The organism is Oceanobacillus sp. GQ8 (assembly GCF_059758495.1).
This window is the reverse complement of the sequence record NZ_JCAXEV010000003.1, coordinates 115343-576715: the sequence shown is the minus strand read 5'-3', so window position 1 is coordinate 576715 and position 461373 is coordinate 115343. Positions and strand designations below refer to the sequence as shown.

Sequence of the window (461373 nt, the reverse complement as noted above, 5' to 3'; positions counted from 1 at the left end):
TCGCAAATAAGACGGGATAGTCTGGTACGTCACTTTTCATTTCTGCTGCATGCTCAGCATAATTTTTCCCCACACAGATGATCTTTCCAGGTCGTGAAATAGGCGAACCCAATTCGACCTCTCCCCTATCAAACTGCAATGGCTCCCCTTGTGTACGTTCAACAAAGTCCACAGCCTGTTTTGCTAGATCTAATGTATCTGGCCCAGCGAAAAAAAAGGCATTCGGGTCTGCTGGGAAATTCTCTGTAGCTTCTCCTCCTTGCGCAATCTCCATCTGTCTAAATGCTTCTTCTAGGTCCATTACTTTCTTTTTATCTAACATTGCCCCAATCCGAAATGGCGCATTTTTCCCTTTTCTATAGCTAACAAGTTTCATATTCTCACCTCTTTAATATTTTAGGAATGTTGATGGATAATATCTTGTACCTCTCTTAGTTGTGAGACGGAAATCTGACCAGGTGCAGATTGTTGCTTTCCTGCAGCAAATGTAGCAGCACTTCCAAAAACTTCTCCGGACAGACGGCTTAATAAACCTAGTTTCCCCATCGCCATAGTAATGACAGGCAGTCCTGATTCCTTCGCCTCCTGGGTCACATCCAATAGTGTTAGCAAATCCTTCACCGTTTGTGGCATTACGGCAATTTTAGGAATATCTGCACCAATTGAAACCATTTTTTGCAAACGAAAAAGCAAGGTTTCCTTTGCAGGTGTGTGGGTGAATTCATGGTTAGACAGGATAACCTTTACGCCTTGCTGTTTTGCATGGTTCATCATTTCTCGTAGCATGGTTTCATCTGTAAGTAATTCCATATCTACGAGTTCTACTCGTTTTGTATCGAGTACAGCTTTTATTAGATTAAAATAGTCCACTAAGGACATAGGGCAATTACCGCCCTCTTGTTCGGTTCGAAAGGTAAATAACAGTGGTGTGTTAGGTACCTTCTCGCGAATTAGGCTTAGCATATGCTCTACTGCAGCGTAATCTGCCACTCTATTAAAAGTATCTGCCCGCCATTCAATAATATCCGGATTCAGCTCTTTAATATAAGCGATCTCTTCCAGCAATTCGCTCTCAGAGTCTCCTGTAATGGGAACAATTATTTTTGGGGTCCCTTCTCCTATTGTAATGTGTTGTACCTTTATTGGTTTCATTTGTTATCCTCCAGTAGTATTTCTCTAAACCTATTCTATCATTTTAGCCCAACATTTTCAGATAATTTACAAGCTGTCTCTTTATATTATAAAAAAGGTGAATCTCTTACCATACAACGTTACAATATGATATCTTTCCCCTATACTAGAATAAATTAATTACATTGCGAAATGAGGGTGACCATGGAGCGAGAAGACAAGAAGAGCATTGCTTTAACTGGATTTATGGGGGTTGGGAAAACATCTATAGGACAAGCCTTAGCGAAAAAAACAGGGAGACAACTCATCGATATCGATGCAGAGATTGAAAGAGCACAACAGCTTCCTGTGCCGGAAATTTTTCGTAAATATGGCGAAGAATATTTTCGGGAAAAGGAAAAAGAAATGATTCAATCTTATAGTCAGGAAAAAAAGAAGGTTCTATCTTTAGGAGGCGGAGCGTTTCTGCAGCCTGAAGTGAGAGAAATTTGTATGGCATCCTGTTATGTTATCCATTTGGAACTATCCTGGGATAAATGGGTCGATCGGTGTGAACAACTCATCGAGACAAGACCCGTGCTACAAGGGAAGAGTCTTGATGAAATGAAAACTCTGTTTCATGCTAGAGAAAAAGTCTACCAGGAATACCATCTAAAAATTAACACGGACTATTTATCCATCGACGAAGCGGCCGACGAAATAATACATTCCTTATAAAGTGAAACTTCAATCAGTGGGGGTTTCATTCTTCCCCCACTGATTGTTAGTTGAACGAAGATAAATGAAAAAGAGACAGCTCTTGGTTTTTTTCCAAGAGCTGTCTCTTTCTTTTTATAGCGCGCCCGAAGGGATTCGAACCCCCGACAAACCTGGTACCGGAAACCAGTGCTCTATCCAACTGAGCTACGGGCGCAAATTCTATTTTTAAAATAAGACACATAGGCTATTATAACGCCCCTGAATATTAGATACAAGCTTTTTATAAAAAAAAGGCACGAAAGTACTGTTTTTTAACTAGTAAGTTATTAAACCGTGGGCATGTTTCATATAATTTATTAGCAGCAATCTATGAGGAGGAGTCCTATGCAAATTGATTCATCACTTCTTGAAGTAAGAAACCTGCATACACATTTTTTTACCAAGTCCGGTGTGGTGAAGGCAGTTGACGGGGTGGACTTTTCTGTGAAACCTGGAGAAACACTAGGAATAGTTGGCGAATCCGGTTCTGGAAAAAGTATCACGGCATTATCTATTCTTGGACTGATACCCTCTCCCCCTGGCCGGATTGTGGAAGGAGAGGTTTTATTTAAGGGAGAAGACTTATTAAGAAAATCACCCAAGGAGATGAGAGCCATACGTGGAAAGGAAATTGCAATGGTTTTTCAGGATCCGATGACTTCCCTTAACCCAGTACTTACCGTAGAAAGACAGCTGGTTGAAACCATTTTGGCACATGAAAAGCTAACTAGAAAACAGGCATTTGATCGGGCATTGGAGTTACTAGATCTCGTTGGAATTCCCGATGCACGAAACAGGATTCGTAATTACCCTCATGAATTCAGTGGGGGAATGAGGCAACGGGTTATGATCGCAATCGCTTTATCATGTAATCCGTCTCTGCTCATTGCAGATGAGCCAACTACCGCTTTAGACGTAACCATTCAAGCGCAAATTTTGGAGTTATTTAAGAAAATGCAGAAAGAACTCGATATGGCACTCGTTATGATTACACATGATCTTGGAGTGGTCGCCGAAGTTTGTGACAGGGTGATGGTAATGTACGCTGGAAAGCCAGCAGAGTACACGGAGACAAAAAAGTTATTCGATAATGGAAAACACCCTTATACACTTGGTCTCATGCACTCGATTCCTAAAATCACTGAAAAGAAGCAAAAACTTGAAGCTATTTCCGGGATGCCACCTGATTTGCGTTCTCTCCCTACTGGCTGCAATTTTGCACCACGATGTAAATTTGCAATGGAAAGCTGTCTGCATGCAGATCCCGAGTTAAAGAATGTAGAAGATAACCATGCAGTTAGATGCTTCCTTCATGACAAAGTTATTAGCGAGGAGGAATCCTTCAATGAAACCCCTATTGGAAGTGAAAGGTCTTAAAAAGCATTTTCCTACAAAAGGTACTTCGCTATTTTCACGTAATAAAGACATGGTAAAAGCAGTGGATGACATCTCTTTCACTGTAAAAGCTGGAGAAACACTGGGACTTGTGGGGGAAAGTGGCTGTGGCAAATCTACTGCTGGTAGATCTATTTTAAAATTGACCGAACCAACAGAGGGACAGCTCATCTATAAAGGAGAGGATATAACGGCTTTTCGCGGTGAACGTATGCGAAAGCTGCGACAGGAAATGCAGCTAATTTTTCAGGATCCTTATGCTTCCCTGAATCCAAGGAAGACAATTGAGCAGATCATTACGGAGCCAATGAAAATATTTCAGATGGAAAAAGCAGCACGTAAGCAAAAGCTGGACCGCTTACTAGATGTAGTTGGCTTAAGTTCCTATCACAAATCACGCTATCCCCACGAGTTTAGTGGCGGACAGAGGCAGCGTATCGGGATTGCCCGTTCATTGGCACTAGATCCTGAACTTGTCATATGTGATGAACCGGTTTCCGCCTTAGATGTATCCATTCAAGCCCAAGTTATAAACCTGTTAGAAGAACTTCAAGAGGAGTTTAAACTAACGTACATTTTTATTGCTCATGATTTAAGTGTTATCCATCATATTAGTGATCGAGTGGCGGTTATGTATTTAGGTGAACTGGTTGAGATTGGAGAGGCAGCAGAAGTCTATCAATCTCCTAAGCATCCTTATACACAGGCACTTCTATCTGCTGTACCAAAAGCAAACCCTCATCAAGAAAAGGAGAGAATCATCTTAAAAGGTGATCTACCATCCCCAGCGAATCCACCAAAGGGGTGCAAGTTTCATACTCGTTGTCCATTCGCAGAAGCAATTTGCCGCAGTGAAAAGCCAACTATGAAACAAGTGTCTTTAACAGGGCAAATGGCTGCCTGCCACTTTGCAAAGGAGGTGGTGAATTAATCATTTTGCTTCTAGAAACGTTGAAAGAAATCATACGAGGGGGATAAATAGTGATAAACAAAAAATGGTTAGGAATACTGGTCTTGTTGTTTGCAATGCTGCTTGCTGTCAGTGCATGTACTGGAGATGACACGGATTCTAGTAATGAAGAATCCAATGAAGAATCAGCAAATGAGGACGGCACAGAAGATGTAGCTGGTGAAAAAACACTTATATTCGGTCGTGGTGCGGATTCCATTCAATTAGACCCATCAAAAGTAACCGATGGCGAATCAATTTATGTTACAAATCAAATTTATGACACACTTGTACGTTACGAGGAAGACAGTACGGAAGTAAAACCTGCACTAGCAACAGAGTGGACGCCTAGTGAAGACGGGTTAACCTGGACTTTTAAGCTTAGAGATGATGTAACTTTCCATGACGGAAATGATTTCACAGCAGAAGATGTTGTATTTAATTTCGAGCGTTGGGCTACATCTGCGGAATATATTTATTACGGCTACATGTTCGGAGCTTCGGAAGAGGACTTAGGTGGGATTATAGAATCCGTGGAAGCTACTAGTGACTACGAGGTAACCTTCACGCTAAGTGAACCTAATGCTCCATTTTTACAAACCCTTGCAATGCCTCCTTTCGGAATTGCAAGCCCTAAAGCTGTTGAAGAACATGGAGAAGATTATTTCAAAAACCCTGTTGGAACAGGACCATTTGTATTCAGCGAATGGGTACCAGATGACAGCATTACGGTTACAAAAAACAATGACTATTTTGGAGATACAGCAAAGGTAGATAAAGTTATCTTCCGTACGATTCCTGATAATGGTGCGCGTTTTATGGAACTGCAGTCAGGTTCCATTGATATGATGACAGGGTTAAACCCTCAGGATATTCAAACGATAGATGCTGATGAAAGCTTACAGATTATCGAACGCCCATCCATGAATATTAGTTATATGGCGATGAACACGGATAAAGAGGGTCCACTTGCTGAAAAAGCTGTCCGTCAGGCGATTAACTTGGCTATCGATAAAGAAAAGCTTGTCTCCCTTTACGAAGGAATCGGCAAGCCTGCTAAAAACCCTCTTCCACCTTCGTTATGGGGATATAATGACGACATTGAAGACTATGGATATGATGTAGACAAAGCGAAAGAACTGCTCGCGGAAGCAGGCTACGCTGATGGTTTTGATATTACATTAAATACGTTCTCTAACCCAAGACCATACATGCCTCAACCTAAAGTAAGTGCACAAGCAATCCAAGAAATGCTAAAAGAAGTAAACATTAATGTAGAGGTCATTGAAAGTGATTGGGACACACATTTGTCTCTAACAGAAAATGGCGAACATGACATGGCGTTTTTAGGCTGGACCGGCGATAACGGAGATCCAGACAATTTCCTCTATGTTTTACTCGATAAGGACAATGCAAAAATGGGTTCAGCTGGAAATATTGCATTCTATAAGAGTGATGAAGTTCATGATTTATTGAAGGCAGCCCAAACCGAGATGGACCAAGAAAAACGAACAGAATTATACTTGGAAGCACAAAAAATAATTCATGAGGATGCACCATGGTTCCCAATTGCCCATACAACACCGCCAATCGCAGCAAACAACAAAGTTGTTAATTATGTGCCACACTCAACTGGAAGTGAACCTTTTAATATGCTGGATATTCAAGAGTAATTTTCAACAGGAATGGTGCCGTGGGACTACAACGGCGCCATTCCAATAAAAGGAGGTGTGTTTGATGCTAAAATATATTACCAAACGCTTGCTGATGCTCATACCTGTTCTTATTGGTGTATCCATTATTACGTTCTCACTCATTCATTTAATTCCTGGCGATCCTGCACGTAGTATGCTTGGAGAAAAGGCAACAGAGGAGCAGTTGAGTGCGTTACGCCAAGAGCTCGGGCTGAACGATCCGTACATTGTTCAATACGGTCGTTTTTTAGGGGATATACTTCAGGGAGATTTGGGACAATCTATCCAATCAAAGGAATCCATTGGATATGAATTGTTACATAAGCTACCAGCAACTGTAGAGCTGACCTTATTTGCTATGTTACTTGCTGTCAGCATCGGTATTCTCGCGGGTGTAATTGCAGCAGTAAAGCAATATTCCTGGTTTGATAACATCAGTATGACAGGAGCTTTATTTGGTGTGTCACTCCCCATCTTCTGGCTTGGTCTTATGATGATTTGGTTCTTCTCCGTCAAACTAAATATTCTCCCCCCTTCTGGCAGACTGACACCAGGCATCGAAATAAATACCATAACAAATTTCTATCTGCTAGATAGTCTTTTGACAGGGAATTTCCGTGCATTTAAAGATGCCTTTTTACATTTACTAATGCCTGGTATCGCTTTAGGGACTATACCAATGGCTATTATTGCACGAATGACACGCTCCAGCATGTTGGAAGTGATGAAGCAAGACTATATTCGTACCGCAGATGCCAAGGGATTAAAAACACGACTGATTATCTTTCACCATGCCTTAAAAAATGCTTTTCTTCCTGTACTTACAGTTATCGGATTGCAATTCGGTCTATTGCTAGGAGGGGCCGTGCTTACCGAAACGATATTTTCATGGCCAGGCATCGGACGATATGTGTATTTGGCCGTTTTGGGAAGGGATTATCCCGTTGTGCAAAGCACAATCTTAATTGTCGCAACGATATTTGTACTCGTTAACTTATTAACAGACCTCCTGTATAAGTATTTTGATCCGAGGATTCGTTATGAATAATTGCGTTGCAGGACATTTGAAAGGATGTGATTAAGATGGCGCCTACTCCAGAACCCGTAACAAATACAGCCAGTGGAGAATCCATAAAAGCTTCTAAACCTATTCCCTTGTGGCTTGAAGCGGGGTTTCGAATAATAAAGAGTAAAACAGCCCTTATCGGTGTGATTATCATTGTGTTACTTGTTCTAACTGCTATTCTGGCACCTGTGATTGCTACACATAGCCCGACTGCCCAAGATATCGTCAATCGCTATCAGGCCCCCTCGTCAGACCATTTACTCGGAACAGACGAACTTGGCAGAGACATATTTTCTAGGATTGTTTTTGGGACAAGGATCTCTATCCAAATTGGAGTCATTGCGGTAGGTATTTCACTCGCTATTGGTGTTTTACTTGGAGGAATCGCTGGCTATTATGGACGTTGGATTGATCAAATCGTCATGCGCTTTATTGACATTATGATGGCATTCCCAAGTATTCTCATGGCAATCGCATTGGTTGCTGTACTTGGTCCGAGTTTACAAAATGCTATGATTGCGGTTGGGATTGTGGGAATTCCACAATTTGCGAGGATTGTACGTTCGGCAGTGTTATCTATTAAAGAGAATGAATATATTGAGGCAGCTAAATCAATTGGGGCTAAACATGGCAGAATTCTTATACAGCATGTTCTTCCAAATTGTGTTGCACCGATCATCGTGCAGGCTACACTCGGCGTTGGAACTGCCATATTGGATGCAGCTGGATTGAGCTTCCTTGGTCTTGGTGCTCAGCCGCCAACACCTGAATGGGGTGCAATGTTAAGTGATGGACGGGCTGCGATACAAAATGCTCCTTGGGTTGTTGCCTTTCCGGGTCTTGCAATTTTCTTTGTCGTCCTTGGCTTTAATTTATTTGGCGATGGACTAAGGGATGCCCTAGATCCTCGATTAAAACAATAATTTTATGACGACGTGAATTAAGATCTACCCATCTCCTCCCCCGTCTCGTACCCCCGAAACATCACGATGAGGAGATGGGTTTATTTTCCTTAGAATAAGGGAAAGATGGAATGAGTATAAAGTGAAACTTCATTTGATGAGGGTGTTCCCTATCTTCCCTACCAAATGTTAGTTGAACGAATCAGACCTTTTCTGGCAGTTGCCCCCACTTTGTATGATGGATTTCCCCTGCATTTTTAAAGTGGTGGTCTTAAGCCAGTTAAGGCGGAATACATACCGCTCTACTAATAAGGTGAAACCTGTCGAACTATTTTATTTGACCTTTTTTGACCTATTAGGTATGATAAGTATATCCAATCCAAAACATGGATAAAAGTGAAACAATTGAAGGAGGATTTACAAATGAATTTAATTCCTACAGTTATTGAACAAACGAATCGTGGAGAACGCGCCTATGATATTTACTCACGTCTATTAAAAGACCGCATTATTATGCTGGGAAGTGCGATTGATGATAATGTAGCAAATTCGATCGTAGCACAATTGCTTTTCCTTGAGGCAGAAGATCCTGAGAAAGATATTTCCCTATACATCAACTCACCTGGTGGATCAATCACAGCGGGTATGGCTATTTTTGATACAATGCAGTTTATCAAATCAGATGTTTCTACCATCTGTACTGGGATGGCAGCATCAATGGGAGCATTCCTACTTGCAGCAGGTGAAAAAGGAAAGCGTTATGCACTTCCTAATAGTGAAGTTATGATTCATCAGCCACTTGGCGGTACGCAAGGTCAAGCTACTGATATTGAAATTCATGCAAAACGTATCATTCAGATGCGTGAAAAAATTAATGAAATCCTATCTGAACGTACTGGACAGCCAATTGAAGTTATTGAGCGTGATACAGATCGCGATAACTTTATGACAGCTCAAAGATCAGTTGACTATGGTCTAATTGACAAGATTTTAGAACGTAATACAGATAAATAATTGGAAATTAAAAATGTCCCCCATCGCTCATCTTGTAGCGAAGGGGGACATTTTTCTTTTACTAAGGATCTAATTGAACCGTACTTGCTCCTAACAAGCATTTTATCATCCCTAAGGTACAAAAAATCCCTTTCGTTAAGAAAGGGATTTTATTCTGTTACAAAGGCAGCTAACTCATGGATAGCCTTATCTTCGTCTTCTCCATCACCAAAGATAATAATCTCCTCATCACTGGCGACTGCTAAACTCATTAAGCCCATGATACTTTTAGCATTTACCCGCTTGCCTTCTTTTTCTAAATACAAATGAGAACTGAAACGGTTTGCCAGTTGTACAAATTCTGCAGCTGGTCTAGCCTGCAATCCTGTTGGTAACTCCACCTTAACTTGTTTCTCCTGCATCGACATCACCCTTCTCTACGTAAGCGTTATCATTTGAAGTGAAAAACTATCCGGTTTGGCATCCCCATACCGGATCTATAAAGCATTATATCTTTAAATTTTTTAAATTATTCGTATTATATCATGGAGACCTAAAAAAGAAAATCCTTACCCGTTCTCTAATAGGTCTCCACGCTTAATTTTTTCAGCAAATTCATCTATTTTCTTAAGTCGGTGATTAACGCCAGATTTAGAAATTTTGCCACTGCTTACTAGTTCACCAAGCTCTTTTAATGAAACATCCTGATGTTGCACACGTAATACAGCAATTTCACGTAATTTTTCTGGTAGCTGATCTAAGCCTACAGTCCGCTCAATCAAATTAATGTTTTCAATCTGACGGAATGCAGCACCAATTGTTTTATTTAGATTGGCGGTTTCACAATTAACGAGACGATTAACAGAATTACGCATATCTCTTACAATCCGGACATCCTCAAACTTAAATAAAGCATTATGTGCCCCAATGATACTTAGAAACTCCGTAATCTTCTCTGCTTCCTTAATATACACAATGAAGCCATTCTTCCGCTCTAACATTCTAGCATGAAGCCCAAACTCATTTATAAGCTCACAGAGTGCATCGTTATGCTCTTGGTAAAAGTTAAATATCTCCAAATGGTAAGAAGAAGTTTCTGGATTATTAATCGAACCACCTGCAAGGAAAGCACCACGCAAATAGGATTTCTTGCAACACGTTTTCTTCATATAGTTGCTAGAAATGGACCTACTAAATGTATGCTTCGTTGTTAAAATCTCTAGATCTACAAGTAAGTCCTGTACTTCTTCCTTCATCCGTACAATATAGACATTATTCTTTTTTAGCTTCATTTTTTTGCGTACGAGTAGTTCGACAGGCAGATGATAGAGGGATTTAATTAAGGTGTAAATTCTCCTGGCAATCGCAGCATTTTCTGTTTGTACATCAAGCACATATTTTTGTTTTGATAAGGAAATGGCCCCATTCATGCGAATGAGTGCTGCTAGTTCTGCCTTTTTACAGCATTCATCCACCTCTATTGCTGTTAATTCCTTCTTTATTTCTGATGCAAATGACATTGGGTATCCCCCCTCTCTATTTCCCAATTACTTTTGCTGGCTTTGTTTACTTCCTGCTGAAATTTCTCTATAAAATCGAATAAAGCAATTGTGCTACTTTCGTATTATCGTGTCTCAGCATTTTCTGGGAATGGTTTATAATATCTCCTTCAATAATTTGTAGTCCCATTTTAAGGAGTTGATCTGTGTCATAAATAACCGGCTCAGCATTTTCTTCCGCATAGATTTCCCGTACGGAGCGAACGATTGGCTCATTATGTACCACGATAGCATCTACACTATCCTCCCCAATATGGTCCCGTATAGCCTGTACATGGTTGGAAGCAGTGTAACCAGTTGTTTCTCCTGCCTGGGTCATGACATTACAGACATAGACAACTTTTCCCTTTGTTTCGCGAATTGCCTCATCAATCTTTGGCATAATGACAGTCGGCATAATACTTGTATATAAGCTTCCTGGTGCGATCACCACAAGGTCAGCATTTTCAATCGCTCTGACTGCGTTTGGCAAGGGCTGGACGGGTTGTGGACTTAAAAACACACGATCAATTTGTTTATTGGATAATGGAATATTCGATTCCCCAGAAACAATGGTACCATCCTTCATCTTTGCGTGAAGCGACATATTGTCGTTTGAGATAGGATAGATCTTCCCTTTCACATTCAGTACACGGGAAATCTCTTTTATCCCTGTATTAAAATTACCTGTTATGGCAGTCATGGCTGCCAACAACAGGTTTCCCATTGAATGACCTGATAAGCCATTTCCTGCATTAAATCTGTGCTGAAATAGCTCAATAAGCATAGGCTCGGCATCTGAAAGAGCTGCAATCACATTGCGAATATCTCCAGGTGCAGGGATCGCCATTTCAGATCTTAGTCTTCCTGTACTCCCGCCATCATCGGCTACCGTCACAAGCGCAGTTAGATGAATTGGTAAATTCTTTAATCCTCGCAAAAGGACCGGCATCCCTGTGCCGCCTCCCACAACGACAACCTTTGGTAAAGCTTGTTGTGTCATATTACTGTCCCTTTCTTTTGTCAATATCTCTGTGGGTTACATGTGTTATATACGAAGAGGACAATTCATTGGCAAAAAACTCAGAAAGGGCCACGGAACGATGCTGTCCGCCTGTACAGCCAATAGCTACGACAAGCTGAGATTTTCCTTCTTTTTTATACTGTGGCAGCATAAATTGCAGAAGATCAAGTACCTTTTCATTAAATACCTGTGTTTCAGACCATTTGAAAACATAGGAAGAAACATCTTTATTCAACCCGGTTAATGGCTGTAATGTTGGTACATAGTGCGGATTAGGAAGAAAACGTACATCAAAGACTAAATCTGCATCGATTGGCAATCCATATTTAAAACCGAAAGATACCATGTGCACCGAGAAAATCTCCTGTTTTTCTTCCGTATATTTTTGAACGATTTTTTCACGTAATTCCTTTGGCTTTAAGGAAGTCGTATCAATTATACGTTGTGCTCTTCCTCTTAGTTGGTCAAGAATTTCCCGTTCTTGGCGTATTCCATTCAATGGCAAACCGCCAACATCTAGTGGATGCGCTCTTCTCGTTTCTTTATATCTGCTAACTAATTTTTCATCCTTCGCGTCAAGGAAAAGAATATGCTCTTCCAGCCAGTCTTCTTTTCCTAGTACGTCTAAAGCTTCAAACAGGGAATCAAAAAACTCTCTGCCACGCAAGTCCATAACAAGCGCTACTTTTCGAATATTATTCCTTGAATCCCTCATTAATTCGAGAAATTTTGGCAGTAAAGCTGGTGGCAAATTGTCCACACAGTAGTATCCTAGATCTTCAAAGCTTTGAATAGCTACTGTTTTCCCAGCACCAGACATCCCTGTTATAATAACCAGCGAAGTTTCGGTATGTTTACTTTCCATCTGCAATCTCCTCCATTCAGATTAGCCCCTAGGATGGGTCCAAACGGGCATCAAGAAGTTGATAATCCTCCGTATATGTAAAAGCGCCGTATAACAACTCTTGTGAGCGTTTGACATGTTGAAAGATTTTCCGATCCCCTTCTGCCATTGGTAATTGTTCTATTTTCTCCAATGGAACCCACTCTAGCTCACCTTCTGGACTACTATCTGTGAGTTCTCCATTATATGCATATGCTACAAAGGTAAACATCATCCACTCCTGAATGAAAGTATCTTCTGTATCAACCGAAAAGGTGAATACACCTGCAAGTTCAGGATCCTTTAGATGGAGATTTGTTTCCTCACAGTATTCTCTGGTGACCGCTTCTTTTATCGATTCCCCGGCTTCCATTTTTCCGCCAGGTATTGCGTACCATCCACGCCTTGGCTTTTTTATTAACAAAACATGATTATCTTCTATAACAATACAATTGGTTACACGTTGCATTCTGTATTCGCCTCTTTCCGTATCTTTTAAGAGGATGTTGTTGGGCTCGGAGGATCCGGGTCCGTGTCTTGCCGACACCTAGGACGGGTCGTTTTTAAGTCGGCGTTCCTTCGTACGGGCAATCTCCGCTTTTCTTAAACGCGCTTCTTCTATTATACAATGAAAAAAATCATTCCAACAAGGTAAAGGTTTTACCAATCGCTATATCTATATAATTGGTCATCTTTCGACAAGAGAACGAGACTGGCTATTGAGTAGACATGCCTAATTTGAATTTAAGTTTAGGTTAACCAAACGTACAAAAAAAGACACAGGTGCATCTGCACCTGTGCAAGAAACTAATCTATCTATTAAAAGGGGGTCAATTAGTTATTTATAGTGTACCCCATTTTTATTGCGTGCGTATTACAGCAGCGTTAAAAAGCAGTTACTTCTTAGTAAAGATAACTTAACAATACTAAGATTGTGTTGTTTTCAATGCTTCTTGAAGGTCTTCAACATACTTAATTGCAGCCTCGGCAGCTACACTGCCGTCTCCTGTAGCTGTCACAATTTGTCGAAGTGTTTTTTCCCGAATATCTCCAGCTGCAAAAACACCAGATACATTTGTTTCCATGTGTTCATTCGTGGGAATATAGCCTTCTTCATTCGTGATACCGAGTGATTTGAACGGCTCACTTAAAGGTACCATCCCAATATAAATGAAGACCCCATCAATGTTTTCTTCTTTCACTTCTCCTGTAAGCGTGTCTTTTAATGTTACACTACCTACTTTTCCATCTTTACCATTAATGGTTTCGACAACAGTGTTCCAGATAAAGTCAATTTTATCATTGTCAAATGCACGTTCTTGAAGTATCTTTTGTGCACGTAATTTATCACGACGATGCACAACGGTAACTTTATCAGCAAAGCGTGTCAGATAGATACCTTCTTCAACTGCAGAGTCTCCGCCACCGATGACGATAAGATTTTTCTCCTTGAAGAATGCCCCATCACAAACAGCACAATAAGAGACACCACGTCCACCTAATTCTTCTTCACCAGGTATGCCAAGTTTCTTGTACTGGGCACCTGTAGTAATAATTAGCGCTCTGGTGTTGTATTCCTTTTTACCAGCCACAACGGTCTTATAATCGCCATGGTCAATTACCTCTTTAATATCACCATAAGCGTATTCAGCACCAAATTTCTTTGCATGGTCAAACATCTTATTGGATAAATCCGGTCCTAAAATATGGTCATAGCCAGGATAGTTTTCCACGTCTTCCGTGTTGGCCATTTGGCCACCAGGAATCCCCCGCTCAATCATAAGCGTTTGTAAATTTGCACGAGATGCATAAACCGCTGCAGTCATTCCTGCAGGCCCAGCACCTGCGATAATCACATCATACATACGTTCTTCGGACATATCAATCGCCCCTTTTTCTTCTATTAATTAGCCACATCAAGCTTATAAGACAAACGTAATTTCGTCTAATATAATGCTCAATCCCATGGCACTGATTCTTTAGCTAGCTTAGGATATTTCTTCGTACCTTCTTCCCAAAGCTTATAGGCCCGTTCCTTATCGCCATGATGAAATGCTGCAACACTATACCAGCGAAAATAAGAAGGATGTCCTTTTAACTTGCCTTTTGAAAGGAGAAGAAAGCGTTGAAAAGCTTCTTCAAACCGATTCGTACGGGCAAGGGTAACAGCAATCCGCAGTTTTTGTTGCTCATGGATAGGATATACATTTAGTAATGCCTGAATATGGACTTCATATTCCGTGTATTTTCCCTGTTGGAAATAAAACAAAGCAAGATTCACGTGACTGTATAGGGAAGTTGGTTCTTCATCAAGAATGTCTTCCTCCATTTGAATCGCTTTTTCTTTATTACCAGAGAAAAATAAGGCCTGTGTATAATCATGTTTTGTCAATTTGTGCTCTGGAAATAGGGTCATCATTTCCTCGATAAGCGGGATTGCCTTTTCCCATTCCATGTTTTCCATATGATAAAAGACGGTTTCTTGATAAATAAGGAGTTCATCCTCATCCTCTAAATCCCAGTCTTCCTCTTCATCTTCATCGATATCAATGAGTTCTAACAACCTTTTGGCTTCCTCACTTAAATCCCCTTCAGGCTCTTGCTCAAGGTACGATAACGCAAATTTTTTCGCATCATGAAGCAAACCCAAATGGGCATAATTGTTTGCAAGTAAATAATAACAATCTACATAGTCTGATGATTGCAGTACTTTATTTAATAGCTGATTTGCTGCGTGAAATGCACCGATTTCCGTATATATAACCGACATTTGGCAAAGATACAATGGATCTTCTGGCTTTGCTTCTGTTGCTTTCTTCATCCACTTGATTGCAATGTCAAATTTACGTTTTTGAAAAGCCTCTATGCCTTTTGTGAAATAAAAGTCACCTTCAGGAATAAAAGGGATAACATTGTTCTGCTGTTCTTTCTTATCTTTTGTCACCTGTTGCATGCATATCCCCCTAATTAAATTACATACGAAAAGATTATACCACATTACGATGTCAAATTATATAGGGTACAGTTTAGAACTAGATCAAGGAGCTGGCTCATAAAAAAGCCGGACAAACAATTTGTCCGGCAATCATTCTGTATCAAATCAAATAAAACACGCAAACAAGCGAAATTATGAACATCAGTTAGGATTGAACAGGTGTAACAGCATCATGTAAAAGTTGTTCCAGCTCTTCTGTATAAGCCTTCGTTTGATCATCTGTCCACTTCAATTCTTTTGCCATGTAGCGAATTACATTATCTTTGTGTGCTTTAACCCATCCAATTTCAAAGAACAAAGCACCCGTACGACGAACAAAGAAGTCAACTGGTTTATAAGCTAGTTCATATTCCAATGCGTAAACAAGTTCAGCAAATACGATAGGATCAATATCTTCTGTCTTAGCTTTCTCTTGATTTGTAACGTATAGTTCTAAAACTTTATCAAAATTGGATCCGTACCTCTCAATCAACATAAGAGCAGTTTGCTCATCAAGTCCCTGTGCCAAGCCTTCACTTACTTTTCTATTTTTGAAGTCCTTAAATCCTTTTGAGCCGCCAACTTCTCCACCAGAAAGGGCTAAATGCTCTGTTTCAGATGCAGAATAAAGAATCCCTTCTTCTTCTTTCAATTGTTTGGTAACTTTATCGACTGCATGCTGTGCCATTTTTCGATAACCTGTCAACTTACCACCGGCCATTGATATAAGTCCAGTGTCTGAAACGAAAATTTCATCTTTACGTGAAATCTCACTAGGGTTATCATTACCCGCTTCCGCAATTAAAGGACGCAGACCTGCCCAGCTGGAATCAACATGCTCAGCTTTAATATCAAGAGTAGGGAACATATAATTAATCGCATCAATAATATAATCACGATCCGCTTCCGTCATTTTTGGATTGGCTATATCACCTTTATAAGTTGTATCTGTGGTTCCTACATAGGTCACATTATCTCTTGGGATTGCAAAGACCATTCTTCCGTCAGGTGTATCAAAGTAAATTGCCTGTTGTAACGGAAAGATTTCTTTACGGAAAACAAGATGAACCCCTTTTGTTAAATGGAGTGCCTTTCCTTTTTTGGAGCCATCTATTTCCCTTAATTCATCGACCCATGGGCCACCTGCATTAATAATTTTCTTGGCGTATACTTTATGTTGCTCACCAGTAATCGTGTCTTCCATAACGACACCAGAAATTTTATTTGCGTCATTGTAAATGAAGTCCACAACTTTTGTATAGTTGACCGCATGGACACCTTTTTGCACAGCCTTTTTTAGTACCTCAATCGTTAGGCGAGCATCATCTGTCTTATATTCAACATAAAACCCAGCCCCTCTTAACTCATCACGTTTAATGAGTGGCTCTCTTTCTATTGCTTCTTCCGGTTTGAACATTTGTCTTCGTTCGCCTTTTTTCACGCCAGCAAGAAAATCATATACGCGGAGCCCTAAGTTTGTAGTTAGTGGGCCGAACGTTCCGCCCTTATGAAATGGCAACATCATCCATTCTGGTGTCGTAACATGTGGCCCATTTTCATAAACAATGGCGCGCTCTTTCCCTACTTCTGCAACCATTTTCACTTCGAATTGTTTTAAATAACGCAGACCTCCGTGTACTAGCTTTGTAGAACGACTTGACGTTCCTGCAGCAAAGTCCTGCATTTCTACTAAACCTGTCTTTAAGCCTCTAGTCACGGCGTCCAGTGAGATTCCTGCACCGGTAATTCCGCCACCGATAACCAGTAAGTCTAATTTTTCCTCTTTAAAATGATTAAATGTAAGATTTCGATCATAACTTGAAAAAACAGTCATGTTTAAGCCCTCCTGTTTATTACAATTGTCTATACATATAAATACCCTATTTTTCGTATTCTAATGTACTTTTCCCCAGAAAAATTGCTCTTCAGGCAAACAAAAAACCGCAAAGCACACTAATCAATTTATGATTAGCGTGTTCGCGGTTTCTCCATTTCTCCGTCCGAGATTATTAACTTAAATTCATTATAACATAGCTCTAATTGGAAGTATAGCAATATGTTAATGGTCTGTAGCAGATTAAGAGAGTCTATCCCTTCCTCTCAACGATATCTACTTATTTAAATGCCTGTGCCGCCTTTACAGCTTTTTTCCAGCCATCATAAAGCTGTTCTCTTTCATCCTCATTAATCTCCGATTCAAACGTTTTATCAACTTTCCATTGATTTGCGATTTCCTCTTTGCTTTCCCAGAAGCCAACAGCAAGTCCTGCCAAATAGGCTGCACCAAGTGCTGTTGTCTCTGTGATAACCGGACGCTCTACTTGAAGTCCGAGTATATTGCTTTGGAATTGGACAAGGAAGTCATTCTTAACAGCGCCACCATCAACACGTAATGTTTTCACATCAATACCCGAATCATCTTTCATTACATCTAATACATCGCGTGTCTGATAGGTGAGAGACTCCAGTGTAGCACGTACTAAGTGTTCCTTCTTTGTCCCACGAGTCAGACCAAACACCGCACCTCTAACATCACTATCCCAATATGGTGTACCTAACCCAACAAACGCTGGGACGACATATACCCCGCCAGTGTCTTCCACATTTGTAGCAAGGGATTCTGTCTCCTTGGCATCTTTAATAATTTCTAAGCCATCACGAAGCCACTGAATTGCCGATCCGGAAACAAATATACTTCCTTCGAGGGCATATTCTACCTTTCCATCAATCCCCCATGCGAGTGTTGTTAACAAGCCATTTTCAGACTTAACACCCTCTTCTCCTGTATTCATCAGCATAAAGCCGCCTGTCCCATACGTATTTTTTGCCATCCCTTTTTCAAAACATGCCTGACCGAATAGAGCAGCATGCTGATCTCCAGCAATACCAGCAATTGGTACTTCATGTCCAAAGAAATGATAGTTTACTGTTTTTCCATATACTTCAGAAGACTGCTTTACCTCTGGTAGCATGGATTTCGGGACACCAAGAATATCAAGTAATTCTTCATCCCATTCTAAGTCATAGATATTGTACATAAGTGTTCTTGATGCATTTGAATAATCCGTTATATGTTGTTCTCCGCCAGTTAACTTGTAAACAAGCCATGTATCAATCGTGCCAAACATTAATTCTCCATTATCTGCTTTTTCCCTTGCACCATCTACATTATCCAATATCCATTTTACCTTGGTTCCAGCAAAATATGGATCAATAAGCAAACCTGTCTTATCACGGAACAGCTCATTATGACCAGCCTCGCGCAGTTCATTACAGATTTCAGCAGTTTGACGTGACTGCCATACTATTGCTCGGTAAATTGGCTTTCCGGTTTTTCGGTCCCAAACAACGGTTGTTTCTCGTTGGTTTGTTATACCAATTCCAGCGATGTCTTCTGGCTCAATATCACTCTTTCGCATTGCCTCTGAAATACTAGATAACATAGATGTCCAAATCTCATTCGCATCATGTTCTACCCATCCTGGTTTTGTGAAATGCTGCTCGAATTCACGTTGGCCAGTTTCTACAACTTTTCCCTCTTGATCAAATATAACAGCTTTTGAGCTGGTAGTTCCCTGATCTAATGCTAAAATGTATTTTCCCATTATAAACTCTCCTCTTTTAATAATTAACTCTGGCTAGTAGGTTTTTTTAATTCCTGTTGTAAACCTACCCCAAATAAAATAAGTATGATAGCACTCACTACCCAAAATACTACGGTTGGGTTTGTCTCAAAAATTGCTTGATAAAAAAGCCCCCCATAGATTCCTCCAAGTGCCGGTCCTAGAACAGGGATCCAAGAATAACTCCAGTTTGATCCCCCTTTACCTGGTATTGGCAGGAATGCATGGGCTATTCTAGGTCCCAAATCTCTGGCCGGATTAATGGCATAACCAGTTGTCCCACCAAGTGACATACCGATCACAACAATAAGCAGACCAACAATGAGTGGGTTTAAACCTTCAGTGAATTCATGTGCCCCAATAAATAAAATTCCCATTACCAATACGAAGGTGCCAATGACCTCACTTATTAAATTTGCGATTGGACTGGAAATCGCTGGACCGGTACTAAAAACCCCTAACTTCGCTCCTGGGTCTGTCGTACTTCTCCAGTGTGGCAAATAGTGAAAAAATACTATGATTGCGCCAATGATACCACCAATCATCTGTGCTGTAATATAAAGTGGGACTTTACTCCAAGGAAAATCTCCCACAGATGCGAGCCCTAAGGTAACGGCAGGATTTAAATGAGCTCCTGTTATATTTCCAACTGCATAGACACCCATTGCGACACCTAGCCCCCAAGCAAACGTCACAAGTACCCAGCCAGCACCTTCTGAAAGGGTGTTTTTCAATGAGGTACCAGCTACTACGCCAGTACCGAAGATAACAAGAATCATCGTCCCAATTACTTCTCCAGCAAACTCTGACATGACATCTCCCCCAATAACAATATATATATGTTATTCCACAATTTTCAGAGATTACACATCAGGGTTTTAATAAATTGGAAACTAATAAAGGTAGAGAAAACTCGGATTCGATCGGCTACTAGCGAATGGAGACGTTTTTCTTGTTCGTGGGACTTTCGTCATTGCTTCCTGGTTAATGAAAAAAAGAAACCTATAAAGGTTCCTTTTAAGGATTACCAAAGTGATTTATTCGACGTCGAAACGGCTATTGCTCCCGCTGCTAATGCCATATCTACCTCTTCTTTTGTCTTAATTAGTCCCCCAGCTATTACAGGTATGTTTGTCTGCTCATGGATGTAAGTTATCATTTCTGGTATCAAACCTGGTAACACTTCAATACAGTCAGGTTTTGTCCGATTAATTAACTTTATATTATGCTCCAGAGCTAAACTATCTAACAAAAACACTCGTTGAATCGCTAATAGGTTATTCTTTTTGGCCATCGAGATGACATTCGTCCTTGTAGAAAGAATGCCATCTGGTTTAATTTCCCTCAATAAAAATTCCATAGCGTAATCATCCGCTCTAAGCCCCTGGATTAAATCAAAGTGAACCAACGCTTTTTTATTGGCACGCTTTGTATATTCCACAAGACTTTTAAGCTGTGCCAGCCTTGTTTCTAGAAAGACGATGCTTTCATAAGATGTTTCCAATGCAAAATCGAAATCCTTCATTTTACGTATTGCTGGCAATATCCCTGCAGGAGAGTTCATTATTTCCACCTACTTCATGTGTCTATTTGACGTTTCTCCATTTCCACTTTTGAGTATATCAGTTTCATTGGATTACCCCCGACAAAAGCGCCTTCTGGTACATCTTTATGTACTAGCGTTGCAGCGGAGACCACTGCACCGTCCCCAATCGTAACACCAGGCAGAATGGTCGTATTTGCGCCGATCAGCACATTACTTCCAATTTCAACTTCTCCAATCCGATATTCCTTAATTAAATATTCATGTGCCAAGATAGTCGTATTATACCCAATAACACTATTTGTCCCAATTGTGATCTTTTCAGGAAACATAATATCAGGCATAACCATAAGAGCAAATGCTGTTTGCTTTCCTATCTTCATCTTTAAAAAATTGCGATACAGCCAGTTTTTCATCCCTAAAAAGGGTGTATACCTGGCAATTTGAATGACCACAAAGTTTTTAACTACCTTTAAAAAAGGAACTGTTTTATAGATTTGCCAAAGCGAATTAGAATCTTCCACCTGGTAACGTTTGGTTCTTCGCATCCTTTACACCTCTGTAAGTTGAAGTAAATCACGCATATCTTTCAGCATATAGGTAGGATGATAGCTTTCCAAGAAAGAGCTTCCTTTATCAGACCAGGCAACACCTGCTGTTTTCACACCAGCATTTTGCCCAGACTCAATATCATGGTAGTTATCTCCGACCATTAAAGTTGTCTTCAAATCAGCCCCTAATGCTTGAACAGCCTTAAGCACTGGTTCTGGGTGTGGTTTAGCATGTTCAACATCATCCAACGTTATAATGGTGTCCATGTACGTATCCAACCCGGTAAGAGCAAGCCCCATGTTTACACCCTTCCTCATCTTGGTCGATACTATTCCTAGCTTGAGCCCTTGCTTTTTTAAAGCTGCAATTGTCTCTGTAACATGAGGAAAGGCTGTCACATAGCTATCATGGACGGTTAAATTATGAGCACGATATGTTTTAACCATTTCTTCTGCTAGGTCCGGAGCAATTTTTTGAAATGTATCAAGTAATGGTGGTCCATTAAACTGGACCACCTCTTCCCTTGTGTAGGTCATACTATAATGCGAAAAGGTATGCATAAAGGAAGCAATGATTAATTCATTGGTATCAATTAATGTTCCATCTAAATCAAAAAGTATTGTACGAATGCTCATGTTGGTTTGTTTCCTTCCGTTTCTTTTTCTCTAGTCGATTCCATATAATTGCAATTGTCATTGTTAATAAGATAGCAGTTGCTAGCCGTATTAATAAGAGCGGCCAGACTGGGATGCCTAAAGGAATAAAAATAAGTGTATCTTCAATGACAGCATGACAAGCTACAAGAAAAATGAGTGCAAGGGACATATCTTTTTTCGAGACATTGTCCTCCTTCACGGCTTGAATCATAAGGCCTGCACCATATGCTAGCCCAATTGTAAGACCAGCAACCATGGTCATCGAAGTATTCTTTTCCATCCCTAAAAATCTCATGCTTGGAGCCAGTTTGTTGGATAGCATTGCTAACCAACCTTTTTCTCGCATAAACTGCATGATGATCATTAGCGGAATGACAATCAATCCAAGCTGGACGACAGCCATTAATGCAGTTTGCATTCCTTGAAGGGCAATCTCTCCCCAGCCAACTGGCACAGTGTCCGCGGACTGTATTAATCCATACTGCGCTTGATCTGCTCCCCCGTGCCAAATTAAATTAATCAATAGCCCGCCTAGTAAGGCCAGCCCTATTCTAATTCCAACGATAAGCCACCAGCTTACACCAACTTTTGAGGCAACAGCAGATTCAATAAACAGATTATGTGAAAAAGATAGCATGACCGCTAGAATAAATACTTCCTTTACCGTAAAATCAAAGGATACAATTGCTGCAATCCCAGCATATAAGTTTAGGGAGTTCCCTAGAACTAGCGGCACAGCTGCTTCCCCTGATAGACCCAATAATCCCATGACCGGTGTTAACATTTCGATAATCCACGGTAGTACGGGGGTGAATTGTAAAATCGTAATCAATAATGTGATGGGGAAAATAACTTTTCCTAATGTCCAGGTTGTTGTCAGCCCCTGTTGAAAACCACGATATACAATACCAGACATTTCATCCCCTTCTTTCTACAAATAGTTATTTCTTCTTTTTCTTATTCTTTTTCTTTGGAGGAACAGGAACATCCTTATAGTGTTCCTTTACTCCTATTTTCCTGCGATAGATGATAAGTAGTATGGCAACTACGATGAGGAAAACGGACAATAATTGTGCCTGACGCAAACCAGCAAATGCATACAAGCTATCTGTTCTCATTCCTTCAATAAAGAAGCGGCCGATTGAATATGTAATGGCATAGCTTAAGAAAACTTCACCTCGTAATGGGTTATATTTTCTTAGTACGAGTAAAAAGGCAAAGACGAGTATATTCCAAACTGATTCATATAAAAATGTCGGATGATACATGACACCATCTATCGTCATTTGGTTCATTATAAAATCAGGAAGGTACTGCAAGAAATTATCATAGGCAGCACTTGAGACTTCGTGTCCATGTGCCTCTTGATTCATGAAATTTCCCCAGCGACCAATCGCTTGACCAAGAATTAAACTTGGTGCAATGATATCTGCAATCTGCCAAAATGTAATATCACGATACTTAGCATATACAATAGCGGTAAGTACGCCACCTATCACGGCCCCATGGATTGCAATTCCGCCTTCCCAGATGGCAAAAATATCAGTCCATGGTCCGTTTGCATAGCGGTCCCATTCAAATACGACATAGTAAATTCTTGCACATAATATCGCTATAGGGATTGCAAACACGATAAAGTCTATGATCAAATCCTTTTTTAACCCAAGTCGATCCGCTTCTCTTGTTGCTAAATATAGCCCTAAAAATGCACCTGTCGCAATAATTACTCCATACCAATAAACAGTCAATGGGCCTAGTTCAAAAAAGACCCTGTCCAAAGGAGCTGCGGTAAATAGCATAGTGAACCCTCCTATTCGGTTTCATCCTTTTCATTTTTTATCATTGTAGTCAGCCGTTCTGAAAATTCCTCAGCTGCATTAACTCCCATTCTTTTCAAACGAAAGTTCATTGCTGCAACTTCAATAATAACGGCCAGGTTTCTACCAGGACGAACTGGAATAGTGGCTTTCGGAATGTCCACTTCCATGATTCTCATTTTGTCCTCATCAAGACCAAGGCGGTCATATTGTTTCTTCTGATCCCAAATTTCCAGGTTAATGATAAGCGAAATCTTCTTATGACTTCTAACTGAGCCGGCGCCAAACAATGTCATCACATTAATAATCCCTAGGCCACGGATCTCTAATAGATGTTCAATAAGTGGTGGTGAATTTCCTACAAGGCTGTCATAGTCTTCCTGCCTTATTTCTACACTATCATCAGCAACAAGTCTATGCCCGCGTTTAACGAGTTCCAATGCCGTTTCACTTTTCCCTACACCACTTTGGCCAGTAATAAGTACGCCTACTCCATATATATCTACAAGTACACCATGAATCGCAGTAAATGGAGCAAATTTAGTTTCAAGATAATTGGTTAATCGGCTAATAACCCGTGTTGTCTTTCTTGGAGAGTGTAAAATAGGCACACCAGAATCATTTGCTGCTTCTACTAATGCCTCAGGTATATCCATCCCCCTTGAAATCACAATTCCAGGCGTGATATCTGTGCATAAATTTATGGCACGATCTCTCTTCTCTGCATCGCTTAATTCCATAAAGTAAGCCATTTCTGTCTTCCCAATAAGCTGCAATCTTTCTTTTGGGTAATATTTAAAATACCCGGTCATTTCGATACCAGGTCTGGAAATATCACTCGTGGTAATTTCTCTATGTATGCCGTCCTTGCCAGCAACTAGCTCTAAATTAAAATGTTCAAGTAAATCTTTCGTGCGCACTGTCGACATCCAGTATATCCCCCTAGCTAATTAAGCGTCATTTATTTTATTATCTCCATCCTGTAAGGTTTCGTATTCTTCCCAACAGAATAGATACACTTTATTGTAGCATACGCCAAACAGAAATCGTAGACTGTGCGCCTACGATTTAACGGAATCTTTAATCAAGCTATTAAGTAACAAATTGAGAATTGCCAATATGACGGCAGCGATTAACGCAGTACCGAATCCCCCAATAATAAAACTGCTCCCCATAAGTCCCTGTGCTATCATTAACGTAATAGCATTTATAACAAAAAGAAACAGTCCAAGTGAAAGAACCGTAATTGGCAAGGTGAGGATAACGAGGATTGGTTTTATAATGACATTTAAGATTGATAGGATAAAACTCGCTAACACAGCCGCTCCGAATCCTTTCAACTCGAATGAATCGAATAACAGTGACACTACGATTAAGGCCACGGCATTTAAGACAATAGATACTATCCAACGAATAAACATTGTTACATTTCCCTTTCTTTTGGAATGATAAATAGAGCAACTAGATATAGAAGAGATACGGTAAAGAAGCTCATAAATAGTAAAATGACAAAAATTAACCGGAGAATTGTCGCATCAACCCGAAAGTATGATGCCAATCCACCAAAGATTCCCCCTACCATTCTCTCAGTATTCGATCGATAAATCTTTTTCATCATGATTCCTCCCACTCTATAATATACCAATCTCTGTTGATATATAAACTATGTTTTGCTTTGGTAGTACTTGCTAATCAATGAAGGTCTACAACATTTGAGAAGTTGATCGGGTTGAAAAAAACCTGATTTATGATTGTGAGCATTTCGGATTCGCTATGCGATGATGTGGGTTCACGCTTTGCGGTTCTGTTTCACTTTAGAGTGCTGTGGTTTCACTTCACTTCGCTCTCGCTTCACTTTGGAGTGCTTTGGTTTCAGAATCCGTAAGAGATAATACATTATACGTTGTTTCACCTATAAAGGATTCAAAAAAACTCTTCTGCATGAAATACAGAAGAGCTCTCCATTAATATTTCCACGTATAAAATTGTTCTTTGCCAAATTGTTCTACTGCTGCATCTTTATCTTGACTATTCATCGTTTTGTATTCTTTAAGCTGGCCAAGGATACCACCTGCTTGGGAGTCATGGCAGAGTATAGCTTCCATTTTTTTATCAAAATATTTTCTTACGTCATTTACAATATCTGGTGTCCCTAATACTTCAGGGTAGTCTCTCGAAATAGCTTGCGCCCATACTACAGGTCGCTGCCCCTCATCCATCAAGCGTACTGCTTCAATTGCCGCAGCACCAAGTGCGTTATGGTCTGGATGAACAGCATGCTCTGGATAATGGGTAATAACGAGGCTTGGATCAAGCTCTTCCAACAATGTTTTGAGATGTTTGGCTACTTCATTACGGTCTTCGTACTCGACTGTCTTGTCGCGGTAACCAAGCATTTGCAGATCAATGTCAAGCACTTTACAAGCATTAATAAGTTCTTTCTTTCTAATCTCAGGCAACGTTTCCCTGTTTGCAAACGTTGGAGACCCCATATTACGTCCCATCTCTCCTAAAGTTCCACATAGGTAGGTTACAGGTACTCCCTCTTCGCGAAATTTTGATATTGTTCCAGCAGCGCCGAATGACTCATCGTCCGGGTGTGGATATATGACTACAACATGTTTTTCCATCGTATCTCACCTTTCTCCATTCAATCTTCATGCACCCGTTCCTTAATAATGGAAAGGTGTTTCACTAATTTGCAGAGCAACCATTAATCTACCTTCACGATCATGGCCTGCGAGCAATAATTTTGCTTCATCCTCAATAGTCCAGTCTGTAAGCCCCTCTGCGTAAATCCATCCCATTTCCATTTTGAGACCCGCTCTAAAGACTTTTCCATCCCCGACAATCTTTGCTTGGCTGAATGTAACGTTAGCATTTCGCACATATGCCCCGACATTATATGCCTTATCATTAAAATGGCTTGCGTAAGCGCCATTCGTTGTCTCAACATGGACGTAGACTTTTTTGTTAACAAAACGTTCAAGCTTTTCTTGTACTTCATTTATTTTAATTGGCTTCATTATTTGTTCCTCCTACTACGCTTCTCTACTTAGCTTATCGAAATGATTGGGTACCGTCAAAACATTGATACGAGGAAATAAAAAAACGGCCAGTAATAGCTATCCACAAACTGGCCGTTCTTCGTTGTCCATTCTATTTTGCTGTTGCTTTTTCTTTTGTTGTAATACTATCTTCCATTCGTTTCCGATCTCTTTCCAGCACTGGTTTTAGATACTTACCTGTATAGGATGCCTCTACCTTCACAATTTGTTCTGGTGTTCCTTTGGCAATAATCTGCCCGCCTCTGTCTCCACCTTCAGGTCCAAGATCGACAATATGGTCTGCTGTTTTAATAACATCAAGGTTATGCTCGATAATTAAAACGGTATCTCCGTTATCAACAAGTCGCTGTAAAACCGCTATAAGACGTTTAATATCGTCAACATGAAGACCAGTTGTTGGTTCATCAAGAATATAGAAAGACTTTCCGTTGGAACGACGGTGTAATTCACTAGCTAGTTTCACACGCTGAGCTTCCCCACCAGATAAAGTGGTTGCAGGCTGTCCCAATCGCACATACCCTAAACCAACGTCAAAAATGGTTTGCAACTTGCGTTTAATTTTCGGTATGTTAGCAAAGAAGTCAAGCGCATCCTCTACTGTTAGTTCTAACACATCTGCAATATTTTTACCTTTATATTTTACTTCCAGTGTTTCACGGTTATATCGTTTCCCGTGACAGACTTCACATGGTACATATACATCAGGAAGAAAATGCATTTCAATTTTTATAATGCCGTCTCCACGGCAGGCTTCACAGCGCCCACCTTTCACATTAAAGCTAAATCTACCCTTTTTATACCCCCGTACCTTTGCCTCATTCGTTTGAGCAAACACATCACGAATATCATCGAATACACCAGTATACGTAGCTGGGTTAGATCGTGGCGTTCTTCCGATCGGCGACTGATCGATATCGATCACCTTTTCAATATGCTCGATCCCTTTTACTGCCTTATGCTTTCCTGGCTTATGCTTTCCTCGATAAAGCTCTTTGGCGAGGGACTTGTAAAGTATCTCATTTACAAGCGTACTTTTACCTGATCCTGAAACTCCTGTAACAACCGTCATTAAACCAATTGGGAATTTAGCTGATACTTTCTTCAGGTTATTTTCCTCAGCCCCTACCACCTCGATAGCTCGTTTATCGGTTTTTCTTCGTTTAGTTGGTAGTGCGACGAATTGCTCTCCAGATAAGTATTGTCCTGTAAGCGAGTTTTTGACTTTCATAACCGTTTCAGGTGTGCCACTGGCGACAATATTACCACCATGTTCCCCAGCACCAGGTCCAATATCAATAAGCCAATCGGCAGCCATCATTGTATCTTCATCATGCTCCACTACAATCAACGTATTATCCAGATCACGCATACGTTTTAAGGTATCAATTAAGCGATCATTGTCTCGTTGATGCAGGCCAATGGATGGCTCATCCAATACGTAAAGCACCCCAGTTAGTGCAGAGCCGATTTGGGTTGCTAACCTGATTCGTTGGGCCTCTCCACCTGATAATGTCCCCGCAGCTCGAGATAAAGTTAGATAGTCTAAACCAACATTATTTAAGAACTCAAGACGATTGCAAATCTCTTTTAGTATCATTTTGGCAATCTGCTTCTCTTTATCCGATAATGGGAGCGTCTCGAAGAAGTCCTTTGCTTCCATTATAGAAAAGTCCGTAACATTGCTAATATGCAAGTCATTAACCTTTACGGCAAGAGCCTCACGCTTTAACCGGTACCCTTTACATGTCGGACAGTGCTTCTGTCCCATGTATTTTTCTAATGATTCCCTTATAAAATCAGAAGAAGTTTCACGATATCGACGTGCTACATTATTTAATACTCCTTCAAATTGAATTTGATTGTCTCTTACATTCCCAAATTCATTAACATAATGGAAACGGATCTTTTCTTTCCCACTTCCATGAAGAATAATATCCATTTTTTCTTGTGGTATTTTTTTCACAGGTTTGTCCATATCTATTTTAAAATGTTCACAAACACTTTTAAGTAGTTGTGGGTAGTACTGAGAGCTAATCGGCTCCCATGCGGCAATTGCATGCTGATTAAGAGTTAAATTCCAATCTGGAATAACTAGATCTAGATCCACCTCAAGCTTCGTTCCTAAACCGTCACAGGTTGGACAAGCACCATATGGACTGTTAAATGAGAACAGGCGTGGCTCAAGTTCACCTATTGAAAAACCACAAATAGGGCAAGCAAAATTTTCACTAAAAGTTAGTTCCTCTTCGCCCATTACGTCCACGATAATCTTTCCATCACCAAGACCTAATGCCGTTTCTATTGAATCACTTAAGCGTCCGGCAATGCCATCCTTTACTACGATTCTATCTACCACTACTTCTATGGAGTGTTTCTTATTTTTTTCCAATTTAATATCCTCAGAAACCTCGCGCATTTCCTTGTCAACACGGATACGTACATACCCCTCTTGTCGAAGCTTTTCGAGCGTTTTAACATGCTCTCCTTTACGACCAGATACAACAGGCGCAAGAATTTGCAATTTCGTTCTCTCAGGATATTCCAATATGCGGTCTACCATCTGTTGCACTGTTTGAGAGGTGATCTCAACACCATGGTTCGGACAAACAGGATGCCCCACACGGGCATAAAGCAACCGTAAATAATCATAAATCTCCGTAACCGTTCCAACCGTTGACCGCGGGTTCTTACTCGTTGTTTTTTGATCAATTGAAATGGCTGGAGAGAGACCTTCGATTGCGTCAACATCTGGTTTATCCATCTGGCCTAAAAACTGTCGTGCATAGGCGGAAAGTGATTCGACATATCTGCGTTGTCCTTCAGCATAGATGGTATCGAAGGCAAGGGAGGACTTTCCGGATCCTGACAGTCCTGTCATGACTACAAGTTTGTTTTTAGGAATTGTTACATCAATGTTTTTTAAATTATGGGCCCTTGCTCCTTGAATCTGGATTGATTTACTAGGCATTTTACCATCACCTTCCTGCTTTAAGTTCTAGTATCACATCACGAAGCTCAGCTGCTTTTTCAAAATCAAGCGACTTGGCAGCTTCCTTCATTTCCTTTTCCATCTGACCGATTACTTTTTCTTTCTCGTCTTTGGATAGCTTGGTTAAGCTCTTTGCTTTGCTTTCATATTCTGGCTGATCTTCTGCAGCAATCGTAGCGCGAATAACGTCCCGCACCTCTTTTTTAATGGTTGTCGGGGTTATGCCCTGCTCCTCATTATATGCCTGCTGCTTTTCCCGACGTCGATTGGTTTCGCTAATTGCGATATCCATTGATTTTGTCACTTTATCAGCATACATAATAACCCGACCGTTTTCATTACGAGCCGCCCGGCCCATTGTCTGTATCAAAGACCGCTCTGAACGAAGGAATCCTTCTTTATCCGCATCTAGGATTGCGACGAGCGATACCTCAGGAATATCAAGCCCTTCACGAAGTAGGTTAATTCCTATAAGAACATCATATTTCCCAACGCGAAGATCTCGAATAATCTCAATACGCTCCAGTGTCTTTATCTCTGAATGCAGATAGGCTACTTTAATGCCAATTTCTTTCATATAATCCGTAAGGTCTTCTGACATTTTCTTCGTTAATGTCGTAACAAGGACACGTTCATTTTTTTCTGAGCGTATGTTGATTTCTGCTAGAAGATCATCAATCTGTCCATCTATTGGTCTTATTTCCACTTCAGGATCAAGTAGCCCTGTAGGTCTGATAATCTGCTCCGTCATTTGTGGTGAATGTTCTAGCTCGTAAGGCCCTGGGGTTGCAGAAACATAAACGAGTTGCTTCGTCTTTTCCTCGAACTCGCCAAACTTTAATGGTCGGTTATCCATTGCAGACGGCAATCGAAAGCCGTGATCTACTAACACTTGTTTTCTGGCTTGGTCTCCATTATACATTCCTCTTATTTGCGGAAGTGTAACATGGGATTCATCAACTACGACTAGGAAATCATCCGGAAAGAAATCGATGAGCGTATATGGTGTAGCTCCTTGCTCACGGAGTGTAAGATGTCTGGAATAGTTCTCGATTCCCGAACAAAAGCCCATTTCATTCATCATTTCCAAATCATAATGTGTTCGTTGTTCTAAGCGTTGCGCTTCCAATAGCTTGTCATTTTCACGTAACTCTGTTAGGCGTTCTTCTAATTCCTTTTCGATGTTTCTGATAGCTTTCTTCATTTTTTCTTCCCTTGTAACAAAGTGGGAAGCCGGGAAAATAGCAATATGCTCTCTGTCACCAATAATTTCGCCTGTTAATGCATCTACTTCACGTATACGATCAATTTCGTCTCCAAAAAATTCTACTCGAAGACAATGCTCTTCTTTTGAGGCTGGTATAATTTCCACAGAGTCCCCTCTTACCCTGAAGGTCCCGCGTTGAAAATTAATATCATTTCTTGCGTACTGAACATCAACAAGTTCGCGCAACAGCTGATCCCTTTCCTTCTCCATTCCTACCCGAAGAGAAAGAACGTGGCTTTTGTATTCTTCAGGAGAACCCAAGCCATAAATACACGATACACTGGCAACAACTAAAACATCATTTCGTTCAAATAAAGCTGATGTTGCCGAGTGACGAAGCTTATCAATTTCATCATTAATACTTGCATCTTTTTCGATGAATGTATCTGTGGAAGGTACATAGGCTTCTGGCTGATAATAATCATAATAGCTTACAAAATACTCTACTGCATTATTGGGAAAGAACTCTTTAAATTCACTATAGAGCTGACCGGCAAGTGTCTTATTGTGGGCAATTACTAATGTAGGACGGTTAATTTCCTTTACCACATTTGACATTGTAAATGTCTTCCCTGTCCCCGTAGCGCCTAGCAACGTCTGATGCCGCTGCCCCTTCATAATTTTATCTATAATTTCTTTAATCGCTTTAGGCTGGTCTCCGCCAGGCTCATAGCTTGATACTAATTCAAATGTATTGTTCACATTTTACCTCCGTTCACGTGATAATCTATCTAAAACTCTTATATTAAGAGGCTATTCCCAAAAAAAGTTGCCTACAATGCACTACTAGAACAACTAACAACAAAGAATTGAAAAAAGCCGAATATTCTTATATGGCCATATTTTTATTTTATCATACAACGTTGTAATTATAACATAAACACGAACAAATATTCGATATTTATGCTTTGCTTATCTTAGCATTATACCCTTTTTCCATAGTGAAATATCATAAAGCAGTAGATCATTGCTTTCTACCGTAAAAAACATTAGCTAGTTAGCTAATGTTCTTTATTCAATATATCTAGGATTATCTCACCCATATCTCGTTTATCAAGATTCTCGTGGTATTCTCCTACCCGTTGTCTATACCTCTGCATTGTTGTTTCATCTTCCAGGTAACTAACAATTTGCTCCTCCACAGTTTTATCACGCGACAAGGTCAGCATCAGACCATGCTTTTCCAATTCTTGCATATTAATTCTTTCCTGTCCTGGAAGTCCATGACTAACAAAAATCGGCTTTTGTTTCATCAGACACTCACTAATCGTGACCCCACCCGGTTTTGTTAGTACAGCGTCCACCTTGTCATACAAAGCGTTCATATCATGCTTACTGTTAATATAAGGTATAGGTATTAGCCGCTCATGTTTCCTTGCTAGAAGTTTTTTGTAAAGTTTACCATTGTTGCCGCAAAGAATATAGTAACAAATGGTTGAAGCCTCGTTTTGTGGTAGCAGCTTTTCCATTGATCCTGCCCCCATGTTTCCTCCCGTTACGAGCACAGCATAATTCCCAGTGTCTTTTCGATTGGGAACGGATTCTTTAAATACGGAATGGACCGGAATTCCAGTTAGGTAAATGCGTTCTTCATCTACCCCTAGTTGAATAAGGAAGTCTTTCACAGTATGGGATGGGACTAAATGATAGTCTATTCCGTTAATGCCCCATACTTTATTCACAAAAAAATCAGTGTATACATTTACTGTTATGGCATTTAATTTTCCCTTTTCCTTTAGCATAGACGTGATATTTGAAGGCAAAGCATGGGTGCAGAACAAGAGCGAGGGATTTTTACTAGCCAGTAGTTTTTGCATATATAGCTTAAAGAGAAGCTCATAATGTAGGTGGCGGCTACGCTTGGCAACATTTCGATATGCTAAATGGTAGTAAAGCCAATCATAAGAACTCGGAAAAAGATGGATCCATTTCATATAAAATGACGATACCAATTTTTCTACTGCTCCATAACTATAAGAAAGGATATCTACCTTGCTCGTATTTATATTTTCCTCTAGCTTAGCTGTTTCCTCCATTAGCGTGTCTGCTACATGATGATGTCCTGAAGCCATATTCATGAATGGTAGAAATAACGCTTTTTTCTCCATTTCCCTCAACTCCTCTGGCCTAATATATACCGCTAATTACCAATGATTTACCCACTTTTCGCATGATATAATAATGCAGGAGGCGATATACCATGACCTATCTAGCAATTGGCATTATACTAATCGTAACCTCGTTTTTATTCTATAAAGCATATATGAATACAAAGGATATTCAACTGAATAAAATAAATATTGACTCAGGAAAGGCAGCAAATCTTTCTTCCCTTTCTATTCTTCATTTATCAGATTTACACTTAGAGAACATCTCGATAACCCCTCAAGAATTAGAGCAAAAATTAATGGGTGAAACACCTGATCTTATAGCTCTCACAGGCGATTTTCTTGATAGAAAAAGGTCAATTCCGAAATTACGTCCTTATCTGCGTGTATTGCATAAATTACAGCCAAAGTACGGCATGTATGCTGTTTTAGGTAACCATGACTATGTATTGAAGGAAGATGACCTTACTCACTTAAAACGTACGCTGCTGGACTTTGACTGCACCGTTCTTCAAAATCAAAATAAAACGGTAAGAGTGGGCAATCAAGCACTAAATATTATTGGTATAGATGATTACAGCACAAATAGAAGTAATCTTGCACAAGCCTTTCATGATATTCCAACTGGCATGAATCTTGTTTTAACACATGACCCAACGATAGTTCTTGAAATGAATGAACAATCATTTGATTACCTACTTGCAGGACATTTTCATGGCGGCCAAATCTGCTATCCTAAAGCATATCACCTAGTAAAGATGGGAAAACTCGCTAGAAAAAATATTATCAAAGGATTGCATATGCAGCATGGAAGCCCTTTTTACATTAGTGAAGGATTAGGACAAACCGGTTTTAATATTCGAATAGGCAGTCGGCCGGAAATCACGTTTCATACAATTAAGGCCTACTGATACAATTGAAGTAAGTTTTGCTTTGACATAAACAAATAAATAGGATCCTTGTCCATACGCTTTTTCCCCGCCATTACATTAATGGGGATAAGCGTTATTTTTTTGTATGTGAGATATAACTTGCTATGAATGGGACTAATCTCAAAACCAAGTCGATTTACGCCACTATTTAAGAAGGTAATCCCGATTACCCCTTTAATTTGTTCACATTTCTGATGTGCTGATAGATATGCTGCGAGTCTTGGTAAGGATTGTTTCATCATATGATATATATATACCGCTCTTTTCATTTCACTAGTAACACCTTCAAGCTCTCTCAGCATCCTCACATTATGCAAATGAATTTTAAGTAACAGATCATTCTTCTGAATAATTGTTCCATCCTGCAAGATTATCTTCTTACCTTTGTAGCGAGTTAAGCGTACACGCAGGATTGTATTTGATTTATTTGCCTCCTGCAAATACTGTAATCTTGTGCACCTATAGTAAATTGGATCAAGATAGCTCCATGCATCCATTAAATAGCTTTTCATCATTGTACCCATTCCATTCTCTAAACTTATAAATAGTTTTTGATGAACTTAGCTAAATTATTGAAGGAATAATATGGATTTTAACTTTTGGCCATTCTAATTAAAATGACCGGACACTCGATTTCTTCCGAATGTCCGGTCATTACCGTTTACCCCGGTGCAATCGTCCGTAAGACTCCCACTTCAAAACATGAGGTGAAACAGTTAGTTTTTAGTGGGAGTAAACGGACGCTAACACCCCGATTCGTTCAACTAACAATCAGTGGGGGAAGAATGAAAACCCCCACTGATTGAAGTTACACTTTATTTATTAAGCTTGCTTTCGACGGTATGGGGTATCACTAAAAAGGATTCCCAATTCATGATGATCTCCTTGATAGAGCGCACCTTGAACAAATCGTATTTCACCATTTAAGTCCTCGATGTCTAATTTAAAATAAGCACCGCTTGCCTGAAGCGACTGATAAAAAGAATCAATACTGTTTACCATTTGCCCATTTACTTTCATTATGTTTTCTCCCACTTTAATTCCTAATCGGTCTGCAGGGGTCATGGGAATAACTCCAAGCACCTTTAACCCATTATTCATTGGATGAAAATAACATCTTCTCAATCTTTCACTATTACGGTGGCGATAATTTATATATTCTTTTCCAAAAATCGTTACCATAACAGCAGCAAGAGACAGTGGGGCAAAAAAGACGCCTCCGATTGCAATTGCTGTCGTGCCTATTCCTAATAATATAATTGGCATGGCTAATTTGTCAGCAGCTTCTTTTGGGTACCTTCCGCGAACCTTATAATCTATCCCAAGCAAAAAGGGAAATAGAATAAGGCTATAGGTTTGTTCACCAAAAGAAACATACGGCCAGTAATCAGCAAATGGTGTAATCAAGCCAGATGGGAGGAGAAGAAAAAATGGAATGATTGCCAGCTTTTTAAGATGATGTTCTCCGACCCAGATCCCGCGGTTACTAAGCGATAAACCTGGATATGTATCTCTCATGTTCGTTCGCTTTATCAGGCAACCTTCTGCAATTAATAAGATTCCCAATAATACCGGAAATGCTGCCAAATTGATTGGATCGAAAAGGTCTTCCCTAATCCACTGCTGATTTTCCAGAAGGGTAGGAACAAACAATAATAGCAGGAAAGAAATACCTACTGTATAAACGGGAGATAAAAACATAAACCTGCCTGTTAAACTGAATAAAATAGCTACAACGCTTAATAACAGTAATGATGTATAGGATAGCACAAACCCTGCACCAATCATGAGTGCAGATACAAGTAATCCTGTGAAGATGGAAAACAGCCAGGTAGATTTCCATTCAGAGAATACATCGAATATTTTCGTCCCAAAATTTTGCCTTTCTCGTTTAATCCGCCTATAGCCGGCAAGTAACAAAACGATTATAGACCAATATAGTAACGGGTTTATAAATAGCTTGGCCATTCCTTTCGCAAGCTCAATCAGCCATGCTTCTACCATAACGACCACCTCTTCTGCTCTATCTGAACTAGTATATTGCTTTTGTGCATATTCAAATTCGGTTATGAAATAATTTTACCATATAATAGAGAAGGTTAGTATACAAACCCGATGGTTAATAGAAATTTGCTAAATTGGATAATGGATCCCATCTCTTTTAGGAAAACATAGAAAAAGAGCAAGGAAATGTAAAATTCCTTGCCCTTCTTGGCTTACTAGTATAGTTCTTCTAATGCTTTCTCTAACTGTTTGTCATCTTCGCCATTGCGAATCTTATCAATAATTTGTGCTTCAATTAAGCCAGCAGTTTCTTCATCAACTTTTCCAGTCACATCTAACTCATTGTCTTCCTGGAAGTTATTTACTGCAGATTGTGTTTCTTTACTGAAGTATCCATCTGTTCTACCTGGTTCATAACCGAGTCCATCAAGCATAATTTGGACATTTTCAATTGTATCATCTGTCTGGTCGTAAGCTAATGGTTCCTCAATTTGAATCGGATTCGTGTAGAAATAGTCGGCTTGCTTTACTTCTACAGTAGGCTCAATCCCTTTTTCATGGACAGATTTCCCATCTGGAGATAGCCATTTATAGAACGTTAACTTAATAGAACTTCCATCACCCATTGGCACTGCCTGTTGGACGGTACCTTTTCCAAAGCTTTTCTGCCCAACAATGTCATAGCCCGTTTCTTTCATGGCCACAGCTAAAATTTCGGATGCAGAAGCACTTCCTTCATCTATAACAACACTTATTGGATAGTCTTTTTTCTCATCAAGTTCTGAGAAATAAGGTGTTTTCTTACCGTCCCTATCTTCAATTTGTAGATATGGCATATCCTTTGGCACAAACTCTTTGAGCATATCCTCTACAGCTGTTAAGAGTCCACCCGGATTTCCTCGGACATCAATAACCAACCCTTCTATCCCTTCCTCTTCAAGCGTTGTCAGCTGTTCTGAGAATTCTTGGGCTGTATGTTCAGAGAAGTTCGTTACTTCTAAAACTCCTGTTTTCTTACCATCTATTTCTTCAATGCTGTTGTACACTGTTTCAAGTGGGATGGTGTCACGGACAATTGTCATTTCAAAAGCTTCTGAAGATCCAGGCCGTTGAATTTTCAAGACAACCTCTGAACCTTTCTCACCACGTATTTTAGCCACAGCTTCATTTAAATCTAGTCCTTCCACACTTTCCCCATCAACGCTTAAAACTTGATCATTTGGACGCAGACCTGCTTTTTCAGCAGGAGAGTCCTTTATCGGCGCTACAATGGTTACCATGTTATTTACCATGCTAACCTCAGCACCAATCCCTTCAAACGAGGACTCAATCTGTTCATTAAACTGCGCCATCGTGTCTACATCCATATAGGAGCTGTATGGGTCTTCTAATGTGGATAACATCCCCTGAATGGCGCCTTCTACTAGCTGCTTATCCTCTACTTCTTCTAAGTAATTATCTTTAATGAGGGAAAAGGCTTGTTCCACCTTCTCTAACTCAGTACCGCTTATTTGTTCTGAACTCGGACTTGTCTCTTCACCTTGTTCGGTAGTTTCCTCACTATTGCCACCCTGGTCTGCCAGTTGAACACCCATATAGGCACCCGCAAATCCAAGAACGAGGGCTAAAAGAAGCAGCAGGATAATATGTGATTTTTTCAAACTCATTTTTCCACCTCGATAGTTATTTGTCTGATATTATGTTACATCCTATTGTACAAAAGCATACCATTATCTTCTACATATGACTATGGTTTTCTCCGACGATTTATGAACTGCATTTAATAAAATAGAAGAAAAAGACATCACACCAAGTGGGTGATGTCTTTATAAAATGTATATTTATTAAAAGAATTTCGCTGGATTAACGGAATTACTTTTAGCCGCGTTCCATCCACCTTCATGTACTTCAAAGTGTAGGTGGGGACCTGTAGAACCGCCTGAATTCCCAGTTTTTCCAATATTTTGTCCTTGTGAAACGGTTTGACCTGCTGATACAGAAATACTGCTCAAATGTGCATAAAGAGTAGTATAGGTTTTACCGTTTAAATTATGGGTAATCATAATTGTATTACCATATCCGCTCATCCAGCCTGCACGAATAACAACACCGCTAGCTGCAGCTTTTAATGGCGTTCCAGTTGAAGCACCAATATCCATACCTGCATGTAATTTATCAATTCCCTGAATTGGATGGTGTCTCATTCCGTAGTCAGATGTCTTAGGACCAGCTGCTGGCCAGATAAACAACCCGCTACCACTACTTGACGGAGTTGATGAAGTGCTACCTGTACTAGAACTAGAGTTTGACGAAGAGGATGAGGCAGACGCAGTCTTTGAAGAAGCTGCTTTTGCTTGTTCAGCCTGTCTCTTCTCTGCTTCTTTCTTTTCAGCTTCTTTTCTTGCTGCTTCTTCACGTGCCAATTGCTCTAATTCACCTTTTTCTGATTCTGCTAAATTCTTAGCTTTTTCCACAGCCTCAGCCTGTGCAGCTAGAATCTGTTGCTCATCTTCAAGGCTAATTTTGTATTCTTCAAGATCCGTATACTCTTTTTCTAATTTGGCCATTAATGTTTTCTTTTGATCTTTTTGGTCAGCCAAATCATCTTTAAGTGCTACAAGTTCTTCTTTTTGTCCTTCTAACGCAACTTTCTTTTTCTCAACTGATGCCTTATTTTCTTCTACTTCCGCCTTGTTAGCCTCAAGGGAATCTTTATCAGCCTGTTGTTCTTCTAAAATGGTTTTATCTTGATCCATTATTGTATTAACCGCAGAGCTTCGGTTGATAAAATCTCCAAAGCTTTTTGAACCTAGAATAACTTCGATATATTTCATATCTCCGCCACTCTTTTGAATCGCGCGTAGTCGTTTTTTAATAAGCTCGTCCCGCTCTTTAATTCGTTCTTTCAATACCTTTATTTCTTCTTTTAACTCTATCATTCTATCTTCTAACTTTTTAATTTCATCATTTGTTGATGTGATTTCTTGTTCTTTTGTTGCAATATCATTTTGTGTTTTCGTTAACTTGTCGTCAATTGATTTAATTTGGCTGTCAACTGTACTCTGTTCTTCTTCATTCTCGTCCATTTTGCCTTCTGTATCACTCTTATCACCTGAAATACTTCCTTGTTGCTCTTTTAATTCACTCTGTTCTTTTTCTAATTCGTTGATTTTGTTTTCAAGTCCATCAATTGATTCTGCTGAAGCTGTATTCCCACTAAAGGAAATGCCGGTGACTGCCAGTGTTGTTGCAAGCATTAATGAAGCATACTTTTTCATTGTTTTGCTTTCCCCTTCCCTCTGTACAATAATGGTATTTTTTATAAAGTGAAACTTAAATCCCCCAATGATTTTTAGTTGAACGAATCGGGGTGTTAGCGTCCGTTTACTCCCACTTAAACATCTTGTTACACTTCATGTTTTGAAATCGGAGTCTTACGGACGGTTGCACCGGGATAAATCGAGCTAGACTTTTAGGAATTTACGTACACTCATCACACTACCCCATATTCCAATAAAAGCGCCGATTCCCAGGATAATTAGGGAAAGCTGCCATGCAAATGGATTAAATGGTAATATTTCTACAAAGCTGTATGAGATACGTTCACTTACATTGTTCGCCAGATAGTAATAGCCTGTAAGGATTACTCCGATTGGAATGATAGATCCTAATATACCAAGCATTAACCCCTCAATAATGAACGGCCATCTGATAAATCCATTTGTTGCTCCAACGAGTTTCATAATACCAATTTCTCTACTACGTGCCATAATTGTAATTTTAATTGTATTTGAGATTAGGAATATTGCTGTAAATACTAGTCCGATGATTAAAGCCAATCCAATATTTCTTGCGTATTCAGTAAAGGTAAATAATCTTTCAACTACGCCTTTACCATAACTCACTTCTTGTACCCCATCTAGATCACTTATTTGATTTGCAACATCTATTGTGTCTTCTGGGTCAGCTGTTTTAACGACATAGACGTGGTTTAGAGGGTTATCCTGTTCAAATAATTCCCAGGACCGTCCTTCATCTCCCATGCTTTCAATAAGGTTTGCGAGTTCATCATCTTTTGATGAAAAGACGACCGTCTGTACACCATTAATCTGTTCTATCTCATTGCCTAGTTCTGTGATTTCTTCTTCATTTAATGTCAAGTCAATCAATGTACTGATTTCTACGTCTTCTTCTATGTTATCTGCCATTTGATTCAGGTTTAACATGAGGGCCAGGAATGCTCCAACCAAAATTAACGTTGTGGTAACAGCCCCCACAGATGCTACCGTCATCCAACCGTTTCGGGCTATATTTTTGAAACCTTCCCGTAGATGTCGCATTATTGTTTTAAATTTCATAGCCGTAGTCACCTCGGTGTTCGTCTCGTGCAATTAAGCCATCCTCGATTGCAATGACACGTTTCTTGATTGTGTTTACAATTTCTTTGCTGTGGGTCGCCATTAGAATGGTTGTGCCTCTAGCATTAATCTCTTCAAAGGTCTTCATAATCCCCCAAGAAGTATCCGGATCCAAGTTACCTGTAGGCTCATCTGCGATAACAATCTTAGGATTGTTGACTATTGCCCGGGCAATAGATACTCGCTGTTGTTCTCCCCCTGATAGCTCATCCGGAATAAATCTTGCTTTATTCTTTAATCCTACAAGATCTAATACGTCCATCACACGGGTGCGGATTTTACGTGGAGATTCCTCAATAACTTCTAAAGCAAACGCGATGTTTTCATAGACTGTTAGTTTAGGAAGCAATTTAAAGTCCTGAAAGATTACGCCTATATCCCGTCTTAAAAGTGGGATTCGCTTTTCTTTAATGTCACCTATATTAATGTCATTAATTAGAATGCTACCTTTGGTCGGTTTTACTTCTCGGTAAATCAATTTAATAAATGTAGATTTCCCAGCACCACTTGGACCGACAATATAGACAAACTCACCCTGCTTTATATCAATACTAATGCCATTTAGTGCAGTAACACCATTGGCATATGTCTTATATACATCGTTCATTAATATCATATAATCACCTTTGCTTTTTTGGTTAACTTCTACTTGGCTGTGTTCTACCCCATTAACAACTTTCGTTCGGAGTTTATGTACGCAATACTTACTTAGTATAACATCTTTCGCCACGATTTTTAGACATAAAATTATTACATTTGTATTTCAATGTTACACGCATGGTATTAATTGTCAGTAGTTGTAGGAACATGTATTTTTCCCGCTCTATTACAAGTAATATTCGATCAAAACATTGCTTTTTTGACGTTTGTTACATATATTTTTCTGAACATAAAAAAAGGCCTAACGCTTAGTAAGCATTTAGACCTTTATCCTTTATTTCTTTTCAGCTAACCAATTTGCCAGAAGCTCAACATCGTCTCCGCTTGCTTGTCCAGCAGGCATTGAACCTTGTCCATTTTTAATAATATCTGCAATTTCATCTGCCGAATGCTTTGATCCTACATTGGTTAAAGCAGGACCTACTCCACCAGATAAATCGGCTCCGTGACAGCTAGAACAGTTGCTCTGGAAAGCTTCTTCTGCAGCTGCAGTATCAACGGTGCCACCTTCACTTTCTTCACCTTGATTAGCACCTTCTTCTGTTGCCCCATCGTCTGCTGGTTCTTCTGAAGAATCATCTCCACCACCACAGGCTCCTAATACAAGGGCAGATCCAAATAGTACGGTAAATAACCATTTTTTCATAGCATAGTTACCCCCTTATAAACTTAATTTTACGTTTCAAGGGTTATTATATCCTATTTGCTATTTTTAAAACTGCTTATTACAGATCCATCCACCAAACCTTATAGAAAAATATGGTTAGAAAACCAACTAGGATAAGGCTATTTCAGTTTGTAACAAATTTATGACAATACCTTAGTGAGAATATAAATGAAACGTAGCACTAGACTAAGACAAGCAAACTCTTAGTTCTATCCCATCCGGGAACGTAGGTATGCATCAATAAATGGATCGATTTCGCCATCCATAACAGCCTGCGTATTCCCCATTTCGGTATTTGTACGATGATCTTTTACCATAGAATATGGATGAAACACATAAGAGCGAATCTGGCTTCCCCAACCAATTTCCTTCTGTTCTCCACGAATTTCAGCTAGTTCTTGTTGTTGCTTTTCAATTTCCAGTTGGTACAATTTAGACTTTAACATCTTCATTGCAGCTTCCCTATTTTTAATTTGCGACCGCTCATTTTGACAGGTAACGATAACATTTGTCGGTACATGTGTAATACGAACAGCCGAGTCTGTGGTATTAACATGCTGGCCACCTGCACCACTTGCTCTGTACGTGTCCACTTTAAGATCTTCTGTTCTAATATCGATATCCACGTCATCTGACATTTCTGGCATAATATCACAGGAAGCAAAGGAGGTATGTCGTCGGCCAGAAGAATCAAATGGTGATATTCTAACAAGTCGATGAACCCCTTTTTCTGCCTTCAAATAACCGTAGGCATTATGGCCTTTAATAAGAAGGGTTACACTTTTAACACCAGCTTCTTCTCCCGCAAGATAATCGAGCATTTCCACTTTGAAATCTTTTGCTTCGGCCCAGCGTTGGTACATTCGCAACAGCATGCTTGCCCAATCCTGGGATTCTGTTCCCCCTGCACCTGGATGAAGCTCTAAAATAGCATTATTGGCGTCATATGGCTCACTTAAAAGCATTAACAATTCAAACTCATTTACATCGGAGATAATTTCTGCCATCTCTCCTGATAACTCCTGAAAAAGCTCTTGATCGTTTTCCTCTTTTACAAGCTCATACGATACTTCTAGATTCTCAATTCTCTCTTCTAATGCTTCAAAGTTTTCCGAATAGCTTTTCAATCCATTTACTTCGTTTATTACTTTTTGAGCAGCTTCCTGATCATCCCAAAATCCTGGATCAGCCATTTCTAGTTCAAGTTCTTGGATACGTGCCTTTTTATTATCTAGGTCAAAGGGACCCCCTAAAGTTCTCTATTCGGGTATTTAATTTATCTAATTCATTTCTTATTTCAGCTAATTCCATGTTCTTCACCTCTGTTAGTAATATGTAGGAAAACACTCCCTATACAAAGAGAGTGTTTTCCGTTTTAACTTCCGTGGCAATTTTTATATTTTTTCCCGCTTCCACAAGGACATGGATCATTTCTTCCTACATCCTGTTTTTTTATAAATGGTTTACGGCTTTTCTTTTTCTCCTCTTGGTTTCCGGAAACAGCTTGCGTATTTTTGACAACTTCTTGACGTTGTAAGTTATCTCTAATTTGTGCTTTCATAATATATTTCGCAACTTCTTCTTCGATGTTCTCAATCATGACCTCAAACATGGCGAACCCTTCAAGCTGATACTCGCGAAGTGGATCGTTTTGTCCGTATGCCCGTAAGTGAATTCCTTGACGAAGCTGATCCATTTGGTCAATGTGATCGGTCCATTTAGTGTCAACGGTGCGCAGAAGAATGACTTTTTCGAACTCACGCATTTGCTCTTCTGTTAATTCTTCTTCTTTTTCATCATATCGGCTACGGACTTTATCCATAATGAATGCGTTTATCTCTTCTGGTTCTTTTCCACTTAAGTCATTTTCTGTGATATCTTCTGGTGGAAGAAGGTTACCTTCCACAAATTCAACGATGGATTTTAAATCCCATTTGTCTTCATCATCGTCCTGTGTATGTGTCGCAACAACGCGATCCAATGTAGAAACAATCATTTTTTCAATGATGTCACGTAATTCTTTGCCGTCTGACTCAATCACATCAAAACGCTGTTTATATATAATTTCCCGTTGTTCACGTAACACATCATCATAAGAAAGGACTGTTTTCCGTGCGTCAAAGTTATTTCCTTCCACCCGCTTCTGCGCTGATTCAACTGCACGGGATACCATCTTACTTTCGATCGGCTGGCTATCATCCATACCAAGGCGTTCCATCATGGATTTTAAGTTATCAGAGCCGAAGCGACGCATTAATTCATCTTCCATAGAAAGATAAAATTGCGACATACCTGGATCACCTTGACGACCTGAACGTCCACGAAGCTGGTTATCAATACGTCTTGATTCATGACGCTCCGTACCAACTACAGCTAGTCCACCTATCTCTTTAACACCGTCACCAAGTTTAATATCAGTACCACGGCCAGCCATGTTGGTGGCGATTGTTACAGCACCCTTTTGACCAGCATTTTCAATTATTTCGGCCTCTCTAAAGTGGTTCTTCGCGTTTAATACATTATGGCGAACTCCAGCCCTCTTCAGCATTTGGGAGATTAATTCAGATGTCTCTACAGCAACCGTACCAACAAGGACAGGCTGACCTGTCTCATGCTTTTCTTTGATCGACTCTACTACAGCCTGGAATTTACCTTCCATCGATTTATAAATCAGATCAGCACGATCATCTCGCACTATTTCTCTATTGGTTGGGATTGCAATAACATCCATATTGTAGATGTTTCTAAACTCTTCTTCCTCGGTTTTAGCTGTTCCTGTCATACCAGACAACTTATTGTACATCCGGAAGAAGTTTTGGAACGTAATCGAAGCGAGCGTCATGCTCTCATTCTGAATTTGAAGCCCTTCTTTAGCTTCAATCGCTTGGTGTAGGCCATCACTATAACGGCGTCCTTTCATAAGGCGTCCGGTAAACTGATCGACAATCACCACTTCGTCTTCTTGTACCACATAATCTGCATCTCGGTGCATTGATACATGTGCCTTTAGTGCTTGGTTTATATGATGTGTTAACGATACATTGTCAAGGTCATATAAATTCTCAATGTTGAAATACTTTTCAGCTTTTGTAATACCGTCCTCTGTAAGTTGTACCCCTTTGGTTTTTTCATCATACGTATAATCGGTTTCTTTAGATAGGTTACTAACAAAGCCATCTGCCCGCTGATAAAGGGAGGCTGACTTTTTCGAAGAACCTGAAATGATAAGTGGTGTTCTTGCCTCATCAATTAAAATCGAGTCCACTTCATCAATAATGGCGAAATTCAATGGGCGCTGAACCATTTGTTCTTTGTAAAGGACCATGTTATCACGCAGATAATCAAAGCCAAATTCATTGTTTGTACCATACGTTATATCGCTATAATATGCTTCACGCTTTTGTTCTTTCGTAAGCCCATTACCATTAAGGCCGACTGTCAATCCTAGAAATGAATAAAGTTCACCCATTTCTTTCGCATCACGGTCTGCTAAGTATTCGTTGACCGTAATAATATGAACACCTTTACCAGAGATTGCATTGAGATATGCCGGCATGGTAGAGGCAAGGGTTTTCCCTTCCCCTGTTTTCATTTCTGAAATATTCCCCTCATGCAAAGTCATCGCACCCATAAGCTGTGTCTGGAAAGGACGCATTCCAAGAACGCGTTTTGCCCCTTCCCGTACTACGGCATAAGCTTCAACTAATAAATCATCAAGCGTTTCCCCTTGTTCAAAACGCTGTTTAAATTCTTCTGTTTTTAATCGTAAACCGTCATCAGTCAATTTTTCTATTTCAGGCTCTAAAGCCTCTATTTGATCTACTTTTTTTTGTAATCGATTAATTTGTTTTTGGTTACCATCACCAAAAATCTTCTTAATTAATCCAGCCATAGCAAACGCTCCTCAATTTCAACATTTCATTTGAAAAATAGTATATAGTCCACAATTAATAATAACACTATATAAAGAAAGATGACAACTGCTTGCCCAACTGATAAACGCATGGTTGTCGAAAATATAATTCGTTTTGTTACGAGATTAATCAGGATTTAAAGATGAAAAGAGCAGCCCGGGGATGAACTGCTCTTTGCTTTGAGGAATGTTGAGGTTACGTGGTTGGAAGGCAACTTATCTTGCGTGGATATTTAGGATGTTCCCGTTAACGAATCTTGACTGGCAGATATGTCTGTTACTCTTCGATTAGTTGCTGCAATAATTTCTACCAGCTGCGTGATCGTCTCTTCTTGCTGTTGTACTTTTTTTGACAATGTCACTAATAATCTTCTTTCTTTTTCACTCATATCACACCTCCTGGGTCCATTGACTTATTTATATCATGAAATAGGGCTTTTTGGCTAATGCGCATTTTTCTGTTTCGGCTATCCATTCGACAAAAATTAAGCTAGAAATACTGTTATTCGACACGTATTTTGCACAAACAAGGCTCTTTTTGAAGAAAACTCTCATCTAAAATTTAATTTCGGTAAACCGATCTACATTTTTCGACATTAATGTTGATGGAATGTAAAAAAGGCGACCCCCTTCGCTTGATAGGGGTCGCCTTCGTTTTTAATTTATATTTTTAAGCATTCGGTTCAATCAAGCCATAGCGTCCATCTTTTCTTCGATACACGACATTGGTATCTCCCGAGACATCATTTGTAAAAACATAAAATGCGTGTCCGAGCATGTCCATTTGCAATACTGCTTCTTCAGAATCCATCGGTTTAAGGTTAAATCGCTTTGTTCTTACAATCTCAATATCTGAAGTTTCTTCTTCAACCGCTACACTCGCGGCTTCTTTCTCCAAGTCTGCGAAGACGTGCTTTGCTGCACCATTTTGTCTTGTTTTGCGATTTACTTTTGTTTTATACTTACGAATTTGTCTTTCTAGCTTATCGACAACCAAGTCAATGGCAGCATACAGGTCGATGTGTTGAACTTCCCCGCGTAATAGTAGGTTTGTCATTGGAATCGTAACCTCTATTCGCTGCTCATCATTATAGACACTTAAATTGACATGTACATCCGATATTGGCGTTGAATCAAAATACCTCTCTAGTTTACTGATCTTTTTCTCTACATATTCTCTTATTGAGCCAGTCACCTCTAGATTTTCACCACGAATGTTAAATTTCATTAAAGTGTCCTCCTTTCATCTTCTATCTATAGTATACTATGTTTCCCACGAAAATTCCTGCATAAACTTAGCTAGAATTTATGGTTAACGTGCTTTTGTGTGAATTTTCTGTATGAAAGCCTGCTACACCGCTTTACACGGGCTTCATAAAATTTACAAACTTTTAGAGATGATAGCTAATTTATTAAGAAAAACTTTACAAACGACTTGAATATCAAGCCAAAGTATAAAAAACCACGAAGCATTTCGCTTCGTGGTTTTAGGTTGGTTGAGCCAGAGCTTTATGAATTAGTTTCTGCTGTCCATAAACTTTCCATCTCGAGCCCTAACTTTTTCGTACGGATTAATGTAGGTCCGATTAGACTTCTTTTGTTTCTTAACTTGTTTCATTTCTAATTTTAGGTCCCGGAAAAGGTTTTCCATTTTCCCCTCGATTGTCCGATTCTTCTCTACAACAATTTGTCCCAGTTTTTTTTCTTCGCTAGAGAAAGGAGCAGTGATGTTTTTCATCTGCTCACCCCGTAGTTCTATTAACTGGTTTACTTGCTCTATAATTGCTTCTCTGTTTTTAGCTGTTGTCTCCTGACTCAGTACTTTTTCAAGTCTTATGGTGACATCGTATACCGGCTTTAGACGATTCATTACACTTGTGCGCCCTGTGTATAAGTAGTCTGTCGGCTCTTTTGCAGGACCTGTTTCCATGTATCTCTGAAATCTACGGTTAGGTCAAGAACTTCTTGCAAGATTGTTGGGTCGTTCTTTATATTCGCTTCTTTAAGCTGAAAATGCATGTATTCATACAAGGGAAGAATTTGCTGAGAAATTTCCAATTTTTGATCTAGCGTAATCATAAGTTCTTGTATAATGTTTTGTGCTTTTTGGATATTGGTGTTTTTTTGTTCAAAATCATTGTTCTCAATATTCCTGCTCGCTTGCTTAATGAACTTAATACATCCATTATAAAGCATGAGCGTTAATTCACCGCCAGATGCTGTATTTACTGCGTTGTTCTGGTACGCCTGGTACTGCTTAGTCGACAATACACTCACTCCTCTGTTGGTATTCCACTTTACATCGTGCCCCCGCCAAATTGCGACATTAATTGAGCAGACTGGTTATTCATTTGAGAAATAGCCTTTTCCATCGCAGTAAATTGATTCCAGTATCGTGTCTCAACTTGAGTTAACCTGTCTTCAAAAGCAGATATCCGTGTATTTAAATCCTTCATCCGTTTACCAAGGGTATAACTTTCTAGTGTAGTACTAGTAGCTGTTCCAGCCCTTTCCCCTATTGTATTCATTGTCCGATCTAGTGAATCTTCTAATCGGTTGATAATCCCCCGATCATCTCCCTCACTACTATTAGCAAATAGATTTTGTACGTCTGCAGGATTCTCTTGCAAGGCAGCTCTGAGGTCATCTTCTTCTACAATCAACTTCCCGCCATCCAGATAGTTAGAGGAGGTGGTGATGCCAATTTGCGTTAGGGAATTATATTCACCACTTGTTTCAACTGAAGAGTACCAGCTTTGACGCATATCAAATAGCCCTGACGTTAAGGAAGTTTCCCCTCGGAGAATACCGCTTTTCGCCCGTTCTTCCCAACGTTCTATTTCATCCTCTGACATTTCTTCTTTCTGTTCATCTGTTAGTGGTGGATAGTCGCGATATCTTTCTTCTTTTTGAACATCGTTTATCATTTCCACCACTTCGTTGTATTTGTCAACGAACTTCATAATCTTTTCCACAGATGCATCCACATCATTGGTTACCGTCATCTTGGCAGATTCATTTCCTGTTGTATCAGTGAAATTAAAGGTGATGTCATTCATCTTGTAACTGTTTGTTTTGGATTCCATTTCAAGGCCACTGTTGTTATATTCGAATTTTGCATTTTGTCCGCCTGTTTCATTTACTTGATCCATTTGTAAAACTGAATCAAAGAAAGACCCAGCTGCAAAAGTAATTTCATTTCCATTTGGATTGTAATCGCCCGTCCGTGTCGTTTCCATGATAACTTTATCTGTTCCCGAATCATAAAATGCACGGACATTATTATCCTCATTGGTAATTCGCTTTAGAAGACTGTTTAATGAATCGTCTGCTTTTACTTCTACTTCATGATTAACAGCTTCTCCAGCATCATTATAAGTTTGAAAAGTTATTTTACCACCTGGTGTTATTCCCTGTTCCTCCAAAGTTTTGGTTGGATCAATCCCTAATTCATTTTCACTTACATTAATAGCATTTGAAGCTAGTTGACTTACCTTCATTTCAAAAGTGCCATTAGATGAACTTGGTGTTCCAGTTGCGGTTACTGCACCTTCCATAGAGGAGGAGATTGTTTTCGGGTTGTATGTTTTACTCAATTTCATATCTAGCATTAAATTATCTAGTTCAGATAGTTTTGCATTAATTTCACGGAAGCCATCACGCTTCCATTCCAGTAGAGTCTTGTCTTGTTGCATTTTATCAAGCGGCATTCGCTCTGCTGTCATTAGCTTATTTACAAGTTGGTCAATGTCCATTCCTGATGCAAGTCCACCAATACGCATGGGTTTTCCTCCTTTACCTTTAAGGCACTATACTTTTTCATCAATTAAAATCCCCATAAATTCTGCCATTTGGGCATACATGTCTAAAAACTTCTTTGGAGGGATTTCTTTAATTACTTCTTTTGTTTCAGAATCTACCACCGTAACGTAGTATTTCTCTAATTTATCATGAAGTTCAAACTTCAAATTTGTATGTAACGGTTTCATCAAATCATTTAATGCGTTGGTAGCATTCTTTATATCTGTCTTGTCAAAATCCTTTATGGCCTTGCTATTTTCACTGGTTCTATCTATCTCTGGAGCGATAGTCTTGGTGTTTTCACTTGATAGAAGAGGTTGTGAGTTATTTATCACATTTTCTAATCGCATGTCCATGCAACTCCTCAACTGTATTATTCAATTTTTATATCGGCTAAATAGAAAATAATATGAAGCAGAATAAGAAAACTTCTACTACTTCTCTGTTTTTTTCAGAAGCTGTAGCAAGTCTTCTGAAATATTAAGTGCCTCGTTATTTTGCTGTTTTGTATCTATGTAAAGCTCTTTGCGGTAAATATCTACAGATCCTGGTGCTTCAATCCCTATCTTCACTTGATCTCCTTCAATGCCGAGAATTTTGATTTCAATCTCTTCACCTATTTGAATGGACTCATTCTTTTTTCGTCTAAGTACAAGCATTGTTACTCCCCTTTCGCTTCCATTGGTGTCTCGGGAACAATTGGAGCTGTTGTAGAATATTCATCTATCGCTACGATATATTGCTTGCCTCGTTTACTTCTCGGGTTAATGACGAGTGGGGATTTTAAGTTTAATGTGCTTTTATGAAATGGACTCTTTAACGTTACAATAGAAAATAATAGAACATCCTTTTCGGTCTCTATCTGCAGACTCTCCATAATGGCGTCATCCAGTTTAATCGTATAATCTGGATACACGGCATGAGGGCTTGTTATAACAAAAGCAACATCCTTTGTCTCAACAGATTGTAGTATATGAAAAGAAGGATTATCCGCTAATTCTAATAATACAAAACGTTTTTCATCCATAAAGCCAGGAATACCTGTTGCAAAATGAATCAGTTGCTGTTCCTCTACTTCCACTTCGTCTAAATACTTCGTTTGAATTCTCAAAAAAACCTTCCTTTCGTCTAATAGAAAATTTCGTATTCACATATAATATAGTGAACTATTTCAACGTCGCCCATTATTCATCCCCACCGTGTAAATTAACAAAATCAATTTCTAATGATGGATACTGTTTCATACCTGTTTCCACCTTACCTGGAATATAGCTTATTTCCGGTTTGTTTGACTTAGCTTCGATTATAGGTGCATTGGTTTTCACCGAAATATCTAATTGAGATGGTTGATAGCTTGTTTTCACACTAAAGGCTGATGGGATAAACGTCAGTTCGAGCGATTTCATTGGCTCTTCAGAATTAGTCTTTGCTTGCATTGTAATCGGTTTCCCGCCGTTTTCAATCTTCATCAGAGCTGTGCCCTGCCTAGCACGCCGTGCCATTCCTTCTTTCACCGCTGCAAGACCTTCCTGTGCAAAACGATCATTTCGTTTAAAAATATGCATGAGGTTCATATCCTCCCATGCTTTCGTTTGATCTATCTTTAATTTAGAGGGCGTCGACTTCATCGTCATCTCTGCCGCCGGCTGTTGAATAGTTAGGTCCGCTTTCGGTTGCCTGATCTCCTGTCTAGCCGGTGTTTGCTGTATTTGAATTTGTGCCATTTGGGACTGCATCCTGATTTGTGGTAACTTCACCTTATTCCACCACCTTATCATCTAGAATAATCACTGTTTGAGATTCTATTATTTAAAATGAAATAAACCCTGCTCCCTTTTCTGGGTCAGGGTTTATGAGAAATTACCGAAGAAAATCAATTAAAGACGGTTGAATAATTTTAGAGCCAGCAGACAATGCTGCTCGATGTAAGCTCTCCTGGGTAATCAATTCCGTAATGGCTTTTTCATAATCCACGTCTTCATTTTCAGCCATTGTCTGAGTGGCGACAATCTCTTGTTCACTCAACCTATTTTCAACTAGCTCTAGGCGATTCATTCGTGCCCCGAGGTCTGCACGAGCATTAATGATGTTATCAATCCCACCTTGCAGGCTCGATATATTACCTTCGATCGCTTCTTGATCGTTGCTCTCAAGGTCTGCAATAAATGAATCAATGTTTGCAAATAAATCATTCCCAAAAACATCTTCGGGATTTACGTTCGCTTGTAGCTTCGTACCTCCAGCCACATCAATTAATACTGGGCTTGTACTGGAAGGATCAAATTCGCCACCCTCATTAACAGGCGGTGTCTCTGTGTCTGTCCCATTAAAAATATATTTCCCATTAACACTGGTGTTGGCAATATCCGTCATATGCTCTTTCAACTGTTTTACTTCTTTCATGATGTTTTCACGCTCGGAAGCATCATATGTATCACTGCTTGCCTGTACTGCAAGTTCCCGCAGTTTCTGCATGGTTTGCGTTGCTTTATCGAGCGCGGAATCCGTATTATCCATCCAGTTATGAACTTCACTTGTATTACGTTTATATTGTTCAATTTGCTTGAGCTCTGTGCGGTAGCCCATTCCTTTCATCGCAATTACCGGATCGTCGGAAGGGCGGTTTATCTTTTTGCCTGTACTAACTTGATCCATCAGTGTATCCATTTTTGAATAACTGGACGTTAGATTTCGTAGCATGTTATTGGATAACATTCCTTGTGTTATACGCATTTATTTCCCCTACCTTCCTACTAATCCCATATTGTTGATGACACGATCAAGCATTTCATCAATTGTGGTCATACTTCTTGCAGCAGCACTATAGGCATGCTGGAATTTGATCATATTAGACATTTCCTCATCAAGTGAAACAGAGCTTACTGACATACGTTGATCTTCTACTTGAGAGCGAAGAACATTAGCGTTTGCTGTCATTCTATTAGCTTCTTGAGATTGTACCCCCATCTCCCCAATTAAAGATTGATAAAATGTATTAACGGAAGTATTTTTCCCGAGTGGGTCTTCTGCTAATGATGTATCATTAAATACCTCTGCTAGCTTCGAAGCATTCCCGCCATTTCCTGTATTACCTGTTTCGTCACCTGGTGCAGCTGCAATAAGGTCAGGTTCATCTAGGATATCTTGGTTAACTGTTAAGCCCTCTGCTGTACCATCTAGACCATCTTTAAATTCGAAGAAATCCACGCCTGCGTTACCGTCAAGATCCTTACCTGAACGATGTACTGCATTGAACGCCTCTGCAAAAGTCTTCGCCATTTTATCAAGGTCTGTCAACATATCTGTATAGGTTCCAGTAACACCGTCTCCGTCTTCTGCCTCATAACCATATGCATCAATTAGTCCTTTGATAGAACCATTTGATGACATAATAGAGTTGCCACCAGCAGTAAGACCAGTTACTGCAGCTGTATTATCATCTGCGTAATCCACACTGATTTCATTTACTGCCCCTGGATTGCCTGCATTGGTACCATCAACAAGTTTAACAGGTGGGGTAAGTGCTTTCCCTTTGTTATCGACAACTTCAATGCTTGCAAGTCCAACTGCTATATCGGGAGAGCTTTCAGAACTCTTGTCATAGCTAACCTTGATGTTCATCATGCCAGAAAGCTTGTCTATTAATCTGTCTCGTTCATCATAAAGATCATTAGGTAGATAGCCATGTGGTTCTAATGCACTTATCTGTGCGTTTACTCCATCGATTTGTCTTAGCAACGAGTTGGCATCACTTACAGATACATCGATCTGTGTTTTCAAGTCTGTTCGAATAGAGCTTAATGATTCAGATAAATAGTTAAATGTCTCAGCCACAGCGCGGCCTCGTTCGGCCACAACAGATCTCGCACCTGAATTTTCAGGCGTTGTTGCTAAATCCTGAAGTGATTGCCAGAAACTATCCATTGTTTTTGATAATCCATTATCTGATGGTTCGTTCATAATGCCTTCCATTCTGACATAAGAATTGGAAAGCGATTCCCAATACCCCGTTTTGCTGTTCTCAGAACGGTATTGGTAGTCAAGAAAGCTATCTCTTACTCTCTCTACTGAACCAGCTTGCACACCAGTCCCTAGTTGGCCAGGAATTTCAGGACGATTCCTTGATCCAGCAGGAAAAGGATTCATCGTTTCGAAATTAACCCGTTGTCTAGAGTAACCTTCTGTATTTGCATTTGAAATATTGTGACCTGTTGTATAGAGCGCTGATTGCTGGGTAAACAACGCTTGCTTGGCCATTTCCAATCCGTGAAATGTGCTCATCATCTTACTCCTTTATTCTTTATTAAGCCTTTGAATCAAAAACCGATCGTTTGCCAGCAGAAGAAGCTGCCTTCCCTTCCCCATAATTCAAGTTTTTAAGAGAGGGATTCATTAAATCAAGGGAGAGCTGCACAAATTGCATAGACTGGTTAATTAATGCCTGGTTAAGCTGCTCCTGTTGTTTTAATTTTGTGATTGCTTCTGTTAGCGAAATGGCACTGGCTTCAAGTTCCGTCTTTTCTTCCTCTTTATCCAAATGCTCCAATAAGGAAGTAATGGATGGATCGCTAACGGATGGATGCTCCTTAACAAAGGCTTCAACTGTTTGGATACGGGCAGTCTCAGCCTGTTCTAGTTCACGAATCCGCTTTCTCTCTTTTACAAGAATGGACTGCAGTTTCTCTACTTTCCCTTCCTTTATAACCTCTGTTTTTTCTCGGGAGATTTCTAGTAGAGCTTCATGAAGCTTTACTAGACTATTTAATGCTTCTTGCACTTTCTGAATTGACATGGTGTTGTCCTCCCTGTTATCCAAAAACTCTATTTACCTGACCAGAAATCGATCATTTTTTGCGCGGTCTTTTCTGGGTCGACTTTATATTCACCAGCATCTACTGCTTTTTTAATATTTTGTACATACTCTGCACGCGCTGGATTTGTTTTTTCGCTCTCTTGTAGGTGTTTTGCTTGATTAGAGATTTCCAATTGGTCTTGTTTGGTTTCTTTTTTTATCTCCGTTTGTTTTTGTAGATGACTCTTATATGGATTAAAGTTCGTTTGATTAGGACCGTTAATCTTCATGGTAATCACACCTCTTTACTTGAATATTCTTCTTTTATAGATACCAATGGTTATATTCTCTTGTTCATTATATCGGTATTATTTATGATTTCTAAAGTATTAATTAAGATTTATCAAATAAATAGTACGTTCTACCTGGTTTTTTTTGCCCACTTTTTTGCTCAAGTGATTTATTTTTCTCAAACCTCTCCAAATCAACCTTTAACTCTTTCGTACATTTGTCACACATTTCTCCTTGGACAATCGGTTCTCCACATTTTGCACAAGGATAGGAAAGTTGAGGAAACTGTGATGTTCTTAATCTTTTTTGTTTCACAAATTTCAGGATGAGCATCTCGTCTACTCCAGTAGCTTCCACAACCTCCTGAAGTGTTGCTTCTCTATTTTTTCTTACCCGTAGAAAACTATAAACCGTTTCAAATGCTGCTTCTTCATCTTTATAGCAGCTCTGGCATATATCTCGCAGTCCTTTAACAAATACCGCGTCACAGCGGGAGCAGTTTGCTAATTCAGCCATTATACTTTCTCCTTTGTTCTATAAGTACGTGTTCAAGAAAGAGGATAAAAAGGACCGAGGTCGGCTAATATCGCAACGTCCTAGGGCTACGCTAACTCGCCCCACCGGAAAGATTTATTGCAACGCCGACACTAACACCTCCTGTGCGTCGAAGTTCGAGGCGGCGTAGCTTTGAGTACCAGAACGTATGCAATTAATACGTGAGGAACAGAAAAGCAAGCCAACGAGCTCCCACAGGATGTAGTGACTTCGACGTGCGACACAGGACGTGTCGGAAGTCGAGTCGAAGGTCATCAGTCCTGATGTGTCAATTTTACCGGATTTTTTGAACAACCTCTATAATTATAACAGTTCAGAGGCTACCCTCTAATTAAGGTATAAGAATGTACCTCTGGACAACCATTTTGCTTTAAAAGCTCTGCTGCATGTCTGATGGTTGTACCTGTTGTATATATATCATCGACCAAAATAGCTGGTTTGTTAAGTGTTTCTTTTAAGGTAAATGGGTTCTTTCCCGTGATTCTTTGCTTTCTAGATTTTTTCGATTGTTTTTCACTATCTATTCTGGATAGTAGGCTTTTGGAGTGGTTAGGTAAAAATGCAGCTAGGGCTTCAGCTTGATTAAATCCCCTTTCCTTTAGTCGTTTTTCGCTTAGAGGAATAGGAATGACAATAGCATCTTTTTTCTTCCCAAACGCTTGATAATATCCTTCTGTAAAAACTTCTGCAAAAACATTTCTTAGAATGTAGTCACCACGGTATTTCCACTTTGCAATTACTTCTCGCATAAAAGCATTATAGGTATATACAGAGTAATTACCAGCCAAAATATTGCGCTTTTGCGATTCCCACCACTGACAATCTCGGCAAACGACCTCAGATGTTTGCCGACTACATTTTCTGCATCTGTCCCCTTCTATCCGCTCTAATTCACTCTCACATTCTTCACAAAGAGAAGCAGGCCTGGATGGCAGCAGAAGATTGCCCCAGTTGACGGAAGGGATAATTTCCTGATCACACCATAAACAATGCATTAGGTAAAGCCTCCTCGCCTGTTCATTTTTCGAATCGACTCGACAGCTTCTACCATGGCACCAGTTTTGCCATCATGAAATAATAGTACGTCACCAAATGGGTCATCTGGACTTCTTCCCGCTCTTCCGGCAATCTGCACAATCGCGGCTTGGTCAAATACATGATGACCTGCATCCAAAATAATGACATCAACAGACGGAAAGGTTACCCCGCGTTCTAAAATGGTTGTAGTTAACAGCATAAATAAATTCCGGTCACGAAAGGATTGAACCTTCTCTTCCCTATCTCCATCAGAAGCATGTACAGTGCTTGCTTGCCGTTTCGTCGTGATAATGTCACAGCTAATTAAAAGGTCAGTTAGAGGCATCGATAAGTGGCCTGCTAAGGAGACGGTGGGAACAAATACAAGAATTTGTCGTTCCGGATGCTTTCGATTAAGAAGCCATTTCAAAAAGCTCGGAGGGAGTTTTTTCTTTTTTAACTGCCTTTTAAGCTGTGAAACTTGCTTCATCTGGGGAACTGGAAGAGGATAACCATGAAAGCGACGAGGGACAAAGATATGGGGAAGGAGGTTTTGGCGAATTCGTTTCAGTTGCTGTTTTCTTGGTGTAGCTGTTAGGTAGACCGTGGTACTGTCTGGTTTAATGGCTCGCGCTGCAGCAAACGAAAGGGATGGATCAGCATGAAAAGGAAAGGCATCTATTTCATCAATGATCATGACATCAAAGGCCTGCTTAAATCGAAGTAATTGATGTGTGGTGGCAAGAATGAGCTGTGCTGTCCCTTTTTTGTCCTTACTCCCACCATAAAGTGCTTGTACTGTGACATCGGAAAATGCCTGTTGTATACGCGGTTGGAGCTCACGGACGACATCTGCTCTCGGTGTGGCCAAACAAATACGCTTTCCCAGTTTTAATGCTATGGTGATGGCAGGAAATAACATCTCAGTTTTGCCTGCACCGCAAACTGCCCAAGATAGTAGTTCCTTTTCTTTATTTTCAACGGAGATGGCAATACGATCGGCAGCTTTTTGTTGTGCCTCCGTCAAGGTTCCCTTCCATGTACATGGGGCATCATGGCTTTCCCATTCCGGTACAGGGCCAGACCATTCATAAAGCATAGTACACTCACTCACCCTCCCCATAGCGATACATTTTCGACAATAAATATGTGCTTTATCACAAATACTACAGGGGTATTGTGCCAGAAGACGCTTTTCGTTGTTTCCACAACGATTACATTGCAGGGTGAAATGTTTCTTGGTAAATGAGGGGACAGATCGGATTAATTTTTGTTCTACAGCTTGTGTGAAGTGAAATTCTGAGAGAGGGATTTCCTGACGAAGCAATAATTTTCCAGTAACGTTCTTTGCAAGATCCATAAGCTCCTGCCTATTGAGTGGAACGACCATGAAAACCATTTCCTTTCTATAGATATGTGATAATGAACGGTGACACTGTTTTGTTTGTCATTAATAGCTGAGGAAGTCTTATTTGTTTTGTTCAGTGGGGAGAAATCTAGTGCGAAGGTCCCGGAAGTTAGGAGAAGAAATTAAGGTTAAAAACACTACATACTTAGGCAACGCCTTCGTGACCAACGCTCTGTTGGCCCGAGGCTAAGACCGTGCCCACCAAAGCGAAGTTACTTTAGCGCTTATTGGAGCTTTTCTTTTACGCTTTACTTGATTAATTGAAGTTATTTTTTATACCAGCCAACGCCAATAGCGCCTTGCCCTAGATGCGTTCCAATTACCGGACCAAAATAACTGATCGAAGTATCCATTTCTGGGTATCTTTCCCGGAATTCTTCCTGTAATTCTAATGCTGCTTCTTCGTTATTCCCATGGATAAAGACAATACGTAGGTCATTGCCTTGGGCAGCATCTTCTTCAACCATTCCCATAATTCTAGCAATAGCTTTTTTACGAGTGCGAATTTTTTCAAATGGAACGATTACTTTATCAACAAACTGAAGTACTGGCTTTACTTGCAACAAACTTCCAACAATTGCTTGAGCTCCATTCAGCCGTCCACCCCGCTGTAGATTTGTCAGATCATCTACCATAAAATAAGCTCGCATGGATTGTTTCATTTCCTGAAGCCGTTCCATGATTTCTTCTGGTGATTTCCCTTGTTCCGCCATCTCTGCTGCTTCCAGTGCATAAAAGCCCTGTGGCATACAGCTTAATTCTGAATCAAACGCATGTACCTTTATACCCTCTACCATTCGTCCAGCACTAGCAACAGTCTGGTAGGTACCACTGATGCCACTAGAAAGGTGGACGGAAATCACAGCATCATAATCCTTCGCCAACTCTTCCAACTTCTCTGTTACATATCCAATAGATGGCTGGGATGTTTTTGGTAGTGATTTCGTTGTTTTTATTTTTTGGTAAAATGTTTCCGTGAAAATATCCAATTCTTCTCTGAACGATCCATCTTCAAAAACAACACTAAGTGGTACCATATGTATGTTATGCTGTTTGCGGATATCGCGAGGAATATATGCCGTACTGTCTGTCATAACAGCAACCTTCATAACTACCTTCTCCCTTTTTTGTTCTAGCATATTACGTTAAGTATTTATAGTATTTATTAAAATAATGCCTAAGACATTATTATTTTACATGAATCGATAAAAAAATGCATCAGTTTGTTTAATAAAGTGAAACTTCATTTGGTGGGGGGGTTCCTATCCCCCCCACCAATTGTTAGTTGAACGAATCGGACCTTTACTGGCAGTTGGTCCCCCACTTAGAATGCTTGATCACCTCACACATTCTTGAAGCGGAGGGTTACTGCCAGTTAAGCGGGATAATTAAAAAGCATTTCATAGACCTGTATTCTGTGCATATATCCCCACCAAAAACATACACATAAAAAAACACCCTGGTTTCGTTATCCAGGGTGCACGCTATATTCAATTAGCTATAAAGATAGTACGTTGTGGCAGGAACAAATATACATAGGGAACCAAAAAATCTACTAGAGAACCTCTACCCATCCTTTGCGAATTGCAGAGACAACAGCTTGCGTACGATCATTTACATTCATTTTTTGCAATATGTTACTAACATGGTTCTTCACTGTTTTTTCACTAATATATAATGTCTCAGCTACTGCACGATTACTCTTTCCATCTGCAAGGAGTTGTAGTACCTGGCATTCTCTCTTTGTAAGTAAATGCAGTGGTTTACGGTATTCAATGCCATTTTCTGTAATATTAGAATTATTTTCTTTCGCAAGTCTCCGATACTCCAAGACAAGGTTATGGGTTACTTTAGGGTGTAAATAAGAGCCACCTTCTGTTACCACCTTAATTGCCTCTATTAACGCATCGGAGTCCATTTCTTTTAACAAATATCCTTGTGCTCCTGTTTTTAAAGCATGCGTCACATAGCTTTCATCATCATGAATGGATAAAATGATCACACTGGTGTTTGGAAAATAGCGTACAAGATCTGCTGTAGCTTGTACCCCATTCATGTTTGGCATGTTTATATCCATTAAGACTACATCTGGCTCGTTTTCCTTAACCAGTTTGGAAGCAACAGATCCGTCGTCTCCTTCTGCAACCACATCAAAGGATGGTTCGAAGTCGAGAATTCGCTTAACCCCTTCACGAAATAATTTGTGATCATCAATAAGTACAATTTTTATTTGTTTTTCCGTCGTATTCATATCTTTGCTCCTCCAGGTTCTTTTTCTATTTTTACCCTATTACAATACGATGATAGATAGATTGATAATATATATTATTTAAAATCTATTATCTACTAGTATAACCTTAGCTAAGCGTATAAGGAACTTTTATTAGAATCGAAGTTCCTTTGCCAATATTAGAATCAATTTCAAGCTTGCCTTCTAGCATTTCTACTCTTTCACGCATTCCAATTAAGCCGAAAGACTTGTCCCGCTTCATTGAAGTATCAAAGCCTTTCCCATTGTCTTTTATCAACATCGTTAAATTTTGCTTGCATATTTCAAGCTTAACCTGTATTCTCGTCGCCTCTGAGTGCTTCACTGCATTTTGTAAAGCTTCTTGAACAAGACGAAAGAAAGCAACCTCGTATTTCGTGTTCAAGCGTTTTTCTTCCCCTATGGAAGCAAATTCTATTTTCATATTATTATAATCCGCGATTGTCGCAACATATTTTCTGATGGTAGGGATAAGACCAAGATCATCTAAAGCCATTGGACGTAAATCGTAAATAATCCGGCGGACTTCATACAGAGAAGACCTAATCATTTTTCGAATATCTTTAATTTCATCCAGGGCTTGATCCACATTGTTTTGACGAAAAATACGATCTACCAATTCAGAGCGTAGCAATATATTGGCGAGCATTTGAGCAGGCCCATCATGGATCTCTCTGGAAATCTTTCTCCGCTCATCTTCCTGTGCTTCAATGATCTTCAGGCCAAATTCCTGCTTTTCCTTGGCTTCCTCAATCATTTCATTAACCTGTCTAAAGTCATCGTGTAAATAGTTAAGAATAACCGATATTTTCCCTGCTAACCCCTCTGCCCTGTCTATCGTTTGGCTTAAGGATATTAAACGTCGCTCTAAATCATCACGTTTCTCTCTTAGAGCACTCTCTTCTTGTCGAAGCATTGCTAGCTTTGTTTGCATGGCATGAGTATTTTCATATACTTCCCGAATCTCATTTTCTGAGTACTTATCAAAATACCTACTTACCTCTGCAAGTCTTTGTCTGGAAAACCGTACCTTTTGTTCCAGTTGGTCTCCATCCTCAATATGCTGGGCGACTTTATGCTTTGTGTCTTTTAACTCTCGGACGAGGTGTTCATGTTCACTACGTGCTTCTTCACTAATATTAAAAATCTCGTCCTTGCTGTTTTCGACTACCTCAATCATTTCATTAATAATATAATCGAGTGCTGTTTCGCTAATCTTTTGTGCCATCGTCTCCCACCAACCTATGTTATAATTATACGTATATATTTTGAATTTTTATAGGGCCTTTTATCATGTATCTTACATTTTTTCAGACCCGACTTCCTACCTATGTGCATGAGGATGCATTATAGCACACTCTATATTTATATCATGTCTGTTAAGGAGGCTAAATGCAACATGTTAGCGACTTATTTTACAGTAAAACAAACTGCTATTGAAGAAATAATCATACAAAAGTCACGGTTTATTGGCCATGTGGCTAGAGTAGAAACAGAAGAGGAGGCACAGCAGTTTATTCAGGGGATTAAAAAGAAACATAACGCTGCAACACATAACTGCTCCGCTTATATGATCGGCGAACATGACCAGATCCAAAAAGCTAATGATGATGGCGAGCCTAGTGGCACAGCTGGAGTCCCAATGCTTGAAGTTCTCAAGAAGAAAAATCTAAAGGATACGGTTGTCGTTGTTACACGATACTTTGGCGGCATTAAACTTGGAGCTGGCGGGCTAATCCGCGCATACGGTAATGCCACAACTGAAGCACTCCAAGGCAGCGGTATTGTAAAAAGACAATTAATGCAGGGAATCTCTATCACGGTTGAATATACATTGCTTGGCAAGCTGGAAAATGTGTTGCGGCAATCCGACTATATCCTAGAGACAATCAACTATCTAGAGAAAGTAGAATTTATCGTCTATGTAAAAACAGGTGAAGAAGATAGCTTCCAGGACTGGATCGTTGACCTGACAAGTGATCAGGCTACACTATTACAAACCGAAAAGAAATATGTTGAGATAGATGTGGAACCATAATGAGAAAAGCTCAGAGCGCCTGTTAACAGCTTGTCACCTTCCTGGTGACAAAGACTTTGGAATTCAGCCTAGTTCCTGGGGCTCTGAGCGAAACACCTCTTATTTCCCACGCAGCAATTCAAACAAGATTTATCCCGGTGCAACCGTTCGTAAGACTCCCATTTCAAAACATGAAGTAAAACAGTGATATTTAAGTGGAAGTAACGGACGCTAACACCCCGATTCGTTCAACTAACAATCAGCGGGGGAAGAACGAACCCCCCACTGATTGCAGTTTCACTTTATAACAAGGATAGTGCTGCTTTATCCCCAATCACGGTGACATTCGGATGCTTTTGCAAGATAGATGCTGGGAATTCTTCGGATATTTCTCCCTCTATCATTCTGGAAACAGCTTCCGCTTTCTTCTCACCTGATACCAGCAAAAGGATCTCCTTGCTTTGCATGATTGTTTCAATCCCCATTGTAATTGCCTTCTCTGGAACTTCAGCCAGATCTTCAAAAAAACGGGCATTTGCTTTTCTCGTTGAAGGCGCTAAATCAATAATGTGCGTTCTACTAGAAAAGTTAGTTCCAGGCTCATTAAAGCCAATATGTCCATTTAACCCGATCCCCAATACTTGGACATCAATACCACCAGCCTGTTCAATTCTTGCTTCATAATCTATACACTCTTTCTCCAGGTCTGCTGCTACACCGTTTGGTAAGTGGGTGTTTGCATGATCAATATCAATATGTTGAAACAAATTATCTTTCATATAGTAATCGTAACTTTGCTTGTTTTCTTTGGTTAAGCCAACGTATTCATCCAAATTAAAGGTGCGAACAGCTTCGAAGGAAACATTCTTCTGCTTATACTGCTCGATTATTTGCTTGTACAACCCTTCTGGTGTTGATCCTGTTGCTAAACCTAAAACTGGATTATCTAGTTGCTGTATTCTTTGGATTATGACAGAGCAAGCAACCCTGCTCATTTCCTCGTAATTTTCTACTGTTTTTAATTGCATCCTTTATTCCTCCCTAAAAGCTACTTCCCCGCGACAAATGGCAGAAGCAATATGAAGCTGACGATCAACTAGCAACAAGTCTGCATCCTTCCCTACAGTTATACTTCCTTTTCGGTCATATAAACCAAGCTGTTTTGCAGGATTTACAGAAGCCATTTCGATTACTTCCCTTAGTGTGACACCATCTAAATCAAGCATTTGTTTCGCACCGTCACGCATTTTTAAAATACTCCCCGCCAAAGTTCCGTCTTCAAGAACTGCGCGGTCTTCTGTTACCACCACCGGTTGTCCTCCAAGCTCGTAACGTCCCTGTTGCAAGCATTTAGCCCGCATAGAATCCGTGATCAGCAATAGTCTTTCACTGCCCATCGTTTTGTAAACTAATTGCAGCATCTCCTTGCTTATATGAATGCCGTCCGCAATCAATTCAGCTCGCAATTCATGGAGCATAAAAGCCGCTCCTACTGTACCTATATCACGATGATGTAAACCAGTCATCGCATTACAGAGATGGGTCACCTGTTTGACACCATGTTCTACTGCTAGCTTCATATCTGAAAAACTGGAAGCTGTGTGCCCTGCTGATACAATTACCCCTTGGTCTGACACGTGGCGGATAAAGGTTCCATTCGGGTCGTGCTCTGGCGCCATCGTAATTGTTTTAATCTTATCTCCCGATAATTTTTGCCATTCCTCGAACTGTTCGATGCTAGGCTCCATAATATAAGCATGTGGTTGTGCGCCTGCCTTAGACTTTTCTATAAATGGTCCTTCTAGGTGTACGCCAATCACTTCAGCCTGTCCGGGCTTATTATTATAGGCAGCAATTGTTTTTAGCGCTTTCACAATGTTTTCAGGTGACTGTGTGATCGTAGTTGCCAGAAAGCTTGTAGTTCCTTCTCTAGGCAGCACGGAAGCAATCGAATCAAGTGCTGTATTGCTTGCATCCATCACATCAGCGCCGTTCGCACCATGGATGTGTCCGTCTATAAAGCCAGGAATAGCAATTTTTCCCTTTCCATCAATTTCTTGAATCTCATCCGGAAGGGACGTTTGTTTCCCGATTTTAGATATTTTTCCGCTCTCTAAAAGAAGAGCGCTATCTTCCATAATCGTTTCTTCTGTTAATATGCGAACATTTTTTATGTAAATGGGCCTTGTTTGCAACTGTCTCTTCCTCCTCTACTATAATATATATCATAACACTTTTTTTATAGAAAATGGAGCAAGAGATAGCGCTATAATAAAGAATTTGAATAGAAATAATTCAGAAAAAAAGACTTTTTAGGAGAATGAAAAAATTGATAAAACGAAGAATAAGAGAAAAGAGGTACTAGAGGATAAATTATATAAAAGAAAAAAGATCTATTAGAACTTTGGAAGCATAAAACCTCGCCACAAAGAAGCTCTCCTCTATTTGCTACCATTTATAAGAGGCGAGCTTTAAAGTCATGGTTTATCTTGACCACTATTTATTTTATTTACCCTTCAGTACAGATTGCTGAACATTCGGAAGTAGTCTTTCATGTGTGAGTTCATCAATTAAAGTCTGGATCATTTCTTGAGAGGATTGTATATGATGATTTTCGGTATCATGGATTACTTTTTTTAGCATCGTTTTAAACTTTTCTTGCTCCATTATTCATACCCCGCCTTTTGAAAAATATCTTACGTGTTGCATAATAGCATATGAACGAACAAAATGTTGTCGAACCATGTCGTAGATGATCAAAATTTACAAAAAATTAATATCTCATTACCTTATTCGTTTCCCTATACAACTTTATAGAGGTCTTCTATCTTTTCTTTTGTAAAAAAGGACAAGTAGGCCTACCGCCAACAGGGCACCAAAGCTATCAAGTATGACATCTCCAACATAGGGTGTTCTGTGTGGTGTGAATCCTTGGTGTATTTCATCCGATATGGCATAAATTACCGTTAGAAACAAAGAAAAGATTAGCGCTTTACTATGCTTTTGTTTTCCAGCTTTTCGAAAGGCCACATAAAAAAGCAAACAGAGAACCAAGAATACAGATACGTGGGCACCTTTACGGATGAAAAATTCGATAAATCCAGCAACACCTAACTGTTCCACGCTAACGATACTTTCATGGTAGGTGAACGATAACCAGTTTAAATACGGCTCAAGAAAACTTACATTTATTAGATTGTTCAAAAGTGGTTTCACATTTTGATTTTGATAAGGCTGATGGGAAGAATAAAAAATGATCCCCATCCAGCATATGGGTAGAAGCCAGAAAATGTGTTTCTTCAAAATTCATTCTCCTTATCTTTGTTATATGTGCTGTGTAGTTCGCTTTTTGGGCTCCCCACGGTATCGGCAATACCCTAGTTAAAAAATGGCCAAAGCAAAAAACCGTGCATCACTGCAACGGCTTTGATGGGTCATCTATCTTTATTACTGCGCCATTTGTTAAACTCAAGATATTCCTTAAATTGTTCTTTTGAAACACCAGACTCCATTGCTTCCTGTACGATTTTCAACCATTCGTTATCTAAATCCTCAGGACCGCTTACGTTCTCTTCACGTAGAAGATCATTAACCGTCGTACCAAGAACAGTGCTTATTTTTTCAATAAACTGGATCGATGGGTTTGTCTGAAGGTTACGTTCAATCGAACTAAGGTATGATTTAGCGACCCCTGCTCTTTCAGCTAATTCAGAAATGGACATCTTTTTTTCAGTGCGAAGTTGTTTGATTTTTTCACCGATCATGCCCTCACCTTCTTTCAAAGCGAATTATAACATAAAGTGGGTGAGGAGTTCTATATAAAGTACAATTAAATTCAAGCATTATGTAATGATTCCGTTTGTTTTAGAAATTGACGTATTTCCTCTGTAGTAATTCCAAGATTCTTTGCCCTTTTGATTAATTCAATCCATTCCCCATCTAATGATAACTGCTCAACTATTTTTTCCATATCCTATCCCCCATTATTATTTCCAGATAACCCAGCCATCCTAGCATATGCCGTAGATCTGTGATTTTGCGTCCCCGTCTTTCGATGAGTATGCCTTTTTCTGAGGAAATGTAGTTATGACACTAAATAGAACTGCCTAGTGATATGATACTATAAATTCACGACTATTTGCGTAGGTTCTTTTGTCTTATTTCAACTAGTTTTGTAAGAGAAATGGATTACCTTACACCAGTTTTGTCGAAGAATATGGAAATTATTAGATACGATGATCTCTAATCAACCGTAGTTTACGTATAACAAGAATGCCGCCCCCGACAGACAGTAAAATCGTTCCAAAAAGGAGGAAGGTAAAAATATCTGTTGATGTATTAGGTAAGACTGCTCCACCTTTATCACCCGTAGTTCCGTTCCCATCTCCATTACTAACATTCCCACCTACACTGATGGAGTCTTGTTGATCTTCCTCTCCTTCTGCGGTGAAAATGAGAACAAACTCCGTTTCAAGCCCTTGAAATTCATTCCCCACATGATCCGGGAAATAAACAGTTAGCTTCAATTCCTCTTGTTCCCCGGCATCCAGAATTCTATCCGGAATGGAGAAATTCGGCAGATTCCCTTTATAAAGTTGTTTATCCCCGTCTGCTACTTCAATAATTAATTCATTAAACAGCTCTTTCTCTTCTGTCGTATTTTCCAGCTCTACACGATAACTAAAATCCTGTCTACCGTCATTGGAGATTTTAAGATCCCTTGGTGCCCAATCACCTGGCTTCATATTGGGTACTTGGAACAAATAGTTGTTTGGCGAAAGTTGAATATCCAACTCCTTAGAAGCGTCTGCTTCATTTGCTTCTGCTGCGGATACGTACCCTAATGGGAAAAAGCTGCATAGTAGTAAAACAAAACTTAGAATGAAGAAACGTTTATTCATTGAATCCACCCCCTAAAATCAGATTTTCTTCTATTGTTAGGAAGAAAGTGATCGCCCTTCTTCCAGTTTCTGATCACCTTTTTTATTTTGCTTCTCTATTTCTCCCAAGGTCCGCCAAATCGTTAGGCCGGAGTAGCATAGCAGTAAAATCCCTGGAATGAGTAACAGAAATGCGCCATTTCGAGACTGTGCAAAGCTAACCAAATATCCAAGATAAGGGATCGTGAAACCAGTGTATTCCGCCACGACGTTTTCAGATAATACTGGCTCAAGATCTTCCGCGTTATTGTTATCACCTTTTGTCCGGTACATCACTTGCTCACCACTTGCCATTACTTCGGTAATACGGTGAGTAATTAGTTTTTCTTCTTCATCCATGAAGGTAATGACATCCCCATCTTTAAACCGTTTCATATCCCCATCCGGCTTAACAGCGATTAACGAGCCAGTTTGAATTCCTGGTTCCATGGAGCCTGATAACACGGTTTTCAGCTGGTAACCGGCAATTTCTGGTTCTCCTCCAGACGCTTTTGAGGAGACCACGACAACTGCCATTACAATTAGTGCAGCGAACAATACATAGGTCGTAATGCGGCTAACCCACTTTTTTACTTGTTTAAGTGACATGTTTATTCTCCCTCTTCCTCTTTTGTTCCAGTAGATGGTTGCTCTATCCCTTCACTTTGCTCCTGGTGCTTCTTATCTGGTTGTTTTTCAGCCTGCTTTTTCGTTTGCTCTTCTTCTTTTACTTCCTGCTTTTCTGATTCAGCTTCTGTTGCTTCTGATGCGTCTGTTTCCTGTTTGTTTTCCTCAGTTGATGAAGTGTCCTTCTCTTCCTCCACAGGAGCCTTTTCTGTTTCTAGTTTAGCTTTCTCTTGCGTGTCTTCGGTGATCTTCGACTCTTCTTGTTTCTTATCCTCAGTAGAAACTTCCTCGTCTTTTTCCTGTTTTACTTCTTTATCTGCTTCTTCTTTTACTTTTTTCTCTTTACATTTTGCATTTGCTTTTTTGCTCCAAACCTCTAATGGTTTCTCCGTTTCTTCGCCATATAATGGATGCTGAAGTGCTTTAAAAATATAAAAGCCTTCTTTTTCTGCTGTGTAGCTTAAGAAAACTGTTTCACCCTTTTCAAGCTTTTTAATTTCACCACTCGCTACTTTCTTACCCGTTTTTTGTGGATTGCCTGTTTCGGAAAAGAACACTTCATAGGTAGTTGTCTCTGTCATGGAAAAACCTTTATTTTTCAATTCCACGCTAACATTCATCGCAGGGCAGGCTTTTTCATCCACTTTTGGTTTCCCTACAAAGGCAAGTTCACTACCATCCCACCATGTTCCTGCCTGAATAACGTGTTCATTTTCTTGTGAGGATACGAAATAGGCTCCTGTTCCGGAAACGAGATATCCAAGCGTAAATACTGAAATATAACAAATAGCTACAACCTTCCATACCATCACAAATTGCTTATACCTTTTAAACTTTCGCATCCGGCTCATTCGCAACCTATTTCCCTCCATTCAACATGATTCATTGCTTTCGTAAACGCAGCTATACGTGCTGCCCTTACGAAAGCAAAATCTCTGTTTAAATAATATGTATGGAAGAAAGACGGGAGAACCCGCCTTTCTTTTAAACAAAATTATTTTTCTTCGCCTTCACCTTGGTAACCAGTAAAGTTCCATTGAAGCTCAAGAGAATCACCTTGGAAGACGTTTTGATCTTCTCCACTTTCAACAAATTCGAATTGAACATGTAATTCATCCGAATCGCCTGGTTGTAGTCCACCACGTTCTTCAAAGAAAGGAATAAAGATTTCATTAGCCACTGCGTCTGGAGACATACTCTGTAATTCTGCAAGCGTCGTATAGTAGACAACATTGTCTGGAGACCATGGTCCTAATACTGCTTTGTCTTCATTCCATAAGAAGTTGACACGGATGTGATCACCAAAGTCTTGATCGCCGTTGTCTCCACCTGCATCAACTACTTCATAGGAAGTTTCAAGCAACACTTCTGCAATTTCTAACGATCCACCATTGCCTAATGTGAATGAACGATTCATCCAATCGCCTGGTTTAATATTTTCCACATTAATGACTTCAGTTGGATTAGCATTTAAATCCAATGTACCTGCAGCAAATGTGCCACTTGTTTCTGCTGTGTCACTAAAATATGCAAATGTTCCTCCACCTACTAATGAAATTCCTAGTGCTGCTGTTGCGATACCTAGACCTAATTTTTTCTTCATACTCATAATAAAATTCCTCCTCATAGTTTATAAATATTTTGAGATACGTTCCGCTGCTGTTCCCTGAAGAAATACATGATGGTTACCTTGATAAACGAACGTCCACTACTCATATCATCTTCATATACAGCGAATATCCCCCTCCCTATGTATAATGATCGTTCTTTTTATCTACATATTTGTTTTATATAACGAACGATTACTTGCAGTATAGGTCATATTTCACAGTTTGCAAAACTTCATATTCGTTCAATAATTCTATATAAAGAACATTTTTCTTTCTTTTTTGGCTATTATCTTTAAATTACTTAACTTTTTGCTAAATTTAATAAATTATTGTTCTTAATAAAATTCAACTCTTCCTTATCTGATCTTTCAAAAAAAGAAAGCTTTCTATATACTAGAAGTAAATAACGAACGCAAGGAGTATTGCCTATGAAAAAGCTCTCCCTATTGTTAATCGTTGCTGGACTCGTTTTGCTAGGTGTTGGAGGTTATCAATGGTTCCATACAGCGCAAGCGCAAAAAAATAGTTTGGCAGAGGCACAGACATTGCTCGATGAGGGCCAAAAAATCCAAACAGATGATGGATCAACTGAAACAGCGGAAGGGTTTGCCCCACAAACAGGCGACACTGCCGGAATTCTGTATATTCCTAGGCTAGATGCAGATTTACCTATTGTAGAAGGAACAGATGAAAATGACCTTGCAAAAGGGGTAGGTCATTATAAAGGGACAGCATATCCAGGTCAGAACGATCAGATTGTATTATCCGGTCATCGGGACACTGTTTTCCACAGTATGGGGGAGCTCGAGCTAGGAGACCATTTAACAGTCAAACTTCCTTATGGAGAGTTCACTTATGAAATAGTGGATACAAAGATCGTGGATGCGGATGATCGTACCATCATCTCCCCTACAGCGCCTGAGGAAGTATTGACCTTGACCACCTGCTACCCTTTTTCTTTTGTCGGAAGCGCTCCAGACCGTTATATTATTACAGCCTTACCTGTTGAAACAGAAAAAGGTAATTAGGGCTAATAGCAAATGTAAGAACGGCCACCGGGGTTGTCAATTTCCTTGGGGCTTTCTGTATTGGCTGAATTCTTTAACAAACATGTTATAATAGACCTAGATTACAAGATAGATACTGGAGGGGGATCCGATGAAAAAGATTACAATAGCCTTAGCTGCTATCATTTTGGTAGTGTTAGCCGGCTGTTCAGACGACGAAGTAACACCAAATGAACGATTTGATACATATGTGAAGCATTGGAATGGACAGGAATTCTCTGATGCGTATGGCATGCTATCAAGTGAGTCTACTGAAACGTATCCAACTGAAGAATATGTGGATCGTTACAATAAAATTTATGAAGATCTAGCAATATCTGACCTTTCCATTTCGTTTTCAAAATTGGACGAGGAAGAGTTGGAATCCGCAATGGAAGAAGGAACTGCTACCATTCCCTTTGAAGTAGCGATGGAAAGCATGGCGGGACCAATTGAATTCGACTATGAAGCTACCCTTGTCCAAGAAGGAGAAGAGGAAGAACAAAACTGGTATGTACAGTGGGACCCTGGCTTTATTTTTCCTGAATTAAAAGATGGTGGAGAAATTAGTATTCAAAGCGAAGCTCCTACTCGAGGAGAGATTCTTGACCGGAACCAAATGCCATTAGCCATCAATGACAAAATAAATGAGATTGGGATCATTCCAGGGAAACTTGGTAGTAATCCTGAACAAAGCAAAGAAGAACTCTCTAGCTTCATAGGGCTTTCCGTTGATGCCATTGATGAAGCATTAAATGCGGCCTGGGTCGAGCCAGACTTATTCGTCCCCTTAAAAAGGGTACCATCTACTATTGACTTATCCCCCTTATGGGAAATAGATGGCGTTGCTAGTAGAGAAGTAACTGGTCGTGTCTACCCAGCTGGAGAAGCTGCTGGACAGCTGGTAGGATATATTGGAAATATTACAGCTGAAGAGTTAGAGGAGCAGGAACCAGGCGTTTACAGTGCAAACGACATGATTGGTAAAAGAGGTCTTGAAAGTCTCTATGAAGAGCAACTTAAAGGTAAAAAAGGCACACGTATAGAAGTAATCAAAGAAAATCAAGAACCTATCGTTCTTGCCGAGACGCCAGTTGAAAACGGTAAAAATATTACCTTGACAATTGATGTAAATGTACAAGAAAGCATTTTTAATTCTTATGAAGAGGATGCCGGTACAGCTGCAGCAATAAATCCAAAAACAGGTGAAACACTTGCACTTGTCAGTAGTCCATCATTCGATCCAAATGAAATCCTTTATGGTACGAAATCGAATCTGTGGGAAACATTACAGGAGGATGAGCAGCAGCCCTTGTTAAATCGTTTCTCATCAACCTTTGCACCAGGTTCAGCTCTTAAACCAATTACTTCTGCAATTGGGCTAAAAAATGGCAACATTGATCCAAATGAAGGATTAGAAATCGATGGATTGACATGGAGTAACGGGAAAGGATGGGGAGATTACGCTGTCCGCCGTGTATCCGAATCTAGTGGCCCAGTTGATTTAAAGGATGCCCTTGTACGTTCTGATAACATTTACTTCGCCATGCAAGCAGTAAACATGGGTAGCAAAGCATATGTAAAAGGATTAAAAGAGTTCGGTTTTGGGGAAGATCTTCCATACGAATATCCTTTCACTGCTTCCAGTATCTCTTCGGATGGAAAGTTGGATGATGAAGTATTGCTTGCCAATTCAAGTTATGGGCAAGGACAGTTAGAAATGAGCTCGTTACACCTTGCCACAGCCTTTACTACCTTTTTAAACGAAGGGAATATGTTGAAACCAACATTGCTTACAAGTGAAGAAACGGCGCAGGTATGGAAAGAAAGCCTGCTTGATAGTGATAATGCTAATTTGATGAAGGATCTGTTATACGAGGTTGGTCAATCTGGTACACCATCCAAATATACTGCTGACTCAGAAGTAGGGATTTCCGGTAAAACCGGTACAGCTGAATTGAAACTGACAACAGAAGATGATTCTGGTGAAGAGAATGGTTGGTTTGTCGGCTACCCGACAAAAGAAAGTGAGCAAGATTTATTAATCGCCATGATGGTTGAAAATGTGAAAGAAAAAGGCGGAAGTGTTTATACAACGAAAAAAGTAGTCGATGTGTTTAATGAGTTGAAATAGAAAAACAAAAAAGCTGAACAGTCACGATTGACTGTTCAGCTTTTTTGTTAAGATTTCTTTGTCTATTGCTTGTACTGCATGTAAACAACTTGCGTTACAAGGAAGTCTTCTACCCCGTGCTTTCCATCTGTTCCGCCAAGTCCTGACTTACGCATACCTGCGTGATAGCCTTGAACCGCTTCGAAGTTTTCCCTGTTCACATACGTTTCTCCGAATTTCAGATGATTCACGACATGCATGGCCTCATGCACATTATCCGTATAAACAGAGGATGAAAGTCCATATTCTGTGTCATTTCCCATTTGTATTGCTTCATCAAGCTCGTTAAAGGTGACAATTGGTACAACTGGTCCGAAAATTTCTTCCTTAATGATTTCTGAATCATGTTTCACATTTTTAAGAACCGTTGGCTGAAGGAAAAATCCCTTTTCCTTATTAGCCCGTTCGCCACCTGTCACAACCTCTGCTCCCTCGTTTACGGCTGTCTGTAGCATTTCCTCTACCTCTTCTAATCTATCTTTACTCACCAGTGGTCCCATACCAGCTTGCTTATTTTGTAGAGGGTTATCAACCGTAACTGCTTCAAAGGACTGTTTCAGCTTTTCCGTAAAGGCTTCGGCCACTTCCTCCTGGACGTAAATTCTTTCCGCATTCGTACAGGCCTGTCCATTATTGGCCAGTCTGGAGGTCGTAATATGCTTGGCAGCCAAGTCAAGATCAGCATGCTTTGTTACAATAGCAGGTGCCTTACCACCAAGCTCCAGGTTCACCTTCGTAATACTTTGGGCCGCTGCTTCCATCACTTTTGTACCCGCCGTGACACTTCCTGTCATGGAAATCATATCGACATCTGGATGTGAAGCCAAAGCATTTCCTAGTGTAGAGCCTTTTCCGGTAATGAAGTTGTATACTCCTGCAGGAATTTCCTCTGTCTCATCGACCAGTTTTGTGAACTCCGCTGCAGTATTTGGTGTTTTCTGGCTTGGTTTTAATACAATTGTACAGCCCGTAACAAGCGCTGTTGCAACCTTCCTTGCTAAAATAAACACTGGGAAGTTCCATGGTACAATCCCACCGATTACCCCAATAGGTTTTTTATATAAAAGGATGTTTTCATTTGGCCTATCACTTGGGATAATATCCCCTTCTATTCTGCGGGCCCATTCGGACATATATTTGAAGAAGTCAATTGCCATGTCAACTTCTCCATTAGCTAATTCAAAATCCTTCCCTTGCTCTTCCTGCAATAATTCAACAAATTTACTCTTATTATCTTCTAGTTTTTCTCCTAGGTTGCGAACAATTTTTCCACGTTCCACAGCTGGTGTATGTTCCCACCCATACTGTGCATCTGAAGCAGCCTTAACGGCCTTATTCACATCTTCTTCTGTTCCGCTCGCGATCTTTGAAATCACCTGTTCTGTAGCAGGATTTATTACATCAATTGTGTCTGTCGCTGTAGATTCTGTGTATTTCCCATTAATATATATAGGTTGCGTTTGCACAATAAAGCCTCCTTCAAGGTATACTACTTTAAATTTTCCACCTTGAGGAGGCTCTGAAACATATTATTTATCCCGGTGCAACCGTCCGTAAGACTCCCACTTCAAAACATGAGGTGAAACGATGTTTAAGTAGGTGTAAACGGACGCTAACACCCCGATTCGTTCAACTAACAATCAGTGGGGGAAGAATGAACCCCCCGACTGATTGAAGTTTCACTTTATGTATAATGACAGCTTGTTAAAGCATTTTCAGTAAGGTATAAAAGGTTGCTTCATCCCGTTCGTCAAGTGCCTTATCGATGGATCTTTTTATGTTTGCCAGTTCAAGCTGGTCAAACAGTATGTCAAGTTCATCACGATCCCATGGCGGGGTAGTTTTGCTTGGAGAATAAGGTTTTATAAATGCTTGTAAATAAATAAGAAAATCGCTACAAAAAAGGAGTTCATACATCGAAATACGTTCTTCTTCTTTTCCATGCTGGAAAACGAAAACAGCATCCTTATTAGATACCTCTCCCGTTTTTCTGTTAACATGGATAGAAGTAGCACCATTTGGGGTATAATGAAATTCCTTGCCATTGATCAGCACTACAAATCCACCAACCGATAATTTAACATAAATCGCACTGCTGCTTAAGCCTATTCGAAAAGGCAAAAACGACTTGATGATGACCATACTTTCCAATCAACTCCTCACTCCAAGTATTGTTCATTAAATAGAACGATTACCTTATTATAATTCATTTTGCCTAGTAATTAAAGCCTATTTTATGTTTTTTCTACCAACAATAAACAAATAAAAAGCCAGCTCCTATTAAAAGAAGCTGACTCTACTACTTGTTTTACCTATTTTAGCTTTTCCTCTTCCGTAAAAACTCTTGACCTTGTAAGAAACCTTTTTCCTTCCGGCCCTTCAAGCGAGAACATCCCTCCCCTTCCATCTACTGCATCTATTATAAGCTGGGTATGCTTCCAATAAGCATATTGATCTTTGGAAATATAGAAAGGCATACCCCCTATTTTACCGAGTAAAAGGTCTGACTCACCTACGCGAAATTCGCCCTGGGGATAACACATTGGAGAGCTTCCATCACAACATCCACCAGATTGATGGAACATTAAATCTCCGTGAACTTCTTGCAACGTTCGAATTAGCTCCAATGCTTCGTCTGTAGCGGTGACCCGTTCTGTCACATGCCTCATCCTTTCATCAAGTGTTCCTCTTAAAATAGACCTGCTGGTTGCTCACTATAGCTAACTAGTAAATTTTTAGTCTGCTGATAATGTCCGAGCATCATAAGGTGATTTTCCCGGCCGATCCCGGACTTTTTGTAGCCACCAAATGCGGCATGTGCAGGGTATTGGTGGTAACAATTCGTCCACACACGTCCTGCTTCAATTCCTCTTCCAAATCGATAAGCAGTCTTCATATTTCTTGTCCAGACTCCTGCTCCTAAACCATATAGCGTATCATTTGCGACTGCAAGGGCTTCTTCATCATCTTTAAAGGTTGTAACAGATAAAACTGGACCAAAGATCTCTTCTTGGAATATACGCATCTTGTTATCTCCTTTAAAGATCGTAGGCTGTACATAATAGCCGCTTTCCAGTTCTCCTTCCAATTTATTAATATTTCCCCCTGTAAGCACCTCTGCTCCTTCCTGTTTTCCAATATCCAGATAGGACTGTATTTTTTCCATTTGTTCATTGGAAGCCTGTGCTCCCATCATGGTCTCCGTGTCTAATGGATGGCCTATTTTAATTTGTTTTACCCGCTCCAGCGCCCGCTCCATAAATTCATCGTAAATGGATTCATGTATAAGTGCACGTGACGGGCACGTACATACTTCTCCTTGGTTGAGAGCAAACATAACCAAACCTTCTATCGCCTTATCAAGAAAGCCATCATCTCTGTCTAAGACATCTTCGAAAAATATATTAGGCGATTTCCCACCCAATTCTAGGGTCACAGGAATGATGTTTTCAGAGGCATATTGCATTATTAATCTCCCTGTTGTCGTTTCGCCAGTGAACGCTATTTTAGAAATCCGACTGTTTGATGCTAATGGCTTCCCTGCTTCTACACCAAAGCCGTTCACAACATTTAAAACACCAGGCGGAAGTAGATCCCCAATGAGTTCTAATAAAACATGGATAGATGCCGGTGTCTGTTCGGCAGGTTTTAACACAACACAATTTCCTGCTGCAAGTGCTGGTGCTAACTTCCAGGTCGCCATCAGAATAGGGAAATTCCATGGAATAATTTGTCCTACCACACCAAGTGGCTCATGAAAATGGTATGCCACTGTATCATTATCAATCTGGCTAATCCCACCCTCTTGGGCACGGATCACTCCTGCAAAGTAACGAAAATGATCTACTGCCAGTGGGATATCGGCAGCAAGCGTCTCTCTTACTGCTTTACCATTGTCCCAGGTTTCGGCAACAGCTAATAATTCCAAGTTCTCTTCCATACGATCGGCAATCTTATTTAAAATATTTGCTCTTACTGCCACGGATGTTTCTCCCCACTCTTTCTTGGCTGCATGTGCTGCATCAAGCGCTGCTTCCACATCCTCTTTTGTTGATCTGGAAACTTCGCAGAATGCTTTTCCCGTAACTGGGCTCACATTTTCAAAGTACTTTCCGTTTGCCGGTGGCCGATATTCTCCGCCAATGTAATTGTCATACCTGTCTTTAAACTGGACTAGCGATCCTTCGCTATTTGGATTTGCATACCTCATTCTATCCACTCCTCCTCTTTTGCAAACGCTTACAAATTAGGTGTAAAAACTAGGTGACTTTCTACTCATTACTATAGCAATTTATTCAGAATCATTCAAACATTTTGTATTAGTTAGAATTTATCAAGATAGATAACGCGCTGATTCAAAAAGTAACTGCGACATGTCAAAACGAACCGCCGCTCTATGAATCGGCCATAAAAAAGATCCCCTGGGCTTATGAAAACCCGAGGACCTATTCTATGGGCAAATAAATTTGCCTAACTTATAAATTCTAATCCAAGAGATACGCGTTCATGTTACTTTACTTCTGGAAGTACACGTACTTCCTGTTCCATTGAAGATTTACAAAGTGGACATTCCGGCTCCTGTTCAAAACTGTAACTTTCTCTCATCCAACCCTGACAATCGTCACTGGTACATGACCATACGTTAGTTTCCACCTCTGGAACTGGTTCCTTTGGTCCGCGAGAAAATGACATGGCAGCATCCCCTTTCCTGATACCCTTCTATTATACCCCTTTCTCTTAAACAAAGAAAGGTCATATTATGCTAATTACGATTCTCCATAACCCTATGTTGAACAACACAACTAGCATTTTTCATCCTTCTACTAGTATAGTCATGCGCTATACAAATTATACCAAAAAGGAGGGTGGGGCATTATAGGGCAAATCGTTGAATTGCTTTCGCAACACCGTCTTGATTATTCGTATCTGTGACAAAATCTGCAGCCTGTTTGATAGCATCCTGCGCATTGCCCATCGCAACACCAATTCCAGCTTGCTGGATCATTTTCATATCATTCAAACTATCGCCTACTGCCATGACGTTCTGCATGGTGATACCAAGCTTATCACAAACAAGTTCTAGGGCACTCGCTTTACTTACCCCTTTAGGGTTTGCCTCTACATTCGTAGGTAGCGAGTTGGTTAATTCCAGATCATCCGAATAGGAAAGCTCCTTCACCATCACATCAAGCTTTTCTTTATCAAATGACTCACAACCAAACTTTAACCAATTATGTGCATAGAAATCTTCTGGTGGTGTCTCTCTGTAAACACCGTCGGTTGAGATCATCCACATGCCTACACCTGTTTCAATACCAAGATTCCATAACTTCTCCATTTTAGCCGGATCCATCAAATGCTGATCAACAAGCTCATTCTTAACAGTCCAAATCTCTCCACCATTAGCTGTCACCAGGTAGGATTGGAGCTTGAGTTTTTCTGCATACGGATAGCAGGAGTTCAGCCAACGCCCTGTACTAAGTACTACCTGAATCCCTTTCTTTAATGCCTTGGCAATAACTTCTTCTGTGTACGGAGTCACTTGATGCTCACTTGTTAGTAATGTTCCATCCATATCTAGTGCAATAAGTTTCACTTCTTGTTTTTCTTCCATTTTTCAAACCTCCATGTTCTGGTTATGTTCCACTTTAATTTTTCGATCATACAAACGTGTTGTAACAAAAGGTATTATCAGGAGCCCCAATAAAATAATAAATAAAAGTTCAATATTATATAAATCTACAATAAAGCCACCAAACACTGGGCCAATCATTCTCCCTGCTGCACCGACACTGTTGACAATTCCTTGATAAAATCCTTCCCTGCCTTTTGGTGCCAATTCATTTGCTAAAGTTGGCACAGCCGGCCATACAAGCATCTCGCCTACAGTCAATATCACCATAGCTGCAGCAAACATGGTAAATGTCTCTGAGACCATCGCAATCAGATAGGATACGATAAAAATAACCGTGCCCATATAAATATGAACCTTTTGGGATGTTATACGTTCTGCTACCCATTTTATCAGAGGCTGGCCCAGAACGATAAGAAAACCATTTATCGCCCATAAAGAACTATATTGCGCTAATGGGATACCAATGTCCTGTGTATAAGAAGCAATGGTTGATTGCCATTGACTATAGGCAATCCAGGCTATGAGGAAGCCCCCACATAAAATAAACAAGGCAGTAAAAGCTGTTCTGCTTTGTATTTTTGCCCGTTGCTGCAAAATAGATGTGTGCATCTGTCGATCTTTTTCTTTGTCGAGGTTCCGAAATGTAAACAGAACGATGATAAAATAAAGAAGAAATACAGTGGCATTAGAAATAAATATATAATCAAAAGAAATACTGGCAATATAGCCACCCAACGTCGCACCGAGCGCCACACCAAAATTTTGAGCAACATAAATAGCATTGAAAGCCCTTCTTCCACCTTCAGGCCAGATGGAACCAGCCATAGCAAACATAACAGGCCAGGTAATTCCTGAACCAAACCCAATTAGCACGAGAAAGATCGAGTAAGAGACGATGCTATCATGTGTGAAGGCAAGCATAACAGCAGAAACTACCGCAATGCCTGTTCCGCCTAGAATCGTTTTATACGCGCTAAATTTATCGAAAAGAAGCCCGCCAATTAGATTCCCTGCAATAGAAGCACCTTGGTTAAACATTAAAATGAACCCCGCAAAAGCTAAGCTTTTACCGAGCTCATTATGCATATAAATGGTGTTTAATGGCCAGAGAAAAGAGGCCCCTGTTACATTAATCGCTGTTGCTATTACTAATAGCCAGATATATTTTGGCAATTCTCATCATCTCGCATTCTCTGTAATGTACCACGTTATTTTATTACACTTTCAGCACTGTGGCAATTCCTATTTGCGGAATGAAAATAAACCTGTTTGTCCAGTTAATTACAGTGTCTCTATTGCTATTTTAATCCCTTTAAGAAGATCTTCCTCCGACCAGCTTGGCATATTCTTTTCCACAGCAAGCGCGTGTGAAGCTGGGATGTGGATAAAGCCAGAAGGGTTCGTTAACCCATGCTGTTTTGCATAGTGTAGGCCATGATACATGACATTATTACACAGATAAGCTCCAGCTGTATTTGAAATTTTGGCAGGTAACTTCTCTTCCTTTAATCGGGCTACTATTTTCTTAATGGGTAGTGTAGAAAAATAACCATCTGCTCCATCTTCAAAAATAGCTTCGCCGTCTGGTTTATGCCCTTCATTATCTACAGGGCCATCATTACAATTGATTGCGATCCGCTCTGGCGTGATACAGTTTCGGCCAGCCGCGAGACCTAGTGAGATGATAGCATCGGGTTTATGTTGCTCAATTAACTCAACCAGCTGCTTACCAGACTTACGGAAGTCCACGGTAAGTACTTCTCCTATAATCTCGTACCCATTGTACTGCTCCCCGTTTAAAGACTGTGCAATAGACGTAGTTGGGTTAATGGGAAATTCTAAAAAGGCCTCAAATCCTGTTAGTAGTAATTTCTTCATGCTTTTTTCCCTCTCTCTATATGTTGTCGGAATTGTTCTAGGCGTATGAGAAATTGCTCTTCTTTACGAGCATCCTCCTCTGCTTTTTCTACAGATACCCGCTTAAAGGAGACCTCCCCACCTGGGATAAGCTGCGCAATCTTCGGAATATCTGTGGAGCTCACCGTACCTATTCTCGGGTAGCCGCCCGTTGTTTGTCTGTCTGCCATTAAAATAATGGGTTCTCCAGCGCTTGTGATTTGCACTCCACCGAATGGAATGCCATCTGACCAGACCTTCACCTTTTCCGGCTTGATGGCCGATCCTTCTAGTCTATAGCCCATTCGATTGGAATTGGCGGCCACTTTATACGGTTCAGTGAAAAACGTGTTTCTGTCTAATTGTGTAAAATAATCCGTATGCGGACCTTCAATCAAGGAGATCTTTACCTTTTTTTGATAGATTGGAATGAGTGTGTTTGCTAAACTGATTCCGGTCTTTTCCATTACTGGGTACCCTTTTATCACATCTTCTATTTCCAGCGACTTTCCAAAGCCACTATTCCCATCAATGGAGCTACTGCCAAAATAAGCTGGTGCCTCAAAACCGCCGGACACTGCCAAATATGCTCTTACGCCAGATTGATGTTTTCCGAAAACGAGTTCGTCCCCTTCTTCAATCCTTACCGTTTTCCACATAGCAATGGGCTCCCCATTACACATTGGACTTAGGTTGGCACCCGTAATGACAATTGTCATGGTCGTTTTTGCCAGTAATGTGGGGCCTACTAATGTAATTTCAAGGCAGGGAATCGTTCGCTTATTTCCTGCGAGGATATTTGCCACTTGAAGGGAAAATCGGTCCATTGCGCCAGACACGGGCACACCAAACTGCTGGTAGCCTGTCCGCCCCATGTCCTGAAATGTAGTTTGAATCCCTGGCTTGATAACTTGAAAGAGCTCTTGCTGCACCATACGGCTGTCTCCTTTCTTTATCCCGGTGCAACCGTCCGTAAGACTCCCACTTCAAAACATGAAGTGAAACAGTGATGTTTAAGTGGGAGTAAACGGACGCTAACACCCGATTCGTTCAACTAACAATCAGTGGGGGAACAATGAAAACCCCCACTGATTGAAGTTTCACTTTATTTATAGGAATGTTTACATACTTTTAATCAAAATTCCTTCCGCTTGAAGTGCTGACGTTAATTCCCTTACAAAACGTACTGCGGAAGCACCATCTCCATGTACACAGACCGTATCAGCTTGTATGGGAACGTTTTTCCCTTCTACGGACGTTACGTGGCCTTCAGTTAGCATCCCCTTTACTTGCTTTACTGCCTGGTCAACTGATTCTATTAGTGCTCCTGGCGTGTTTCTTGGTGTAAGACTGCCATCTTCCTGATATGTACGGTCAGCAAAAACCTCTGAAGCTACGATTAACCCTAGACGTTTTCCTTCCTCTATCAAATAACTACCTGCAAGACCATACAAAATTAAGTTTTGGTCGAAGTCCGCGACTGCTTGCGCAATTGCTTGTGCCACATGCTTGTTTTTAGCTGCTACGTTGTACAAGGCGCCATGGGCTTTAACGTGATGCATGGAAACGTTTTGTGCCTTACAGAAGGCGTGCAATGCCCCTATTTGATAGAGAACATGGTGGTAGATTTCTACATCCGTTAACTCGATCTTTCTTCGTCCAAAACCTGCAAGGTCTGGATAACCTGGATGCGCACCAACAGATACTCCGTTTTGCTTAGCTAGCTTCACAGTGTCTTGCATTACGTTTGGATCGCCTGCATGTGCACCACAAGCTATATTTGCTGACGTAATGTGTTGCATTAGATGCTCATCTGCCCCGAAGGAATACGCACCAAAGCTTTCTCCCATATCGCAATTTAAATCTACTGTCCTATTCATCAGCGATCACCTCTTCCCACTTATTACGCAAGGTCAACTGATTATAATCTGCTTCAGATATTTCATAAAATTTAACGCGATCACCAGGCTGAAATAGAAAAGCATCCTCCTTCTTTTCTGCATCAAATAAAGGAATAGGAGTATTACCTATAATATTCCAACCACCAGGTGACGACAGTGGGTAAATTCCTGTTTGGGCGTCAGCAATACCAACAGATCCTGCCGGCGTTTTAGCACGAGGTTCTTGTAGTCTTGGTGTGGCGATTGCAGAATCAAGTCCGCCGAGGTAAGGAAACCCTGGTAGAAACCCTAACAGATAGACTAGATATTCCGGTTGCTGATGTCGTTTCACCACCTCATCTTCTGTCATGTGATGGCTCTTCGCTACATCTGAAAGATCTGGCCCATGTTCTCCCCCATAGCACACGGGAACATGTAGTAACCGTGCTTTTTCCTGAATGATTTCTTTATCTTGTTCTTTTCCCAGTAGGTTCTCTAGCTTGCCTACTAGTTCCTCAAATCGAATTTTAATGGGTTCATAGTAAAGGGTGATGGTTTGATACCCTGGAACAAGCTCTATCACACCGTAAATAGACGTATCCTGAATAAGCCTACAAGTATACTGAATTTGTTGGTTCATTTGCGGACTAACATCACCAGCATATTCTATACGGATAACCCCATCCCCGATCGCAGCAATCGTCTTTTCCATTTCATCAGCCCCTTTCCATTTACTTGTTGTGCCTATTCTAAAACAAATTTGTTTCTTCCTGCTCCCATACCAAATAACACTACACATAGAGAAACACCAATTAGAAACATTAAAGGAATATTCCAGCTATGTGTCAGGTCATAGAGCAAACCAATAAGCAATGGGCCGAGAGCTGCTAATAGATAACCTAGGCACTGTGCCATTCCTGATAATGCAGCTGCCTGCTTTGCGTTTTTTGCACGCATTCCCAGAAAAGCTAAAGCAAGGGCAAAGGTTCCGCTTAACGTAAATCCAATTAACACTGTGCTTATGATCATGACAAGGTAAGATTCTCCCATTAAAAGTCCTGTATACCCCGTAATCGAGAGGATACCATTCACAATCACGATCGGCCGCTGTGATTTTAACTTCCCGGCAATAACTGGTACAAGAAAGCTAGCTGGTAACCCAATAAGCTGCATGATGGATAGCATCCAGCCTGCTGCTGACATACTTAATCCATATTGGTGAAGAATCTCCGGTAACCAGGAAATTGTTACATAAAACAAAAAGGACTGCAGTCCCATAAAGGCTGCAACCTGCCAGGCAAGCGGTGATTTCCAGATCGTGTTATTTTCACCCGTAACGAAAGCGACATTCATAGATTGAGTAGACTTGTTTCGCTTAGTTAAGTATATCCATAAGAAGATGCCAAGAAGCGCAGGCACTCCCCATACAACTAATGCCCATTGCCAGCCTAGCCCGATGTTAATGGCAAGCGGAATACTTAGTCCTGAAGCAGCTGCAGCAAAAATACCCATTGCTGTGGAGTATACACTTGTCATCAGAGCAACCTTCAAGGGAAACTTTTCTTTAATCACACTAGGCAACAAGACATTACATACAGCTATCCCTACACCCACAAGCAATGTACCGAAAAACAAAAGGGAGATTACGGAGACCGAGCGGACGCTAATTCCTAAAAGCAATAGCACAAGTCCTGCCAGCATCACACGCTCATTTGAGAATCGGTTCGCTAATCTCGGGATGAGTGGTGACATCATGGCAAAAGCTACCAATGGCAAACTTGTTAACAAACCAGCACTCCAGTTAGACATACCCAAATCGTCGCGAATTGTTGTGATGAGCGGGCCTACTGAAGTAATGGCTGGGCGTAAATTAAAGGCTACAAAAATAATTCCTGCAACCAATATTATCTGTTGTATTTTCTGCGTCTTTTCTATCGTACGTTCCATTCTAAGTTTATCTCCTTTATCTCTATCTGTGTTAATAGTAGCACAATAGGGAGAAAAGGAAAAAACGTAGTGATCAGAAATTTTCATACGACTATACTACTTGCTAATGTTATAGTTTAGGAGCGTTATATTTGGATACTAGGTAGGTGTTTGAGAGGCTTTATTTACGTGTATTGCGAGGTGAAAAAGATGATTTTTTTGAAGAAGGGAAGTGTAAAAAGAAGTGGCAGTTAATATGCTCCTGAATATCGGGTTTATAAACAAAGAGGCTGGGGACTATCCGACGAGGTACGATGATGAGTCCCCTTTATGTATGTACAAAATGTCTTTCCTTATTTCCCTGTAGAAAGAAGGCTTTCTTTATGCTCATCCAGTATATTATTGGATATCCAGGTAATACGGTAGCTAACTGTGACAAACCTTAACTCAATCCGCGTTAATGCACTATCGCTAAGGATCTCTTCCATCTCTTCCATCATATACGACACTTGAGCATATGGATAAATTTCCTTTTCCTCCTCAAAAGGTTGACAGGCTAATAACCAATTTCCACTATTTCTCCCTTTCTCCCCTGCATTTTGAACACCCTTCATCAAATCCCCCTATCTTATTATAATTCTTTTCTTCTCCGCTGCTTATCTTCCTCCTCCAAAAACCAATTACAATTTAGTTTAGGACAGGAAAATATATTCATGACTATATTCCTATTATGCCATAGACGTCAAGATCCATATGTTTTTCTATTGATGTCGAAACTAGGAGAATATATCGTGCTTTTAATCCAGTCGCTGTCGAATTAACGCGCATTATAGAATACCTTGTAGGAAAATAAGACAAATTGAGGATTTATAAAGATCTAATGCCAAATATTACAATTGTGTAAATTATTTTACAATTTAGTAACAACTCAAACTGGAGTGCTTTTTGAATTTAAACTTCACTTTGCTCCTCTGTCATTAGCAATAACGCTTGGTGGCCCAATTTATCGACCAGGCTATTTTCCTTGGATATCGCTATGAATATGGTATAATATTTGTATAAATCAGCATATACTAATATGGCTGTACAGTGTGTAAATAAGTCTTTTGGACGATTGCTTTCGTTCGAAAAAAAGACCACAGCTGCAACTGTGGTCAGGTGATAAGCGGTTCTCTCAGAGGATCGGCTTCCTAGTTAATAGGCCTTCCCCAACCATCACTTTTTAGGTTAATGGGGAGGTCTATTTTTTGTTGATCATACGAATGATCAGAGTCAGGAGCGCTATAATAAACGTCCCAAACGAGAGCATTACCATAAATACTTGATAAATATCCAAATGGCATCCCCCCCTTCGTTAGAAAAAGGGCTTTGCCGATCACTACTGATAAAGAACGTTATCTAGCTACTAGTATACCACACACAGAGCGAAAAATACCTAAAAAAGGAACAAGTGTTCTATTTATTTTATGGGCATCTTTTCACTAAAAGTGTAGCTATATAACAAGCTTTGACTGCTTGTTTACGATATTATATGCTATAAATTTATTTCCTTGTAATGCAAATGGAAGGAGTTAACGATATAAATTTTCTAATTTAATAGAAAAATTGCGTTCGTCTCCATTCATAAGGCTCAAAAAAAAGGACACTGATATAAATCAGTGTCCTTTTCTTGTTTCGTGTTTATTCTGTTTCATCTGTTGTAGCTGGTTCCATATCCTGAATGTCTTCTGGTTGTTTAATCTCTTCGGATTCAGATGATTTAACTATGCCTTCCTCTTCTGGTGTTCCGTAGAAATAGTCGGAGGAATCAACAGGAGTCCAAGATTCATTCGGTGTATAGAATCTTAATAGATCTCCGTATAAGACTTCATCTGAAAGTTCAAGCTCTTTCAGAACCTCTTCTTTTTGTTTTTTCATTTCTTCAGTAGGGTTTTCAATTACTTCTTTTGTTTCATTGTCATAGAAAACATCATTCACAGAGCTGTATTCTGGTGTCATAAAGTCACCGTTTCTGAATGGAACAACTTCTTCATGATCCTCTGAGAACAAGTCGGTACCAAATTGGATATAGTCTTTCGCATCAACGCCCATTAAATGAAGCATTGTTGGCATAACATCGACTTGACCACCATAAGAGTGGTTCGTCCCTTGTCCATCAACACCAGGAACTTTAATAAAGAATGGTGTACGTTGAAGTTCCGCATTCTTTAATGGTGTAATTTCTTCACCCGTAATTTCTTCCATTGCACGATTATGGTTATCGGAAATTCCGTAATGGTCTCCATAAATCATGATAATAGAATCTTCATAGAGCCCTTTTTCTTTCAGATCATTGAAGAATTGCTCCAATGATTCATCAAGATAACGCGCTGTTTGGAAATAACGGTCCACTGAACCATCGCCCGTTTCTGCTGGAGCAATGCTAGCATCCTCTTCATCTATTAAATAAGGATGGTGGTGGGTCAATGTCATCATGTGCGCGTAGAATGGCTGATCCATGTTTTCCAAGTATGGCATAGATTCTTCGAAGAATGGTTTATCCTTCAAGCCATAATTTATAACATTATCCTCACTCATATCGAAAAAGTCAGCATGATAGAATTCATCAACGCCTAAATGCTTGTAAACTTCGTCACGGTTCCAGAAAGACTTTCCGTCACCATGGAAGACAGAACTTGTGTAACCAAGCTCTTGATCTAAAATAGCAGGTAATGCTTGGTACGTATTTGTACCCTTCGTTACAAATGCAGCCCCTTGTGGCAGACCATAAAGGGATGTATCCATCGTTAACTCAGAATCAGCAGTTTTACCTTGTTCTGTTTGATGGAAGAAGTTATCAAAATACGTAAAGTTTTTGCTTTCGTCATGTACGAGTGAATTTAGAAACGGGGTTACTTCTTCCCCATGTAACTCGTAATCTATCAAAAAGGACTGGAAGGATTCTAAGTGAATCTTAATAATGTTTTTACCTTCACCTTTACCAAAGTATTCTTCGTTTGGTTCAGCATACTTGTATTTCGTATAGTTCTCCACTTGCGTAATATCATCACTATCCGCTAGCACACGGCGTGTAGATGTTTTAGCGCTTTGAATCGCATCATAAATGGTGAAGTTATATGCACCTAAATATTTCACGACATAGTTACGGTCAAATGTCCGCTCCAACAATTGCGGACGATCCGCTTCAGCTAAACCTAGGTTAACGGAAAAGGCAATCACACCTGCTACGATAACTGTTAGTGGTTTGCGAATTTTCATTCTTGTAACAGACCAGTTTGATTTCATTTTAATAAACAAAACAAGCAGCAATACAAGATCTAATGCATAAAACAAATCTTGAACTTGAACTAAATCTGCAATACTACCACCAATGCTACCAAAGTTATCAGTCTGCATTAATGTAGGAATCGTAATAAAATCACTATTGAAACGATAGAAAACAACATTTGCATAAAGAATAAATGTCATGATCGCATCAATCAGGATAATAAACAATCCCGCTTTTCTTCCTTTAGCGAATAAGGCAAGCCCTAAAAATATTAAAGCAGAGCTTAGTGGATTAAAGAATAATAGAAACTGTTGCATGGCTCCACTAACACCAAGACTAAATTCAGTTGAATAGATTATATACGTTTTTAACCAGAGTAAGACAACAGCAATAGCGAAGAATCCCATCTTCGTAGATATTAATTTCTTCACTTTCTTCACCTCTTATTTTCTTTACATTTAATTTACATTACAACGATTTTTTATTATACCCTACTTATTACCTTTGGTCAAAGTTATTTTGAACCGGGTATATCCTACTGTATGGCTTGTTCACATATATAGTGAGGCTTCACAGGTTAACTCAGCTCATAAATTAGAACAATTTACCTGGTACAAAAAACTGCAAAAATTAAATAAAAAAGGGACAAGCACTCCTGTCCCTTTTTCCCTTTTTTTCGTACCTTTTAACGTTATTATACCATTCTCTGTAACAAGTTAAACCTATATTTCTTAAACTCTGTCCTTATTAAACTTTAAATCTGGCAACGAGGCTATTTAACTCTTCTGCTGACGTTGCCAACTGTTTCGAGCTGTTTGCTACTTCTTCCATTGCGCTGCTCGTTTGTTCAGTTGAGGCAGAGGTCTCTTCTACACCGGCGGCAGATTCCTCGGCGATAGCAGCAATTTCTTCAACAGAATGATTCATCTTGCTACTTTTTCCTGCCAGATCTGCTAAGTTGGCAGAAATAGCTTTTATACTATCCGCCATCGTAGTGACAGACCGATTGATCTCCGTAAAGGTTTCCGATGTGGATTGTATTTTTTCTGTCCCTTGTTCTACTTCTTGATAGCTGTCGTTCAACGACACAGAAATAGCTCGCGTTTCGGTTTGGATATTTGTTACAAACTCTGTAATGCCGGATACTGATTTTGCTACCTCTTCTGCAAGCTTCCTTACTTCATCAGCAACAACAGAAAAGCCTTTGCCACTTTCCCCTGCTCTGGCTGCTTCAATTGCAGCATTCAGTGCAAGCAAATTCGTTTGCTCCGCAATATCCTGGATAACCGATACAAGTTGTGTAATATGCTGTGTATGCTGGTCTAATCCTTGAACTTTCACCACAGCGTCACGGACAATCTCGTCTATTTTCACCATTTGCTCTCTGGACTCATTCATCAAACTTGCTCCCTCATTCGTCTTGGAAAGTACGTTAGTAGAAGCCGCTTGAATGTTCTCTCCGCTTTCATTCGTTTCCTGTATGCTCTTAGTAAAAGTAGACATGACCGAAGATAAGCTGCTCGCATTGGTTGCTTGCTCCTCTGTACCATGAGCCAATTCTTCCATCGTGATAGCAACTTGCTCAGAGCCTGCCTTTACTTCGTTAGCTGACTGGGTAAGTTCCTCACTTTGATTGGACACCGTCCCAGATACCTCGCCTATTTTCATAATCAACTGTCGCGTATTGGTAGTCATCGTATTTGTTGCAGACACGAGCTCGCTGATCTCATCCTTTGTTGTAATGGAAAGATCCTCATGTCGAAGATTCCCTGAAGCGACCTCTTGCATCCGTTGCATCACCGTCACAATCGGTTTCGTAATTTTACTGGAAGTCACAAGAGCCGTTGTCACACCAGCGAGGATTACCAGCAAAGCAATAACAGAAGTAACCACTAGGTTGGTATGACCACTATCTACAATCTGTTTTCCGAGCTCTTGGATCTCTTGCTCGCTAGCTGCTGCCATTTCCTGAAATGCTCGGGTGATCTCACCCTCCAATGGTTGAACAAACAAGGACATGATTTCTAGTGCTCTATCTTCATTACCGTTCTCATACTCAGCAAGAACTTCGTCGGTAAATGTGCCCCATTCGATTTTTTTCTCCATAAGGGTTTGAATTTCTTCTGCGTCATTTAGTTCGAGCAATTTGTTTTCCAGAGCAATCGATTCATCAATGCCTTCATTAAATTGTTCTTTTAAATTAGAATCACCGTAGAGCAAATAACCACGTAATAAGGACGTTCTCTTTTGCATATCAAGTGTAATTTTCTCTTGGATAATTAACAGTTCCAAATGGTAATCTGTCAATTCTTCCATATCTTTATTTGTACTATATACGGTATAGGCATTGTAACCTGATAACAGCACAACCAAAAAAATGACAATTCCGAAACCAAATAGTATTTTTCCTTTAATCCGTTTGAAGCCAAATCTCTTCTTCATCTATTCCACCTCTTCATGTTAATATCCGTGTTATTCGACTCTTCCTACTTGGTATATCGACATGAAGCGAGAAGTATTTAGGACTCTAAGAAAAGCAACAATATTAAATTAATTATGGGATGCTCAGCCAGTTATGCTTTACGGCTTTGAGGGCAGCGCTTGTACGGTCTGCAACATTTAACTTCCTTAGAATGGCGCTAACATGGTTGTTTACGGTATATGAAGAGAGGTATAACTCTTGAGCTATCTCTGAATTTTTCTTCCCATTTGTAATGCCTTCAAGTATCTTCCACTCCTGTTCACTTAAAATTCCAGTTGGTTTCTGTCCTTTTACAGGATTCTTATGTATATAATCACTCATGAGTACTGGACAAAGTTGCGGATGAACGTACTGACCACCTTCAAAAATCGATTCAATTGCTAATTTTATTTCAATTAATTCCATGCGACCATGAAAGTATCCATCAAAGCTCATCTGGAATAGCTTTTTTAAATCTTCTACACTAATTTTTTTAATTAAAAGTGCAATAAGCGTCGTAGAATTGCTCAGACCTGAAAGAATCTCTTCTAAATTTGTGTCTCGGCCTAACTCAATAATGACTAAGTCTGTATCCAGTGTTTGCTTAGATATCTGCCCATGCTTCAATATGTTATAAGATTCTATGTTGTAATAGTTGATACTTTCGCTTAGAATTCTACAAATGTTGTCCATCATTTCAGATCTCGAAATAACCGTGACTTTCTTCATCTATTTAATCTCCTTTATGATTATTATAGCCTAGCTGTTTTCGTGCATGCAAAAAGGGAGTCGATTGTTCGACTCCCTTTACTGCCTAATTTTCCTCTTCCTATTATATACTTACAGCCTAAATTTTCCAACAAGAACGTTTAACTCTGCTGCCAGCTTCGCAAGTTGCTCCGAGCTTCCTGCTACTTCTTCCATTGAACTGCTTGTTTGCTGTGATGAGGCAGAGGTTTGTTCAACACCTGCTGCTGATTCTTCTGAAATAGCTGCAATATCTTCTATTGAACGATTCATTTCTTCGCTGCTCGTGGCCATTTCAGACAGGTTTTCGGAAATTTGCTTCACACTATTGGTCATTTCAGTTACGAATAGTTGAATACCTTGGAATGTTTCTCCAGTCGTTCTCAATTGTGTAGTGCCCTTTTCTACTTCCGCATAGCCTGTTTCCAGGGATTGAGCCACACTATTCGACTCTGTCTGGATCCCCGTAACGATCCCGGTGATATCTGTTACCGATACAGATACCTGTTCGGCTAACTTACGCACTTCATCGGCGACAACGGCAAATCCTTTTCCTTGCTCCCCAGCACGTGCTGCTTCAATCGCTGCATTCAAGGCAAGGAGGTTCGTTTGTTCTGCAATGTCTCTAATGACCGATACTAGTTTCGAAATCTCCTTCGATTGGGCATCTAGTCCTTTCATCTTCTGTACAGACTCTTTTACAATGCGATCTATGGCTACCATTTGTGTCGTGGAATCTTCCATTAACGTGCTTCCCTCATTGGTCATGACCATTACTTCATTGGATGCTTGCTGGACAAGTGTTCCTTTGTCATTAGCCTGATGCACTTTGGTGGTGAAGGAACTAATGACTTCAGCCAATTCACTTGCACTATTAGCTTGTGTTTCTGTACCACTTGCTAACTCTTGCATGGTTTCTGCAACCTGTTCACTTCCCGCTTTTACTTCATTTGCAGATTGTGTCAGCTCTTCACTATGACTGGTAACAGTTTGGGAAACGGTTGCTACTTGCTGTATCACATTTCGCAGATGTTCTGTCATTCCATTAATAGCTGTTGACAATTTGCCTATCTCATCTTTGCCTTTATAATCCATCGGTTCGACCGCCAGATTGCCGTCAGCAATTTGATTACTAATAGAAACCACCCGTCCTAAGTTACGTGAAACACTTCTACTAATCAAGAAAATGAGAACACCACCGATTACAATGCTACCAATCATCGTTGCCAATTGAATGATTAAGGTAAGTTCTTGCAAATCCTTTGTTTCCCTTGTTGATTCGAAGCGTTCTTCATTCATTACTTCCCGTAACTCATCAAGTTGAAAAACTATACTGGAACGAAGGATTTTAGCCTCAGAAACGAGGGAAGCTGCATTAGATGTGTCTCCCTTGTTCGCCACAGGGACCACTTCATTCATGAAAAGTTCGTTCATCTCTTGATCCTTGCTAACGATTTGCTCAAATAGTTCTTTTTGTTCAGCAGTATTTATTCTCTCACGAATCTTTTCAGCCAGCTCATTAAATTGTTTCGTGTAGGTCTCATATTCTTCCACGGATAACATGCTTTGATTATACATGTAGGTTGAAATAGGGACACCTTTCTCTCTAGTAATCGCGCCCATTTCCGTAATATCAACTGCTTGATTTCCCCGCATGTCCACGTTTCTAACATTTTCTCCAATATCCGCTAGCAGCTTAGAAACGTATGCTGTAGATGCAGCAATGAGAATAAACACAAGCAAAACTGTAAGGCCATATTTCCAACCGATCTTTACATTTCGTAACGTAAGCTTTTTTCGCATTCCCCTATTCCCTTCCCTATGTAGCTTGATGTGTTTACAGTGCTTTTGATAATGCCTCGTTAATTCTGTCTGCTGTAAAAGGCTTCACGATAAAATCCTTTGCCCCTGCTTGAATTGCTTCTACTACCATTCCTTGCTGTCCCATCGCTGAGCACATAATGACTTTTGCATCTGTATCCAGCTTTTTAATTTCTTTTAATGCTTCCACACCATTCATCTCAGGCATCGTAATATCCATCGTCACAAGATCAGGTTTTATCTCCTGATACATTTCTACTGCAACTTGACCATTCTCCGCTTCGCCAACAACCTCATGTCCTAGTTTTGTTACGATATCCTTCAATTGCATACGCATAAATGCAGCATCATCTGTTACTAAAATTCTTGCCATGATTGAAACCCTCCAAAATAAAATTAGTTAATCGCTTGTTTTACTTCCTGTACTTCTTCCATATCCAGAATATGTTCTAGATCCAAAAGGATAAGCAGCTCATCCTTTAATTTAGCAACACCTTCTAAATAGCGTGCCTCCACTCCAGCAATCATTTCTGGTGGTGGCTCAATTGCCTCTGCCCCAATATCCAAGACTTCATTAGCAACATCCACTAGCAACCCAACCTGCATATCTTTTATCTCTACAATGAGAAAGCGGCTTTCGTCTGTTGTGTCCGTCTGGCCGATCCATAACCGTTCTCTTAAATCAATGACGGGAATAGTGTTTCCGCGCAAATAGATGACTCCTTTAATGAAAGAAGCCGTTCTTGGTACCTCTGTTACTTTCTGTAGACGTTCAATGGAATGTACCTGACTGACATCCACTCCATATGACTGGTTTTTTAATGTAAACACAATAAATTTTCTTAGGTCTTCCACAATTTGTCCCCCCTTATTTCACTAATGCATTCGGATCAAGAATTAATGCCACACGCCCGTCACCTAAAATCGTGGCACCTGAGATGGCAAAGACATCCTTCAAGTAAGCTCCAAGCGCCTTAAGTACGACTTCTTTCTGACCGATGAAAGAGTCAACCAGAATACCTGTCAGCTTGTTCCCTTTTTTCACTACAACAATAGCTTGGTCTGTTGAATTATTCGTTTCTGTTTCTTCTATATTAAACACTTTTCTTAAGGAAACAATTGGGATAATATTTCCCCGGAAATCAATGACTCTTTGTCCGTGTGCATCCATAATTTCTTTTTCGTCAATCATCAGTGTTTCAATGATAGAAGAAAGTGGGATGGCATATATTTCTTTCGATACATCAACTAGAAGCGTTGATAGAATCGACAATGTTAGTGGAAGCTGGATGGAAAACTTACTTCCTTTTCCTTGTGTTGACTCAATGGATAACTTTCCACCAAGTGATTCAATTTTATTTTTGACCACATCAAGTCCGACTCCGCGGCCGGAAATATCTGAAACTGTTTCTGCTGTACTAAAGCCAGAAGCGAGAATAAGTTCATTTACTTCTTGATCTGTTAATTTTTCCAGTTGTGCTTCTGTTAAGACACCATTTTCAATCGCCTTTGCAGCAACTTTTTCACGATTAATTCCAGCTCCATCATCTTCCATTTCAATAAACACATGGTTTCCACTATGAAAAGCACGCAATGTCAGGCTGCCTTTTTCCGCTTTGCCTGCTTTTTTTCGCTGCTCTGGTGATTCAATACCATGGTCAATTGAATTTCGGATTAAGTGAACAAGTGGGTCACCAATTTCATCAATTACCGTACGGTCTAGCTCCGTATCTGCCCCAATTATCTCTAATTCCAAGTTTTTATTAAGATCCTTGGCCAATCCGCGAACCATTCTTGGGAAACGATTAAATACCTGTTCTACTGGAACCATGCGCATCGTAAGAATTAAGCTTTGCATGTCCTCTGAAACTCTGGACATGTGCTCAACAGTATCCTGTAGGGCTTCGTTTTTAATTTCACTCGCCAAATCTTCTAATCTACTTCTATCAATAACTACTTCTTCAAATAGATTCATCAGATCATCAATCCGTTCAAGATTCACCCGGATTGTTTTAGATGTAACGGCTTTATGACTTTCTTGTTTCGCCTCAGCAGGTGCTTCTTCTTTCGTAGCAGCCATTTCTTCTGTTGCTAATACAGCTTCCTCTTTCACCGTGACATACGGGCTAATCTGAGCAGATTCTACTTCCGATACATTATGTACACTTTGCTTTACTTCTGCTGCAGGAGATTTTGTTAGCACGATTAGAGAAAAATGGTCTACCTCGCCTGCTTCAAGCTCTTCAACAGGAGGAGATGTTTTAATAATTTCACCATGTTGTTCGACCGCTTCCACTACCATGTAGGCACGTGCGGCTTTTAAGATACACCCTTCGTCGAGCGCAACCTCCATTTGGTAAGCCTCAAAGCCTTGCTCCTTCGCCTGGTCAAGCACAGTTAATTGATATTCATCAAGTTCCAGTTTTTCTTGCGCTGTAGTTTTTGCAACTACTGGAGCCTCTTCTGGCTGTTTTCCATTTTCAATTGCTTCTAAGCGAGCAATCAAATCTGTCACATCTTTCTTTCCTTCATTCCCACCTGCAATCGATTCGACCATCTCTTCTAATGCCTCTACGGCCGCAAAAGTTACGTCGATTACTTCTGTTGTCACATGGAGCGAGCTGTTTCTAATTTTGTCTAAAACGTTTTCCATATTATGAGTGAGTGATGCAATATCCTCGTATCCCATCGTGGCTGCCATCCCTTTTAATGTGTGGGCGGAGCGAAAAATCTCATTCACAATGGAAAGGTCATCAGACTGTTTTTCCAGCTTTAGCAGCTGGTCATTGACTGCCTGTAAATGCTCATTACTTTCATCTAAAAATATTTCGATATAATCATTCGTATCCATATAACCTTCCTTTCACCTTCGCATTCTTACATACTAGCTATCTAATAAGAACATGACATCTAATTCACCAAGATTTTCAAAGCCTGCTGTTAATTTTATTGCTTTTTTGTAACCAGAAATCTTTGTAGATCCCTGTAATACTGTTGGTGCTGTAATATCGGTTGTTAGCCCTTCATTTACGATAATGGTCGCAATTCCACCGGCTAGCATATTCCCCAGCTCTCCACTAAAAGAGACAAGCATCTCTCCCTCCACAGCCATTCCAAACATGACACCGCCAATTCCACTAAAAACAGCGGGATCACCTGAGAGCATAATTTTTCCTTTGATGTCGCCTGTTATCCCTATTAGCACACCATACTCTACAATTGGCGGCTCTGTTAATAGTTGTGGCTTTGAAACACGTTGAGCTACTGGGATAATGGATTTCATGGTAGTATTTGTGCCATTAAGTAAATGTGTTATAACTTTGCTCTGTTGATTGGCTGTTGTTGTCATCTTGCTATCTCCCCTTATTATTCATTTGTCGATATATCGTAATTAGGTAAAATTAATACTTCTACTCGCCTGTTTTTTGCCCGGTTTGCTTCCGAGTTGTTTGGCACAATGGGTTGGTGTTCCCCGTAGCCTTTTGCACTGAATTTGCCTGGGTCAAGCTGATCGTTCTCTAGGATAAGACCCATAAAGTTAATCGCGCGCATGACACTAAGCTCCCAGTTTGATGCAAATTCTGCGTTATAAACGGGCCTATCATCAGCATGGCCACTTACGACAATTTGATGTGGTGGGTCTGTATATAGAAGTTCTGAAACATCCGTAGCAAGCCGCTGCCCTCTTTCTTTTACCTCTGCACTACCCGAGTCAAAAGAAATATCATTTAAAATCGTAAGCAATAATCCTTCATCCGTGAGCTGTGTATCAAACACCTCTTCAAGTTCCTCTTTCTTAATATAGCTATTAATGTGCTCTTGGATTGTCTCCAGCTCTTCAAGCTCTTCATCCTCTTTGCTTACCTGTCCGGGCTCTTCTTGTATCTCTTGCTCTTCTTCGTCTTTAGGAATATCGACAGTTGATTCATTCGGTGCATTGCTTTCTTCCATAAAACTAGCCCCACCCGAAAATTCTTCTTGGAATACAGTGGAAAGCTGGTTATACTTTTCCGAATCTATTTCACTCATAGCGAATAAAACAATGAAGAGTGCTACAAGTAAGGTAAGTAAATCGGAATAAGGTAGCAGCCAGGATTCATCAATATGGTTTTCATTATGTTTTTTCTTCCTACTCATTATCTTGTTCCTGTTCCTGATCTTGTCTTAACGCCTTTAATTCTTTTGTAGATAAATATGATCCTAATTTATCTCTTACCATCATGGCAGAATCGCCATTCGTAATAGAAAGGATCCCTTCCACGATCACTTCTTTACGTTGCACTTCTTTCTTTGACTTTTCCTTTAGCTTATTGGCAAATGGATGCCATAGCACGTACCCTGTAAAGATACCGAGTAGAGTAGCAATAAAAGCTGCAGAAATCGCATGGCCTAATGCTTCGATGTCATTCATATCACTCAGTGCTGCAATTAAACCAATTACGGCACCAAGTACGCCAAGGGTTGGGGCATATGTTCCTGCCTGAGAAAAAACAGCAGCGCCTTCCTGGTGTCTAGATTCCATTGCGTCTACTTTTTCCAGCATAACTTCACGTATAAACTCTGCTGGTTGGCCATCAATTGCCAGCTGTAAGCCTGAGGATAAGAAAGGATCCTCTGTTTCTTCTACTTGCCTTTCTAATGATAGTAGACCTTCTTTTCTTGTTTGATCAGCCCACTCTGTAAACGTCATGATTAATTCCTGCGTGTTTTCCTGCTTTTCTTCAGAAAAAATAATTTTAAACAGAGAAGGAATTTTCTTAACGGTGCTCATCGGAAAGGCAATAACCACGGACGCTGCTGTTCCCACGAGGATGATTAGAATCGCGGCAGGATTGATTAATGCCGCAACGCCTACACCTTTTAATACCATCCCTACCCCGACAGCAATCACACCCAGTATGACGCCAATGACAGACGTTTTATCCATTACACATGTCTCCTTTATCTCGTTGTCGCTTGTAAGATTAACTAGTAGGTTTCGTTAAGGTGAGGAGGATCTTAAATATTCGTTCAACCTTTTTCAGCCTTATTAAAAACGCTATCCCTTAAAGTAGAATAGCCAAAAAAGAATTAATGTTTTTCCTTTTGGCAGCCAGGCGATCGTAGTTTTGAAAACCTTAGACCCTTTGCTTTGCGTCCTACTCTTTCAAGCAGTTTGCCCTTTCTAGAATTGGATTTTGTCCCATTAGTTAAAAATACCTATGCTTTTATATCGTCTCGTTTTAAAAATAATTTAGGGGTTATGTAAAAAATAAAATTTGGAATCATTCTCCTACTGTTTTGCAGAGTTTGAGGTCATGGTGTCTAACCCGCTTTAACTAAAATAATATTCTACATTTTTCTACATAATTTATTATTTCTGTCGATATAACTTGAGAATGTACATTTCAAAATAAATCATCAAAGAGAGTGGTGTTATTACATGAAGAAATTCAAATTAAAAAGATTCAAGTTCAGCTTAAAGAATAAGCTTCTTTTATCCTTTTTGCTGGTATTGCTCGTTCCTAGTTGCATTATTGCTTATACGTCTTACATGAGCGCAAAAAGCAATACGGATAGTAGAATGTTAGATACGGCACAAGAAAGTGTGCAGATGGTAGACTCAACAATTAATCAACTACTTCAAGCACAAATGGAAAACGTCGATTTTCTATCTAATGCTATTTCAGCAGAATCCATTTTAGAAGGTAACACGGAAGAACTTGAAGCAATACTTAGCAGATCCCAAGATTCCAAGGCTGATCTTGAACAAACCTATGTAGGAACTGTAGAAGGAGATTTCCTTGTAGCTCCAGACTCTATTCAAGTCAAGCCAGATTATGACCCTCGTGAACGCCCCTGGTATCAATTAGCTATGGAAAATGAAGGGAAAGTAGTTATAACAGACCCTTATATTTCCAGTTCTACTGATTTAGTTGTTGTGACGATTGCCAAAACAACTGCTGATGGACAAGGCGTTATCGGAGCGAATCTACAGCTTGATAGCTTGGCAGCGATGGTTAGTGAAATTAACCTTGGCAAAGAAGGATATGTGTATTTACTTGACGGAACAAAGCATTATATTACACACCCTACAAATGAGGCTGGTTCGGAAGCAACAGTTTCGTTTATCGATGACCTTTATGCCTCTAATAAAGGCAAGTTTAATTATAAAATAGACGGTGAAAAGAAAAAACTAGCCTTTACCACGAACGAAACTTCTGGTTGGAAGATAGCTGGTTCAATGTTCCAAGATGAAGTAGATGATGCTGTGGCGCCCATTTTCCAAAAAACAATTATTGTAATTGCTATTGCACTTGTCATCGGAATTGCAGTTGTACTATTAATCATTCGTTCTATCACTCGCCCAGTTAATAATTTGGTTGAAGTTGCTGACAAAATGAGTAAGGGCGATTTAACTGTCGAGGTTGAAAATCATAGTAATGATGAAATTGGCCAATTGGCAAAAGCCTTCAATCGGATGAGAAAACATTTAAACGGAGTCATTGTCCAAGTACGTGACAAAGCAAACAATCTTGCAGCCTCTTCAGAGGAGTTAAATGCCAGCTCACAACAGAACACGGTAGCTACAGAACAGATTACAAATTCTATTCAAGATGTTGCTTCTGGTGTTGAAAGTCAATCTAGCAGCATAGATTCCAGCTCTAAAATGGCACAGGAAATGTCTTCATCCATTCAACAGATTGCAACCAGTTCCAATGAGGTTTCCTCGACTGCTGCTGATGCTACGGTTGTGATTGATGCTGGGAATAAAGCAATTAAGACAACTGTAGGGCAAATGGAATTTATTAAGAAAACAGTCCATGAACTTTCTGGAAACATTCAAGGTCTTGGTAATAAAACGAGAGAAATTGGGGAAATCGTGGATGTTATCACGAATATTGCAGAGCAAACCAATCTATTAGCCTTAAATGCTGCTATTGAAGCTGCAAGAGCTGGCGAACATGGCAAAGGCTTTGCAGTTGTGGCAGATGAAGTTCGTAAGCTTGCAGAGCAATCATCTCAATCATCTGAGCAGATTAAGAATATGATTCAATCAATACAGAGTGAATCCATCGATGCAGTGAAAGCGATGGAAACTGGTACAACGGAAGTAGATCGAGGAATTGAAGTGGTTAGCGAAGCTGGGCAGTCCTTTAATGATATTACATCATTTGTAAACACGGTAACGACCCAAATCCAGCAGGTTGCTTCAAAAATTCAAGAAATCTCTTCTGGTACAGACCAATTTGTTGAAACATTTGATAGTCTTGCAGGTATTTCCGAAACAACATCTGGAGCAGCACAAAACGTTTCCGCATCAACAGAGGAACAGCTTGCATCAATGGAGGAAATAACTGATTCTGCTAATTCCCTTTCCATTATGGCGGAGGAATTGCAGGAAGTTGTGGAGCAGTTTAAATTGTAAAAGGTAAGACTATAGAACAACATTAATTAACCCCAAAGGTTAGAATTAGATCTAACTTTTGGGGGTATTTTTTATCTAACTTTTTTAAATTTGACACTCAGCTAAAAACCATTGAGCCTATAAAAAACAGTATACTAAACAATTATTCTCTTGCGACAATCGTCGAAAAACTTGGTGGCTTATGTAGGGCCTTTTTATACAGTAATGGAAGTGTTCCATCTCGGTAGATATCATGCTTGTGAAATAAAATAAACAGTACCTTTGTAACATCTCTTCTATATGCTAGGTAATAAAGTGCTTTTAAATTTTTGTTGTCGATTATATCGTTTAATTGCTAGATTTATTAAATGGTTGATTAAATCTGAGTAATTGAGACCGCTAGCTTCCCATAATTTCGGATAAATACTAGTCTTTGCAAAGGATGGCAATGTGTTCACTTCATTAACATAAAAACGACCATCGTCTGCCAAGAAAAAATCTACACGAGCAAGACCTTCGCATTGTAGTGTCTCAAAAGCTTTTAAGGCTACACGTTGCATATCATCAATTTTACTCTCATTTAATTTTGCTGGTATTCCAAATTTGGTATCATCTTCATTCATGTATTTTGATTCGTAAGAGTATAATCCGTTGTTTATTAGTACTTCACCTGGAAGAGAAACTAGTGGATTCTCATTCCCCAGTACTGCAAAATCAATTTCCCTACCAATAATTGTCTCTTCGACAATTACTTTATGGTCATATTCAAACACCATATTTATTGCATTTTCAAATGCCTCTTTTGTCGAGACATTACTCACACCGACTGATGACCCTAAATTTGCAGGTTTTATAAACATTGATTTGCCTAAATAGGTGGATAATTCTTCATAATGTATTTTATCTCGTTGAGAGATAGTGAAAGACTGCCATTTTGCAACATTGATGCCAACTCCTTGCATTAAACGTTTTGCAATATCTTTATCCATACATATTGCCGACCCCAACACATCAGAGCCAACATAAGGTAGATTCGCAATTTTTAATAACCCTTGAATACTTCCATCTTCTCCTAAAGTTCCATGAACAACTGGAAATATGACATCAAGTTGCTTTAAAGGACTATCATATTTAGTCAATATTAACTGGTTTTTCATTTCACCTGGTAGAATGGCAACATGATCTTTTGATTTATTTAGTTCTACTTGTTCTATGCTTTCCGGGTTAAATAAATAAGAAGCTTCATCATTAAGATGCCATTTCCCTTTTTTATCGACCCCTATTAGAATAGGTTCAAATTTGTCTCTATTGATAGCTTTAACAATACTATTAGCGGATTGTAATGAGACTTCATGCTCGACAGATTTACCACCATAAATTATCCCTATATTTATTTTTCTCAATTTATGGACATCCCTTCATGTTGTTTTGCTATGTGGATTGCATTCGGAATAGCAAACTGTGCCAAATCAAACTCAAATACTGTAATACCAGGTTTATTAATATTTACTTCAATTAAATATGGTATTGCATTTTTGTCTAGTGCAAAATCGAATGCTATTTCATTAAAATTTTCTTCATAAAGAGAAGAGAATGTATTCGTCACATTTAACGCAGCATCCTTAATGGACTCTTCGATTTTTCCGACACGATTATTAGGATAATTTCTTTTTAGAAAACCCACTAATTTCCCTGTATACCCCCCACTATTCATCGACATAATAGTGGCATAATTTAATCCTATACGAGGATATAAAGTTACGAAGTCCCAATTATTCTTTCCGTTTTTCATCATATGGACCCGAATATCAAATGGGTTCCCCTCTTTTGTTCTAGTCTCAATGTATTTCTGCACAAGAAAAGTGCCTTCTTCGATTATTTTACGTAAAAATTTTGCTAAAGCTATTTCACTGTATACCCGTTTATGGTCTTTTTCTGCTACTAAATATTGGCCTGAATCTTGTTTTTCGATTAAGTGCACACCACGCGCAAAAGATCCAACTTCCGGTTTAACGATAACAGCTTTATAGAGTTCAATAAAATCTAATATATCTTTTGTCCTTGTTACTTTTTGATATGGAATAATCACGTCGTTAAGTTTACCTGTCTCTTGAAGTTTATCGTAGACTTCTAGTTTACTAATTGAGTTTCCATAAAATTCATTAGTAATAGGTATACCTTCAAACTCTCCATATATTTCATTATAATATCCTGTTCCACGTAATCTTAATCGGTCATAGATAACATCAGGATACGGCACTATTTTAGGAGTCCATTCCTTATTCTCATAAAAATAGCCTCTGATTAAGCCTGTATCATAATCAACATCCTTTGGCCTAAAATAGTAAAAGTCTGAACCCTCATAATTTGCTACATATGCACAAGCAGTTGCTAATTTATCATCTTCACCTTGTGGGATTAACATACCAATTGCTACTTTGTTCTTGCTTAAATTTGCTACGGTTAATTTTGAAGCTTTTGAATTAAATTGGTCTTTAAGCTTTCTTCCATTTTGAAATTCATTCGTAGAGTAAATCCCATTCTCAGCTACATATTTTGCATACCCTATTATATTTTTTGCCCAATCTTTCTCATGATATTTCGTTTGGGGTCCATTATTTACCTCATGCATCCAAAAACGACCTGATTGATCAATGGTTAAGTCAATCCCTAAATCACTTAAAGCAAATCCAAATAGTTTATCTAAATGATGGGTAAGATCTAAAGCTAGCTCTTTTAAATCCTTACTATACTGTTCTCCTTTACTTTCAAATTCAGTTTTTAAAAAGGTGTCTAAACTTTCGGTTCTCCCCCCGCGACTAATATTACTAAGTATACTCTTTTTATTCCCAACACGCGGGTAAATGTTCGTTAATATCCATTTACCTTCATAATTTTTTTGAACATGAGCTCGTATATCGAAAGGTTCACTTTCATGGGTACGGGACTCAATATAGTTTTGAATAATATATTTCCTGTTTTTCTGTAGTAACGTATGCTGAACCCACTCACTAAACTTTTGTTGTCCTAGGATTCTTTCCTTTTTTCCTTCTAAAATTGAGAAATGATTCCCCTTTTTTTCAATAAAGTAAATATCTCGACCTTGGCTCCCATGAATGGGTTTAATAACAGCTTTACTTTTGTCATTTAAAAAGTCATATACTACATTCTCTTTCGTAATACCTTTAAAAGGTACAAGTAATTCTGCAAATCTTTTGTATTTAACCAACCTTTTTGGCAAAAGAAATTTGTTTCCAAGTCCAAAGTTCGTAAAAGGAATTTCACTTCTTAATTTTCTTTCAATTGGTGCCTGTCTTCCTCTAGAAACCATGTCTACATTATAAATAGAATGTGGATAATCAACGAATTCGCGTATCCAGTTACCGTTTTTATAAATTTCGCCATGAATTAGTTTCTCTTCTACTTTTACGTCACTTAAACAGAAAAATACAACTTGCACTTGTTGATTTGTAGCTTCTTCCACTAACGCATCTATTCTCTCTTTTGGATAAACTTCTCTTGGGCTCATTGCACCGTAATAAACTCCTACGACAATTTTACCTTGGGATAGAACTGGCTGTTCTACCTCATATATTTTTTTCAGCCTTTTCAGCTGCGGTGCAAGTGAAAACTGAATAACCTCTGAAACCTTTATCATCTGCCGTTTTTCTAATGCTTGAGCAATTAATAATAAAGAGTGTTCAATTTTATCGTTTTCCATTTTACTTTCTTTAGACAATTGATTAGCATTTAACGCTTTTTCGATAGTAGAAACTCCTTCAACAATCGAACTAAACATATGTATACTTTGATTTAATTCATTTTGCTTAATAAGTTTAGAAAAATGATCTGTTGCCTCTATTAGAGTAGAGATAATATTTATTATTTGAAAGTTTTTCTTATGATTTAACTTTTCCATGTTGACACTTCCTTTGTTTATAAATTACAAGTAAAATTATTTATTTGCTAATACTATTATCGGCCAATCTAGTGTAATCTAAAAGGTAACTCTAAGTTTCCTTATGTTTTCTAGATTTTCAATAAAAGTATATCAACTCTCGGAAACTATTTTTAAAATCAATAAAGGGTAGTTAAAATAGAGGAATTAGATTTCTTAAAAAAATACCTTATCATATAAAATAGATAAAAAAAGACCCCAGCAGATGCCAGAGTCTTAGATTCAATACTACTGAAGTAACTGGAGTACTCCCTGTGGTTGTTGATTTGCTTGAGCAAGCATGCTTTGCGCTGCTTGGCTAAGAATGTTGTTCTTCGTGAAGTTCATCATTTCTTTTGCCATGTCAACGTCACGGATACGAGATTCAGCAGCAGTTAAGTTCTCAGAAGAAGTTCCAAGATTGTTAATAGTATGCTCTAGGCGGTTTTGAGTTGCCCCAAGTTTAGAACGTTCAGCAGAAACTGTGTCGATAGCTTCTTGGATAGTAGTAATTGCTGTATCAGCAGCTTCCTGAGTTGAAATATCAATTCCTTCAGTAGCTGATCTAGCAACGCCTAGTGATTCAGCATCCATTGCGTCAACTTGAATTTTTAAGTTTTGACCTTCATTTGCACCAATATGGAATGTAGCTTCAAACTCTCCACCAAGTAAGTTTTGCGTATTAAATTCAGTGTTGTCAGCAATACGTGTGATTTCTTGAGAAAGTTGATCTACTTCTTTTTGCAATTCTGCACGGTCTTTGTCTGTGTTAGTGTCGTTAGAGCTTTGTACAGATAATTCACGCATACGTTGAAGGATTGAATGAGTTTCATTCAATGCACCTTCAGCAGTTTGAATCAAAGAAATGCCGTCTTGAGCATTTTTAGATGCCATTTCAAGTCCTTTAATTTGTCCACGCATTTTTTCAGAGATTGCTAGACCTGCAGCATCGTCTCCAGCTTTGTTAATTCCTAGACCTGAAGAAAGTTTCTCCAATGAGTTTTGTGTAGCACCTTGGTTTGCTCCTAATTGGCGGTGTGCGTTAAGAGCAGCAATATTGTGATTGATAATCATAATTTTCTTACCTCCATGTAAGTGTATTTTTTGGGCACGTCCTTGTGTCCCATCTATAACAACACTTGGTGAATATCACCTTGCGTTATTAACTTTGTCAATGTTCGGCCAAAACATTTTTATCATCATGATGACTACATTACTTATATCGACCGTTTTATAGAATGTTTAAATGTTTTTATAAAAAAAGATAAATAATTTTTCTTTTGTGCAAGCATTGGATTCTTTAACAGCGCTTTAATAATCTGTTATCCTATTTGAAAGCGCTTAAAAATTGAAAGGAGAGTGAAATCTATGAAAAGTATTACGCGGTTTTGTGACCGTATGGTGCAGCGTTATTTGCCTGATGCGTTCTTATTTGCAATTATTTTAACGCTTGCTGTCTTTATTCTTGGTATGATTTTTACAGATAGTTCCCTTGTCGACATGGTTTCCTATTGGGGCGACGGATTCTGGGATCTTTTAGCATTTGCGATGCAGATGTCCCTCATTGTGGTAACAGGTTATATCTTAGCTAGTACGCCTGTTGTTCGAAACCTCCTTAAGAAAATAAGTACCCTTGCGAATACGCCATCCCAGGCGATTTTACTCGTGACATTTATTGCTTCACTTGCTTGTATCATTAATTATGGGTTTGGTCTTGTGGTTGGGGCATTATTTGCTATCCATGTGGCAAAGCGGGTTCCAACAGTAGATTACCGTGTGCTGATGGCGAGTGCCTATAGTGGTTTTCTACTATGGCATGGCGGATTATCTGCTTCCATCCCTTTATTAATTGCAACACCTGGCCATTTTATGGAAGATACGATGGGGACCGTTCCGGTTAGTGAGACATTGTTCAGTAGCTTTAACTTGTTTATTGTCTTTTTCCTTTTATTTACCCTTCCATTTGTAAATCGCTTCTTAATGAAATCACGTGATCCGCTCACACAAGGGGACGCACATTTATGGCGACCAGAGTCAATTGATGGCTCAAGTGAAGAGACTGGGGAAGAAAAAGCAGCCGAAACACCTGCGGAAAAATTGGAAAATAGCCAGGTTCTATCTATAGTCATCGGGTTACTTGGCTTTGCATTTGTCGTTTACTTCTTTATTCAAAATGGGTTTGATCTTAACATTAATATCGTGAACTTTATTATGCTGTTCTTAGGGATGTTATTTCACAAGACACCGAGAAGATTTTTAAACAGTGTAACAAATTCTGTGAAAAATGTTGGGGGGATTATTGTTCAGTTTCCGTTTTATGCAGGGATTATGGGGATGATGGTGGCGTCTGGGTTATCAGAACAGATGTCGATGGCATTCGTTAATATGTCAAACTCGTTCACCTTTCCTCTATTTTCCTTCTTAAGCGCAGGACTGGTCAATTTCTTCGTACCATCTGGTGGTGGGCAATGGGCTGTGCAAGGGCCGATCATGATTCCAGCTGCACTTGAGCTAGGCGTTGATACTGCGAAAACCGCTGTCGCCGTTGCCTGGGGTGACGCTTGGACCAACATGATTCAGCCATTCTGGGCACTGCCTTTACTCGCGATTGCCGGGTTAAAAGTACGCGATATTATGGGCTTTTGTGTCTTAATTCTCGTGTATAGTTTTATTCCAATCTCAATTGGTCTATTATTCTTTTAAACAGAGAATCCTCGGACAACCGGGGATTTTTTTCTTTTTGAGAGCAAAAAAATAAGCCTGCACATGCACGCTTTAATGTTGGTTTTGTTTTAATAACTTCATATCAGCCTTTGTTTCAACAACACTATCACTAAGCACAGAAAACTTGGCATCCAATTTGCGGATGTCCTGCTTGAGCTCTTTTTCTAGATTGGCAACTCGTGTTTCTAGGTTTTCTATTCGATCGCCTAAACCTGATACCTGCTGTCCCAGTTCTGTGATAGCCTGCATAATATCTCTGTTTGAAATATCCTCCATACTTCTCACCTTTTCCTTGCTTTGTCTATAACTTAGCTTACCATGATTAAGAGTTTCCAACAAGAAAACAAAAATTGAAAATGAGCATACTAATTGGAGGCATTTCCTTTTTCCCAAGGAATAAAATAGGATTATATAGATAGTATTTCTATGAAAAAAACAAAAAAAATAAGCCTGCAGACGCACGCCCTATTGAATAATTCCTTGGGACAAAAATTTATTAGTGCTTTTTTCAAGCTGTCTCTCTACCACTGTTGCGATTCGTTGGTCTAATCGTACAACATTTTGCTGTAAACCGTTTAATGTGAGTTCTATGTTATTGGCCCTTATTTCTAAACTTAGAAACAGTTCATCCATTTGCTTGCTTTTTGTCTGCAATTCATTGATTTCTTCTAATAGCTTTGTGACACTTCGCAACAGATCTTCCATCATTTCTTTGGTCAATCTGTCCCCTCCTTGTATGCATAGAATAGTTTGTAATACAATCGTAACATTTCAACTTATGGGCAACAAGTGTATATAGGAGGATATTTCTATAGGAAGAAAGTAGGTCTATTTATCTGGAATATGAGAAAGGAACTCTTCTCATGAAGAATTCCTTTTCAACTTATCTATCTCTATCTGCCAACAAGCGATTCAATGTATCTGCTGATTCAGAAATTGTTGTCGCGGATTGTTCAATTCCACTGATTGCTTCATTAAATACTTCTAGATCATCCTGAATGGTTTCATTGCTTCGTTTGGATTTATCCATGCTCGCATCAATTTCACCGAAAGCATCTTCTGTATTTTTTAGTTCGCTTTTAATTGTATCCAAAAATTCCTGTGCTACTTTGATATTAGAAGAACTATTGAAGACTTGCTCCCCTGTCTGGTTTACAAGGTCGGTAACATTTGTTACAGAGCTGCCTGTTTGTTCAGCTAGCTTACGTACTTCTTCTGCTACCACCGCAAAGCCTCGCCCATGTTCGCCTGCTCTAGCAGCTTCAATGGATGCATTTAATGCTAACAAATTGGTCTGGTCCGCGATGGACTTTACAATCTCGATAATTTCTTTAATTTTTATAGAAGTCGTTTCCAAATTGGTCATTTCCAAAACGATCTTAGCTGTGCTATCTTCTAACTCTTGAACAGACGAGCGCATGTCAGAAAGTCTGGAAACCCCTTTGTCAGCGGCAGTTTTTGCATTTTGTGCCAGTTCGGTGCCACTTCTTGAGCTTGTTGTGATGACACCAATTTTTTCGGTCATGTCACCAATCGACGCATTTGTCTCCTCAGCTAATGCCGCAAGCTCTGCAGAAGTTTGTTCAACTGAATTCAAAATTTCCATCTTAGCTTGTTCTTGTTGGTCTCGATATTCTGTCACTTCGTCATCGTATGCTTCCAACACAACTTGTTGTTCAAGGTTGAGTAGTTTATTGACAAGCTTTATGCCAAGTAAACGATCATCCTGATGTGGGAAGTTTGTTACGATTAAATCAATCAATCCGTCAAACAACTTTTGGAATGAAGCAATATACCATTTCTGGGTAAGGCCAATTTTTACATGGATATGAGCAATTCTCTTCCGACGTTGAATAAAGGCTTCACTAATTTCACCAGAAAACATCTCAATAATATGTCTTTCTAACGTCAGTTTCAATTTATCTATTGAACTGTATTCTTCGATAATTGCAATCAGTTTTGGATTTTGTTCAATACTTCCATAGAAGCAGTCTATAATGTTTTTGTTATCTGCTTCCACATATGACTTTAATGCCATGGCTATTGCAAAGTCTTCTCGTTTTAAATCAAGCATTTTCAATTGCTTTTCTAAATCTGAGTCTGGTGTCACTTCAATCGTTGGGTTCATTTCACTGGCAGCTTGCTGGAGTGTTTGCTTGTTCTTTTCATTTTTTTGCTTTCTATGTATGGATAATCCCAATATGGTTCCCCCTCTTTGTTCCCTCTACTTTTTATATCGGCATAACTTGCCTTAATTTATAGGTCTATAGACACGATTTTTTATAAATAGATTTTCTTAGGATTTAGAGAGGCGTTCTGGAAGTCCAAGTTGCTATGTGGTGGATTCGCTTTGCGTTGCTTTGGATTCAGTTTGCTCTGCTCTGGTTTCACTTCCCACTGTTTTGGTTTCAGTTTGCACTGTTTTGGTTTCAGTTTGCACGGCTTTGGTTTCACTTCCCGCTGCTCTGGTTTCACTTCCCACTGTTTTGGTTTCAGTCCTAATCACACACTACTACATAAACAAAAAAACCACTCCCCCTATAGGAAGTGGCTTAATCCATTATTCCGCTTCTTTTTCATGTAAGATATTACCTGCCAATGCGTAGAGCACGGCGTATGTGACGAAATGGGAGGAGTTGTCATTGGTATCCTGTTGTGGATAAACTTCCACGTAATCCATTCCGCGAATCCCCATCTTGGCGAACTCGTGCACGAGCTCCAACAACTCATAAGAAGTGAGGCCATTTCCATCTACGGGGCCACCTGGGTTAAATGCGAAGTCGAGTACATCACTGCAAATGCTTAGGTAAACAGCTTCTGTTCCTTCGCTGGCAATTTGATACGCTTTTTTAGCTAAGGCGGTTAGGTCCTTTGCCTTGCGTACCTCTCTAACAGAGATAGTAGTCGCGCCAACTTCCTTTGCATATTTCCCTGTTTCGGGCGCATTCCTCGGTCCGTGGATTCCCATATGGACAATGCTTTCATTTCGCACACTTTCACTTTCATAAATGCGGTGGAATGGTGTGCTTCTTGCATATAGGTCGCCTTCATATTCTTTATAGTTGTCGTAGTGAGCATCCAGATGGATGACTCCAACTTTTCCATCCACTTCTTCACTTAACGCTTTTACAATGGGATAAGTGATGCCATGATCGCCACCGAAAGCGACAGGGAATTTTCCCGTTTTCCAAACACCCGAGGCAAAGTCCTCAATTCGTTTCATCGTCTCGATTGTATCTGCTGGTACCACATCTACATCCCCAAGATCGCCAATTGTATAATGGGAAAGCACATCGATGTCATCTAATTCCGGCAAATAACCTGAATACCGAGCAGAGTTGAGGCGGATAGCCTTTGGTCCTAGCTCACAGCCTGTATAATCACCCCAGGTTACGGCTCCCTCCCATGGGACACCGTAAATGAGAACATCGCGATCTGTAACATCATCTTTTCCCAATTTCACTTTTTTTCCATTAAGATAGCAAGGTGTATTGCCGTATAATTTATTTTGACTCATGCTGTATCACTCCTAACGTTATTTTACGCCTGCAACTTTATCGTATTCTTCCTGCATCTCCTTGGTAGGTCCCTTTCCAATCAAACTGAATAAAATAATTGCAATACTTGATAGCACAAAACCTGGTACGATCTCGTATAAAGCAGATCCGGTCAATGGCCATAGGAAGACTGTTACGCCACCCACGACAATTCCGGCGACCGCACCGTTTCGAGACATCTTTCTCCAGAATAAGGAAAACAGAACAGCTGGACCAAACGTTGCACCAAACCCTGCCCATGCATAGCTCACAAGATCAAGCACAGAGCTTGTTTCATTCCATGCAAGCATAATCGCGATAATCGCAATGACGAGAACGGAAATTCGTCCAACCCATACGAGTTCTTTATCTGATGCATTTTTGCGGAGATATCTTCTGTAAAAGTCCTCAGAAAGGGCACTGGATGAGACAAGTAATTGTGAGTCAACCGTACTCATAATGGCTGCAAGTACAGCTGCAAGTAAGATTCCTGCAACCCATGGATTATAAACAACTTGCACAAGCTGTATAAAGACTTGCTCAGAATCGGCTAGAGGCTCACTAAAAGTTACGATACCGAGCATCCCGACAATTAACGCACCATATAGAGGGATAACAAGTCCAAAAGCTACACTGATCAAACGTGCTTTACGAACTTCCTTATGGGAACGGATTGCCATAAATCGAGCTAGGATGTGTGGCTGCCCAAAATAGCCAAGCCCCCAGGCAAGTGCAGAAATAATTCCAACCGCTCCGATTGCCCCTAGAGGCTCCCAAAGTACTCCCTCTGGTTGGTTATAATCTGTTGCTGAGAACGCATCAATTAAGTTGGGGGTTATTTGTCCAAGCTGGTTAAATAATTCCCCAAATCCACCAATCTCAATCAATCCATAAATGGAAGTAAATAAAAGTGCTGCCGACATAAGTACACCTTGGACAAAATCTGTATAGCTAACTGCCAGGAATCCGCCTAAAAAGGTATAGGAAACGATAATAATGGCACCAACTGTTAAAGCAAAATGATAATCCATATCAAAAGTACCCTGGAATAATTTCGCCCCAGCTACAAGTCCTGAAGCTGTATAAAATAAGAAAAACGCTAAAATAAATGCTGCTGAAATTACGCGTAATAAGTGTGATTTATCTCGAAATCGATTTTCAAAAAACTGTGGTAATGTAATGGAGTTATTGGAGTATTCGGTGTAAATACGTAGACGTTTTGCGACATATTGCCAGTTAATCATGGCACCAACTGCCAGACCAATTGCAATCCACAAGCTCCATTGTCCAAGTCCTGCCGCATATGCCGCACCAGGCAACCCAATTAAGAGCCAGCCACTAAAATCACTCGCCGATGCTGAAAATGCAGCAACCCAACTATTTAGCTTCCTGCCACCGAGCACATAATCTGATAATGTGTTTGTCATTCTGTACGTAATAATTCCAATGACAATCATTCCAACAAGGTAAAAAATAAATGTTATCAACGTGGCGTTCATTTCGTGTCATCCCCCTTTTCCGTGAAAAAGGTAATCACTGCCCAGACTACCAATAGCGGCATGGGAACGACAAACCAAAATAATGTCCATCCACCAATTGCATATTCCATCGTATTCCTCCTTTGTCTTTATCTATATCATATTAACATAACAATTAGAAAATTTCATTTAATCGGAAATGGGTGTTAATTTACGAAACAAAAAAATAAGCCTCGCTGTTATGCAAGGCTTTTTATCTTTCGTTATTGAATCCATTTTTCTGTAAAATAATCTATATCCCTGGACAACTCTTCCCAAGCTTTACCGGAAATATGGCCCTTTTCTTTTTCATAATCAAGCAATACCGTCATACCTTGCAAATGCTTTACTAGTTTTTCATTCTTCCCTTGCTTTTTATAATAGTTTAGTGCCCGCAAATGGTTGTGTAACAAGGTAGAAGTTTCTGTACCTTTAATTTCGCCATGCTCTATAAAGTGGTCAACTAGCCATTCCGTACCTTCTAGATTGTAAGAATGACTTCCCTCTATTAACGAAACCTCGGCAATGACTGGTAGATGATCCGCTGCGTGGCTAGACATCTTAGTAGCAGAATGGACTTCGATTCTTGGAGAAGCAAATACATAATCAATTCTCCGGTCAGGCGAGGCAGCAGGGTACGTATACCCATCTTCTTCTACACTCCAGTTCCAAGCATCTGCATATTTCTGAAATAATGGTTGGAGTTCTGGCGCATCAGGTCTCGCGTTCATATCCCCAACGAGAATACTATAGGTATGCGCTGCCATGATTTCTTTCATGTCCGCAACCTGCATTTCTCTTACAATAGGATCTGCCCTGTAGTCTAAATGTGTCACATAAAAGGCCACTTCTGCGCCATCCACATTAATTTGTGCTTCAAGGAATCCGGGTGCAGGTTTAGGTACAGGGTCCGGGTCTTGTGTAGATAATCTTGCAATCTCTCTATTTGCAGCATTGGTAATTGGATATTTACTCAATACTGCTACACCAAATTGCCTGCGTGGTTCCCCTTCGCCTGCTGGGTCAAAGTCATAGATTGGGGCAAAATAGTAATCCATATCTAAACGTTCAGCAAGTAATGCCACCATGTTATCATTGTTACTACGATCTCCCCAGTGAACATCTACTTCCTGCAAGCCGATAATATCCGCACCTGTATTCTCAATGGCTGTAGCAATTCGCTCCAAATTATACGTCCCATCAGTCCCCCTACCCGCTGCAACATTATACGTCGCCACCTTCACAGTAGTTTCTTCCAACTGACTTAACCCTTGCACCGCATACGTTTCATAGGAAGGAGAAAGAGATACCCACAGTAATGCCATAAATCCAGCAACAAACAACAACGCCCTTTTCATTAAATCTACTCCCCTTTCATTTTAGAAAAAAGAAGCCATGACAAATGATTTAGAAAGCAAACATGGAACAATTATTCAAAGACTATTAACTAGTTGTGTTAAATAATTCTCGCCAGATCTACCATTTCAGCGAAGGAAAATATGCAGACTCCTTAAAAATGCATTCGCATTTTCTGCGTGCGATGAATTGCTGACGAAGCCTTACTTGTCCAGTGGGAACAGCACGAGTCCGAAGGCCCCGGAAGAAGCTATCTTTGCTTCTGAGGAGACTGAGGCCGTGCCCACGGAAAGCGAAATATTTTCCATAGCGTTGATTAGCCAGGCTCTTATGACTTTTCTTCTCTTAGACTACTTATCCTTTTTATCCAGTCTCAGTTTCTATTAATTCCACATCGCTAACATATCCGTTGCATCACTATAAAGGTCTTCGTAAGCACTTTCGGAAATGCTTTCAGCTTCTAATTGCTGATCCAATAATAGTAGGAAGCTTTCCATATGCTTTGCAACTTTAGTGGCATCCGCACTTTCTTCATATCTTTCAACAGCGGTAAGATGCAATTTTAGCTTTCGAGCTGCATCATTTTTGAGTTCGTCTGAGTCAACAAATGCTTCAATTGAATTTTTCAAATCAGCTGTGCTGACAGTGTAAACAAGGTAGTCTCTACGCACTTCTTTAAATGCTTGCAGATCTCCTTTCCACTGATCAACCATTGATTCCACTGTTTCTCCATTCTCTATTGCTTCCCGTACCCAGCCGTTACCAATTAGGTTATCAAAGAATGACACGCCTGCACTGCTTTCAGCACGAAATTCAAAATCATCCGGATACATGTCATGTAACGTTTTAACGATATGCAATCCAGTCACAATAGGGTCGTATGCCTTTTTATCTGTTACATGAATCTGTACCCCATGGCTTAATGTACCACTATGCTTGGAAAACGTCGGAGTGAAGGAAGCCGCACGGAAGGTCACACCTTCTAGTTCAAGGTTGTTTAATGCCGCTGCATAGTCTGTACTATTTACAAACGGCGCACCGATTAATTCGAATGGCTTTGTAGTCCCTCGTCCTTCTGACACATTTGTTCCTTCTATTAAAGCAGCCCCAGGGTAGACAAGCGCCGTATCAAGTGTCGGCATGTTTGGTGATGGTAGTACAAACTCAAGCTCTGTATCATCATAATATTGTCCCCGCTTCCAGCCATCCATTTCAACGACTGTCAGATCTGCTCCAATATCAAATTCTTCATTAAATAACTTGGCCAATTCCCCTACCGTCATCCCATGACGTAATGGAATTGGATAGTTCCCGACAAAGGAAGCATATTCTGGATCAAGGACAGGGCCTTCGACGCTATTACCTCCAAGTGGGTTCGGACGGTCAAGTACAAGAAATTCCACATCGTTTTCCTGTGCTGCTTCCATTGCATACGCCATTGTGTAAATATACGTATAGAATCTAGCACCAACATCTTGAATGTCAAATAACAAAACATCCACATCTTCCAGCATCTCTGGTGTTGGTTTTCTAGTCTGGCCGTACAAGCTATATACTGGCAAGCCTGTTTCTTCATCAATATAGTATTCTACATAATCCCCTGCCTGCGCATCGCCGCGCACCCCATGTTCAGGACCATAGAGGGCTGTCAGTTCAACGTCTGGATCATTATGCAACGTATCGACAATACTGTTTAACTCTTGATCAACTCCTGTTGGATTGGTAATCAGTCCAACCCGCTTCCCTTCGATTAAATCTTTATGCTGTTCAAGCAATACTTCTACACCTAGCTTCAACTCATCACCACCAGCATTGTTATTGTTCTTTAGCTTATCTGCCACTACACCTGACAATGAACCGAGAACGAAGCACAGACTTATTACCAAAATAATCGTCTTCTTCAAGGCTAACGCCTCCCTTATTTTGTTTAGTAAAGGCTAGGAGGATACAGAGCTCCTCCCCCGCCTTTTGCTTAATTTTGTTCTTTTTGCCAAATCAGTAAGAGAGCCTCTGCATTTTGTGTTAGCTCCTCTTTTGCCTGTTCGGAAATTTTTCCATTAGCATGCTGAACATCGAGCAACTGAGTCAGCACTTGCATATGCTTACTAGCTTTATCTAAGCGATCTTGATTTACAAATCGCTCCACTGCTGTTAAATGGGTAAGCAGAAGTCTTTCTGTTTGCTCATTATTGATTTCTCCTTTGTCAGCAAACTGCGCTACTAATTGCTCCAATTTCAATATGGATGGAAGATCTTCAACTGAGATGCCAATTGCTGTTCCTTCCCTTGTTGAATCGGCCGCACCGCTATACGTTTCATTATGAAGTAAAATACTATTTACATTGCCAATCTCTCTTGGCGTTTCTTCCCAGGAGTGTCCCATTTGCTCTAATAGATCGCGAATGTTTTCCGGCACCCCATACTCCCAACGAATGCTTGGATAGCTGCTACTGTATATACGTGGTTCTTCAATCGCTTCTTTTAAATCCATTTCATATCCAAGTACATTAACAAGTGTCTGGGTTACCGACGTAATGATGGTGGCGCCTCCTGGTGAGCCAACAGTCATATAAGGTTCTCCGTCCTGTAAAACAATAGAAGGTGTCATGCTGCTAAGTGGTCGCTTATTAGGCTGCACTTCATTCGCTCCACCAGGGATGGCATCAAAGTCGGTCAGTTCATTATTTAGCATAATGCCATAGCCCGGTACCATGATGCCTGATCCAAACACCTGCTCAATGGTCGTTGTATAGGAAACAAGATTTCCCCATTGATCGGCAACCGTAAAATGCGTTGTTTCTCCATCCACCTTGTCATCTACCTGTGTGACAACCTCTGGTGCTTCTCCGTCCTGATAGTTCCACGGATTTCCTGGCTCTACGTTCGGATTAGCAGCTTCTGGGTCAATGGTTGCCAGTCGTTCTGCTACATAATCTGGATCAAGTAATCCTTCTCTCGGTACCTCCACATATTCAGGATCTCCCATATAAGCACCCCGGTCGGCATACGCAAGGTGCATTGCTTCCGCCATATAGTGGTATTTCATTGGAGATTTCACGTCATGCTGTGTAAGATCCAGCTGTTCAAACATTTTTAACAGTTGTAGCATGGTTAGTCCTCCAGAGCTTGGTGGCGGCATGGATGCAATGTCATACCCTTGGTAATCGCCCCACACGGGTTCGTCCTGTGTCACATCATATCGACTTAGATCTGCAGTATCCATACTCCCGCCAAATGCCTGAACCTCTGCAGCAAGCGCTTCGCCAATTTCTCCGTTGAAAAGAGCATCTGATCCTTGATCGCGAATTAACATAAATGTTTTAGCCAAGTCCTCCTGTACAAGGGTGTCCCCTTCTTCCAGTGGGTCGCCGTCTGGTAAAAATACATCCCCAGCAGCTGTTCGGGCTAATTTACTTTCATTACTGGCAATTGCGTTGGCTAGTACCCAATTCACAGGAATACCCTGTTCCGCCATATCAATCGAAGGCTGAATTAAGTCTTCCATTGGAATCGAACCCCAGTTATCAAGTGCAGTCTCTAGTCCCTTTAAGGTCCCAGGAACGCCAACCGATTTTCCGCTTTGTACACGCTCAGAAAAAGGGATTACCGTACCTGCAATGGCCTCTATATCCCATTCCTCAGGCTCTTCTTCGTTTTCTTCCCATTGACGAATCTTAAGTTCATCATCCTCTACACGGAAACGAAGTGATTGCCACTCTGTTGTACGGTCAAAGGAAACGGTGTCCAACGTAGAGTTTTGGCCGTCTTTAGCTTGAATTAATTTTAGTTCACTTGTATTTGTATTGATTTCTACCCCATAACCATTGCGAGCATAGGTAGACCCCGTGGAACGGAACGCATCTGCACGCAACCATAGGCGAAGTCTTCTATCGTCTCCTGGATCATCGGTGCGAAAACGAATAAATAATTCGCTATCTTCTACTGACTCCATCACAGAGGTAGCTTGACCGAATGAAGTGGAATTGCTGCCATATGGTGCTCCAAAATGGATGTTTCCTCCTGCTTCATTTAGGCGAAACGCCGTGCCCCGCTCCAACAATTGAAATTTGTCAGCATCCCACGGTGCATCATTCTCTCCAGTGAAATCAGAGCTAAAAATATGCTCCCCTGTTTCGACATCCTCCACTTGCACTTCCGCAACATGGAATTCGTTGCCCACTTCATCACTCAGTTCATTTGCCCCGAGTAAAAACTTACCTGGTTCTTCCACGATATTGCTTTTATCAATAAACATATCGGGTGTAGCCCCTTGTGGTGCGCGCTCTCTACTATTAATGATCGAGACATCCTCGGTCTGGGCGTCATAATACATCATAAAGCCACCACCGCCGATTCCCGACATCATCGGTTCTGCAACATTCAAAGCAAATTGCATGGCGACTGCAGCATCTACCGCGTTACCTCCGCGTTTTAAAACATCTGCTCCGATCTCAGAAGCTAGCGGATGTGCGGAGACGACCATTCCTTTGTCCCCAACATCGATTTGTTCGGGCTGAACCCCTGGATTTTCCGGTTCATATTCTGTATTATCATCAGGGCTGCTGACAGCAGAAACCGCAGACACCGGGATACTAAACAACATTCCAATGATAAGCAGGATCGATAAAAATCTAGACTTCTTTTTCATGTTTCCCCTCCTTTTCGCGCTTAAAAGGAAACAGTGAGGGGTGTCATTGTGCTCCTCACTGCTGCTTATAGCGAATATTTATTGCCACTTCTCACTCAAATAAGTTGCTGTACGGACGAGGTCCTCATAGGTTGAGTCATTAAATGCATCTTCCTCGTGTAAATAATCGACTAACTGTTGGAAACCGGCAAGATGCTTTAACACTTTTTCTTGATTCCCTTGCTGCTCATAGCGACTAATTACCGTTAAATGCAAGCCGAGGGATCTAGCTGTGTTCGCTTCTATTTCCTCCCTTGTAAGCAATCGTTCTACCATGTCCTGCATGCTTTCTGCACTCCATGCATAAATAGCATCTGCTGTCTTTTGCGATACTTTTTTCCGAATACCGTTGGTAGAAACTGTTTCTCTTGTTGGGTGAACACGGTTTGTTAGCAAAATTGTCACCGTCTCATGATTCGGGCTTACTACAATCGATGTTCCGGTATAACCTGTGTGGCCCAACGTATTATCTTCGGCTAGATCATCCATGTACCATGATTGATTTAATTCCCATCCCAGTCCTTGGTCCTGGCCAGGATAGGCTTCATTCCAGTTTGTTTTCATCAGTTCAACTGCTTCCTCTGAGAGAATTTCTCCCCCAGCATATGTGCCTTCTTCTAGCATCATTTGTGCGAAAACAGCTAAATCTGCTGCACTACTAAATATGCCAGCCTGTCCTGCTACACCATCCAATGACCAAGCATTTTCATCATGCACACTTCCCCAAACTACACCACGATTTGTCCATGGCTGATATTCGGTAGCAGCGATGCGCGATTTAAGTGATTCTGGTGGATTATACATCGTGTCCTGCATCTCGAGTGGTTCCGTGATTTTCCTTTCTACAAAGACATCCTGGCGCTCACCACTAAGGCGTTCAATTAGCACGCCTAGTGTCAGGTAATTCACATCACTGTACACATAATCGGCACCTGGTGCTTGTTGAAGCGGCTCGTGCAATACAAAATCTAACCTGTCCGAACGATCCCCTTCCACTTTATCAAGACGTTCACTAGGACTTGGAGCAAATCCAGAAGTATGTGTGAGTAGTTGCCTGATCGTAACTTCTTCTTTGCCTTCCCCCGTGAATTCCGGAATATACTGTTGCACAGGGTCTTCTAATTCAAATAATCCTTCATCCCATAACTGCATGACAGCTGTTGCTGTAAACAGTTTGGAAATCGAGGCCATATCAAATATAGTATTTTCCTGCATTGCTACAGGATCTTCCATTTCCGTAAATTGATCATCCGTGTAACGAGCAGCATAACCATAAGCGTCATGTTTAACGACTTCGCCTTGTTTTGCGATATACACGACCGCCCCTGGCATCACCTTATCCGCAATCGCTTGCTCCACCTCTCCGTCAAGATCATCCAAAGGTTGTTGGAGCAATTGCACCGCATTACTAGCAGCCTCCGCCTTCACGGGTGCTACGGGAACAAACAGTGTCAGACAGAGCATGAAAAGGACGAGCATGGATAGCGCTTGTTGTTTTCTCATCTGTAAACGCCTCCTTATTTAATTACTTATCTTCTCCGGCTGTTTGCTGTGCAGTGAACGTCCATTCTAGGCTTAACGTGTCTCCTTGGAATTCGTTTTGGTCCTCCCCGTTATCTACAAAATTAAATTGCACAACGAGATCATCAATGGTTCCGACTGGCAATCCATTTTCACCAAGCAGTGGCAAGAAGACATTTTCATTTACTGCTTCAGGTGTCATGGTTTTTAGTTCTGCCAGTGTCGTCTGGTAAATTACTTCATCAAGTTTGTCGGCATTGTATAGGAATTCGACCATAATATGCTCGCCGAAATCTCCTGTATTATCTCCTGTAGCATCTGTGACAGTATAATCTGTATCGAGTAGTACCTTTTCAATATCAAGTGTGCCGTTATTTTGTAATTCAAAATCACGTACCATCGTATCGCCTGGTTTGATATTATCTACTTCAATAATTTCTGTTGGCGCTGCCGCGAGATCTAGCGTCCCAGCAGCGAATGTGTTACTTGATGTTTCGGTATCACTGAAATACGCAAATGTCCCCCCACTAACTAATGTAAGACCTAGTGCTGCTGAAGCAATTCCTAACCCCAATTGTTTTTTAATATTCATTTATAACTTCCTCCCCAATTTTTATATTCCTGCTTATTTTGCGTCCATCGTTTTTTCCTGAAGCAAATGTTTTACCTGTTTCAATGTCCTTCTAATGGTTATAAAAGCATATCCAAGCAATAGAATTCCTGGCAGAATCATGAGCAGTGCCGCTCCTTCAGGTGACGTGGCAAACTGAAACACATAACCAACATATGGGATCGTAAACCCGGCATATTGCCCCACGACATTCTCTGATAATACTGGGCTAACATCAGGGCCATTATTAGCATCCCCTTGCGTTATATACTGCTGCCCATTGTTTTCCACCTCTATAATTCGGTGGGTGATCAGTATGTTGTCCTCCGCACGATAGGTGATGACATCTCCCTCTGAAAACCGCTGCATATCTCCTCCAGTTTTCACCGCAATAACAGATCCAGTCTGAATCCCTGGTTCCATAGATCCGGAAAGAACGGATTTAATTTGATAGCCAAAAACATTAACCTCATTACCGGAAGCTTTGGAGAGGCCCACGACGAGCAGAGCACAAAGCAGCACAGCAATGACAAACGTATACAAGATATTACTCAGCGTTTTTAATGTCATTTTCATTTTCATTCTCCTCCCCTTCGCTCATCGCGTCCTCTTCCACTGTTTCAAATTCTGTCGTTTCGCTCTCTTCCTCTTCTTCATTAACAGGCTTTTCATTCTCCATGTTACTTTCCTCTGCTTCTTTTTCTGTATTATTTTCAGAGGTTTCAGATGTATGATCTTCTTCTGATTGCTCGTCTATGTTCTCCTTTTCACGAGTTGACCCCTTATCCGTCTCTGCTTGTGTTGTATCAACCTTTTGTGTATGCTCTTCTGCGTGTTGTTCCTCCCCCTCAATCGGTGCCTCTTCAGCATAGGTGCCTGCTGTTACGGCACCTTCCACAGTAGAAGTTGCCGTAAAGAAAGCAGATGTGGGAGAATGAACCTGGGAGACGAGCAGAAAGAGCAAGTATAGGATAGTGAAAAAACGCACCATCACTCGCACGAATCTATGCATACGCATCCCCCTAGTTTGATTTAAAAGTAGGTTTATTCCTGAGTTGTCCAGACATCTTGCAATTTCAAGCTTTCTGTTTCTAGGTAGCTGTATGCTTTGTCGGTAATCTTGTCGTTTTCATGGAAATGAGCAATCAAGTCTTGGAAGCTTTCTAAGTGCTTCACGACCTTATCTCCTAGGTCACGCTCTTCAAATCGTTCAATAGCTGACAGATGTGTTGTAAGCGCTCTGATCGTTTGACTATCTACAATTTCATCTTGCTGTGCCAATTCATCGACAAGTTGCTTCATCCCCTCACCACTGAGAGAAGTATCTGTATAATCCAGGCTATGCCCGAGGTTATATAGATCAGGAATCGTAACAGGCAATTTTCCATATGGATTAATATCGCCTACCAGCACGCCAGCTACCGCGTTGATTGACACGTCGAGATAGCTATAGGAAGCAACATAACCATCTACCTCTGGAAATACCATCACATCATATGGATTCCGATGTGCCGAAACAATGACAGGTTTTCCAGTCTGTTGAAGCGCTTCCACAAATTCACGCTGTTTTTCATTTGTATTCGCCGTATAGGTCGTAACAACAATTTTATCTGCATCTGCTGCGTGCTCTACAGCCTGCTCAATCTGACTGTCTGTAGGACTTGTACCCGTTGCATAGCTACGTCCATCGACACCCTTTTCCTCTAACAATTGATAAAGCAAGGATGGCTTGGCTACTGATGGGCCAGTAATAAGTACCTTTTGATCGTTTTGAACTGGTAATACGTCCTCATTTTTAACTAAAGTAATGCTTTTCTCCGCAATATCTTTTGCTGCCTGTAAATTGGCTTCTGTTCCAATGTTCTCTAGCTTGTCAGGGCTAGTCTGCGTTTCTTCAAACAAGCCATTCTCCATCTTTGCCCGAAGAATGCGATAAACCGACTCTTCCACACGCTCCTCGGAAATTTCCCCGGATTGGACAGCTTCAAGCATGCCATTATATGCCACTTCTACATCTGGTGGATTTAATAAAATATCCACTCCAGCTTTAAAGGATTCTACCGGAACACGTTCTGGTGGTACTACGTTGGCACCTGACATACCAAGGCTATCCGTAATAATTAAGCCGTCATAACCAAGCTCCTCACGAAGTAAGTCAGTAATGATCGGTTTTGACAATGTTGCCGGAAGTCCAGAGTCATCCAATGCTGGCACGACAATATGTCCTGTCATGATCGAACCAACTCCAGCATCAATTGCTTCTTTAAATGGTTTTAAATCCACTTCATGTAATGTTTCCAAATCATGGTCAATGACTGGAAGCCCATAATGGGAATCTACATCCGTATCACCATGTCCTGGAAAATGCTTTGCCGATGCGATTACATTCTGTTCTTTATATGCATTGATTTGCGAGACACCAAGCTTGGAAACCAGATCAGGATCTTCGCCAAAAGAACGAATTCCGATAACTGGATTTGCCGGATTCAAGTTCACGTCAACGGTTGGTGCAAAGTTCATGTTAATCCCTAAACTATTCAGCTCTTTGCCAATGATATTTCCAGATAGGGCAGCGAACTCCTCAGACCGTGTTGCTCCAATTGCCATGTTTCCTGGAAAAACCGTCCCTGGTTCTGTTACACGTTGGACAATCCCGCCCTCCTGGTCTGTCGAAATAAATAATGGAATGCCGGAATCTTGCTCTACCGCAATTTCCTGTACGCCGTTAGACAAGGACTGAACCTGGTCTGGATCCAAAGGTGTGCCGATGTTATACGACCAATTAAAATAAATTAGCCCACCGATATGGTAGTTTTCAATAACCTCTTGAAAGTTTTTCCCACCGCGGTTGTTATTTAAATTGGTATCCTCGTATCTTGGATCAGTTGGGGTTTGTCCATATACATGTACAATAAACAGCTGCCCAATTTTCTCTTCTAATGTCAGGTCATCTATGATGGCGTTAATCTCATCCTCGTTTACATCCTGCTTTTCAGCGGCTGACACATTTTTCATTCCCCCTGGTATGGGGAGTGTCAGAAGTAGTAAAGCTGCGGACAAAAACGCAATTACCTTTCGTAGCTTCAAGTAAATCCCTCCTTCATTCATTTATTTGATTTCGAGGTTCATTTCCTGGCTCAACATTTCCAAGTCATGAAAACACCGCCCTTCAAAATTTGTCAAAGGTAGGATCCCCCGTGTCCTAATAGGGTTATCTAGACAATAGCAAAAGCTGTTTAAAAATGTTGTTTGATTATGTCTAAATTTTCTATTTTTTCAAAATTGATATATTGGGACTAGTTACTCCCAGAGGTGCTAGTAGAGAGGGCGCATCTATTCATAACAGGAAAGTTTGTCCATACTATCTCACTAGGTATTCCTACACACTTTTTGCATATTGGTGTCTTTGTGTAAGATTTTCACATTAGATTTACATAATATCCCACGCGGACATTCGACAAAATTAGCGTTTTTTTGATGAAGTGTGGCATTTCGTTAGAAGAGAAGCTTTTTTGTGGTGGATCTGAGTGGGGGTGGTTTCACTTTGGGGTGCTGTCGTTTCACTTTGGAGCATCGACGATTCACTTTGATGTGCTGTGGTTTCACTTTGGAGTGTCGACGATTCACTTTGATGTGCTGTCGATTCACTTTGGGGCGTCGACGATTCACTTTGTTGTGCTGTGGTTTCACTTTGGAGTGTCGACGATTCACTTTGATGTGCTGTCGATTCACTTTGGAGTGCTGTGGTTTCACTTTGGAGTGTCGACGATTCACTTTGGAGTGCTGTGGTTCCACTTTGATGTGCTGTCGTTTCATTTTTGATGTTGGAAGGTTCTTGGGACATGATTTTACACTTTGGTGTGTAAAAAAAGGCCTAAAGTCTTACCTGCTTGAACAGGTAGCAATAGGCCTACATCGTTATCACTTATTTTTTCTAGCTTTTAAAAATCCACCGATCCCGTTCCAAACTAAGTTTATGATTAGTATGACAATAATCCAGAATGTTACCCGACTCCAAATCCAATCGACGGTATCATAGCCTTCACTGCCCGCAGTAAGGACGTTTGCCTCTACCAATTCACTCATGAACGTTGGATTCCAAAAATCCGTAGCCGTTACCATGAATAGAATGATAGCCATAGAAAGTGTATTTGAAACGGTTGTATATAAAACTAACTTATAGCTCCATTTTCCAAAAGCTAGTTTTAAACATTCGTTTAATATTCCAATACCTAAGATTAAAATAATGAATACGAGGTAGGTCCCATAATTCTGTTCATTCAAAAAAGGAACAACCCCATTAAATTCATCATGAAAAACCCAAACGCCTAAATAATCACTTGAAAAGGAAAACAGTACGATAAAAAATGCATAGAAAATAATACTTGTTACGGCTTCACCGCGTTTAACTCGACTATGCTCAACTGGAATAGGTGGCAAGTTAGTTGGCTTCCACTCTTCATCTTCCCAAAGCAAATCCTCCTTTTTCACATTACCCATTAACTCTCCCATAGCAAATCCAAATGTCGTCCAACCAAAAGCCATAGGCAATGCAGTAACAGCGGAAACAATCATTTCAACGAAGTGATCTAAAATATTTACTGGGTTGATAACGACCTGAATGGCGAATCCAACCCCTATAGATATTCCTACTACTGCCAATATAACCTTTAATATATAGAGATACGAGTCAAAAAGTTCTGGTCCTATCAAGTATTTCTTGGTGCTACGGTACTTATCCGCTAATTCTTTCGGCCTGCCCAATTCCAGCAATACTTCTTCTATATCCCTTTCCGTATAGTGATTTTTTCCAGACCGATCTTCCAGCATGTCTTCAATTAAACCGCGAAGTTCAATAGCAATATCTTTCCTCTGTGATTGTGGCAGCTTCTGCGTAACCGCAAAGATATAACGTTCAACCATCTCCATCGACATCATCTCCTTTATCCTCGATCACATGATTTAAACTTGTCACAATACTCTTCCATTCAACAACGAGCAGATCATATACTTCTTTCCCTGTCTTACTGAGTAAATAATATTTTCTAGGCCGTGCTTCGTTGGTGTCCCACTTACTTTCCAATAGGCCTTGTTTCTCTAACCTCCTTAAAAGTGGATATAATGTGCCAGGTTCCACATGGACCCCATTTTCGCCGAGCATCGTCACGAGTGAGTAGCCATACTGCGGTTCAGAAAGCTGGCTTAGTACCCCAATCGTAATGGTTCCCCGTCTCAGTTCCTGCATTAGTTTATCTAAGTGCTCATGTGCATCTTTCATATGATCAACTCCTGTATTTATTATAGTGTATGACGCACACTATTGTACAGTGAATAATAAAGTTTATTGTAAACTATTGTGTTGATAACTATTAGAAATAAAGATTTATATTTTATGTGTCCATTTTATCGTATTAGGAGTTGGCAGAGGGAGAAAGGTTTTGACCGATTAAATGTACTGGTGATATGCGGCATTCGGTGATTTAATGTTGGTACGCGACTTTTGGGGCTGGCACGCGCATTTCCATAGTCCTCACGCGAGTTCGGCAGGTTCATACGCGGCATTCCCGGATACCCAAGCGACTTCCATACTCTCCCATGCGACTTCACATGCTCCTCACACGCCCCACAATCCAACCATCAAAAAAAACACCAATCGCATTTGGATTGGTGTTTTCTATTAACCTTTAATGGCGCCTTCTGTCATGCCTTTGGAAATACGTCTTTGGAAGATGGCGTATAGGATGATGACTGGTACGATGGCGATGACGAGGCCGGCGAATAAGGTTCCCCAGGCATTTGTATATTGTGCTTCACTACTAATAAAGTCAATGGCTAATGCAAGCGTATAGTTTTCGCTGGAATTCAGGAATATGAGTGCCATGAAATATTCGTTCCAAAATTGAATGGCGTTCATAATGGTAACGGTGATGATCCCTGACATACTGAGTGGCGTGATGATTTTCCATAAAACTTTGTAAGGCGACATGCCATCCATTGCTGCCGATTCCTCTAAAGATCTAGGAATGGTTCCAATAAAGCTTGTTAGAACAAAGATGGAAAATGGCAACTGACTTACAGCATACACAATCGCCAGTCCGTAAATATTGTCTAATAATCCTAAATCTGATAATAGGAAAAAGAGTGGAATCCACCCAAGCACCATAGGAATCATCATGGCGGATACGTAAACGGTAAACAATATTTTACTGCCACGGAAGTTAATTCTCTCAATGGCATAAGCGGTGGGGATTGCTAATACAAGCGTTAAAACAGCACCCACTACGGTTACGATTAAACTGTTGAATACACTAACATCAATATTATAGTTGGTCCAAGCAGTAACGAAGTTGTGAAAACTAAAGGATTCGGGAAATCCCCAAGGGTTTCGATAAATTTCTGCATTGGATTTAAAGGCTCCTAGAAACATCCAGAAAATCGGATACAATACTGCTAATGACCAAAGGATCAACGGAATCCGTATCCCTGTTCTACCAAGGATCTGGCCGACGCTTCGTTTCACAATAAATTCCTCCTCTTTATCGGTAATCCGTGCTAGTTAGTACTCTACTTTATCTCGGCGCATAATGAACTGAAGAATTAAGACAGTCAGCAAGGAGATGATCAAAATCATTACACCGATTGTGGCACCATAGCCGAAGTTATATTGTACAAAGGCCTGCTGGTAAAGATAAGAGCCCATTACATGAGTAGCGTTATTTGGCCCACCACCCGTCATGACCTGTACAATAATAAAGGAGCCATTTAATGTGGTAATCACGATATATAGTATGGAGATTTTCACCTGAGGCCAGATAAGTGGGAGTGTTACCTTCCAAAACTGCTGCCATTCTGATGCTCCGTCCAATTCTGCTGCTTCATAATAGCTTTTTGAAACATTAGATATTCCACCCATTAGTAAGAGCATAAATAAGCCAATACCTGCCCAAACCGATGGCAATACAAGACTTGGTAATGCCCAATTCTCGTCTCCTAGCCATGGTTTTGCTAAGTTTTCTAACCCAATAAATTCAAGCCCCGAGTTAACTAGACCAAGGTTAGGATTGTAAATAAATGTCCAAAGAATCCCGATGACGACGACACTCATTATATTGGGGAAAAAGAAAACAATACGATAAAATGGCGCTTCCTTTATTTTAAGTTGGGTTAGGGCTACAGCAAAAAACAATGCCATAACCATAATGCCAATTACTTTTGTAGCTACAAGGAAATAGTCATGGATAATCGTATTTGGTATGATTGCATCTTTCACAAGCTTTATGTAGTTCGCCAAGCCAACAAAGTCCTTGTTTTGCGAGGAGCCTGACCAATCAAAAAATGAATAGTACAGACCACTAAACAGCGGATAAAGCGTAAATATAGCAAACATGATAAAGGTTGGGATTAAACAAAAAGCCAGAAATAGGTATTTTTGCTTTTTTGACTGTACCATTTTATCCCTCTTTCATTAATTTGATTGAAAAAGTGGATCAGCAGGAGGGATGAGACTCCTGCTGATACCTGTTTTCCTATTCGTTACTGCTGCGATACTCGGCAGCTGCTTCCTCTGCTACTTCAACAAATTCCTCTGCTGTTGAATTACCTAGCATAAGTGACATGAGTGCATTTCCAACCGGTGTTTCTAAATCAGCACTCATTGGATGTGGCTTGTTGTAAATTTGTACTTGATCTGGATCATTAATCATTGCATTTGCTTCTGTTAAATATGCTGGTACCTTGTCGCTTTGCGTTAGGTCAACCTCTGTAAGGTTCATGATCGCGCCTGTATGCTCTGAGAATGACATTGCATATTCACGTGTGAAAGCAAACTCTACAAATGCTTTTGCAGCTTCTGGATTTTCCGCGTTTTCTGCAATAGCAAGTGGACGTAAATCAGGTACGATAGCATATGTTTCATCAGGTGCTTGCATTGGGGATGGGATGAACCCAAACTCAAAGTCATCTGGAATATCATTTTTCATTTCATTCGGTAACCAGAATCCTACTGGAATAAAGGCATTTTCACCTAAAAGGAAATTCATTTGTGATTGGGTATGGTTAAGTGCACCAAGACCAGAATCAAACATTCCTTCGTCTGCCATTCTTTCTACTCGCTTCATTATTTCCAGAACTGGTTCACTTGTCCAAGCTCCTTCAGCACCTTGGATAACATCTGTTAGCAACTCTTCTCCTCCAGCTGCTCCAAATGCTGGATAAAGTGCTCCACGAAGGAAGTAGTATGGATGCTGCCCACTTGTTACAAATGGATCGATTCCTTCACTATCCTTAATTTCTTCCATCGAACTCATTAGGCTTTCAAAGTCTGTTGGAACTTCATAGCCTTTATCTTCAAAAAGTGCTCTGTCATACCATGTTCCCCATGTATCAAATACAAGTGGAAGCGTGTAGACATCACCATCATAATTCGCTGGCTCTACAATAAAACTGTCAACAAGTTTGTCTCCGTTTTCTAGCTCAATATCTTGAAGCCAATCTGATAGATTCATAAGCTGCCCATCTTCTACCATTTGTGCTTCACTAGATCCAGCCCCGTCGATATACACGACATCAGGTGGATCATTGGATACCCAACGCGACCGCATTTCTTCGTTAATATTCGGTCCGGCATGCTCGATAATATTTACATCAGGGTACTCTTCTTTAAAACCTGCAATAACTTCTTTCCACCAAGAATCCCCGTATCCCCCTACAAAATACTGAAGCTCTAAATCTCCTGAAATACCACCCTCGCTACTCCCTGAATCATTACCATCTGAATCTGCTTCTCCACCTGCATCTTCATCATTCGAGCAGGCGACAGTGAATGCGATTAGCAGCATGGCAACAAACAGAAACAAGATGCGGCTTTTCTTTATTCCCTTCATCCTAAAATCCCCCTTTGTTTAATTACTATTATATGAAACACACGAAGGCTAAAAATGCCGTTCATGTTATTCCCCTATTAAGGACTTGATTGCTTCTCGTACATTACCAGCTGTTGCAACCAAGGCAACGTCTACTTCTTGGAGGCTCTTTCCTGTCTTCAACATAATAATGGCTGGTTTTACTTTATAATCGGTTTTCTCCAATGCTTCCTCAGCTGATTCATAACTTGCCTCCGTAATGGCAATCACATTTCGCTTTGCCCTTTCCTTCAGCTTATAATTGCTTGCATGGACATCGACCATAAGATTCTCATAAACTTTTCCAAGTTTCACCATAACGGCTGTACTAATCATGTTTAATACCATTTTATGTGAGGTTGCAGCTTTCATTCGGGTAGAACCAGTTAAAATTTCCGGTCCTACGATCACTTCCATTGGACAGTCTACAAAACTGCTAACCTCAGAGTCTTTATTGCTAGTAAGCGAAGCTGTAAATGCACCAATTTTCTTGGCATATTTTACAGCACCAATTGGATATGGTGTTCTTCCACTAGCGGTAATCCCGATTACAACATCCTCTGGAGTCACATTGCGTTCTGTAATATCGAGAGCACCCTGTTCTTCTTGATCCTCTGCTCCCTCAACCGCTTCGAAAAAGGCACCGTTTCCACCAGCCATGACCGTCTGGACTAATTCCGGTGGTGTCATAAAGGTTGGTGGGCACTCGGATGCATCCATAACACCAAGTCGTCCACTCGTACCAGCACCGACATAGAATAACCTTCCACCACTTTTTAATGCATTGTATACGTGCGTGACGACTGTCTCGATTTGTGGCAGGACTTTTTCCACCGCTATAGCGACCTGTTTATCTTCATCATTTATAAGCTGAAGGATGTCGCGAGTTGGCATTCCATCCAGTTTCATAGAATCAGGGTTTCTTTGCTCCGTAACCAATCCGGCAAGATTAGATAGGTTCATATGTATATAATCTCCTTATCTGCTAAAAGCTGAAATAAAATAAAAATTCAATTGGTAGGCTCTCTCTAACATTAAAGCGCTTTCATGCATTTTCTATAAGAAAGCCCGTAAAAAATTTCCTTTATTCTACCGACTTCTTTTATCTGCCAGCAGCCTCCATTTTTTCATAGGTGTCTGTGCAGCTCTTTGTTAAGTTGTTTATAGGTTGTTCAAAAATTCCGGTAAAAATGACGCTTCGAATTTCTTCGTTGGCAAAGGAGAACTTCTACTAATATTGCCCACGTCCTGTGGGCAACGTAGGAGTCAGCACATCCTGTGCAAGCCCGTTCCATACGTCTTAACACATACGTTCTGATACTCAAAGCTACACCGCCTCGAACTTCGACACATAGGACGTGTTAGTGTCGGCGTTGCAATAGGACGTTGCGATTTTAGCCGACCTTGATCCTTTTTATCCTCCTTTTGAATACAATTTTATTATAGGGTGAATGATATTTTTTGTCAATTTTATTTTTAAAATAAGAAATAAAATTTCACACAGCATATAAAGCGTCCTGTTTCTTAAACTTTTCAGTAAAACTTATCTCTACCTAGCTTAAGTTGGAGTAGTTGGACGCTGAATCCTCTTGATTAATCACGTAAAAACATGACCGCTTCTCTTGATGCATCAAGGTGTTGGATTGTTTCTTCATAATGGTTGGATGCAAGACACATTAACAACATATCGATGACATGCAGCTGGGCAATCCGAGACGAGGTAGCCCCACTGCGAAAGGTTGCTTCCTTTGCTGCAGACGTATGTAATAAAATATCAGCATATTGGCTAACAAGGGAATTTCCATATTTCGTTATTCCAATCGTTGTAATGTCGCGTTGTTTTGCCAACTGGAGCAATTTTGCAACTTCCTGTGTATCCCCAGAAAAAGATATCCCGATCACAACATCTCCTTTTCCTTTGTTTGCAATCAGTGTTGCTGCTAAATGAATGTCTGAAAAGGAATAGGCATTTTTATCGATTCGCTGAAATTTCTGCTCCCCATCTTTGGCAGCAATATAAGACGCACCCACCCCAGCGAGTACGATAGAATTTGCATTCGCTAACGCTTCTACCGCTTTTTTCAATTGATTCTCATCAATAATATCCACTGTTTCCTTCAATGTTTGCACTGTGTTCGCTGTCACTTTATCTATAATACTTTTATAGGTTTCATTCGGTTCAATGTCCCGGTAAACGGTTGCTTCATCTGTCTGGAGATCCCCGGCTACCCGTATTTTTAATTCCTGAAATCCTTTAACGCCAAGTGATTTACACAGCCGGATGACTGCTGCACTGCTTGTATTACTTTTTTCCCCTAGACCGAGTGCCGTGAGATGGATCGCTTCCTGTGGATGGTCAATAATATATGTTGCAACCTTACGCTCTGATGGTGACAGACTGTTCACCATTTCTTTCAAAATCACGAGTCCGCCTTTAACATGCGCCATGACTTCACCTTCTTATTGTGTATTTTTCATCTGCTCTAACATATTTCGGCTTACTTGAATAGTTGCTTGTTTGTATGCTCCGATTAGCGAACCAGCCACTGGTAGAAATTCTGGTTGCACGAGGGTAAGTGGAATATTTTCCAAATAGTTTTTTAAAAGGGCTGGCATGACTGCTTTCTCCTGAAAAACACCGCCACAAAGGACTACCTTTGTTTTCTCGTCACTAGTAAATAGTGTACGATATAGTGCCATAATTTGGGAAGTAATGTCATTGGCAGCCTGTTGTAAAATGACTTGTGCCACGACATCTTCTTGGTCATATGCCTGAAATACAATACGGGATAATGGCGCAATAATGGCTTTCGGCTGTTTGGCATTATAGACTTTTTTTATAAGCTCCTGGGCTTGCGAAACTTGAAAATGCTCAAAAAGCATTTCTAGCAATATGGTAGATTCCCCTCTCCCATCAACTGATTTCAATGCCTCCGTTACACCTGCTCTGCCTATCGCATAACCACTTCCCTCATCACCAAATAAATAGCCCCATCCGCCGACTCTTCCTTGTTCACCAGCTTCATTCATCCCGTATGTAATGGAACCTGTGCCAGCAATCTGGACAATCCCCGCTTCCCCATACGTCCCCGAATATAAGGCACAAACAGCATCAGGCTCAACTAAAACCGTTGCATGTGGAAGGAGCTTGGAAAGAATACTTTCTAATAGGGCGTGGTTTGCTGGATTGGCTGACCCTGCAATGCCGGCATACACCAATTTCACATTCTTTAGCAGTGATTTTTCCTCGTTATCCAGTTTTAGAAAAAGGGTTTGAAACACTTGAATCAGCTGTTGTTCCCCGACAGCATTCGGATTACTTGCCCCACTTATAGCCTTTGATAAGATGTTCCCTTTCTCATCAGCCAATACAGCTTGAGTTTTGGTACCTCCGCCATCTATTCCCATATAATACGCCATCTATCTCCCTCCCCTTGATTGCTTATTCTACTTACTCAACAAAATTTTATTTTAAATTCATTAGTAATTATTGAAATATTATTATAACACAAAATTTCAATTGCTATTATGGTATACTAGTTGAAAAAATCAGGAAAGTTTTCGATACAGAAATGACCTCCCTATCTACATAAAAGAATAGCTCCATTCCTAAGAACAGAGCTATCTTCCACTACTTTTCTATTTTACTTACCGAATCCCTGTACACAATCTGATGTGGGATAATAATTCGTTTAGCCGGTTCGTCCTTATTCAGTGTCAATTCAATCAGCGCTTTTGCTGACTGTGCTCCAAGCTGATGAATTTGTACATCCACCGTTGTTAAAGCAGGCCGGGTTATTTCCGATAAATAGACATTATTAAAGCTTACCAACGACATATCAAGTGGAACATGGAAACCCAGCTCCTCCAATGTACTTAGCACACCTAAACTCATCAAGTCATCTGTCACAACAATGCCTGTTGGTTTCACATCAAGTGACAGGAGCTTTTCCACCGCTTCTCTACCACCGGATTTTAAAAACTCAGTATGCAGTTTATACGCCGGATTTTCTGGAATGCCCGCCTCTCGCATTGCCGCCTCATAACCAGCTTCCCGGTCAACTGTAACAAATAAATCCTTCGCACCACCTATGAAAGCAATTCGTTCGTGCCCTTGCTCAATTAGATAGGAGGTGATGTCTTTGCCTGCTTTAAAATTATCATTGTCCACATGCGTAATATTGCTTACATTATCATACGGCTTCCCGACAATAACAAAAGGAAAGTTTGTTTCGATTAAGAAATCCGTAATCCGATCGTTTACACGGGAATACAGCAGAATAACCCCATCAACATAGCTACCATAAACCATACGTTCTACTTCATTAAAAATTTCTTCCTCTGTATCTCCACTCGATAGTGTCATGGAATATTGCATTTTATGTGTAATGGAACCAATTCCCCTTAGTACTTCTGGGAAAAAAGGATTTTGTAAAGATTTATCAGCAGAAGACGGCAGGATAACGCCGATTGCTTTTGTTGATTTCACGACAAGATTCCGGGCGTTTACGTTTGGGTGGTATCCCAGGTCCTTCATTGCTTTGCGAACCTTCTTTTTCGTATCTGGACTTATTCTTGGATTATCGGCAATCACTCGTGACACAGTAGAAGGTGAAACCCCTGTTGCCTTTGCTACATCTTTAATTGTTACCATATACTCACCCACTACTTCTCATTATAGAGGTTGCTCAAAAAATCCGGTAAAAATGACACATCGGTACTGATGACCTTCGACTAAATTCCGACACGTCCTGTGTCGAACGTCGAAGTCACCACATCCTGCGGAAGCTCGTTGGCTTGCTTTTCCGTTCCTCACGTATTAATTGCATACGTTCCGGTACTCATAGCTACGCCGCCTCGAACTTCTTGGTCCTTTTTATCCTCCTTTTTGAACACGCACTTATAAAATTATCTTCAATTGTTGTATGTCTTCGTATGTTTTTCCATTTAGTATAACATTTTGATTCGGTTTTAACCCAGTTAGGATAACGTCTACTTCCTTGTATGGAGGCAAATAATTTCCTTCTTTATCTAAAATGGTAACATGGATCGCATCTTCTTCTGATTTGATCTCAATATTCCATTTTAGGTAATCGCCTTTTTCGTAAGCAAAGGTCTCACCATCATCATCATAGTACGTGAAGGAATACACATCACCTGGGTTACCTGCCACTACATGCATGCTTCGTTGTTTTGTTTCTTTCTCTTGATTTGAAATCCACTTCGTTTGCATGACAGCCGTTCCCTTTTTAATGAAAAGTGGAAGATCGGCAAGCTCAGCGTGAACTAAATGGCCACGATTACCTTCATAGACTTCACCAGTCGCCAATAGCATCCATTCCCCTTTTGGTAAGTACACCGCACGGTCTGTTACCCCTGGTGCAAGAATGGGCGCCAATAGAACATTATCGCCAATCATGACTTCATCATTCAGATTGTACGTTCTTTCATCATCCGGGTATTCCATAAATAGCGGGCGCATGACTGGAAGTCCAGTTTGACTAGCCTTAAAGAATAAACTGTAAAGCTGCGGAAGCCATTCGTACCGCATCTGCATATATTTTTTCATAATCTTTTCGTATTTTTCACCAAATTGCCATGGCTCTTGATACGTTGTGTTCAGTGCAGAATGATTTCGGAAATACGGTGTAAATGCGCCAACCTGTGTCCAGCGTACAAGCAGTTCAGGGTTGGTATCATATGCAAATCCACCAACATCTGGTCCTGTAAACGCTACACCAGACAAACCGAGATTCATAACCATTGGTAAAGACATTTGTAAATGCTCCCAGAAGCTTCGGTTATCCCCTGTCCAGACAGCTGCGTAGCGCTGCACGCCGGAATAACCTGCCCGTGTAAGTAAGAAAGGACGTTTTCCTTGAAGCTGATCCTTCATTCCCTCATAGGTTGCTTTCCCCATTAACAGCCCATACACATTATGCAATTCTTTATGTGTAGTTGGACGGCCATCATTTCGGTGCATCACCGACGTATCCATCGTTTTCGTTTCGTTAAATACAGCAGGCTCGTTCATATCATTCCAAATTCCTTCAATGCCCATATCTGTATAGAACGCATGCTTTTCGCCCCACCACTTCCGAACTTTCTCTTCCGTGAAATCAGGAAACGCACTTTTCCCTGGCCAAACATCGCCAAAGTAGACGTGACCTTCAATATATTTACAAAAATTATCCCCTTGTACGCCTTCTTGATAAATCGGATATTCTGCATCCTGCTTTACCCCTGGATCCACAATCGGAACAATCCTTATTCCCATTTCACGCAGATCTGCGAATAGCTTTTCAGGATTTGGAAAACGATCTCTGTCAAAGGTGAATACCCGGTATCCATTCATATAATGGATATCAAGATGGATCACGTCGACTGGAATATCACGTTCTAAGAAATTGGTTGCGAGCTCCCTTACCTCAGCTTCAGATTCGTAACTATAACGGGATTGGTGATAACCGATCGCCCATTTCGGCGGAAGCGGCATTCTTCCTGTTAAGTACGTATACTGTTCAAGCACCTTTTTCGGATCAGGGCCGGCTAGCACGTAATAATCAAGCTGTCCCCCTTCTGCTGAAAAGGAATATCTATCAATCTCTGACTTCATATCAAAAAAGGTACGGAATGTGTTATCAAAAAAGATACCGTGAGCTTTCCCATTCCGCAATGTCATAAAATAAGGAATAGACTCGTATAATGGGTCCGTTTCGGGATTATGTGGCGCATACACATCTGTGTTCCACATTTCATATTTTTCACCGCGTTTGTCGAGAAAACCACTCTTCTCTCCAAATCCATAGAAATGGTCTGATTCATCCATTTGTTTCCATACACGTATTTCCCCGTTTTGGTCGTATGCCATTCCCCGCTCTTGTTCTTTTACAAGAATTCGAGAGTTTTCATCTTTGACGATGATCCGCAATGGGTTTTTCTCTATCTTTACTTCAAGTTTCTTTGTTTTAAGAAGCAGCACTGCTTCAGTATCCTCTTCTGAAACGGAAACATCTAATGGTGTTACATGTACTGATTTGGAAAGATCCAGTCCAGGCTGTGATGTAGGATTCATCACAACTCTGAGAATGGCATCCGTATAAAAACAAAGTGTCACAAACCCATTCGTACATGTTAGTTGAAACATATTCTGTTGTTTTTCAATGGAAAGAACATTTCCTATATCGAGATAATGTTTTCCAGACGTATCTTGTTTATTTTCTGGTAGTATGGCAAAGCTTGTATCTTCAAGCATATGGGTTCCTCCTGTTTTCTTTTTGATGTCTATCCTTTTGTAGCTCCTGATGTTAAACCAGAGATTAAATAACGCTGTAGGAGTAAAAAGACAAGCGCAATTGGTATTGCGATCAAGATAGAACCGGCAGCAAATCGGGTAAAGTTGGTAGAAAACTGATCATTAATAAAGTTATATAAACCAAGCGCCAAAGTATAATTTTCCGGACTTGTTAACACGATTCTCGGCAATAAAAAGTCCATAAATGGTGCCATAAAATTAAATAACGCGACAACAGCTAAAATTGGTTTAGCGAGCGGTAGCATAATTGTCCAAAAGATTTTCAGATGTCCTGCGCCGTCTATTTTAGCTGCTTCATCTAATTCTTTCGGAATCGTATCAAAATAGCCTTTCACAAGCCACGCATTAAATGGAATCTGACCACCTAAGTAAATAACCATTAAGCCAAACAGTGAGTCGGTTAATCCGATTGTGTTTAGTAGAATATATAAAGCTACCATTCCCATAAGCGCTGGAAACATTTGCAGTAACAGAAACATATATAGACCATATTTCCTTCCCACAAATTTATATCTGGAAAAAGCATAGGCTATTAGTGACGTAATAATTACCGAACCTACTGCATTAACGACCGCGACATACAAACTGTTTCGATACCATATCAAATAGTCACTGTTCGGATCTGTAAACAACCATTTATAATGTTCCAATGTTGGTGCTTTGGGAAACAAATCTGTTACGAGCATATTAGATCCTGGGTTAAAACTCATCATGAGAGCCCAAAACAAAGGGTATCCGATAATAACAAACATTATTAAAAAGAATAAATAGATGAACGCTACTTCAATTCTTGATTTCTTCTTCCTCGACATTGCCATTAGTAACGTCCCTCCTCTTTAAATGATGCGGTTTTTCTGAATTGGAAAAAGGCAAAAATAGAAATGATTAATCCCATAATAATCGTAATGGCAGCTGCCATATTATAGTTATTTGTTTCAAAAGTTAACTTATAAACCCAGGAAATTAAAATATCTGTGCCCCCTGCGTTTTGCCCTCGAACGGCAGGGTTTCCTTCGTTAAACAGGTAGATTATGTTAAAGTTATTAAAATTCCCGGCATACTGCATGATTAATAATGGAGCTGTCGCAAACAATAAATGTGGCATCGTAATAAATCGTAATTTTTGGAAACGTGTGCCCCCATCGACATCTGCAGCTTCATACATATCCTGAGGAACACTTTGGAGTACCCCAGTAAAGAGAGCAAATACAAACGGAAACCCTAGCCATGTCTGAATCATAATCAATGCCATTTTTGCCCAAAAAGGATCTGACAACCATGGAATCATGACTTCGAATTGACTAAGTAGATCACGGTTAATTGCCCCAAATGTAGGGTTAAATAGCGCAGAAAATATTAAGATGGAAACGAAAGCTGGAACTGCCCAAGGAAGTATCAATACTGTACGAATTGTCCGCTTGAATTTAATTCTTTTATCATTTACAAGTAATGCTAAAAACAAACCAAGTGCTATTTGCATCGTTGTAGCTACCACTGTCCACACAATTGTCCAGGAGAACACACTCAAAAACGTGTCTTTCCATATTCCCACGTTCGCTAAGTCTACGAAATTATCAAAGCCAACCCAATTTAATAGATTACGAGGAGGTGCGTTGTATTGATTATAGTCCGTAAATGCTAAAGCCAACATAAATACTAATGGAACAACTACAATAAATAGAAGTAAAAGCAGTCCTGGTAAGATCATAAAGTAAGGAAAACCATTGTCATAAAAACTGCTCATCCCTTGTAGTAAGTTAGGATTCGGTTTGTTATCTTCCCTTGCTTTTGCATCTTTTCTAGCATCCCGAATATTGTATACATAGATTGCAATTCCGAACGCAAGCACAATTAATGAAATAATACCTTGGATTAATAACTGTATGGAGTGATGATCACGTGGGATCGTACCAAGCGTAAACAATCCCCAAATTCCAATATCTATATAGTTCCATGTCGTGACTAAGAAAGACACTGCTACAAGGAAAATAAGAATACCTTTTAGGAACCTTCTATTATATAGTTGCCCCAGTCCAGGCAAAATGATAGATAGAAGTGTTGCTAGATTCCGCGGCCGTGTTATACCGGTTTTTCCCTTCGGTTGTTTCGTTGCCATTTGAGTTCCCCCTATATTTTTAACCCGTATGTAAACAACTGTATGGAAAGACGCGAAACCTCTTTCCATACAGTCAATTTATTCCGGTGCAACCGTCCGTAAGACTCCCCTTTAAACATGAAGTGAAACAATGATCTTTTAGTGGGAGTAAATGGACGCTAACACCCAGAATCGTTCAACAATCAGTAGGGTAAGAACGAAAACCCCCATTGATTGAAGTTTCACTTTATATTTAATTTGCTCCAGAAGCCTCGATCTGTTCATGAATTGTATCTACTGCTTCTTGTAAAACTTCATCTACAGGCTCACCTTTAGAAATAAAACTCAATGCATCGTTAAATGGATCCCAAACTTGCTGCATTGCCGGAATGCTCGGCATTGGTTCGCCATATGTTGTTTGCTCAGCAAATGCAGAGAAAATAGGATCTTCTGCAATAATTGGATCTTCCATAACATCATCCCTAGCAGGAATTTCTCCAGCTGTTTCATAATAAATCTTCGAGTTATCATAGTTTGTAATATATGCCATTAGATCTTCTGCCCACTCTTTATTTTCAGAGTAATAGGAAAGCATATACGATTTTACTCCTACAAATGATTTCGGGTTTTCACCGTTTTCTAAAACAGGTAGCGGCATAGCTGCCAAGTCATCACCTAAAGCCTCTGAATAATCTCGAACCATCCATGGACCATTGATCACACTTGAAACTTTTCCTTCTTGGAAAAGACCATTCATAATATCTGGTGTTAAATCCTGAGGAATGTATCCATTATCGAACCAAGATTTAACGAGTTCTCCACCTTTTACTGCGCCTTCATTTGCAAGGCCAATGTCTGAAATATCATAATTTCCGCCTTCATTTGCAAACACGTATGCACCGTTACCTGAGAAGAACGGATACACAAAGTAGAGGTTAGCTGCTTCCATTAAAAATCCAAATTCATCGTTAGCTGCGTTCGTATCACGCTCCGCAATTGCCATGATTTCCTCCATTGATTCAGGAGCCTCTTCAACAAGCGATTTATTGTAGTACATTGCATATGTTTCAATTACAGCTGGATAACCCCAATACTCTTCTTCAAATTGGACAGCCTGCAATGCAGTATTCGTGTAATCGCTTTCTAAATCACCAAAATTAACTGGTTCAACCAAGCCTCTAAGCGCCAAATCTCCAATTCTGTCATGCGGCTGGAAAATAATATCTGGTCCATTACCTGCCGGACCTTCTACATCAAGCTTTTCTACCTGTTCTAGCATATCTACTGGAACCATTTCCACTTCAATTCCTGTTTCTTCTGTATATTTGTTTGTAATTTCTTCAACTGCTTCTTGTTGTTTCTCTTCAGCGTTCACCCAAAGCTTTAAAGACTCTGGCTTTTCTGGCATTTCACCTTCTACACTTTCCTCTTCTGAACTACTTTCCTGATTTACTTCATCAGGTCCACAAGCTGCTAGAATACTAATGAGTAACACCATTGCGAATAAGTAAATAAATCTGTTTTTCATCTAATTTACCTCCCCTATATCAGCGCGTTAAACATATTTGTGAAATCGTTTGCACAAACGCTGTATCTTTATTATACATTTTTTCGAAGAAAGAACAACTACTTTTTTTATTTTTAAAAAATGCTTTAATATCAACTAAGTTATCGCTTACATTAAACCTAATTTTATGCTATGATCTCTACAAATCTACTTCACTATTAGTATGAGTGTTGTATTAATACAAAGATATATGCGCAAACGTTTGTTCAAAAGGAGGTTTTCAACGAATGATAAAAGAAGCAATCTATCATCGTCCCAAAAATAATTTTGCCTATGCATATGATGAGGAAACACTTCACATTGTTTTGCAGACAAAAAAAGATGACATGCAGGATGTCCAGCTCATCTATGGGGATCCGTATGATTGGAAAGATGGCAAATGGCAAACTGAAACAGATTCTATGACCCATTCGGGTTCTACAGATTTGTATGACTACTGGTTTATTGCAGTTAAACCGACGTTCCGTAGAATGCGATATGGCTTTTATTGCTCAGATGGTGAAGAAGAATGCTATGTTGCGGAAGATGGCATCTTTTCTACTTTACCAACTGAAATTAGCCATTTCTTCTGTTTCCCTTACTTGAATAAGGTAGATGTCTTTCAGGCGCCAAATTGGGTAAAAGACACTGTTTGGTACCAAATATTTCCAGAACGATTTGCTAATGGGGATGCCTCTATTAGTCCTGAAGGCACTTTTCCATGGGGATCTGAGGACCCAACACCTTCAAATTACTTTGGCGGAGATTTTCAAGGGGTTATAAATAATCTTGATTACTTAGAGAAACTTGGCATTAACGGGATTTACTTTACCCCTATATTCAAGGCATACTCTAACCATAAATACGACACCATTGATTATATGGAAATTGACCCGCAATTTGGTGATAAAGAAACCTTCCGTACGTTGATTAAGGAATGTCATAATCGTGGTATTCGCGTGATGCTCGATGCCGTGTTTAATCATAGTGGATACTATTTCCCTCCATTTCAGGATGTTCTTGAAAACCAAGAAAACTCCCAATACAAGAAATGGTTTCACTTATGGGATTACCCAGTTGTTACAGATCCTGCACCAAACTATGATACATTCGCTTTTGTTTCGTCAATGCCAAAACTAAACACGGAAAACAAAGAGGTTCGTGACTATTTACTCGAAGTGGCCCGTTATTGGGTAGAGGAATTTGACATTGATGGCTGGCGACTTGATGTTGCCAATGAGGTGGATCATGCGTTTTGGCGTGACTTTCGCCGAGTCGTTAAAGACGTAAATCCGGAAGCATACATTCTCGGAGAAATTTGGCATGATTCCATGCCATGGTTACAAGGAGATCAGTTTGACGCGGTTATGAACTACCCATTCACCAACGGGGCCATTACCTTTTTTGCGGAAAACGGCATGCACCCCACCGCTTTCTCTCATGCTATTAACCGGGTTATGCATATGTATCCTCAAAACGTCAATGAGGCAGCCTTTAATCTATTGGACAGCCATGATACCCCGCGTATCCTAACTTTAGCTAACGAGAGCGTAGCAAGAGTCAAGCTGCTATATTTATTTCAGTTAACCTTTACGGGAACTCCTTGCATCTATTATGGTGATGAAATTGGAATGAAAGGAGGGCAAGATCCTGGATGTCGCGCCTGTATGGAATGGGAACCGAGCAGGCAAGATCAAGAGCTGTTCCGATTTGTCCAAGAATTGATTGCTTTACGAAAGCATAATGCGTTATTTGGAAATAAAGCAACATTTCGTTTCCTCCATGCAGATGATGAGAAAAATGTGCTTGCGTATGAAAAGAGATTGGGTAACCAGCAGCTAGTCGTCTTGTTAAATAACAGTGACTCTGTATCCCGTGTTTCGAAAACTATTTTTGGTAGAGAGCTAAACAACGAAATTTCCCTACCTACACAAAAACTCGAACATCAAGACAGTGCTTCGGAGTTTGAAGTCCCTCCTTTAGGATGGCGAATTTTTGAAGTGATAGAATAAAAATATTAGTAAAAAGCTGTGGTGATATAAGATCTCTAATTAACGCTCAGAAAATACGCTGCTTTCCACGGGCGGCTTGTGGCCACCGGGCCAACCGGACGTTGGTTACAAAGGCGTTGCCACAGGACGTGGCGCTCTTAGCCTTCGTTCCTTTTTACGCACTTCGGAGGTCTCACCTAGGCCTTTCAATCCGCCGGAATCTTTATGTATTTCCTAAGCTGATTAGGATGCCACTTCTCCATACCAAATAAAAATTCGAACTAGATTGAAAGAAGGTCAATCTAGTTCGGATTTCTTTTTTACTAAAACACTCCTCCCCCCTTTTCTTCTTTTTATTTTTAATCGCTTCTTTCAACTGATTAATCTATTTGCATAATATCTAGTAGTTTTATCGGTTTAATTTTCATAATAATCTATACAGTTTACTGCCGAACCTTTATTGGTTATAATGGCATTAAATCTTAGGAAAGGAAGTAATAATCATGCGTTTAGAGGATAAGATTGTGATTATCACTGGCGGTGCTGGGGGTATTGGTACTGGTATGGCCACAGCCATGGCCAAAGAAGGTGCCATTTTAGTATTAATTGATATTAATGATGAAGCTGGAAAAGTTGTGGAAGCAAAAGTTAGAGAGATTTCTCCTAAATCAATGTTTATAAAAGGAGATCTTTTTGATGTAGAAAACTTACCTACTATTATCGAAACGGTTGTTGCAAAGTATGGTAAATTAGACGTACTAGTTAATAATGCGCATGCGTCGAAACAAAAGCCGTTCGAAGAAACAACCCAAGAAGATTTGGATTTCTCATTTGGTACAGGCTTTTACCCTACTTTCTACTTAATGAAAGCAGCATTTCCTCATTTAAAAGAGACAAAAGGTACCGTGATTAACTTTGCATCTGGAGCTGGCTTATCGGGCCAACCAACGCAAACCTCTTATGCAGCAGCAAAAGAAGCAATCCGTGCTATTTCCCGCGTTGCAGCTAATGAATGGGGCAAATATAATATCAATGTTAATCTAATCAGCCCTATTGCAAAAAGCCAAGCTGTAGAAAAATGGGCTAAAGACTTCCCTGAAATGTATGAGGCAAGTCTTTCCTCAATCCCATTAGGTCGCTGGGGCGAACCTGAAGAAGATGTCGGGCGTGTCGCTGTGTTCTTAGCCTCTGAGGATGCTCGTTATATTACAGGTCAAACGATAATGGTAGACGGTGGTTCGATTCAATTGCGCTAATCAAAGGAGAAGCCAATGAATAAACCTACATTTTATGAATTAGTTAATATGGTCGAACAGGTGAACAACGCAAGTATTATCCAATATACAGAAAAATTGTCAAAAGCAATTGGCATCTCTTCGCTTATCGTATTAAGCGAAATTCGCAAACTTGAGCAGTGCCAGCCGATTGAATTATCCAATAAACTCGGATATTCAAAAAGTAGTATTTCTATCATTACTAAAAAATTATTGGATGCTGGCTATATTGAAAACACATTTGATCGACATGATCGGAGAAAAATTTATTTAAGCTTAACAAGTGCAGGAAATGGTATGTTACGCGAAGCCGAATATCTTGGTCAGCAATACTATGAAAATATATATAGTGTACTCACTGATGAAGAGTTACTTCAGTATATTGAGATTCAAAAAAAGTTACTGAATAAGTTGAAGGATTCAAAGTAACTATTATCATTCCGTTCTGCAAATTATTTAGCTAATCTAAGACACGGAGGCAAATATAAATGAACCGTTTAGAGAATAAAGTTGCAATCATTACTGGTGGAGCTCAAGGTATGGGTGCTGCCCATGTAAGATTATTTGTAGAACAAGGTGCAAAAGTGGTATTAACCGATTTAAACGAAGAAAAAGGCCAAGCATTAGCTGCTGAACTAGGTGATAATGCGATCTTTGTAAAACAGAACGTTACAAGTGAAGAAGACTGGAATAATGTACTTAGAGTAACAGAAGAAAAGTTCGAGCAAGTGAATGTATTGGTTAATAATGCAGGAATTACGATGGCCAAAAGCATTCTAGACATTTCGCTTGAAGAATATCGCCGGATCGTGGATATTAACCAGACTTCCGTATTTCTTGGCATGAAAACTGTTGCGCAGTTAATGGCTAAATCAGGCGGAGGATCTATCATAAATATTTCTTCAATGAATGGTTTAGTTGCAGGCGCTGTAGGTTATACAGATACGAAATTCGCGGTACGTGGTATGACAAAAGCAGCAGCCATGAATTTAGCGACTATGGGTATTCGGGTGAACTCTGTACATCCTGGGGTGATTGCTACCCCAATGGTAGTACAAGAAGATACTAAAGCTGCTGTAGAAACATTTTCTGCACAGATTCCATTGAAACGTGTAGCGCAACCAGAAGAGGTATCGAACATGGTACTATTCTTAGCTTCAGATGAATCGAGCTATTCAACTGGCTCGGAATTTGTAATCGATGGTGGATTAACTGCACAGTAATTTATTTTATTAGAAGATAACCCCATAATTTAAATTACATTATGGTTATTCAATATAAGATGCCAAGGGTAGCACCGAAAGTAATTTTCTGTGCTACCCTTATAGTATAATCTTTTCTGCCATTTCTTTTCTGCAATGTCTTTGTATTGCGATACAACGGGGTCTTCCTAATGAAGTGTCCCATTTAATCATTCATTAAACGGATTGGTTCTGCTCACTAAGAAGTTTTCTATTTGCTTCCTGTGATGGTTGTCATGCCAAACAAAGCCGCTAAAGTAATTAAACGCGTTGTGCGGATAGCCAGAGTGCTCGTCAAGAGTTTCGCCATTTAATTTAAAAGTTGTCGTGAAAAATGATTCATCTTTCGCTTTCAACGCTGTAAGTAAAGCATTCCTTGCTTGCTGCTGTTCCTGCAAAATTTGTTTCTGGCTGATTCCTGATTTCGCATGGGTAGCCGCTTCCTTGTTAAGTTTTTCAATATCAATACTTTGAATGTCTGCATCTTGCTCCATTTTGGGTAGCATTGCAGTAAGAATATATGTATCCCAATAGGCAATATGTGTCATAATCTCCGCCATTGCCCATTTCCCCTCAGCAATTGGCTGGAAAAACAGCTCTTCCTCAACCTTGTAAAGGGTCTCCGCCCATTTATTGAATTGCTCCATATCCTGATAAAGTTCGTTTATTGTATACATTCATGTCCCTCCCTTTTTTTTAACTATTCTATAAAAGGAGATACAATCCCTCTTTCTAAATGATTAAATATCCATTTATCATGTTAGGTACTTCCTTCTTATGGGTATACGGCCATTAGAAGGGGTGTAATGAAATATGAAAATAATTAATAATGTTCGCCTATATAGACCATATGATAAGGTGTACACTGATGATATTTACCACATTGGCGTGGAAAACGGGAAAGTTTCCTTTATTAAAAAGGGGTTATCTCAAGATCAGGGCTCCAACGTAGTAGATGGTAAAGGAAAAGTCCTTACCGCTGCTTTTAATGATTCTCATATGCATTTACTTCGGTTCGGCTTTATGAAAAAAGAGATAGACTTAAGGAAGGTCACCTCTTTCAGTGAAATGAAAAAAATTGTCTATAACACCTATGAAGAAGAGAAAATGGAAGAACATGATTGGGTGGTTGGACGAGGACTAATTGACAGCCAATTAAAGGATAAAGACAAACCTCTAACAGCAGAGGATCTAGAGGAATTGGAATATAGTAAACCAGCTTATTTCCTCCACGATGATGGACACGAATGTGTACTAAATAAAGAAGCGCTAAACATTGTTAAAGAAGAGCCTGATCTTCTCAGAAATCATGAACAATTCATTGAAAAAGATAAAGATGGCCAATGGACAGGCCGATTTAAGGATACTGCCGTCCACTTCATTAAATTTCATTTCCGTAAGAAAGAACAGGAAGAAATTTATGAAGCATTAGAAATGGCAATCCCTCCCCTCCTGGAAAATGGTATCTCCTCTGTTCATACGGATGATCTTAACTTTGCCGGAGACTTTGAGAAGCTTTGGAACACATATAGAACCCTGGAAAATGAGGGAAAACTCCTAATCGATGTCTGGCTACATCATTACATTTTCAATAAAAATGATCTAGCTGAGTATTTAAGTAAGTGGAAACTGCGGACAGGTGACGGTAGTAAACAAGTTAAAATTGGGGCTGTAAAGATTTTCCTTGATGGTACACAGCGTTTGCATACTTCTGCGTTAAGAGAGCCATATTCAGATAGACCAAATACACGAGGTACATTAATTTATTCCCAAGAGGAGCTGCATGACATCGTGCAGTTAGCGGACGAAAACAATATGCAGGTTGCGATGCATGCTATTGGAGATCGCGCGGTAGAGCAAGCACTTGCGGCGCTAAGTAACGTCGATACCAAGAAACGCAGGCATCGTATTATCCATGCTCAGGTTTTAGCACCAGATTTATTACAAAAGATGGAAGAAGTAAAACCATACCTTGAGACCCAGCCCGGCTTTATGATGGATGAACATGATCAAACAATAGATTGGGTAGGTACGGAAAGAGAACGCTATTGTAATCCGTGGAAAACCGTACTGGATAGAGGTATCCCTTTCACTTGCAGTTCCGATACCCCAATTGGTCCCCTTTCCCCTATGCAGGAGATATACGCGGGAGTTAACCGTATGGATTTAGCTGGGAAACCAGAAGGCGGCTGGATTCCTGAAGAAAAGTTAAGTGTCGATGATTGCTTCTATGCTTATACGGTCCGAGCAGCCGAACTGGAACATCGCGAAAACGAAAAAGGAAAAATTGAAACTGGCCATAAGGCTGATTTTATCTTACTGGATAGCCACCCTAAAGACATAAAATCAAGTGAACTATATAAACTTCAGGTGTCAGAAACATGGATAAATGGCGAAAAGGTCTATGATAGGTCGGAGCAGAAATAAATATATTACAGACCTTACTAAAATTTCTACCTGTCCATTCGTAAAAATTGTAAAAAGCCTACATTTAAGTAGGCTTTTTTTAATACACTGCTTTTAGAGGTGATAAAAATGGCTAGAGTGAGATACACGGATAAAGATGTTGATTTAGTGGCAAGGATGATGCGAGCCGAAGCAGAAGGGGAAGGAAAACTGGGAATGCTGATGGTTGGGAATGTTATTGTTAACCGTTTAAAGGCCGACTGTTTAGATTTTCAAGATTTAAGATCCATTAACGATGTTATTTTTCAAATCCAAGGTGGAAATTACTCCTTTGAAGCAGTACAAAAAGGAAACGTCTTTTACAACAGAGCAAGGACTGTAGAAAAAAGATTAGCAAAACAGACCTTAGATTATTGGCGACAACACCCTTCCAAATTTGCGCTATGGTATTTCAACCCCTATGGTGAATGTCCACCTACTTGGTATGACCAACCCCTCACAGGGCAGTACAAACAGCATTGTTATTACGAGCCAATAGCCGAAACATGCGAAAGTGTTTATAGCTACTAAGAATCACCACTCTACATTTCTACTTTTCTTTTGAAAGGAGAAAAAGGTTGGTAAAAAATCTTTTCTCCAAATCAACCCCTTTTAATTTTAAGAGACTAGGACATAACTAAATTGTCAGTATATAAATACAAATAATACTTTCTAGCACCGCTTTGGCAGAACACTCCGCTTTCCACGGGCACGGCTTCAGCCTCCTCATGGAAAGGAAACCACTGCGGGATCTTCAGCTCGTGCTGTTCCCGTAGGACAAGGAGAGCTTCGACAGCTTCACTTCGCACGAAGAAAATTGGTTTAGACTTTTGAGGAGTCTCCATGTTCTGCCTAAGCTAAATTAGATTAAATTCATACAAAACCCGTACTAAGCAAATCTTTATTCAAGGCTTTGCATTATAGTTCGGGTTATAATCTATCAGCAATACTTTTGTACAAGCCTCTTTTACACAACAATATGTCCCTTGTTTAACTAACATCAACATTTGCAAATCATTAACATATTTCCATCAGGGTCTTGAAAATTAAAATAGTGATCATGTTCAATCTCCGTAGTTACGTTAACACCCTTCTTCTTCATAAATTGAAATGCTTGTTTAATATCTTTCGTGTTCAGGTGGAATGCTGGGGTTTTATATACATGGTCCTCTGAATAAATTTTGCTATCTAGCACGATCCCTGCTCCCTCCATCGGTAACACATAAAGATGACCAAACTGTATTTCTCCCACAGTTTTCAAACCTAAAATATCACTATACCAATCTCTTGCTTTTTCTATATTGCTTACCGGAATGAATACAGCTCCAATTTCGTTTTGAATGGGATGAGTCATGAAAGCACCTCCTATATTTAACCTTTTCATATCAACTTAATATGTATATATGAAAACCTTAATTCACTTAAAATATAGCATACACATACAATTTAGCAATCCAAAATAAATGATAGATTTCTTACCTGTTTTTTGGCTAGATTTGCCTACAAGTAGATCTTTATCCAGCATCTTCTTAACCATAAAAATCCCCTAAAAAATCCTCTCTCTTTAATAGTAACGAGTCTTCTTATCTGGTATATATAGACTAGGAAGAAGAATTAGTTTAAGAGAGGTGTACCAAACATGTTTTGTGATATTTGTCAGCCGAAACCCAAAGGATATACTTTATATTTTGCTGATGATCAAGATGCACAACCACTTATACGTTACATAGAAGGAAACCCAGTGAATACGTGGAGTGCAGTAAATGAGAGAATGTTTTGGGTTATGGAAACTATTCTATTCGATATGATCGATTATTAGAAGCCCATTTGGACTCTAAGAGCATTTATGCTGTCGAGTCAAAAAAAGAAGATCCACTTAAAACGTTATATAAATTGAAACAAATCCATGAGTTTCAGATAGAACGGGAGTCGAGTTGGATCGATGAAGCTATTGAGCAAAGCCAACTTTGCACGCATTTTCAACCTATTATAGAAAGAATAAATGCTAGTTCTGAAATTGTTGGATATGAGCTTCTTTCAAGAGGAATCGATCAAGATGGAAACATCATCCCTCCTTTCAAGCTATTTGAGGCAGCAAGGGTGAGAAATCGGACGTTTGCTCTTGATCGTGCCTGTAGGCTACAAGCAGTACGGAACGCTGCTACTTTACCTTCTGATAAATTAATCTTTATTAATTTTATTCCAACCGCTATTTATGTTCCGGAGCATTGCCTTGCCACTACCTTTGCTTTAATTAAGAAGCTTAATATAAAGCCGGAGCAGGTTGTGTTTGAAGTAGTGGAAACAGATGAAGTAGAAAATATTGAGCATTTGAAATCCATCCTAAATTATTATCGCGATCACGGTTTTAAATATGCCTTAGATGACGTTGGAACAGGCTTTAATGATCTGCAAAAATTAGCCGATCTAAGACCAGATATTGTGAAGCTTGCCATGGAATTTTCTAATGGCGTGAGTGAAGACAAAGCCAAACAGGAAGTTGCTGCATCCGTAGTAAAACTCTCACGTGAGATGGGTGCAAAAGCGCTTGCAGAAGGTGTCGAAACAGAAGCAGATTATCACTATCTTACTAAAATGGGATATGAATTATTCCAAGGTTATTATTTTGCCAAGCCGAGTCCTACACCACTGGAAACACTCAACCTAGAAAATGAAGGAAGGCCAGAAAACTAACATGATAACAGCAGAGTATAATAATACATCTACTATGCCCGTGTTATTATTCTACTAAAGTGACTCCTTTTCAGGAGCCACTTATTTTTTTATAGACTTATTTCCTGTATACTTGGTTTATGCAATGAATTGGAGGAGAATAAAATGAAGGTAAAAATGAATGTACAAACAGCATACCATGGGGATTTGCTCCGTGCAGGGAAAATATATGAAATTGATGAAGCGACTGCAAAACGTTGGATCGCCAGTAAAATTGCGGTAACGGCAGAAGAGTAAAGTGAACCCCCTTTGATTGAGACATACAGACTTCAAAGTGGGAGAAATTTCCCCTGTAGAAACCTTATAGATGTTACGTTATAATGAGTAGGACAAGGAGGTGATTAGGTTGAGTGAGGAACGATTTGATCGGATGGAGCAGACTCTATCTCAAATTATTACAATGCTAGGTAATGTTATGGAAGAACAAACTGCTATGAAAACTGATCAGGCTACTATGAAAGAGGAGCTAACCACTTTAAAAGATGTGCAAACTGCTATGAAGTCAGATCAAGCTACCATGTGGAAAGAGATCACCGCAATGAAAAAAGAAAGCAAAGAGCAACATACTGAAGTAATGGACAAGCTAAAATCCATCGAGGCAGACCAAGAACATATTTGGGAAAAAGCCGCTCGTAATGAACGAGAGTTTGCGCGATTTAAGAATCAATTCCACTTATAATGACCCACAACAAAAAAACAATCTACAATAGCGCCTCATGTTAACCCGCTACAAGCTCCCAGCCTGTAACGGGTTTTGTTTACCCACAAATAATTTGAAAATATTTTAAAGTAACAGGGTCTGCTTCCATCTCATCCTTATTCCAGGTGTGCTGCAAGTAAACTTCTGCGACAGCCTCATCTCTACTTCCTCTCTTAACAGCTGTCTCCGTCGCAATGACACTTTCTAGAAGAATGGCAAATTTATGGGCGATGTCCTTACTGTAATATGTTTTAAGCTCTTGCTTTTCCGAAGATCTTATTTCGCTAATTTGCTGGTTTAATATGGACAGCTCTTCGTCAAGGCGCCTAACCCACTCTGTCAAAACTGATTTTTTCTTTATGTTGGTAAGTCTTCTCGCTATTTCCTCTGCAAAAATAGTGTCCACGTGAAATTTTTCAATGAGGCGAACAACTTCTAGTCCAAGAATATTAGCCGTTCCTTCCCAAACGGTAAGGACTTGGGCGTCGCGCAATAGCCTAGGGGTAACAAAATCTTCGATATAGCCATTCCCCCCATGCATTTCAATGGCTTCATGTGCAAAATGGATCGCCTGCTCAGCAGTTTCCTTTTTTATGATGGCCACATAAAGTCGAAAGAGGAGTTGCTCTTCTTCAGTTGCTTCATGCTTTGCTTGCTTCCCCATCACCTTATCCATCAGCTGTATCACGTAAAACAGCGTATTTAGTTCCACTTCTTGCTTTGCAGCCATTTTACTTAATGTGTCCTGTACCATTGGATAATGGGTTAAGGGATTGCCAAATGCCGGACGATTCCTTGCATAGTTTCTGGCCTCAAGATAAGCTCGTTTCATAATCCCAAGCGAGGCGACGGCATTCGCTACACGTGACAAATTAAGCGCCTCCATCATGTATCCCAACCCCTTGTTTGGCTCACCTACAAGGAAACCTCGTGCACCAGAAAATTCCACTTCAGCCGACGGAACTGCCCGCACACCGAGCTTATCTTTCAGCCTGCGAATACGTAGGAGACCTTCTTTGCGGTTCTCTTCCCATGGAACTAAGAACAGACTAAGTCCTTTAGTACCTTCTGGTGCTCCTTCCATTCTAGCAAGTACCATTGCCACCCCACAGGCACCGGCATTACTGGCAAAATATTTTTCACCACTAATGCGGAAGCTCTTTCCATTCGGCACAGCTTTTACCTCATTTGCGCCAACATCTGATCCTCCCTGTCGCTCTGTTAGAAAAGTAGCCCCTTCGTAAAGTTCTACTTCCCCAGTTGAAAGTACATGTGGCAGATATGTTTGCTGCAATTCTTCTGAAGCATAATGGTCTATCAGGTAGGCAGTTGCTTGGGACAGGGTGACAGGACAATAAAACCCAGCTTCCGCATGTGACAATAAATAAGCTTGGGCAAAAGCATACATATAATTGCCCTTTCGCTTTAATGCTGGTATTTCTTTGTGCACATAAGCGACAATCCCCGTATTATAGGTTTCTTCTACTGTTTGACGATATCCTTCATTTAACCAGACTTCGGATATTTCCTCTCCCATTTTGTCATAGCGAATTAACGTTGGTTGCCCCTCCCGATCTGTATGCACAGCACGTTCATCTATCGGCCCAGCGCAAAGTTCGCCAAATATTTCAAGCTCCTTGTCCGCCCATTCCCCAAATGCCTCGGGAAGCTGTTCCTGTAAAATCTGCTTTAAGTTAGCATCGCCTTGATAAAAATTTTTCAACATGATACCTCCTCTTTTCTACTGTTGTACGCGCTGCCTCAATTGGTTTTTTTGCAGTTTTCCAGTTGCGTTTCTGGGAAGCGCTTCCAATTGTTCGCATAGCTTTGGAATTTTATAGTCTGCGAGTTTTCCTTCTAGAAAACTTGCGATCTCTTTCAATGGCTCGCTGATCGGCTTATCTGCTACGATAAATGCCTTAACTGTCTCACCCCAATTTGGGTTTGGCAATCCCACTACAGCAACCTCTTGTATGGCTGGATGTGTAATGATTAATTTCTCTATTTCCTGTGGGAAGATATTAACTCCACCAGAAATAATGATATCTTTCTTTCGATCTACTACCCAGAAATAACCGTCCTCATCCTCCTTTGCCATGTCCCCCGTGTACAACCATTCTCCTTTTAAAACGTTTGCTGTTTCTTCAGGATTTTTGTAATAGCCTTTCATATTTCCTTCCCCACGAAGGATAATTTCCCCAATCTCTCCCTGTTCCACATCATTTCCATTTTCATCTACAAGCCTTAGTTCACAATGTAAAGCTGCACGGCTTCCAATACTTCCTGCCTTGTTGTCATGTTCTTCTGAGCGAAGCAGTGTTCCACTTGGTCCCGCTTCCGTTAATCCGTAAACACAGGCTAGATTGTCTGTTGAAAATTGTTGCTTAATAAACGAGACCTCCTGCTGGGAAAGTGGCGCACCTCCATATACCCAATATTCCATGGAACTTAGATCATAGTCTTGTAATTTAGGATGTTTGGTGCTGGCTAGGTAAGCAATAGGAGCACCAAAGAAATGCGTAATTTTCTCCTTTTCAACGGTTGAAAGTAATAATTCCGGTGTAAAGGTTGGCACGACGACATGTGTAGCACCCACATTTAAAGCCGCTGCCATGAATAAGTGCAATGGAGCTGAATGGCTGAGAGGCATGATATGAAGTACCCTGCTTTCAGGTTTCATTGTCATCTCAATACAAATCATGCGGGCAACAGTTAAGATATTCCGATACGTGAACAAGACGCCCTTTGGATCTCCTGTTGTACCAGAGGTGTATAGAATACTTGCTTCATCAACTTCGTTTAGGTCAGATAAGATGTCTTCCTCCGGAGCATTATCCATTATTTGCTCAAGGCTATACCAAGTTGAAGTTGGTTTCCCTGTTTTGATAAAAAGCAAAGCATTATCATTTGCTAACTGCTCCACTTGCTGAAAAATGAACTCATGGGTGATAAACGCCTTTGCCTCACTGTGGGATAAGATGTAGGTTAATTCGTTTGCAACAAGCTTGGCATTAACTGGCACAATAATCCCTCCAAGACGTTGGACCGCAAAGTAAGTATAGAGGAATTCTTTTGTATTTGGCATATGCAGGATTACTTTATCGCCTCGCTCAATCCCTAGTTTTAGGAGGGCATGCGCCAATAGATTCACCTTGTTGTTCCATGTCTCATAGGTGACGCTTTCTGTCGGTGTTATGATGGCTTCTTTGGTTGGATATTTTCTTGACTGATGGGCTAATAGGTCAGGCATATTCATCTTTGTCACACTCCAATTCGGATAATTTTTCCTGAAAATCAACGATATATTGCTCCATCTCTGAACGAATCTGAACTAAATCTTCTATTCTGCTGCTCACCTCCTCTATTTTTTCTTTTCCGTATAGTATCGTGCGTTCAAGCTGCTGACGACCACTTGGATCCTGATCAAAAAGCTGGATCATGTCTCTTATCTCATCTAAGGAAAAACCATATTTCTTTCCACGGAAAACGAGTTGAAGACGCGCTTTCTCTTTTTTGGAAAATAATCGCTGGCCACCTTCCGAGCGATGTGGGTTCAGTAAACCAATCTCTTCATAATAACGAATTGTTCGTGTTGTAATCTCAAAATGCCTGGCGAGCTCCGAAATGGAGTACATTTCCGATTGAGACATGTCATCACCTTTTCTTTCAATTTTCCAATAATTTTAGTTTACCTTTAACGTTAACGTCAAGTTCAAGGGGGAATGATGCTTTCCTATTTGGTATGGAATTGGTGTTTTGTGGTAAAGTAACATATAACATTTTACGAATAGAAGGTGATCATCCTATGACATCAAACCAAAAACCGAACGGATTAATAAATGAAAAATCTCCATACCTACTCCAGCATGCATATAATCCTGTGGATTGGCTTCCATGGGGAGAAAAGGCGTTTGATAAAGCAAAGCGAGAAGAAAAGCCGATCTTCTTGTCTATTGGGTACAGTACTTGTCATTGGTGTCATGTTATGGCACATGAATCTTTTGAAGATAAACAGGTTGCAGAGCTGCTAAATAAGCATTACGTCTCAGTAAAGGTGGACAGAGAGGAACGCCCTGATGTCGACTCGATTTATATGAAGGTGTGTCAAATGATGACAGGACATGGTGGCTGGCCATTAACCATTATCATGACGCCAGATCAAATCCCCTTTTATGCAGGCACGTACTTTCCAAAAGAAAGTAAATACGGAATGCCTGGGGTAATGGAAATGTTGACACAGCTGCACAGAAAATATGAAAACGATCCTGCCCATATTTCGGAGGTTACGGAAAGCGTGCGTGCAGCACTAAAGCGAACCGTCATGGCCAAAAGTGAATCGAGACTTACGGAGAAAAGCTGTCAGGAGGCGTTCGACCAACTTTCCGGCCAGTTTGATCTTACCTACGGGGGATTTGGTGATGCTCCAAAGTTTCCAATGCCACATGTACTTACCTTTTTACACAGACACTATCAAACAAATGGGAACAATACTGCATTCGATATGGCGAAGAAAACCCTTTACTCTATGGCTGAAGGCGGCATGTATGATCATATTGGATTTGGTTTTGCGAGATATGCTACAGATGAAGAATGGCTTGTCCCTCATTTCGAAAAAATGCTTTATGACAATGCTTTACTGTTAATTGCATATACAGAAGGATTTTTACTTACAAAGGATGAACATTTTAAAAAAATAGCTACAGAAATCATCACCTTTTTACAGCGGGAAATGAAAGGACCAGATGGAGCCTATTATTCGGCAATTGATGCCGATTCTGAAGGTGTGGAGGGAAAGTACTATGTTTGGGATTATGACAAGATAATATCCGTTCTAGGAGATGAAGCAGGTTCTTTATTTGCAGATATCTACTCCATTTCCCCTCAAGGCAATTTTGAAGGGAAAAATATTCCGAACCTCATTGGCAAAGACATAGGAATAGAAGCAGCAAAAAGAGGCATCAAGCCTGCGCTGTTAAGCAAGCAGATAGAGGAATCCCGTCAGACACTGTTAGAGGTAAGGGAAAAACGTGTCTACCCACATGTCGATGATAAGGTCTTAACCTCATGGAATGCCATGGTAATTGCCGCTCTAGCGAAAGCCTCGAAAGTTTTTGAGCAAGATGATTATTTGCACCACGCCCAAGAGGCCGTTGCTTTTATCGAAGAAAAACTCATTGTGGATGGTCGTCTAATGGCACGCTATCGTGATGGCGAGACGAAATACAAGGCTTATATTGATGATTATGCCTATCTTTCTTGGGCATACCTTGAATTGTATGAAGCAACCTACTCATTAGAATACTTGGAAAAAGCGAGAGATCTAGTTGATAACATGTTGGCATTATTCTGGGATAAGGAAAATGGTGGCTTCTTTTTCAGTGGAAATGATAGTGAAGAACTCATTGCTGTAGATAAAGATATTTACGATGGGGCACTTCCTTCTGGAAATAGTGTCGCAGCTGTAATGCTTGTTAGAATCGGTTATTTATCAGGGGAAAATCGTTATCTTGATAAGGTAGATGAAATGTACCAAAGCTTTTACACCGATATTACTCGGCAAGCCTCTGCAGCACCGTTCTTCCTGCAAGCATTACAGCTAACTGAAAATATAACGAAGGAAGTTGTAATTATTGGAGCGGAGAACGACCCAGCTAGGCAGCGTCTGATCAACGAACTAGACAAACATTTCCTCCCTCATATCTCGTTATTGGTTGCTGAGGATGCGGAACGCTTGGTACAGGTTGCCCCATTTGCAGCAGATTATAGGCAAATTGGCAATAAAACAACTGTATATATTTGTGAAAACTTTGCCTGTCAGCAACCGACAACAGATATAGAAGCTGCGTTAGAGGAGATAGTGAAGTAGGTTAGGATTGGTGTGTCTCTTGGCTTGGGGGCTGCTCCTTTTTCGGGTGGTGGCGCGTCTCTTGGGATGGAGGCTGGGTCTCTTTCGGGTGGTGGCACGCGACTTTTTAGGATTGCCACGCGACCTTACGAGACTCTTCGGGATTGCCACGCGACTTTTCAGGAATTATACTACAACAGGCTCAAAAAAAGCCGCTCCATCAATAGATGGCGCGGCTTTTCTATCTATTTATTCGCAAAGAATTTCTCTGCTTTTTCTAGGAATACTTCTTGTTCTGGTGTTATATCATATTCTTCTTCTATTGCATCTACTGGGCAGACGGCTTTACATGCTCCACAATCGATACAAATATCTGGATCTATGTAAAACTGGTCTGGACCTTCCTCTATACAATCAACTGGACACACACTGACACATTCGGCTGCTTTCTCCGGTCCGCATGGATCCAATATAACGAATGCCATTTAAGTTACCTCCCTTATTACGTAAAAGATAGCTAGTATCTCTTCTATTATGATACATGAGAGGGCAATTGCAAGTAAACAGCTTAGAACAAATTCCCGTTATTTTTCGAAGTAAAGTTCGTAATGAAGTGCACATCCTGGGTTAAAAGCTGCGTGGCAAGAAGGGCAAGCATAGCCTGATTTTAAATAGTCATCAATACTTAGCTCTTTACCACAAGACCCGCAGAGAATGGCTTTTTGACCAAATTTCTCCTTTGGCCATACCTTTTTTTTTCCACAACCATACTCCTCATGACATTTATAACAAGGATAATATTCCTGACAGCAATAAAATTTAATTGCAATTCGGTCTGCGGAACCATGGTAGTGCGTGCAACGTGTCTCTTTATCCAGAGAACCTTTTATCGTAAATCCATGTATATTCAAGAAATTGCCCCCTTTATCATGTTTTACTTACCCTTGCAGTGGGAAAAGCTTACATATCATCATTATAAAGGAGTTTGTCAAAATGAAAACATATAGTGTCGTACCGAATGTAGATGTGTCAGGATGGTTTGTTAAGTTAGAAAATGTGGCACCAGAAGATGTATACGAGGCAAAAGATGATGCCATTGCTGCCGCAGAGCAAATGGCGAAAGAAAACACACCAAGCATGGTAGAAATCATGGACAAGGATCACAACGTCATAGAAGAAAAACGGTTCTAGTAGTTTACATTTCTATCGTGAGGGTACTAGTATACTAAATAAATAAAAGGCAGGAGAGATGAACAATGGAAAAAACAAAGAATAACAAAGTTGGATTACTAGTAGGTGCTGGAGCTTTAGCAGGTATTTCTTTCATCCTTCTGAATCCAAAAACAAGAACAAAAGTAAAAGATTCATCCATGAATGCGAAAGATTCTGTTGTAACGTACACTCAAAAAATTAAAGAAGATCCAAATGGTACTAAACAGTCTCTTGTTGAAAATGCCAAACAAACACTATCAAGCGCACAGCAAGCACTTGAGAAAGTACAAAATGTTTGGGCTAATGAAGGCCAGGAAATAAAAGAAACAGCTAAAAATATTGTGGATGAAACAAAAGAGCTTGGTGACCAAGCGAAAGATGTAAAAGAAGGCGTGAAGGATGCCAAGTCTGATATTGACGATGCAAGAAACACTGCAATGGATGCTGGTAAAAAGGTGAAGAAGGAAGCAAAAGCTACTAATACTTCATCAAATTCCAGTAATTCTAACGAAACGGATCATCATGTACTAGATGAACCAGTAAATAAAATGTAGAAAAGAAGCGCTAATGGCGCTTCTTTTTTTGTTGCATGTTTTCCCAGCTACTTGTTCCCTATTTTAAAAAAAGCCTCGTTTCTCTCTTTACTAGAAAGAAACGAGACTTTTACATAACTAATGTTTCGAATTTAACTTCCTTACTTCTTCTTCAACTTAGCCAACTGCTCTGCCAGGGCATTATTGGTAAAGCCTTCATCCTGCTTTTTCAGATACTTATTAACATCTTTTTTGGAGACTTTATGCTTTTTCTCTTTTTGCTTCCGCTCATTAAAGGTAGACAGTTTTTCTCTATGGCCACATTTACACGTAAACATCTGGCCTTCTCCTTGTCCGCGCAGTTCTAAGCGTTTATGGCATTTTGGACAACGGGCATTTGTTTGTTTGGCAATGTTCTTCTTATGTCCACAGGAGCGATCCTGACAGACGAGCATTTTGCCGTTTTTATTCTTGATTTCCAACATTAATTTTCCGCAGTCAGGACATTTGGTCCCTGTCATATTGTCATGCTTAAACGTTTCCTGCGTGTTTTTAATCTGCTGTACGACATCTTTGGCATAATCCTTCATTTCAGCGATGAATTTATTTTTATTAAGCTTTCCTTCTGCTATCAACCCAAGCTTCTGCTCCCACTCTGCTGTAAGTGCAGGAGATTGTAGGTCATTTGGCACCAAATCAAGCAATTGGCGCCCTTTAGATGTAATGAAAATATGCTTTCCTTTCATCTCCATATACATACCGTTAAATAGTTTTTCAATGATATCAGCACGTGTTGCAACAGTACCTAGACCACCTGTTTGATTAATCGTTCCAGCAAGATGCTTCTCATCTGGCTGCATATAGCGAACAGGGTTTTCCATTGCTTGTAGGAGCGCCCCTTCCGTGAAACGCTCTGGTGGCTTCGTTTCCCCCTGTGTACGGGATAGCTGCAGATTAGCGAAGGTATCGCCTTTTTCTACTGCTGGCAACTTTTCTTCATCTTGGCTATCCTCATCATCAAAACGATTGTTGTACACTTCTTTCCAACCTTGTTTTTTCACTGTTTTCCCTCTTGCAGAAAAACGTTCACCATCGATCGTGGCAACTAATGTTACCTGCTCGTATTCAAATGGATCGGATAAAACGGCCAAAAAGCGTTTTACTACAAGATCATAAATCTTGCGTTCTTTATCATCCAGATCAGCTAAAATTACATGCTGTTCGGTTGGAATGATGGCATGGTGATCGGAGACTTTCTCATCATTAACTACAGATTTTGATAGCTTAAATTGCTTGTTTTGCAGCTTTCCAGCAATCTTCGCATACTCATCTACCCCACATGCCTTTAAGCGAACCTTTAATGTAGGCACGATGTCTGTCGAAATAACACGGGAATCTGTCCGTGGATAAGTTAGAACCTTATGGCGCTCGTAAAGACGTTGCATAAGGGATAAGGTTTGCTTACCGGAAAAGCCAAAAATTCGATTGGCATCACGCTGTAACTCCGTTAAATCATACAACTGTGGCGCATGTTTTTTCTTGTAAGCTTTATCTACCTGCACAATTTTAGCCGACTTGCTTTTTAATTGCTTATATAAGCCATCTGCTTTTTCTTCTGAGAAGATCCGGGTATTATTTTTGTCATCTTGCCATGTAAGCTTAAATCCTTTGCCAGTCTTTGCTACAATTCCATAAAACTTGCGTGGCTTGAAGTCTTTAATTTCCTTTTCTCTAGCCGCAATCATAGCAAGTGTCGGTGTCTGCACTCGACCACTGGACAGCTGTGCATTGAACTTTGTGGTCAAAGCACGTGTAGCATTAAGCCCAACGTACCAGTCTGCTTCGGAACGAGCTACCGCTGCATGGTAAAGATTTTCAAATTTCCCACCAGGCTTCAATTGATTAAATCCATCCCGAATTGCTTTATCGGTTACAGAAGAAATCCACAGACGCTTCACTGGTTTGGTGTTCCGTGCTTTTTCCAGGATCCAGCGTGCTACTAGCTCCCCTTCTCTTCCTGCATCGGTAGCGATGACCACAGAAGAAACATCATTTCGATTTAGAACCGATTTTACCGCATTGAACTGTTTTCCGGTTTTTTTCATTACAACCAACTTTAGCTGCTTTGGCAACATCGGCAGGTCATCGAGCTTCCATGTTTTGTATTTATCATCATAAACTTCAGGGTCGGCAAGTGTTACCAAATGCCCCAGTGCCCATGTCACAATATATTTTGAACCTTCCATATAGCCATTGCCTTTTTGATTGCAATTCAGTACACGGGCAATGTCTCTGCCAACAGAAGGTTTTTCTGCTAATACAACCGTTTTACTCATACACAAAAATCCTCTCTTTTTGTTAAAGCGCTCCTTCTACTTTACCACAGAATCAATTGTTCTTGCAGAGCCACTTTGTTGGACAGGAACAGAGTAAGCCACCTCTCCATAAGCTATGGATACAACGAACGCGTAAAGGAATTGGTCGTATGCTTTTCTATACAGGTTTATTACTTTTAGTTGTCGCAGTAAGTCTTGACGGTTTTGGGGTTGGGATTACGTATGGAATGCGAAAAATACATGTGCCTGCGGTTGCTCTATGTATTATTATGCTTTGTTCAGGTGGGATCGTGTTACTGGCCATGACAATCGGGACTGGGATTACCTCCCTCCTATCACCAGATATAACGAGGTTCATTGGTGGTGGGATATTGATTGCGATCGGATCACTTACCTTTTATAATAACGTCCGCTCTGGAAAGTCACAGCAACAAAACCACAACGCGATTACAACGGTTCTGACTGACCCAAATAAGGCTGACTTAGACAAATCTGGGAATATCTCCTCCACAGAAGCCATATTACTAGGTGCGGCGCTGGCTTTGGACGCCTTTGGTGCAGGAATTGGTGCATCTATGCTCGGCTATCCATCAGTTTTTACAGCCATTCTAGTTGCCTGTATGAGTGGAGTATTTCTCTTTAGCGGAATAAAACTAGGTCTTTACTTGGCCAAAAATAAACAAATGCAGCAAATGTCTCTCCTCCCATCCGTTCTTTTAATCACCATTGGTGTATGTAATATCTTTCTATAAAGCGAAACTTCATTTGGAGGGCGCCTACTACAATCAAAACAAAATAAAAAATCCCGAACGCTCTATAGGCGTCCGGGATTTCTGTTTTTTTACAGCATGGAGATGATCCAGCCTATAACAACGATTGCTCCGATAATCATTAAAATTGTGCGTAACATACAATTCATCCTTTCAGTGTAACACTTGGTTTCTTTTTGTCTCCTGTCTATAGGTTACCCCGTATTACACAGTAAGAAACATTACGAAACAATGTTAAGGAGTAATGTAATTGTTACAATACTGACGAGCGTTGCTGCAAAGGTGATGCTGGAAACAAGTTCTGGCTCTGTATCAAACTCAATAGCGTACATCGTGGTGGTAGCCGCTGTTGGCATAGCCGAAATGATGATAAGGACAGATGCAATTATCGGATCCATATCCACAATGGCAACAAATCCAAAAGCAATAAGAGGAGCGACAATCATTTTTAATGTGACGGCCGATATCAGCACCTGCCAATTAAGCTTTAGACCTGTAATGGACGCTAGCTGCATTCCTAGCATCACCATCATGACGGGAATGGCTGCGTCACCCACCATCGAGAGAGTAGAATGAGCAGCTTCTGGAACCGGAATGCTAAATTGCTGAAAGACAAAGGCCAGGACAGCTGCATAGGTAGTCGGCATTTTCAATACGTTTACCACCGCTCGTTTCATTCCGCTCGTACTCCGTGAAGCATAATAAACGCCGAAGAAGTTATTTTGCAGCGCCTGTACTACCATAATAAAAATCGCAAACGGTACTGCTTCCTGTCCTACACTGAAGAGCACAACAGGCAAACCATAGTTACCAGAGTTCATAAATCCTGTAGCTAGAATAGATGCACTCTCCACTGAGGGTGACCATTTAAATACACGTGCTACCATTTTATTTAGAAGAACCATTATAAAAAATAGGACAAAGATATAAATGAAAATAATTAAAAAATCACGATCAAACGACGCATCGTACAATGAAACGAAAACAAGCGCCGGTGACAGGATATAAAGCGACACAGCTGAGACAGATTTCACATCAAGCAATCGAATTCGCTGTAATACATACCCTGCCGCAAAAACAGCCATAATTGGCAAAATAACATTTAAAAATAAACTCATGATGACATCCCCACTATAATTTTTGTATTTTCCTAGTTTACCATATTTGGTTCGTTTAGGACGGGAGATTAGGTTGGTAGTGGTTCTACTTTGCGGTGGTGACGATTCAGTTTGGGGTGGTGTGGTTTCACTTTGTGTGGCTAACGTTTCACTTTGGAGCGGGTTGGTTTCACTTCATGCTGCTGATGATTCACTTTGGGGTGGTGTAGTTTCACTTCATGCCGCTGACGTTTCACTTTAGGGTGGGCTGGTTTCACTTCATGTCGCTGACGTTTCACTTCCAGTTGATTTCGATTCACTTTTAGCTTCAATTGCGCCACTTTCCCTTTTGCTGCTTCTCTTCTCCCTTCGACAGCGCCACTTTTCCCTATTCCTGCGTCAATCACTGCTCCCTTTGCGTCTCCTTAACTTATTCTGGCATCTCTTCTCCTACAGTAGTTGACAAAGGAACTAAATGTGTATATATTGTATATAATGTATATATACAATAACAAAATGAGGTTTTGTAAATGAATATTCTAATTGCCAGTACGAGTAAAGAGCCGTTGTTCCAGCAAATCAAGGAACAGATTAAACAGCATATTTTTTCGGGCGAGCTAAAGGAAGGCGATGCGCTCCCCTCCATGCGTGTGCTTGCCAAGGATTTGAAGGTAAGTGTGATTACAACCAAAAGGGCGTATGAGGATCTGGAAAATGAGGGCTACCTTATATCCTCTGTTGGCAAAGGTACATTTGTTGCCGGTCAACAGCCCCATGTTTTAAAGGAATGGCAGGTTCGCGAGCTAGAGAATGAACTGGAAAAACTCACGATGGAAGGAAAGCGGCTTGGACTTTCTAAAGCTGACTTAATCGAACTGTTGGAGATTTACTATGAAGGAGAGTAGATGCATGAATGCTGTAGAGTTTCATGACGTTACAAAGAAGAGAAAAGCTTTTACGCTGGATACAATTAATTTAACGATTCCTCAGGGGTATGTTACCGGCTTTATTGGCCCAAATGGCAGTGGCAAAACAACGACTATTCAAATGCTGATGGACCTCCTTCCTCCTGATAGTGGAGACATTACACTATTTAATGAAAGCAATAAAAACCATCGAATGAAGCAGCGAATTGGATTTGTCTATGATGAACTCTATATGTATGAGGAGTTTAACATTAAGAAAATGAAATCGTTCATTGCCCCACTTTATGAAAATTGGAATGAGGCGCTGTTCCAACAATATTTAAAAGAATTTGATTTACCATTAAAGAAAAAATTAAAGCATTTTTCCAAAGGGATGAAAATGAAGTGCTCGCTCCTTTTCGCGCTAGCCCATGAGCCTGAATTTATTATTATGGATGAACCAACCTCAGGTCTTGACCCAATATTTCGCAGGGAGTTACTTGATCAATTACAGGAGCTTATGTTGCGTGACAACCAGACGATATTCCTGTCCACTCATATTACTACAGACCTTGAACGAATAGCTGATTATATTGTCTTCATCTATAAAGGCGCGATAATCTTTCAAAAAAGCATGCTGGAAATACAGGAACAGTTCCATATTGTGAAAGGGAAGCGTGAAATGATTGATGCAGATACAGAGACCCTCTTTTCTGGGATAAAAATGAACCAGCATGGATTTTCGGCACTCTTTGAAGGAGACCCTACTGTTTTTAGTGCTTATGGTGATGATTTAGTGATGGAGAAAGCTAGTCTGGAAGATATTATGTACTTCCTGACAAGGGAGGGGCATGAATGATTGCACATTTGATGAAAAAAGATTTCCATATTAATAGTATCTATTACGGATTTAGTTTGCTATTAATCCCAGCATTTTATGTGATGGAATTTACAGAAAGTTACTTTTTCTTTGTGATCATGATACATTTTCTTTTTAATCTATTCTATTTTGATCATCGAAATAATGTAAGTCGATATATCAGTAGCCTTCCTGTAAAGCTTCACCACGTCGTATTAAGCAGGTATCTGTCATTGCTTTTATTTCTAATTGGCTTTCTTCTATACGTCTGGCTTGTTGATAGCATTGCTTATAAGGGGTTGCCCTATTTGACCTCCCAACCTATTGATGCCATAGGTATAACGCTTTTGTTTACTACGATTTGCATTGTTGTATCGTTATCTATGCCAATCTATTATCTGGTAACATCTTTTACTAAAGCATTTGTAATTCAAATGGGGCTACTAGTTTTTAGCGTGTTTGCTGTCTCAATCACGCTGAGAAATGATCTCATTACTTTTCACGAATCGATTTTTTCGTGGTTTTCCAATCTAATTGAACTACAACCAATCATTATCCTTGTGGCGATTTCCCTTGTTCTTCTGATCCTGTCCTATCTTATATCTGCATGGATATATACAAAAAAAGCGAAAGTGTGAGAGGAGGATTACCATCCTAAACTTTGTAAAATACGACCTGATTATGCCAACTTGGGGAACATTACTTACTTTCCTCCTAACCATACCATTGTTCTATGCGGTTATGCTTCCATCATTCTTTGTGTTCAATGTATATGTTATGACCATCTTGATCGGCTTGTTTTATACAGACCAACGATCGAAAAGCAGGCTCTATATGTCTAGCCTGCCTGTTAAAAGAGCATCCATTGTGCAAGGTAGATATGTTTCTATTTTAATGGTAAGTATATTCTTTATCTTGTACCAAGGAATATGTGGAAGAATCCTTAGCCTCCTATTCGAAAATAACTACTATGTTTATAGCTGGAAGGATATGCTGGTACTTTTATGTATGGCAGCATTGATTGAAGTAGTTGCTATTCCTATTTACTATGGTCTTTCTTCCTTTTTGATGGCCACTGGGACGCTCGCATTTTTATATTTTTTCACTATCGTTTCCTCGCTCCCTCCTCTTACAAGTGTGTTAGGAATGGAGCAGGAGATCATCTTTAATGACCTTGACCCGGGGTTCGTCTTGGTCGTCGAAAAGTATATTCCTTTTCAGCCTTATATAACGCTTATCTTGGCTACAGCTGTCCTTTTTTTTCTTTCTTTAAAGCTTTCCGAACTGTTGTTTGTAAAAAAAGCTAAGGTTTCTTGAAAACAATTTGTTCTCGAGAGATTATGTGTTAATTTTATAGATAGAATTAAAAACAGCCTAGAACCTATGTAATTACTGGTTCTTCGGCTGTTTCTAATTGTCAAAAAGTAGTAGTCTAATTCACCGATTCATTACCTTCCTTTACCTTTGAAATTTGTCGGAATGCAACTTCAACCCGATGAATATTTCTATTCTTATTTCTTCTAAAACGAATGGTGGTATCTTGGTCCCTCATGGATGTTAAAAACTGGTCATTCCCAATTGGTTTAAGTACTTTAGTAGCAATGCCAGGAATTGTCACATACAGCTTATTATTTTCTACATAAAAAACACTTGTCATGCCATCGTGTGCCATAAAAGTTCCTTCGAACTCTTTTAAGCTTTCACGTGGTATATCAACAATCTCGACATCTATGTGTGAAGCATCAGTTGGCTTTCCTAAGTAACTAGCAAATGCACTAAATAAAAGTTTGGAAGACGGGGATTCTGCAAGATTTGCAAGCGATATTCCGGTTAATCCGAGTTCTGGAAGAATACCCATTTGAGCTGTTACCCCTTTTATATCTCCACCATGGTGAATGAGCTTATGTCCAAAGAAATCTGGAATAATCATGACGCCGTATCCGTAAGAAGTGTCATGTGAACATGGTATGTACGGTGTCGTCATAACCTTCACACTTTCAGTGGATAGAATTCTTGCACGGCCAACTATCCCTTCATTCCGTATCACTTCCATGAATTTGAGCATATCATTCACTGTCGATTTTATAAATCCTGCCGCACGCATTGCAGGGGCATCCCACGGATGATTGGACCTCCCTATTATTTTTTCATCCTCATTGTTTTCCTTGGCATATAAGACGGCTACATCTTCATATCCCTCCAAGTCCTCATATTGAAAAACACTATGGTGCATACCAGCAGGCTTAAAAATATTTTCTTGCACATATTGTTCATAAGACATACCACTAACCCTTTCTATAATTGCACCTAAAAGGGCATAACCGTCATTGGAATAACTGAATTCTGTTCCTGGTTCACCTAGTAATGTGAATTCAGTTTTAGCGATAGCATCCAGTAAATCCCCATGCGTATCTATTGTTTGAATCGCGTCCAATGGGTTTCCTTGCTCTGGATCTACTTTAAAAGTTGGATCACTTTCCATACTTTTCTTTACTGCGCCCATTAACGTGGCTAATGGTGGAAGGCCTGATGAGTGTGTCAAAAAATGGTGAATCGTTATTTTATTGGATTGTTCTTCATTAGACATTTTAAATTCAGGTAAATAGTTGCTGACAGGGTCATGTACGTTAAGCTTCCCTTTCTCCTGTAACTGAAGAGTAGCAATCGCTGTAATGGCTTTTGTTATAGAACCTACCCCAAAAACGGTATCCAAAGATAATGGTAGCTTCGCTTCACTGTCCCGGAATCCAAACTCTTTCTCATATCCCAATTCACCATTTTCGGCTATTCCCATTGCAAATCCAGGTACGTTGTATCTTTTCAAAATGTCATCAAAATATTGTTCGAATTTGTGTACCTCTGTTTCTTGTTTCATAAAGTAATCCCTACTCTCTTTTTGTTTGAATGTCTTTAGATATACTTTAATCCTCTCAGGTCGCTTATACACCCTCCGCTAGTTTGGTATTATCTACGACCTCAGACCGATATTCCCATTTGTTATATTTAAAACGAAATTCTCCTTGACAAAGCACAGCATTTATGAGATGATAAACGTTGGTATTAAAGAAGTAACAGATAAGTGATCTGGCATTCTGCAATGTTTTTCGAAGATGCTTATTCACACTGGCGCGACTAAGGGGTCGCAAGGACATAAGAGCAGGTAGGGCTTATGTTGCTTAAGTTAGAGAACACCCAGTGGAACACGTACCGCGGTTAAGTGAAATTCTGAATAGAAACCATACAAAGGGTTCTGATTTATAAATAAAGAATAATATGGCATGCTGCATAAATACGCCTGGAAAACGTATTATTTTCCGAGGTTATAAAAAGAATTTCCCACCCGACATATTCGGGGTTAATAAAAATTTAAATCTTATGTGTTACTTTGTAAATCAAAGGGGTACTCTTACTAGTGAGTACCCCTTTTCCAATCCTACATAAATGAAAGAAGGTTTGCTGATGAGTCATTTACCTATTGGTACCATCCAGACAATGGTGGTACTTCGTAAAATTGATACGGGTTATGTCCTGCAAAAAGAGTTAGAAGAAGCATTGTTACATCAAAATGAAACCGAAACTGAACTTGAAGTTGATCAGGAAGTGGACGTTTTCCTTTATCAAGATAAAAAAGGAAACACCATTGCGACTACCAAACTCCCCCATATACAAATGGATCAATATGGCTGGGCAGAAGTATCAGAAGTGCTTGCTAATCTTGGAGCTTTCGTTAACATTGGCACAACAAAGGAAATACTTGTATCCAAGGATGATCTTCCCCTGTTTGAATCCGTCTGGCCCGAAAAAGGAGACAAGCTTTTTGTTACACTTGGCAAAGACCAAAAAGACAGATTACTTGCCATCCCTGCAACAGAAGGGGTGATTGCTCGTGAAGTGGAGCTAGCGCCAGACGAATTGTTGAACCAACAGGTTTCGGGAACGGTGTATCACACAAGCAGAGAAGGAGCAGCTATCCTAACAACAGAAGACTACCGCGGGTTTATCCATTATACAGAACGAAAAACAGAGCCGCGCCTAGGTGAGTTCGTAACCGGTCGCGTTATTGAAGTAAGACCTGATGGCACATTGAATGTTTCGCTTCGCCCCTTAAAGCAAGATAGCATGGGCGAAGATGCGGATGCGATTATGGAGCGTCTTGAGCTAAGTGGTGGCGTCATTCCATTTGGTGATAAAAGCGATCCCGAAGATATTCGTGGAACCTTCCAAATAAGTAAAGCAGCGTTTAAACGGGCGCTCGGAAAGCTTATGAAAGAAGGAAAAGTTGAACAGCGTGACGGTAGTACGTATTTAAAATAAATAAGAAAATCCACCTAGCTCTAATGCAGGTGGATTTTTTCATTCTATGGCAAGTATTTCTTTAACTTTTCATCCCATCCAGTAAAAAGCATAATAGCGGTTATCGGCAGTGCTAGTGTTATGAGGAATGGTAACGATGTGGCATTCGAAGTTCCGAGGATGAAATTTATTAACAGCAAGATCAATACGAATCCAATGTAATGCTTTAAAAATAGCTTGAAGGGAATTTTCTTCATCACTATAAACCTCTTCCATTCGAATTAGGGTTATCAAACTGGTTTTCTTCTATAATGTGAAACTTCAATCAGTGGGGGTTTTCATTCTTCCCCCACTGATTGTTAGTTGAACGAATCGGGGTGTTAGCGTCCGTTTACTCCCACTTAAACATCACGGTTTCACCTCATGTTTTGAAGTGGGAGTCTTACGGACGGTTGCACCGGGATAAAAAAACCGTAGAAAAGCATTGCTCCTCTACAGGTTCCTTGGTGCGATCATTTCTTATGCCTCTGCGTTTGCAGACGAATCTAGTATAGTTGTGATAAGGATACCCGCTGCTGCTGCAAATAAGAATGCGATTCCCCATCCGCCATAGCCTAGTCCCATAATGTCTGCTTTACCAGCAAGAGCGGCCAGCACGATAAATACGCCACCAGCAAGTGCCACAATAAAGCTTGGAAAATATCCAATGTATTTATCTTTTGACACCGCTTTAGAAATAAATAAACTAATTGCGACAAGGATTGCAGCCGTGACGCCTCCAATAGTTAGAACGGTTTCTATCATTTTTTCACCCCATGATTTATGTATAGTAAGCTACTTCCAGTCTACAAGTGAACAGTTTGAAAGTCAATTGCGCGGAAAGATAGTCTATTTAACTATCTTTCTTAATCATACACTACTCTTCCTACCTGTCCATCTTCTAAGCGAACCTTTATGCCATGAGGATGATACGAGGAATTCGTAAGTAAATCTTTTACAACCCCTGCGGTTCGGTTTCCTGATCTTTGATCCTTCTTTAAAATGACCTCAACTTCAAGTCCTGGGTATATATTTTTACGATGTCTTCCATCTATTTGCATTTTAATAGCTCCTCCTACTGACTTCGCTCCATTATATAATAATTTTATTGAGAGAAAAAGGATTCTCCCCCTTTTATGTCGAATATTTATAGGATAAAGGAGGGTCATCATGCAAACTTTTGAAAATTACACTTATGAGCGGCCAGATATGCCAGCAGAAAAAGAGAAATTCAACGCGTTATTAAACAAATTCAAAGAAGCTTCTTCCTATAAGGAAGCTACAGAAGCGATCGAAGCAATTAATAAGAGAAGAAATACATTAGCTACCATGTTCAACCTTGTCTACATACGTGCTTCGATTGATACAAATGATGCTTACTATCAAAAAGAACGGGACTTTTTTGACGAAGTAAGTCCTGAGATATCAGAAATGGAAACAGCTTTCTATAAAGAATTGGTCTCCTCCCCTTACCGAGAAGAGTTGGAAAACCAATGGGGTTCTCAGCTATTCCAAATTGCCGATTACCAAATTAAATCCTTTTCACCTGAAGTTATGAATCTATTGCAGGAGGAAAACAAATTATCATCCAGCTATTCCAAGCTTGTCGCATCTGCGGAAGTAGAATTCCAAGGTGGAACGTATACTTTAGCTCAGCTGGGTCCTTTTGCAGAGCATAAAGATCGCGCTGTACGTAAGGAAGCAATGAATGCGAGCGCTGGTTTCTTTGCAGAACACGCCGATAAATTTGATGAGATTTATGACAAGTTAGTAAAAGTACGTCATGAAATTGCCGTGAAATTAGGCTATAAGAACTTTGTTGAACTTGGGTATGTACGGATGCAACGAATTGATTATAATGCAGAAATGGTAGACGTCTTCCGTAAACAAGTTCGAGATGTCATCGTACCACTTGCTTCCAAGCTTTATAAAAAGCAGGCCGATCGGATCGGAGTAGATAAGCTGAAATTTTACGATGTTAATTTTGACTTTAAGTCAGGGAATGCCACTCCTAAAGGGTCCCCTGAATGGATTATCGAAAATGGGAAACAAATGTACAAAGAATTATCTGATGAGACCAATGAGTTTTTCCAATTCATGCTTGATCGTAATTTGATGGATCTTGAGGCGAAAAAAGGAAAAGAAGCTGGTGGGTATTGTACGTTAATCGAGGACTACCAGGCACCATTTATCTTCGCCAATTTTAACGGCACGTCTGGTGATATCGATGTGCTGACACATGAAGCAGGCCATGCATTCCAGGCGTATTCCAGCAGAAATATCGGAGTGCCAGAGTATTTGTTCCCAACATATGAATCTGCGGAAATCCACTCCATGAGTATGGAATTCTTTACATGGCCATGGATGGAGTTATTTTTCAAAGAAGATACGGAAAAATACAAATATGCACACCTGGCAAGTGGACTGCACTTTATTCCATATGGTGTTGCTGTAGATGAATTCCAGCACCTTGTTTATGAGAACCCAGAGTGGACACCAGATGAGCGCAAGCAAGCTTGGAAAAAGCTAGAGGAAACATACCTTCCGCACATTGATTATGATGGAAATGCTTATTTGGAGGCTGGTAGCTATTGGCAACGTCAAGGCCATATCTATGATGTTCCATTCTATTATATTGATTACACATTGGCACAAATTTGTGCATTCCAGTTCTGGAAAAAATCTAGAGAAGACCAAAAGCAGGCATGGGAAGATTACCTACATCTTTGTAAGCTTGGTGGATCTAAATCTTTCCTTGGTCTCGTCGAAGCTGCCAACCTAAGATCACCATTTGAGCAAGGTACGGTGGAAGATACGGTTGCGGTTATAGAGGAATGGCTTGAAAGCGTGGATGACAAAGCGTTATAGGATACGAAACATTATAAAATAGTAAAACAGGAGCCGAATGGTTATTTCCTATCCATTCGGCTCTTTCACATTGTTTTTTGAATTTATAAGTCCTTCACTATTTCCTACAGGTGAATGCAACCTCTCACTCAACAAACCTTTTCTAATTTACGGCTTCAGCTGCGTTGTTCATATTCCCTTTAACATATTTCGTAAATACATAACGTACGATCGGTCCCATGATGATAAGCTGTAACGGTAACGCCATGATCAAATTCTTTAAAGCGATCGAAGCATAGCTTTCCCATAAGGATGTTTCGCCTAGGCTGTCCATTACCGCCGCCGTTATTAACCCGTAAAGCGACATGCATAACACCATTCCCAGTACCATCAAGATAGTCATCGTCAGGATTTTATAAATGGGTTTGTCTTGTTTGATAGGTAGTGAAAATGCGATTTTCCGCGCAACAGGTCCCACAATAAATAAATCTAAACTGAATGCAACGATAAATCCTAATAGAAGATTTATAATAATTCCGGTGAGCGGAATAACTCCAAACAGATCCTGCAAGAGTAAATTATAAAAGGTCATCACAATAACCATCCCAGAACACATCATTAAACCAAAATAGAAGCTTTCTTTTTTTGTTGTCGGCATTCTTTCCTCATCCCTTCTCTTTAAAATGTCTAGGTTTACGCGCAGCAAATCTTGGCCTTTCCTAGAACACTTCGTTATTATATAGGTTTTAAAATTTCTTCATAAGTGAACATTTTGTGACAGTTTTGTATTGCCAAGAGAAGTGATGTTTGCCTGTCTCATTCATAACGTATATCATTGGACAATTTTTCTAGAAGTGACCAATCTTGTATTTGAATAAAATGCCTGTCTTTTGTGATGATCTCCTTTTCAATAAGAGAATGAACTACTCGGTTAAGATGGCGATAGGTTGTGCCTAGTAAACCGGCTATTTCTTGCAGATTTGTAGTCTTTAATTCTAAACCAAAGGGATGATCTGCATCAGCTGCTAGGGTGGACAAAAGATAACTCGCAAATCTATTTTCCACAGATGCTAATAAATTCACACGCGAAGCTGTCGTACAGGTTTGCAGCTTGTAGGCTACATGGTCTAATAATAGGTGGAGAAGCTTCGGGTTGTCCTGCTCATACTTTTTTATATAGTCTCGTGGTAAGCCAATTAGCAGGCTTTTCTCCACTGCCTTGATCTGTGATTGAACAGAAACGTTCCGAATGAGTTCAATGTCACCAATAATCGAAAAAGGCTGAACAAATCGCAAAAGCAGTGATTTTCCTGTAGCAACACTCGAGGTTACTTTCACTTTTCCATCTACTAAAAATAATAGTGATTCCAGTTCTGTACCTTCATGCAAAATGACTTCAGTTGCATCATAATAATGGAGAGAAAACGGTGGCTTTTTTTCCAGGTCCACTATTTTGTCTAGCTCATACTTTTGTAAGGTTGTTTGCAGTAGCTTTTCGTCTTGAATATTTTTCATTGTAAACCCCTTTTTAGGACATATGTCCTTTCCATTATAATACAACCTGATATGATGGAAACATTAACGTGATTATGGGGGGAGAATTTTATGAAATATGTATTTGATTTGGACGGAACCATTTGCTTTAAGGGACAGCCTGTTTCGGAGACTCTTTTGGTTGCGCTAGAGAAATTAGTAGAACGAGGGCATGAGGTGATTTTTGCTTCCGCAAGACCAATTCGAGATATTCTCCCAGTCTTACCTGAACGTTTTCATCACTACCCTATGGTCGGAGGAAATGGTTCGCTCGTGGCCAAAAACGGAGACATCCTTTCAGCTGTTTCGTTTAGTGAAGAAACACTCGGTGAAATACTATCCATAATAAAAACAAATCAGATAGCTTACTTAATTGATGGAGAGTGGAACTATGCTTATACTGGCCCCGTTACCCATCCCATCTTAAAAAATTTAGATACACAAAACCGTGCAGAAAACGTTCCTTTAAATCAGCTACCATCTATTGTCAAAATCCTACTGCTTGCTCCGAGTAATTTGAACGTAATGGTAGAAGAGTTAAACACATTAGATGTTGTCGTTAACAAACATGGTGATGAAGAAATTATAGACATAAGCCCTAGTGGTGTGGATAAATGGCATGGACTACAGAAGCTCGGTGTTGAGGCTAATAAGTACATCGCATTCGGCAATGATGTGAACGATATTGCCATGTTCCAGCATGCTTTACACGCTGTGATAATTGGTCAAAATGAGCAACTACTTCCGTTTGCGTCGGAAAGTCTGTCTTTATCTCAAATGGAAAGCCTTCTACCTAAAAAGCTACTCGAATTAGTTGAGAAGCATAAGGTGGTAAGCATGTAACTATATCAGCTGGAATGTTAGAAAAACTCGCATTCGCTCTTCCTTTAGCGAATGTGAAAGTTTTTCTTATACTTGGGACTTCAAAATTTCCACTGCGTCGACTTTGCTTCCTTGCTGAAATTTTATACTTCCTAACGTGTAAAAAAGCCTCTTTTCGTATCTCGCGGAGAGGCCTTTTACTTTTAGCAAGTTGAGCTCGGTAGAGATCTCCCCTCTCTCGGCTTTTACATTATACCCAGTACCTGAAGACCCGGCTGTTTAAATTTCTCGCCTAATTGACAAACTATGTTAGAATTTCTTATATAAAGTGAAACTTCAATCAGTGGGGGGTTTTCGTTCTTCCCCCACTGATTGTTAGTTGAACGAATCGGGGTTTTAGCGTCCGTTTACTCCCACTTAAACATCTCCGTTTTACTTTATTTTTTGAACTGGGAGTTTTACGGACGGTTGCACCGGGATAAACATGTATAGAAGAAGGAGAGCCAGATGACATATAAACTATTATTCCTCGATATCGATGGAACCATTTTAAAACCAGATCACACATACAGTGCATCCACTAAAGAAGCAATTGCAGAAGTAAAAAAACAAGGGGTGGAAGTTTTCCTAGCAACCGGAAGACCACTCCATGAAGTAAAAGAGCTTGCAGAAGAATTGGACGTGCAATCTTTTGTTGGGTATAACGGTGCTTTTGGAATATACCAAGATGAGACCATCATCAATGAACCTTTAAAAGAAAGTACAATTAAAGAATTCCTTAGACTAGCGAAAGAGCATAACCATGAGCTTGTTTGCTATACGTCCGAGAAAAATTACTTTACATCTTTAACCCATCCAAAGGTGCAACAATTCATCGATATTTTTAATCTGAAATGGAATGAAGCTCTAACAGAAGACGTAGTAAGTGGCATCCTTGGTGCTACGATCATGAATTTGGAACCTGAAGATGTAGCATTATACGAGGAAGAAGCAGATATCCACTTGTCCCAAGTTAATGTGGAAGAAGTTAAGCATGGCTATGATATTATCCGAAAAAGTGTTAACAAGGGTGTTGCCGTACAACGTATTATGGAACGCCTAAATGTAAAAAAAGAACAGACCATTGCGTTCGGTGATGGGATGAACGATAAAGAAATGCTCCAAGCCGTTGGAGAAGGATTTGCCATGGGAAATTGTGCGCCAGAACTTCTAGCCTATTCGAAACACCAAACTACCACAGTAACGGAATCAGGAATTGCAAACGGACTAAAACAACTTGGATTACTGAAATAGGAAAAAGGGGCTGTGTCATCCTAGACACTAGCCCCTTTATTACTTTGCTATAGCAGAAAGCCACCGTATATAAGAGCCCCAGCAATAACAAATGCCGGGTGAACTTTTAGTCGTTCGATCAGGATATAGCTAGCTCCAGTTAAAAATACCGTCTGCCAAATGCCGATTCCTTCATACGATTCGAAGAAAAAACGCCATGCCATCACCCCGAGTAGAATCGCGATAACTGGCCTCACAAATAAGGTAAGCCTTTTTACCTTTGGGGAATCCTTGTATTTAAAAAGGATGCGCAATAGTAGGATCATTAAAATTAATGATGGCGCAACAGCTGCAAAAACGCCCACCACTGCACCAAGTATGCCCCCTACATCATAGCCAATATAGCCTGCGAGTTTCGTAGCAATTGGCCCTGGTAATGCATTCGCAAGGGCGAGCATTTCACTGAACTCCTGGACACTCATCCATGCAAAACGACCGACCACTTCGTTTTCAACTAGTGGAATAGAAGCAGGTCCGCCACCATAGCCTAGGATACCTGGTATGAAAAAGGCAATAAAAATCTCCCAGTAGATCATGAAGGATCACGCTCCTTCTCACCAGCATTTTGTTTCGGTTTATCCTTTATTAGCAAGGCAATCGCAAGCAGGCTGGCAATGATAATACCAGGGTGCAAGCCAACGATCTGAATCAGTACAAATAGAATCACTACCATGATCGCCGTTTTTACCCAACCAAGTCCACTACCTGATTTAGCAATAAACTGCCAGGTGAGAACTGCTAGCATCATACCCACAACGGGGATGACCGCTGCTGTCATTCCCTGCACCCAGTCATAACCTTTAATGGAGGAAAGCGAGCCAAGTAATATGATCATAAGGATAATCGTCGGGACCATAGTCGCCACCACAGCATTTAGCATACCCCATATGCCTGATACCCGGTAGCCAATATAGCCTGCTAGTTTCGTAGCAATTGGTCCAGGTAGTGTGTTTCCCAAGGCAAGCAGATCACCAAACTCTTCATTATCCATCCATTTATATTTCTCAATTACTTCCTTTTGGATTAAGGGAATGGAAGCAGGTCCGCCACCATATCCAAGAATCCCTACTCGAAAGAAAGCTATAAATAAATTCCAATGTGTTTTCATACGTCACGAACCTTTTCAACATAGTAAAGTTACGTTTCTCTTTTATCAGGCCTGGTTTACTCCAAGTCCCTTTCTTGTTCTGTGCTTACCAGGCGGAAACGCTGCCGTCTGTACGTGATTCTGTACCGCCGATTAAAATACCGGTCTCCGCATCACGCCAAATAATTTGCCCTCTTCCAAAGCTATTTGGCTCAAGCTGTATTTGTATTTTGTGTCCCTTATCTGCCAACCCTTGTGCGAGATGGTGCGGGAAGCGATTTTCGACCTCAACTTGCTTTTCTTTTAACCACTGCCAACGAGGCGCGTCCAAGGCTGCTTGCGGGTTCAAATTAAAGTCAATTGTATTCATCATCACTTGCACATGACCTTGTGGCTGCATAAATCCACCCATGACACCAAATGGTCCAACAGGCGAATCATCCTTCGTTAGGAACCCCGGAATAATCGTGTGGTACGTTCGTTTGCCCCCTGCCAATGCGTTCACATGGTCAGGGTCCATGGAAAAATTATGCCCGCGATTTTGCAGTGCTATTCCCGTTCCTGGAACTACAAGGCCGGAACCAAAGCCCATATAATTACTCTGTATAAAGGAAACCATATTTCCTTCCCCATCTGCTGTTGCTAAGTAAACAGTACCGCTGCTGTTCGGCTCCCCCGCTTCAGGCAACAGTGCTTTTTCTGTGATGAGCTTCCTGCGTGTTTCCGCATAAGCTTCACTTAGAATGTCTGCGGTAGTATGATGCATGGCATCCTCTTCTGTCACGTGTTTTTGACCATCAGCAAAAGCCAACTTGATTGCCTCAATTTGCTTGTGATATGTATCCACAGATTCTTTTTCGTTAAAAGTAAAACCTTTAAGTATATTTAGTGCTTGCAGGGCAATAATTCCCTGACCATTTGGTGGGATTTCCCATACATCATAGCCTCGATAATTCACTCGAATTGGATCTACCCAATCTGGTTTATATGCAGCTAGGTCCTCGACTGTTAAAAAGCCTCCATTTTCCTCAGAAAAAGCTGCAATTTTCTCGGCAAGCTCTCCTTTGTAAAAGGATGCACCTTTTGTTTCCGCAATAGCACGAAGCGTCTTAGCATGATCAGGTGAAGACCAAATCTCTCCTATTTTTGGAGCACGGCCCTTAGGCGCGAAGGTTTTGAACCAGTTCTCAAATACTTCATCCGTTAATCTTTCTTTAAATACTTCATATCCACGGGCCCAAAACTTTCCTAAAGTTGGTGATATTGGAAATCCCTCTTCGGCATACGTGATGGCTGGTTCTAGAACCTCGGTTAAAGGAAGCTTACCAAATCGCTCTGATAGCTCTGCCCATGCGCCTGGAGTACCAGGTACCGTAACAGGAATCCATCCATGTGTAGGGATTGTTTCATGCCCCTTCTCTTTTACTGCATCAATTGAAATACTTTGTGGCGAACGCCCACTGGCATTCAGTCCGTGTAGTTTCCCTTTTGTCCAAACAAGGGCAAATGCATCTCCCCCTATTCCGTTTGAAGTTGGTTCTACAACAGTGAGACATGCTGCAGTGGCAATTGCTGCATCAATGGCATTACCGCCTTTTTTTAATATTTCTAATCCAGCCTGTGAAGCAAGAGGCTGTGATGTTGCCACCATGCCCTTTTTTGCATATGTCGCATGCCTTGTAACAGGATACGGGTAAGATGGGTTTGTGAATGAATCCATTTTTTTCGCTCCTTCGTTGTCTGAATTATAAAAACATCATACGTAATGTACAGCGATTTGTCAACACAATAAGAAGGTGATAATATGGTTATACTTACATTTAGATTTATGATTTTAACATATACTTTCATAATGTGGAGATGGTGGAGGTTAAATGATGAAATATGATGATATTGATAAAAAGCTTTTGGAGGAACTAACTGAAGATGGCAGGTTATCCTATGTCGAACTGGCAGAAAAGGTCGGCCTCTCCCGTGTCGCTGTTAAAGACCGTATTCAAAATCTGAAAGACAAGGGCGTCATTGAAAAATTTACTGTCGTCATAAACTCCGAAAAGTTCGGCAAGAACGTTTCTGCCTTCTTTGAAGTAGATGTGGAGCCCAAACAGCTGCAGCAGGTGGCACAAAACCTAGCGGATAATCCACACGTTGCAAGCATTTACCAAATGACTGGGCCGAGCACCTTACACATGCACGTCCTCGTGGAAGACTTTCAAAAGCTGGAAGTGTTTATAAATGAAGAGCTATACGCCGTTACAGGCATCACCCGTGTTGAGAGCTCCGTTATCTTGAAGCGATTTAAGAGCCGGACTGGATTTAAACTGTAGAGTTGGTGGTGTTGATAGGGTTGTTGGCTATGGCATGATGGTGCGCTTTCTCTTGTTGGCGTGCGACTTTCTTGTGCTGGTACGCGACTTTCCATGCTGACGTGCGACTTTTCCCCGCTCTCACGCGGCTTTCTGTCCTGGCATTTAAAAAACCAGCATTCAGCTGGTTTTTCACCAATAATAGAGGGTAGAAAGAATAGCGATCGCCATGAAAAAAAGGCTAGAAAATATACTAATGGCGTAGTGTTCCTTTTTACGAAGAATACCTGTGTCATAAGCCAAATAGGTTGTTGTCGTATGTATTGGCAGAACCATCATGCTGCCAATGATTAGAATGATAAGAAACGCAAGTTGAATTGGCGGCAATCCGATCAGCTGAGAATACGACATGACGATCGGAAAGATCACAATTACTGCAGACGATGGGACGACAAAGAAAAAACGAAGTGCAAATACAATTAATGCAATGATCACTACCTTTATAACAATCCCCGCATTATCAGGAATCAATTCAACTAGCATCCCTGCCAGCTGCTGAGCAGTACCATTTGCTTCAAGAACGTAACCCAGTGAAAAGGAAGCACCGAGCAGTAAAAAATTTTCCCAATCAAAGCTTCGAATTGTACGATTGGTGATCAGCCCTATCCTAGGCAACGAATAAAACACAATTAGCAACATAGGTGGAAGTAACAGTGGAACACGGTTTTGATCGGTTACAATCCACGTCAGGATCATAAGTACAAATGCACCTGTCACAATCCAGAATGTGCTATTTATTTCTTCGGTCTCTATTTCTTCGTGCTTGGGTAGTAGTTCGTTATCTTCTGGTTTTCCAACCCACTTTAAGTAGTTCCAAACTAAAAATGCAAGGATAAATGCACCAATCCATAATGGTGGTGCGATAAGTAGAAACCAGTCCATCCACCCAAGGTTCGCAATTTGATAATCTCGAATTAACTGTGAGGCCAGAATTGGAAAGCCACCACCAGTATAAATGATCATAGTAGCGTTCTGATTCATCATGCCTATTACATAAATACAATACTTCTGGAAAACACTCTTTTCTGTGAATCCGTAAAACCGATTTAAGCTTACCGTTACTGGTAGTAGCATCTTAAAGCGAGCGACAGCTGACGGCAGAAAAATAGGCAAAGCTGAAATGAACAGTGGCATTCCAATAATGACAAATGCCGGCCCTCCTCTGCTGATTTTTAACAAAAATCCCGCAATGACACGATCCATTCCTACTTTTACAAGAGACTTGCTGATCAACGATAGCATGAAAATAAAATACAACGCAGGTGAAAGAAATCCGATTACGGCTTCTTCCATGGTATCAACCAAGCCGAGTAATAGTAGCATGGCGAGAATAAGGATACTGCTGGCGCCTGTAGGGATCGGTGCTGCTACCCATAGATAAATCGCTAACAGAAGCAGTAACAATGTTCGCAGTTGTTCTGGGGTAAACTCTCTCCCTATCCCTGCATTCCACAAGCCGAACAGGGCAATCGCGGTGATGCATAACAAACTGTAACGAAAGATATTTTTAAACAGTACCATTTCTCGTACCCGCATATAGTTACGCTCTTCTACTTCGGACAACACGAATCAATGGAAAAACGAAAGAAAGTAAGGCCACAATTAACAATGTTAACGCAATTGGATCTTGGACAAAAACCATAAGACTACCATTGGAAATGGTTAGAGACTGCCTAAATGCCTGCTCCATCATGCCACCAAGAATGAACGCGAGAATAAACGGTGGTGCCGGAAAAGAAAACAATCTCATTACAAAGCCGACGACTCCAAAGAGTAATAACATATACAGATCAAATGTATTAAAGCTAATGGCATAAACGCCGATGATACTAAACATGATAACAAGGGATATCAATAACGGCCGTGGTATTTTTAATATCTTTGCGAAATACGGAATGAGAGGCAAATTTAAAATCAGCAAGAAGACATTCCCTATGTACATACTTGCAATAATACCCCAGAAAATCTCCGGCCTATCCGTCATTAACAATGGGCCTGGCTGTACACCTAGCACAAGAAAGGCACCCAGCATCACTGCAGTTGTACCAGACCCAGGAATCCCCAAGCTCAGTAACGGGACAAACGCTCCACTGGTTGCCGCATTATTGGCCGTCTCAGGGGCGGCCAACCCTTTGACGGACCCTTTACCAAATTCCTCAGGATTCTTTGATAGCTTCTTCTCCGTAATATAAGAGATAAAAGATGCTATCGTAGCACCAGCACCTGGCAACACGCCAAGAATAAATCCAAGGAAAGAGTGGCGTGTTACCGGTCCGCTCATGTCTTTGAAGTCCTGTTTACTAAGACGCATACTTCCCAACTTATGTGCATTTTCCTGGGAAAGATCTTTTCGTTTAATAATTAGCGTACAAACTTCCGCAAGTGCGAAAAGTCCAAGTGCAATGACTAAAAAGTCAATTCCTTCTAATAGGTTTACATTCCCAAACGTAAACCGCTGGGTTCCTGTTTGCGCATCAATACCGATTGTGACAATCATAAATCCCGTTACAGCAGATATAAGTGCTTTAATCGTACTACCTTCAGACAAACTTGAAATAGCTGTAAGGCCCATCAGCATTAATGCAAAATAGGCAGGTGGACCAAACGAAATCGCAACACTTGAAAGCATGGGAGCTAATAGCATAAGCAGGATAACACTAACCGTACCACCAATAAACGAACTGATCGCCGCTATGGCCAATGCTTTTCCGGCTTTCCCCTGTTGTGCCATCGGATAACCATCAAATGCGGTTGCCACTGCACCAGACACACCTGGGGCATTTAATAAAATCGAGGATGTTGATCCGCCAAATATAGCGCCATAGTATACACCTGCCATCATAACTAACGCAGGCGCCGGATCCATTCCAAACGTAATTGGAATCATGACCGCGATAGCACTTATGGGGCCCAACCCCGGCATCATTCCAATAAAAGTACCTACAAAAACACCAATCATAACAAACAACAAGCCTTCCAAACTGAAAGCCACTTGAAACCCTGCTATAATTCCTTCTAATGAACCCATCTTGATCCCTCCTTAAAACGGCCATAATCCTTGTGGCAGACTTATATTAAGAAACTCTGTAAACATCCCATACATACATAATGGAAATAGGACAGACACAAGGGCATTGCTTAAATGCTTCTTATACCCAAGAAACCACGAACAAAAGAAAATAAACAACATTGTTATTAGGACGAATCCCATTAATTCCAAAAAAAGAATATACACAAAAATAAAGGAAAAGACAGCAAGTAGTGCCCCAATATCCTTCTTAGGAATTTTTCTTCTCGCCTTCTGCTCTTCTGTTTCCGAGTCTTTTGAAAAATAGAGGCAAGATGCCAAGAGGATTAAAAGAATGCCCAGTGTGATGGGGACTATATCTGCATCGACTGGCACATAGGCATACGAAGGAAGCTGAAATGCGAGGATCAAATAACCAATCCCAACGACAATTAAAACTAAACTAATTCGTTGATTCACTGTTTTTAACATGCTTACACCACCTGGTTTGTGAAATAAATGGAAGTCAGTGATCTAAAGATGATCACTGATCTCCCTTAATATGAATTGCTATTCGCCAAGTCCTAATTCATCAAGTAATGATTGTATCTCTCCCTTTTTTTCATCAAGGAATTGTGTGTATTCCTCACTATTCATGTACATTTCGTCCCACCCGAACTGTTTGCGTATATCTGCAAAGGCATCAGAATCGCTCAATTCTTTAAACTTTTCTTCATAGTAGGCTACCGCCTCTTCATCCATGTTTGGTGGTCCAAAGAATCCTCGCCAGTTAACAAACGTCGCATCAATCCCCTGTTCTTTAGCTGTTGGGAAGTCTTCCAACACTTCACCTTCCAGCCTTTCTTCAGAGGTCACCCCAAGAACTTTGATAGTCCCCGCTTTGACTTGCTCTACTGTTTCAGAAACGCCAGTGGAGAAAACATCCACGCTTCCATTTAAAAGTTGAGTCAAACCGACACCATCTTGGTCTGATACGTACTTGATTTTTGTCACGTCAACCCCTGCTGCCTTGGCAATTTGAACAAACTGAATGTGATCCATACTTCCTGGTGACGAAGTTCCAACCACTGTTATACTGGAAGGGTCTTTCTTCATATCATCAAATAGTTCATTTAAGTTGTCCCATTTGGCATCTGCCGCTACTGCAAACGCTGCATAATCGGCTATCACGTTAGCAATCGGAGTAAAGTCTTCATGACCATATTCCGATTGACCATTTAACGGTATAAAGAGAAGTGGCGGGGAAGCTACAAACATATTGTATGGACTTCCCTCTTGCCCAGCTACATAAGCCCAACCGACTGCACCGCCACCACCAGCTTTGTTAACTACACCAATATCACTGTCTATGATTTCTTCTTCCGTGAAGACCTTTGCTGCCATTCTGGCTGTAGTATCCCAACCACCGCCTGCCCCAGCAGGTGCCACTATCTCAATTGGCTTCTCAGGTTTCCATTCTTTGGAGCCCTCTGTTCCACTTGCCTCTTCATCACTTGCAGAACAGGCTACTGATAGAATAAATAGTAGGACAAAAACTGCGCCTATTAAAACCTTTCTCATCAAATTACCCCCTTTTTTAAATCAAAAAATTCACATAATTAAATTCTTACCACCACTATATAGAAGGATAATCATAATGTAACCGTTTTCAAAATAATGGGTAATAAGTTTTTTCTATACGTTTTGGTCATTTTGTTCATGGGTCCATCAGGGATAAATAAGTCCTTGCGATGCAACATAAAAAAGCGAACACGATAGTATTCGCTTTCAGCTTAGCCTTTGTTAAGCCAAACAATATAATAGCTGCCAAGTGCCTTTAAACTAATTTTAGTGGTAAAATGAATAATCTTCGGCGTGATGATTGTTCCTCTTTAACGGCTACTTTTTAACATGATATTTTCTTTCTGGCCTTCCTACTACGCCATATTCCAATTCTGCTTTGATCTCTCCCTCGGTGATAAGGTATTCGAGATAGCGCCTTGCAGTCGTTCGGGAAGTGCCAATTTCCATACCCATTTCTTCTGCAGTTACCCCATTGTTTAAAGTATGTATGCGTTGCTTTATTTTTTCTAGTGTAAGAGGGTCAATACCTTTTGGTGTTTGCTTTTCCATAATTGACATGCTATTTCCATAGCCGAAATAATCATCAAGAAAATTCTGGTCCAACTCCTTTTGTGCTGCAAGTTTTTCCTTTACTTCTTTGTACCGTTCCATTGTCTCCATGAATCGCTCCATTTTTACGGGTTTCATAATATAGTCAAATACCCCGTTACGCAACACTTCCCCTACGATTTTCGCTTCGGTGGCGGCAGAAATCATAATAATGTCCAATTCTTTGTTTAAGGATCGAATGGTTTGTAGCAGTTCTGACCCTAAAATATCAGGCATATAAATATCTAGCAGTACTAGATCTATTTTCTCTTTTTCTATGAATTTCAAAGCTTCTTTCCCATTTAGTACTTTTCCGACAACTTGTACTCCTTCTACTTTCTCTAAAAATTCTTCATGGATACCGGCAATCCGATAGTCATCTTCCACAATAAGCACATGTATCATACGCTCCCCCCTTTTTTCAACGGTGAACACGAGGAATGAACACAGTAAATACCGCTCCCCCATTAGGTTGCGTGTGCATCTCCAAATGCCCTCCCAAGTCTTCTACTGTTTCTTTTACAATGGCCAGTCCATATCCATGTGCCTGTTCATCATGCGTTTTTGTAGTGTAGCCCTGCTTAAAGATCCGATCTATATTTTCATCAGGAAGACCCGGTCCATTATCCGCAATCTCAAATACAATGTCTTCTCCCAGATCGGTTGCAAAGAAAACGATGTGTTTTTCCGTCTGATCTGCTACCGCCTCTAGGGCGTTATCGATTAGGTTTCCCAATATGGTTATAAGCTTAGCAATATCCACCTTTTCGGGCAATGGTTCGAGATAACTGTTTTCATCGATTTCAAACGTTACCTTTTTCTCTGAAGCTTTTCCGATTTTCCCAAGTATTATGGCTTGTACGGTACGATCGTTTATCTGGTCAAGCAGTACTTTATGCTGGTTTGCAGCGAGCTGTGACTCTTTTTGAATAAGCTCAATTGCGTCCTGGTAGTGACCCAGCTGTAACAATCCTGATATAACATATAATTTGTTAGTATATTCATGGGTTTGTGCCCGTAGATCTTCAGAGTACTGTCTGACCTCTGATAATGTATTAATCATCTCATTTAATTCGGTCTTATCACGAAAGCTGGAAACTACTCCTACCACCTCATCTCCATCCATGATAGGGGTGCGATTAACAATGACCTGCCGTTTATTCAGGACAAATTCTTCATCTTGACCAGTATTCTTGGAAAGCAACACATCATACATTTTGGTATTTGGAAAAACATCCTCAATTTGTCTACTCTCCATATCTGCTTGTAAACCTAATATTTTCCGTGCTGATCCATTCATCAAGCTTATTTTCCCTGTCTTATCCATTGCAATAATCCCTTCTCTAATACTGGAAAGAATTGCAGTTCTATCTCGGTACAAGGAAGCAATCTGATGTGGCTCCAATCCTAGAGTATCCTTTCTTATATTTCGAGATAGCGCGATACCTCCACCTATACCAATAAGAACGACGAAAAGAGAAGCTCCGCTTATTTTCACCAATTTGCTAAATATCATGGAACGAATATCCTCCACCATAAAGCCAACTGAAACAATCCCTACAACTTCTCCCTCGTCATTAAAAATCGGTGCTTTTCCTCTTAATGATGGACCAAGACTTCCTATCGCCTTTGAAGTGTAATACTCTGCATCTATTAAGGCCCGGTCATTATCGCCCCCGACCATTTTTTTGCCAATCTTTTCGATATCAGGATGAGCGACGCGGACACTTTCTTTATCCCCAACCACGATAAATTCTGCCCCAATATACTCCCTAATTTCTTCTGCTATGGGCTGAATAATGTTTGCGGGGTTTTCGTTAGCAAATGCAGCTTTGACGGAAGGCATAAAAGAAAGAGTAGTAGCAACTTGTAGCGCCCGCTCTCCTACTTGCTCCTCCACATCCTTCGATTCAAAATAGGCATTAATCGCGGTTAACAAAAGTGTGACCAACATAATCAAAGTGGTAATAAGCACCAGGACCTTTGTTTGGAGAGAAAACCTAGGCATAGACATTCCCCTTTCTATGAATCTATATCTAATTGCAATTCATTTATGTAATCGCTTTATCATATCATGGTGAATGTTTACTGAAAAGCGACTATTTTAAAGAAAAATAGTACGGTTGTATTGACGGGGAACGAGGAGTTTTTTAGAGAATTGCTTTCTCATCTAAAAAAAGGTATCAGGTCTCCCTGATACCTTTTCATTATGCTGACTTTTTCCAGTTTGTAATATCTTCTTCTAATGGTATGTTGTTTCTCCGTGCCTTTACTGCTGCAAAGAAGAAGGTCACCACTAGTGCGATCGTAATAATGGTTGCGCCGATATATGAAATATTCATTGACAAGCGGAAGCCTATAGGAGCATTTAGTATATAGGTCATGGTTGCCATTAGCATAAACGTACCTGGAATTAAGGCAATCCAATAATTCTTATTGGCAATGAACAAATACATGGATCCGGTAAACAAGGCGATAACTGCTGTTGACTGGTTTGCCCAAGAGAAATAGCGCCATAACAGGTTAAAGTCAATTTGCGTAAGGGCAATTGATATAGCGAATAATGGTAGCGCGATCCACAGACGATTCATGATTTTTTTCTGTGGGAAACGAATATAATCTGCAATAATCATACGTGCGCTGCGGAATGCTGTATCTCCTGACGTGATTGGCAGGATAATAACTCCAAGTACTGCCAACGTACCACCAATAGCACCAAGCATTAAGGTAGAAGCTTCACTTACAACAGCTGCAGTTCCACCATTTGCAAGCAGTTCGTTTAGACCAACTGGTCCATCGAAAAGACTCATGGCTGCCGCTGCCCAAATCATGGCGATTATTCCTTCTGCGATCATCATACCGTAGAAAATTTTACGGCCTTGCTTTTCCCCTTTGGTTGTACGAGAAATGATTGGTGTTTGTGTTGCATGGAATCCAGAGATAGCTCCACAAGAGATGGTTAAGAATAACAACGGAAAGATTGGTGCATTATCCGGATGGAAATTTGCCAATGTAAGTTCCGGGATTGGAGCACCTGATACAATCATCCCAACTGCCACGCCAATTGCACTAATAACAAGCAAGGCACCAAAGATTGGGTAAACCCGTCCGATGATTTTATCAATTGGTAGCAGCGTTGCCAGTAAATAATAAATAAAGATGGCGCCAATAATATAACCTAGTGCAACCCAGCCATTCATTAAATTATAAAGTAAATCTGCTGGTGCTGTTACAAAAACAGTAGCAACTAATAATAGCAATAACACAGCGAAACCGTTTACAATATGTTTCATAAATCGACCTAGAAATTTTCCAGCAAGCTCAGGTAAATGGGCACCCCTGTTGCGGATGGAAATCATTCCTGTTAAATAATCATGTACAGCTCCGGCAAAAATACAGCCAACGACGATCCAAATGAAAGCAACTGGTCCGTAAAGTGCTCCCATAATTGGACCAAAAATTGGACCGACACCAGCTATATTTAATAATTGAATTAAAGAGTTTCGCGGTGTACTCATAGGCATGTAATCTACACCATCACTGCTTGTATAAGCAGGTGTATCCCTTTCCTCTTTCACTCCAAAAATCTTTTCTACTATTTTTCCATACGTAAAGTAACCTATAATTAAAAGTAAAATACCAGCTAAAAATGTATACATAATATTTCCCTCTCCTTCCGATGTATGCGATTACATACAGTGTAAGGCATAAACAAATGAAAGGGCTTTATTTAGCGTAAAATGTCACAAAGAGAGGTTGAAACGCATTAACAGACAATCAAGATGCACAGCTAGCCTCATAGTTCCAGTTTGCTGCGAAGTGCTTTGACATAGTTACGACTCACCGCTAATGCTTCCTCTTTCCCTTCTAACTTTAATCGGTAGGCACCATTAAACCATGGTGTCAGCATTTTTACATAAGCAAGATTCACCACATAGCTTTTATGTATACGAAAAAATTCAAAACCAGCAAGCCTTGCTTCCAAATCCTTTAAGGTGGAACGAACGTGGTATTCCTTCTCAGTAGTTAAAATCTTGGTAAACTTTTCTTCACGGGACAAATACAGAATATCGTCTGGATTAAGATAATGAATTTCCCCATCCGTTTCAATCGATAGCTTTCCTTTAGCTACTATGGTTTGCTCCTCGGCAGAAGAGAACCGTTTTCTCACACGGGAAATCGTTTCCTGTAGCTGCTCTTCTTCATAAGGTTTTAATAAATAATCAAGCGCTTCTAGGCGAAAAGCATCTGCCGCAAACTGCGGATATGCTGTTGCAAAAATAATGAGCGGTGCTTTCTTTAACTCCTGTAATACTTTGGCCGCTTCCATACCGTTCATTTTCGGCATCTCGATATCTAGAAAAACAACGTCTGGTTTCAAGGTAAGACTCTTCACAATCGCATCCTCTCCCGATTCCGCCTCCCCTACTACGTGTATATGTTCAAAGTCACCTAACAGGTGGACTAGTTCCTCACGTGCGTATCGCTCATCATCCACAACGAGTACATCAATTTGTTTCATTCGTTCTTTCCCCCGTTCCCATTGGCAGATTTAAACTAATTCTTGTTCCATGACCTGGCTTGCTGTCTATTTGAATGCCTGCCCGCAACCCAAACTTCATCGTTAATCGTCTATTGACATTATACAAACCGATCCCCGTACCTGTTTCGGATTCAAGCTGTGTTTCGCCAAGTTTCTGTAGCTTGCTCTCTTTAATCCCTACCCCATTGTCTTCAACTATAATGACGATCTTGTCCTTTTCTCGCTTAATGGAGATATGAACAAGCGCGTCTTTTTCCATTTCCTTAATCCCATGCTTGACCGCATTTTCGACTAATGGCTGCAAGGTTAATGGCGGAATATTGTTTTCGAGTACCGTTTCGTCGATGTCATAGGTGACGTGTAATTTGTCTACAAACCTCGATGATTCGATTTCCAAGTATGCCTTCACATGCTCCAGTTCTTGTCTTAAGGAAACAATCTCAGCGGTCGTACCAGCTAGGTTTTGCCTAAAGAAATGGGAAAGAGACATTAAAAGCTTTCGTGCCTTTTTTGGATCGGTACGAATTAAGGATACAATGATATTTAAGGAATTAAACAGGAAATGTGGGCTAATTTGCGCCTGTAATGCTTTAATTTCTGCCTCTTTTGCTAGCTGGTAAGCTTTTTCGGTGTCTGCTAGCTCTACCTGTGTACTTAACAAGGAGCTGAGACCAGAAATAAGCTCCAAATTTACATTGGTGATGTGTTTTTCCGACTGGAAATATACCTTCAGTGTACCGATAACTTCATTACGGCTTTTTAATGGCGCCATGACGACCGCACCGAGCGGACAACCTTCCACACAGCAATGGATAGTTTCATCGTTAGCGACGACAAGCTTTCCGTGCTGAATAACCTCTTTTGTGAGTTTCGTGCGAATCGGTGTATTTGCTACATGGTGATCACTTGCCAGTCCAACATGCGCTAAAATAAGTTCCTTGTCAGTAATTGCAACGGCACTCGGATTAATTTCTTTATATAAAATCGAACAAACCGCTAATGCCGATTGGTTGGTTATCCCCTGTCTTAAATAACCGATAGTCTGCTCAGCAATGCGCAACGTCTTTTGAGCCTGCTCGGCGCTTGCATTTTCTTTTTCTTTCACAACATTTTGCACAATTAACAAGAAAATTGCTGTCCCAAGCCCGTTTGCCAATATCATGGGAATTCCAATGATTTGTACTAGTGTCCACGCCATCTCAAATGGTTTGGAAAGAATTAAGATAATAAGCATTTGAACCGACTCTGCAAGTGCTCCAATCAAAAATGCTGTTGGGAGCTTTAAATATTTCCCTTTCTTTCTGAAGTAACCAGCCATAGCGCCAGCAATGACACTGGCTAAACTACAGGAAACAGCAGTAAAACCCCCAAGCGTTAAACGGTGAATCCCTGCTATAAGCCCAGCCCCTATTCCTACTCGATATCCTCCTAAAAGGCCTGCAATGACCACCCCTATCACACGGGAATTGGCGATTGCTTCCTCTGCAGCGAGATCCATTGTGACACTATTAAATAGTAGAGTACCCGTGTTAAGGGCCACACCATAATACGTTCCCATAATGCCAAATAACCCAAAGAAGAGAATGGCAGTAAACTGCTTCCTATTATTAAGCTGATCTTGATGAATCATGTCCTGGAAGAAGCGAAAACGTGTCAGCACAAACGCAACTGCTACCAAAATACCGATCCGCTCTAGCATCGTTATGAGTAAATCAATCAATGCTCGCACCTCACTAACCATCCGTAAAATATAGTGAAACTTCAATCAGTGGGGGTTTTCATTATTCCCCCACTGATTGTTAGTTAAACGAATCGGGGTGTTAGCGTCCGTCTACTCCCACTTAAACATCACTGTTTCACATCATGTTTTGAAGTGGGGGTCTTACGGACGGTTGCACCGGGATAAATTCTTAGCTTATCATATCACATTATCAAATACGATCTTAACAAGCAGCACTAACATGGTATCATGGCATTAGGAATTTTTTTCTAAGGAGGATTTAAATCAATGAAATTATTTGGAGCTATATTTTTTAGTAGCATTTTAGGGTATATCTTAATCCCATTTAATGTATTTGGTATCGCAATTGCTTTTGGCATTATCGCAGGGTCGCTATTCTATGGTATTAGTCAGTTACTATCTATTAAAGAAAAACTATCAATGATTAGTAAACACCTTGATTTAAAAGAAGAAAAAGTTGAGGTGAGTGATGAAGAGATTGAGAGAGAATTAGAAAGTTTTTCTAAGAAATGATAATTGGCAATGATGTGTTATCCACCTAACATGCTAAAGGGTTAAAAATACTTTGTTAGATAAAGGACACAACATCCAGCAGAGGAAAATTTGTAGACTCCTAGGGGAGAAAAGGCCTAGATAAGACCCCGCAGTGCGTCAAGCACGAGGAGACTTAGCAGCCGCTCCTGGAAAGCGTAAAATTTTCCGTAGCGATGATTAAAACACTTCCTTCTAATTAAACTCGAGTCCTAAAACATGTATCTGGTTGGGTGATATACACTTCTGTTAGAAAAACTACACGATATTCTAGAATTAATTTGAATTGTAGAAAGAAAGTGAATAGAATAATACTATAAATCGCATACGCCGGGGGAGCATTTTCATGATCATTCGAGAAATAGAAGTAAAAGATAACCAAAGAATAGAACATATTATCAAACGTTCATTAGAATCATTTGATTTGGACATTCCGGGAACAGCCTATTATGATCCACAACTAGAAAGCTTGGCGCAATTTTACCAGCAACAAGCAAAGGCTAATTATTGGGTTGCTGTCAATGAACAAGACGTGGTCGTCGGTGGTGTTGGCATTGGTCCTTATGGACAGACTGCAGACGTATGTGAACTTCAAAAGCTTTACATCGCACCAGAAGCTCAAGGAATAGGACTGTCAAAAAAGCTGATGAATGTGGCCCTTACATACGCGAAGGAACATTATTCATATTGTTACTTAGAAACATTAGACAAGCTCAAGGTAGCAAATTCCTTATACAATAAATTAGGCTTTGAGCTGCTTGATCAAGCACTAGAGGGATCTGATCATGATGCAATGGATGCTTGGTATATAAAAAAATTGAAATAAGAGGGATCAATAATGAATAAGTATTTTAAAAATGTGCTGGCTATTGTAGTAATTTCTGCTTTGTTACTATTTGTATTTAATTACTGGCTTGGTATTAATCTAATTGGACAAGTCATTATTCTGTTAGTCGGGATTTATGCAATTTATCTAAATATGCACGCGATAGTGTTGAAACAGAGAGATTCCTGAATCGGATAGGATCCAATAAGAAACAGCAAGGAAAACAAGCCATCCTTAACGGGTTTATTTTCCTGTTCGTGCCAATATCTTATATTTGATAGAAACGCTTGAACTAGACCCAAAACTTCTCTATATTTGGCTAGTAGTTATGGCTAGCATAACCATTATAAATGGTATCCAGGTTAGAAGGTTTATGAAGTAAGGTGAATTTCACATCCTCTTTTTTTCTTCGCTAATCCACCATCTTATCAAAAAAACAGCCTCAAGGATTTTCTCCCCTAAGGCTGTTTCTCTATTCTATTTTAAAATGCTTTCTTTACAGCGTCATGCACTTCCTGCAAGGTTTTCCCCATGCCTGACTCCACTGCTGCTACATAAGCCCCTTCAACTAAAGGACCTTCAACAAGGAGAGCCTTCTCTGTCTCGTTCATTTCGATTGCCATTTCCGCATTCATCTTGGCGCTACCGATATCATAAAATAACAGCACGCCTTCTCCCTTGTCTGCTTCCGCTATCGCGCCTGTGATTTTCTCAATACTAGTACCAATCTCACCGTCATCTGTACCACCGGCTGTTTCAATTGGTACGTCTGTCATTACCTGACGAATTAGATCTTTGAGACCTTCCGCTATTTTAGGGCTATGAGAAATCAGGACAATACCTACATAAGAACTCATCGATTATGCACGCTCCTTCAGTACATCACTTAATGCTTCAAATAAATAGAAGGAAGAGGCAGAACCTGGATCAATATGTCCCTGTGACTTGTCTTTAAAATAAGCGGCACGCCCTTTTGTGGCCAGCATATCCTTCGTATTCTCCATTGCCTGCTTTGCTGTCTCTAATAAAACCTCTGCTGTAAAATCTTGCTCCTCAGTGAGCGCTTCGGAAACTGGATACCACACATCAACCATGGTCTTTTCTCCAGTTTCTGCCTTACCGCGTTGTTTCACCCCTGCGACTGCCTGCTCTATTCCATCAACAAACGAATCATATGAGACCGTTTCGGAACCTTTCACGGCAGTCGAGAGTTTTAAAAAGGCTGTTCCAAATAATGGGCCAGACGCACCACCCACTTTTGACATGAGCGTCATGGCAACATCTTTTAGCACATCTGCAGGTGTCTCATAGGTTTCCTTTGTTACCTTATTTTCGACTTCTTGAAAGCCCCTTGCCATATTAATCCCATGGTCGCCGTCCCCTATCGGTTGATCCAATGTCGTTAAATAAGGTTTGTTTTCCTGCATTTTTTCATTTGTTTTTTTCATCCAGTCTACTATGAGTTGTACGTCTAATTCCATTGCGAATTCTCCTTTCTTTGTTGACCAATATTAGCTACGAAAAGCAGGAGCATCTGAATCGGCATCCAGCAATGTTTTTAGCTCATCATCCAGCTTGAGTAAGGTGACAGAACATCCTGTCATCTCAAGTGCTGTCATGTACTCTCCGACAAATGTCTTGTACACGGTAATACCTTTCTCTTTTAGTATTTCCTGTACCCGTTTATTTACAATGTACAGCTCCATTTCTGGTGTAGAGCCCAGACCATTGATCATCACAGCAACATCTTCGCCTGTAGTATAGTCAAGATCTTGTAAAACTTTTGCGGTTAATTCCTCTGCTATTTGGTCTGCGCTGGCTATTTCCTTCCGCTCTATCCCAGGCTCGCCATGGATTCCAATGCCGATTTCCATTTCATCGTCTTTTAATTCAAAGCTTGGACTCCCAGCTGCCGGGACAGTACATGGTTTTAACGCCATCCCCATGGAACGGACGTTGGCAACCACCTTTTCTCCAACCTGTTTTACTTCTGCTAAAGATCCACCAGACTCTGCTTTTGCGCCTGTAATTTTATGAACAAAGACTGTTCCAGCAATTCCTCGTCGGCCAGTCGTAAACGAACTATCTTCTACTGCAACATCATCATTGACGACGACATACTGCACATCAATACCTTCAGCTTCTGCTAGTTCTGCTGCCATTTCAAAGTTTAAAACGTCTCCCGTATAATTCTTTATAACAAGAAATACGCCTGACCCACCATCTACTGCTTTGATCGCTTCCAATACTTGATCTGGTGTTGGCGAGGTAAACACTTCACCTGCTACTGCAGCATCAAGCATTCCTTTTCCAACATACCCAGCATGTGCTGGCTCATGGCCGCTTCCTCCGCCACTGACAATCCCTACTTTTCCTTGGACAGGCGAATCTTTTCTAGCAAGAACCATTGTCTCAGGTACTTGCTTTAATGCTTCTGGGTAGGCTACTACCATTCCTTGCACCATGTCTTGTACAACTTGATTTGGATCGTTAATAATTTTTTTCATTATCTTCTCTCCTCTTCCATTAAAATTTGCAATGAATCAAGCAATCATGCATGTTAGCTATTAATGTGCTTCTTTTCGATTTCTTTTACTCAGTCAATTTCCATTGGAGATGAGAAAGAGGAAGACTCTACTTACCTTTGTTTATAAAGATAAATGGAGCTTCCCCTTTCTTTTCCCTTTACAGGTTTCTATTTAAACGTTCTTGTAGCCTCGACCGCTTTCTCCCAACCAGCATAAAGGCTATTACGCTTTCCTTCTGTCATAGCTGGTTTAAATGTTTTCTCGATATTCCATTGTTTTGCGATTTCCTCTTTATCTTTCCAATACCCTACAGCTAAGCCAGCTAGATAAGCTGAGCCAAGTGCGGTAGTTTCTTGTACATCTGGGCGTTCAACAGGTACATCCAGCATGTCACTTTGGAATTGCATTAGGAAGTCATTTTTTACTGCTCCACCATCTACACGCAATGTTTTAAGATCAATACCGGAATCTTTGATCATAGCATCCAATACATCTTTTGATTGGTAGGCAAGTGATTCTAGTGTTGCACGAACAAAGTGATCTTTAGTCGTACCACGCGTCAATCCGAACATAGCACCCCTTGCATCACTATCCCAATAAGGTGTACCAAGTCCTACAAATGCTGGCACCATATAAACACCATCAGTAGAATCTACATTTTTAGCAAGCTGCTCCGTTTGTGGTGCGCTTTCAATAAGTTTTAGACCATCACGTAGCCACTGAATAGCAGAACCTGCGACAAAGATACTTCCTTCTAGTGCATATTCTACTTTTCCATCAACACCCCAAGCAAGCGTTGTTAACAAGCCATGCTCTGATTTAACGCCTTCTTCACCAGTATTCATTAACATGAAACAACCTGTTCCATATGTGTTTTTCGCCATTCCCTTTTCAAAGCACGCCTGACCAAATAATGCTGCCTGTTGGTCGCCCGCTATACCTGCAATTGGCACCTCATGGCCGAAGAAATGGTAAGAAGCAGTATGTGCGTAAACTTCAGATGATTGCTTTACCTCAGGTAGCATGCTTTTTGGAACAGTTAAAATATCAAGCAATTCATCGTCCCACTTTAGATCATAGATATTGAACATAAGGGTTCTTGACGCATTAGAGTAATCGGTAATATGTGTTTTTCCACCGGAAAGCTTGTAAACAAGCCAGCTGTCGATCGTTCCAAATAACAGATCGCCATTGTCTGCTTTCTGTCTTGCGCCTGCCACATGATCAAGGATCCATTTTACTTTTGTTCCAGAGAAATACGGATCAAGTAGTAAACCTGTTTTCTTATTGAAAAGTTCATTGTGACCGGCTTCTCTTAGTTCTCTACAAATGCCTTCTGTCTGTCTGGATTGCCAAACAATCGCCTGATAGATTGGCTTCCCTGTGTTTTTATTCCATACAACTGCAGTCTCACGCTGGTTCGTAATTCCAATTCCAGCAATGTCTGTCGGTTCTGCGTCTGCTTTACGAAGCACATCCGCGATACAAGCTAGAACAGATGTCCAGATTTCATTGGCATCATGCTCCACCCAGCCTGGCTCCGGGAAAAATTGCTGAAATTCCTTTTGTGCTGTTTCTACGATTGCTCCGTCATGATTAAATAAAATAGCCCGTGAACTAGTAGTCCCTTGATCAATGGATAAGATATACTTTTTACTCATTATAATTCCCCCTTAAGAAATTTTTTGTTCTACTTTGTTTGCTGTACTTTTTCCTTTTTTCAATTCAGCATTTGCTGCACCAATGAATAGGATTGCTACCAATGCGCTCATTATCCAGAAAAGAGCACCGAAGTTTCCTAGAAACATAGCATTATAGAATACTGCTCCGTAGATACCTCCAAGAATTGGTCCTACAACTGGAATCCAAGAATACCCCCAGTCAGAACCGCCTTTTCCTGGTATTGGAAGAAGCGCATGTGCGATACGTGGACCCAAATCCCTTGCAGGGTTAATCGCATAGCCTGTAGCTCCACCAAGTGACATCCCAATGGCAATGATAAGTGCACCCACGATAATTGGATTCAACCCTTCTGTGAATTCGTTTGCACCAATGAATAAAAGTCCCATCAATAATGCAAATGTTCCAACCATCTCACTAATTAAATTGGAGAATGGGCTACGAATTGCTGGATCTGTAGCAAATACGCCCAGCTTAGCACCTTGATCTTCTGTTTCTTTCCAATGTGGTAAGTAATTAAAGAATACAATCGCTGCCCCAATCATGGCACCAATTAATTGTGCTGTAATGTATAATGGTACATCCGCCCACGGAAATTCACCAATTGCGGCAAATCCGAGCGTTACAGCAGGATTTAAATGTGCTCCTGAAAAATTTCCAACGGCATAAACACCTAAAGCAACGGCAAGCCCCCAGCCTATTGTAATGACTACCCAACCAGCACCTTCTGCTTTGGTTTTCTTCAAGACGACGCCACCTACTACACCGCCACCAAAAATGATTAAAATCATCGTACCAATAAGTTCTGCTAAAAACTCGGACATGTAAGACACCCCTTTATGTTCATAAATAGTTAATCGCCAACGGTAAAAGACCCACACTTTAACAGACATACTCCTAGCAAGGAATATCTATTAAAGTGTGGGTCTCCATATCTCCGCCACATAATTAACTTGTGCTTTCATAATAAACGAAACTGAAAGCGTTGTCAATGAATTTTAATAAATTATTCCTAGATTATTAGATTTCGTCCTTAATAGCCTCATACCTTTGAACCGTATCCAAGTCTTTACAAGCAAAAAGTCTTACATTCTCTGCCCCCCTTTTCTCTTTAAATCAGGTACAAGCATTATTAGTTTATGTAACTAGATTAAAAATAATACCGTAGGCATCTCATGCTTTAAGTGGTGTTTTCCTGCAAATAACGACATATATTTCCCGGGAAATGAAGCAGTTTAGTAGTGCAAGTTTACTAGATGTTTATGCTCCAAGATTTTAACTGCGTCGCCTTTGCTTCCTAGCTGAAATTTTATACTTTCCTAACAAAAAACCATTCCGATGTTAGGAATGGTTTACAAGTAAATCGCTCGTTTCGACTTTATCTTTGTCACGCTTAGCCAGTCTGACAAGAAGATACACAATAGGGGTATCCACAATGGCAACAAGCAGTTTAAAACAATATTGTGTGGCAATCATTCCAAGTAAAACGGCAGTTGGCACTTTTCCCCAGAATGCAATGGTGATAAAGATGCTCGTATCCACCAGCTGACTAGTCATTGTGGAGAGATTGTTTCGTAGCCATAGCTTACTATTACCATGCTTCATTTTTAGGCGATGAAACAAGCTGACATCCAAGTGCTGACTGGCTAAGTATGATAATAGACTTGCTATCATCACACGGAAGCTACCACCTAGAATGGTTTCGAATTCTGTCTGTACTGTAAAGACTGGTGCAGCTGGTAACTCGATTGCAATAAATACAAAAACAAGAACGAGGATCTGTGTAAGAAAGCCTGCCTGAACCGTCTTCCTTGCAGCTCGCTTCCCGTACACCTCCCCTATAACATCCGTGATGATAAAGGTAATTACATACACAATAACCGCTGCCGGCAAAATAAACTCTCCGATTGCAAAGAGTTTTACACCTAGAATATTTGATACTATTAATAGTCCTGCAAATAAAGAATTTAGATATAAATACATTTTTTCCTCTCCTCTTTCCCGGTACAACCGTCCGTAAGACTCCCGCTTCTAAATATGAAGTGAAACCGTGAGTTTTTAGTGGGAGTAAACGGACGCTAACACCCCGATTCGTTCAACTAACAATCAGTGGGGGAAGAAAAAATACCCCCCACTGATTGAAGTTTCACTTTATATGAGAAGAACTTAGCAACCCTCTATTATCGATTGTCTATTTTTTCTGGATAAAGATCATGATTCATTAGTCGTTGCTCTGCCATTTTTTCATACTTCGTTCCTGGCTTCCCATAGTTACAATATGGATCGATCGAGATGCCACCACGAGGGGTGAATTTTCCCCACACCTCAATGTACCTAGGATCCATTAAGCTAATTAAATCGTTCATGATCACATTGATACTGTCCTCGTGAAACCCACCATGGTTACGAAAGCTGAACAAATACAATTTAAGAGCCTTACTTTCTACCATTTTCACATCGGGAATATAGCTTATGTATAAGGTAGCGAAATCTGGCTGCCCTGTCATCGGACAAAGGGTCGTAAATTCAGGACAATTAAATTTCACAAAGTAGTCTCTGTCCTGATGGTTGTTTTCAAAGATTTCTAGCACGTCAGGATTATAGTCAAACGCATAGGTTGTTCCCTGACTTCCAAGCAGTGTTAGTTCGGAAAGATCTTGTTCTTTCATCGTATTACCTCCTTTTACTATTTTTTCACATCAAAAAGGCCATGTACCTACCTAAGGCACATGGCTTGATTCGCATCATCTGTCCTTAGTTTTTTATAGAGGGTTAAAGCTAAGAACCTCTCGCATTGATACCTGACATATTATATCGATTGGCCATAACACTGTCAATGCAATTATGATTGTGGTTTGTCCCCTACAAGCACCATTGTCCATTCATGCACTTCATAGTTTCGTGCACCTTTTTCAACATACGGATCTGCTTTAACTAATGCTTCTGCTTCTTCTAGACTATCAGCCTGGTAAATGACTAGTCCACCAGCACCGTCTGTAAATCTGCCTTTGGCAAATACCTTCCCCTGTTCCTCCATCTCTACCAAATAAGCTAAATGGTCAGGACGATACGTTTTACTTTTTTCTTCATCCTTTATTGGCAACAATGCCGCATAGTAATTCATTATGTTCTCCCTTTCTATTTCTAGCATATCTCTTATTTTGTCGTTTTTCTCGTCACATGGCAAGTGGAATTATTCCGGCTTCAAAGTAAGTTTCTCTCCGTTAAATGACTTAAGATTTGTTTCATGATAGTTTCCGTACACCCAATCCTCCAACTGGTCATCATACCAGTCACTTTTAAAATGCCCGGATTGCCCTGGACCTACAATATGATAGCCCTTCTGCATGTCATTGGAATCAATCACAAATCTCCAGGATGCCCCGTGATCGACCATCCCTGTCTTTTTCTCATAGCTTGCTGCCATTGGGGTAACACTACTTCCCCCGACTTCCAACGGCTTCTCATTATTGAAGAAAAAGGCCAGGACAGGATTAATTCCAGAAAGTGGATGGACAAATTGAACCTGGTGATAGTCTCCCCATCGCCATTCATTTATCGTGTCCCCGTATTCGTCCCGTAGCTTCTCTATCGTTTTACTAAATGTTTCTCTCAATAGTGCTTCTATCCCGCCTTCTTCCTCGATCCAAATAGATGTATCTCCACGAAGAGCGGTTCGTAACAATTCATCTGTTGTTTGTCCTTTACCAGAAAACATACCCATCATGTTACGTGGTATATCTTTATATAATCGGCTTTCGATCTCCTCCATCCAATGGTGAAAAAGGAGGGCTTGGGAACTTTCGACATCATCTTCATAGTCCCATTCTTGTAATAGTTGGATAGCCTGTTGCTCGCTATCTGTACGCTCTGTTCCACTTAAAGTCTCTGTGAAAAGCGGGACAAATTCTCTTGCACGTAAATTTTTAATATCCATCTGTATTGCCATCATGTCTTCAGCTGTTAGGTTTGTTCCTGCTTCTAACACTTCAGAAATTCGCTCATATCTGTATGGCTGTGCCCAAACATTACTTATATGGTACGAATAATCGTCTCCGGTAATTTTATTGTTCGCTGTGGCAATATAGCCTTTTTCCGGATTTACTACATGTGGCAGCTCATCAAACGGGATAAACCCTTTCCATTCATTTTCTGCTTCCCATCCGGCTAATGGAAGCAAAGCATCTTCCCCATTCTCATAGATGGGAATGTTTCCGTTAGCCTTATAGGCTATTGTGCCATCCTTATCGGCAAACACAAAATTCTGTGCTGGAGCAAGGAACTTCTCTAAACCGGTTTCGAATTGCTCCCAATCAGCTGCTTTATTGATAGACAAAATCGCTTCCAGCTCTGTTGTCGCATCCAAGGCTGTCCATCTTAAAGAAAGAACGGTATCTTTACCTGTGTCCTCAGCAAATTCCGAAATGATTGGACCATGCCTTGTTTCTATCACGTCGTAATCGATTGTTTCTTCATCTTTTACCTTAATTGGTTCTTCAATAACATTTGCTTCTTCCCAGCTATCTTCATAAAGAAATGCTGTATCGTTTTCCGGACTCCGCTTTTCGACATATAGCTGTTGCACGTCCGGCCCTGTATTGGTTACGCCCCAGGCTATATCCTCGTTGTGGCCGAGAATAACTCCAGGCACTCCAGCGAAAATTACGCCACTTACATTCATTTCCTCTGCTTGTAAATGCATTTGGATCCAAATCGAAGGTGTTGCTAACCCCAAATGCGGGTCATCTGCAAGCAGGGGCATGCCTGAAGCTGTTTTATCTCCGCTAATCACCCAGTTATTACTCCCATTAAACGTATGAGGGATCACTGCCTTCTCAAAGCTACTAGCAATATCCAGTTCCCCTTCCCCGATAATAGTCGGCTTATCTTTCGGGTATGCTGGGAAAAGCTCTAGTGCTTTCTCCTCCTCAAATGTTTCTAATAGGTAGTGATTAAAGGCTTGGCTTTCCCAATGTCCGCCCAAATCGAATGCCATATACTTTCCAATAGTTAGGGAGTCTAATGGTGTCCATTCCGCTGGCTTAGATCCCATCAAGGTAAACTCAATTGGTAAACTTTTATCTTCAATTGCTTCCTCAATATAGGCATTGACGCCATCTGCAAAGCTCTGGAGAACAGCTTTGGATTCGTCGGTATATAGCTCATATGATTTCTCAGCCGCTCTTCTTAGCCCCAAAGTACGAAAGTATTTATCATTGTCCACTGCTGCTGAACCTACGATTTCACTTAATGTCCCTGAAGCTTGGCGACGCGACATTTCCATTTGGAAAATCCGGTGTTGAGCCTGCACATAGCCTTGAGCCATATATAAGTCATGCTCTGTGGTTGCGCTAATATGTGGCACCCCTTGTTCATCTGTCACGACTGTTACCTCATTCTGTAATCCTGCCAGGTCAATTTCTCCATCAACTTGTGCCAGAGAACGATTTATGTATGCGTTTACAAAAAATAAGGTAATAAGTAGAATAATTATGATTATGCCAGTAGTTATCAGGACGCGCTTTTTCCATTTTTTCTTTTTTGTTTCTTGGATTACTTCTATACTTTGTGCCTCCACCGTCATTCCCCCATTTATATTTTCTCTATGATATAGCTTATTCGCCATAATTTAGAATAATCCTGCTCATTTCGGTGTTTGGCCGACTGGAATGCTATATGTAGTTGATTGGTGCACTCGTGTCTCGATTGAAAAGCTATCGCGTTGATTGGCACAACCTTGTGGTCGATTAAAATACTTATGGCGTTGATTGGCACTCTTTTGTCATTGATTGAAACATTACTGAGGCTGATTGGATAGCTTAAGTGATTATTTAAAGTCATGATTGTACCTCTCCATTAAATAAAACCCTGCACTTTTGCAGGGTTTTATACTTATTCTGATACGGTCACATTATACTTCCGCAGCCAATAATCAATTTGGCATAAATGAGCAATGAGTTGCGGCCCTTTCATAAGCTGGCCATACCACGGATCCTTAAATTCTTTTCCTTCACTTTCTAAAATAGCTTTTACTTTCTCTCTATCCATAAATTCAAAAAGCCGGGCATTTTCATCATCTAAAATTTCTTCCATCCAGGTAACGACTGCCTCCGTATATTCTGGTTGAAATGTTTTGGGATATGGGCTTTTCTTGCGATAAAGCACTTCATCAGGTAATATGCCCTCCATTGCTTTACGTAAGATCCCTTTTTCTCTATCTCCCACCATTTTTATATCCCATGGAATGTTCCAAACGTATTCTACAAGCTTATGATCTGCAAAGGGCACCCGAACCTCTAGGCTGGCTCCCATGCTCATCCTGTCCTTACGATCAAGCAGCTGTGCCATAAACCAGTGCATGTTCAAGTAAAAGAGTTCTCTGCGACGTGCGTCTTCTTCCGTTTCACCCTCTAAACGCGGGGTCTCTGCGATGGTTTCCTGATAGCGATTTTCTACATATGTTTTAAGATCAAGCTTTTCTTGCCATTCTGGGAGTAATAAATCCACTCTAGAATCAAGGGAGCGCATCCAAGGAAAGCTTGCTTCTTCACTACTAGGAGGGTTATGAAACCATGGGTAACCACCAAAAATCTCATCAGCGCACTCTCCGGATAAGCTCACCGTTGTATGCTCTTTAATTTTCCGACAAAACCATAACATTGATGAATCAATATCTGCCATGCCAGGCTGATCACGCAAATAAACAGACTCCTTCAAGTGATCCGCAAGTTCCTTACCGCTTATCACTTCATCATGGTGATCTGTTTTACTATAAGCAACCATTTTCTTTATCCACGGTTGATCACTTGATGGTTGGAACTTACTTGCAACAAAATGCTCGTCGTTTCCCTCATAATCTATCGAAAAAGTGGTAAGCTGTTCTTGTCTCAGTTTTTCAAAATGGTCCGCAGCGATTGCTGTGATCGCGCTGGAGTCTAGCCCACCTGATAAAAAGGTTGATACGGGTACATCTGCAACGAGCTGACGTTGCACTGCATCTACGAATAAATGCCTTACTTTTTCTGCTGTTTCGTCCAATGAATCGGTATGCTGTTTACTCGCTACATTCCAATAGCGCCATACCTGTAATCCTTGCTTGGAATAGCTCAACGAATGTCCTGCTCGCAATTCCTTACAGCCTTTAAATAGGCCATGGCCTGGTGTTCGTGATGGTCCTAGTCCAAATACTTCTGCAAGACCTGATTTATCTACTTCTGGTTTCACATCAACGTGTGCCAAAATAGCCTTCAATTCTGACCCAAACACAAATTTTCCTTCTGCCTCATAGTAAAAGAGCGGTTTTACACCAAGACGGTCACGGCTCATAAAAAGTTGATTTTTCTCTTCATCCCAAACTCCAAAGGCATAAATTCCATTTAAACGATCTACACAGTTTTCTCGCCAAGCAATGTAGGCAGTGAGCAGAACCTCTGTATCAGATGTAGTCTTAAACTGATACCCTTCTTTAACTAAGTCATTTCTCAATTCTTCCGTATTATATAACTCTCCATTATAAACAATTGTAAATTGGTAGCCATTCGCTTTTCTGGTCATCGGCTGTACGCCACCTTCTAAATCTACGACAGACAAGCGTTTATGTCCAAAGGCAGCGTGAGGATGGAACCAATACTGCGTATCATCCGGTCCTCTAAGTGACAGGGTATCTGTCATATTTTCTATGATGGTTTTATCTGAACGTGCAAATGTATGCCAATCTACATAGCCGGCAATCCCACACATAGTGCGTCATCCTTTCTCGTTGCAAAAATCTATACAGACCATCATATGCATGTGGGCAAAAAAGTATGCGTTCCCTTAAGTTATCATGCTATGTAGATACAGTTGCGAAATATGCATATATGTGAAAATTCGCTTAGAAAAACTCGCTCCGCCCTTAAGTGAATGGGTATGCTTTTCTTATACTTGGTACTTCACAATTTTAACTGTGCCGACTTTACTTCCTTGCTCATATTATACTTCCTCCATGTACAAAAAAGAAGACCCGTAAAGGATCTTCTTTTTTATGCTTATTCAGCTGTAGGCGCTTCTTCAGCAGTAACAGCTAGGTTGTATCTGTCAAACCAGTCTACAGCAATAGAGTAGTTTTGTACACGGTTATTAACCGGTACTAATACTGAACGATATAGTGTAGGGAATACTGGAATTTCATCTACCATTAACTGTTGCCATTCATTGTAAACTTTTTTACGATTCTCTACATCAAAGGAATCAGCTGATACGCCTGCTTCCAATAATTTGTCATTTTCTTCACTAGCATAACGTGGGAAGTTAAATAATGCGTCACGTCCATAAAGTCCATCAGGGTTCACATCATAGCCAACGCTCCATGCACCTTGGAAAATATCTACAGCTGGATCGTCATCGCCACTTTGCCCTACACGATCGTAGAATGTGTTGAACTCTTGTAGACGTCCATCAAGTAATTGTACATTTAAACCAACTTGTTCCCAAGACTGAATGTAGTAGTTAGCTAGTGGTTCAGCAGTGTCTCCACCTGACATAGAAGCAAAGTTAATTACTAACTCTTCGCCTTCAGGGTTTTCACGCATGCCATCGCCATCCACATCTTCGTATCCAGCTTCATCAAGAATTTGTTTCGCTTTCTCCGGATCATATTCTACACCAGGATTTTCAGCATCATGGAATTCAGGATGTGACGGTGGAATCAATGTAGTTGCATTCCAACGCAACCCGTTATAGAATTTTTCTCCTACTGCGTTATTATCAACAGCATGCCACATCGCTTTACGCAAGTTGACATCAGCCATTTTCATACTATCATCTGGTTTTACTTCTTTAGCTTCTTTATCCCATGTTCCTAACTTAAACCCAATATATGTGTAGGCTAAATCAGTCATACCCAAATATTCAACATTTGACATATCTGCATTATCAGGGAACTGATCAACAGGGAAACTATCAACTAAATCTACTTCGCCTGTTTCAAGAGCCTGAACGACTGTACTTGGGTTAATAACTTTTAGTGTAACTTTGTCAAGATTTACTTCTCCTTGCCAATAGTCTTCGTTTTTAGTATATGTTACAGATTCCCCTGGAACGATGCTATCTACCTTAAAAGGTCCCATTCCAATCGGATTTTTTCGTACTTCGTCTGATTCAGCCATGTCAGCTACAGGGATATCTTTAAAGATATGTTTAGGCATTGCATATGGCCAGATACCACCTGTAAGTAGTGATGGTGTAGATTCTTTGAACGTAATTTTCAACGTTTTTTCATCTACAACTTCAATACCTGAAATAGAGTCTGCTTCTCCTGCATGGTATTCATCCATACCTTCAATATTTGTAAAATCTGAACCATAACGAACACCAGTATACTCTGCATCTCCAATTACTTCAAAAGAGTAAGCCCAGTCTTCCGCTTTAACTGGTTCGCCATCGTGCCAGTTTACATTGTCCTTAATAGTAAAAGTAAATACTTTTCCTGAATCATCCACTTCATAGGAAGCAGGGCCATCATTTGTATAAAGATAGTTTTCGTCATTATATAGAAGTGGTTCGTCAAACCAATCAATAACTTCTGCATCAGGAGCTCCAGAATAGAAATTCCAGTTTAGCGTTCCTTCGAAAGCAGTATCACTAACTAAACCAAAGTTAAGCTCTCCACCTTCAATTGCTTCTCCTTCATTTGTCTTAGCAGGGTTGAAATCATCGATAGAGTATAATCCATCTTCTGCTTCTTCTTCTTTTTCCCCACCTTCCTCACTACTTCCTTCTGAGTCAGAGCTTCCGCTTTCCTCAGAATCTCCACCACTGTTACATGCTGCAAGAGCAAGCAACAAAACAAGCATAAGTGCGAATAGCGCCTTACTCCAACTTGCTTTCGTCATCCTAATAACCTCCCTTTTTTTGCCTTTCTTTTGTGTAACAGACCGATAGGATAAATCGGGCCGTTACAATATATACTCAACATTTCTACGTTTAGTCATAGAAATGCAGGTAACAATGATTAAATGTTGCGCATAAAGGGTAAAGATTGTTGTATTACCCTCTTCGTTGTCTTGCATCGGTGGCGCGTTTTAAAGCCTGCCCGACATTGTTAACACTTAGCATTAATACTAATATCAAGATGGCAGCTGGTACCCAAATCCACCATCGATATTCCAACGTTTGTGGATTCCTAGCGTAACTTAGCAATGTTCCTAAACTCGGTGTACTTTCAGGAAAGCCAAAACCTAAGAAGGATAAGCCTGATTCCAAGCCAATATTTGCTGCAAGGTTCAAAGTCATGGTTACAATAATTAATGAACTTAAGTTAGGTAATACTTGCGTTAACATTATTTTCAAATTGGAGGATCCCAATGTTTTAGAAGCTTGAGCATAATCCAATTCTTTCTCCTGTAAAGCTTTTGAACGAATGAGCCTTGCAATTCCCATCCATAGAAATGCTGTCATAATAAGCGAGAAGGACAAGACACTATATTTCGGAACAATTGCAACGAATACGATGACAACCATTAGGAAAGGTAAAATTAAGAAGAAGTCAACGATACGCATCATGATATTATCGATCGTTCCTCCGAAGTAGCCTGATACCAAACCATATAGTACACCGATAACACCTGTCATCAAGGTAACTAAGATCCCAATAGATAATGAGTTTCGCGTCCCAATAATTAGCTGACCGAAAATATCTCTACCGCCATAATCGGTTCCGAGAAGGAAATCTTCACCAGGTGGTTCATGTATTGCAAACAAATCTACCGTTACAATTTCGTCTTGATTTAGAAATAAGGATATACCATATACAAAGCTTGTTATTAAAACCAATAGGATTAAGGAGACTAATGCTATTTTGTCTCGGACAATCTCTCGCCAGATGATGCTAAAACCAGATGGACTTTTCGTTGCCACATGCTGTGTATCATCAAGTTTTATTTCTTTTGATTCCATTTTTTTCACCTCAGAGTCAATCGATTTCTATTTAATACGTATACGTGGGTCTACAAGACTTAAGATTATATCGGAGATCAATGCCCCTAAAATCGAAGCAATACCGAACAGTAACACGACTGCTGTTACTACACTATAGTCACGTAGCAAAATGGATTGGATAAATAGATCCCCCATACCCGGATATCCGAATATATTCTCCACAAACACGGTCCCACCAATGAGCCCAGTAATTTCGAAACCGAAAAATGCTGCAATCGGTAATAGTGAGTTTCTTAAGATATGTCGATTATAGACTCTAGATTCAGAAGCACCTTTTGCTCTTGCTGTAATAATAAAGTCTTTCTGTTTGGTATCTATAATTTCACTTCGCAAATATTGCACTGTGTTTACTGTAGTGATGAGTGCCATTGAAATGGCAGGCAGTAAAAGATGTTGCAATTTACTTAGTACATAATCAAACGATCCTGGTTCTAAACCTGGAGCTACACTTCCGCCCGTTGGGAACCAACCTAACTGATATCCAAACACCCATAGCATTACAAGTGCGAAGATAAATAACGGTGTTGCAAATCCTATATAAGTATAACCAGTTATCATTTGGTCTGCCCAAGAATCATTGTACCGACCGCTTGTGATACCTAGCGGAATAGCAATGATATAAGTAATAAGTAATGTGGCAACAGAGAGCCAGAAAGTGTTAATTAAACGTTGTTCCACTAATTCTGTTACAGGCATTTTATATCGGAATGACTGGCCAAGATCTCCCTGTAATGCTCCAGTTATCCAGTCTGTGTATTGTACATACCATGGATTATTTAACCCTAGGTTTTCCCTTTGTTGCTCAATCGCCGCAGGATCAATATTTGGATCAATAAGTCCAGATAGTGCATCACCTGGCATCATTTGTGCCATTAAAAATATTAAGACACTCAACAGAATAACTTGAGGTAGTGTTATAAAAAGTCGTCTAACTATGAATTTCCACATGTTCTATTCAACCTTTCTCCGGCAAAGCTACCAAATGTGTATCGGATACGGATTGTAAACCGTAAGCCAAGCCCTCGTTATCAAAATAGTCATTATATGATTGCTCGTATTCCGTTTGTACTTCCTGCCTAAATTGCTTCTTCTCTTCCCGTTTTTTCGGGTCAATATCCGGAATCGCAGCAACCAATCTTTTCGTGTATATATGTTGTGGACTGTTGAAAATATCTTGCTTTGTGCCTGATTCTACATAACGGCCTTTATACATAATGCCGATCTCGTCACACATATGTTTTACAATCCCTAGGTCATGACTAATAAATAAATAGGTTAAATTTAGTTCCTTTTGTATATCCTGCATAAAGTTCAGTACCTGTGCTTGTACAGAAACATCTAATGCAGAAACTGGTTCATCGGCAATGATTAGTTTTGGTTTCAAGGCAATTGCTCTTGCAACCCCAATCCGTTGCCTTTGTCCACCGGAGAATTCATGTGGATATTTCAAAATACTCTCAGGACTCAGTCCAACTTGCTCTAATAATTCATGAACACGTTCCTTTTCTTCTTTTCTTGAGAGCTTTTCATAGTTTCGTAGTGGCTCTGCAATGATATCGAGTACGCGTTTTTTTGGATTCAAGGAAGAATATGGATCCTGGAAGATCATTTGAATGTCTCTTCGTGGATCAATTGCCTTTCCTTTTATATTCAACTCTTCGCCTTCATATGTGATCTTGCCTTCAGTAATCTCATTTAATCCGACAATTGCTCTACCTGTTGTCGTTTTCCCTGATCCAGATTCACCAACTAGACCATATGTTTTACCTTGTTCGATTTCAAAGGACACACCATCAACAGCTTTGATTGCACCAATTGTGCGATTAAATAATCCACCTTTGATAGGGAAATGTACTTTTAAATCTTCTACTTTAAGAAACGCCATTTGCTTGCTCCTCCTTGCTCTCATCTGGGAAGTAAAAATGATTATGACATGTACAACGAACAAAGTGACCTGGCGTTACTTCATGTAATTCCGGGTTTTCTTCATGGGCTGATTCATCAACCCAAGGAATACGTGCAGCAAATCGACAGCCTTGACGTGGCAGATTTTGCAATGATGGTACAATTCCTTGAATTACATGTAATTTGTCCTGTGCTTCATCCTCAGATGGCATGGAATTTAACAACGATCTTGTGTACGGGTGAAGAGGGTTTTCAAACAATGCCCCAACTTCTGCAATCTCTACGATTTGGCCTGCGTACATAACTGCAACCCTGTCAGCCATTTCCGCAACAACACCGAGATCGTGCGTAATAAGAATAATTCCAGCATTCATGTCTTCTTTTAAGTCACGAATCAAGTCCAGTATCTGTGCTTGAATGGTTACATCTAGCGCAGTTGTTGGCTCGTCTGCTATAAGGAGCTCCGGCTGGTTGGCGATAGCGGTCGCAATGATAATCCGTTGTCGCATTCCACCAGAAAGCTCGTGTGGAAATTGATCATAGGTATGCTCCGGACGAGGAATACCTACTTTATTGAGTAAATCAACTACCTTATTTCTACGCTGTTTTGTTGACATATCTTTTTTATGGAGAAGAATTGCCTCTGCAATCTGATCCCCAACTGGCATCAATGGGTTTAATGCGGTTAACGGGTCTTGGAAAATCATGGCCATGTCATCACCGCGTAACTTATTTAGTTTAGCAGGTGAAATATTGGCAATATCCGCATCCTTAAAATGAATATTCCCTTCAATTTTGGCACGATTATGCAAACCCATAACCGAAAATGCAAGAGCACTTTTACCGGAACCAGATTCTCCTACGATCCCGAGTACTTCATTCTTGTTCAGTGTCAACGTTACATCATCCACTGCTGCATAATAGTCATCTTTTATTCTAAATGATGTTTTTAGGTTTTTAATTTCTAACAACTCTTTACTCAAATTAATCCCCCTACAAATATTTCTATAGTTTTATATATTGGCCTGATAGCCAGTAACTCGTGCTAATTTTGAATATCGAATGAACGTTCTGAATATTTAAGGTAAAAAAATATGGGTTTGTTTGTCCATATTTCCATTTTCACCGCTTTTTCTATTCTTCTGAAAATTCAAAACATTAAAGGTGTTCTCTCGACGTTTTGTCATCCCATATGCTCACTCATTTCAAACCAGCATTGTTTTATATACCTTTGAAATCTATAAAAGTTAATAAAGTATGTGTAAGAAATAAATTCTTAATAAAAACTTAATAGATTATATGTGATTATAAGTGAATATTTTCAAAAAAGCAATAGCTTCTAATACAATTTATAGGTATAAATTTCTAGATTTTGTGGAATCCTGTCGTTTATGAGGACTTTTATCTAGTAAGTTAAACATGCTAGTATTGTAGAAAAAGCGTTATCTACGTCGATTTTTGGTTGTTTTTCTCCCATTTTCTTTACTATTGTTCCCCTCACTTTTAATAGGTTATTTTTTTTGTAAATTTTCGCACTGAATGGAATAATATATATAATCCCAAGTAATTTTATAGACATTAGGAGGAAATAAAATTGAATCTACTTGATTTACAAACAAAAGCAGCACGCCATAAAGCTTTATTAGAGATAATTAAGCCATTTAAAGAAAGAGCTGCCAAACACGATGAAGAAGCAAGTTTCCCTTTTGAGAATTTTCAAGAATTAAAAGATGCACGCTATACGGCACTTACTGTTCCACAAAAGTATGGTGGTGCAGGTATTTCGTTGTCTGAGTTGTTGTCCCTGCAGCAGCTTATCGCAGAAGCTGATGGCTCTACAGCGCTTGCAGTTGGGTGGCATATGGGTATTACGAAGCACCTAGGAGAAAATAATGTCTGGGATGAAGCAACATATCGTAGTTTTGCTGAAGATGTCGTCAATACTGGTGCCTTAATTAATAATGCTGCCTCTGAACCAGCAACAGGCAGCCCAACCCGAGGTGGCAAGCCGGAAACCACTGCAAGATTGACAGCTGATGGTTGGGTACTGAACGGACGTAAAACCTTCACTACGCTGGCCCCTGTTTTGGATTATATAGTGGTCAGCGCCTCTATCAAGGATCAAGACAAGGTAGCTAATTTTCTCGTTAGACGAGATTTACCTGGTGTTCAGGTCAAGGAAACATGGGATTCTATTGCAATGAGAGGCACTGGTAGTCATGACTTAATTCTAGAGAATGTCCCTATTAATAAGGATGACTTGGTAGAAAATCTAACACCAGGCAAAAAAACTGCAGCTGGGTGGCTTCTTCATATACCTGCTTGCTACTTAGGAATTGCACGTGCTGCTCAACGCCATGCAATTGAATTTGCTACTAGTTATTCTCCTAATAGTGTGGAAGGCACCATATCTGACTTGCCTAATGTAAAACAGAAACTCGGTGACATCGAGCTAGCATTGATGGAGAGCACCTATTTCTTACAAGCTGTGGCGCAGGAATGGGACTCGGCTAGTGAAGATGCTCGAAACCAAATGAAACCGACGCTTGGTGCCGTAAAGCTTTCTGTAGTGAATAAAGCACTTGAAGCAGTTGATTTGGCAATGCGTGTGGCAGGTGCAAGGAGTCTCTCGCGAAAAAATCCGCTGCAACGCTATTATCGTGATGTTAGAGCAGGCCTTCATAACCCGCCTATGGATGATATGACCATCATGCAGTTAGCAGATAAAAGCATAAAAGAAAACGAATAGTTTTGTTGTACCACCTCTGGTTTGCGGATCAGAGGTGTTTTTTTTTGGATGGGTGGTGTGGCGATTTCTCTGGCGATTCTTTGCTTTTCTCGAGCGATATTTGCTGGTTCTCGGGGGAAGTTAGCTCGCTCTTGGCTGATGTTCACAGCTTCTTAGCCGATATTTGCTCGTTCTCGGCTGATGTTCACAGCTTTTCGGCCGATGCTCATACTCCCCCTCTCCTTTTCAAAATAGTAAACAACCCTCTGCAATAAATTTGCAATCTAACTGTAAGATTAACTTTCTTCAAAAAAGGTAATAGTATATAAGATTTACTATGTTCATTTAACACAGGTATAAATTTAGCCAAAGGGGTGGGAAACATGAAAGGTATCATCTTAGCCGGAGGAAGTGGGACACGTTTATCTCCCAGTACGGACAGCATCAATAAGCATTTGCTGGCAGTATATGACAAGCCAATGATCTATTATCCGTTATCTGTTTTAATGCTTGGTGGAATAAAAGAAATCATGATTATCAGTACACCTGAAGATACCTCCCGATTTGAGGAACTTCTTGGTGATGGTTCTTCCCTTGGTATAACACTGAAATATAAAGAGCAACAGGATCCGAAGGGGATACCTGAGGCTTTGACAATTGCCGAGGAATTCATTGGTAAGGAACCTGTAACCTTAATGCTTGCAGATAATATTTTTTATGGGCAAGGCTTTACAACCCTGTTACGAAATGCAATCAAGCATCACCGGCATGCAACTGTTTTTGGCTACCGTGTTAAAGATGCTCGTCGTTTCGGTGTAGTTGAATTTGACCACAAGCAAAAAGCAATCTCACTTGAAGAAAAGCCAAGTAATCCAAAGTCTGACTTTGCTGTGACAGGACTATATATATATGACAATAAAGCGGTTCATCTAGCGAAAAAGCTCAAGCCTTCTGCTCGAGGAGAACTTGAGATTACCGATTTAAATAAAGAATACTTAAAGCGTGGACAGTTAGATGTGGAGCTACTGGGGAGAGGTTTTGCCTGGATGGACGCCGGGACACATGAATCCCTATTCGAGGCTTCTGAATTTGTGAAGATTACCCAGCAACGTCAAGGGTTTAAGCTTGCTTGCTTGGAGGAAATAGCATATTACCTTGGATATATCTCAAAAGACCAACTTTATAAGAAAGGGAAGTCCATGGAAAAGAATGACTACGGTCAATACTTACTAGAGATTGCTGCACGGAAACACACACAACAATACTGGGATTCAATTGATCGAAATCCTATGCTGGGGCTGGTCGAATGAACAAACAAAAACCTGTACTGCTTATAACGGGAGGCGCTGGATTCATTGGCTCCAATTTCATACGTTATATGCACGAAACCTATCCAGATTACCATCTATTAAACTTAGATAAACTTACGTATGCTGGGAATACTACGAATCTGAGTGGTCTTGAAGCCTCTCCCACCTACACGTTGATAGAGGGAGATATCGCGGATGAACACTTGGTCCAAAGCCTTTTTGATGAGCATGATATTCATGGTGTCATTCACTTTGCTGCAGAGTCCCATGTAGATCGCTCTATTGAAGATTCCAAGCAATTTGTCGAGACCAATGTTTTAGGTACCCTCGTCCTCTTGCAGGCAGCTAAACAAGATTGGGAGAAAAAGGGCGTTCTTCAAGAAAGGCGCTTTCACCAAATATCAACAGACGAAGTCTATGGCTCCCTTGGGGAAACAGGAAAATTCTCTGAGGACACACCGTATGATCCACGAAATCCCTACAGTGCGTCTAAGGCTGGGGCAAATTTAATGGTCAGAAGTTTTGGTCATACGTATAACATGAATGTTATTATTTCAAGCAGTTCTAATAATTACGGGCCAAGACAACATACAGAAAAGCTGATACCAACCATTATTTCTAGGGCACTACAGAATGAACAGATACCAATTTATGGAGACGGGAAAAATGTCCGCGATTGGCTCTATGTAGACGATCATTGCCGCGCTCTGGATCTTATTTTCCATCAAGCTCCCCCCTTCTCCACTTATAACATTGGAGGAGGAAATGAAATACGGAACATCGATATTGCAAAAGAAATTTGCAGTATCCTAGATGACATAAAACCAGAGCTTTTAACAGAAACAAAACTTGCTAGTTTTCAAGATTTAATCACACATACAAATGATCGACTTGGACATGATCGCAGATATGCCGTGGACGATTCCAAGCTGCGCAAAGAGTTAGGCTGGGAGCCAAAGGAAGCATTGTCCACTGGATTACGTAAAACGGTTCAATGGTATGTGAACCAATGGGAAAGTGTAGCAACGCCATGATTTCGGTTGTCATCCCCGTCTATGGCTGTAAAACCTGTCTTGAGGAACTAAGCAACCGGCTTGCATCGACCTTTGCAACAATCCCAGTCGACTATGAAATCATTTTTGTAAATGATGCAAGTCCTGATGGGGCGTGGATGAAAATAAGTGAGCTACATGAAAAGAACCCCAGCATTAAAGGGATCGACCTTGCACGTAATTTCGGGCAACACCATGCCATCACAGCAGGTCTCGACCACGCCAAGGGTGACTGGGTAGTTGTGATGGACTGTGATTTACAGGATCGGCCAGAAGAAATTCCGAAGCTGTATGAAAAAGCACTCCAAGGCTATGATGTAGTTTTCGGACGGAGAGTTCAGCGCCATGACGGACTGCTAAAAAAAGCGTCCTCCAAACTCTTTTACCGGGTCTATGATTATATTACAGGTCATACATCTGACCATACGGTGGCCAATTTCAGCATCAATTCCAAAAAGGTAGTAGAAGGGTTTAAAAGCATGCGCGAGCAGAGCCGCTTTTTCCCGCTATTTATTCAATGGATGGGCTACCCATCTGTCTCAATTGAGGTAGAACATAATGAGCGGAAAGCGGGAAAATCCTCCTATAATATAAAAAAACTGATCCGTTTAGCAACAGACGGTATTATCTCACAATCAAATAAGCCACTACGGTTATCGATTCAATTTGGCTTCTTTATTGCCAGTATTTCATTTTTATATGGCCTTTACTTGTTCTTTCGCTACTTTTTCTTAGCAGAGCCCGTGCAAGGCTGGACCAGTGTGATGGTGTCCATCTACTTTATTGGCGGGCTAATGTTCTGTAATCTCGGCATCCTTGGCCTGTATATCGGGAAAGTATTTAACGAAGCAAAAGCTCGACCACTATATCTCATACGCGATACTACTGAAAACACTAAAACTACAGACAGCAACTATACAAGGAAACGGAGCTGATATGATGGAGAACTACTTGCAGCCTACCCCATGGGATAAACGAAACTTTCATGTTGAAACATATGAAGTAACCTCCTTAACAGAGGAAGCGTTAAAGCAGACAAATGAAACCGAGGGCCATTTCACCTTAAAAACAGATCCACTTGCCAACAAAGAAAATCTTCGTAAATATGGTTTTTATTATGTAGATACTTTAATTGAACCAGTTTGCAAAAAGGACGATTTACAGGTAGTGGAAAAGGAAGGGATTGAATTGTCCAGAACCTTTCCTACTGATGAGATCATTGCAATAAGCGGAGAGGCTTTTTCAGGAGGACGGTTTCACCGCGATCCGGAAATTCCAAATTTCATGGCAGATAACCGTTACCGAAATTGGGTAAAGGACTTGATTGACGAAGATAAGATCATTGCTCTTTATTATCAAAATGAGCTAGCTGGGTTTTATGCCTACCAGGATGACAAGGTGCTGTTGCTCGGTATCCATGAAGCATTCCGCGGTAAAGGATTAACAAAGGCGTTTACCAGTCTTGCCGTCCAAGAGCATTTCCGTTTCAGTGAGCTTGAAACGATTCGAACTTCCATCTCTCCTTCCAATCTAGCATCCTTAAATCTCTTTTTATCACTAGGGTTTAAGATGAGAGGCGCGGTGGATATCTATCATAAACTAAATGGTTCTCTGCCAGTAGGTGTCTAGACATGGGATATCTTTATATACTCGGTACCATTTCCTTTACGGTTTATGGACAGCTCATTTTGAAGTGGAAGATGGATCAAGTCGGTGAATTACCTGACTCCTTCGTGGAGAAGTTCACGACATTGCTCCAGTTGCTGCTAAATCCATGGATCATATCCGGCTTTCTATCAGCCTTCTTAGCAGCATTATGTTGGATGGCAGCCATGACGAAATTTGATATTAGCTATGCTTATCCATTTATGAGCCTATCATTTGTCCTTGTATTTATTCTCTCTGCATTTCTATTTCAAGAACCGGTTTCCATGCAAAAAGTCATCGGTTTTTCTTTCATAATTCTAGGCATTATTGTGATGAGGTGATGTAAAATGATTCCATTTAATATTCCATGTGTGACAGGAAAAGAATCTGTCGCCATCCAACAAGCCATAACCGCACAGAATCTATCAGGCAATGGATCGTTCGGAAAAAAGTCCTGTACCTGGTTAGAAAAAAACCTCTCATGCGAGCGCGCTATGCTAACGCCATCCTGTACTGCTGCCTTAGAAATGACAGCAATACTGGCAAACGTTGGGCCAGATGATGAGGTCATCATGCCTTCCTATACCTTCGTTTCTACAGCGAACGCTTTCGCATTAAGGGGAGCAGCTATTCGCTTCGTTGATATTGATCCAGCTACGATGAATATTGACCCAGTGGCAGTAGAAGCAGCTATTACTGACAAGACAAAAGCCATCGTGGTTGTCCATTATGCTGGCGTTGCCTGTGATATGGACCGCATTTTGCAGATTGCAGAAAAACACGGAATTTTTCTTATTGAAGATGCTGCCCAAGGACTGATGAGTACATATAAAGGAAAGGCTCTCGGAACAATTGGCCACATGGGTACCATTAGCTTTCATGAAACGAAAAATTACACATGCGGAGAAGGTGGTGCACTGCTTCTGAATGATCCGGAATTAATTGAGCGAGCGGAAATTCTCCAAGAAAAAGGAACGAACCGCTCGCAATTTATCCGTGGTCAGGTTGATAAGTATACGTGGCGCGATGTCGGGTCCTCTTATCTATTGAGCGAGCTCAATGCCGCCTATCTTTCTGTCCAGCTTGACCATGCAGAAGAAATAAATGAGCAGCGCCTTTCCAGATGGGAAGACTATAATCAGGCACTTAAGCCATTGATGGAGGATGGCAAAATTGTCTTGCCACATATTCCCGAAGAGCATGTTCATAATGCCCATATGTTTTATATAAAAGCAGACAGTGAAGCGACACGCAATGAGCTAATGGATTATTTAAGAGATCAGGAGATTATGGCAGTCAGTCACTATGTACCGCTCCATTCCTCTGTTGCTGGTAAAAAGTACGGCAAGTTTATTGGAGAAGATACATACACTACCGTTGAAAGCGCAAAACTTCTGCGTCTGCCGCTATATTATGGATTAAAAGAAGAGGACGTCGCCTATGTGGTCAAAGCCATTCAACAATTTTTCGATTCTAAATAAAGTACTTATAGGGATAGCACTATTCATCATCGCTGCTTATGTGGCGCCATACTTTATACTTGGCGAGGATGCGCACATTCGGGTCCACGACAATATGGACTCAAATATCGTCTGGTATAAACTGTTAGCCGAAAGTGGCCAGATTTTCACTCTGACGGACACCCATTTGCCCAATGTCATTAACGGATTGCCAAGAAGCGCGCTGCCTTCAGGGTTTGATGCAATGGTATGGATCTACGCTCTATTTGAGCCGATGACTGCCTACGCGGTTGGCCAAACACTCATGCGACTAGCCGCTTTTTTCGGTATGTACTTCTTGTTAAAGCATCATGCGATTCGCTCTGATAAACAGCAGGTGCTTTGTATTGGGGCCGCATTAGCATTTGCCTTACTCCCCTTTTGGCCTTCTGGCATGCTGTCAATTGCTGGACTGCCCTTAGCGCTGCATTGTTTTCTCATGATTCGGAGAGAAGGAAAAAGTGCAAAGATCTATTACTGGATCACGCTTGGCTTCATTCCCTTTTTCTCCAATTTTGTTTTGTCATTTGTGTTTTTCCTTGCAGTGATGGGCTTTGTTTGGCTTATTGACTGGATCAGGGAGAAGCGGAGCAATTGGGTATTCTTTTCAGCCATCGCCATGATGTCTGCTATTTATATCGTGAAAAATTACTTGCTTATTTTCTCTATGTTTTTCGAGTCTGGTTTTACATCACACCGTAATGCACTGGATCTTGGCCATAACTCCTTTGAACGGAGCATGGAACTAACCTTGGAAAATTTCCTATATGGACATACACATGATATGGCTGAGCAGTTTCTCATTATTTTGCCTGTTATTGGCTTTGCCTTCGCGCTTGCTGCTTATCGAAACATCAAGCCGTACTGGCTACTTAGCTTGTTTTGCTTTAACTTCCTGCTTTCCCTATGGTATGCCTTTTGGTACTGGGAAGGATGGCGTATCGTGAAGGATAATGTGATGGTGGCGAATACGTTTAATTTTGCACGGATCCATTTCTTTGACCCAGCTATTTGGTATATTTGCTTTGCGCTAGCTCTTGCAATCATCTGGAAGCATATGCGCCTTGGTAAGATCATCGCTATTGTGCTGATTGTCGCTCAATGCTATCATCTCTTACCTCTTAATGAAGAGAATAAATATAGCGAATTTGATACGCCAACCTTTAAAGAATTTTATGCAGAATCCTTGTTTGAGGAGATAAAAGAGTATATCGGAGAAGACCAGTCTTCCTATCGGGTTGTCAGCATTGGCATGCATCCAACAATTGCCCAATATAATGGGTTTTACACATTAGACACCTACAATAACAGCTTTCCTCTGGAGTATAAGGAAGCATTCAGGGAAGTCATTGCCGGGGAACTTGAAAAAAGCCCATCTCTTGAAGACTATTTCGATACATGGGGCGGAAGATTATACATGTATGTAGCAGAACATGGGGAAAATTATTTATTTACAAAGGACCGTAATGTTCCTATTGAGAAACTGGATATCAACACCGCTGCTTTAAAAGAACTCGGTGGAGATTATATTCTTTCCGCGGTGCCAATTGAAAACTACACTGAGCTTGGGCTAACTTTTGAAAACGAATTTGAGAAGGCAGACTTACCATGGGAGATCTTTTTGTATCGGGTGGATTAGGCGAGGACTAAGGTTATTGTTTGGAAAATTTGATGATTATAGTTTTATTTTACGTATTATACTGCAAACACTTTGAAGAAAGTTGGTGAAGTGAATTCTAACAGCGAAGAAAATACACGAAGACTCCAGCGGGAGGAAAGGCATAGGTGAGACCCCGAAAGTGCGCCTACTTAAGGAACAAAGGCTAAAAGCGCCACATCCTGGGGCAACGCCTTCGTGACCAACGTCCTGTTGGCCCGAGGCTCACCAGCCGCCCGCGGAAAGCGAGTGTATTTGCGAAGCAGTAAGAAAGGATAGATCGTATGGTCTTCAATGTTCTCTATTTTTATTGCTTGACGTTGACTTGATTATTTAATTCTCGTCATTGTTTTAGTTTTTTTTATAGTTCCATAAAATTCTCCATTGTCCATCTACCTCTGTTGCATAGACATTCTGTACGATAGTGAAATTGCCAAAATCGCCTTTGAATTGTTGGTTAACCTGTACTCTATATACAACAGCAAAAGAATTGCTTGTTTCATCCATGGCCCAATCCTTCAGTTTTTTCGTTTTCTCCAATGTAAAACTAAAGTCCTCAGTACCAAGATAGCCCATAAACAATTCGCCTCTTACCTGGAGATATTCCTTCTTATCCATTTTTTCCTGCATGAAGGGATGGAACAATTCCCAAGAAAGAGAATAAACACCTGCCTGTTCATATTCATAAAAATTCTCTACAGCCCGTTCAGCTTGATTTTTCGGTGAAAACAACTGAAATAAGAGTATGATAATTGTAATTAAGACGACCCCTGCAGCAACAAGGACAATTCCTTTCTTCATAGAAGCGCTCCTCCACGAACATGGTATCTTTACATTCTATTCGCAGAAGAGCACTGATATTAATTAAATTGACAAGCTATTAGGTTGCAAGTGATCCGCCATCTACTGGATAGGTTGCCCCTGTTACGAAAGAGGCTTCATCTGAGGCGAGGAATAATACGACCTGTGCTACTTCTACTGGCAAACCATAGCGTTTCATTGGCACACTTGCCTGAATTTGTTTTCGTACGTTTTCTATATTATCTGGCGACATGTTTTTTTCAATATTTCCTAGCATTTGGGTATCTATCGCATAATTGCTCCCTAGCTCTAATAGAAAAAGCCCTGCATAAGAAACTACAGGACCTCTTTGCTAATTGGCACGGTATACTGAATTAATGAACGTCCGTTTAAATGTATTCCCTTGCTTGGTGGTACCTCTCACTTCTGTGGTAATGACATAGCTTTGATTCTTTTTTTGCAACGGAATTGTCTGTGACAGACTTGTTTTATTTTCATAGGTGGTAACTAGCTCAGGAGCTGCACCAGACTCCTTCATGTAATAGGTTGCCTTTACTGTTTCTGGTTTCACATACGTAGGATCAGTTGAGACAGCAAATGGGATATGGCTTGTTTCTACAAGGTTTTCTGCTGACACAGTTACAAAAGCCTTTTCGTCATAATCGGCAATAAGAAGGTACGCATTCGCTTGGGCACTTTTCAAGCGAAGCTCCCATTCCCCAACCTGTAAATCTTCGAGTGTAAAATGGTGGGTGATTGCATTGATGAAATATCCTTCCTTGTTCTCTGTCACTTTTGGCTTCACTTGCACTGTTTTACCGGAAGGATTCGTTAGTTCTATGCTAGATAACGGCTCTGCTGTCAGGAGCTGAAGCGAAGCCTGCTGGATTGTTTCATCAATGAATAGAGGGACCTTTTCCTCCGTCCCATTTTCCAATTCTCCACCGGTAACCCATTGATTGCGGGCTTCCTTCGCTTCGATTGCCTCTTCATAAATAGGAGTATTCTTCGTTAGACTGCTCAGGCTGTTCCCTGTAATCACATCTTCAAATATGGGAAATGTTGCGCCAGATCGTACGGTTGTATGGTTCCAGTTACCGATTTCCAGCAATTGCCCTACTGGGAGCTGACTGCTACTTGTCGTCACTACTCCATCATTGTCCCCATAGCTATTTAAGTACATCCCACCAAACCAAGTAGACGAAAACATAGAGCCCCAATTTGTCCCGCCAATTGTATAATAATCATGAGCTGACGCGGTAGGTTCTGCATCTGTTATCGAACGAAAGTATGCCATATAGCCTGTTTCCATTGCAGAGGTTCCTTCCCCTTGAGCGCCAATCAAATCAGCAAGCCAGCCAGCCCAACTGCTATCCGCTAGATCTGCAAGCTGTGATCCATGATGTGGACTAGAAAGGGTAATCACATTTTCTACATATTGCCCAGCACCATAATAAGTAAGGGCCGTCTGTGCATCCACACCACCTTTACTGTACGCAATAATGGTGATCGGTTTATACGAAAAATGTGCCGCAATTTCTTCTATTTTTTCTGCTAGGAGTTGGCCATTGTCCCACATATCCGCAGAAGCCCCACCAGCATCATGTAGCTGAATAAATGCAGTCTGATACCCCGTTTCAAAGGCCGTCTGGTACATATCATTATCCTCCCAGAAAATCTGTGCAGCATTATTCAGTCCCGGGACAAACAGCAATACGGGAGCATCTGCGATCAGGTTTGTTGGTGTATCACCTGCATACCATTCCCCCGGTGTCTCGTCATTTCCATTACTAGCCTTGCCATTTAGAGAATATGCTCCGTCTTCTTCTACTAACACAGGATCTGGGATGGGGTGTTCAAGTGGCTGTGCTTGGATCGTGTCACGTAATAATCCAAATAACAAAATAAACAATAAGGATACGGCAATTCTTCCAAGTGTTTTCACAAGAGAACCTCCTCATTTTTTACAATAGGAAAATATAAAATTTTAGCCAGGAAGCAATGATGACATAGCTAAAGTTTTAAAGTTCCAAGTAAAGAGAAAAACGAATGCATTCGCTAAAAGACGAGTAAATGGAAGTTTTTCTAAAATGCCCTTACTAGTTGATATGAGGTAGAAAGCTTATCCTATTACTAAATCGGGACAATTTAACCAGGGATTTACATTGGTTGAATTAAATATTGGATATAACTAGAGATGTTCTGCGGTTCGTTGCAGGCTTGAGGAATAGTTAATCATTTTCTATATGTTTTTTCCTTAACTTATTTAATTCGGGTATACGGTGATATAAAGTTGATATTCTATCTACTACTTCTAGTTTCACTTCGCATCCTATTCTGTTAGTTGATTAACGACATTTATAGTGTTTTCAAATGTAACCATATGAGAAGTCTTTTCCATTTATAATTCCTTCTATTCCTTGGCAATCGCAGTCCTTATAAGTTACAAAACCAGCCCCTTTTTCTTGGCATTTGCATCTAATGCTGCGCCGATAGCGACACCAAGTCCAACACCAAGCGGTAATCCTATCCCAATATTTTCAAATATAAGGAGCCCAAATACGACACCTAAGCTTGTTCCTATGGGCATATATACGCTGAAATAAAAGCCGCTTGTTACTAAATTGTGTTTTTTCATAAGGTGAGTACTGATGTTATTTATTTTTTGTTTGTGATGTTTAATATCATCTTCTGTGATCGTGCTGTTCTTTTCCAAAAGGTCCTTAATATGGGACTCTAAGTCAGTAAAATACTGTTCACACTCTTCACATTCATTTGAGAAAGAATCTAATCTGTTTATAATTCGATTAAATTTTTCTAATTCAAGTTCTGTGGCAACCTGTTCATCAACATTGTTACTTATTTCTTCAATACTATTTACTACGTTCTTCACTCTTTGACTTTCCATGGAACACCCACCTTTATTGGTTAATTCCCTTCATAACCTAATACGGCTACAAAGTTAAAATGTTTCGAAAATTAATCACAATAGGAGGACCAATATTAAAATTTGTCCTCCTAAACCTATTGTTTTTCTAAATCACATGAATCATGGTCTGGATATAGCATTGCACAAGGATATAAAACACAATGGCATACCCCAAATTAAACTTAATCCCATTTTTAAACCCATTCAACCCGTTGGATGCGCTAAGCACAATAACCGGCATAATAAGTGGGGAAAGCAAGATAGAAATAACGCTACCTGATGTTACCGCAAGCACGATGAGTTCTGGTGGATATGGCAGAGCAATGGATTCGAGAATCCCGGCAACTAGAACCATAACGGTCAGGGGACCTAGCCCTAAGAACCCGAGTAAGATAACGATAAACGGCAGCAAATAAAGGAAATTAAGAAACGGAATATGCTGCTGCAAGTAATAAACACCATCTACAATAGATGTGCCGAATCCCGTCTGGTTCAGAGCTGAGATCAGCACACCCGCTCCCAGCATGATACTAAGCTGATAGGATTGTTTCAGCATTCCTTCTTTTGTGTAATGGTGCGCTTCTTCCATGAATTTACCTGGTCGCCGTTTTATTGCGTAATACAACAAGCTCCAAAAGAAAATGACAATGGGGATGGTCATCATTAACTCAAGCCCAAAGAACCCATGCAATGCAAAAATGGTACCGAACAATGTCACGAATAAAAACAAAAATTCCATAACAAGTTTCCGACTAACCTTCTTAGATGAAGCGCTTTGCAAAATCCCAGCGATTTTCCCTTGTAAAACGGTTGTGATGTCAAGGCCATATTTCTTTTCATCCCTGATGGAGAAAACAACTGATATCCCTATACCAAGCGCAGCGATGACCATCCCTTGGATAATGGCAAGCCAAAGCGAAGCCTTCATCGTTTCAACTGCAAATATAAAGCTCGGTATGCTGACAACCCACATGGTAGAAAGGGCAAAAGATCGGAGCACAGCGGTCCCTTTGAAATTTTCCCAGCCCTCCCCTTTTTCACCCTTTAAAATATCATTAATAAACTGATACACCATGGGAATGGCTCCAAAAAGTAAGAAATAAGATATCACCTGCGTAAATACCATGGCAGAAAAATAAAATTTTCTGCTCGTGTTAATCGCATGATGTGCTCGTGAAAGAATTGCCTCCATATAGGCCTCTCCACGCAAAACCCAGCTAATCATTGGGACGATAATAAGCAGTCCAATAATGTCCCGCATTTGTAAAAAGCCAGCATAGATGTCGGAAAGGGTAAAATTGTTTGCATATAAGAGTACAACCAATCCGATAAGAAATAGCATGAGTGGCAGCTTGAAACCCTTCAGTCCAAAATGCAGAAAGGCAAACAATAAAATAGCAAAGCCACTGATAGCTAGGACAGTTAACAGGATGTCTGATGGGAAAAAGTAAGTTAAAAAATGTAAAATAGCATAAACTATTGTGGCAATACGTAGCCCGTAAGCTTTTATTTTCATTAGGCAAACTCCTCTTGTTAGCAATCTATCCATTAATAGCATAGACCTTTTTTAACGTGTTCTCAAGTTGATTTGTGTAGACGTTTGATTGGTGCTCTGGTTTCACTTTGGGGTGTTTTGGTTTCAGTTTGGGGCGTTGGGGGTTCACTTTGGGGTGCTCTTGATTCACTTTGCTCCAAGTATTTTTTATAAACAACTTCTAAAAATTCCCCTCCTACATAGGATAGTAAAGTGTGTTATTAACATCAGGGAGGGACAGCAATGCCGAGTGGAGTTCATCAGCTGGAAGTAGATCTTCCCATTCGTAATACATGGTCGTTTATTAGTAATATTACGAATTGGGCAACCTTGGTTCCGGGTTATGTGGAACATAAAATCCTTAATGAGAGGCAGTCAACGTGGACTTTTCGCGGGGATGCAGGCGTGGTACATAAGACGGTGTGCCTTAGAATTGACATTCAGGAATGGCAGGAGCCTGCACGTATCTCCTTTACTCTCAAAGGAATAAACGAGAATTTTTCCGGCGATGGCTATTTCCACGCAGAGGAATTAACAAATTCGACAGTTAAAATGACCGGCTATCTGCACATCACGGCCAAGGGACTAATTGGACCGATGGTGAACACGATGCTACGGACCATGCTACCGCGTACGACAAGGGATTTCACGGAAGCGGTGGTACGGAAGATGCAGCGAGCAGAGGCTATTGCACGATAAATTTTTATTGGAAAGATTACCTAGTTGGTAGTCTTTTTTCTTTTGGTAAGAGTCTTTCTAGCGTTGCGCATTTCTCCCTCCTTCATCTCACGTGTGATTTACTCTCTATCAGCATAATGATAGAATAGATCAGTCATCAGTTTTTTATATGAAGGAGATCGCTTATGAACATATTACATAAAAACCGTGCGGTGAATGATGCGCTGAAAATTATTATTGGTGCTACACTCGTTGCGTTAAGTTATAATGTCTTTTTATTACCTTCAAAGCTAGCTGCAGGTGGAATTTCCGGGATTAGTACCATCTTATTTGAAATGTATGAATTAAGTCCTGCTTATACACAAATGCTTATCAATATTCCAATTTTCATTATCGGCTGGATTGCACTTGGAAAAAGCTTTAGCTGGAAAACGTTGATTGGTACGTTTTGGGTACCGTTTATCATTTGGCTTTCCGCTGATATTCCGTATACCGTTACAAATCCACTATTAGGTGCGATTTATGGAGGAATTGTCCTAGGTACAGGCCTTGGCATCGTCTATAAAGGAAACGGCTCTACTGGTGGAACGGCCGCCATTGCCCAAATCGTAAAGAAATTCACCGGGATCTCAAGTGGTTATTCCCAGTTAATTGTCGATGGCTTTGTTGTTATTTCTTCGATTATTGTGTTCAGCCTTGAGCTGACATTGTTTGCCTTAATGGCGATTTATATAACAAGTAAAACAATTGATATTGTTCAATTACGTACCTCTGCTACAAAACTAATTATGATTATCACAGAAGAAGAGGAGAAAATTCAGCAAATAATTAGAAATGGAATAGACAGGGGAATTACCAAGGTGCGCTCTGTTGGTGGCTATTCCAATCAGGATAAGACGATGATTCTATGCGTGACAGAGCAGCAGGAAGCTGTACAACTCAAGCGTATCTTGCAAAAAGAAGAGCCCACGACATTCGTTATCTTCATTAATGCTTCCGAAATACTTGGTCGCGGGTTTTCATTGGACAAGTACTATGGACAGAAATTATAAACGAGTAACCTGGCAACTTAGGTATTGAGGCTTTTGTGTTGCTGCGTCTCTTTTGGGTAGTGTTGCGTCTCTTTGGGATGTCGGTGCGTCTCTTTTGGGTGGTTCTGCGTCTCCCTCGGAAGGCGGTGCGTCTCTTTAGTTTGGTGCTACTCTCACGCGACTCCATCCTGCTCTGACGCGACTTGCCTCTTCTCCCACTCGACTTGCTCCCACTCCCACGCGACTTCACATTACCTCACATTTACAACACCCGAAAAGAGACGCCCTCACACTGGAGGACGTCTCTTTTTATGCAGGATGATGCAGTCTCTCTGCCATATGTTGGATTTTCGCCATGGTGCTGATGTCCATGTTGCCACCACTGACGACAACTCCTAGGTGTCTAGACTTGATATGTTGATGGTGTGCAAACAATGCTGCGATGGCGGCAGCACCAGCGCCTTCCATTAAAGTTTTGTTTCGCTCCAGCATATAAACAATGGCGGAGGCAATTTCCTCATCGGTCACGGTGAGGATATCATCTACGTATTCTCTAATTATAGGTAGGGTGCGCTTGCCGGGTTGTTTAACTGCAATACCTTCTGCGATGGTGTTGACAGATTGCAGCCTGACGTCTTTCCCTTTATAAAAACTATCGTGCATGGCCGACGCACCTTCTGCCTGGACGCCGATAATTTTTATGTTCCGGTTTACATATTTTGCAGCGACAGCTATGCCACTTATTAACCCGCCCCCGCCAATTGGGACCAGTATGGTATCAAGCCGGTCTTCTTGTTTTAGCATTTCCATGGCGATCGTTCCCTGACCTGCCATGACATCATAATCATCGAAGGGATGAATATAGACGGCTCCTGTTTGCATTTGCCTTTTCAGTGAGGCATCATAGGCTTCCTGAAATGATTCCCCTGTCAAAACAATTTCTGCTCCGTAGTTTTTCGTTGCCTGTACCTTAGCTGAAGGTGTTTTTTCTGCCATAAAAATGGTTGCCTTGATGCCGAGCTTCGCTGCTGCATAAGCGACTCCCTGGGCATGGTTTCCAGCAGACGCGGTGATTACACCCTTGTTTCGTTCCTGCTTCGATAACTGCATCAACTTAAAGGTTGCCCCTCTAAATTTAAATGCCCCTGTTTTTTGTTGGTTTTCCATCTTAAAGTAAACTTTTTTTCCTACGATGCGATTTGTTGTTTCTGACGTGATAATTGGTGTTCGGTGAACAATAGGACGTAAAATTCCTAATGCGGTATGAACCTTTTCACCTGTTAAGCAATCCCCAATGGTTTCACACTCCTTGAAATTTTTAGACCTGGAATCAGCTATTGCTTTTCGAATGCTACAATCTTCTCCTCGTGGTGCAGGGTTAACGCAATATCATCCCAGCCATTTAATAGCTTCTTTTTATGATATGACGGAATCTCGAAGGATATTTTCTTTCCTGTCCGATCCGTGATGCTTTGCTCTTCCAATTCAACCTTTAACACCAGTTTAGATTGTTGCGCTTGTGCGAGCCATACATCAACTTGATCCTTCTCCATCTGAATCGGTAAAATTCCATTTTTCAATGCATTGTTATAAAAAATATCCGCAAAGCTTGGGGCGATCACAACCTGAAAGCCATAATCCAACAAGGCCCATGGGGCATGTTCACGCGAAGAGCCGCAGCCGAAATTTTCACCTGCTATAAGGATAGAAGCACCATCGTAAGCTGGATCATTCAGAGAAAAATCCTGACGTTTCAGCCCATCATCATCATAGCGCCAATGATAAAATAAAAACTGCCCAAACCCAGTGCGTTCAATTCGCTTTAAAAATTGCTTCGGTATAATTTGGTCTGTGTCTACATTCGTTCGGTTTAATGGATAGACCAATCCTTCATGCTCCTGTAATGCCTGCATTTCGACCTACCTCCTAGCTCGGTACACTTGTATAGTTTCTGACGTCAACAAAATGGCCTTCGATCGCAGCTGCTGCAGCCATTTCTGGACTTACTAAATGAGTACGGGCGCCATTTCCTTGTCTACCTTCAAAATTTCGGTTAGAGGTGGAGGCACATCTTCCGCCTGGTGGCACAACATCATCATTCATTGCCAGGCACATGCTACATCCTGCTTCCCGCCATTCAAAGCCAGCTTCTTTAAAGATCGTGTCCAGTCCTTCTTTTTCGGCTTGTAATTTTATGCTGAAGGAACCTGGTACGACAATGGCCCGCACATTTTCACTTACCTTCTTCCCAGCAACAATCGCAGCCGCTTTTTGTAAATCACTTAACCTAGAGTTCGTACAAGAACCAATGAAAACATGGTCAATGTTAATGGAGGTAATCGGCTGATTTTCTTCGAGTCCCATATAGTCCAGGGCGCGTGCTACATCTTCTTTGTATTCAACGTCGCCCAAATCAGGCGTCTTACCACTTACCGGAACACACATGCCTGGGTTGGTTCCCCAGGAAACTTGAGGCTCTATCTCATCTGCATGGATGACCACGCGGTGATCATATTCTGCGCCCTCATCTGTAGCTAATGCCAACCAGGAATCTGCCAGCTGATCAAAATCTTCCCCGTCTGGCACATACTCTCTCCCTTTCAGGAAATTTATTGTTTTTTCATCCGGGCTAATTAGTCCTGCTCTCGCTCCTGCTTCAATCGACATATTGCAAACCGTCATGCGACCTTCCATGGACAAATTACGGATTGCTTCACCGGTATATTCCAACACATGGCCTGTGCCGAAACGAACACCAAACTTCGCTATGATAGCTAGGATCAAATCTTTAGCTGTTACACCAGGGCCTAGATCGCCTTCGACATGCACATTTAATGTCTTTGGCTTTTCTTGCCATATGCTCTGCGTTGCCAAAACATGCTCTACCTCACTTGTGCCGATTCCAAAGGCCAAGGCACCAAATGCACCATGTGTTGAGGTATGGCTATCCCCACAGACAATGGTTTTGCCGGGTTGAGTGAGTCCTAGTTGTGGCCCGATTACGTGCACGATTCCCTGGTCAGGATGCTGCATATCAGCGAGTGGAATCCCAAACGCATCACAGTTCTCTTTTAATGTTTGCATTTGTTTTTTAGCAATTTCGTCCTTCATTTGATCCCTGTTTTTTGTGGGAACATTATGATCCATCGTTGCGTACGTTAAATCCGGTCTTCGCACCTTACGTCCATTTAAGCGTAAGCCCTCAAATGCTTGTGGGGATGTAACTTCATGAACAAGGTGAAGATCAATATATAACAGGTCTGGTCTTCCCTCTTCCTGATGCACAATATGTTTTTGCCAAATTTTTTCAATAATTGTTTTTGGTTTATCCATTATGCCACCTCCTCGACTTAGGCATAGGTACTGCAAATACTATCGGAAACACTTTTTGTCGTCATGTTTTCGACTACAGCCTCTGTCATTTCTTTGGTTCCAACCTGCTTGCCATTTTTTACTGACAGATCTGCTGTATGGTAGCCCTGTTCAAGACATGCCCTGACTGCTTCTTCTATTTCATTTGCCTCTTCCTCCATTTGCAAGGAATGTCTTAGCATCAAAGCAGCGGAAAGGATCATGCCAAGTGGATTCGCGATTCCTTTTCCGGCAATGTCTGGTGCTGATCCATGAACTGGTTCATACAACCCGACTCCGTCTGAGCGAATACTTGCTGATGGTAGCATGCCGAGCGATCCGGTTAACACGGATGCTTCATCACTTAAAATATCGCCAAATAGATTTTCGGTTACGATGACATCAAATTGGGTTGGTGCTGTAATAAGCTTCATGGCAGCAGCATCCACAAGCATATGCTCTACTGTTACGTCAGGATATTCCTTGCTTTTCTCATTGACGACTTCTCTCCACAGTCTACTAGATTCTAATACATTTGCTTTATCAACAGAGGTTAGGTGTTTACGTCTAAGTCTTGCACTTTCAAATGCTTTTTCCACAATCCGCTCCATCTCACTGCGTTCATAATAAAGTGTGTCGACGACTGCCTTTCCACCTTTAATTCTTTCACTCGGTTTTCCAAAGTAAAGACCACCCGTCAATTCGCGGATAATTAGAATATCACTTCCATTTACCACTTCTTCTTTTAGTGGGGAAGCATGGAGAAGTGGAGCGAACCCTTGAATTGGTCTCAAGTTAGCAAACAGGCCGAGCTTTTTGCGAATGCCGAGTAATCCTTGCTCTGGGCGAATATTACCGGGGAGCGCTTCCCATTTCTTTCCTCCAACAGCACCTAGTAAAATAGCATCTGCTTGTTCGCACGCATGGATCGTATCATCCGGTAACGGGGTCCCATACTGGTCGATAGCGTCCCCACCAATCGCATGAGAATGGAAGGTAAAACGATGACCAAATTCGCTTGCCACTGTATTTAACACATACTTCGCTGACTCCATAATTTCTTTTCCAATACCATCACCTGGTAGCAGGATAATTTGTTTATTCATACGCTTCTCCTCCATTCTATTTTTACGTTTCCGATGCGACCACATTGCTTTCTTGTGAATGCTGTCTGACGATATAACGATTGACCGCGTTCAAAAAGGCGTTTGCAGATGCTTCGATGACATCCTGTGCTGTTCCTCTTCCGTTTACCGCTTGCCCATTCACCTCAAGCTGGACATGTGATTCGGCCAATGCGTCCTTTCCTCCACCTACAGAACTAAGTTGATAATCTATAAGTTTAAGATTCTCAGAAATTAACTCATCCAATGTCCGGTATACAGCTTCGACACTTCCCTGTCCGGTGCAAGCTGTTTGAACTGTCCTGCCATCAGGTGTTTGAAGTACAACAGTGGCAGTTGGGATATTCGCTGTACCATATTGAACCTGGAACATTTCGAGCTGGTACTTGTTAACAGAAGTCGTATCTGTTTGAACCTCCATGAGGATCGTAAACAGATCATCATCCGTTACTTCCTTTTTGTGATCGGTTAATTGCTTGAATGCATCGAAGGCACTTTTAAGCTTTTCTTCACTAAGCTCCATGCCGAGCTCTTTGACTTTATCCTTAAACGCATGTCGTCCTGAGTGTTTGCCAAGAACCAGGTTATTTGCTTTTACACCGACCATTTCAGGTGTCATAATTTCATAGGTTGAAGCGTGCTTCAAAACACCGTCTTGGTGGATGCCAGATTCATGAGCAAAGGCGTTGCGCCCTACTACTGCTTTATTTGCCTGCACATACATACCCGTTAATTTTGCTACAAGGTCGCTTGTTCGTTTTGTTTCTTCCAGTTTTAATCCTGTCGTATAAGGATAAAAATCAGAGCGAACTTTTAATGCGACGGCAATTTCTTCTAAGGAGGCATTTCCTGCCCGCTCCCCAATTCCATTGATCGTTCCTTCGATCTGCGTCGCACCATTTTCCACAGCGGCTAGTGAATTGGCAACTGCCATACCGAGGTCGTTGTGACAATGACAAGATAGGTGCACTTGGTCAATGTTTGGCACAGTTTCTTTAATATACTGGAACATCCGCCCATATTCAGCTGGCGTCGTATATCCAACTGTATCTGGCAAATTGATCACGGTTGCGCCTGCGTTGATGACACGTTCAATGATTTGCGCCAAAAAATCTAAATCCGATCTGGAAGCATCCTCTGCTGACCATTGAACATCATGGAATTTCGTTTTCGCATAGGTGACCATTTCGACTGCCGTATTCATCACCTGTTCTGGAGTCTTTTTCAATTTATACGTCATATGAATCGGGGAAGTAGCCAAGAATAGATGGATGCTTGGATATTCTGCCCCCTTCAACGCTTCCCATGCTGTATCGACATCTGACTTGACGGTACGAGCTAAAGCTGTAACCGAGGTGTTTTTTATCGTGTCAGCAATGGCTTTAACAGCTTGAAAATCTCCTTTGGAGGAAGCAGGAAACCCTGCCTCCATCCGATCCACTCCAAATCGCTCTAGCTGTTTGGCGATCTCCAGTTTTTCTAGTTGATTCAGATTCACGCCAGGTGACTGTTCGCCGTCTCGAAGGGTTGTATCGAAAATTTTAATTCGTGACATGCTCTTTCACATCCTTTTGCTTAGATTGTTTTGCTTGAAGTGGTTGCTTAACAAAAGGCATTAAATCACGTAACTCCTTTCCAACTTTTTCGATTTGGTGGTTGTTTTCTTTTTTATTAATTGCATTGAATTTTGGTCTGTTTGCTTGGTTTTCCAAAATCCACCCTTTGGCAAATTCACCAGTTTGGATGTCTGTAAGAACTTCTTTCATCCGAGCTTTTGTATCCTCATCGACAATTCTTGGACCTGAAGCAAAATCACCCCATTGTGCTGTGTCAGAGATAGAATAGCGCATGTTTTCAAGTCCACCTTCATAAATCAAGTCCACGATAAGTTTCATTTCGTGCAGACATTCAAAGTAAGCAACTTCTGGCTGATAGCCTGCTTCTGTTAAAGTCTCAAATCCTGCTTTGATTAAGCTTGTAAGGCCACCGCATAATACCGCCTGTTCACCAAATAGATCTGTTTCGGTTTCTTCTTGGAATGTTGTTTCCAGCACGCCTGCTCTTGCTGCCCCAATGCCTTGCGCATAAGCTAGTGCCAGCTCTGCAGCATTTCCTGTTACATCCTGAAAAACACCGAACAATGCAGGGACACCAGCGCCACCCTCATATGTTCTACGTACCAGATGTCCTGGCCCTTTTGGTGCTACTAAGAAAACATCCACATCTTCTGGAGGAACAATTTGGCTAAAATGAATGTTAAAGCCATGGGCAAAAGCAATGGCATTTCCTGGCTGCAGGTTAGATTTAATGCTTTCTGTGTAAACAGCTGTCTGATGTTCGTCAGGCAATAGAACCATTACCACATCTGCCTGGCTAACAGCTTCTGCTACAGAATGGACATCAAAGCCATCTTCCTCTGCTTTTTGTTGTGATTTCCCTGGTCTTAGCCCAACAACGACATCATAGCCGCTTTCTCTTAGGTTTAACGCATGGGCATGCCCCTGTGAGCCATAGCCAACTACCGCGATTTTCTTGTCCTTCAAAACCTCTGTTTGAATATCATTTTCATAGCGTACTTTTGTCATTTTATATTCCTCCTCAAGTTTTTATCCCGTCTTAACTGGTAACCCACAAAATGAAGTTTCACTTTACAATGGTGTGGCATGTAAATCTGTAACAGTTTTAGGTTGATGTCCTCTTAAAAATGCGGTGACGCCTGTTTTGGTCAACTCCTTAATGCCGTATGGGTGGAGCAGCTCAATAAGTGCTTCCACTTTGTCTGGTTTTCCGGTTACCTGTATGGTCATACTTTCCTTGCTTACATCAATTACCGAGGCCCGAAACGGGGAGATGATCCCTTGAATTTCAGCCCGCTGATGCCCATTGCTTCCTACTTTGATGAGGGCAAGCTCTCTGGCAACAATTGCTTTGTCGGTAATGTCCGATACTTTGATAACATCAATTTGTTTGTTCAGCTGTTTTGTCAGTTGTTCGAGGTTTTGGTGATCACTTACCTCAACGACAAACGTCATTTTCGAAATGCCCTCAGTCTCTGATTTCCCAACTGAAATACTGTCAATATTGAATTGCCGTTTATGCAGCATGCCGGTAATGCGATTTAGTACACCACTTCGATCTTGCACAGTAGCTGTAATGATTCGCTTCATCTCTTCACCCCAATCATTTCATGGAGCCCTTTTCCTGGTGCAATCATCGGATAGACACATTCCTTTTGGACAACCCGACAATCAACGACTACTGGCCCGTTATAGGAAAAAACCTCTTCTAGCATTTCTGGTGCGTCAGTCTCCTTTTCAATCCGTATACCTTTGATTCCGTAGCTTTCCGCGAGTTTTACAAAGTCAGGATTCTCGATGAAAAGTGATTCTGAGTAACGTTCCTCATAAAAACTTTCCTGCCACTGTCTTACCATCCCTAATGCCTGGTTGTTTACGATGATGACTTTCACTGGCAGCTGCTGTTCCTTCAAGACGGAAAGCTCTTGTAAGGTCATTTGAAAACCACCATCTCCAACCACTGCTACAACCAATTCTTCTGGTGCACCGAGCTGTGCTCCAATCGCAGCTGGAAAACCAAATCCCATCGTCCCAAGTCCGCCTGATGTAACCCATTTGTTTGGCTTATCGAAGGAATAATATTGTGCCGTCCACATTTGATGCTGCCCCACGTCTGTTGTAATGATCGCGTCCCCTTCCGAAATCTTGTGGATTTGATCGATGAGCCACTGTGGCGAAAGCAGTTCATCTGAGCGGTCGTACCAGAGTGGATATGTCAGTTTGTTGTGCTGTAATCCCTTTTGCCAGTCTTCATGATCTGTTTTAATGTCCTTTGTTAATAGTGCTTGTAGTGCAGCTTTCGCATCGGCTACTACTGGGATAGCAGTTGGAATGTTTTTGCCGATTTCAGCTGGGTCAATGTCAATATGGGCAACCTTGGCATGTGGAGCGAAATGCTGTAAGTTCCCAGTCAGTCGATCATCAAAGCGTGCTCCAATATTTAGCAATACATCACATTCATATAAAGCCATGTTTGCTGCATAGGTTCCATGCATCCCGGCCATTCCGAGCATTTGGGGGTGGGAGCCTGGAAAGCTTCCCAAACCGAGTAATGTATTGGCAACAGGTAGCTCGTATTTTTCAGCGAATTCCTTTAATTCTGCTGAGGCTTTTGAAAAGAGCACCCCTGCTCCCGCTAGGATGAGCGGCTTCTTAGCATGGCTTAAGGCTTCCGCTAGCTTCGTGATTTGTAAAGGGTTCGGATTCACATTTGGCTGGTAACCTGGCAGTGAAAAAGTGTTCGGATAAGACCCACCAGTTACTTCAGCTGATATGTTTTTTGGAATATCCACTACTACAGGACCTGGACGGCCAGTAGTAGCGATATGAAAAGCTTCTTTGACTACTCTTGGTAATTCCTCGATCGTTTTCACCTGGTAGTTGTATTTCGTTATTGGTGTCGTAATTCCCAGTACATCTGCCTCCTGAAATGCATCCGTTCCAATAACACCACTGGCCACCTGTCCGGTAAAAATAACGAGTGGTAAGGAATCCATCATGGCATCAGTAATTCCTGTAATAAGATTTGTTGCGCCAGGTCCAGAAGTTGCAATCACAACACCTGGTCTACCTGTTACTCTCGCGTATCCTTCCGCTGCATGAATGGATCCCTGCTCATGCCGGGAAAGGACGTGTTTAAAAGCTGCCTTACTTCTGTACACGGCATCATAGATTGGCAGAACAGCCCCGCCAGGATATCCGAATATGGTGTCCACTTGTTCATCAACCAAAGTCTGGATGAACAAATCTGCACCTGTCATAAATTCAGTTTCTCTTTTCGGTTCCTGTTTTACATCAAGTTTCACTACTACATGCCTCCCCCATTTGCTTTACTATCAAAAAAGGCCCTTCTCTCCCCTAAAACTGCGCAAATTAGCAGAATTATTGGGGAGAAAAGAGCCATCTTTTCACGGTACCACCCAGGTTTTATAGCATCCTCACGAATACTACCTTTAAGACTGGTAAACAGTCTAGTTGATAACAGGCACATACACTGTACCTGACCACGCCTACTTGGCATTCGCCGTTCAACGTGGCACTCAGGGAAGATGTCAGAACAAAATGTACTTCTGGGCTTCCAGCAACCCCAGCTCTCTGTGAATACATTGTGTTTGTTCCTTTGCTCCCGTCATCGAGTTAACCTATAGTTTTGTGTTGTTTTGTTTAAAAGTTGATAGTCAATTTGTTCCTTTGTTCAATAAAGTTTGAATATTTGATATTGCGGATAATCATATACCGTTTTAAATCAACAGTCAACAGCTTTTTCGAAGTTTTTTATTTCTTTAGATAACTCTGTTAATTTGAATGCGCTTTCATGCTTGTCAGGTAGGGAAACATCTGGAATGTTACAATTACGTTACATTGCGATATATTGATTAAATTATTGTAGTTACAGTTAAAATTTTGATTTTGTTTAATTAATATATCGCTGTTAATAGTTTTTACATTTAATGCCGTTATTTGGGGTTATTTGTTTTTATATAGTGATATATTGGCGTGGTAAGCATACCTTGTTGAGGGGCAGTGTTTGTGTGGAAATCGGAGTTGATGTGGTTATGGCGCTGGAAGGCGATGTTATTGAGATCTCGAGCGATGTTGCGGTGTTGGCAGGCGATGGTGTCGCGCTCACGACCGATGTCGCGACGCTCTCTGGCGATGTTGCGGTGCTCTCTGGCGATGTTACAACACTCAAGAGCTATGTTGTCACACTCTCAGCCGATAACAAGGCGCTCTCAAAAAAAGCTCCTCCCAGCTATTGGGAGGAGCTTCTTATCAAACTATTTATCTAAAAAATCGGTGACGGCACCTTTGGAAGAGCAGGAAACATTGTGGGCATACTTCCCTAGAATTCCTCGCTTATACAACGGTGGTGCTGTCCAATTGTTCTTCCGTTCTTCAAGTTCTTCAGCACTTACTTCCATACTGATTTCTTTTTTATCAGAATCGATCGTGACCATGTCGCCCTCCTTGAGGAATGCGATCGGGCCGCCAGCCTGGGCTTCAGGTGAGATATGTCCTACGACAAGTCCGTGAGTACCACCGGAAAATCTACCGTCTGTAAGCAATGCTACTTTTTCACCAAGTCCTTTTCCGACAAGGATAGCAGAAATCGAGAGCATTTCAGGCATGCCTGGCCCACCTTTTGGTCCAACATAGCGGATTACCAAGACATCTCCTTCGTTAATCTGGTTGTCCATAACTGCCGCTGTCGCTTCTTTTTCTGTATCAAAAACACGTGCTGGCCCTGTATGTCGGTTAACCTTCACGCCAGAAACCTTCGCTACAGCTCCGCTTGGGGACAGATTCCCTTTGAGTACGATGAGCGGACCATCTGCCCTTTTCGGGTTACTAAACGGCATAATAACCTCTTGGCCTTCAGATAACGATGGTGCATCCTCTAGATTTTCCGCAATTGTTTTTCCGGTAACGGTTAGACAGTCCCCATGCAAGTAGCCATTTTCATGCAACAACTTCATGACAGCTTGTACTCCGCCAACTCTGTGCAGGTCCTGCATGACATATTTCCCACTCGGTCTCAGGTCAGCAAGATGTGGTGTCTTTTCTTGAATTCTATTAAAATCATCAATAGTCAAATCTACTTTCATTGCATGCGCAATAGAGAGCAAATGCAGAATCGCGTTCGTAGAGCCGCCTAAAGCCATAACGACAGTAATTGCATTTTCAAATGCTTCTTTTGTCATAATATCTTTCGGGTAAATTCCTTTTTCGAGCAAGTGATAAACAGCTTTTCCAGCATCTTCACAATCTGCATGCTTTTCAGCGGACTCTGCTGGGTTTGAGGAACTTCCTGGAAGACTCATTCCCATCGCTTCTACTGCCGAAGCCATCGTGTTGGCAGTATACATCCCACCACAAGCTCCCGCACCAGGACATGCATTACACTCGATGTTATGCAATTCTTTGTCATCAATGGCGTTATTATTATGCTTCCCAACACCTTCAAACACGGAGACAAGGTCAATATTTTTATCATTATGTCGGCCTGGTGCAATCGTACCTCCATATACAAAAACGGCTGGTAACTCAGCATTAGCAATTGCGATCATACAGCCTGGGATATTTTTATCACATCCACCAATCGCGACAAAACCATCGAGATTTTCTGCCCCAACGACTGTTTCAATTGAGTCGGCAATGACATCCCGGCTCGGTAAGGAGTAACGCATCCCCTGAGTCCCCATGGAGATTCCATCCGAAACCGTGATGGTGTTGAAAATGAGGGGAACCCCGCCAGCGTCCCGAGCACCTTTTTTACTGCTCAGCGCTAAATCATTAATATGTATATTACAAGGCGTAACCTCGCTCCACGTACTCGCAATCCCAATCATCGGCTTTTTGAAATCCTCTTCGGTCACACCAACTGCACGAAGCATTGCTCTATTTGGTGCTTTCATTGCACCTTCACTGAAAACTTTACTTTTAATTCGCAAATCTTTATCCATCTAGTATCCCTACCTTTCTTTCGAAACATTATATGCCTAATTTTCTAATAGTTCAATGTATTTTTTGTTTTTTGTGAAAGAGAATTTTTTTGATGGTAGAAATAAAACGCTTCAGAGATAGGATTTTGTCGGCAAGTCATTTTTTAATAAAATTCGGGAAAACAAGTTATGGACATCGAAGAAAAACGAATGACTTTTAAACATTTCAGACATGATTCGACCTAGAATTCATGAATAAATATTCTTCTACTGTCCAACTTAAGATGGAGGTGAGTTTATGTTAAATCGTGGATTGACGACTGCTTTATTAGGTATTGGAACTGCTCAATTTTTAAAAGTCCCCCTTCACTATGTGGAGACAGGACAATGGGATTGGAAAAAAACGTTTGGATCTGGTGACATGCCTAGCTCCCATTCATCTGCTGTTACTTCCCTTACTACATATGTGGCCATGAAAAACGGGGTAGCTTCGATGGACTTTGGAATCTGCAGTATCTTCGGACTAATCGTCATGTATGATGCAATGGGGATTCGCTGGCAAGCTGGGCAAACAGCAATTGCCGTAAATGATTTATACGAACAAGTAGAGCATTTCGCTGACAAACATCCAGATATCAATTACAAAAAACAGGAAAAAGAACTTAAAGAGATGTTGGGTCATATGCCTATTGAAGTTGTTGGCGGTGCTGTATTAGGGGTGGCTCTTGGGGCACTAAGTTACCTGTTGGAAAGTGGAAAGAAAAAGGCATAAAAAGAGCAGGGGCACATCTTTAGGATTCACCAGATGTACGCTGCTCTTTTAAGCTGAAAATTAGATGTTGTCCGGGTTTTTCCCTGTTCGATCATTGCAATCCATCGCATCAATGAGACGCATTTCCTCATCAGTCAACGAAAAGTCAAACACGTCTGCATTGGCTGCAATCCGTTCTGGATTCGTTGATTTTGGAATGGTAATAATGTCGTGTTGAATGTCCCAGCGTAAAATAACCTGTGCTGGAGTCTTCCCATATTTATGCCCAATCTCCGCAAGAGTTGGATCTTCAAGCAAGCGACCTCTTTTTAATGGTGCCCATGCTTCCAGTTGAATGGCTTCTTTTTTACAATACGACTGAAGGGCGGTTTGTGCAAGGTGTGGATGGTATTCAACTTGATTGACGACAGGTTTTACTGCTGCATTTTCGAGTAAGTGTTCGAGATGTTGTTGATGAAAATTACTCACACCAATTGCGCGCACCTTCCCTTCGTTATACAATTCCTCCATTGCTCTCCATGTCTCTGTGTATAAATCCTTAACAGGCCAGTGAATTAAATATAAATCCAAGTAATCCAAACCTAGCTTCTCTAAACTCCTCTCAAAAGCTAGCTTTGTTTCGTTATATCCTTGTTCATCATTCCAGACTTTTGACGTAACAAAGATATCCTCTCTCGGCACATCAGATTCCTTAATTGCTTGACCGACGCCCTCTTCATTTTCATAATAGGACGCTGTATCAATACTACGGTATCCATGCTGCAGTGCTGCCTTCACAGCATCAACCACGGTTTTCCCATCCTCTACTTTGTATACGCCAAGGCCAAATCCCGGCATCTTTACACCATTGTTCAATGTTACGGTATCCTGCAAGCTTGTGATCATGCATATCCTCCTCGTAGATTGTAGTATTCTACCTTCATTGTATAAGAACTAGTCAGAAAATCGCAAACCTTTACTGAAGTGTCAATCTGAATGAAAAAGGGTATAAATAAGTTATTAAAACAACATAGAACTTGGAGAGAGCTATGATACAAGAAATCTACAACTCAAATTTATTTATACTTATCGTTTCACTTTTATTAATTTGCAGTATTCTGGCGGTACAATTTTCCGTTAAAGTAAATGCTCCATCTCTTCTGTTTTTTATTTTATTTGGGATGATTGCCGGCAGTGACATACTCGGAATTATAAATTTTAGTAACCCGGAAATTGCACAGCTTGTCGGGATGATGGCCCTCGTCATTATCTTGTTTGATGGAGGAATGCAGACACAGTGGAAAACGATTCGCCCTGTGGCTGCACCTGCAGTATCTCTCGCTACAGTTGGTGTGCTGTTAACAAGTGCCCTGGTCGGTGTGGCAGCATATTTTTTATTTGATTTGAGCTGGGCCGAAGCGTTTCTAATGGGTGCACTTGTTGGCTCTACCGATGCTGCAGCCGTATTCGCCATGCTTGCAGGTAAAAATATTACCAATAGATTGGAAGCTACTTTGGAAGGGGAATCTGGCTCCAATGACCCCATGGCAGTTTTCCTTACTACAGCCTTAATTTCAGTTGTGAACCAGGAAGGAACGAGGCTCCTAGAGTTTATTGGGCAATTTATTTTGCAGATGGGCGGAGGCTTGCTCATTGGTCTGTTAATCGGGAAAATTGCCAGCAAGTCTCTTTACCGGATCAAACTATCCTCAAGCGGACTATACCCATTACTCGCCATATCCTTTGCATATTTAGCATACAGTATCGGTTCCCTTTTGAATGCGAGTGGTTTACTTGCTGTCTATGTAACCGCGCTTGTAATTGGAAATTCGCAATTAAAACAACGAAGTCCGATTTTGCGATTTAATGAGGGCTTTAGCTGGATTGCTCAAATTGGATTGTTCGTCATACTGGGGTTGTTCGTTGCCCCAAGTGATGTATTCAGCTTTAGTATTATGGTAAAAGGGCTATTTCTGTCCTTGATTTTAATGTTCATTGCCCGGCCTGTAGCCGCCTTCCTCTCTGTTACAGGAATGAAGTTTAAATTCAAAGAGAAACTTTTCTTATCCTGGTCTGGCCTGCGCGGAGCAGTGCCAATCGTACTTGCACTTTTTCCTTTACTTGCAGATCTGGAAAACAGTGCCTTGTACTTTAATATTGTTTTCTTTGTTGTGCTGACGTCCACACTTATCCAAGGAACTACCATTCCTAAAGTTGCTTCAAAGTTAGGACATGTATCAACTCCCAATACAAATCCGATTTACACAATGGATCTTTTATCTGTAGGGAAAACAGAGCTTGAAGTGGCAGAATACCAAATAACGGAACACAGTAATGCAACGGGCAAGAAAATAAAGGACCTACATTTGCCTGAAACAGTCAATATTACGTTGATTCTTCGAGAGGGCAATACGGTTCCACCAAGCGGGAGTTTAACCTTAAAAACTGGTGATACATTGTATATGCTTTTGCAGGATGATGAAATGAAGGCGGTAGAGGAAATTTTCGAAGCTGAAGAAGAGTAAAAATGGGGAGCAGGAACTGGCATGTGAAGCGCGCGCCCACTACATTTTTCTTTGTATCTGCTGATCCTGACGACGTTCTTGAATAAGAAACAATTAATTTATCAATAGAAATAGAACCATGAAGCCAAGGTTGAAAATACGACAATTAAATTATACTCCAAAACGCATATGATAACGCAGAGATTCCAACATCTTGCGTTTTTTGGTTTTTATTTTTCTATAAATTCAACATGACTTGGTAAATCAAAGTAAAAATCTTTATATTTGCTTACTTGCTCAGAATCTTCAATTTGGAAATCTGAATCAATAATCTCTGCTGCATATTCGCTAGATTCAATATCACTTTCTTTAAGTGTGAATTCTATTTCTAACGTTTCGTTTTCATTTTCAAACTGAATCACAAGGTTATCATCTTTCAATTCATAGGTTCCTTCTGCACCATTCAAAGCTTTAGTGGTTACATTCCCATCTGAAAATTCTAATTTCATGATTGAGTCAAGATTAAGAGGTTCGTTAGGTGATCCAACCACACTAACATCGAACGTTTTCCCCGACAATTCGTCTTTATTGCTACAAGCTGATAATAAAAGCACAAATAAGAGTGAGAAAAAAATAAGTCGTTTAATCATCATGATAATCTCCCCGTTAGCAAATTTTATACCTCTTTCTGTTTTTCACAATACTAATGCAGATGTTTTGGAAAAGTACTAAGGAAGGTTATATCCATTATTATTTTACACTATTAATCAAATTACTCACTTACTCCACTGTCTGCCATTTTTTATTTTTATAATAATAGATCACCGCTCCCTGGACAATAAAATAAAGTCCGACCAAGATCCATAAAGAGTCACGATAAAATGAAAAAGAAATATCGAATATAGAGTGCGCAATCTCCAACAGTAGCCAGCCAATTGGAAAAATCGGTACAATTACATGAGAAGATTTTTTTAAGATTTCATCTCCTTGCTTACTTTTCCCTTCTTTTCCCCAGGTGAACTTTAATGTGATATATAAAGAAATGCAAAACAATGGTAATAAAATAAATATTATCGTTAACATACATAGCCCTCCATTATTAGTTTCTTTTTAGGCTTTCTCTCCTTCAAGAATAATTCCATAATAAACAAGATCTTCATAACGGGCTTCTTTTCTCACATGGTCTTTCAGTATCCCTTCTTGTTTCATCCCTACTTTTTGCAACACTCTTCCGGAGGCTGGATTTGTCCCAAAGTAACGTGCAAATACTTTATGATAGTGTTTTTCCTTAAAGGCAAATTGGATGGTAGCTTGGGCAGCTTCCGTCGCATACCCCTTTCCCCAGAAGGGCTCCCCAATCCAGTAGGCCACTTCCCCATTTTTATATAAATGATGGTTTGAAAGTGCGATCGCGCCATATAACTGCCCACTTTCCTTATCCGTAACAGCAAACTCATAGGATTTGTCCGCCACAAAACGGTCAAGATGGGGCTCCATCCAGGCTAGCGCGTCTTCTATGGAATACGGGTATGGAAGATATAATGTATTTTGGTAGATGTTCATGTTATTACAAAGCTTTGCTACCATTTCTGCATCAGTCTGTTCAAACAACCTTAGCACAAGCCTCTCTGTCGTAATCGTTCGCAACGCTTGATTATAAAGCATGGATAAGCCCCCTCAACGAATCTCTTTTTTTATTTTAAAAATCTACCTCAAATAGATTTGGAAAGATACTTTGTTATTACCATAGGACCAGACAGCACTTTCTATTTTTAGGTTGGAACTAAATCTTTCAATCCAGACCTGTTTTGCGTTTAGTAAAGCTGTTAATTGAGCAGAATTATGATGCACTTCTTCGGTTTGTTCTGTTTTTTGAAAAACAAACACAACACATATACAATCTGTTTGATTTGCTGCAACCTCCATTAGTTGGCCTCCTTGTTGATATTTATTGCTTTCGATGATTTCCATTTCATTGGCATTACCACCCACCAAAAGATCAAGTAACCATAAAGTGCGAGTACAAAAATTGCCATGACGTCGCCTTTCACTACGTTTTGCAAGAAGTACTCCAACTCATTTGTCCCTTCAGGCCTTCCGATGAGATAAAACAACGTTGCAATAGGGGTGATAAATGCCATGGCCAATGCAGGATAGGCTAAGTCTTCCAGTCGTTTTCTTCTAATACTCCATATTGCCATCACAATTGTTATCAGGAAAAAGAGAAAATACAGGACCGTAAACCAAGGTAGCAGCGTCTCCCACATAAAAATCCCCCTTAAATTTGCTGTTATTTTTACCCTTATCGTACCATAATTTGGATTTGTTTGAAAATTAACAATTAGTTATATACAAGCTTCTTGAGGCTTAATTTTTTCCATAAAACAAAAAAAGGAAGCAGTCGTATTCTGCCTCCCTTGCTTGTAAACTTATTTATGCCTTCCACTATGTTCTGTTTTAATTAACGTGCTTTCTGTCTTTGTTTCATCATGGACATCGCAATAATATACGACCACTTTGATATGGTGGATGATCTGACAGGTACGTGTATGGCGCATAAAATTCTTCCAATAGGTGAATTCATGCTCGCCCCCGTCTACCTTTTCTGTATATGTATCCTGCACTTGCCAATTATGTTCCTTTTCCTCTTCTGGGGTTACTGTTCCATCATCAATTTCTGCATAGGAAATTTCTCCACTTAGGAGGATGAAGAAAATCCCAGCCAGCATCATGCCACGCTTCCACATATCATCAGCCCTTTTTAAAGATTCGGTTACCCTTAGTTATTGCCGGACAGTGGAAAAACATACATGGTTATCTCGCCTTACCTGGTAGTAAAATCTCCATTTAATGAAGGTACACTTTATGCGAATAAACCGTATTTGGTCTTAAAACGTTTTATAATTTTAATCCAGGCGTTGCTGAACAGAAGCAAGAAAAATACATTTGAAAGCGCATGGGCCAAATCAAAATAAAAACTCGCACTGTAATATAAAAGAATCTCTGTCCAGCTTATTTGGTTGATCATGCTTACAACGAACCAAAGATTCATAAACCACCCGAACAGAAAACCGACCCCAAATCCATACACACATCTACCTAGCATATGTTTCATGAACAGCGTGTTGCGCAACAGCCCTGCGGTCAATCCAATCATGCCCCAGGCGTACATTTGCCAAGGAGTCCACGGACCCTGGCCTAAGAAAAGGTTGGAAACAATTGCTGCCAATACACCTATAACGAATCCACTTTGCGGGCCTAAGACAATCGCTGCAGCAATGATGACGAATGTGGTTGGCTGAACACTGGGTAATGAAGCAAATGGCACCCGGCTCACAGCTGCAATCGCTCCAAGGATCGCAAGCATGACAAGCTCTCTGCTCGTCAATTTCTGTTTAGAAAAACGGTACATAAAGGGTACAAAGGAAACGCCCATGATAAGCAGACTAACGATCATATAATGTTCTGAAATGATTAAAGGAAAGCAACAGAGCAAAAGCAATACAGCGACACTTAGGATAATTAAGATTTTCTTTGAACGCGCCAATTCTCTTTTGCCTCCTCTAAGGTTACAGCTAGCGGTGCTGCGGATTTTCTGGTCATTCGATTCATTACCGTTGTGTAATAGGTATTTCCCTTAAAGAAGGCTCTGGTACCCTCTGTAACCGAAACATCCCCCTGGAAAAGCATGCTACAACGCGTTGCATAATTTGCTGCGAATTCAACATCATGGGTCACCATCACAATGGTCAGCCCCTGCTTCCTAAGATCTCCTAGTAATGTCCCAAACACTCTTTTCGAATAAGGATCAAGGCCTTTTGTCGGCTCATCAATTAACAAGATCTTTGGATCCTCGAGCAGGGTGCCGAGTAAAGCTGCTTTTTGTAATTCACCACCACTTAAATCAGCAGGATGTCTTTCCTCAAAACCTTTGAGGCCAAATGTATCAAGCAGTGTATGTATCATCGCTTCTCCACTCTCCCGTTGGTGCTTCTTTACAATCTGTCTGTATTCCGCCATTAGCGTATCCTCAAGAAAATAAAGGGCGGGTTTTTGCGGTAAATAACGAATAGCTATGTTCTCCTGCCTTTTCTGCTTTTTTCCATCATAGATCACTTTTCCATGTTGCAGTCGTAAAATGCCGGCCATGACTTTCAGTAACGTTGATTTTCCCGTACCATTTGCCCCGAGAATAGCGAGCAATTCTCCTTTGTTCACAGACAGGGATAAATTATGTAGGACAGGTGCTGTGTCTTTGTTATATTGAAAATCAATTTCCTTTAGAGTAAATAGAGGATTTTCCTCTTGCTCTGCTTCCATATCCGACTCAGCTATTATGTTGTTTACCAAAAGCCAATCTCTACCTTCCTTTACATTAACAGGAATGCTTTCTGGTGCTACCTCTGTTTGAAAGTGTAGATACAACCTGGAGGGACTTGGTAAGAAATATTGTAAAATAGGATGTGCATGTAATTTCAAGACAGCTTCGCGGGGCGGAGCATCCAGCTTCTTTACCCCTTTTTCTAAAACAAGAACCCTGTCGGCTACAGCAAATAACTCTTCTAATCGGTGCTCCACCATTAAAATAGTGATGCCAAATTCTCGGTTTAACTGTGTTAACGTTTGGATAAACTCTTTGGCTGCAATTGGGTCTAACTGTGCTGTAGGTTCATCAAGCAATAACAGATCTGGATCCAGTAAAAGGACGGACACCAAATTCACTTTTTGCTTTTCCCCTCCTGAAAGCTCACTTGTTTTTTTATCAAGCAGATGAGTTAGTCCAAAGTAGTGCGTCATCTCAGCAATTTTTTTACGCATCTCTTCCGTCTGATAGCCTTTATTTTCCATACCAAATAGTAATTCTTCCATAACATTATCCATCACGATCTGATTTTCCGGGTCCTGAAAAACAATGCCAATGTCATCTGGTGGTGTGTCGTGCTTCTCAAGCTGGGCTCCTTTATAAAAGATGCTCCCATCCAGCTTTCCATGTGGCGCTATTTCTTGTTTCACAAGATGAAGCAGGGTCGATTTGCCACTTCCTGATGCGCCGCAAAGTACCACAAACTCTCCTTTATGTACGTGAAAATCCACTTCTTTTAATGCTGGTTTTTCTTCCAATGGATAAGTGAAACTTATATTTTTTGCAGATAAAATTTCCATTTTGCTACTTCCTTCCCTTCTAACCAAAGCGGAAAAGCGAGTAACAGGGACCAATTGGCGATAAAGAGCCATTCTCTCTGTTCAAGTTGGGATGTCTCAAGGATTGGCAATAGAGACAGGACACTATCTTCAAGCCACCATCCAAAAACCATGCAAGATCCTGTTACCAGTATAAATGCCAACGCATACCAATCCTTGTTTTTCATGGTAAAGGCTTGGTAATGGGTGCGTTTTTGTTGGCCATATCCTCTTGCTGACATGGAATCAGCCGATTGGATGGATTGCTCAAGTGAGCCAGTTAACAGTGCCTGTAAAAATAACATGCCGTTTTTTCCTCGCTCTTTTATGCTCCCTTTTGTGACAGAGAATCCCCTTACCTTCTGTATCTCTTCTATTTCCTTTAAGTGTTTTTTTAACAATGGTACAAAACGTACTGCAAGCATACTTAACAGCGCCCATTGCGGGGAAATGCGAGCAAATAAGTATAAGAACCGGTCTTGGCTAATGATTTGATTCAGACTTATAAACACTAGCAGGATACCTACCAATGTTAACGCCAGCATAATCCCTTGTATGATCGCCTCAAGCATGACTTGATTGCCAAATAAATAAAATAAAATATGATTCCCTCTCCGGTTAAACACAGGTGTTAATACAAGAATAAATACTGCCAATGTAAGAATCATAGTTGACCAGGTTTTCAATTGTTTTCCTTTATCTATAAGAAAATGAAAGACAAGTAGAAATCCTACGCCTACTGCCAAAAACACAGGATGTTGGGAGAGCATGAAACCAATTATGACAACAACATAATAGGTAAGCATCACAGCTGGGTGAAAAGACCGAACACCCCTTGTGCTCATCCTTCCGCCCCACTTTCTTCCAGATAATTTGTGGTATAAAACCAGTAAATTACTTGCCCATCCTGTACAGGTGTTGCCCCGGCACTCTGTTTAATCAGCGCGCCATCCAGGCGGATCATCCACCCACTATTTTGCCCTTCATCGAATTCATACAAGTTATCAATACCTTGAACATATGCAGTGGAGTTAGTACCCGTTACGCTAAATTGGATCCCCTTTTGCTTTAAGATCCTTCGTGTAATATCAAGTATGGTATCCCCTTCCTTCCGTTCCACCCTTGTTTGCGGAACAATTTGACCTTTTATATCCCGTGCGTCAACTGAGAACGTGACATAGGAGGATGGTTCTTCTGGCTTCTTGGGGGGATCCTGCTTTTCCTCTTTTTCCTTGCTTTTATCAGGTTTCTCTTCCGATTCTGTTGGTGTCTCATTCTGTTTCGTTTTTTTCGTTGCTTCTTCTTTTACCTTGCTATCCTGCTGTTTCTCTTTAGCAGGCTTTTCGTTCTGAGCAGCAGGGGCTTCTGCTTTGTTGGAAGTTGAACTGGAGTTGGTATCCGTATCTGCACTAGTTGTTTCGCTTTCCTGTTTCTCTTCCTGACCCGGATTTTCTTCGGAGGAATCAGCTTTCGTTTGTTTCGTTGTCTTTTCCTCTTTTTGCTCGGTGCCCTGCTTCGCTTTGCTTGTGCCTACTGGTTGTTTTTCTTGAAGCATGATTTCCTTTTCTGGTATTTCAGCAGCTGCTACAGGTTGCTCACCATTAGCAGGGGTTACTTCATCCTTTGCACAGCCAAAAGCAATGAAAACGATAAGACCAATCATAAACAACAGACTCGTATATCTTCTCACGCGTTTTTCCCTCCTTGGCTAAACATACAATCGGGTAACCATTCATGGATTACCCGATCTCTTGTTTTACATACTTTCGTTTGCTTGACGCTTTCTCCACATCAAGAAAATGGCTCCCCCAATAAGCAGAAGGACTAAACCACTTGCTAGGAAGTTAAATGTATGGCTTGACGTATTCGGCAGTTTGGCACCAGATGCATTTGTTTGTTTGTCACCCGCGTTTTCAAGTTGCTTTACATGCTCCTTTGTTTCATTGTTTTTCCCGTTATCTGAAGTATTGTCTCCCTTTTCAGGTTTCGGATCTTCATCCTTTGGTTCGTCATCTGTTCCTGGCTGATTAGGATCCTCTTCCGGTTTTTCTGTATCTTCCGGATCCTCTGGCTGTTCAGGTTCATTAGGAGGTTCTTCTTCAACTGGTGCGGAGAATTGATAAACCGAACCAGTTCCGTTTACTAGCTTTTGATAGGCTACAAATGCTAATAATGCCTGCTGTGTTGACATACCAGTAGATCCACCATCAAGTAGGTGACTATATCCGCCATCCTCTTGTTTAAACTTAACCAAATGCTGTAAAAGGTTGCCACCTTCTTTTGTAAACGACGGGGATGTTGGGTCTGCTCCAACTGCTGCTAATCCAATGATTGCCTGTGAAACGGACTCACTAGAATCGCCGCCATTGAACTCAATATCATAGCCACCTTCAGCATCCTGACTTTCTGATAGATACGTTACAGCGCGGTCAATTGCTGTTTTCACTTTTGGATCCTCTTTATAAGGAGCAAGCGCGGCTAGTGCCATTCCGGTAATGTCTGGACTTGGATTACTTCCAAAGAAAGACCAGCCTCCATTTTCTAGCTCTTTATCTAAAATACTTGTGATCAGCATGGTACGGAAATCTTCTGACACAGCAAATTCCGCACTATCTATCGCGAGCAATCCATAGATTGCGGCATTGATTGCCGGGTCCCCCTCCTCCATCCAAGAGTGAGTTGCCAGCTTGTCGATTAGATTTATGCCATTTATATCAGTGGCATCTTTTCCAGTAGCACTAAGCGCGATAATTATTTTTTCAAGTTCAAATAGATTACGAAATTCTCCCTCGTTATCTTTCACTAATGCTTCAATGCTTTCTACATAGCTATCAGGGATTTCCCGATTCGTATGGGCAACACCCCAAACCCACCATTCACTACCATAGCTTAGTTCAATAGATGCTGCATCCATGTAGGATAGAATATCATCAACGTTTGCTTGAACCTGCTTCTCGTTGATTGCTGGTGTTTCCTTATCTGCAGGTGTTTTGGATTCATCTTCGGTTTCTTCAGCTGGAGCATCTTCTTCCTCTGATGGTGTTTCTTCCTCTTCTTCTACATCTTCAGGAGATTCATATGTAGTAACCTGCAATTGAACCTCTTGACCTTCCTGAACTGTGTGGTCAGCAATACTTGTAGAAAGTGCCTCATTATCCACCGCTACATTCCAATAATCATTCGGCCCAAGCTCTGTTTCTCCAACGTTGTTTACAAAAGTAAAATACGTATCATCTACGGAAACATCGAGGCTCAGGTCCTCTTGTGCTGCCGCCTGATACAATGCATCATAAGCACTGGACCCTGTCGCAATGGCCACTTCTTTATTTATGATAGCGTTATCATTAATGTCGGTGGCTGTCACATTTATCGACACTTCAGGTGAAAAGTCCTCCAAATCCCTTAATGCAAATAAAACATTATCTCCATTCTCTACTTCGAAAGAGGATGCACCAACATCTGCTGCCTTCCCGTTTACATTGAAGGACCAAGAGTGGGTATCTGTTTCCAGCACATCACCGATGCCAGTCACATAGTTTCCGAAATCATACTCATCATATTGTATTTCCTTGTCTTCTTTCTCGCCGGCTTCTAATAATACATCAAAAGCAGTGTCGCCTTCGTCTATTTCCATGGCCGTCAATCCAAACACTTCTTCACCGTTTTCATCAATTGCCTTTATCGTAACCGCATCATCTAAAGTCGCAGCTTGAACTGCTAATGGTTGTATAAATGTTAAATTACCGACGATGAGTAATAAACTAAGTAAAAATGCAGCGTATTTTACCATTCTATTCTTCATATGCCAACCTCCTTATTTTATTGATAAACGTCGCTATCGCCCCTATGAACTCATTAGAAAAACTCGCATTCGCTTGCCCTTTAGGGAATATGTACGTTTTTCTTATACTTGTCACATCAAAATTTCAACTGCGTCGTGTTTGCCTCCTTGCTGAAATTTTATACTTTCTCAATGTACAAAAAAATACACCTCTTCCCGAAGAGATGCATGCGTGACGTAGCGTATTAAACAATTATGTATACAAAACTCTAGCTGTAAAATCCGCTGACACACCTCCCTATCCGCGTAGGTTTGAATGGTGTAAAAAAACAGGCAGGTCTCCTGGCTCATGATCTTCATTTTCTATGACCTTCCCATCAAGTGACAGTGGTATGCAATAGAAAACTCCCATTTACAGTGGCGGGACCGCACCGGAATTGCACCGGACTTCCCTTTTAATGAGCTATACCTCGGTATAGCTCAACCCATCTTTTTCCTATTCAATTACTTTCATGATAATCAACTCTAGGTAACTAGTCAACTTCCGATTTTGATTATTCGCAATAGATTAGTGGGGAATTGGGAAGGACTACTTAGGCTAGGGGCGTGGGATTTAGGAGGTTAATCACGCGAGTTTGGCGATGTTCCACGCGACTCTGACTGCTTACCACGCGAGTTCAGCGACTCCCCACGCGACTATGGCTGCTTATCACGCGAGTTCAGCGACTCCCCACGCGACTTTAATAGACTCTAAAGACGGATGATAGCTAGAATAAGCGTAAGAAATATACGGAGACTCCTATGGGAGGAAGGCCTAGGTGAGACCCCGGAATGCGGAGCATCCGGAGGCTCACCAGTCGCCCATGGAAAGCGAAGTATATTTCTGAAGCGGTTATTCAAACGCCATTCTTTCGGATTTACCTTTTACGTAAATACTTTTGTCCCGCCCTCTCTCCTTCAAAACAAATCCCAGCTTGTTTTCGTGCTGTTTCGGTAATGGCAAGTACTTCTCGGCTAATCGCCTTCATTTCTTCATATGCTGGTGAATCACCTTCCTGCATATAATTCAAAAACGCTTCAAGTTCATAGGCCATCACATTTTCCCGCTGAGTAGCTCCGTTCCAGGTAGATTCCCCTTTCGAACGTGGCTTGTACTGGATATTAGAAAAGGCACCAATATCATCAATGCTAATGGTTCCTGCCTCACCCTGAATTTCCGATTGCAAATGAGAGGTAGAAATTTTTGAGCAGAGGATGGTGCACACAAACCCAGGATATGTTAGCACTAAGGTCCCGCTACCATCCACACCACTAGAAAGCATGACTGGAGTATACTGCACAGCAAGCGGTTTTCCAAACAACGCAACAGCCACTGCAATAGGATAGACACCTAGGTCAACCAGTGCACCACCCGCATATTTCGCTGAAAAAATGGCTGGTTCCTTGCCTGCTAGTAGTTCATCATAGCGAGAGGAATATTTCATCCGATGAAGGAGCACATTTCGCAAATGTCCCACATCATCCAACTCTGCTTTTACCTTTTGAAAGTTTGGTGTATAAAGATTGCGCATTGCCTCGAATAAACGAACCCCATTTGCCTCTGCAACACGATGAGCTTCCTCAAATTCTTTTAAACTGGCAAACATCGGCTTTTCACAAATCACATGCTTGCCCTGTTCCAGAAATAACACAGCCTGCTTAAAGTGAAGCGAGTTAGGAGATGCAAGATATACACAATCCAAATGGTCACTTTCTTCAGCCATTTCCTGTAAATCCGTATAGTAATATGCTGCACCGTGTTTTCGGGCAAAGTTTTCAGCTTTTACTTCTGCCCTTGAATGAACAGCACATAGCTCTGCTCCATCGACCTCTTTTATTGCTTCAATAAAGGATTCTGTAATCCAGCTTGTGCCAACTGTTCCGATTCTCATTCCATCCGCTCCTTACCCTATCTTTGTGGTAACAGCTCTTTCAGTTGGTCTGCTGCTTCACGCGGGTTTTCTGCCTTGGTAATCGCACTTCCAACAATGACAGTATCTGGTTTTCCTTCTAAAATGTCAGGTAATGTCTCTGCATTTATCCCACCAGCTACTGTTACCTCGATATCATGATCTTTAACTAGAGCAAAAAGACTTGTATCAAAACTTCCTTCCTGTTGCTTATCCTTGCCGACATGTAAGCTTACTAAATCGACGCCTAAACCAACCAATTCTTCCACTCTTTCTGCTTTATCGACCTCTAGAAGGTCAATCATAATCCGACTTCCATGCTCTTTTGCTACGCGCAATGTATCGGCAATCGTAAGGTCGCCAGAAAATGCCATAACCGTCGTAATGTCTGCCCCAGCCTCAAATGCCTGTTTTGCCTCGTGTTTGCCAGCATCGCATGTTTTCATGTCTGCCACGATTGTTTTATCAGGATACCTCGCCCTTATCTGACGTACAATTTCCATTCCATATTCTTTAATAACCCCTGTGCCTACCTCAATAATATCAACTGACTCTTTCGTTTCTTCCAGTATTCGAAAGCATTCCTCTCGGCTTAAACGATCTAAAGCAAGCTGTAACTTCATACTCCCCATCCTTTCTAGCGTTCAATTCGTTCAATTTCTCCCATTCTAGCTTGGACATCTTCATAATAAGGCAGCCCTTCATTATCCCCTTTTACACTAACGACCATCGAACCGATCGTTGCCGCAAAGGTTGCAATTTTCTCTAATGGCCAGCCTTGCAGGATTCCATAAAGCATCCCCGCATCAAAGCCATCGCCCGCTCCAACGGTGTCCACTACTTTTGAAGCCTTAACTACCGGTGCGTGAATGAGTTCCCCATTGTGATAAACAACTGCTCCTTTATCTCCCTGTTTAACAGCGATGTAGGAGATACCAAGTGTTTTCACCTTTTCAATAATCGTTTCTGGGTCATTCTCTCCCATGATGATTTCCATTTCTTCATCTCCTGCCAGAAGAATATCGACATGAGGCAGAATTGTTGAAAGAGTTTCCCGAGCTTCTTCTTTTGACCACATCCGTAAACGAATATTTGGATCAAATGAAATAAGAACATCGTGCTTCTTTGCTAACTCGATTGCCCGCTCGAAAATCGCCATATTTTTTGGATTTATTGCCGGAAAAATCCCTGTTAAATGGAGAACCCGTGCTGATGTAAAATAGCTTTCATCTAAATCCTCAGGGCTCATTTCTAAGACAGGCGATTTGTCTCTGTAGTAAAAGGTTCGGACATTGCCATCCTCCATAATTTCTTTAAAGTTTAAGGAAGTTGGGTAGCCATCGATAAATTCCACTTGGGAAACGTCAATCCCTTCTCCTCTGGCAAAATTGTAGATATATTTTCCAAACTCATCATTTCCGAGTTTACTCATAAAACCTGCTTGTAGTCCCAGGCGGGCACAGCCTATTGCTACATTAAGCTCTGCCCCTCCTATATTTTTTTCAAAGCCGTTCACAAACTTCATCGGTCCAGTGGAAGATGGATTAAACGCAATCATTGCTTCCCCGATCGTTATTACATCTTTTTTCATTATTTCTCCCCCTCGTCTTAGATTACGCTTTTGTTAGCACGTCCACCATTCCGGCATGACCAACCATGACGACGTCCGCCATGTTAATAAAGAGTCCTGTTTCCACCACACCGACTAACTTCTTCAGGTTTTCATGTAGTTCGGCGGGCTGTTCGATGCTTTCAAAATCACAATCTAATATATAATTCCCATTGTCTGAAATGAATGCTTCTCCGTTTTGTTCTCTGCGACGCGGAAGGCAGCCGTATTCTGCTATTCGTTTGCTTGTTGTCTCCCAACCAAATGGTACAACTTCAACTGGCAAGGAGAACGTGCCTAAATAATCCACAACCTTTGTCTCATCAACGATAATGATCAGTCGCTTTGCTAAAATGTCGACGATTTTCTCCCGAACTAGTGATCCGCCGCCTCCTTTAAGCAAATTCAGATGTGGATCTACCTCATCTGCCCCATCTATCGCGAGGTCAATTCCATCCACTGAAGAAAAATCTGCTAAAGGAATGCCTAGTTCTTTTGCTAGCTTTTCTGTTTTTTGTGAAGTGGGGATGCCTACTATTTCAAGTCCGTCCCTTACCCGCTCTCCCAATGCTTGAAGCATCCAATATACTGTCGAGCCAGAACCAAGTCCCACTGTCATGCCATCCTTAATTTCTTCAACCGCTTTTTCTGCTACTATTTTTTTATTTGAATCCATATCATCTGCTCCTTTTGTTTATCGCTGTTTTACTATCTATCAAACTAATGTACCCTGTTATATGTCATATCAACCCGATAGTGCTTGTCCCAATTTCTCTAACTCAGTATCGGCAGTATTCTAAAACAATGATGGGTTAATGAGTTTCGGAATAAAGAATGCAATGTCTGGGAAGAACGCGATAAACACCAGCACCACAAGAACTATAGCAATATACGGTAAAACCGCGACGAAAGAGCGTTCAGTCGACATGTTTCCAATTTTCGCTGCCAGTAACAAACATAATCCATATGGTGGTGTGATAAGCCCGATAGCAAGCGTGATGACAACAATTAACCCTAAATGGATTGGATCCATTCCAAACTCGACTGCTGTCGGTAGAATAACTGGAACAAATAGGATCATGGCAGGAATTGCATCCATAAACGTACCCACAAATAGGAAGAATGCAATAATAACCACGATAAATAGCCATTTCGCACCGATATTATTGGTGAAAAACTCCTGTGCCATTGTTCCGAGCTGATAGTAACTCATTAATTCACCAAGTGCACTTGCTGCAGCTAGCGCAAATAAGGAAAGCGAGCTTAATGCCAATGTATCCATCAAAATTTTAGGTAAATGCTTTAGCTTTAATGTTTTATAATAGAACATGCAGATGAAAAGTGTGTAAAGGGAAGCCACTGCTGCCGCCTCTGTTGCTGTGAAAAACCCGGAAATAATGCCACCAATGATAATGATTGGCGTTAAAAGAGCCGGTAGCGCTTCCAATGCTAGCTTACCAAATGCCTTAAGTTCCGTTTTCTCTGCTTTTGGGTAATTACGTTTTACCGCGATGAAGTAGATGAATACCATCATGGCCAGACCTATTAGAATCCCAGGAATAATCCCCCCGAGAAAAAGCCCACCAATTGAAGCATTTGTTAGCCCAGCGAATATAATCATCGGAATACTAGGCGGAATGACAACCCCTACTGTGGAGGATGCAGCGGTTACGCCAACCGCAGTCTCCTTATCGTAGCCATTTTTCAACATGCTTGGGATAAGAATTTTTCCTACGCCTGCCGTATCGGCCTGGGATGCACCGGATACTCCAGCAAACATCATGGAGACCAGAATATTTGCGTGAGCAAGACCACCACGAACTCTTCCTACCATGGCGAGTGCAAGCTGAATTAATTTTTCCGAGATCTTTCCAGAGTTCATTAAGTTCGCTGCCAAAATAAATAATGGTACTGCGAGCAAGACGAAGGAGTCGAGTCCATTTACCATCTTCATCGCAACCGTTGCTTCAGGTGTATACGGAATACCGAAAATACCAATTAAGGCGACAATCCCAATAACAAATGCGATTGGAACGCCAATCAACATGAGTACGATAAACATTCCTAATAAAAGAAATCCCATTATTCCGTTACCTCCTTCGCTTTCCATGCTTTCATATGTTCCATCAGATGGGTAATGGAATAAAGCAACATTGTCCCAGCCATGACCGGAATGGATAGCCATACATATCCCATCTTCATGTCAGGCAGGGTTGCCCATGTATAATTCCAAAACTCCATGACGATTTGGATGCCCAGTAAGAAAATCACGACATGGAATCCAATTAAAACGAGGTCACTAATAATGCTTATAGAAAGTCGTTTCTTTCCTTTTAACTTTGTTCGGAGCATGTCAAAGTTAAAATGCTCTCTTCGGTTCACCATCACAGCAGCTCCCATAAATACTGCCCAGATAAACGTATAATTGGCCACCTCTTCAGTCCAGATGACAGAGACCCCCATATACCTTGTTGCAATTTGTAGTAAGATCACAAGGAAAAACATGCATAGAAATACGATGCCTAATGTGATTTGTATTTTCTCCAGTGCCTGAACAAAACGTTTCATCTCCAAACCTCCCCAAATTTACTCTGCCGCTCTAATTTGTTCTAATAGATCTTCTGCCTTAATTTCGTTAGCAAACGCATCTATAATAGGTGTGGCGATATCAATAAACGGCTGTCTATCAATTTCGTTCACTGTCGCGCCTTCCTCTATTGCCTTTTCTTTATAATCCACATCCTGTTGATTTGTCGCTTCTCTTTCCGCTTTTACCGATGCTTCAGCGGCCTTCATAATAATGTCCTGATGCTCTTGGGAATAGCTATCAAATTTTTCTCCGTTAATTAGTAAAAACCTTGTTGTAAAATCATGTGCTGTTTCCGTAATGAATTTCCCGTTTGGTGTAGCATGATGGGACTGCTGTACGAAGAATGGGTACGCATTTTCCGAACCATCTACTACATCCTGTTGTAACCCTTGGTATAGCTCTCCCCAAGAAATACTTGATGGGATTGCGCCAAGCTCTTTCCAGAAGTCCCCAATTACGCCAGATGTCTGTGTTCGAATCGAAACACCTTTTAGGTCTTCCGTGGATTCAATCGGTTTTTTTCCATAAAAATGTCTAACTCCAGCAGACCAATAGCCTAATAGTTTGAAAGAGTTATTGGACTTTTCATTAATTAGTTCACCCATTTGCTGTCCGACTTCACCATCCACCACGTTTAACCAATGATCATAATCCTTGAACAGGTATGGAGCAGAAAATAGATCGACTTCTCTAATTCCCGTTTGTGTCATGAAACCAGGTGACGCGAGTATCACGTCAGCCGCTCCAAGTTCTAATTTTTCTACAAGCTCTGACTCTTCGGTACCAATCGTTCCAGCATGCACCTCAACCTCAATCGATCCGTTGGAAAGTTCTTCAGCTACTTCTTTGAATTTAAGCATGCCCGTTTGGTATGGGTTTTCTGGTGCCGTTTGGTTATGTGCTGCAATAATTTTTATTTTACCGTCTTCACTACCACTAGCCTCATTTGCACAGCCAGCCAATGTCAAAATGGCAGCGATTACAATTAAGATTAAAAAAGATCTCTTGTTCCGCATTCCATACACCCCTTGTTCATTTAGGGAGAATAGTGTCCACCTTCTTCATTCATGGCACCATTCTCCTGTAGGATTCGTACTCTTTTTTCCGTAGAATTTTTAGAATAACGCGCATTCGCTCTTCATTTAACGAACCTATTGCAACGTCGTCACCGCTCCCGGCTAAACTTCCTTACGTAAAACAAATGCTCTCGCCCGTTCCGTCAATTCCGTATAAGCTTCTTCATTTGTTAATGCTTTCGCATTAACTAAATTGCTACCAATTCCCACTGCAGCGCTTCCATTAGCTAGATATTCGTTCATATTGTCTAGGTTAATTCCCCCTGTTACCATTGCTTCCACATGTGGGAGCGGTCCGCGTATATTTTTTATATAGCCTGGACCGAATGTATCAGCAGGAAAGATTTTCACCATGCTTGCCCCATGCTCATAGGCTGTTTGAATTTCAGTAGGGGTTAACACACCTGGTATTGTTTCGATATGATAGCGATTCGTTAATTTCAATGTCTCTACATTTAATGTGGGAGAAACAATAAATTGTGCCCCCGCCATAATGACGGTCCGTGCTGTTTCCGGGTCAAGAACGGTACCTGCACCGATGATCATCTCATCAGGGCCTTCCTTTACAGCAACCTCGATAATGCGCTGTACATTCGGTGTTTCGGCAGTGATTTCAACTGCAAAAACCCCTCCAGCAGCTAAAGCATTGAGAATTGGAACGATATTTTGTTCATCCGCGTGACGAATAACCGCTACTATCTTATGTTGCTTGATTTGCTCTAAAATGTTCATAAACTCATCCTTCTCTCTATTCCAAATTGGCGTGCACTTGATTGAGTTTCGTATTATCCTGGCCTGCAGGTTTGTTTTCCAACAAATAGACGACAATGGCATCAAGCAATAAATGAGCAGACTGATCGAATTGACTACCTAGCGGCTGGATGGTAGTTGGTTCTTGAGGAAGCCGCTTTTTCGTTGCCGACGGAATCGTTACGGCCACATCACTTAGCTCCCCAATTGCCGAATCCTTATTTGTCGTAACAAGGGCTACCTGGGCGCCTATTTCTTTCGCCTTTTCGCCATATTGCTTTAGGGAACCTGTAGATCCCGATCCTGATATGAGTAACAGAAGGTCATTTGTTGCAATACTTGGTGTAATTGTTTCGCCGACAACATAGATCGGGTATTCACTGTGCATCATCCGCATTGCAAACATTTTGCCAACCAGCCCAGAGCGGCCAGTACCTGCAACAAATATACGATCAGCTTTTTCCAGTTTATCGGCTAATTCCTTCGTTTCTTCTGGACTAACATTCTCTAAAACTGTCTTAATCTCTGTGCCAATCGTTTCGATAATATTTTTCATCCTAACCATCCTCCCAAAAGTTGTTAGCAAGAATCTCGCTGCATTAATAGTGGTTCAAATCGGTATATTTTTGTTTCCTTTTCCTGTGTTTTATTTTGAATACGATTCAACAATAGCTCGGCCGCCTTTTTCCCCATTTCAAATGCAGGCTGCGCTATGGTAGTTAGTGATGGACTATAGAAGCTAGCGAATGTGACATCATCAATACCAATTACGCCCAAATCATCAGGTATGCTCAACTTCTTTTCTTTTATATAATGAAGAATCTCAAAGAGCACACGGTCGTTCACTGCTAAAATTGCGTCAGGCCTTTGTGGTTGCTGCAACAATTCATTAAGCTTTATTCTGATGTTTTCTATTTCCTCACTAACCAACAAATCCGGATCGAAGTTTTGATTATTGGCTTTTAAGGCCTGCTTGAATCCACTGACCCTTTCCAGTCTTGGGGTAACACTCTCTTCCAGTGGCGGGGTAACCATTCCAATTCGTTGGTACCCTTTTTCCACCAGCAGGTCAACCCCCATTCTGACAGCCTTTTCGTTATCAAGTAACACGGTGTTAACCTCAACTTCTGGGACCATTCTATCAACAAAGACGATTGGATAATTATCTCGCACAAGCTGCTGATATAATGCTAGATTTCCACCCGTCGGAAAAACAATAATACCATCTACCTGTTTTGCACGTAGCATGTCCATGTATTTCTTTTCTTTAATTGGATCGTCATCTGCATTACAAACGATAATATGGAAATTCGCTTCATTACAAAAGTCTTCAATAGCTCGAATAACCTGTGTAGAAAAAACATGAAGAATATTGGCTACGATAACGCCGATCGTGGTCGTCGATTTCTGCTTCAAGCTTCTGGCTATAATATTTGGACTATATCCTAGTTCTGCTATGGCCTTTTCCACGCGTTCCTTTGTCTTCTCTCCCATATAATCATAACGTTGATTCACATATTGAGAGACTGTACTCTTGGAAACACCTGCATGTTGAGCAACATCCGCCATCGTTATCGTTTTCATTTTTTCATTCTCCTAGTTGTTTAATATCTACTAAACCGGTTTACTAAATCGATTTAGGTTTAAGTATAAAATAACTGTAAGCGTTTTACAAGCGTTTTTTTAATTTTACGAGAGGATGGGAGATTTACTCGCTGAGGATTGAATTAATCTATTAGCTTGTTAAACACAAAAAAGGAAGATCCTTTATTAAAAGGATCTTCCTTAAACTTAGTTAAAACGAGGGTATACATCAGTACGATTTGCCCATTCATCCCAGATTTTTTTCATTTCTTCCACCAAATCCGGGTAAGTATCCCGGAGGTTATGAAGCTCGGTTCGGTCGTTTTCCATATCGTATAATTCCCAATCCATTTCTTTAATCTTTGATAATTTCCATTTCCCTTTACGAATACCACAGTGTTGCTCATGCTCAAAGCAGAAGATCCGCTCCTCGGCCGCTTCACCATAAAATGCGGGCAACATGCTCTCACCTTCCATAGGGAGGATGTTATGGCCGTTGTACACTTGTGGGTAAGATGCTTCACTAATATCTACAAACGTTGCCATAAAATCAATGAAATGCCCTGGACGATGATCGATTTCACCTATACGAGTTACTTCTTCTGGCCAGTGTGCTATTAGTGGTGTACTGATACCTCCCTCATGTCCGTAATGTTTGTATAAACGAAGCGGAGTACTACATGCGTTGGCCCAACCAGATCCGTAACTGTGATAGGAATGTGGCTGCCCCATCCGGTCTAGATCTTCTTTACGATGCAGGAAATTAGAGGTTGTAATCCAGTCATCAAACCCCCACGGATCCCACTCTGCACAAGCGCCATTATCGGAACAAAATAATACTAGGGTGTTATCCAGTTCGCCCTCATCCTTCAAATCATCTATCACTCTCCCTATATTCTGATCCATTCGATCAATCATTGCTGCGTAGATTGCCATTCTTTTTGCCAAGTCCTTCTGTCTGTCCGGGTCTATGGCATCCCAGGCAGGATTGACTCCTTGAATTTCGCGATCTCTATCCCAATACTCGGAACGTGGTGTCAATGCAGTATCCGAGGGAACAATTCCTAGCTTTTTCATCCTAGCTAGCCGGGTTTCTCGTATATGATCCCAGCCTTTTTCATATACCTGTTCATATTTCGCTATATCTTCCTTCGGTGCTTGTAAAGGAAAATGAGGAGCATTGTAAGATAAGTAAAGAAAATATGGCTTTTCATCCTGACGTGCTTCCTGAATAAAATCCAAAGCATGGTCTGTAATAGCATCGGTTGCATAAAATTCATCATCCGAATACTCTCGCTTGGCGCGTCCTTTTGGCAAACGGATGTAATCCGGTTGGTTCCAAAAACTAGTGAAGCCTCCGAACAAACCATAAAATTCATCAAACCCGCGTTCAATCGGGCCTCTTTCTCCGACATGCCATTTCCCTGAAAGATACGTATGGTATCCACTGTCTTTTAATACTTCAGCAAGTGTGACACACTGATCCTTTAAATATCCACGGTAGCCTGGTGTTTCTCTGTCTTCATCCATTTCCCCAACACCCGCTTGATGTGGATACAGGCCACTTAGCAGAGAGGCCCTGCTTGGGCAGCAGCGTGCCGAATTATAATATTGTGTAAAACGGAGCCCTCCGGTAGCCAACTGGTCGAGATTGGGTGTCTGAATCTCTCCGCCAAAACAACCAAGATCGGAAAATCCTAAATCATCAGCTAAAATCAGTACAATATTAGGTTTTTTCTTTATCATGCTACGTCCTCCCGTACCTATTATGTTGCATCATTTACTTGCTTAATTTTTTCCATGGCTATTTTCGGTTCCCTGTTTTCCTTTAGCAAGCCATTGATCTCCTGTTGAACATCGGTTGTTTGCGTATAACAGTAGCCACTGATCTCCGGGATAGCTTTTATAGCATCTGTTGTTTCCTTATAGCGCTTCAGAAATTCTTCCTCAGTTGAGACTTGATTCCCGTATCCCCAACCACTTTCATCCTGAAAAGCGATGCCACCATACTCAGTTATCATGACAGGCTGCCCCTTGTATTGATACCCTTCAGCAAACGCGTAGCGATGATTGTTGTGTGGAATCTTGTTTTGTAGAATGGCATCCATATCTTTATATCTCTCATATAATGTCTTTCCTGACTCCTCATAGTCATGGAGAGCAATAATGTCAGAAACAGTGTGTTCCCAACCATCGTTCACGATTACCGGACGCTCTGCGTCTAATGATTTAGTTAAATAATAGATGGACTCCGTAAATGCTTGTTGTTGTTTATCTTTGAAGATATGCGGAACGCCCCATGACTCATTAAATGGAACCCAAGTTATGATGGAGGGATGATTATAATGTTGCTGCACAATATCCAGCCATTCCTTTGTAAAATTCTCTACCGCTTGATCGGAAAACTCATAGGTGGCAGCCATTTCTGACCATACGAGCAAACCTTTCTTATCACACCAATACAGGAATCGATCATCCTCAATCTTCTGGTGTTTGCGCACTCCGTTATATCCCATCGCAAGCGTCTTATCGATATCTTCAAGTATTGCTTCATCAGAAGGCGGGGTCAGCATAGTATCCGGCCAATACCCTTGATCAAGCAGTAACTTTTGATAGATTGGCACATTATTGAGCAAGACTTTACCGTCTTTAATGGATATCTTACGCATTCCAAAATAGGAATCTACTTCATCCTTTAACACGTCATCCACATATAAACGAAACTTAACATCATAAAGATTCGGGTGTTCTGGTGACCAATGCAGGACTTTCCACTCATGTATATCAGCCGCCAAATCTACTTCAAAGCGAGAAGTGCTTCGATCAAGAACAGCAGTAAACTGTTTGACTTGCTTTCCATTAAAGGAGATCACGGTTTCCAACCTGCTATTCCTTGGTAATTCTCCATGTAATGTATAATCAAATATTACCGAATTGGAATCGACTTTAGGTGTTATCTTCACATGGTCCAAGCTTTTGTCTTCTAGAAATTCTAACCATACGGTTTGCCATATTCCTGTATTTTGCACATACCAACAACCAAAATTCTCATTGATCCACCTCTGTTTCCCCCTCGGTTGGACACAACTTTGACTATCTTCAACTTTAACAGTTAGTTCATTCTCGCTCGCACTGTCCACTGCTTTTGTAATATCAAAGGAAAAAGCAGCATTCCCTCCAGTATGCTGACCAATATAGGAACCATTTACCCAGACCTTCGTTATATAATCGGAAGCCTGAAATCGTAGAACCGTCCGTTTGCCTATTTCCTCTTCCGGAATCAAAAATGTGCGGCTATACCATACATAAGGATGGAAGGCTTCCTCTCCAATCCCACTTGCTTTTGTTTCATACGTAAATGGTACTATGATTTCCGAAGGGTAGGTGTATTGATCAAACCATCTTCCCTGCTCTCCTTTGTTTTCATCATCAAAAGCAAACTTCCATTTTCCATTTAGATTCATCCACGTATCCCTTTGAAACTGGGGACGGGGATATTCTGTTCGTTGATAAGTTTTTCCTGCCTTCATCGTTGCTTCTTTCATTGTATACACGCTCCTCTTTTTAACCTTTTATTCCTGTAAAGCTAATCCCTTTAACAATTTGTTTTTCAAAAAGCAAAAATGCAATGATAACTGGAATCGAGGCAATTGCATTTGCCGTCATAGGTAAAACATATGCCTGTGAATAGGTAGAATTAAATACTGGTAATCCTACAGGCAATGTATATAACGTTTCAGATAATATGGAAAGGTAAGGCCATAGGAAGTTATTCCAAGAACCAATAAAGGTAAAGATACCAATCGCTGCAATTGCTGGTTTTGCCAATGGAAGGACAATTTTATAAAACAACTTAAAGTAAGAGCAGCCATCGATAATAGCACTTTCAATAATTTCTTTAGGCACATTATCAAAAAAACTCTTTAAAATGATTACGCCGAGCGGCGATGCAATCATTGGTAGAATCAGGCCACTATAGGAATCAATTAAGTTCATATTTTTTACTATTTCATAGAGAGGAATAATAGTAGCCTCTCCTGGTATCATCAGACCCAATAAAAAGAAAATAAAGATAAAATTCTTAAATCGGAACTTCATTTGCGAAATAGCAAACGCCGCTAGTGAGGTAATAATTAATGTTAGAATGGTTGTAATAAATGCTACAAAGAAACTATTAAACAACCAGCGCAGTATCAAACTATCCATAATAATCGTAATATAGTTTGAAATGGTATACGGTGGAAGAAACCATTCAATTGGTGTAGATGTAGAAAATCCATCCGGTTTTATCGAAACAAAGAGCATCCATATAATTGGCGCAATAAATAAAATGGAGACAACGATCCCTATCGTTATTTTCCCTTTAAGAAACGGATCTCGATTTCGATCAAGCGCTCTCCTGCTATTTGAGGTAGTCTTTGCAACCATTTATTTTTCCTCCATTCTCTGGTTTTTTAATTGAATAACCGATAATATAAGCAGGATGAAAAACAGTGCATAAGACATGGTGGCCGCATATCCAAGGTTATTCTGTGTAAAACCTATTTCGTAGATATACTGAATTAGTGGTCGCGTTGCTCCACCTGGCCCTCCTCCGGTTATCAACAGAATTTGAGCAAATACTTTGTACGAGGCAAGGATTTGCAATAAGATTACTACCCGCCCAATTGGTATTAGTTGCGGTAAGGTAATATAGCGGAATTGCTTCCACCTTGATGCTCCATCAATTTCGCTTGCCTCATAGAGGGCATCTGGAATATCCTGCAGGCTGGTAAGGAACAAGATCATATTAAATCCTACAGACCACCAAAGTGTCACCACAACAATACTAACCCAAGCCAGCCCTTTGTCCGCCATCCAAAATGGCTCGGCATTAAACCCTATACTCTGGAGTACGGTATTTACGAGACCGGTATATGGTTGCAGCATAAAGATCGCCAAAAAAGAAATGACGGCAACCGAGAGAATGCTCGGAATGAAAAAAGAGCCACGAAAAAATGTTTTAAGCTTTGTATTTAAATTAGCCAATAGGGACAATCCAAGCGCAAGAAGTACCATGGTAGGAGTTGTCAACATAACAAATAACGTCGTATTCCATAATGTCTGCCAAAAATTTGGATCTTGCACCATCTCCGCGTAATTTTCTAATCCAACAAACTCCATCTTTCGGACGAGATTCCAATCATAAAGACTCATTTCCAGTCCCTTGAAAATAGGGAAAATAGTAAAGATTAAGTAAGCGAGTAAAAACGGAAGCAAAAATGGTATCGCTTTCATATCCTGAATCCATGCTTTTTTGTTCATAGCTAAACCCCCTCATTACACTTCAATTTTCCGCAATGATAATTGGAACGAGCGTGAAATTAATCGGCAATTAAATCTTTTACCTCAGTTTCAACAAGTTGGAATCCTTCTTCAGGTGTTACCTCTTTCGTCCAAATTAAATCTAGATTCCGAACCATGATGTCGTTAATTGCTCTTGCATAAATGGTTCGATCCATAAAATTAATGTAGTCCGCAGTCTGTGCGTAATCCTCTCGATAGGGCATCTCCTGAAATGCTTCGGACTCCACTACTGTATCCTTTGCGGGGATATGGCCGGCCTTTGCCCAGATCGCACCTTCATCCGCTGCATAGTTCATAAACTCTAAAGCGCCCTTTTGTTTTACTGGGTCTGTCTCTTCATAGGAAGGAATGACAAGCGTATGGGAACCACCCCATGCTCCTTTCTCACCAAAGATATTTGGGAGTGGCATGGCAGTAATCTCCAAATCCTCTGTATTTTCCCACGTACCAGTTGACCAAACGCCTGTCGCAATCGTAGCAGCTTTGCCTGATTGAAAATCGCTATAAAAGTCAGCCAGATTTAATGGAATAACTTCATCTTCATACCAGAATTTAAGCATGTATTCTGCTGCCTCAATTGCTTTCTCTGTATCTAGAGCGTAAGTCGGATTTTCTAGATCTTCTGTCACGATATGTTCCCCGCCAAGCTGGCTATAGTACGACCACCAATGGCGAAAGCTATCCACCCCAGCTGTCACAAAGGCAAACGGGAACTTCCCCTCAGGCAACTCATTTTTTAATGTATTAAAAAAATCTCGGTAACCAGAAGGTGTTTTGTCCATTTTCAAAGTCCCATCATCATTCAAGAGCCCCGCCTCTCCTACAAGCTCGTTGTTGATGTAGAAAATATGTGGATGTGTATCAATTGGAATTGCATAATGCTGGTTATCAAACATGGTACTTTCCAAAATATTTTTGTTATATTCAGTCCAGTCAATCCCAACCTCTTCTGCCAAACTATCCAGCTTTTCCACCACATCCAGATTTACCAACTCTGGCAAGGTATGTGCATGTGATACAGCGATATCAGGCCCCTTCCCTGCACCAAGACTCGTTAGTAACTTTGTATAATATTCTTCATACTCCTGTTGGACGTTATTAATAAAATACGTATCTTGGCTGTTATTGTATTTATCTACAATTTCCTGCATGTATGCGGCGTCTCCTCCGGCAAATAAATTCCACATCACAATTTCTGTAGCGCCCTCTGGAACGTCAGCGCTATTCCCACTTACGAGTCTATCTAGACCGGAGCAAGCGGTGATCATTAGTACCATTACGAAAAAACTCAACAATAGGAAAGTCTTTTTTATCATTAAATGCCCTCCTTTCATTAATACATAAATTATGTATTAAACTTGATTTTCTGTAACTTAAGACAAATAATACGCTTACATTTCTGAAAAGTCAATAAATATTTAAAATAATAAATTAGGTTTAGGATTGGATGTTAGAAACTTTCCCACATTAAATTTGTCAATTCAATACACACTTTTGGTTATAAAAAAATCGACTCCTAAAAATAGAGAGTCGATTTTTATTTATATAGAGTATAATGTGTTACACAAAATCGATTTTTAATTTAATATCCTGAGCATAATCGCCAAATTCCTTACCAAAGAGATTCATTCCGCCTTTATGAACGGCGTCTTCTTTTATTCCAACTTTTAACGATAAAAATTCACTTTCTAGCAGTGCAAGGTCTTTTATCCCGCATTCTGATAGATGAAAACTGTCAATCATGGTCTTCGTTTCGGTAATGCTCCAGGTTTTGAGCGTACCGTACTGAGTACTTGTTGTCTCCGTCCAGTAGGCAGGGTTTAACTTTCCAGGTCGGTTCCCATAATCGCCTGGACTTGTCCATGTTCCTATATCTATCCCATTGAGCCATAACGTTATGTCCGATGGCCAATTATGATCATAGTTCGGCGCTTCAGAGCATATCTCCATAGAAATATCCACTGATTTCACCACTGCTCCATGGGGGATAACAATCGGAAACTTATATTCGAAATATCCTTTACGAGTCCACATGATCTGCGCTTTAGAACGTTCAGGACTATAAAAATGAACAGGTTCATCCTCTGGTATAAGAAACGCATCCTGACTTGCCATTCCGCAAGTAGGAGCAACTTGAAAATCTGTATATTGACCAATAGGCATTTCCAGCTCATAACTTTTATTTGTGATATCAAAGCCCGTTTTCTCGTTTAATTGAATATGTATGTCATCGAAGTTCCTCGTACAAACCTTCATTGCCCCTCTGCTGGCAGGTCTTAATTCTGTTTGAATCAATGCGGATTGTTCTAACACCTTCACGTGAGAGGCAGCAGTAGAAACCGGTATGTTAAGTGCTTCGGCCAACTGATGGATATTCATATTACCAGAATTCAGCAAATTTATCATTTGCAATCGAATCTCAGATGATAGTGCGTGCGCCACTATCCTTAACCGTTCAGCTTCGTTGATTGATAATTCCAACATATTATCTTCCCCCCACCCATTCACCTTAGATATTTTGTATTAATACACAAAAACTGTTTTAATATTCTCATCATACTATATTATTTAAAACAATGGTACGATTTCTACTTCATATTCTTTGAAATAAGGAAAGACAGCCAGGCAGCTGTCTTTTCATCATTCATATATAGCCTTGTCTCGATAAAAATAGTTTGGCTTGTTGACGGTGTTGTCAAACGGTTTATGGAAAATATGCGTTGTTGCCGGCGAAAGTGGCGGAATAAGCCAGGCCCATTTTCCTGTAACGGTTCGTCCGGCCTTTTTTTCATTGTTCTCAAACACTTTAAATTGCTTTGCGGCAGTATGGTGATCCACAATCGCTACACCATGTTTTTTATAAGAATCCAATACTGCTACATTTAACTCTACAAGTGCGCGGTCTTTCCATAATGTGTTTAAATGCTTTGTATTCAGACCTAACTGTTTGGCAACATGTGGAAGTAGATTATAGCGGTTCTCATCTGCAAGGTTTCTGGCACCAATCTCTGTTCCCATATACCAGCCATTAAACGGAGCTGCAGGGTACTGAATGCCACCAATTTCTAAAACCATATCTGATATTATGGGTACCGCATACCATTTTACTTCCAAGTGATGAAAGATCGAAAAATCCGGATGGCGAATGGGTACCTCTAATACAAGCTCCTCTGGTATTTCTCTATAGGTTAGTGCTTCATTGCCTATCTGCACCACAATTGGCAATAAATCAAAGGCTGTACCTTCTCCTTGCCAGCCTAACTGCTGACACTTCTCCGTGAAAGCAAGCGATGCAGGATCGCCCACTATTCCATCCTCTGTTTGATACCCTGCATAGCGAAATAATTGGTGATTCCAGATCCGGACGGGGGTTTCCCTATTATGCTCAGGCGGAAAAATAGTAATACGAGGCTTAATCTTGCCGTTATTCGTCGCCTGTTCTATATGGGTAAACAATGCTTGAAAAACAGCATCCTCAGATGTTACATGTCTTGCATCCACAACCTCGAGCTTGTCCCAAAACAACCTTCCAATACAGTGATTGTTGTTTCGCCATGCGATTTTGGCCCCTTGTGCCAGCTCCTCTGTCGTCTGAACATATGTCCCTGTTTCTTTAAGCTCTTGCTGAACCGCTGCTCGACGCTCCTCTATTTCCTCTTCTGCTTTACCGAGCTCTTTATATACATTAAAAATATAATAGTCAGCTTCCTGCATGCGTTCTGATAAATTCATTTCTGTTCTCCCTTAAGCGATCTCTTTGCTCCATTTTACCAAACGTAGGCGCTTCTTTTGTGACGGGAGTTCGACAATTATGTGTGGGATACAATCCATTCTGCTTTTCCAGAAATCTGATAGTCTGTCACACCATCTGGCAGGATAAAATGCTCTCCTTTTTCCACTGGAAAGGTCTCCCCTTGTATGGTAATTTCCGCTTTCCCCGCTATCACACTGCATTGCAGGAAATCAACGTCCAGTTTCCGCTGTACCTGTCCGTCAAGCTTCCAATGATACACTGTAAAATACTTCTCCTCTACAAGCTTTGTCGAAAGAAACCCTTCGTCTTGTTCTTTCTGTTTCGTCAACTCAGGAGTTTTATGAGGAACGGTAGTAACCTGTTTTGCACGTTCTAAATGCAACTCTCTTGTGTTCCCTTTGGCATCCGTTCGATCGTAATCGTAAACCCGATACGTGATATCCGAGCTTTGCTGTGTTTCTAGTATTACAATACCCTTGCCGATCGCATGGATTGTCCCACTTGGCACATAGACAAAATCGCCTGCTTTAACGGGTATGTACTGCAGGAGGTTATTCCACTCCCCCTCATCTATCATATCTTCTAGTTCTGCTTTTGTTTTGGCATGATGGCCTAATACTAGTTCAGCGCCTGGTTCTGCCTCTAGCACATACCAGCACTCTGTTTTCCCATAAGGCTCCCCTTCTTCCTCACGAGCAAACCTATCATCTGGATGCACTTGAACAGAAAGGTCGTCATTAGCGTCTAATACTTTTACTAGCAGTGGGTACGCTTCCACATTATCTTGATTTTTATTAAAAAGTTCTCCATGCTTCTCCCAGGCATCTGCAAGTGTTTTTCCCTCTAAAGGTCCATTCCGAATTATACTGGGACCGTTTTGATGGGCAGAAATCACCCATGCCTCTCCTGTCTGTGTTGAAGGAAGCTCATATTGATAGAGTTGTTGCAGCTTCTGTCCTCCCCAGATTCTTTCCTGTAAAACGGGTTGTAAAAATATCGGTGCGTTATACATCCAAAAACCTCCACTCTCTTATTTTATCTGCATTCATTATAGCAAAGTCAGAATGAAAATATAGAGATAATGTGTGCTCTGTTTGCTTCTTTTTCTTTCCATAGCCTTTCAACATATTGGTCGGTGCACGCTCAAAAATAAAAGTTTTTAACGAAATGTATAAAGAAAAGGTTTAAGGAAATCTAAACTGGGGTAAACAACTAATACTATATATAGTTATTTAGAGGGAAGGTGCCTGAAGTGAAGCGGTTAAATGAGAACGAAGAAAAGTTTTTACAAACAATTATCGAAAAAGATAATGCCCTTTTTAAAATGGAGGGGAAGGTTTATACCATTTCGCTTGTGCAGGAATCAAAGCAGCCATTAAAGGTACCAATGCAACCCTCATCCATTGAAGAAAAGAAGAAAAACATATTAGAAGGCAAAGAATTTTCCATTGATGATGTTGTCGACATGATGGATAGCGGTGTCTTATAAGCATAAGCAAACAGTCCTCATTTTCTTAGGGCTGTTTTTTGTTTTTGATTACTAACAAAAGGGAATTAACAGGGTAGGAACAATTTTAAAGGAGTGAATAATCTTGGCAGATATGATAAAAGTAATGAATCCCGCAACAGGGGAGCTCATTAAAGAAATTAAAAAATTCACGGAAGAGGAAGTAACCGAAGCATTGCGTAAAGGGAAGGAAAGCTTTGCTTCATGGAAAAAAGTTAATGCCCATGAGCGTGCACGCCTCTTAAATGCCTGGGCATCTAAATTACATGAAAACAAGCAGGAAATTGCGGAACTTATGACATTAGAAAACGGAAAGCCTTTAAAAGAGTCAGAAGGCGAAGTAGCCTATGCGGCAAGCTTTATCGAGTGGTATGCAGAGGAAGCAAAACGAATTTATGGACGCACCGTCCCTGCTAACACGGAATCCAAGCGCATTATTGTGCAGAAGGAACCGATCGGTCTAGTTGCAGCAATCACCCCGTGGAACTTCCCGGCGGCAATGATGACGCGAAAAGCTGCACCTGCTTTAGCAGCTGGCTGTACCTTTGTAGTCAAGCCTGCATCAGAAACTCCGCTATCCGGCATTAAAGTAATTGAGCTTGCACATGAAGCCGGAATCCCGGAGGATGTTATTCAATACGTTTCTGGTTCCGGAAGTGAGATTGGCAAACTGTTTACCGAAAGTGAATATGTGCGCAAAATTACGTTCACTGGCTCCACTTCAGTCGGTAAAAAATTAATCGAGGGTAGTGCCAGCACTGTAAAAAATGCAACAATGGAGCTAGGCGGCCATGCACCCCTTATCGTAGCAAAAGATGCGGATTTAGATCTGGCGGCAAAACAAACCATTGCTACTAAATTCCGTAACGCCGGCCAAACCTGTGTCAGCGCAAATCGGATTATTGTCCAAGAAGACGTTGTGGATGCATTTGCAGAAAAACTCGTCGAAGAAACAAGAACGCTTAAAGTCGGTAATGGCCTAGAAGAAAATGTAGCGATCGGGCCGATTATTAATGAAGATGGCTATGATAAAATCGTGGCCCATGTAAAAGATGCGAAGCAAAAGGGTGCGGAGGTACTACTTGGTGATGAATATGATGCAAACCAAGAGAAGGGCTATTTCTTCGTCCACCCAACCGTATTAAAAAATGTCACAACCGACATGGATATTATGCATGAGGAAACCTTTGGCCCAGTTGCTCCAATTACTACCTTTAAGGAGATAGATGAAGCCATTGAAATAGCTAACGATACACCATTTGGCCTTGCTGCCTACTACTTCACAAACAATTATAAAACGGGTACGTATCTAAGTGAGCAGCTTGAGTATGGTATTCTCGGCTGGAACGATGGCGGCCCATCTGCAGCACATGCCCCATTTGGCGGTATGAAGGAAAGTGGCCTTGGTCGTGAAGGTGGACTTGAAGGAATCGAGCCATATCTGGAAACCAAATATATTTCAATTGGTGATTTTGAATAAGTTGAATCGGAATCGCGGAAACTGAATCGTCTCTCACCCATTGTGAATCGGGAGAGCTGGAAACTGAATCGTCTGCCACCCATTCTGAATCGTGAAGGCAGCTAACTGAATCGTCTGCCACCCATTCTGAATCGTGAAGGCAGCTAACTGAATCGTCTGCCACCTATTCTGAATCATGAACGTGAAAAACTGAATCCACATGTCAAAAAACGCCAAGCCTGAGCAACTATCTAGTAGCTCAGGCTTGGTTTCTTAATGTTGCAGGTCAACTACGATTCTAGATGAAAAACTAGGTGTTTCGTAAGCAACGTCTCCATCTACATGCAGCTCTACTACAATGGAATCCTCTTGCGTATAATAATCTAGTTGGGACAGCACTGGACTGTTATTTATCTGCATCGACCCGCCGTTCGGATCTAACTGTCCTTGTATTTCCCCATACGGAACTTTTATGAACAGGCGATCCTCCCCTCTTTCTATTTCATAATTGGTTGTTGTTTTATTTAGGTCAAGCACGACTCTAGAATAACCTGACTGGAGACCGAAGCGAATGTTTTCCAGAAAAGGCGTTGAAATAACAGCAGGACGTTCTGCTTTTAACTTTTGATAAATAGCACGTACAATTCCCGACCCATCCTGATCCGCTATAAATGTGCCGTTCTCAATATTGCCGTCCAGTCCATCTAGCTCCCAATCCACGTCCTCTTTTGCAATCGTCATCTTTTCTCCGTTTTTATCATAGCCTTTTACTGTTAAATCCACAGGCTCCCCTGGTGCTGCAGTTAAATCAAGTGGAAAGATCCCAAGAACCGCTTGCTTTTTATATGGTTTGGCTCCCTTCGGATAAGGTCCATACATTAAATATTGGTTCCTTACCTCGCTTACCCACTCCTGTTGTTCCTCTTTCCATGATGCCATAATTTCTGATACTGGCATGTCATCTAGAATCATCTGAGGTACTTCCGGATCGCCAATCAGATTGGTATAGCTTGCTGTCATTTCAAATTCCTCAGGATTTTGATCTCTCATGGCATCGACTAAATGTAAACCAAGTGCAACCAAATTGATGGAGGACGGATCCGTTATGTGGACCTGTACACCAGCTACTCGCTCGCCTTCATACTTACCAAACATAGGTGTATAGTATGCTGGGCGGAAATTTACACCAGCTAATTCTCGACTTTTCATTTCCTCAGCAAGCGCTTCAGCGTCGATCCACGGAGCACCTACCTGTTCAAATGGTTTGGTAGTGCCAAGACCAGTAGAAAGCGTTGTGTCATCGACAAGTTCAGTTCCAGCATAAAGGTAGGCTGATTCCTGTGTTGGAATATTGGGTGATGGGAGTATCCAAGGAAGTCCCGTATCTTCAAAATGCATATCCCGCTTCCAGCCTTTCATTTCAGCAACTTTCAAATCAACGCCCATGTTATACTCATGATTCCACATTGTTGCCAATTCACCTGGTGTCATTCCATGTCTGACAGGCAGGAGGAATCTCCCCATAAAACTCACGGCATCTGCTGAACGAAGTGGCCCTTCAACCCTCTCTCCACCAATTGGATTTGGCCTATCAAGTACGATTAATTCTTTATCCATCTCCCCTGCGGCCTCCATGGCAAATCCAAGTGTATAAATATAGGTATACACATTAGAACCAATGTCCTGAATATCGAATAAAAGGACATCTACTTCTTCCAGCATTTCCTCGGTTGGCTTCCAGGTTGATCCATATAAACTGTATACGGGCAGTCCTGTTTCCTCATCAATATAAGATTCAACATATTCGCCTGCCTCCTGGTCCCCTCTTATGCCATGTTCAGCCCCGAATAATGCAGTTAAATTAACGTCAGGATGTTCGTAAAGTAAGTCAATCGTACTGTTTAATTCATGGTCTACTCCGGTTGGGTTCGTGATAAGGCCAACACGTTTTCCCTGCAGCCAATCTAAATGGTCTTCCATTAACACCTCTACTCCCGGTTTAACACTCGCTTTCTTCTTACTTGTTTGGCTAGCTTCTGCATGATGATTACTCCCTCCCCCAAACAGGCTAAAGAGTAATACAAAACAAAGTACCAAGATATGACGTCGTTTCATAAAAAACACCCCTAACTAAGATTAATCAAACTTCTCCATCTCCTTTGTAGCCATCCACTTCTCTACCATTCGCTCCATCCTATCTTGCCTTTTATACAGATATATCATTTCTTCTATAAGTGTTTTTTCCGACATTACGGTCATAAGGTGATCTTGGGCATGTACTAAAATAACAGGGAGAACGCCTAACTTTTCTTGTGCGTCTTCTTGAATAAAGGATGTTTGCACCTTGTGCGCTTTAAGAAGTTCTTCTGAAGATTCTTTGAGCAAGTGATCTGTTTCAGAGAAATTTCCAGTCCTTGCTTTTTCTAACGCTTCGTGTAAAATTCCCTTGGCATTGCCTGCATGCAAGATAATTTGCATCGATAAATTATTTATGTTCATCATGTATTCCTCCAAAATGTATGAGCTCAATAGATTCGGAAGTAAAAAGGTGCTTCACGTTTTTATTCGTTAGAAGTTCGAGCTCCTTCATCCGTGTCTCGGTGTAACTGCTTCTTTCTAAAAGCCATGTATCCAAAAATGCTGGATGGCACATGATTTCACTCACGCCATCTTCAGTGGAAGTAATGAGATTTTCCAAAAAAGCAGGTTGCACAGTTTCTTCATAAAAATCATAATGCAGATAATCTGTACTTCTCACCTTCTGCCAGCTACTTTTTGAAAAGGACCTCACTGGTAAGCTGTACGCCTCGGCAACCTCGAGTACAGCTTCCAGCGCTTGTGGAATATGCAAATGCTTATGGTGGTGACTGTCAATATGGGTAACATGCGGATACCATTGCCGTAGTAAATCAAGCTGCGCAAGTAATTCCACCTTTATCTCTTCTTTTCTAGCAGAATTGCTTAGAGCTTCCCCTTTCAAGAAGTAGCCGCTTGTGTCTACTAGACTTGGGACATGCCGAGAGATTGGTTTCCCGGCATCTAATACAAAATGCAATCCAACACCTAAATTAGGGTGTCCTTTGGCAAGTTCAACAGCCTGTTCGGCAAAAGTGGTGTTCACCATTGCTGTCGTGCTTGTGACTATCCCAAATTGATGTGCATATAAAATGCCCGCTGTCACGCCTGGTGTCATCCCAAAATCATCTGCATTGACGATTACTTGTCTTTTGCTTTGCTGCATTAACGTGTTACGCCTCCTCTTCCTTAGCTGCCGCAGCTGTTTCTTTTCTCTCTTCTTCCTCTTTTAGAAGCTGTTTATCATATAATTTAAAGAACGGGAAGTAGATAAACATCGCTACTGCAATATTGACGAGCATGAGGATACCTCCACGAAAATCACCTGTCGTTAAAATACCGGATAAAGGTGGTGGCATGGTCCATGGCACAATAACATAGGGCTTCCCAACTAACCCGATGGACATGGAGAAATACGTTATGATACCAACTGCGAGCGGTGCTAGAATAAACGGAATGATTAATAACGGGTTCATGACAACCGGTGCACCAAAGATAACTGGCTCACTAATATTAAAAATGCTTGCTCCGATTGACCCTCTGCCAAGTCCTTTAAGATGCTTGGATTTTGCCAGGAACAGAAAGAGCAGTGTAAGCGCCAACGCCATCCCCGAGCCCCCGACTGCCCACCAAATCGCCATATAAGGCTGGCCAACTATGTGTGGAAGTTCTTCTCCTGCTCGCTGTGCTGCAATATTTTCATCTGTTAGACTATACCAAATTGGTGCCATAACACTTGCTACAACAGAAATTCCATGAATCCCAAAAGACCAAAGCAGGTGGATAAGTAAAATGGCGATCATGGCTCCCCAGAAGCTACCACCAAGCATTTGCAGTGGTTCGCGTAGCACCGCTCCAACAATTCCATGCAATGATAAATCCCAGCTAGATCGAAGTAATAGATCGACACCCCATACCAAGGTAATAATGACAGCGCCGGGAATGAGTGCTGTAAAAGCTCGCCATACGGAAGGTGGCACAGTGTCTGGCATTCGGATCACAATGTTTCGTTTTTCGAAAAAGCGAAAGATCTCGACTGTGGTAATCGCCAGCAATATGGCGATAAATAGTCCTTCACTCCCCATTAAGTTAAGCGGAATATTTCCTTCCTCCGTTAAAGGGGTTGCAACAAAAAATGCTGCGGTACTTAACACACCTGCTGAAAGACCATCCATACCATAACTTTTAGCCAGGTTATAGGCAATGGAAAAGACAGCAATCAAACCAAGCAACCCGAATGTTGCGTCTACCGGGATGCTAAGCGAAGGTGCAAATGGTGCCATAAATTCTGCCCATGGTTTGTAAGGTGGTGAGGAAATAATTAAAAAGATACTACCAATGATCAATAATGGCATAACGGCAATAATCCCATCACGCACCGCTTTTAAATGGCGCTGCTCCGCCAATTTTCCAGCCACAGGCATAAAATAACGTTCCATAAATGCTTGAAACCCTTTCATTGACTTTCTCCCCTTTGTTTCTTTATTTTTTCAAAGCTAATGCTTGCTCTAATACTGCTTTCCCATCGAGCGTGCCATATGCTTTCATATCGATGATTGCAATAGGGACACCTGCTTCATCTGCCTGCTTAAACAATGCGTTTTTCTTGTAACGAATTTGCGGACCAATTAACAGGACATCTGCTGTTTCCAGCTGTTTTTCAAGATCATCCACAGAGTGTGCTTCAATTTCCGCATCAATTGATTGGTTTTCAGCTTCCTGGTTCATCTTCTTAACGAGTAAACTTGTACTCATTCCAAGCGCGCATAGTAATGTGATTTTCATCTTTTCACCTCCATAGTGGCTGACCTACCTACGTTAAAAATATCTCCGGTTAGATAGGGCTCGTTAACTGACAGCATTTCCTCTAAAATTTGCTTAGCCTTCTCAGCCGATGGAATAAGCGGGTGTATAGTTAAAGCTTGCATTGCAATTCCCTTATCTCCCGTTACGGCTGCTTCTACTGTCAATTCTTCATAAGCCTTTACGACTTGTAGTAAGCCCCGGATTTGGGCTGGTGCCTCCGACGTTTGCAGTGGTGTGATCTGATGGTTCTCAACAACACAATTGATCTCCACACAAACATCATCCGGTAGGCAGGAAATTGCTCCATTATTTCGTACATTCAATGTGTGAACCTGCTGGGTGTTTAAATGAATATCACGGATGAGCCGAACTGCTGCTTCAGAATAATAAGCGCCACCTCGTTGTTCCAAGGCTTCAGGTTTTTTATCTAAATCTGGGTCTTGGTATAGCTCAAACAACTCTGCTTCGACTTTTTTCACCTGATCTGCTCGCGTTTCATTTTTTTCATATTCTAAAAGCTGTTTCTCCAAAATGCTGTCCGTTTGGTAGTAATACTTATGATAGCCACAAGGGATCGCCCCGAGGGACTGCAGAAAGTCATGGTCCCAGCCAAAGTCAGGTATATTTGCGGCCTCATAACTGGCAGATTTACCTGTCAAAACATCTTGAATGTGTGATTTTCCTTTAATATACAATCCGGTTATCCAAATTAAATGATTAATTCCGAGGAAGTTAATCCGCACATCCTCCATTGCCACGTCATACGTTTTCGCGAACTTCTTATAATAATTAATCGGATTATTACAAAGTCCCACCACTTTAACCGTAGAGTGTTTTAGCACAGCCTCCGTAACGATGCCTGCAGGGTTGGTAAAGTTTAATAGCCATGCATCTGGAGCAAGCTCTTCCATTTCCTTGCAAATACCTAATATAACCGGAATGGTACGAAGTGCTTTCATAAACCCTCCTGCCCCGGTCGTTTCCTGTCCAATAACCCTATGCTTAATGGAGATGTATTCATCATGCCGACGCATTTCTAACTGCCCTACTCTTATTTGGGTAACGACATAGGTTGCTCCCTTTATTGCAGCACGTCTATCCAATGTAGAAACGATCTTAATGTCGTGCTTGGACTTTTTTACCATACGCTTTGCCAGCGCATCCATGATCTGCAGCTTTTGCTCTCCTTGTGGGATATCCACCAGCCATATTTCCTTTATCGGCAGCACATCAGTTTCTGCAAGCAACCCTTCCAAAAGCTCTGGAGTATATGATGAACCTCCACCTATTACTGTTATTTTGATAGGTTCCAAAGGATCCCCCCTTTCTTTTATGTGTTAACATTATTTTATTCTGAAAAATGAGTCATTTGCACCCACTCTTTTTCCATTGGCAACGGAAAAAGGCTGTATGGAAACCAAAAAGAAAAAAAGAATCAATCCAACCTTTTGTAAATAAAGGCAGATTGATTCACTATACGCCATCCATTAAGTGAAACACACTGCTAAGGAAAATTGTTAATAAAGTGAAACTTCAATCAGTGGGGGGGTTCGTTCTTCCCCCACTGATTGTTAGTTGAACGAATCGGGGTGTTAGCCTCCGTTTGCTCCCACTAAAAACTAACGGTTTCACTTCATATTTTGAAGTGGGAGTCTTACGGACGGTTGCTCCGGGATAAAGCAAGGGGACTCACCCCATACCCATCAATCGCTTAAACTCTTTAAAATTTCTAGCAGCAATTAATTGTCTAATCAGATGCTGATCCTCCAACAAGTTACCCAGTTCTTCAAACATCGGCTTGAGTTCATGCTGCCTATCCTTACTGGCATTTAATAAAAAAATTAATTGGACCGGCTTGTCTCCCCATTCAATAGGTTTTACAAGTGTCATAACAGACCAAAATGTACGGTTCGTTTGTGGCTCCAATGGATGAGGGATTGCGACAAGATTGCCAAAACTCGTGGATGCATACGCCTCTCTTTGCAAAACGGAATCGAGGTAGTTGCTATCGACCAACCCCAATTTCTCGAGATCCTTACATAGGAAACGTAAAATTGTTTCAGATTCCGTAAATTCTTTACGGAAGTATGTAAACGGTTCCAAAAAATAGTTATGTATTACTTGATTTTTTCTCTTAATAATTCCCTTAACTTCGGATATATCGGCTTTCCCTAATATAGTGCTTACTTGAATAACGGGAATGCCTGGATCCCATAAGAAGGGGATCGTCGTAATAATAAAATCAATTTCTTCAAGAGGGTACTGTCTTAAATTGTGCATTTCAGTAGTTCCTACAATAACTATTTCTTCATGAAAAAGATCCTTTAATTTATACGTCAACAACTGGGCACTGCCCAACCCTGAAGCACACACAATGAGACATCTTTGTTTATTCGTAGCTTTCTGTTTCTTCCGTTCTTGCGCCACTTCCAAATGGAGGGCAAGATAAGCCACTTCATCCTCTACCAGTTTAATAGCTTGGATTTCATTCAACACCTCACTGCCAATAAGTGCTGCTTCAAATGATAGGGGATAATTTAATTTAATCTCATCAAGCAGCGGATTTCGTATGTTCATTTGGTAGTGGTAGCGGTTGATAGCAGGCTTTAGGTGTAATGCTAATGCTAACCGCAATTCCATATCCTCTTTCAATTGAAAACCATACTGATTATCTATTCTTTCTACCATCTTCTCTACCAGTTCAGAAATTGCTGGATCTATGCTACAAACATGGCGATCCACCTTTTCGTTTGGTGATACAAGCCTTGTACCTAATAAATGCATGGCCAAATAGGCCACTTCATTTACTGGGAAAGCTATCGATAAAGTGTCCTCTATATTGTCCACTATTTTTCTAGCAACGATATATTCTTTTTCATTCTTTAAATGGGCATAATCCAAGCCTGTTCCAATCGCTTGATTTTCTCCCAGACGTCTAACAGCTATGGCAACATGGGTAATGAGGTTTTGGAGGCTTATATCTGAGATGAGAATTTGATTTTTTCGTAGGTTGGTTAAAATACTATTTCTTATAACCTGCAAATCCTCTTCTGGCAAAATGTCCAAGTCGTCAGCACCTCTTAAGACAGATGAATCCTGTTGGTAAAGCCATTCTGCAATACAGAAGCGTATTTGCATTTCATCGCCAACGACTTTTATACCATAATTAGGCTTTTGCTCTAGTGCTAGGTTATAATCACTCAATATCTCCCGGACCTGCCGCAAATCCCCTTGCAGACTTGAGCGGCTGATGAAAAGTTCATCAGCCATATCTTCAAGTTTAATATAGGTTGTTTGCAAGAGTAATTTTTCCATCAAAAAATAGACCCTATTCTCCGGCTCAATTGGCGAAGCTTGCAGTGCCTGTTGTTCTAACAGAAGAGCTACTTTTTCTTTATCCGAGGGAAGTAGCTCATAGCCCTTCCCTCGAATTGACATCAATTTTATATGATTGTCTAGGAGTAATGGCTGAAGCTCTTTCAAATCATTTCTTACCGTTTTCGAGCTAACTTGTAACTCTAAAGATATCTCGTCGCTTGTGATAGCTTGTTTGGATGAAAGGAGTAATTGTAGAATCTTTTCACAGCGTGCATTCATATACAACCCTCATTAATTGAATATTTATCCCGCCTCGCCTGGCAGGAAGTGCCTTACCAAATAACGTTTCACTTTATCCTATTTAAAAGATAGCATATTACGTCTTCTTCCCCAACTGTCTATTGGCCTACATTCAACCGAACAATCTGCTTTAATCCTGCATGAATTAACGTGAAGATAAAGATCCAAGCAATTATAATTAGCACGATATACATCAGATTAAATACTTGGAACAAATAGAGCGGCATATCCCACACAGAGTGTAGAATAACAGGAACAGCAAAAAGCTTAAGAAATTTTGCATCGGTCAAGTGGTCACCTCTTAAGGGCTCCGCTTTTTTGACATAGACGAGTGCAGCGCCTGTTATGGCTGCCCAGCTAACATGTGTGCCAATGGACATCCAGGCCCGGTCAAACATGACAGAAAGCATAAAATCCGTCCCATTCATCGTGCCGAAGCGGAAGGCATAGCCTGCTGATTCAAATGCTGCAAATCCTGCCCCAATGGCGGCCCCAATAAGAAGGCCATTTAATATGTACTTTGGGTTCAATTTCTTTATAAAATACAGAATGATGACTAGCTTTCCGACTTCTTCCACAACGCCTACGATGATGGCGCCGCCAACATTCAGGTTATAAACCGGCACGATTGAAAACAAGATTAAGATGGTCACAAGCGAAGCGGTCCCCCCTATGAAAAACATTTTGGCAATTTCATAGATACTCAGATTCCGTGGGGCGTTCATTTCCCAAAAGAAAATGAGTAAGGAAAAGGGTACGACAAACGATCCAACCACAATAAGTCCTGGCAAAGCGTTAGGATTATGAAACATATAAGTACATACGTATAGGAAAAGATATGTAACCGCCAGAATGAGAAAGACTCTGGAAAACAGCCACGGCTTTGGCCAGGAGGTGGAGATTTCTTCCTCCTTCGGTGTCGTCAAAGAAGTTCCCGAAATAAACAGGATCTCCCCTTCTTCCTTGGAGTGTTTTTTTAAAACAGAAGAGAATATATCCCGTAAATTCAAGTCAATATTCCCTTTTTCCCCCACAAGTCCATTGATTCGCTCCGTTGCATGCAAGAAAGTGCTGCGCATCTGATCGGTGATTGTTTTCCCGGCATCCTCTGTTGCAGCCGATTGTGTTTGACCACTGACATTGGAGGCTTCTTGTCTAAATACGTCTTCTTCTTGATTTAGCTTTATCCCACAAGACGGACAAAACTTCGCTTCCGGTGTTACCTTTACTCCACAATTAGGGCAATACATAGAAAACCTCCTTCTTTTGGTACACATCATCAAATTATTACCCTAAATTACTCAAACTTGCAACCCAATTCAGCTTCTTTTTCTACTGCTGTAAGCCATAGCTAAGAACCCCGCTCCCATACCAATCAACGTTCCTGCTGCCACATTATCAAAAAGCAACCCCAGACCAATTCCCAGAAACATGCTGCCAGCAAAAACTACGCCACCAATACCATGATTCATTTTCATTCATCCCCCTTACTCTTTATTATTCCTATTCATGTTACGCAGGGAAAATCCCCCAGCGATTTAAACCGAATAAATTAACTTACAAAGCAAAGCGGTTCGCTCAGGAATGTCATCGATCAAAATGTGTTCATCTCTGGCATGTATCCCCTCACCAGCAGCACCGAGTCCATCGAGGGTAGGAACACCCATCGCTGCAGTAAAGTTTCCATCACTTCCGCCACCTGCACTCTCTTCCTTAAGCTTCATATTTAGTTCTTGGGCTACTTCCTTTGCTTTCGCAAATAGCTTCTCTGTCCGCTCATTCTTATGCATTGGTGGCCGCATAACGCCACCGTGCACCTTTATTTGTGCGCCCTCTGTATGAGGTTCGAGCTCTTCCATAATGTGTTCGATTCTGTCTTGTTCTTCTTCTGTTTCCATTCTTACATCAATCCCAATCGAAGCTGCATCCGCAATGACATTTAGCGGTCCTCCACCTTCCACAGAGCCAACATTCACGGTTGTGCCTTTTTCATAGTCTGTAAGCGACTCCAAATAAAGAATTTGCTCGGCTACCTCTTTGATAGCATTCACCCCATCTTCATGATGATTGCCAGAGTGGGCTGCTTTGCCTGTTACGTCTACATAGTAGCGGGCAGAACCTTTTCGTTCTGTTTTTAATGCTCCGCTCCCGGCTACGGGTGGCTCTGTAACCAAAACACAAAAGCTGTCTTTTGCTTCCTGTTCGATCAATGCTTGCGAGCTTGGACTGCCAATTTCCTCATCACTTGTACACAAGAAAACAACGCGTTTATCAACATGCAGATCTAAATCCTTGCATGCTTTCATCGACCAAATCGCTTGGACAAGCCCACCCTTCATATCGAGGATGCCTGGTCCAAAGATTTTTCCTCCCTCTTCCTTAATAGGAAGCTCTCCTTTATCCCAAACGGTATCAAAATGGGACAGAATTAAGAGTTTTTCTTCTCCTTCTCCGTATTCAAACCGTAAATGATTTCCGCGGTCTTTCTCTTCTATTAACGTTGCACGATAGCCAAAGTGCTTTTCAAACAAGTCTTGAATCCGTTCCCCACAAGCGTCCAGTAGCGCTTTGTCATGGGAAGGCGAATCACTTTCCACAATGTATTTCATATCCTCCATAATGTCCTGGTGATGTTTTGTCATGTATGCTTTTATTTGATCCATGTTGTTTCTCCTTTCGTTAGAATGGTCCGTAATTTATAAGAACCGCAATGCTAATAAATACTGCGCCAATGAAAGCCCAAATAAGGACGAGTGGCCAAACGAAGCGGAACCATTTATTCCATGGAACTCCTCCAACAGCCAATACTGCCATCAATACACCTGAGGTAGGCGTGAAAATATTCGTTATGCCATCACCGAGTTTAAATGCTAAGACACCTGTCTGCCGTGTAATATCAAGCATGTCAACTAAAGGTACAATAAATGGCATGGTGATAACCGCCTGGCCACTACCGGATGTAACCAATAAGTTAAAGAGTAAGTTAAAAACAAAGATTGCCTGGGCTCCGAGCAATGTTGGCAAACCTTCTAGTGGGCCAAAGGCGTAATGAACGATCGTATCTAAAATATACCCATTTTCCAAAATGACTACAATGGCTCGTGCCATTCCAATCACGAGGGCTCCATAGACGAGTCCTTTCGCCCCTTCCATAAACACCGAGACTAACTTATTTGGCGTTATTTTATTAATAACTGCTACTGCAATGCTCATCATAAGAAAGGTTGCCGAAAGCTCATTAATCGACCAGCCAAGGTTATAAACACCAAACAGAAAAATTCCCAAGAAAACAAAGAACGTAAGAATAACGATCTTATGCCGCAGGGTAAACGTCCCAAATGAATCCGTGTCTTGTGCATCATGATGATATTGGACAAATGGTGACGATCCCATCATAGATTTCGCAGGATCCTGGCTTATTTTTTTAACATAGAGACAGATATAGACAATGGTAACGAGAAGAAACACAATGAAGGCCGCTCCTCGTAGTGCCGCCCCTGAGAATAAAGGTAGCTCAGCAATTTGCTGGGCTATCCCTGTTATCACGGGATCAAATGTACCTGTTGCTACACCTACATACTGTCCTAAGTAGATCATCGCAATTCCCGTAATAGCATCAAGTTTAAGAGCCCGGGCAAGAATAATCCCGATCGGAATAAAGGCAATAACAGCATTTCCACTTACCCCTGCTGTATCCAATATACCAAAAAGGGTTATAACCGAGATGATTAGCAGATATTTCCTTCCCTTAGTACGATTGATTAGAGCGTTAATTCCAGAGTTGACGGCCCCTGTATGTTCAAATACGGCAACCGTTCCACCAATAATTAATACCATAAACACAAGATTGGCTGTATCAATTAATCCTTGTTGGACAGCTAGGAATACATCCATTATAGAAGCTGGATTCATATCTGTTTCACTATAGCTGTCTGGGATTACTTGGGTAATCTCATTATCTGTTGTCTCTCTTTCAAAAGACCCTGCTGGTATAATATATGTAGCAATTGCTGCAAGGAGCAACAAACCAAATAATATAACGAAGGCATCTGGCATTTTGACGCCCTTTTTATTTTTTCTTTTTACATCATTCTTTGTCACTTCTCATCCCCCTCACGTAAAATAATTGAAAATTAACAACTTGCTGTTAATTATAATGATGAATAGGACGAAATTCAAAGAAAAAGCAAAATGAAGCATTCCTCAGTTGGTCTGATTATGCTGCCGATTCGATTTGTGTGATGTGGAGGATCTCTAATATTACGTCCTTTAAAATAGTGACAAAACAAAAACAACCAGAATCGCTTGGGAGCGGTCCTGGTTGTTTTGTTTAACTAAAGGCCCTCTAACTTGCTTCTCTAAAATACGTTTTCTTAGCCGGCATGAATGCACTGTATCCAATTAGGAAGGCTATTATCAGCGTGGCTGTAGATAACACAATGATCATCATTCTAAGGCAAATAATGTCCCCCATCGTTCCAACCACTAATACCATTAAAATTTGTAGGGCGCTTTGCAGTAATTGCACAAGACTTGTCACTCTTCCCATTAAATTTGTTGGGACATTATTCTGGTAAAACGTCATTATTCCCGTGTTTAAGAAACTGTTAAAGAAGCCTAATATGATGAAGCCGATCGTTATGGATAAGAACGACCAGGAGAAGGCATATAGAACATACCCAACCGATTGAAATAGAATTCCGAAAACTATCAGATATCGTAGTGAGAAAAGATGAGAGAAAACAGACACGAGTATGGCACCCGTAATCGATCCAATCCCTGTAATACTAATGAGTAAGCTATAATCCATTTCGGATAACCCTACTACGTCTTGGGTAAACACTACTTCCTGAGCGTCCATCGCAAACGCGAAGATCGTGGTAACCAGAAACAATCCGTAAATATACGCTACATAATGATTAACTTTAACGAAGTTACGAACAACTCGGAAGTCTTCTCGTACTTGAGCCCAGGAAAGCTTTGGTATGGTCGCCTTCTCAACTGCACCCATTTCAGGCAGTAGCATTAGGAAAAACGCAGATAGTAGAAAGGCTGACGAGTTAATGAGTAGCGTTATATCGATGCCCCAAAGTAGAATAAGGGACCCGGCTACAGCTGGACCTATAATGAAGGCACCTGATGTTGTAAGGGCCTGAATAGAATTAAAACGTTTCCGCATCTCCTTCGGTATCATTTCTGTTATGTACGTCATAGAAGAAGGACCAAAAAATGATTTCGCAACGCTTAGTAGAATAAGAAATAAAAAGATGAACCAAATAGACGATAAAAGGGGAATGCAAAATACAAATATTGCCCTAGCCAAATATGTCACAATCATGATTTTACGCTTACTTCGATACTCAATAAAACTTCCGGTCCAGAATTTAGTTAACACATTTACGATCGGGCCGACTACCCAAAGCCCAGCCACCGCAGCCGCTGATCCTGTTACTTGAAAGACTAATAAATTGATAGCGATAAGATATATAAAGTCTCCAAGACTAGCAGTTCCCACTGAAATTAAAAGTATGGTAGGTTGCTTCCATTTGGTCCATGCTCTCATTGCATCTCCCCCTATATTTACTTCTACCAACAACACAGAGGAAATAGTTATGAGTAAGATCTCATCAATATGCCTTCAATAAAACATGAAAGCTTGACCCTTTTCCTAACTCGCTTTCTACCCATATCTTCCCATTGTGAATTGCTACTATTTCCTTACTTATAGCGAGTCCGAGACCATGGCCTTTTTTACCAATCTTGGAGCTTTTAGAGAAAGACCTGTCAAACACATATGGTAAGTCCTCAGGGGCAATCCCCGTCCCTTCGTCGCGTACGGTAAAGATAACCTCATTCTTGCTCCGAGTAAGATACATTCCGATCTCCCCTGCATTGGCGTGCTTTATTGCATTGGAAACAAGGTTTGTCATAACTTGTTCCATTCGACTGACATCTACTTCGACGAGTGGCCAATCCTCATTAGATGGCTCCATTTCTTGTCTATATGGTAACCCTGCCTGGGTTACTTCTAGCTCAAATTGATTGCAAAGCTGTTTAAACAGTTCCTCTGCAGAGATGGTGCCCATTTCAAAGACTGCATTACCAGATTCCAATTGAGCTAAGTAGAATAAATCCTCCACCAAATGGTCTAATAAAGACAGTCTACGTTTCACGACGTGCAAATAATTTCGTTGTACTTCTGGTGTTTCAGCCAGCCCATTCAGAATGGCATCTACATATCCGTTAATCGTAGCAAGTGGAGAACGTAGGTCATGGGAGATGTTAGATAACATTTTGCTACGTAACGACTCAGAGTCTGCAAGCGATACATTAGCCTCTACAAGCTGTTTATTCACGTTATGTAATTGCTCTGTTCTTTCTTGTACCTTCGTTTCCAAGTTTGCATATAAATAGGCATTTTCTATTGATATGGCTGCCTGGGAGGCAAGCGTGGCCAATAATCGGATCACTTCTTCTGTAAAGACGTAAGCTGTATGTCGATTATCTAGATAAAGAATACCAATCAGTCTATTCTGTTGCATAATCGGTAAACAGAGAACCGATTTCATTTGATTCGTTAGTAGATCGCGATCTCCAGAGAAAAGTCCTCTGTCCTTGCTAGCATCCTGTAACACAACATTCTCTCCTGTTCGTTTCACATAATCAATAATTGAAACAGGGATTCCGGTTCCTACGTTTAGGATAGTAGATTCTTGATAGATGACAGGTTCTGATTCTACCTCACAGGAAGCTACCAACCGCAACACTCCTTCTTTTTTTAATAGAAAAAATGCGCGTTCTGCTCCGGCATTCGTAATTACAATTTGGAGCCACTTTTCCAACAACTTATCCAGTACAATCTCACGAGAAATAACTCCTGCTGCTTCCATTATGGCTTGAACGTCAAGCGGCTGTTTCTCCATTACATGAGACGCCTTCCCTTCAGCTTGAAGAATTTCTGGATAGTCTCTCCCCAAGATTGCAACGACTTTATAAGCCCCCCACTCTTTAAACTTGCAATATGCCTCCCTCATAAAAGTTATTGCCAACTTATTTAGATGGCGGCCTTGATAGTAATCAGACATACACTTATACATGACAGCAGCATCTTGTATGTAACCATTTTCTTCTGCCAGCTCTGTTGCCTGAAGATACATCATTTCTACCTCACTAGAGGGGGCATTTTCAAGACGCTTGTATTCTGCCAAAATATGCATGTACTTATGTTGGTAATTGTTAGGGCTATGTTCTGCCCATTGCTTAAACTGTTTTAAAAGGAACTTTACCTTCTTGCTTGTTTTGTTAACAGGAAGACTTCTCTCTTTGCTAAATCTAACTAGCCACAATGCTCGATAATAATAGTAGTCTGGAACATTGATCAAAATAAGGGTTTTGCCTACTAGTTCTTCTAGTTTATTTAAAATATGGCGCGCCTCATTCGAATTGTCCAGTACATAACTCATTTGCAGTCTGATGATATGATGAATAATTGTTGCAGAAGGGTCATCACCTGTCACGTGATGATGATAGTTAATTTCACCTTCTTCATGCATTAGAGTGCCCATCCAGTCCTTCAGCTCTCCAAGAAAAGTAGTAGAAATAGGATATTCATTGCGCTTTGCAAAATTGACTTGGTCTTCTATCACTTTATTCACATCTGACAGACGATCTCCTCTCATAAAATGAATCAGACAGATAAACATACCACTGGCACCAGCTAAATGCAGATTTCCTGATTCTACACACAGTTGCTGAGACCGTTGTAAATACTCTAAATTATAGCGAATATGCTGCTTCCAATGATTGATAAATGTACCAAAGACAAAATAGACCCTTGCTTTTAAACTATTCTCCTGAAACTTTTCGACATGTGAAATAGCAAGTTTACCAAACTTATAGCTTGTATCATAATCTTTAAAGCCTGCACTCATGGTCAAAGCGTAATTATTGTACACAAGAGCTGTAATATCCATATCGCCAAATTTAAGGGTCAAACGCAAGGCGCGGAGCATGAGAACCGTTGCCAGATTCTGATTAAAATGATATGTGGGGGCATTCGTGTTAATCAGTGTCCGCATTTTATAAAGAGCTTCCTTCTCCTCCACTTCTGGAAGTTCCAGAAGGTTTTTATTTTTATATCGCATTAAGGCAAGTTGTGTTAAGACATATTCCCTTCCAATATCCATTTTGGTTGGATTCTCTTTAAATGCCCATTTCACCAACTTCAGTCCTTTCAAGCCAGCAGCAGTAGCCTTTTCCACTTGATGAACATGAGTGTATAAAGTGATCTTCATGTTATAAACACGCAGTTTATCTCTGTCAGATGTTGCATTATTTAAAATGTCTTCAAAGATCTGTTCAGCCTGTTCAAACTGCTTATTTAAATATTTTGATTCGCCCAAGCCCAGCATAATACGATACGTTAATGAATAGTTGTCCGAGGACCACTTTTTATCTGACAACAGGTTCATTGCACTGGAGTAATAATGAAGTGCTGCTTCTGGGGCAGCTCTTCGCTTTGCCTTTTCCCCTGCCAGTTGGTTCCATTCTGCTAGTTCATACTGCCTTTCCTTTGGCAGCAAATCCTTACACGGGTTTAAATGGTTTACAATGGAAAAAATGTTCGCTTCCCTTTCATCCGCCGAATAAAACTGAAGAAGCTCCAGCCCTATTTTTAAGTGATTTTTTTGTTTTTCCTTTTCTCCCATGTTGTCATAAAATGCCTGTTGCATCTTGTCATGAATAAAATGGTAGACGGGTGGCTGGTCATCCAAAAATGCTTTTCCCTCTTCTGGATAAACCCATTTATAGCTAGCATCTAATGGGACAATGAATCCTTCCTCAAGTCCTGGCCACAGAGCATTACTCACCGCAGTATAAGAATGTCCTGAAATGGTTGCAAGGGACTTTAAATCGAATCGGCTGCCTACACAGGATGCGAGCTCCAGCATGTTAATGGTATCAGCGGGAAGACGCTTTATATCTTTTACAGCAAGAGAAATAATGGAATTCATCTCTGGTAGGTGCTTAAGTTTTTTTACGTCCACCACCCAACCCCGATGCTCCTTATCGTATGTAATCATGCGATCTCGGTACAGTGATTTAAGTAGTTGTTCAATAAAAAATGGGTTTCCCTTTGTTACGCGCATCATAAGCTCCACCACAAATTCCTTACCTCTATCTTCACCCCTTAACGCATCATGAATCCAATTGTTGATCTGTGACCGCTCTAGTGGCTGAATTGGAATTTTCGCTAACAGCAAATTCTTTTCCTCAAGCTTCTTTAAAGTTTGATAAAGTGGGTGCCCTGCATACACCTCATTGTCCCGGTATGCTCCAATCAATAGCAGATGGTTTGTATAAATAAGCACATGTTCTAATAGATCTAATGTGGCGTCGTCTGCCCATTGCAAGTCGTCCACAAACAGGGTTAAAGGGTGCTCTGCAGTGGCAAAGATCCCGACAAATCGGCGAATTGCTTGGCGAAAACGGTTATGTACCCCTTCTGGAGGCAACTCAGATGGGGCTACCTGTGGTCCAGTTAACCATTCTACTTCCGGTATAAAGTTGGCGATAACGCCACCATAAGTTCCAATTCCTCTTTCCAATTTCCTCTTCCACTGCTCGATGCTATCCTGTCCTTCTGATGCGATTTGCCGAATGAGCCCTTGGAAGGCTTGGATTAACGGAGCATACGGCACCTGTTTTTGCAGTTGGGGAAACTTGCCTGTGATCATGTAACCTCGTTCCTGCACTAATGGCTTTTGGATTTCTTGAACTAGAGCGGTCTTTCCTATACCAGATGCCCCTGGAATAAGGATGACGCCACGTTGCCCTTCCTTCACACGCACAAAACCTTCGATTAATTGTTGTATGGCTGCTTCCCTTCCATAAAGCTTTCGTGGACGCTCATAACTATATGCATGGTCATTCTCTCTGAGGCGTAATCGGTCGGAAACTTCTCCATGCTGATTCCATTCATTCAGGCACTTTTCTAAATCCCTCTGCAAAATAGCCACGTTTTGGTAACGGTCATCTGGAGATTTTTCAAGCAAGAGCATAATAATGTCTGAAATTGGTTTCGGTATGTTGGCATCAAACTGGTTCGGCGGTATGGCTGTTTTTGCTAAATGAGCATGCACCATTTCAGCAGGATGGTCTATCTGGAACGGTAGCTTTCCTGTAATCATTTCATAGTAAATCACACCAAGCGTGTACATATCTGTCCGGTAATCCAAAGGACGATTCATTCTGCCGGTTTGCTCTGGAGATATATATGCTACCTTTTCTCTAAGCAGATATGGACTTCCATTCGGATGTTGTGTTTCACTGGACAAGAAAGTAGCTTGTTCAAAGCCTGTCACTTTTATTTCCTTTTTATCAGTTACTAAAATATGATACGGAAGAAGCATTTTGTGGGTAATATGCGCTTGATGTAAGGAAGCAACTGCAGCAGCAATTCGTGCAGCAATTCTTAAAAATTCTTTCCAGGGTAACGGGCCTGCGCCTTCGTTCATAAGGTCACGCAAACTCGTACCAGAAAAGGGCTCCGTTATGGTATAGACACTACCTCCATACTTTTCTAGTAACCTAGTTTTTAAAATATGTTGATTTGTTAGAGAGCGGGACATATGAAAGTCATGGACAGCAGCTGCGTGGTCGTGTTGGCTCATCGACTGGTGTCTTTGTTTAATTGAAACAACTTCTTTGTTTTTTAAGTCAAACGCTTTATAAAGCGTCCAATTCCTATTCTCCAGAACGGGATGCAAGACATTATATCCCGGTAGCTTTATCAACGTCATTACCTCCTGTCGCAAAACATTTCGTTATGTAGCGATATGAAACCTTCTTCCTCCCTTTTTCTTTCACTGTATAGTGGAGGTTACCAATGGACTAACCCTGCTACTTTATGTGATATTAAGCCAAATTTAAACTACACTTTAGCTTCTTTTATACTTGCTTACATATAATTTAGTTAAGGAAATTGAGGGGGGATACTTTGAAAAAGAAAGCGATAACAAATAAAGCTATACAGTACGACCAAGAATGGGTAAACCTTATTCTATTAGCTAAGTATGTCGGTTTTTCTCCTGAGGAAGTTCGGGATCTTTTGCATCAAATGAAGGAGGGCTAAACAGTCAGGTTGTACACGTGCCATTAAATCTGTAACCAATACCACGCAGTGTCTCAATATAGGAAGCATCCCCAAGTTGTTCTACAAGTTTTTTTCGGAGGTTGCTAATGTGTACCATCACTGTTCGATAATCACCTAGGCTGTCCTCACCCCAGATTAAATCAAATAGCTGTTCCACACTGTACACCCGATCAGGATTACGTGCCATGAGGCAAAGTAAATGGTATTCCTTTGCCGAGAGTTTTATTCGCTCGCCATTGGCTGTAACCCGTGCCTGTTTCAGATTAATTATGAGGCCGGGATATTGGATCACGGAATCAGAGTCCTTCTCAGGTATTTTCTCTTTCCGTTCTGTTGTCGACAGTTTACGATTTCTACGTAAATGTGCTCTTATTTTTGCCGTAACTACTGGAAGGCTTGTGTTCTTTGCAATATAATCATCAGCACCAATACCCAGACCTATAATGCTATCCGTATCATCCGTTTTTGCACTGAAAAACAAAATCGGCACATCGGTCTTTTTGCGAAGTAGCTGACATAATTCAAACCCATCTAAATGGGGCATCATGACATCCAAGACAATAAGATCAGGTGTTTCATCCTCTACTATCTCCAGTGCCTGCATTTCACGTTCCGTAACTAACACATGGTAGCCCTGCTGCTGCAAGTACATACTGAGAAGCTCGCTCATATCCAAATCATCATCCACGATTAATATCTTCTCACTAGCCATAAAAGACCCCTTTCTCCATAAATTTATAAAAGTGAACTTCATGTGGTGGGGATTCCTTCCCTACCACATATTAGTTAAACGTATCGGACCTTTACTGGCATTTCCCCTACTTAGAATTCTTGAAGTTTAGCCCTTACTGCCACATAAGGCGGGATAATATGAAGGGCCTTTGTGCCAAGGAAAGCCGACTTAAAACGAATCCGTGCTATTTTGACTTCGGCATGCCCCGGCTCTCCCAGGCACACGTAGTGGTAGAACAAATCACCTATTTTTTGGTATTTAACGCTGAAGAGCCATATTCAATACTGTCAGTTATGCCTTGTTACCTATCATATTACCATACTTTTCTAAAAATAAAGTTTAAAAAAGGATGCACCTGAGACTTAATCTGACCGTAATCCTTTAAAGGCAAACAATAAAATAAATCAATTCTGGTAAGTGTCTGTCCAACCCTACGAAAAACACTATGCTGTGAAATGTACCTTTAATCCAACAATAAAGAAATTCCAGGTCGATTATCTAAAAAAGTCAGCTAAGAGTCCGGATTTTTGGTTTGTTAAAATTCTATTAACGCAGCCAGACAAAAAGGATTACTGGGTCTGACTTGTCGATCTTCTATCCCGAAATAACAAACCTAATAGTGGTGGTACGCCGATTACAATGACAAGTATGCGAATAAGTTGCAGTGAGCTGACAACAGCAGGATCTCCCCCAAGACTATATGCTGTTAAAACCATTTCAAACAAACCACCTGGTGCAATGCTTAAAATAGCTGTAACGTAATCTAATGAGGTTAGGTTTGCTAGAATCACACCAAGCAGAATAGAAAAGGCAATGATGCCAAGGGATGTACCAAAATATATAAAGGAGAGCTTTCCACCTGCCTTTATATCTCGAAACAGAATATTTTTACCAAGGCTTGCTCCGACCGCAACCTGTGCTGCATACATGAGAGTAGGAGGGATTGCTGGTAGCTCCACGAGTGTAATATTAAGTGCAGCCGTGACCCCAATTCCAATTGCCCCAATAATAATCCCCGCTGGAATTTTTTTATTTAAAAACAACGCGGCCAATGCTGGTAGGATAAAAGCCAAATAGTTAACAGGAGATCCAAGGATAACCTCCGATGAAGCCTGTCCACTTGTGTTCCCTGTTCCTTGTCCGAATAATAAGGCCATAATGGATGGAACGGTAAAGAGAACAGTCACCAGACGGATGGTTTGAAAGATAACCACTAAAGACGTACGTGCCTTAAATGCTTCACTCGCCAATGTCATCTCAGACAAGCCCCCTGGAATACTACCAAAAATACTTGTCATACTATCAACCTTTACCCACGATAATTTTGTCACCATGACACTGATAAAAATGCTAGCAAAAATAAGAATGAGAGTCAGCAAAAGATATGGTAGAAAATAAGGGAGTATCGTCTGGAAAGTTTCCAATGTAAAATAAAGACCAAAATAAATACCTAGTATAATAAAGCTTGTATTTTTTATTGGGGTCGGGATATATGCTTCCCGCTTTAATAGCCCTTGTGCGATAAAGGTAAACGTTAAGGCACCAAGCACCCAGGGAAGCGGCATATTTAGGATGGAAAAGATGTAGCCACCAATCGCAGCAACCAAAAATGTCACGATTAACCGTTGTGTTTTATTCGCGTGCATCATAAAACCCCTTACTTATTTCTCTCTAAACCTAGCATACCATGGTTTTTGCATGATTGTGACCAATGTTGACTCATAGGATCTTTTTGGTTACTATTACGTTATACGATATAACATAAAACGTAATAAAGTGAAACTTAAATCAGTGAAGGGTTTTCGTTCTTCCCCCACTGATTGTTAGTTGAACGAATCGGAGTGTTAGCGTCCGTCTACTCCCAATTAAACACACAGTTTCACTTCATGCTTTGAAGCGGGAGTCTTACGAACGGTTGCTCCGGGAGAAATGAGGTGAAGCAATGCAGTCACTTGACCGGTTTTCAGAGCCAGCTTTATTTATCTTGATTAGTTTAGCCGAAGGAGAAAAGCACGGCTATGCCATCATGGAAGATATTGAAAAACACTACCATAAAAAGCTTGGCCCAGGGACTCTATATGGCGCCATTAGCCGAATGGAAAAGCTGCATCTCATTGAAGCCATGCCCTTAGAAAATAGGCGAAAGCCATACAAGATAACGGATTCCGGCAAAGCATATTTGGAAGAGAGTTTAAAGCAATTAGAACAAGTGACGACGCTTGGGTGGAGGAGGCTTGGCTTATTATGAAATGGCTCCTCTATGTTTACCCAAAAAAATGGCGAGTTCGTTACGGGGAAGAGCTTTTATATATACTTAGCATGAAAAAACCCACCATTCGAGATGTCATAAATATTTTAGTCCACGGTTTCATAGAACGATTCCTTGCTGGGAGAGATATGCTCAAATCTTTATTCCATACATCGCTCTATTATTTGCAAAGAAGTTTTTTCCTGTTTCTTTTACTCATCGTTATGTGTGCATTCACTGGATATAATCTTTCCATGGTTCCCATATCTGATTTCTCCATAGATTGGATTTTGCTGTTCAGTGTGGTCGCCATATCCTACTTTTGCTATGTAAGTGGCATAATAAAGGTTTTATTTCTTTTTCAAAAGCACACAAAATAAGAAAAGCGAGGATAAATCATGAATTATACCATGTTAAAAGATGTTAAAACGGTGCTCGGCTTTTCCTCTTCTATTATAGGAAGTATTTTTGCCATCTTGTTAGCAGCAAGAGATTCGGATGTATGGGTGGTTTTTATTGTATTATCCCTCATTCTTCTGGCGCTAAGTGTAACGCGGGCAAGCCGTTTGTATAACCAGAAAAGCACATAAAAAAGAGAGAAAAGTGGAAGCTTTTCTCTCTTTTTTGCTTCTTTATATACGTACTGTCGTTTTAACCGTATTTTGCTTCACGAGCTGTCCATCTTTGATGACGGTTGTGATGTTTTCTTTATTTTCCAAACTGCGAATGTCCGTTAGCGGATTGGTCTTCGTAATGATAAGATCCGCTACTTTTCCAGTTTCCAATGTACCTAGTTTGTTATCCCACCCCATACATTCAGCAGCCACTTTTGTCGTTGCCTGTAGGGCTTCCATTGGGGTCATCCCTATCTCACACATAAGGCCAAGCTCTCTTAAGTTGGTACCATGTGGCATGACGCCAGCATCCGTCCCCATTGCTATTTTCACTCCAGCACGATGAGCTTTGGCAACACTATTTTTATGAATTTCAGCAACCTCTTTTGACTTTTCTACCGCATAGGCTGGCATATCATTCGTCGTTTCGGCCAACTCTAGAACAGAAACCGGTGCAAGCAATGTCGGCACTAAGTACGTACCGTGCTTTAACATCAACTCAATTGCCTCATCGTCCAAGTAAATGCCATGTTCAATGGAATGAATTCCGGCACGAACTGCATTCTTTATCCCCTCAGAGCCTTGAGCATGGGCCATTACTTTGACCCCATTACGGAAGCTCGCTTCCCTCACAATAATCTCTAACTCTTCTTGAGAGAATTGCGTGAATTCCGGATGGTCAGTAGGGCTAAGCACACCGCCCGTTGCGTGTACCTTGATAATATCAGCTCCAGCACGCAACATTTCCCGCACCTTTTTGTGTACTTGATCGGGGCCGTCACATATCGCATCCGGCATGGACGGATAGGTTACATTCGTAACATCTATGCCAGAACGCATCCAAGAATCGCCATGGCCACCAGTAATGGTAAGCGGATTAATGCTTACCTGCATTCTCGGTCCCACGATTAATCCTTCTTCAATCGCTTGCTTTACGCCAACATCCGTAAACCCAGCGTCTCTTACAGAAGTGATCCCGATATCAATCGTTTTCTTTAAATAATCCATCGCCTGGTAAAAACGCATGGAGAAAGGCGTTTCCAATGTCTTTTGCATCTCTGCTTTTTGGAACATCATGTGAACATGGGTATCAAACAGGCCTGGTAAAATGTAGCCCCCATCGGCATCGACTACTTTAGCCTCGGGTTGCAGGGATGCCAATTCTGCTTCTTTTCCCACGGCCTCAATTTTTCCATCGTTTAGTAGTACAGCTGCCTTTTCTACTGGTTCTCCTCCATTGCCATCAATCAACGTACCATTCTTTACAAAAGTGTATGTCATATGTAACGCTCCCCTTCTATTAAATTTTAAAGTGTACCAACAAGAATACTTGCAATGACAATCGAGGCAATCGTGACGGTCGTAAACCCGCCGACCAGCATCGGTGTTAAAATTTCGTTAAAAATAGCCTTTCTTTCCTTCTCATCCTTTCCAATACTTCTGCTGACTTCCTCACAGATAATATAATCACCAGGAAACCCGAATAATGCTGTTAAGGCAACAGGTATCCCTTTATTTGGATTCCATTTAAATAATTTAGAACTGAAATAGCCACCAATTAAAATTCCGATGATCCCAACCACCATGATCAAAAGCACCTCTGGAAGATAGTCTGTGAACATGGACGGTGTGATCGAATTCATGGAAGACATCACCACAACAATTAAGAGTGCCATCGTTATCCCAAAGGAATTTGCCTTCTCCATCATACTTCCTTGATAAAAGCCAAAATAGGTTCCAATAATCCCTATTGCCAGTGCCCATAGACTATAATTTATGCCAGTCAGGGACCCAAGGACTACCGCTATGGCAGCACCTAAAAATACTTGAAAGAGGAGAATGACCTGTGTTTGGTATTTTTCCGGAAGCAAGCTTTTCTTGCTTTTTTCTTGCTTCTCTTCCGCGGCGGCTACTGTCTGATAGCCTGTCTCACGTAATTCTTTTTGTACGGAGACACCAAGCTTACGTAGGAAAAATGCAGCAAGTGGCATCCCAACAAAGTTTTGAATTCCTAGAATAAGTGCCGGAATGGTGATCAAGCTAACGAGTCCGAGTTCCTGCAGACGTTCTGATGTAATAACAAACGCGATAATTCCACCCGTTAATGGCCCTAATCCAACCACGGAAGATGTGTAGCCAACAAACGGTGTAACCAATAAAATAACAAGGACGACGGCGACGAGGATACCCGACAAGGCAATAAGAACTGCCTTATACTGCTCCTTCAGTTGTTTAAAAGGGATTAATGTCCCCATATGTACAATCAAAACCGCTGGCAAAATAGAAGCGAAAGCGGAAATATTCGCCTTGTCGGCAATATCAGGAGGAAAAACACCTGTCCAGAGTAAGAGTAAATAACCGAACATCACGACAAATAACATCGGGATTCTTGCTCTGGAAACAACGGATAAAAATTCTCCCAATGCGAATAAAGCAAATATTAGCATGGCAGCAACAATGGGTTCGTCTATCATGAGGATCAGCTTCTTTCTCTACTAAATTTGTTCCTGCGTTAGATTGTGACGTCACTTTAACGAAGTAAACAGTAAAAGATTATTACCCATTCTATGCCCCTATTTTTAAATTGTCAATATATTTTTTATAAAGTGAAACTTCAATCATCGGGGGGGTTTCTTTCTTCCCCCCCACTGATTGTTAGTTGAACGAATCGGGGTGTTAGCGTCCGTTTACTCCAACTTAAGCATCACGGTTTCACTTCATGTTTTGAAGTGGGAGTCTTACGGACGCTTGCACCGGGATAAATAAAATATTTGGATTTTAATGGTAAACACGACCATTTCTGTTACATGAAAATACACTTGAAAAATCTTTATGTGGGGATGTGGATGAAGGTAGCTTTTTATATGATTGGGAGGATGGGATGACACTTCGTTGATTGAGTAGCTATCTTGGTTGATTGGCGCACTGCTTTGGTTGATTGAACCTCCTTGGTTGATTGGCAATCCACCTAAAACAAAAAAACAGCCGAGACTATGTCTCAGCTGTTTTTCAATTTACCTTAATCCCATTTGCGAACTGGTTTGTAACCGGCATTATAAAGGAAGTCATTTACAGTATCTTCCGATAAGCCATTTATCTTTATTCCACTCTGCATTGCCTGGATGTGCATTTTACACGTGTATTCTAGTGTCTGCAATGCCATTCTTGCTTCTTTTAAACTTGTGTCATATACGATGACGCCGTGGTTTTCAAGTAGCATTACATTTCCTAGTTTCGCTTTTTCCTTTACAGCATCTGCAAGTCCCAGACTTCCTGGATGCTCATAGGGAATGCGTACGATCTTTTCCAGATAGTACATTGCTTCTACAAAATAGTTAGAAGGAATGGTCATATCTGTATTGGCAATAAGCGTACTGTAGAAAGGAGAAGCATGCAAAATAGCATTGATTTCTGGTCGCTCTTTGTAAATATTTTGATGCATAATATGCTCTTTAGATGGCTTTTTCCCTTCAACCAATCCGTCATCTGAACAGAGGGAGAAATCGCTTATATCCATTTCTCCCAGATAAGTTCCGCTTGCAGATACGTAAAATTGGTCCTCGCTTACCCGAGCGCTAATATTTCCTGCTGTTCCCCAAGCTAGATCATTGTCCATCATGAAAACGCCTGTTTTTTGCAGGTCTTTCACTAACTCTAATCTATCCATTCTTTTCAAAACTCCTTAGTCAAGCAAATTTAATAGTCCGAGTGATACAGATGGGAATAGTGCAATAATGAGTAACGTAATAATCACTGCAATATAGAATGGTATCATTCCTTTTGTAACCTGGTCTAATCTCAAGTTTGCAATCTTTCCTGCAACAAATAGATTTAACCCTAGTGGTGGTGTTACCATACCAATTGCTAGTGTTACAATCATCACGATTCCAAAATGAACTGGATCAATTCCCATTTCTAAGGCAACCGGTGCCAAAATCGGTGCGAGAATGATAATAGAAGCATTGGTTTCCATGAACATTCCTACCAATAATAGTAACACCATTATAACTAATAAGAATACTGTTCCATTAGTAGAGAAAGATGTAAACATTTCTGCAACCTGCTGTGGAATATTCTCGATGGTTAAAATCCAACTGAAAAGCCCAGCACTTGCGATAATAAACATGATCGTTGATGTTGTAACGGTCGCTTGTGTTAGAATTTTGTTGATATTTTTAAAGTTGATCGTTTTATAAAATACAATACTGATTAGAAACGCGTACGCTACGGCAATACCGGCTGCTTCAGTTGCAGTAAAGATACCACTATAAATACCACCTAAAATAATAACAGGCATAATAAGAGCAGGAATCGCTTCCAAGAATGCTTTACCTAATTCCTTGTTTGTCTTCTTAGGCTCTTTCAGGTAGTTTCGTTTTTTAGATACAATGATTACCACAATAAGTAATCCGATACCAATCACGATACCTGGGGTTACACCTGCAATAAATAAATCACCAATGGACGTCCCAGCTGCCACACCATATAAAATTAGCGGAATACTAGGTGGGATGATGATGCCCAATGTCCCTGAAACGCCTTGAACACTTGCAGCAAAATCCTTATGATAACCTCTTTCAACCATTGCAGGAATAAGGATAGCTCCTAATGCTGCAGTTGCGGCAACACTTGAACCAGAAATCGCAGCGAAAAACATTGTTGTTACAACGGTTACAATGGCCAACCCACCAGAAACATGTCCTGTTAAAGCATTGGCTAAATTAATTAATCGTTGAGAAATTCCACCGTATTCCATAATTACACCAGCTAGCATGAATAGCGGAATAGCCAGCAATGGGAAGGAATCGAGTGATACAAACGCCCGCTGTGCTAGAACCATTAACGGGATATCTCCTGCTACGAGCAGGGCGATACTTGATGATAAGCCTAGAGAGATCGCAACAGGAACCCCTAGAAGAAATAAGATAATGAGGGATACAAATAATGCGATTATCATTGCGCCCCACCTCCCTCTATTGTTTTACCTTGTTTGTCTTCAATCATGACAGCAATTGTATTAAGCAGTAGCAGCAGAGACCCTAAAGGAATGGCTGCATAGGCCCAACTCATGGAGAATTGCAATGTCGGTGTAGCTTGGTTTACTACTGTTAAGGTTAAAGCAGAACCATAATAGAAAAGAATCGCTGCAAAAATAAGAGAAATCCACAGGATAATAGAATTTAGAACCTTCTTTCTTTTAGCGCTTACAATTTCTACTAAAAAGTCTATTGCAATATGTTCTTTATTTCGCATTGCAAGGGCTGCCCCAAAAAACACAATGTAAATCATTAAATATCGAGATATTTCTTCAGACCAACTAAGCGGATAGTCAATGACAAAGCGTGTTATGACCTGAAGTACCACTAATACCGCTAATACGATAAACATGGCTGATACGATATATTTAACTGCTTTATTTATTTTATCTATAAAACTCACATAGCCCTGCATCTAATTACCCCCTAAACTACTCATCTCAATAATTGAATCATAGAGATCTCTGCCATACTTATCTGCTAAGCGTTCATGGACAGGCAATACCGCTTCACGGAACGGTTCTTTGTCTACTTCAATTATTTCAACTCCAGCGTCTTCCATTTCTTGAAGCGCTTTCTTATCTTGCTCAGCAACAAGCTCATTTTGATAATTTCTTGCCTCTAATGCAGCTTCTTCAACTGCTTTCTGTTCTTCTTTACTTAGCTTTTCATACGTAATATCACTCATGATCATCTGCACATAGCCATAAACATGGTCTGTCTTGACTAAGTAGTCTTGTACTTCATGAATCTTAGCACTAGTCGTAAAGGAAGCCGGATTTTCCTGTGCATCAATTACCCCAGTTTGGAGTGATGAATACACTTCACTAAAGTTCATCGGTGTCGGATTGGCACCCATTGCGCCCCATCCTTCTACAGATGCTTCAATATTTGGAACACGGATTTTTATACCTTTTAAGTCGTCTATTGTGTCAACCCGTTTATTTGTGGTTAATTCCCTTGGTGCACGTGCCCAAAATTCTAGACCGCGGATTCCTGTTTCTTCTAACATATCGCGTTGTAATTCCTCGCCACCTTCTCCGTATAAGAAGGATTCCATATGTTCTTGGTCATCAAATAAATAAGGCAATTCCAATATAGAGTATGGTTTATAGAAATTAGACATTACCCCTGCAACCAATGCAAAGTCGACAGAGCCTATTTGCGTTCCTTCTATTAAATCTCTATCAGAACCAAGTGTGGAGCTAGGATAAATTTCGACTTTCACTTTACCATCTGTCTTTTCTTCCACCAGATCAGCGAATTTTACAGAGGCCTTATGCCATGTATGTGATTCACTCTGGATATGTCCAAGCCTTAATGTTGTTACATCCTTTTCCCCTTCTTGGGAGCTCGCTGTGTTTGAGCAAGCTCCGAGAAGGGTGAAGGCAGCTATTAGCAAAATTAGACCAATTATTCTCTCCCGTTTCACCCTAAGTTCCTCCTCTATGAGTCAAATCTAACTAGAACTTTTACTGAGTTGTCTTGTTTTTTATTTACAATTTCAAAGCCATGTGCTGCTTCTTCATAATGCAGAACATGTGAGATGATTTTTTCAACAGGAATCTTAGCTTCTTTAATAATTTCTAGCGCTTCCTCTGTATCTGGTCGGTTATATGTCATACAGCCTACGATTTCTTTTTCATTTTGCTGTAATTGTTCAATGTCCACTTCCTGTTGACCATGGAACATCGCAACGGTTACGACACGTCCACCTTTTTTCAATAGGTTTAGAGCTTGATTGATAATGCCTGGCACACCTGCTGTGATAAAGACTTTATCAAATGATCCTCCCATTCGTTCCTTTGTTTCCTCAATCCAATTTGGATTATCCATAATGTTGACCGTTTCTGTTACATCAAGTTCTTTGGCAACATCAAGTGAGTAATCAAGCACATCTGTGATAACAGTCTCTGTTACACCTTTTGCTTTCACTGCAGCAAGTGTTAACAGCCCAATTGGACCAGCACCAATAATCGCTACTCTATCGTTTGGTTTCACATCACCTTTGAATGCTGCGTGAACGCCAACTGCAAGTGGTTCTACGAGAACACCTTGGTCATAGCTCACACTATCAGGTAAGGAAATTACGAGATTTTCTGGTGACACAAAATATTCGGCCATTGTTCCTAACCAATCTCCCATGCCTGGTGCAAGTCGCTCATCTGAGTAATTCACATTACCCGTCATAACGCCTTCACTTTCTCCTGTACCTTTTTGTGGTTCTACGGTCACTCGATCGCCAACCTTAATGTTCTTTACCGCGTCCCCAATTTCTACTACTTCCCCAGCCACTTCATGGCCAATCACAACTGGAGGCTTTCTAAAAGGGTGTAGCCCTTTGTAGGTGTGGATATCAGAACCACAAATTCCTGCTGTCGCTACTTTAATGAGTACTTCATCACTTTTTATTGTTGGACGGTCAATGTCCTTGATTTCAATTTTCTCAGCGTCTTGAACAAATACTGCTTTCATATTGGCATCTCCTTCTTATTGAAATAACATGGATTTAGATTCTTGCAAGTGCTGTCGCATCAAGGTAACACTCTCTTCCTTATGAGCCTCTAGAGCGTTTACAATCGCAACGTGATCCTCATAGAACTTGCGAACCCTAGTAGGGTCCTTGCGCAAATGACGCAATGTAATACGAAGTAAATGATCATGGTAGTTTAATAGAATGCGCGTAATCTCTTTGTTTCCAGCTATTTCACTCAGGTCTACATGGAAATCATGATCCAATGAAGCAAAGCCTTTCACATCAAGTTCCTCTGCGGCTACCTTGGTTTGCTCTAAGTTCTCTCTCAAATCACCAAGTTGCTGCGGTGTAATTCGTTCATATAATGCATCACAGGTAAAGGTTTCTAATGCGATTCGTAGATTATAAATATCATTGATTCTTTCGATTGATAGATCATTAATCACGATTCCCTGCTTGGAGGATACGGTGACAAACCCCTCTGATTCTAGACGAACAAGTGCATTTTTTATCGGTGTCTTACTCATATCTAACTCTTGTATTAAGGTGCGTTCTGAAAGGAATTGTCCTGGTGGATATTCTTCTTCCAAGATTTTCTCCTTAATTGCTTGGTACGCTACATCTTTTAAAAGCATCGCGATCCCCTTTCTTCCCTTAATAGGTTTTCTTCGCTAAGAAGACATTTTCAAAGAATCCTTCTCCACCTAACTGTCCGCTCTTCAACGCAATTTCTAAATCGTCGAAACGCTCGTCCTCTGAATATGCGCGACATAAAGGAGCTCCTGGTGCAATGCCTTGAAGGACTTCTAGTCCATAAATGCCAAGCTGTGATGTAACAAATCCAGAAGTGTCACCACCAGAGATAACAACTCTCTTCAGTGGAGCACGCTCCATAATATATTTTGTCCAGCGTCCTAATTGTTGCCCAATATGGATTCCAATGTCTGAAATACCTTCTTGTGTAAGATGATCTCTTGTTGCTTTAATTGCTTCATCTTCCGTACCTTTTGCTGTATATAGAATCACTTTCTTCTTGGATTCTAGCAATTCAATGATGCGATTTAGGTAGCTTTCTGGGACATTCTCTTCCGTAAACAATTCATATGGCAGTTGTTCCATATGGAAGCCTGATTCCTCTGCATGTTCCAGCTGTCTTTTCGTAACTTCTGAAACACTTCCAGAAACAACGAGCATTTGGTCGATATCACGTGGTTGACGTTCCTTCGCTTTGCCCTCTACAATGTTATCTCTTTTCCACTTATTGCCGAGTGCATATTCAATGCCTGAGGACCCGATTAGAAATTGGGTTGTGGTTTCGCTTCTATCTTGCCAAACTTTATCAGCGAACCATCTCATCTCTTTTTCTTCTGCCGCATCATAGAGCACAATGTCTTCAGCATCGTCGGTAAATTCTGCTGGGTCTCTTTCCATATCTACCATGTTAATTGTTCCGATAGATTGCGTTGTCTGCTTTTGCAGATGAACCGCTAAATTCGCCTCATCCATTGGCGTTACGGGATGTTTGGACATAACGGGATGTTTATCCAGTCGATAAATGGACCCATGAAAATTAGCAAAATGATTGCCAAATACCGTATACCTTCCCAATGCTGGTGCAGCGACGAGCAATGGATAGGAGCCGCTTTCAAAGTAACGTCTAGCTAAATCAGCAGCATAACCGATACTCCCCACCTCCGGAGCAGAGTCAAAGGTTGAACAAACCTTGTAATGAACAAAATAAGGATTTATCTCTTTAAATTTTTTATAAACTGGTGTAAGTTCTTTTTCCATTTCTTCGTTATTTTTCGCACGTGCAGTCCCTGCAACCCCAATACATTGGGCATCAGAGAACCTTTCTAATAATTCTTCTGTTGGCGGTTCCAAAAAAAGAATTGTTCTAAGTCCGAAACTATCTAATGCTTCCATCGCGTCGGTGGATCCCGTGAAATCATCGCCATAGAAAGCAAGAAGTCTTCTATTTTGCATCTGTTTTTGCCTCCCACATGTAAAAGATCCAACATAGATCTAAGATGAATCTATGTTAACATAAGCGTTTTCAAAAAAGCAAGATCTTTTTTGCAAAGGCTTACTAGATTGTGAGAATGGGAGGGGGCTCTCATCTGATGTTCAGGGGCGCTCGGGCGATGTTGCAGCGCTGTTGGCCGATGTGGTCGCGCTCTCGGCCGATGTTCTGGTGCCCTCAGGCGATGTGTCGATGCTCTTGGCCGATGTTACTTCGCTCTCAGCCGATGTGTCGATGCCCTCAGGCGATGTCTCGATGCTCTTGGCCGATGTTACTTCGCTCTCAAGCGATGTTCACGCTCTCTCAGCCGATGTCTCGGCACAACTTGGTTAATTAACTCCGCGACTTACTCAACAAAAGTGTCCACTCGCTTTACAACGAGCTAAATTTCCTGTATTATAGTTCAGGTGTTTATTTACCTGGGTAAGTATTGAAGAGGGGTATGAAAATGAAGAATGTGGAAAACCGGGATATTATGCATGCTTTAAATCAACTGTCTCGTTATACGGTGAAAGAATTAAACGTACAGCTTAAAGATCATGATTTATATGCATCACAATGGGCCATAATCTACTGCCTGGATACGTTTGGGGCTATGACTCAAACGGAGATATGGAAGTATTTAAATACGGAAGCACCAACTGTCACACGGACCTTGGTTCGGATGGAAAAGAGTGGTTGGATTAGCAGGAAGCAAGGCCAAGACAAACGTGAGCGCATTATTGAACTCACTCCGATGGCAATAGAGCGGATCCCTACTGTCAAAAAATCGGTGGAAAGCTTTGACGAGGAAATGCTTTCAGCTTTATCACAGCAAGAGAAAAAACAATTATACATTCTGTTAGGTAAATTAAAATCAACAGGAGAGACATCAGAATGAAAAACCAATTAGAAAAGATATGGACGCGTAGTTTTATTAGTATTTTTATGACGCAATTTTTAGTGTTTGTAGTATTTTATACATTAATAACCACCCTTCCACTTTATGTAATCCAAGATATGGACGGAACGGAAGCACAAGGTGGCCTCGTGGTTACCTCTATTCTAATAGCCGCCATTGCTGTTAGACCTTTTTCGGCAGGCTTACTTGATCGAATAGGAAAGAAAAAGGGACTTGTTCTAAGTGTAAGTGTCTTTACGCTTACAACCTTTATCTATATCGGAATTGAATCCTTTGTTCCATTAATGATCTTACGCTTCATTCATGGTCTTTCCTTTGGAGTAATTACTACAGCTACAGGAGCGATTGCAGCTGATTTAATTCCACCAGCACGCAGGGGAGCAGGCTTAGGATATTTCGCAATGTCAATGAACCTGGCGGTAGTGGCTGGACCATTTATTGGGCTAAGTCTACTGCAATTTGTCAGCTTTAAAACATTATTTATTATCCTTAGCATATTTATGATTGCTGGTATTTTATCAACCCTTCTCGTTCATGTTAAAGAACCAGTAGGAGCAGAAACGACTGTAAAAAAAGGAAAGCTTTCTATTCACAGTTTAGTCGAACTAAAAGCTTTACCGATCGCCATTATTGCCAGTCTCATTTCCCTTGCATATGCTAGTATCCTTTCTTTTATTTCAGTATATGCGGAGTCAATAGGACTTGCAGCTGCAGCAAGCTTTTTCTTTCTCGTTTTTGCAGGAGTAATGTTACTTTCCAGACCTTCACTTGGTAGAGCCTTTGATAGCAGAGGAGCGCGTTTTGTTATCCTCCCATGCCTGCTTATCTTTGTGGCAGGGCTTGTGATGTTAAGTATTACGTCATCTGCCTGGATGCTCTTTGTCGCCGCAGCCTTAATTGGTCTTGGATATGGCACACTACTTCCAAGCTTCCAAACGATGGCAATTCAAACAGCAGAGCCAGCACGGAGTGGACACGCGACAGCGACCTTCTTTATGCTTTATGATGCTGGTATTGCACTTGGCTCATTTATTTGGGGGCTTGTCGTTTCAGGCTACGGTTACCAGAGCCTTTACCTAGTCTGTGCGGCCCTTGTCCTTGTTGTCATGGTATTGTTTAATATGTATTATAAAAAACAACAGAGACCACATGCATCTTAATTAGCATAAAAACGAAAAAACACAGTACAAAGTCACTGGCTTGTACTGTGTTTTTTGCTATTTAATTAAGAACTTGGCTCTACTTGAACCTTCCTTCGTTTTCTTCACTTCCAAAACAGCTGGGAAGATGGTTTTCAGCTCTTGAACATGCGAAATTACGCCAATCATTCGACCGGATTGCTGTAAGTCGACAAGTGTATCAATTGCTTTATTCAATGCTTCTTCATCCAGTGTCCCAAACCCTTCATCAATAAACATCGTTTTTATGGAGATATTACCTTGGAAGCTTTGGATAACATCTGACATGCCTAGCGCTAAACAGAGTGAGGCATTAAATTTCTCTCCACCAGACAATGTTTTGACATCCCTTGTCTGACCTGTGTATGCGTCATAGACATCAAGAGCAAGCCCGCTCTGCCGACCATGAGACTCTTGTCGGTCACTGCGCATTAAGAAAAATTGGCCATTTGATAAATGCTCCAGCCGCTGATTTGCTGCATCAATAATTTGTTCAAGGTACTCAATCTGTAAGTATCTTTCAAACGATATTTTACGATTATTCTGCCCACGAATGGCATCGTACAGGTCAGAGATAGTCCGGAGTTTTCTTTCAATATCTCCAGATTCTTCACTTGCTTTTACTATACTTTGATGTAAATCCTTCGCTTCTTGATGATAGTTTTTCGACTCTTGCCATGTTTTCAGGGTTACTTCATATGTTTCTTTCAACTCAGCCAGTTCAGATTCGATCGCCGACAGATCAGCTTTTTCCTTATCCTTTAACTCTGTTCTGAGTTCAGACACTTGCTCCCTTACGGTGGAGAGTGTTTGCTTAAACTGCTCTACGCTATTTTTCAGTTCATGAAACGCTTCTTCAGATAGCTTTGCATCCTGATAATCGGTCTCCGCGGAAAAACTTGCCTCTGCTAAAGCAGTAGTAAATTGTTTTTCCACTTCTTCTCTTTTGGCAGTCGTTTCTACACACTGTTGCTGCACATGGGTAAGCCGTTCTACTGCTTTTGCTTGCATTTCTTTTACTTCTTGCAGTCTTTTCTGGATGGTCTCCCAAGCATTTTCCAACATTTCTTGCTGCTTTTTCGCTTGTTGAATTTTTTGCTCAAGTTCTGTTAAGACCCGAACGTCTTCTGGAATGTTGTTAACTCTCTCTTGGTAAACTGCTTTTGACGTATCATAGGAGGATTTAATTTCTTGATATGCTTTTTCTTTTGCTTGTACTTTTTCTTCTAACTGCTTTGTTGTTACTTTTACCTGTTCATAACTTTGCTTTTGATCTGCTAGTTCTTTACGTGCTTTGTTTAGTTGCTCTACTTCCTGTTTAAGTGCAGTACCAGATTCAGTAAGCTTATCCTTTGTCTGTTCTGCATTTTCCAAGGAAACCGAATAGCTATTTAGCTCCTGCACCTTTTCCTCAACCTGTGTTTTTGCAGCCTGATAGTTTGCCGAAACTTCTCTATATTTACTATCAGCAGCATCATAGTCATGCTTGGCCTTTTCAAGTTGTTCCTTAGAAATCGCATCCGCTCTGCTAGTCGCTTTTTCCGGGTGTTCCACACTTCCACACACAGGACAAGCCTCTCCATCATGAAGGTGTTCCGCTAAAAGGGTTGCCTGGTTGCTAATCCAATTTTCCTCCAGCTTAAGATAGTGCTTTCTTTTTTCCTCTACTACCTGCTTTTGTTGCTTTATTTCTGCTTCCAATGTACGTAAATGCTCTCTTCGTTTCAGGTAATCCAATACGAGCTTAATCTGTTCCCGCATTTCACCTAATTGTTGCTGCTTGTCCGGCAGCTTTTCCACTTGCTGATCAAGTGTTTTAATCTTTTGCTCAAGCTGTTCTGCTTTATTTTTCTGTTCTTCAAGCTTTTCTTTCGCTTGCTGCCATTCTGCATAGGTGGCTTTCCCTTGTTGGTGTAAACGTTGAAGCTTCTGTTTCGCTGTATCCATTTCCTTCACAACTGGTAAAAAGTCATGCAGCTTATCCAATTCTTTTCGTATCGCTTCTCGCTCAGCTTTTTTATTTTCTTCTTTTTCATACGCAACTTGAACTTCTACTCTTTTCTCATCTATCTGTTTCTGATTTTGTTCTGCTTCCTTTCGAGCTGCTTGTTTTGCTGCCTCATCCCGACGCCATTCTTCCCGCTGCTTTTCATATGGGGCAAGACGCTGGGCTCGTTCTGCCTTTTCCAGCTGTACTTCTTTTTTCTCAAATTGTTCAGCCTGGTCTACTAATTCCTTTAATCGATTTTCTTTTTGTTCTAAGGCAGCAAAGCGATCATTCAATGCTTTAGAAAGATGGTATGTTGTTTGCTTTTGATTGTGTGATTTGTAAGCATGCTCATAGGCCGCTTTATCCTCCACAATTTTTGCCTCATAGTATTGCCGTTCTCCCTCGAGGCCATCTAGCACTTGCTTTGTATTCTGATATTCCGCCTCTAATAGGGGAAATAGGGTACTGCTATCTCGTTTCGGCAAACTTTTCCCTATTGCTGCAATGTATTGATCACGCACGCGAACGGCCTGCTTGTATGCATCGTCCATGGCAAGCCGCTTTTGTTTTATCTTCTCCGTAATATGCTTATAGGGTTCTGTTTTAAAAAGCCGACGCAGTATCTCTTCTTTGTTTTCCGTCTGGGAGGTTAATAGTTTACGAAATTCCCCTTGTGGTAGCATGACAATTTGCTTGAATTGATCCTGTGTCAATCCAATAAGTTCCTCTATCTTTTTGTCAATCTCGGAAACCATCTGCCTGTCCACAACCGGTATTTCATTGCCATTGGTTATTTCAAAGAACTCATAACGTTCCCCTGTCTTTGTCTTGTTTCCACTTTTTATATGCCCCAACTGGCGGAGCACCCGATAGGTTCGCTCATTTAAAGCAAACTCCAATTCAACTGCTGTATGGACATTGTCATCAGCAAAATCACTACGCAGCATCGCATTATTTTCTCTATCCTGACCACTTGCTGAACCATACAGGGCAAAACAGATGCCATCAAAAATGGTAGTCTTTCCTGCCCCGGTATTACCAGATATAACAAATAAACGATTTTCCTGTAGATCTGTAAAATTGATGACTTCTTTTTCTTTATACGGGCCAAACGCTGTCAGGGTTAATTTTAATGGTTTCAAATCGCTCGCTCCTTACCGCCTGCAAGGCAACTAATTCGTCACTGCATTCTTTACTCTTTGAGGGGATGCAGTTTCATTCTCTTCTTTTAATAATTCATCAAGTACTTCTTTAAAAAGCTCTTCAGCTTCCTCTGTCGCCTCATTGCCTTTTACTTCTTTATAAAAAGCGTGGAATAGTTCAATATCACTCATTTTTGTTCGTTCCATTGGCTCACTCGACGCTTCTGATTCCGGGGAGAACATATAATTTTTCCGTTCTACATGCATGGCATTTGGATAAACAGAGCGTACTTTTTCCATCGGTGAAAGAACGGCTGTTTCATCAGTCAAGCGAATGAACACATAATCTTCATTGATAGGATGCTCTAATAATTCATCAAGGGACGCTTCTACTGTACGAATATCTCGAAGTGGTAGAAGTTCTTTTTTCTCAAGAGAGACATCGCCCTTCTCGTCCATTTCCACAATAAAATAGCCCTTCTTGTGATTTTCTTCCGAGATCGAATACTTTAACGGAGACCCGGCATAACGAATTGTCTCCTTTGTTACATAATGTGCCTGATGCAAATGCCCCAGTGCGGTATAGTGAAAGCTGCTGAAATGTGTAGCATCTACATACTCCGATCCCCCAATGGATAATGGGCGTTCCGAGTCACTTGTATTCTCCTCTTCTTCGCCATATGGTGTCACAAAGGCATGGCCAACAAGTACATGACGTGCATTAGGATCCATTGTTGCTTTGATCTCTTCTGTAATTTTTTTAGCAGCATCGTTATGGGAACGGATCTCTTCATCCCCAAATTCATTGCGTACAACACTAGGATCACAGTACGGAACAAGATGAAAATGCACTTCCCCATGCTCATCATGAAGAATAATTGGCTCCATATCCTTTTTAAGATTCCCTGTAATATGGCAGCCGTTATCGCGCATGATTTTACTACCGAAATTCAAGCGTCCAGGACTGTCGTGGTTGCCCGCAATAGCCAGCACAGGTGTTTTGAGTTGTAGCACTATTTTATCTAATGTATCGTTGAGCAAATGAACAGCATCTGTTGGGGGGACTGCCCTGTCATATAAATCACCTGCAATAATAACGGCATCCGGTTTTTCCTCTTCAATTGCCTGAACAAATTGTTGCAGTATGTATGCTTGGTCCTCAGTCATATACACACCTTGCACTAGTTTTCCTAGGTGCCAGTCCGCTGTATGAAAAAATTTCATTATTGCTCCTCCTTTAATATCTACTCATTTTTTGACTTGTCGTAAGTGGGCTCATTATGCTTGGGGATAAGAGGAAGGAATGGTTTAGAAAATCGCATGTGTACGTTTTTCTATTTTGGAACTTCAACGTTTTTACTTCGGGGCATTGCTTCCTGACTAAAATTATTACGATCCAACGTAAAAAAGGGGGGATTGCACAAAGGCTTTATTGCAATCGTCAGCTATGCTGCTGTTTTAATTTATAAAGTGAAACTTCAATCAGTGGGGGTTTTCGTTCTTCCCACTGATTGTTAGTTGAACGAATCGGGGTGTTACGTCCGTTTACTACCATTTAAACATCACGGTTTCACTTCATGTTTTGAAGTGGGAGTCTTACGGACGGTTGCACCGGGATAAATTTCTTTCTCAAGGTGGAGCGTCTTGTCCGCCCAGAAGGCTGTCTCTACAAGAGGTGTGAAATTTTGTGTTATGTCTTCCTTTTGATTGGTAATAATTTCAACGAGATCCTGGTATGCCTGTGTAGTTTGCGAAGTCAGCAGCTCTATTTTTTCTTCTACCTTGTCAAGGCGACCTTCCACCGACACAAAACGTTCTTCCATTTGAACCAAGCGTTCTTCCACCTGCGCAAAGCGCTCTTCCATGTTGGCTTCTAATGCTACTATTTTTCTATTTGTCTCGACCTGATTATCAAGAATCTGCTGTAATATTTCGTTCGTCTCCAACTCATCACCTCCTCTATTTATTATAAAGTGAAACTTCAATCTGTGGGGGATTTTTTTCTACTTCCACTGATTGTTAGTTGAACCAATCGGGGTGTTAACGTCCGTTTACTACCACTTAAACATCACGGCTTCACTTAATGTTTTGAAGTGGAGTCTTACGGACGCTTGCACCGGGATAAATTAATTTTCATCCACACACTATATCTTCTATGAATTCTATAAAGTGGAACTTCGTTTGGTGTGAGGCTTATTGCCCGTGATGGCGAGGTAAGACTTCTAGTACTAACGTTAAGCTATTCTAGTAAAAATGTAAAATGAATAAAAGGCCATTTCGCCGTCCAATTTTATCCTTAAAATACAATTATCTATTTAAGAAAAATCATAAAATGAACTTGCCCAAACCCTAAAAAAATAAAAAGAACCATTCTGCCTATTTTATTTGTTGCCATTACCTAGCTCCGCGTACCTCTGAATACGACTTCCTCCTATTAAAAAAACAGAGAAAAGCCACACTTTAGCTTCTCTCTGTTTTTACGCAACAATATCCGCAACTATCTTTAACCAAGAAATTTCACACAAACGACTTCTGGCACATCAATTACTTCATCTGTCTGCGTTAATTTCCCTGTTGCTTCATCCCTTTTAAATAATACGATATTTCCACTATGTTGATTGGATGCAAGAAGAAATTTCCCCGTTGGATCTAACACGAAATCTCGTGGCCAATCTCCACCGGAAGGCTTTATTTCCACAAGGGAAAGTTCACCTGTCTCCTCATTGACAGCAAAAACGGCGATGCTGTTATGTCCTCTATTTCCGGAATAAACAAATTTACCATCGGAAGAAACGTGAATGGCACTCGCATCATTTGTCTCCGTGAAATCTTCTGGAATTGCTTTGATATATTGTTTTTCGGTAAAGCTTCCCGTTGCTGCATCATAGTCCAATACAACTACTTCCGAACGGAGCTCTGTAATTAAGTATGCTGTTTTGCCATTTGGATGGAAGGCAATATGACGTGGACCACTTCCCTCTTTGACTGTCAATGTGTTTACATGAACCAGTTCGTCCTTTTCTTGTTTATAGGTGACAAGCTTATCTGTCCCAAGGTCAGCCACTACAATATATTTCCCATCGGGTGTATAACCTGTAAAGTGCACATGCGGTTTTTCCTGGCGTTCGTGTGGGCCGCTTCCTTCGTGTTTTAAAAATTGTCCCTGTTCCACTTCATTATTGCTGCCAACCTGGTGTAGGCCGATATCCCCTTTATGATAGTTCCCTGTTACAAGCACACTTTCCTTCACATCTAGGTGGCATGGTGGCGCACCTTCCACAAGCTGCCCGTTAATGGAAGAAAGTTCTCCAGTTTGCTCTGTTAGTTCATAAGCATGTACACCACCCATCTTGCCATCCTGGGCAACAGCGTATAAATGCTTCTTATCTTCACTAATGGTTAAATATGTAGGACTGCCTACCTTTGCCGCAACTTCAGCTTTGCTTAATGTTTCCTTTTCCGTATCCAGTACAAACCGATAGATACCTTCGCTCGTCTTCCGTGTGTATGTTCCTGCATAACCGATAAATTTTGCTGTCATACGTATCTTCCTTTCCAAGTTTGTTAAGTGTGTATAGCTTAATTGTATCATGTTACCTTATAACTAACGAAAATATCGCTCGCTTTTTGTTATGATAGTGGTAGGAAGGTAATTGGAGGGATGGGAATGAATCGCATTGGAATTGATGCAGGAGGAACACTCATAAAAACGGCACGTCGTATGAACGGAGAAATGGGCACACGTACTTTTCAATCTGAGCAAATAGCCGAATGTCTAAGCTGGCTTGAAGGGCTTGATGGCGAATCGGAGTTTTTCATTACTGGAGGAAAAGGTGCACACATCCAATCCAACCTATCAGGACAGTCTCAGCAAATAGATGAATTCACAGCAACTGTAAATGGTACGCGTTATTTAATAGAAGAAGAAGGTCATGAAGTAAGCAATTATATTGTGGTAAGCATTGGTACAGGAACGTCGTTTTACCATGTAACTCCCCATTCTTTTCAACGTTTGTTCGGGAGTGGAATTGGGGGCGGAACATTAATCGGTCTTGGCTCACTCCTTTCCAACAAGGAGACAGATTTTGCGTCACTCGTGTCTTCTGCTGAACAAGGTGATGAGCAAGAAAGCGACCTTTTAATACGGGATATCTATGCTCCAAGTTCCGCTCCTCTCAGGGGAGATCTCACTGCAGCTAACTTTGGGAAGGCACATCTTAATCAAGAAGCGACCTCACATGACCATATGGCAAGCTTAGTACGGTTGCTTGCAGAGACAATCCTTCTCCTGTCCATTCAAGCAGCACAGGCTCATCATACCAAGTCCCTTGTTTTCATTGGAAGTACACTGGAGGAAAACCCACCTTTAAAACGGCGACTAAAGATGTTTGAAGAAAGCTTTGATTATCAAGCCATATTTTTGGAAAAGGGCGCTCATGCTGGGGCAATCGGGGCGATGCTAGGGTAAGCAGGCCCCGTTCCCAACGTGGAAAAGTTCTTAAAAAACACAGTAAAAAGCCATGGACTTGTAAAAACGTTACATGGCTTTTTTTCTTCTAAAAATCAATCCAACACTAATGCCAAGGACCCTTTTAAACCAGCTTGGGAACCAAGACCAGGCAAGGAAATATAGTCCTCGATATTGTCGGTGATTTGAGGTTTTTTAATATATCCATTCAAAAGCTCCAGTGTTTGCTTTTGGATCTGTTCTAACAACCCTGGGTGCTGTGACACTCCCCCGCCAAATATAATTTTTTCCGGAGAATATGTAACAATAGCATTTACAGCTGCCTGCGCTAAATAATAGCCTTCCAGCTCCCATGCACGCTCGTCAGTCAATTCTGTCCCAGCAACTCCCCATCTTGTCTTTAAGGCAGTGCCTGAGGCAAGTCCCTCGAGACAATCCTTGTGGTACGGGCAGCAACCAGAAAAATCATCCATTTCATGGCGCTTTATAAACATATGGCCAGCCTCTGGATGCATTAAGCCATGCAAGAGCTTCCCATTGAGAAACACCCCAGCACCAATGCCTGTCCCTACAGTAAAATAAACACAGGATTCTTTTCCTTTTGCGGCGCCCCATTTAATTTCTCCAAGCGCTGCTGCATTCACATCTGTATCTACCACGATTGGCATACCAGCCGGAAAATGCTCTTCAAGATGCTTTAATAATGGGTAGTGCTTCCAGATCGTTTTCGGCGTTTCTAAAAGTGATCCATAATCAGGCTGAGTCTTATTCACTTGAATAGGCCCAAATGAACCAATTCCCAGTCGTTCAATTTCTTTCCCTTTAAAAAAGTCCACGACGTCCTTCAATGTTTCCTTAGGTCCTCTTGTTGGGATACTTATCTGTTCTAGTATTTCTCCCTGTTCAGTACCAACTCCGCAAATGAATTTGGTGCCCCCTGCTTCAATTGCTCCGACTAACATCTTACCACTCCCCCTATGTAACCGTTCTCTATTTCATTATATAAGGGTTAGGATAATAAAGTAAAACTTCAAACAGTGGGGGTTTCTTCCCTCACTGTTTGTTAATTGAACGAATCGGGGTGTTAGCGTCCGTTTCTCCCACTAAAAACTTAACTGTCTCACTTCATGTTTTGAAGTGGGAGTCTTACGGACGGTTGCTCTGGGAGAAATATAGCATTTATTCTGAAGAACGCTTTGACTGGGGCAAATGTCCTTCCTATAAGCAATCGACATCAAACGACAATTCTTGAATATTCAGTCTATGTTTGGTTTAATATAACACATACTTATAAAGAGAGGTGGTGACACTTGAGCAAGTCTTGATAGAAAGAAACTGAAAAAAATTTTGAGGGGATTAACTTACATGACTTGGTATTTAAGCTATATTGTAATCTATTTTATTTTAATGTTTTCTATGGGGGTTTATTATTTCTTTAAGGTAAAAACCTATGATGACTATCTAATTGGCGGTTGGAACACCGGATTTTGGCCAATAGTCGGAACCATTATAAGCACATGGTGTGGCGCGGCAGTTTTTATTGGTTGGGTAGGCATGGGCTTTACCGTAGGACTATCCGGCTTCTTCAAATTTGCACTTCCAGGAATTTTATTCTGCTTGTTACTAATTGTTGCTTTTGCCGGACCTTTAAGACGGCAACGCCTCTATACATTGGCTGATTTATTTGGCGAGCGTTTCGGCGGTAAATCAGGCATTATCCCATCTATTCTTTCAGCATTTATTTATTCCGTTCCAACACTTGCCCTGCAAATGGTTGGGATGTCCACGATTTTTAATATTACGCTTGGAGTGGAGCTAAATACAGGGATCGCGATTTCCTTCGTCTTAATCGTTTGCTTTACCATATTAGGCGGCTTACCTGCGACGATTATTACAGATGCTCTGCAATCTGTCATTGTGATCATCGGGATCATCGTACTTGCTGTATCCAGTGTTATGTATGCTGGAGGCTTTCAAGAGATCCTTGCTAACACACCAATTGATTATATTTCACCATTAGGTGCAGAAGGCTTAGGTAGTGTCCTGCTTTACGCTTTATCTGTAGGCCCGTTTTATCTCGTTTGGCAATCTACCTGGCAACGAATTTTTGCTTCGAAAAGTGAAAAAGTCGCAAAAAAAGCTGGCATTACAGGGTTTGTCATTGCAGGGGCAATCTCAATTCTCCCTTATTCAATCGGCGTCATTGCGCGTCAATACGTGCCAACCGACATGGATGCAGACCTGATCTTTTCCTATGTAACAGCGGAACTGCTGCCACCTGCAGTTGGCGGAATTGTATTTATCGGATTAATGGCTGCCTTAATGACTGGGGCCACATCCTTTATTTTACAAGGAAGCTCTAACTTAACAAGAGATTTATTCCAGCGGCTGATTAAACCAAATGCCACGAATAAACAGCTGATGCTTTCGGCAAGGCTTTCCGTTGTCATTATTTCAATTCTCGGTATGGTAGCAGCATATTTTGTCACAAATATTGAAACGGCCTATCAATGGGCATTAAGGCTCTCCGCGACCGTGCTTGTATTCCCATTCCTTGCCGTCATGTTCTGGAAAAAAGTGACCAAGCATGGAATGATTTGGAGTATGATTCTCGCTATAATTGCAACATTAAGCTGGCCCTATCTTAACCTGGCTATCGACCATACTATATTCGGCTTTGCTGTCTCAATCCTAACATTAGTTATCGTGAGCTTGCTTACAAATCATGATAAAAGCGAGCAAGTTCGCGCTGTTTATTGGGAAGACCTTGATTCAGCAACAGCCACACCAGAGACAACAAAGGAATCCACAACATAAAGTGAAACTTCAAACAGTGGGGGTTTTTGTTCTTCCCCCATTGTTTGTTAGTTGAACGAATCGGGGTGTTAGCGTCCGTTTACTCCCACTATAAACTTCACGGTTCCACTTCATATTTTGAAGTGGGAGTCTTACGGACGGTTGCTCCGGGATAAAGTGAAACTTCATTTGGTGGGAGGTTCCCTACCTCCCTACCTTAGTTGAACGAATCAGACCTTTACTGGCAGTTGATCCCCACTTATAATGTTTGATGCTTCCCATATTCTTGAAGTGGGGTTTTACTGCTAGTTTAGGCGGATAAAGGAGAACATAATCATGACGATTGATTTAGTAATTAAAAATGCAACAATCCTCACAATGGATGAAAATTTTTCACGTGCTGGTTCACTAACTGTAAAAGATGGACGAGTATATCAGGTTTGGGAAACTGCTGAGCCGCCAGAAGCGTTTCTAACAACTATTGACCCAAGTCAGGTCATTGACTTGAAGGGAAAAACAGTTGTCCCTGGCTTCATTGACACGCACAGTCACCTGCTTATGTATTCGCAATTTCGGGATCAGGCTAATTGCAGCTCTCCATTAAACCAAAGCATTGGGGACATTTTAAAAAAGTTAAAGGCTCAGCTGGAAAAAGTGAATGACGGTGAATGGGTGCTAGGCTGGGGGTATGATAACACGTTACTAAAGGAAAACCGACATCCTACTCGCAAAGAATTAGATCAAGTTTCCACAGAAGTACCAATTTTTATCCGTCATACGTCGGTTCACTTTGCTGTAGCTAACTCGAAGGCTTTAGAGCTAGCAGGTCTTACGGATGATACAACGAATCCAAAGGGCGGACACTTTGGAAAAGACGAAAATGGAAAGTTAGACGGCGTGCTCTATGAGCTGCCTGCCCTGGAACCAGTCCAGGCGGCAATCCCTACCCCATCAATTTCTGATATGGCTGACTTGCTTGGTGAAGGTGCTAAAGACTATTTGGCAGAAGGAATAACGACCTGTTCTGATGCCGGCGTTGGGCTCGACCTTGGGATAGCTGAATATGAGGCACATCTAAAAGCAGTTAAAGAAACCAAGCATCCATTGCGCATGCGATTAATGGTTTTACATCATTTACTAAGTGGCGTGTTTAAGGACAAAAATGCAGAAACACTTAATAGAGAAATCCAAGCTGCAACGGTAGGGCGCGCGGTATTAGATAGTGCGAAGCTGTTCCAGGATGGGTCTATTCAAGGATTTACTGCTGCTTTACGTGAGCCGTATTACACGAAACCAGAGGAATACGGGGAGTTGTTGCGTGACCAAAAAGAGTTCGAGGAAGAACTACTTGATTTACACAACCGTGGTTTCCGACTGACAATACACGGCAATGGAGACAAGGCAATTGAATCCATATTGGATGCCTATTCGTTTGTATTAAATAAGAATCCACGTGCCCATCATCTACATCGAATTGAGCATTTGCAAACAGCTTTACCCACTGATTTGGACAGAATGAAGGAAATGGATGTGGCAGGATCATTCTTTATTAATCATGTTTATTACTGGGCAGATCGCCATAAAAAATATTTTCTCGGGCCAGAGCGAACAGCTCGGATAAATCCACTTGCCGATGCTTCAGAACGAGATATTTTGTACACCCTGCATTCGGATTGTCCGATTACACCTATCTCCCCTCTGTTTTCCATTTGGGCAGCCGTAAACCGCCAAACAATGGACGGAGAAATCCTCGGAGAAGATCAGTGTATTAGTGTGGAAAAAGCTTTACAAACCATGACAATTGATGGAGCGAAGCTAAATGCAGATGAAGCAAATTCAGGTAGCCTGGAAGCAGGGAAACTTGCCGACTTTGCTATCCTAGATCAAGATCCAACCGCAGTTGATAAGATGGCAATAAAAGATATTACAGTCTTGGAAACCTATATTGGTGGCGAACGAGTTTTCCATAAAGAAGGATAACGGGCTAAAACGAGAAGCCTCCGCTGCCTATGCGGAGGTTTTTCTATGTGTGAAAATTTGCTTTTGAAGCTCCCTCAATACATCGCTTCTTTTAGCTTCATCATCCGCCTATAATGTATTGGACAAATCCCATACTTTTTCCACATTTATGCCATTCACGTTCCTACTATTTTGCCTATAGTAAGACCACACGCATTAAGTGAAACTTCAATCAGTGGGGGGCTGTTCTTTACCCACTGATTGTTAGTTGAACGAATCGGGGTGTTAGCGTTCGTTACTCCCACTTAAACTTCACTGTTTCAATTGATGATTTGAAGTGAAAGTGGGAGTCTTACAGACGGTTACTCCGGGATAAAGTGAAACTTCATTTGGTCGGAGTCTCCTCCCTGACTCCCCACCAAATGTTAGTTAAACGAATCGGACCTTTATTAGCAGTTGATCCCCTCTTAAAGTTAGAGGTCTTACAGTCAGTAAAGGCGAGATAAATCAGCGAAAGATGGTGAAAAGAATGGAATTACTAAGCTTTCAAGGACTTTGTCATATCGTTGGAATCCCACAGCAAACAGGGGAACATTGGATGAAGGAGTTCTCGATGTATATTCCAAAAACTCAACAGGACGACACAATCTACTTCCTTACTGAAGCAATTGACGTGATGCGTTTTATTAAAAAGTGTAAATATCAGAATATGGGAACGACAACCATCACAAAACAGCTTGCAGGGAGAAGTTTTCCAATGCGTGTAGACAATCCACAAACCGATGTTTATATAGAATGGGAACAAAAAACCACCCACGATACTGCTAATATTGCAGCATTTATGCGCAATATCGGGACAACCATATCGCATGTGGCAGCACATGAGCATATGCTGCAGAAATTGGTAGAGAAACAGGATGCTTATGAAGAGCATTATATTAAAATCAAAGATCAGCAAATGGAAATTGCTCAACTTAAAGAAGAAATCGGCATGCTACAGAAACAAATTACACAGACGGAAGATTATAAAACAAAAAAACAATATATGGCAAACCTTTTTAAATAAAATGGAACTTCATTTGGGGAGGGAATTCCCCTCCCCCCTACCAATTGTTAGGTGAACGAATCGAACCATTACTGCAGTTGGTCCCCACTAGCCTGATTACCTCTCGCATTCTTGAAATGGGGAATTACTGCCAGTTAAGGCGGGACAAACAGATTTCTTGATTAACTTCATCATAGAGGCGTAAGCTTTATATGAGATCAAAAATTTATGTATCCGTTACATCAACAGAGACAAATCCGCCTTTGTCATGTAACAAATGTGATAGGAGTGGGAAATTATGCAATTTAAAGATAAAGTCGTACTTATTACAGGCGCTGCCGGTGGAATTGGAATCGCAGCAGCGAAAGCATTTCAAAAAGAAGGAGCAAAACTTGCACTTGTGGACTTGAAGAAAGAAGCACTAGAAGAAGCTGTAAACTCTCTTGAAGACTCTAACGTCCTTCTACTTGAAGCAAACGTATCAAAAGAAGAAGATGTAAAAAATTATGTAGAAAAAACAAAAGCACATTTTGGCCAAATTGATGTATTTATCAATAATGCCGGGATTAATGGAGCTTTTGGAAATCTTACAGAACAAACAGCAGATAACTTTAATGCTGTATTTGGTGTAAATGTGATGGGTGCCTTCTTTGGCTTGAAATATGTGCTGGACATAATGAAAGAGCAAAAAGCTGGTGCTGTTGTAAATACTGCATCAAATGGTGGCCTACTTGGAGCACCTGGCATGGGGGCATATGCTGCTTCTAAACATGCAGTTATCGGTTTGAATAAAACTGCTGCATTAGAAATGGCAGAATACGGTGTTCGCGTTAATGCTGTAGCTCCTTCTGGTGTCGATACAGCAATGATGAAATCTATTGAAACCAATGCAATGGGGGAAAACACCGAGGAAGCCAGAAAACAATTTGAAGCTTCTGTACCAATGAATCGATATGCAACAGCTGAAGAAATTGCAGACTTAATGGTCTTTCTATCCTCTGATAAAGCATCCTTTATTAGCGGTTCTTATTACAGAATTGATGGCGCACAAGGTGCGACATCTGTATAACTTACACAAGATTTCAACCCCCAGTAGTTTTTAACTGCTGGGGGTTTCTCATGAGTTTTCTCACACTACTGGTTTTTATGGCGTTTCCTATTTTATTTTAATTTCCTGGAGGTCGATTTCGCTTATATTTATTATCATTTTTCATATCATTAATTTCTTCCTTGCTCTTGTTCTTCGTTTTTGTTTTTCCTTTTGCCATCGATAATCCCTCCTTATTCTTTCCTTATAGTTTTAACTAAATATAAAAATTGATGTAGTTTGTATATGTTTTTAAGTATCGTATTTAGAATAAACTACTTTAAAGGTAACCCAGCTATATCATCTTCAGATTAGTGAAAAGAAAGAGCTCATTTATATTAAATAGTAGTCCCAGGCTGCATTTATAACTTAAATTCTATCTAGCTGAAACCCTCTTGGAAATTTATGCTAATATTAAATTATAAATTAGTGAAAAAAGGGTGGCGTCTATGACTAAGGCAGATGCAGGTATTTTGGGAATGTTTGTGGTAGCAATCACCACAGGAGTTTGTGCACAAAGTATAGCTTATTTTTTGAATGACTATATCTTTAAATCATATCCGATTTACTAATTAACCGGCACAACGATAATAAGTCTACTCCTATATTTAAGTAGCTTTGTTTTCACTTACATCCAGTTTAAAAAACAGAGAATTGTAAAGGATCGAATGGAAACTTATTTTGTTATATTCGGCATCCTTGGATTATTGACATATAGCTGGGCTTTATTCGTTTTGGCTATGTGGTGGGGATAACTCACACATTGCAACTTTACCTAATTGTTATGCCTCTTCAGATAGTTCTCGCGTCGCTTCCACTTGGCGTTGCGTCACTTCAGATAATTCCTGCGTCTCTCGGACCTAATGCTGCGCCACCTGGACTATCTCCTCCCGCTAAACCTCTAAATAGCGACAAACTCTGGCAAAATTGGTAAAATGAATACCATTATATAATGATTAGAAGGTGCTCGCATGGAAAATGTTGTGTTAATCAGTATGGTCGTTATCCTTGTCGTTGGTATTTTTTCACAATGGCTTGCTTGGCGGATACAATGGCCATCGATTGTAATTATGTCGATAGCCGGCTTATTGCTCGGTCCAATCTTTGGTTTATTCAACCCCCAGGAGGCTTTAGGGGAACTATACAGCCCGCTAATATCACTGGCTGTAGCCATTGTTCTTTTTGAGGGTAGCTCAACGCTTGATGTTAGAGAAATAAAAGGGGTATCAAAATCTGTATTCCGTATTGTTACAATAGGAGCATTTATCGCTTGGATTGCTGGTGCAATGGCGGCTCATTACATAGCAGGTCTCAGTTTGGAAATTTCGTTTATCATTGGTGGATTATTCGTTGTTACAGGTCCAACTGTTATTATCCCACTATTACGAAACGCTAAGCTAAGTCCACGAATTGCTGCCGTTTTTAAATGGGAAGGTATTATTGTCGACCCATTCGGCCCATTACTTGCCCTATTTGCTTATGAAGTAATTAAAGTCATTAACACGGATGGCCTGCATGCAGACTATTTGCTTACATTCTTTTTAAGTGCCTTTATCGCGATTCTATTAGGACTGGGAATTGGCTTGTTGGTTAGTATTATGGTAAGCAAAGGAGTTTTCCCTGAATATCTTAAGTCACCAATTATTTTAGCCTTTGTGTTACTTTGCTTTACCGTAGCTGAAGTGATTATGCATGAAACGGGAATGCTTGCTGTAACCGTTATGGGATTGACCATGGCACGCACCAAGAGGTATGTTTCGTCCATTGGCAATGTGAATCATTTTGTGGAGAACATATCGGTGCTTTTGACCTCCACGATCTTCATTTTACTAACAGCTTCTCTATCACGTGAAACCATTGCGGAGATCTTCACATGGCCTATTATTGGGTTTGTTCTAGTCATGCTGTTTCTCGTTCGTCCGTTATCAATTTGGCTCTCCACCATGGGCACAGAGTTAACGAAACAGGAGAAAACACTGATTGGTTGGGTGGCTCCTCGAGGGGTGGTCGCACTGACCGTCTCCGGATATTTCGCTGCCATATTGTTAGAGGATGGGCATGAAGGTGCAGCCTTATTAACGACGTTAACTTTTGCACTTGTTTTCATTACGGTATGTGCCCATGGATTTACGTTACGTCCCTTAGCCAAAACACTTGGCCTGGCCAACGATGCACCGCCCGGAATCCTTATCGTGGGAGCGAGTAGCTTTTCCGTTGCCTTTGCCAAATATATTAAAGATCTTGGTATCCCTGTCCTAATCAGTGACTCCTCCATTGGGAGGCTACAGGCTGCTGTAAATAAAGAAATTCCGATTTACCATGGTCAGCTCTTAGCGGAACACACTCAATATGATGTGGACCTCACCCCATATGACACAATCTTGGCAATGACGGGTGATATGGCCTATAACGCGCTTGTCAGTCAAACCTACGCGCCGGAGTTTGGTTATAACAATACATTTTCCCTACCAGCTGGTGGCGGATTCGGTAAAAAGGAAGAAATTAATGTATCGCATAAAGCCCATCTACTGTTTGAAGAGGATGCCATTTTCACTGAATTAAACCGCAAAATAAACACAGAATATGAGATAAAACCAATTTTGATGAATGACAATAGTAAACTGGACAAGGATGCACTTCCTGAAGATACAACTCCACTTTTTGTTCAAAAGGAAAACAAGACGATTCAGCTCGTTACCTTACGTAAGAAAATCAACCTAGCTGACGGAGAACAGCTTGTTGTATTGAAAAGAAAAGATAACTAGAGTAACGCCCATTGCTTCATTGCAATCGGGCGTTTTTTCATATGGATATTTAAGTAAAATACGAACGTTTGATAAAAATAAATAAATAAAATTCGGTATTGACTCGATTTTTGTCGAATGCTAAGATAAAAACATACTTTAGAACGTTAAAATAAACTTGGAGGTATTAGCGATGCTTTTCAAAGAACAATACGAGGAAATCAAGGAGATAGCAGAGGATATCTATTATCATCCTGAACTAGGCTATAAAGAAACACGGACAAAAGAAAAAGTAATGAATTATCTAAAAAAGGTAAATCCGAATGTTGACTTTGAAGAGTTCAGTACCACAGGGTTTAAGACAACCATTGGGAACCCAAACGGGGACACGCATATCGCTTTCATTGCAGAGCTTGATGCTGTGTATGCGCCGAGTCATATGTATGCTGATAAGAATTCGGGTGCAGCACATAATTGTGGCCACTATACGCAGGTCGCTATTGCCCTTGCACTATACAGCCATCTTTATAAATCTGGAGCAACATTAACAAATAAAATTAGTTTTATCTTTGTTCCGGCTGAAGAATACCTTGATCTCGATTACCGAGACGGTCTAATTAAAGAAGGAACGATTTCCCATTATGGTGGAAAACCAGAAGCAATGAAGCTAGGTATCTTTGATGATATCGACCTTGGTATCTGCGTTCACGCAATTGGCGGGGAATTTGAAAAACGGACGGTTGAAATAAATTGCGACCTGGCGGGATTCCTTTATAAAAAATATACATTTGAAGGAAAAGCAACACACGCCGGATTTGATCCCTTCTCCGCGAAAAATGCTTATAGCATGTCGACATTATTTAATACAGCGGTATCGCTTGGTCGTCAGCAATTAGACGAAGCCGAACATGTACGGATTAATCCAATTGTTATGCAATCCGATATGTCTACAAATGTTGTTCCTAACCAGATCACAGTAGGTACAGATCTGAGGACCAAGACAGTCGATTATTTGAAAAAGACCGCATTAAAGCTTGATGACGCTGCAAACGGAAGTGCACTGGCACTTCAAGGCAAGGTGAATACACATACCCAAATGGGCTACCTTCCATTTGTGCAGGATAGATATTTATCTACTTTTGTAAAAGAAGCGTTTGATGAGACCAACGAGATAGAAGAATTATTAAATAACAACTTCATTAGTGCCGCAGGAGATATCGGAGACCTTTCCTATATGATGCCATGTATTCAAATTGGCTATAGCGGCTTCACTGGTACCATCCATGGTGACGACTTTATTGATGTCGATCCACAATACATTTATGAAACGTTCCCACGGTTCCTTGCCAATTTATTAGAAAAAATGGACGGTAATATAGACAAAGACAAGCTTTACCGAAAATCTTATGCAGAGTATAAAGAGCTTATTGCTGGGATTGTAGAGTAAAAAAATTTCCGCTTAGGCTTGTAGCGGAGATTGTACTCTGTTGGATTTCGAGCAAGTTACCGACCAACTTTGTAAGATTATCAACCAACTTTATGTGACTAATCTATCTAAAAAAGAACTTTCCAGAATCGAGGGGTATACGTTGTTTAAAAACTTTTCTTATTTCCTTATTTTCATCCTGGCTGTCATTACCATTTCAGAGATGATAGGATTCCAAAACATTCCAATTGGCCCTTTTAACATTGGGTTATTGCCATTAGTTTTTGCCATTATTATTACGATGGTTCTTGGCCTACAAATTTTCCGGAAAGGGTTCTGGAAGAAGGTATACAGTGATCGAAACATTAGTTTTGCGGGGAAATATCTTATCTTTATCATGCTGCCACTGATGGCTAGATACGGGGCAGATGTCGCTCCACAAATTAGAGAAATACTTCAGGTTGGCTGGGTATTTATCATTCAAGAAATTGGTAACCTAGGAACTGTTCTGATTGGTCTTCCAATTGCACTGCTACTCGGATTAAGGAGAGAAGCAATTGGTGCCACATTGGGTATTGGACGTGAAGGGGAACTTGCTTATATCTCGGAAAAATATACATTGGAATCAAAGGAAGGCCGTGGCGTGCTTTCTATTTATATTATAGGAACATTGTTTGGAGCTATTTTCTTTAGCGTGTTTGCACCCATAATGCTTGATCTTGGCCTTCGCGTCGAAGCATTGGCAATGGCTTCAGGGGTTGGTTCAGGTAGTATGATGAGCGCTGCTTCTGCAACATTGGTCGCACGTATACCAGAAATGGAAAGCACAATCCTAGCATATGCTTCAGCTAGTCAGCTACTTACCAGCTTTCTTGGAACATTTACGATGGTATTTCTAGCCGCTCCCCTACAGCGATTTATGTATAAAACTTTCACTAGAGGTGACAAATAATGAGCCCAACTTTACGTAAATATACTAAATACGGACTTATCCTTCTATTGAGTGTTGCCCTTATATTATTCACTCAGGAAATAAAACTTTTAAAAAATCCGGAATCTACCCCTGTAACAGGAATGACAATTGCCGGACTTGCAGTATTGTGGCTCTTTTCCATGATAGGAATAGTCATCTCAAATCTTTTGCAAAAATCGCCAGTCAAGTTTATTCGTGATTTTCCTATTCTCGGCTGGGTATCTATCACATCGCTTATTCTATGTTTAATCTCAGATTTCTTTGTACAAGCTATCCAAGCTGTTGACTTTCTTTCCATTACAACACCTATCCTTACCTTTGCAGGAATCTCTGTTGCTAATCGATTAGTTGACCTTCGTAATACATCATGGAAGGTTGCGATTGTTGCCGTATTTGTTTTTACGGGAACATACGCAGGGAGCGCACTGCTTGCACAGCTCGGTCTTCTCCTATCAGGAAATTAAGTCATGAAAAAATCCGCGCCACTTAGGTGCGGATTTTTCTTTATACTCTTACGCCGGCCTCGTCTTCATTTTTACGGATAAAGCACATAATTCCAGCAATCAAATATAAGATTGACTGAAACGCTATTCCGGTGAATAAGAGCCAGCTACTAATGGCTGCGGAAGCGATAAATAATCCGCCGGCGAGCTTGGCGTTACGCTTCACCTTCATTACAGCAATAAGTCCTAAAATAAAACTAACAACACAGCTTAGCACTGGAAGCCAAAATAAATTATTTACGATATAAAGTATGTTAGAGACAAAACCCCATTCCACACTATTAATGGAATCTCCGAACCAGCCAATACCTAGATTGACTAACACTATAAGAATAGCGCCTAGTATAGCGAACAGAAAATCCATAACAACACCAACAGAACCTAATATTCTTTCAATCATACGATTCGTCATCTATACTCCTCCTTCCATAAATTTAATCTATCTAACGTATCCTACGGAAAACTTCCTTCGTTGGTTTCAAATTCCCAACTTTTGTGATGATTAAACTGAGTATTCCCTAATACAATGGATAATAATTCTTTTGTAGGTTTTAAAATAAAGATTAAATATATACAATAACAGAACTTTATTTAGAATTATTTTTTGAAAATTATAGTATTATAAACTAATATAAGGTAGAGTTATTTAGCTATCGTGGCAAGTTTGTTCAGATAGCTACTAATGAAGGGGTGAATGTATTGGAAGGTTTACTAAGTGGATTACCCGATATGTTAATATTCATTATTTTATATGGACCTCTTGCAATGGGCATTTTTATCATGGTTAAATTAACAAAATGGTTCGTCATAAAAAAAGAAATTAACAATCGTATGCTCCTTATCGCTTTGGTAATAAATGTACTTAATTTTTATCTCATCTATGATTTGATGACGCCATCCCCAGAGGTCAGTTCTGGAAATGGCAACCCGTTTATACCAAATATCCTTATCTCCTTCCTACTATTTATCTCTTTCTGTGTAGTTTTTTCGATAAATATTATTGAAATTCTCTCAAAGAAAAAAGCTTGGATTAGTATACTAGTCATTGCAATTACGATAGCAATTACTTGGTTTTCAGTTGTTTCCCAAATGAATTTTGTCTTAACGATAAAAGATGCGCTTTACTATCCAATTGGTAATTGGTTAAATTGGTGGAAAAGCATCCATCTAAACTATCTCTACTTCAATTCTTATACCTTTCTACTTGGAGTCTGTATTTCTGGTTTGGTCGCAGGTATTCTCGCTTTATTTAAAAGAAAATTAGTATAAACCACTCTTTTGTTTAACTGCATTAAAACAAAACGCCCGGATTTAATATCCAGGCGCCGCCTTTGCTTACTATTACGGTGCTAACATACTGTCTCGTTTAGTATGTTAGCACCTATTTTTGTATTTTCTACTCAGTGTTATCTTCTATAAGTACCTCATTAGGAGTATGAATAATTGCTTTGTTCTCCTATCTTCCCTCACATAGCTATTCCACCCTAAAAATCCTCGTCGTCCTCTGCTCGTTTCCTTTTTTATCTGCACCTAGGAAGGTGACAACATGAAATTTCTCTTTCAATGGTTCTTTAGGTGTAAAAGATATGGTAGCTAATTTCTTATCATACGTTGCCGGGTTTGGAATGCCGTCCACGATAACTTTTAAGCTTTCCGGATCAAGCTCTATTCCTTCCTCCACCTTCAGTTCTGCGGTTAGGGTAGGTGTACGCTCATTAAGGTTTTCTCCCATTTCTACTGCAGGAATGATAGATAGTCCCTGGGCACCAATGATTCGGTCTGCCGCTCCCTGGATCTCATTTAACACTCTCAATGTGTTCAGACCCATGATTTTGCTGACCTCTTCCTCTGAGTATCCTCGTTCGGCCAGTGCTTCTTTTATTTTTCCAATTTCACTGGAGTCCTTTATATCACTCGGCAGCTCAGCTCCATCAAAATCAGAGCCGATCGCCACATGATCTACTCCCATTATCTTAACAGCATGATCAATGTGATCTATCACATCAGAAATCGTGGCTGCACCCGAATCTGTAAGAAATTCTGGGTAAAAGACAATTCCGATGACACCGCCATTTTCTTTTAATGCGACGAGTTGCTCATCTGTCAGGTTACGCTGATGATCTTTTAATGCCTTAACACCAGAGTGGGTGGCAATAACTGGTGCCTTCGTTGTTTCCATAACGTCCCAAAACGTGCTCTCAGCCATATGGGAAACATCCACTGCCATCCCTAGCTTATTCATTTCGTTTACTACCTTCGCTCCAAGTTCTGTAAGACCGCCTGATGAGGCCGTTTTCGCCTGGTCGTCATAAATTTGATCGGCACCTTCCCCAAGGGCATTCGAATAATTCCACGTAAAGCCCATTACTGTGATCCCAAGATCGTGATATTGGCGAGTCAGCTCTAATGCATTTTCCTTATTCAAGGAATAAGCCCCTTCAATTGTTGGGACAGCTGCAATTTTCCCACGATTTGTAGTAGCAAGGATATCAGGTGCTTGTGAAACGATTTGTAGCTGCTCGGCATTATTTTTTTCTGTCCAATATAAAGAGGAAATTTGCGCAAGTGTGTGGCTTATGCTCCGCGCATCATTTCCATAAAAGCCTGGTGTATATGCAGCTAAAAAGGGGACGTTTAATCCTCCTTTTTGCAACTTGGGGATATCAACTTCAAAATCTGTATTTTCCCCGAGATCTGTTGTCGGCAACAAAGTCTCAGAGTCTATTGATTTATACAGGGCATCCTGATGCCCATCCACAATAATTTCTGCAGTATTTGATCCCATCATCCCTATTCCCCCTTTCATATTGCTAAGCAATGTTGTTGAATTAGGAAGCACGAGGACGATAGACAGGATGATATAGAATAATTTCATATTCAACGTGATGCTTCCCCCCTTTTTATATTATTTTATTGTTTTGCTATGCAGGATGGTTAGAGGTGCGCCACTTTGGGTGGGCCTTGCGTCTCTTTCTGATTTGGCCGTGCCACATTTGGGCAGAGCTGCGTCTCTTTTAAATTGTAGCGCGCCACTTTTGAGCAGAGCTGCGTCACTATTTGCTATTCACGATTCACTTTGCATCGCTTTGGATTCACTTTTTGCTGCTCTCGATTCACTTTGCATCGCTTTGGTTTCACTTTTCACTGTTCACGATTCACTCTGCATCGCTTAGGATTCACTTTTCACTGTTCACGATTCACTTTAACAAGATATCGTTTCTCTCCCCACACATCATCTCAACAAAGACTCTGCTCCGTCAATGAATAGTTCGGTTCCTGTAATATGGCTGGATTGGTCTGATAGAAGGAAGTGAACGAGATTTGCCACTTGCTCAGGCTTTCCTGCACCATGTTCGAGTGGCTGGCCGCCTTCTGGAAATTCAATTGGGATTTCGATCTTTTTAAGGTTATCCTTTTCTGGAAATGTGTTTTTCCCGATATTTGTTTCAATTGCTCCAGGGCAGATGATGTTCACTCTAATCCCATATTCCGCAAGCTCTAGCGCAGCCATTTTTCCGAAAGCCATCTGTCCAGCCTTGGATGAGCTGTATGCACTCATGCCAAAACCTGTGAAGGTACGATTCCCATTGATGGAGCTTGTGATCACAATGCTGCCGCCATTATTTTTCATATGTGGTATAGCGTATTTCACTGATAGGAATGTGCTACGGAGATTTGTTTCCAATGTCTTATCCCATTCCTCTGGGTCTAAATCTTCAATGGGGGCGACTGTGCCGTTGATCCCAGCATTGGCAAACACTGCATCTAAACGTCCCCATTTACTGGAAACCTTTTGAAAGCTTGCTTCCATCTGTTCTGGTTTGGAAACATCTGTCTCACAGACAATCGCTTCCCCGCCTTCTTTTTCAATTTCCTGTTGTACTTTTGTAGCGTTTTCTTCTTTGAGATCAAATAACGCCACTTTTGCTCCAGCTCGAGCCAATTGTAAAGCAGAAGCCCGGCCAATTCCAGAACCTGCACCTGTAATGATTGCAACTTTATTTTCCATTTTGGTATACCACCTTTTTTATAGGGAGTATACCCTTTTGCAGAAGATGTATGTATTTAGCTATTGCTATCTTCCTTTAACCATTTATCTAGTATGGAATTAAAAAGAGATGGATTTGCTAACGGAGCACCATGCCCTGTTTTCGCTAAAATGATACCCTGTCCGTTTTGACTGTTTGTTAAAATGTCCTCTGCTGATTTCCTCATGACACCTCTTTCCTTCTCACCTACTGTGACAAGAATTTTCGTTTTCGCATTCTTAAACCCTAATGGCATTGAAAACATCATATTTTCCTGCAAAATTCTTGTCAGTGTCTCTGCCGCCATCTTGTTGCTTTCCTGAAAATAGGTTTCAAATAACTCCTTTGGAATGGCGAGTGTTTTGGACTGGGCCAAAGCAAAGGAACGCCGCTTGGTCAGAGGATGCGTCATTCTTACAGCGGGGCCTATGAAAGCTTCTAATCGTGGCATTGATCTAACTAGCGCACTATTAATCATGGCATAGTCAATGATATCTGGTCGCATACTGAGCATTTGTACGATGATTTGGGCACCAAGGGAAAAGCCAACCACGATCACTTTCTTTCCAGCAGCCTTCTCTTCTACTAAATCAAGCATAAGCTCTGCACTTTTTCTTATCGTGAAGGAAGTGGTCTCACTACTTTTTCCCTGCTCTGGTAAATCTGGTACAACACAATGGTAACCTGTAAAATAATCTAGCTGATTATTCCACATCCAACCACCTACTCCACCGCCGTGGACAAAAAGCATAAGAGGACCGGCTTTATTACCTGTCTCTTCTATGTAGCATTCCATCCCATTGCCTCCTTTTCTGGAACATTCTCTACCTAACGTACGAATAACACACGAAAAAGGTTCCCATAGCAGGAAAGCCCCAATGCTACATTAGCATTGGGGCTTTTTATTAATCCGTACTTAACTTCGCATACATGGCAAGGTCGACGAATCTCCCCTTTGCTTTCTCAGCATCACGCAAAGTCCCCTCAAACGTAAACTCGAGATTTTGTAACAAACGAATCGAATTCTTATTTTCAGGCTCCACCTTCGCCTCGATACGGTGAAGGTTTAATTCTTCAAATGCATAATTCATAAGTTCACGAATAGCTTCCGAGGCGTAGCCTTTGCCCCAATGTTCCTTTGCCAACTCATAGCCCAGCTCTGTTTTTCCGTTTGCAAAGTCGATTGTGTTATAACCACAACTTCCAATAATTTGCCCACTATCCTTCGTGCGGATCGTATACCGGAGAGCTTTGTTTTCATGCGCTAACTCGGCTAAAAAGTTAATCATTTCCTTCGCTTGATCTTCACCTGTAAATGCAGGAATATTCATGAATCTGGTAACAGATGGATCTGACCAAACTGCAAACAGCCCGGCTGAATCCTTTTCTTGCATCTTTCTTAACGTTAATCGTTTTGTTATTAGTTCGTTAATCAATTTTCTTCCTCCGTTTTTAATAGAATATGAGAGTAGAATATTGATATCTGCGCATTGTTCAGTCCCTTCTTTTTTCTCTATTACCATTATATCCTTTTTCATTGTAAAATCGAACTCATTTTACTATCTCAGCAGACCAACTATATTAGTTGTTAGTCCATACTTCCAGTTCGTAGTCACTAAATTAAAAAGCCTGGACATGCAAACTGCCCAGGCTAACTCTCCCTTTAGATAGGCACTTCTTTCTAGTATAAGATCTAGTATATTCACACTTCTCTTTTTTCTACAACAGATTGATAGAATTTCGCACTGTCCTTCAACGTTCGCTTTTGTGTTTCAAAGTCTACGTATACGATACCGAATCGTTTTTCGTAACCAAACGCCCACTCGAAATTATCAAATAAGGACCAAACATAGTACCCGGAAATATTCATTCCCTCCTCATTTAATTCCGCAATAGCTTGTAGATGTTGTTTTATATAATCCGTTCTTTCGGGATCATGGACGGCACCATCTTTTGTGAGTTCATCCGGATAGGAAGCACCATTCTCTGTAATGATAATTGGCAGATTGGTATATTCCTTTCTCAGACGACGAATGAGCTCCTGAAACTCCTTCGGCGACACGTCCCAGCCCATTCCCGTTTTAGCATAATCGGAATGTCCACCCCGGTACATGAAATCTCCTGCACTCGTGAACTCTACCAGCTGGCGACTGTAATAATTAATGCCAAAGAAATCACATGCTACCGAAATTTCTGCAAAATCCCCTTCATGAATAAATGAAAAATCATGTACATACTTGGAAAATAAATTGACCATATCTGCTGGGTAGCTCCCTTTAAAAATAGGATCTAAATACCAGCGATTCGAATAACCATCTGCATTATTTGCGGCAATCTTATCATTAAAGGATTGGCTAACTGGGTAAATCGGGCTCAGATTTAAAGTAATGCCAATTGGCGTCTTAGACTTCAAGGTTTCTTTCAGTAATTTCACTGCTTGCCCATGGGACACTAAAATATGATGTGCCGCCTTCAATGCCTCTTCTACATTCGTATGGCCAGGTGCGTGAACTCCTTGATGATAACCGAGAAATGCTGCACACCACGGTTCATTATGGGTAATCCAGCTGTCCACTTCTCCATCTAATTCTTCAAACACCTTTTTCGCATACGCGTAAAACCATTCGAGGGATTGTCTGTTCACCCAGCCTCCCTTGTCTTCAGCCCATTGAGGGAGATCCCAATGATAAAGCGTCACAACGGGCTTGATTCCCTGTTCCTTTAATTCGCTAATTAAATTTTTATAAAATTGCATACCAGCCTCATTGTACTCTCCCTCGTTTGGGAAAATACGCGGCCAGGCAATGGAGAAACGATAGCTTTCCACACCTAACTGCTTTATGAGCTGTACATCCTCTTTATATAAATGATAGTGGTCACAGGCTACTTCACCAGTATCCCCTTGGTAAACCTTCCCGGGTGTAGCAGCGAACGTATCCCAGATCGACGGTGATCGTCCATCCTTATTCACTGCTCCTTCCACCTGGTAGGAAGAAGTTGCCGTACCAAACACAAATGCAGGGTCGAATTTTTTCAATCTAACCATCCTCCTATATCTTCGTAAAACTCGCAAGCTAGCGAATGTGTACGTTTTTCTTATCACTGGACTTCAATATCTTATCTATCGTCGCCTTTTATAGCGGAACAGGAGTCCTTACCTGTACGTTATCCTTTAATCGCACCAGCTGAAATACTGCTGATGATATAGCGGGATAAAAATAGAAATGCAATCATGATCGGTACAACGGAAATCGCGATGCCAAGATACATGGCTCCCAGATTCATCGCAACAGGTGAGCCGCGGAGTGCGCCCATCATGACAGGTAACGTAAATAGTTCAGGCGACCTCAAAATAACTAACGGTGTAATGTAGTTGTTCCATGATCCAATAAAGGTAAAGATCCCCATCGTAGCAATTGCAGGCATTAACAATGGCAGCACGATTCGGTGGAACATATGAAGCTCTGTTGCGCCGTCTATTCTTCCTGCCTCCAATATGGAGGTATGCATTGTAGTAATTAAATATTGCCGGAAGAAAAAGACAGTAAATGGTGCCGCGATGGCTGGGATAATTAATGGCCAATAAGAATCAAGCATGCCTAATGCTTCACTTAAATCATAAAGACCAAGCAAGCCTAGCTGGCCAGGCACCATCATCATAACCAAAAACGAAACGAAGATAATATTCTTCCACTTAAACTCATAGACAACGAGAGCAAAGGCAGTCAACGCAGAGAAGTAGGCGTTCAACACTGTGACAGAAACAGCTACAATTAAACTGTTTGTAAACCCACGCCAGACGTCCATATAACTAATAAGGGTTTGATAGTTATCGAGAATGGCGCTCCCTGGAATTAAGGTAAATCCTTGTAAGATTTCAGAATTGGACCTTGTCGCATTTACGATCATCATATAAAAAGGAACAAAACAAATGATCACAAGCACAGTTAACGCAATATAGATAAATGCTTTTAGAAGCGTAATTTTTTTCATCGCTTTCCCTCCCCCTTTACTTAACTTCCTTCCGATACATTGTGCGGAAGGTGACGGCCGAGAAGATCACGGTAATAATAAACAACCCGTATGCCAAGGTCGCGCCATATCCGAAGTTATTATACTTAAATGCTTGGTTATACAAATACAACACCATCGTATTTAGAGAGCCCTGAGGTGCACCGCGCGTATCGGTCAAAAGCATAGGTAAATCAAACAGCTGCAAACCACCAATAATCGAGGTAATTAGCACATACAGCAAAATAGGTTTTAGTTGGGGTAAGGTAATATTTGTAAAGGACTGCCACCAGCTTGCCCCATCAATATATGCAGCCTCATAATAATCCCGGGAAATACCAGAGATACCGGCCAAAAGAATAATGAAAGAGTTCCCAAACCACATCCAAGCCCCGATTAAAGCGACGGCAGATTGGGCATAGACAGGGGAATTCAACCAATTAATAGGAGAGTCGATAATTCCGAGACTAAGCAGCATTTGGTTTAATGCCCCATGGTTCCAATCAAGTAATATATTAAACAGCAAAGCAACCGATGCTATCGTTATAATATTAGGTAGATAGAATAGTGCTCTAAATAGCCCAACACCCTTGAGCTTCAGTCGAATATCTGAAAACAACAAGGCCAAGCCAAGCGCAATCATCATCTGTACTACAAAGTTAAATCCCCATATTTTTAGTGTGTTTCCAAATGCCTCAAAAAAATAACTATCGGTTACAAGTCTTATGTAATTCCCAAACCCAACAAACTCTGCATTTGCGATACCACCCATGCCACTGTAGTTGGTTAAACTATAATAAAAAGTAAGCAGTATCGGATAGATATTAAACACCAGAAACACGATTACAAACGGGGCGATAAATAAATAGGCGCGACGATTTGTCTTTTCCATGCTCTTCCCCCTAACCTAAAAAATTTAGAAAAACGCGCATTCGCTCGTTCTATAGCAAATGTGTACGTTTTTCTTATACTTGTAACTTCCAAATTTCCTAACGTGTTAAAAAGTGGGGAACACAGCCAGTTGGTAGTGCTCCCTCATCTTTTTTACCCCGGTGCAACCGTCCGCAAGACTCCCACTTCAAAACATGAGGTGAAACCGTGATGTTTAAGTGGGAGTAAACGGACGTTAACACCCCGATTCGTTCAACTAACAATCAGTGGGGGAAGAATGAAAACCCTCACTGATTGAAGTTTCACTTTATCAGTATGACCTTTCGTCTATTCAGGAATGATGATGTCTGGGAAGGCATTTTTCACTTGATTATAAAACTCCTCTAATGCCTCTTCCTTTGTGACCGTTCCTTCCACATAGTTGCCTACCTCTGTACCAAATAAGTCGCCGATCTGCTGGTCATACTTCGTGATCGTGCTTGCATCAATTTTGTTTGCTTCTTCCAGGAAGAATTCATAGTGGTTCTGCCCGCCTAAATACTCCTCCTCATACCCTTCACTAATTTTACTTGTGACAGGAATATAGGAAAGGACATCCCCTGTAGTCTCTGTAACCCATTCAGTTAGGAACTCTTCATCATGTACGAGCATTTGGATAAACTCCCAAGCCAGATCCTTGTTCTCTGAATCCTTATACATGCCAATCCACGTACCACCTTGGAAATATGGAGTAGGCCCATTTGTAACTGCCCAATCTCCAGCAGTTTCTTGTGCTTCAACTTTAAGTACAGAATTCAGTGCCCATGTAGGAAGCGAGACAGCAAAGACTTCTGTCTTGTCTTCTGCTTCTGCACTATCATCCAACTCATCCCAGCCGACATTATAACTAATTGGGCCAACGAAGGATTCATACCAGGCTGGAGACCAAGCAGGAGCAAGAGCAGTATACTGCTTATCACGTAGTTCTTTTGCATAATCAAAGTAAGACAAACGCGCTTCTGTCATCACAAGCTCATTGGCTTCATTTACCCACGGCTGTGGATCTTGTCCATTCGTGTATGGTTGAATCGATCCTTCATCAGGGAAGAGGCGATAATTCTTTTCTTTCATCTTCTCCCCAACCTCCATCAACCCTTCCATGGTGGAGAACATTTCGCCTACTTCTGCAGGATCATCGGTTCCTAGCACTTCTTTTGCAATACTTCTACGATAGTAGATACCACCTGGCGTTGTTTGCCAAGAAACTGCTCTCACATTATCCTCTGGGTCTTTTCCTAAATCCCAGACATACTCCATGTAATCATCTTCCCAGCTATCTACGTTATAAGGATCTGCAGAAAGGTTTTCCCAATAATCCTGTTCCAGCCAATCTTTTAAATAGACGATCTCCCCAGTAAATACATCTGGAGCTCCCTTCCCACTTTCTAAAGCAGGACGTAGTGTCGTTGTGTAATTTTCGGTCGGGATAATCTGTAAATCTACTTTTACATCATGCAACTCTTCAAACTTATCAATTGGTCCTTGCAATTCATCTGTAAACGATGTAACAACTAAATCTGCTTTTTCCTCAGAACAAGCAGTAAGCACCAGAAAAACACTTGTTATAGCTAATAAGAACACCCATTTTTTCAACGTAATTCCCCCTCGATTACATTTAGAAAAACTAGCATTCGCATGTTTTAGCGAATGTGTAAGTTTTTCTTATACTTTGAACTTTAGAATAAAAAATATTGCACAACCATCTTTCCTCTACTTTTCTCTCTTTCGCCCCCTCTCCTTTTCAAACATAAAAATTTGGTAAAGCGCTTTACTATGAAAAAGCAAGCTAGAATTAAAGATATTTTTAATATACGGTATATGATTACGCTTACATTTAATGAATTATACAGTTTTTGGCTTATTTTCACTTATTTTTCGTTCCACTACTTTAGTAAAGCGCTTTACCTTTTAGCATTAATATTCCTAAATCCCTTACAATGCACTGCAGGAATTCCGTTTAATTAACTGGACAGGAACGATTTTATCCTGATTGTTTTTAGATAACCCATTAATCTTATCGAGTAATAGTACCGCAGATTGCTGGCCAATCAGTTGTTTATCCTGTCTTATTGTCGTTAATGGTGGGTCTACATGCTTGGAAAGTGGAATATCATCAAACCCAATTACCGAAATATCCTCGGGTACACGAAGTCCAGCTTCTTTGATTACTTTAATGGCCCCTAGTGCCATCTCATCACCTGCGACAAATACAGCAGTTGGTGGATCTTCCAAACCCAATAACCTGACCATTGCCTCACGACCACCCTCATAGGAATAATAGCCACCATCCACTATGTACTGTTCTGGTATGGTTAACCCCTTTTCGCGGGTGGCAAGTTTAAATCCCCTTGTGCGTTCAACAGCTGTGAACATGGTATCTCGTCCAGCAATATGGGCAATTTTTCGATGCCCTAATCCATACAGATAGTCTACTGCCAGCATTCCACCTTGTTTGTTATCACTGTATACTGCGCTTGATTTTTCAATCGGCATATCAATGAATACCGTTGGCAATTTGGAAGCGGAATATTCAATCGCTTCTTCCCCTAATGATTGGACCACTACTACCCCATCCACACCTCGGTGTTTCAAATGTTTATAGGTTCGCTTTTGTAAACCCATGTTACGAGAAACAAAGAGTAGATCATAATCATATAGCTCTACTTGTTTTTTAAAGCTCTCGATGACTTCACTAAAGAAAGGATGTGCCATGCCGACACCTAAATGCTCTGCGAACACCACCCCAATCATCCAGGATTTGTTTGTAGCCAACGTACGGGCAGAAGAATTTGGTGTATACCCCAGTTCTTCTACTGCTTGCAAAACCTTCCTCTTTGCTTTTTCACTTACATTTGGATAGTTGTTTAATACTTTGGATACCGTTGTAATCGAATACTCTGTTGCTTTTGCTATGTCATAAATTGTTGTCATGTTCTACTCCTAACGAAAGCGCTTTCCATCTTAATATAGAGCGGTTTGGTTGATTTGTCAATAGTTTCTGAAAATTTATCTTGCTTGGTGTTTCACACGTTGTTGATGTAGTTGGAATGTCTCCATTTTTCCAAATGCTTGCAAAGCACAGGCCTGAATAAGTAACACAGGAATACTTACCCCAAAGAACAACAGGGTAGCGGGAAAAAGGAAGGCAAGAAGTGAAGTAAGTGCTAAGCCAAAAATAATTAAAATAACAGACAATGGAGATATTCCTGCTGCTAGCACAGCATATGTAACGTATTTCCAGAAAGGAAGATCAAAATGTACATGGACTGCAAATAAATAGCTTGATAGCACAACAAACAAAACGGAAAGCAGGAGTAGCGCAGGAAATACGATATAATCTATAAATATATCATAGGGTAATGTTTGAATGATTGAAAAATCGACATAAATAAAGAGATAAATAGGAAAAAGAAGTAATGTTAGTTTATTTCCTTTCCAAAACTCATTCCGATATGTGTTAGCAAAAACCTGCCATGTGGAAAACCCTTCTCCCTCTCTCAGCCGCTTCCTTATTACGGTGAATGCACTCAATGTTGCTGGTCCCACTCCTAACACTCCGGCACCAAGGACGGAGAACAGAATCCATAAAACGTTCACATAAGCCATTCGTGCGACCCACTCAAATAATCCATACAATCCTTTCATAGGCATTCTCCCCACTATTGAAATAATCATTTTCTTGGTTCTATTAACTAATTCCAATATAATGCAAGCGACCATTGTTCGCAATAGACATTAAAATGAAAAACTGCCGGCCAATGACCGACAGTTCCAAAAATGATAGGTTTCCTTCTATGAAACAAAGAAACTAATTGTAAATACAACAGCAAACCCAACTAACCCAATAATCGTCTCCATCACGGTCCAGGTCTTTAGCGTCTGTTTCTCTGTCATTCCAAAGAATCTATTTACTAGCCAGAAACCAGAATCGTTCACATGAGAGAAAACAGTGGCTCCACTTGCAATCGAGATAACGATTAATCCAAGCATAGGCTGGGAAACTTCCATCATTCCAATAATTGGTGAGATCAAGCCTGCAGCTGTGATCATGGCTACCGTAGCAGAACCCTGTGCGACACGTACAAAGGTGGAGATTAAAAATGCAGCTAATACAAGTGGCATGCTGGAATTAGCCATCATTTCCCCTAAAACATCGCCCACACCACTGTCGATTAAGGTTTGTTTAAAAACACCACCAGCACCCGTAATAAGGATAATAATCCCGGCAGGTTCCAATGATTTTGTAGCAATATTTTGCACTTCCTCTTTGGTATAGCCACGCTTTGTTCCAAGTAGATAAAACGTAAGCAAAGTCGAAATGGTTAATGCAACGAACGGATGTCCAACAAATGTTAGCAGGGAATGTACAAATGTTCCTTCTTCAAGAATTAAACCGAACACCGTGTTAATCAGAATCAATACAAGTGGAATCATAATTAACGTTGCAACCATTTTGAAGCTAGGCATGTCACGATCATTTTTATCCACTTGTTCTTGCAATTGCTTTTCCGTAATATAGGCCGGAGCCTCTAGATGTATTCTTTTCGCAATAAACTTCCCGAACATAGGCCCCGCAATAACCATTGCTGGAATACCAGCTAGCACACCAAATAAAATGACCCAGCCTAGATCTGCATCTAAAATGGAAGCTACGGAAATTGGTCCAGGTGTAGGTGGCACAAAACTGTGTGTAACAGCTAGTCCTGCTAAAAGCGGTATCCCAAAATAAAGCAGCGATTTTTTTGTCTTTTGTGCCAGGCTATAGACAATTGGAATTAGAATAACAAGTGCCACATCAAGAAATACTGGTATGGCTACAATAAATCCTGTTAAACCAAGTGCCCATTGAACTTTTCCTTCCCCAAATTTATTGATTAAGGTGAGGGCAAGACGTTCAGCCCCTCCAGAGACACGTAACATTTCACCGAACATGGCCCCGAGTCCTACCACAACGGCAATAAACCCAAGGGTTCCCCCCATCCCTTCTTCCATGGTGGTTAGAATTTCGGTAAGCTCCATTCCGGACAAAACACCGATAAATAAACTCGATATGAGCAAGGCTACAAACGCTTGCAATTTCGATTTCATTACTAAGAAAAGTAACAACGATATCCCAAGAATTGTAACTAAGATTAACATTGTCGTATTAGACATTCTCTCTCCCCCTTATTGTTTAACGCTTTCACCAAGGCCTTACTACCACTCCGCAATCGAACCGTCCTGATGCCTCCAAATTGGGTTTCTCCAGTGCGTTGCTTTCTTCTCCATTTCTTTAACGTGCTCTTCATTTACCTCAATACCTAATCCAGGTCCGTCTGGAATCTTGGCATAACCATCTTCGTATGTGAAGACGCTTTCATCCGTTATATAATCCAACAGATCACTGCCGACATTGTAATGGATGCCCAAACTTTGTTCCTGAATAAAGGCATTATGTGATGTTGCGTCAACCTGTAAGCATGCTGCCAATGCAATTGGCCCAAGTGGACAGTGAGGGGCAACAGCTACATCGAAAGCTTCTGCCATGGATATAATTTTTTTACATTCGGTAATTCCTCCAGCATGGGATAGGTCTGGCTGAATAATATCCGCATATCCATCTGTTAACAGTGATTTGAATTGCCATCTGGAAAACATCCGCTCTCCCGTAGCAATTGGTGTCGTAACATGATTCGCAATGTCTCGAAGTGCTTCATTATTTTCCGGAAGAACAGGTTCCTCGATGAACATAGGACGGAATTCTTCCAGCTGTTTTGCTAATGTTTTGGCCATTGGCTTATGTACCCTTCCATGGAAATCAATTCCTATTCCGACATATGGTCCGACTGCGTCTCGAACAGCTGTAATTCGTTCTATAACCTGATCAATTTTTTGATGGGAATCTACGTATTGCAATTCCTCTGTTCCATTCATTTTTATTGCTTGAAAACCCCGGTCCACTACTTCTTTTGCAGCATTTCCAACATCTGCAGGACGATCTCCCCCAATCCAGGAATAGACCTTAATCGTGTCACGGCATGCTCCTCCAAGTAATTGATGAACAGGAGCATTGTAGTATTTTCCTTTAATATCCCAGAGTGCTTGATCAATACCTGAAATGGCACTCATCAAAATAGGGCCACCCCGATAGAATCCAGATCGGTACATCATATTCCAGTGATCTTCAATTCGCTGTGGATCTTTTCCGATGAGGTTCTCCATTAATTCTTCAACAGCTGCTTTTACTGTAGCAGCTCTTCCTTCGATGACGGGCTCTCCCCAACCCACAATTCCTTCATCTGTCTCGATTTTTAGAAATAACCATCTTGGCGGCACTTGATATAATTTATAACCTGTAATTTTCATTGTTCTTCCTCCCCTATTGTTGATTTACTGCTTGTACAAATGCAGAAGCTCGTTTTGTAAGTTCATTTAAAAATTCATCTGTTACTTTTTCTACCGAAGATACTAAAGAACTTCCAAGTCCTACTCCTACCGCTCCGTTTTTAATAAATGATGCAACGTTTTCTACTGTTACTCCACCTGTAGGCAATAATTTTAGCTGTGGAAGCGGACCACGTAAGTCTTTTACGTAACTTGGTCCTAGTGTAGAAGCTGGGAACACCTTAATGATATCTGCGCCTTCTTCAAAAGCATTCATAATCTCGGTTGGCGTAAATGCTCCAGGAATGCTCACCTTCCCATAGCGCTTCGTTAATTTAATCGTTTCTCTATCAAAGGTAGGGGACAAAATAAACTGAGCCCCTGCTGAAATAGCTAGTCGCGCTGATTCCGCATCCAGCACCGTTCCTGCTCCTACTTTTACTTCGTCTCCCAATTCACTACTAATTTTTTCAATGGTCTTAAGTGGCGATGGGCTATTTAGTGTGACTTCTAATGTTGTTATTCCTCCAGCATGCAATGCCTTTGCAATGGCAATAGAGTCCACCGTATTGTAACCACGTAAAATCGCAATTAATTTCCTATCTTCAATCCAGTTAAGCGTATTCATTTTTACTCCTCCCTTTTATCTATCTGCTGACGTCTTCTTTATTTCCTTGGTTTGTCTGCTGATTTAACTGTTTTCTGTCAGGTAACCCCTCATAATCTCCTGTGACCATGGTTGCCACAGCGCCTATCCAGCAAGCCCTTTCGACTGCCCCTTTGATGGAAATATCATCAAGTAAGCCAGACAATAATCCTGCTGCAAAGGCATCTCCTGCTCCTATTGGGTCGACCACATCGGAAACAGAATATGCTGGAACATGCCCCTCTTCCTGTTCAGATGTATAATAGGCTCCTTTTTCACCTAACTTCACGACAGCAAGCTTTGCACCGAGTTCTATACATGCTTGTCCAATTTCCTTTTCCTCTCTACTACCAAATAAGAATTCCCCTTCACTAATCCCAGGTAGTACAATATCAGCCTGCCTGATTATCTTAGTCAATGTCTCTTTTGCCTCTTTTTCTGACCAAAGCTTTCGCCTAACATTCGGATCAAACACAACTTTGACATCATTTCTTTTTGCCAATTCAATTGCATGAAAAACAGTCTCCCGACACGTAGAACTAATTGCTGGTGTTACGCCAGATAAATAGAGATAGCTTGCTTTCGCTATATATGCTTCGTTTAAAAAGCTAGGCGTCATTTGACTTGCTGCAGAGTCTTTTCGATAATAATAGACTCTGGCATCTGAACCGTTCACAATTTCTTTAAAGAATGTACCAGTACTGTTTTTGTCATCAAGCTCCACAAGGGAGGTGTCCACTCCCTCTCCACGAACTTCCTTTAAAATTTTTGCTCCCAGCTCGTCTTCTCCTAATCTGCTAACCCAGCCTGTTCGATGCCCTAATCTACTTAACCCAATTAGTGTATTTGTTTCCGCACCTGCAACCCTCGGCATAAATGAGGCAGCATTTCTCATAAGCCCTCTTTGGTCTGGAGTTAGGGATATCATTGTTTCTCCAATTGAAATAACATCCATCTGTTCTCCTCCTTTCTATCTATGTTCCAATATAGCCAATACCACGCGATATGTTGAAGGCCGTTTTCATTACCTTTTGAGCTATCTCTTCCTTCTGGGTGAGCATTCGTTGCTTAGGACCTGCTACACTTATAGCTGCTGTGATCTTTCCTTCATTGTCATAAATTGGCGCTGCCAAACAATATAGTCCTTCTTCATTTTCTTCATCATCTATACTGTAGCCATTTTTCTTGAATGCCTTTAATTGCTCTTCTAATTCATCTAAACTTGTTACCGTATGATTTGTAATCGGTTTAAGCTCAACGTTATGCAATATATCTTTCCTACGTTCCTCAGGTAGAAAAGCAAGAAACGTTTTTCCCAGACCGGTGCAATATAACGGCTTCCTATATCCAGGCTGGGCGCTAGTCCTAATAGAACGGTCCGTATCAATCTTTGCAATGTAAACCAATTCCTCATTTGATAAGACCGCCATAAAGATGGTCTCCTGAACAGAATCCTTTAATCTTTGTAAATGTTGGGCCCCCACTGAATGAATATCTAGGGATTCCATAGCCCTTGTTCCTAATGGTATTAACTTTTCACCTAGGCGGTATTTTTTCACCATATCCTGCCTTACGTAACCTTCTTCTTTCAATGTCTTTAACAAATTGAATGTACTACTTTGAGGTAAACCTAGTTTTTCACTCACTTCTTTTATAGTTAGCCCCTCCTGGTATTGGGAGAGCACTTCAAAAATTTCAAATACCCTTTTTGCTGACTTTACTGACATCCTTATACCTCCTTTAAATCACATATGTGATTTAAAATTACATATGTGATTTAACAAACTTAATATATCACCTGAAAGCGCTTCAGTCAACCACAAGAAATTCAAAATAATATTGGCACTTGTATGGTAGTTGTTCCATCAACGAAAAAAGGGAAAGAAATCTATTTCGATCTCTTTCCCTTTGAATCCGCTTGTATAGTTTTACCTTAGTGTACTTCAATTCCACCATCAATGTTGATTGCTTGTCCTGTCATATAATCAGCATCAGATGAAGCAAGATAAGACACTAAGTTTGCCACATCCTCTGGAGTTTGAGAGCGCTCTAGTGGGATGCCATTTACTTGTTCTTGCCAAGCTTCTCCTTCTTTTAAGCCTTTATATTCTACCATGCCTTTATCAATACGGTCCCACATGCTTGTTCCTACGATTCCTGGGCAATAAGCATTTACTTTAATATTAAATTGGGCAAGCTCTTTAGCTGAAGCCTGTGTCAGTCCATGGACAGCGAATTTTGTTGCTGAATAAGCTCCAAGTAATTCAAACGCTGTTTTACCGGCAATACTGCAGGCATTAATAATTTTACCGCCATTTTCTTGTTCTTTCATCTGCTTCGCTGCTGCTTGTGTACCGTAAACTGTTCCAAACACATTGACGTTAAAGATTTTGTCCAGGTTATCTGGTGTTATATCCTCAATCGCCTCTACTTGGTCAAATCCAGCATTGTTAATAAATACATCAACCGAACCAAATTTATCAACTGCTTTTTTAACTAGATCAAATTGATCCTCTTGTTTCGCCACATTTCCTTCAACCGCGATAGCATCAATATTATTCTTTTTAAATTCTTCTACTGTTTCCTGGGCAAGGTCAATATTCATATCGTTAATAACAATATTAAATCCGTCATTCCCCAGTCGTTCGGCAATCCCTTTTCCAATACCTTGTGCTCCACCTGTAATGACTGCTACTTTACTCAAAAATATCACCTCTCCTAAAATTTATCTCATAGTTTTTTTACCCTAGACCTTTTTGACTAAAACATTGTATTAAAGAGAATTGGTATATTAAAAAGAAATGTTTAGGATAGCAGCCTTACCACGTGTTCCCTCGACTTTTGAGCAGTTTCCCTATTAGATTCCTAACTCCTTTTACGTACAGTGAATTTGCACAGATTATTTTGCCTTCTAGACTTAACGAGCAGCATACTTTTCCTTTCCTACTATTTCTCCTATTCACCAACTCAAGTTCTATTCCTTGCCCAATATTCCCTTAGCATAATTCCCCCCAAATGGAGCAAGTTAAATAGTAGTATATTTAGATTGGAGTTAGGTCTGTGGAAGAATATCTTTTCATTCTCTATCGCACCCCCATTGCATTCATCGCAATTTTGTTGTTTTTTAAATTGACAGGGAAAAAGGATGTTGGAGAGATAAGTATTTTAGAGATCGCGGTCACGCTTATGATTGCCGACATTGGTGTAATTGTTATCGAAGACCAGGAGAGATCTCTGTTCATAGCGCTTCTACCAATCTTCCTCCTTGTAATTATTCAATATATTGTATCCAAGCTCACACTTAAAAGCCAAAAAGCTCGTGACGTTATTGATGGAAGACCCTCCCTTATTATTGAAAATGGAAAATGCCATCAGCAAAACATGAGGGATAATGGCTATACAGTGGACGACCTTTATGCCCAGCTTCGCGACAAGGGTATCGCTGATATCTCAACCGTCAAATACGCAATGATCGAAGCCTCGGGTGCCTTTTCTGTCTTTGATTATGACACCCCATTTAGCCTTCCCATAATTGTGGACGGCGTGGTACAGGAGGAGCAGCTAGACATCCTGCGCGTTAATAAAGATTGGCTATTTAGCCAGATTGAACAACGAGGGCATACCGTGGAAGATATATTTATTTGTAGCTATACAGACGGAGAGCTTTATATGGAGAAAAAAGAGGGATAAAACTGAATTCCACACTATATATTAGTATATAAACTATATTTACAATCAGATTATTTATTATCGTATTTACCTAACTGAACGGTAGAAGATTAAATCACAAAAAGCTGGCAGAGACAAATAGATACCAAACTTTGTTGCTTTGTGGTATGTTATTTTTTGAAAACTTTTTTTAATTTAATAATAGAGGGGATATGCTATGGAAACGTCGATGAAGCTTGCTGCGGTGGCGTTGTTAATTCTTTTAACTGCGTTTTTCGTTGCAAGCGAATTTGCGATTGTAAAAGTAAGAAAATCTAAAATGGAGGCCCGTGCAAATGCAGGTGATAAGAAGGCCAAAAATGCGTTAAAGCTGGTAAATAATTTGGATTACTATTTATCAGCTTGTCAGTTGGGTATTACCATTACAGCATTAGGACTTGGATGGTTAGGAGAACCTACTCTTGAAGTATTACTTTTACCAATACTTGAAAGTCTGGGATTGCCGTATAGCTTAACGCATGTATTTAGCTTTCTTATAGCATTCTTTATTATCACATTCCTTCATGTGGTACTTGGAGAATTAGCGCCTAAAACATTGGCCATACAGCGAGCGGAAGCCATTACGCTTCTTTTATCAAAACCTTTAATTCTTTATAGTCGTATCATGTATCCGTTAATTTGGTTACTGAATGGATCTGCGAACATTTTTGTTCGAATGCTCGGTTTTAAATCCGTAAAGGAATCCGAGGAAGCCCATTCTGAGGAAGAACTTCGCCATATTTTAACCGAAAGCTATGAAAATGGTGAAATTAACAAAACGGAATATGAATACGTAGATCGCATCTTTGAGTTTGATAATCGAACAGCTAAAGAAATTATGGTGCCAAGAGTAGAGGTAGCGGTAATTGATATTGGTGATCCAATCGAATCAACGTTAGATTTTCTTAAACAGGAGCGCTATACACGTTTTCCAGTAGTTCAAAATGATAAAGACCATATCATTGGTATCCTGCATATAAAACAAATATTCAATACAGATTGGTCTAACCTCGATTCATTGGAGGATTTTGTTCATCCAGTGATAAAGGTATTCGAAAATATACCAATTCGTGATTTATTAGTGAAGATGCAAAAGGAAAATACGCACATGGTTGTTTTAACAGACGAATATGGTGGGACCTCAGGTATTGTTACAGCCGAAGATATTATTGAGGAAATCGTTGGAGACATCCGAGATGAGTTTGATGCCGAGGAAGAATACGAGGTTACTGAAAATAGCGATGGTACTTATTTAATAGATGGAAAGACTTCCATTTCTTATATTAATAGCTTTTTCGGTATTGAATTAAAAAACGGAGATGTTGACACAATTTCCGGCTGGGTTTTCAACCAGGAGATTGAACCAGAAGAAGGTACTGTAATCCAACTAGATAACCTTTATTTTGAGGTCGTTCAAATTGAGGATCTCCACATTCAAAAAATAAAGCTAACCATAGAAGAACAACTTAAAGTAATTTGAATAAACGCCTACTGCTACTTTAATGAGCAGTAGGCGCTTTTTGATCGACATACTATCTCACAATTTAAGTTTTATACTTAACAATACTTCAAACTTATAGATAAATCTATAAGTTATGTTACGATAAAGTGAAACTTCAATCAGTGGGGATTTTCATTATTCCCTCACTAATATGTTAGTTGAAAGAATCGGGGGTTATCGTCCGTTTACTCCTTATTAAACACAATGTTTCACTTCATAATTTAAGCCGGAGTCTTACGGGCGGTTGCACCGGGGGAACCTTTAGCCCATTTCAATAAATTTCAACAGACGCTAAATTTTTATAGAGGAAGAAATCAAATGCAAACTAACAACACCTACTCCCTACCAAAAATCTTACTCTTTATTATAATATCTCTGTCTGTTTTAACTGTGTTCCGGCTTGCATGGGAATCATTTTATACTCCACCAGAAGACTACATTGCAGAAAAAGGTACAGTTGTTTTAGATAATGTAAATTTGGAAAATGACACAATCATACGCCTAAACGGCGAATGGGGTTTTACGCCGGGCGTGTTAGTAGATCCGAACTCTCTTTCAGCTCCCTCCTCTTTCATTGAAGTACCAGGTAATTGGAGTAATCACCTCAACTCAGATGAAGAGAACGAGACTTTTGGTTATGGTACCTATCAGCTAAAAGTTAAATTCCCTAATAAAGAACCTTCTAGCTATGGCATCCGTTTTGAAAGAATTTCTACGGCTGCTAAGGTTTTTGTAAATGGAAAATTAGTTAAGGAGTCAGACCCTATCGCCACAGACGAAGCGACCTCAACAGCTAGGATGTATGGCCCTTTTTCGGGATACTTCACCACAGAAGAGAATGAACTACATATCGTTGTCCAACTATCAAATTATGAAATACCACTATTTGGCGGGTTAACGAAGTCCGTTGAGATTGGTTCTTACAGTGCAATCAATAAAATAGAAACGCAATCTATCTTTTTACAGTTGCTCATTGCCCTTATTTATTTCTTACATGCTGGTTATGCGTTCTTTATCTACTTTCTAAGGAAAAGTAATTTGGAAAAAGAGCTTTTATTTTACGGACTGCTTGTCCTTCATTCTGCTATAGTTTTATTATTCGATCAAGAAATCCCTATTAAACTACCATTCGAGGCAGACACCTCATACAAACTCATTATCTTTTTCTATATAACAACCCTTTTCCTGATTGGGAAGTTTATTCAGCATATTCTAAAGTCAACTCGAAAGGCATATGGCTATATGGGTTATTACTATGCAAGCTTAGTATTCGTAAATCTCCTCCTGCCCTTAGATTATTTTTATTTCTTTGCTATTTTTGTTTTAGGTTTCTTTATTGTAACAGTACCGCTTTTATTTTATGACACGGTTGGAACAATTCGGAATGGTTACAAGGATGGGTTGCTTGTGTTGCTAGCATTAACTGGTTATGCGTCAAACATGCTTTGGGGTAGTGGCATAAAATTAGCCGGATTAGAAGCTCCTTATTATCCGTTTGATACAGTCGTGACCATTATTGTCTTAGCCTTTATGCTCTTAAAAAAACAAATCTATATTTCCAATCAATATTCCCTACAGGCTGTAAAGCTGCAGGAAGCTGATAAACAGAAGGACGATTTTCTGGCACGAACATCTCATGAGTTACGTAACCCACTGCACGGTATACTGAATATCGGCCAATCCTTATTAGAACAAGATCTCGGGAGGAAATCACGTCAAAATGTAAACTTGCTTCTCCAAATCGGCAGACAGATGAAGCATACCCTAAATGACCTTCTCGCCATTTCGCAATTAAAAGATGGGCGGATTCGTTTAGAAAAAAAAGCAATCCACATACGTTCCGTTGCTACAGGAGTTCTCGATATGGTTCGATTTATGACTAACGAGCAAAATGTGTCTTTTCATTTAAATGTAACAAATACTTTTCCCCCTATTTCTGCAGACGAAAACAGGATGACACAGATTGTTTTTAATCTAGTTTATAATGCTGCTCGGCATACGACAGAAGGCTTTATTATAATTAGCGCTAGACAAGAAAATGGATTAGCTCTTATTTCGATTGAAGATACGGGAAAAGGAATTAAGCCGGAAGATCAAGATCGCTTATTCAAACCTTATGAACAGGTGGAAACCGATCCAAATTCTAGTGATGGCGGCATCGGCCTTGGCCTTTCCATTTGCAAAGAGTTAGTTGAGTTACATGGCGGGGAAATAACAATTGAGTCCACAGTGGGTATTGGCACGACTATTACGTTTAGTATCCCACTTGCAACGGAAAAGGAAGAAAATATGCCCTTCCACGCGGAATCATCATCTGTATTAGAGAATGTTCAAGAAACATTCCAGAAAGAACAGATTCGTCTACAAGGAGAGCATGTTCCTACTATCCTATTAGTGGACGATAACCCAATAAATTTAAAAGTATTAGAGAATATTTTAGAAACAGATTATTCTGTTGTAAAAGTTTTAGAGGCGAAGAAAGCATTAGAGATCATAGAACAGCAACACATTGATCTATTAATAGCAGATGTCATGATGCCAAGCATGTCAGGCTATGAACTAACGGAGGAAGTCAGGAAAAAGCATACACTCACCGAGCTTCCTATTCTTTTGCTAACCGCCAGACATCAGCCTGAAGACTTACGAATCGGGCTTTCGATTGGAGCAAATGATTATGTGACAAAGCCTGTGGATGCAACTGAATTAAGAGCCCGTTTACATGCCCTGATAGCATTAAAACTATCCGTGGCAGAACAATTACGTATAGAAGCAGCATGGCTACAATCGCAAATACAGCCACATTTCTTGTTTAACACTTTAAATACTATTGTGTCTTTACAAGAAATCGATTCTGCCAGAGCTACACGGTTACTTGAGGAGTTTGGTAGCTATTTAAGGGGGAGCTTTAAAGACCAACATGTTAACAGAGTTGTTCCACTTGCTGATGAACTCGAATTAGTTCAATCCTATTTATACATTGAAAAAGAACGTTTTGGTGAACGGATTTCAGTGGACTATAATATACAGTACAAGGAAATGTACCTTCCACCTTTTACCATTCAACCGCTTACCGAAAATGCATTGAGACACGGCATCTTGAAACGAAGCAGAGGCGGGACCGTTGGCCTCCATATTACGGAGGATGGAGACTTTTACAAAGTTCTTGTTACAGATGATGGTATGGGGATGGAACAAGAGAAAATAGAAGAAATTCTTCAATTTGAGAAAAAACCAGGTGGTGGAGTCGGTGTTTCGAACACACACCGTAGACTAATCCAGCTGTTTGGTGAAGGTCTCACCATCACGAGTGAAGTCGGTAAAGGAACACACGTTAGTTTTTGTGTACCAAAAAAACTTTCACCTTCCCATTAAAGATACCCCATCCACACTTTTGGTAGATGGGGTATCTTCTATCTATTATTCTACTTCACGTTTTCTTCTTGCGATGAGGTAAATTGCTCCCCCTGCAAGTAGTAGACCTAAACCGATCAGCATGAAGTGATACATGTCTGTTGCGGTTTTTGGTAAAGTTTCGCCAGTCTTGTTGTCAGCTTTTTTATCAGAAGTACCTGTTGTTGGATTCCCGGGATCTTTATCTTCATTTTTATCTGAAGGGGATGCTGGAACTTTTTTATTCGTCGCTGTAACCTGGACAGGTTCATCCTGCCCAATTTCTATTTCAAAACGAGTCGGTGTCTTATCTAGAACATAACCAGTTGGCGCTTCGGTTTCTACAAATTGATAACTTCCTGGCTTTAAATCTCCAACAAAAATCTTTCCATTTTCGTCGCTACCAAGATCTGTTTGCAATGTGTTTCCTTCTGCATCCTGCAGTTCAAAAATAGCTCCTTGCAGAAATTCACCTATATCATTTTGCTTCGTTAATTCCACACTACCACGACTTAACATGTTCGTGATCGTCACTTGCTTTGCTTCTAGCTGTCCTTTGTCGATCGTAAAGGCAATTGGCTCATGATCCTCATAGCCGAACAAAGGCTTTGTTTCTACTAATACATAGTTACCTGGTCGCAGATGAAGCTGCAGTTCTCCTGCTTTGTTCGTTTTGAGTTCTTCCTGCAATGTCTCTCCTGCTTCATTTTGCAGTTCAAATTGCACGCCTTCCAACGGCATGTCTTGCTGATCGAAATCCACTTTTGTTAAGTGGAAGCTTCCTTTGATAATCGCATTATCTGTAGTTAGCTTTAAAGTTTCGGCTTGCCCAAGTTCAATCGTGAAAGGGATCGGCTCATCGGATAAGTGGTACCCTTCTGGTGACGCTGTTTCCACAAACTGATAATTTCCTGGTTTCAACTCATCGACAAAGATTTTTCCATCTTTATCTGATGTCACGCCTTCTACGATTACGTCGTCCCCTTGTCTTACATCAAAGACGGCGCCTTCCAGTACTTCCTTCGTTTCATTATCCACTTTTGTTAACTCAACAGAGCTTGTTGTACGGATATTTTCCATTTCAAGTTCAAGCTGCTCCTGTTGGTCAAACACAATCTCAAACGCTATAGGTGTTTCGTCAAGATCATGGCCAAACGGTGCTTTTGTTTCAACAAACTGATAGCTACCTGGCTTCAAATCAAGAACTTCGATTTCCCCTGCTTCATTTGTAGTAAGGTCAGATTGTAATGTGCTTCCTTCTGCGTCCTGTAATTCAAATACCACACCACGAAGAGCTTCCTTCTCTTCCCCTACTTTACTTAAAACAACAGATCCTGTCGTCAGCTCATTAACAGCTTCTACTTCCACTGTTGTCTTTGGTCCTAACTCAATGGTAAACGTATGTGGCGTAGGGTCAAGATCATAGCCCGGAATGGACGCGGTTTCGACAAATTGATAGTTACCTGGTTTCAAATGATCAACCTGTAGTGTTCCATCAACATTCGTCACCAAATCTTCTTGGAGTGTATTTCCAGCTTCGTCTTGTAGTTCAAACACAACGCCCTCAAGCAACTTGCCATCTTCGCTTTTTTTCGTAAGCTCCACAGCACTTGTAGTACGCTCATTTACCTTCGTTACTGTTTCCTGTGTTTGTTGATTAAATTCAATCTCAAACACAACTGGACTCCAGTCAAGCTCATGACCAAACGGCGCCTTTGTTTCAATAAAAGTGTAAAAACCTGGCTTCAAATTTGTTACTTCAATTTGGCCGTTTTTATTTGTAGTTAACCCTTCGTGAATAACGTCATTTGCTCCATTTCGGAGTACAAACTCAGCTCCTTCAAGGGCTTCTCCTTCTTCTCCCTCTTTTGTAAGCAGGACAGTCCCTGGTGTCAGGTCATTCGTAAATTCAACTTCAACTGTTTCTTGTTGGCTCTTTACAATTTCAAACTTTTCAACATTTGTATTAAGCTCATATCCTGGGATACTTGCTGTTTCGACAAATTGATAAAGACCTGGTTTAAGATCTTCCACCACAAGTTTTCCAGTTTCACCTGTTTGTAGTTCTGATTTAACTGTTTCGCCTTCCTGTGTCTGTAATTCGAAGATAACGCCATCAAGAAGCTTTCCGTCTTCCCCTTTTTTCGTAAGGGCAACAGATCCAGTGATAAGTGCGTTCTCAGCCTGAACGATAGCTGTTTCCGTTTGACCTCTCTCAACCACTACTTTGATTGGATCCGCATTCAGTACGTAATGCTCTGGTGCTTCTTTCTCTACAAAATAATAGGTGCCTGGTCTTAGATCTCTAATGGAAATTTCGCCATTTTCATTTGTTGTGAAAGTTTCTTTTCCATCTACTGAAACAGCTTCCCCTGAATCATTCTGTAGTTCGAATACTGCGCCCTGAAGTGGAGCATTGTTGTTATCTGCATCTACTTTTTGTAGGGTTACAGATCCAAGCATGATATCATTTTTTGCCTTCACTTTCTTCAATTCAGTTTGTTTTTCACCAATGGTAAATTCAATTGGTGTGTCGTCTTGCTCGTAACCGAAGAGCGCTCCTGTTTCGATAAAAGCATACTTACCTGGTGCAAGGTCTTTTACCGTGATGATGCCTTCCTCGTTTGTTACTAAATCAGCCTTTACGGTTTCGCCAGCTTCATCAACAAGTTTAAATGTTACTCCAGCTAACGCGTCGCCTGTTTCAGCATCCTCTTTTGTTAATTGGACATGGCGAGTGATCTTCTTGTTCGATATGGTTTCGGTACTGACTTCAGCATCAACCGTAACTGTTTTTGTATCCTGTATTCCTGTCACATACCCTTCTGGGGCTCCCGTTTCTTTCAGGATATAATCGCCATACAGAAGGTTTTTAAAGGTAACTTTACCATCTTCCCCTGTTATATAGGTACGAATTGCATTTTCACCTGTTTTGTCATATAAGGTGAATTCCGCTCCTGCCAATGGTGTATTATCGGCAGCGTCTACTTTCAATACTTCCAGGCTACCCACTTCTCCGTCAATACCGCCACCGATTCCATCTAATCGAATTGGCTTGTTAACCTGATCGCCTGTATCAAGACCTTCCGTTCCTTCTCCTTCAAATGTTGCATTGTTTTTAATGTTTCCATCGCCTTTATGCAAAATGTACGTATCGTATTCCATTACATAGGCGCGGTCTATTTCCTCTATAAAGGTTAAGGTAAAGGTTTCGACTCCCTCATCGTTTTCCTCGAATGTCAGGGTATAATCTTCTCCTTCTTCAAGTGCTTCTCCCTTTTTAATTTCATTTGGTGAAGCAATCGTTTCGTATAAATGGAATGAGTCTTTTAAAAAGCTCTGATTGGCACTTGGCGTATCTGTCACTTTTCCATTCGAGACCGTTGATTGTGTGTAATTGATATTAAGTCGCCAGTTCACAACACGTGGGTTTTCTGCGTTTTGATTTGCCGTTTTGTTCGTGTATTCTCCTCCATGGGTAGGAGAAACACTAGCAGATAAATCAAAGGCATCCCTGTTGCTACTTGTTACAGTAGCTGTGTTATCATAGGACTTCTCGATAAGTTGATCGTTTAAATCTGTTTCAAAGGTGATCAAGTATGGGCTGTCAATGTTTCCTAGATGCACGCGGAAACCTTGCTTACCATCATCCGTCGTGAAAGACTCAATCGCACTGTCACCTAATATAACTTCTTCGCCTTTTTCATATCCGTTGGCGCCACCTGTAAGTTTCATTTTATAAACCTTCACAGAATTCAGGTCAAAATTCTGCTCACCTTGGATGATATCTTCGACAACGACATCTTTTAGTGTTGCCTTGTTATAATTAACCCCGATCTTCCAATCGATGACTTTTGACTCGATATTGTACGAGCCGTGCTTAAAGCCGTTTGCAACTGTGTAGCCGTCTGGTGTAAATGTGGCTGAGGTTTCCTTCGTAATTCGATCAGATTCAGACCCATCTTCAGGAATCCAATCCATTTTCGCTTTGTTCTTGAATGTTTTTGTTCCATGATCTACTTCATCAAAATCAATGTCGGTTGTATAGGTGATAAGGATTTCTTTTGTAATAGTGTTATGAAAATCTATTGTTAAAAGGTTACTTTCCGTAACAAAATTTAACGTGTATCCCTCTTCACCTAATTGACTTCCACCATGTGTCACAACAATATCTTGTGGCGTAAATCCATTCGGTAATGTATCAGAGAAGTTTACATCCTGCATGGTGTGTTCATCACGGTTAATACGAACCGTCCATCCCGTTGTCTTTTCATCATATTTGGCATTATTATCATTGGATTTATGCAAGACTTGTTGAACTAAACCTCTTGTTCCGCCTTTTTCATTTCCCGAACCATCCGTTATGGTATTTGAAACGGATTCATTGTCCAATACCCTGTCAGGTGCTTTTGTTTTATAAATGATTTTGTAAGCTTTATCAATTGTCTGATTAAATTGCAACGTGAATCCTTTTTCCGTTTCATTTACTGTATAATCACTGATATCTTTACTACCAGCTTCCGCCCCAGTATCTGGGTTAATCGCAATCTCTTTCACTTCAAAACTATCAGAGATTAACTCATGATTTCCCTCTAGGACATCCCTAAGTAAAGCATCATTTCGAGAGATTTCCTTCTCGTCATAATTGTATTTCACTTCCCAAGTGATAGTCTGAGTTGCTGAATCATAACCAGACGACCTCTTTTCGAGTGGTTTTCCACGTTTTACAGCAACAGAAGCTTCTGCTGAAACAGGCTCTGTATTATCTCCATCTAACGTTGCCTTGTTTTTATAGGAAGTACCTTCGTCATCGGTGATTTCTGTTTCATAGACAACCCTATAGGCACTGTCAATATTGCCAAGCTGTAATGGGAAGTCTGAGCCGAAACCATGATTACTAATCTCTTCGGTTCTGCTCTCATCAATGGACCCATTTGCATTCATGTGCAGCTGATATACTTTCATCGAGCCATCTATAAGGGTATGCTCTCCCGTAGTTTCATCAGCCAGCACAGCATTTTCAATAGATTGCAAGTTTTTATTGAAGTCTACTGTCCATGTGATTTTGTTTGTATTATAGGACTTTTCTGGCACACCGCGTTTATCAATTGCCGTCCCTCTTGGCTCGAACTTAATCGGATAGGTAATAGCATTTTCTCCCGCTATCGGAAAGGTAATTTCTTCCCCTTCTGCAGCACCTGCATAATGTGCATCAAATGCGGACCATAAATTAATATAGCCAGCGATATTAGAATTCTCTTCAATATTTTCATTGAAAGTGATGACAATCTCATTGTTTCCATTTACGATAAACTCTCCAAATTGCACACCAGTAGCCGTCTGAAGGGTAGTAGGTTCTGTGTTTGGTTGTACACTGAATACATCAGGCACTTTAATCTTGTACGTGGCCCCTGCTCCGTAGTGATGTCCATCTGGTAGTGCAAACTTGTAATCTATTGCAACCTGGAATGCATCATAAGGATTATCCACCCTTATTTCCTCACCAGGCACCAATTCTATTGGATCACTATCTTCAAATCGTTGTGACAAGGTTACATCTGTGATAAGGTTTTCTGTAATTTCAGAAGTCACAAAGCTGGTAACTTCTGCCTTCTCAACCTCAACCTTTGAACGCTCCTCATCCTGCTGCTCTTTCTCGTCAGCTACTTCTTCTGTTGACTTTTCTTCATCAGTATCCTTACTTTCCGCTTCCTCTGGTTCTACTGCTTCTTCTTCCTCAACTGCATCTGTGCTCTCTTCTGAAGTTGCACTTTCTTCTTCAGTTTCGGTTTCTTCCTTTTTAACTAACGCCTTAATGACAAATGTTCCCTCACTATTCCGTACTTCCTGCTCTGTTTCCGGATAAGTGATGGTGACATTTCCATCTGTGTGAGCCAGGTATGTTCCCCATTGTGCATCCTCATATGTCAGCACGCCTTGTTGTTCCTCTTGGATCTGCAACACATCAGATAACGTATGTGTTTCTTCACCACTCGCATTAGGCTCTACATCTGCCAGCGACCAGTCGACTTGTACTGTTACTTCTTCCCCGTCCTTAGCATCAGCTAATTCAAGGGCTTTCCCTTCAACATCCAACAATGTCACCGCTTGAAAAACACTGGTTTCATTGCCTTCTGCAAGGGCTGAAATTGGCTGTGCAAAGCTGCTAACAATGGTTTGAAATAGCAGCATGAACACAAACAATATGCTTAACCTCTTATTCAAAACTCCACGCTCCTTCGTTTAGGTTTTCTCCCGTTAAAAAGCAAGGGAATCCAATTCCTGATTATAGAGACGTCACCTATACTTTTTCTTTACATCAAGTTGGATGCCCAAATTTAAGGTTATGTCTAAAAGGGTGAAATAATTACCAGAAATAACCTGTAACCCCTTTACCAATAAAGGAAAATTGTCTATGCTAGAGGTAGAAGTTAGTACTGGAAAATGTTTGAACAGAAGGCAGGGAGAAAGTCATGATGAAAGCAGTTCTAGTCGATGATGAACCACTTGCATTAGGATTTCTTAAGCGGCAGCTTCAAAGGGGAAGTAACATACATATCATAGAGACACTCACCTTTTTCGATCCCTCCAGTCATACCTCTTTCATAAAAGAAGCAGACATTGTGTTTATGGATATTGAAATGCCTGAGCGAAATGGCTTTCAGTTAGCGGAACAACTTTTAGAAATGAATCCCAGCCTAGAAATTATTTTCGTAACTGCGTTTAACCAATATGCTGTGCAGGCCTTTGAAGTCCACGCATTGGACTATCTTTTAAAGCCTGTGCAAATTGATCGCTTAAAGACAACCATTGAACGCGCAGAAGCAAAAGTAAAGGGGAAACAACGGAAGATCGCGGAAGAACCAACATCACTTTACATCAATGTAAGCAAAGAATTAGTTTTCAACCTGACAAACAAGGAAGCCGAAATGATTACATGGCGCACATTACGGGCAAGAGAACTATTTCTATATTTGCTTCACAACCGAGGAAGAACGGTAAGCAAGGATGAGTTAACCGAATTATTGTGGGCAGAAATTGATCAAGAGAAGGCATTTTCTCAGCTTTACACGACGATTTATCATATAAGAAAGACACTATCAAATTTCAAATCATATCTCACTCTGAAAAGTGTGCAGGGTGGATACATGCTTATCCTAGCCAATACGTTGATTGATTTATATGAGTGGGAGCGCAGGTTAAATAGCCTCTCCGCAATAGACGAAGAGACCATTTCCCAAGCTGAAAAGAGTATGGCCTTGTATCAAGGGGGCTATTTAGAGGATTATGGTTATCTGTGGGCAGAAGCCGAACGCGTTCGACTGGAGCAGGAATGGATAGAAGCAGCCCAACTGCTTGCCGCATATTATCATGACCAAGGGGATACCTCGAAAGCTGAAGACTGGTATCGTCAGCTTTGCAGCAGGCATCCGGATGACGAAATTGCCAACTACCAATTAATAAAGCTTTATGCACTTACGGGAAAAAACAAATTAGCAGAAAGACAATATACGCTTTTCAAAGAAGCGCTTGTGGAGATTGGTAGCCCCATCCCTCATACGATGGAAAAATGGTATACCAATTGGAAACAGGGATTGGCACGTAAAATATAAAAAGGGCCGAAGCATTAAGGACAATGAATATTGTCATCCTTAGAATAATGTAGCAGGATTGTTTAATAAATTTATAGTTGTAACGGGAGGAGAAAGCATGCCAAAAGTTTTAAAAATCATGTTATTTTGGACGCTCGCATTTCCAAGCCTTGTTACCATGCTTCGTATTATTACAGATTATATTTTGGTCAAGGACATTGAACTGCTATCATACTCTGCAATTTTCTTAGGTATAGCTGCTGCGGGATTGATTTTAGCTGGACCATTGAATTATTTCATATTAAAGTCTAAAGAAATGTAAAATTGTTTCATGGTAAAAAGCTTGGGACGTGTTGCCCGAGCTTTTTTTGTGTACTTGTATTGGCAGATAAATTTTTAAAAAACAGCACGCTCCTGAGAAGGAACGTGCTGTTTTTTCACCTTTATGATTTGATATCTGCAATCATGGAATGAACTTTCTGTATTTCTTCGTCTGGCACTAAGTAATAGTAAATACCGTCAATGGTTGTGCCGCTACCTTGTACCATGTAGTTATCTACATTTTTACGGACGCCTCTGTAGTTAGAGAACAGATTTTTCATGTCTTCAAAGTCTAGGTTTGTCGCCATGTTGTTCCCAAGCACATCAATCACGCCACCAATTTTATTCACAGAGCCTACCGAGGCCCCTCTATCTACAATTCCTTGAATTACCTGACGCTGTCGCTTAGTACGTCCAAAGTCTCCAGAGCTATCCTGTTTTCTCATCCGGACAAATGCCATCGTCTTATCGCCATCCATCTCGACAGGACCTTCTGTAAAGTCATATTTCCCATCATTCCAAGCAATTTCATTGTTCACTGTAATAGTTCCTAGCTCATCGACTAGCTCAGATAGTCCCTCCATGTTCATACGGACATAATAATCCAGCTCAATATCAAGGAAGTTTTCTACTGTTGCTACGGACATGTCCGGTCCACCAAATGCGTAAGCATGGTTGATCTTGTCTTCTGTACCTTTGCCGACAATCGTTGCCCTTGTATCACGTGGAATACTGATCAATTGCATCCGATCTGAATCAGGATCAAGTGACAAAACCATAAGAGCATCAGAACGCCCTTTATCTGCTCCCCTTGCATCTACACCCATAAGTAAAATATTTAAAGGCTCTAAATCCTTAACCTTTTTCTTCGTAACTGCTGTATCAATTGACTCTATTGGCTCATTCATCTTTTCATTCACTGTATCTTTTGCATTGTTGTATAAGGTAAATGCATAAACCCCAACTCCAACCAAAAGCAATAGTACTACTATTATTGGTATCTTCAGCCATAATCTCCTTGGCTTCTTGCGCTCAGACCTTCTCATATTTGTGCCCCTTCTCTAACTCAATCTTTATAGTAGTTATTTTTTAACGATAATTTGTATAAACACTACTCTATTATACCTACAAAACTAGACAGAAAACAACACCAATTTCCAAAAAAATACTATATAATACGGGAGACTTAGATTGGCTGATGGTGGGGTACTCAGGGGTGATGTTCTTTCGCTGCAGGGCGATGTTCTCTCGTTCTCGGGCGATATTCTTTCGCTCAAGGCCGATGCTCCCCTTACTCTCGAGCGATACTCTCTCGCTCATGGCCGATGCTCCATACGCTCTCTCCTAGATTAGTGATGATGCTCATGATCGACTTCTTCCTCTTGGGCTCCCTCTTGCAAAATTTCTAGTTCTTCATCTGAAAGCTCTCCTACGATAAATTGCTTTTTAGGTGTGATGATCGAACCATTAGAACTAGCATGGAGTTTTATAAAATAGAGTCCGTCCTCGTCAAAGTCCTTTTTCACATAAAAGGCTCCATCTCCTTTCTGCTCTACCTCTTCCATTGGAAAAGATAAGGATCCATCCTGCTTCCATATTTCCGCATGCAGAAAGTCTGGGTTCTCTACGCTTTCCCCGTTCTGTTTCAGTGTAATAGAAATTACCTCTTCCGCGTTATCTTTAAAAGATTTCGGGATTTGAATATCAGCATGCAAAGGAGTTTCTTCCTTATAAAGACCTGCCACACCTGTATTCAATGAACAAGCACCAAGCACAAGAATGAGCACAATTAGAACCAAACTGGTTATAGCTTTTTTCATCGTGTAAGCCTCCTTCTATCATTAGGCATTGAAAAACCGTCGCAATGCAGGTATTCGTTTAATTAATAAGAGATCGATAAGTAAAATACAAATAATGGACAAGCCTACTAATGGGAACAGGATTCCTAGCCAGATTAATACGGCCAAAAAGAGTTTCATATTAAAAAGTCCACCAGACTTTGGCGCTCCGATTCCGTTCTCTGGTTTTCTTTTCCACCATAAATAAAATCCGCTTAGTACGATAAAAATGATGCCAAGACAAATTGCCAGACTCACAAGTTGGTTAACGATGCCAAACTCTGTTCCTTTATGCAACGTGATGCCCAACGCAACCAGCTTTCCAATTGGTTCATAATTGTCATATCGATAATCTGCAAGAATGGCACCTGAATACTGATCAAGGTGCATGGTAATTTCATCTCGTGCTTTAGGTGGAAAAGCAGATAGCGTGAAAACTCCTTCTTCGTCATTTGGAAAAATAACCGCATAGCTTGGGTGGACACCCTCTCGCTTGGCAGTTGACGTAATATCATCAATCGAAGCAGGTACCAATCCCTGTAAATCAGATTGCGGTACATCTAATGTTTCCGCAGCCCATGGCACATCTGCTATTTCCTTTGTTTGCACACCAGAACTAGGCGCATCGCCCACCCAGACGGACGGTGGATAACCAACTCCTGCATTTGTTGCGATTGTTTGGAAGTTAGTCCCCCAGAAGCCAGACCACGGCAGACCTGTCATGATTAGAAAGAACATCCCTGCCGCTATCCAGAACGCTGGAACGGCATGCAAGTCTCGTCGTAACGTCATTTTTCCTTTATGAAAACGGGGATAGACAACGCCTCCCAAAGTCTTTCTTTTTCTAGGAAGCCAAAGAAAAATTCCGGTCACAATGAGGACTACACCCCATGAGGCAGCAAGTTCTACGATTCGATCACCCAACGTTCCTACCATTAATTCTCCATGGAACTCCTCTATTTTATCCATGATGCGGTCTTCATCATTTAGCTCACCAAGTGGCTCACCTGTATAAGGATTCACAAAAACAGTCAGTGTTTCTCCTTCAGACGACAACCCTACCTCACTTGAGCGTGCATCATCCTCACCTGGCCGAAAACTAGTGACCACCGCACCTGGATGAGTTTCTTTCGCTTCTTCTAAGATCTCAGAATCTGCAAGTCTCTCATCCTGTGGTGTGACATCATAATAACCAGCGTAAATTATGTTTTCAATCTGTGGTTTAAATAAATAGATACTTCCCGTCACGGCAAGAATCAGTAGGAATGGTGCGATAATAATACCCGCATAGAAGTGCCATCTCCATACCGTTTTATAGAATAAAGCTTTCTGTTTCTTTTTTGTTTTATCTTCAGAGACTTGATTGGACATTTCATTTTTTATGGGATCCATAATTTTGCTCCTATACTTTTCTAGTTTCATGAAGGAATGAACTTAGGTGAGATAAATATTCCTATTTAGCTAACGCTACTCGTTCCATTTTAGATCACTTACCGTACATGTTATTTTGTTATGAATCAATAAGCAAGAGAATTAGTGAGGTTTTTTGTTAACAATTGTTAATCTGTAACATTTCAGACAAGAAGATACGCGAAAGGTGTAGTTGCAGGGGTTTTGGGGGAATTAACATTAACACGATCTTATGGTGAAATCTATAATATAATTAGATCTTCCATTCTTTCATGATTAATTGTTTTTCCCCAAGATCTAATTGATATACCGCAATTACGACCGATTGTGGTACTACAAACGTTATTTATTTCAAACATTCATTCCCTTTCTTTAAGTTAGTCCTTGTAGAATATCAGCAAATTTAACAGGCCCTGAAATCCCTTAATAATGTAGGAATCCCAGAGCCTTGATATGGAAATACTTTATTGTTGATGCTCCGTCAAAGTGTTGGAGAGACCCCTAATAATACTAGATTAATCTACAAAACCATCTAGAAATTTACTTGCTTCACTATTAAACTTCCACATTATCCCGAATTTATCGACTACCATTCCAAAACTTGCTGACCATGGTGTAGAAGATATCGGGACGAGCACAGTTCCGCCCTCTAAAAGCCTTTCGAAAATTTGTTTATTCATTTCTGAATCAGCATCAATAATACTGATTAAGACAGTATTCCCTTTTGTGATTTCACCTGTGGCACCTTGCATAAAAGGTGGAACATCAGAGATCATTAAAATATTGCCTAAAAACTCAATACGTGATTCCATAATCATGTTTTGTTCCTCTTCAGTTAATGGCGGAGTTGGATCTTGACCAAAAGCACCAAATCTAACCATTTTCACGCTAGTTGCTGGTAATGCCTTTTCATAAAAGGACAACGCTTCTTCTGCTCTTCCATCAAATTGTAGATAAGTTATTGCTTTCATATTCTATTCCTCCTTTTTATATTTGAAGTATAATGGGAAATAGGCGACATATGTATGTCGTATATTGGAGGAAACTATGAAAAAAATTGAGCGACTTATCTCTATAGTGATGATTTTGTTACAAAAAGAAGTTGTATCAGCGTCAGAATTCAGCCGGCTTTTTCATGTAACAAAACGAACGATTCAACGTGATATGGAAACATTAAGTTACGCAAACATCCCTATTTATGCAGAATTTGGTGCTGAAGGGGGTTATGCCCTAATGGAAGAGTATAAATTCGATAAACGATTACTAAATCACAAGGATATTGAAAATATACTCGTAGCTTTAGGTGGCTTTGAGGGACTGATTACGAATCAAGAGATTCAAACGACTATTCAAAAAATCAAAGGAATGACCAACGCAGATATTTCTCCAACACTTGATTTAAATTTCTATAATTGGTCGGGAAGAAGCCAAATCAACGAAGATATCTTATTTATCAGGCAAGCAATTGATAACAATTGGTTATTAAAAATGGAATATGTGGATCAAAAAGGAAACAAAACATACAGAGTAGTAGAACCCTATAAGGTACATCTTAGGGAGATGCGTTGGTATCTTTTCGGTTTTAGTTTAGAACGACAAGACTATCGAACATTTAAGTTGACGAGGATACTAAATATCCAAAAAGACGGTTTTTTTGTGCCAAGGACTGTTCAGAAAATTAAAGATGAAAAACAATACGATGAACAAATACGTTTGGTTCATGTTCAGCTATCGATAGATGTTGCTGTAAGAGATCAATTTATCGAAAGATACGGAAAAAATGCTGTTAAAAAAGATTCTGCAAGAAGTTACCTTGCAACGATTGAATTGCCCGATAATCAATATGCCTATCAATTTTTAGCTGGATTCGGTAATAAGGTTAAGATTTTAAAGCCTAAGAGGTTTATTACAAAATATGTGAATTTTCTGGAGGTAGCAGTAAAACTATACAAATAAGACGAGGTAAATCGGTCCAAGGGCGTTTACATGAGAAATCCTTTCAATTCAATTTTTACTGCTATCCTAATAATTAATTGTTAGGCGACCATTGTCCTCCCCAACCATTTGTCTGTTAAATCTGCTGAATTTTGCATTTCCGCTTTCATTATCGCAAACTTTCAATATCAACACTCCTCTAAACAATAAATAAGTTGATTGCAATAGCTTTCCGTCTTAGTTTGACAGTAAATTTATTGTTCGATCTCGATGTTTTGTTCAACTTTTCGCTCCTGAAAATTTTATAACTGCTCTGCCCTAAATAACGGGCGCTAATCCTCGTTCAGGAATAGCGCCCGTTAATTGATATAAAGAAAACCTCTTTAAAGCTACTTCTCCGTCATTTTTCTTCCTTTACCTGCTTTATTAATCCTCGAACCGTTAGAGAGAAAAGTAGAATAAGGAGCACACTTACAATAAGGATGGATACTGTGTTTGGCTCACCGAAAATAACTTCAAACAAATCACTAAAGTTCGGTAACCCTAACGAGTTAAACAAACTCGATAATAGAAACCCGGTTAATATACCCAGTAAGAAAAGTAGTGCCACTTTCATCGTCTCGACCTCCTTCTATCCATTGACTTTTTTACCTGTCTTCCAATCTAATTAATTATTAGAATAATGAGTTAAATAAAGTGTACCGTTATTTTCCAGTAATGTATACCAATCAAATGAATAAAAATGTTCCTTCCCCAATTAGTACCAGCACATGCCAATTAAAGAAATGGAAGAAGGACAATCTACGGCTCTGTAGAATTAACTAAGTAAGGGGTTTAACTAACCGTAAAAGAGGCTTAACCATGACTATCTCATTTCAGTCCATTTCCAAGGATGAAAAACATATTCTTCAAAATTTATCCCGCCTCAACTGGCAGTAAAACCCCCACTTCAAGAATGTGGGAAGCAATCAAGCGTTCTAAGTGGGGGATCAACTGCCAGTAAAGGTCCGATTCGTTCAACTAACATTTGGTGGGCGAGGTAGGGAAACCCCCACCAAATGAAGTTTCACTTTATATTCCCTATATTTACATGACCTTTCGGAGTTTACCGAGGGCTTGGAGATATCAGAAGATGGCTTTTTCGAATTTGATTCCTTTGATTTAATATGGGAGAGCACAGGGATGACACCATATCTTTTGAAAAAAATGAGCGGGTTGTGGGATTTTTATTGCTCTTAGAAAAGCCTTTCTTAAAAAGAGATTATGATTACAGTATCAACGACATTTTTATTTTGAAAAAATATAGAAGGAAAGGTATTGCCCTGGCAATATTAAAAGAATTGTTTAACCAGAAAAAAGGGAAATATTTTGTTGTGGAGCTAACAGAAAATATACCTGCTGTCCACTTTTGGAAAAAGACTTTTTTAGAACTTAATATTGACTATAAAGAAGAGGAGAAAATAGTTGATAATGAAGAATGCTTGATTCATTCCTTTGAAATATAATGTAGACATAAGGGTACTGATTCTCATATATATAAGTAAGATCGATCTTATCCAAGGGGGACGGTTTTATTAAAAGGTTTTTATACTATTTCGGATTCACGGTCGGTATTGGTTTTATTGTATATGTAGGAATTAAATTTCAAGTTTGGTTAGAAGAAACAGCAAGTATGAACTATGACCTCATGCCTGTCGTACTATATGGCATCATCTTTCCAATCGTTATAGGAGTCCTTCTGAGATTGCCAGAATTGTTCATTGAAATAAAGCAGAATAGACCATGGAAATTTAATTGGATCAAGTTTGTGGCAATAGCAATTCCAACCTTGTTTGTAATAGCAATGGCCATTTTGCCTTATACTGCTGCAGCAGAAATTATTAAAATACCGTTAATCATGATGGAAGGAACACCAATAATACAAACCATTACTGGAATTGTTCTAGGATATACATTATTGGATTGTTTAAAGAAATAAGTAAGTGGCTTTTATATTAAATCGTAACTAAGCAATAGCGGCTGCATTCGCAAGTCGCTATTGGCTTTTCCTTTGGACATGTTTCAAAAAATAAAAATAGCACTTCCCCCTTACCTATAAGGGAAAAGTGCTATTTCGTTTACTCATACATTCTATTTCGGGCTCACTAAGATTTTACATTCAGACTTGTCTTCGATTAATTTATCGAAGCCTTCTTCAATAATTTCATCTAAGCCAATTTTATTCGTGATAACAGGGCCAGCATTAATAGAGCCCTTTGCTAAAAGATCAATCACTTCACCAAAGATATGATTATATCCTAAAGATGCAGTAATTTTCTTTTCCGTAATTAATTGTGTTGCAGGATGATAGGAAACCGGTTTAGAGAAGACACTTACGACCATAAATTCGCCATTCGGTTTGGTGCAATCCAATGCATTATTGAACGTCACCTCAATACCAGCTGCATCGTAAGCAACGTCAACGCCACCATTTGTCATCTCTTGGATGATCTTCACAGCATCTTCCTTAGAAGGGTCGATTACAACGTCAGCTCCCATTTCCTTCGCAAGCTCGCGTCGTTTTTCGTTTACTTCCACAACAAAAATCTTGCTCGCACCAGCAGCTCGTAATGTTTCAGATAACAACAAGCCAATTGGACCTGCGCCAAATACCGCAACCTTGTCCCCTACTCTAAATTCGCTGTTACGTACGGCATGTAGCACAACTGCAGTCGGTTCTACCAATGCGGCAAGCTCATAGCTAAGACTCTCTGGAAGAACAAATACATTTTCTTCTTTCACAACTATGTATTCAGCAAATCCTCCATCTTCATGGATACCATAAGATTCCATGTTAGGGCACGTATTGTAATTTCCTTTTTTACAAGATGCACATTCTCCACATCCCCAAATTGGTTCCACTGCTACTCGGTCACCTGATTTAAACCTTGTCACACCTTCACCCGTTTCAACTACTTCCCCAGTAAACTCGTGGCCTAAGATCATTTTGTCAGCTGTAACAAAAGATTTGTGCATGTATTCATGTAAATCTGTACCGCAAATACCCGCATATTCCACTTTTACTTTTACTGTGCCTTGCGTTACTTCTGGTGTAGGAACTTCTTCTACCTTGGCATTCTTTGTACCATAATAAACTAATGCTTTCATCGTAACTTCCCCCTTCTCCTGCTATATTACTAGATTAAGTAAGTAATATAGTTAAATTGTACTGTAATAGGAGACAGAGAAACAAGAAAATTGTATTATTTTGTTGAAAATTGTCGAAATTATAGAGATATCATAAGTCCAAAGCACATGTTAACTTTCCATTGTAACCAAACGACTGGAAAAAGTATTAAAACATTATAAGGAAACAGTGCAAGTAATATTAAAAGTTGTCTATAGCAATGACTATCCAGAGTATGAGGAAATTGATTGGTGAAAATGCTCATATAACAAAAGCGGCTCCATAAGTGAGCCGCTTTTGTTATATGCTTGCTTTGGGCATGTTTTTGAATCGACCAAGTTGCATTTCCAATCAACCAACTTCACGTGTCTATCAAAGCTTTTCGCCATTCAGGCAAAATATTATCGCCCAAATACCATTAATCGCTATTCCCCATTCCCATCAATGCTTTTAATTCTTCTTCATTATGAATCAGGTCCTCGAGCGTGTATTCTTCTAGCACTTTAAAAAATGTGCCGAGCGCTTTATTGATGACATGCTTTAGGCTGCAGCCTGGAGAGATGACACAATGATTTGTTCCTTTATCAAAGCATTCCAATAGTGCGAAGTCCTGTTCCAAGTCACGCACCAGCAGGCCAATATTGATTTCACGTGCAGGCTTAGCCAGCCTGATCCCCCCACCTCTTCCTCTGGTGGATTCTATAAGTCCTCGTTTCACAAGATCATGCACAACCTTTCTCACATGCTCTTGCGAAATGTTGTAGACATCGGAAATTTCTTTTATTCTAGCACGTTCCTCGCCATGTTTTAATCCAGTAAAAATTAAGACACGCAAGGAATAATCCGTGTATTTTTTTAAGTTCATGGCAAGCACATCCTCTTGTTCATCTTTTCACATTATTGTAACATACTTCTACCTAAACCCCATTGTAAAAGACAATAAAGCGTCTTACAATAAAGATGTATTCAAAATACACCTTTTACGAGGAGCGAATTTTTATGACAACTCAAACAGAATTATTAGATCAAAAAACAATGGACATTATTAAATCAACGGTTCCTGTATTAGCGGAACATGGAGAAAGCATTACAAAACACTTCTATTCAAGATTGCTTGAAGAACATCCTGAATTAAAAAATGTTTTCAACCAAACGAACCAACGAAAAGGGGATCAACCAAAAGCATTAGCCAATACGGTGTATGCTGCTGCGGCAAACATTGATCGTCTGGAAGAAATTCTGCCACATGTGAAGCAAATCGCACATAAACATAGAAGTTTAAACATTAAGCCTGAGCAATACCCTATCGTAGGGAAATATTTATTACTAGCTATTAAAGAAGTACTTGGCGATGCTGCAACTGACGACATCATTGAAGCATGGGGCAAAGCATATGGTGTTATCGCGGATGTTTTTATTTCAGTAGAAAAAGAGATGTATGACCAAACCGAGCAAACGCCTGGTGGTTGGCTAGGATTCCGTGATTTCATCGTAGAGAAAAAAGTTGTAGAAAGCGATGTTATTACATCCTTCTATTTAAAACCAGCAGACGGGCTGGCAATCCAAGCCTATGAGCCTGGCCAGTATATTACCGTAAAAGCACAAATCGAAAATGATCCATACGACCATTTGCGTCAATACAGCTTGTCCACCGCCCCGGGTAAAGATTATTATCGCATTAGTGTAAAACGGGAAGATGCACTTGATAACCTTCCAGCTGGTGTCGTATCAACATTCTTGCACACGCAAGTTCGTGCTGGAGATATCATTCCAATCACTGCTCCTTCTGGTGATTTCACTTTAAATAAAGAGCAAAAACCGCTTGTTCTGATAAGCGGCGGAGTTGGTTTAACACCATTGATGAGCATGCTCGAAACTACTCTAAAAGAACACCCAGAGCGCGAGGTCATTTTCATCCATGCAGCAAAATCAAGTAAGCACCATGCGATGAGAGAACAAGTGGAAACCTTAGCGAGCTCTCATCATAATGTGACACATTACTTCGTATACGACAACCCACAGGATCCTGTATCTTGTGACAAACACGGAAGAATTGATGAGGAATGGTTAAGAAGCATTATCCCTACAACAGATTCTGCGTTTTATTTCTGTGGACCAAAAGGATTTATGCGCGGCATGTACCTTGCATTGAAAAAAATGCACGTTACAGATGAAGCAATTCACTTTGAAATCTTCGGCCCAGCAGCAGACATAACAGCCTAACCCATTAACCTAAGCCACAAAAAAGTTGCCTTCTACCACGGAAGTCAACTTTTTTTCTTTTCATAACAAGTTAAGCAGAAAAGTTCATTTCCTTCCTGCACTCCTTCTAAAAAGCCACCGTGACAATACACAACTTTCTCGCATTCTACACACGCACCAACACGTTCTTTCTCCATCTCAATCCCCCCTTATACACTGCTTTTTTCTAGTCTCTTTCCCCTCGAAAAAAGGTTCCCAACCCACAGCACTATTTCCACTACAAGCAAACCTAAAACAACACATGCCCACACCTGTAAGAATGCAGACTGCAAACGATATATCTGACTTGCCTCTGAAAGCGCGCTTTGCAACGACAAGGTAAAGGCATAAAACATGCCAAAGGTGAAATTCCTTGACCACTGGCTAATATGGTAGGTAAAGATCCCCTTCTTCCAGCCATATTTCGTAATTCTGCTGATTGCTCTTCCTATCTCTATGCCCTCTACTAAGATAAAAATGATAAAAACAACTACCCAAAATACGGTCAAGAACGACAAAGACAAGAGCTGGAAAAAAACAAGCGCAAGGCCAGTAATCGATAAAGCTCCATGTAGAATGCAATTTGTGTTTGCCCAGTCATCGGCAAGCGTCCATGTATTTGTGAAATAGCGTAAACTAATGAAGACAACTCCAACAACATAGAAGCTAAAACCAAGGCTAATCATAAACACGACTAATGGAAGAGGGACTCTTGAAAAAGCCTGAAACCATGATATAACCACAGATTGCGTCGCGACTGCCGATAATAACAGCACCCCATGGATTGTGTAGACGTGATACTTTTTGAAAAGCTGTTTGAATTGATAAATACATAGAATAACAAAGCATATCCATATTGCACTATTGATTACGGCAATAAGTTGCGTAATGAAATCAAATTTAGGGAAATACTTCATTACAACGTCACATATAATCGCAATTCCTGCTATCCAGGATCCAATCAAAAAGGAATTCACTGGATTATTTATAAAAGGGTAGAAAAAACCCTTACGAAAAATCTGTACGGTTAGCAATGTATAAATAAACAAACCAAGCATAAAAAAAGCCGTGACAAGCACTATTCGCAATCCTTCCTGCAACCCGAAGGCGTCCATAGCAGAAAAGAGAAAGATCCCGATCGCCATTACTATCGTGCCGGCTGCAGGATTTATAATTTTTAATTTATCTATAGATAACATGAATGACACCTAATTTCCTTTACTTGCAGAAATCATTTTATCACAAAATCTTTTTGGGTATCTATTTTTCATATTTGGTACCTCTTAGATGACGTAATTGCTTGTAATACTTTCTTCAGGCTATCTTTGATATGATAATAGAAATACTTAACCAAAGTTTAAAAGAAGTTGGAGGAGTAACCATGACAAAAAACCAAGCTATCATTATTGCAAGATTTATCGTTGTCCTCTTTTCTGTCCTGGCGTTAAGTTGGGTGGCGGCTTGGGTATTTAAAATATCCTATCCTTTTTGGATTGCTGCCCTGCTCGTATGGATGTTTTATCCACTCGTCCGCCTGATTCGTTCGAAAATTCACCTCCCAAATGCGCTAGCTGTATTTGTAGTGTTATTAATTAGTCTCGCCGTACTAGGCGGAGCGATTACTGGGTTGGTCTTCTTAATTATTTGGGGAGTGAAGAGCCTTTCCAAAATTATACCGGATTGGATCCAGAGCACCACTGGCCAGGCTCAAGACTTTTTCAATAATTCCATTCTACCGATATGGCAAAGACTTGGTGAATTTATGAATGTCTTTTCTAGTGAGCAACAGTCTGCACTTCAGGAGAGTATCTCTTCTATGGGAACACGACTAGCTTCTTCCATTGCTGAGATTGGGAGTGGACTAGTTAATGGACTAACACAGCTATTTGTTATCGTTCCATCCTTTCTCCTCGCCTTTCTGTTTGTATTTATTGGCTTTTACTTCATCGGAAAAGACTGGGAGAAAATAGTAACAAGAGTCCGCACAAAAATGCCTGTAAGTGTCTGGGATAAAGCTAAATCCTTTCGAAATATACTGAGATACCGTGTTTGGGGACTAATTCGCGCGCAAATCTTGCTTATGTTTATTGCTTCCATAATTGTGTTTATCGGGTTACTCATACTGGGAACAGAACATACCTTGGCCATTGCCATCGTAGTAGGAGCTGCAGAAATTCTTCCTTATCTCGGTTCGGGAACCATTTTAGGGCCATGGGCCTTGTATATGTTTTTCACAGGAGATATCGGGATGGGCATCGGCCTTGCCATCTTATATGGTGTCACCGCTGGAGTTCGCCAAGCAATCGAGCCAAAAATCCTGTCCTCTAGCATGAACCTTGATGCACTGGCAGTCTTGATCTCCTTATTCGTTGGTTTACAGTTATTTGGAATGGTAGGCGTTTTTCTCGGTCCCATCATCCTTGTCATTTTTATCATATTTAAAGACATCGGAGTCGTCCGAGATCTCATGAATTTTATTAAATTCGGATTTAAAGAAGAACCAGATAGTGTGAAGGAACGTAGGAAATAGGCCCAATTATAAAGATGCTACAGGCTTTTTAGTTCCGAGGAATCAAGCGTTAAAATGGTAGCGTATGTTATGCTGAAGTAGAAATAGTTTTACCTGAAAGGGGACAATCGAAATGAGCTCCATAGAAACGGTAAAAAGCAACTTATTCACAAAAGCATTCACACCAAATCCCTATCCTGCATACACACAATTAAGAAATGAAGAACCGGTGGCACGAGTATTGTTGCCGGACGGTCAGTATGCCTGGATGATAACACGCTATGATGACGCATTAGAAGCACTGAAGAACCAGAAGTTCGTGAAAGATTATAGGAAGCTGTACGAGGAGGATGACTCCGATTATGGCAGCATATTTAGCGAGAATATGCTTTTTGCTGACATGCCAGACCATCGCCGTTTGCGCGGTCTAGTTTCCAAAGCGTTCACACCACAAATGATTGCAGGCATGCGAGATCGCATTCAAGAGATTACGGATGAATTACTGGATGAAATCGCCGGTCAGAAAACGGTCAATTTAATTGACGCGTTTGCTTTTCCACTCCCTATCATTGTCATTTGTGAAATGTTAGGTATTCCTACAGAGGATCGCGATCGTTTTCGCATTTGGTCAAATTCGATGATTGAAGGATCCAATGGAGCATACGCCCAGGATATTCAGAAGCATATGCAAGATTTCATTCAATACCTCAGAGATCGATTTGAAACGGTAAGGAAAAATCCAGGGGAAGACCTTATTAGTAAGTTGATCGTCGCCGAGGAACAAGGCGACCAACTAACCGAGAAAGAGTTATACGGCGTCGTATCCCTCCTCATTATTGCCGGCCATGAAACAACGGTGAATTTTATCGGGAACAGTATTATGGCGTTAATCGAAAACCCGGAGCAACTTGCATTACTGAAAGAGCAACCTGAATTGATCAAATCAGCAATCGAAGAGACCCTTCGATTTAATGATCCTGTTGAATACAGTACATCTCGCTGGGCAAGCGAAGACATGGTGTTTAAAGATCAAGCCATGAAAAAAGGGGATTTAGTAATTGTCATACTTAACGCAGCCAACCATGATCCCAGCCAATTTGAAAATCCTGATCAACTGGATATCACCCGAGAAAAAAGTAAACACCTTGCATTCGGCAAAGGAATTCATGCTTGCTTAGGCGCACCACTCGCTCGACTAGAAGGAGAAATTGCCATTGCCAGCTTTTTCAAACGATACCCGAATGCCCAGTTGAACATAAACAAAGACGATTTAGAATGGCGCACCGGGATGATTGTAAGAGGGGTAAGAGAATTACCGCTTTTATTGAATTAGAAAAGTTGGTTATCTTGGAGAAGAGTGCGTGAGTTAAAAGTCAGTGGTTTTCCTCACATTAGTTAGAAAAAGCGGATTAACTCCTTTAGGGAAGTAATCCGCTTTTTCTTATTAACAATTAGGGCATACCCCCAGCAAGTATCGATAAATAAATGGTTCTCCCTTTATAACTATATTAGTTTGCGTCCCTTAATAGTGGGTTCTCACATTAGGGTTCTGAACGTACTCTTCCCATAAGTCCTCAATTGATTTCCCTGTTATCTCCTCAAACAGTTGAAGATCGAATGTGCCGTTTTGCATCTTCCTATTTACGATGTCAACAGCGAAATGATTCTTATGCTGGGTAATCCATAGGAAAAACCGCGCTGTTACACGATAGCCACTGTCATAGTTGTCAGTGTCTTCTACTTCTTCTGGCAACCTCCAACTCCCATTATGTGGTCCATAAATATATCTAGTATAATCTGCAATTCCTTCGGTAATCCACCATGTTTCATCATCGTATGTTGGATATGCTTGAGCTAAATGAGTTAACTCATGTGTGAAAAGAGCCACGTCATCAGGGTTAGTAAGAATCCAGTCAGTACTAACAACTATCTTGCCATTGTCTGCATATGCTACACCGTCATACTCAGGATCAAATTCAAGGATCACCTCTCTACTTGCTTCTTTTGGATTATATGCATACTTTTTTATCAATTTCGGATAAACTTTGAAGTACAGGTTAACAAACTCATCAATAATCGGTTCCATAGCTGGATCTGTTTCCCTATTTATAACTTGAAGACTGTAACCTCTTTTTTCATACTCATTTGTTGTCTGGATGGAATTGTTCAGCTCATTCGTTACTCCTTCTGCATGTACACTAGCGAAACCCCCAAAACCACACACCAATAGTCCAGTACAAATTAAACTGCTCACAATTTTCTTCATAAAACTACCTCCTATTTATTTAGTAAGGAATATATTTCTCCCTATTTTTCTAGCAAGGTTTGCTTTTCCCCTCCTTTAATTCTACTAGAAACGTTTTAATCTCATAGGGAGTAATAGAAAATGTTAAGTTCTCATCCAGCGAAACTTCCCCTGTTGCTTCCTCCATCAAGTTACATTCTTGCCAACTTTTAATAGAGACTCCTGATGTGATCGTTACAGGACCTCTTCTTCCTGTATATTCATGTAGCCGAATTACTATTTTGTCGCTATCCTCTGCTTTCTTTACAGCATCGACAATAACGTGATCAGTTGATATTGAAAATAGACTTAAGTCACCCACTGTAGATTCACCTGGAAAATAGGACAAAGGTTGATTTAGATCTGAAGCTTCTTGAACCGTATTTCCTTCTATCCAGTCCCCTTTATGTGGAAGTAAGGAATATGAAAAAGTATGTTCTCCTTGATCTTGTGTATAATCTGGGAAAGTTGCACCTTTCAATAGAGTCAACCTCATCGTGCCATCCTTAATGTCATAGCCATATTTGCAATCGTTCAATAAACTAACCCCATATCCTTCCTCGGCTAAATCAGCCCATTGATGACCTACTGTTTCAAATTTGGCTAGATCCCAGCTGGTATTCCAATGGGTAGGGCGCTTTACGTTACCAAACTGAATATCAAAGGTAGCTTCTATTGAACGAATATCTACCGGGAATGCCACTTTAAGTAACTGGTTAACCTCATGCCACTGTACGCAAGTCTCAAAGTCTATTCGGCGCTTATCACTATAAACTACCATTCTTTGTTTAATGAGAGACTGGTTGTATTTCCACGTAAATTGGACTACAGCCCGAAGTGAATTGACTTCTAGCACCTTTATTTCCTGCACGTTCTCTATTTTCTTCATTTTTTCAAGATAGAAAATATCAATTTCCCATGCATCCCAGCGTGTTGGCTTATCTTCAAAAATTTGAAAGACATTTCCGTTTTGGCTGCCTTTTAAAACGTTGCGGTTGTTTTCTATATCAAAAATTTGCGTAAGGTGACCCGACTCATTCCATTCCATTTCATAAAATGGAGTTCTAACTCCATTACCTAGTATTTCAATTGGGGTTGTTGACTCTTCATTTTTGCGATGGTTCGATTTGAAGTATACGGTTGTGATTCCTAGTGAAGGTACCGCTACCTTTACCAACCAATACCCATCCAACTTTTCTGCAATCAAAGGCTGCTGCGATCCATCAAACCAAGTCCCTAATTCTTCCCCTGGTATAACTGGTAGCTTAACTAGCGACTGACGATTCCAAGAAGATTGGTTAATGATTGTATAGCAACCAGCCGCTTCGGCCACTACACCCTCTGTTGTTGTGTTTTTGATAGATAATGCTATGTCTTCAGCTTCCTTATATTCAAGTCTACTATCTTCATAAACTTCTTTAATGGATGATCCTGGGAGAATATCATGAAACTGATTTCTTAGAATGACTTTCCACCCTTGGTTTAGTTGTGTCAACGGGTATTGTTCCCAATTGTCCGTAATGACACTCGATAGTACACTTTCTAGTTCTACTTCCTTATACAAGAGTTCCAACTTGCGATTTGATTTCTTGTTATATGCTTGAGAGGTATAGGTTCCCCGATGGAATTCTAAATAAAGTTCCCCGTCCCACAAGTGGACATATCCCTCTGTTTCCTCTACATCCTTTTGCAGCTTTTGCAAATAATCCACCGCTTTACTTGGTACTACATTTGGCATCCCAGGCATAGCATCTAAGCGCCGGCGCATTTCTAACATGTCCCGCGTCACTCCACCTCCTCCATCTCCGTGTCCATAGGTGATCATAATATCTTTTGTTACATTTTTATCACGAAAAGCCTCCCATGCCCCAAGCATTGTTTCAGCACTTATAGACGCATTGTAATCTGCGCCCCATCCTTTTCGTCCAGGATAAGGTGTAGTTATGAAGTAGGTTAGTATTTCTGTTCCATCTAACCCGCGCCACTTAAACACATCATGCGGCATTCGATTGTACTGATTCCAGCTGATTTTTGTTGTAACAAAAGATTGAATTCCTGACTTTTTCAATATTTGGGGCAATGCCCAGCTATAGCCAAACACGTCAGGCAACCAAAGATAGGTACACTCCACATTGAACTCTTCACGCAAAAAGCGGGTACCATGCAATAATTGACGGACAAATGATTCCCCAGACGGAAGGTTACAATCTGGCTCTAGCCACATTCCTCCTTCAGGTTCCCAACGACCTTCCTTAACACGCTGCCTCATTTGTTCATAGATAAATGGGTAATCCTGTTTAATAAAATCATAAAGTTGGGGCTGTGCCTGTTGAAAGGTGTATTCCGGATATTTCTCCATTAAGCGAAGCACTGTAGAAAAGGATCGAGCAACCTTTTCTCGCGTATGTTTCAAACGCCATAACCAGGCAACATCAATATGTGTATGACCCACTGCATGTACGGTAACGGAATGGTGTTTTTTAATCTGCTCCAATCCAGCATGTAAACAATCGATCGCAGCTTTAGTAGATTGATAAAATGAATCTGACCCGGGTGAAACCCAATCCAATAGGTTAGCTGCCCGGTTTAAAGATAATAACAAGTCCTCTCGGATCGGGTTGTGCTTATCTAGCATTTCTATGGTTTGCAGGACAGCTTTCCCTGTGTAATATAAATCATCGACATGTTTATCTAGCCAGGATATAAATGCCTTTTTTATTTGATGATCTTGTTTTTTCGGTCGCCCTCCTCCCTCCAATCCTGACCATAGTCGGAAAGTGAGTTGCACAGAACTCCCTACTAATTCATTTGAAAGGAAAACCTCTTTATGATTTCCATCCACACCCTGGTACGGCGAATTATTCACATACAACAGGGACTCAAAACCAGCATTCGTCCCCCCATCTGTTACCCCAAAGTCAAATACTCCTACTACCTCTTTTGCCTGCCACGTTTTTGGAATCTCCACCTCTGTTGCAAGCCAAGCATATAGATCTCTCCCAGACCACGTATCTCCTAGTTCGATTGTTGTCCATTCCCCTTCAATTGGTGGAGTGGCTCCTATGACTCCTTCTGTATCTAATTGAAACTGAAAAATTGGAATCTCAATTTTCTCCCTATAACGATATTGGTCTAATTCGGCAATTCTTGATAAAAGCTTTTTCTCCGTTTGAAACAATTAATCTCCTCTTTTCCTTCTCATTTGTTGTTTTCGCCAATTCCAGTGTTCCATTCCATCCAATTAACCCTTAATCCCACTAAACGTAATCCCTTTAATGAATGTCTTTTGTAGAAAGAAGAATAGTAAAATAATTGGGATCGTCATTAACGTTGAGACAGCCATCATTAAGCTCCATTCTGAACCTTGTTTGTTTTGAAATTGCTGCAAAGCAAGGGAGAGCGTATAGGAATCTTCATTTGTTAAATATAATAAAGGTCCAAGAAAATCGGTCCAACTCGCCATTAATTGGAATAGCCCAACTGCAAGAACTGCTGGTTTGGCTAGTGGCAGCATGATCTGCCAATAAACTCGAAGCTCGCTTGCACCATCCATTTTGGCTGCTTCCCTTAAGGAATCTGGTAATCCCATAAAAAATTGCCGTAACAAAAATATGTAAAATGGAACACCAAAGAACTGCGGAATAATGAGTGGTAGTGACGTCCCGACCCACCCTAATTTGTTAAACAGAAGAAATAAAGGAATCATGGTAACTTGAGCAGGAATCATCATAACAGCCAGCGTTAAAGCGAAAAGGACATTTCTCCCTCTCCACTTTAATTTAGAAAAACTGTAGGCAACGAGTGGACATGATAGAACGACTCCTAATGTACTTAATATCGTGATGACAGAGGTATTAAACAAATACTTCCAAAAAGGAATGTATTCAATTGCTCTACTATAGTTCTCCCATTCGAACGGTTTTGGAATCCATTCGGGTGGAAAGGTAAATACTTGATCAATTGGTTTTAATGATGTGGAAACCAACCATATAAACGGCACTAAAAAAAATATAGAGGCAATAATTAAAAAGACATGTGCAACAGCGTTCTTTCCCTTTTTTACATGAGTAGGGTTCATTACTCTCCTCCTTATTTACCTTGATAGTGTACCCAGCGCTTGGAAGACCAGAATATTAGGACCGTTAACAGCATGATGACAACAAATAGAATCCACGCCATGGCGGAGGCATATCCCATCTTAAAATATTTGAACCCATTGTCATAAAGGTACATGACATAAAAGGTTAGGGAATTAGCTGGTTTTCCCTGTCCTTGTGTAAGGGTGTATGGCAAAGTAAACTGTTGAAACGCTCCAATGACACCCATTACAAGATTAAAAAATATAACCGGTGTAAGTAATGGAATGGTGATATGAAAGGTTTTTCGAAACCAGCTTGCTCCGTCGACTTCTGCCGCTTCATAATATTCATCTGAGATATCACCAAGTCCCGCTAAATAAATCACAACAGCTTGCCCAATTCCCCAGAGCGACATAAAAATCAAGGATGGCTTTGACCACTCCTCGCTTCCTAACCAGGCAGGTCCACTTATGCCAATCATATCGAGAAACCCATTGACAAGCCCAAACCCAGGGTTTAGAAGCCACATCCAAAGAACAGCAATAGCGACATGGGGAACCAAGGTCGGTAAAAAGAAGATGGTTCTATAAACTGTCATACCTTTTATTTTCAAATTCAACAGCATGGCTAAAGCTACACCTGAAATAATACTCAATGGGACAAAGAAAATAGCGAAATATACTGTATTATAGATAGATTTAAAGAATAGCTGGTCATTCATTAATTCTTTATAGTTCTGGAAACCGATAAATTCACCCGGCTGTAGTATAGAATAAGAGGTAAAGCTAAAATAAATTGATACAACTAATGGTAGAATGTAAAACAAAAGTAGACCGATAATCCAAGGTGCTGCGAATAACCATCCACTTGTCTCCTTGTTTATTTGCTTGCCTCTCCTTTTCTTATTTCCATTATTGGCTAACTGTCTCATTGTGTTCACCCCTTGCATTGTGAAGGGGGAGAAAGGAATAACCCCATCCCCCACTTTTCATTTATTCGAGTGCTGCATTTACCTTTTCATTAGCAGATTTTAAAAGATCTTTTGGTTTACCATTTCCATGGATGGCATTATCTACCGCATTAGATAGTTCATTCCATAAAAGCTCACCCTCTGGAAGTACAGGGCGGTTGTGCGATTCGGGAAGAATGTTAATAAATTCACTGAATATCGGATCATCCTTATACCCTAGCTTCTCATTAACTGAATCAATAACTGACAATGTTTTATACATACCGTTGTATATTTCTTGCCCTTCTTCTGACCCAAAGAATTTAACGAATTCCCATGCTTCATCTGGATGCTCTGCTCCCTTAGGAATTACCACAGCCATCCCTCCAGACCAAGAAGTAAAGTTTTCGCCTGTAGGTGTCGGGATGGGTGTAACACCGTAATTTAAATCAGGCTTGTACTTTAGATAACCGGAGATGCTCCAATTTCCACCAATGTGCATCGCAAGTTGACCAGTGAGAAAAGGATCCATCTCCCCAGAACCACTAGAATCTGTAAATCCAGTTATATCCTCCACATTGTATTCCTTGGCGTATTTTGTCATCCATTCTAGAGACTCCACAACTTTTGGATCATCGGCTGTTACTTTCCCAGCCTCTTCGTCATAGAAATTGCCTCCATATGCCCATCCCCAAGAATAAAGCCAACCTTGATTGTACCAAGGTATAAATCCAACTCTTTTAAATCGATTTCCGTCCTTCACAGTTAATTTCTCCGCTGCCTCTTCTAATTCATCAATTGTTTTGGGTGGTTTTTCAGGATCTAGCCCAGCATCTTTAAACGCATCCTTATTGTAAAATAATAGGCGTGCGTCTGTATCTACTGGCATAGCATAAAGCTTATCCTGATATGTGGCTTCTTCCCAGGCAAATGGGTAATATTTGTCACCCGTTATGCCATCCTTTTCAGCATAGGCAGTAAGATCGGTCAATGAACCCTGATCAGCCCATGACCCCACCTTAAAACGATCAAACCAAGATACATCGGGAGGATTCCCTCCTGCCACAGCTGCTAATAATTTTTCATTTTGCGATTCATTTGCAGCCGTATACACAGCATCTACTTTTATATCCTGATGCTTCTCATTAAAAGCATCCACTACCGCATTAATCGCTTCTTCCCCTACCCCTGAATTTTCATGCCAAAAAGTAATAGTTGTTACACCATCTTCATCTTCCCCTCCCGAAGTTTCGTCACTTGAACAGGCGGATAATGTAAGCGCAATCATAATAAAGACAGCTAAATAAACCTTTTTTAAATTATGGTTTTTCCATAACATCCCTTTCACCCTTTTTCTTTGAATTTGCCATGCTCTTTACTTCTTTCATCCTCCCCTTGCACGCTAAAGAAAACTGAAAAATCACACTCCTTTTTGATATATCAATATACTAACAATGCCAATTACTAATGTCAATATATTTTTATTTTATTTTATTTTCTAAATTTAACCCATAAAAAAGAAACCATGTTATTCATGGTTTCCTTGTAAATGATTTATCTGGGTTGAAATTCCTTGGATCAAACGATAACCTACTTTACAATCATGTAATTCTCTCTCGCCATTCAATTGTTTAATCAGTAAGTCAGCCGCTTGATATCCCATTGCCTCTTGATCTTGCCTAATATGAGTAAAAAAAGGTTCATTAAGATAAAAAGTGGGTGAATCAAAACAAAGGATAGAAATATCATCCGGAACTTTTTTCCCCATTGATGTTAGCAATTCATTCAGTAGCATCGCTATTTCAAACTCACTACAAACATATGCTGTAACCTCTGGATTGTGTTGAATAAATTGAATAAGTCTTTCACGATCCTTCTCATCAGATATATTGTGATTCTCACTGTATACATGGACCGGCATCGTACTATGTATTTCTGTTAAGACATGTTCTTGATTTATCGGTTTTCCTTTTTCCGAAAAGGCGGCCTGATATCCCCTATATCTTTCTTCCACAGAGGAAGTGCCATCAACTGACGGAGAAATAAATGCAATGTTGTCATGACCATTATCTAAAGATAAGGTGGTCAGCTCCTGCATAGCTTTTCTATTATCTATAGAAACTGAAGTTGCGGGTATCCTCTTTAAATAGCGGTCAATCAGAACTAAAGGATATTCTTCCACTACCATTCGAAGTAATTCATTATTATAGTGAACCCCCTGAACTGGTAAAATGATAATGCCTTGTACTCCCATCTCCAGTAATGAATGAATGGCCTTTTTCTCCTCTTCCTCCAAACCAAAAGTTCGTTTTAGCACAAGGTTATAGTTTAGTTCTGCACATCTTTTTTCAATTGCCCTTACTAAATCTAAGCCATATGTATCAGTAAAATCGGGGATGATGAATCCAATCACTTTCCGGTAAGCATCTGGTTTTATCTCGGTTGACTCACCCCATGACGTAGAATCAAGATTAGGTAAGTTTTTTGAGACAAAAGACCCTTTGCCTTGAAAACGTTGTATAATTTCTCGTTGTGAAAGTAAATCAAGTGCTTTTTTAGAGGTAATCCTACTTACCTTAAATTGTTTGGCTAACTCCTCTTCTGTAGGTATTTTATCCCCGCTTTTTATATCTCCTTCTTTAATCATATTTAATATATAGTCATAAATCTGTTCATATAAGCTACTCATTCCAACCATCCTTAGTAAATTGTTATATTCATTATAACAATTTACTGAAAGTTGTTCAATTGAATCTAGTATTGGGTAGAAAGACATATTACCTTTTGCCAATTAGTTAGGGGTTTACTTTCAGTATCGAAAGGCGCTCTTTGGTTGATTGAGAGTGCGTCTTGATTGATTACCCATCAATAAAGGCGATGTGCACCACTTCTCAGCCGATACTTCTTTGTTCGCGGCCGATGTCCACGCCTTCTCGGCCGATACACACTCCCTCTCAGCCGACACTTCCTCGCTCCCGGCCGATATACTACCCCCCTCTTGATCATTCCCAACCCAACAGTTAAAATATCCCATAAGAGACTCACGAAAAAAGGAGGCCAACCATGCAAAAAAGACTCAACCCCGAGCAAGTTCTTTTCCTAGCAGTATTTGTCATGATCGTACTCGTAGCATACGAATTTCTACTCCCTGACTTTACATACAAATCCATCATCTTTATCGCCTTGGGCGGGGTATCTGCCTACCTTGGCGGGACCCTTTCCACCAAATTAATTAAAAGCCAATAAAAAACGATACTTCCATGCCGAGCAAGGAAGCATCGCCGATCACTCTAAAAACCAACTTTTATTCTTTTCCTGTATCAGAGGTATGGAAAACGGGTTCTTCTATCGTCACACGTTCCATGCGGTCTTCATCCATTGATCCAGCGTAATCTATTCCTCTTACCGCCCATGTCTCTTGCTGTTGGTCATAAGCTAATACATATCGCGTTTCGTCTTCTATTTGTTCTAATTCTGCATCGGTGCCTTTTTCATAAATTGCTTCTTCGTAATACGTTATTGTATCAACTGTTAATTCCCAGAAGCCTTCATATGATTTTTCTAACGTAAAGGAATCCTGATAAAAATCCATGCCGTGAAAAGCACCATCATACATTATATCGTTTTCCAGATTGTATGCTGCTTCCTCTACGATCCGATCCTTTAAATCTGGTATTGCTGTTGTTAAGGCATCTGGATTTGCCGTTGAGTAGACTTCGCCAAATTCCTCATTATAAGTTACCAAGATATCTTGGATCTGTTGCTTAAACTCATCACTATCTCCTAGGTTAAACTCCACGTAACGTTCAGTCAGTGGCTGGTCATTCGTTCTTACCGATCCCCATGGAAGTTCTGCTTCAAATGAGACATTCATTGATCCATCAATCAGTAGTGGTCCAACTTGATCTTGCTTTGATAAATCCACACCAGTATCTTTGCCATTAACAAATAATTTAATGGAGCTTAGTTCATCATAGCCTTTCATCCCTAAATCAAACGTTACCATATCTCCATCTAAATAAAGATCCACATATGCTGGAAAGTTAGGATCACCTACAGCCGTTTCTTCCCTCTCTAAGTTAAAGAATCCGGTATCCAACGCTGCTCTAATCGTATGTTCGCCAGGTAAAAAGGGGCCGATTTCTAATTGGGCATTATCCTTATCAGCTGTTGCGACAACTTCATCGCCTACGATAATCTCTGTATCTTTATAATTCGTTGCCACTTCAAAGTAAACAGGATTTACTGTGATCTGGTAATCATCAAACATGAGGAACTTCTTCCCGTCCTTTTGGAAATCAAGTGCGTATGTTCCAAACTGATCTACTTCGCCATCTGCTTGGTACTCCAAATGATTCAGTACAACCTTAAATTCATTCTGCTTTGCGTTGTATAACGCTATCATCCCTTTTACAGATTCTTCCGTGATCTCTAAGTCATCGTCATCTGTTGTTAATAAGGATGCTAGTTTGCCCGCATCTTCCTCTTCAATTGCAGATTGAAATTCATCCAATACATGCTTTGGCGAAGTCATCGTGTTGCCTACAGCGTAAACCCCAATTAATAAAATGATAAGTGCAGCAGTAGAAAATAGAATGATTTTGGACTTCTTGTTCATTTTCTTCCTATTTTGATTTCCATTAGATCCAGTTGTTGCCTGATCAACTTGAGGATCGTTATGTTGCTCCACCTCTAGCGACGGGGTGACGTTCTGTTCTTGTTCCTCGTTTTGACTATGATATGTATTCCCCGTTTTTTCGTTAGGTTGCCCCCCATGCTCTAATGCTTTCCCGCAATGCTTACAAAATCGTGCATCTGGTGCTATTTCCCCACCACAATTTATACAGTATGCCATGTGCTTCCTCCTGCCCTATATTTAATTTACTTCCGCCAGCTCAGCATATAAAGTGTGTAACACGATATAGGTTTAGTCCTTTTTACATGCTTTACTGCTGTAAATCATCATAAGTATACAACAAAAAAACCGCCAATTGGGGGCGGATTAGATTTATGGGGGTTCATTTTAAAAAACAGGAGTAAATACCTAAATGAATTTTGTATTGTACGAACTTTCTTTAGTTATAAATGACCAGTTCTATCTTACTGTTTTTCGTATGATGGGGAAAACAAACATAGGACAGTTCTAACTCCCAAGTGGGAAAGAACTGCCTTATTTAAGACTTTGTCGTCCCGTTCAAAATCAAATCGACAAGTAAACTATATTGTCCAGCTAACGTTTTGGGCTTTTGCTTCCATTGTGACATGGTTTGTCCCAATGTTAATAAGCAAAAACGGGCAGCATCCTCTGGCTGAATACTTTCCCTGAGCATTCCTTCTTCTTGCATTTCCTCAAAGATTTTAATAAACGGATCCAAATATGTTTCTTTCCACAAGGAAAAAATACGTTTACGGTTTTCCTCTTTAAATTCAACTAAGATATCATGCACCATCATCATCATGCTTGTAGGATGCTCTGCAGACAGTACTTCTAACATTCCTTCAAGCCGCTCTGCAATTGTACCATCGCCAACAACACGTAACCTTTTTTGAATGTGGGAAACAAACCTTTCTAACATCGCTATGTAAAGGGATTGTTTGTCTGAATAATGGTAATAAAGAGCTGGCTGCGTTATTTCGCACTGTGCTGCAATCTCTCTCGTTGTGACAGCTCGGTAGCCCTTTTCCATGAACAATTGCTGTGCCACACTTAATATGCGGCTCTTCGTCCATTCGGGATCCTTGCGATTTGCCTGTGATTTTTCCATTGTAGATCTTCCTTTATCTTATATAATCTCCTCTATTTTAGCATGAAAAGGGCCGTCCGTTTCCAATTATGTGTAAGTCTTAACTTACCGATTATTAATAGAGCAATATTTTAAATTTAATTATAAATACATAAGGAACTCACGTTCGTTTATGATATAATCGTAATACAATAGACTGGCTTCACATGAGGGTAAGGCTCATTTCCTCCTGGGAATTTTCCCATGAAGGGGGGTGTTGCCTATGGATACGAAGGATGTGTTAACACTGATGATTTCATTCGGTATGTTAATCGCGTTTATCATGTCCGGAAAAAATGAAAAATAACCCCTCATGTGCTTTAGCCAGGCCTTGAGGGATTATTTCCTAAAGTGTGCCACCCCTTACGTCGGGTTGGTCTATTGTACCGTTCCATGTGTCCAGCATGGAACGGTTTTTAATATTTTATATGCTTCTTATTAGATTATACCATGAATTTGTTTCATGTACACTGTAATGTAACCATGAACACCTTTCAATGGTACAATCCTCTCACGACAATTTTTTTATGCTCTTACCTCTCAAATAGAAACACCCTCCTCACCTCTTAATCAAAGCAACACAACAATATAATATTAAAATTTAATATTTTTTTATTGTAAATCGATAAATAACATGGTAAATTAAATAAGACAAAAAATTAGTGAGGTGTTTCGCATGAAGCAAGGATCAACTACCTTTTTAAAAATAGCTGTTTTCCTAATGGGTATCCCTGTACTAGCTTTAGCTATTCTTTTATTACCTAAAATAGGATTGGAAGCAATGGATCAGGCTGCAAGTGGTGGCACGCAGTTAGCATACATGGTCTTCGGGATTTTATTTATCATGTATATATCGATTATCCCGTTTTACTTTGCCTTGTATCAGGCTTTCAAGCTTCTAAGTTATATTGACAAGAACAAAGCATTCTCCGAGATATCGGTAATCGCGTTAAAGAAAATAAAACAATGTGCTATTACGATCAGCGGCTTGTATGTTATCGCGCTGCCACTTGTTTATATCATTGCCGAGTGGGATGATGCTCCGGGGCTTATCATCGTTGGCATGGTACCAATTGGCGCTTCCCTAGTGATAGCAGTCTTTGCAGCTGTTCTCCAAAGACTTCTAAAAGAGGCAATCAATATCAAATCTGAAAATGATTTAACGGTCTGAGGTGATAACATGGCGATTATAATTAATGTTGATGTGATGTTGGCAAAAAGAAAAATGAGCGTTACCGAACTGTCCGAAAGGGTTGGAATCACAATGGCTAACCTGTCTATCTTGAAAAATGGCAAGGCCAAAGCAATTCGCCTAACGACGTTAGATGCAATTTGCAAAGCATTGGATTGTCAGCCAGGAGATATTTTGGAGTATCGTGATGATGAGAAAGAATAGGTCCGTAGACTTGTAATGCATTTTTAAAAATCCCACCTATGCTAAAACTGAGCATAAGTGGGATTTTTTCATCAACTTCTTAAATACCCTAGAACCTTCTCCACTTCCTGTTTAGAAAAGCCATTCCCAAACGACTGATCTATCCTAACAGCCTTCCCAAAATGGAATTGCGTGCCTCCTGTTTCCTGCTTAATTTTTTCTATATTATTCGCAGAAAGTCCTGCTCCAGCCATAATAGATGGGCCTTGAAGCTCCCGCTCTATATCAACCAATTTAATAAGCTGCTCTAATCCCGCTTCACAATTCGCCTTTCCACCAGAAGTCAAAATGCGCTTAACGTTCTTTTTATATTTAGACAACGTTTCATAAGCTTCTTCCTGTGATACCACCTCGTCAAACGCGCGATGAAATGTCATATCAAGATGAGGAAACAGATGAAAAAGCTTGCTTAGCATCGCTTCATTTATGGTGTGATCTTCATTTAACGCCCCGAAGACAACCCGGTTCCCCCCAAGCCGCTCAATGGCCTCGATATCCTCACAGATCACCTTGAACTCCTCTTCCGTATAAAAGAAATGATGGCTATGAGGACGGATCATAATTTGCACGGGGATTTTCACATTCTCAAGTACTTGCTTAATCGTTCCGTAGCTTGGTGTAAGGCCACCTTCTGAGATTGCGGATACGAGTTCCACCCGGTCAGCTCCCAGCTCCTCTGCTTGAATTGCTTCCTGTTTATTTTGTACGATAACTTCTAGTTGCATGTTCATTCGCCCTCTCTACATACTATTTCTTTCAAGAGGCGCACCCCAAATCCAGTCGCACCCTTTACATGATACCCATATTGCTTCCATGGACGCACTGTATTTGCCATATCAATGTGCACCCATTTGGTATCTTTTTCAACAAAATTTGATAGGAAAATTGCTGCGGTAATCGCCCCACCAAAGTTAGAGGAGCTCATATTGTTTAGATCTGCATAGTCACTTTTCATGTAATCTTGGTAATCCTTTATTAACGGCATCGGCCATACATCATCACCCGTTTGTTCCCCAAGCTCTTTATAAGCCCACAAATCTTCTTCTCTGTTACTGAAGATCCCAGCCGTTTTTAATCCAAGCGCCTGACCAATTGCACCTGTAAGAGTCGCCGCATCAATTACCGTCGTCGCACCTATGGACTGGGCATATAGCATACCATCTGCAAGGACAAGTCGTCCCTCCGCATCCGTGTTCCCAACTTCGACATGTAACCCGTTCTTGTATTGAATCACATCTGATGGCAAATAAGCATTCGTTCCCGCCAGATTTTCCACTAACGGAATAACCGCTGTAACATGTACTGGAGAATCCAAATCTGCAAGCAGCTTCATAGCGCCTACCACCGCAGCCGAGCCGCCCATATCCATTTTCATTTCCCAAATGCCCTTGCCTGTCTTCGTATTAATCCCACCGGAATCAAAGGTAACGCCTTTCCCGACAAGTCCAACATGTGTAGTATCGCTATTCTTCAATCTCAATACAGCCATTTTTGGTGGGTTAACACTGCCCTTTCCGACCATCTTGATCGCTTCAAGGCCATGTCTTGTTAAGTCTTCTGCTTCAAAGATCTCTACGGCTACGTTCGTATGTTGAAAAATCTCCGTTATCTTTTCAGCGTAACGTTGAGGGGTAAGCTTATTTGCTGGCTCATTACAAAGATCTCTGGCAATATTTACAGCATCTGCTTGTACCTTCGCTTCCTGAAGTTGGTTTTTGTATAAAGAGAAGTCATAGCGTAGTGTGAATTCCACCTGGCTTTCTACGCGTTTGTATGTATCAAATGAATAGCTGGCAAGGAACCAACCCTCCATAAAAAACTGCACTGCCTTTTGTAGTGGCAATTCACGTAAGGCCTCAAATATCGGGTTCAGTTGAAGGGTAACTTTGCCGAACTTTTGACTTGCTACATATTTTCTCACTTCTCCACCTAATACACGTAGGTCTTCCATCTGAAGCACTGGCTTGGCAATATTTATAAAAAGATAGACCATGTTATCCTTTTGCATAAGCCTCATATCCCTGAATTCCGTATTGTTCGCACTTGAAAAATCCCCAGTATTTCCTGCTACCATTGGCTTTACAACGATCTCCATTACACCCACTCCTTTTAAAGGCCTTATCTTTCCCTATTGGCACTCACTTAAGATCCCTACAAATACACCTTTGTTTGACCAACAAGTTTCCCGTTATCGTTCATGATATCCATCGACCTTATTTTTAGTAGCCGCTCAATCGTATCCTGGTTTTGATAATGAATTTTTTTGAGTAAAGCCGCAACTAATACTGGCCAAACGAGTTCAGAACCACTCAACACTTTAAGGGCAATACTCATTTTCTCTTTCCTTAATGCAAGGCAATAGACCCCTTGTGCTCCGCCTTTAGCAATAATGTTTTCATCTTCAAGAAGTGCCGTACAAATAAAATCATGGGATGCGACGATTTCAGGTTGTGCATTCATCACATCCCCAACTTTTCTTACGGCATCTTCCGTTTGCTTATTGGCTATTAGATCTGGACGAACAAACTTTAAAAATGATAGGGCCATATTTCTTAAAGGAACAGCATGTACAGGCACGCCACAGCCATCTATCGCGGTTTGAATTTTATTCTTTTCGATTTCAGCTAAATCCGCGACATACTCGAGGATTTCCTGCTGTAGCGGGTGACTTAATTGTTCATACCCGCTTACATCATACCCTTTTTCTTTTATATATCCTAAAAAACCTAAGTGTTTGCCTGAGCAATTATGTAGTAGTCTGCGTCGCGGTTTATGATTCCAAATATAGTTATCCTTTGGGGCATCGTTTAATGGGTAGCTTGGATTGCAAACAAGGGCATCTTCCTTTAACTGCAGCTTGTTCAATAAGCTTTCCAAAGCATCCTGATGGTATGCTTCTCCGCGTTGGGATGCGGTGAATAAAGCCGCCTCCTCAGGAGTTAGTCGATACTTCTCTACCATATTGGTCGTAAAAGCTGGAATTGCCTGTAATGGTTTCATCGCAGAACGGTAAAAAACATACTGGTCAATATCCCCTTTTTCGTAGATCACTTCCTTCTCCTCATTTAGGATGCAAATTAACCCTTGATGTGTATTTTCCAAGCTTTCGCCTCTGAACTCTTCTATAATGACGGGATTTGACATTCCCTCACCTCTCTTATCCATTATTAGAAAAACGCGCATCGCTCGTCTTCTAAAGATGTAACTGCTTCCTAGCTAAAATTTTATACATTTCTAACGTGTTAAAAGGAGAAAACCCTTGCCACTAATCTGGTACAAGGGTCACTCCATGAAATGTAATCTTACATTTTTTTACTCTTATTTTAGAAAACTTGGCTTACCACCCATTCTTCATGGTGAAAGCACATCGTTGCACTTATCCATTAGGGAGATTTTCTACTTTTCTATCTGTCAAAGTAAATTTCTTTCCCTGTTTCACTAGACTCATAGACACCAGCCAACATTTTCATGATCTCTACCCCATCTTCAACTGGGCTGAGCGTTTCTGCTTCACCTTTAACACAGGTTACAAAGTGGTTAATTTCTTTCTGAAACCCTTTAACGAAGTCAAACGATAGTTCATCAATTTGTGGCGTGGCGTTTAAAATCGTATTATTTCTTTCTGTTATGATTTCCAGTTCCGGTTCAATTTCTGCGCCACCCTTATCACCAAATACACTAACAGCCATGGTCTCTTTCTTCACATGAAGTGTGAAGCTGACATCGACCATTAACGAAGCGCCATTTTCGAAACGAATAATGGCATTTGCCATGTCTTCTACTGTGTTTGTATCAGGATCATAATCCGCTGCTTTGTAGAATGATTTATTTTTCACATTGGACCGGTTTCCCAAATTATAATAGGCGTTTCCACTAACCGATTTCACCTTTGGTTTGCCCATCAGATACCAGCACAGGTCTATCACATGCACACCTAAATCGATTAACGGGCCACCACCTGATCGGTCCTTATCCGCAAACCAGCCCCCAGGATTGCCTAGCGCCCGCAGACAGGATGCCTTGGCATAGTAAATCTCCCCAAGTTCGCCTGCATCAATAAATTCCTTTAATACCTGTGTGTTTGTTCCAAACCGGCGAACGAAACCTACCTGGAGTGTTTTGCCCCCACTGTTTTTGACAGCCTTTTCAATTTCAAGCGCTTCTTCCACCGTTTTACATAGTGGCTTTTCAACTAACACATGCTTTCCTGTATGTAATGCAGCAATTGCAATTTCAGCATGCGTGTTATTCCATGTACAAATACTCACAGCATCAATCTCTGTATCTGCCAGTAAATCATGGTAGTTTTTGAAAAACTTTTCGGCACCATATTTCTCCGCTTTTTCCTTTGCTCTTTCCTCATTTATATCACAAACTGCGTGGATTTCAACATCTTGATTACGTTTATAAGAGTCAAAATGCATTTCCGAAATGGAACCTGCACCAATGACCCCAACTTTTATTTTCCCCATTGCTGGTAACCTCCTTATTTAACGTTATAATGTCTCCCAAATCCGCCGCACATTGTCCAGCCCAATCTTGGAAGCTTTCTTACATTCTTCTATGCCTTCAAATTCAATGGAAAGATAGCCATCATAGCCTGCTTCCTTCACGACTTGTAAAACATCCTGCAGATTAATGTCACCATGCCCCGTTATCGCGCCTCTTAAGTAATTGCCAGTGGTGGATTGGAACCAACCCTCTCCCGGATTGTAAGAGGAGACAGGACGAACATAAAACTCCTTTGCATGGACCATGGATGCAAACCCAATGTTCTTTTTCACGCCAACAATAGGATCCTCATCAACGCAGAGGAAATTCCCCGTATCGAGCGTTGTTTTAAAGTTTGGTCTGTCTACATTCTCGATGAGACGTTGCACACGGTCACTAGCCTGTACATAGAATCCGTGATTTTCGATACTTGTTACAATGCCGTATTTCTTCGCATAGTCGGCAATTATTTGGCATGCCTCTGTCAGCTTAGGTAAATCTGCTTCAAATTGCTTTATTGATGCCTCTTTTGCTGGTCGAAAGGAGACATCATGCCGCATTAACTTCACACCTAATTGGTTCGCGATGTCTACTTCCTTTTTCACTCTTGCAATTTCCTGTTCAAATGCACCTTCACCTGGTTTAAGAAAATCTGCACCAATCGCATAGTTGGAAATTTCGATGCCAACGTCTTTGGCTTTTTGCACGATGGACTTTATTAAATCAGGGTTGTCTTCCAGTGTGAAACCTAATGGGACTATTTCAATATGCTCGCCGCCCTGGTCTGCCGTCCACTGGATGACATCTAGAATAGACATCTCCCCTGTTTTGATTGCTCCCAATAAACTGTACGAACTCATACCAAGCTTCATATCTCACCCTCCTTTATCTGCAACCTAACTTCGCTCTAGATTCACCGTTTCTTTTAATTCATTGGAGCGATAGGCTGCTTTCACAACTTCTAATGTCCGCAATCCGTCTATTCCAGTAATCGCGGGTTTTCTGCCTGTTTTAACACAATCAATAAAATCATGGACCAATCTTTCATCCATGTCTTCAGACCATGGCTTATGCTCTATTTTTCCAGTTTGATCATTGTAAAGAACAGAATGCTGTTTAAAGGCGTCGACAACTAACGACCCTTCCGTACCAATAATCTCCATGGTGACATCTCCCCAGATCGGAAACGTTTTTGGTCGTGACCAGCTTGGATCAATGGTTGCAATGATGCCTGATTCTAACTCCAAAGTTACCAATCCCGCATCTTCCACTTTAATATCGTAGAAAAGCGTATCGAATTCCGCGTAAACGGATTTCACTTCGTCCTGTAGCATCCAGCGAAGCAAATCCATGATATGCACAATATGATCTGTAGCAGCCCCACCGCCTGACAATGCTTCTTCAACAAACCAGCCGCCTGGCATTTGTCCATGGTTTGTTGCATTCACTGCCATCACGTCCCCAATCCGTCCTGACTCAATGATAGCTTTCACTTTTTGAATCGCAGGGACAAACCGGACAGCATATGCAACTTGTAAAATGACACCCTGTTGATCACAGACCCGAATCATCTCTTGCGCGTCCTCCAGCTCTGTGGCTATCGGCTTTTCACATAAAATATGTTTTTTATAGGATGCAGCCTTCAGAACATGTTCTTTATGGTTTGCGTTTTCCGAACAAATCATGACCGCATCAATATCTGTGCTTAATAATTCATCTAGGTCATGATAAAAGTCCGTTTCAAATTGTGTTGCCGCTTCTTGGCCACGTTTAACGTCATCATCCCATATAGCCACTATTTCTGCTTCAGGATGGCCCATCAGAAATGTTGCGTAACTATTTGCATGCATATGAGCAAAACTAATCATCCCTACTTTCATAAGACCACCTCGCTTCCTTGATCGAGACAGGTTGTCCTGTCTGAGCTGATTTCCTTGCAGCATCTACTAGTTGCATTGATTTTAACGCGTCATTTGCTAGATTTACCGGTTTATTTGGTCCTCTTGCCTGGTCTAATACATACGCAAACTGCCTTTGCAAAACCGACTTGTCGAGGATCATTTCCTCTAGCTGATCCTCTTGTGAACTGGTCGTTACCTGTAAAGAAATGGGATTGCTATCTGTGCTGTTATGTGTGATCATTCCTTTGTCTCCGGTAAGCTCAAAGCTTGTTCCATTTTCCGTTTTAGCCCAGGATAATGCGACATGGGCGAATGACTTATCTATCATTCGGATGGATAGGAGAGCATACTCAACTTGTGAACCGTTACGTCGCTTTCTTTTTATATGCTTTGCAATAACGCGTTCCACATCACCGAAGGTCCATAAAAGCCATTCAAATTCATCTATCCCAAGCTCGGAAAAGATATCCTTTTCTCCTCCAGGGTGAGGTGCTCCTCTCGACAGCCTGATAACCCCTGCTCTCCCTATATTTCCATTGCGTACCTGGTTATTCGCATCAGCATATTCCGGAGAATATCTTCGCTTATTTCCAACATATAAATGGACTTGTTTATCTTTGCATTCTGTAACGATGCTTGATGCCTCTTTCAGAGTGGAGGCAAGGGGAGAGGCACAAATAATATGTGTCCCTTGCTTCGAAAACTGTCGGATTAATTCCGGCCTGTCCTCCACAGGTACACAAAGATCGATGACATCTAAATTTAGTTCCTCCACATCCTCTACTCGGTCCCCACCGTTAACCTGAAACGCAATCTTGCCTGGAGTGGTAGTTTTTACTGGAACAATCGATAGAACTTCTGCCTCTTGCAGTTTCGACCAAGTTTTCAAATGCTGCTCATCATCTCCTACTACAGCTACTTTTACCAACTAATACACCTCACTTTTTCTATTAATCTACTACCCAAAATCAACTTTACTTTGCTAAGGGGCTCCCTTTCACATAGCGATCTGCTTTACTTATTAAAAATTCGCTGAACATGGAATTTGCCCAAGAGAACCATGGCCTCGTAAATTTCTCCGGTTGATCCACATGAAAGCCTTCATGCATGAATTGAGTGTCAGCGTCTGTTGTTTTGAATAGGTTCAGGATTTCTTCTTTTTCTTCACTAGATTGCGCAGTCATTCCTTGAATCGCTAAGGCAATATGCCAAATATAATGCTCTGGTGTATGCGGGCTTCCCACTCCTTTCGCAACTTTTCCTTTGTAGAAATAAGGATTTTCATCACTTAAAACGAATTTTCTTGTATTTTGATAGATAGGATTATCCAACTTACAATAGCCTAGGTAGGGAAGGGCAAGAAGACTGGGAACATTGGCGTCGTCCATTAGGTTATAGTTTCCATGTCCATCCGTCTCATAGGCATAGATTGTACCGAACTCCGGATGCTCCACCTTCCCATAGGTTTGAATACCGTTATCAATTTCATCTGCTAGATTCTTTGCAGAAATAGCAAGGTCCGTATCTTGCAGCACTTCTTCTGCAATTTCTTCCAGCTGTCTTAGAGAAACAACTGCAAACATATTCGCAGGAATCAAATAGCCATATTTACAGGCGTCATCACTAGGGCGGAAACCACTCCACGTCATGCCAGTATAGGCTACAGGTGCACCCTTCCCACCATGCGATAATGTATCCTGCGGAGGACAATTATCCCTTTCGAAATGGTAAGTAGAATTTTCTTCATGATTTTGTTCCGTTTTCCAGGTGTCGATGATCAAGCTAACGGCCTTACGAAACGCATCGTTGAACTGAGATGTTCGACCAGTGGATTTCCAAAAGAGATAGGCCAGCTGAATAGGATAGCATAACGAATCAATTTCATACTTCCGTTCCCAAAGCAGAGGTGTCATCTCGGTATTGTCATCATGGTATCGCTTACCATTAGCCTCTTCATTAAAAGCATTGGCATATGGGTCATGAAGAATAAAAGAAAATTGTTTTCGGATGACACCTTCAATTAGGTTTGCCATTTGTTCGTCATGCTCTGCCAGCATGAGATATGGTCGTACCTGTGCAGCTGAATCACGAAGCCACATTGCCGGTATATCACCGGTTATCACAAAAGTGGCGCCATCTTCTTGTGGACGTATTGTGGTCTCATATGTATTGGAAAAACAATTCTCGAAAAGTGCCTGTGCTTTTTGGTCTTGCGCGTAAGCTGTTTTTACTTCTTCAATAAACGTCTTCATTGATGCTGGTATGGATTTTTGCATCATGTATACACTCCCTTTATTTATTATTCTAATTCTTATAGCTACAATAATTCCGTCCCTTACACTGCTAGCGGACGCTTTCCGCGGGCATGGCTTGATCCTCGGGCCAACAGGATGTTGGTCACGAAGGCGTTGCCACAGGAGGTGGCGATTTTAGCCTTTGTTCCTTTCTTTCTGCGGGGGCTCATGTCTCATGCTTTTCCCGCTGGAGTCGCCGCCATCCCTTCCAGGTAACTCAGTTTGAGCTCGATTATCGTAGAATCTTCTTCCTCGTCTTAAAGCAGTGTTCAAAAAGCTGCAGATTGCCTACTTTTTGAACACGCTATATGATTTCTATTTCTCAAAGCCAATTGTTACAATTTCATACGGCTTTACTGGTATTTTCACTTCGGAAGATTCATTGGACTGAAGTGTTTCATGTTTTTCTTCTATCACATTACTCTTATAAGCGGAAGATGTACCATTTAGTGTGCGAACAAGTAAAGGATTATTTTCGTTTTTCATATTAAACCAGCGAGTTAAAACATCTCCGGTCTGACCAGACACCTTCATCGAAGAAAATGCTAGATTAGGAGCATTCCATTCTAAAAATGACTTAGCTGTTGGCAGCTCCCCATTGTGGATTCCTGTTTGTTTTACTGTCCATGGCACCTGAAATTGGTATGCATCTTGATATGCCTTGGTTGCCTCTTCTTCCCCTGCATATGGGTAAATACGAAGCGATACGGTGTGCTCCCCTAAACATTGGGCCTCTGGTGTTGGGAAATGTCCCCAATCCCCTAACTCCCCAACAGAGCGTAACAGCGTTATCGCAATCGTATTCCGACCATCACGTAACACCTCGTACTCATTAAGTCCAAGATTCGCAACCGTCAATCCATGTTCTTCGTTATGAACATCTACAAATGACTGCTGGTGCTGGGAATTATCAGGGTTTGTCCACTCTTCAGAAGGCTGATTGGATCGTGTAGCCACTTCAAAAATGGAATCAGTATGGTGCACATCTGTTTGAATAGCTGTTGAAAATAATGCGCGAAGTCGATGATCCTTTGCCTGGTTGTTAAAGCTTGCTTCCACATTAACCCCTTTACTATTCTTTCCTATTGTAACGATGGTTGTAATTTTAAATGGAATATTTTCCTCAGATCGTCCAGACTTCCTACCTTTAAATCCAACAAGCTCTTTTTGCTCCTGTTCAAGCAATTCAGCGGCACTTTTCGGAATTTCCCATTCGTGGGTAATTTCATATGCTGCTTGATAGGCAGTATCCTCCACCACTTTCACATTCGCGATAACATCTTTTGTTGTTAGTGTTTTTTGGTCATGTGACTGTTTGTACATATACTCATTGCCAATATCACCACTATCCTCATAAACACCTAACTCTTCAAAAGTTCTTCCAGTCACTTTATTCGTTACGGTCAAGGAACCATTCTCGTTAATGTTTACATGCAAAAATTCGTTTTCTAATTGGTTTTCACCAGGAATCAAGGAATCCTGTTTCTGACTTGAACTGGATTGAACAAAGGCAAATGTCTTGTAACCCATCGCAGGAACTTGCTCTGCCTCAAATGTAAGGAGGACCCTTCTAGCCATATACGGTTGACGGAACTTTTCTTCCGGTAAATCATAGTCAAAGGCTATGCCCAGATCTTCTACTGTAACGCTATATTCTGTTCCTGACTCGTCCACGACGATTCTCTCTCCAAGCGGGAATTGTTTAAGTTCTTGCTTTTTGACCCCTTCTGAAAAGTAATCACGTCGTACATCTAGTGTGATGGAAACCGTGCCTGTACGGGCCCATCCTGTCGTATTATAAACGGTAAAGGCTAGTGCATCCTTGCCCCATTTTTCAAAGCCGGTCGTATCAATTTTATTGGAAAGGGCTTCAAGGCTTTCATCAATAACTGCTTCGGCTACATGTTTACTCTTTTCAAAACGGGTTACCATTTCCCGATGTACTTCATCCACACTACAGCCGCAAATGCTGTCATGCGGGTGGTTTTGCATTAACGTTTTCCATGCGTATTCCAAAAGATGGTGATTGTATTCTTCGCCATTAAGGTAAGCAAATGTCGCTAATGGTTCTGCCACTTTTTCTAGCAACGATTGGCCAAGCTGGTTCATTTGTTTAATGTAAACCCGCGCTGAAGCAGTGTTGACCAGTGTTCCCCATCCATCTGTTTGCTGGCTTCGCAGCTCGCCGTCAATCACTTTTAAATCATCCGGAAGAGAGGCGGTTAGGTTTTCCACATATTCATTAAAATTAGAATGGGTAAACGAAATTTCTGGATAAAGCTTCTTCGCCGTTTCAATTGCTTCGGGCAAATTTATTTGGATTGGCTGATGATCACAGCCATTCATCATAAGCATATGAGGTGATGCTGCATATTTCTCTAGCGAAGAAAGATGCTGCTCCCAATATTGCTTTGCCTTCTTTTCCTCTACAGGTACTTCATTTCCGTTACAGTACCAGTTCGCAAACAGGATTCCAAGAACAGAAGAGCCGTCTGGTGAGCGCCAAAGCATTTCCGAATATGGGGATTCGTATTGCTCTGCATCGCTCACCATATTATTAAATCCTGTAGGTTTTACCCCACGTCCAAATACAGCGTTGTTTATGCCAGCCTGGCTTAAAATTTGTGGACCTTGTCCCATATTTCCGAATGAGTCAGGGAAATAGCCAACCTTGGAAATCCCGCCCCATTGTAATGCATCTTTCATTCCGTACTGTAAATTACGTAGGTTCGCTTCACTGCTTGTCAAAAACTCGTCCTGTAAAATATACCAAGGACCAATATGAAGCCTTCCTTCACGAATGTACTTTTCTAGCTTTTCTCTCCTATCAGGACGGACCTGTAAATAATCGTCGAGGATAATCGTCTGCCCGTCCAAATGGAAGCTTTTAAATTCTAGATCCTTATCCAATGTATCTAGTAAGCGATCCATCAGCTTGATTAATAAAACATGATGCTTCTCGTAAGGTAAATACCACTCTCTATCCCAATGCGTATGAGAAATAATATGGATATGCTTTTGATCTGTCACGTGTAACCCTCCAAGGTGATTCACTATTTTATTGATTCATTGTCAAAACGATTGCAGGTTTCCTCCACAACAAGTAAAACGTCATGACATCAACCTGCATCCTTCTTTATATCTTTACTTGGCAAATTCGACCAGGAATGTTTTTATTTCATAAGGTGTAACTTGTACATTGATCGTAGGCTCCTCCACTACTAAGCCAATTGGTTTTTCCATTAAATCACATTCCTGCCAGGACACAATGTTTAAATCACTGGAAAGCTCTACAGTGGAACGATTCCCTTCAAATTCGTGGATGCGTAATACCGTTTTATCACTGTATTCAGCCTTCTTCACAGCATCAAACATCATGTTTTCCTTCGAGCAATGAACCAATGATAATTGATCCAGCCGTGCATTCCCTTGCTTAAAGGTAAGCGCATTATTCAATGACCATGCTTCTTTCACCGTGCCGCCTTCTTTCCAGCTTCCCTCATGCGGAAGGACGGAATAAGTGAATCGGTGTTCCCCAAAATCCGCCCATGGATCCGGATGGATCGGTGATTTTAATAGAGATAATCTCATCACATTGTCCTTAATGTCGTACCCATACTTACAATCATTAAGAATACTGACGCCATATGCTCCTTCAGATAAATCAGCCCATTGGTGACCAACACTTTCAAATCGAGCATAGTCCCAGCTTGTATTCCAGTGGGTTGGCCGTTTTACATTTCCATATTGAATATCATAGGTAGCTTCTGTTGAGCGGATATCAGCAGGGAATGCTACTTTCAGTAGTCGTTGCCTTTCCTGCCAGTCTACATGGGTGTCAAAATCGATTCGCCGGCTGTTCGCATATACAATCATGTCTTGTGTAATTACTGATTTGCCATATTTCCAGACAAACCGGATGGATGCTTGTAAGCTCCCAACATCCAGAACTTCCACAGACTGTAACTCTGTAATTTCTTCCATCTTTTGCTGGTAAAAAATATCAATATCCCACGCGTCAAACATAAGTGGTTTATCTTCAAATACCTGTAACACATTCCCTCTCGCATTTTCAGCAAGTACTTCGCGACCATGCTCTAAATCTGTGATACTTGTCAGGTGGCCGTTCTTATTCCATGTCAGGTCATAAAACGGTGTTTGAATACGATTCGCTTCTACAGTGAAAGCTTCTTTCGTCTCTTGCTGTGTTTTAGTAGATTTGAATTCAATCTGCTTATATCCCATAGCTGGGAGGCCTTCAACCCGTACATAACAACCCTCATCTGTAGATTGTGTTTCGAACTCTTTTCCGTCTGCATCGACCCAGCTTCCTGAATCAGTATGTCCTGGGATAAATACGAGATCATTACGCTCCCAAGAGGCAGAATTGAAAACCGTCCACACAGAGTCTTGCTCTTGTACAAGGGATGTTGCAGCATTGTCCCAAACTTCTTCGCCTAATTCCTTCGCCTGCTTGTATTCTTGTTTGGCATCATCATACACTTCTTTAATGGAAGATCCCGGGATAATATCATGGAATTGATTACGTAAAATCGTCTTCCATCCATCTGTCAATTTAGCTAATGGGTAGCTTTCGAATACGTTTTGCTCGACACTATCCAGCACACTTAACCATTCGCTTTCCCGGTATAGCAATTCCAGTTTTCGGTTCATTCGCTTCATAAAGCTTTGCGACGTATAGGTACCGCGATGGAATTCCAGATATAGCTCCCCATCCCATGTGTGCACATATTCGTTTGTCTCATCTATCGTCTTATGTAACTTATTAAAATAGTTACCTGCCGTGGATGGCTTCACATTTGGCAAACCAGGAATCTTATCCATTTTGCGTCGCATTTCAAGCATTTCCCGGTTTACACCACCTCCACCATCACCATATCCATAAGACAGCAATAAGTCCTGGTTAATGTTCTTATCCTTATATGCATCCCAAGATTCTTTTACTACCTGTGGCGTCATAAAACCGTTGTATGTGTAGTAACGGGACTCAGGCCACGGCTCTGTGGTGGTAATAAAATGTGTTAAAATTTCACTACCATCTATGCCTCGCCAGTTAAAGGTATCGTGCGGCATACGGTTGAACTGACTCCAGCTAATTTTCGTCGTCATAAACGTCTTAATGCCAGACTTTTTCAAGATTTGTGGTAAAGCCCAGCTATACCCAAATACATCCGGTAGCCACAAGTACTCGCTTTCTTTACCAAATTCATCCCGGATAAATTTTGACCCTAACAATAGTTGGCGAACAAGCGACTCACCTGACGGAATATTACAATCCGCCTCTAGCCACATGCCCCCGTCTACTTCCCACGTACCTTCGGAGATTTTCTCCTTCATTTTTTCATAGATTTCCGGGTAATCTTCTTTTATATATTCATATAACTGTGGTTGACTTTGCAGGAAAACATATTCCGGGTATTGCTCCATCAGACGAAGCACCGTTGAAAAAGAACGTGCTGACTTTTCGCGTGTATGTTTTAATCGCCAGAGCCACGCTACATCGATGTGTGTATGTCCAATACTATGGAAGGTCACAGCATGATTTTTCTCCATGGAGTCGAGTTGTTCTTTCAAATAACTTCCTGCGTGGTAGGCAGATTCATAGAATTCTCCTGAGCCTGCGTTTAACCAGTTAATGAAATTCATAGATTGATTAAGTGCTTGAAGTAATGCATGCTTTTCAGGCTGATTATCTTCTAATACAAATACTGTTTCCAGGACAGCCTTAGCATTGTAATAGAAATCGTCAACATGCTCATCAAGCCATGCCAGTTCGGCATATTTTAGTTTGTATTCCTGAATAACTGGCTTTCCGCCACCTTCAAGACCTGTCCATAATCTAAAATCTAGGGAAATGTCACTTCCAGCAGAGCTTCCGGAAAGAAACACTTCTTTGTGGTTAGAATCTACTCCTTGGTATGGTTGCCCGTTTAAAAATAATAGAGATTCAAACCCTGAATTATTCCCTCCACCTGTGTTTCCAAAGTCAAAAAGGCCTACAATCTTTTTTTCAGCCCAGTCTGTTGGTATCGTCACATTTGTAGAGAGCCATGCATATAAATCTCGTCCACGCCAGTGTTCACCAATTGAGATAGTAGGAGAATTACTATCACGTTTTGGCGGATATGTACCAATTTCTCCCTCTTCATCTTCAACAAACGACCATTTAGATAATGAAATAGTATCGCGATATCGATAGGAAGACAGTTCATTTATTCTTGCTTTCAGCTTTTCTTCTGTGAGAAACATGCCCTAACGTCACCTCTTAAATTGTTTAGTTTAAAGGCTCGTATGAGTTTATCCCACTAAGGGATCATACGAGCCTTCATTTTGTTTTCAATTAATGGTTTTTAACTCTCTGACCAACGATCGTAAGCGGCTTGATGTACTTCAATATATTCGTCGATATTCATGTTTTGAATTGTTTCTACATACGAATCCCAGTTAGATAATGGTTCTACACCTGTGATGAATTTTGCTTCCATTTGCTCAACATAGGATTTCAGGTCAACCTCAATAGAGTTAATTTGCTTTTGTTCCTCAGCTGTTAAGTAAACAAGTGGGAATGGAACCTCTCCATAAGGAACAATTTTTTCATTCGTTTCGCTATCGATAAACTCCTCAAATTCGGACTTTGGCTTCCCTTCAATTGGTCCACTAACGGTAGGAGCAGGAATGCCGTAATCAGGTGTGATTGATCCACGATAGTCTTCCGAGCTATCATAGCCTTCTGGAGTATCTAAATAAACTCTTTCTCCATCTTGATCTTCCCAAAGTAGGCCTTCAGGACCTTCATTTAAGAATGTAAAGCCTTCTTTCGAATAGAAGTAGTCAACCCAGCGAATAGATGCTTCCGGGTTCGGATTTTCACTTGTAATAGAGAATGCTCCTCTGTTAATCCCTGGATTGAGTGGAATGATCGTTTCTTCGGATACCGGACTTGTTAACGGCTGGAACATTGGGTTATTAAGTGCTTCTTCTTCAGATTCACCTGTTGTGAAGAAGGAGAACCAGTCAGGGAATATACCTAAGCGGTTATCCTGTCCTTTTGCCTTTTTCTGTTCATCCGATTGAGAGAATGTTTCCGGATCTAGCAATTCTTCTTCATAAAGTTTATTCATGTATGTTAGGTATTCTTTATAGTTGTCTGTGGTCGGAGTATATCTTACTTCCCCATCATTCTCTTCTATCCCCCATTCCTTCATGCCAAACGCAGCTAGGAACCATGCACGGGAACTATTCATTTTTACATCGAGTAATGGGATTTCATCTGCTTCTCCATTACCATTCGGATCTTCTGTTTTAAAACGAACCATCAAGTCGTAAAATTCCTCTGTTGTTTTAGGAAGTTCTTCCACACCAAGTGCATCTAGCCACTGTCCGTTAAACCATAGTGGTCCTTTATACCAATAAGATGAAGAACCTTCAGATATCTTTGGCAACGAATAAATATGGCCATCTATCGTCGTAATAGACTTTTTAATATCTGGATTTTCCTCTAGTAATTTTTTAATGTTGGGAGCATGTTCTTCGATCAAATCTTCTAATGGCAATAAGACGCCTTGCTCTCCGTAATCTACTTCCATAGCAGGTGTAAGGTTATTCGACCCTGCACCGTAGATAATGTCGGCCACATCACCACTGGCAAATGCTAGGTTTAATTTTGTTTGAAAATCGCTTAATGGAGGGGTGGTATACTCCATTTTAATATTTGTCATCTCTGAATATTCCTTTAGTGTAGCCATGTCTTCCCATTCTGCTATTCCAGTACCAGGAGCCATGACAGATAATTCGATTTCTTCATCAACAATAGGAAAACCTTCCTCATTCACTTCCACATTTGCAGAGGCTGATTCCCCGCTACTTTCTTTGTCCGATTTACAAGCTGCAAGGGTGAACACTGCTAATAGTGCTGTTAATAATAAGATAATGCCTCTTTTCATTATTGAATCCCCTTTCAAATTTTTGATCTAGTTAAGGTTTCGTCATCAGGCAGATTATTTGGAATGGATAACCACCTCCTTAAATATTTATATCTACTATCCTTTAAGTGAGCCAATCATAACACCCTTCACAAAGAATCTTTGCAAGAATGGATAGACGATAATGACTGGTAACGTGGAAACAATCATAACGCCATATTTAATGATTGCTGCAAGCTGCTGTTTACTATGCAATGCTTCTGCCATACTTCCACTCATATTGGAGTTTTGTGACGCCATTTCCTGAAGGACAAGTATTTCTCGTAACACCAGCTGAAGTGGGTACATATCTTTGTCTGATAGATAAATCAAGGCATTGAAGTAACCGTTCCAGTGACCTACTCCGTAAAACAATGCCATAACAGCTATAATTGGAGCAGATAATGGTAAGATTATCTTCATAAACATTTTGAAGTTAGATGCCCCATCAATAATGGCAGCCTCTTCCAAGCCTTTTGGAATAGAGGATTGGAAAAACACACGAGCAATGACGATATTCCACACGGCTGCCGCATTCGGTAAAACCATCGCCCAGACTGTGTCGATAAGTCCCAAGCTTTTTACTACTAAGTATGTCGGAATGAGTCCGCCACTAAAGAACATGGTAAGGACAAACATCCCAGTGAAGAAATTCCTTCCAAAAAAATCCTTTCTCGATAAAGCATAAGCCGCTGGTATCGTTACTGCCAGGTTGATTAGTGTACCGAAAGCAGTATAAAAAATTGTATTAAGATACCCTCGCCAAATGGCATCATTTTGAAAGATCATTTGGTATCCTTCAAATGTAATATCCTTTGGTAATAACCACATTTCTCCTGAATTTACCGCTGCTGGGTTACTGATCGATGCACTGATAATATAAATAAGTGGATATAAAACGATCAGCAGAGCAGTAGTAAGAAAAAGGAAAATAAACACTTTAAATACCTTATCTTTGTTTGTTTCCTTTATAGCTGTACTCATAGCCTTACAATCCTCCTTACCATAGACTTGTCTCACTGGTCTTTTTCGCAATTTGATTCACTGTGATTAATAAGATGGCATTTATAACGGCATTGAATAGACCAACTGCTGCCGCAAAGCTATACTGTGCATCCAATAAACCAGCTTGATAAACGAATGTTGCGATTACATTGGATGATTCCAAGTTAAGCGGATTTTGAAGTAATAATATTTTCTCAAAGCCCATAGCCATGATGTTTCCTACGTTCATGATAAGTAGAATAACCATTGTCGGAACAATTGCGGGAATGTTAATGTGCCAGATTCGTTGAAAACGTGAAGCCCCATCAACAATTGCGGCTTCATGGTGTTGGGGATCCACACCAGCTAGTGCAGCAAGGTAAATAATCGTTCCCCATCCAGTACTCTGCCAGACACCTGACATGACATATACCGTTTTAAACCAATCCGGATCACTCATAAAAGCAATTGGTTCAAACCCAACTAATTGAATAGCGTGGTTGATAATCCCTGTTGCAGGCGAAAGAAAAGCAATGATCATCCCGGCCATAACGACAACGGAAATGAAATGTGGTGCATACGTTACAGTTTGGACTGTTCTTTTATACAGACCATCCTTCGCCTCATTTAGTGCCAATGCTAGAATGATAGGTAGTGGGAAACCTACAGCTAATTCATAGACACTAATTCCTAATGTGTTTTTAATGAGATCCCAAAAGTAATAGGATTCAAAAAATCTAGTGAAATGTTCAAGACCAACCCATTCACTTCCCCAGATTCCCAGTGTCGGAACAAAATTCTTAAATGCAATTTGCACCCCATACATCGGAATATAGTGGAAAATTAAAAAGTATAGAAATGCTGGCAATATAAATATGTATAGCTGCCAATTTTGAAGAATTTTTCTGTTGTTTTTTTTCTTTGGTAATTTCTTCGGTGAACGAACTATTTTCTTGTTCTTTTTATTAGTATGAGTAGATTCAATTTCCGGCTCCCTAGATGTTGCTGTGCTTGTATTCATCGCTTGTCCCTCCTTCTCGTTTGTGTATGTTGTAACTGCTTACATGTTATTATTTTCTGAAAATATTCACAATATGTCATTTATGTTACGACTTGTACTACAGACTTATCACAATAGGGAAAACGCTTACAAAACAAGGCTTTCTTGTTACGGTACTATGTCAATTTTACGGACTATGTATTATTTACAATCACTTTACAAAGCTCTTATTCTCGCAAAGAAAAAAGAAAAAGAGACCAAGTCTCTCAACATGATCTCCTTCTTAAAAGACAAACGATTTAAGAAAATGTATAATCTACGCTACAGAAAAACTGCGCTTTCCGTGGGCACGGCCTCAGTCTCCTCAGAAGCAAAGGACGCATCTTGCGGGGCCTTCGGACTCGTGCTGTTCCCACTGGAGTCTCCGCATTTTCTTGCGCTTAAAAGCGTATCCTCTATTCATTATAGCTAATTTTTTAACCAGCTTTTCACAGTTTTATAAATTCACCTATTTAGTTTGCGGTATTGGCCGGGGGTTACGCCTACGATCTTCTTGAATTTTCGGGTGAAGTTAGCAACGTCCTTGTAGCCGACTTGAGCCACGATTTCCTTAATTGGAAGATCCGTTTCCTTCAATTGTTTCTTTACTTCATTTATTCGTAAATCCTGTACATATTGGGTGAACGTAACACCAGTTTGTTCTTTAATAAATCGACTAAGATTGGAAACAGACAACTTTACGTCAATGGCTATGCTCTCTAAGGAAAGTTCATATAAGTTGTAGTTGGCATTTATATACTTCAGAATATCGTTCCCCATCTTGTCATTACGACATTCTTTTTTACTATCCATTTCATCACATACGGATACGATCAATGTGTGAAGTTCTTGATGTAACTGTTCGACTGAATTAAAATCAACAATTCGATTCATATCCTTCATATAATTTGTGGATCCCATCTCCGAAATTGTCTTAATCACCGTGTTAATAATATCGAAGCAAATACATTTTAGCACCTGGATGGAATGCTCCCTATTGACTAAGCTATGGAACATATTTTGTAGTGTTTCCGTCGCGACAGCCTTGTCTCCCTGTTTCAAACTTTGCACAAGCTTAATTTGTTCCTCCATCGGATATCCCAGAGATTGCTCTGAATGGGTACTAATTTCTTCGAAGAATATAAGGCTACCTTGAGGATTAGCGAATTTATAATCCATTGTTGCCACTGCCTCAATATAGGATCGATTGATTCGGGATTTTTGATCATACAGCCCTCCCACCCCAATTGTTGGTGTATGGCTGGATGTTTCCTCTATATATTGCTGAATATGGGTCACCAATGATTTTCGTCTCTCATCAACATTCAGATCTTTACTGTTCATACTTACAACCAAAGCCATCGTATCTTCATGGAATAAATCAATTCCGTGGGCAACAGCATTCTCTAAAATGATGTCTGATAAGCTACTAAAAACCTTTTCTCTTTCCTGCAAATTTGTTTCGCCAAACGTTCCTTTTTCAAAATACACCATGGCCACAAAATAATGTCCACTTTCCATTTGAATATTTAAGGAATGCAATAAAGAATCGATCTCCTGATTTTGGATATCTCCTTTTAAGAGTCTAACCAAAAACTGTTCTCTAGCAAAAGGCCGCTGTAAGTACATCGTCTTATTCAAGATTTGCTGGTCTTCAAATACATCTGTGATTGTTTTACGAATCGTCTCTAATTCATTCGTATCTTCTAAATCTGTATTTTTCCTGCCATCTCTTTTTGTGATTTCAAATAAGTTCCGTATCGGTTTGTATTGATTTTTCCCAAGTATGATTGCCAGTATAAAGCCTATAATTAAGATGATAACTAGAATAGCGGAAATTAAGATCGTGCTATTATCTAGCCGCTTAAAGAATTGATCGGTATCCATTAAGGTAATAAATTTCCATCCACTTAAGTTTGATTCAATGGAGACAAGCGAATAATCCTTATTATTTAACTCAACGGTTGAAACGCCTTGCTTCTCATAGGACAAGCCATCCAATTGTTCTGTCTTTATCGTGTCATCACTAATGACAGAAGATATCACTTGATTACCTTCATTTAAAATATATACATTCCCCTCTGATTCACCAGAAATATTCTTAATTAGATCAGCGATGGTATCCTCTTCGATGAAAAACATTACGGTACCAAATGGGTTTGGATTATTGGGTGCTATCGGAAATAAATAGGCAACCATATTCCCACGCTCTTCATTATTAATGACCATATTATCAACCGGTTTGATAAATGGGAGTTTGGTATGTAAATCACGTAAAAGTGTCTCTTTGTCCCAATCCTGAAAGCTGTACTTTTTTTCCAGCATGGCATCAATGGAATAAGAGCCACCTGTGGAATAGATCGTCTCCTCATCATGGAAATAGACAAATAATTCCTCAATGATAGAGCTGTTTGCTTTGTATTTACCTAATTCATCAATTGCCTCTTTACTGTAATAACCATGATTCATCATATAAGGGGTTAATCGTTGGTCGTAGGAAATTCTTGCTGCTAGTGTTTCTAACTCGCTCATGCGTTCATTCGTAATACGTTCAACCTGCTCCAACTTATTTATATTGGATTGCTCAATCTCCTGCCTGAGACTTGATACAGAATTATAATAAATGATAGTGCTCATTATTAAAAAAGGAACTAGAAATACAAGCAGATAGGAAATAATATATTTATATAAAAGCCGAGACCTAATCCTATCGCGCCACATCTGCACACCCCCACTTTAATAGAATGTTAAAACACTAGCTTGCCTTCTTTTCTTCTATTTGCACACAGGCACGATAGGCGAACCACATAATGGGTAATGCAATCATAGAAGCCCCTATAAAGAATAGGAGGACAGGCAGATAACTAAATAGATAATATAAAAGCAGCATACTAATTGCGATAGCGATTGTTTCTAAAGGTCTTGCTAACGCAACAAAAAACGCCTGTTTAAAATATAGGAAAAACGTAAGATTATATCTAACGAATACAGGAAAGAGGTAGATGGTTGTAATCGAATACAAAAATGTTACGAATAATAATAGTAAATGTAATGGGAAGGATTCAATCATGTCTTTCGAAACATTCATATCGATATACAAAAAGGCCCCTAATCCCATAATAATAAGACCTAAGCCATTCGCTTTGAAAAACTGTGTTTTGTAGACCGAGTAAAAGTGCTGAAAGATTGGTATGTCAAAGTCATCATCAAACCACTTATGTAGTACGGAGAATAATCCAGCAGTTGCTGGGGATATGCCGAAAATTCCAAGACCAAGTATCGTAAAGATAATCCATAGAAAATGAAGGTACATCACTTTAGCTAACCAGTTACCTAAATCATAAAACCACTTAAAAATCCCATTCATCGTTGTCATTGTTGTCACTTCCTTTTCTCGGGAAAACGCTTACCAATTATTGCATTAAAAATTATGTTCGAAAAAGTCTGAGAGGTCGAAGCTCTTTCACCCCCTACTTATCTCATATAGTATCTACTATTCTTCTATTTTACCTAATTTTGATAGAATTTGTCGAATTTTTATGAATTTGTTTGTTTTTTTGGTGTAAAGAGGATGGCGGCAAAAGAATTTAGATACGATAAAAAGCCGAACAACAGCTTAAATTTCTAAGTAGAAATTTGACTTTGTCCGGCGATTGAAATTTATACCGGTGGAACCGTCCGTAAGACTCCCAATTCAAAACATGAAGTGAAACCGTGATATCTAAGTGGGAGTAAACGGACGCTAACACCCCGATTCGTTCAACTTCAATCAGTGGGGGAAGAAAGAACCCCCCACTGATTGAAGTTTCACTTTATAGATCGGAGTCGCCTTTCTGCAGCGAAGGAAAATGCGAAGACTCCAGTGGGAACACCACGAGTCCGAAGACCCCGCAAGAAGCGTTATTTGCTTCTGAGGAGACTGAGGCCGTGCCCACGGAAAGCGCAGTGTTTTCCGTAGCGACAATTATATACTACTCTTTATTTTGCTACTATAGTGTTCCTACTCTGTAATCTCTACTTCTTCTGGTCGATAAGTGGCAGTAATTTTTCCGTCCTTATCTGTTGTGAACATTACGGTTCTTTCTGCTTCTAGTGTGAAGGAGTAATCCTTATCTGTGACTGGATCTTTGACTGAAATCTGTGTATCGTCCGCACATTCTGATACAAAGATAAACAAATTCCCTTTTTTGAATTGTAGCTTTCTACCATAGTTACCTGGTAGATCTCCTTCAAGCCATTCTAGCTCTACCTTCACACCAGCTTTTTGCATCACGTACTCGTATAATGCTGTAATTGGTTCATTGCGTTCATTCAATTCGAGAGGCAATGGACACCAGATCAAATTCCCTTTCCCGTAAGAATATTCTTTTACCTCTGTAGGATGACTGTCGCCAACGACCTTTTCTTTCATTACCTCGGCAATGCGTTCTCCACCAAACGAGACGGGATACTGTTGCCCATTTAATCCTAGTAACTCCTCACGCGTAATATTTCCAACTTTAGTTTTGCCGATGATACTTTCTAGGCGTCCTGTATGCTGCCAATATTCATCTAGATTAACTGGCCCTGTAAAGAGCAGGCTCATACCTTGTTCTTTCACAGCCTCCAAGATGGTATCTAGTGCCTTGCTGCTGAAATTATGGGCACTTGGGATAACGACCAACTTTGGAGGAGCTGTTTCAAGTGCCTCAAGATGGTATTCACTAAGTGCACGGAATGGAATATTCATATCGTAAGCCAACGTCCGCGTTAGCTTCATTGTGGCACCTTGCGCTAGCTTGCGATTAGAGAAATCATTGGAATAAGGGAAGATGACCGCAATGTCTTCAAGCTCCCGCTCCTCAAATAAATCTCGTGTTTGCTCAACAAATGCTCCAAAGTCATAGGACACATTTGTTTCCGGCTTCTCTGTTCCATCAGCCCGAATAGCACCAATATTCGATTCATTAACATTGTTCATATAGTAATTCGTGTTCCAGAGCCATTGAACAGCTCCTGCCCCACCTGTAGAAAAAGAATAGGCATACTTTCTTTCGAGAATATTGCGTAACTCTTCTTCACTTCTCTTTGCCTGGTTATTCGGATTCTCTACATACATCAAGCCAGTCTCTTGAACCAGGTTTGGTTTTGTAGGTGATTTCGTAAAGATACCATCCCAAACCAATTGGTCCAACAACCACCACGTATGATTCGTCGTATAATCGACCGCATCACTATAGAATAATGGAGAAGGACGCTGTGAGCCAAGTGCTTCGTCCTGACCAACCGTAACAAGCTGTTTTGGCGAAAGATCCTTAATCGTCTTGGTTAGCTCCTCAGCCCAGCGGTTATGCATTGCCATTGTATAAAGCGTATAATCCAGCCACTTTAACCCTTTCTTACCAAATAACATATCTTTTATCCCAAAATTAATTTCACTAGCTTCAGGGGCTTCAATTGCATCAAAAGATGGTAATTCCTGACCGGTCATATTCCACTTTTCCTGCAAGTCAACAATCGAGTGATGACGATTCTTTAACCACTCCCTGTATGCATGACGATCGTACTTATCATGAGCCGAGCGCGGTCCTGCAAATGTACGTTCCGGATCAAACATGGATGGCTCATTAATTAAATCCCAGTTAATATTGGTTGTCTCGGTATGCCTTGAGACAACAGCCGTAATAAACCGCTTCTGTGCCTCCACGCTTCTTGGGTCAAGATACGGATTTTCTCCATCCCAGGTTTCTGGTGTGAAAGAAAAGAAGCAAAACGTCACTTCCAGATCGTGTTTTTTAGCACATAAAATAAAGGCATCAATTGAGCGCAGCACATTTTCATCCATATGCCCATCAGCGAACATCATATTTCGCCAGGCAGTCCAAATCCCTGTCCGAATATAATTGATCCCTGCCCGTTTCATTTGCGCCATGTCTCGGTCCCACACATTAGGGTTAGGTAGGAAAAGAAAATAACGCGCAACATCTGACGTCATATAGGTCATGCCCACAATCGGCATAGGACGACCATCTTTATAAAAATAATCACGATCACAGCTTAGCGGTTCTCCACTAGTTAAGAGCTTCCTATCCATCCCCCAGAAACCTTGATGCAGGGTACGAACTTCCCCGTTACTAGATTTGGCCTCACAGGTAATTTGATAGAATCCAGGCTCCAAATCGATCGGGATGAGAAAGGAATTTGTACTGAACTGTCGGGATGCCTCTACTTTCTCTGTTTTCGCGTAAATCGATTCCCCGCTTTTTGTAACAGTATAGGTTAACGTCCATGGAATAATGCTATCGTTAAAGTTTTGGATTTGAAAGGTAACGCTCGGGCGCTCCCCTTCTTCATAGGTAGCATAATTTGTTTTCAAGGACATTTCGGTCACACCATTTGCTGTATACTCGGCAAATTCCGTGAGCGCTTTGCCACCATCCTTAGTCCAAAATCGCTCCGTGACTTTCTGGTTAATAAACAACCAACGTCCACCAGTAAACTTTCCTTTCATATTCTCAAGTAATACTGCGGGCGCAGCTACTTCTCGACCACTTTTGGAAATTCCCTTTAGCAATGGATAAATGCGCGCATCCATTGGGCCAACTGAGCCCATTTCTGCTTCAATGGAACTTGTTTTTGTAACGTGTAAAACAAAATTAAGCGTATCTTCAATCGTAAACAAGTCTTCTTTTCCACTGAATAACGGAATATCATCATTATGCTGTAAAGACGTGATAGGCTTAGCTTGGACAGGCAATGTCTCATGAATATTTAGTGCCTGATGATAGGCGGTCTGCTCCCGCTCTGTTCTCCATTCCCCATCTACTAGATTACACGGAATGCGGAAAGGACTACCTCCAATGTGTACGAAGCCCTTCCCTCTCTCCATATGCTGATAGATTGCTTGCCATGCGCTCTTTGGGAAATAGGATCCATGAAGATTTATGAAGCAATCTACCTCCTCATCCAGTAAAGTTCTTTCTAACGACGTTGTATCTACTATTGTAAGATTAGAACGGAGCGTTTCAAAAAAGTCGTCGCTTGGTCTGCTGCCATCTAGTGGAAAACTTGCATCATAGAATAGTACCGTTTTATTCATATTTGTTACCTCCAATATTAGTTGATGAATTTTATTTTTCTACTAAACTACTCGTCGCATCATCGTTTGTAGTGAAACATAGTGCTGCCGCACCAACAACCCCAGCGCTTTGTTCTAATTTTGCTGGTACAATTTCCGTTTGGCGTCCCGTTGGATTAAGTGCAAACTGTCCCACATATCCTTGGACAGATTGAAACAATGCATCCCCTACTTTGGAGACGCCGCCACCGATAATGATTTTCTCCGTATCGAAGGTGTTGATCATGCTAACACAAGCAACTCCTAAGACTCGGAAAACACGCTCAATTAAATCGATAATTTCTTCATGCCCTTTTTCATAGAGAGCAAATACCTCTTCTGTAGTTAGATTCTCTCCCATAATTTCTGATCCTCTTCTTGCAATCGCCGTGCCAGAAGCAATTGATTCGAGGCAGCCATATTGCCCACAGGAACATGGCCCGAATGATGGGTCGACTACGGTATGCCCAATATCCCCCGCATTGCCTTTTTGGCCATTAAGCAATCTACCATCTGCCACAATCCCGGCACCGATCCCTGTACTGACTGTTATGTAGATAAAATTCTCATTTTCCTGACCAGCTCCAATCCATTTTTCCGCAAGCGCCGCAGCATTTGCATCATTTTCCAACCGAACCGGATAAGGAAAAGCTTGCTGGATCCACTTTTGAACCGGAACATCCACCCATGTTTTTAAGTTTGGGGGACAGGTAATCATGCCGTTTTGATTATCAAGTGGCCCTGGTGCGCCTATCCCAATTCCGATTATTTCTTCCTCTGTGAGCGAGGATTTTTCAATTAATGCATGTGTTTCCTGAATAATTTCTGCGATCATGGCTTTTGGAGCTATAGTCAGGTCAGTAGGAATAATAGTTTGCTCCCTGACATTCCCATTTTCATCCACAATAGCAAGTGCTACTTTCGTTCCACCAATATCAATCCCGATCGAATAGTTCATCTTTCTGCTCCTTTTTCTAGTTCAGAATAAGTAAGTTTTTGCAAACGCTATCATAATTCCTTCTTATTATCTATTAGATCTTTATAAACTGTAAATATGTCATTTTTTATTACTATGTAGACCTTACAAAAGGAGTATGTGAAGTAGCGTTAAACAGCGGTTTCATAGGGGATTTTTTGTCCAAAGACTGGAAAGGTTAGCAAACGCAGAGAGTCATAAAAAGGATGGGAAAACAGTAATGCTGGGGGAAGACCTTTGCGGAATCAGAAACAGATTAAAGGAGATTGAGGGGGCAATCAATTTCTTTATATAGAAATATAATTATCCTATTGTATCCCTCTATTTAATTTTACGTTGCTTCAACAGACCAAACACAATGGGGATAAATGAGCTACCTATGATTACGGGTAAAACCCATGCTCCAAATCCGTTAGACCATCCGAGTGCTACTGTTATGGATTGGACTAAAATGACAGCAAAGATGATAAAGCAAATATTCTTTAATAGATTTACCATTTTTCGGCTATTTAAATAAAATTCGGCTGCATTTTCTTCATTTATTCGTTGCGGATAATTATGCGTTTCTGGGAATTTTTCAAACACCTGCATTAAAAATGCAGTAAACAACCCCACAATAGGTAGAATAAGTAATTCTAATTTAGACCCCCACCTATCAACCTCTCCAGAAGCATTATAATGTGCCGGGACTTCTTCTGGAAGCATTCCCCAACTAAAGATTAAAAAGACAACCGAGCCTAAAAAGGAGAGGTAGCCAATAATGTCGGCAACCCACTCTATTTTCGTTTTAGGTAAGTTTATTTTTGGCCTATTCCAAGATCCTGGCATCTCTCATCCTCCTATTTATCTACGAGATTGCTATAAAGATGGACATCGCGAAAATGACAAACGTCCCCAATAAGTGAAGCTTTTCTCTCTTTTTATTTACATCATGATAAACCATTATTTTTAAGAACCTATACACAATAACGATAGCGGAAAGAAACATGATGGATAAACCAGTCGGATCAAATTTGCTTTGTATGTCCCAGAAAATCGTGAACAGCAATACTTGTGAAAGAAGCGCTAAAGTTAATTTAAGACTAGAGTATCTATTACTGAAAATAGCATATGCAACACTTTTGCCTGACACGCGAGCACCTCCACACAAGGTTAAAATAGTGTAAGCCAGTGAAACCCTGTACTACTTTATGTATAAGCTTTCTACTTTATTATATCGGTATTCGTAATCTCTGACTCAGCTATTCTCCACTCTCCCTCTTCTCTCACAAAGGTTTGTTCTGACCTTGCTATATGGTCACGATAGGAAAGCCCTTCTGCGACATACGTAGCAGTTGCTCGTTGTTCAGCTTCTATGACAATACGCTCTTCTTCCTCTTCCAAAATCTCAAAGCCTAACAATTCATACTCAATATCATAGTCTTCAAAGAAACCTGCGATCTCATTCTTTGTGCTTTCCCTGCCACTTTCCACAAGTGTAGTTAAATAGGCATCCATGTCCTCTTCTTGTATGGCTTGGAGATTTCTTTTCAACACTTGCTTTACTTCGCTGGCATTCTCACTTAAATCCTCTGCCGGTGTATCTTTTACGGTAGGTCCACTATTGGAACATCCTACCAGCAATATAGGAAGCGCTATCATAATTAGTAAGCCTTTTTTCATCGTATGCCTTCTTTCTATGTATGGTTTCATATTATTTCCTACATTAAAATCGTACTATACACATTGCAAAATGGGAAGTACATATCAGCAATACTATATTTTTATGCCCACAGGACAATGAAGTTCAATGCCATTATCTACCATATCCCTTTTTTGCAATGTCTTTGAATCTACTTTTTATTTCTAAACTATCCCCTTTCCTAAAATTTAGTAAAGGGGACAATGTTTCTACGTCCAGTGTAGCAGGTACGAATTGAAGCAAGTCCCTAAAAGAGAGGTTTTTCTTTGTTTAAGAAGAAATAAACAAAGTTTTCTTTATACATATACTCGGATATCTATGAGTAGAAAGTAATATAATAATAAAAGCGGCTTGGAGCTTTGAGCACCAAACAATTATAAGTGCAATAGCCCTTCAAGGGGGGCAGCTCACAAATTAGAGCGAGAAAAATAACCACACTAATTGCTGGCTAGGCTATGTGTGGTTATTTTTTTGATTGAAAGACAGCACTGCGACAATCAAACTAGCAAACGTCACAGAAAGAACTTTATCAATACTTTTTTATAAAAAGCAAGAATTGAGCAGTGTTTTTTAAATGTAGATATGTATTTAACGAGTAAATGTATACGTCCTGTTCCCTAATAATATTATAGGGCTATTGTGACTTCGTTATGCCACAATAGCTCCTAATGATTGAACACTATTGTTAGACGATCGCGCCCGTTGACTGAAGACTTGATTTTAAGATAATTTTATTAGAGGAGCACGGCAACGATTCCTGTTTTTTGCCATTTTAAACCAGCTAGGCCATATGTTTTACGAAGCGTTACCTACTCCCCAAATTGAGTTCTCACTCATTTCAACTGTCCATCAAACCCTACCACTGAATCGTTTGACCGCTTCCTCGGTCACCGGCGAGAAAAGGTTAACGAGGTTGCCGTCTGGATCACGGAACAGTATAGCACGGTTCCCCCACGGCATCGTGGTCGGTTCCTTTACCCACTCCTCGATAAACGGCATTAAACGTTCGTATTCGGCATCGACATCGTGGACACGGAACTCTATGATGACAGAGTGATTGGCGGCCGCTACTGCTGAACCTTCACCGAACAGTGGCACAGTCTGGGAGTGGCCGATCGCCAGGGTGCACGATGGCGCAACAAGTTCGGCAAAGACGGGCGCGGGACGCTCCGCTGATACACCTATGACTTTCTCATAGAACTTGACTAGACGATCCACGTCGTCTGTAATGATGCGTACAGAAGCAATATTCACAAGATTTCATCCTTCCAATAATAAATGATACAACAAACAATTCCATATATACTTTATTTTGTTATAAACTTTCCTGTAAAAACCAAATTCATTCAAAAACTGAACCACTTGGTTCTACGACCATCCTTCCATACCTATCTACTCAATTGATCCATAGTGAATTGAATGATTTTCTTGGATGTGTATGGCGGTGTTCTCCTAATCGATACAAGCCATACTTCGCATTGGTCTCTCACCCCTTTATGTTTACTGACTCCATTATAAAATAACGCTACTGACAACATTATGTCAGTAGCGTTTTATAATTTTTTGGGCTTCCTCACGAATCAAATTTCGAAATGATTCAGGCTCTAACACAATCACACTTGCTCCCCAGCCCAGCACCCATTGCAGCAATTCGTCCAGTTGACGAACGCGTAAGACCACATGCAATCCATCCTGATGCTCTTCCATATCCTCTATGTAATGATTGTTTGATTCCTTCACCTTATCTGCGATGTCTTGGTTAAATCGGAGACGAACTCGCAAATGCCGATTGTCCGGAGGGGTATACTCCCTTAAGTTAAAATGCGCTGGTCTTTCAAACGGTTCTGCCAGATCAATCAATTCCGTCATTCGGGACAATCGGAAATGGCGAATATCTAGGCGCAGATCACACCGGGCCACGAGCATCCATGATCCTTGAACGAGCACCAATCCATAGGGGGCAACAGTACGAACACTATGGCGGTTCCCATCGGAATCTGCAAGTTTTTTTACATAATGAAAGCTGATCTTTCGCTCGTCTAATATCGCTCGACGGATCTTTTCTAGATATTCTTTTTCTTTTGATGGTGTGACCTGTTTATCATAAATGAGCAAACGCATAGCCTTGCGTACACGAGACGTTTCATTGCGAACGCTCTCCGGTAGAATGACCTCGATTTTGCCGCGGGCAACTTGTGCCCTGACACGATAATCATCATCAAATTGTTGTTCAATAAAGTCCGCTCCAATCAGCAAGCTTACGGCTTCTGGTACCGTGAAACTGATCGGCGGCAGAAAATAGCCTTCCATCAGGGAATATCCTGCCCCAGGAGTCCCTATGATCGGCACGCCTGCTTCACTTAGCGCCTGAATGTCACGGTAGATGGTCCGGGCACTTGTTTCAAATCGAGTTGCCAAATCTTCGGCACGTACAACTTCTTTACGTTGTAACTCCAGCACGATGGCTAACAAACGGTCTGTTTTGTTCATTAGTTTCCCTCCTTGATGTTTATTATTTACTTTCTAGCAAACTAAACGGGTTTTTCTTCATAGAAATAGAGGTTGTTCAAAAAATCCGGTGAAAATGACACATCGAGAACAGAAGATCTTCGACTCACTTCCGACACGTCCTGTGGGCAACGTAGAAGTCAGCACATCCTGTGCAAGCCCGGTACAGAGAGATTCGACGCATCGAACTTCGACGCACAGGACGTGCTAGTGTCGGCGTTGGAACAAATCATTTCGGTGGGACTATTATGGTATAGATAAAACAAAAGAGTTCAAACACTGTCATTCTCTTCCCCCTTCTTACAAGAAGGGAGCACCCACGAAAAGCCTTATGTAAGTAATTACATAATAGTATAACAGTTGATCTTCTATAGAGATGTATAATAAGGATAAGCCACCTAAATAGTCCTTATTTTCTGATAAAAATAGATATGTTGGCGGATTGTCCTATTTCGAATAGGTTGTTAAATTTATAGTAGTTGGATGTTTTTTACATTTGGAAAGAAAAAAATAAGAGGAGGAGAAACGATGAGTAACCGTAAAAGAGTATGGTTTGAAGAAGCTGGAAAAAGGCTGGATCCTGGGTTAGTGGAACAACTGCAATTAAATCGAAAAGATGATCCATTAGAAACAGGTAATAGGGAAATACCGGTAATTGTATACCTTAACTCCGATTGCGAACATGTTTCAAAAGAAGACCTCCTTAAAACCTGCAACAAAGAATCGAATAATAAATTAGAAAAAGAGTTAGCAACTGTAAATGGAATCAGGGGATATTTAACACCTGGGATGATTAAACAAATTAAAGATCATAACGCTGTGGATCGTATCTTTCATGATCGAATTGTAACTGCTTATCTTGATATAGCAAGTAATCATATCCGTGCGACTAATGTATGGAAAAAGCACAGCGTAACGGGTAAAAACGTTTCGATCGCTGTTATTGATACAGGTGTCTACCCACATGAGGACTTGAAGGATCGAATTGTGGCATTTAAAGATTTTGTTAATGACCGTGAAGATACCTATGACGATAATGGCCATGGCACTCATTGCGCTGGAGATGCGGCGGGTAATGGACAGCTCTCCAGTGGTCAATATACAGGTCCAGCCCCAGAGGCTTCCATTGTAAGTGTAAAGGTTTTGGATGAACAAGGGAGCGGAAGGTTGTCTACCATCATTGAAGGAATTGAATGGTGTATAGATCAAAAAGATGAACTTAATATTCACGTCATCTCCTTATCTCTTGGAGCGCCAGCATATGAATCGTTTAGGGACGATCCATTAGCGATTGCTGTTCAGCAAGCATGGCATCACGGTATTGTTGTTTGTGCAGCTGCCGGTAACAGCGGACCAGCCCCGACAACGATTGGCACCCCAGCTATTGACCCGTTTATTATTACAGTCGGATCAGCCTATGACCAGGATACACTTGAACGATCAGATGATGTAATCGCAGAATACTCTAGCAGAGGACCGACCATTGATTCTTTTGTAAAACCTGATATTTATTCGCCAGGTACAGATATCATATCCCTTCTCTCTCCTGGCTCTGCACTGGAAAGTCAGCTTCCAGAACAGATTATCGATGAAAACTACATTCAGTTATCCGGAACATCTATGGCAACACCAATTTGCGCAGGTGTTGTGGCATTAATGCTTGAAGCCAATCCAAACCTTAGTCCAAATGACGTAAAGAGCATTTTAAAGGCAACTTCTCATCCAATATTCGATGACCTTTGGGGCTATATCGATGCGGTAGACGCAGTAGAAATGGCAAAAAACTACTACAATGCACAACAAACGGTACAGGCAGCAAATACAAAGGGATAAGTATAACGGACCATAGGTAGAAATGAAAAGGTGTGCTGATTTCCTGTAACGGCTTCCATTATGAGGTCCGCTAAGCTATATATCATAGTAAATCGCAAAGGAAATCACAACTAAAATCGCAAAAAGGTCGCAATATAATTCAAAAGAAGGAGCTTGAATTAACAAGCTCCTTTGTTATTGGATAACTATTTTCTTCTAAAACTAAAGCACCCGTTAGTTCATTAAGAAAAGGTTGCTTCAACAACCTCCCTTATTGATGTAAAGCACTTATCCCCTGACTTTCTTTGAGTGTGGGTTATTGAGAAAGTATCTTGCTGAAAAGGTCGAGACTTATCTTTTTATTCAGCTACCTAAGCCAAGTGAGTATCCAAATGTTTTAAAAATTTCTGCTGGAGATTAATGGTGTTTCTGCTACTGAAATTTTTAGTGAGGAATGGATATCTGATTACGCGTTTTTGTCACCGAATCTGAAATTTATGGGAATAATAAACTCTATCATCAATTGAAAAAAGAAATTCGAATAAAAAAAACATAGGGAGATTTTATTCTTCCTATGTTTTCATTCATATTATTTATCTGTTTGTTTTTGCTTCTTTTTCAAATACTCCGCACGTATTTTTTCAAGTTGCTTCTTTTTATCAAATTTGGCAGGAGTCTGTTTTTCATGAAACTTTGTCACAGCTGCCTGACCTTTGTAATCCAATTGATATTTTCCCACTTTGTTCACCTACTTTTCTTCTCTTTAAAGAGAATCTATTCAACAAATATAATATACCTTATTTTACTGAAGCAAATCTTATTACTTAATTAATGCACTGCTAACTTTGCATATTTCAGTAAAAACTTAGTACAATTATTCATCGCCAAATGGTATTCATTTCATTGCTATAATCAAAATAACATGCCTTGACACTCTGCATAAGCCTCAATAATTCTATTTCTTGTTTGTTCAGCTCTTTTCTAAAGGTCCAATTGTTCGTAAATAAGGTTTAAAAATTAAAAAAATCTAAGTCTACTCCACCTTTTAAATAGTTTTTAATGTTAATAACCATTACGTTATCGATGATTTCGAATTTAGGTTTCTCAGGGGAAATATTGTTTTTTTGCAAAGTCTTTTTTACTACTTGTTAAAAAAAATCTACATCCAAAATACTTTTCTCCAAAAAATGATCCCTTGTTATTAACTTTTCTACTTATATCTATCTTAATCCAAATATTACCTTCTTCAACTAACCTGCTTCGTTAATGTAAGTATATCTGTTCACATACTAATTCTAACATAAAATTCCAATGATTTTTCAAATACAAAAATAGGATCTCCATAAATGACGATCCTTTGTTAAACTCTTGCACCCAACAGTGTAAGTATGATTATTTACAATGTTGGTTTTATAAGACGTTCAATACATAATTTTTCTGGTTAATCCAAGTAGTGTTTCCGATGACCTTACAAACTAATATTAGATACATTTGACTTACCAATTATAGTTTTGGGATGATGACACAATCCTTTCAACTACCAAAATAATAGATTGGCGATACTTCACAGGGGGGAAGTATCGCCTTGTTTTTTAATTAATATCTTTACTATCTTTATCTCGAACGACAACTTTATAAGGAGTGTCATCCACGATATCTTTTAAATCATCTGATTGTAGGAATTCGTGAATGGCTATTTCAATTTTTTTTGCTATTTCAGATGCTTCGTTGTCTGACTTATCTATAGTTGTTGTTATAAAAATGTTCATAGTGCCTTTCTTATAGGAGTACCCCACACCTTTTGTTTTGTACTCTTTTTTACTTAACATTCCCTCCCAAATGATTGGCAGTACATCACTGGTCCATTTATTCTCAATTTCCCTTTCTTGAACATTAAATGGATGAAATTGTATCGTAACTTCTTTTTCAATATTTTGCTTTTTAATACCTTCATGAATTGCTCCTTCAATTTCATCCGTACGTTTTTCTGTATCCTCGATGTCCAAATCCACCGTAATATCTTTAGCGTCTGGACCAGTATAACCAACACTGTAATTAGGCTCAATTTTATAGCCTTTTTGCTGTAATTTCGGCACAACCTCGTTTAATACATCAAACACAAGCTCGCTCTCTCGATATTTAGGATCATTTGCTGGATCACTATCAGACTCCATTATTTTCTCTTTATCCACTTCTACCGTAAAATCATTATATCCTCTTGAAGAAATGATATCTTTTGTAATTTCTTTAACTTCTTCCCTTACTTGGTTGTAATATTCCTCTGATCCCCTAACCTCCACAAAATATGTTTTATCACGGACACTGTAACCGCCTGCACCAATATCATAGCCTTTATCCCTAAGTTCCTCTAGGAGATTTTCGTAAATAGGCTCTTGTTCGAAAATCTTATTTAAAAATGGTATTTTGGAGGCTACTTCCGCCATTACTGGTGATATAAAGGCAGATCCGATGAAGAGGCCAAATAATACGATGCAGGCAGCAGTAACATATAATAGTTTCTTTGCTATATTGAGTCGCTGCTTTTTCCCAGGTTGAATCTTATCCGCATTTTTAATATTCTGCTGAACACCATCTTTGATCCGATCAGCTATTTCTTCACTGTAATAATTTTCACGGTAATGTTCATGTATCTTTTTAAGCTTATCTTTCACTAAAATACCTCTCCTTCCTTGGCTTCCATTTTCCGTCTCAGTATGTTTCTCCCTCTTGAAAGCCTTGTTTTTACAGTATTCGTATTTAAATTCAATACCGAAGAAAGCTCATTAATTTTTAAATCATAAAAGTAATGGAGTACAATTACTGCACGATATTTTATTGGCAATGTTAAGATTGTTTGTAATAGCTGTTCATTGCGGTCAGCTTTAAGAAAAGAGGTTTCAGTACTTTCGGTTCTATTGAAATTTTCAAAGAAGCTACTCTCTAATATCAGTTGCTTCAAGCTATTTTTCTTTAAAAAATCTTTGGAAGTATTAACAGTGATGCGATATATCCAGGATTTTAAAGCAGCCTCTCCTCTAAAACTATTAAGATACTTATAAGCCTTTAGGAAAACCTCTTGTGAAATGTCCTCAGCTACACCTCTGTCCTTTACAAAGGAAAAAGCTAGCAGGAAAACCTTTTCGGCGTAAAGTTCCATTAGCTGCTCGATTACTATTTCTTTATCTTGATAATCGATATTAATTTCTTCATTTACGTTAATTGCATGCGAATCTTTCTCTCCCACTGTGTACCTCCTTTCTTTCACTCTTTAGACATCGTCATTTAATAATTGGTTTCATTTTTTATTTTTGAAATTTCAGAAAAACGGGACCACATTTTTTTACTCGCAATTATTCTACTAGTATATAAACAACATAAGGGGAATTATTTTGATTAGTCAAATTGGTAATACAAAGCAAAAGAGGTTTATCGGGAGGTATAGGTAAAATAGATTACATTTTTAAACAAAATCCAAACAAAAAAGCCGTTCTCCTCCATGTTAAGGAGCCGATTTTTCGCTAAATTATGTGCTACTAAATTGCACCGTTAATGAAAAAAGGTGCAAATCCTTACTCAAGAGAAGCACCTGTTACTCCAACAAGGAAACTTCTTAATGCTTTTCAATACTTATAACATCATTGGATGGAGTAAGGTGTCCCTTTTCCCTTATTGAAAAGTCAGAGCCTCGGCGTTCTATTTCAACATATTGAACTACTTTATCTCCGTCTAGGAAAACCAATAGGTATATATCATCTCTCATACTGATATTGCTTGGGTCTTTGAAGTCAGTACCTAATTCTTCTTCTATGGCTTCTTGTGTACTATAAGGTGTAAAAAGGAATGCTTTATCCCAATCGAAAGTCGTCAATGATTTCATACTTATCTCACTTTTATTTTTATCATCTACAATAGAATAAATAGAATCCTCTAAGTCTTTATTATGCTGAACATTACTTTGACTACATCCTACTAACAAAAACAAAAGAAGGATAAAAACTGTTATTTTCTTCAAATTAACACTCCTTTCCCTGATAAAAATATAATAAATTATTTCACTAACTTGCTGCATTAGTTTAACAAGTCACGCTTCAATGCTAACATAATATTCCATAAACAGGCCGTAAAATTTTAGATTAGAAAAGGCGATCATTTAAGATCGCCTTTGTTTCATTAGATCACGCTTTAAAATCATCAGCTCTAATAAAGTTTTTTCCTATTCTTTCATCCCATCAACAAAGCTTTTGGTTATAAGCTGCGGTCGTGTTATTGCCCCACCAACCACTACAAAAGCCGCACCAATTTCCAAAGCTTTTTTCGCTTGTTCAGGGCTACCGAAATTCCCTTCCGCCACTACTGGTGTGGAAACCTCTTTAATTAACTCCTCTAAAAGAGAAAAATCTGGCTGTGCCCTGTCTTTGGTATAAGACGTATAACCCGATAAGGTTGTGCTAATATAGTCACATCCCAATTCGTGAGCATTTTTCCCTTCACTTAGCGTTGAGATATCTGCCATCACCTTTTTACCTAGCACATGCTGTATGTATTCAACCAATTCTTCTAGCTTTTGCGGTCTCGTCTGCTCGGTTGCATCAACTGCTATAATATCTGCTCCAGCTTCAGCAACACTCTTTGCATCCTCGGTCGTTGGGGTGATAAATGCATCAAAGCCTTCATAATCCTTTTTCCATATTCCGATGATTGGTAAATCTACCTTTTCTTTGATTTGCCTTATATCAGAAGGACCGTTTGCCCTAATGCCTACTGCACCACCTTGTTTAGCAGCTAAAGCCATTGCTGCCATGTGGCCATTCCCATGAAGGGGTTCATGTTCTAGGGCTTGGCATGAAACCACCAAGCCTCCCTTTAGTTCTTCCATCTAATTATCCCCTCTTCCTCTCTGTAAGCAGCTTTATTTATTCTGCCTTATCTACAGACTTGATAATCTCCGTTAAGCTCATTTCTTTCATCGAACTAATCTTTAAATGGTGATCCTCAAAAGGTAGACTTTCTGTAACTGGATTCGGCACAATAATTGTTTTAATGTTCGCTTTCCGTGCAGCAAGCAAGCCATTTAAGGAATCTTCAAATATAATCGCTTCCTCAGGTTTTACATTTAATACCTCAATAGCCTTTAGAAACAGGTCTGGCGCTGGCTTTATTTTTTCCACATCATCTGAGGTTACAAAGTGATCAAAGTAATCAATCAATCCAAGATTTGTAAGGTGTGTTGTAACCCACTTACGATCAGAGCTAGATGCAATTGATATTTGGTATCCTGCATCTGATGCTTCTTTTAAATAATCCTCTACACCTTCTCTGGCTTCTGCTTCTTTTAAGCGTTCAGCGTGCATCACACTCACTTTTTCTAGAAAAACGTCTGGTTGAAACGTTCCTTTTACTTCCTTGTCTATGTAATCAAGTAACGTATCATCTCCTCCACCTACCCCTTTTACAAACTCAGAAAGTGGAAGGTCAAAATCATGCGTCTCCTGTAAAATTTGTTTATATGTATCATACCAAGCCGTTTCTGTATCCAAAATAAGTCCATCAAAATCAAAGATAACTGCTTTTATCATTTTTATTCTTCCTCCTTATATTCAAACTATTCTTAGGATAACACGAGAAGGAGGATTATTAGGAATCAAAAGCTTAATATGTTAAACCCCATGTTATGTATCTATATAAATCACTCTTGTGCTTACGTTAACTATAATAAATGCGTACTACACCTTTGAAAGTTAAAAGTTACTTTCTTTTCGATTGTTATTTCCAAATCTTCTAGTGAAGGATGGCTTTCCACTAGTGCTTGGCGAATTAATTCACATCCTGCATGCAATTCTATTTTAATTCACAATGCACCCCTCCAGACAGTTTCTTCATCTGTCTAAGGGGTGCATTTCAGTTAGGAATTATACTTACTTTCTATGGATTTGTTGACCATAATCCAGCAGATTTAATAAAGACTCGTGGATGTAACTTCAATTGGGCAATGACAAATTCAGCCAAATCTTCAGGCTGCATGACCTTCTCTGGATTTCCGTCCGTTAAATTTTCGTTATACGCTAGTTCAGTCGCCACAGTACTTGGTGTCAACGCAGAAACACGAACATTATGTTTACGTACCTCTAATGCAAGGGATTCTGTTAGTCCAAGCACCCCAAATTTGGAAGCACTGTATGCACTTGTAACTGGCGCACCTTTTTGCCCAGCAGTGGAAGAAATATTAATGATATCTCCTCCATTCTTCTCAACCATTTGAGGAAGTACAGCGCGTGTGACGTAATAAACACCCATCAAATTTATATCAATGGTTTTTTTCCATTGTTCTGGAGTAAGCTCTAAAAACTTCCCGAATTTCCCTATACCAGCATTATTGATTAAGATATCCGTTGTGCCTAAACTCTCCTGTAAAGTTTCAACTGCCTGATTCACTTCTTCCATAGAGGAAACATCCGCAGTAGCATAGGCAACCTGCACGTCTAAATCTTCTATTTCTTTCTTAACTGCTTTTAGATCTTCTTCAGTACGCGCAATTAGACCAACACGAACACCTTCATGAGCTAATGCTAATGCGGTAGCGCGACCAATCCCTTTTCCTGCTCCAGTAACAATTGCAACTTTCCCTTTTAATGATTCTGCCATTATGTAAAACTCCCTTCAGTATCAATTATACAGATTTATTATCTTACAAAATAGAGAAAAACATGTCAAAGAATAGTATTTAAACTAAAATTCTATTTACAGGTCCTCTTTTCTCTTTGGTTGACTTTATTTTAAATTTCAGAAGTAGTTTCATATGCAATTGGGTGCTTTTTCCCTTATGAAAAATACGAACTTGACAAAGACACCATGGCTACTACTTTCCATTTCTCAACAAGCAACATACTTCAAAGGCAATCTAGCGAAAACCCCAAACAACAAACTATCTGCAGAAACAAGTACCTTGATTATTTCTATTCACCCCTGAATCCTGTCTCCAGGATAACTTTTTTCCACAACTTTCACATGAAAAGAAGTACCAATTCACCAAAGAAGATGGAAGTAGCTTTATTATGTGTCCCACCTACAACGAATCGCCGCAAAATAATACAATCAGTGTAGCCATAAAAAAACAGGGGGAAGCAAACTAGAAATAATTACAAAAGCACCCCCTGCCCCAACTTTTTTTCGATAGTAGTTATGGACACCTATATTATCGAAAAAGGAGTTTTTCAAAATGAATTATATTAAAGAAATCAATGGTTTTCACAAACGAAATATCTTTGAGCCCCTATCCAGTTCTGCTGTCTCTCTTTGGTTTACCCTCATGCATTTTCAAAACCTTTGCGGGTGGAAAGAACAATTTTCCGTTGCAGCAAGCCAGCTCCAAGCCCAAAGTGGCCTTAAGAACACTAGTTTTAAATCTGCTCGTAGAGAACTACAGGACAAAAATCGAATTATTGTCACCAATCGTGGCAGTAATCGATCCGCCATTTATCAAATGATTTCCCAGGTTGAAGATTACGAACAAACGCAAGGAGAAAATACGCCATCCAAAATTACACCGTCAAAACCACGACCTGCCAAAAAACCAAAAGAAGAATCAATCCTGACAAAAAGTGAAAGCCACTCTAATTCAGAAACAACCAACCAGAAAAACAACCACAAAACAGACTGCAGTTCCGACCACACTCCCGACCCATTCATTAAACAAAACGAAATAATAAACAAAAATAATAAACAAACCAATACAGCAGCAAGCCATTTCTACAGGACACACTTCAGCGAATTAACGCCATATATTTCCAAGGAAATAAAGGAGTGGGCTACTGCTATGAACGAAGAACTTTTGGTTCATGCAATGAAAAAGGCATTGGAGAAAAATAAGATAACCTGGCGCTATGTAGGAGGTATTTTAAAAGCCTGGGAAAAGAAAGGAATTCGGACTGTTGAGCAGGCGAGGAATGAAGAAATGCAATTTTCCCGGCAGCATACACGCTATACAGGAAACGTCCAAACAGAAATAGTGCCGGAATGGTTTTATGAGCAGAAGAAGAAGCGAAAAACAGTGCAACCTGTAGCTGTGGTAGATCCAGTAAAAGAAGCAGCAGAATTAAAAACATTGTTGGGTCAGTTTGCAAAGGGGGGGAATAAGTGAGGTTTCTATTTGCGTTATGCCTAAAAGCAAAAAAATTAGGAGCACCCCAATAAGCTGCAGGTGCTCCCAAACTACTAAGAACTTATTTTTTCATAATGCCTTTTCGTCACTACTAATAAAAGCATTAAAAGTAGCTCAAATCCGTTCGTCACAGCAGAACTCGCAAAATCAAATGGAATCACGTTCAAGACAAGAATGATACATAGAGCACCAAACATCCATGGCCATTTCGTCAATTTCCACAGGATAATACTCGTCACGAGCAACACGGCCATAACCAATAAAATCATGATTGGTGGACCTGAAGAGGATTCTATTGTGTTATAGCGCAACACCCCGTATTCCCACACTGGCTCTAACGTTTTATTAAGAATCCCTGCTTGTATTTCATAAACGATTAAGCCAGCTGTAATGAGGAGGAAGCTACCTAAGGCAAGCCTGCTTCTTCTCCATTTTGCATTCGTTAAACGTAATAATCCCAATGCATAGAGTACAAGTGTCGGCGTAATAAAGGCATGGGACCAATAGCGTATTCCATTTAAGAATGCCAGAAATTCCCCTTCCCCGATGAACTTGCCACTTGCGATCACGGCATTATCAAAAATAAGTCCAATAATCACAAGGTGAACAAAAGATCGTAAGGACCAGCGGAACCTTGCTGGCGTTTCACGCAAACTCCAGGCAAGGAGTACTGCATATGCTATTGTGAAAAGTGTATAAAAGAACGTGTCCATTTTCATCCTCCTATTCGGCTGAATATAAAGAATACCTGCTACATTAGTTTTCTGGTGCGCCTTGTTGATCTAACCATTCTGTGATCACCTGCATAATTTCATCCTGCTGCTTTTCCACTGAAATCAATGCTTCCTCGTCACCTTTTTGCTTCCCGTAAACGCCAAACTGTGCGTGATTCCCTCCCTTTATCTCATGTATGACTGCTTGTTCAGACAGAAGATGTTTCGTATCATTTATCTTATCTTGAGTTGATAAGCCATCGTACTCTGCAGAGATGGAAAGCATCGGCATGGCTACATCTGAGAAATCTGTACTGTCACTCGGGTAGGATCCTAGTAAGATAACACCATTCACTAAATCCTGGTTGTCCATAGCGAAGCTTGTTGCTCCGATCCCTCCTAATGAGTGTCCAGCTACATACCAATGCTCCAGCTTAGGGTGCTCCTCCATTATTTGCTCGGCTTTGTTTAAATCAAGAATCGCGAGGTTTAAACGAAGGTTGGGAATGGCCACTAGGTATCCTTGCGCTGCTAATTGCTTTCCGTAATAGCTATAAGCTTCTGGCTCTACCTTGGCGCCCGGATACAGTATAACTCCGGTGTCGGCTTCTCCTTCAGGCTCGAATAATAGCCAATCTTCTTCAGATTGTATGTCCTCCTTGTTAACAAGTTCGTATAACGTATCGGAAGCATCATAGGTTTGTTGTGCCCAATAATAAAAACCGACTCCTCCAATTAGGAGTATTGCTAATAAAACTAAAAGTAAAACCTTCCATATTTTTTTCATTTTTCTTTCTCTCTCTTTCTTCTTAGTAGGCATACAACATGGATAATTGAAATTAATGAATTCCCTTTTGAAGATAGACGTATGCTTTTCTTTCCTTATTTATATCAAAGCTAAAGACACTTATCAATTGATAAGTAGCTTGAGCAAAAAATACCTTCTTACAAAAGAGTAAATACATTTGGGATTCAGAGTAACACTCGTTAATACGCACAAAACGTTCAAGCTCTAATCCAAAATACCCGCCTCCTCTCCTCGAATAGCCAACTAGACTCAATTTTGCTTTATGTAGGGATAATTACATTTACTTAACAGTGGGTTAATGAATCTGCTTTATACTATAAGTGAATTAAACTTTTGTTAGGAAGGTGATTATGTTGAAAATGAAGAAATTAGCTACTGCATCTTTAACAGCAATCCTATCCACCGGTTTATTAATTGGTTGCTCTGATGATGAGGACAACCAAGAGGACCCAGCAACAGAAGACTCTACGGAACAAGAAGATCAAGAAACAGGCGAAGATACGGACACAGAAGAAAACGAAGATGAAGAATAGAAAATAAGGTGTACAGAAGAAGCCCTCACATTATAGTGAAGGCTTCTTAATTTATTCGCTATGCTTATTTGTGAGTGGGGAATATGTTCCATTTATCCTTAAAGCAAATGAATTATGGAATGACTTAGAGAATCTGAAAAGCAGAGTCTGTTTGCTCAAGAAGAGATTCTCCAAATACCATTGCAGCTAAAAAGCTCCCCCTTAAAGTTTTTATCAAATACATTTGTAAATCCTTCATCTGTCATATCAAAAAAAGACTTTTCGGCGTTTCCGTCCAGATGATGTGTCTCTACAGAGGTAATGGTATCTTCATGATTGCCACTAGCACCATTAATTAAGGTATCGATTTTGCCGAATTTGTTCAGGTTTACTTCCTTCTCTTGAATTAGCGTGTCTTCTCCCAGGACATTTACAACAATCGCAATCGCTTCTCCATTATCCTAATTAATCTCGTCTTCCATCTGCTGACCTTTTTCTAATGTTCTATTTAAGATGGCTATTTTACCTTTTGTCTACCTAATTCCCTTGCCATGTCTGAGCAGAATACGCCGCTCCCACCTATAATGACTGCTACTTTTCCTTCAATATTCTCCTGTATTGGAAACATAGTTGGCTTCCTCATTTTTGACTGATTGATATGCATCCCAGAGTCCGTTTAAATACATGATTCCAAGTGCTCTATCATAGAGTCCGTAACCAGGTCGGGATACCTCGTTCCAAATATGCCGACCATGATCTGGTCTGATATATCCATCATAGTTGATGTCACTTAACTGCTTCATAATATTTTTAATATCAATATTGCCATCTGATGATAAGTGAGATGTCTCAATAAAGTTTCCATTTTCAAAAATCTTCACGTTACGCACATGTAAAAATGGCGCTTTCTCTACAACATTCTTTATAATTTCTACCGTATCATTTTCCCGATTTGCTCCTAGTGCACCTGAACAAAATGTTAGCGTGTTCGATGGTGAAGCAGATAAAGAATATAAACGGTTTATATCCGCTGCATTTTTCATTATTCTAGGCAGGTTAAAAACAGACCATGGTGGATCATCCGGGTGAATCGCCAGTTTTACTCCATGGCTTTCCGCTACGGGTAGTACTTCATCTAAAAAGTATGCAAGATTATCCCATAGATCATCCTCTGTGACAGACTCATACTCCTCAAGTAGTTCCTCTATTTTAGCTAGCCTTTCCGGTTCCCAACCTGGTAGGGTTAAATCACTTGAGTTAATCACATCATCTGCCATCGTTTGTAAGTTTATATTTTCCACAATCATCTTCTCAAAAAATAAGGCGGTGGATCCATCAGGTAATGGCTCTTTCATGTTTGTTCTAACCCAGTCAAATACAGGCATGAAATTATAGCAAATAACCTTCACTCCATGCTTGGCTAAATTTTTGATTGTTTCTTTATAGTTAGCTATATAGCGATCTCTGTCTGCATTTCCAATTTTTATCGATTCATGGATATTCACACTCTCTACTACTTCTGCATGAAAGCCGTGGGATTGAATATATTTCACTTCTTCTTCAATTGCTTCCTCGGTCCATAGGTCACCAGCTGGCACCTTATGTAGTGCCCACACAATCCCCTTCCCCCCTGGGATTTGTTTAATATCTTCTAACGAGACCGTATCGTTGTCCCTTCCAAACCAGCGAAAAGTTATATTCATTTCGCCACCCTCCCTACATATCTGTATAGTTTTGAGCTAATGCGATAACGCCTTCTGTCCCGTTCTTGCGATAAGCTTTTGTAAGATCACTGCCAATTCCCATAGCGACAGCCCCTGCTTGGATCCAGTCCTTCATATTTCCAAAATTGATTCCACCTGTTGGCATAACGTCCACCTGCGAGATGAGCCAAACCATTATGCGTGTTGTTCATTAAATCAATAACATAAGGGAATTGCCCTGTCTGCAATCTTGAGCCTACAATTGTTAGCTCTTTTTTTGTTGGGATCTACGATGGCCTTGTATCAAAACCAAGTGTCAAAACATAGCCAGAAGGTGATGCAACATCTACACTTAGTTCAAATGTTTGTGGCGTGCCCACTACATCAATGACAACATTTCCCCCTTTATCATTTGTGATTTCATTTAACAATAATAACTGAGCTTAATAGGGCCAAATATAGATCACCTACCCGTAATACATTTGAATCTGTAGAAATATTTAAGCCTTACTTATTATAAAGGTTACTATTACTCCTTTTTAACGGCCGCCACTTCATTGTTCGCACCTACTAGTTCCTCTCCAAAATATCGCTTATCCAATAGTTTCAGAAATGGAATCCAAATTAAGGTCACAATTACTAAGTTAACTAATTGCATTATCCCTCCTGCTATCGAATTCGTCGTTAGCATTCCACCAATAAAGATGGGTGTTGTCCATGGAACATGAACACCGGTGGACACAGGAACTAGGCCTACCGACATGGAAAAATAAGTAACGATTGTAACGGCCACTGGAGCTAATAGCCATGGAATTACAACTAGTGGATTAAGAATAATCGGCAACCCGAAGATAATTGGTTCATTTACATTAAAAACTGCTGGAGGAGCACCAAGCTTTCCAAGCTGCTTCAATTGCTTACTTTTGGCTACTAAAAATAGCCCTAGAATAACGGCCATTGTCATTCCTGAACCACCCATACCTACAATAAATGTATCGATAAATTGGTTATTTACAATATGCAGTCTCTCTTCTCCAGCTTGAAACGCCTGATAATTTTCAAGAGATAAGGTCATCCAAATCGGATCCATCACAGAATTTACGATTATCTGTCCATGTAAGCCAAAGAACCAAAAAACTTGGATTAAGAGCACCGCAATCACTGCTGCAGGTAATCCACTTCCCAAAGCTGTTATCGGTTGTTGGATAACGGTATAAATAAAATTTTGCACCGTTTCAAATGAAGTAATGTTAAATAATACTCGTATCAATAAAAAGATGGATAGGGTCATGGTAATCGGAATTAAGGAACTAAACGATCTGGATACGGCCTCTGGTACACCAGGCGGCATTTTGATCATCCAATTTTTCTGCAAAAAGAAACGATAAAACTCTGCAGACATGAAAGCTGTTATAATTCCGAGAAATAGCCCTTCTGCTCCAAGACTTGATGTCGGAATTACGCCACTAACACCCTCAAGCATTTGTGGTGTTAGGATGAGAAATGAGGCAAGCGCTGTAACCCCTCCATAGATGGCATCTCCTTCATAATATTCTGTTAGTTTGTATGAAATTCCGACTATGACAAACATTCCCATGATGGTTAAAGTTGCTGCTGAGGCTGGTCCGAGTGCATCCTTATATGCCGTGTATGCATCCTCGCTTAGTAGCCTATCCAAGAAAGGGAGATTTGCAATAACTACAAACATAGAGCCAAAGATTATAATTGGCAGTGCTACCATAAACCCGTCACGCAAAGCACCTAAATATCGATTGTTATTTAGCTTATCTGCTATCGGTAAAAAAAAGCGCTCCAGAAACTGCATAAATTTACTGTTTTCCATTTTATTCCCCCCTTTTAAAAATTTCAATATTCAGAGATTTAATTTCGTATTATTCTTCTATTACAACCATCCCTTTCCTTTAGCCAGCCATACACAGCTCCAAGCAGATTGGCATCTTGCCGAAAGTGACATGATGCAATGGTAGGTTTAATTTTTGCGAGATCCACAGCTTCCATGATTCCGTCTAGCTTTTCATTAATGTTATCAATCAGATCTTCTCTTGCACTAATGCCTCCACCAATTAAAATTATCTCTGGATCATAAATGTATTGGAGATTGTAAATCCCAACTGCCAATATGTGATAAAACCTATCCAAAGCTTCCAAGCAAACTTTATCTCCAGCCTCTGCCATGCTAAAAACCTGCTCCCCAGAAAGGGATGCCATATCGATATTTTTTTGTCTGGCAACCTCTTTGACTAATGCCTTGGTTGACGCTCTCCTACTCCACACGTCATTACTATTCTGAACAGCAGTATTCAGAAGCATATAGCCAAATTCACCCCCATGCAAATTTGCCCCTTTATGCAGTACTCCATTTTTAAAAACAGCGCCACCAATTCCTGTTCCAAGTACCATAACAAGTACGTCTTTTTTCACTTTCGCATTTCCTTTCCAGAACTCGGCATAGCCTGCACAATGTGCATCATTCTCTATGAAAATGGGCACGTTTAGTCGTTCTTCCATCAATTGTTTTATATTGGGACCGTGTAAATAACGCAAAGCACATGAGCCTTTTATAAAGCCATCTTCAGAAACGGCACCGGGACTACTTACTGCCACCCCTTTAGCATCCTTATACAACTGAGAAATTTCCCCCATGGCCGATAATAATCCCTCCAAGGAGTCTGGGGTCTTCACTTTATTTGTTTCCAAGACCCCCATTTCTTCTGAGACAACACCATATTTTAAAAAGGTCCCACCAATATCAAATGCTAAATATTTGTTCATTCAGTCACCTCACTTTTCAAACTTTCCATAGATTTCACTTATAAACCGCTTCATTCACTGCTTCAAATTCTTTTGATTCTATCAACTCTTTATACCAATAAGCAGACTTTTTCAGGTGACGGTTGCGATTATCCTCTAAATCTATTTCCACTAATCCATATCTATTTTTAAATGCATTCATTGGTGATACATTATCAGTGAATGCCCAAAGCATATATCCTATACAATTAACCCCTTCATCTACTGCCTTTAACAACCATTTTAAATGTTCTCTAATAAACTCGATACGGTAATCATCTTGAATGATATTCGAATCATCCCTAAATCTTTTTTCATTTTCTACTCCCATCCCATTTTCAGCAATGAACCATTCCATATTGTCATATTCCTCTTTCATTCGAACGCCCATATCATACATGATTTTTGGATAGATTTCCCAACCACGGTAAGGATTCATTTTCTTCCCAGGTAGTTCAAACATATCGTAGTAATACGAAGGATGAAAAGGAGCTTCTTCATTCCAAGCAGAAGTACTGGCCTTAACGCGATGGGGAAAATAAAGATTCAGACCGACATAATCCACTGTATTTTCCTTAATCAAGGTTAGTTCTTCTTCTGTATAATCAAAGGTGATAGCGTGTTTTTCCATAACATCAAATAATTCCTTTGGATATTCTCCTTTTATGGAGGGGTCAAGAAAGACGCGATTGAAAAACAAGTCATACATTTTTGCTGCCTGTTGGTCATGTTCAGCAGTTGAACGAGCATATGTCACTTCTGGATTAAGAATGACACCAATTTTTGCACCGTATTTTTCCTTGAGTTCCATTTCTTTAAATAACTTGACTGCCTTAGCTGTTGCCAAGCCTTTATTGTAATTCCACTGCATCCACTTTTTTGTATTCTGTTCAAACGGCCAGCGAATGGCATCTAAATAGACACGTGTCTGAACAACAATTGGTTCATTAAAGGTAAACCAATGTTTGACACGGTGCCCATAACGTTCAAAAACTTTCTCTGCATACGCAATGAATAATTCAACTACTTGCTTAGAGCCCCAGCCGCCATATTCCTCAAATAATTCAGCTGGTACCTCATAATGTTCTAGGCAAATCATTGGTTCAATACCATTTTGAATGAGCTTATTAATGACATCATCCACATAGGAGGCATACTCCTCATCTACCACTGCATTCTTATAATCTACTAAAAACCGCGACCAGTTAATTGACGTCCGAAAATGGGTTAATCCAATTTCTTTCATGTTTTGAATATCTTCCTCATATCGTTCATAGAAGTTTGTTGCGATAGCTGGACCGAAACCATTATGCCAAACATGTTTATTATGTTTATACCAGAGATCTAAGTAAGAATCCTGAGATTCTTTCTTCCCTACCCATCCTTCAGTCTGCCAAGCTGAAACTGCGGCACCCAGCATAAAATCATTGGGAACCTTTACTTTTACATTTGTCATTTCTATTTCCTCCTTATTTTATGCATGAAGTTACTCATTTACTGTCAGCTTTCGGTAATTAGTTGGTGTCAACCCAGAGAATTTCTTGAATACATGCACAAAATATTTATACTCTCTAAAGCCAACCTGTTTCGATATTTCACTTACTTTAAACGGGGTATTTACAAGCAATGATTTTGCTTCTTCCACTCTTAATCGATTGACATATTCATTAAAGTTATCTCCCGTTTTCTGTTTAAACAACGTACTGAAATAGTTAGCGGATACATTAATGACATCTGCCACTTCTTGAACTTTTATTGCAGAACGGAAATAGGACTGAATATATTCTTCTGCTTGCTGGACAAGCCAATCTGCTTTCTCTACCTTTTTTAAATCCAGCTTTTCTCTTATTCGCTCAATATCTTGTTCAAACAACCGCTGTAACAAGGCGTATGAATTGAATAAAAGAAGGTCAATTGATTGCTGGTAATGAAAATCGGCATGTACGGCTTTTATACCTGGTAATCCTTCATATTCCTTCAACAAATTATTAAGGACTTGTGTGCACACGTCCTTTACCTCGTGAAGGAAAAATGCGTTTGTTTTAAAATAGAGAAATAGCTTTTCGACATGGGATTGTATCTGGTCACTTTCCTTCCATTCCACATGATAAAGTACTTCCATTAATTCTTTCTCGATGTCATGAGGATAACTCTGCGCAATTGGCCGTGTCAGTTTATGATTGGAAAAAAGTATTTCATTCTCCCCAACTAGCGGGAAATACTTACAAACCTTTAAGAGATCGCTATAAATATCCTTTATATCAGCAATAGCTATAACCGAATCACTCCATACAAAAGATAGGGAATAATAAGAGACTTGTTTCATCACATCTTCTATAAGCTTTTCTAAATGGAACTCTCTATCACGGCTTTGTATTAGACAGGTGAACAGTAATCCTTTACTCATATACATCGATATCGCTTCAAATCCAAGCTCCTCCGCTACGCGCTCAATCGATTGCTTTATATTGTGGAGAAATATTTCCATATCTTGCTTCGAGTAATGCTGGGCTTGCTGGACATAATCCTTTACCAGACAAATAAATGGGTAAACCCTTACATTTAGCCCTAACTGAAGAGGTGAATTGTTATCAGTAGTGTGGTAAATCTGTTGGAAAATAGCATTTTTGATTTCGCTTTTCTGTAATTCGTCTTTTATTTGTTGGTCTTCTTCTATTTCACTAATAAGTTTCTCTACTTTTAACTCTAGTTCACCGATATCAACTGGTTTCAGCAAGTAATCCTTTACTCCTGACTGCATTGCTTTTTTGGCATACGCAAATTCGTCATAACCACTGATGAGCATTGTTTTCGTCTTAGGATAGTGCTGCTGTAAATATGAAGCCAGTTGCAGACCATCCATGTTCGGCATTCGGACATCTGACAAGACAAGATCGACACCGCCCATATCGTTTATTTTACGGATGGCGTCCACCCCATCCATTGCCGTTTCAACAAATTCAATCTGGTGTTTTCCCCAATAAATTGTCTGCCTTAAGCCACGTCTGGTAATTGGTTCGTCATCGACAATAAGTAACTTGAATGGCATCAACTAATCACCTAATTCTTTGGATTTTTCCTCATTTAAAAGTGGCAGAAGCAATCGAACGGATGCCCCTTCGTCTGTATCCAAAAGGATGAGACCGTACGGTTTGCCAAATACGATCGATATGCGATCATGTAGATTTTTTAAAGCAAACCCAGCGTGCTCTTCACCATTCCCCTTTGCTTCACTAAATCCCCAACCATTATCCATTACATCGATCACAGCTTGATTGTTCCTTTGGTAACAATGAACTCGGATGATTCCTTGTCTCGGTAAATTTTTTATACCATGTTGAATACTGTTTTCAATTAAAGGTTGGATCACCTGCTTCATCACATAATAATCTTTCAGATCATGATCGATCTCAATATGATAATCCAGTTGTTCACCTAACCGCTTTTTTTGCAGTTCAAGGTAGGCTTGACTGTATTCGATCTCTTCTTTAAACCTTACCCATGTTTTCCCGTTATTTAGGTTCATCCGAAATATTTTGGAAAGGCGTTCAATTAGATGTCCGGTCTCCGGTGCATTTTCGAACCTTGCATTCCAGCGAATCATATCTAGCGTGTTGTACAAGAAATGTGGGTTAATTTGATTCTGTAATGCTTTTAACTCTGATTCTCTCTGCTTTATTTTCAACTTATACTCTGTTTCAATATGTCGTTGAATTGTTTTAACCATCTTATTAAAACGAAGTCCGAGTTTTCCAATCTCGTCGTCGGAGTCTACATAAACACTGGCAGTAAAATCCCCATTCGCCACTTGCTTTGTCTGATTGGTCAATTCAATAACCCGTTTAATAGTAGAATGGTAAAATAAAAGAAAGAACAACATTCCTGCTAAGAGAAGAATACCAATTAAATAGCCAATCAATACCCGTACATTCGTTAAATCTGCTACAAGTTTACCTTCATCTATTGCCGTTACAGAGAACCAGTCTGTATTAGCAAGTTGATTTTTAACAACGAGATAGTGGCTATCACCATCTTGATAACTGAAGAAATCTTCCTTTCCCTCTGTTACCCAGTCTGTGAGACCAGCGTCCGGAAATTGCTTGCCAATTAAGTCAGCATCTTGATGGAGGATGACCTCTCCTTGATCCGAAAAAATAAAATATTCACCGCGTTGAGAAGGAACTTCCATTTGGTTATACAAGTCTGTTGGATCAAGCCGTATACGAACTAAACCAATTTGTTCACTTATATTATTCATATCATTAATCAGTCTGGATAGACTGATAACATATTTATCATCATTCCAACTGCTCGTTACTTGATAGGGATCACTCCAGACCGCGCTGCCGTTTGCGTCCCTTGCAGCTTGATCAAGTTTTGATTCGTTTCCTTTTACTGGTTCACCATGTTCAACTAGATGACCGTCTCTACTAATTAATGAAATAGAATTAATGTAAGGATTGGAGATAAGCTGAAATGTAAAATATCCTTTTATCACCTCCATTGCTTCCCTATATTCTGGTTGGTAGATTTCTTCCTCTGTAGCAGTAAACATCTCCCGAAAATTACGGTCGTAAATCATGTAGGAAGACATCGTTTCTACCGTTGAAAAAACATCTAACAGATTCTGCTCATTTCTATTTAACCTCTCCGTTGCCTCCTCTACTGCCTGTTTTTTCAATACAATTCCAGTTTGATAATAGATTAAGATACTAATAACAAGAATTGGTACAGTTAATGCTAAGAAAAATGTAATAAACTTCCTCTTCAAGCCCCATCTCTTTAACATGATTTAACCTATCCTTTAGCTTTTTATTGCTGCAATTAGCCCTTTACTGCTCCGGAGGTCATACCATTTACAATCTCTTTTTCTAAAAACAGATAGAAAATCACTATTGGAACAAGTGACATCGTTAATCCTGCCATTTGTGCCCCGTAGTTTGTTGTAAATTGCCCTGCAAAATTAGCCAGCCCCAGTGGTAATGTTTGCAATTCCGGATCATTAATCAGCACTAAAGCAAAAGAGAACTCATTCCAATTATATATGAAATTCAGAATGATAACCGTAGCAACTGCTGGTCGTGACATTGGTAGAATGATGGACCAAAAGATTCGGAATATCCCAGCACCATCCATAATAGCAGATTCCTCAATATCCTTTGGAAACGCCCTCATAAAGCTGGTTAAAATAAAAATGGTTATCGGCAAATGAAAAGCAATATAAGGAAATAACAATGTAATTTCGGTATTGAGCAGCCCAAGATTTTTCATTAGGATAAACATCGGTACAAGTGTGGCATGAATCGGTATCAGCAACCCAAAGATAAAAAACGTATATATAACCTTATTTAACTTAAAATGAAACCTGGCCAGGAAATAAGAGGCCAAAGCTCCTATAATCACGGTAACAACGGTTGCAGTGACACAGATAAAAATGCTGTTTTTAAATAACACACCGAGATTCGCTATTTCCCAAGCATTGGCATAGTTTTCAAAGTTGAATTTTGAAGGAAAACCAAACTGATTAACCGTAAACTCCTGTTCAGACTTAAACGAGTTTATCGCCATCCAAACGATGGGATAGACATTTATAAGCGCAAACAGGCTCAGTAATGTATAAATGATAATTCTTGTGACCCTTTTCTTGATTTTTGATTCATTTTGTTTGTTCTTATTTTTCTCAATAGGTAATGTAGAATTCATTCACACCCCTCCTTAAATTAGTTTCCTACCAAATAACTTCGTAACAATAAAAATTAATATAAGACTAAAGAAGAAGATGAATACAGAAACCGCACTACCATATCCATATTGCAGTTTATTGAATGTCTCATTGAACATATAGAGTGCCATTACATCAGAAGAATGAGCTGGCCCACCATTTGTCATGACATAAATAAGATCAAACGTCTTTAGACTCCCGGAGATGCATAGAATTACCGCGACAATAATCGTATGCCAGATCATTGGGATTGTAATTTTAAAGGTTGTCGTCCATTCGGAAGCTCCGTCCATTTTTGCTGCTTCTAATACTTCTGTTGGTACATTCTGTAAAGCCGCAAGAAAAATAATTAAGTAAAGCCCGATGAATTGCCAAATGACGGTAACCAAGACGGCGGCCATTACCCACTTCGTATCACCAAGCCAGTTTTGTGCCATCACACCAAGTCCAATGCTTCTCAGAATTTCGTTTAACATTCCATTCTGAGAATTATAAATCAAGCTCCAAGTTAATGAGATAACGACTGTTGAAAGTACCACCGGGAGAAAGCCAACCGTTCTAAAGAATTTAAGTCCTTTTATTTTACGATTGAGTAAAAGTGCAAAGAACAACGCAAGTGGTATCTGACCTAAAACAGAGGCAAGCACAACGTAGATATTATTTTTAACCGAATTCCAAAACAAAGGATCTTCAAATAGATTCCGAAAGTTATCTAGACCAACAAAGGTCATATCAGTAAATCCATCCCATTCCATCAAGGAGTAATAAAAGGATTGCAAAATGGGATAAATGGCAAAGACAGCATAAATCAAAAAGGCGGGAAGTAAACCGATCATGATTGCTGCTTTACTTTTATGTGTTAGCTGCATCTTTTCGTCCTCCAATTTTCACAGGCTGCCGTAAAAACCGGCAACCTGTGTATAAATTGATTATTCATTCGCTTTTTCCAATTCCGCTTGCATTTCTGCTGCAAGCTCTTCTGGTGTTGTATCCCCAATTGTAATGGATTGAAGCCCATTATTAATAATGTCCGTCAACTCCGGTGATAAGGTCGCATCATAAACAGGTGAGAGCCCATTTTGAGCTAAGCTGTTTGCCTCCTTAAACACTTCTGGTATACTATCGTCCATTTCTACATCAGCTGGAACGATAATATTTGCCTTGACTAATTCTTGGAACAGTTCTTCACTATAGTAAAATTTAAGAAACTCAAATGCTGCCTCTTGCTCTTCTTCGCTAAGTTGGCTATTAACGGCAATTCCACCACCGGCGACTCCAGAAATTTTAGAGGCGTCTCCCTCTCCACCTTCAAAAGAAGGAAATGGTGCAACACCAATATTCTCCAGATCATCTACACTATCCATGATTGGCCCAATAGCCCAGGAGCCAGCAAAATGCATCGCAGTTGACCCTTTAATAAATTCATTTCTAGATTGAGCTTCGTCAATAGTATTCATATCTTCATTAAATGCTCCAGATTTCGTCAAATCATCAATGACAGTTAGGGCATTAATAAATTGTTCATTTTCAAACGTTCCATCCTCATTCAATACATTGTGGAGGAAGTCACTACCTGTATAACGATCCGCAATTCCAGAAATAAAGACAGATTGTAATGGCCAAATCGCTTTATTCCCAACAGAGATCGGCGTAACATTATCGCTATTCAAGCTATCCACTAATTCCTTAAGTTCCTTATAGGTTGACGGAAATTCATCAAATCCTGCTTCACTTACAAGCTCTTTGTTATAGAAAATCAGACTTGTTTCACTAACATTAGATGGAATTGCATAGTAATTTTCTCCTAATGCATAATCCTGTAAGATCTCCTCGGGAATTGTCCCTTCCCAATGATCAATAATGGGGTTTAACGGTAACAGGGCATCCCCCTCGACGAATGGCTCTATTCTCGTTCCAGGCCATACGCGCATCAAATCTGGCAATTGATTCCCAGCAGCCTGTGTCCGCAATTTAATCTCATAGTCGTCATGAGGAGTGCTTTCACTAATAATCTCAATATCATCGTGTTCCGCATTAAATTTTTCAATAATATCTTTGTAAACCGTATTTTCTGGACGGTCCTCTGTCCAATCATTCCAAAGTGTTAATTCAATTACCCCTTCCTTAGACTGAGTCTCTTCGCTATCTCCACATGCAGCTAAAACTAAAGCTACCACTACTCCTAAAAATAAAAATTTTAATGCTCTCATTTTGTTCCCCCTTTAATTATTAAGCGCTTACATAAAGTGTAACAATTTCACTTTGTTCTTAATATCCTACAAATCTATAAAAATGTCCGAAAATTACGGATACTTAAAAGTACGTGCACTAAGAAGGGCTCAGCAACCTATATAGTTCCCCTCAACCCAAGATTTCCCCCGCTTACCCAAAAAAGGTTAACCCTAGATAAGCAGATGTTATCGACTTTACTTCCTCCTTACTAAATTTATCACCGGGAGAACCTATCTGACTAGTTTAACAAGAGGCATTAACACAGCTTTTGGATTTCTAAGCATAAGGATCTCGACAAATATTTTCTCTCTCCCCACAGATAATAAACGAGAAAGGAGGGTCTGCTTTGAAAAACAAAGGTGCTGGAGAAATGATTGAAGAAACCGCAGAGAGCTTAATGAAAAAAGGAGTCCCTGCAAGAACAGCAGCATATGCCTCTTCCATGGGATATCTCAGGCAGCTGAAAAAGAAATAAAAACAAAAAAGGAGCAAATTTTACTTTGCTCCTTTTATATATGCCGGACGTTTGTATTAGAGGATGTGTCTTCAATAAATGGGTCTTACCTAATGTAAAAGTAAAAATCATAAAAAGTTCCTTGAGAGAAACTATTTCTCAGTTGGTGTATTTCCCATTGCAATAGAGATTCTGTTCAAATTGTTGATTTGATTAATAATGAGAACAAGGTCCACATATTGTTTCTCATCAAATTGCTTACGTACCCGTTTATAAAGTTCTTCAGGAACTCTTTTTGTAGGGATTAATGTAATATGCTCAGATAGTTCTAGAGCTACTCTTTCTTCAGGTGTATAAAAGTTACATTCCTCCCAAGCATGTAAACAATAAATTCTTTGCTCCGTTTCACCCATTTTACGAGCATCAGATGTATGCACATCTATGCAAAAAGCACAGCCGTTAATTTGGGAAACTCTGATTTTAATAAGTTCTCTTGTAGTACGACTAATGGAAGACTTTTTAGTGTATTTCTCCATATCCATCACAATCTTCATACCCTCAGGTGCCACATCATAGTAGGAAACTCTTTGACTCATAAAGCACAACTCCCTTAAATTTGTTTCTATCATTATAACTTTATGCGAATGTTTGTTCCAATTTGTTGTTTGTATGGAAAGTAAAATCAAGAAAAATTCAATTTTAAAAGCAACAATCAGCATGATGATTGATGTTCTTGAATTTAACCCATGTTCTTTCTTACGAAAAGTAGCGTTAATTGAACAAACTAATCATTTTCATTCCCTATTTCTCTTGTTACATCATGAACCAATTCTCCATCTTTCCGATAATACCATCCCAAATATTCAGTAGGGTCACCTTTAATGGTATATCTAACGAAAATGTATTCTTTTTCTTTGTAGTCCACTTCGTCTATAAATTCTATCGAAAACGTTTCATCTTGAACTTTATCTTCAATAACATCATAAACTTCATTTTCTAATTTGTTTTCTTGCAACTTTAGATAACCCCATATCATCAAAATAATTAAACATATTACTATTACTACCCAATCTCTAGCCCTTGTTTTGATTTTCTTTTTCTTGTTGTACCACGTTATTTCGATTACAGATATCACTAATCCAACGATTAAAATAGGTACATAAATATCGATTATGGGAACTCCAAAAACAGACGATAGATATAAGGCAATTAAAAATAACAAAATGAGAACAAAAATTCTCGCGAGTTTATACTTTTCGCCGTTAAATAAGAATTCAATCACTTTTGTCTTAATAAAAGACCCATCCCTTCGTGCTATTAAGTTATGTTCTTGTTAAACAATACCTGCCCGATTAAAAGTAATGTAAATTGAGTTATTCTTTGATTTCCAAATGTGGATTCCATACTACTTCCCACAAGTGGCCATCCGGGTCTTGAAAGTAACCAGCGTAACCACCCCAAAACGTGTCATGTGGTTCAACAGTTATAATTGCTTTGGCCTTCCTTGCCTGCTCCATTACTTTATCAACCTCTTCTTTACTTTCCACATTATGACCAATGGTAAATTCAGTTGCACTAGGGATGGTCTGATCAATTTGAGCATCATGTGCAATGTTTTTGCGCTCAAAGATAGCAAGTTTTATGCCAGATAGAAAGTCAAAAAAGGCAACTGCACCATGCTCAAATTCTTTACCAACTATACCTTCTGTTGGAAGCCCTAACCCGTCTTGATAGAACTTTAAAGATCTTTCCAAATCATCTACACCTAATGTAATTACTGTAATCCGTGGTTTCATAAAACATTTCAACTCCTAATTTTATATATTAAAAAGGTAGGGCTAGTAGTAAGATACGCTACTAGTTCCAGTTAACTTTGTATCATTTAATGGGTTCAATATATATCGTATCATGTTGTTTCGCCTTTGAATTGTAAAGAAGGGACACATTTACTTAGGAGTGTGTTTATCTTTAAAACTTTGTTTGAAGAGATGCTGTAATAACGTTTGAAGTGATTAATCCGAATATCCATATTTTGCAATATTAGTAGGTCTCTATTATTGGTTACTATTATACTCAATCCCCTTATTTTACTAATGAGTGGTAATTACGTCATTAAATTGCTTTTAGTCGAGTAACATTTTTTCACAATTTCATTTTACCATATATTAAAAATTTTTAAAAAAATCAGTGAAGTCCTTATCCTTAAGTCATTAGAAATTTATTCCTAGATCAAATCAAGTTTTCTCCTCCTATAATGAGATAAAGATAAAAAAGAACCTTCCCGAATGGGAACGCTCTAATAAATTACTCCATATTGACAAACAGCCAAATCCTCATGAGGGAGAATCTAGCTCTCCCAGCCCTTTCCTAAAGCTTTTCACCATTTGATTCAATCACCTTCTTAAACCAATGAAAGCTACTTTTTCTATATCGCTTTAAATCCTTCAAATCCTTTTCTTCACGATTCACAAAAATATTCCCATAACGTTTGGACATTTGGCCTTTTGAGCTTAAGATATCCGTTGACCCCCATGTGAGATAGCCAATTACGTCTACCCCTTCTTGCATGGCGATTTTCATTTGTTTAAGATGCTGATTAAGATAATCAATTCGATAGTGATCATCTACATGATTATTTTTATCAAGTTCCTCGTTTACCCCGATACCGTTTTCCGTGATAAAAATTGGCAATCTATAACGGGCATACATATCTTTTAAAGCAATTCTTAACCCAATTGGATCGATTGCAGCTCCCCACTCGCTTGCTGGTAAATTTGGGTTTCTCGTCATTCCTTCTGCGAAACCTTGTCCCTCTAGATGCTGTACAATTCTACTTTGATAATAACTAATGGATAAGTAGTCTACTATATTTTCCTTTAATATGGATAGATCGTTTTCTTCTAAGATTGGCATATTATTTTTCGCTTCTAGTTCTGCAGTAATATAGGTTGGATATTCTCCATTTGCGAAGACATCGAGATAAAGATCTATTAATTGCTCTTTTGCTTTGTAATTCGCAAGAACATCTTCAGGCTTTGAAGTAGCTGGATATGTAGAGATATAGGAGATCATGCCACCCATCTCCCCATTTGGAACAATCTCACGCATTGCCTTTGTTGCTTTTGCATGTGCTATAAGAACATTATGGCAAAGTTGATATTTTAATCTCTCAGAAGGGTTCGGATCCGTAATACCAAAGTAATCCGGGTTTAATAATACTAAATTAATCTCATTGAATGTTATCCAATACTTTACTTTGTCCTTATACCGCGTAAAGACAGTTTGGGCATACTTTTCAAATAAATCAACCACCTGTCTTGATGCAAAACCATTGTATTTTTCTGCTAAGGCAAGTGGTAAATCAAAGTGGTAAAGCGTCATAATGGGTTCTATTCCATTTGCTATCAATTCATCGATAAGGTCATCATAAAATTGTAGCCCTTCCTCATTAACTTCCCCATCACCATCTGGGAAAATTCGTGACCAGGAGATGCTCGTTCGATAAGCATTGTATCCCATCTCCTTAAATAGCGCGATATCTTCCTTATAACGATGATAGAAGTCTACAGCTACCTTCCAATCAGAAAAAGCTTCCGGAACTTCTCTAGCATCGATAATGGACAATCCTTTCCCATACTGCTCTGAAGCACCTTCTGTTTGAAAGGAAGTAACTGCGCCTCCCCACATAAAATCTTTTGGTATAATAGTTGTTTTTCCCATGAATTTACCCCTTTTCATATTAAACTAGCCTTACAACACATTACGCTCTATCCCTTTTATTAACCCGTATACTGCTCCTAGTAGATTCGCATTCTGCCTAAAATTACAGGTTCCAATTTTAGGTCTTATGGTTGCCTTAGGATATGATTCTAGGATTCTATCAAGTTTCTCATAAATTCTCTCGCTTAGATCTTCTCTTGCACTTATGCCACCACCTAATAAGATAATCTCTGGGTCATAGATATACTGTAAGTTAAATATTCCGATTGCTAACAGGTGGAAAAAGTCATCTATAGCCTCCATACAAATCCGATCTCCAGAAGCGGCTAAGGTAAAGATTTCCTCGCCGGAGAGGGTATCCTGATCAACATTTTTTCTTTTGGCTACTTTTCTTACCATGGACAACGTTGCATCCATTCGTACCCATTCCTCTTCTTTCATATCTTTGTTGTTGGCGTTTAATAGCATAAATCCAAATTCACCACCATGGAGATTTGCACCTTTATGCACTTCACCATTTTTAATGATGGCGCCGCCAATTCCTGTTCCAATTGTCATAACTAAAACATCCTTTTTCCCCTTTGCTGCCCCTGCCCAGACTTCAGCATAGCCTGCACAATTTGCATCATTTTCAATATAAACGGGTAACGATGTCCCACTTGCAATCAATTGTTTTACGTTAGGACCATGGATAAAAGGGATGGCACTTGAACCATACACAATTCCCTCGTTTGATACAGCACCTGGCAGACTTACTGCAATTCCTTGTACATCCTTATGTAGCGCAGCAAATGTATGGATGGCTTTTAATAAACTATCCAGCGTCTTCGGCGTTTTTACTTTGTTATGTTCCAAAATATTACTGTCAGCGCCAACCACCGCATATTTTAAGAAAGTACCACCTATGTCAAAAGCTATGTATTTATTCATTTGATCGCCTCATTTTTTGACTTGTTCATCTTGTATTGACCATTTATTATATTAAAACAACTTATCACCACCTAAGTGCAGTTATAAGTTGTTTAGCATTATCTTATGGAAACTGAGTAAGAAATTCCTTATGAGCCTCCAACATTTCATCAAGAATCTGTTTAGCAATGGTATCTGATGCAACTAGGGGATTAATCGTCATTGCTAAGAGAGCCGTATGATAATCACCAGTAATTGCTGCATCGATAGCCATTCTTTCAAATGACTTAATTTGTTGAACAAGTCCATGGACAGGAATTGGCAAGTTCCCAATAGTAATAGGTTTAGGACCGTTTTTTGTTATAACACTACTAACTTCTACTACTGACTCGGCTGGTATACTAGCAATCGATCCATTGTTAAGTGTATTCACTGTCTGGATATCCCCCTTATCATTATAGATAGAATCAATTAAGTTACATGCCACATCACTGTAATACGCCCCGCCACGTTTTTCTAGTTGTTTTGGTTTTTCATTTAGATTATCATCCTTATAAAGGTCAAAAAGCTCCTCTTCTAAATCTTTAACGACTGTTGCACGAACACCTGATTCTTCGTAGGCTTTTAGTTCTGCCTCTAACATTTCCTTTTGTTTGTAGTAATACCTATGATACGGACACGGAAGGATTTTCAACGCCTTTATAAATTCCGGTTCAAAGGATAAGTTCTTAATATTTTTCATGGTGATTTCCTTTTCATTAGAAGCAACCTTCTCAATGGCAAGTTCTGTAATATTCTCACCATCCAGGTAAATGGTGAGGCCAAATACCATATGATTTAACCCTCCAAAGTCAATATTAATTCGTTCAGGTTCCACCTCAAGAGCTTCAGCGACGCCTGTTTCCATTCCAATTGGAACATTACATACCCCAACTGCCTTTGTCCAATTTGTATACCTAAAAATGGCTTCCAGCACCATACCGGCAGGATTCGTAAAGTTTATCAACCAAGCTTTCGGACACAATTCTTTCATTTCTTCCACAATCTCAAGAATAACTGGAATGGTTCGAAGCGCTTTAAATAAACCTCCTGGTCCATTGGTCTCTTGACCAATTACACCAAATTTTAGTGGAATCTCTTCATCTTTTGCTCTTGCTGCTAACTGTCCTACCCTAAACTGGGTTGTAACAAAGTCAGCATCCTTTAATGCAGCTCGGCGATCCAAGGTTAAGTGTATTTCCATTGGAATGTTTTCTTTTTCTACCATTCTTTTAGCAAGATTCCCAACAATATTTAATTTATTTACTCCTTCTTCAATATCCACTAGCCACAATTCTTTAATTGGTAACGATTCATATCTTCTTATAAATCCCTCGACTAGTTCTGGTGTATAACTAGAACCCCCACCTATTGTTACAACTTTCAATCCCGTTTTGTTCATAAGTTGCTCCTTTCCGTCAGTTGTGTATTTAACTTTAGGTTTTCTTCTGAACCTCCAATTTTCACAATAAAAAATACGGCTACACTCATACCAAAAAAGAACGAGATTCCGGGAATAATTGCAATTGCAAGTAATAATAAAATAAAAATAGACAAATACCCCACATTACTTTTAGGGAGAATCCATACGATGGAAAATGCCTTTTTTATTTGGGAGAGAATTGGCTTTTTGCTTTCGAAATATTGAAAAAAATGAATCATACTTAAAAATATCAACCCAAGCATACCCATAACTAAATATTTGATATAGATAGATTCCAAAATAAATATATTAGTACTTATTAAACTGAGCATTAACCCAAATAGAATGCCAGCACCGTTCAATTTAATAAAAGAACGTGTGAAAGCATTCCGAAATTCATGAAATGCTTTATTCGAAGATAAATCCCTTTCCTTCATGACCGTAAAAAGGGCATGTGTAGCAGGAAAGATTCCCAAAACAACTAAACCGATCAAGGTAAATAACATCCACAGTGCTTGTAAATAGGCGAACCAATATATTTTTTGTAGAACAAGAACATATTTATTAAGGATAACATTCATCTGCCACACCGCCTTTTTGTTTCTTATCCCTTAACTGCTCCCGCTACCATACCTTTCATAATCTGTTCTTGGAACAGAATGTACATGATAATGGTAGGAATAACAGCAATCGTCATCGCAGCCATCGTAAGCCCATAATCTGTACTAAATCCATCAGAGAATACTGCTAAACTTAATGGTAAAGTTTTTAATGCACTATCATTAATAAACACCAATGCAAAAACAAACTCATTCCAGCTTCGCAAAAACGCCAATATAGTCACTGTTGCTAATGCCGGGACACTTAATGGAAGCATAATCTTGAAGAAAACCCCCCAGTAACCACTACCATCTATGACTGCTGCTTCTTCTAACTCCTTCGGTATTGCGCTCATATAGGCAACCGTCAAAAAGATCGCGATCGGAAGTTCAAATGCTGTATAAGGTAGAATGAGTGCCCAATAACTATCTAACAGTCCAACCTTATTCATCATCGTAAATAGCGGCACCAAAGTACTGTGGACAGGTATCAACATCCCTAGTAAAAAGAAAACAACCAAAAAGCCTTTTAATTTAAATGAAAAACGTGATAATACATACGCAGTTAACGCTCCTAGAAACACAGTTAATGCGGTTGCACTAATTGTAACAACCGTAGAATTAATCATTGCCTGCCCAAGGTTGGCAACTTCCCATGCCCTCGTAAAGTTCTCGAAGTTGAAACTTGTTGGAAATGCATACGGTTGTGTAAAAAACTCTTCATTTGTTTTAAAGGAACTTGTAATCAGCCAATATAATGGGTAAATCATCAGTAAAGAAAAGAGACTTAAAAACAACACCTTGATTGTTCTAAATAATCCTTCCTTTAAATATAAAATTACAGAAGATTTCTTTTTATACGTTTCAGTACTCACCTAGTTGACACCTCCCTAGTCCTTTTTCTTCATTAAAACTTGGCTTATTAAAATCAGAATAAGGCTTAAAATAATGATTAAGGTAGATATAGCAGACCCAAAACCATATCTATAAACTAAAAATGTATTATTATACATATAGGTTGCTAGAATTTCAGTTGATTGTGCCGGTCCACCACCAGTCATTACAAAGACTTGATCAAACGCTTTTAAACTACCAGAAATACAAAGGACTATAACAACTCTAATAGTTCCCCACATATTCGGCAGAATAATATAGAATAATTTTCTCCAACCAGTTGCTCCATCAATTAATGCAGCCTCTTCAATTTCTGCCGGCATGTTTTGAATGGCAGCAATAAAGATAATTAAGTAAGGTCCTATATAATTCCATATAATCGGTACAGCTACTGCGTACATATTTACAGATGGGTCAGAAAGCCATGCTTTTGTCCATCCTTCAAGTCCAATTGCCCTTAGTACCGTGTTCACTGCGCCCATCTCAGGGTCAAAAATATAGCCCCAGATTAGACCAACTACTACGGTAGATATAACCATCGGCAAAAAAACTGCTGATCGGACAAAGCGCTGGAATAAGTTACTCTTTCTGAGTAGGAGAGCAAGTCCTAATGCAATTGGAACTTGCCCTAAAACAGATGCTCCTACAATAATTAAGTTATTTTTAAACGACCTCCAAAATACTGGATCTTGAACGACTTCAATATAGTTTTGGAACCCGATGAAAGTTTCCTCACCCAGCCCGGACCAACTAAAAAATCCATAGTACGAAGACCAGAAAATGGGTACGATGACGAAAAAGCTATAAAGCAAAAGGGCCGGAAGTAACGTAATTACTAACAATCCTCTTAACTTTGCTCTAGATTGCATTTCTTTCCCCTCCCTTTGCTGTATGTTACAGTTCCTATTTATCTGATGTTTGAGCTCTTTGAATATTTTCGGCTATTTTTTCAACATCTCCACCTAACATAATTTCCTGCAATCCATTATTGACTGCTTCAGCACCCGCAGAAGTTAAATATAGATCGTAAACTGGAGCAAACTTAGAATTTTTCACAAGGTTATATGCTTCATAGAAAAGTGGATTAATAACATCTTGATCAAGCTCCAGGTCATACATAACCATTGAATTACTTTCTGCAATTTCTTTTTGTGCTTTTTCGTTACTTAAATAGTAGATTAATTCTAATGCAGCATCTTTAGTAGCGCCTTCTGTTTTACTGCTTAATAAGTAACCGCCACCAGGTCCACCTGTAATCGTATTACCTGCACCTTTTCCATCTTCAATTGCAGGTACAGTTGTAATACCAATATTCTCTAATACATCTTCGGAAACGGAAGTCGATAAACTACTAATCGTCCATGAGCCGTTAATCATCATTGCTGCTTTTTCCTGAGCAAAGTATTGTTCAGCTTGCGTATTATCCAAACTATTTGCACCTTCAGAATAAGCTCCATGATCAACAAGTTCTTTAAAGTGACTTAAAGCGTCAATGAAAGTAGGATCTGTGAATGAGGCGCCTTCTTGTTTAACAGCATCCATAAACCATTCTGTACCAGTTACTCGGTCAGCAATTGCACCAAATGTTGTAGATTGTGCAACCCATGGCGCCTTATTCCCCATTGCTAGAGGCGTAATACCTTTTTCATTAAACACGTCAATTGTTTCAATTAATTCGTCCCATGTCGTTGGAACATCTAAGTTATTTTCCTCAAATAATGACTTGTTGTAATATAAGAAAGAGGTAGATGACATTGCAACAGGGGCTGAATATAATTCTCCGTCATAATTGTATGGATCCAAAGCACCTTCCAAGAATTTATCTTTCCATTCAGGATTTTCTTCAAATATTTCATTTATTGGTTGAATTAAGTTACTTTTTTGAAATTCATCCGTAAAACTACCCGCATAAGTTAAAAATACATCAGGAAGTTCATCTGCTGCGGCGACAGTACTTATTCTTTGGCGGTATCCATCAACTGGAATTGCTTGTTCATCAATTTCAATGTTTGGATGATCCTTTTGGAATTGCGTGATCATATCTCGAACAGTTCTAGCACGCAAATCATCCCCGGCAAAGTTATGCCAAATTGATAGTTTTAATTTATCAGAATCGTTACCTGAGGCTTTATCATCTCCACCTCCTGCACTACACCCAACTAAAGCGAGAAAAAGAACTAATAGTATTAATAATAACTTTTTCATGTATAACCACCCCTTTTTATTCTATATTTTAAGTTTATAATAGCGCTTACATTATAGTAAGGTGGGTATTTTACGGATAGGGGGTGACAAATCAAAGTAACTTCTAAAAATTCAAAATTTTATTTGTCTGCCATATTACATCATGCCGCTGATATCCTTCAGATTCCCCTTCGCTTTCCCACCCTTGCTAATAGCTATATACCAAGCCCTACAAGGTAGTTCTGGAGTTTAGACCCGTTAAAGTTATTCCATAATGGCCGAAGAAAAAGAACGATTTCTTAAAAGAATTCGTTCTTAAATATGTTTCATCGTTTAATTAACTCTTTTGGCCTTTTTCTTTTTACCACTTTTATTATCCACGAATTTGAAGGAACTCCATGGTTCAATGTAATTCAGTAGAAATAATTCTTCAGGGACCACTTTTGCAACAATGTTTTTCCTTTCATCTTCTGGTATTTCTTTTAAAACAATTTGAAGCTCCGCCTTATATTTCCCGAAAGAATTGTTGCCTATTACTACATCACCAACTTTTTGTTTTTTCACTGAAAGTAGAGGAATGTCGAAGTTAGAGAATTTCTTCCTTACCTCGGTGGAACGAACCAAGTATTCACTAATATCTCCTCTTCGTACATGTTTCTCCTCAAAAATGATTTGTTTCTCTACAGAAGATATCCTTTCCTCTAATTCGATTTCAACTTCTAATAAATATCGGTTCAAACTTCCTAATGAGATAAGTTCTTCATCACTTGCATATGCATTGCCAATAATCACATCATCAATTAAGCCGGTAGCCCATAAATGTTTAGCTTGAACGTGAATAGGTAGATTCCTATGTTCTTCCAAAGTACATAATCCATCATTAATATTCCAAGGTCCTATATGACCACTTGAGGAAGACAGAAATGCCGCTGTTCTAATTCCATGTTCCTTAAATCTCTTAGAACATCTAACAAAAAAATCGTAAGACAAGCCTGTGAATCTTTGTGGATAAAAATTATGGCAACCAATAATGTTATGTTTATTCGGTTGATGTGAAAGGATATTATTTAGATAGTCAATGTCATTACTCATATTTAATTCAATTTTTAAATTGAATCTATTAAAAGTTAAATTTGCTTCCGTTTTCCCATCAAATACGTCATCTAAGCGGATACCATCCGCACCTAATTGTGCAAAGAAGCTAAGATCATTATAACTAATTCCAAGGCGAGCAAACACGCCTGGGGATACATCCAAAATAACTTCCAAATCTAGTTCCTTTGCAAAAAATATAATTTCTTTAAATTTATGTGCAATTTCTTCTTTTGGTTCTTCTGCTGAAAGCAAGCATGTAAACACACGAGAAAATCCATTCTCCTTAGCTAATTTTAAATACCTTTTATCGTCTTCTAGAGAAGATCTTTCCGGATAAATAGATACTCCAAGTTGCCTCATAAAACTATCTCTCCCTTTTTAGTACACTTATTTACTTTGGAAATGACCATTCCTATATTGTGTGGGTGTCATATTGTAATGTCCTTTAAAAATTTTCGTGAAATATTTACTGTCGTTATACCCTACTAATTGAGCTATTTCCTTAATACTTATTGAGGTGTAAGTAAGGTAATCAACAGCTTTTTTAATCCGTAAATCTGTTAAAAGCTCCAAATATGATTTTCCGGTTTTCTTGCGTATGACTTCGCTTAAATAATTGGGATGAATGGATATCTTATCAGCGACTTCCTTAAGCGAAATCGGTTCTCCAAGGTGGCCTTCCATATATAAAATTGAATCCTCGACATAATTAGCACTCTTATTGTAACTAGACTTAAAATTATTTAATATAACCCAAAATTTCGAAAATAACTCTTCCTTTGGATGTTTAAACCAATTAGCTACAGGCTGCAATGATTCATAATTCCCACGTTCCTTAGTGCCCAAAAGGAAATTAATAGCTCTAATACTCTCGATATACAAATTTTCCACATAGAATTGAATGGATTCCGGCGTTGCCTCGGGATGGGAAAACAACCAGTTAACAAAATCCGTGACCCAGCTTTTTAATTTTTCTTCATTTCCTTCTTTTAAACAGTTGATTAATTCATTTTTATGCTTTACTGCAAATTCATGATAAGAGATACCATTTCGTTTCATTATATCCTGCTCATTTAATATCGTACGCTCTGGCAAAATCCATTGGTATGGGGTTAATTCTTTCACTTGTTTATACAAATTTGGTAGTTCATCTAATGAGCTTACAATTGAACTTACGATAATCGGCTTCTGATAAATTTCCTTCACTTTTCTTGAGGCAATTTGCAAAAGATAATCATCATTTAAATACTTTTCCCGCTTCGTTATGATCAATGTATGAATATGATTACTAACCCACTTGCCATTGATAATGGTATTCCAAAATTCTTCGTGGTTTTGAATGATTTTAGAACTAGTAGGGGAATCAATAAGAATAAGCTGATAGGGTGGTTCCTTTAAAATCGGAACAGATTCTATCAATTGCTTATAATCGAATGCTTTAGACTTTTGTAGTAAAGCTTCCCTTAATTGAAAGTCAATGTGACGCTCATCCGCTGATTCTTTTAAGTTATTATATTCCTTCACTTTTTCAACTCTTTTTCTAGCTCTTTCTACAGCTGATACAATCTCATCGGGAGAGCTAGTTTTCAACAAATAATCGCAAACATTTTGACGAATAGCCTCTTGAACATAATCAAAATCGTCGTAGCCCGTTAATAATATGGTCTCAATCTGGTAATCATTCTCTGCAATATAGGTGACTAATTCTAACCCCGTCATCCCTCTCATTCGGATATCTGAAATCAAAATGTCTGGACATTCCGTTTCTAATTGCTCAATCACTTCTTCCGCAGACGAAACTGGTTTTAATAAAGTAAAACCATGTTCTATCCAGGGTATTACATTGGAAATGCCTTCTCGAATTATAACCTCATCATCAGCAATTAAAACTTTCATCACTTCATCTTCCTTTTATTGGAACAGAAAAACTGACTATTGTTCCTTTGTTTATCTTGCTAGCAATATTCAATCGCGATGCTCGCCCGAAATGTAAAATGAGTCTCAAGTTTACATTTCGTAGACCGTAGTTTTTCCCAATGACAACTTCAGTGTCTTGATCTTCGATAAACTGTTCATTTAGTCCTTTGACCTTCTCATCATGCATTCCTATCCCATTGTCTTCTACAGAAAAACGCATATAGCCGTCTTGCTCTTTTGCGATTACATGTATCATTCCGTAGTGATCATTAAGCGGAAAAAAACCATGATTTATACTATTTTCTATTAAAGGTTGAAGGATAAGCTTCAATGTTAGGTTTTGTTTTATTTCATCTGGTATTGATAAATCCATTTGAAAACTATTTGGGTATCGTATTTTTTGAATCTCTAAATAATGAATTAAGCTGCCTACTTCTTGTTCTACCGTACAATATTCATTTCCCTTGTTAAGACTGAACCTTAAGAAGTTGCTTAAAGAGGAGACAACCTTTGATATATCATATGACTTTGTACTTAATGCAATCCAATGGACAGAAGCTAAGGTGTTATATAAAAAGTGTGGGTTTATTTGCGATTGAAGTGCTAACAAATCCACTTGACGCTTAATGGACTCATTTTTTTTCACCTTATCCATTAATGCAACAATTCGGTCGTTGAGGTCATTGTAGCTTCTTATCAATTCACCGATCTCATTATCCGTGTAGGAGTCAACTGTTTTCAAATTCTCTCCTGGATTCGACCTTTTTATGGATTCGGTTAAAGCCGTCAACGGGCTAAACACCTTCGAAATAAAAAAGATAACAAGACAGGTAACAAGGAGTGCTGCCAAAATAACTGAATAAACAGTTAACCAAAGAAAATAACGATTCTGTGAGCTATATTCTTCAAAAGGGATTACTTCTACCAGATTCCAATTCACAGATGGGATTCCCTTAGTGAAAACAGTTGCCTTTTTTTGTGCAAATTCAAAGACAAAGTTTTCGTCACTGTCTCGATCCTTAATAAATGTACTCAATTTTGATAGATCTAAATCATCTGTCGCTCCATCTCTGTTCTCTGCCAACACTTTACCATTATTCATAATGAATATAGAACCTTTCCATTCAAGGTCAATGGAATTCAAATATTCTCTAATCACACTCTGATCTAAACTTATAGATAAATATCCCAACGGCTTATAATTATTCGTACTTCTAATGAATCTAGTCATCGTGATCGTCTCTTTTTGTCCCTTTAATGACTGATTTGTTTCCTTATTAGACCACCATTTATTTTTGGTTATATCATTAAATTTATAATCTTTATCTAGTGTCGTTAAATTAGTTGCTATATTTGGATTACCATTAAAGGGAATTATTAAAATATTTTCAATGTATTTTTTGGGAAATGCGAGATTCGATAGAAAGCCATAAATATCTCTCTGTTGCTTTACAAGATCCCCTTTTTCGGTTAAATAATTTTGAACAGTATGGTTACCAATTAAAAATACGGACATATTCTCAATATCATTTACAATAAACTCCATCGCGTCCTGAAGTTGATTAATTGAACTTTCTCCAGATATGGATGCGCGCTCTTTTGATACATTTATAGTCGTAAAGTAGGAAAACAGGCCTAAAAGGCATATTGGTATTAATACCACAATTAGTATAAAGACAGTTAACTGATTTTTTAAAGATCGACGTAACCATTGTTTCATTAAATGTAAATTCCCATCTTGACATCCTTTTTTAACGAATGTTATTGATTTGAATCATTATAGGAAACTACATAGTTTTGCTTTGCGGTGTTATAGTACCCCTCACTATATTCCACGATATTTCCATCTTCATCGCTAGAACGCCTTATCCTTTTTAAAACGGAAGAGCTTTCTTCTAATTTTAATGCTTTTTTAATATAAGCAGGCGCAACGGAAACTTGGAACTCATCTCGAAATGATTCAGGCCGAATATGATGTTCTTCCAAAAAGCGATATAAAGAAGTGATTTGAACATCCTTTATCTCTTCTTCACTTAATTTCAAAGAAAGATAGTGAATAAAGTAGATATACGGTTCATTATTCAATGAATAAACCCGCTCAATTTTAATACACTGATCTCCAAGTAATGACCTAAGATCCGTGCAGTCTACTAATTCGACCTGCTTAATGCTTAATACATTTTTTGTAATACGGTGGCCTTCCTCAACTAGAATCTCGGTAAAGTGCTTTCCTTTTGCTAGCTTCGCAACGGAAACATTCGCAATCACTTTCGTCCCTCTCCCACTTTTCTTTTCAAGATAACCTTCCTGGACGAGTTCTTTAATTGCATTTCGCACTGTGATTTTACTGACAGTGAATTCATTTTCCAATTGAGGTTCGGAGGGAATGTATGTATTTAGAGCGTACTCGCCATTTAAAACGCGATCTTTTAATATTTCTTTAATTTGTATATACAGTGGACCTTTCGTTTTCTTCACCATCATTTCCATTCTCCTACCTTACCGTTTAATATCTTCAATCGTTCCCGCCATCGCCGACAGCATTTCCGTTTCTGACGCGGCCGGGGTATCCCCAACAATCGTACAAGCAAGCATACCTGCAGTTGCTGCGAACTCCACTGTTTTCGTTTCAGGAAAACCAGCAAGTTCTCCATGCAAAACCCCACTTGTAAAAGCATCACCTGCGCCAATTCTATCCAATACAGAAAAGCGTAATGGCTTCGAGAACACAAATGTATCCTGTTTATAAATATAGCCCCGAAGTGAATGTGTATTATCACCATTAATGGATCGATGCGTACCAGCAATTATCTGGATATTGAACATCTTTGCTACCTTTGGAATAAGATCTTTTAATTGTGCCTCTCTTGATGTTTTATCTGTCTCCATTTCTAAAATAAACTTGGCATCTTGTTCATTCATCATCACGATATCTGCTAAAGAGAGGAAATCTTCATAATGTGGTTTTGCTTGAGCATATCCCCCGCTCCATAATGAAGGGCGATAGTTACAATCAAAGCAAACAAGGCCACCTTTTTCTTTCACTTTTTGAGCAAGTATCTTCATGTTCTCACGGACTTGATCTGTCATCGCAAGTGTAATTCCGCAAAAGTGAATAATGTCAGCAGTCTCCGCAATCAAATCCAAATTATAATCGGAAAGCTCCGCTGTATTAAAACTGCTTTCCAAACGATTCGTATAGGTCACTCGACTTGAGCGTTGCCCAAAGCCATTTTCTAAAAAGTACATTCCGATATAGTTACCACCCTTGGAAATAAAGGTCCTCTCGATCCCTAAACGTTGTAGGGAAGCAACAGCAGCATCGCCTAGAGGATTACTCGGTAATTTTGTGACAAGGTATCCATCATAGCCAAACTTCGTCATTGCAGAAACTACATTCACCCCTGTGCCTGAAAAGGAGTATTGTAGGGTATTCGCTTGTGCAAGCAGCTCATAACCTGGTGCCATCAAACGCATCATAACTTCCCCAAATGCAACTACTTTTTTAGGCATATTTTGCAACCAACTCTTTTGTGATGGCAAGCAGTTTTCTTACGTCTTCCTCATTTGTCTCTCCTGTTTCTTTGTTAATAATCGAAGAATAGACATGTGGAATAATCTTTGGCACTTTTGCTTCTAATGCAATTTCCAAGATGGTCGCGAAGTTATCCAGATCAATCCCGCCAGTTGGTTCTAAAGCAAATCCATCCTCTCCACAAACTTTTGCGACCTTACGATACTCATCTTCATGCTTTAAACCCTTCATTGGGAAATATTTTAAGGCATTCCCTCCCATATCACGAACAAGGGCAATGGCTGCTTCAATCGGAACAATAGCTGCCTCCCCTACCACAGCACTATAGGGACCTGTCGAAATATTAACGTAGCCAATTTGACCTGTTGGAGATACAAGGGCGTTGATCCAGCTATCCTTTTCTCCTAAATTTGCCCGTGTAGCTCCAACTGACGGGAATACTTGGTTAATGTGGCTACCAGGATAATATGTAGCAATGTCCGATACAACCGCAGCCTGTCTATTGTCACCGGCACCTAAACCAATGGAAACACTGTTATCGATTGCTTCCCCATATTCCTTCATTGCCTTAACAGCTGTGTCTACTGTAGGATAATCCTTTGAAAGCACCCCCACTAATGCATGGCCTTCCGCGGCTTCAAAAACATGTTTAGCGTTTTCGACACTATTGGCTAATACATTTAAAGCAACACGGTTTTGATAGAAACGTTTTTCGATGTTCATTATTCTTGTCCTCCCAAAATTGCTTTTAATCTCTCTTCAATTAAATAAATTTCCTCGCCTTGTAATGGACGTGGATCAATATCGAAAAAGCCTTGACGTACCCCGTAATCTCTTGTATAAATCGCAATTTCTCCATTCTTTAGCTTGTCATTTACTTCCTTTGCTGTGGTGTTGGAAGCAGCTGGGTCAATATGTATCCGTGCTCGATAGATTTCTCGTCCCGCTTCATCTTGTACAATCTCTACTTTTACTCCTTCCAATGACTGGAGTGATGTTAGCACCTCAAGACTGGCCTTTTCCTTTTTACTATTGTCCTTTTTGACAAAAAACTCGTCCAATGCTTGCAACAGGCCAAAGGTTGTTTCCTTCCCAACCTTCATACTCCGGCCGATACAATGCATTTGTACTTTTAACCATTCCATGTATTTTTTCTTTCCAGCAACGATTCCAGATGTAGGTCCCTCGATGGATTTTGAACCGCTATAGATGGCTAAATCTGACACTTGTACATATTTTTTAACATCTTCCTCCGCGGCTGCATCCACGATTAGTGGCACATTATTGGCTTTAGCAACCTCCCAAGCTTCTTCCACAGATATCATGTTTTTTTGAACAGCATGATGTGACTTAACGTATAGAATGGCGGCTGTATTTTCATTTATTGCCTCGGCAATATGCTCTGCTTTGCCTTCATTGGCATAACCAGCCTCTACTAGTTTTCCACCGCCAAGATATACCATTGTTTCAATTGGTGCACCATATTGTACGTTATGGCCTTTTAGTAAAACAATTTCGTTTTTTGAGATCACATCTTGGTGAAGCCGTTCACTCTTGCGAAGATTCCCTTCCGTGACAAGGCCTGCGATGGATAACGCAATCCCGCTTGATGCAGAGTTTACGACGATTGCAGCTTCCGATTCAAGCAGACCGGCAATATGCTCCCCTGCTTTATCAACCAAATCAGCAATTTCCACATAACTTTGACCGCCGATTTTCATGGCTTCCATTACATTATTCGATGGAGCAGAAACACCCAAAATACTCATTCTTCCACTTGCATTGATTACTCTTTTTAACCCATACTTAGCATTCAATGTATTCACCATTCATCACCACTCCTTTTACCACAATCTTTTTATCGTGTTCTCTTTCTTCTCCTTCAGAATCGCTTAACACCACTGACTGATCTTCAACTGAAAACAATGTGAGATTTGCAATATCGCCTGAAGCAATCCTTCCTAATTCAGGCTTTTTCAACCATTTTGCGGCATTAACGGTAACCGCATCTATTATCTCCTGCAGGGAATAACCTAGATATAGAAACTTTGTTAAGAGGTCAGCCATGCTGAACACTGGTCCATGTAACCTGTTCTTTCGATAGATGTCGGTGCTGATGGTGTCAAACTTGATTCCATGTTCTTTTGCCTGCTCTGCTGTACGAAAAGAAAAACTTGCGTTTCCGTGGCCAACATCTAAATGAACGCCTCGTTTTATCGCTTGAAGAAATGTAGGAAGAGGCTCACCTAAATCCCCAAATAGATTATTGCTTTTCCCATTTAAATAATGCGTAAGAATATCCTTTTCTTCCATTAATGCCAGGACTTCCTCAATACCTGGTGGACCAGAGCCAATATGAACCATAAGCGGCAAATTAGTATTCTTAGAAAAATCACGTGCTACTTTTAAAGGTTCCACACCATTTTGACCAACGACACTTTTGCTGATTCTCGCTTTTAGTCCAATGATAAAATCCTTATAGTTCGCTACTGCTTTTAATAGTTCTTCTTCATTCAACCACGTAAGATTGGATAACTCATCAATTTGTTTTAAACCTATCTGTGAAATATTAAGCATGGCAAATACATTGGTTTTTGCCCTTTTCGAATAATTAACCAAGCTATGTATTTGATCTGCGCCTGTACTTCCAGCATCTACAATTGTGGTGACACCTAGTTTATAACCAATCTCGTCAATCTCATCTCCGTATGGATCAAATTCCGGGAAGGCATGTACATGCATATCAATCCAACCACTGGAAACGTAAACATTATTCTTAAAGTCAATAATGTTTTCCCCGATACCTGTATTTGGTGGAACAATGTCTACAATTCTACTATCTGCCACGACAATATCTGAAGAACTTTCATCTAACCTTTTTACATTCCGTAATACGAACCTAACTGTCATGTCTACCCTTCCTTTTGATAAAGTGAACCTTCAATCAGTAGGCGTTTTATTACTTCCCCACTGATTGTTAGTTGAACGAATCGGGGTGTTAGCGTCTGTCTTCTCTTACTTGATGTAATGAAGTGGGAGTCTTACGGACGCTTAATCCGGGATAAATCCAATTATTGTAAGCGGTTACTGTTTTGTATTGATTTTTCTAACTTTTACAAAAGTAGAATAACACTAATGTCATTTTAGGTCAATATAACATTATAATGTCTCAGACTGCTAAAAAGGAATAACAGCAAAATAAAAGGAGCAAATTTTGCTCCTTTTAAAATTGACCTTTTTGTATGCGCAAGTTATTCATTAGAGTATAGTCTTCTAAAGTTCCCTAATCGCTAAATTAACCTTGATTGAGAACCATCTATTTCTCCTACGCGAGACCGCCGTTTGCAAATATAACTTGCCCATTAATCCAGCGACCTGAAGTTGCTAAATATGTTACGGTGTCAGCAATTTCTTCTGGTGTACCAAGACGCTCAACTGGCGCTGCATTAGACAGGTTACGAATTGTTTGTTCATCTTTACCATCTAAAAATAGTTGTGTTGCCGTGGGACCTGGAGCTATGGCATTCACTGTGATATCCTTGCCACGTAATTCTCGAGCCAATATCAAGGTTATGGATTCAACTGCGGCTTTACTTGCAACATATGCCCCGTATGTTGGAAGTTGCGTACGAGTTACCGAGGTAGAAATATTGATAATTGCGCCACCTTTTCTTACACGTCGCGCTGCTTGTTGGGATACCACAAATGTACCGCGAATATTTGTGCGGTGCATTTTATCTAAATCAGCTAAGTTAAGCTCTGTAATAGAGCTGAGTATCATGATACCTGCTGTATTAATTACGACGTCTACTCCACCCAATTTTTCTTCAACTAGATCGAAAGCATTCTCCACAGCTTTTTCATCCGCTACATCTCCACCTATACTAATTGCTTTTCCACCCTGCTTTACAATCTCATTCACCAACGTCTCTGCTTTATGCTTATTGCTTGAATAATGCACAGCAACAGCAATTCCCTTCTTGGCTAATTTTTTTACTATGGCCTGGCCAATCCCACCAGTTCCCCCAGTAACAAGCGCAACGCGCAAATCAGATGTTGTAGTTGATTCTTTTATCATCATATAGCTCCTCATATAGTAGATTTAGGCATGCCTATTTTGCCTATTTTTTCTTACATTTTTGAAGCCGAATGTGAGAGAGGAGTTGCCTCCTTGCATTCTAAGTAACTTGTTTTACGTTCCAATTCCAATGAATTCATATTAATCACTTGGACGAGGGTTGGTTACATTTTTAATAATTTGTAACCCACACCAGTTATTATACCGGATATAGTTACAAAGTCAATATTTTGTAACTTAGCCATCTTACTGTATAATAAACTTCAGAGCAAAACTAGGAGGAAGCACAATGGCTTTACTTACAAAAGAGAAGATTTTTGCTG

421 protein-coding genes, 1 tRNA gene, 4 pseudogenes and 4 riboswitches (2 of these 430 only partly in view) are annotated in these 461373 nt (G+C 40.2%); of the genes and pseudogenes, 91 read left to right on the top strand and 335 right to left on the bottom strand.

The genetic code is table 11. The features are described from left to right. Positions 1-376: the beginning of a fumarylacetoacetate hydrolase family protein gene (locus AC6CHS_RS11670; RefSeq protein ID WP_498236231.1), read on the bottom strand. Its footprint begins 545 nt before the window's first position; only the first 376 of its 921 coding nucleotides appear in the window; it begins with the start codon at positions 374-376; the stop codon falls past the left edge of the window. A gap of 20 nt (positions 377-396) precedes the next feature. Next, a complete protein-coding gene (gene aroD, locus AC6CHS_RS11665; protein ID WP_498236229.1) occupies positions 397-1152 on the bottom strand; it encodes a type I 3-dehydroquinate dehydratase in 756 nt (251 codons plus the stop codon). Between the two features lie 183 nt (positions 1153-1335). Here aroD and AC6CHS_RS11660 point away from each other — a divergent pair, with 183 nt between their 5' ends. After that, positions 1336-1848, top strand: coding sequence for a shikimate kinase (locus AC6CHS_RS11660; RefSeq protein WP_498236227.1), 513 nt, complete (start codon positions 1336-1338; stop codon positions 1846-1848). A 120-nt stretch (positions 1849-1968) separates the two neighbouring features. Here the strand turns inward: AC6CHS_RS11660 and AC6CHS_RS11655 are convergent. Further along, positions 1969-2044 (bottom strand) — tRNA-Arg (locus AC6CHS_RS11655). Between the two features lie 170 nt (positions 2045-2214). Between AC6CHS_RS11655 and AC6CHS_RS11650 the strand changes: the two genes are divergently transcribed. The 6 genes from AC6CHS_RS11650 (at position 2215) to clpP (ending at position 8889) form a co-directional block, all read left to right on the top strand. Then, the gene (locus AC6CHS_RS11650) at positions 2215-3246 is read left to right on the top strand and encodes an ABC transporter ATP-binding protein (protein ID WP_498236225.1); all 1032 of its coding nucleotides are present in this window, start codon (positions 2215-2217) and stop codon (positions 3244-3246) included. Beyond that, on the top strand, positions 3215-4195 hold the full coding sequence (locus AC6CHS_RS11645; protein WP_498236223.1) for an ABC transporter ATP-binding protein: 981 nt from the start codon (positions 3215-3217) through the stop codon (positions 4193-4195). Before AC6CHS_RS11650 ends, AC6CHS_RS11645 begins: the two co-directional genes overlap by 32 nt. Before the next feature lie 50 nt (positions 4196-4245). Beyond that, positions 4246-5886 carry an ABC transporter substrate-binding protein gene (locus tag AC6CHS_RS11640; protein ID WP_498236222.1) on the top strand — a complete coding sequence of 547 codons (1641 nt, stop codon included), beginning with the start codon at positions 4246-4248 and terminating at the stop codon, positions 5884-5886. 64 nt (positions 5887-5950) lie between these two features. Continuing rightward, positions 5951-6955: an ABC transporter permease gene (locus AC6CHS_RS11635; protein ID WP_498236220.1), complete on the top strand. Its 1005-nt coding sequence runs from the start codon at positions 5951-5953 to the stop codon at positions 6953-6955. Between the two features lie 35 nt (positions 6956-6990). After that, a complete protein-coding gene (gene nikC, locus AC6CHS_RS11630) occupies positions 6991-7896 on the top strand; it encodes a nickel transporter permease (RefSeq protein ID WP_498236218.1) in 906 nt (301 codons plus the stop codon). 384 nt (positions 7897-8280) lie between these two features. Next, positions 8281-8889, top strand: a complete 609-nt coding sequence (clpP, locus tag AC6CHS_RS11625) for an ATP-dependent Clp endopeptidase proteolytic subunit ClpP (protein ID WP_259343651.1) — start codon at positions 8281-8283, stop codon at positions 8887-8889. Between the two features lie 149 nt (positions 8890-9038). On the opposite strand, the gene AC6CHS_RS11620 is transcribed toward clpP, so the two are convergent. The 23 genes from AC6CHS_RS11620 to AC6CHS_RS11510 all read right to left on the bottom strand — a co-directional run bounded on the left by AC6CHS_RS11620 (position 9039) and on the right by AC6CHS_RS11510 (position 32910). Beyond that, positions 9039-9290, bottom strand: a complete 252-nt coding sequence (locus AC6CHS_RS11620; protein ID WP_498236216.1) for an HPr family phosphocarrier protein — start codon at positions 9288-9290, stop codon at positions 9039-9041. A gap of 147 nt (positions 9291-9437) precedes the next feature. Then, entirely contained in the window at positions 9438-10388 is a 951-nt protein-coding gene (gene whiA / locus AC6CHS_RS11615; RefSeq protein ID WP_036575036.1) for a DNA-binding protein WhiA, read from the bottom strand. Positions 10389-10455: 67 nt separating this feature from the next. After that, complete coding sequence (gene mgfK, locus AC6CHS_RS11610; protein ID WP_058950489.1) at positions 10456-11409, bottom strand: gluconeogenesis morphogenetic factor MgfK; 954 nt, start codon at positions 11407-11409, stop codon at positions 10456-10458. 1 nt (position 11410) lies between these two features. Further along, positions 11411-12295 (bottom strand): RNase adapter RapZ, encoded by an 885-nt coding sequence (rapZ, locus tag AC6CHS_RS11605; RefSeq protein ID WP_498236214.1) that lies wholly within the window; start codon positions 12293-12295, stop codon positions 11411-11413. Between the two features lie 28 nt (positions 12296-12323). After that, complete coding sequence (locus tag AC6CHS_RS11600; RefSeq protein ID WP_498236213.1) at positions 12324-12782, bottom strand: NUDIX hydrolase; 459 nt, start codon at positions 12780-12782, stop codon at positions 12324-12326. 457 nt (positions 12783-13239) lie between these two features. Continuing rightward, on the bottom strand, positions 13240-14193 hold the full coding sequence (gene trxB / locus AC6CHS_RS11595; RefSeq protein WP_498236211.1) for a thioredoxin-disulfide reductase: 954 nt from the start codon (positions 14191-14193) through the stop codon (positions 13240-13242). A gap of 77 nt (positions 14194-14270) precedes the next feature. After that, entirely contained in the window at positions 14271-15266 is a 996-nt protein-coding gene (locus AC6CHS_RS11590; RefSeq protein ID WP_498236209.1) for a tetratricopeptide repeat protein, read from the bottom strand. A 187-nt stretch (positions 15267-15453) separates the two neighbouring features. After that, complete coding sequence (locus AC6CHS_RS11585) at positions 15454-17121, bottom strand: glycerol-3-phosphate dehydrogenase/oxidase (protein WP_498236207.1); 1668 nt, start codon at positions 17119-17121, stop codon at positions 15454-15456. A 280-nt stretch (positions 17122-17401) separates the two neighbouring features. Next, entirely contained in the window at positions 17402-18892 is a 1491-nt protein-coding gene (gene glpK / locus AC6CHS_RS11580) for a glycerol kinase GlpK (RefSeq protein WP_498236205.1), read from the bottom strand. A gap of 23 nt (positions 18893-18915) precedes the next feature. After that, positions 18916-19722: an MIP/aquaporin family protein gene (locus AC6CHS_RS11575; RefSeq protein ID WP_498236203.1), complete on the bottom strand. Its 807-nt coding sequence runs from the start codon at positions 19720-19722 to the stop codon at positions 18916-18918. 212 nt (positions 19723-19934) lie between these two features. Continuing rightward, entirely contained in the window at positions 19935-20474 is a 540-nt protein-coding gene (locus tag AC6CHS_RS11570; RefSeq protein ID WP_498236201.1) for a glycerol-3-phosphate responsive antiterminator, read from the bottom strand. Positions 20475-20488: 14 nt separating this feature from the next. Then, entirely contained in the window at positions 20489-21001 is a 513-nt protein-coding gene (locus AC6CHS_RS11565; RefSeq protein WP_498236199.1) for an acyltransferase, read from the bottom strand. Between the two features lie 3 nt (positions 21002-21004). After that, positions 21005-21640, bottom strand: a complete 636-nt coding sequence (gene ppaX / locus AC6CHS_RS11560) for a pyrophosphatase PpaX (protein WP_498236198.1) — start codon at positions 21638-21640, stop codon at positions 21005-21007. Further along, the gene (locus AC6CHS_RS11555) at positions 21615-22577 is read right to left on the bottom strand and encodes a nucleoside recognition domain-containing protein (RefSeq protein ID WP_498236196.1); all 963 of its coding nucleotides are present in this window, start codon (positions 22575-22577) and stop codon (positions 21615-21617) included. The genes ppaX and AC6CHS_RS11555 overlap by 26 nt, the downstream gene beginning before the upstream one ends. 25 nt (positions 22578-22602) lie before the next feature. Continuing rightward, positions 22603-23460 carry a prolipoprotein diacylglyceryl transferase gene (gene lgt, locus AC6CHS_RS11550; protein WP_498236195.1) on the bottom strand — a complete coding sequence of 286 codons (858 nt, stop codon included), beginning with the start codon at positions 23458-23460 and terminating at the stop codon, positions 22603-22605. Positions 23461-23471: 11 nt separating this feature from the next. After that, positions 23472-24407: an HPr(Ser) kinase/phosphatase gene (hprK, locus tag AC6CHS_RS11545; RefSeq protein WP_498236193.1), complete on the bottom strand. Its 936-nt coding sequence runs from the start codon at positions 24405-24407 to the stop codon at positions 23472-23474. 132 nt (positions 24408-24539) lie between these two features. After that, complete coding sequence (locus tag AC6CHS_RS11540; RefSeq protein ID WP_498236191.1) at positions 24540-24899, bottom strand: phage holin family protein; 360 nt, start codon at positions 24897-24899, stop codon at positions 24540-24542. 2 nt (positions 24900-24901) lie between these two features. Next, a complete protein-coding gene (locus AC6CHS_RS11535; protein WP_498236190.1) occupies positions 24902-25093 on the bottom strand; it encodes a PspC domain-containing protein in 192 nt (63 codons plus the stop codon). 349 nt (positions 25094-25442) lie between these two features. Continuing rightward, positions 25443-26108: a bacillithiol biosynthesis deacetylase BshB2 gene (gene bshB2 / locus AC6CHS_RS11530; RefSeq protein ID WP_498236188.1), complete on the bottom strand. Its 666-nt coding sequence runs from the start codon at positions 26106-26108 to the stop codon at positions 25443-25445. Positions 26109-26150: 42 nt separating this feature from the next. Beyond that, the gene (locus AC6CHS_RS11525) at positions 26151-26504 is read right to left on the bottom strand and encodes a YojF family protein (protein ID WP_498236187.1); all 354 of its coding nucleotides are present in this window, start codon (positions 26502-26504) and stop codon (positions 26151-26153) included. A gap of 133 nt (positions 26505-26637) precedes the next feature. Next, entirely contained in the window at positions 26638-29514 is a 2877-nt protein-coding gene (gene uvrA / locus AC6CHS_RS11520) for an excinuclease ABC subunit UvrA (protein WP_498236185.1), read from the bottom strand. Positions 29515-29521: 7 nt separating this feature from the next. Continuing rightward, entirely contained in the window at positions 29522-31504 is a 1983-nt protein-coding gene (uvrB, locus tag AC6CHS_RS11515) for an excinuclease ABC subunit UvrB (RefSeq protein ID WP_498236183.1), read from the bottom strand. A gap of 299 nt (positions 31505-31803) precedes the next feature. After that, positions 31804-32910 carry an MGDG synthase family glycosyltransferase gene (locus AC6CHS_RS11510; RefSeq protein WP_498236182.1) on the bottom strand — a complete coding sequence of 369 codons (1107 nt, stop codon included), beginning with the start codon at positions 32908-32910 and terminating at the stop codon, positions 31804-31806. A gap of 92 nt (positions 32911-33002) precedes the next feature. On the opposite strand from AC6CHS_RS11510, the gene AC6CHS_RS11505 reads away from it, so the two are divergent. Continuing rightward, entirely contained in the window at positions 33003-33821 is an 819-nt protein-coding gene (locus tag AC6CHS_RS11505; protein ID WP_498236180.1) for a metallophosphoesterase, read from the top strand. Here the strand turns inward: AC6CHS_RS11505 and AC6CHS_RS11500 are convergent. The 28 genes from AC6CHS_RS11500 to AC6CHS_RS11365 all read right to left on the bottom strand — a co-directional run bounded on the left by AC6CHS_RS11500 (position 33815) and on the right by AC6CHS_RS11365 (position 60865). Further along, positions 33815-34366 (bottom strand): YkoP family protein, encoded by a 552-nt coding sequence (locus AC6CHS_RS11500; RefSeq protein WP_498236178.1) that lies wholly within the window; start codon positions 34364-34366, stop codon positions 33815-33817. The two genes, AC6CHS_RS11505 and AC6CHS_RS11500, sit on opposite strands and share 7 nt — an antisense overlap. A gap of 298 nt (positions 34367-34664) precedes the next feature. After that, positions 34665-35846, bottom strand: a complete 1182-nt coding sequence (locus AC6CHS_RS11495) for a PDZ domain-containing protein (protein WP_498236176.1) — start codon at positions 35844-35846, stop codon at positions 34665-34667. 215 nt (positions 35847-36061) lie between these two features. Then, complete coding sequence (locus tag AC6CHS_RS11490) at positions 36062-37513, bottom strand: S41 family peptidase (protein WP_498236174.1); 1452 nt, start codon at positions 37511-37513, stop codon at positions 36062-36064. 177 nt (positions 37514-37690) lie between these two features. Continuing rightward, positions 37691-39124 (bottom strand): murein hydrolase activator EnvC family protein, encoded by a 1434-nt coding sequence (locus tag AC6CHS_RS11485; protein ID WP_498236173.1) that lies wholly within the window; start codon positions 39122-39124, stop codon positions 37691-37693. Positions 39125-39310: 186 nt separating this feature from the next. Continuing rightward, a complete protein-coding gene (gene ftsX, locus AC6CHS_RS11480) occupies positions 39311-40204 on the bottom strand; it encodes a permease-like cell division protein FtsX (RefSeq protein ID WP_498236171.1) in 894 nt (297 codons plus the stop codon). After that, positions 40194-40880: a cell division ATP-binding protein FtsE gene (gene ftsE, locus AC6CHS_RS11475; protein WP_036575092.1), complete on the bottom strand. Its 687-nt coding sequence runs from the start codon at positions 40878-40880 to the stop codon at positions 40194-40196. The genes ftsX and ftsE overlap by 11 nt, the downstream gene beginning before the upstream one ends. Before the next feature lie 318 nt (positions 40881-41198). Continuing rightward, positions 41199-41570 carry a cytochrome c551 gene (gene cccB / locus AC6CHS_RS11470; RefSeq protein ID WP_036575094.1) on the bottom strand — a complete coding sequence of 124 codons (372 nt, stop codon included), beginning with the start codon at positions 41568-41570 and terminating at the stop codon, positions 41199-41201. A gap of 230 nt (positions 41571-41800) precedes the next feature. Then, positions 41801-42902 (bottom strand): peptide chain release factor 2 gene (gene prfB, locus AC6CHS_RS11465; RefSeq protein WP_498236169.1). Its coding sequence is split into 2 segments (ribosomal slippage): positions 41801-42829 and positions 42831-42902, totalling 1101 coding nucleotides; the frame shifts between segments, so codons are not numbered across the junction. A 64-nt stretch (positions 42903-42966) separates the two neighbouring features. After that, complete coding sequence (gene secA, locus AC6CHS_RS11460; protein ID WP_498236167.1) at positions 42967-45483, bottom strand: preprotein translocase subunit SecA; 2517 nt, start codon at positions 45481-45483, stop codon at positions 42967-42969. Positions 45484-45737: 254 nt separating this feature from the next. Further along, the gene (locus tag AC6CHS_RS11455; RefSeq protein ID WP_498236165.1) at positions 45738-45893 is read right to left on the bottom strand and encodes a hypothetical protein; all 156 of its coding nucleotides are present in this window, start codon (positions 45891-45893) and stop codon (positions 45738-45740) included. 281 nt (positions 45894-46174) lie between these two features. Next, positions 46175-46732 carry a ribosome hibernation-promoting factor, HPF/YfiA family gene (gene hpf, locus AC6CHS_RS11450; RefSeq protein ID WP_498236163.1) on the bottom strand — a complete coding sequence of 186 codons (558 nt, stop codon included), beginning with the start codon at positions 46730-46732 and terminating at the stop codon, positions 46175-46177. Positions 46733-47020: 288 nt separating this feature from the next. Further along, positions 47021-47434: a flagellar protein FliT gene (fliT, locus tag AC6CHS_RS11445; RefSeq protein ID WP_498236161.1), complete on the bottom strand. Its 414-nt coding sequence runs from the start codon at positions 47432-47434 to the stop codon at positions 47021-47023. Continuing rightward, complete coding sequence (gene fliS / locus AC6CHS_RS11440; protein ID WP_498236160.1) at positions 47374-47772, bottom strand: flagellar export chaperone FliS; 399 nt, start codon at positions 47770-47772, stop codon at positions 47374-47376. The genes fliT and fliS overlap by 61 nt, the downstream gene beginning before the upstream one ends. Before the next feature lie 29 nt (positions 47773-47801). Beyond that, on the bottom strand, positions 47802-49286 hold the full coding sequence (locus AC6CHS_RS11435) for a flagellar hook-associated protein 2 (protein WP_498236158.1): 1485 nt from the start codon (positions 49284-49286) through the stop codon (positions 47802-47804). A 27-nt stretch (positions 49287-49313) separates the two neighbouring features. After that, positions 49314-49655 (bottom strand): flagellar protein FlaG, encoded by a 342-nt coding sequence (gene flaG, locus AC6CHS_RS11430; protein WP_498236156.1) that lies wholly within the window; start codon positions 49653-49655, stop codon positions 49314-49316. Positions 49656-49739: 84 nt separating this feature from the next. Next, a complete protein-coding gene (gene csrA / locus AC6CHS_RS11425) occupies positions 49740-49964 on the bottom strand; it encodes a carbon storage regulator CsrA (RefSeq protein WP_498236154.1) in 225 nt (74 codons plus the stop codon). 2 nt (positions 49965-49966) lie between these two features. Next, complete coding sequence (gene fliW / locus AC6CHS_RS11420; RefSeq protein ID WP_498236152.1) at positions 49967-50416, bottom strand: flagellar assembly protein FliW; 450 nt, start codon at positions 50414-50416, stop codon at positions 49967-49969. A gap of 73 nt (positions 50417-50489) precedes the next feature. After that, the gene (locus tag AC6CHS_RS11415; RefSeq protein ID WP_498236151.1) at positions 50490-51062 is read right to left on the bottom strand and encodes a DUF6470 family protein; all 573 of its coding nucleotides are present in this window, start codon (positions 51060-51062) and stop codon (positions 50490-50492) included. Between the two features lie 103 nt (positions 51063-51165). Beyond that, positions 51166-52038, bottom strand: coding sequence for a flagellar hook-associated protein FlgL (gene flgL / locus AC6CHS_RS11410; protein ID WP_498236149.1), 873 nt, complete (start codon positions 52036-52038; stop codon positions 51166-51168). 9 nt (positions 52039-52047) lie between these two features. After that, a complete protein-coding gene (gene flgK, locus AC6CHS_RS11405; RefSeq protein ID WP_498236147.1) occupies positions 52048-53586 on the bottom strand; it encodes a flagellar hook-associated protein FlgK in 1539 nt (512 codons plus the stop codon). 22 nt (positions 53587-53608) lie between these two features. Beyond that, positions 53609-54097 (bottom strand): flagellar protein FlgN, encoded by a 489-nt coding sequence (locus tag AC6CHS_RS11400; RefSeq protein ID WP_498236146.1) that lies wholly within the window; start codon positions 54095-54097, stop codon positions 53609-53611. A 29-nt stretch (positions 54098-54126) separates the two neighbouring features. Next, the gene (gene flgM, locus AC6CHS_RS11395; RefSeq protein WP_498236144.1) at positions 54127-54387 is read right to left on the bottom strand and encodes a flagellar biosynthesis anti-sigma factor FlgM; all 261 of its coding nucleotides are present in this window, start codon (positions 54385-54387) and stop codon (positions 54127-54129) included. A 103-nt stretch (positions 54388-54490) separates the two neighbouring features. Next, positions 54491-54904 carry a TIGR03826 family flagellar region protein gene (locus AC6CHS_RS11390; RefSeq protein ID WP_498236142.1) on the bottom strand — a complete coding sequence of 138 codons (414 nt, stop codon included), beginning with the start codon at positions 54902-54904 and terminating at the stop codon, positions 54491-54493. A gap of 359 nt (positions 54905-55263) precedes the next feature. Continuing rightward, positions 55264-55938 (bottom strand): ComF family protein, encoded by a 675-nt coding sequence (locus AC6CHS_RS11385; RefSeq protein WP_498236140.1) that lies wholly within the window; start codon positions 55936-55938, stop codon positions 55264-55266. After that, positions 55938-57320: an ATP-dependent helicase ComFA gene (locus AC6CHS_RS11380; RefSeq protein WP_498236488.1), complete on the bottom strand. Its 1383-nt coding sequence runs from the start codon at positions 57318-57320 to the stop codon at positions 55938-55940. The genes AC6CHS_RS11385 and AC6CHS_RS11380 overlap by 1 nt, the downstream gene beginning before the upstream one ends. Before the next feature lie 314 nt (positions 57321-57634). Beyond that, positions 57635-58477, bottom strand: a complete 843-nt coding sequence (locus AC6CHS_RS11375) for a DegV family protein (RefSeq protein WP_498236138.1) — start codon at positions 58475-58477, stop codon at positions 57635-57637. A gap of 446 nt (positions 58478-58923) precedes the next feature. Further along, positions 58924-59619: a response regulator gene (locus tag AC6CHS_RS11370; RefSeq protein WP_106897374.1), complete on the bottom strand. Its 696-nt coding sequence runs from the start codon at positions 59617-59619 to the stop codon at positions 58924-58926. Positions 59620-59725: 106 nt separating this feature from the next. Next, a complete protein-coding gene (locus AC6CHS_RS11365) occupies positions 59726-60865 on the bottom strand; it encodes a sensor histidine kinase (protein WP_498236136.1) in 1140 nt (379 codons plus the stop codon). A gap of 171 nt (positions 60866-61036) precedes the next feature. Between AC6CHS_RS11365 and AC6CHS_RS11360 the strand changes: the two genes are divergently transcribed. Next, positions 61037-61675, top strand: a complete 639-nt coding sequence (locus AC6CHS_RS11360; protein WP_498236135.1) for a YigZ family protein — start codon at positions 61037-61039, stop codon at positions 61673-61675. Between the two features lie 281 nt (positions 61676-61956). Here AC6CHS_RS11360 and nagB read toward each other — a convergent pair whose 3' ends face one another. From nagB to AC6CHS_RS11310, 10 genes are all read right to left on the bottom strand, one after another. Beyond that, positions 61957-62682: a glucosamine-6-phosphate deaminase gene (gene nagB / locus AC6CHS_RS11355; protein ID WP_498236134.1), complete on the bottom strand. Its 726-nt coding sequence runs from the start codon at positions 62680-62682 to the stop codon at positions 61957-61959. A 3-nt stretch (positions 62683-62685) separates the two neighbouring features. Beyond that, positions 62686-63849: an N-acetylglucosamine-6-phosphate deacetylase gene (gene nagA, locus AC6CHS_RS11350; protein ID WP_498236133.1), complete on the bottom strand. Its 1164-nt coding sequence runs from the start codon at positions 63847-63849 to the stop codon at positions 62686-62688. Between the two features lie 310 nt (positions 63850-64159). After that, complete coding sequence (locus AC6CHS_RS11345) at positions 64160-64321, bottom strand: hypothetical protein (protein WP_498236131.1); 162 nt, start codon at positions 64319-64321, stop codon at positions 64160-64162. 144 nt (positions 64322-64465) lie between these two features. Beyond that, entirely contained in the window at positions 64466-64957 is a 492-nt protein-coding gene (locus tag AC6CHS_RS11340) for a VanZ family protein (RefSeq protein WP_498236129.1), read from the bottom strand. A gap of 131 nt (positions 64958-65088) precedes the next feature. Beyond that, on the bottom strand, positions 65089-65418 hold the full coding sequence (locus AC6CHS_RS11335; protein ID WP_498236127.1) for a helix-turn-helix domain-containing protein: 330 nt from the start codon (positions 65416-65418) through the stop codon (positions 65089-65091). A 71-nt stretch (positions 65419-65489) separates the two neighbouring features. Beyond that, a complete protein-coding gene (locus AC6CHS_RS11330; RefSeq protein WP_081779379.1) occupies positions 65490-65624 on the bottom strand; it encodes an anti-repressor SinI family protein in 135 nt (44 codons plus the stop codon). 22 nt (positions 65625-65646) lie between these two features. Beyond that, positions 65647-65729, bottom strand: a riboswitch (cyclic di-GMP riboswitch). Between the two features lie 151 nt (positions 65730-65880). Continuing rightward, a complete protein-coding gene (locus tag AC6CHS_RS11325; protein WP_498236125.1) occupies positions 65881-66555 on the bottom strand; it encodes a TasA family protein in 675 nt (224 codons plus the stop codon). 36 nt (positions 66556-66591) lie between these two features. Beyond that, the gene (gene sipW, locus AC6CHS_RS11320; protein WP_498236124.1) at positions 66592-67182 is read right to left on the bottom strand and encodes a signal peptidase I SipW; all 591 of its coding nucleotides are present in this window, start codon (positions 67180-67182) and stop codon (positions 66592-66594) included. 2 nt (positions 67183-67184) lie between these two features. Beyond that, positions 67185-68042, bottom strand: a complete 858-nt coding sequence (gene tapA, locus AC6CHS_RS11315) for an amyloid fiber anchoring/assembly protein TapA (RefSeq protein ID WP_498236122.1) — start codon at positions 68040-68042, stop codon at positions 67185-67187. 152 nt (positions 68043-68194) lie between these two features. Continuing rightward, positions 68195-68809, bottom strand: coding sequence for a TasA family protein (locus tag AC6CHS_RS11310; protein WP_498236120.1), 615 nt, complete (start codon positions 68807-68809; stop codon positions 68195-68197). Positions 68810-69238: 429 nt separating this feature from the next. On the opposite strand from AC6CHS_RS11310, the gene srtD reads away from it, so the two are divergent. Further along, positions 69239-69838, top strand: a complete 600-nt coding sequence (gene srtD, locus AC6CHS_RS11305) for a class D sortase, LPxTATN-specific (protein ID WP_498236118.1) — start codon at positions 69239-69241, stop codon at positions 69836-69838. Between the two features lie 130 nt (positions 69839-69968). Beyond that, positions 69969-71990, top strand: coding sequence for a penicillin-binding transpeptidase domain-containing protein (locus tag AC6CHS_RS11300; protein WP_498236117.1), 2022 nt, complete (start codon positions 69969-69971; stop codon positions 71988-71990). Positions 71991-72052: 62 nt separating this feature from the next. Here AC6CHS_RS11300 and aldA read toward each other — a convergent pair whose 3' ends face one another. The 25 genes from aldA to motA form a co-directional block, all read right to left on the bottom strand. After that, complete coding sequence (gene aldA / locus AC6CHS_RS11295; protein ID WP_498236115.1) at positions 72053-73495, bottom strand: aldehyde dehydrogenase; 1443 nt, start codon at positions 73493-73495, stop codon at positions 72053-72055. Positions 73496-73733: 238 nt separating this feature from the next. Then, a complete protein-coding gene (locus tag AC6CHS_RS11290; RefSeq protein ID WP_498236113.1) occupies positions 73734-74150 on the bottom strand; it encodes an IDEAL domain-containing protein in 417 nt (138 codons plus the stop codon). Between the two features lie 191 nt (positions 74151-74341). Then, positions 74342-74689 carry a DUF779 domain-containing protein gene (locus tag AC6CHS_RS11285; RefSeq protein WP_498236111.1) on the bottom strand — a complete coding sequence of 116 codons (348 nt, stop codon included), beginning with the start codon at positions 74687-74689 and terminating at the stop codon, positions 74342-74344. A gap of 29 nt (positions 74690-74718) precedes the next feature. After that, the gene (gene adh / locus AC6CHS_RS11280; protein WP_498236109.1) at positions 74719-76239 is read right to left on the bottom strand and encodes an aldehyde dehydrogenase; all 1521 of its coding nucleotides are present in this window, start codon (positions 76237-76239) and stop codon (positions 74719-74721) included. Between the two features lie 299 nt (positions 76240-76538). Continuing rightward, complete coding sequence (locus tag AC6CHS_RS11275) at positions 76539-76721, bottom strand: cold-shock protein (protein ID WP_036575169.1); 183 nt, start codon at positions 76719-76721, stop codon at positions 76539-76541. Between the two features lie 181 nt (positions 76722-76902). Further along, the gene (locus tag AC6CHS_RS11270; protein WP_498236107.1) at positions 76903-77643 is read right to left on the bottom strand and encodes a Cof-type HAD-IIB family hydrolase; all 741 of its coding nucleotides are present in this window, start codon (positions 77641-77643) and stop codon (positions 76903-76905) included. A gap of 3 nt (positions 77644-77646) precedes the next feature. Then, positions 77647-78837, bottom strand: coding sequence for an MDR family MFS transporter (locus AC6CHS_RS11265; RefSeq protein WP_498236105.1), 1191 nt, complete (start codon positions 78835-78837; stop codon positions 77647-77649). A gap of 108 nt (positions 78838-78945) precedes the next feature. Continuing rightward, positions 78946-79542, bottom strand: a complete 597-nt coding sequence (locus tag AC6CHS_RS11260; protein WP_498236103.1) for a pyroglutamyl-peptidase I — start codon at positions 79540-79542, stop codon at positions 78946-78948. Beyond that, complete coding sequence (locus AC6CHS_RS11255; protein WP_498236101.1) at positions 79539-80495, bottom strand: 5-oxoprolinase subunit C family protein; 957 nt, start codon at positions 80493-80495, stop codon at positions 79539-79541. The genes AC6CHS_RS11260 and AC6CHS_RS11255 overlap by 4 nt, the downstream gene beginning before the upstream one ends. A 186-nt stretch (positions 80496-80681) precedes the next feature. Next, the gene (locus tag AC6CHS_RS11250) at positions 80682-81440 is read right to left on the bottom strand and encodes a 5-oxoprolinase subunit PxpA (protein ID WP_498236099.1); all 759 of its coding nucleotides are present in this window, start codon (positions 81438-81440) and stop codon (positions 80682-80684) included. Next, on the bottom strand, positions 81433-82152 hold the full coding sequence (gene pxpB, locus AC6CHS_RS11245; RefSeq protein WP_498236097.1) for a 5-oxoprolinase subunit PxpB: 720 nt from the start codon (positions 82150-82152) through the stop codon (positions 81433-81435). The genes AC6CHS_RS11250 and pxpB overlap by 8 nt, the downstream gene beginning before the upstream one ends. Positions 82153-82184: 32 nt before the next feature. Further along, positions 82185-83387 carry a CynX/NimT family MFS transporter gene (locus tag AC6CHS_RS11240; RefSeq protein ID WP_498236095.1) on the bottom strand — a complete coding sequence of 401 codons (1203 nt, stop codon included), beginning with the start codon at positions 83385-83387 and terminating at the stop codon, positions 82185-82187. A 332-nt stretch (positions 83388-83719) separates the two neighbouring features. Beyond that, positions 83720-83980 carry a hypothetical protein gene (locus AC6CHS_RS11235; RefSeq protein ID WP_498236093.1) on the bottom strand — a complete coding sequence of 87 codons (261 nt, stop codon included), beginning with the start codon at positions 83978-83980 and terminating at the stop codon, positions 83720-83722. Positions 83981-84317: 337 nt separating this feature from the next. Further along, a complete protein-coding gene (locus tag AC6CHS_RS11230; RefSeq protein WP_498236091.1) occupies positions 84318-84506 on the bottom strand; it encodes a hypothetical protein in 189 nt (62 codons plus the stop codon). A 100-nt stretch (positions 84507-84606) separates the two neighbouring features. Then, complete coding sequence (locus tag AC6CHS_RS11225; RefSeq protein WP_081779381.1) at positions 84607-84702, bottom strand: putative holin-like toxin; 96 nt, start codon at positions 84700-84702, stop codon at positions 84607-84609. A 344-nt stretch (positions 84703-85046) separates the two neighbouring features. Next, on the bottom strand, positions 85047-87065 hold the full coding sequence (gene ltaS / locus AC6CHS_RS11220) for a lipoteichoic acid synthase (protein WP_498236089.1): 2019 nt from the start codon (positions 87063-87065) through the stop codon (positions 85047-85049). A 316-nt stretch (positions 87066-87381) separates the two neighbouring features. Further along, on the bottom strand, positions 87382-89076 hold the full coding sequence (locus AC6CHS_RS11215) for a methyl-accepting chemotaxis protein (RefSeq protein WP_498236087.1): 1695 nt from the start codon (positions 89074-89076) through the stop codon (positions 87382-87384). Between the two features lie 112 nt (positions 89077-89188). Continuing rightward, the gene (locus AC6CHS_RS11210) at positions 89189-89824 is read right to left on the bottom strand and encodes a response regulator transcription factor (RefSeq protein ID WP_498236086.1); all 636 of its coding nucleotides are present in this window, start codon (positions 89822-89824) and stop codon (positions 89189-89191) included. 111 nt (positions 89825-89935) lie between these two features. Next, the gene (locus tag AC6CHS_RS11205; protein ID WP_498236085.1) at positions 89936-91645 is read right to left on the bottom strand and encodes a methyl-accepting chemotaxis protein; all 1710 of its coding nucleotides are present in this window, start codon (positions 91643-91645) and stop codon (positions 89936-89938) included. Positions 91646-91679: 34 nt separating this feature from the next. Next, positions 91680-92036, bottom strand: coding sequence for a response regulator (locus AC6CHS_RS11200; protein ID WP_498236083.1), 357 nt, complete (start codon positions 92034-92036; stop codon positions 91680-91682). Positions 92037-92059: 23 nt separating this feature from the next. Continuing rightward, complete coding sequence (locus AC6CHS_RS11195) at positions 92060-92518, bottom strand: chemotaxis protein CheW (RefSeq protein ID WP_498236081.1); 459 nt, start codon at positions 92516-92518, stop codon at positions 92060-92062. Between the two features lie 13 nt (positions 92519-92531). After that, the gene (locus AC6CHS_RS11190) at positions 92532-94514 is read right to left on the bottom strand and encodes a chemotaxis protein CheA (RefSeq protein WP_498236079.1); all 1983 of its coding nucleotides are present in this window, start codon (positions 94512-94514) and stop codon (positions 92532-92534) included. A gap of 33 nt (positions 94515-94547) precedes the next feature. Further along, positions 94548-95012: a chemotaxis protein CheX gene (locus AC6CHS_RS11185; RefSeq protein ID WP_498236077.1), complete on the bottom strand. Its 465-nt coding sequence runs from the start codon at positions 95010-95012 to the stop codon at positions 94548-94550. A 17-nt stretch (positions 95013-95029) separates the two neighbouring features. Next, positions 95030-95800: a flagellar motor protein MotB gene (gene motB, locus AC6CHS_RS11180; RefSeq protein ID WP_498236075.1), complete on the bottom strand. Its 771-nt coding sequence runs from the start codon at positions 95798-95800 to the stop codon at positions 95030-95032. Continuing rightward, positions 95793-96590 carry a flagellar motor stator protein MotA gene (motA, locus tag AC6CHS_RS11175; protein ID WP_498236073.1) on the bottom strand — a complete coding sequence of 266 codons (798 nt, stop codon included), beginning with the start codon at positions 96588-96590 and terminating at the stop codon, positions 95793-95795. Before motA ends, motB begins: the two co-directional genes overlap by 8 nt. Positions 96591-96747: 157 nt before the next feature. Further along, positions 96748-96833, bottom strand: a riboswitch (cyclic di-GMP riboswitch). A 252-nt stretch (positions 96834-97085) separates the two neighbouring features. On the opposite strand from motA, the gene AC6CHS_RS11170 reads away from it, so the two are divergent. After that, positions 97086-99071: a methyl-accepting chemotaxis protein gene (locus tag AC6CHS_RS11170; RefSeq protein ID WP_498236072.1), complete on the top strand. Its 1986-nt coding sequence runs from the start codon at positions 97086-97088 to the stop codon at positions 99069-99071. A 275-nt stretch (positions 99072-99346) separates the two neighbouring features. On the opposite strand, the gene ddlA is transcribed toward AC6CHS_RS11170, so the two are convergent. The 3 genes from ddlA to hag all read right to left on the bottom strand — a co-directional run bounded on the left by ddlA (position 99347) and on the right by hag (position 104061). Beyond that, positions 99347-100453, bottom strand: coding sequence for a D-alanine--D-alanine ligase (gene ddlA, locus AC6CHS_RS11165; protein ID WP_498236070.1), 1107 nt, complete (start codon positions 100451-100453; stop codon positions 99347-99349). Beyond that, positions 100450-102969, bottom strand: coding sequence for a YheC/YheD family protein (locus tag AC6CHS_RS11160; RefSeq protein WP_498236068.1), 2520 nt, complete (start codon positions 102967-102969; stop codon positions 100450-100452). Before AC6CHS_RS11160 ends, ddlA begins: the two co-directional genes overlap by 4 nt. A 267-nt stretch (positions 102970-103236) precedes the next feature. Continuing rightward, the gene (hag, locus tag AC6CHS_RS11155) at positions 103237-104061 is read right to left on the bottom strand and encodes a flagellin Hag (protein WP_443148697.1); all 825 of its coding nucleotides are present in this window, start codon (positions 104059-104061) and stop codon (positions 103237-103239) included. 294 nt (positions 104062-104355) lie between these two features. Between hag and AC6CHS_RS11150 the strand changes: the two genes are divergently transcribed. Next, positions 104356-105690 (top strand): short-chain fatty acid transporter, encoded by a 1335-nt coding sequence (locus AC6CHS_RS11150; RefSeq protein ID WP_498236066.1) that lies wholly within the window; start codon positions 104356-104358, stop codon positions 105688-105690. A gap of 72 nt (positions 105691-105762) precedes the next feature. Here the strand turns inward: AC6CHS_RS11150 and AC6CHS_RS11145 are convergent, their stop codons facing one another. From AC6CHS_RS11145 to AC6CHS_RS11070, 16 genes and pseudogenes are all read right to left on the bottom strand, one after another. Next, entirely contained in the window at positions 105763-105987 is a 225-nt protein-coding gene (locus tag AC6CHS_RS11145; RefSeq protein ID WP_498236064.1) for a hypothetical protein, read from the bottom strand. Positions 105988-106176: 189 nt separating this feature from the next. Continuing rightward, positions 106177-106431, bottom strand: a complete 255-nt coding sequence (locus AC6CHS_RS11140; RefSeq protein WP_036575215.1) for a hypothetical protein — start codon at positions 106429-106431, stop codon at positions 106177-106179. Between the two features lie 163 nt (positions 106432-106594). Further along, complete coding sequence (locus AC6CHS_RS11135) at positions 106595-107131, bottom strand: methyl-accepting chemotaxis protein (protein WP_498236486.1); 537 nt, start codon at positions 107129-107131, stop codon at positions 106595-106597. 234 nt (positions 107132-107365) lie between these two features. Continuing rightward, positions 107366-107839 (bottom strand): annotated as a pseudogene (locus AC6CHS_RS11130) (protoglobin domain-containing protein); the annotation flags it as partial. Positions 107840-108043: 204 nt separating this feature from the next. Next, positions 108044-108217 (bottom strand): hypothetical protein, encoded by a 174-nt coding sequence (locus AC6CHS_RS11125; RefSeq protein WP_498236062.1) that lies wholly within the window; start codon positions 108215-108217, stop codon positions 108044-108046. 54 nt (positions 108218-108271) lie between these two features. Continuing rightward, on the bottom strand, positions 108272-109228 hold the full coding sequence (locus AC6CHS_RS11120; RefSeq protein ID WP_498236060.1) for an agmatinase family protein: 957 nt from the start codon (positions 109226-109228) through the stop codon (positions 108272-108274). An 18-nt stretch (positions 109229-109246) separates the two neighbouring features. Beyond that, the gene (putP, locus tag AC6CHS_RS11115; protein WP_498236058.1) at positions 109247-110746 is read right to left on the bottom strand and encodes a sodium/proline symporter PutP; all 1500 of its coding nucleotides are present in this window, start codon (positions 110744-110746) and stop codon (positions 109247-109249) included. A 242-nt stretch (positions 110747-110988) separates the two neighbouring features. Next, entirely contained in the window at positions 110989-112122 is a 1134-nt protein-coding gene (locus AC6CHS_RS11110) for an endonuclease/exonuclease/phosphatase family protein (RefSeq protein ID WP_498236056.1), read from the bottom strand. Between the two features lie 381 nt (positions 112123-112503). Further along, on the bottom strand, positions 112504-112791 hold the full coding sequence (locus AC6CHS_RS11105) for an FIMAH domain-containing protein (protein ID WP_498236484.1): 288 nt from the start codon (positions 112789-112791) through the stop codon (positions 112504-112506). Continuing rightward, positions 112768-114024, bottom strand: a pseudogene (locus AC6CHS_RS11100) (exo-beta-N-acetylmuramidase NamZ family protein); the annotation flags it as partial. The gene AC6CHS_RS11105 and the pseudogene AC6CHS_RS11100, both read right to left, overlap by 24 nt. 68 nt (positions 114025-114092) lie before the next feature. Further along, complete coding sequence (ggt, locus tag AC6CHS_RS11095) at positions 114093-116768, bottom strand: gamma-glutamyltransferase (RefSeq protein WP_498236054.1); 2676 nt, start codon at positions 116766-116768, stop codon at positions 114093-114095. A 78-nt stretch (positions 116769-116846) separates the two neighbouring features. Further along, the gene (locus AC6CHS_RS11090; RefSeq protein WP_498236052.1) at positions 116847-118310 is read right to left on the bottom strand and encodes a serine hydrolase domain-containing protein; all 1464 of its coding nucleotides are present in this window, start codon (positions 118308-118310) and stop codon (positions 116847-116849) included. Between the two features lie 22 nt (positions 118311-118332). Then, entirely contained in the window at positions 118333-118920 is a 588-nt protein-coding gene (locus AC6CHS_RS11085; protein WP_498236050.1) for a TasA family protein, read from the bottom strand. A 33-nt stretch (positions 118921-118953) separates the two neighbouring features. Next, positions 118954-119514 carry a signal peptidase I SipW gene (sipW, locus tag AC6CHS_RS11080; RefSeq protein WP_498236048.1) on the bottom strand — a complete coding sequence of 187 codons (561 nt, stop codon included), beginning with the start codon at positions 119512-119514 and terminating at the stop codon, positions 118954-118956. Then, on the bottom strand, positions 119486-119950 hold the full coding sequence (locus AC6CHS_RS11075) for a SipW-dependent-type signal peptide-containing protein (RefSeq protein WP_498236047.1): 465 nt from the start codon (positions 119948-119950) through the stop codon (positions 119486-119488). Before AC6CHS_RS11075 ends, sipW (AC6CHS_RS11080) begins: the two co-directional genes overlap by 29 nt. A gap of 32 nt (positions 119951-119982) precedes the next feature. Continuing rightward, positions 119983-122025: a glycoside hydrolase family 3 protein gene (locus AC6CHS_RS11070; RefSeq protein WP_498236046.1), complete on the bottom strand. Its 2043-nt coding sequence runs from the start codon at positions 122023-122025 to the stop codon at positions 119983-119985. Positions 122026-122412: 387 nt separating this feature from the next. Here AC6CHS_RS11070 and AC6CHS_RS11065 point away from each other — a divergent pair, with 387 nt between their 5' ends. Further along, on the top strand, positions 122413-122760 hold the full coding sequence (locus AC6CHS_RS11065) for a hypothetical protein (RefSeq protein WP_498236045.1): 348 nt from the start codon (positions 122413-122415) through the stop codon (positions 122758-122760). A gap of 99 nt (positions 122761-122859) precedes the next feature. Here the strand turns inward: AC6CHS_RS11065 and AC6CHS_RS11060 are convergent, their stop codons facing one another. The 13 genes from AC6CHS_RS11060 to AC6CHS_RS11000 all read right to left on the bottom strand — a co-directional run bounded on the left by AC6CHS_RS11060 (position 122860) and on the right by AC6CHS_RS11000 (position 138776). Further along, positions 122860-123867, bottom strand: coding sequence for an HAAS signaling domain-containing protein (locus tag AC6CHS_RS11060; protein ID WP_498236044.1), 1008 nt, complete (start codon positions 123865-123867; stop codon positions 122860-122862). Further along, positions 123854-124216: a PadR family transcriptional regulator gene (locus AC6CHS_RS11055; protein ID WP_058949076.1), complete on the bottom strand. Its 363-nt coding sequence runs from the start codon at positions 124214-124216 to the stop codon at positions 123854-123856. The genes AC6CHS_RS11060 and AC6CHS_RS11055 overlap by 14 nt, the downstream gene beginning before the upstream one ends. A 399-nt stretch (positions 124217-124615) precedes the next feature. Further along, the gene (locus tag AC6CHS_RS11050) at positions 124616-125458 is read right to left on the bottom strand and encodes a carbohydrate ABC transporter permease (protein WP_498236043.1); all 843 of its coding nucleotides are present in this window, start codon (positions 125456-125458) and stop codon (positions 124616-124618) included. A 36-nt stretch (positions 125459-125494) separates the two neighbouring features. Next, positions 125495-126388 (bottom strand): carbohydrate ABC transporter permease, encoded by an 894-nt coding sequence (locus tag AC6CHS_RS11045; RefSeq protein WP_498236042.1) that lies wholly within the window; start codon positions 126386-126388, stop codon positions 125495-125497. Positions 126389-126464: 76 nt separating this feature from the next. Further along, positions 126465-127820: an ABC transporter substrate-binding protein gene (locus AC6CHS_RS11040; protein WP_498236041.1), complete on the bottom strand. Its 1356-nt coding sequence runs from the start codon at positions 127818-127820 to the stop codon at positions 126465-126467. A gap of 66 nt (positions 127821-127886) precedes the next feature. Continuing rightward, entirely contained in the window at positions 127887-128801 is a 915-nt protein-coding gene (gene murQ, locus AC6CHS_RS11035; protein ID WP_498236040.1) for an N-acetylmuramic acid 6-phosphate etherase, read from the bottom strand. Between the two features lie 630 nt (positions 128802-129431). Then, positions 129432-130286 carry a MurR/RpiR family transcriptional regulator gene (locus tag AC6CHS_RS11030; protein WP_498236039.1) on the bottom strand — a complete coding sequence of 285 codons (855 nt, stop codon included), beginning with the start codon at positions 130284-130286 and terminating at the stop codon, positions 129432-129434. 12 nt (positions 130287-130298) lie between these two features. Beyond that, on the bottom strand, positions 130299-131258 hold the full coding sequence (locus AC6CHS_RS11025) for an N-acetylglucosamine kinase (RefSeq protein WP_498236038.1): 960 nt from the start codon (positions 131256-131258) through the stop codon (positions 130299-130301). Between the two features lie 211 nt (positions 131259-131469). After that, positions 131470-132492, bottom strand: coding sequence for a LacI family DNA-binding transcriptional regulator (locus AC6CHS_RS11020; RefSeq protein ID WP_106897429.1), 1023 nt, complete (start codon positions 132490-132492; stop codon positions 131470-131472). A 246-nt stretch (positions 132493-132738) separates the two neighbouring features. Continuing rightward, entirely contained in the window at positions 132739-135093 is a 2355-nt protein-coding gene (locus AC6CHS_RS11015; RefSeq protein ID WP_498236037.1) for a glycoside hydrolase family 31 protein, read from the bottom strand. Positions 135094-135122: 29 nt separating this feature from the next. Beyond that, entirely contained in the window at positions 135123-135965 is an 843-nt protein-coding gene (locus AC6CHS_RS11010) for a sugar ABC transporter permease (protein ID WP_498236482.1), read from the bottom strand. A gap of 5 nt (positions 135966-135970) precedes the next feature. Beyond that, positions 135971-137269 (bottom strand): carbohydrate ABC transporter permease, encoded by a 1299-nt coding sequence (locus AC6CHS_RS11005; RefSeq protein ID WP_498236036.1) that lies wholly within the window; start codon positions 137267-137269, stop codon positions 135971-135973. A 232-nt stretch (positions 137270-137501) separates the two neighbouring features. Continuing rightward, on the bottom strand, positions 137502-138776 hold the full coding sequence (locus AC6CHS_RS11000) for a sugar ABC transporter substrate-binding protein (RefSeq protein ID WP_498236035.1): 1275 nt from the start codon (positions 138774-138776) through the stop codon (positions 137502-137504). A 266-nt stretch (positions 138777-139042) separates the two neighbouring features. Between AC6CHS_RS11000 and AC6CHS_RS10995 the strand changes: the two genes are divergently transcribed. The 4 genes from AC6CHS_RS10995 to AC6CHS_RS10980 all read left to right on the top strand — a co-directional run bounded on the left by AC6CHS_RS10995 (position 139043) and on the right by AC6CHS_RS10980 (position 143282). Then, a complete protein-coding gene (locus tag AC6CHS_RS10995) occupies positions 139043-140806 on the top strand; it encodes a glycoside hydrolase family 13 protein (RefSeq protein ID WP_498236034.1) in 1764 nt (587 codons plus the stop codon). A 482-nt stretch (positions 140807-141288) separates the two neighbouring features. Next, positions 141289-142041: an SDR family NAD(P)-dependent oxidoreductase gene (locus tag AC6CHS_RS10990; protein WP_498236033.1), complete on the top strand. Its 753-nt coding sequence runs from the start codon at positions 141289-141291 to the stop codon at positions 142039-142041. 15 nt (positions 142042-142056) lie between these two features. After that, positions 142057-142488: a MarR family winged helix-turn-helix transcriptional regulator gene (locus AC6CHS_RS10985; protein WP_498236032.1), complete on the top strand. Its 432-nt coding sequence runs from the start codon at positions 142057-142059 to the stop codon at positions 142486-142488. Between the two features lie 59 nt (positions 142489-142547). Beyond that, the gene (locus AC6CHS_RS10980; RefSeq protein WP_498236031.1) at positions 142548-143282 is read left to right on the top strand and encodes a glucose 1-dehydrogenase; all 735 of its coding nucleotides are present in this window, start codon (positions 142548-142550) and stop codon (positions 143280-143282) included. A gap of 188 nt (positions 143283-143470) precedes the next feature. Here AC6CHS_RS10980 and AC6CHS_RS10975 read toward each other — a convergent pair whose 3' ends face one another. Beyond that, positions 143471-143977 carry a DinB family protein gene (locus tag AC6CHS_RS10975; protein WP_498236030.1) on the bottom strand — a complete coding sequence of 169 codons (507 nt, stop codon included), beginning with the start codon at positions 143975-143977 and terminating at the stop codon, positions 143471-143473. Between the two features lie 136 nt (positions 143978-144113). On the opposite strand from AC6CHS_RS10975, the gene AC6CHS_RS10970 reads away from it, so the two are divergent. Together AC6CHS_RS10970 and AC6CHS_RS10965 are read left to right on the top strand one after the other, a co-directional pair. Beyond that, positions 144114-145727: an amidohydrolase gene (locus tag AC6CHS_RS10970; protein ID WP_498236029.1), complete on the top strand. Its 1614-nt coding sequence runs from the start codon at positions 144114-144116 to the stop codon at positions 145725-145727. Positions 145728-145835: 108 nt separating this feature from the next. Further along, on the top strand, positions 145836-146276 hold the full coding sequence (locus AC6CHS_RS10965) for a cell wall hydrolase (protein WP_498236028.1): 441 nt from the start codon (positions 145836-145838) through the stop codon (positions 146274-146276). Positions 146277-146745: 469 nt separating this feature from the next. Here AC6CHS_RS10965 and AC6CHS_RS10960 read toward each other — a convergent pair whose 3' ends face one another. Next, positions 146746-147099 carry a VOC family protein gene (locus tag AC6CHS_RS10960; protein WP_498236027.1) on the bottom strand — a complete coding sequence of 118 codons (354 nt, stop codon included), beginning with the start codon at positions 147097-147099 and terminating at the stop codon, positions 146746-146748. A gap of 285 nt (positions 147100-147384) precedes the next feature. Here AC6CHS_RS10960 and AC6CHS_RS10955 point away from each other — a divergent pair, with 285 nt between their 5' ends. The 4 genes from AC6CHS_RS10955 (at position 147385) to AC6CHS_RS10940 (ending at position 149157) form a co-directional block, all read left to right on the top strand. Next, positions 147385-147564: a hypothetical protein gene (locus AC6CHS_RS10955; protein ID WP_498236026.1), complete on the top strand. Its 180-nt coding sequence runs from the start codon at positions 147385-147387 to the stop codon at positions 147562-147564. Next, positions 147522-148439 carry an EAL domain-containing protein gene (locus AC6CHS_RS10950; protein WP_498236025.1) on the top strand — a complete coding sequence of 306 codons (918 nt, stop codon included), beginning with the start codon at positions 147522-147524 and terminating at the stop codon, positions 148437-148439. Before AC6CHS_RS10955 ends, AC6CHS_RS10950 begins: the two co-directional genes overlap by 43 nt. Before the next feature lie 144 nt (positions 148440-148583). Next, positions 148584-148715 (top strand): hypothetical protein, encoded by a 132-nt coding sequence (locus AC6CHS_RS10945; RefSeq protein WP_498236024.1) that lies wholly within the window; start codon positions 148584-148586, stop codon positions 148713-148715. A 109-nt stretch (positions 148716-148824) separates the two neighbouring features. Then, complete coding sequence (locus AC6CHS_RS10940; protein WP_498236023.1) at positions 148825-149157, top strand: hypothetical protein; 333 nt, start codon at positions 148825-148827, stop codon at positions 149155-149157. A gap of 79 nt (positions 149158-149236) precedes the next feature. On the opposite strand, the gene AC6CHS_RS10935 is transcribed toward AC6CHS_RS10940, so the two are convergent. The 3 genes from AC6CHS_RS10935 to AC6CHS_RS10925 are packed head-to-tail and all read right to left on the bottom strand — an operon-like array spanning position 149237 to position 152828. Continuing rightward, complete coding sequence (locus tag AC6CHS_RS10935; RefSeq protein ID WP_498236022.1) at positions 149237-150904, bottom strand: acyl-CoA dehydrogenase family protein; 1668 nt, start codon at positions 150902-150904, stop codon at positions 149237-149239. Positions 150905-150919: 15 nt separating this feature from the next. After that, positions 150920-152434 (bottom strand): class I adenylate-forming enzyme family protein, encoded by a 1515-nt coding sequence (locus tag AC6CHS_RS10930; protein WP_498236021.1) that lies wholly within the window; start codon positions 152432-152434, stop codon positions 150920-150922. Beyond that, a complete protein-coding gene (locus AC6CHS_RS10925; RefSeq protein ID WP_498236020.1) occupies positions 152421-152828 on the bottom strand; it encodes a MerR family transcriptional regulator in 408 nt (135 codons plus the stop codon). The genes AC6CHS_RS10930 and AC6CHS_RS10925 overlap by 14 nt, the downstream gene beginning before the upstream one ends. Positions 152829-152983: 155 nt before the next feature. On the opposite strand from AC6CHS_RS10925, the gene AC6CHS_RS10920 reads away from it, so the two are divergent. Further along, the gene (locus AC6CHS_RS10920) at positions 152984-155044 is read left to right on the top strand and encodes a thioredoxin domain-containing protein (protein WP_498236019.1); all 2061 of its coding nucleotides are present in this window, start codon (positions 152984-152986) and stop codon (positions 155042-155044) included. Positions 155045-155268: 224 nt separating this feature from the next. On the opposite strand, the gene AC6CHS_RS10915 is transcribed toward AC6CHS_RS10920, so the two are convergent. Both AC6CHS_RS10915 and AC6CHS_RS10910 read right to left on the bottom strand, forming a co-directional pair. Next, complete coding sequence (locus AC6CHS_RS10915) at positions 155269-155508, bottom strand: ferredoxin family protein (protein ID WP_036575320.1); 240 nt, start codon at positions 155506-155508, stop codon at positions 155269-155271. A 99-nt stretch (positions 155509-155607) separates the two neighbouring features. After that, complete coding sequence (locus AC6CHS_RS10910) at positions 155608-155934, bottom strand: CHY zinc finger protein (RefSeq protein WP_498236018.1); 327 nt, start codon at positions 155932-155934, stop codon at positions 155608-155610. Between the two features lie 82 nt (positions 155935-156016). Between AC6CHS_RS10910 and AC6CHS_RS10905 the strand changes: the two genes are divergently transcribed. Further along, positions 156017-156214, top strand: coding sequence for a DUF2188 domain-containing protein (locus tag AC6CHS_RS10905; protein ID WP_119577381.1), 198 nt, complete (start codon positions 156017-156019; stop codon positions 156212-156214). Positions 156215-156279: 65 nt separating this feature from the next. Beyond that, a complete protein-coding gene (locus AC6CHS_RS10900) occupies positions 156280-156789 on the top strand; it encodes a hypothetical protein (protein WP_498236017.1) in 510 nt (169 codons plus the stop codon). 140 nt (positions 156790-156929) lie between these two features. Here AC6CHS_RS10900 and AC6CHS_RS10895 read toward each other — a convergent pair whose 3' ends face one another. Continuing rightward, positions 156930-159104 (bottom strand): DNA topoisomerase III, encoded by a 2175-nt coding sequence (locus AC6CHS_RS10895; RefSeq protein WP_498236016.1) that lies wholly within the window; start codon positions 159102-159104, stop codon positions 156930-156932. 149 nt (positions 159105-159253) lie between these two features. Here AC6CHS_RS10895 and ytaF point away from each other — a divergent pair, with 149 nt between their 5' ends. After that, entirely contained in the window at positions 159254-159856 is a 603-nt protein-coding gene (ytaF, locus tag AC6CHS_RS10890; protein WP_498236015.1) for a sporulation membrane protein YtaF, read from the top strand. Positions 159857-160095: 239 nt separating this feature from the next. Here ytaF and AC6CHS_RS10885 read toward each other — a convergent pair whose 3' ends face one another. Both AC6CHS_RS10885 and AC6CHS_RS10880 read right to left on the bottom strand, forming a co-directional pair. After that, positions 160096-160992 (bottom strand): AEC family transporter, encoded by an 897-nt coding sequence (locus AC6CHS_RS10885; protein WP_498236014.1) that lies wholly within the window; start codon positions 160990-160992, stop codon positions 160096-160098. A 140-nt stretch (positions 160993-161132) separates the two neighbouring features. After that, positions 161133-161378 carry a hypothetical protein gene (locus AC6CHS_RS10880; RefSeq protein WP_498236013.1) on the bottom strand — a complete coding sequence of 82 codons (246 nt, stop codon included), beginning with the start codon at positions 161376-161378 and terminating at the stop codon, positions 161133-161135. 123 nt (positions 161379-161501) lie between these two features. Between AC6CHS_RS10880 and AC6CHS_RS10875 the strand changes: the two genes are divergently transcribed. From AC6CHS_RS10875 to AC6CHS_RS10860, 4 genes are read left to right on the top strand one after another with little or no spacing between them, the layout of a single operon-like run. Further along, positions 161502-161876, top strand: coding sequence for a GntR family transcriptional regulator (locus tag AC6CHS_RS10875; protein WP_498236012.1), 375 nt, complete (start codon positions 161502-161504; stop codon positions 161874-161876). 4 nt (positions 161877-161880) lie between these two features. Then, complete coding sequence (locus AC6CHS_RS10870) at positions 161881-162735, top strand: ABC transporter ATP-binding protein (protein WP_498236011.1); 855 nt, start codon at positions 161881-161883, stop codon at positions 162733-162735. Further along, positions 162732-163373 (top strand): ABC-2 transporter permease, encoded by a 642-nt coding sequence (locus AC6CHS_RS10865; RefSeq protein ID WP_498236010.1) that lies wholly within the window; start codon positions 162732-162734, stop codon positions 163371-163373. The genes AC6CHS_RS10870 and AC6CHS_RS10865 overlap by 4 nt, the downstream gene beginning before the upstream one ends. 43 nt (positions 163374-163416) lie before the next feature. Next, positions 163417-164052, top strand: coding sequence for an ABC-2 transporter permease (locus tag AC6CHS_RS10860; protein WP_498236009.1), 636 nt, complete (start codon positions 163417-163419; stop codon positions 164050-164052). A gap of 115 nt (positions 164053-164167) precedes the next feature. Here AC6CHS_RS10860 and AC6CHS_RS10855 read toward each other — a convergent pair whose 3' ends face one another. Then, the gene (locus tag AC6CHS_RS10855; RefSeq protein WP_498236008.1) at positions 164168-165610 is read right to left on the bottom strand and encodes a serine hydrolase domain-containing protein; all 1443 of its coding nucleotides are present in this window, start codon (positions 165608-165610) and stop codon (positions 164168-164170) included. Positions 165611-166194: 584 nt separating this feature from the next. On the opposite strand from AC6CHS_RS10855, the gene AC6CHS_RS10850 reads away from it, so the two are divergent. Continuing rightward, positions 166195-167049: a CvfB family protein gene (locus AC6CHS_RS10850; protein WP_498236007.1), complete on the top strand. Its 855-nt coding sequence runs from the start codon at positions 166195-166197 to the stop codon at positions 167047-167049. A gap of 44 nt (positions 167050-167093) precedes the next feature. Here AC6CHS_RS10850 and AC6CHS_RS10845 read toward each other — a convergent pair whose 3' ends face one another. The 3 genes from AC6CHS_RS10845 to AC6CHS_RS10835 all read right to left on the bottom strand — a co-directional run bounded on the left by AC6CHS_RS10845 (position 167094) and on the right by AC6CHS_RS10835 (position 168128). Beyond that, positions 167094-167285, bottom strand: a complete 192-nt coding sequence (locus tag AC6CHS_RS10845) for a hypothetical protein (RefSeq protein ID WP_498236006.1) — start codon at positions 167283-167285, stop codon at positions 167094-167096. A 262-nt stretch (positions 167286-167547) separates the two neighbouring features. Continuing rightward, on the bottom strand, positions 167548-167832 hold the full coding sequence (locus AC6CHS_RS10840; protein ID WP_106897455.1) for a hypothetical protein: 285 nt from the start codon (positions 167830-167832) through the stop codon (positions 167548-167550). 101 nt (positions 167833-167933) lie between these two features. After that, positions 167934-168128 (bottom strand): YwbE family protein, encoded by a 195-nt coding sequence (locus AC6CHS_RS10835; RefSeq protein ID WP_498236005.1) that lies wholly within the window; start codon positions 168126-168128, stop codon positions 167934-167936. Between the two features lie 109 nt (positions 168129-168237). On the opposite strand from AC6CHS_RS10835, the gene AC6CHS_RS10830 reads away from it, so the two are divergent. Continuing rightward, positions 168238-169935 carry a M3 family oligoendopeptidase gene (locus AC6CHS_RS10830; RefSeq protein ID WP_498236004.1) on the top strand — a complete coding sequence of 566 codons (1698 nt, stop codon included), beginning with the start codon at positions 168238-168240 and terminating at the stop codon, positions 169933-169935. 142 nt (positions 169936-170077) lie between these two features. Here the strand turns inward: AC6CHS_RS10830 and AC6CHS_RS10825 are convergent, their stop codons facing one another. Next, positions 170078-170572, bottom strand: coding sequence for a DUF2798 domain-containing protein (locus AC6CHS_RS10825; protein ID WP_498236003.1), 495 nt, complete (start codon positions 170570-170572; stop codon positions 170078-170080). Between the two features lie 158 nt (positions 170573-170730). Next, the gene (locus tag AC6CHS_RS10820; RefSeq protein WP_498236002.1) at positions 170731-171429 is read right to left on the bottom strand and encodes a Crp/Fnr family transcriptional regulator; all 699 of its coding nucleotides are present in this window, start codon (positions 171427-171429) and stop codon (positions 170731-170733) included. Positions 171430-171519: 90 nt separating this feature from the next. Here AC6CHS_RS10820 and AC6CHS_RS10815 point away from each other — a divergent pair, with 90 nt between their 5' ends. Then, positions 171520-172290: an HAD-IIB family hydrolase gene (locus AC6CHS_RS10815; RefSeq protein WP_498236001.1), complete on the top strand. Its 771-nt coding sequence runs from the start codon at positions 171520-171522 to the stop codon at positions 172288-172290. Positions 172291-172776: 486 nt separating this feature from the next. Next, positions 172777-173562 carry an HAD family hydrolase gene (locus AC6CHS_RS10810; RefSeq protein WP_498236000.1) on the top strand — a complete coding sequence of 262 codons (786 nt, stop codon included), beginning with the start codon at positions 172777-172779 and terminating at the stop codon, positions 173560-173562. Positions 173563-173609: 47 nt separating this feature from the next. Here the strand turns inward: AC6CHS_RS10810 and AC6CHS_RS10805 are convergent, their stop codons facing one another. The 3 genes from AC6CHS_RS10805 to ggt (AC6CHS_RS10795) all read right to left on the bottom strand — a co-directional run bounded on the left by AC6CHS_RS10805 (position 173610) and on the right by ggt (AC6CHS_RS10795) (position 176408). Continuing rightward, entirely contained in the window at positions 173610-174137 is a 528-nt protein-coding gene (locus tag AC6CHS_RS10805; RefSeq protein WP_498235999.1) for a chromate transporter, read from the bottom strand. Continuing rightward, a complete protein-coding gene (locus tag AC6CHS_RS10800) occupies positions 174134-174709 on the bottom strand; it encodes a chromate transporter (protein ID WP_498235998.1) in 576 nt (191 codons plus the stop codon). Before AC6CHS_RS10800 ends, AC6CHS_RS10805 begins: the two co-directional genes overlap by 4 nt. An 85-nt stretch (positions 174710-174794) precedes the next feature. Then, on the bottom strand, positions 174795-176408 hold the full coding sequence (gene ggt, locus AC6CHS_RS10795; RefSeq protein WP_498235997.1) for a gamma-glutamyltransferase: 1614 nt from the start codon (positions 176406-176408) through the stop codon (positions 174795-174797). Positions 176409-176565: 157 nt separating this feature from the next. Between ggt (AC6CHS_RS10795) and AC6CHS_RS10790 the strand changes: the two genes are divergently transcribed. After that, a complete protein-coding gene (locus tag AC6CHS_RS10790) occupies positions 176566-177015 on the top strand; it encodes an Lrp/AsnC family transcriptional regulator (RefSeq protein ID WP_036575383.1) in 450 nt (149 codons plus the stop codon). A 171-nt stretch (positions 177016-177186) separates the two neighbouring features. On the opposite strand, the gene AC6CHS_RS10785 is transcribed toward AC6CHS_RS10790, so the two are convergent. The 9 genes from AC6CHS_RS10785 to AC6CHS_RS10745 all read right to left on the bottom strand — a co-directional run bounded on the left by AC6CHS_RS10785 (position 177187) and on the right by AC6CHS_RS10745 (position 188496). Further along, positions 177187-178590: an SLC13 family permease gene (locus tag AC6CHS_RS10785; RefSeq protein ID WP_498235996.1), complete on the bottom strand. Its 1404-nt coding sequence runs from the start codon at positions 178588-178590 to the stop codon at positions 177187-177189. A 4-nt stretch (positions 178591-178594) separates the two neighbouring features. Then, complete coding sequence (locus tag AC6CHS_RS10780) at positions 178595-180082, bottom strand: tripartite tricarboxylate transporter permease (RefSeq protein ID WP_498235995.1); 1488 nt, start codon at positions 180080-180082, stop codon at positions 178595-178597. Between the two features lie 12 nt (positions 180083-180094). Continuing rightward, on the bottom strand, positions 180095-180553 hold the full coding sequence (locus tag AC6CHS_RS10775) for a tripartite tricarboxylate transporter TctB family protein (RefSeq protein WP_498235994.1): 459 nt from the start codon (positions 180551-180553) through the stop codon (positions 180095-180097). Between the two features lie 78 nt (positions 180554-180631). Continuing rightward, complete coding sequence (locus AC6CHS_RS10770; protein WP_498235993.1) at positions 180632-181642, bottom strand: tripartite tricarboxylate transporter substrate binding protein; 1011 nt, start codon at positions 181640-181642, stop codon at positions 180632-180634. Between the two features lie 318 nt (positions 181643-181960). Beyond that, complete coding sequence (locus AC6CHS_RS10765; protein ID WP_498235992.1) at positions 181961-182638, bottom strand: response regulator; 678 nt, start codon at positions 182636-182638, stop codon at positions 181961-181963. Positions 182639-182654: 16 nt separating this feature from the next. Beyond that, on the bottom strand, positions 182655-184241 hold the full coding sequence (locus AC6CHS_RS10760; RefSeq protein WP_498235991.1) for an ATP-binding protein: 1587 nt from the start codon (positions 184239-184241) through the stop codon (positions 182655-182657). Positions 184242-184440: 199 nt separating this feature from the next. Continuing rightward, positions 184441-185892, bottom strand: a complete 1452-nt coding sequence (locus AC6CHS_RS10755) for a carbon starvation CstA family protein (protein ID WP_498235990.1) — start codon at positions 185890-185892, stop codon at positions 184441-184443. A 137-nt stretch (positions 185893-186029) separates the two neighbouring features. Further along, positions 186030-186755, bottom strand: a complete 726-nt coding sequence (locus AC6CHS_RS10750; RefSeq protein WP_498235989.1) for a LytR/AlgR family response regulator transcription factor — start codon at positions 186753-186755, stop codon at positions 186030-186032. Next, entirely contained in the window at positions 186742-188496 is a 1755-nt protein-coding gene (locus tag AC6CHS_RS10745) for a LytS/YhcK type 5TM receptor domain-containing protein (RefSeq protein WP_498235988.1), read from the bottom strand. The genes AC6CHS_RS10750 and AC6CHS_RS10745 overlap by 14 nt, the downstream gene beginning before the upstream one ends. A gap of 288 nt (positions 188497-188784) precedes the next feature. Between AC6CHS_RS10745 and AC6CHS_RS10740 the strand changes: the two genes are divergently transcribed. The 3 genes from AC6CHS_RS10740 to AC6CHS_RS10730 all read left to right on the top strand — a co-directional run bounded on the left by AC6CHS_RS10740 (position 188785) and on the right by AC6CHS_RS10730 (position 190063). Continuing rightward, positions 188785-189030: a hypothetical protein gene (locus tag AC6CHS_RS10740; RefSeq protein WP_498235987.1), complete on the top strand. Its 246-nt coding sequence runs from the start codon at positions 188785-188787 to the stop codon at positions 189028-189030. Between the two features lie 364 nt (positions 189031-189394). After that, complete coding sequence (locus AC6CHS_RS10735; protein ID WP_498235986.1) at positions 189395-189874, top strand: GNAT family N-acetyltransferase; 480 nt, start codon at positions 189395-189397, stop codon at positions 189872-189874. A 12-nt stretch (positions 189875-189886) separates the two neighbouring features. Continuing rightward, entirely contained in the window at positions 189887-190063 is a 177-nt protein-coding gene (locus tag AC6CHS_RS10730) for a hypothetical protein (protein WP_498235985.1), read from the top strand. Between the two features lie 293 nt (positions 190064-190356). On the opposite strand, the gene dhaM is transcribed toward AC6CHS_RS10730, so the two are convergent. The 15 genes from dhaM to AC6CHS_RS10655 all read right to left on the bottom strand — a co-directional run bounded on the left by dhaM (position 190357) and on the right by AC6CHS_RS10655 (position 207947). Next, on the bottom strand, positions 190357-190731 hold the full coding sequence (dhaM, locus tag AC6CHS_RS10725) for a dihydroxyacetone kinase phosphoryl donor subunit DhaM (protein WP_498235984.1): 375 nt from the start codon (positions 190729-190731) through the stop codon (positions 190357-190359). Positions 190732-190734: 3 nt separating this feature from the next. Further along, the gene (dhaL, locus tag AC6CHS_RS10720) at positions 190735-191355 is read right to left on the bottom strand and encodes a dihydroxyacetone kinase subunit DhaL (RefSeq protein WP_498235983.1); all 621 of its coding nucleotides are present in this window, start codon (positions 191353-191355) and stop codon (positions 190735-190737) included. A gap of 30 nt (positions 191356-191385) precedes the next feature. Then, positions 191386-192381 (bottom strand): dihydroxyacetone kinase subunit DhaK, encoded by a 996-nt coding sequence (dhaK, locus tag AC6CHS_RS10715; protein ID WP_106897479.1) that lies wholly within the window; start codon positions 192379-192381, stop codon positions 191386-191388. 188 nt (positions 192382-192569) lie between these two features. Then, a complete protein-coding gene (gene glpK, locus AC6CHS_RS10710; RefSeq protein ID WP_106897480.1) occupies positions 192570-194063 on the bottom strand; it encodes a glycerol kinase GlpK in 1494 nt (497 codons plus the stop codon). 12 nt (positions 194064-194075) lie between these two features. Continuing rightward, on the bottom strand, positions 194076-194906 hold the full coding sequence (locus AC6CHS_RS10705) for an MIP/aquaporin family protein (protein WP_036575421.1): 831 nt from the start codon (positions 194904-194906) through the stop codon (positions 194076-194078). Between the two features lie 517 nt (positions 194907-195423). Further along, positions 195424-196065, bottom strand: coding sequence for a queuosine precursor transporter (locus AC6CHS_RS10700; RefSeq protein WP_498235982.1), 642 nt, complete (start codon positions 196063-196065; stop codon positions 195424-195426). A gap of 197 nt (positions 196066-196262) precedes the next feature. After that, positions 196263-196751 (bottom strand): preQ(1) synthase, encoded by a 489-nt coding sequence (queF, locus tag AC6CHS_RS10695; protein ID WP_498235981.1) that lies wholly within the window; start codon positions 196749-196751, stop codon positions 196263-196265. Between the two features lie 79 nt (positions 196752-196830). Further along, positions 196831-196877: riboswitch (PreQ1 riboswitch) on the bottom strand. A gap of 47 nt (positions 196878-196924) precedes the next feature. Further along, positions 196925-197206, bottom strand: coding sequence for a YciI family protein (locus tag AC6CHS_RS10690; protein ID WP_498236480.1), 282 nt, complete (start codon positions 197204-197206; stop codon positions 196925-196927). Between the two features lie 69 nt (positions 197207-197275). After that, on the bottom strand, positions 197276-199708 hold the full coding sequence (locus AC6CHS_RS10685; RefSeq protein ID WP_498235980.1) for a penicillin acylase family protein: 2433 nt from the start codon (positions 199706-199708) through the stop codon (positions 197276-197278). A gap of 266 nt (positions 199709-199974) precedes the next feature. Further along, complete coding sequence (asnB, locus tag AC6CHS_RS10680) at positions 199975-201822, bottom strand: asparagine synthase (glutamine-hydrolyzing) (RefSeq protein ID WP_498235979.1); 1848 nt, start codon at positions 201820-201822, stop codon at positions 199975-199977. Positions 201823-202109: 287 nt separating this feature from the next. Then, positions 202110-203954 (bottom strand): oligopeptide ABC transporter substrate-binding protein, encoded by a 1845-nt coding sequence (gene opp4A, locus AC6CHS_RS10675; protein ID WP_498235978.1) that lies wholly within the window; start codon positions 203952-203954, stop codon positions 202110-202112. A 154-nt stretch (positions 203955-204108) separates the two neighbouring features. After that, a complete protein-coding gene (locus AC6CHS_RS10670) occupies positions 204109-205017 on the bottom strand; it encodes an ABC transporter permease (RefSeq protein WP_498235977.1) in 909 nt (302 codons plus the stop codon). 27 nt (positions 205018-205044) lie between these two features. After that, positions 205045-206007 (bottom strand): oligopeptide ABC transporter permease, encoded by a 963-nt coding sequence (opp4B, locus tag AC6CHS_RS10665; protein WP_036575438.1) that lies wholly within the window; start codon positions 206005-206007, stop codon positions 205045-205047. A 7-nt stretch (positions 206008-206014) separates the two neighbouring features. After that, positions 206015-206944, bottom strand: coding sequence for an ABC transporter ATP-binding protein (locus tag AC6CHS_RS10660; protein ID WP_498235976.1), 930 nt, complete (start codon positions 206942-206944; stop codon positions 206015-206017). Continuing rightward, positions 206931-207947 (bottom strand): ABC transporter ATP-binding protein, encoded by a 1017-nt coding sequence (locus AC6CHS_RS10655; protein ID WP_058950863.1) that lies wholly within the window; start codon positions 207945-207947, stop codon positions 206931-206933. The genes AC6CHS_RS10660 and AC6CHS_RS10655 overlap by 14 nt, the downstream gene beginning before the upstream one ends. A 611-nt stretch (positions 207948-208558) precedes the next feature. Between AC6CHS_RS10655 and AC6CHS_RS10650 the strand changes: the two genes are divergently transcribed. The 8 genes from AC6CHS_RS10650 (at position 208559) to AC6CHS_RS10615 (ending at position 216839) form a co-directional block, all read left to right on the top strand. After that, positions 208559-209713, top strand: a complete 1155-nt coding sequence (locus tag AC6CHS_RS10650) for an acyl-CoA dehydrogenase family protein (protein WP_498235975.1) — start codon at positions 208559-208561, stop codon at positions 209711-209713. A 362-nt stretch (positions 209714-210075) separates the two neighbouring features. Further along, the gene (gene rfbA, locus AC6CHS_RS10645) at positions 210076-211002 is read left to right on the top strand and encodes a glucose-1-phosphate thymidylyltransferase RfbA (RefSeq protein WP_498235974.1); all 927 of its coding nucleotides are present in this window, start codon (positions 210076-210078) and stop codon (positions 211000-211002) included. Further along, positions 210999-212036: a dTDP-glucose 4,6-dehydratase gene (gene rfbB, locus AC6CHS_RS10640; protein WP_498235973.1), complete on the top strand. Its 1038-nt coding sequence runs from the start codon at positions 210999-211001 to the stop codon at positions 212034-212036. Before rfbA ends, rfbB begins: the two co-directional genes overlap by 4 nt. After that, positions 212033-212989, top strand: a complete 957-nt coding sequence (locus tag AC6CHS_RS10635) for a glycosyltransferase family 2 protein (RefSeq protein WP_498235972.1) — start codon at positions 212033-212035, stop codon at positions 212987-212989. Before rfbB ends, AC6CHS_RS10635 begins: the two co-directional genes overlap by 4 nt. 4 nt (positions 212990-212993) lie before the next feature. After that, positions 212994-213683, top strand: coding sequence for a GNAT family N-acetyltransferase (locus AC6CHS_RS10630; RefSeq protein ID WP_498235971.1), 690 nt, complete (start codon positions 212994-212996; stop codon positions 213681-213683). Positions 213684-213685: 2 nt separating this feature from the next. Beyond that, on the top strand, positions 213686-214042 hold the full coding sequence (locus AC6CHS_RS10625) for an EamA family transporter (RefSeq protein WP_036575453.1): 357 nt from the start codon (positions 213686-213688) through the stop codon (positions 214040-214042). Positions 214043-214048: 6 nt separating this feature from the next. Then, on the top strand, positions 214049-215182 hold the full coding sequence (rffA, locus tag AC6CHS_RS10620) for a dTDP-4-amino-4,6-dideoxygalactose transaminase (RefSeq protein ID WP_498235970.1): 1134 nt from the start codon (positions 214049-214051) through the stop codon (positions 215180-215182). Next, entirely contained in the window at positions 215142-216839 is a 1698-nt protein-coding gene (locus AC6CHS_RS10615; protein WP_498235969.1) for a DUF6044 family protein, read from the top strand. Before rffA ends, AC6CHS_RS10615 begins: the two co-directional genes overlap by 41 nt. A 369-nt stretch (positions 216840-217208) precedes the next feature. On the opposite strand, the gene AC6CHS_RS10610 is transcribed toward AC6CHS_RS10615, so the two are convergent. The 5 genes from AC6CHS_RS10610 to AC6CHS_RS10590 form a co-directional block, all read right to left on the bottom strand. Continuing rightward, positions 217209-217658: a hypothetical protein gene (locus AC6CHS_RS10610; RefSeq protein WP_498235968.1), complete on the bottom strand. Its 450-nt coding sequence runs from the start codon at positions 217656-217658 to the stop codon at positions 217209-217211. A 79-nt stretch (positions 217659-217737) separates the two neighbouring features. Continuing rightward, positions 217738-217947: an SDR family oxidoreductase gene (locus AC6CHS_RS10605; RefSeq protein WP_498236478.1), complete on the bottom strand. Its 210-nt coding sequence runs from the start codon at positions 217945-217947 to the stop codon at positions 217738-217740. 63 nt (positions 217948-218010) lie between these two features. After that, a complete protein-coding gene (locus AC6CHS_RS10600) occupies positions 218011-219603 on the bottom strand; it encodes an esterase/lipase family protein (protein WP_498235967.1) in 1593 nt (530 codons plus the stop codon). Between the two features lie 498 nt (positions 219604-220101). Further along, the gene (locus AC6CHS_RS10595; RefSeq protein WP_498235966.1) at positions 220102-220566 is read right to left on the bottom strand and encodes a glycine zipper domain-containing protein; all 465 of its coding nucleotides are present in this window, start codon (positions 220564-220566) and stop codon (positions 220102-220104) included. A 127-nt stretch (positions 220567-220693) separates the two neighbouring features. Next, positions 220694-222103 carry a hypothetical protein gene (locus AC6CHS_RS10590; protein ID WP_161465159.1) on the bottom strand — a complete coding sequence of 470 codons (1410 nt, stop codon included), beginning with the start codon at positions 222101-222103 and terminating at the stop codon, positions 220694-220696. A gap of 261 nt (positions 222104-222364) precedes the next feature. Here AC6CHS_RS10590 and AC6CHS_RS10585 point away from each other — a divergent pair, with 261 nt between their 5' ends. After that, entirely contained in the window at positions 222365-222820 is a 456-nt protein-coding gene (locus tag AC6CHS_RS10585; protein ID WP_498235965.1) for an SRPBCC family protein, read from the top strand. 164 nt (positions 222821-222984) lie between these two features. Then, positions 222985-223851 (top strand): YitT family protein, encoded by an 867-nt coding sequence (locus AC6CHS_RS10580; protein ID WP_498235964.1) that lies wholly within the window; start codon positions 222985-222987, stop codon positions 223849-223851. Between the two features lie 288 nt (positions 223852-224139). Here AC6CHS_RS10580 and ilvA read toward each other — a convergent pair whose 3' ends face one another. The 8 genes from ilvA to ilvB all read right to left on the bottom strand — a co-directional run bounded on the left by ilvA (position 224140) and on the right by ilvB (position 233142). Next, positions 224140-225126 carry a threonine ammonia-lyase gene (ilvA, locus tag AC6CHS_RS10575; RefSeq protein ID WP_498236476.1) on the bottom strand — a complete coding sequence of 329 codons (987 nt, stop codon included), beginning with the start codon at positions 225124-225126 and terminating at the stop codon, positions 224140-224142. A gap of 38 nt (positions 225127-225164) precedes the next feature. Then, positions 225165-225743 (bottom strand): 3-isopropylmalate dehydratase small subunit, encoded by a 579-nt coding sequence (gene leuD, locus AC6CHS_RS10570; protein ID WP_498235963.1) that lies wholly within the window; start codon positions 225741-225743, stop codon positions 225165-225167. 13 nt (positions 225744-225756) lie between these two features. After that, positions 225757-227163, bottom strand: a complete 1407-nt coding sequence (leuC, locus tag AC6CHS_RS10565) for a 3-isopropylmalate dehydratase large subunit (RefSeq protein ID WP_498235962.1) — start codon at positions 227161-227163, stop codon at positions 225757-225759. A gap of 17 nt (positions 227164-227180) precedes the next feature. Next, a complete protein-coding gene (gene leuB / locus AC6CHS_RS10560; RefSeq protein WP_498235961.1) occupies positions 227181-228287 on the bottom strand; it encodes a 3-isopropylmalate dehydrogenase in 1107 nt (368 codons plus the stop codon). Between the two features lie 22 nt (positions 228288-228309). Next, positions 228310-229860 (bottom strand): 2-isopropylmalate synthase, encoded by a 1551-nt coding sequence (locus AC6CHS_RS10555; RefSeq protein WP_498235960.1) that lies wholly within the window; start codon positions 229858-229860, stop codon positions 228310-228312. After that, positions 229847-230890, bottom strand: coding sequence for a ketol-acid reductoisomerase (gene ilvC / locus AC6CHS_RS10550; RefSeq protein ID WP_498235959.1), 1044 nt, complete (start codon positions 230888-230890; stop codon positions 229847-229849). Before ilvC ends, AC6CHS_RS10555 begins: the two co-directional genes overlap by 14 nt. Positions 230891-230953: 63 nt before the next feature. Next, on the bottom strand, positions 230954-231472 hold the full coding sequence (gene ilvN / locus AC6CHS_RS10545; RefSeq protein ID WP_036575488.1) for an acetolactate synthase small subunit: 519 nt from the start codon (positions 231470-231472) through the stop codon (positions 230954-230956). Beyond that, complete coding sequence (gene ilvB, locus AC6CHS_RS10540) at positions 231469-233142, bottom strand: acetolactate synthase large subunit (RefSeq protein WP_498236474.1); 1674 nt, start codon at positions 233140-233142, stop codon at positions 231469-231471. The genes ilvN and ilvB overlap by 4 nt, the downstream gene beginning before the upstream one ends. Positions 233143-233913: 771 nt before the next feature. Here ilvB and AC6CHS_RS10535 point away from each other — a divergent pair. Continuing rightward, a complete protein-coding gene (locus tag AC6CHS_RS10535; protein ID WP_498235958.1) occupies positions 233914-234171 on the top strand; it encodes a hypothetical protein in 258 nt (85 codons plus the stop codon). Here the strand turns inward: AC6CHS_RS10535 and ilvD are convergent. Continuing rightward, positions 234160-235845, bottom strand: coding sequence for a dihydroxy-acid dehydratase (gene ilvD / locus AC6CHS_RS10530; protein WP_498235957.1), 1686 nt, complete (start codon positions 235843-235845; stop codon positions 234160-234162). The genes AC6CHS_RS10535 and ilvD overlap by 12 nt on opposite strands. A gap of 277 nt (positions 235846-236122) precedes the next feature. On the opposite strand from ilvD, the gene AC6CHS_RS10525 reads away from it, so the two are divergent. After that, the gene (locus AC6CHS_RS10525; RefSeq protein WP_498235956.1) at positions 236123-236596 is read left to right on the top strand and encodes a divergent PAP2 family protein; all 474 of its coding nucleotides are present in this window, start codon (positions 236123-236125) and stop codon (positions 236594-236596) included. 60 nt (positions 236597-236656) lie between these two features. Here the strand turns inward: AC6CHS_RS10525 and AC6CHS_RS10520 are convergent, their stop codons facing one another. After that, the gene (locus AC6CHS_RS10520) at positions 236657-237481 is read right to left on the bottom strand and encodes an aldo/keto reductase (protein WP_498235955.1); all 825 of its coding nucleotides are present in this window, start codon (positions 237479-237481) and stop codon (positions 236657-236659) included. A gap of 143 nt (positions 237482-237624) precedes the next feature. On the opposite strand from AC6CHS_RS10520, the gene AC6CHS_RS10515 reads away from it, so the two are divergent. Further along, positions 237625-239100 carry a potassium/proton antiporter gene (locus tag AC6CHS_RS10515; protein ID WP_498235954.1) on the top strand — a complete coding sequence of 492 codons (1476 nt, stop codon included), beginning with the start codon at positions 237625-237627 and terminating at the stop codon, positions 239098-239100. A 209-nt stretch (positions 239101-239309) separates the two neighbouring features. Here AC6CHS_RS10515 and AC6CHS_RS10510 read toward each other — a convergent pair whose 3' ends face one another. The 29 genes from AC6CHS_RS10510 to manA all read right to left on the bottom strand — a co-directional run bounded on the left by AC6CHS_RS10510 (position 239310) and on the right by manA (position 267711). Beyond that, the gene (locus AC6CHS_RS10510) at positions 239310-239729 is read right to left on the bottom strand and encodes a hypothetical protein (protein ID WP_498235953.1); all 420 of its coding nucleotides are present in this window, start codon (positions 239727-239729) and stop codon (positions 239310-239312) included. 130 nt (positions 239730-239859) lie between these two features. Next, complete coding sequence (locus AC6CHS_RS10505) at positions 239860-240162, bottom strand: hypothetical protein (protein ID WP_498235952.1); 303 nt, start codon at positions 240160-240162, stop codon at positions 239860-239862. Positions 240163-240189: 27 nt separating this feature from the next. Then, on the bottom strand, positions 240190-240744 hold the full coding sequence (locus AC6CHS_RS10500) for a GNAT family N-acetyltransferase (RefSeq protein WP_498235951.1): 555 nt from the start codon (positions 240742-240744) through the stop codon (positions 240190-240192). Between the two features lie 42 nt (positions 240745-240786). Then, positions 240787-241005: a hypothetical protein gene (locus AC6CHS_RS10495; RefSeq protein WP_498235950.1), complete on the bottom strand. Its 219-nt coding sequence runs from the start codon at positions 241003-241005 to the stop codon at positions 240787-240789. Next, positions 241005-241346 carry a hypothetical protein gene (locus tag AC6CHS_RS10490; RefSeq protein WP_498235949.1) on the bottom strand — a complete coding sequence of 114 codons (342 nt, stop codon included), beginning with the start codon at positions 241344-241346 and terminating at the stop codon, positions 241005-241007. The genes AC6CHS_RS10495 and AC6CHS_RS10490 overlap by 1 nt, the downstream gene beginning before the upstream one ends. A gap of 162 nt (positions 241347-241508) precedes the next feature. After that, complete coding sequence (locus tag AC6CHS_RS10485) at positions 241509-241826, bottom strand: hypothetical protein (protein ID WP_498235948.1); 318 nt, start codon at positions 241824-241826, stop codon at positions 241509-241511. Positions 241827-241942: 116 nt separating this feature from the next. Continuing rightward, entirely contained in the window at positions 241943-242626 is a 684-nt protein-coding gene (locus AC6CHS_RS10480; RefSeq protein ID WP_498235947.1) for an ECF transporter S component, read from the bottom strand. Next, positions 242602-244242 (bottom strand): ABC transporter ATP-binding protein, encoded by a 1641-nt coding sequence (locus AC6CHS_RS10475; RefSeq protein ID WP_498235946.1) that lies wholly within the window; start codon positions 244240-244242, stop codon positions 242602-242604. Before AC6CHS_RS10475 ends, AC6CHS_RS10480 begins: the two co-directional genes overlap by 25 nt. Further along, positions 244215-245105 carry an energy-coupling factor transporter transmembrane component T gene (locus tag AC6CHS_RS10470; protein ID WP_498235945.1) on the bottom strand — a complete coding sequence of 297 codons (891 nt, stop codon included), beginning with the start codon at positions 245103-245105 and terminating at the stop codon, positions 244215-244217. Before AC6CHS_RS10470 ends, AC6CHS_RS10475 begins: the two co-directional genes overlap by 28 nt. Continuing rightward, entirely contained in the window at positions 245102-245950 is an 849-nt protein-coding gene (locus AC6CHS_RS10465; RefSeq protein WP_498235944.1) for a DUF4430 domain-containing protein, read from the bottom strand. The genes AC6CHS_RS10470 and AC6CHS_RS10465 overlap by 4 nt, the downstream gene beginning before the upstream one ends. Positions 245951-246016: 66 nt before the next feature. Further along, positions 246017-248062: a DUF4430 domain-containing protein gene (locus AC6CHS_RS10460; protein ID WP_498235943.1), complete on the bottom strand. Its 2046-nt coding sequence runs from the start codon at positions 248060-248062 to the stop codon at positions 246017-246019. A 294-nt stretch (positions 248063-248356) separates the two neighbouring features. Continuing rightward, positions 248357-248545: riboswitch (cobalamin riboswitch) on the bottom strand. Positions 248546-248958: 413 nt separating this feature from the next. Then, on the bottom strand, positions 248959-249972 hold the full coding sequence (locus tag AC6CHS_RS10455; RefSeq protein WP_498235942.1) for a Gfo/Idh/MocA family protein: 1014 nt from the start codon (positions 249970-249972) through the stop codon (positions 248959-248961). 17 nt (positions 249973-249989) lie between these two features. Beyond that, positions 249990-250613 carry a 3-hexulose-6-phosphate synthase gene (gene hxlA, locus AC6CHS_RS10450; RefSeq protein ID WP_498235941.1) on the bottom strand — a complete coding sequence of 208 codons (624 nt, stop codon included), beginning with the start codon at positions 250611-250613 and terminating at the stop codon, positions 249990-249992. Between the two features lie 14 nt (positions 250614-250627). Continuing rightward, a complete protein-coding gene (locus AC6CHS_RS10445) occupies positions 250628-251581 on the bottom strand; it encodes a sugar kinase (protein WP_498235940.1) in 954 nt (317 codons plus the stop codon). Positions 251582-251603: 22 nt separating this feature from the next. Continuing rightward, on the bottom strand, positions 251604-252275 hold the full coding sequence (gene rpiA / locus AC6CHS_RS10440; protein ID WP_498235939.1) for a ribose-5-phosphate isomerase RpiA: 672 nt from the start codon (positions 252273-252275) through the stop codon (positions 251604-251606). 120 nt (positions 252276-252395) lie between these two features. Next, the gene (locus AC6CHS_RS10435) at positions 252396-253682 is read right to left on the bottom strand and encodes a TRAP transporter large permease (protein ID WP_498235938.1); all 1287 of its coding nucleotides are present in this window, start codon (positions 253680-253682) and stop codon (positions 252396-252398) included. After that, on the bottom strand, positions 253682-254167 hold the full coding sequence (locus AC6CHS_RS10430; RefSeq protein ID WP_058950589.1) for a TRAP transporter small permease: 486 nt from the start codon (positions 254165-254167) through the stop codon (positions 253682-253684). Before AC6CHS_RS10430 ends, AC6CHS_RS10435 begins: the two co-directional genes overlap by 1 nt. Positions 254168-254185: 18 nt before the next feature. Then, positions 254186-255205 carry a TRAP transporter substrate-binding protein gene (locus tag AC6CHS_RS10425; RefSeq protein ID WP_498235937.1) on the bottom strand — a complete coding sequence of 340 codons (1020 nt, stop codon included), beginning with the start codon at positions 255203-255205 and terminating at the stop codon, positions 254186-254188. Positions 255206-255367: 162 nt separating this feature from the next. Next, positions 255368-255997: a bifunctional 4-hydroxy-2-oxoglutarate aldolase/2-dehydro-3-deoxy-phosphogluconate aldolase gene (locus AC6CHS_RS10420; protein WP_498235936.1), complete on the bottom strand. Its 630-nt coding sequence runs from the start codon at positions 255995-255997 to the stop codon at positions 255368-255370. Positions 255998-256013: 16 nt separating this feature from the next. Beyond that, positions 256014-256571: a 6-phospho-3-hexuloisomerase gene (hxlB, locus tag AC6CHS_RS10415; protein WP_498235935.1), complete on the bottom strand. Its 558-nt coding sequence runs from the start codon at positions 256569-256571 to the stop codon at positions 256014-256016. Positions 256572-256594: 23 nt separating this feature from the next. Then, entirely contained in the window at positions 256595-257599 is a 1005-nt protein-coding gene (locus AC6CHS_RS10410; RefSeq protein ID WP_498235934.1) for a LacI family DNA-binding transcriptional regulator, read from the bottom strand. A 207-nt stretch (positions 257600-257806) separates the two neighbouring features. Then, the gene (locus AC6CHS_RS10405) at positions 257807-259345 is read right to left on the bottom strand and encodes an arylsulfatase (protein WP_498235933.1); all 1539 of its coding nucleotides are present in this window, start codon (positions 259343-259345) and stop codon (positions 257807-257809) included. 20 nt (positions 259346-259365) lie between these two features. Then, the gene (locus tag AC6CHS_RS10400) at positions 259366-261144 is read right to left on the bottom strand and encodes a glycoside hydrolase family 2 protein (RefSeq protein ID WP_498235932.1); all 1779 of its coding nucleotides are present in this window, start codon (positions 261142-261144) and stop codon (positions 259366-259368) included. A 19-nt stretch (positions 261145-261163) separates the two neighbouring features. Further along, on the bottom strand, positions 261164-262027 hold the full coding sequence (locus tag AC6CHS_RS10395) for a carbohydrate ABC transporter permease (protein ID WP_106897544.1): 864 nt from the start codon (positions 262025-262027) through the stop codon (positions 261164-261166). Then, complete coding sequence (locus AC6CHS_RS10390; protein WP_106897545.1) at positions 262028-262903, bottom strand: carbohydrate ABC transporter permease; 876 nt, start codon at positions 262901-262903, stop codon at positions 262028-262030. A gap of 59 nt (positions 262904-262962) precedes the next feature. Beyond that, positions 262963-264261 (bottom strand): extracellular solute-binding protein, encoded by a 1299-nt coding sequence (locus AC6CHS_RS10385; RefSeq protein ID WP_443148594.1) that lies wholly within the window; start codon positions 264259-264261, stop codon positions 262963-262965. Positions 264262-264505: 244 nt separating this feature from the next. Further along, on the bottom strand, positions 264506-265429 hold the full coding sequence (locus tag AC6CHS_RS10380; protein WP_058950595.1) for an ArsR/SmtB family transcription factor: 924 nt from the start codon (positions 265427-265429) through the stop codon (positions 264506-264508). A 156-nt stretch (positions 265430-265585) separates the two neighbouring features. After that, positions 265586-266677, bottom strand: a complete 1092-nt coding sequence (locus AC6CHS_RS10375; protein ID WP_106897547.1) for a nitric oxide synthase oxygenase — start codon at positions 266675-266677, stop codon at positions 265586-265588. Positions 266678-266754: 77 nt separating this feature from the next. Next, a complete protein-coding gene (gene manA, locus AC6CHS_RS10370; RefSeq protein ID WP_106897548.1) occupies positions 266755-267711 on the bottom strand; it encodes a mannose-6-phosphate isomerase, class I in 957 nt (318 codons plus the stop codon). Between the two features lie 240 nt (positions 267712-267951). Here manA and AC6CHS_RS10365 point away from each other — a divergent pair, with 240 nt between their 5' ends. Together AC6CHS_RS10365 and AC6CHS_RS10360 are read left to right on the top strand one after the other, a co-directional pair. Further along, on the top strand, positions 267952-268188 hold the full coding sequence (locus AC6CHS_RS10365; protein WP_147380280.1) for a hypothetical protein: 237 nt from the start codon (positions 267952-267954) through the stop codon (positions 268186-268188). Positions 268189-268291: 103 nt separating this feature from the next. After that, positions 268292-269686: an NAD-dependent succinate-semialdehyde dehydrogenase gene (locus tag AC6CHS_RS10360; RefSeq protein ID WP_498235931.1), complete on the top strand. Its 1395-nt coding sequence runs from the start codon at positions 268292-268294 to the stop codon at positions 269684-269686. Positions 269687-269719: 33 nt separating this feature from the next. Here AC6CHS_RS10360 and AC6CHS_RS10355 read toward each other — a convergent pair whose 3' ends face one another. The 14 genes from AC6CHS_RS10355 to AC6CHS_RS10290 all read right to left on the bottom strand — a co-directional run bounded on the left by AC6CHS_RS10355 (position 269720) and on the right by AC6CHS_RS10290 (position 288960). Continuing rightward, a complete protein-coding gene (locus AC6CHS_RS10355; RefSeq protein ID WP_498235930.1) occupies positions 269720-269902 on the bottom strand; it encodes a hypothetical protein in 183 nt (60 codons plus the stop codon). A 36-nt stretch (positions 269903-269938) separates the two neighbouring features. Further along, complete coding sequence (locus tag AC6CHS_RS10350; protein WP_498235929.1) at positions 269939-271780, bottom strand: exo-beta-N-acetylmuramidase NamZ family protein; 1842 nt, start codon at positions 271778-271780, stop codon at positions 269939-269941. A gap of 21 nt (positions 271781-271801) precedes the next feature. Next, the gene (locus AC6CHS_RS10345) at positions 271802-272164 is read right to left on the bottom strand and encodes a PTS lactose/cellobiose transporter subunit IIA (protein ID WP_498235928.1); all 363 of its coding nucleotides are present in this window, start codon (positions 272162-272164) and stop codon (positions 271802-271804) included. Beyond that, positions 272151-272906 carry a carbohydrate deacetylase gene (locus AC6CHS_RS10340; protein ID WP_498235927.1) on the bottom strand — a complete coding sequence of 252 codons (756 nt, stop codon included), beginning with the start codon at positions 272904-272906 and terminating at the stop codon, positions 272151-272153. Before AC6CHS_RS10340 ends, AC6CHS_RS10345 begins: the two co-directional genes overlap by 14 nt. 7 nt (positions 272907-272913) lie before the next feature. Then, positions 272914-274200, bottom strand: a complete 1287-nt coding sequence (celB, locus tag AC6CHS_RS10335) for a PTS cellobiose transporter subunit IIC (protein ID WP_443148587.1) — start codon at positions 274198-274200, stop codon at positions 272914-272916. A gap of 22 nt (positions 274201-274222) precedes the next feature. Continuing rightward, a complete protein-coding gene (locus AC6CHS_RS10330) occupies positions 274223-274525 on the bottom strand; it encodes a PTS sugar transporter subunit IIB (protein ID WP_498235926.1) in 303 nt (100 codons plus the stop codon). Then, positions 274522-275859 carry a 6-phospho-beta-glucosidase gene (locus AC6CHS_RS10325; protein ID WP_498235925.1) on the bottom strand — a complete coding sequence of 446 codons (1338 nt, stop codon included), beginning with the start codon at positions 275857-275859 and terminating at the stop codon, positions 274522-274524. Before AC6CHS_RS10325 ends, AC6CHS_RS10330 begins: the two co-directional genes overlap by 4 nt. A 376-nt stretch (positions 275860-276235) precedes the next feature. Further along, positions 276236-278143: a BglG family transcription antiterminator gene (locus tag AC6CHS_RS10320; protein ID WP_498235924.1), complete on the bottom strand. Its 1908-nt coding sequence runs from the start codon at positions 278141-278143 to the stop codon at positions 276236-276238. Positions 278144-278262: 119 nt separating this feature from the next. Further along, positions 278263-279414: a PrsW family glutamic-type intramembrane protease gene (locus AC6CHS_RS10315; protein ID WP_498235923.1), complete on the bottom strand. Its 1152-nt coding sequence runs from the start codon at positions 279412-279414 to the stop codon at positions 278263-278265. A 69-nt stretch (positions 279415-279483) separates the two neighbouring features. Then, complete coding sequence (locus AC6CHS_RS10310) at positions 279484-279636, bottom strand: hypothetical protein (RefSeq protein ID WP_498235922.1); 153 nt, start codon at positions 279634-279636, stop codon at positions 279484-279486. A 66-nt stretch (positions 279637-279702) separates the two neighbouring features. Continuing rightward, the gene (locus AC6CHS_RS10305) at positions 279703-280827 is read right to left on the bottom strand and encodes a M20 family metallopeptidase (RefSeq protein WP_498235921.1); all 1125 of its coding nucleotides are present in this window, start codon (positions 280825-280827) and stop codon (positions 279703-279705) included. A gap of 16 nt (positions 280828-280843) precedes the next feature. Next, on the bottom strand, positions 280844-282265 hold the full coding sequence (locus tag AC6CHS_RS10300) for a YfcC family protein (protein ID WP_498235920.1): 1422 nt from the start codon (positions 282263-282265) through the stop codon (positions 280844-280846). A gap of 244 nt (positions 282266-282509) precedes the next feature. Beyond that, positions 282510-283727, bottom strand: coding sequence for an MFS transporter (locus AC6CHS_RS10295; RefSeq protein WP_498235919.1), 1218 nt, complete (start codon positions 283725-283727; stop codon positions 282510-282512). Positions 283728-283791: 64 nt separating this feature from the next. Beyond that, positions 283792-288960 (bottom strand): AAA family ATPase, encoded by a 5169-nt coding sequence (locus AC6CHS_RS10290; protein WP_498235918.1) that lies wholly within the window; start codon positions 288958-288960, stop codon positions 283792-283794. Between the two features lie 203 nt (positions 288961-289163). On the opposite strand from AC6CHS_RS10290, the gene AC6CHS_RS10285 reads away from it, so the two are divergent. Next, on the top strand, positions 289164-289298 hold the full coding sequence (locus AC6CHS_RS10285; protein ID WP_498235917.1) for an anti-repressor SinI family protein: 135 nt from the start codon (positions 289164-289166) through the stop codon (positions 289296-289298). Positions 289299-289302: 4 nt separating this feature from the next. On the opposite strand, the gene AC6CHS_RS10280 is transcribed toward AC6CHS_RS10285, so the two are convergent. Then, positions 289303-290031, bottom strand: coding sequence for a response regulator transcription factor (locus tag AC6CHS_RS10280; RefSeq protein ID WP_498235916.1), 729 nt, complete (start codon positions 290029-290031; stop codon positions 289303-289305). A gap of 590 nt (positions 290032-290621) precedes the next feature. Continuing rightward, positions 290622-291698, bottom strand: a complete 1077-nt coding sequence (locus AC6CHS_RS10275; RefSeq protein ID WP_498235915.1) for an AbrB family transcriptional regulator — start codon at positions 291696-291698, stop codon at positions 290622-290624. Positions 291699-291994: 296 nt separating this feature from the next. Between AC6CHS_RS10275 and AC6CHS_RS10270 the strand changes: the two genes are divergently transcribed. Together AC6CHS_RS10270 and AC6CHS_RS10265 are read left to right on the top strand one after the other, a co-directional pair. Beyond that, entirely contained in the window at positions 291995-292300 is a 306-nt protein-coding gene (locus tag AC6CHS_RS10270) for a PadR family transcriptional regulator (RefSeq protein ID WP_498235914.1), read from the top strand. A gap of 398 nt (positions 292301-292698) precedes the next feature. Then, positions 292699-292890: a hypothetical protein gene (locus tag AC6CHS_RS10265; protein ID WP_498235913.1), complete on the top strand. Its 192-nt coding sequence runs from the start codon at positions 292699-292701 to the stop codon at positions 292888-292890. A gap of 42 nt (positions 292891-292932) precedes the next feature. On the opposite strand, the gene AC6CHS_RS10260 is transcribed toward AC6CHS_RS10265, so the two are convergent. From AC6CHS_RS10260 to AC6CHS_RS10220, 9 genes are all read right to left on the bottom strand, one after another. Next, on the bottom strand, positions 292933-294195 hold the full coding sequence (locus AC6CHS_RS10260; RefSeq protein WP_498235912.1) for a metal-dependent hydrolase family protein: 1263 nt from the start codon (positions 294193-294195) through the stop codon (positions 292933-292935). 26 nt (positions 294196-294221) lie between these two features. After that, positions 294222-295388, bottom strand: a complete 1167-nt coding sequence (locus tag AC6CHS_RS10255) for a hypothetical protein (protein ID WP_498235911.1) — start codon at positions 295386-295388, stop codon at positions 294222-294224. Between the two features lie 545 nt (positions 295389-295933). Beyond that, entirely contained in the window at positions 295934-296581 is a 648-nt protein-coding gene (locus AC6CHS_RS10250) for a class II aldolase/adducin family protein (protein WP_498235910.1), read from the bottom strand. Between the two features lie 15 nt (positions 296582-296596). Then, positions 296597-297871 (bottom strand): TRAP transporter large permease, encoded by a 1275-nt coding sequence (locus AC6CHS_RS10245; RefSeq protein WP_036575604.1) that lies wholly within the window; start codon positions 297869-297871, stop codon positions 296597-296599. Continuing rightward, positions 297868-298365 carry a TRAP transporter small permease gene (locus AC6CHS_RS10240; RefSeq protein WP_498235909.1) on the bottom strand — a complete coding sequence of 166 codons (498 nt, stop codon included), beginning with the start codon at positions 298363-298365 and terminating at the stop codon, positions 297868-297870. Before AC6CHS_RS10240 ends, AC6CHS_RS10245 begins: the two co-directional genes overlap by 4 nt. Further along, positions 298366-299382, bottom strand: coding sequence for a TRAP transporter substrate-binding protein (locus AC6CHS_RS10235; RefSeq protein ID WP_498235908.1), 1017 nt, complete (start codon positions 299380-299382; stop codon positions 298366-298368). It abuts the gene before it with no gap. A 14-nt stretch (positions 299383-299396) separates the two neighbouring features. Then, a complete protein-coding gene (locus tag AC6CHS_RS10230; protein WP_498235907.1) occupies positions 299397-300425 on the bottom strand; it encodes a zinc-dependent alcohol dehydrogenase in 1029 nt (342 codons plus the stop codon). A 15-nt stretch (positions 300426-300440) separates the two neighbouring features. Then, the gene (locus AC6CHS_RS10225; protein WP_498235906.1) at positions 300441-301061 is read right to left on the bottom strand and encodes a GntR family transcriptional regulator; all 621 of its coding nucleotides are present in this window, start codon (positions 301059-301061) and stop codon (positions 300441-300443) included. Between the two features lie 19 nt (positions 301062-301080). Next, positions 301081-302412 carry a four-carbon acid sugar kinase family protein gene (locus tag AC6CHS_RS10220; RefSeq protein WP_498235905.1) on the bottom strand — a complete coding sequence of 444 codons (1332 nt, stop codon included), beginning with the start codon at positions 302410-302412 and terminating at the stop codon, positions 301081-301083. Between the two features lie 485 nt (positions 302413-302897). Between AC6CHS_RS10220 and AC6CHS_RS10215 the strand changes: the two genes are divergently transcribed. Both AC6CHS_RS10215 and AC6CHS_RS10210 read left to right on the top strand, forming a co-directional pair. Continuing rightward, positions 302898-303329 carry a MarR family winged helix-turn-helix transcriptional regulator gene (locus tag AC6CHS_RS10215; protein WP_498235904.1) on the top strand — a complete coding sequence of 144 codons (432 nt, stop codon included), beginning with the start codon at positions 302898-302900 and terminating at the stop codon, positions 303327-303329. Beyond that, positions 303326-304510, top strand: coding sequence for an MFS transporter (locus AC6CHS_RS10210; protein ID WP_498235903.1), 1185 nt, complete (start codon positions 303326-303328; stop codon positions 304508-304510). The genes AC6CHS_RS10215 and AC6CHS_RS10210 overlap by 4 nt, the downstream gene beginning before the upstream one ends. A 57-nt stretch (positions 304511-304567) precedes the next feature. Here AC6CHS_RS10210 and AC6CHS_RS10205 read toward each other — a convergent pair whose 3' ends face one another. The 4 genes from AC6CHS_RS10205 to AC6CHS_RS10190 form a co-directional block, all read right to left on the bottom strand. Beyond that, positions 304568-307660: an AAA family ATPase gene (locus AC6CHS_RS10205; protein WP_498235902.1), complete on the bottom strand. Its 3093-nt coding sequence runs from the start codon at positions 307658-307660 to the stop codon at positions 304568-304570. A gap of 30 nt (positions 307661-307690) precedes the next feature. Then, positions 307691-308884, bottom strand: a complete 1194-nt coding sequence (locus AC6CHS_RS10200; protein ID WP_498235901.1) for an exonuclease SbcCD subunit D — start codon at positions 308882-308884, stop codon at positions 307691-307693. A gap of 338 nt (positions 308885-309222) precedes the next feature. Next, positions 309223-309606 carry a hypothetical protein gene (locus AC6CHS_RS10195; RefSeq protein WP_498235900.1) on the bottom strand — a complete coding sequence of 128 codons (384 nt, stop codon included), beginning with the start codon at positions 309604-309606 and terminating at the stop codon, positions 309223-309225. A 557-nt stretch (positions 309607-310163) separates the two neighbouring features. Further along, positions 310164-311201, bottom strand: coding sequence for a lactonase family protein (locus tag AC6CHS_RS10190; RefSeq protein ID WP_498235899.1), 1038 nt, complete (start codon positions 311199-311201; stop codon positions 310164-310166). A 126-nt stretch (positions 311202-311327) separates the two neighbouring features. Between AC6CHS_RS10190 and coaW the strand changes: the two genes are divergently transcribed. Continuing rightward, positions 311328-312128, top strand: a complete 801-nt coding sequence (gene coaW / locus AC6CHS_RS10185) for a type II pantothenate kinase (RefSeq protein ID WP_498235898.1) — start codon at positions 311328-311330, stop codon at positions 312126-312128. A gap of 95 nt (positions 312129-312223) precedes the next feature. Here the strand turns inward: coaW and AC6CHS_RS10180 are convergent, their stop codons facing one another. Further along, positions 312224-313090, bottom strand: a complete 867-nt coding sequence (locus AC6CHS_RS10180) for an ROK family protein (protein ID WP_498235897.1) — start codon at positions 313088-313090, stop codon at positions 312224-312226. A 403-nt stretch (positions 313091-313493) separates the two neighbouring features. On the opposite strand from AC6CHS_RS10180, the gene AC6CHS_RS10175 reads away from it, so the two are divergent. The 9 genes from AC6CHS_RS10175 (at position 313494) to AC6CHS_RS10135 (ending at position 324622) form a co-directional block, all read left to right on the top strand. Further along, positions 313494-314945 (top strand): sodium:solute symporter family protein, encoded by a 1452-nt coding sequence (locus tag AC6CHS_RS10175; protein ID WP_498235896.1) that lies wholly within the window; start codon positions 313494-313496, stop codon positions 314943-314945. A 315-nt stretch (positions 314946-315260) separates the two neighbouring features. After that, the gene (locus AC6CHS_RS10170; RefSeq protein WP_498235895.1) at positions 315261-316904 is read left to right on the top strand and encodes an amidohydrolase; all 1644 of its coding nucleotides are present in this window, start codon (positions 315261-315263) and stop codon (positions 316902-316904) included. A 508-nt stretch (positions 316905-317412) separates the two neighbouring features. Then, positions 317413-317949 (top strand): MerR family transcriptional regulator, encoded by a 537-nt coding sequence (locus AC6CHS_RS10165; protein WP_498235894.1) that lies wholly within the window; start codon positions 317413-317415, stop codon positions 317947-317949. Positions 317950-318226: 277 nt separating this feature from the next. Next, the gene (locus AC6CHS_RS10160) at positions 318227-318997 is read left to right on the top strand and encodes an SDR family NAD(P)-dependent oxidoreductase (protein ID WP_498235893.1); all 771 of its coding nucleotides are present in this window, start codon (positions 318227-318229) and stop codon (positions 318995-318997) included. A 467-nt stretch (positions 318998-319464) separates the two neighbouring features. Continuing rightward, positions 319465-319587 carry a hypothetical protein gene (locus AC6CHS_RS10155; RefSeq protein ID WP_498235892.1) on the top strand — a complete coding sequence of 41 codons (123 nt, stop codon included), beginning with the start codon at positions 319465-319467 and terminating at the stop codon, positions 319585-319587. 399 nt (positions 319588-319986) lie between these two features. Continuing rightward, entirely contained in the window at positions 319987-321780 is a 1794-nt protein-coding gene (locus tag AC6CHS_RS10150) for a cation:proton antiporter (RefSeq protein WP_498235891.1), read from the top strand. 172 nt (positions 321781-321952) lie between these two features. Further along, the gene (locus AC6CHS_RS10145; RefSeq protein ID WP_498235890.1) at positions 321953-323206 is read left to right on the top strand and encodes a M20/M25/M40 family metallo-hydrolase; all 1254 of its coding nucleotides are present in this window, start codon (positions 321953-321955) and stop codon (positions 323204-323206) included. A 202-nt stretch (positions 323207-323408) separates the two neighbouring features. Then, positions 323409-324137, top strand: a complete 729-nt coding sequence (locus AC6CHS_RS10140; protein WP_082667735.1) for a DUF3100 domain-containing protein — start codon at positions 323409-323411, stop codon at positions 324135-324137. Continuing rightward, on the top strand, positions 324137-324622 hold the full coding sequence (locus tag AC6CHS_RS10135; RefSeq protein ID WP_498235889.1) for a hypothetical protein: 486 nt from the start codon (positions 324137-324139) through the stop codon (positions 324620-324622). Before AC6CHS_RS10140 ends, AC6CHS_RS10135 begins: the two co-directional genes overlap by 1 nt. Positions 324623-324662: 40 nt before the next feature. Here AC6CHS_RS10135 and AC6CHS_RS10130 read toward each other — a convergent pair whose 3' ends face one another. After that, on the bottom strand, positions 324663-325073 hold the full coding sequence (locus tag AC6CHS_RS10130; protein ID WP_498235888.1) for a DUF4064 domain-containing protein: 411 nt from the start codon (positions 325071-325073) through the stop codon (positions 324663-324665). A 287-nt stretch (positions 325074-325360) separates the two neighbouring features. On the opposite strand from AC6CHS_RS10130, the gene AC6CHS_RS10125 reads away from it, so the two are divergent. After that, complete coding sequence (locus AC6CHS_RS10125) at positions 325361-325930, top strand: hypothetical protein (protein WP_498235887.1); 570 nt, start codon at positions 325361-325363, stop codon at positions 325928-325930. Positions 325931-326135: 205 nt separating this feature from the next. On the opposite strand, the gene AC6CHS_RS10120 is transcribed toward AC6CHS_RS10125, so the two are convergent. From AC6CHS_RS10120 to AC6CHS_RS10045, 16 genes are all read right to left on the bottom strand, one after another. Further along, positions 326136-327536, bottom strand: coding sequence for a dipeptidase (locus AC6CHS_RS10120; protein ID WP_498235886.1), 1401 nt, complete (start codon positions 327534-327536; stop codon positions 326136-326138). Between the two features lie 357 nt (positions 327537-327893). After that, complete coding sequence (locus AC6CHS_RS10115) at positions 327894-328670, bottom strand: SDR family oxidoreductase (protein WP_498235885.1); 777 nt, start codon at positions 328668-328670, stop codon at positions 327894-327896. Between the two features lie 56 nt (positions 328671-328726). Next, positions 328727-329485, bottom strand: a complete 759-nt coding sequence (locus tag AC6CHS_RS10110) for an alpha/beta fold hydrolase (protein ID WP_498235884.1) — start codon at positions 329483-329485, stop codon at positions 328727-328729. Between the two features lie 109 nt (positions 329486-329594). After that, a complete protein-coding gene (locus AC6CHS_RS10105; RefSeq protein ID WP_161464060.1) occupies positions 329595-330125 on the bottom strand; it encodes a GNAT family N-acetyltransferase in 531 nt (176 codons plus the stop codon). 266 nt (positions 330126-330391) lie between these two features. Beyond that, entirely contained in the window at positions 330392-331726 is a 1335-nt protein-coding gene (locus AC6CHS_RS10100; protein WP_498235883.1) for a GH1 family beta-glucosidase, read from the bottom strand. 128 nt (positions 331727-331854) lie between these two features. Continuing rightward, the gene (locus AC6CHS_RS10095) at positions 331855-332682 is read right to left on the bottom strand and encodes a carbohydrate ABC transporter permease (protein WP_036575708.1); all 828 of its coding nucleotides are present in this window, start codon (positions 332680-332682) and stop codon (positions 331855-331857) included. Between the two features lie 16 nt (positions 332683-332698). Beyond that, positions 332699-333592, bottom strand: a complete 894-nt coding sequence (locus tag AC6CHS_RS10090) for a carbohydrate ABC transporter permease (RefSeq protein WP_036575711.1) — start codon at positions 333590-333592, stop codon at positions 332699-332701. Positions 333593-333918: 326 nt separating this feature from the next. Next, positions 333919-335223: an ABC transporter substrate-binding protein gene (locus AC6CHS_RS10085; RefSeq protein WP_498235882.1), complete on the bottom strand. Its 1305-nt coding sequence runs from the start codon at positions 335221-335223 to the stop codon at positions 333919-333921. A gap of 339 nt (positions 335224-335562) precedes the next feature. Then, positions 335563-336561, bottom strand: coding sequence for a LacI family DNA-binding transcriptional regulator (locus AC6CHS_RS10080; protein WP_498235881.1), 999 nt, complete (start codon positions 336559-336561; stop codon positions 335563-335565). A 75-nt stretch (positions 336562-336636) separates the two neighbouring features. Further along, the gene (locus tag AC6CHS_RS10075; RefSeq protein ID WP_498235880.1) at positions 336637-337275 is read right to left on the bottom strand and encodes a YesL family protein; all 639 of its coding nucleotides are present in this window, start codon (positions 337273-337275) and stop codon (positions 336637-336639) included. 147 nt (positions 337276-337422) lie between these two features. Continuing rightward, entirely contained in the window at positions 337423-338784 is a 1362-nt protein-coding gene (locus tag AC6CHS_RS10070) for a GntP family permease (RefSeq protein WP_498235879.1), read from the bottom strand. A gap of 42 nt (positions 338785-338826) precedes the next feature. Next, on the bottom strand, positions 338827-339975 hold the full coding sequence (gene dgoD, locus AC6CHS_RS10065) for a galactonate dehydratase (RefSeq protein ID WP_498235878.1): 1149 nt from the start codon (positions 339973-339975) through the stop codon (positions 338827-338829). A 13-nt stretch (positions 339976-339988) separates the two neighbouring features. After that, on the bottom strand, positions 339989-340621 hold the full coding sequence (locus AC6CHS_RS10060) for a bifunctional 4-hydroxy-2-oxoglutarate aldolase/2-dehydro-3-deoxy-phosphogluconate aldolase (RefSeq protein ID WP_498235877.1): 633 nt from the start codon (positions 340619-340621) through the stop codon (positions 339989-339991). A gap of 19 nt (positions 340622-340640) precedes the next feature. Further along, entirely contained in the window at positions 340641-341594 is a 954-nt protein-coding gene (locus tag AC6CHS_RS10055; protein ID WP_498235876.1) for a sugar kinase, read from the bottom strand. A 19-nt stretch (positions 341595-341613) separates the two neighbouring features. Further along, the gene (locus AC6CHS_RS10050; RefSeq protein ID WP_498235875.1) at positions 341614-342366 is read right to left on the bottom strand and encodes an IclR family transcriptional regulator; all 753 of its coding nucleotides are present in this window, start codon (positions 342364-342366) and stop codon (positions 341614-341616) included. Between the two features lie 206 nt (positions 342367-342572). Continuing rightward, positions 342573-343343, bottom strand: coding sequence for an acetoin reductase (locus tag AC6CHS_RS10045; RefSeq protein WP_498235874.1), 771 nt, complete (start codon positions 343341-343343; stop codon positions 342573-342575). 356 nt (positions 343344-343699) lie between these two features. On the opposite strand from AC6CHS_RS10045, the gene AC6CHS_RS10040 reads away from it, so the two are divergent. The 3 genes from AC6CHS_RS10040 to AC6CHS_RS10030 all read left to right on the top strand — a co-directional run bounded on the left by AC6CHS_RS10040 (position 343700) and on the right by AC6CHS_RS10030 (position 349220). Further along, positions 343700-344329 (top strand): DUF421 domain-containing protein, encoded by a 630-nt coding sequence (locus AC6CHS_RS10040; protein ID WP_498235873.1) that lies wholly within the window; start codon positions 343700-343702, stop codon positions 344327-344329. 196 nt (positions 344330-344525) lie between these two features. Then, positions 344526-345827: a hemolysin family protein gene (locus AC6CHS_RS10035; RefSeq protein ID WP_498235872.1), complete on the top strand. Its 1302-nt coding sequence runs from the start codon at positions 344526-344528 to the stop codon at positions 345825-345827. 339 nt (positions 345828-346166) lie between these two features. Continuing rightward, positions 346167-349220 (top strand): hybrid sensor histidine kinase/response regulator, encoded by a 3054-nt coding sequence (locus tag AC6CHS_RS10030; protein ID WP_498235871.1) that lies wholly within the window; start codon positions 346167-346169, stop codon positions 349218-349220. A gap of 45 nt (positions 349221-349265) precedes the next feature. Here the strand turns inward: AC6CHS_RS10030 and AC6CHS_RS10025 are convergent, their stop codons facing one another. Continuing rightward, entirely contained in the window at positions 349266-355463 is a 6198-nt protein-coding gene (locus tag AC6CHS_RS10025; protein WP_498235870.1) for a SpaA isopeptide-forming pilin-related protein, read from the bottom strand. Positions 355464-355714: 251 nt separating this feature from the next. On the opposite strand from AC6CHS_RS10025, the gene AC6CHS_RS10020 reads away from it, so the two are divergent. Further along, complete coding sequence (locus AC6CHS_RS10020) at positions 355715-356851, top strand: response regulator (RefSeq protein ID WP_498235869.1); 1137 nt, start codon at positions 355715-355717, stop codon at positions 356849-356851. Between the two features lie 97 nt (positions 356852-356948). Beyond that, positions 356949-357152: a hypothetical protein gene (locus AC6CHS_RS10015; protein ID WP_498235868.1), complete on the top strand. Its 204-nt coding sequence runs from the start codon at positions 356949-356951 to the stop codon at positions 357150-357152. Between the two features lie 121 nt (positions 357153-357273). Here AC6CHS_RS10015 and AC6CHS_RS10010 read toward each other — a convergent pair whose 3' ends face one another. The 4 genes from AC6CHS_RS10010 to AC6CHS_RS09995 form a co-directional block, all read right to left on the bottom strand. Continuing rightward, positions 357274-358197 (bottom strand): LCP family glycopolymer transferase, encoded by a 924-nt coding sequence (locus AC6CHS_RS10010; protein WP_498235867.1) that lies wholly within the window; start codon positions 358195-358197, stop codon positions 357274-357276. Positions 358198-358500: 303 nt separating this feature from the next. Beyond that, positions 358501-358971: a FixH family protein gene (locus tag AC6CHS_RS10005; protein WP_498235866.1), complete on the bottom strand. Its 471-nt coding sequence runs from the start codon at positions 358969-358971 to the stop codon at positions 358501-358503. Between the two features lie 21 nt (positions 358972-358992). Then, on the bottom strand, positions 358993-360381 hold the full coding sequence (locus tag AC6CHS_RS10000; RefSeq protein WP_498235865.1) for a PepSY-associated TM helix domain-containing protein: 1389 nt from the start codon (positions 360379-360381) through the stop codon (positions 358993-358995). Between the two features lie 533 nt (positions 360382-360914). Further along, positions 360915-361370 carry a VOC family protein gene (locus tag AC6CHS_RS09995; RefSeq protein ID WP_498235864.1) on the bottom strand — a complete coding sequence of 152 codons (456 nt, stop codon included), beginning with the start codon at positions 361368-361370 and terminating at the stop codon, positions 360915-360917. Positions 361371-361446: 76 nt separating this feature from the next. On the opposite strand from AC6CHS_RS09995, the gene AC6CHS_RS09990 reads away from it, so the two are divergent. Next, positions 361447-362355, top strand: coding sequence for a helix-turn-helix transcriptional regulator (locus AC6CHS_RS09990; protein WP_498235863.1), 909 nt, complete (start codon positions 361447-361449; stop codon positions 362353-362355). A gap of 379 nt (positions 362356-362734) precedes the next feature. On the opposite strand, the gene AC6CHS_RS09985 is transcribed toward AC6CHS_RS09990, so the two are convergent. Continuing rightward, positions 362735-362950, bottom strand: a complete 216-nt coding sequence (locus AC6CHS_RS09985; RefSeq protein WP_498235862.1) for a hypothetical protein — start codon at positions 362948-362950, stop codon at positions 362735-362737. A 455-nt stretch (positions 362951-363405) separates the two neighbouring features. Between AC6CHS_RS09985 and AC6CHS_RS09980 the strand changes: the two are divergent. After that, positions 363406-363839 (top strand): annotated as a pseudogene (locus tag AC6CHS_RS09980) (GNAT family N-acetyltransferase); the annotation flags it as partial. Positions 363840-364021: 182 nt separating this feature from the next. Further along, entirely contained in the window at positions 364022-364312 is a 291-nt protein-coding gene (locus tag AC6CHS_RS09975; protein WP_498235861.1) for a hypothetical protein, read from the top strand. A 152-nt stretch (positions 364313-364464) separates the two neighbouring features. Here AC6CHS_RS09975 and AC6CHS_RS09970 read toward each other — a convergent pair whose 3' ends face one another. Together AC6CHS_RS09970 and AC6CHS_RS09965 are read right to left on the bottom strand one after the other, a co-directional pair. Next, on the bottom strand, positions 364465-365481 hold the full coding sequence (locus AC6CHS_RS09970) for a 2,3-butanediol dehydrogenase (protein WP_498235860.1): 1017 nt from the start codon (positions 365479-365481) through the stop codon (positions 364465-364467). A gap of 437 nt (positions 365482-365918) precedes the next feature. After that, the gene (locus AC6CHS_RS09965; RefSeq protein WP_498235859.1) at positions 365919-366365 is read right to left on the bottom strand and encodes an RrF2 family transcriptional regulator; all 447 of its coding nucleotides are present in this window, start codon (positions 366363-366365) and stop codon (positions 365919-365921) included. A 134-nt stretch (positions 366366-366499) separates the two neighbouring features. Here AC6CHS_RS09965 and hmpA point away from each other — a divergent pair, with 134 nt between their 5' ends. Beyond that, on the top strand, positions 366500-367723 hold the full coding sequence (hmpA, locus tag AC6CHS_RS09960) for an NO-inducible flavohemoprotein (protein WP_498235858.1): 1224 nt from the start codon (positions 366500-366502) through the stop codon (positions 367721-367723). 44 nt (positions 367724-367767) lie between these two features. On the opposite strand, the gene AC6CHS_RS09955 is transcribed toward hmpA, so the two are convergent. Then, positions 367768-367899: a hypothetical protein gene (locus AC6CHS_RS09955; protein ID WP_498235857.1), complete on the bottom strand. Its 132-nt coding sequence runs from the start codon at positions 367897-367899 to the stop codon at positions 367768-367770. A gap of 12 nt (positions 367900-367911) precedes the next feature. Then, positions 367912-368940: a TDT family transporter gene (locus AC6CHS_RS09950; RefSeq protein WP_498235856.1), complete on the bottom strand. Its 1029-nt coding sequence runs from the start codon at positions 368938-368940 to the stop codon at positions 367912-367914. 182 nt (positions 368941-369122) lie between these two features. On the opposite strand from AC6CHS_RS09950, the gene ytvI reads away from it, so the two are divergent. Next, positions 369123-370271, top strand: a complete 1149-nt coding sequence (gene ytvI, locus AC6CHS_RS09945; protein ID WP_106897644.1) for a sporulation integral membrane protein YtvI — start codon at positions 369123-369125, stop codon at positions 370269-370271. A 112-nt stretch (positions 370272-370383) separates the two neighbouring features. Further along, positions 370384-371583, top strand: coding sequence for a cytochrome P450 family protein (locus AC6CHS_RS09940; protein ID WP_498235855.1), 1200 nt, complete (start codon positions 370384-370386; stop codon positions 371581-371583). Between the two features lie 189 nt (positions 371584-371772). Here AC6CHS_RS09940 and AC6CHS_RS09935 read toward each other — a convergent pair whose 3' ends face one another. From AC6CHS_RS09935 to AC6CHS_RS09910, 6 genes are all read right to left on the bottom strand, one after another. Further along, entirely contained in the window at positions 371773-372516 is a 744-nt protein-coding gene (locus tag AC6CHS_RS09935; RefSeq protein WP_498235854.1) for a basic secretory protein-like protein, read from the bottom strand. A gap of 49 nt (positions 372517-372565) precedes the next feature. Next, entirely contained in the window at positions 372566-375712 is a 3147-nt protein-coding gene (locus tag AC6CHS_RS09930; RefSeq protein ID WP_498235853.1) for an alpha-mannosidase, read from the bottom strand. A gap of 63 nt (positions 375713-375775) precedes the next feature. Further along, complete coding sequence (locus tag AC6CHS_RS09925) at positions 375776-376612, bottom strand: carbohydrate ABC transporter permease (RefSeq protein ID WP_036575769.1); 837 nt, start codon at positions 376610-376612, stop codon at positions 375776-375778. A gap of 11 nt (positions 376613-376623) precedes the next feature. Next, complete coding sequence (locus AC6CHS_RS09920; RefSeq protein ID WP_498235852.1) at positions 376624-377544, bottom strand: carbohydrate ABC transporter permease; 921 nt, start codon at positions 377542-377544, stop codon at positions 376624-376626. A gap of 61 nt (positions 377545-377605) precedes the next feature. Next, positions 377606-378901: an ABC transporter substrate-binding protein gene (locus AC6CHS_RS09915; RefSeq protein ID WP_498235851.1), complete on the bottom strand. Its 1296-nt coding sequence runs from the start codon at positions 378899-378901 to the stop codon at positions 377606-377608. 189 nt (positions 378902-379090) lie between these two features. Further along, positions 379091-380251: a GntR family transcriptional regulator gene (locus AC6CHS_RS09910; protein ID WP_498235850.1), complete on the bottom strand. Its 1161-nt coding sequence runs from the start codon at positions 380249-380251 to the stop codon at positions 379091-379093. 374 nt (positions 380252-380625) lie between these two features. On the opposite strand from AC6CHS_RS09910, the gene AC6CHS_RS09905 reads away from it, so the two are divergent. Further along, positions 380626-380808 carry a hypothetical protein gene (locus AC6CHS_RS09905; RefSeq protein ID WP_498235849.1) on the top strand — a complete coding sequence of 61 codons (183 nt, stop codon included), beginning with the start codon at positions 380626-380628 and terminating at the stop codon, positions 380806-380808. Positions 380809-380866: 58 nt separating this feature from the next. On the opposite strand, the gene AC6CHS_RS09900 is transcribed toward AC6CHS_RS09905, so the two are convergent. Next, positions 380867-382417: a zinc ribbon domain-containing protein gene (locus AC6CHS_RS09900; protein WP_498235848.1), complete on the bottom strand. Its 1551-nt coding sequence runs from the start codon at positions 382415-382417 to the stop codon at positions 380867-380869. 319 nt (positions 382418-382736) lie between these two features. After that, complete coding sequence (locus tag AC6CHS_RS09895; protein WP_106897648.1) at positions 382737-383327, bottom strand: TetR/AcrR family transcriptional regulator; 591 nt, start codon at positions 383325-383327, stop codon at positions 382737-382739. A 241-nt stretch (positions 383328-383568) separates the two neighbouring features. Between AC6CHS_RS09895 and AC6CHS_RS09890 the strand changes: the two genes are divergently transcribed. From AC6CHS_RS09890 to AC6CHS_RS09880, 3 genes are all read left to right on the top strand, one after another. Continuing rightward, positions 383569-383652: a putative holin-like toxin gene (locus AC6CHS_RS09890; protein WP_379553686.1), complete on the top strand. Its 84-nt coding sequence runs from the start codon at positions 383569-383571 to the stop codon at positions 383650-383652. Between the two features lie 369 nt (positions 383653-384021). Then, complete coding sequence (locus tag AC6CHS_RS09885) at positions 384022-384516, top strand: DUF2975 domain-containing protein (RefSeq protein WP_498235847.1); 495 nt, start codon at positions 384022-384024, stop codon at positions 384514-384516. Between the two features lie 9 nt (positions 384517-384525). Then, on the top strand, positions 384526-384741 hold the full coding sequence (locus AC6CHS_RS09880; protein ID WP_498235846.1) for a helix-turn-helix domain-containing protein: 216 nt from the start codon (positions 384526-384528) through the stop codon (positions 384739-384741). 71 nt (positions 384742-384812) lie between these two features. On the opposite strand, the gene AC6CHS_RS09875 is transcribed toward AC6CHS_RS09880, so the two are convergent. From AC6CHS_RS09875 to AC6CHS_RS09770, 22 genes are all read right to left on the bottom strand, one after another. After that, the gene (locus tag AC6CHS_RS09875) at positions 384813-385511 is read right to left on the bottom strand and encodes a copper homeostasis protein CutC (RefSeq protein ID WP_498235845.1); all 699 of its coding nucleotides are present in this window, start codon (positions 385509-385511) and stop codon (positions 384813-384815) included. Beyond that, a complete protein-coding gene (locus AC6CHS_RS09870) occupies positions 385508-386875 on the bottom strand; it encodes a M17 family metallopeptidase (protein WP_498235844.1) in 1368 nt (455 codons plus the stop codon). Before AC6CHS_RS09870 ends, AC6CHS_RS09875 begins: the two co-directional genes overlap by 4 nt. Before the next feature lie 56 nt (positions 386876-386931). After that, positions 386932-387945 (bottom strand): asparaginase, encoded by a 1014-nt coding sequence (locus AC6CHS_RS09865; protein WP_498235843.1) that lies wholly within the window; start codon positions 387943-387945, stop codon positions 386932-386934. Positions 387946-388184: 239 nt separating this feature from the next. Next, positions 388185-389252, bottom strand: a complete 1068-nt coding sequence (locus AC6CHS_RS09860; RefSeq protein ID WP_498235842.1) for a Gfo/Idh/MocA family protein — start codon at positions 389250-389252, stop codon at positions 388185-388187. Between the two features lie 24 nt (positions 389253-389276). Continuing rightward, on the bottom strand, positions 389277-390143 hold the full coding sequence (locus AC6CHS_RS09855) for a sugar phosphate isomerase/epimerase family protein (RefSeq protein WP_498235841.1): 867 nt from the start codon (positions 390141-390143) through the stop codon (positions 389277-389279). Positions 390144-390167: 24 nt separating this feature from the next. Next, entirely contained in the window at positions 390168-391151 is a 984-nt protein-coding gene (locus tag AC6CHS_RS09850; protein ID WP_498236471.1) for a Gfo/Idh/MocA family protein, read from the bottom strand. After that, the gene (locus AC6CHS_RS09845) at positions 391132-392100 is read right to left on the bottom strand and encodes a Gfo/Idh/MocA family protein (protein ID WP_498235840.1); all 969 of its coding nucleotides are present in this window, start codon (positions 392098-392100) and stop codon (positions 391132-391134) included. Before AC6CHS_RS09845 ends, AC6CHS_RS09850 begins: the two co-directional genes overlap by 20 nt. 46 nt (positions 392101-392146) lie before the next feature. Then, positions 392147-393448 (bottom strand): glycoside hydrolase family 125 protein, encoded by a 1302-nt coding sequence (locus AC6CHS_RS09840; RefSeq protein ID WP_498236469.1) that lies wholly within the window; start codon positions 393446-393448, stop codon positions 392147-392149. 333 nt (positions 393449-393781) lie between these two features. Then, positions 393782-396496 carry an alpha-mannosidase gene (locus tag AC6CHS_RS09835; protein ID WP_498235839.1) on the bottom strand — a complete coding sequence of 905 codons (2715 nt, stop codon included), beginning with the start codon at positions 396494-396496 and terminating at the stop codon, positions 393782-393784. A gap of 114 nt (positions 396497-396610) precedes the next feature. Next, entirely contained in the window at positions 396611-399736 is a 3126-nt protein-coding gene (locus tag AC6CHS_RS09830) for an alpha-mannosidase (RefSeq protein WP_498235838.1), read from the bottom strand. Positions 399737-399837: 101 nt separating this feature from the next. Then, entirely contained in the window at positions 399838-401430 is a 1593-nt protein-coding gene (locus AC6CHS_RS09825; protein ID WP_498235837.1) for an extracellular solute-binding protein, read from the bottom strand. A gap of 96 nt (positions 401431-401526) precedes the next feature. Next, the gene (locus tag AC6CHS_RS09820; RefSeq protein ID WP_106897658.1) at positions 401527-402432 is read right to left on the bottom strand and encodes a carbohydrate ABC transporter permease; all 906 of its coding nucleotides are present in this window, start codon (positions 402430-402432) and stop codon (positions 401527-401529) included. Positions 402433-402448: 16 nt separating this feature from the next. Continuing rightward, the gene (locus AC6CHS_RS09815; RefSeq protein ID WP_498235836.1) at positions 402449-403453 is read right to left on the bottom strand and encodes an ABC transporter permease; all 1005 of its coding nucleotides are present in this window, start codon (positions 403451-403453) and stop codon (positions 402449-402451) included. Between the two features lie 483 nt (positions 403454-403936). After that, positions 403937-406192 carry a helix-turn-helix domain-containing protein gene (locus tag AC6CHS_RS09810; protein ID WP_498235835.1) on the bottom strand — a complete coding sequence of 752 codons (2256 nt, stop codon included), beginning with the start codon at positions 406190-406192 and terminating at the stop codon, positions 403937-403939. Between the two features lie 34 nt (positions 406193-406226). Continuing rightward, entirely contained in the window at positions 406227-406847 is a 621-nt protein-coding gene (locus AC6CHS_RS09805) for a YesL family protein (protein ID WP_498235834.1), read from the bottom strand. Between the two features lie 624 nt (positions 406848-407471). Continuing rightward, positions 407472-410549, bottom strand: coding sequence for a beta-galactosidase (locus AC6CHS_RS09800; protein WP_498235833.1), 3078 nt, complete (start codon positions 410547-410549; stop codon positions 407472-407474). A 31-nt stretch (positions 410550-410580) separates the two neighbouring features. After that, a complete protein-coding gene (locus AC6CHS_RS09795; RefSeq protein WP_498235832.1) occupies positions 410581-411525 on the bottom strand; it encodes an ROK family protein in 945 nt (314 codons plus the stop codon). A gap of 339 nt (positions 411526-411864) precedes the next feature. Next, positions 411865-412371 (bottom strand): DUF1648 domain-containing protein, encoded by a 507-nt coding sequence (locus AC6CHS_RS09790; protein ID WP_498235831.1) that lies wholly within the window; start codon positions 412369-412371, stop codon positions 411865-411867. A gap of 19 nt (positions 412372-412390) precedes the next feature. Further along, the gene (locus AC6CHS_RS09785; RefSeq protein ID WP_498235830.1) at positions 412391-412675 is read right to left on the bottom strand and encodes a hypothetical protein; all 285 of its coding nucleotides are present in this window, start codon (positions 412673-412675) and stop codon (positions 412391-412393) included. 71 nt (positions 412676-412746) lie between these two features. Continuing rightward, on the bottom strand, positions 412747-413205 hold the full coding sequence (locus AC6CHS_RS09780; RefSeq protein WP_498235829.1) for a hypothetical protein: 459 nt from the start codon (positions 413203-413205) through the stop codon (positions 412747-412749). 868 nt (positions 413206-414073) lie between these two features. Further along, entirely contained in the window at positions 414074-414478 is a 405-nt protein-coding gene (locus tag AC6CHS_RS09775) for a VOC family protein (protein ID WP_443148493.1), read from the bottom strand. A 288-nt stretch (positions 414479-414766) separates the two neighbouring features. Next, positions 414767-415714 carry a helix-turn-helix transcriptional regulator gene (locus tag AC6CHS_RS09770; protein ID WP_106897668.1) on the bottom strand — a complete coding sequence of 316 codons (948 nt, stop codon included), beginning with the start codon at positions 415712-415714 and terminating at the stop codon, positions 414767-414769. A 546-nt stretch (positions 415715-416260) separates the two neighbouring features. Here AC6CHS_RS09770 and AC6CHS_RS09765 point away from each other — a divergent pair. Continuing rightward, complete coding sequence (locus AC6CHS_RS09765; RefSeq protein WP_498235828.1) at positions 416261-417565, top strand: S8 family peptidase; 1305 nt, start codon at positions 416261-416263, stop codon at positions 417563-417565. Between the two features lie 568 nt (positions 417566-418133). Here the strand turns inward: AC6CHS_RS09765 and AC6CHS_RS09760 are convergent. The 7 genes from AC6CHS_RS09760 to AC6CHS_RS09730 form a co-directional block, all read right to left on the bottom strand. Then, positions 418134-418283 carry a hypothetical protein gene (locus AC6CHS_RS09760; protein ID WP_106897670.1) on the bottom strand — a complete coding sequence of 50 codons (150 nt, stop codon included), beginning with the start codon at positions 418281-418283 and terminating at the stop codon, positions 418134-418136. 853 nt (positions 418284-419136) lie between these two features. Next, complete coding sequence (locus tag AC6CHS_RS09755; RefSeq protein WP_106897671.1) at positions 419137-420216, bottom strand: DUF4179 domain-containing protein; 1080 nt, start codon at positions 420214-420216, stop codon at positions 419137-419139. Next, positions 420216-420788, bottom strand: coding sequence for a sigma-70 family RNA polymerase sigma factor (locus AC6CHS_RS09750; RefSeq protein ID WP_498235827.1), 573 nt, complete (start codon positions 420786-420788; stop codon positions 420216-420218). The genes AC6CHS_RS09755 and AC6CHS_RS09750 overlap by 1 nt, the downstream gene beginning before the upstream one ends. Before the next feature lie 366 nt (positions 420789-421154). Continuing rightward, positions 421155-421556, bottom strand: a complete 402-nt coding sequence (locus tag AC6CHS_RS09745) for a hypothetical protein (RefSeq protein ID WP_498235826.1) — start codon at positions 421554-421556, stop codon at positions 421155-421157. Positions 421557-421757: 201 nt separating this feature from the next. Continuing rightward, positions 421758-422420, bottom strand: a complete 663-nt coding sequence (locus AC6CHS_RS09740; protein WP_238018378.1) for an N-acetylmannosamine-6-phosphate 2-epimerase — start codon at positions 422418-422420, stop codon at positions 421758-421760. A gap of 37 nt (positions 422421-422457) precedes the next feature. Then, positions 422458-423120, bottom strand: a complete 663-nt coding sequence (locus AC6CHS_RS09735) for an HAD family hydrolase (protein WP_238018377.1) — start codon at positions 423118-423120, stop codon at positions 422458-422460. 346 nt (positions 423121-423466) lie between these two features. Next, positions 423467-424186, bottom strand: coding sequence for a 3-ketoacyl-ACP reductase (locus AC6CHS_RS09730; protein ID WP_498235825.1), 720 nt, complete (start codon positions 424184-424186; stop codon positions 423467-423469). Between the two features lie 574 nt (positions 424187-424760). Here AC6CHS_RS09730 and AC6CHS_RS09725 point away from each other — a divergent pair. Further along, positions 424761-425681: a DnaD domain-containing protein gene (locus AC6CHS_RS09725; RefSeq protein WP_498235824.1), complete on the top strand. Its 921-nt coding sequence runs from the start codon at positions 424761-424763 to the stop codon at positions 425679-425681. A 74-nt stretch (positions 425682-425755) separates the two neighbouring features. Here AC6CHS_RS09725 and AC6CHS_RS09720 read toward each other — a convergent pair whose 3' ends face one another. Together AC6CHS_RS09720 and AC6CHS_RS09715 are read right to left on the bottom strand one after the other, a co-directional pair. Then, positions 425756-426415: a hypothetical protein gene (locus tag AC6CHS_RS09720; protein ID WP_498235823.1), complete on the bottom strand. Its 660-nt coding sequence runs from the start codon at positions 426413-426415 to the stop codon at positions 425756-425758. A 43-nt stretch (positions 426416-426458) separates the two neighbouring features. Next, positions 426459-427202, bottom strand: coding sequence for an alpha/beta fold hydrolase (locus tag AC6CHS_RS09715; RefSeq protein ID WP_498235822.1), 744 nt, complete (start codon positions 427200-427202; stop codon positions 426459-426461). Positions 427203-427573: 371 nt separating this feature from the next. Here AC6CHS_RS09715 and AC6CHS_RS09710 point away from each other — a divergent pair, with 371 nt between their 5' ends. Then, complete coding sequence (locus AC6CHS_RS09710) at positions 427574-427756, top strand: hypothetical protein (protein WP_106897680.1); 183 nt, start codon at positions 427574-427576, stop codon at positions 427754-427756. 581 nt (positions 427757-428337) lie between these two features. Here the strand turns inward: AC6CHS_RS09710 and uxuA are convergent. The 11 genes from uxuA to AC6CHS_RS09655 all read right to left on the bottom strand — a co-directional run bounded on the left by uxuA (position 428338) and on the right by AC6CHS_RS09655 (position 440181). Further along, positions 428338-429438, bottom strand: a complete 1101-nt coding sequence (uxuA, locus tag AC6CHS_RS09705; protein ID WP_498235821.1) for a mannonate dehydratase — start codon at positions 429436-429438, stop codon at positions 428338-428340. A gap of 13 nt (positions 429439-429451) precedes the next feature. After that, positions 429452-429634, bottom strand: coding sequence for a hypothetical protein (locus AC6CHS_RS09700; protein WP_498235820.1), 183 nt, complete (start codon positions 429632-429634; stop codon positions 429452-429454). Positions 429635-429725: 91 nt separating this feature from the next. After that, positions 429726-429869 carry a hypothetical protein gene (locus AC6CHS_RS09695; protein ID WP_498235819.1) on the bottom strand — a complete coding sequence of 48 codons (144 nt, stop codon included), beginning with the start codon at positions 429867-429869 and terminating at the stop codon, positions 429726-429728. A 98-nt stretch (positions 429870-429967) separates the two neighbouring features. Next, on the bottom strand, positions 429968-431281 hold the full coding sequence (celB, locus tag AC6CHS_RS09690; protein WP_498235818.1) for a PTS cellobiose transporter subunit IIC: 1314 nt from the start codon (positions 431279-431281) through the stop codon (positions 429968-429970). 38 nt (positions 431282-431319) lie between these two features. After that, positions 431320-432231, bottom strand: a complete 912-nt coding sequence (locus tag AC6CHS_RS09685; protein ID WP_498235817.1) for an ROK family protein — start codon at positions 432229-432231, stop codon at positions 431320-431322. A 34-nt stretch (positions 432232-432265) separates the two neighbouring features. Continuing rightward, positions 432266-433705, bottom strand: a complete 1440-nt coding sequence (locus tag AC6CHS_RS09680; RefSeq protein ID WP_498235816.1) for a glycoside hydrolase family 1 protein — start codon at positions 433703-433705, stop codon at positions 432266-432268. 30 nt (positions 433706-433735) lie between these two features. Then, a complete protein-coding gene (locus AC6CHS_RS09675) occupies positions 433736-435298 on the bottom strand; it encodes a response regulator transcription factor (RefSeq protein ID WP_498235815.1) in 1563 nt (520 codons plus the stop codon). 3 nt (positions 435299-435301) lie between these two features. Next, on the bottom strand, positions 435302-437038 hold the full coding sequence (locus AC6CHS_RS09670) for a sensor histidine kinase (protein WP_498235814.1): 1737 nt from the start codon (positions 437036-437038) through the stop codon (positions 435302-435304). A 35-nt stretch (positions 437039-437073) separates the two neighbouring features. Next, positions 437074-437952: a carbohydrate ABC transporter permease gene (locus AC6CHS_RS09665; protein ID WP_498235813.1), complete on the bottom strand. Its 879-nt coding sequence runs from the start codon at positions 437950-437952 to the stop codon at positions 437074-437076. 12 nt (positions 437953-437964) lie between these two features. Further along, the gene (locus AC6CHS_RS09660; protein ID WP_498235812.1) at positions 437965-438840 is read right to left on the bottom strand and encodes a carbohydrate ABC transporter permease; all 876 of its coding nucleotides are present in this window, start codon (positions 438838-438840) and stop codon (positions 437965-437967) included. 60 nt (positions 438841-438900) lie between these two features. Then, entirely contained in the window at positions 438901-440181 is a 1281-nt protein-coding gene (locus AC6CHS_RS09655) for an extracellular solute-binding protein (RefSeq protein WP_498235811.1), read from the bottom strand. Between the two features lie 368 nt (positions 440182-440549). Between AC6CHS_RS09655 and AC6CHS_RS09650 the strand changes: the two genes are divergently transcribed. After that, positions 440550-440678 (top strand): hypothetical protein, encoded by a 129-nt coding sequence (locus AC6CHS_RS09650; RefSeq protein ID WP_259343693.1) that lies wholly within the window; start codon positions 440550-440552, stop codon positions 440676-440678. Between the two features lie 131 nt (positions 440679-440809). On the opposite strand, the gene AC6CHS_RS09645 is transcribed toward AC6CHS_RS09650, so the two are convergent. From AC6CHS_RS09645 to AC6CHS_RS09550, 20 genes and pseudogenes are all read right to left on the bottom strand, one after another. Beyond that, positions 440810-441253, bottom strand: coding sequence for a carboxymuconolactone decarboxylase family protein (locus tag AC6CHS_RS09645; RefSeq protein WP_498235810.1), 444 nt, complete (start codon positions 441251-441253; stop codon positions 440810-440812). A gap of 188 nt (positions 441254-441441) precedes the next feature. Continuing rightward, a complete protein-coding gene (locus tag AC6CHS_RS09640; RefSeq protein WP_498235809.1) occupies positions 441442-441939 on the bottom strand; it encodes a hypothetical protein in 498 nt (165 codons plus the stop codon). Positions 441940-442030: 91 nt separating this feature from the next. Continuing rightward, positions 442031-442453, bottom strand: coding sequence for a VOC family protein (locus AC6CHS_RS09635; protein ID WP_498235808.1), 423 nt, complete (start codon positions 442451-442453; stop codon positions 442031-442033). A gap of 571 nt (positions 442454-443024) precedes the next feature. Beyond that, positions 443025-444377 carry a glycoside hydrolase family 1 protein gene (locus tag AC6CHS_RS09630; RefSeq protein ID WP_498235807.1) on the bottom strand — a complete coding sequence of 451 codons (1353 nt, stop codon included), beginning with the start codon at positions 444375-444377 and terminating at the stop codon, positions 443025-443027. A 30-nt stretch (positions 444378-444407) separates the two neighbouring features. Beyond that, the gene (locus AC6CHS_RS09625; RefSeq protein WP_498235806.1) at positions 444408-445307 is read right to left on the bottom strand and encodes an ROK family protein; all 900 of its coding nucleotides are present in this window, start codon (positions 445305-445307) and stop codon (positions 444408-444410) included. A 103-nt stretch (positions 445308-445410) separates the two neighbouring features. After that, positions 445411-446727 carry a 6-phospho-beta-glucosidase gene (locus AC6CHS_RS09620; protein ID WP_498235805.1) on the bottom strand — a complete coding sequence of 439 codons (1317 nt, stop codon included), beginning with the start codon at positions 446725-446727 and terminating at the stop codon, positions 445411-445413. After that, entirely contained in the window at positions 446724-447329 is a 606-nt protein-coding gene (locus tag AC6CHS_RS09615) for a DUF624 domain-containing protein (RefSeq protein WP_498235804.1), read from the bottom strand. The genes AC6CHS_RS09620 and AC6CHS_RS09615 overlap by 4 nt, the downstream gene beginning before the upstream one ends. 23 nt (positions 447330-447352) lie before the next feature. Continuing rightward, positions 447353-448153, bottom strand: coding sequence for a carbohydrate ABC transporter permease (locus AC6CHS_RS09610; RefSeq protein ID WP_498236467.1), 801 nt, complete (start codon positions 448151-448153; stop codon positions 447353-447355). Between the two features lie 84 nt (positions 448154-448237). Continuing rightward, the gene (locus AC6CHS_RS09605; RefSeq protein WP_498235803.1) at positions 448238-449110 is read right to left on the bottom strand and encodes a carbohydrate ABC transporter permease; all 873 of its coding nucleotides are present in this window, start codon (positions 449108-449110) and stop codon (positions 448238-448240) included. A 34-nt stretch (positions 449111-449144) separates the two neighbouring features. Continuing rightward, positions 449145-450446, bottom strand: a complete 1302-nt coding sequence (locus AC6CHS_RS09600; protein ID WP_498235802.1) for an extracellular solute-binding protein — start codon at positions 450444-450446, stop codon at positions 449145-449147. Positions 450447-450758: 312 nt separating this feature from the next. Then, positions 450759-451136, bottom strand: a complete 378-nt coding sequence (locus tag AC6CHS_RS09595; RefSeq protein ID WP_498236465.1) for a phospho-sugar glycosidase domain-containing protein — start codon at positions 451134-451136, stop codon at positions 450759-450761. Positions 451137-451181: 45 nt separating this feature from the next. Further along, positions 451182-451880 (bottom strand): annotated as a pseudogene (locus AC6CHS_RS09590) (DUF871 domain-containing protein); the annotation flags it as partial. Between the two features lie 27 nt (positions 451881-451907). Continuing rightward, positions 451908-453416, bottom strand: a complete 1509-nt coding sequence (locus AC6CHS_RS09585; RefSeq protein ID WP_498235801.1) for a response regulator transcription factor — start codon at positions 453414-453416, stop codon at positions 451908-451910. Between the two features lie 4 nt (positions 453417-453420). Further along, entirely contained in the window at positions 453421-455157 is a 1737-nt protein-coding gene (locus tag AC6CHS_RS09580; RefSeq protein ID WP_498235800.1) for a sensor histidine kinase, read from the bottom strand. A gap of 41 nt (positions 455158-455198) precedes the next feature. Further along, positions 455199-455921: a GntR family transcriptional regulator gene (locus AC6CHS_RS09575; protein WP_498235799.1), complete on the bottom strand. Its 723-nt coding sequence runs from the start codon at positions 455919-455921 to the stop codon at positions 455199-455201. Between the two features lie 15 nt (positions 455922-455936). Then, entirely contained in the window at positions 455937-456950 is a 1014-nt protein-coding gene (locus AC6CHS_RS09570) for a sugar kinase (RefSeq protein ID WP_498235798.1), read from the bottom strand. Continuing rightward, on the bottom strand, positions 456943-457698 hold the full coding sequence (gene dagF, locus AC6CHS_RS09565) for a 2-dehydro-3-deoxy-phosphogluconate aldolase (protein WP_498236463.1): 756 nt from the start codon (positions 457696-457698) through the stop codon (positions 456943-456945). Before dagF ends, AC6CHS_RS09570 begins: the two co-directional genes overlap by 8 nt. Then, positions 457695-458801 carry a DgaE family pyridoxal phosphate-dependent ammonia lyase gene (locus AC6CHS_RS09560; protein WP_498235797.1) on the bottom strand — a complete coding sequence of 369 codons (1107 nt, stop codon included), beginning with the start codon at positions 458799-458801 and terminating at the stop codon, positions 457695-457697. Before AC6CHS_RS09560 ends, dagF begins: the two co-directional genes overlap by 4 nt. Next, complete coding sequence (locus AC6CHS_RS09555; protein ID WP_498235796.1) at positions 458779-459882, bottom strand: amidohydrolase/deacetylase family metallohydrolase; 1104 nt, start codon at positions 459880-459882, stop codon at positions 458779-458781. The genes AC6CHS_RS09560 and AC6CHS_RS09555 overlap by 23 nt, the downstream gene beginning before the upstream one ends. Before the next feature lie 415 nt (positions 459883-460297). Then, the gene (locus AC6CHS_RS09550) at positions 460298-461050 is read right to left on the bottom strand and encodes an SDR family oxidoreductase (RefSeq protein ID WP_498235795.1); all 753 of its coding nucleotides are present in this window, start codon (positions 461048-461050) and stop codon (positions 460298-460300) included. A gap of 289 nt (positions 461051-461339) precedes the next feature. On the opposite strand from AC6CHS_RS09550, the gene AC6CHS_RS09545 reads away from it, so the two are divergent. Beyond that, positions 461340-461373 carry the beginning of a TetR/AcrR family transcriptional regulator gene (locus tag AC6CHS_RS09545; RefSeq protein ID WP_498235794.1) on the top strand. It continues 506 nt past the right edge of the window, so only the first 34 of its 540 coding nucleotides appear in the window; the start codon lies at positions 461340-461342; its stop codon lies beyond the right edge, outside the window.

Bases quoted from the DNA above. Each gene is read 5' to 3' on its own strand.
- aroD (WP_498236229.1), bottom strand. From the start codon at position 1,152: ATGAAACCAATAAAGGTACAACACATTACAATAGGAGAAGGGACCCCA.
- AC6CHS_RS11660 (WP_498236227.1), top strand. From the start codon at position 1,336: ATGGAGCGAGAAGACAAGAAGAGCATTGCTTTAACTGGATTTATGGGG.
- AC6CHS_RS11650 (WP_498236225.1), top strand. From the start codon at position 2,215: ATGCAAATTGATTCATCACTTCTTGAAGTAAGAAACCTGCATACACAT.
- AC6CHS_RS11645 (WP_498236223.1), top strand. From the start codon at position 3,215: ATGAAACCCCTATTGGAAGTGAAAGGTCTTAAAAAGCATTTTCCTACA.
- AC6CHS_RS11635 (WP_498236220.1), top strand. From the start codon at position 5,951: ATGCTAAAATATATTACCAAACGCTTGCTGATGCTCATACCTGTTCTT.
- nikC (WP_498236218.1), top strand. From the start codon at position 6,991: ATGGCGCCTACTCCAGAACCCGTAACAAATACAGCCAGTGGAGAATCC.
- AC6CHS_RS11620 (WP_498236216.1), bottom strand. From the start codon at position 9,290: ATGCAGGAGAAACAAGTTAAGGTGGAGTTACCAACAGGATTGCAGGCT.
- whiA (WP_036575036.1), bottom strand. From the start codon at position 10,388: ATGTCATTTGCATCAGAAATAAAGAAGGAATTAACAGCAATAGAGGTG.
- mgfK (WP_058950489.1), bottom strand. From the start codon at position 11,409: ATGACACAACAAGCTTTACCAAAGGTTGTCGTTGTGGGAGGCGGCACA.
- rapZ (WP_498236214.1), bottom strand. From the start codon at position 12,295: ATGGAAAGTAAACATACCGAAACTTCGCTGGTTATTATAACAGGGATG.
- AC6CHS_RS11600 (WP_498236213.1), bottom strand. From the start codon at position 12,782: ATGCAACGTGTAACCAATTGTATTGTTATAGAAGATAATCATGTTTTG.
- trxB (WP_498236211.1), bottom strand. From the start codon at position 14,193: ATGTCCGAAGAACGTATGTATGATGTGATTATCGCAGGTGCTGGGCCT.
- AC6CHS_RS11590 (WP_498236209.1), bottom strand. From the start codon at position 15,266: ATGCAACAGGTGACAAAAGATAAGAAAGAACAGCAGAACAATGTTATC.
- AC6CHS_RS11585 (WP_498236207.1), bottom strand. From the start codon at position 17,121: ATGACTGTTTTTTCAAGTTATGATCGAAATCTTACATTTAATCATTTT.
- glpK (WP_498236205.1), bottom strand. From the start codon at position 18,892: ATGGGAAAATACATTTTAGCATTAGATCAGGGAACTACCAGCTCAAAA.
- AC6CHS_RS11575 (WP_498236203.1), bottom strand. From the start codon at position 19,722: ATGTCAGAGTTTGCTGGAGAAGTAATTGGGACGATGATTCTTGTTATC.
- AC6CHS_RS11570 (WP_498236201.1), bottom strand. From the start codon at position 20,474: ATGAACTCTCCTGCAGGGATATTGCCAGCAATACGTAAAATGAAGGAT.
- AC6CHS_RS11565 (WP_498236199.1), bottom strand. From the start codon at position 21,001: ATGCGAAGAACCAAACGTTACCAGGTGGAAGATTCTAATTCGCTTTGG.
- ppaX (WP_498236198.1), bottom strand. From the start codon at position 21,640: ATGAGCATTCGTACAATACTTTTTGATTTAGATGGAACATTAATTGAT.
- AC6CHS_RS11555 (WP_498236196.1), bottom strand. From the start codon at position 22,577: ATGTCTGGTATTGTATATCGTGGTTTTCAACAGGGGCTGACAACAACC.
- lgt (WP_498236195.1), bottom strand. From the start codon at position 23,460: ATGCTATTTACCGCAGCTCCTTTGGACAGGGTCTTTTTTGAACTAGGC.
- hprK (WP_498236193.1), bottom strand. From the start codon at position 24,407: ATGTCGACAGTGCGCACGAAAGATTTACTTGAACATTTTAATTTAGAG.
- AC6CHS_RS11540 (WP_498236191.1), bottom strand. From the start codon at position 24,899: ATGTTTATTCGTTGGATAGTATCTATTGTCTTAAATGCCGTGGCCTTA.
- AC6CHS_RS11535 (WP_498236190.1), bottom strand. From the start codon at position 25,093: ATGAAAAAGATTTATCGATCGAATACTGAGAGAATGGTAGGGGGAATC.
- bshB2 (WP_498236188.1), bottom strand. From the start codon at position 26,108: ATGGAAAAACATGTTGTAGTCATATATCCACACCCGGACGATGAGTCA.
- AC6CHS_RS11525 (WP_498236187.1), bottom strand. From the start codon at position 26,504: ATGAAGCCAATTAAAATAAATGAAGTACAAGAAAAGCTTGAACGTTTT.
- uvrA (WP_498236185.1), bottom strand. From the start codon at position 29,514: ATGCCTAGTAAATCAATCCAGATTCAAGGAGCAAGGGCCCATAATTTA.
- AC6CHS_RS11510 (WP_498236182.1), bottom strand. From the start codon at position 32,910: ATGGAGAAAAAAGCGTTATTTCTACCATTCATGAATATGGCTTCAGGA.
- AC6CHS_RS11505 (WP_498236180.1), top strand. From the start codon at position 33,003: ATGACCTATCTAGCAATTGGCATTATACTAATCGTAACCTCGTTTTTA.
- AC6CHS_RS11500 (WP_498236178.1), bottom strand. From the start codon at position 34,366: ATGGGTACAATGATGAAAAGCTATTTAATGGATGCATGGAGCTATCTT.
- AC6CHS_RS11495 (WP_498236176.1), bottom strand. From the start codon at position 35,846: ATGGTAGAAGCATGGCTGATTGAGCTTGCGAAAGGAATGGCCAAGCTA.
- AC6CHS_RS11490 (WP_498236174.1), bottom strand. From the start codon at position 37,513: ATGAGTTTGAAAAAATCACATATTATCCTGCTGCTTCTTTTAGCCCTC.
- AC6CHS_RS11485 (WP_498236173.1), bottom strand. From the start codon at position 39,124: ATGAAAAAGTATGCTTCATTAATGCTTGCAACAACACTGGCAGTCACC.
- ftsX (WP_498236171.1), bottom strand. From the start codon at position 40,204: ATGAAATTTAAAACAATAATGCGACATCTACGGGAAGGTTTCAAAAAT.
- ftsE (WP_036575092.1), bottom strand. From the start codon at position 40,880: ATGATATTAATGAACGATGTATATAAGACATATGCCAATGGTGTTACT.
- cccB (WP_036575094.1), bottom strand. From the start codon at position 41,570: ATGAAAAAATGGTTATTTACCGTACTATTTGGATCTGCCCTTGTATTA.
- secA (WP_498236167.1), bottom strand. From the start codon at position 45,483: ATGGCTGGATTAATTAAGAAGATTTTTGGTGATGGTAACCAAAAACAA.
- AC6CHS_RS11455 (WP_498236165.1), bottom strand. From the start codon at position 45,893: ATGAGTGAAAAAGAAAGAAGATTATTAGTGACATTGTCAAAAAAAGTA.
- hpf (WP_498236163.1), bottom strand. From the start codon at position 46,732: ATGAAATTTAACATTCGTGGTGAAAATCTAGAGGTGACTGGCTCAATA.
- fliT (WP_498236161.1), bottom strand. From the start codon at position 47,434: ATGGAAACAGGTCCTGCAAAAGAGCCGACAGACTACTTATACACAGGG.
- AC6CHS_RS11435 (WP_498236158.1), bottom strand. From the start codon at position 49,286: ATGCGTATTGGTGGACTTGCATCAGGAATGGACATTGACCAACTTGTA.
- flaG (WP_498236156.1), bottom strand. From the start codon at position 49,655: ATGCGATTAGAAAATGTGATAAATAACTCACAACCTCTTCTATCAAGT.
- csrA (WP_498236154.1), bottom strand. From the start codon at position 49,964: ATGCTTGTACTTAGACGAAAAAAGAATGAGTCCATTCAAATAGGTGAA.
- flgL (WP_498236149.1), bottom strand. From the start codon at position 52,038: ATGCGTATAACACAAGGAATGTTATCCAATAACATGCTACGAAATCTA.
- flgK (WP_498236147.1), bottom strand. From the start codon at position 53,586: ATGAGCACATTTCACGGATTGGAAATGGCCAAGCAAGCGTTGTTTACC.
- AC6CHS_RS11400 (WP_498236146.1), bottom strand. From the start codon at position 54,097: ATGTCAATTCAGAAAGTGCAAGAAGCATTAAATAGTCTAGTAAAGCTT.
- flgM (WP_498236144.1), bottom strand. From the start codon at position 54,387: ATGAAGATTAACGGTCCTAATCAAACGAACTTTAATCCATATAAGAGT.
- AC6CHS_RS11390 (WP_498236142.1), bottom strand. From the start codon at position 54,904: ATGGCTGAATTAGCAAACTGCTCCCGCTGTGACGCGGTATTTGTTAAA.
- AC6CHS_RS11385 (WP_498236140.1), bottom strand. From the start codon at position 55,938: ATGCATTGTTTATGGTGTGATCAGGAAATTATCCCTTCCGTCAACTGG.
- AC6CHS_RS11380 (WP_498236488.1), bottom strand. From the start codon at position 57,320: ATGGATCTTGCAAAGAACGTTACTGGAAAATTATTGCTTCGTCAGGAA.
- AC6CHS_RS11375 (WP_498236138.1), bottom strand. From the start codon at position 58,477: ATGAAGGTTGCTGTTATGACAGACAGTACGGCATATATTCCTCGCGAT.
- AC6CHS_RS11370 (WP_106897374.1), bottom strand. From the start codon at position 59,619: ATGAATACGACGGAAAAACAAATAAAAATTGTACTTATTGATGATCAC.
- AC6CHS_RS11365 (WP_498236136.1), bottom strand. From the start codon at position 60,865: ATGGCACAAAAGATTAGCGAAACAGCACTCGATTATATTATTAATGAA.
- AC6CHS_RS11360 (WP_498236135.1), top strand. From the start codon at position 61,037: ATGTTAGCGACTTATTTTACAGTAAAACAAACTGCTATTGAAGAAATA.
- nagB (WP_498236134.1), bottom strand. From the start codon at position 62,682: ATGCAATTAAAAACAGTAGAAAATTACGAGGAAATGAGCAGGGTTGCT.
- AC6CHS_RS11345 (WP_498236131.1), bottom strand. From the start codon at position 64,321: ATGGAGCAAGAAAAGTTTAAAACGATGCTAAAAAAAGTAATCCATGAT.
- AC6CHS_RS11335 (WP_498236127.1), bottom strand. From the start codon at position 65,418: ATGATCGGTGAAAAAATCAAACAACTTCGCACTGAAAAAAAGATGTCC.
- AC6CHS_RS11330 (WP_081779379.1), bottom strand. From the start codon at position 65,624: ATGGAAAAAATAGTTGAGCAGTTATCATTAGATGGGGAATGGATTGAA.
- AC6CHS_RS11325 (WP_498236125.1), bottom strand. From the start codon at position 66,555: ATGAATAAACGTTTCTTCATTCTAAGTTTTGTTTTACTACTATGCAGC.
- sipW (WP_498236124.1), bottom strand. From the start codon at position 67,182: ATGTCACTTAAACAAGTAAAAAAGTGGGTTAGCCGCATTACGACCTAT.
- tapA (WP_498236122.1), bottom strand. From the start codon at position 68,042: ATGCGAAAGTTTAAAAGGTATAAGCAATTTGTGATGGTATGGAAGGTT.
- AC6CHS_RS11310 (WP_498236120.1), bottom strand. From the start codon at position 68,809: ATGAGTATGAAGAAAAAATTAGGTCTAGGTATCGCAACAGCAGCACTA.
- srtD (WP_498236118.1), top strand. From the start codon at position 69,239: ATGAAAAAGCTCTCCCTATTGTTAATCGTTGCTGGACTCGTTTTGCTA.
- AC6CHS_RS11300 (WP_498236117.1), top strand. From the start codon at position 69,969: ATGAAAAAGATTACAATAGCCTTAGCTGCTATCATTTTGGTAGTGTTA.
- adh (WP_498236109.1), bottom strand. From the start codon at position 76,239: ATGAGGTATGCAAATCCAAATAGCGAAGGATCGCTAGTCCAGTTTAAA.
- AC6CHS_RS11275 (WP_036575169.1), bottom strand. From the start codon at position 76,721: ATGTCATTTTCTCGCGGACCAAAGGAACCAGTTCCAGAGGTGGAAACT.
- AC6CHS_RS11270 (WP_498236107.1), bottom strand. From the start codon at position 77,643: ATGGAAGAAAAACAAGAAGTGAAACTTATTGCACTAGATATGGATGGA.
- AC6CHS_RS11260 (WP_498236103.1), bottom strand. From the start codon at position 79,542: ATGAAGAAATTACTACTAACAGGATTTGAGGCCTTTTTAGAATTTCCC.
- AC6CHS_RS11255 (WP_498236101.1), bottom strand. From the start codon at position 80,495: ATGGTGCAGCAAGAGCTCTTTCAAGTTATCAAGCCAGGGATTCAAACT.
- AC6CHS_RS11250 (WP_498236099.1), bottom strand. From the start codon at position 81,440: ATGAATAGGACAGTAGATTTAAATTGCGATATGGGAGAAAGCTTTGGT.
- pxpB (WP_498236097.1), bottom strand. From the start codon at position 82,152: ATGGAAAAGACGATTGCTGCGATCGGGGATGGGGTTATCCGTATAGAA.
- AC6CHS_RS11240 (WP_498236095.1), bottom strand. From the start codon at position 83,387: ATGGAACGTACGATAGAAAAGACGCAGAAAATACAACAGATAATATTG.
- AC6CHS_RS11235 (WP_498236093.1), bottom strand. From the start codon at position 83,980: ATGAAGGGTGTTCAAAATGCAGGGGAGAAAGGGAGAAATAGTGGAAAT.
- AC6CHS_RS11215 (WP_498236087.1), bottom strand. From the start codon at position 89,076: ATGAAGAAGAGATTTGGCTTCAAACGGATTAAAGGAAAAATACTATTT.
- AC6CHS_RS11210 (WP_498236086.1), bottom strand. From the start codon at position 89,824: ATGAAGAAAGTCACGGTTATTTCGAGATCTGAAATGATGGACAACATT.
- AC6CHS_RS11205 (WP_498236085.1), bottom strand. From the start codon at position 91,645: ATGCGAAAAAAGCTTACGTTACGAAATGTAAAGATCGGTTGGAAATAT.
- AC6CHS_RS11200 (WP_498236083.1), bottom strand. From the start codon at position 92,036: ATGGCAAGAATTTTAGTAACAGATGATGCTGCATTTATGCGTATGCAA.
- AC6CHS_RS11190 (WP_498236079.1), bottom strand. From the start codon at position 94,514: ATGGATACGAATGATTATATCGAAATATTTTTAGATGAAAGTAATGAG.
- AC6CHS_RS11185 (WP_498236077.1), bottom strand. From the start codon at position 95,012: ATGACAACAACAGCCAATCAACAGAGCAAAGTTATAACACATTTACTT.
- motB (WP_498236075.1), bottom strand. From the start codon at position 95,800: ATGAGTAGGAAGAAAAAACATAATGAAAACCATATTGATGAATCCTGG.
- motA (WP_498236073.1), bottom strand. From the start codon at position 96,590: ATGGATAAAACGTCTGTCATTGGCGTCATACTGGGTGTGATTGCTGTC.
- AC6CHS_RS11170 (WP_498236072.1), top strand. From the start codon at position 97,086: ATGAAGAAATTCAAATTAAAAAGATTCAAGTTCAGCTTAAAGAATAAG.
- AC6CHS_RS11160 (WP_498236068.1), bottom strand. From the start codon at position 102,969: ATGGAAAAGTTAAATCATAAGAAAAACTTTCAAATAATAAATATTATC.
- hag (WP_443148697.1), bottom strand. From the start codon at position 104,061: ATGATTATCAATCACAATATTGCTGCTCTTAACGCACACCGCCAATTA.
- AC6CHS_RS11150 (WP_498236066.1), top strand. From the start codon at position 104,356: ATGAAAAGTATTACGCGGTTTTGTGACCGTATGGTGCAGCGTTATTTG.
- AC6CHS_RS11145 (WP_498236064.1), bottom strand. From the start codon at position 105,987: ATGGAGGATATTTCAAACAGAGATATTATGCAGGCTATCACAGAACTG.
- AC6CHS_RS11135 (WP_498236486.1), bottom strand. From the start codon at position 107,131: ATGCGCTCGTCTGTTCAAGAGTTAGAAGATAGCACAGCTAAGATCGTT.
- AC6CHS_RS11120 (WP_498236060.1), bottom strand. From the start codon at position 109,228: ATGAGTCAAAATAAATTATACGGCAATACACCTTGCTATCTTAATGGA.
- putP (WP_498236058.1), bottom strand. From the start codon at position 110,746: ATGAACGCCACGTTGATAACATTTATTTTTTACCTTGTTGGAATGATT.
- AC6CHS_RS11110 (WP_498236056.1), bottom strand. From the start codon at position 112,122: ATGAAAAGGGCGTTGTTGTTTGTTGCTGGATTTATGGCATTACTGTGG.
- ggt (WP_498236054.1), bottom strand. From the start codon at position 116,768: ATGAAAAAGAAGTCTAGATTTTTATCGATCCTGCTTATCATTGGAATG.
- AC6CHS_RS11090 (WP_498236052.1), bottom strand. From the start codon at position 118,310: ATGAGAAAACAACAAGCGCTATCCATGCTCGTCCTTTTCATGCTCTGT.
- AC6CHS_RS11085 (WP_498236050.1), bottom strand. From the start codon at position 118,920: ATGAATATTAAAAAACAATTGGGGTTAGGAATTGCTTCAGCAGCACTA.
- sipW (WP_498236048.1), bottom strand. From the start codon at position 119,514: ATGAAAATGACATTAAAAACGCTGAGTAATATCTTGTATACGTTTGTC.
- AC6CHS_RS11075 (WP_498236047.1), bottom strand. From the start codon at position 119,950: ATGCATAGATTCGTGCGAGTGATGGTGCGTTTTTTCACTATCCTATAC.
- AC6CHS_RS11060 (WP_498236044.1), bottom strand. From the start codon at position 123,867: ATGGAGATGGTTGAACGTTATATCTTTGCGGTTACGCAGAAGCTGCCA.
- AC6CHS_RS11055 (WP_058949076.1), bottom strand. From the start codon at position 124,216: ATGAAAGATGCACATGAGCACTTAGATAAACTAATGCAGGAACTGAGA.
- AC6CHS_RS11045 (WP_498236042.1), bottom strand. From the start codon at position 126,388: ATGGTACAGTCAAAAAAGCAAAAATACCTATTTCTGGCTTTTTGTTTA.
- AC6CHS_RS11040 (WP_498236041.1), bottom strand. From the start codon at position 127,820: ATGAAGGGAATAAAGAAAAGCCGCATCTTGTTTCTGTTTGTTGCCATG.
- murQ (WP_498236040.1), bottom strand. From the start codon at position 128,801: ATGAACCTATCTAATCTTGCCGGATTGGTTACGGAGCAAAGAAACCCT.
- AC6CHS_RS11030 (WP_498236039.1), bottom strand. From the start codon at position 130,286: ATGGCGCATGTTAAAGGCGGACTCGTGATTTTGAAAGAAATGGTGAAC.
- AC6CHS_RS11025 (WP_498236038.1), bottom strand. From the start codon at position 131,258: ATGGCGTATTATATGGGAATAGATGGCGGAGGTACCAAAACTCAAGCT.
- AC6CHS_RS11020 (WP_106897429.1), bottom strand. From the start codon at position 132,492: ATGGTAACAATTAAAGATGTAGCAAAGGCAACAGGGGTTTCACCTTCT.
- AC6CHS_RS11015 (WP_498236037.1), bottom strand. From the start codon at position 135,093: ATGCTTGAAGATACAAGCTTTGCCATACTACCAGAAAATAAACAAGAT.
- AC6CHS_RS11010 (WP_498236482.1), bottom strand. From the start codon at position 135,965: ATGTCGAGGAAGAAGAAATCAAGAATTGAAGTAGCGTTCATCTATTTA.
- AC6CHS_RS11005 (WP_498236036.1), bottom strand. From the start codon at position 137,269: ATGGCAACGAAACAACCGAAGGGAAAAACCGGTATAACACGGCCGCGG.
- AC6CHS_RS11000 (WP_498236035.1), bottom strand. From the start codon at position 138,776: ATGAAAAACAGATTTATTTACTTATTCGCAATGGTGTTACTCATTAGT.
- AC6CHS_RS10995 (WP_498236034.1), top strand. From the start codon at position 139,043: ATGATAAAAGAAGCAATCTATCATCGTCCCAAAAATAATTTTGCCTAT.
- AC6CHS_RS10990 (WP_498236033.1), top strand. From the start codon at position 141,289: ATGCGTTTAGAGGATAAGATTGTGATTATCACTGGCGGTGCTGGGGGT.
- AC6CHS_RS10985 (WP_498236032.1), top strand. From the start codon at position 142,057: ATGAATAAACCTACATTTTATGAATTAGTTAATATGGTCGAACAGGTG.
- AC6CHS_RS10980 (WP_498236031.1), top strand. From the start codon at position 142,548: ATGAACCGTTTAGAGAATAAAGTTGCAATCATTACTGGTGGAGCTCAA.
- AC6CHS_RS10975 (WP_498236030.1), bottom strand. From the start codon at position 143,977: ATGTATACAATAAACGAACTTTATCAGGATATGGAGCAATTCAATAAA.
- AC6CHS_RS10970 (WP_498236029.1), top strand. From the start codon at position 144,114: ATGAAAATAATTAATAATGTTCGCCTATATAGACCATATGATAAGGTG.
- AC6CHS_RS10965 (WP_498236028.1), top strand. From the start codon at position 145,836: ATGGCTAGAGTGAGATACACGGATAAAGATGTTGATTTAGTGGCAAGG.
- AC6CHS_RS10960 (WP_498236027.1), bottom strand. From the start codon at position 147,099: ATGACTCATCCCATTCAAAACGAAATTGGAGCTGTATTCATTCCGGTA.
- AC6CHS_RS10955 (WP_498236026.1), top strand. From the start codon at position 147,385: ATGTTTTGTGATATTTGTCAGCCGAAACCCAAAGGATATACTTTATAT.
- AC6CHS_RS10945 (WP_498236024.1), top strand. From the start codon at position 148,584: ATGAAGGTAAAAATGAATGTACAAACAGCATACCATGGGGATTTGCTC.
- AC6CHS_RS10935 (WP_498236022.1), bottom strand. From the start codon at position 150,904: ATGTTGAAAAATTTTTATCAAGGCGATGCTAACTTAAAGCAGATTTTA.
- AC6CHS_RS10930 (WP_498236021.1), bottom strand. From the start codon at position 152,434: ATGAATATGCCTGACCTATTAGCCCATCAGTCAAGAAAATATCCAACC.
- AC6CHS_RS10925 (WP_498236020.1), bottom strand. From the start codon at position 152,828: ATGTCTCAATCGGAAATGTACTCCATTTCGGAGCTCGCCAGGCATTTT.
- AC6CHS_RS10920 (WP_498236019.1), top strand. From the start codon at position 152,984: ATGACATCAAACCAAAAACCGAACGGATTAATAAATGAAAAATCTCCA.
- AC6CHS_RS10915 (WP_036575320.1), bottom strand. From the start codon at position 155,508: ATGGCATTCGTTATATTGGATCCATGCGGACCGGAGAAAGCAGCCGAA.
- AC6CHS_RS10905 (WP_119577381.1), top strand. From the start codon at position 156,017: ATGAAAACATATAGTGTCGTACCGAATGTAGATGTGTCAGGATGGTTT.
- AC6CHS_RS10900 (WP_498236017.1), top strand. From the start codon at position 156,280: ATGGAAAAAACAAAGAATAACAAAGTTGGATTACTAGTAGGTGCTGGA.
- AC6CHS_RS10895 (WP_498236016.1), bottom strand. From the start codon at position 159,104: ATGAGTAAAACGGTTGTATTAGCAGAAAAACCTTCTGTTGGCAGAGAC.
- ytaF (WP_498236015.1), top strand. From the start codon at position 159,254: ATGCTTTTCTATACAGGTTTATTACTTTTAGTTGTCGCAGTAAGTCTT.
- AC6CHS_RS10885 (WP_498236014.1), bottom strand. From the start codon at position 160,992: ATGAGTTTATTTTTAAATGTTATTTTGCCAATTATGGCTGTTTTTGCG.
- AC6CHS_RS10875 (WP_498236012.1), top strand. From the start codon at position 161,502: ATGAATATTCTAATTGCCAGTACGAGTAAAGAGCCGTTGTTCCAGCAA.
- AC6CHS_RS10870 (WP_498236011.1), top strand. From the start codon at position 161,881: ATGAATGCTGTAGAGTTTCATGACGTTACAAAGAAGAGAAAAGCTTTT.
- AC6CHS_RS10865 (WP_498236010.1), top strand. From the start codon at position 162,732: ATGATTGCACATTTGATGAAAAAAGATTTCCATATTAATAGTATCTAT.
- AC6CHS_RS10860 (WP_498236009.1), top strand. From the start codon at position 163,417: ATGCCAACTTGGGGAACATTACTTACTTTCCTCCTAACCATACCATTG.
- AC6CHS_RS10855 (WP_498236008.1), bottom strand. From the start codon at position 165,610: ATGAAACAAGAAACAGAGGTACACAAATTCGAACAATATTTTGATGAC.
- AC6CHS_RS10850 (WP_498236007.1), top strand. From the start codon at position 166,195: ATGAGTCATTTACCTATTGGTACCATCCAGACAATGGTGGTACTTCGT.
- AC6CHS_RS10845 (WP_498236006.1), bottom strand. From the start codon at position 167,285: ATGAAGAAAATTCCCTTCAAGCTATTTTTAAAGCATTACATTGGATTC.
- AC6CHS_RS10840 (WP_106897455.1), bottom strand. From the start codon at position 167,832: ATGATAGAAACCGTTCTAACTATTGGAGGCGTCACGGCTGCAATCCTT.
- AC6CHS_RS10835 (WP_498236005.1), bottom strand. From the start codon at position 168,128: ATGCAAATAGATGGAAGACATCGTAAAAATATATACCCAGGACTTGAA.
- AC6CHS_RS10830 (WP_498236004.1), top strand. From the start codon at position 168,238: ATGCAAACTTTTGAAAATTACACTTATGAGCGGCCAGATATGCCAGCA.
- AC6CHS_RS10825 (WP_498236003.1), bottom strand. From the start codon at position 170,572: ATGCCGACAACAAAAAAAGAAAGCTTCTATTTTGGTTTAATGATGTGT.
- AC6CHS_RS10820 (WP_498236002.1), bottom strand. From the start codon at position 171,429: ATGAAAAATATTCAAGACGAAAAGCTACTGCAAACAACCTTACAAAAG.
- AC6CHS_RS10815 (WP_498236001.1), top strand. From the start codon at position 171,520: ATGAAATATGTATTTGATTTGGACGGAACCATTTGCTTTAAGGGACAG.
- AC6CHS_RS10810 (WP_498236000.1), top strand. From the start codon at position 172,777: ATGACATATAAACTATTATTCCTCGATATCGATGGAACCATTTTAAAA.
- AC6CHS_RS10805 (WP_498235999.1), bottom strand. From the start codon at position 174,137: ATGATCTACTGGGAGATTTTTATTGCCTTTTTCATACCAGGTATCCTA.
- AC6CHS_RS10800 (WP_498235998.1), bottom strand. From the start codon at position 174,709: ATGAAAACACATTGGAATTTATTTATAGCTTTCTTTCGAGTAGGGATT.
- ggt (WP_498235997.1), bottom strand. From the start codon at position 176,408: ATGGATTCATTCACAAACCCATCTTACCCGTATCCTGTTACAAGGCAT.
- AC6CHS_RS10790 (WP_036575383.1), top strand. From the start codon at position 176,566: ATGAAATATGATGATATTGATAAAAAGCTTTTGGAGGAACTAACTGAA.
- AC6CHS_RS10785 (WP_498235996.1), bottom strand. From the start codon at position 178,590: ATGCGGGTACGAGAAATGGTACTGTTTAAAAATATCTTTCGTTACAGT.
- AC6CHS_RS10780 (WP_498235995.1), bottom strand. From the start codon at position 180,082: ATGGGTTCATTAGAAGGAATTATAGCAGGGTTTCAAGTGGCTTTCAGT.
- AC6CHS_RS10775 (WP_498235994.1), bottom strand. From the start codon at position 180,553: ATGTTAAAAACAGTGAATCAACGAATTAGTTTAGTTTTAATTGTCGTT.
- AC6CHS_RS10770 (WP_498235993.1), bottom strand. From the start codon at position 181,642: ATGAGAAAGGTTTTAATAGGCGCAGTTTTTGTCCTACTATTTATTCTA.
- AC6CHS_RS10765 (WP_498235992.1), bottom strand. From the start codon at position 182,638: ATGATACATGTGCTTATTGTGGAAGATGACTATCGGATTGCCGGTATC.
- AC6CHS_RS10760 (WP_498235991.1), bottom strand. From the start codon at position 184,241: ATGCCTAGGTTTTCTCTCCAAACAAAGGTCCTGGTGCTTATTACCACT.
- AC6CHS_RS10755 (WP_498235990.1), bottom strand. From the start codon at position 185,892: ATGTATACATTTTTAGCTGGTATTTTACTTTTAATTATAGGTTACTTT.
- AC6CHS_RS10750 (WP_498235989.1), bottom strand. From the start codon at position 186,755: ATGAAACAAATTGATGTACTCGTTGTGGATGATGAGCGATACGCACGT.
- AC6CHS_RS10740 (WP_498235987.1), top strand. From the start codon at position 188,785: ATGAAATTATTTGGAGCTATATTTTTTAGTAGCATTTTAGGGTATATC.
- AC6CHS_RS10735 (WP_498235986.1), top strand. From the start codon at position 189,395: ATGATCATTCGAGAAATAGAAGTAAAAGATAACCAAAGAATAGAACAT.
- AC6CHS_RS10730 (WP_498235985.1), top strand. From the start codon at position 189,887: ATGAATAAGTATTTTAAAAATGTGCTGGCTATTGTAGTAATTTCTGCT.
- dhaM (WP_498235984.1), bottom strand. From the start codon at position 190,731: ATGAGTTCTTATGTAGGTATTGTCCTGATTTCTCATAGCCCTAAAATA.
- dhaL (WP_498235983.1), bottom strand. From the start codon at position 191,355: ATGGAATTAGACGTACAACTCATAGTAGACTGGATGAAAAAAACAAAT.
- dhaK (WP_106897479.1), bottom strand. From the start codon at position 192,381: ATGAAAAAAATTATTAACGATCCAAATCAAGTTGTACAAGACATGGTG.
- glpK (WP_106897480.1), bottom strand. From the start codon at position 194,063: ATGAGTAAAAAGTATATCTTATCCATTGATCAAGGGACTACTAGTTCA.
- AC6CHS_RS10705 (WP_036575421.1), bottom strand. From the start codon at position 194,906: ATGTCCGAGTTTTTAGCAGAACTTATTGGTACGATGATTTTAATCATT.
- AC6CHS_RS10700 (WP_498235982.1), bottom strand. From the start codon at position 196,065: ATGTATTTATATCTAAATTCTTTATTTGCAGGACTATTAATAGTATCA.
- queF (WP_498235981.1), bottom strand. From the start codon at position 196,751: ATGAAAGAACAAGATCTTTCCGAACTAACACTGCTTGGAAGTCAGGGA.
- AC6CHS_RS10690 (WP_498236480.1), bottom strand. From the start codon at position 197,206: ATGAATTACTATGCGGCATTGTTGCCAATAAAGGATGAAGAAAAAAGT.
- AC6CHS_RS10685 (WP_498235980.1), bottom strand. From the start codon at position 199,708: ATGGCGAATAAGCTATATCATAGAGAAAATATAAATGGGGGAATGACG.
- asnB (WP_498235979.1), bottom strand. From the start codon at position 201,822: ATGTGTGGGATTGCCGGCTATGTAGATTGGCATACATTTGCACGTTCA.
- opp4A (WP_498235978.1), bottom strand. From the start codon at position 203,954: ATGACGAAAGCAAGTTGGAGTAAGGCGCTATTCGCACTTATGCTTGTT.
- AC6CHS_RS10670 (WP_498235977.1), bottom strand. From the start codon at position 205,017: ATGGAATCAAAAGAAATAAAACTTGATGATACACAGCATGTGGCAACG.
- opp4B (WP_036575438.1), bottom strand. From the start codon at position 206,007: ATGTGGAAATTCATAGTTAGACGACTTTTTATAACACTACCTCAAGTT.
- AC6CHS_RS10660 (WP_498235976.1), bottom strand. From the start codon at position 206,944: ATGGCGTTTCTTAAAGTAGAAGATTTAAAAGTACATTTCCCTATCAAA.
- rfbA (WP_498235974.1), top strand. From the start codon at position 210,076: ATGAAAGGTATCATCTTAGCCGGAGGAAGTGGGACACGTTTATCTCCC.
- rfbB (WP_498235973.1), top strand. From the start codon at position 210,999: ATGAACAAACAAAAACCTGTACTGCTTATAACGGGAGGCGCTGGATTC.
- AC6CHS_RS10635 (WP_498235972.1), top strand. From the start codon at position 212,033: ATGATTTCGGTTGTCATCCCCGTCTATGGCTGTAAAACCTGTCTTGAG.
- AC6CHS_RS10630 (WP_498235971.1), top strand. From the start codon at position 212,994: ATGGAGAACTACTTGCAGCCTACCCCATGGGATAAACGAAACTTTCAT.
- AC6CHS_RS10625 (WP_036575453.1), top strand. From the start codon at position 213,686: ATGGGATATCTTTATATACTCGGTACCATTTCCTTTACGGTTTATGGA.
- rffA (WP_498235970.1), top strand. From the start codon at position 214,049: ATGATTCCATTTAATATTCCATGTGTGACAGGAAAAGAATCTGTCGCC.
- AC6CHS_RS10615 (WP_498235969.1), top strand. From the start codon at position 215,142: ATGTGGTCAAAGCCATTCAACAATTTTTCGATTCTAAATAAAGTACTT.
- AC6CHS_RS10610 (WP_498235968.1), bottom strand. From the start codon at position 217,658: ATGAAGAAAGGAATTGTCCTTGTTGCTGCAGGGGTCGTCTTAATTACA.
- AC6CHS_RS10595 (WP_498235966.1), bottom strand. From the start codon at position 220,566: ATGGAAAGTCAAAGAGTGAAGAACGTAGTAAATAGTATTGAAGAAATA.
- AC6CHS_RS10590 (WP_161465159.1), bottom strand. From the start codon at position 222,103: ATGAAAATAAAAGCTTACGGGCTACGTATTGCCACAATAGTTTATGCT.
- AC6CHS_RS10585 (WP_498235965.1), top strand. From the start codon at position 222,365: ATGCCGAGTGGAGTTCATCAGCTGGAAGTAGATCTTCCCATTCGTAAT.
- AC6CHS_RS10580 (WP_498235964.1), top strand. From the start codon at position 222,985: ATGAACATATTACATAAAAACCGTGCGGTGAATGATGCGCTGAAAATT.
- leuD (WP_498235963.1), bottom strand. From the start codon at position 225,743: ATGCAGGCATTACAGGAGCATGAAGGATTGGTCTATCCATTAAACCGA.
- leuC (WP_498235962.1), bottom strand. From the start codon at position 227,163: ATGGATAAACCAAAAACAATTATTGAAAAAATTTGGCAAAAACATATT.
- leuB (WP_498235961.1), bottom strand. From the start codon at position 228,287: ATGAATAAACAAATTATCCTGCTACCAGGTGATGGTATTGGAAAAGAA.
- AC6CHS_RS10555 (WP_498235960.1), bottom strand. From the start codon at position 229,860: ATGTCACGAATTAAAATTTTCGATACAACCCTTCGAGACGGCGAACAG.
- ilvC (WP_498235959.1), bottom strand. From the start codon at position 230,890: ATGACAAAAGTACGCTATGAAAATGATATTCAAACAGAGGTTTTGAAG.
- ilvN (WP_036575488.1), bottom strand. From the start codon at position 231,472: ATGAAGCGAATCATTACAGCTACTGTGCAAGATCGAAGTGGTGTACTA.
- ilvB (WP_498236474.1), bottom strand. From the start codon at position 233,142: ATGACAGGTGCAGATTTGTTCATCCAGACTTTGGTTGATGAACAAGTG.
- ilvD (WP_498235957.1), bottom strand. From the start codon at position 235,845: ATGGATAAAGATTTGCGAATTAAAAGTAAAGTTTTCAGTGAAGGTGCA.
- AC6CHS_RS10525 (WP_498235956.1), top strand. From the start codon at position 236,123: ATGTTAAATCGTGGATTGACGACTGCTTTATTAGGTATTGGAACTGCT.
- AC6CHS_RS10520 (WP_498235955.1), bottom strand. From the start codon at position 237,481: ATGATCACAAGCTTGCAGGATACCGTAACATTGAACAATGGTGTAAAG.
- AC6CHS_RS10515 (WP_498235954.1), top strand. From the start codon at position 237,625: ATGATACAAGAAATCTACAACTCAAATTTATTTATACTTATCGTTTCA.
- AC6CHS_RS10510 (WP_498235953.1), bottom strand. From the start codon at position 239,729: ATGATTAAACGACTTATTTTTTTCTCACTCTTATTTGTGCTTTTATTA.
- AC6CHS_RS10505 (WP_498235952.1), bottom strand. From the start codon at position 240,162: ATGTTAACGATAATATTTATTTTATTACCATTGTTTTGCATTTCTTTA.
- AC6CHS_RS10500 (WP_498235951.1), bottom strand. From the start codon at position 240,744: ATGCTTTATAATCAAGCGTTGCGAACGATTACGACAGAGAGGCTTGTG.
- AC6CHS_RS10495 (WP_498235950.1), bottom strand. From the start codon at position 241,005: ATGGAGGTTGCAGCAAATCAAACAGATTGTATATGTGTTGTGTTTGTT.
- AC6CHS_RS10490 (WP_498235949.1), bottom strand. From the start codon at position 241,346: ATGTGGGAGACGCTGCTACCTTGGTTTACGGTCCTGTATTTTCTCTTT.
- AC6CHS_RS10485 (WP_498235948.1), bottom strand. From the start codon at position 241,826: ATGTGGAAGCGTGGCATGATGCTGGCTGGGATTTTCTTCATCCTCCTA.
- AC6CHS_RS10475 (WP_498235946.1), bottom strand. From the start codon at position 244,242: ATGGAAATTTTATCTGCAAAAAATATAAGTTTCACTTATCCATTGGAA.
- AC6CHS_RS10470 (WP_498235945.1), bottom strand. From the start codon at position 245,105: ATGAGCACAAGGGGTGTTCGGTCTTTTCACCCAGCTGTGATGCTTACC.
- AC6CHS_RS10460 (WP_498235943.1), bottom strand. From the start codon at position 248,062: ATGAAGAATAGAATGGTAAAATACGCTGCATTTTTACTTAGTTTATTA.
- AC6CHS_RS10455 (WP_498235942.1), bottom strand. From the start codon at position 249,972: ATGAGAATCGGAACAGTTGGCACAAGCTGGATTACAGAATCCTTTATT.
- hxlA (WP_498235941.1), bottom strand. From the start codon at position 250,613: ATGAAGTTACAGCTTGCTTTAGATCGTTTAAGCCGAGAGGAATGCTTT.
- AC6CHS_RS10445 (WP_498235940.1), bottom strand. From the start codon at position 251,581: ATGAAAAAAGATGTAATAACGATCGGGGAAGCAATGATTGCGTTTAAT.
- rpiA (WP_498235939.1), bottom strand. From the start codon at position 252,275: ATGGATTCAAATAAAAAAATAGTAGCAGAAAAAGCGGTTGAAGAAATT.
- AC6CHS_RS10435 (WP_498235938.1), bottom strand. From the start codon at position 253,682: ATGGGATTTCTTTTATTAGGAATGTTTATCGTACTCATGTTGATTGGC.
- AC6CHS_RS10430 (WP_058950589.1), bottom strand. From the start codon at position 254,167: ATGAAACGTTTTGTTCAGGCACTGGAGAAAATACAAATCACATTAGGC.
- AC6CHS_RS10425 (WP_498235937.1), bottom strand. From the start codon at position 255,205: ATGCGGAACAAGAGATCTTTTTTAATCTTAATTGTAATCGCTGCCATT.
- AC6CHS_RS10420 (WP_498235936.1), bottom strand. From the start codon at position 255,997: ATGAACATTTTAGAGCAAATCAAGCAACATAAGATAGTAGCGGTTATT.
- hxlB (WP_498235935.1), bottom strand. From the start codon at position 256,571: ATGAAAAATATTATCGAAACGATTGGCACAGAGATTAAGACAGTTTTA.
- AC6CHS_RS10410 (WP_498235934.1), bottom strand. From the start codon at position 257,599: ATGAAAACGATAACGATGGCGGATGTTGCTCAACATGCAGGTGTTTCC.
- AC6CHS_RS10405 (WP_498235933.1), bottom strand. From the start codon at position 259,345: ATGATAAAGAAAAAACCTAATATTGTACTGATTTTAGCTGATGATTTA.
- AC6CHS_RS10400 (WP_498235932.1), bottom strand. From the start codon at position 261,144: ATGAAAGAAGCAACGATGAAGGCAGGAAAAACTTATCAACGAACAGAA.
- AC6CHS_RS10395 (WP_106897544.1), bottom strand. From the start codon at position 262,027: ATGGTTGCAAAGACTACCTCAAATAGCAGGAGAGCGCTTGATCGAAAT.
- AC6CHS_RS10390 (WP_106897545.1), bottom strand. From the start codon at position 262,903: ATGAACAAAAAAGCATGGATTCAGGATATGAAAGCGATACCATTTTTG.
- AC6CHS_RS10385 (WP_443148594.1), bottom strand. From the start codon at position 264,261: ATGATAAAAAAGACTTTCCTATTGTTGAGTTTTTTCGTAATGGTACTA.
- AC6CHS_RS10380 (WP_058950595.1), bottom strand. From the start codon at position 265,429: ATGTTGGAATTATCAATCAACGAAGCTGAACGGTTAAGGATAGTGGCG.
- AC6CHS_RS10375 (WP_106897547.1), bottom strand. From the start codon at position 266,677: ATGAATTTATCAGAACGCATGCAGGAAGCTGACTATTATATTTTTAAT.
- manA (WP_106897548.1), bottom strand. From the start codon at position 267,711: ATGTATAACGCACCGATATTTTTACAACCCGTTTTACAGGAAAGAATC.
- AC6CHS_RS10350 (WP_498235929.1), bottom strand. From the start codon at position 271,780: ATGAAACGACGTCATATCTTGGTACTTTGTTTTGTATTACTCTTTAGC.
- AC6CHS_RS10345 (WP_498235928.1), bottom strand. From the start codon at position 272,164: ATGAACATAAATAATTTATCGATGCAAATTATCTTGCATGCAGGCAAT.
- AC6CHS_RS10340 (WP_498235927.1), bottom strand. From the start codon at position 272,906: ATGCAGCAAAGCAAAAGACAAGTAATCGTCAATGCAGATGATTTTGGG.
- celB (WP_443148587.1), bottom strand. From the start codon at position 274,200: ATGAAAGGGTTTCAAGCATTTATGGAACGTTATTTTATGCCTGTGGCT.
- AC6CHS_RS10330 (WP_498235926.1), bottom strand. From the start codon at position 274,525: ATGAAAATCACATTACTATGCGCGCTTGGAATGAGTACAAGTTTACTC.
- AC6CHS_RS10320 (WP_498235924.1), bottom strand. From the start codon at position 278,143: ATGAATGCACGCTGTGAAAAGATTCTACAATTACTCCTTTCATCCAAA.
- AC6CHS_RS10315 (WP_498235923.1), bottom strand. From the start codon at position 279,414: ATGTATTGCCCTAATTGTGGAGTAAAGGTAACACCGGAAGCGAAGTTT.
- AC6CHS_RS10310 (WP_498235922.1), bottom strand. From the start codon at position 279,636: ATGAATCATGGTATTGGTGGCGTAGTTTTTGCTGGCAGCATGTTTCTG.
- AC6CHS_RS10305 (WP_498235921.1), bottom strand. From the start codon at position 280,827: ATGGATCAAATAAAAGCATACATGACAAAACATCACCAGGACATTATG.
- AC6CHS_RS10295 (WP_498235919.1), bottom strand. From the start codon at position 283,727: ATGAGAGCATGGACCAAATGGAAGCAACCTACCATACTTTTAATTTCA.
- AC6CHS_RS10280 (WP_498235916.1), bottom strand. From the start codon at position 290,031: ATGGCTAGTGAGAAGATATTAATCGTGGATGATGATTTGGATATGAGC.
- AC6CHS_RS10275 (WP_498235915.1), bottom strand. From the start codon at position 291,698: ATGCACGCGAATAAAACACAACGGTTAATCGTGACATTTTTGGTTGCT.
- AC6CHS_RS10270 (WP_498235914.1), top strand. From the start codon at position 291,995: ATGCAGTCACTTGACCGGTTTTCAGAGCCAGCTTTATTTATCTTGATT.
- AC6CHS_RS10265 (WP_498235913.1), top strand. From the start codon at position 292,699: ATGAATTATACCATGTTAAAAGATGTTAAAACGGTGCTCGGCTTTTCC.
- AC6CHS_RS10260 (WP_498235912.1), bottom strand. From the start codon at position 294,195: ATGACATACACTTTTGTAAAGAATGGTACGTTGATTGATGGCAATGGA.
- AC6CHS_RS10255 (WP_498235911.1), bottom strand. From the start codon at position 295,388: ATGATAGACGAACCCATTGTTGCTGCCATGCTAATATTTGCTTTATTC.
- AC6CHS_RS10250 (WP_498235910.1), bottom strand. From the start codon at position 296,581: ATGGATAGATTAGAGTTAGTGAAAGACCTGCAAAAAACAGGCGTTTTC.
- AC6CHS_RS10245 (WP_036575604.1), bottom strand. From the start codon at position 297,871: ATGATAATCGCATTATTTGTATCCCTCATTATCTTATTTCTTCTAGGG.
- AC6CHS_RS10240 (WP_498235909.1), bottom strand. From the start codon at position 298,365: ATGCAGGGCTATGTGAGTTTTATAGATAAAATAAATAAAGCAGTTAAA.
- AC6CHS_RS10230 (WP_498235907.1), bottom strand. From the start codon at position 300,425: ATGAAAGCAGTATTTGTTCAAGACGCTGAGAAAATTGAAATCAAGGAC.
- AC6CHS_RS10225 (WP_498235906.1), bottom strand. From the start codon at position 301,061: ATGCTTTTAAAAGATGTAGCGTACCAAGCAATTAAGGAGAAAATCTTG.
- AC6CHS_RS10220 (WP_498235905.1), bottom strand. From the start codon at position 302,412: ATGCAAAATAGAAGACTTCTTGCTTTCTATGGCGATGATTTCACGGGA.
- AC6CHS_RS10215 (WP_498235904.1), top strand. From the start codon at position 302,898: ATGAAGAATGTGGAAAACCGGGATATTATGCATGCTTTAAATCAACTG.
- AC6CHS_RS10210 (WP_498235903.1), top strand. From the start codon at position 303,326: ATGAAAAACCAATTAGAAAAGATATGGACGCGTAGTTTTATTAGTATT.
- AC6CHS_RS10200 (WP_498235901.1), bottom strand. From the start codon at position 308,884: ATGAAATTTTTTCATACAGCGGACTGGCACCTAGGAAAACTAGTGCAA.
- AC6CHS_RS10190 (WP_498235899.1), bottom strand. From the start codon at position 311,201: ATGACAGCAAAATTTATCGGTTATGCAGGAACATACACACGGAAGACG.
- coaW (WP_498235898.1), top strand. From the start codon at position 311,328: ATGAATCGCATTGGAATTGATGCAGGAGGAACACTCATAAAAACGGCA.
- AC6CHS_RS10180 (WP_498235897.1), bottom strand. From the start codon at position 313,090: ATGTTAGTCGGAGCAATTGAAGCAGGGGGCACCAAATTCATTTGCGGA.
- AC6CHS_RS10175 (WP_498235896.1), top strand. From the start codon at position 313,494: ATGACTTGGTATTTAAGCTATATTGTAATCTATTTTATTTTAATGTTT.
- AC6CHS_RS10170 (WP_498235895.1), top strand. From the start codon at position 315,261: ATGACGATTGATTTAGTAATTAAAAATGCAACAATCCTCACAATGGAT.
- AC6CHS_RS10165 (WP_498235894.1), top strand. From the start codon at position 317,413: ATGGAATTACTAAGCTTTCAAGGACTTTGTCATATCGTTGGAATCCCA.
- AC6CHS_RS10160 (WP_498235893.1), top strand. From the start codon at position 318,227: ATGCAATTTAAAGATAAAGTCGTACTTATTACAGGCGCTGCCGGTGGA.
- AC6CHS_RS10155 (WP_498235892.1), top strand. From the start codon at position 319,465: ATGACTAAGGCAGATGCAGGTATTTTGGGAATGTTTGTGGTAGCAATC.
- AC6CHS_RS10150 (WP_498235891.1), top strand. From the start codon at position 319,987: ATGGAAAATGTTGTGTTAATCAGTATGGTCGTTATCCTTGTCGTTGGT.
- AC6CHS_RS10145 (WP_498235890.1), top strand. From the start codon at position 321,953: ATGCTTTTCAAAGAACAATACGAGGAAATCAAGGAGATAGCAGAGGAT.
- AC6CHS_RS10140 (WP_082667735.1), top strand. From the start codon at position 323,409: ATGATAGGATTCCAAAACATTCCAATTGGCCCTTTTAACATTGGGTTA.
- AC6CHS_RS10135 (WP_498235889.1), top strand. From the start codon at position 324,137: ATGAGCCCAACTTTACGTAAATATACTAAATACGGACTTATCCTTCTA.
- AC6CHS_RS10130 (WP_498235888.1), bottom strand. From the start codon at position 325,073: ATGACGAATCGTATGATTGAAAGAATATTAGGTTCTGTTGGTGTTGTT.
- AC6CHS_RS10120 (WP_498235886.1), bottom strand. From the start codon at position 327,536: ATGAAATTATTCTATATCATCCTGTCTATCGTCCTCGTGCTTCCTAAT.
- AC6CHS_RS10115 (WP_498235885.1), bottom strand. From the start codon at position 328,670: ATGGAAAATAAAGTTGCAATCATTACAGGTGCAGGTTCTGGAATTGGC.
- AC6CHS_RS10110 (WP_498235884.1), bottom strand. From the start codon at position 329,485: ATGGAATGCTACATAGAAGAGACAGGTAATAAAGCCGGTCCTCTTATG.
- AC6CHS_RS10095 (WP_036575708.1), bottom strand. From the start codon at position 332,682: ATGAAAAAAATTACGCTTCTAAAAGCATTTATCTATATTGCGTTAACT.
- AC6CHS_RS10090 (WP_036575711.1), bottom strand. From the start codon at position 333,592: ATGGAAAAGACAAATCGTCGCGCCTATTTATTTATCGCCCCGTTTGTA.
- AC6CHS_RS10080 (WP_498235881.1), bottom strand. From the start codon at position 336,561: ATGACAACAATTTATGACATAGCAAAAGCAACAGAGTATTCGATTACA.
- AC6CHS_RS10075 (WP_498235880.1), bottom strand. From the start codon at position 337,275: ATGAAAGGATTGTATGGATTATTTGAGTGGGTCGCACGAATGGCTTAT.
- AC6CHS_RS10070 (WP_498235879.1), bottom strand. From the start codon at position 338,784: ATGTCTAATACGACAATGTTAATCTTAGTTACAATTCTTGGGATATCG.
- dgoD (WP_498235878.1), bottom strand. From the start codon at position 339,975: ATGAAAATTACAGGTTATAAATTATATCAAGTGCCGCCAAGATGGTTA.
- AC6CHS_RS10060 (WP_498235877.1), bottom strand. From the start codon at position 340,621: ATGAATACGCTTAACTGGATTGAAGATAGGAAATTAATTGCGATTTTA.
- AC6CHS_RS10055 (WP_498235876.1), bottom strand. From the start codon at position 341,594: ATGGATGTTATTTCAATTGGAGAAACAATGATATCCCTAACTCCAGAC.
- AC6CHS_RS10050 (WP_498235875.1), bottom strand. From the start codon at position 342,366: ATGTCAGTAAAGTCAGCAAAAAGGGTATTTGAAATTTTTGAAGTGCTC.
- AC6CHS_RS10035 (WP_498235872.1), top strand. From the start codon at position 344,526: ATGGAAACGTCGATGAAGCTTGCTGCGGTGGCGTTGTTAATTCTTTTA.
- AC6CHS_RS10030 (WP_498235871.1), top strand. From the start codon at position 346,167: ATGCAAACTAACAACACCTACTCCCTACCAAAAATCTTACTCTTTATT.
- AC6CHS_RS10020 (WP_498235869.1), top strand. From the start codon at position 355,715: ATGAAAGCAGTTCTAGTCGATGATGAACCACTTGCATTAGGATTTCTT.
- AC6CHS_RS10015 (WP_498235868.1), top strand. From the start codon at position 356,949: ATGCCAAAAGTTTTAAAAATCATGTTATTTTGGACGCTCGCATTTCCA.
- AC6CHS_RS10010 (WP_498235867.1), bottom strand. From the start codon at position 358,197: ATGAGAAGGTCTGAGCGCAAGAAGCCAAGGAGATTATGGCTGAAGATA.
- AC6CHS_RS10005 (WP_498235866.1), bottom strand. From the start codon at position 358,971: ATGAAAAAAGCTATAACCAGTTTGGTTCTAATTGTGCTCATTCTTGTG.
- AC6CHS_RS10000 (WP_498235865.1), bottom strand. From the start codon at position 360,381: ATGGATCCCATAAAAAATGAAATGTCCAATCAAGTCTCTGAAGATAAA.
- AC6CHS_RS09995 (WP_498235864.1), bottom strand. From the start codon at position 361,370: ATGAAAGCAATAACTTATCTACAATTTGATGGAAGAGCAGAAGAAGCG.
- AC6CHS_RS09990 (WP_498235863.1), top strand. From the start codon at position 361,447: ATGAAAAAAATTGAGCGACTTATCTCTATAGTGATGATTTTGTTACAA.
- AC6CHS_RS09985 (WP_498235862.1), bottom strand. From the start codon at position 362,950: ATGAAAGTGGCACTACTTTTCTTACTGGGTATATTAACCGGGTTTCTA.
- AC6CHS_RS09975 (WP_498235861.1), top strand. From the start codon at position 364,022: ATGCCTGTCGTACTATATGGCATCATCTTTCCAATCGTTATAGGAGTC.
- AC6CHS_RS09970 (WP_498235860.1), bottom strand. From the start codon at position 365,481: ATGAAAGCATTAGTTTATTATGGTACAAAGAATGCCAAGGTAGAAGAA.
- AC6CHS_RS09965 (WP_498235859.1), bottom strand. From the start codon at position 366,365: ATGAACTTAAAAAAATACACGGATTATTCCTTGCGTGTCTTAATTTTT.
- hmpA (WP_498235858.1), top strand. From the start codon at position 366,500: ATGACAACTCAAACAGAATTATTAGATCAAAAAACAATGGACATTATT.
- AC6CHS_RS09955 (WP_498235857.1), bottom strand. From the start codon at position 367,899: ATGGAGAAAGAACGTGTTGGTGCGTGTGTAGAATGCGAGAAAGTTGTG.
- AC6CHS_RS09950 (WP_498235856.1), bottom strand. From the start codon at position 368,940: ATGTTATCTATAGATAAATTAAAAATTATAAATCCTGCAGCCGGCACG.
- ytvI (WP_106897644.1), top strand. From the start codon at position 369,123: ATGACAAAAAACCAAGCTATCATTATTGCAAGATTTATCGTTGTCCTC.
- AC6CHS_RS09940 (WP_498235855.1), top strand. From the start codon at position 370,384: ATGAGCTCCATAGAAACGGTAAAAAGCAACTTATTCACAAAAGCATTC.
- AC6CHS_RS09935 (WP_498235854.1), bottom strand. From the start codon at position 372,516: ATGAAGAAAATTGTGAGCAGTTTAATTTGTACTGGACTATTGGTGTGT.
- AC6CHS_RS09925 (WP_036575769.1), bottom strand. From the start codon at position 376,612: ATGAACCCTACTCATGTAAAAAAGGGAAAGAACGCTGTTGCACATGTC.
- AC6CHS_RS09920 (WP_498235852.1), bottom strand. From the start codon at position 377,544: ATGAGACAGTTAGCCAATAATGGAAATAAGAAAAGGAGAGGCAAGCAA.
- AC6CHS_RS09915 (WP_498235851.1), bottom strand. From the start codon at position 378,901: ATGTTATGGAAAAACCATAATTTAAAAAAGGTTTATTTAGCTGTCTTT.
- AC6CHS_RS09910 (WP_498235850.1), bottom strand. From the start codon at position 380,251: ATGAGTAGCTTATATGAACAGATTTATGACTATATATTAAATATGATT.
- AC6CHS_RS09905 (WP_498235849.1), top strand. From the start codon at position 380,626: ATGCAAAAAAGACTCAACCCCGAGCAAGTTCTTTTCCTAGCAGTATTT.
- AC6CHS_RS09900 (WP_498235848.1), bottom strand. From the start codon at position 382,417: ATGGCATACTGTATAAATTGTGGTGGGGAAATAGCACCAGATGCACGA.
- AC6CHS_RS09895 (WP_106897648.1), bottom strand. From the start codon at position 383,327: ATGGAAAAATCACAGGCAAATCGCAAGGATCCCGAATGGACGAAGAGC.
- AC6CHS_RS09890 (WP_379553686.1), top strand. From the start codon at position 383,569: ATGGATACGAAGGATGTGTTAACACTGATGATTTCATTCGGTATGTTA.
- AC6CHS_RS09885 (WP_498235847.1), top strand. From the start codon at position 384,022: ATGAAGCAAGGATCAACTACCTTTTTAAAAATAGCTGTTTTCCTAATG.
- AC6CHS_RS09880 (WP_498235846.1), top strand. From the start codon at position 384,526: ATGGCGATTATAATTAATGTTGATGTGATGTTGGCAAAAAGAAAAATG.
- AC6CHS_RS09875 (WP_498235845.1), bottom strand. From the start codon at position 385,511: ATGAACATGCAACTAGAAGTTATCGTACAAAATAAACAGGAAGCAATT.
- AC6CHS_RS09870 (WP_498235844.1), bottom strand. From the start codon at position 386,875: ATGGAGATCGTTGTAAAGCCAATGGTAGCAGGAAATACTGGGGATTTT.
- AC6CHS_RS09865 (WP_498235843.1), bottom strand. From the start codon at position 387,945: ATGGATAAGAGAGGTGAGGGAATGTCAAATCCCGTCATTATAGAAGAG.
- AC6CHS_RS09860 (WP_498235842.1), bottom strand. From the start codon at position 389,252: ATGGGGAAAATAAAAGTTGGGGTCATTGGTGCAGGTTCCATTTCGGAA.
- AC6CHS_RS09855 (WP_498235841.1), bottom strand. From the start codon at position 390,143: ATGAAGCTTGGTATGAGTTCGTACAGTTTATTGGGAGCAATCAAAACA.
- AC6CHS_RS09850 (WP_498236471.1), bottom strand. From the start codon at position 391,151: ATGAAAGTAGGGATGATTAGTTTTGCTCATATGCATGCAAATAGTTAC.
- AC6CHS_RS09840 (WP_498236469.1), bottom strand. From the start codon at position 393,448: ATGCAAAAATCCATACCAGCATCAATGAAGACGTTTATTGAAGAAGTA.
- AC6CHS_RS09830 (WP_498235838.1), bottom strand. From the start codon at position 399,736: ATGTTTCTCACAGAAGAAAAGCTGAAAGCAAGAATAAATGAACTGTCT.
- AC6CHS_RS09825 (WP_498235837.1), bottom strand. From the start codon at position 401,430: ATGAAAAGAGGCATTATCTTATTATTAACAGCACTATTAGCAGTGTTC.
- AC6CHS_RS09820 (WP_106897658.1), bottom strand. From the start codon at position 402,432: ATGAGTACAGCTATAAAGGAAACAAACAAAGATAAGGTATTTAAAGTG.
- AC6CHS_RS09815 (WP_498235836.1), bottom strand. From the start codon at position 403,453: ATGAATACAAGCACAGCAACATCTAGGGAGCCGGAAATTGAATCTACT.
- AC6CHS_RS09810 (WP_498235835.1), bottom strand. From the start codon at position 406,192: ATGTGGCGCGATAGGATTAGGTCTCGGCTTTTATATAAATATATTATT.
- AC6CHS_RS09805 (WP_498235834.1), bottom strand. From the start codon at position 406,847: ATGACAACGATGAATGGGATTTTTAAGTGGTTTTATGATTTAGGTAAC.
- AC6CHS_RS09800 (WP_498235833.1), bottom strand. From the start codon at position 410,549: ATGAATAAAACGGTACTATTCTATGATGCAAGTTTTCCACTAGATGGC.
- AC6CHS_RS09795 (WP_498235832.1), bottom strand. From the start codon at position 411,525: ATGAACTATTCGATCGGGATTGATATTGGTGGAACGAAAGTAGCACTT.
- AC6CHS_RS09790 (WP_498235831.1), bottom strand. From the start codon at position 412,371: ATGCCAGGATCTTGGAATAGGCCAAAAATAAACTTACCTAAAACGAAA.
- AC6CHS_RS09780 (WP_498235829.1), bottom strand. From the start codon at position 413,205: ATGAAAAAAGGCTTACTAATTATGATAGCGCTTCCTATATTGCTGGTA.
- AC6CHS_RS09770 (WP_106897668.1), bottom strand. From the start codon at position 415,714: ATGAACAAAACAGACCGTTTGTTAGCCATCGTGCTGGAGTTACAACGT.
- AC6CHS_RS09765 (WP_498235828.1), top strand. From the start codon at position 416,261: ATGAGTAACCGTAAAAGAGTATGGTTTGAAGAAGCTGGAAAAAGGCTG.
- AC6CHS_RS09740 (WP_238018378.1), bottom strand. From the start codon at position 422,420: ATGGAAGAACTAAAGGGAGGCTTGGTGGTTTCATGCCAAGCCCTAGAA.
- AC6CHS_RS09735 (WP_238018377.1), bottom strand. From the start codon at position 423,120: ATGATAAAAGCAGTTATCTTTGATTTTGATGGACTTATTTTGGATACA.
- AC6CHS_RS09730 (WP_498235825.1), bottom strand. From the start codon at position 424,186: ATGGCAGAATCATTAAAAGGGAAAGTTGCAATTGTTACTGGAGCAGGA.
- AC6CHS_RS09725 (WP_498235824.1), top strand. From the start codon at position 424,761: ATGAATTATATTAAAGAAATCAATGGTTTTCACAAACGAAATATCTTT.
- AC6CHS_RS09720 (WP_498235823.1), bottom strand. From the start codon at position 426,415: ATGGACACGTTCTTTTATACACTTTTCACAATAGCATATGCAGTACTC.
- AC6CHS_RS09715 (WP_498235822.1), bottom strand. From the start codon at position 427,202: ATGAAAAAAATATGGAAGGTTTTACTTTTAGTTTTATTAGCAATACTC.
- AC6CHS_RS09710 (WP_106897680.1), top strand. From the start codon at position 427,574: ATGTTGAAAATGAAGAAATTAGCTACTGCATCTTTAACAGCAATCCTA.
- uxuA (WP_498235821.1), bottom strand. From the start codon at position 429,438: ATGAATATAACTTTTCGCTGGTTTGGAAGGGACAACGATACGGTCTCG.
- AC6CHS_RS09700 (WP_498235820.1), bottom strand. From the start codon at position 429,634: ATGGTTTGGCTCATCTCGCAGGTGGACGTTATGCCAACAGGTGGAATC.
- celB (WP_498235818.1), bottom strand. From the start codon at position 431,281: ATGGAAAACAGTAAATTTATGCAGTTTCTGGAGCGCTTTTTTTTACCG.
- AC6CHS_RS09685 (WP_498235817.1), bottom strand. From the start codon at position 432,231: ATGAACAAATATTTAGCATTTGATATTGGTGGGACCTTTTTAAAATAT.
- AC6CHS_RS09680 (WP_498235816.1), bottom strand. From the start codon at position 433,705: ATGACAAATGTAAAAGTAAAGGTTCCCAATGATTTTATGCTGGGTGCC.
- AC6CHS_RS09675 (WP_498235815.1), bottom strand. From the start codon at position 435,298: ATGCCATTCAAGTTACTTATTGTCGATGACGAACCAATTACCAGACGT.
- AC6CHS_RS09670 (WP_498235814.1), bottom strand. From the start codon at position 437,038: ATGTTAAAGAGATGGGGCTTGAAGAGGAAGTTTATTACATTTTTCTTA.
- AC6CHS_RS09665 (WP_498235813.1), bottom strand. From the start codon at position 437,952: ATGAATTCTACATTACCTATTGAGAAAAATAAGAACAAACAAAATGAA.
- AC6CHS_RS09660 (WP_498235812.1), bottom strand. From the start codon at position 438,840: ATGCAGCTAACACATAAAAGTAAAGCAGCAATCATGATCGGTTTACTT.
- AC6CHS_RS09655 (WP_498235811.1), bottom strand. From the start codon at position 440,181: ATGAGAGCATTAAAATTTTTATTTTTAGGAGTAGTGGTAGCTTTAGTT.
- AC6CHS_RS09645 (WP_498235810.1), bottom strand. From the start codon at position 441,253: ATGAGTCAAAGAGTTTCCTACTATGATGTGGCACCTGAGGGTATGAAG.
- AC6CHS_RS09635 (WP_498235808.1), bottom strand. From the start codon at position 442,453: ATGAAACCACGGATTACAGTAATTACATTAGGTGTAGATGATTTGGAA.
- AC6CHS_RS09630 (WP_498235807.1), bottom strand. From the start codon at position 444,377: ATGGGAAAAACAACTATTATACCAAAAGATTTTATGTGGGGAGGCGCA.
- AC6CHS_RS09625 (WP_498235806.1), bottom strand. From the start codon at position 445,307: ATGAATAAATACATAGCTTTTGACATAGGTGGTACTTTCTTAAAATAT.
- AC6CHS_RS09620 (WP_498235805.1), bottom strand. From the start codon at position 446,727: ATGAACAAAACGGGATTGAAAGTTGTAACAATAGGTGGGGGTTCTAGT.
- AC6CHS_RS09615 (WP_498235804.1), bottom strand. From the start codon at position 447,329: ATGAATGTTATCCTTAATAAATATGTTCTTGTTCTACAAAAAATATAT.
- AC6CHS_RS09605 (WP_498235803.1), bottom strand. From the start codon at position 449,110: ATGCAATCTAGAGCAAAGTTAAGAGGATTGTTAGTAATTACGTTACTT.
- AC6CHS_RS09600 (WP_498235802.1), bottom strand. From the start codon at position 450,446: ATGAAAAAGTTATTATTAATACTATTAGTTCTTTTTCTCGCTTTAGTT.
- AC6CHS_RS09585 (WP_498235801.1), bottom strand. From the start codon at position 453,416: ATGAAAGTTTTAATTGCTGATGATGAGGTTATAATTCGAGAAGGCATT.
- AC6CHS_RS09580 (WP_498235800.1), bottom strand. From the start codon at position 455,157: ATGAAACAATGGTTACGTCGATCTTTAAAAAATCAGTTAACTGTCTTT.
- AC6CHS_RS09575 (WP_498235799.1), bottom strand. From the start codon at position 455,921: ATGATGGTGAAGAAAACGAAAGGTCCACTGTATATACAAATTAAAGAA.
- AC6CHS_RS09570 (WP_498235798.1), bottom strand. From the start codon at position 456,950: ATGCCTAAAAAAGTAGTTGCATTTGGGGAAGTTATGATGCGTTTGATG.
- AC6CHS_RS09560 (WP_498235797.1), bottom strand. From the start codon at position 458,801: ATGGTGAATACATTGAATGCTAAGTATGGGTTAAAAAGAGTAATCAAT.
- AC6CHS_RS09555 (WP_498235796.1), bottom strand. From the start codon at position 459,882: ATGACAGTTAGGTTCGTATTACGGAATGTAAAAAGGTTAGATGAAAGT.
- AC6CHS_RS09550 (WP_498235795.1), bottom strand. From the start codon at position 461,050: ATGATAAAAGAATCAACTACAACATCTGATTTGCGCGTTGCGCTTGTT.